At 60.1% G+C, this 452,113-nt stretch carries 432 protein-coding genes, 1 tRNA gene, 2 pseudogenes and 3 riboswitches (2 of these 438 only partly in view); of the genes and pseudogenes, 232 read left to right on the top strand and 203 right to left on the bottom strand.

Features of this window, described 5'->3' with window-relative positions; translation table 11 throughout:
- A protein-coding gene (locus J2Z75_RS04200) for a pyridoxine 5'-phosphate synthase (protein ID WP_209848073.1) crosses the window boundary here: on the top strand, positions 1-421 show its 3' portion. The gene continues 332 nt to the left of window position 1, outside the view; the window shows 421 of its 753 coding nt (coding positions 333-753); its start codon lies beyond the left edge, outside the window; the stop codon is at positions 419-421.
- 55 nt (positions 422-476) lie between these two features.
- Here the strand turns inward: J2Z75_RS04200 and J2Z75_RS04195 are convergent, their stop codons facing one another.
- Positions 477-1,364 (bottom strand): SDR family oxidoreductase, encoded by an 888-nt coding sequence (locus J2Z75_RS04195; protein WP_209848070.1) that lies wholly within the window; start codon positions 1,362-1,364, stop codon positions 477-479.
- 159 nt (positions 1,365-1,523) lie between these two features.
- On the opposite strand from J2Z75_RS04195, the gene J2Z75_RS04190 reads away from it, so the two are divergent.
- Together J2Z75_RS04190 and J2Z75_RS04185 are read left to right on the top strand one after the other, a co-directional pair.
- A complete protein-coding gene (locus J2Z75_RS04190; protein WP_209848067.1) occupies positions 1,524-1,928 on the top strand; it encodes a winged helix-turn-helix transcriptional regulator in 405 nt (134 codons plus the stop codon).
- Between the two features lie 85 nt (positions 1,929-2,013).
- Positions 2,014-3,300, top strand: a complete 1,287-nt coding sequence (locus tag J2Z75_RS04185; protein WP_209848064.1) for an FAD-dependent oxidoreductase — start codon at positions 2,014-2,016, stop codon at positions 3,298-3,300.
- Here J2Z75_RS04185 and J2Z75_RS04180 read toward each other — a convergent pair.
- On the bottom strand, positions 3,243-4,217 hold the full coding sequence (locus J2Z75_RS04180; protein WP_209848062.1) for a bifunctional helix-turn-helix transcriptional regulator/GNAT family N-acetyltransferase: 975 nt from the start codon (positions 4,215-4,217) through the stop codon (positions 3,243-3,245). The two genes, J2Z75_RS04185 and J2Z75_RS04180, sit on opposite strands and share 58 nt — an antisense overlap.
- 68 nt (positions 4,218-4,285) lie before the next feature.
- Positions 4,286-5,005: an aspartate/glutamate racemase family protein gene (locus J2Z75_RS04175; RefSeq protein WP_209848060.1), complete on the bottom strand. Its 720-nt coding sequence runs from the start codon at positions 5,003-5,005 to the stop codon at positions 4,286-4,288.
- 173 nt (positions 5,006-5,178) lie between these two features.
- On the opposite strand from J2Z75_RS04175, the gene J2Z75_RS04170 reads away from it, so the two are divergent.
- Entirely contained in the window at positions 5,179-5,643 is a 465-nt protein-coding gene (locus J2Z75_RS04170) for an Lrp/AsnC family transcriptional regulator (RefSeq protein ID WP_209848058.1), read from the top strand.
- 122 nt (positions 5,644-5,765) lie between these two features.
- Entirely contained in the window at positions 5,766-7,061 is a 1,296-nt protein-coding gene (locus J2Z75_RS04165; RefSeq protein WP_209848056.1) for an NAD(P)/FAD-dependent oxidoreductase, read from the top strand.
- Positions 7,062-7,085: 24 nt separating this feature from the next.
- Here the strand turns inward: J2Z75_RS04165 and J2Z75_RS04160 are convergent, their stop codons facing one another.
- On the bottom strand, positions 7,086-8,144 hold the full coding sequence (locus tag J2Z75_RS04160; protein ID WP_209848054.1) for an SDR family oxidoreductase: 1,059 nt from the start codon (positions 8,142-8,144) through the stop codon (positions 7,086-7,088).
- Between the two features lie 96 nt (positions 8,145-8,240).
- Between J2Z75_RS04160 and J2Z75_RS04155 the strand changes: the two genes are divergently transcribed.
- Entirely contained in the window at positions 8,241-9,146 is a 906-nt protein-coding gene (locus J2Z75_RS04155) for a LysR family transcriptional regulator (protein ID WP_209848053.1), read from the top strand.
- 3 nt (positions 9,147-9,149) lie between these two features.
- Here the strand turns inward: J2Z75_RS04155 and J2Z75_RS04150 are convergent, their stop codons facing one another.
- Positions 9,150-9,509: a DUF4087 domain-containing protein gene (locus tag J2Z75_RS04150; protein ID WP_209848051.1), complete on the bottom strand. Its 360-nt coding sequence runs from the start codon at positions 9,507-9,509 to the stop codon at positions 9,150-9,152.
- A gap of 312 nt (positions 9,510-9,821) precedes the next feature.
- A pseudogene (locus tag J2Z75_RS29655) lies at positions 9,822-10,265 on the bottom strand (hypothetical protein); the annotation flags it as partial.
- Between the two features lie 284 nt (positions 10,266-10,549).
- Here J2Z75_RS29655 and J2Z75_RS04140 point away from each other — a divergent pair.
- Both J2Z75_RS04140 and ilvC read left to right on the top strand, forming a co-directional pair.
- Complete coding sequence (locus tag J2Z75_RS04140; RefSeq protein ID WP_209848049.1) at positions 10,550-11,194, top strand: TetR/AcrR family transcriptional regulator C-terminal domain-containing protein; 645 nt, start codon at positions 10,550-10,552, stop codon at positions 11,192-11,194.
- Between the two features lie 56 nt (positions 11,195-11,250).
- Complete coding sequence (gene ilvC, locus J2Z75_RS04135; RefSeq protein WP_209848047.1) at positions 11,251-12,270, top strand: ketol-acid reductoisomerase; 1,020 nt, start codon at positions 11,251-11,253, stop codon at positions 12,268-12,270.
- Between the two features lie 297 nt (positions 12,271-12,567).
- On the opposite strand, the gene J2Z75_RS04130 is transcribed toward ilvC, so the two are convergent.
- A complete protein-coding gene (locus tag J2Z75_RS04130; RefSeq protein ID WP_327791203.1) occupies positions 12,568-13,599 on the bottom strand; it encodes an alcohol dehydrogenase catalytic domain-containing protein in 1,032 nt (343 codons plus the stop codon).
- Positions 13,596-14,537, bottom strand: a complete 942-nt coding sequence (gene choX / locus J2Z75_RS04125) for a choline ABC transporter substrate-binding protein (protein WP_209848045.1) — start codon at positions 14,535-14,537, stop codon at positions 13,596-13,598. The genes J2Z75_RS04130 and choX overlap by 4 nt, the downstream gene beginning before the upstream one ends.
- A 107-nt stretch (positions 14,538-14,644) precedes the next feature.
- Between choX and betI the strand changes: the two genes are divergently transcribed.
- Both betI and J2Z75_RS04115 read left to right on the top strand, forming a co-directional pair.
- Positions 14,645-15,280 carry a transcriptional regulator BetI gene (betI, locus tag J2Z75_RS04120; protein WP_209848042.1) on the top strand — a complete coding sequence of 212 codons (636 nt, stop codon included), beginning with the start codon at positions 14,645-14,647 and terminating at the stop codon, positions 15,278-15,280.
- 101 nt (positions 15,281-15,381) lie between these two features.
- Positions 15,382-16,611, top strand: a complete 1,230-nt coding sequence (locus J2Z75_RS04115; RefSeq protein ID WP_209848039.1) for an aminotransferase-like domain-containing protein — start codon at positions 15,382-15,384, stop codon at positions 16,609-16,611.
- On the opposite strand, the gene J2Z75_RS04110 is transcribed toward J2Z75_RS04115, so the two are convergent.
- Positions 16,608-18,278: a M20/M25/M40 family metallo-hydrolase gene (locus tag J2Z75_RS04110; protein WP_209848036.1), complete on the bottom strand. Its 1,671-nt coding sequence runs from the start codon at positions 18,276-18,278 to the stop codon at positions 16,608-16,610. The two genes, J2Z75_RS04115 and J2Z75_RS04110, sit on opposite strands and share 4 nt — an antisense overlap.
- Before the next feature lie 158 nt (positions 18,279-18,436).
- Here J2Z75_RS04110 and J2Z75_RS04105 point away from each other — a divergent pair, with 158 nt between their 5' ends.
- Positions 18,437-18,853 carry an Lrp/AsnC family transcriptional regulator gene (locus J2Z75_RS04105; protein ID WP_209848034.1) on the top strand — a complete coding sequence of 139 codons (417 nt, stop codon included), beginning with the start codon at positions 18,437-18,439 and terminating at the stop codon, positions 18,851-18,853.
- Positions 18,854-18,879: 26 nt separating this feature from the next.
- Here the strand turns inward: J2Z75_RS04105 and J2Z75_RS04100 are convergent, their stop codons facing one another.
- The gene (locus tag J2Z75_RS04100; protein ID WP_209848031.1) at positions 18,880-19,929 is read right to left on the bottom strand and encodes an aldo/keto reductase; all 1,050 of its coding nucleotides are present in this window, start codon (positions 19,927-19,929) and stop codon (positions 18,880-18,882) included.
- 398 nt (positions 19,930-20,327) lie between these two features.
- Between J2Z75_RS04100 and J2Z75_RS04095 the strand changes: the two genes are divergently transcribed.
- Complete coding sequence (locus J2Z75_RS04095) at positions 20,328-21,218, top strand: aminoglycoside phosphotransferase family protein (protein WP_209848029.1); 891 nt, start codon at positions 20,328-20,330, stop codon at positions 21,216-21,218.
- A 224-nt stretch (positions 21,219-21,442) separates the two neighbouring features.
- Here the strand turns inward: J2Z75_RS04095 and J2Z75_RS04090 are convergent, their stop codons facing one another.
- The gene (locus J2Z75_RS04090; protein ID WP_209848026.1) at positions 21,443-23,344 is read right to left on the bottom strand and encodes a CASTOR/POLLUX-related putative ion channel; all 1,902 of its coding nucleotides are present in this window, start codon (positions 23,342-23,344) and stop codon (positions 21,443-21,445) included.
- A 260-nt stretch (positions 23,345-23,604) separates the two neighbouring features.
- Between J2Z75_RS04090 and J2Z75_RS04085 the strand changes: the two genes are divergently transcribed.
- From J2Z75_RS04085 to J2Z75_RS04075, 3 genes are read left to right on the top strand one after another with little or no spacing between them, the layout of a single operon-like run.
- Positions 23,605-24,585, top strand: coding sequence for an ABC transporter substrate-binding protein (locus J2Z75_RS04085; RefSeq protein ID WP_209848023.1), 981 nt, complete (start codon positions 23,605-23,607; stop codon positions 24,583-24,585).
- 9 nt (positions 24,586-24,594) lie between these two features.
- Entirely contained in the window at positions 24,595-26,289 is a 1,695-nt protein-coding gene (locus tag J2Z75_RS04080; RefSeq protein WP_209848020.1) for an ABC transporter permease, read from the top strand.
- Positions 26,277-27,299, top strand: coding sequence for an ABC transporter ATP-binding protein (locus J2Z75_RS04075; protein ID WP_209848017.1), 1,023 nt, complete (start codon positions 26,277-26,279; stop codon positions 27,297-27,299). The genes J2Z75_RS04080 and J2Z75_RS04075 overlap by 13 nt, the downstream gene beginning before the upstream one ends.
- Positions 27,300-27,315: 16 nt before the next feature.
- Here the strand turns inward: J2Z75_RS04075 and J2Z75_RS04070 are convergent, their stop codons facing one another.
- The gene (locus tag J2Z75_RS04070) at positions 27,316-27,693 is read right to left on the bottom strand and encodes a DUF4189 domain-containing protein (protein ID WP_209848014.1); all 378 of its coding nucleotides are present in this window, start codon (positions 27,691-27,693) and stop codon (positions 27,316-27,318) included.
- A 217-nt stretch (positions 27,694-27,910) separates the two neighbouring features.
- Here J2Z75_RS04070 and J2Z75_RS04065 point away from each other — a divergent pair, with 217 nt between their 5' ends.
- The 4 genes from J2Z75_RS04065 to J2Z75_RS04050 all read left to right on the top strand — a co-directional run bounded on the left by J2Z75_RS04065 (position 27,911) and on the right by J2Z75_RS04050 (position 30,966).
- Positions 27,911-29,017 (top strand): endonuclease/exonuclease/phosphatase family protein, encoded by a 1,107-nt coding sequence (locus tag J2Z75_RS04065; RefSeq protein ID WP_209848012.1) that lies wholly within the window; start codon positions 27,911-27,913, stop codon positions 29,015-29,017.
- A gap of 5 nt (positions 29,018-29,022) precedes the next feature.
- On the top strand, positions 29,023-29,754 hold the full coding sequence (locus J2Z75_RS04060) for an NUDIX hydrolase (protein WP_234937113.1): 732 nt from the start codon (positions 29,023-29,025) through the stop codon (positions 29,752-29,754).
- 70 nt (positions 29,755-29,824) lie between these two features.
- The gene (locus tag J2Z75_RS04055) at positions 29,825-30,742 is read left to right on the top strand and encodes a PhzF family phenazine biosynthesis protein (RefSeq protein ID WP_209848009.1); all 918 of its coding nucleotides are present in this window, start codon (positions 29,825-29,827) and stop codon (positions 30,740-30,742) included.
- Between the two features lie 148 nt (positions 30,743-30,890).
- A tRNA-Lys gene (locus J2Z75_RS04050) sits at positions 30,891-30,966 on the top strand.
- Positions 30,967-31,276: 310 nt separating this feature from the next.
- Here J2Z75_RS04050 and J2Z75_RS04045 read toward each other — a convergent pair.
- Positions 31,277-31,930, bottom strand: a complete 654-nt coding sequence (locus J2Z75_RS04045; RefSeq protein ID WP_209848006.1) for a hypothetical protein — start codon at positions 31,928-31,930, stop codon at positions 31,277-31,279.
- A gap of 61 nt (positions 31,931-31,991) precedes the next feature.
- Between J2Z75_RS04045 and J2Z75_RS04040 the strand changes: the two genes are divergently transcribed.
- The 3 genes from J2Z75_RS04040 to J2Z75_RS04030 all read left to right on the top strand — a co-directional run bounded on the left by J2Z75_RS04040 (position 31,992) and on the right by J2Z75_RS04030 (position 34,652).
- The gene (locus J2Z75_RS04040) at positions 31,992-33,713 is read left to right on the top strand and encodes an ABC transporter ATP-binding protein (protein WP_209848797.1); all 1,722 of its coding nucleotides are present in this window, start codon (positions 31,992-31,994) and stop codon (positions 33,711-33,713) included.
- Between the two features lie 69 nt (positions 33,714-33,782).
- Positions 33,783-34,397: a DUF1236 domain-containing protein gene (locus tag J2Z75_RS04035; RefSeq protein ID WP_209848003.1), complete on the top strand. Its 615-nt coding sequence runs from the start codon at positions 33,783-33,785 to the stop codon at positions 34,395-34,397.
- 90 nt (positions 34,398-34,487) lie between these two features.
- Positions 34,488-34,652, top strand: coding sequence for a hypothetical protein (locus J2Z75_RS04030; RefSeq protein ID WP_209848002.1), 165 nt, complete (start codon positions 34,488-34,490; stop codon positions 34,650-34,652).
- A 31-nt stretch (positions 34,653-34,683) separates the two neighbouring features.
- Here J2Z75_RS04030 and J2Z75_RS04025 read toward each other — a convergent pair whose 3' ends face one another.
- Entirely contained in the window at positions 34,684-34,914 is a 231-nt protein-coding gene (locus J2Z75_RS04025; RefSeq protein ID WP_209847998.1) for a hypothetical protein, read from the bottom strand.
- 153 nt (positions 34,915-35,067) lie between these two features.
- Here J2Z75_RS04025 and J2Z75_RS04020 point away from each other — a divergent pair, with 153 nt between their 5' ends.
- The gene (locus J2Z75_RS04020) at positions 35,068-35,349 is read left to right on the top strand and encodes a DUF6894 family protein (RefSeq protein WP_209847995.1); all 282 of its coding nucleotides are present in this window, start codon (positions 35,068-35,070) and stop codon (positions 35,347-35,349) included.
- Here J2Z75_RS04020 and J2Z75_RS04015 read toward each other — a convergent pair.
- From J2Z75_RS04015 to J2Z75_RS29650, 6 genes are all read right to left on the bottom strand, one after another.
- The gene (locus J2Z75_RS04015) at positions 35,339-37,390 is read right to left on the bottom strand and encodes an acyltransferase family protein (RefSeq protein ID WP_209847992.1); all 2,052 of its coding nucleotides are present in this window, start codon (positions 37,388-37,390) and stop codon (positions 35,339-35,341) included. The two genes, J2Z75_RS04020 and J2Z75_RS04015, sit on opposite strands and share 11 nt — an antisense overlap.
- 259 nt (positions 37,391-37,649) lie before the next feature.
- Positions 37,650-38,687: a sulfate/molybdate ABC transporter ATP-binding protein gene (locus J2Z75_RS04010; protein ID WP_209847989.1), complete on the bottom strand. Its 1,038-nt coding sequence runs from the start codon at positions 38,685-38,687 to the stop codon at positions 37,650-37,652.
- A 15-nt stretch (positions 38,688-38,702) separates the two neighbouring features.
- The gene (gene cysW / locus J2Z75_RS04005; protein ID WP_209847987.1) at positions 38,703-39,590 is read right to left on the bottom strand and encodes a sulfate ABC transporter permease subunit CysW; all 888 of its coding nucleotides are present in this window, start codon (positions 39,588-39,590) and stop codon (positions 38,703-38,705) included.
- Positions 39,580-40,437: a sulfate ABC transporter permease subunit CysT gene (gene cysT / locus J2Z75_RS04000; protein WP_209847985.1), complete on the bottom strand. Its 858-nt coding sequence runs from the start codon at positions 40,435-40,437 to the stop codon at positions 39,580-39,582. Before cysT (J2Z75_RS04000) ends, cysW (J2Z75_RS04005) begins: the two co-directional genes overlap by 11 nt.
- Before the next feature lie 6 nt (positions 40,438-40,443).
- Positions 40,444-41,469, bottom strand: coding sequence for a sulfate ABC transporter substrate-binding protein (locus J2Z75_RS03995; RefSeq protein WP_209847983.1), 1,026 nt, complete (start codon positions 41,467-41,469; stop codon positions 40,444-40,446).
- 197 nt (positions 41,470-41,666) lie between these two features.
- A complete protein-coding gene (locus J2Z75_RS29650; protein ID WP_407692731.1) occupies positions 41,667-42,200 on the bottom strand; it encodes a hypothetical protein in 534 nt (177 codons plus the stop codon).
- A gap of 39 nt (positions 42,201-42,239) precedes the next feature.
- Between J2Z75_RS29650 and J2Z75_RS03985 the strand changes: the two genes are divergently transcribed.
- The 7 genes from J2Z75_RS03985 (at position 42,240) to J2Z75_RS03955 (ending at position 51,826) form a co-directional block, all read left to right on the top strand.
- Positions 42,240-42,494 (top strand): hypothetical protein, encoded by a 255-nt coding sequence (locus J2Z75_RS03985; protein WP_209847981.1) that lies wholly within the window; start codon positions 42,240-42,242, stop codon positions 42,492-42,494.
- Positions 42,495-42,647: 153 nt separating this feature from the next.
- On the top strand, positions 42,648-43,208 hold the full coding sequence (locus tag J2Z75_RS03980) for a DUF924 family protein (RefSeq protein ID WP_209847979.1): 561 nt from the start codon (positions 42,648-42,650) through the stop codon (positions 43,206-43,208).
- Positions 43,209-43,354: 146 nt separating this feature from the next.
- Positions 43,355-45,883: a mechanosensitive ion channel family protein gene (locus J2Z75_RS03975; protein WP_209848791.1), complete on the top strand. Its 2,529-nt coding sequence runs from the start codon at positions 43,355-43,357 to the stop codon at positions 45,881-45,883.
- A gap of 157 nt (positions 45,884-46,040) precedes the next feature.
- Entirely contained in the window at positions 46,041-48,602 is a 2,562-nt protein-coding gene (locus tag J2Z75_RS03970) for a GcvT family protein (RefSeq protein WP_209847975.1), read from the top strand.
- 308 nt (positions 48,603-48,910) lie between these two features.
- On the top strand, positions 48,911-49,174 hold the full coding sequence (locus J2Z75_RS03965) for a hypothetical protein (RefSeq protein WP_209848788.1): 264 nt from the start codon (positions 48,911-48,913) through the stop codon (positions 49,172-49,174).
- A gap of 236 nt (positions 49,175-49,410) precedes the next feature.
- Positions 49,411-50,244, top strand: coding sequence for a response regulator (locus tag J2Z75_RS03960; RefSeq protein WP_209847973.1), 834 nt, complete (start codon positions 49,411-49,413; stop codon positions 50,242-50,244).
- A gap of 337 nt (positions 50,245-50,581) precedes the next feature.
- Complete coding sequence (locus tag J2Z75_RS03955) at positions 50,582-51,826, top strand: diguanylate cyclase (RefSeq protein WP_209847971.1); 1,245 nt, start codon at positions 50,582-50,584, stop codon at positions 51,824-51,826.
- 59 nt (positions 51,827-51,885) lie between these two features.
- Here J2Z75_RS03955 and J2Z75_RS03950 read toward each other — a convergent pair whose 3' ends face one another.
- The gene (locus J2Z75_RS03950) at positions 51,886-52,890 is read right to left on the bottom strand and encodes a GlxA family transcriptional regulator (protein WP_209847969.1); all 1,005 of its coding nucleotides are present in this window, start codon (positions 52,888-52,890) and stop codon (positions 51,886-51,888) included.
- Between J2Z75_RS03950 and J2Z75_RS03945 the strand changes: the two genes are divergently transcribed.
- Positions 52,829-53,071 (top strand): hypothetical protein, encoded by a 243-nt coding sequence (locus tag J2Z75_RS03945; protein ID WP_209848873.1) that lies wholly within the window; start codon positions 52,829-52,831, stop codon positions 53,069-53,071. The two genes, J2Z75_RS03950 and J2Z75_RS03945, sit on opposite strands and share 62 nt — an antisense overlap.
- 280 nt (positions 53,072-53,351) lie before the next feature.
- On the opposite strand, the gene J2Z75_RS03940 is transcribed toward J2Z75_RS03945, so the two are convergent.
- From J2Z75_RS03940 to J2Z75_RS03925, 4 genes are all read right to left on the bottom strand, one after another.
- Positions 53,352-53,555 carry a hypothetical protein gene (locus J2Z75_RS03940; RefSeq protein ID WP_209847967.1) on the bottom strand — a complete coding sequence of 68 codons (204 nt, stop codon included), beginning with the start codon at positions 53,553-53,555 and terminating at the stop codon, positions 53,352-53,354.
- Positions 53,556-53,938: 383 nt separating this feature from the next.
- Positions 53,939-55,711: an ATP-binding protein gene (locus tag J2Z75_RS03935; protein WP_209847964.1), complete on the bottom strand. Its 1,773-nt coding sequence runs from the start codon at positions 55,709-55,711 to the stop codon at positions 53,939-53,941.
- Complete coding sequence (locus J2Z75_RS03930; RefSeq protein WP_209847962.1) at positions 55,708-57,069, bottom strand: SIR2 family protein; 1,362 nt, start codon at positions 57,067-57,069, stop codon at positions 55,708-55,710. Before J2Z75_RS03930 ends, J2Z75_RS03935 begins: the two co-directional genes overlap by 4 nt.
- A 574-nt stretch (positions 57,070-57,643) precedes the next feature.
- Positions 57,644-58,222 (bottom strand): hypothetical protein, encoded by a 579-nt coding sequence (locus tag J2Z75_RS03925; protein ID WP_209847959.1) that lies wholly within the window; start codon positions 58,220-58,222, stop codon positions 57,644-57,646.
- 193 nt (positions 58,223-58,415) lie between these two features.
- Here J2Z75_RS03925 and J2Z75_RS03920 point away from each other — a divergent pair, with 193 nt between their 5' ends.
- Genes J2Z75_RS03920 through J2Z75_RS03905 form a run of 4 tightly spaced genes read left to right on the top strand, consistent with a single transcriptional unit; the run spans position 58,416 to position 64,472 of the window.
- Positions 58,416-59,234 carry a hypothetical protein gene (locus J2Z75_RS03920; protein WP_209847957.1) on the top strand — a complete coding sequence of 273 codons (819 nt, stop codon included), beginning with the start codon at positions 58,416-58,418 and terminating at the stop codon, positions 59,232-59,234.
- Complete coding sequence (locus J2Z75_RS03915) at positions 59,231-61,612, top strand: DDE-type integrase/transposase/recombinase (protein WP_209847954.1); 2,382 nt, start codon at positions 59,231-59,233, stop codon at positions 61,610-61,612. Before J2Z75_RS03920 ends, J2Z75_RS03915 begins: the two co-directional genes overlap by 4 nt.
- 33 nt (positions 61,613-61,645) lie before the next feature.
- Complete coding sequence (locus J2Z75_RS03910) at positions 61,646-62,626, top strand: TniB family NTP-binding protein (RefSeq protein WP_209847951.1); 981 nt, start codon at positions 61,646-61,648, stop codon at positions 62,624-62,626.
- Positions 62,619-64,472 carry a hypothetical protein gene (locus J2Z75_RS03905; protein ID WP_209847948.1) on the top strand — a complete coding sequence of 618 codons (1,854 nt, stop codon included), beginning with the start codon at positions 62,619-62,621 and terminating at the stop codon, positions 64,470-64,472. The genes J2Z75_RS03910 and J2Z75_RS03905 overlap by 8 nt, the downstream gene beginning before the upstream one ends.
- A 494-nt stretch (positions 64,473-64,966) precedes the next feature.
- Here J2Z75_RS03905 and J2Z75_RS03900 read toward each other — a convergent pair whose 3' ends face one another.
- The 7 genes from J2Z75_RS03900 to J2Z75_RS03870 all read right to left on the bottom strand — a co-directional run bounded on the left by J2Z75_RS03900 (position 64,967) and on the right by J2Z75_RS03870 (position 70,803).
- Positions 64,967-66,322, bottom strand: coding sequence for an adenylate/guanylate cyclase domain-containing protein (locus J2Z75_RS03900; RefSeq protein WP_209847946.1), 1,356 nt, complete (start codon positions 66,320-66,322; stop codon positions 64,967-64,969).
- 131 nt (positions 66,323-66,453) lie between these two features.
- A complete protein-coding gene (locus J2Z75_RS03895; protein WP_209847943.1) occupies positions 66,454-66,738 on the bottom strand; it encodes a copper-binding protein in 285 nt (94 codons plus the stop codon).
- Positions 66,739-66,760: 22 nt separating this feature from the next.
- A complete protein-coding gene (locus J2Z75_RS03890; protein WP_209847940.1) occupies positions 66,761-67,240 on the bottom strand; it encodes a cupredoxin domain-containing protein in 480 nt (159 codons plus the stop codon).
- Positions 67,241-67,280: 40 nt separating this feature from the next.
- Positions 67,281-68,630, bottom strand: coding sequence for a multicopper oxidase family protein (locus tag J2Z75_RS03885; RefSeq protein ID WP_209847937.1), 1,350 nt, complete (start codon positions 68,628-68,630; stop codon positions 67,281-67,283).
- Between the two features lie 14 nt (positions 68,631-68,644).
- A complete protein-coding gene (locus tag J2Z75_RS03880; protein ID WP_209847934.1) occupies positions 68,645-70,108 on the bottom strand; it encodes a TolC family protein in 1,464 nt (487 codons plus the stop codon).
- Entirely contained in the window at positions 70,105-70,332 is a 228-nt protein-coding gene (locus J2Z75_RS03875) for a hypothetical protein (protein WP_209847931.1), read from the bottom strand. The genes J2Z75_RS03880 and J2Z75_RS03875 overlap by 4 nt, the downstream gene beginning before the upstream one ends.
- A 90-nt stretch (positions 70,333-70,422) precedes the next feature.
- Complete coding sequence (locus J2Z75_RS03870) at positions 70,423-70,803, bottom strand: hypothetical protein (protein WP_062583462.1); 381 nt, start codon at positions 70,801-70,803, stop codon at positions 70,423-70,425.
- A gap of 203 nt (positions 70,804-71,006) precedes the next feature.
- Between J2Z75_RS03870 and J2Z75_RS03865 the strand changes: the two are divergent.
- The 3 genes and pseudogenes from J2Z75_RS03865 (at position 71,007) to J2Z75_RS03855 (ending at position 72,685) form a co-directional block, all read left to right on the top strand.
- Positions 71,007-71,458 (top strand): annotated as a pseudogene (locus tag J2Z75_RS03865) (YqaA family protein).
- 438 nt (positions 71,459-71,896) lie between these two features.
- On the top strand, positions 71,897-72,337 hold the full coding sequence (locus J2Z75_RS03860) for a DUF305 domain-containing protein (protein WP_209847928.1): 441 nt from the start codon (positions 71,897-71,899) through the stop codon (positions 72,335-72,337).
- 15 nt (positions 72,338-72,352) lie between these two features.
- Positions 72,353-72,685 (top strand): four-helix bundle copper-binding protein, encoded by a 333-nt coding sequence (locus J2Z75_RS03855; protein ID WP_209847924.1) that lies wholly within the window; start codon positions 72,353-72,355, stop codon positions 72,683-72,685.
- A 126-nt stretch (positions 72,686-72,811) separates the two neighbouring features.
- Here the strand turns inward: J2Z75_RS03855 and J2Z75_RS03850 are convergent, their stop codons facing one another.
- Positions 72,812-73,030 (bottom strand): hypothetical protein, encoded by a 219-nt coding sequence (locus tag J2Z75_RS03850; RefSeq protein ID WP_209847922.1) that lies wholly within the window; start codon positions 73,028-73,030, stop codon positions 72,812-72,814.
- A 327-nt stretch (positions 73,031-73,357) separates the two neighbouring features.
- Between J2Z75_RS03850 and J2Z75_RS03845 the strand changes: the two genes are divergently transcribed.
- Positions 73,358-73,780 (top strand): hypothetical protein, encoded by a 423-nt coding sequence (locus J2Z75_RS03845; RefSeq protein WP_209847920.1) that lies wholly within the window; start codon positions 73,358-73,360, stop codon positions 73,778-73,780.
- 208 nt (positions 73,781-73,988) lie between these two features.
- Here J2Z75_RS03845 and J2Z75_RS03840 read toward each other — a convergent pair whose 3' ends face one another.
- The 3 genes from J2Z75_RS03840 to J2Z75_RS03830 are packed head-to-tail and all read right to left on the bottom strand — an operon-like array spanning position 73,989 to position 76,911.
- Positions 73,989-74,492 carry an SRPBCC family protein gene (locus tag J2Z75_RS03840; protein ID WP_209847918.1) on the bottom strand — a complete coding sequence of 168 codons (504 nt, stop codon included), beginning with the start codon at positions 74,490-74,492 and terminating at the stop codon, positions 73,989-73,991.
- Positions 74,489-74,701 (bottom strand): DUF2933 domain-containing protein, encoded by a 213-nt coding sequence (locus J2Z75_RS03835; protein ID WP_209847916.1) that lies wholly within the window; start codon positions 74,699-74,701, stop codon positions 74,489-74,491. Before J2Z75_RS03835 ends, J2Z75_RS03840 begins: the two co-directional genes overlap by 4 nt.
- A complete protein-coding gene (locus tag J2Z75_RS03830) occupies positions 74,698-76,911 on the bottom strand; it encodes a copper-transporting P-type ATPase (RefSeq protein ID WP_209847914.1) in 2,214 nt (737 codons plus the stop codon). Before J2Z75_RS03830 ends, J2Z75_RS03835 begins: the two co-directional genes overlap by 4 nt.
- Before the next feature lie 828 nt (positions 76,912-77,739).
- On the opposite strand from J2Z75_RS03830, the gene J2Z75_RS03825 reads away from it, so the two are divergent.
- Positions 77,740-78,183 (top strand): cytochrome c, encoded by a 444-nt coding sequence (locus J2Z75_RS03825; protein WP_327791202.1) that lies wholly within the window; start codon positions 77,740-77,742, stop codon positions 78,181-78,183.
- 86 nt (positions 78,184-78,269) lie between these two features.
- Here the strand turns inward: J2Z75_RS03825 and J2Z75_RS03820 are convergent, their stop codons facing one another.
- From J2Z75_RS03820 to J2Z75_RS03805, 4 genes are all read right to left on the bottom strand, one after another.
- Positions 78,270-79,484: an acyltransferase family protein gene (locus J2Z75_RS03820; RefSeq protein WP_209847907.1), complete on the bottom strand. Its 1,215-nt coding sequence runs from the start codon at positions 79,482-79,484 to the stop codon at positions 78,270-78,272.
- Positions 79,485-79,662: 178 nt separating this feature from the next.
- The gene (locus J2Z75_RS03815) at positions 79,663-80,187 is read right to left on the bottom strand and encodes a hypothetical protein (protein ID WP_209847905.1); all 525 of its coding nucleotides are present in this window, start codon (positions 80,185-80,187) and stop codon (positions 79,663-79,665) included.
- A 240-nt stretch (positions 80,188-80,427) separates the two neighbouring features.
- Positions 80,428-80,871, bottom strand: coding sequence for a Cu(I)-responsive transcriptional regulator (cueR, locus tag J2Z75_RS03810; protein ID WP_209847901.1), 444 nt, complete (start codon positions 80,869-80,871; stop codon positions 80,428-80,430).
- Positions 80,872-80,924: 53 nt separating this feature from the next.
- The gene (locus J2Z75_RS03805) at positions 80,925-83,408 is read right to left on the bottom strand and encodes a heavy metal translocating P-type ATPase (RefSeq protein ID WP_209847898.1); all 2,484 of its coding nucleotides are present in this window, start codon (positions 83,406-83,408) and stop codon (positions 80,925-80,927) included.
- A 163-nt stretch (positions 83,409-83,571) separates the two neighbouring features.
- Between J2Z75_RS03805 and J2Z75_RS03800 the strand changes: the two genes are divergently transcribed.
- On the top strand, positions 83,572-84,234 hold the full coding sequence (locus J2Z75_RS03800; protein ID WP_209847895.1) for an adenylate/guanylate cyclase domain-containing protein: 663 nt from the start codon (positions 83,572-83,574) through the stop codon (positions 84,232-84,234).
- A gap of 867 nt (positions 84,235-85,101) precedes the next feature.
- On the opposite strand, the gene J2Z75_RS03795 is transcribed toward J2Z75_RS03800, so the two are convergent.
- A complete protein-coding gene (locus J2Z75_RS03795; RefSeq protein WP_062610142.1) occupies positions 85,102-85,365 on the bottom strand; it encodes a hypothetical protein in 264 nt (87 codons plus the stop codon).
- Between the two features lie 54 nt (positions 85,366-85,419).
- The gene (locus J2Z75_RS03790) at positions 85,420-85,908 is read right to left on the bottom strand and encodes a YciE/YciF ferroxidase family protein (protein WP_037166890.1); all 489 of its coding nucleotides are present in this window, start codon (positions 85,906-85,908) and stop codon (positions 85,420-85,422) included.
- 336 nt (positions 85,909-86,244) lie between these two features.
- Between J2Z75_RS03790 and J2Z75_RS03785 the strand changes: the two genes are divergently transcribed.
- Positions 86,245-86,442, top strand: a complete 198-nt coding sequence (locus J2Z75_RS03785; protein WP_082478073.1) for a hypothetical protein — start codon at positions 86,245-86,247, stop codon at positions 86,440-86,442.
- 120 nt (positions 86,443-86,562) lie between these two features.
- Here J2Z75_RS03785 and J2Z75_RS03780 read toward each other — a convergent pair whose 3' ends face one another.
- The 3 genes from J2Z75_RS03780 to J2Z75_RS03770 are packed head-to-tail and all read right to left on the bottom strand — an operon-like array spanning position 86,563 to position 88,736.
- The gene (locus J2Z75_RS03780) at positions 86,563-87,447 is read right to left on the bottom strand and encodes a hypothetical protein (protein ID WP_062610141.1); all 885 of its coding nucleotides are present in this window, start codon (positions 87,445-87,447) and stop codon (positions 86,563-86,565) included.
- Between the two features lie 60 nt (positions 87,448-87,507).
- On the bottom strand, positions 87,508-88,413 hold the full coding sequence (locus tag J2Z75_RS03775; RefSeq protein WP_062610139.1) for an ImmA/IrrE family metallo-endopeptidase: 906 nt from the start codon (positions 88,411-88,413) through the stop codon (positions 87,508-87,510).
- Entirely contained in the window at positions 88,410-88,736 is a 327-nt protein-coding gene (locus tag J2Z75_RS03770; protein ID WP_062583482.1) for a helix-turn-helix domain-containing protein, read from the bottom strand. Before J2Z75_RS03770 ends, J2Z75_RS03775 begins: the two co-directional genes overlap by 4 nt.
- A 206-nt stretch (positions 88,737-88,942) precedes the next feature.
- Between J2Z75_RS03770 and J2Z75_RS03765 the strand changes: the two genes are divergently transcribed.
- From J2Z75_RS03765 to J2Z75_RS03755, 3 genes are read left to right on the top strand one after another with little or no spacing between them, the layout of a single operon-like run.
- The gene (locus tag J2Z75_RS03765; RefSeq protein ID WP_209847892.1) at positions 88,943-90,202 is read left to right on the top strand and encodes a nucleotidyltransferase domain-containing protein; all 1,260 of its coding nucleotides are present in this window, start codon (positions 88,943-88,945) and stop codon (positions 90,200-90,202) included.
- Positions 90,199-90,639 carry a hypothetical protein gene (locus J2Z75_RS03760; RefSeq protein ID WP_062610136.1) on the top strand — a complete coding sequence of 147 codons (441 nt, stop codon included), beginning with the start codon at positions 90,199-90,201 and terminating at the stop codon, positions 90,637-90,639. Before J2Z75_RS03765 ends, J2Z75_RS03760 begins: the two co-directional genes overlap by 4 nt.
- Entirely contained in the window at positions 90,636-91,682 is a 1,047-nt protein-coding gene (locus J2Z75_RS03755) for a CBASS cGAMP-activated phospholipase (protein WP_062610134.1), read from the top strand. The genes J2Z75_RS03760 and J2Z75_RS03755 overlap by 4 nt, the downstream gene beginning before the upstream one ends.
- Positions 91,683-91,745: 63 nt before the next feature.
- On the opposite strand, the gene J2Z75_RS03750 is transcribed toward J2Z75_RS03755, so the two are convergent.
- Entirely contained in the window at positions 91,746-92,336 is a 591-nt protein-coding gene (locus tag J2Z75_RS03750; RefSeq protein WP_234937112.1) for a Crp/Fnr family transcriptional regulator, read from the bottom strand.
- A gap of 45 nt (positions 92,337-92,381) precedes the next feature.
- On the opposite strand from J2Z75_RS03750, the gene J2Z75_RS03745 reads away from it, so the two are divergent.
- Positions 92,382-92,900, top strand: coding sequence for a hypothetical protein (locus tag J2Z75_RS03745; RefSeq protein ID WP_062610132.1), 519 nt, complete (start codon positions 92,382-92,384; stop codon positions 92,898-92,900).
- Positions 92,901-93,078: 178 nt separating this feature from the next.
- Here J2Z75_RS03745 and J2Z75_RS03740 read toward each other — a convergent pair whose 3' ends face one another.
- A complete protein-coding gene (locus tag J2Z75_RS03740; RefSeq protein ID WP_062610130.1) occupies positions 93,079-93,300 on the bottom strand; it encodes a heavy-metal-associated domain-containing protein in 222 nt (73 codons plus the stop codon).
- Positions 93,301-93,564: 264 nt separating this feature from the next.
- On the opposite strand from J2Z75_RS03740, the gene J2Z75_RS03735 reads away from it, so the two are divergent.
- From J2Z75_RS03735 to J2Z75_RS03715, 5 genes are all read left to right on the top strand, one after another.
- Complete coding sequence (locus J2Z75_RS03735; protein WP_082554041.1) at positions 93,565-93,936, top strand: hypothetical protein; 372 nt, start codon at positions 93,565-93,567, stop codon at positions 93,934-93,936.
- Positions 93,937-94,107: 171 nt separating this feature from the next.
- Complete coding sequence (locus J2Z75_RS03730; RefSeq protein WP_407692741.1) at positions 94,108-94,464, top strand: FixH family protein; 357 nt, start codon at positions 94,108-94,110, stop codon at positions 94,462-94,464.
- Positions 94,461-95,885, top strand: a complete 1,425-nt coding sequence (locus J2Z75_RS03725) for an efflux RND transporter periplasmic adaptor subunit (protein ID WP_062610126.1) — start codon at positions 94,461-94,463, stop codon at positions 95,883-95,885. Before J2Z75_RS03730 ends, J2Z75_RS03725 begins: the two co-directional genes overlap by 4 nt.
- Entirely contained in the window at positions 95,882-99,058 is a 3,177-nt protein-coding gene (locus J2Z75_RS03720; protein ID WP_062610124.1) for an efflux RND transporter permease subunit, read from the top strand. The genes J2Z75_RS03725 and J2Z75_RS03720 overlap by 4 nt, the downstream gene beginning before the upstream one ends.
- A 301-nt stretch (positions 99,059-99,359) precedes the next feature.
- Positions 99,360-99,815 carry a DUF411 domain-containing protein gene (locus J2Z75_RS03715; protein WP_062610122.1) on the top strand — a complete coding sequence of 152 codons (456 nt, stop codon included), beginning with the start codon at positions 99,360-99,362 and terminating at the stop codon, positions 99,813-99,815.
- Between the two features lie 265 nt (positions 99,816-100,080).
- On the opposite strand, the gene J2Z75_RS03710 is transcribed toward J2Z75_RS03715, so the two are convergent.
- Positions 100,081-101,814, bottom strand: a complete 1,734-nt coding sequence (locus tag J2Z75_RS03710; RefSeq protein WP_234937111.1) for an adenylate/guanylate cyclase domain-containing protein — start codon at positions 101,812-101,814, stop codon at positions 100,081-100,083.
- A 231-nt stretch (positions 101,815-102,045) separates the two neighbouring features.
- Between J2Z75_RS03710 and J2Z75_RS03705 the strand changes: the two genes are divergently transcribed.
- The 7 genes from J2Z75_RS03705 (at position 102,046) to J2Z75_RS03675 (ending at position 107,525) form a co-directional block, all read left to right on the top strand.
- A complete protein-coding gene (locus J2Z75_RS03705) occupies positions 102,046-102,366 on the top strand; it encodes an ArsR/SmtB family transcription factor (protein ID WP_062610120.1) in 321 nt (106 codons plus the stop codon).
- 54 nt (positions 102,367-102,420) lie between these two features.
- The gene (locus J2Z75_RS03700) at positions 102,421-103,830 is read left to right on the top strand and encodes an NAD(P)-binding domain-containing protein (RefSeq protein WP_062610117.1); all 1,410 of its coding nucleotides are present in this window, start codon (positions 102,421-102,423) and stop codon (positions 103,828-103,830) included.
- A 3-nt stretch (positions 103,831-103,833) separates the two neighbouring features.
- Entirely contained in the window at positions 103,834-105,054 is a 1,221-nt protein-coding gene (gene arsK / locus J2Z75_RS03695; RefSeq protein ID WP_062610115.1) for an arsenite efflux MFS transporter ArsK, read from the top strand.
- Between the two features lie 23 nt (positions 105,055-105,077).
- Positions 105,078-105,581: a ribonuclease H family protein gene (locus J2Z75_RS03690; RefSeq protein WP_244484307.1), complete on the top strand. Its 504-nt coding sequence runs from the start codon at positions 105,078-105,080 to the stop codon at positions 105,579-105,581.
- A 135-nt stretch (positions 105,582-105,716) separates the two neighbouring features.
- Positions 105,717-106,169: a GNAT family N-acetyltransferase gene (locus tag J2Z75_RS03685; protein WP_209847889.1), complete on the top strand. Its 453-nt coding sequence runs from the start codon at positions 105,717-105,719 to the stop codon at positions 106,167-106,169.
- A gap of 194 nt (positions 106,170-106,363) precedes the next feature.
- Entirely contained in the window at positions 106,364-106,990 is a 627-nt protein-coding gene (locus J2Z75_RS03680; protein WP_151343419.1) for a hypothetical protein, read from the top strand.
- Entirely contained in the window at positions 106,965-107,525 is a 561-nt protein-coding gene (locus J2Z75_RS03675) for a hypothetical protein (protein WP_062602212.1), read from the top strand. Before J2Z75_RS03680 ends, J2Z75_RS03675 begins: the two co-directional genes overlap by 26 nt.
- Positions 107,526-107,637: 112 nt before the next feature.
- Here J2Z75_RS03675 and J2Z75_RS03670 read toward each other — a convergent pair whose 3' ends face one another.
- The 3 genes from J2Z75_RS03670 to J2Z75_RS03660 form a co-directional block, all read right to left on the bottom strand.
- Positions 107,638-108,012 (bottom strand): putative phosphothreonine lyase domain-containing protein, encoded by a 375-nt coding sequence (locus J2Z75_RS03670; RefSeq protein ID WP_062610109.1) that lies wholly within the window; start codon positions 108,010-108,012, stop codon positions 107,638-107,640.
- Between the two features lie 403 nt (positions 108,013-108,415).
- The gene (locus tag J2Z75_RS03665) at positions 108,416-110,452 is read right to left on the bottom strand and encodes an AAA family ATPase (protein WP_209847886.1); all 2,037 of its coding nucleotides are present in this window, start codon (positions 110,450-110,452) and stop codon (positions 108,416-108,418) included.
- Entirely contained in the window at positions 110,449-110,769 is a 321-nt protein-coding gene (locus J2Z75_RS03660) for a hypothetical protein (protein ID WP_065280291.1), read from the bottom strand. The genes J2Z75_RS03665 and J2Z75_RS03660 overlap by 4 nt, the downstream gene beginning before the upstream one ends.
- Before the next feature lie 145 nt (positions 110,770-110,914).
- Here J2Z75_RS03660 and J2Z75_RS03655 point away from each other — a divergent pair, with 145 nt between their 5' ends.
- Both J2Z75_RS03655 and J2Z75_RS03650 read left to right on the top strand, forming a co-directional pair.
- Positions 110,915-111,205, top strand: a complete 291-nt coding sequence (locus J2Z75_RS03655) for a helix-turn-helix transcriptional regulator (protein ID WP_209847883.1) — start codon at positions 110,915-110,917, stop codon at positions 111,203-111,205.
- Between the two features lie 114 nt (positions 111,206-111,319).
- Positions 111,320-113,128: a hypothetical protein gene (locus J2Z75_RS03650; RefSeq protein WP_209847880.1), complete on the top strand. Its 1,809-nt coding sequence runs from the start codon at positions 111,320-111,322 to the stop codon at positions 113,126-113,128.
- Between the two features lie 120 nt (positions 113,129-113,248).
- Here the strand turns inward: J2Z75_RS03650 and J2Z75_RS03645 are convergent, their stop codons facing one another.
- A complete protein-coding gene (locus tag J2Z75_RS03645; protein ID WP_209847878.1) occupies positions 113,249-113,443 on the bottom strand; it encodes a hypothetical protein in 195 nt (64 codons plus the stop codon).
- A 197-nt stretch (positions 113,444-113,640) separates the two neighbouring features.
- Between J2Z75_RS03645 and J2Z75_RS03640 the strand changes: the two genes are divergently transcribed.
- Positions 113,641-113,811, top strand: a complete 171-nt coding sequence (locus tag J2Z75_RS03640) for a hypothetical protein (RefSeq protein ID WP_209847876.1) — start codon at positions 113,641-113,643, stop codon at positions 113,809-113,811.
- Between the two features lie 237 nt (positions 113,812-114,048).
- On the opposite strand, the gene J2Z75_RS03635 is transcribed toward J2Z75_RS03640, so the two are convergent.
- From J2Z75_RS03635 to J2Z75_RS03610, 6 genes are all read right to left on the bottom strand, one after another.
- The gene (locus tag J2Z75_RS03635) at positions 114,049-115,554 is read right to left on the bottom strand and encodes a tripartite tricarboxylate transporter permease (protein ID WP_209847874.1); all 1,506 of its coding nucleotides are present in this window, start codon (positions 115,552-115,554) and stop codon (positions 114,049-114,051) included.
- A gap of 9 nt (positions 115,555-115,563) precedes the next feature.
- Positions 115,564-116,025, bottom strand: coding sequence for a tripartite tricarboxylate transporter TctB family protein (locus tag J2Z75_RS03630; protein ID WP_209847872.1), 462 nt, complete (start codon positions 116,023-116,025; stop codon positions 115,564-115,566).
- Positions 116,026-116,159: 134 nt separating this feature from the next.
- On the bottom strand, positions 116,160-117,143 hold the full coding sequence (locus tag J2Z75_RS03625) for a tripartite tricarboxylate transporter substrate-binding protein (RefSeq protein ID WP_209847870.1): 984 nt from the start codon (positions 117,141-117,143) through the stop codon (positions 116,160-116,162).
- Between the two features lie 205 nt (positions 117,144-117,348).
- Entirely contained in the window at positions 117,349-118,704 is a 1,356-nt protein-coding gene (locus J2Z75_RS03620; RefSeq protein ID WP_209847868.1) for a sigma-54-dependent transcriptional regulator, read from the bottom strand.
- A complete protein-coding gene (locus tag J2Z75_RS03615) occupies positions 118,701-120,530 on the bottom strand; it encodes a sensor histidine kinase (protein WP_234937110.1) in 1,830 nt (609 codons plus the stop codon). The genes J2Z75_RS03620 and J2Z75_RS03615 overlap by 4 nt, the downstream gene beginning before the upstream one ends.
- Before the next feature lie 89 nt (positions 120,531-120,619).
- Positions 120,620-120,862 carry a hypothetical protein gene (locus J2Z75_RS03610; protein WP_209847866.1) on the bottom strand — a complete coding sequence of 81 codons (243 nt, stop codon included), beginning with the start codon at positions 120,860-120,862 and terminating at the stop codon, positions 120,620-120,622.
- A gap of 120 nt (positions 120,863-120,982) precedes the next feature.
- Here J2Z75_RS03610 and J2Z75_RS03605 point away from each other — a divergent pair, with 120 nt between their 5' ends.
- Positions 120,983-121,867 carry a LysR substrate-binding domain-containing protein gene (locus tag J2Z75_RS03605; RefSeq protein ID WP_209847863.1) on the top strand — a complete coding sequence of 295 codons (885 nt, stop codon included), beginning with the start codon at positions 120,983-120,985 and terminating at the stop codon, positions 121,865-121,867.
- 21 nt (positions 121,868-121,888) lie between these two features.
- Here the strand turns inward: J2Z75_RS03605 and J2Z75_RS03600 are convergent, their stop codons facing one another.
- The 10 genes from J2Z75_RS03600 to J2Z75_RS03555 form a co-directional block, all read right to left on the bottom strand.
- The gene (locus J2Z75_RS03600) at positions 121,889-122,962 is read right to left on the bottom strand and encodes a DNA topoisomerase IB (protein WP_407692740.1); all 1,074 of its coding nucleotides are present in this window, start codon (positions 122,960-122,962) and stop codon (positions 121,889-121,891) included.
- Between the two features lie 61 nt (positions 122,963-123,023).
- Positions 123,024-125,102, bottom strand: a complete 2,079-nt coding sequence (locus tag J2Z75_RS03595; protein WP_209848774.1) for an ASKHA domain-containing protein — start codon at positions 125,100-125,102, stop codon at positions 123,024-123,026.
- A complete protein-coding gene (locus J2Z75_RS03590; RefSeq protein WP_234937109.1) occupies positions 125,080-125,424 on the bottom strand; it encodes a hypothetical protein in 345 nt (114 codons plus the stop codon). Before J2Z75_RS03590 ends, J2Z75_RS03595 begins: the two co-directional genes overlap by 23 nt.
- A 16-nt stretch (positions 125,425-125,440) precedes the next feature.
- Positions 125,441-126,391, bottom strand: a complete 951-nt coding sequence (locus J2Z75_RS03585; RefSeq protein WP_209847860.1) for a methyltetrahydrofolate cobalamin methyltransferase — start codon at positions 126,389-126,391, stop codon at positions 125,441-125,443.
- Positions 126,392-126,494: 103 nt separating this feature from the next.
- Complete coding sequence (locus tag J2Z75_RS03580) at positions 126,495-127,589, bottom strand: methylenetetrahydrofolate reductase (RefSeq protein ID WP_209847857.1); 1,095 nt, start codon at positions 127,587-127,589, stop codon at positions 126,495-126,497.
- Between the two features lie 3 nt (positions 127,590-127,592).
- Complete coding sequence (locus J2Z75_RS03575; protein WP_209847854.1) at positions 127,593-128,171, bottom strand: methylenetetrahydrofolate reductase C-terminal domain-containing protein; 579 nt, start codon at positions 128,169-128,171, stop codon at positions 127,593-127,595.
- Positions 128,164-128,466, bottom strand: a complete 303-nt coding sequence (locus tag J2Z75_RS03570; protein ID WP_209847851.1) for a virulence factor — start codon at positions 128,464-128,466, stop codon at positions 128,164-128,166. Before J2Z75_RS03570 ends, J2Z75_RS03575 begins: the two co-directional genes overlap by 8 nt.
- Before the next feature lie 113 nt (positions 128,467-128,579).
- Positions 128,580-129,356, bottom strand: a complete 777-nt coding sequence (locus J2Z75_RS03565) for a formyl transferase (RefSeq protein ID WP_209847848.1) — start codon at positions 129,354-129,356, stop codon at positions 128,580-128,582.
- Between the two features lie 18 nt (positions 129,357-129,374).
- Entirely contained in the window at positions 129,375-130,019 is a 645-nt protein-coding gene (locus J2Z75_RS03560) for an exopolysaccharide biosynthesis protein (RefSeq protein WP_209847845.1), read from the bottom strand.
- A 124-nt stretch (positions 130,020-130,143) separates the two neighbouring features.
- A complete protein-coding gene (locus J2Z75_RS03555) occupies positions 130,144-130,764 on the bottom strand; it encodes a DUF1638 domain-containing protein (protein WP_209847841.1) in 621 nt (206 codons plus the stop codon).
- Positions 130,765-130,802: 38 nt separating this feature from the next.
- On the opposite strand from J2Z75_RS03555, the gene J2Z75_RS03550 reads away from it, so the two are divergent.
- Positions 130,803-130,961 carry an entericidin domain-containing protein gene (locus J2Z75_RS03550; RefSeq protein ID WP_209847838.1) on the top strand — a complete coding sequence of 53 codons (159 nt, stop codon included), beginning with the start codon at positions 130,803-130,805 and terminating at the stop codon, positions 130,959-130,961.
- A 79-nt stretch (positions 130,962-131,040) separates the two neighbouring features.
- On the opposite strand, the gene J2Z75_RS03545 is transcribed toward J2Z75_RS03550, so the two are convergent.
- The gene (locus tag J2Z75_RS03545; protein WP_209847835.1) at positions 131,041-131,739 is read right to left on the bottom strand and encodes a corrinoid protein; all 699 of its coding nucleotides are present in this window, start codon (positions 131,737-131,739) and stop codon (positions 131,041-131,043) included.
- Between the two features lie 382 nt (positions 131,740-132,121).
- Here J2Z75_RS03545 and J2Z75_RS03540 point away from each other — a divergent pair, with 382 nt between their 5' ends.
- The 5 genes from J2Z75_RS03540 (at position 132,122) to J2Z75_RS03520 (ending at position 138,034) form a co-directional block, all read left to right on the top strand.
- The gene (locus tag J2Z75_RS03540) at positions 132,122-133,693 is read left to right on the top strand and encodes a trimethylamine methyltransferase family protein (protein WP_209847833.1); all 1,572 of its coding nucleotides are present in this window, start codon (positions 132,122-132,124) and stop codon (positions 133,691-133,693) included.
- Between the two features lie 107 nt (positions 133,694-133,800).
- Positions 133,801-134,502: a 4Fe-4S dicluster domain-containing protein gene (locus J2Z75_RS29135; protein WP_234937107.1), complete on the top strand. Its 702-nt coding sequence runs from the start codon at positions 133,801-133,803 to the stop codon at positions 134,500-134,502.
- A 64-nt stretch (positions 134,503-134,566) separates the two neighbouring features.
- A complete protein-coding gene (locus J2Z75_RS03530; RefSeq protein WP_209847827.1) occupies positions 134,567-135,316 on the top strand; it encodes a phosphodiester glycosidase family protein in 750 nt (249 codons plus the stop codon).
- A 79-nt stretch (positions 135,317-135,395) separates the two neighbouring features.
- Positions 135,396-135,917, top strand: a complete 522-nt coding sequence (locus tag J2Z75_RS03525) for an RNA polymerase sigma factor (RefSeq protein WP_209847825.1) — start codon at positions 135,396-135,398, stop codon at positions 135,915-135,917.
- Entirely contained in the window at positions 135,917-138,034 is a 2,118-nt protein-coding gene (locus J2Z75_RS03520) for a vWA domain-containing protein (protein WP_209847822.1), read from the top strand. Before J2Z75_RS03525 ends, J2Z75_RS03520 begins: the two co-directional genes overlap by 1 nt.
- Positions 138,035-138,127: 93 nt before the next feature.
- On the opposite strand, the gene J2Z75_RS03515 is transcribed toward J2Z75_RS03520, so the two are convergent.
- On the bottom strand, positions 138,128-138,475 hold the full coding sequence (locus tag J2Z75_RS03515; RefSeq protein WP_209847819.1) for a hypothetical protein: 348 nt from the start codon (positions 138,473-138,475) through the stop codon (positions 138,128-138,130).
- A gap of 199 nt (positions 138,476-138,674) precedes the next feature.
- Between J2Z75_RS03515 and J2Z75_RS03510 the strand changes: the two genes are divergently transcribed.
- The gene (locus J2Z75_RS03510; RefSeq protein ID WP_209847816.1) at positions 138,675-139,694 is read left to right on the top strand and encodes a glycosyltransferase family protein; all 1,020 of its coding nucleotides are present in this window, start codon (positions 138,675-138,677) and stop codon (positions 139,692-139,694) included.
- Between the two features lie 64 nt (positions 139,695-139,758).
- Here J2Z75_RS03510 and bmt read toward each other — a convergent pair whose 3' ends face one another.
- The 6 genes from bmt to J2Z75_RS03480 form a co-directional block, all read right to left on the bottom strand.
- Entirely contained in the window at positions 139,759-140,778 is a 1,020-nt protein-coding gene (gene bmt, locus J2Z75_RS03505) for a betaine--homocysteine S-methyltransferase (protein ID WP_209847813.1), read from the bottom strand.
- 76 nt (positions 140,779-140,854) lie between these two features.
- Positions 140,855-142,126, bottom strand: coding sequence for an O-antigen ligase family protein (locus J2Z75_RS29595; RefSeq protein WP_209847810.1), 1,272 nt, complete (start codon positions 142,124-142,126; stop codon positions 140,855-140,857).
- Positions 142,127-142,367: 241 nt separating this feature from the next.
- Positions 142,368-143,420 carry a quaternary amine ABC transporter ATP-binding protein gene (locus J2Z75_RS03495; protein WP_209847807.1) on the bottom strand — a complete coding sequence of 351 codons (1,053 nt, stop codon included), beginning with the start codon at positions 143,418-143,420 and terminating at the stop codon, positions 142,368-142,370.
- A complete protein-coding gene (locus J2Z75_RS03490; RefSeq protein ID WP_209847805.1) occupies positions 143,413-144,324 on the bottom strand; it encodes an ABC transporter permease in 912 nt (303 codons plus the stop codon). Before J2Z75_RS03490 ends, J2Z75_RS03495 begins: the two co-directional genes overlap by 8 nt.
- A gap of 330 nt (positions 144,325-144,654) precedes the next feature.
- Positions 144,655-145,653: an ABC transporter substrate-binding protein gene (locus J2Z75_RS03485; RefSeq protein ID WP_209847802.1), complete on the bottom strand. Its 999-nt coding sequence runs from the start codon at positions 145,651-145,653 to the stop codon at positions 144,655-144,657.
- A 773-nt stretch (positions 145,654-146,426) separates the two neighbouring features.
- Positions 146,427-146,570, bottom strand: a complete 144-nt coding sequence (locus tag J2Z75_RS03480; RefSeq protein ID WP_209847800.1) for a hypothetical protein — start codon at positions 146,568-146,570, stop codon at positions 146,427-146,429.
- A 248-nt stretch (positions 146,571-146,818) separates the two neighbouring features.
- Here J2Z75_RS03480 and J2Z75_RS03475 point away from each other — a divergent pair, with 248 nt between their 5' ends.
- Complete coding sequence (locus tag J2Z75_RS03475) at positions 146,819-148,273, top strand: cobyric acid synthase (protein ID WP_209847797.1); 1,455 nt, start codon at positions 146,819-146,821, stop codon at positions 148,271-148,273.
- 14 nt (positions 148,274-148,287) lie between these two features.
- Here the strand turns inward: J2Z75_RS03475 and J2Z75_RS03470 are convergent, their stop codons facing one another.
- Entirely contained in the window at positions 148,288-150,078 is a 1,791-nt protein-coding gene (locus J2Z75_RS03470) for a chloride channel protein (protein ID WP_209848771.1), read from the bottom strand.
- A 141-nt stretch (positions 150,079-150,219) separates the two neighbouring features.
- Positions 150,220-150,616: riboswitch (cobalamin riboswitch) on the top strand.
- 181 nt (positions 150,617-150,797) lie between these two features.
- Between J2Z75_RS03470 and cobU the strand changes: the two genes are divergently transcribed.
- From cobU to cobO, 5 genes are all read left to right on the top strand, one after another.
- Entirely contained in the window at positions 150,798-151,322 is a 525-nt protein-coding gene (cobU, locus tag J2Z75_RS03465) for a bifunctional adenosylcobinamide kinase/adenosylcobinamide-phosphate guanylyltransferase (RefSeq protein ID WP_209847792.1), read from the top strand.
- Between the two features lie 3 nt (positions 151,323-151,325).
- Positions 151,326-152,390, top strand: a complete 1,065-nt coding sequence (gene cobW / locus J2Z75_RS03460) for a cobalamin biosynthesis protein CobW (RefSeq protein WP_209847789.1) — start codon at positions 151,326-151,328, stop codon at positions 152,388-152,390.
- 206 nt (positions 152,391-152,596) lie between these two features.
- The gene (gene cobN, locus J2Z75_RS03455) at positions 152,597-156,424 is read left to right on the top strand and encodes a cobaltochelatase subunit CobN (protein WP_209847786.1); all 3,828 of its coding nucleotides are present in this window, start codon (positions 152,597-152,599) and stop codon (positions 156,422-156,424) included.
- On the top strand, positions 156,424-156,810 hold the full coding sequence (locus tag J2Z75_RS03450; RefSeq protein ID WP_234937162.1) for a GFA family protein: 387 nt from the start codon (positions 156,424-156,426) through the stop codon (positions 156,808-156,810). Before cobN ends, J2Z75_RS03450 begins: the two co-directional genes overlap by 1 nt.
- A 10-nt stretch (positions 156,811-156,820) precedes the next feature.
- The gene (gene cobO, locus J2Z75_RS03445) at positions 156,821-157,450 is read left to right on the top strand and encodes a cob(I)yrinic acid a,c-diamide adenosyltransferase (protein ID WP_407692739.1); all 630 of its coding nucleotides are present in this window, start codon (positions 156,821-156,823) and stop codon (positions 157,448-157,450) included.
- Positions 157,451-157,462: 12 nt separating this feature from the next.
- Here the strand turns inward: cobO and J2Z75_RS03440 are convergent, their stop codons facing one another.
- The 3 genes from J2Z75_RS03440 to J2Z75_RS03430 form a co-directional block, all read right to left on the bottom strand.
- Positions 157,463-158,248, bottom strand: a complete 786-nt coding sequence (locus J2Z75_RS03440) for a TSUP family transporter (protein ID WP_209847779.1) — start codon at positions 158,246-158,248, stop codon at positions 157,463-157,465.
- A gap of 119 nt (positions 158,249-158,367) precedes the next feature.
- Positions 158,368-158,631: a DUF1488 family protein gene (locus J2Z75_RS03435; protein ID WP_209847776.1), complete on the bottom strand. Its 264-nt coding sequence runs from the start codon at positions 158,629-158,631 to the stop codon at positions 158,368-158,370.
- Positions 158,632-158,695: 64 nt separating this feature from the next.
- Complete coding sequence (locus J2Z75_RS03430; RefSeq protein WP_209847774.1) at positions 158,696-158,863, bottom strand: hypothetical protein; 168 nt, start codon at positions 158,861-158,863, stop codon at positions 158,696-158,698.
- A gap of 547 nt (positions 158,864-159,410) precedes the next feature.
- Here J2Z75_RS03430 and J2Z75_RS03425 point away from each other — a divergent pair.
- The 6 genes from J2Z75_RS03425 to J2Z75_RS03400 all read left to right on the top strand — a co-directional run bounded on the left by J2Z75_RS03425 (position 159,411) and on the right by J2Z75_RS03400 (position 164,631).
- Entirely contained in the window at positions 159,411-159,917 is a 507-nt protein-coding gene (locus tag J2Z75_RS03425) for a cobalamin biosynthesis protein (RefSeq protein ID WP_209848768.1), read from the top strand.
- Complete coding sequence (gene cobA / locus J2Z75_RS03420) at positions 159,914-160,756, top strand: uroporphyrinogen-III C-methyltransferase (protein WP_209847772.1); 843 nt, start codon at positions 159,914-159,916, stop codon at positions 160,754-160,756. Before J2Z75_RS03425 ends, cobA begins: the two co-directional genes overlap by 4 nt.
- Complete coding sequence (locus J2Z75_RS03415; RefSeq protein ID WP_209847769.1) at positions 160,753-162,057, top strand: cobyrinate a,c-diamide synthase; 1,305 nt, start codon at positions 160,753-160,755, stop codon at positions 162,055-162,057. The genes cobA and J2Z75_RS03415 overlap by 4 nt, the downstream gene beginning before the upstream one ends.
- Positions 162,054-163,058, top strand: a complete 1,005-nt coding sequence (gene cobD, locus J2Z75_RS03410; protein ID WP_209847766.1) for a threonine-phosphate decarboxylase CobD — start codon at positions 162,054-162,056, stop codon at positions 163,056-163,058. Before J2Z75_RS03415 ends, cobD begins: the two co-directional genes overlap by 4 nt.
- A gap of 12 nt (positions 163,059-163,070) precedes the next feature.
- A complete protein-coding gene (cbiB, locus tag J2Z75_RS03405) occupies positions 163,071-164,054 on the top strand; it encodes an adenosylcobinamide-phosphate synthase CbiB (protein WP_209847763.1) in 984 nt (327 codons plus the stop codon).
- A gap of 148 nt (positions 164,055-164,202) precedes the next feature.
- Entirely contained in the window at positions 164,203-164,631 is a 429-nt protein-coding gene (locus J2Z75_RS03400; protein ID WP_209847760.1) for a L,D-transpeptidase, read from the top strand.
- 54 nt (positions 164,632-164,685) lie between these two features.
- Here J2Z75_RS03400 and J2Z75_RS03395 read toward each other — a convergent pair whose 3' ends face one another.
- A complete protein-coding gene (locus J2Z75_RS03395; protein ID WP_234937104.1) occupies positions 164,686-165,711 on the bottom strand; it encodes a zinc-dependent alcohol dehydrogenase family protein in 1,026 nt (341 codons plus the stop codon).
- Positions 165,712-165,826: 115 nt separating this feature from the next.
- On the opposite strand from J2Z75_RS03395, the gene J2Z75_RS03390 reads away from it, so the two are divergent.
- The 8 genes from J2Z75_RS03390 (at position 165,827) to J2Z75_RS03355 (ending at position 173,514) form a co-directional block, all read left to right on the top strand.
- A complete protein-coding gene (locus J2Z75_RS03390; protein WP_209847754.1) occupies positions 165,827-166,732 on the top strand; it encodes a LysR family transcriptional regulator in 906 nt (301 codons plus the stop codon).
- 133 nt (positions 166,733-166,865) lie between these two features.
- Positions 166,866-167,150 (top strand): acyl carrier protein, encoded by a 285-nt coding sequence (locus tag J2Z75_RS03385; protein ID WP_092662234.1) that lies wholly within the window; start codon positions 166,866-166,868, stop codon positions 167,148-167,150.
- A 228-nt stretch (positions 167,151-167,378) separates the two neighbouring features.
- Positions 167,379-167,864, top strand: coding sequence for a 3-hydroxyacyl-ACP dehydratase FabZ family protein (locus tag J2Z75_RS03380; RefSeq protein ID WP_209847751.1), 486 nt, complete (start codon positions 167,379-167,381; stop codon positions 167,862-167,864).
- 2 nt (positions 167,865-167,866) lie between these two features.
- On the top strand, positions 167,867-169,072 hold the full coding sequence (locus J2Z75_RS03375) for a beta-ketoacyl-ACP synthase (RefSeq protein ID WP_209847747.1): 1,206 nt from the start codon (positions 167,867-167,869) through the stop codon (positions 169,070-169,072).
- 12 nt (positions 169,073-169,084) lie between these two features.
- On the top strand, positions 169,085-170,368 hold the full coding sequence (locus J2Z75_RS03370) for a beta-ketoacyl-ACP synthase (protein ID WP_209847744.1): 1,284 nt from the start codon (positions 169,085-169,087) through the stop codon (positions 170,366-170,368).
- Positions 170,369-170,424: 56 nt separating this feature from the next.
- Positions 170,425-171,453, top strand: a complete 1,029-nt coding sequence (locus J2Z75_RS03365) for a zinc-binding dehydrogenase (RefSeq protein ID WP_209847741.1) — start codon at positions 170,425-170,427, stop codon at positions 171,451-171,453.
- An 11-nt stretch (positions 171,454-171,464) separates the two neighbouring features.
- On the top strand, positions 171,465-172,397 hold the full coding sequence (locus J2Z75_RS03360; protein WP_209848765.1) for a lipid A biosynthesis lauroyl acyltransferase: 933 nt from the start codon (positions 171,465-171,467) through the stop codon (positions 172,395-172,397).
- A gap of 403 nt (positions 172,398-172,800) precedes the next feature.
- On the top strand, positions 172,801-173,514 hold the full coding sequence (locus tag J2Z75_RS03355; RefSeq protein WP_209847738.1) for a PAS domain-containing protein: 714 nt from the start codon (positions 172,801-172,803) through the stop codon (positions 173,512-173,514).
- A 46-nt stretch (positions 173,515-173,560) separates the two neighbouring features.
- Here the strand turns inward: J2Z75_RS03355 and J2Z75_RS03350 are convergent, their stop codons facing one another.
- From J2Z75_RS03350 to J2Z75_RS03340, 3 genes are all read right to left on the bottom strand, one after another.
- Entirely contained in the window at positions 173,561-173,911 is a 351-nt protein-coding gene (locus J2Z75_RS03350) for a VOC family protein (protein ID WP_209847735.1), read from the bottom strand.
- A gap of 14 nt (positions 173,912-173,925) precedes the next feature.
- On the bottom strand, positions 173,926-174,324 hold the full coding sequence (locus J2Z75_RS03345) for an SRPBCC family protein (RefSeq protein WP_209847732.1): 399 nt from the start codon (positions 174,322-174,324) through the stop codon (positions 173,926-173,928).
- A 73-nt stretch (positions 174,325-174,397) separates the two neighbouring features.
- Entirely contained in the window at positions 174,398-175,153 is a 756-nt protein-coding gene (locus J2Z75_RS03340) for a helix-turn-helix domain-containing protein (protein WP_209847728.1), read from the bottom strand.
- Between the two features lie 299 nt (positions 175,154-175,452).
- On the opposite strand from J2Z75_RS03340, the gene gndA reads away from it, so the two are divergent.
- A complete protein-coding gene (gndA, locus tag J2Z75_RS03335; protein ID WP_209847725.1) occupies positions 175,453-176,883 on the top strand; it encodes an NADP-dependent phosphogluconate dehydrogenase in 1,431 nt (476 codons plus the stop codon).
- Positions 176,884-176,959: 76 nt separating this feature from the next.
- Here the strand turns inward: gndA and J2Z75_RS03330 are convergent, their stop codons facing one another.
- The gene (locus J2Z75_RS03330) at positions 176,960-177,997 is read right to left on the bottom strand and encodes a LacI family transcriptional regulator (RefSeq protein WP_209847721.1); all 1,038 of its coding nucleotides are present in this window, start codon (positions 177,995-177,997) and stop codon (positions 176,960-176,962) included.
- 492 nt (positions 177,998-178,489) lie between these two features.
- On the opposite strand from J2Z75_RS03330, the gene J2Z75_RS03325 reads away from it, so the two are divergent.
- The 8 genes from J2Z75_RS03325 (at position 178,490) to mgrA (ending at position 188,576) form a co-directional block, all read left to right on the top strand.
- Positions 178,490-179,725 (top strand): ABC transporter substrate-binding protein, encoded by a 1,236-nt coding sequence (locus J2Z75_RS03325; protein WP_209847718.1) that lies wholly within the window; start codon positions 178,490-178,492, stop codon positions 179,723-179,725.
- A 121-nt stretch (positions 179,726-179,846) separates the two neighbouring features.
- A complete protein-coding gene (locus J2Z75_RS03320; protein ID WP_209847715.1) occupies positions 179,847-180,749 on the top strand; it encodes a carbohydrate ABC transporter permease in 903 nt (300 codons plus the stop codon).
- Between the two features lie 85 nt (positions 180,750-180,834).
- Positions 180,835-181,683, top strand: a complete 849-nt coding sequence (locus tag J2Z75_RS03315; protein WP_234937157.1) for a carbohydrate ABC transporter permease — start codon at positions 180,835-180,837, stop codon at positions 181,681-181,683.
- Between the two features lie 4 nt (positions 181,684-181,687).
- On the top strand, positions 181,688-182,773 hold the full coding sequence (locus tag J2Z75_RS03310; protein WP_209847708.1) for an ABC transporter ATP-binding protein: 1,086 nt from the start codon (positions 181,688-181,690) through the stop codon (positions 182,771-182,773).
- Between the two features lie 206 nt (positions 182,774-182,979).
- Positions 182,980-185,445 (top strand): beta-mannosidase, encoded by a 2,466-nt coding sequence (locus J2Z75_RS03305; protein WP_209847705.1) that lies wholly within the window; start codon positions 182,980-182,982, stop codon positions 185,443-185,445.
- 44 nt (positions 185,446-185,489) lie between these two features.
- Entirely contained in the window at positions 185,490-186,251 is a 762-nt protein-coding gene (locus J2Z75_RS03300; RefSeq protein ID WP_209847702.1) for a sugar phosphate isomerase/epimerase family protein, read from the top strand.
- Between the two features lie 15 nt (positions 186,252-186,266).
- Positions 186,267-187,400, top strand: a complete 1,134-nt coding sequence (locus J2Z75_RS03295) for a Gfo/Idh/MocA family protein (RefSeq protein ID WP_209847699.1) — start codon at positions 186,267-186,269, stop codon at positions 187,398-187,400.
- A gap of 144 nt (positions 187,401-187,544) precedes the next feature.
- Positions 187,545-188,576 (top strand): L-glyceraldehyde 3-phosphate reductase, encoded by a 1,032-nt coding sequence (gene mgrA, locus J2Z75_RS03290; protein WP_209847696.1) that lies wholly within the window; start codon positions 187,545-187,547, stop codon positions 188,574-188,576.
- Between the two features lie 341 nt (positions 188,577-188,917).
- On the opposite strand, the gene J2Z75_RS03285 is transcribed toward mgrA, so the two are convergent.
- The 4 genes from J2Z75_RS03285 to J2Z75_RS03270 all read right to left on the bottom strand — a co-directional run bounded on the left by J2Z75_RS03285 (position 188,918) and on the right by J2Z75_RS03270 (position 192,726).
- On the bottom strand, positions 188,918-189,937 hold the full coding sequence (locus J2Z75_RS03285; RefSeq protein ID WP_209847694.1) for a sulfate/molybdate ABC transporter ATP-binding protein: 1,020 nt from the start codon (positions 189,935-189,937) through the stop codon (positions 188,918-188,920).
- Entirely contained in the window at positions 189,934-190,827 is an 894-nt protein-coding gene (gene cysW / locus J2Z75_RS03280) for a sulfate ABC transporter permease subunit CysW (RefSeq protein WP_209847691.1), read from the bottom strand. The genes J2Z75_RS03285 and cysW (J2Z75_RS03280) overlap by 4 nt, the downstream gene beginning before the upstream one ends.
- A 2-nt stretch (positions 190,828-190,829) precedes the next feature.
- A complete protein-coding gene (cysT, locus tag J2Z75_RS03275; RefSeq protein WP_209847687.1) occupies positions 190,830-191,651 on the bottom strand; it encodes a sulfate ABC transporter permease subunit CysT in 822 nt (273 codons plus the stop codon).
- Positions 191,652-191,748: 97 nt separating this feature from the next.
- A complete protein-coding gene (locus J2Z75_RS03270) occupies positions 191,749-192,726 on the bottom strand; it encodes a sulfate ABC transporter substrate-binding protein (RefSeq protein WP_209847684.1) in 978 nt (325 codons plus the stop codon).
- A 524-nt stretch (positions 192,727-193,250) separates the two neighbouring features.
- Here J2Z75_RS03270 and J2Z75_RS03265 point away from each other — a divergent pair.
- Positions 193,251-194,357 (top strand): TRAP transporter substrate-binding protein, encoded by a 1,107-nt coding sequence (locus tag J2Z75_RS03265; protein ID WP_209847681.1) that lies wholly within the window; start codon positions 193,251-193,253, stop codon positions 194,355-194,357.
- 110 nt (positions 194,358-194,467) lie between these two features.
- Here J2Z75_RS03265 and J2Z75_RS03260 read toward each other — a convergent pair whose 3' ends face one another.
- Together J2Z75_RS03260 and J2Z75_RS03255 are read right to left on the bottom strand one after the other, a co-directional pair.
- Positions 194,468-196,237, bottom strand: coding sequence for a TRAP transporter large permease (locus tag J2Z75_RS03260; RefSeq protein WP_209847678.1), 1,770 nt, complete (start codon positions 196,235-196,237; stop codon positions 194,468-194,470).
- Entirely contained in the window at positions 196,234-196,809 is a 576-nt protein-coding gene (locus J2Z75_RS03255) for a TRAP transporter small permease subunit (RefSeq protein WP_209847675.1), read from the bottom strand. The genes J2Z75_RS03260 and J2Z75_RS03255 overlap by 4 nt, the downstream gene beginning before the upstream one ends.
- A gap of 342 nt (positions 196,810-197,151) precedes the next feature.
- On the opposite strand from J2Z75_RS03255, the gene J2Z75_RS03250 reads away from it, so the two are divergent.
- Together J2Z75_RS03250 and J2Z75_RS03245 are read left to right on the top strand one after the other, a co-directional pair.
- Complete coding sequence (locus J2Z75_RS03250) at positions 197,152-198,762, top strand: glycoside hydrolase family 43 protein (protein ID WP_209848762.1); 1,611 nt, start codon at positions 197,152-197,154, stop codon at positions 198,760-198,762.
- Between the two features lie 141 nt (positions 198,763-198,903).
- Positions 198,904-199,257 (top strand): RcnB family protein, encoded by a 354-nt coding sequence (locus tag J2Z75_RS03245; RefSeq protein ID WP_209847672.1) that lies wholly within the window; start codon positions 198,904-198,906, stop codon positions 199,255-199,257.
- Between the two features lie 34 nt (positions 199,258-199,291).
- Here J2Z75_RS03245 and J2Z75_RS03240 read toward each other — a convergent pair whose 3' ends face one another.
- The 3 genes from J2Z75_RS03240 to J2Z75_RS03230 all read right to left on the bottom strand — a co-directional run bounded on the left by J2Z75_RS03240 (position 199,292) and on the right by J2Z75_RS03230 (position 203,564).
- Positions 199,292-201,211 (bottom strand): O-linked N-acetylglucosamine transferase, SPINDLY family protein, encoded by a 1,920-nt coding sequence (locus tag J2Z75_RS03240; protein ID WP_209847668.1) that lies wholly within the window; start codon positions 201,209-201,211, stop codon positions 199,292-199,294.
- A 96-nt stretch (positions 201,212-201,307) separates the two neighbouring features.
- On the bottom strand, positions 201,308-202,513 hold the full coding sequence (gene zigA, locus J2Z75_RS03235; protein WP_209847665.1) for a zinc metallochaperone GTPase ZigA: 1,206 nt from the start codon (positions 202,511-202,513) through the stop codon (positions 201,308-201,310).
- A gap of 94 nt (positions 202,514-202,607) precedes the next feature.
- Entirely contained in the window at positions 202,608-203,564 is a 957-nt protein-coding gene (locus J2Z75_RS03230; RefSeq protein WP_209847662.1) for a zinc ABC transporter substrate-binding protein, read from the bottom strand.
- Between the two features lie 105 nt (positions 203,565-203,669).
- Between J2Z75_RS03230 and J2Z75_RS03225 the strand changes: the two genes are divergently transcribed.
- The 4 genes from J2Z75_RS03225 (at position 203,670) to J2Z75_RS03210 (ending at position 208,303) form a co-directional block, all read left to right on the top strand.
- Positions 203,670-204,605, top strand: coding sequence for an ATP-binding cassette domain-containing protein (locus tag J2Z75_RS03225; RefSeq protein WP_209847659.1), 936 nt, complete (start codon positions 203,670-203,672; stop codon positions 204,603-204,605).
- Entirely contained in the window at positions 204,598-205,431 is an 834-nt protein-coding gene (gene znuB / locus J2Z75_RS03220) for a zinc ABC transporter permease subunit ZnuB (RefSeq protein WP_209847656.1), read from the top strand. The genes J2Z75_RS03225 and znuB overlap by 8 nt, the downstream gene beginning before the upstream one ends.
- A complete protein-coding gene (locus J2Z75_RS03215) occupies positions 205,431-205,835 on the top strand; it encodes a Fur family transcriptional regulator (protein WP_209847652.1) in 405 nt (134 codons plus the stop codon). Before znuB ends, J2Z75_RS03215 begins: the two co-directional genes overlap by 1 nt.
- Positions 205,836-206,005: 170 nt before the next feature.
- On the top strand, positions 206,006-208,303 hold the full coding sequence (locus J2Z75_RS03210) for a heavy metal translocating P-type ATPase (RefSeq protein WP_209848759.1): 2,298 nt from the start codon (positions 206,006-206,008) through the stop codon (positions 208,301-208,303).
- Between the two features lie 6 nt (positions 208,304-208,309).
- On the opposite strand, the gene J2Z75_RS03205 is transcribed toward J2Z75_RS03210, so the two are convergent.
- From J2Z75_RS03205 to J2Z75_RS03195, 3 genes are all read right to left on the bottom strand, one after another.
- Positions 208,310-208,840 carry a gamma carbonic anhydrase family protein gene (locus tag J2Z75_RS03205; protein WP_209847649.1) on the bottom strand — a complete coding sequence of 177 codons (531 nt, stop codon included), beginning with the start codon at positions 208,838-208,840 and terminating at the stop codon, positions 208,310-208,312.
- Positions 208,841-208,858: 18 nt separating this feature from the next.
- On the bottom strand, positions 208,859-209,542 hold the full coding sequence (locus tag J2Z75_RS03200; protein ID WP_209847646.1) for a fumarylacetoacetate hydrolase family protein: 684 nt from the start codon (positions 209,540-209,542) through the stop codon (positions 208,859-208,861).
- A 67-nt stretch (positions 209,543-209,609) separates the two neighbouring features.
- Positions 209,610-209,813 (bottom strand): hypothetical protein, encoded by a 204-nt coding sequence (locus J2Z75_RS03195; protein WP_209847642.1) that lies wholly within the window; start codon positions 209,811-209,813, stop codon positions 209,610-209,612.
- A 289-nt stretch (positions 209,814-210,102) separates the two neighbouring features.
- Here J2Z75_RS03195 and J2Z75_RS03190 point away from each other — a divergent pair, with 289 nt between their 5' ends.
- Positions 210,103-210,351 carry a hypothetical protein gene (locus tag J2Z75_RS03190; RefSeq protein WP_209847639.1) on the top strand — a complete coding sequence of 83 codons (249 nt, stop codon included), beginning with the start codon at positions 210,103-210,105 and terminating at the stop codon, positions 210,349-210,351.
- 252 nt (positions 210,352-210,603) lie between these two features.
- Positions 210,604-210,846 carry a DUF982 domain-containing protein gene (locus J2Z75_RS03185; RefSeq protein ID WP_209847637.1) on the top strand — a complete coding sequence of 81 codons (243 nt, stop codon included), beginning with the start codon at positions 210,604-210,606 and terminating at the stop codon, positions 210,844-210,846.
- Between the two features lie 96 nt (positions 210,847-210,942).
- Here the strand turns inward: J2Z75_RS03185 and J2Z75_RS03180 are convergent, their stop codons facing one another.
- Entirely contained in the window at positions 210,943-211,368 is a 426-nt protein-coding gene (locus J2Z75_RS03180; RefSeq protein WP_209847634.1) for a hypothetical protein, read from the bottom strand.
- Positions 211,369-211,698: 330 nt separating this feature from the next.
- Here J2Z75_RS03180 and dusA point away from each other — a divergent pair, with 330 nt between their 5' ends.
- Positions 211,699-212,796 (top strand): tRNA dihydrouridine(20/20a) synthase DusA, encoded by a 1,098-nt coding sequence (gene dusA / locus J2Z75_RS03175; RefSeq protein WP_209847631.1) that lies wholly within the window; start codon positions 211,699-211,701, stop codon positions 212,794-212,796.
- A 142-nt stretch (positions 212,797-212,938) separates the two neighbouring features.
- Here dusA and J2Z75_RS03170 read toward each other — a convergent pair whose 3' ends face one another.
- Positions 212,939-213,151, bottom strand: coding sequence for a cold-shock protein (locus tag J2Z75_RS03170; RefSeq protein ID WP_018324555.1), 213 nt, complete (start codon positions 213,149-213,151; stop codon positions 212,939-212,941).
- 532 nt (positions 213,152-213,683) lie between these two features.
- On the opposite strand from J2Z75_RS03170, the gene J2Z75_RS03165 reads away from it, so the two are divergent.
- The gene (locus J2Z75_RS03165; protein WP_209847628.1) at positions 213,684-214,268 is read left to right on the top strand and encodes a J domain-containing protein; all 585 of its coding nucleotides are present in this window, start codon (positions 213,684-213,686) and stop codon (positions 214,266-214,268) included.
- Positions 214,269-214,290: 22 nt separating this feature from the next.
- Here J2Z75_RS03165 and J2Z75_RS03160 read toward each other — a convergent pair whose 3' ends face one another.
- The gene (locus J2Z75_RS03160) at positions 214,291-214,734 is read right to left on the bottom strand and encodes a hypothetical protein (RefSeq protein WP_209847625.1); all 444 of its coding nucleotides are present in this window, start codon (positions 214,732-214,734) and stop codon (positions 214,291-214,293) included.
- A 704-nt stretch (positions 214,735-215,438) separates the two neighbouring features.
- Here J2Z75_RS03160 and J2Z75_RS03155 point away from each other — a divergent pair.
- A complete protein-coding gene (locus J2Z75_RS03155; protein WP_209847622.1) occupies positions 215,439-217,970 on the top strand; it encodes an ATP-binding protein in 2,532 nt (843 codons plus the stop codon).
- Positions 217,971-218,288: 318 nt separating this feature from the next.
- On the opposite strand, the gene J2Z75_RS03150 is transcribed toward J2Z75_RS03155, so the two are convergent.
- The 3 genes from J2Z75_RS03150 to uvrB form a co-directional block, all read right to left on the bottom strand.
- Positions 218,289-218,588 (bottom strand): addiction module antidote protein, encoded by a 300-nt coding sequence (locus tag J2Z75_RS03150; protein ID WP_209847619.1) that lies wholly within the window; start codon positions 218,586-218,588, stop codon positions 218,289-218,291.
- 152 nt (positions 218,589-218,740) lie between these two features.
- Complete coding sequence (locus J2Z75_RS03145) at positions 218,741-219,205, bottom strand: DUF3828 domain-containing protein (protein ID WP_209847616.1); 465 nt, start codon at positions 219,203-219,205, stop codon at positions 218,741-218,743.
- A 422-nt stretch (positions 219,206-219,627) separates the two neighbouring features.
- Positions 219,628-222,732, bottom strand: a complete 3,105-nt coding sequence (uvrB, locus tag J2Z75_RS03140) for an excinuclease ABC subunit UvrB (protein WP_209847613.1) — start codon at positions 222,730-222,732, stop codon at positions 219,628-219,630.
- A gap of 238 nt (positions 222,733-222,970) precedes the next feature.
- Between uvrB and J2Z75_RS03135 the strand changes: the two genes are divergently transcribed.
- The 4 genes from J2Z75_RS03135 (at position 222,971) to J2Z75_RS03120 (ending at position 226,157) form a co-directional block, all read left to right on the top strand.
- Positions 222,971-223,966 (top strand): DUF3137 domain-containing protein, encoded by a 996-nt coding sequence (locus J2Z75_RS03135; protein WP_209847610.1) that lies wholly within the window; start codon positions 222,971-222,973, stop codon positions 223,964-223,966.
- Between the two features lie 355 nt (positions 223,967-224,321).
- A complete protein-coding gene (locus J2Z75_RS03130) occupies positions 224,322-224,570 on the top strand; it encodes a hypothetical protein (RefSeq protein ID WP_209847608.1) in 249 nt (82 codons plus the stop codon).
- A 160-nt stretch (positions 224,571-224,730) separates the two neighbouring features.
- Entirely contained in the window at positions 224,731-225,267 is a 537-nt protein-coding gene (locus tag J2Z75_RS03125) for a hypothetical protein (protein WP_209847604.1), read from the top strand.
- Positions 225,268-225,410: 143 nt separating this feature from the next.
- Positions 225,411-226,157, top strand: coding sequence for a hypothetical protein (locus J2Z75_RS03120; RefSeq protein WP_209847601.1), 747 nt, complete (start codon positions 225,411-225,413; stop codon positions 226,155-226,157).
- A 24-nt stretch (positions 226,158-226,181) separates the two neighbouring features.
- On the opposite strand, the gene J2Z75_RS03115 is transcribed toward J2Z75_RS03120, so the two are convergent.
- A complete protein-coding gene (locus J2Z75_RS03115) occupies positions 226,182-227,294 on the bottom strand; it encodes an SGNH/GDSL hydrolase family protein (RefSeq protein WP_209847598.1) in 1,113 nt (370 codons plus the stop codon).
- A 214-nt stretch (positions 227,295-227,508) separates the two neighbouring features.
- Here J2Z75_RS03115 and J2Z75_RS03110 point away from each other — a divergent pair, with 214 nt between their 5' ends.
- From J2Z75_RS03110 to J2Z75_RS03100, 3 genes are all read left to right on the top strand, one after another.
- Positions 227,509-227,862 carry a DMT family protein gene (locus tag J2Z75_RS03110; RefSeq protein WP_209847595.1) on the top strand — a complete coding sequence of 118 codons (354 nt, stop codon included), beginning with the start codon at positions 227,509-227,511 and terminating at the stop codon, positions 227,860-227,862.
- Between the two features lie 83 nt (positions 227,863-227,945).
- The gene (locus J2Z75_RS03105) at positions 227,946-229,445 is read left to right on the top strand and encodes a DUF1800 domain-containing protein (protein ID WP_209847593.1); all 1,500 of its coding nucleotides are present in this window, start codon (positions 227,946-227,948) and stop codon (positions 229,443-229,445) included.
- A gap of 7 nt (positions 229,446-229,452) precedes the next feature.
- The gene (locus J2Z75_RS03100) at positions 229,453-230,637 is read left to right on the top strand and encodes a DUF1501 domain-containing protein (protein ID WP_209847590.1); all 1,185 of its coding nucleotides are present in this window, start codon (positions 229,453-229,455) and stop codon (positions 230,635-230,637) included.
- 4 nt (positions 230,638-230,641) lie between these two features.
- Here J2Z75_RS03100 and J2Z75_RS03095 read toward each other — a convergent pair whose 3' ends face one another.
- From J2Z75_RS03095 to J2Z75_RS03070, 6 genes are all read right to left on the bottom strand, one after another.
- The gene (locus tag J2Z75_RS03095; RefSeq protein ID WP_209847587.1) at positions 230,642-231,514 is read right to left on the bottom strand and encodes an ATP-binding cassette domain-containing protein; all 873 of its coding nucleotides are present in this window, start codon (positions 231,512-231,514) and stop codon (positions 230,642-230,644) included.
- Between the two features lie 38 nt (positions 231,515-231,552).
- Complete coding sequence (locus J2Z75_RS03090; protein ID WP_209847584.1) at positions 231,553-232,332, bottom strand: ABC transporter permease subunit; 780 nt, start codon at positions 232,330-232,332, stop codon at positions 231,553-231,555.
- Positions 232,333-232,500: 168 nt separating this feature from the next.
- A complete protein-coding gene (locus J2Z75_RS03085; protein ID WP_209847581.1) occupies positions 232,501-233,469 on the bottom strand; it encodes an aliphatic sulfonate ABC transporter substrate-binding protein in 969 nt (322 codons plus the stop codon).
- A gap of 169 nt (positions 233,470-233,638) precedes the next feature.
- Positions 233,639-234,172 carry a hypothetical protein gene (locus J2Z75_RS03080; RefSeq protein WP_234937156.1) on the bottom strand — a complete coding sequence of 178 codons (534 nt, stop codon included), beginning with the start codon at positions 234,170-234,172 and terminating at the stop codon, positions 233,639-233,641.
- Positions 234,173-234,247: 75 nt separating this feature from the next.
- Complete coding sequence (locus J2Z75_RS03075) at positions 234,248-234,628, bottom strand: acyl-CoA thioesterase (protein WP_162743767.1); 381 nt, start codon at positions 234,626-234,628, stop codon at positions 234,248-234,250.
- Positions 234,629-234,730: 102 nt separating this feature from the next.
- Positions 234,731-235,201 carry a hypothetical protein gene (locus J2Z75_RS03070; RefSeq protein WP_209847563.1) on the bottom strand — a complete coding sequence of 157 codons (471 nt, stop codon included), beginning with the start codon at positions 235,199-235,201 and terminating at the stop codon, positions 234,731-234,733.
- A 161-nt stretch (positions 235,202-235,362) separates the two neighbouring features.
- On the opposite strand from J2Z75_RS03070, the gene J2Z75_RS03065 reads away from it, so the two are divergent.
- The 9 genes from J2Z75_RS03065 (at position 235,363) to J2Z75_RS03025 (ending at position 244,848) form a co-directional block, all read left to right on the top strand.
- Positions 235,363-237,177 carry a methyl-accepting chemotaxis protein gene (locus J2Z75_RS03065; RefSeq protein WP_209847561.1) on the top strand — a complete coding sequence of 605 codons (1,815 nt, stop codon included), beginning with the start codon at positions 235,363-235,365 and terminating at the stop codon, positions 237,175-237,177.
- Positions 237,178-237,477: 300 nt separating this feature from the next.
- On the top strand, positions 237,478-238,404 hold the full coding sequence (locus J2Z75_RS03060) for a DMP19 family protein (protein ID WP_209847558.1): 927 nt from the start codon (positions 237,478-237,480) through the stop codon (positions 238,402-238,404).
- A gap of 148 nt (positions 238,405-238,552) precedes the next feature.
- Complete coding sequence (locus J2Z75_RS03055) at positions 238,553-239,158, top strand: Kazal-type serine protease inhibitor domain-containing protein (RefSeq protein ID WP_209847555.1); 606 nt, start codon at positions 238,553-238,555, stop codon at positions 239,156-239,158.
- Positions 239,159-239,239: 81 nt separating this feature from the next.
- Positions 239,240-240,049 carry an endonuclease/exonuclease/phosphatase family protein gene (locus J2Z75_RS03050; RefSeq protein WP_209847552.1) on the top strand — a complete coding sequence of 270 codons (810 nt, stop codon included), beginning with the start codon at positions 239,240-239,242 and terminating at the stop codon, positions 240,047-240,049.
- Between the two features lie 68 nt (positions 240,050-240,117).
- On the top strand, positions 240,118-240,561 hold the full coding sequence (locus J2Z75_RS03045; RefSeq protein ID WP_209847549.1) for a DUF488 domain-containing protein: 444 nt from the start codon (positions 240,118-240,120) through the stop codon (positions 240,559-240,561).
- Between the two features lie 218 nt (positions 240,562-240,779).
- Positions 240,780-242,078 (top strand): extensin-like domain-containing protein, encoded by a 1,299-nt coding sequence (locus J2Z75_RS03040; RefSeq protein ID WP_209847546.1) that lies wholly within the window; start codon positions 240,780-240,782, stop codon positions 242,076-242,078.
- A 113-nt stretch (positions 242,079-242,191) separates the two neighbouring features.
- On the top strand, positions 242,192-242,578 hold the full coding sequence (locus tag J2Z75_RS03035; protein WP_209847544.1) for a GFA family protein: 387 nt from the start codon (positions 242,192-242,194) through the stop codon (positions 242,576-242,578).
- A gap of 585 nt (positions 242,579-243,163) precedes the next feature.
- A complete protein-coding gene (locus tag J2Z75_RS03030) occupies positions 243,164-244,090 on the top strand; it encodes an ABC transporter ATP-binding protein (protein ID WP_209847541.1) in 927 nt (308 codons plus the stop codon).
- A complete protein-coding gene (locus J2Z75_RS03025; protein ID WP_209847538.1) occupies positions 244,087-244,848 on the top strand; it encodes an ABC transporter permease in 762 nt (253 codons plus the stop codon). Before J2Z75_RS03030 ends, J2Z75_RS03025 begins: the two co-directional genes overlap by 4 nt.
- Positions 244,849-244,891: 43 nt before the next feature.
- On the opposite strand, the gene J2Z75_RS03020 is transcribed toward J2Z75_RS03025, so the two are convergent.
- The 5 genes from J2Z75_RS03020 to J2Z75_RS03000 form a co-directional block, all read right to left on the bottom strand.
- A complete protein-coding gene (locus J2Z75_RS03020; RefSeq protein ID WP_209847536.1) occupies positions 244,892-246,031 on the bottom strand; it encodes a glycosyltransferase in 1,140 nt (379 codons plus the stop codon).
- A 123-nt stretch (positions 246,032-246,154) separates the two neighbouring features.
- The gene (locus tag J2Z75_RS03015) at positions 246,155-246,751 is read right to left on the bottom strand and encodes a GNAT family N-acetyltransferase (protein ID WP_209847534.1); all 597 of its coding nucleotides are present in this window, start codon (positions 246,749-246,751) and stop codon (positions 246,155-246,157) included.
- A gap of 10 nt (positions 246,752-246,761) precedes the next feature.
- Complete coding sequence (locus tag J2Z75_RS03010; RefSeq protein WP_209847532.1) at positions 246,762-247,463, bottom strand: TIGR02281 family clan AA aspartic protease; 702 nt, start codon at positions 247,461-247,463, stop codon at positions 246,762-246,764.
- Positions 247,460-247,684: a DUF1289 domain-containing protein gene (locus tag J2Z75_RS03005; RefSeq protein ID WP_209847529.1), complete on the bottom strand. Its 225-nt coding sequence runs from the start codon at positions 247,682-247,684 to the stop codon at positions 247,460-247,462. Before J2Z75_RS03005 ends, J2Z75_RS03010 begins: the two co-directional genes overlap by 4 nt.
- Positions 247,685-247,731: 47 nt before the next feature.
- A complete protein-coding gene (locus tag J2Z75_RS03000; protein WP_209847526.1) occupies positions 247,732-248,520 on the bottom strand; it encodes an adenosylcobinamide-GDP ribazoletransferase in 789 nt (262 codons plus the stop codon).
- 175 nt (positions 248,521-248,695) lie between these two features.
- Here J2Z75_RS03000 and cobT point away from each other — a divergent pair, with 175 nt between their 5' ends.
- The 6 genes from cobT to J2Z75_RS02970 all read left to right on the top strand — a co-directional run bounded on the left by cobT (position 248,696) and on the right by J2Z75_RS02970 (position 255,825).
- On the top strand, positions 248,696-249,712 hold the full coding sequence (cobT, locus tag J2Z75_RS02995) for a nicotinate-nucleotide--dimethylbenzimidazole phosphoribosyltransferase (protein WP_209847523.1): 1,017 nt from the start codon (positions 248,696-248,698) through the stop codon (positions 249,710-249,712).
- A 119-nt stretch (positions 249,713-249,831) separates the two neighbouring features.
- A complete protein-coding gene (locus tag J2Z75_RS02990; protein ID WP_209847520.1) occupies positions 249,832-251,457 on the top strand; it encodes a phosphoethanolamine transferase in 1,626 nt (541 codons plus the stop codon).
- Position 251,458: 1 nt separating this feature from the next.
- Positions 251,459-251,875, top strand: a complete 417-nt coding sequence (locus tag J2Z75_RS02985) for a diacylglycerol kinase (RefSeq protein WP_209847517.1) — start codon at positions 251,459-251,461, stop codon at positions 251,873-251,875.
- Between the two features lie 158 nt (positions 251,876-252,033).
- Positions 252,034-253,053 carry an iron ABC transporter substrate-binding protein gene (locus J2Z75_RS02980; protein ID WP_407692730.1) on the top strand — a complete coding sequence of 340 codons (1,020 nt, stop codon included), beginning with the start codon at positions 252,034-252,036 and terminating at the stop codon, positions 253,051-253,053.
- A gap of 175 nt (positions 253,054-253,228) precedes the next feature.
- Complete coding sequence (locus tag J2Z75_RS02975; RefSeq protein WP_327791216.1) at positions 253,229-254,770, top strand: ABC transporter permease; 1,542 nt, start codon at positions 253,229-253,231, stop codon at positions 254,768-254,770.
- Positions 254,767-255,825, top strand: a complete 1,059-nt coding sequence (locus J2Z75_RS02970; RefSeq protein WP_209847514.1) for an ABC transporter ATP-binding protein — start codon at positions 254,767-254,769, stop codon at positions 255,823-255,825. The genes J2Z75_RS02975 and J2Z75_RS02970 overlap by 4 nt, the downstream gene beginning before the upstream one ends.
- Positions 255,826-255,831: 6 nt before the next feature.
- Here the strand turns inward: J2Z75_RS02970 and J2Z75_RS02965 are convergent, their stop codons facing one another.
- Positions 255,832-257,367, bottom strand: a complete 1,536-nt coding sequence (locus J2Z75_RS02965; RefSeq protein WP_209847512.1) for a sensor histidine kinase — start codon at positions 257,365-257,367, stop codon at positions 255,832-255,834.
- A 123-nt stretch (positions 257,368-257,490) separates the two neighbouring features.
- On the opposite strand from J2Z75_RS02965, the gene J2Z75_RS02960 reads away from it, so the two are divergent.
- The 3 genes from J2Z75_RS02960 to J2Z75_RS02950 all read left to right on the top strand — a co-directional run bounded on the left by J2Z75_RS02960 (position 257,491) and on the right by J2Z75_RS02950 (position 259,281).
- Positions 257,491-258,096 (top strand): thermonuclease family protein, encoded by a 606-nt coding sequence (locus J2Z75_RS02960; RefSeq protein WP_209847509.1) that lies wholly within the window; start codon positions 257,491-257,493, stop codon positions 258,094-258,096.
- On the top strand, positions 258,089-258,727 hold the full coding sequence (locus J2Z75_RS02955) for a uracil-DNA glycosylase family protein (RefSeq protein WP_209847505.1): 639 nt from the start codon (positions 258,089-258,091) through the stop codon (positions 258,725-258,727). Before J2Z75_RS02960 ends, J2Z75_RS02955 begins: the two co-directional genes overlap by 8 nt.
- A 65-nt stretch (positions 258,728-258,792) precedes the next feature.
- On the top strand, positions 258,793-259,281 hold the full coding sequence (locus tag J2Z75_RS02950; RefSeq protein WP_209847502.1) for an Lrp/AsnC family transcriptional regulator: 489 nt from the start codon (positions 258,793-258,795) through the stop codon (positions 259,279-259,281).
- Positions 259,282-259,298: 17 nt separating this feature from the next.
- Here J2Z75_RS02950 and J2Z75_RS02945 read toward each other — a convergent pair whose 3' ends face one another.
- Genes J2Z75_RS02945 through J2Z75_RS02935 form a run of 3 tightly spaced genes read right to left on the bottom strand, consistent with a single transcriptional unit; the run spans position 259,299 to position 262,246 of the window.
- On the bottom strand, positions 259,299-259,988 hold the full coding sequence (locus J2Z75_RS02945; RefSeq protein ID WP_234937102.1) for a DNA alkylation repair protein: 690 nt from the start codon (positions 259,986-259,988) through the stop codon (positions 259,299-259,301).
- Positions 259,988-260,944, bottom strand: a complete 957-nt coding sequence (locus J2Z75_RS02940) for an NAD(P)-dependent oxidoreductase (RefSeq protein ID WP_209847499.1) — start codon at positions 260,942-260,944, stop codon at positions 259,988-259,990. Before J2Z75_RS02940 ends, J2Z75_RS02945 begins: the two co-directional genes overlap by 1 nt.
- Positions 260,945-260,968: 24 nt before the next feature.
- Positions 260,969-262,246 carry an MgtC/SapB family protein gene (locus J2Z75_RS02935; protein WP_209847496.1) on the bottom strand — a complete coding sequence of 426 codons (1,278 nt, stop codon included), beginning with the start codon at positions 262,244-262,246 and terminating at the stop codon, positions 260,969-260,971.
- 236 nt (positions 262,247-262,482) lie between these two features.
- Here J2Z75_RS02935 and J2Z75_RS02930 point away from each other — a divergent pair, with 236 nt between their 5' ends.
- Both J2Z75_RS02930 and J2Z75_RS02925 read left to right on the top strand, forming a co-directional pair.
- Positions 262,483-263,451 carry an aliphatic sulfonate ABC transporter substrate-binding protein gene (locus J2Z75_RS02930; RefSeq protein ID WP_209847493.1) on the top strand — a complete coding sequence of 323 codons (969 nt, stop codon included), beginning with the start codon at positions 262,483-262,485 and terminating at the stop codon, positions 263,449-263,451.
- A gap of 244 nt (positions 263,452-263,695) precedes the next feature.
- On the top strand, positions 263,696-264,076 hold the full coding sequence (locus tag J2Z75_RS02925; RefSeq protein ID WP_209847490.1) for a GFA family protein: 381 nt from the start codon (positions 263,696-263,698) through the stop codon (positions 264,074-264,076).
- A gap of 9 nt (positions 264,077-264,085) precedes the next feature.
- Here J2Z75_RS02925 and J2Z75_RS02920 read toward each other — a convergent pair whose 3' ends face one another.
- The gene (locus J2Z75_RS02920; protein WP_209847487.1) at positions 264,086-264,898 is read right to left on the bottom strand and encodes a methyltransferase domain-containing protein; all 813 of its coding nucleotides are present in this window, start codon (positions 264,896-264,898) and stop codon (positions 264,086-264,088) included.
- Between the two features lie 142 nt (positions 264,899-265,040).
- Between J2Z75_RS02920 and J2Z75_RS02915 the strand changes: the two genes are divergently transcribed.
- Together J2Z75_RS02915 and J2Z75_RS02910 are read left to right on the top strand one after the other, a co-directional pair.
- On the top strand, positions 265,041-265,766 hold the full coding sequence (locus J2Z75_RS02915) for a DUF2270 domain-containing protein (RefSeq protein ID WP_209847484.1): 726 nt from the start codon (positions 265,041-265,043) through the stop codon (positions 265,764-265,766).
- Positions 265,767-265,868: 102 nt separating this feature from the next.
- Complete coding sequence (locus tag J2Z75_RS02910; RefSeq protein ID WP_209847481.1) at positions 265,869-266,570, top strand: SDR family oxidoreductase; 702 nt, start codon at positions 265,869-265,871, stop codon at positions 266,568-266,570.
- Positions 266,571-266,594: 24 nt separating this feature from the next.
- Here J2Z75_RS02910 and J2Z75_RS02905 read toward each other — a convergent pair whose 3' ends face one another.
- The 4 genes from J2Z75_RS02905 to J2Z75_RS02890 all read right to left on the bottom strand — a co-directional run bounded on the left by J2Z75_RS02905 (position 266,595) and on the right by J2Z75_RS02890 (position 269,541).
- Positions 266,595-266,861, bottom strand: coding sequence for an usg protein (locus J2Z75_RS02905; RefSeq protein ID WP_209847478.1), 267 nt, complete (start codon positions 266,859-266,861; stop codon positions 266,595-266,597).
- Between the two features lie 152 nt (positions 266,862-267,013).
- A complete protein-coding gene (locus J2Z75_RS02900) occupies positions 267,014-267,844 on the bottom strand; it encodes an ABC transporter permease (protein ID WP_209847475.1) in 831 nt (276 codons plus the stop codon).
- Positions 267,841-268,644: an ABC transporter permease gene (locus J2Z75_RS02895; protein WP_209847472.1), complete on the bottom strand. Its 804-nt coding sequence runs from the start codon at positions 268,642-268,644 to the stop codon at positions 267,841-267,843. Before J2Z75_RS02895 ends, J2Z75_RS02900 begins: the two co-directional genes overlap by 4 nt.
- Positions 268,645-268,758: 114 nt before the next feature.
- Positions 268,759-269,541, bottom strand: a complete 783-nt coding sequence (locus J2Z75_RS02890; protein WP_209847470.1) for an ABC transporter substrate-binding protein — start codon at positions 269,539-269,541, stop codon at positions 268,759-268,761.
- A 378-nt stretch (positions 269,542-269,919) separates the two neighbouring features.
- Here J2Z75_RS02890 and J2Z75_RS02885 point away from each other — a divergent pair, with 378 nt between their 5' ends.
- Both J2Z75_RS02885 and J2Z75_RS02880 read left to right on the top strand, forming a co-directional pair.
- Positions 269,920-272,109 (top strand): OmpA family protein, encoded by a 2,190-nt coding sequence (locus J2Z75_RS02885; protein ID WP_209847466.1) that lies wholly within the window; start codon positions 269,920-269,922, stop codon positions 272,107-272,109.
- 152 nt (positions 272,110-272,261) lie between these two features.
- Positions 272,262-272,969 (top strand): polysaccharide deacetylase family protein, encoded by a 708-nt coding sequence (locus J2Z75_RS02880; RefSeq protein WP_407692738.1) that lies wholly within the window; start codon positions 272,262-272,264, stop codon positions 272,967-272,969.
- A gap of 10 nt (positions 272,970-272,979) precedes the next feature.
- Here J2Z75_RS02880 and mobB read toward each other — a convergent pair whose 3' ends face one another.
- The 3 genes from mobB to J2Z75_RS02865 are packed head-to-tail and all read right to left on the bottom strand — an operon-like array spanning position 272,980 to position 275,106.
- Positions 272,980-273,501 carry a molybdopterin-guanine dinucleotide biosynthesis protein B gene (gene mobB, locus J2Z75_RS02875; RefSeq protein ID WP_209848736.1) on the bottom strand — a complete coding sequence of 174 codons (522 nt, stop codon included), beginning with the start codon at positions 273,499-273,501 and terminating at the stop codon, positions 272,980-272,982.
- 11 nt (positions 273,502-273,512) lie between these two features.
- Positions 273,513-274,172 (bottom strand): molybdenum cofactor guanylyltransferase MobA, encoded by a 660-nt coding sequence (gene mobA / locus J2Z75_RS02870; protein WP_209847460.1) that lies wholly within the window; start codon positions 274,170-274,172, stop codon positions 273,513-273,515.
- Between the two features lie 25 nt (positions 274,173-274,197).
- Positions 274,198-275,106 carry a DMT family transporter gene (locus J2Z75_RS02865; RefSeq protein WP_209847457.1) on the bottom strand — a complete coding sequence of 303 codons (909 nt, stop codon included), beginning with the start codon at positions 275,104-275,106 and terminating at the stop codon, positions 274,198-274,200.
- 457 nt (positions 275,107-275,563) lie between these two features.
- On the opposite strand from J2Z75_RS02865, the gene J2Z75_RS02860 reads away from it, so the two are divergent.
- Positions 275,564-278,116 carry a methyl-accepting chemotaxis protein gene (locus J2Z75_RS02860; protein ID WP_209847454.1) on the top strand — a complete coding sequence of 851 codons (2,553 nt, stop codon included), beginning with the start codon at positions 275,564-275,566 and terminating at the stop codon, positions 278,114-278,116.
- Between the two features lie 68 nt (positions 278,117-278,184).
- Here the strand turns inward: J2Z75_RS02860 and moaA are convergent, their stop codons facing one another.
- Positions 278,185-279,234 carry a GTP 3',8-cyclase MoaA gene (gene moaA / locus J2Z75_RS02855; protein WP_209847452.1) on the bottom strand — a complete coding sequence of 350 codons (1,050 nt, stop codon included), beginning with the start codon at positions 279,232-279,234 and terminating at the stop codon, positions 278,185-278,187.
- Positions 279,235-279,422: 188 nt separating this feature from the next.
- On the opposite strand from moaA, the gene J2Z75_RS02850 reads away from it, so the two are divergent.
- A complete protein-coding gene (locus J2Z75_RS02850) occupies positions 279,423-279,797 on the top strand; it encodes a gamma-butyrobetaine hydroxylase-like domain-containing protein (RefSeq protein ID WP_209847449.1) in 375 nt (124 codons plus the stop codon).
- Positions 279,798-279,816: 19 nt separating this feature from the next.
- Here J2Z75_RS02850 and J2Z75_RS02845 read toward each other — a convergent pair whose 3' ends face one another.
- Positions 279,817-280,302, bottom strand: a complete 486-nt coding sequence (locus tag J2Z75_RS02845) for a MarR family winged helix-turn-helix transcriptional regulator (RefSeq protein ID WP_209847445.1) — start codon at positions 280,300-280,302, stop codon at positions 279,817-279,819.
- Positions 280,303-280,349: 47 nt separating this feature from the next.
- Here J2Z75_RS02845 and J2Z75_RS02840 point away from each other — a divergent pair, with 47 nt between their 5' ends.
- From J2Z75_RS02840 to J2Z75_RS02820, 5 genes are all read left to right on the top strand, one after another.
- Positions 280,350-281,258 carry an alpha/beta hydrolase gene (locus J2Z75_RS02840; RefSeq protein WP_209847442.1) on the top strand — a complete coding sequence of 303 codons (909 nt, stop codon included), beginning with the start codon at positions 280,350-280,352 and terminating at the stop codon, positions 281,256-281,258.
- 93 nt (positions 281,259-281,351) lie between these two features.
- A complete protein-coding gene (locus J2Z75_RS02835; protein ID WP_209847440.1) occupies positions 281,352-281,960 on the top strand; it encodes a pyridoxamine 5'-phosphate oxidase family protein in 609 nt (202 codons plus the stop codon).
- Positions 281,961-282,071: 111 nt separating this feature from the next.
- Entirely contained in the window at positions 282,072-282,461 is a 390-nt protein-coding gene (locus J2Z75_RS02830) for a hypothetical protein (protein WP_234937099.1), read from the top strand.
- The gene (locus J2Z75_RS02825) at positions 282,445-283,248 is read left to right on the top strand and encodes a M15 family metallopeptidase (RefSeq protein ID WP_209847438.1); all 804 of its coding nucleotides are present in this window, start codon (positions 282,445-282,447) and stop codon (positions 283,246-283,248) included. Before J2Z75_RS02830 ends, J2Z75_RS02825 begins: the two co-directional genes overlap by 17 nt.
- 38 nt (positions 283,249-283,286) lie before the next feature.
- Positions 283,287-283,859 (top strand): nucleoside 2-deoxyribosyltransferase, encoded by a 573-nt coding sequence (locus J2Z75_RS02820; protein WP_209847436.1) that lies wholly within the window; start codon positions 283,287-283,289, stop codon positions 283,857-283,859.
- Positions 283,860-283,930: 71 nt separating this feature from the next.
- On the opposite strand, the gene J2Z75_RS02815 is transcribed toward J2Z75_RS02820, so the two are convergent.
- The 3 genes from J2Z75_RS02815 to fumC form a co-directional block, all read right to left on the bottom strand.
- Positions 283,931-284,575, bottom strand: coding sequence for a L,D-transpeptidase (locus J2Z75_RS02815; protein WP_209847434.1), 645 nt, complete (start codon positions 284,573-284,575; stop codon positions 283,931-283,933).
- 171 nt (positions 284,576-284,746) lie between these two features.
- Positions 284,747-285,814 (bottom strand): GGDEF domain-containing protein, encoded by a 1,068-nt coding sequence (locus J2Z75_RS02810; RefSeq protein WP_209847432.1) that lies wholly within the window; start codon positions 285,812-285,814, stop codon positions 284,747-284,749.
- A gap of 178 nt (positions 285,815-285,992) precedes the next feature.
- Positions 285,993-287,405 (bottom strand): class II fumarate hydratase, encoded by a 1,413-nt coding sequence (gene fumC / locus J2Z75_RS02805; protein ID WP_234937098.1) that lies wholly within the window; start codon positions 287,403-287,405, stop codon positions 285,993-285,995.
- A 541-nt stretch (positions 287,406-287,946) separates the two neighbouring features.
- Between fumC and J2Z75_RS02800 the strand changes: the two genes are divergently transcribed.
- Positions 287,947-289,824 (top strand): L,D-transpeptidase family protein, encoded by a 1,878-nt coding sequence (locus J2Z75_RS02800; RefSeq protein ID WP_209847426.1) that lies wholly within the window; start codon positions 287,947-287,949, stop codon positions 289,822-289,824.
- A 48-nt stretch (positions 289,825-289,872) separates the two neighbouring features.
- Here J2Z75_RS02800 and J2Z75_RS02795 read toward each other — a convergent pair whose 3' ends face one another.
- Positions 289,873-290,550 (bottom strand): HAD family hydrolase, encoded by a 678-nt coding sequence (locus tag J2Z75_RS02795; RefSeq protein ID WP_209847423.1) that lies wholly within the window; start codon positions 290,548-290,550, stop codon positions 289,873-289,875.
- A 221-nt stretch (positions 290,551-290,771) separates the two neighbouring features.
- Here J2Z75_RS02795 and rpiA point away from each other — a divergent pair, with 221 nt between their 5' ends.
- The 6 genes from rpiA to J2Z75_RS02765 all read left to right on the top strand — a co-directional run bounded on the left by rpiA (position 290,772) and on the right by J2Z75_RS02765 (position 297,041).
- On the top strand, positions 290,772-291,464 hold the full coding sequence (gene rpiA, locus J2Z75_RS02790; protein WP_209847420.1) for a ribose-5-phosphate isomerase RpiA: 693 nt from the start codon (positions 290,772-290,774) through the stop codon (positions 291,462-291,464).
- Between the two features lie 201 nt (positions 291,465-291,665).
- Complete coding sequence (locus tag J2Z75_RS02785; RefSeq protein ID WP_209847417.1) at positions 291,666-292,220, top strand: DUF2059 domain-containing protein; 555 nt, start codon at positions 291,666-291,668, stop codon at positions 292,218-292,220.
- A gap of 207 nt (positions 292,221-292,427) precedes the next feature.
- Positions 292,428-293,819 carry a glutathione-disulfide reductase gene (gene gor / locus J2Z75_RS02780; RefSeq protein ID WP_209847415.1) on the top strand — a complete coding sequence of 464 codons (1,392 nt, stop codon included), beginning with the start codon at positions 292,428-292,430 and terminating at the stop codon, positions 293,817-293,819.
- A 678-nt stretch (positions 293,820-294,497) separates the two neighbouring features.
- Positions 294,498-294,911 (top strand): hypothetical protein, encoded by a 414-nt coding sequence (locus J2Z75_RS02775; RefSeq protein ID WP_209847411.1) that lies wholly within the window; start codon positions 294,498-294,500, stop codon positions 294,909-294,911.
- A 224-nt stretch (positions 294,912-295,135) separates the two neighbouring features.
- The gene (locus J2Z75_RS02770) at positions 295,136-296,509 is read left to right on the top strand and encodes a class II 3-deoxy-7-phosphoheptulonate synthase (protein WP_209847408.1); all 1,374 of its coding nucleotides are present in this window, start codon (positions 295,136-295,138) and stop codon (positions 296,507-296,509) included.
- Positions 296,510-296,642: 133 nt separating this feature from the next.
- Positions 296,643-297,041 (top strand): GFA family protein, encoded by a 399-nt coding sequence (locus tag J2Z75_RS02765; protein ID WP_209847405.1) that lies wholly within the window; start codon positions 296,643-296,645, stop codon positions 297,039-297,041.
- Here J2Z75_RS02765 and J2Z75_RS02760 read toward each other — a convergent pair.
- The 5 genes from J2Z75_RS02760 to J2Z75_RS02740 all read right to left on the bottom strand — a co-directional run bounded on the left by J2Z75_RS02760 (position 297,030) and on the right by J2Z75_RS02740 (position 303,160).
- Positions 297,030-297,983, bottom strand: a complete 954-nt coding sequence (locus tag J2Z75_RS02760) for a hypothetical protein (protein ID WP_234937097.1) — start codon at positions 297,981-297,983, stop codon at positions 297,030-297,032. The two genes, J2Z75_RS02765 and J2Z75_RS02760, sit on opposite strands and share 12 nt — an antisense overlap.
- 240 nt (positions 297,984-298,223) lie before the next feature.
- Complete coding sequence (locus tag J2Z75_RS02755; protein WP_209847399.1) at positions 298,224-299,957, bottom strand: pilus assembly protein TadG-related protein; 1,734 nt, start codon at positions 299,955-299,957, stop codon at positions 298,224-298,226.
- 1 nt (position 299,958) lies between these two features.
- Positions 299,959-300,381, bottom strand: a complete 423-nt coding sequence (locus tag J2Z75_RS02750; protein ID WP_209847396.1) for a TadE/TadG family type IV pilus assembly protein — start codon at positions 300,379-300,381, stop codon at positions 299,959-299,961.
- 211 nt (positions 300,382-300,592) lie between these two features.
- Positions 300,593-301,144 (bottom strand): DUF1003 domain-containing protein, encoded by a 552-nt coding sequence (locus J2Z75_RS02745; protein ID WP_209847393.1) that lies wholly within the window; start codon positions 301,142-301,144, stop codon positions 300,593-300,595.
- An 84-nt stretch (positions 301,145-301,228) separates the two neighbouring features.
- Positions 301,229-303,160: an LTA synthase family protein gene (locus tag J2Z75_RS02740; RefSeq protein ID WP_209847390.1), complete on the bottom strand. Its 1,932-nt coding sequence runs from the start codon at positions 303,158-303,160 to the stop codon at positions 301,229-301,231.
- Positions 303,161-303,449: 289 nt separating this feature from the next.
- On the opposite strand from J2Z75_RS02740, the gene J2Z75_RS02735 reads away from it, so the two are divergent.
- The 3 genes from J2Z75_RS02735 (at position 303,450) to J2Z75_RS02725 (ending at position 307,611) form a co-directional block, all read left to right on the top strand.
- Positions 303,450-305,129, top strand: a complete 1,680-nt coding sequence (locus J2Z75_RS02735) for an NAD+ synthase (RefSeq protein ID WP_209847387.1) — start codon at positions 303,450-303,452, stop codon at positions 305,127-305,129.
- 38 nt (positions 305,130-305,167) lie between these two features.
- Complete coding sequence (locus J2Z75_RS02730; protein WP_209847384.1) at positions 305,168-306,001, top strand: TolB family protein; 834 nt, start codon at positions 305,168-305,170, stop codon at positions 305,999-306,001.
- Positions 306,002-306,117: 116 nt separating this feature from the next.
- Positions 306,118-307,611, top strand: coding sequence for a sensor domain-containing diguanylate cyclase (locus J2Z75_RS02725; protein ID WP_209847381.1), 1,494 nt, complete (start codon positions 306,118-306,120; stop codon positions 307,609-307,611).
- Here the strand turns inward: J2Z75_RS02725 and J2Z75_RS02720 are convergent, their stop codons facing one another.
- A complete protein-coding gene (locus J2Z75_RS02720; RefSeq protein ID WP_209847372.1) occupies positions 307,612-308,640 on the bottom strand; it encodes a LacI family DNA-binding transcriptional regulator in 1,029 nt (342 codons plus the stop codon).
- Positions 308,641-308,744: 104 nt separating this feature from the next.
- Between J2Z75_RS02720 and J2Z75_RS02715 the strand changes: the two genes are divergently transcribed.
- From J2Z75_RS02715 to bluB, 3 genes are all read left to right on the top strand, one after another.
- A complete protein-coding gene (locus tag J2Z75_RS02715; RefSeq protein WP_209847369.1) occupies positions 308,745-309,938 on the top strand; it encodes a phytanoyl-CoA dioxygenase family protein in 1,194 nt (397 codons plus the stop codon).
- Between the two features lie 86 nt (positions 309,939-310,024).
- On the top strand, positions 310,025-310,846 hold the full coding sequence (locus J2Z75_RS02710; RefSeq protein ID WP_209847367.1) for an SDR family oxidoreductase: 822 nt from the start codon (positions 310,025-310,027) through the stop codon (positions 310,844-310,846).
- A gap of 41 nt (positions 310,847-310,887) precedes the next feature.
- Positions 310,888-311,101: riboswitch (cobalamin riboswitch) on the top strand.
- 44 nt (positions 311,102-311,145) lie between these two features.
- On the top strand, positions 311,146-311,838 hold the full coding sequence (gene bluB, locus J2Z75_RS02705) for a 5,6-dimethylbenzimidazole synthase (protein ID WP_209847364.1): 693 nt from the start codon (positions 311,146-311,148) through the stop codon (positions 311,836-311,838).
- On the opposite strand, the gene J2Z75_RS02700 is transcribed toward bluB, so the two are convergent.
- The 4 genes from J2Z75_RS02700 to J2Z75_RS02685 all read right to left on the bottom strand — a co-directional run bounded on the left by J2Z75_RS02700 (position 311,839) and on the right by J2Z75_RS02685 (position 317,171).
- The gene (locus J2Z75_RS02700) at positions 311,839-312,936 is read right to left on the bottom strand and encodes a DUF2865 domain-containing protein (protein ID WP_209848730.1); all 1,098 of its coding nucleotides are present in this window, start codon (positions 312,934-312,936) and stop codon (positions 311,839-311,841) included.
- A 175-nt stretch (positions 312,937-313,111) separates the two neighbouring features.
- Entirely contained in the window at positions 313,112-313,756 is a 645-nt protein-coding gene (locus J2Z75_RS02695; RefSeq protein WP_209847361.1) for an acyl-homoserine-lactone synthase, read from the bottom strand.
- Positions 313,757-313,948: 192 nt separating this feature from the next.
- The gene (locus J2Z75_RS02690) at positions 313,949-314,686 is read right to left on the bottom strand and encodes an autoinducer binding domain-containing protein (RefSeq protein WP_209847358.1); all 738 of its coding nucleotides are present in this window, start codon (positions 314,684-314,686) and stop codon (positions 313,949-313,951) included.
- Between the two features lie 172 nt (positions 314,687-314,858).
- Entirely contained in the window at positions 314,859-317,171 is a 2,313-nt protein-coding gene (locus tag J2Z75_RS02685) for an NADP-dependent malic enzyme (RefSeq protein ID WP_209847355.1), read from the bottom strand.
- 206 nt (positions 317,172-317,377) lie between these two features.
- Between J2Z75_RS02685 and J2Z75_RS02680 the strand changes: the two genes are divergently transcribed.
- A complete protein-coding gene (locus J2Z75_RS02680; RefSeq protein ID WP_209847352.1) occupies positions 317,378-318,217 on the top strand; it encodes a UDP-2,3-diacylglucosamine diphosphatase in 840 nt (279 codons plus the stop codon).
- A gap of 90 nt (positions 318,218-318,307) precedes the next feature.
- Entirely contained in the window at positions 318,308-319,528 is a 1,221-nt protein-coding gene (locus J2Z75_RS02675) for an MFS transporter (protein ID WP_209847349.1), read from the top strand.
- Here J2Z75_RS02675 and dgcA read toward each other — a convergent pair.
- Positions 319,480-320,463, bottom strand: a complete 984-nt coding sequence (gene dgcA / locus J2Z75_RS02670; protein ID WP_209847346.1) for an N-acetyl-D-Glu racemase DgcA — start codon at positions 320,461-320,463, stop codon at positions 319,480-319,482. The two genes, J2Z75_RS02675 and dgcA, sit on opposite strands and share 49 nt — an antisense overlap.
- A gap of 140 nt (positions 320,464-320,603) precedes the next feature.
- Here dgcA and J2Z75_RS02665 point away from each other — a divergent pair, with 140 nt between their 5' ends.
- From J2Z75_RS02665 to J2Z75_RS02650, 4 genes are all read left to right on the top strand, one after another.
- Complete coding sequence (locus J2Z75_RS02665; RefSeq protein ID WP_209847343.1) at positions 320,604-321,746, top strand: ABC transporter permease; 1,143 nt, start codon at positions 320,604-320,606, stop codon at positions 321,744-321,746.
- Positions 321,746-322,597 (top strand): ABC transporter ATP-binding protein, encoded by an 852-nt coding sequence (locus tag J2Z75_RS02660; RefSeq protein ID WP_234937096.1) that lies wholly within the window; start codon positions 321,746-321,748, stop codon positions 322,595-322,597. The genes J2Z75_RS02665 and J2Z75_RS02660 overlap by 1 nt, the downstream gene beginning before the upstream one ends.
- 87 nt (positions 322,598-322,684) lie before the next feature.
- A complete protein-coding gene (locus J2Z75_RS02655) occupies positions 322,685-324,055 on the top strand; it encodes an MlaD family protein (RefSeq protein WP_209847326.1) in 1,371 nt (456 codons plus the stop codon).
- 214 nt (positions 324,056-324,269) lie between these two features.
- Complete coding sequence (locus tag J2Z75_RS02650; RefSeq protein WP_209847325.1) at positions 324,270-324,884, top strand: ABC-type transport auxiliary lipoprotein family protein; 615 nt, start codon at positions 324,270-324,272, stop codon at positions 324,882-324,884.
- On the opposite strand, the gene J2Z75_RS02645 is transcribed toward J2Z75_RS02650, so the two are convergent.
- The gene (locus tag J2Z75_RS02645) at positions 324,885-325,148 is read right to left on the bottom strand and encodes a BON domain-containing protein (protein ID WP_209847323.1); all 264 of its coding nucleotides are present in this window, start codon (positions 325,146-325,148) and stop codon (positions 324,885-324,887) included.
- A gap of 157 nt (positions 325,149-325,305) precedes the next feature.
- Here J2Z75_RS02645 and J2Z75_RS02640 point away from each other — a divergent pair, with 157 nt between their 5' ends.
- A complete protein-coding gene (locus J2Z75_RS02640) occupies positions 325,306-325,554 on the top strand; it encodes a hypothetical protein (RefSeq protein ID WP_234937095.1) in 249 nt (82 codons plus the stop codon).
- Between the two features lie 70 nt (positions 325,555-325,624).
- Here J2Z75_RS02640 and hemF read toward each other — a convergent pair whose 3' ends face one another.
- Complete coding sequence (gene hemF / locus J2Z75_RS02635) at positions 325,625-326,536, bottom strand: oxygen-dependent coproporphyrinogen oxidase (RefSeq protein ID WP_209847321.1); 912 nt, start codon at positions 326,534-326,536, stop codon at positions 325,625-325,627.
- Between the two features lie 210 nt (positions 326,537-326,746).
- Here hemF and J2Z75_RS02630 point away from each other — a divergent pair, with 210 nt between their 5' ends.
- Positions 326,747-327,007 (top strand): hypothetical protein, encoded by a 261-nt coding sequence (locus tag J2Z75_RS02630; RefSeq protein ID WP_209847319.1) that lies wholly within the window; start codon positions 326,747-326,749, stop codon positions 327,005-327,007.
- A 57-nt stretch (positions 327,008-327,064) separates the two neighbouring features.
- On the opposite strand, the gene soxR is transcribed toward J2Z75_RS02630, so the two are convergent.
- A complete protein-coding gene (gene soxR, locus J2Z75_RS02625; RefSeq protein ID WP_209847317.1) occupies positions 327,065-327,580 on the bottom strand; it encodes a redox-sensitive transcriptional activator SoxR in 516 nt (171 codons plus the stop codon).
- Between the two features lie 74 nt (positions 327,581-327,654).
- On the opposite strand from soxR, the gene J2Z75_RS02620 reads away from it, so the two are divergent.
- On the top strand, positions 327,655-328,224 hold the full coding sequence (locus J2Z75_RS02620) for an NADPH-dependent FMN reductase (protein WP_209847314.1): 570 nt from the start codon (positions 327,655-327,657) through the stop codon (positions 328,222-328,224).
- A gap of 16 nt (positions 328,225-328,240) precedes the next feature.
- Here the strand turns inward: J2Z75_RS02620 and J2Z75_RS02615 are convergent, their stop codons facing one another.
- Positions 328,241-328,705 (bottom strand): tRNA (cytidine(34)-2'-O)-methyltransferase, encoded by a 465-nt coding sequence (locus tag J2Z75_RS02615; RefSeq protein WP_209847311.1) that lies wholly within the window; start codon positions 328,703-328,705, stop codon positions 328,241-328,243.
- A gap of 395 nt (positions 328,706-329,100) precedes the next feature.
- Between J2Z75_RS02615 and J2Z75_RS02610 the strand changes: the two genes are divergently transcribed.
- The 6 genes from J2Z75_RS02610 (at position 329,101) to J2Z75_RS02585 (ending at position 336,592) form a co-directional block, all read left to right on the top strand.
- A complete protein-coding gene (locus J2Z75_RS02610) occupies positions 329,101-330,954 on the top strand; it encodes an ABC transporter ATP-binding protein (RefSeq protein WP_209847308.1) in 1,854 nt (617 codons plus the stop codon).
- Between the two features lie 153 nt (positions 330,955-331,107).
- Positions 331,108-332,976 carry an ABC transporter ATP-binding protein gene (locus J2Z75_RS02605; RefSeq protein WP_209848720.1) on the top strand — a complete coding sequence of 623 codons (1,869 nt, stop codon included), beginning with the start codon at positions 331,108-331,110 and terminating at the stop codon, positions 332,974-332,976.
- Between the two features lie 372 nt (positions 332,977-333,348).
- Positions 333,349-333,927: a ubiquinol-cytochrome c reductase iron-sulfur subunit gene (gene petA, locus J2Z75_RS02600; RefSeq protein ID WP_209847305.1), complete on the top strand. Its 579-nt coding sequence runs from the start codon at positions 333,349-333,351 to the stop codon at positions 333,925-333,927.
- Between the two features lie 14 nt (positions 333,928-333,941).
- The gene (locus tag J2Z75_RS02595; protein WP_209847302.1) at positions 333,942-335,198 is read left to right on the top strand and encodes a cytochrome b; all 1,257 of its coding nucleotides are present in this window, start codon (positions 333,942-333,944) and stop codon (positions 335,196-335,198) included.
- Between the two features lie 22 nt (positions 335,199-335,220).
- The gene (locus tag J2Z75_RS02590) at positions 335,221-336,102 is read left to right on the top strand and encodes a cytochrome c1 (protein WP_209847299.1); all 882 of its coding nucleotides are present in this window, start codon (positions 335,221-335,223) and stop codon (positions 336,100-336,102) included.
- A 130-nt stretch (positions 336,103-336,232) separates the two neighbouring features.
- Positions 336,233-336,592, top strand: coding sequence for a VOC family protein (locus J2Z75_RS02585; protein WP_209847296.1), 360 nt, complete (start codon positions 336,233-336,235; stop codon positions 336,590-336,592).
- On the opposite strand, the gene J2Z75_RS02580 is transcribed toward J2Z75_RS02585, so the two are convergent.
- Both J2Z75_RS02580 and J2Z75_RS02575 read right to left on the bottom strand, forming a co-directional pair.
- The gene (locus tag J2Z75_RS02580; protein ID WP_209847293.1) at positions 336,593-336,973 is read right to left on the bottom strand and encodes a hypothetical protein; all 381 of its coding nucleotides are present in this window, start codon (positions 336,971-336,973) and stop codon (positions 336,593-336,595) included. It abuts the gene before it with no gap.
- 170 nt (positions 336,974-337,143) lie between these two features.
- On the bottom strand, positions 337,144-343,422 hold the full coding sequence (locus J2Z75_RS02575) for an apolipoprotein A-IV repeat region-like domain-containing protein (protein ID WP_209847290.1): 6,279 nt from the start codon (positions 343,420-343,422) through the stop codon (positions 337,144-337,146).
- 662 nt (positions 343,423-344,084) lie between these two features.
- On the opposite strand from J2Z75_RS02575, the gene J2Z75_RS02570 reads away from it, so the two are divergent.
- Positions 344,085-344,453 carry an Hpt domain-containing protein gene (locus J2Z75_RS02570; RefSeq protein ID WP_209847287.1) on the top strand — a complete coding sequence of 123 codons (369 nt, stop codon included), beginning with the start codon at positions 344,085-344,087 and terminating at the stop codon, positions 344,451-344,453.
- 221 nt (positions 344,454-344,674) lie between these two features.
- Positions 344,675-344,995 carry a 2Fe-2S iron-sulfur cluster-binding protein gene (locus J2Z75_RS02565; protein ID WP_209847284.1) on the top strand — a complete coding sequence of 107 codons (321 nt, stop codon included), beginning with the start codon at positions 344,675-344,677 and terminating at the stop codon, positions 344,993-344,995.
- A gap of 429 nt (positions 344,996-345,424) precedes the next feature.
- Here the strand turns inward: J2Z75_RS02565 and J2Z75_RS02560 are convergent, their stop codons facing one another.
- The gene (locus tag J2Z75_RS02560; RefSeq protein WP_209847281.1) at positions 345,425-346,048 is read right to left on the bottom strand and encodes a DUF922 domain-containing Zn-dependent protease; all 624 of its coding nucleotides are present in this window, start codon (positions 346,046-346,048) and stop codon (positions 345,425-345,427) included.
- Positions 346,049-346,252: 204 nt separating this feature from the next.
- On the opposite strand from J2Z75_RS02560, the gene folP reads away from it, so the two are divergent.
- Genes folP through folK form a run of 3 tightly spaced genes read left to right on the top strand, consistent with a single transcriptional unit; the run spans position 346,253 to position 348,028 of the window.
- Positions 346,253-347,137, top strand: a complete 885-nt coding sequence (gene folP, locus J2Z75_RS02555) for a dihydropteroate synthase (RefSeq protein WP_209847278.1) — start codon at positions 346,253-346,255, stop codon at positions 347,135-347,137.
- On the top strand, positions 347,134-347,502 hold the full coding sequence (folB, locus tag J2Z75_RS02550) for a dihydroneopterin aldolase (RefSeq protein WP_209847275.1): 369 nt from the start codon (positions 347,134-347,136) through the stop codon (positions 347,500-347,502). The genes folP and folB overlap by 4 nt, the downstream gene beginning before the upstream one ends.
- Positions 347,495-348,028 (top strand): 2-amino-4-hydroxy-6-hydroxymethyldihydropteridine diphosphokinase, encoded by a 534-nt coding sequence (folK, locus tag J2Z75_RS02545; protein WP_209847272.1) that lies wholly within the window; start codon positions 347,495-347,497, stop codon positions 348,026-348,028. Before folB ends, folK begins: the two co-directional genes overlap by 8 nt.
- Before the next feature lie 52 nt (positions 348,029-348,080).
- Here folK and J2Z75_RS02540 read toward each other — a convergent pair whose 3' ends face one another.
- A complete protein-coding gene (locus J2Z75_RS02540; RefSeq protein ID WP_209847269.1) occupies positions 348,081-348,632 on the bottom strand; it encodes a hypothetical protein in 552 nt (183 codons plus the stop codon).
- Between the two features lie 261 nt (positions 348,633-348,893).
- Between J2Z75_RS02540 and J2Z75_RS02535 the strand changes: the two genes are divergently transcribed.
- Positions 348,894-349,757: a cytochrome b/b6 domain-containing protein gene (locus J2Z75_RS02535; protein WP_209847266.1), complete on the top strand. Its 864-nt coding sequence runs from the start codon at positions 348,894-348,896 to the stop codon at positions 349,755-349,757.
- Positions 349,754-350,545 (top strand): molybdopterin-binding protein, encoded by a 792-nt coding sequence (locus J2Z75_RS02530; protein WP_209847262.1) that lies wholly within the window; start codon positions 349,754-349,756, stop codon positions 350,543-350,545. The genes J2Z75_RS02535 and J2Z75_RS02530 overlap by 4 nt, the downstream gene beginning before the upstream one ends.
- Before the next feature lie 28 nt (positions 350,546-350,573).
- Here J2Z75_RS02530 and J2Z75_RS02525 read toward each other — a convergent pair whose 3' ends face one another.
- The 3 genes from J2Z75_RS02525 to J2Z75_RS02515 all read right to left on the bottom strand — a co-directional run bounded on the left by J2Z75_RS02525 (position 350,574) and on the right by J2Z75_RS02515 (position 353,770).
- Positions 350,574-351,653 carry a YcjF family protein gene (locus J2Z75_RS02525; protein ID WP_209847259.1) on the bottom strand — a complete coding sequence of 360 codons (1,080 nt, stop codon included), beginning with the start codon at positions 351,651-351,653 and terminating at the stop codon, positions 350,574-350,576.
- Positions 351,650-353,125 (bottom strand): YcjX family GTP-binding protein, encoded by a 1,476-nt coding sequence (locus J2Z75_RS02520; RefSeq protein ID WP_209847256.1) that lies wholly within the window; start codon positions 353,123-353,125, stop codon positions 351,650-351,652. Before J2Z75_RS02520 ends, J2Z75_RS02525 begins: the two co-directional genes overlap by 4 nt.
- 114 nt (positions 353,126-353,239) lie before the next feature.
- Positions 353,240-353,770 (bottom strand): SixA phosphatase family protein, encoded by a 531-nt coding sequence (locus J2Z75_RS02515; protein ID WP_209847253.1) that lies wholly within the window; start codon positions 353,768-353,770, stop codon positions 353,240-353,242.
- A gap of 481 nt (positions 353,771-354,251) precedes the next feature.
- Between J2Z75_RS02515 and dksA the strand changes: the two genes are divergently transcribed.
- Entirely contained in the window at positions 354,252-354,671 is a 420-nt protein-coding gene (gene dksA / locus J2Z75_RS02510; protein WP_209847250.1) for an RNA polymerase-binding protein DksA, read from the top strand.
- Positions 354,672-354,767: 96 nt separating this feature from the next.
- On the opposite strand, the gene J2Z75_RS02505 is transcribed toward dksA, so the two are convergent.
- Entirely contained in the window at positions 354,768-355,748 is a 981-nt protein-coding gene (locus J2Z75_RS02505) for a flagellar biosynthetic protein FliO (RefSeq protein WP_209847247.1), read from the bottom strand.
- Positions 355,749-356,097: 349 nt separating this feature from the next.
- On the opposite strand from J2Z75_RS02505, the gene cckA reads away from it, so the two are divergent.
- A complete protein-coding gene (gene cckA, locus J2Z75_RS02500; RefSeq protein ID WP_209848717.1) occupies positions 356,098-358,698 on the top strand; it encodes a cell cycle histidine kinase CckA in 2,601 nt (866 codons plus the stop codon).
- A 206-nt stretch (positions 358,699-358,904) separates the two neighbouring features.
- Entirely contained in the window at positions 358,905-359,978 is a 1,074-nt protein-coding gene (locus tag J2Z75_RS02495; RefSeq protein WP_209847244.1) for a D-alanine--D-alanine ligase family protein, read from the top strand.
- Between the two features lie 52 nt (positions 359,979-360,030).
- Here J2Z75_RS02495 and J2Z75_RS02490 read toward each other — a convergent pair whose 3' ends face one another.
- A complete protein-coding gene (locus tag J2Z75_RS02490) occupies positions 360,031-360,954 on the bottom strand; it encodes a pseudouridine-5'-phosphate glycosidase (protein ID WP_209847239.1) in 924 nt (307 codons plus the stop codon).
- Positions 360,955-360,985: 31 nt separating this feature from the next.
- Complete coding sequence (locus J2Z75_RS02485; RefSeq protein ID WP_209847236.1) at positions 360,986-361,933, bottom strand: carbohydrate kinase family protein; 948 nt, start codon at positions 361,931-361,933, stop codon at positions 360,986-360,988.
- A gap of 236 nt (positions 361,934-362,169) precedes the next feature.
- Between J2Z75_RS02485 and recA the strand changes: the two genes are divergently transcribed.
- From recA to J2Z75_RS02470, 3 genes are all read left to right on the top strand, one after another.
- On the top strand, positions 362,170-363,261 hold the full coding sequence (recA, locus tag J2Z75_RS02480) for a recombinase RecA (RefSeq protein ID WP_209847233.1): 1,092 nt from the start codon (positions 362,170-362,172) through the stop codon (positions 363,259-363,261).
- 222 nt (positions 363,262-363,483) lie between these two features.
- Positions 363,484-366,147: an alanine--tRNA ligase gene (gene alaS / locus J2Z75_RS02475; RefSeq protein WP_209847231.1), complete on the top strand. Its 2,664-nt coding sequence runs from the start codon at positions 363,484-363,486 to the stop codon at positions 366,145-366,147.
- Positions 366,148-366,314: 167 nt separating this feature from the next.
- The gene (locus J2Z75_RS02470) at positions 366,315-367,166 is read left to right on the top strand and encodes an AraC family transcriptional regulator (RefSeq protein WP_209847229.1); all 852 of its coding nucleotides are present in this window, start codon (positions 366,315-366,317) and stop codon (positions 367,164-367,166) included.
- An 88-nt stretch (positions 367,167-367,254) separates the two neighbouring features.
- Here the strand turns inward: J2Z75_RS02470 and J2Z75_RS02465 are convergent, their stop codons facing one another.
- The 3 genes from J2Z75_RS02465 to J2Z75_RS02455 form a co-directional block, all read right to left on the bottom strand.
- Positions 367,255-368,007 (bottom strand): HAD-IIB family hydrolase, encoded by a 753-nt coding sequence (locus tag J2Z75_RS02465; protein ID WP_234937094.1) that lies wholly within the window; start codon positions 368,005-368,007, stop codon positions 367,255-367,257.
- The gene (locus J2Z75_RS02460; protein ID WP_209847225.1) at positions 368,004-369,347 is read right to left on the bottom strand and encodes a glycosyltransferase family 4 protein; all 1,344 of its coding nucleotides are present in this window, start codon (positions 369,345-369,347) and stop codon (positions 368,004-368,006) included. The genes J2Z75_RS02465 and J2Z75_RS02460 overlap by 4 nt, the downstream gene beginning before the upstream one ends.
- Positions 369,348-369,494: 147 nt before the next feature.
- Entirely contained in the window at positions 369,495-370,709 is a 1,215-nt protein-coding gene (locus tag J2Z75_RS02455; RefSeq protein ID WP_209847223.1) for an NADP-dependent isocitrate dehydrogenase, read from the bottom strand.
- A gap of 244 nt (positions 370,710-370,953) precedes the next feature.
- Between J2Z75_RS02455 and J2Z75_RS02450 the strand changes: the two genes are divergently transcribed.
- The 8 genes from J2Z75_RS02450 to J2Z75_RS02415 all read left to right on the top strand — a co-directional run bounded on the left by J2Z75_RS02450 (position 370,954) and on the right by J2Z75_RS02415 (position 377,251).
- On the top strand, positions 370,954-371,478 hold the full coding sequence (locus J2Z75_RS02450; RefSeq protein WP_209847220.1) for a hypothetical protein: 525 nt from the start codon (positions 370,954-370,956) through the stop codon (positions 371,476-371,478).
- A gap of 72 nt (positions 371,479-371,550) precedes the next feature.
- On the top strand, positions 371,551-372,036 hold the full coding sequence (locus J2Z75_RS02445) for a hypothetical protein (RefSeq protein ID WP_209847218.1): 486 nt from the start codon (positions 371,551-371,553) through the stop codon (positions 372,034-372,036).
- A gap of 80 nt (positions 372,037-372,116) precedes the next feature.
- Positions 372,117-372,950, top strand: coding sequence for an RNA methyltransferase (locus J2Z75_RS02440; protein ID WP_209847215.1), 834 nt, complete (start codon positions 372,117-372,119; stop codon positions 372,948-372,950).
- The gene (murI, locus tag J2Z75_RS02435) at positions 372,937-373,734 is read left to right on the top strand and encodes a glutamate racemase (protein ID WP_209847212.1); all 798 of its coding nucleotides are present in this window, start codon (positions 372,937-372,939) and stop codon (positions 373,732-373,734) included. The genes J2Z75_RS02440 and murI overlap by 14 nt, the downstream gene beginning before the upstream one ends.
- A gap of 440 nt (positions 373,735-374,174) precedes the next feature.
- Positions 374,175-374,594, top strand: coding sequence for a carbonic anhydrase (locus J2Z75_RS02430; RefSeq protein WP_234937092.1), 420 nt, complete (start codon positions 374,175-374,177; stop codon positions 374,592-374,594).
- A gap of 188 nt (positions 374,595-374,782) precedes the next feature.
- A complete protein-coding gene (locus J2Z75_RS02425; RefSeq protein ID WP_209847209.1) occupies positions 374,783-374,986 on the top strand; it encodes a hypothetical protein in 204 nt (67 codons plus the stop codon).
- 39 nt (positions 374,987-375,025) lie between these two features.
- Positions 375,026-375,616: an imm11 family protein gene (locus J2Z75_RS02420; protein WP_209847206.1), complete on the top strand. Its 591-nt coding sequence runs from the start codon at positions 375,026-375,028 to the stop codon at positions 375,614-375,616.
- Positions 375,617-375,736: 120 nt separating this feature from the next.
- Complete coding sequence (locus J2Z75_RS02415; protein WP_209847203.1) at positions 375,737-377,251, top strand: ATP-binding protein; 1,515 nt, start codon at positions 375,737-375,739, stop codon at positions 377,249-377,251.
- Positions 377,252-377,291: 40 nt separating this feature from the next.
- Here the strand turns inward: J2Z75_RS02415 and J2Z75_RS02410 are convergent, their stop codons facing one another.
- Complete coding sequence (locus tag J2Z75_RS02410) at positions 377,292-378,344, bottom strand: endonuclease/exonuclease/phosphatase family protein (RefSeq protein ID WP_209847200.1); 1,053 nt, start codon at positions 378,342-378,344, stop codon at positions 377,292-377,294.
- A 365-nt stretch (positions 378,345-378,709) separates the two neighbouring features.
- Between J2Z75_RS02410 and rpsD the strand changes: the two genes are divergently transcribed.
- From rpsD to J2Z75_RS02390, 4 genes are all read left to right on the top strand, one after another.
- Complete coding sequence (gene rpsD / locus J2Z75_RS02405; protein ID WP_209847197.1) at positions 378,710-379,327, top strand: 30S ribosomal protein S4; 618 nt, start codon at positions 378,710-378,712, stop codon at positions 379,325-379,327.
- Positions 379,328-379,418: 91 nt separating this feature from the next.
- On the top strand, positions 379,419-380,363 hold the full coding sequence (locus tag J2Z75_RS02400; RefSeq protein WP_209847186.1) for a glutaminase: 945 nt from the start codon (positions 379,419-379,421) through the stop codon (positions 380,361-380,363).
- 134 nt (positions 380,364-380,497) lie between these two features.
- Positions 380,498-381,382, top strand: a complete 885-nt coding sequence (gene ttcA / locus J2Z75_RS02395; RefSeq protein WP_209847183.1) for a tRNA 2-thiocytidine(32) synthetase TtcA — start codon at positions 380,498-380,500, stop codon at positions 381,380-381,382.
- Positions 381,379-382,203 (top strand): inositol monophosphatase family protein, encoded by an 825-nt coding sequence (locus tag J2Z75_RS02390; RefSeq protein WP_209847179.1) that lies wholly within the window; start codon positions 381,379-381,381, stop codon positions 382,201-382,203. Before ttcA ends, J2Z75_RS02390 begins: the two co-directional genes overlap by 4 nt.
- 76 nt (positions 382,204-382,279) lie before the next feature.
- Here J2Z75_RS02390 and J2Z75_RS02385 read toward each other — a convergent pair whose 3' ends face one another.
- The 7 genes from J2Z75_RS02385 to J2Z75_RS02355 all read right to left on the bottom strand — a co-directional run bounded on the left by J2Z75_RS02385 (position 382,280) and on the right by J2Z75_RS02355 (position 390,040).
- On the bottom strand, positions 382,280-383,566 hold the full coding sequence (locus tag J2Z75_RS02385; protein ID WP_209847176.1) for a multidrug effflux MFS transporter: 1,287 nt from the start codon (positions 383,564-383,566) through the stop codon (positions 382,280-382,282).
- A gap of 40 nt (positions 383,567-383,606) precedes the next feature.
- Positions 383,607-384,842 (bottom strand): multidrug effflux MFS transporter, encoded by a 1,236-nt coding sequence (locus J2Z75_RS02380; RefSeq protein WP_209847172.1) that lies wholly within the window; start codon positions 384,840-384,842, stop codon positions 383,607-383,609.
- A gap of 408 nt (positions 384,843-385,250) precedes the next feature.
- A complete protein-coding gene (gene grxD, locus J2Z75_RS02375) occupies positions 385,251-385,586 on the bottom strand; it encodes a Grx4 family monothiol glutaredoxin (RefSeq protein ID WP_060640875.1) in 336 nt (111 codons plus the stop codon).
- Between the two features lie 138 nt (positions 385,587-385,724).
- The gene (locus tag J2Z75_RS02370) at positions 385,725-385,946 is read right to left on the bottom strand and encodes a hypothetical protein (RefSeq protein ID WP_209847168.1); all 222 of its coding nucleotides are present in this window, start codon (positions 385,944-385,946) and stop codon (positions 385,725-385,727) included.
- Positions 385,947-385,952: 6 nt separating this feature from the next.
- Positions 385,953-386,186 (bottom strand): BolA/IbaG family iron-sulfur metabolism protein, encoded by a 234-nt coding sequence (locus tag J2Z75_RS02365; protein WP_037095612.1) that lies wholly within the window; start codon positions 386,184-386,186, stop codon positions 385,953-385,955.
- 17 nt (positions 386,187-386,203) lie between these two features.
- On the bottom strand, positions 386,204-388,438 hold the full coding sequence (gene purL / locus J2Z75_RS02360) for a phosphoribosylformylglycinamidine synthase subunit PurL (RefSeq protein ID WP_209847166.1): 2,235 nt from the start codon (positions 388,436-388,438) through the stop codon (positions 386,204-386,206).
- Between the two features lie 183 nt (positions 388,439-388,621).
- Positions 388,622-390,040, bottom strand: a complete 1,419-nt coding sequence (locus J2Z75_RS02355) for an aminotransferase-like domain-containing protein (protein ID WP_209847163.1) — start codon at positions 390,038-390,040, stop codon at positions 388,622-388,624.
- A gap of 162 nt (positions 390,041-390,202) precedes the next feature.
- Here J2Z75_RS02355 and J2Z75_RS02350 point away from each other — a divergent pair, with 162 nt between their 5' ends.
- Complete coding sequence (locus tag J2Z75_RS02350; protein WP_209847160.1) at positions 390,203-390,376, top strand: DUF1127 domain-containing protein; 174 nt, start codon at positions 390,203-390,205, stop codon at positions 390,374-390,376.
- A gap of 15 nt (positions 390,377-390,391) precedes the next feature.
- Here the strand turns inward: J2Z75_RS02350 and J2Z75_RS02345 are convergent, their stop codons facing one another.
- The 6 genes from J2Z75_RS02345 to purC all read right to left on the bottom strand — a co-directional run bounded on the left by J2Z75_RS02345 (position 390,392) and on the right by purC (position 393,434).
- Positions 390,392-390,739, bottom strand: a complete 348-nt coding sequence (locus J2Z75_RS02345; protein ID WP_209847157.1) for an arsenate reductase family protein — start codon at positions 390,737-390,739, stop codon at positions 390,392-390,394.
- A 264-nt stretch (positions 390,740-391,003) separates the two neighbouring features.
- Positions 391,004-391,411, bottom strand: a complete 408-nt coding sequence (locus J2Z75_RS02340; RefSeq protein WP_209847154.1) for a hypothetical protein — start codon at positions 391,409-391,411, stop codon at positions 391,004-391,006.
- Positions 391,412-391,463: 52 nt separating this feature from the next.
- A complete protein-coding gene (gene purQ, locus J2Z75_RS02335; protein WP_209847151.1) occupies positions 391,464-392,135 on the bottom strand; it encodes a phosphoribosylformylglycinamidine synthase subunit PurQ in 672 nt (223 codons plus the stop codon).
- A complete protein-coding gene (locus tag J2Z75_RS02330) occupies positions 392,132-392,389 on the bottom strand; it encodes a hypothetical protein (protein ID WP_209847148.1) in 258 nt (85 codons plus the stop codon). The genes purQ and J2Z75_RS02330 overlap by 4 nt, the downstream gene beginning before the upstream one ends.
- A gap of 21 nt (positions 392,390-392,410) precedes the next feature.
- Positions 392,411-392,653: a phosphoribosylformylglycinamidine synthase subunit PurS gene (gene purS, locus J2Z75_RS02325; RefSeq protein ID WP_209847145.1), complete on the bottom strand. Its 243-nt coding sequence runs from the start codon at positions 392,651-392,653 to the stop codon at positions 392,411-392,413.
- 16 nt (positions 392,654-392,669) lie between these two features.
- Complete coding sequence (gene purC / locus J2Z75_RS02320) at positions 392,670-393,434, bottom strand: phosphoribosylaminoimidazolesuccinocarboxamide synthase (RefSeq protein WP_037159871.1); 765 nt, start codon at positions 393,432-393,434, stop codon at positions 392,670-392,672.
- A gap of 236 nt (positions 393,435-393,670) precedes the next feature.
- On the opposite strand from purC, the gene J2Z75_RS02315 reads away from it, so the two are divergent.
- The gene (locus tag J2Z75_RS02315; RefSeq protein WP_209847132.1) at positions 393,671-393,985 is read left to right on the top strand and encodes a DUF1476 domain-containing protein; all 315 of its coding nucleotides are present in this window, start codon (positions 393,671-393,673) and stop codon (positions 393,983-393,985) included.
- Positions 393,986-394,097: 112 nt separating this feature from the next.
- On the opposite strand, the gene J2Z75_RS02310 is transcribed toward J2Z75_RS02315, so the two are convergent.
- The 3 genes from J2Z75_RS02310 to J2Z75_RS02300 form a co-directional block, all read right to left on the bottom strand.
- The gene (locus J2Z75_RS02310) at positions 394,098-394,883 is read right to left on the bottom strand and encodes a class I SAM-dependent methyltransferase (protein WP_209847129.1); all 786 of its coding nucleotides are present in this window, start codon (positions 394,881-394,883) and stop codon (positions 394,098-394,100) included.
- 326 nt (positions 394,884-395,209) lie between these two features.
- On the bottom strand, positions 395,210-397,783 hold the full coding sequence (locus J2Z75_RS02305; RefSeq protein ID WP_209847126.1) for a sensor domain-containing protein: 2,574 nt from the start codon (positions 397,781-397,783) through the stop codon (positions 395,210-395,212).
- A 143-nt stretch (positions 397,784-397,926) separates the two neighbouring features.
- Positions 397,927-398,481 carry an RBBP9/YdeN family alpha/beta hydrolase gene (locus J2Z75_RS02300; protein ID WP_209847123.1) on the bottom strand — a complete coding sequence of 185 codons (555 nt, stop codon included), beginning with the start codon at positions 398,479-398,481 and terminating at the stop codon, positions 397,927-397,929.
- 227 nt (positions 398,482-398,708) lie between these two features.
- Between J2Z75_RS02300 and J2Z75_RS02295 the strand changes: the two genes are divergently transcribed.
- Positions 398,709-399,515 (top strand): DUF2189 domain-containing protein, encoded by an 807-nt coding sequence (locus tag J2Z75_RS02295; protein ID WP_209847120.1) that lies wholly within the window; start codon positions 398,709-398,711, stop codon positions 399,513-399,515.
- A 72-nt stretch (positions 399,516-399,587) separates the two neighbouring features.
- Here the strand turns inward: J2Z75_RS02295 and J2Z75_RS02290 are convergent, their stop codons facing one another.
- The 7 genes from J2Z75_RS02290 to J2Z75_RS02260 form a co-directional block, all read right to left on the bottom strand.
- Positions 399,588-399,893, bottom strand: coding sequence for a PilZ domain-containing protein (locus tag J2Z75_RS02290; RefSeq protein ID WP_209847117.1), 306 nt, complete (start codon positions 399,891-399,893; stop codon positions 399,588-399,590).
- A 168-nt stretch (positions 399,894-400,061) separates the two neighbouring features.
- Positions 400,062-401,363 carry an adenylosuccinate lyase gene (purB, locus tag J2Z75_RS02285; RefSeq protein WP_209847114.1) on the bottom strand — a complete coding sequence of 434 codons (1,302 nt, stop codon included), beginning with the start codon at positions 401,361-401,363 and terminating at the stop codon, positions 400,062-400,064.
- 61 nt (positions 401,364-401,424) lie between these two features.
- Positions 401,425-401,979, bottom strand: a complete 555-nt coding sequence (locus tag J2Z75_RS02280) for a hypothetical protein (RefSeq protein ID WP_234937091.1) — start codon at positions 401,977-401,979, stop codon at positions 401,425-401,427.
- Positions 401,976-402,713, bottom strand: a complete 738-nt coding sequence (locus J2Z75_RS02275) for a DUF2259 domain-containing protein (RefSeq protein WP_209847111.1) — start codon at positions 402,711-402,713, stop codon at positions 401,976-401,978. The genes J2Z75_RS02280 and J2Z75_RS02275 overlap by 4 nt, the downstream gene beginning before the upstream one ends.
- Entirely contained in the window at positions 402,710-403,387 is a 678-nt protein-coding gene (gene rpe, locus J2Z75_RS02270; RefSeq protein WP_209847108.1) for a ribulose-phosphate 3-epimerase, read from the bottom strand. The genes J2Z75_RS02275 and rpe overlap by 4 nt, the downstream gene beginning before the upstream one ends.
- An 89-nt stretch (positions 403,388-403,476) precedes the next feature.
- Positions 403,477-404,484: a P1 family peptidase gene (locus J2Z75_RS02265; RefSeq protein ID WP_209847106.1), complete on the bottom strand. Its 1,008-nt coding sequence runs from the start codon at positions 404,482-404,484 to the stop codon at positions 403,477-403,479.
- The gene (locus J2Z75_RS02260; protein ID WP_209847103.1) at positions 404,481-405,569 is read right to left on the bottom strand and encodes a branched-chain amino acid ABC transporter substrate-binding protein; all 1,089 of its coding nucleotides are present in this window, start codon (positions 405,567-405,569) and stop codon (positions 404,481-404,483) included. Before J2Z75_RS02260 ends, J2Z75_RS02265 begins: the two co-directional genes overlap by 4 nt.
- A gap of 120 nt (positions 405,570-405,689) precedes the next feature.
- Here J2Z75_RS02260 and J2Z75_RS02255 point away from each other — a divergent pair, with 120 nt between their 5' ends.
- From J2Z75_RS02255 to J2Z75_RS02225, 7 genes are read left to right on the top strand one after another with little or no spacing between them, the layout of a single operon-like run.
- A complete protein-coding gene (locus J2Z75_RS02255) occupies positions 405,690-406,247 on the top strand; it encodes a flavin reductase family protein (RefSeq protein WP_407692728.1) in 558 nt (185 codons plus the stop codon).
- A gap of 26 nt (positions 406,248-406,273) precedes the next feature.
- The gene (locus J2Z75_RS02250; protein WP_209847100.1) at positions 406,274-407,203 is read left to right on the top strand and encodes an AAA family ATPase; all 930 of its coding nucleotides are present in this window, start codon (positions 406,274-406,276) and stop codon (positions 407,201-407,203) included.
- A gap of 2 nt (positions 407,204-407,205) precedes the next feature.
- Positions 407,206-408,459: a vWA domain-containing protein gene (locus J2Z75_RS02245; protein ID WP_209847097.1), complete on the top strand. Its 1,254-nt coding sequence runs from the start codon at positions 407,206-407,208 to the stop codon at positions 408,457-408,459.
- A gap of 20 nt (positions 408,460-408,479) precedes the next feature.
- Positions 408,480-408,809 carry an XdhC family protein gene (locus tag J2Z75_RS02240; RefSeq protein ID WP_209847094.1) on the top strand — a complete coding sequence of 110 codons (330 nt, stop codon included), beginning with the start codon at positions 408,480-408,482 and terminating at the stop codon, positions 408,807-408,809.
- A 5-nt stretch (positions 408,810-408,814) separates the two neighbouring features.
- The gene (locus tag J2Z75_RS02235) at positions 408,815-409,522 is read left to right on the top strand and encodes an XdhC family protein (protein ID WP_209847090.1); all 708 of its coding nucleotides are present in this window, start codon (positions 408,815-408,817) and stop codon (positions 409,520-409,522) included.
- Positions 409,519-411,138: an NTP transferase domain-containing protein gene (locus J2Z75_RS02230; RefSeq protein ID WP_209847086.1), complete on the top strand. Its 1,620-nt coding sequence runs from the start codon at positions 409,519-409,521 to the stop codon at positions 411,136-411,138. The genes J2Z75_RS02235 and J2Z75_RS02230 overlap by 4 nt, the downstream gene beginning before the upstream one ends.
- Before the next feature lie 6 nt (positions 411,139-411,144).
- A complete protein-coding gene (locus J2Z75_RS02225) occupies positions 411,145-411,462 on the top strand; it encodes a TfoX/Sxy family protein (RefSeq protein WP_209847083.1) in 318 nt (105 codons plus the stop codon).
- Here the strand turns inward: J2Z75_RS02225 and J2Z75_RS02220 are convergent.
- The 5 genes from J2Z75_RS02220 to J2Z75_RS02200 form a co-directional block, all read right to left on the bottom strand.
- Positions 411,452-411,874 carry an NUDIX hydrolase gene (locus J2Z75_RS02220; protein ID WP_209847079.1) on the bottom strand — a complete coding sequence of 141 codons (423 nt, stop codon included), beginning with the start codon at positions 411,872-411,874 and terminating at the stop codon, positions 411,452-411,454. The two genes, J2Z75_RS02225 and J2Z75_RS02220, sit on opposite strands and share 11 nt — an antisense overlap.
- 15 nt (positions 411,875-411,889) lie before the next feature.
- Positions 411,890-413,449, bottom strand: a complete 1,560-nt coding sequence (locus J2Z75_RS02215) for a DEAD/DEAH box helicase (protein WP_209847076.1) — start codon at positions 413,447-413,449, stop codon at positions 411,890-411,892.
- A gap of 228 nt (positions 413,450-413,677) precedes the next feature.
- Entirely contained in the window at positions 413,678-415,000 is a 1,323-nt protein-coding gene (locus tag J2Z75_RS02210; RefSeq protein ID WP_209847073.1) for a M23 family metallopeptidase, read from the bottom strand.
- Positions 415,001-415,098: 98 nt separating this feature from the next.
- Positions 415,099-415,926, bottom strand: coding sequence for a ferritin-like domain-containing protein (locus J2Z75_RS02205; RefSeq protein WP_209847072.1), 828 nt, complete (start codon positions 415,924-415,926; stop codon positions 415,099-415,101).
- Complete coding sequence (locus tag J2Z75_RS02200) at positions 415,923-416,411, bottom strand: peroxiredoxin (protein WP_209847069.1); 489 nt, start codon at positions 416,409-416,411, stop codon at positions 415,923-415,925. Before J2Z75_RS02200 ends, J2Z75_RS02205 begins: the two co-directional genes overlap by 4 nt.
- 364 nt (positions 416,412-416,775) lie before the next feature.
- Here J2Z75_RS02200 and J2Z75_RS02195 point away from each other — a divergent pair, with 364 nt between their 5' ends.
- Entirely contained in the window at positions 416,776-420,171 is a 3,396-nt protein-coding gene (locus J2Z75_RS02195; protein ID WP_209847066.1) for a YhdP family protein, read from the top strand.
- 52 nt (positions 420,172-420,223) lie between these two features.
- Here J2Z75_RS02195 and tyrS read toward each other — a convergent pair whose 3' ends face one another.
- A complete protein-coding gene (gene tyrS, locus J2Z75_RS02190) occupies positions 420,224-421,477 on the bottom strand; it encodes a tyrosine--tRNA ligase (protein ID WP_209847063.1) in 1,254 nt (417 codons plus the stop codon).
- A 131-nt stretch (positions 421,478-421,608) separates the two neighbouring features.
- Here tyrS and J2Z75_RS02185 point away from each other — a divergent pair, with 131 nt between their 5' ends.
- Both J2Z75_RS02185 and J2Z75_RS02180 read left to right on the top strand, forming a co-directional pair.
- Positions 421,609-422,763: an anhydro-N-acetylmuramic acid kinase gene (locus J2Z75_RS02185; protein ID WP_209847060.1), complete on the top strand. Its 1,155-nt coding sequence runs from the start codon at positions 421,609-421,611 to the stop codon at positions 422,761-422,763.
- Between the two features lie 104 nt (positions 422,764-422,867).
- Positions 422,868-424,061 carry a GGDEF domain-containing protein gene (locus tag J2Z75_RS02180; RefSeq protein WP_209847057.1) on the top strand — a complete coding sequence of 398 codons (1,194 nt, stop codon included), beginning with the start codon at positions 422,868-422,870 and terminating at the stop codon, positions 424,059-424,061.
- A gap of 118 nt (positions 424,062-424,179) precedes the next feature.
- Here the strand turns inward: J2Z75_RS02180 and J2Z75_RS02175 are convergent, their stop codons facing one another.
- Entirely contained in the window at positions 424,180-424,857 is a 678-nt protein-coding gene (locus tag J2Z75_RS02175) for an alpha/beta hydrolase (protein ID WP_037159929.1), read from the bottom strand.
- Between the two features lie 225 nt (positions 424,858-425,082).
- Between J2Z75_RS02175 and J2Z75_RS02170 the strand changes: the two genes are divergently transcribed.
- From J2Z75_RS02170 to J2Z75_RS02125, 10 genes are all read left to right on the top strand, one after another.
- Positions 425,083-426,249 (top strand): cysteine desulfurase family protein, encoded by a 1,167-nt coding sequence (locus tag J2Z75_RS02170; RefSeq protein WP_209847054.1) that lies wholly within the window; start codon positions 425,083-425,085, stop codon positions 426,247-426,249.
- Positions 426,250-426,395: 146 nt separating this feature from the next.
- The gene (gene sufB, locus J2Z75_RS02165; RefSeq protein WP_209847051.1) at positions 426,396-427,865 is read left to right on the top strand and encodes a Fe-S cluster assembly protein SufB; all 1,470 of its coding nucleotides are present in this window, start codon (positions 426,396-426,398) and stop codon (positions 427,863-427,865) included.
- A 2-nt stretch (positions 427,866-427,867) separates the two neighbouring features.
- Entirely contained in the window at positions 427,868-428,227 is a 360-nt protein-coding gene (locus J2Z75_RS02160) for an ADP-ribosylation/crystallin J1 (RefSeq protein ID WP_209847048.1), read from the top strand.
- Positions 428,228-428,303: 76 nt separating this feature from the next.
- A complete protein-coding gene (gene sufC, locus J2Z75_RS02155) occupies positions 428,304-429,059 on the top strand; it encodes a Fe-S cluster assembly ATPase SufC (RefSeq protein WP_209847045.1) in 756 nt (251 codons plus the stop codon).
- Positions 429,060-429,071: 12 nt separating this feature from the next.
- Entirely contained in the window at positions 429,072-430,346 is a 1,275-nt protein-coding gene (gene sufD, locus J2Z75_RS02150) for a Fe-S cluster assembly protein SufD (protein WP_209847042.1), read from the top strand.
- Between the two features lie 12 nt (positions 430,347-430,358).
- A complete protein-coding gene (locus J2Z75_RS02145) occupies positions 430,359-431,600 on the top strand; it encodes a cysteine desulfurase (protein WP_209847039.1) in 1,242 nt (413 codons plus the stop codon).
- Positions 431,601-431,611: 11 nt separating this feature from the next.
- Positions 431,612-431,992, top strand: coding sequence for an SUF system Fe-S cluster assembly protein (locus tag J2Z75_RS02140; protein ID WP_209847036.1), 381 nt, complete (start codon positions 431,612-431,614; stop codon positions 431,990-431,992).
- Positions 431,993-432,082: 90 nt separating this feature from the next.
- Entirely contained in the window at positions 432,083-432,475 is a 393-nt protein-coding gene (gene sufA / locus J2Z75_RS02135) for a Fe-S cluster assembly scaffold SufA (protein WP_209847033.1), read from the top strand.
- A gap of 124 nt (positions 432,476-432,599) precedes the next feature.
- Positions 432,600-434,480 carry a PAS domain S-box protein gene (locus J2Z75_RS02130; RefSeq protein WP_209847031.1) on the top strand — a complete coding sequence of 627 codons (1,881 nt, stop codon included), beginning with the start codon at positions 432,600-432,602 and terminating at the stop codon, positions 434,478-434,480.
- 7 nt (positions 434,481-434,487) lie between these two features.
- The gene (locus J2Z75_RS02125; RefSeq protein WP_209847028.1) at positions 434,488-434,913 is read left to right on the top strand and encodes a response regulator; all 426 of its coding nucleotides are present in this window, start codon (positions 434,488-434,490) and stop codon (positions 434,911-434,913) included.
- A gap of 59 nt (positions 434,914-434,972) precedes the next feature.
- On the opposite strand, the gene gcvP is transcribed toward J2Z75_RS02125, so the two are convergent.
- The 3 genes from gcvP to gcvT are packed head-to-tail and all read right to left on the bottom strand — an operon-like array spanning position 434,973 to position 439,354.
- Entirely contained in the window at positions 434,973-437,837 is a 2,865-nt protein-coding gene (gene gcvP / locus J2Z75_RS02120) for an aminomethyl-transferring glycine dehydrogenase (RefSeq protein WP_209847025.1), read from the bottom strand.
- On the bottom strand, positions 437,837-438,199 hold the full coding sequence (gcvH, locus tag J2Z75_RS02115; RefSeq protein WP_209847023.1) for a glycine cleavage system protein GcvH: 363 nt from the start codon (positions 438,197-438,199) through the stop codon (positions 437,837-437,839). The genes gcvP and gcvH overlap by 1 nt, the downstream gene beginning before the upstream one ends.
- 15 nt (positions 438,200-438,214) lie before the next feature.
- Positions 438,215-439,354, bottom strand: a complete 1,140-nt coding sequence (gene gcvT, locus J2Z75_RS02110) for a glycine cleavage system aminomethyltransferase GcvT (RefSeq protein ID WP_209847020.1) — start codon at positions 439,352-439,354, stop codon at positions 438,215-438,217.
- Positions 439,355-439,496: 142 nt separating this feature from the next.
- Positions 439,497-439,584: riboswitch (glycine riboswitch) on the bottom strand.
- Between the two features lie 161 nt (positions 439,585-439,745).
- Here gcvT and J2Z75_RS02105 point away from each other — a divergent pair.
- Together J2Z75_RS02105 and J2Z75_RS02100 are read left to right on the top strand one after the other, a co-directional pair.
- Complete coding sequence (locus J2Z75_RS02105) at positions 439,746-440,132, top strand: DUF2946 family protein (RefSeq protein WP_209847017.1); 387 nt, start codon at positions 439,746-439,748, stop codon at positions 440,130-440,132.
- Positions 440,133-440,235: 103 nt separating this feature from the next.
- Positions 440,236-441,228, top strand: coding sequence for a DUF1775 domain-containing protein (locus J2Z75_RS02100; protein WP_209847015.1), 993 nt, complete (start codon positions 440,236-440,238; stop codon positions 441,226-441,228).
- Positions 441,229-441,328: 100 nt separating this feature from the next.
- Here the strand turns inward: J2Z75_RS02100 and J2Z75_RS02095 are convergent, their stop codons facing one another.
- From J2Z75_RS02095 to J2Z75_RS02070, 6 genes are all read right to left on the bottom strand, one after another.
- A complete protein-coding gene (locus J2Z75_RS02095) occupies positions 441,329-441,664 on the bottom strand; it encodes a hypothetical protein (protein ID WP_209847012.1) in 336 nt (111 codons plus the stop codon).
- 174 nt (positions 441,665-441,838) lie between these two features.
- Complete coding sequence (locus tag J2Z75_RS02090; protein WP_209847009.1) at positions 441,839-442,117, bottom strand: hypothetical protein; 279 nt, start codon at positions 442,115-442,117, stop codon at positions 441,839-441,841.
- A 45-nt stretch (positions 442,118-442,162) separates the two neighbouring features.
- Positions 442,163-442,312, bottom strand: coding sequence for a hypothetical protein (locus J2Z75_RS02085; RefSeq protein WP_209847006.1), 150 nt, complete (start codon positions 442,310-442,312; stop codon positions 442,163-442,165).
- A gap of 114 nt (positions 442,313-442,426) precedes the next feature.
- Positions 442,427-443,353 (bottom strand): 4-hydroxy-tetrahydrodipicolinate synthase, encoded by a 927-nt coding sequence (dapA, locus tag J2Z75_RS02080; RefSeq protein ID WP_209847003.1) that lies wholly within the window; start codon positions 443,351-443,353, stop codon positions 442,427-442,429.
- A complete protein-coding gene (locus tag J2Z75_RS02075) occupies positions 443,346-443,852 on the bottom strand; it encodes a hypothetical protein (protein WP_209847000.1) in 507 nt (168 codons plus the stop codon). The genes dapA and J2Z75_RS02075 overlap by 8 nt, the downstream gene beginning before the upstream one ends.
- 12 nt (positions 443,853-443,864) lie before the next feature.
- On the bottom strand, positions 443,865-444,239 hold the full coding sequence (locus tag J2Z75_RS02070; RefSeq protein WP_209848870.1) for a hypothetical protein: 375 nt from the start codon (positions 444,237-444,239) through the stop codon (positions 443,865-443,867).
- Between the two features lie 258 nt (positions 444,240-444,497).
- Between J2Z75_RS02070 and J2Z75_RS02065 the strand changes: the two genes are divergently transcribed.
- From J2Z75_RS02065 to J2Z75_RS02040, 6 genes are all read left to right on the top strand, one after another.
- Positions 444,498-445,520, top strand: a complete 1,023-nt coding sequence (locus J2Z75_RS02065) for a porin (RefSeq protein ID WP_209846997.1) — start codon at positions 444,498-444,500, stop codon at positions 445,518-445,520.
- A gap of 318 nt (positions 445,521-445,838) precedes the next feature.
- Positions 445,839-446,546, top strand: a complete 708-nt coding sequence (locus J2Z75_RS02060) for a L,D-transpeptidase (protein WP_407692737.1) — start codon at positions 445,839-445,841, stop codon at positions 446,544-446,546.
- Between the two features lie 226 nt (positions 446,547-446,772).
- Positions 446,773-447,765, top strand: coding sequence for a L,D-transpeptidase family protein (locus J2Z75_RS02055; RefSeq protein WP_209848704.1), 993 nt, complete (start codon positions 446,773-446,775; stop codon positions 447,763-447,765).
- Positions 447,766-447,906: 141 nt separating this feature from the next.
- The gene (locus J2Z75_RS02050; protein ID WP_209846993.1) at positions 447,907-448,812 is read left to right on the top strand and encodes a DnaJ C-terminal domain-containing protein; all 906 of its coding nucleotides are present in this window, start codon (positions 447,907-447,909) and stop codon (positions 448,810-448,812) included.
- A gap of 1 nt (position 448,813) precedes the next feature.
- Positions 448,814-449,131 carry a chaperone modulator CbpM gene (locus tag J2Z75_RS02045; protein ID WP_209846990.1) on the top strand — a complete coding sequence of 106 codons (318 nt, stop codon included), beginning with the start codon at positions 448,814-448,816 and terminating at the stop codon, positions 449,129-449,131.
- Positions 449,132-449,194: 63 nt separating this feature from the next.
- Positions 449,195-449,596 (top strand): VOC family protein, encoded by a 402-nt coding sequence (locus tag J2Z75_RS02040; RefSeq protein ID WP_209846987.1) that lies wholly within the window; start codon positions 449,195-449,197, stop codon positions 449,594-449,596.
- Positions 449,597-449,712: 116 nt separating this feature from the next.
- Here the strand turns inward: J2Z75_RS02040 and J2Z75_RS02035 are convergent, their stop codons facing one another.
- Positions 449,713-450,495 (bottom strand): tetratricopeptide repeat protein, encoded by a 783-nt coding sequence (locus tag J2Z75_RS02035; RefSeq protein WP_209846984.1) that lies wholly within the window; start codon positions 450,493-450,495, stop codon positions 449,713-449,715.
- A 371-nt stretch (positions 450,496-450,866) separates the two neighbouring features.
- Positions 450,867-452,113, bottom strand: the 3' portion of a protein-coding gene (locus tag J2Z75_RS02030; protein ID WP_209846981.1) for an adenylate/guanylate cyclase domain-containing protein. Its footprint extends 592 nt past the window's final position; only the last 1,247 of its 1,839 coding nucleotides appear in the window; the start codon falls outside the window, past its right edge — the gene reads right to left on this strand; its stop codon occupies positions 450,867-450,869.

The raw sequence follows: 452,113 nt of genomic DNA, 5'->3' as shown, positions 1-452,113 counted from the left end.
GGACTTCCGCAAGAACCACAATCTGCTCGGCAATGTCGTCGGGCGGTTGAAGAAGAATGGGTTTCGGGTATCGCTGTTTGCCGACGGAGATCCGGACGCCGAAGCCCTGACGATCGCCAAGGAAACCGGCGCCGACCGGATCGAGCTTTACACCGGGCCTTATGGCGGCTGCTACGACGATCCCGAGCGCGGCGAAATGCTGCTGGAGGAACTGGGCCGGACCGCCGATATCGCCTTGACGCTCGGGCTTGAGGTCAATGCCGGTCACGACCTGACGGTTGCCAATCTGCCGGCGCTGGCGGCCAGGATTCCTCACCTTTCCGAGGTTTCGATCGGCCATGGGCTGACGGCGGATGCGCTGGAATATGGCATGGCGGAAACCGTCCGCCGCTTCTGCCGCGCTTGCGGTCAGGATATCTGAGCTTATCGCACGCTTGTAAAAAAAGGGCTCCGTCCGCACGGAGCCCTTTCTGTCATCAGCCGAGCAACGCGGATTTGCTGGCTTCGAGAAAATCCTTGAGTGTCGTCAGCTTCGCGCCGGAAAGCTTTGTTGCGTCGCCGGTGACCAGATCGATGTGACCTTCGCGCGTATTGGTGTCGAAGGAGACGATCACGGGGATGAAGAAGTCCGGAAGGCCCGCTGCCTTGAGGCCGCCGGCGAGCTGTTCGTCGGTGACATCAACGACCTCAAGCGGCTTGCCGGTGACGGTCGACACGATGGCGGCAATGTCGTCCACCGTGTGCTTTGTATCGCCTGTCAAAGTGTAGGTGACGCTTTCGGTCGAGCCGGATGCGAGAGCGGCTGCCGTTGCCTTGGCGATATCGGCCCGGGCGATATGGGCAAGCTGTCCCTTGCCGGATGCGCTGTACCATTTGCCGTCGGCGATCGCATGCGGCAGGGCCAGGAACAGGTTTTCCATGTACCAGCCGTTGCGCAGGATGGTGTAGGCGATGCCGGTTGCCTTGATCGCATTTTCCGTGCCGAGATGATCCGGCGCGAAGGGGATGACCGACGTTTCCGGGTTCGGCATCGACGTATAGAGGATATGCTTGGCACCGGCTTTTTGAGCGGCTGCGACGGCGGTGAGATGCTGGCGCAGGCGCTTGCCCGGCTCGTCCAGCGCATCGGTGGAGATGATCAGGATGCGGTCGGCGCCGGTAAACGCAGCTTCGAGCGATGCGGCATCATCGAAATTGGCAGCGCGGGTCTGCACGCCCTTGGCGGCATAGTCGGCAAGCTTTTCGGTATCGCGGCTGGTGGCGATGATGTCGGCCGGCGAGACCTTGCCGGAGGCGAGCAGTTCGTCAAGCACGAGACGGCCGAGCTTGCCGGTGGCGCCGGTGACGAGGAGGGTTTCGGACATGATCGTTCCTTTGTTTTTCAAATGGCGTCCGGTTGATTGCCGAAACATCCGGTTTGAGATATGGTTCCTAAATGAGACCTTCTCTTATTTCGTTATCTGCTGGCGGATGTAAAGGAGGCAGTTTTTTCTGCGGTGGTTACGTGAAGGATACCGAGCCCCATGAACAAGATGACCGGCAAGACCGAAGGCGAGCGCGTGATCGTCGTGATGGGCATGGCATTTTCACGGGAGGAGTGCCCCGTGCGCGATGTCATCGACAATATCGGCGGCAAGTGGAACACGCTGATGATCCTGGCGCTGGCCGATGGGCCGATGCGGTTTTCGGCGCTGCGCCGGCTGATCCCGGATATTTCCCAGCGGATGCTGACCCAGACGCTGCGCGACTTGCAGCGCGACGGCTATATCGGCCGCGAAGTCTTCCCGACCCAGCCGCCGAGCGTCGAATACAGCCTGACGCCGCTCGGCCAGTCCTTCCTGGTGCTGGTCAAGGGCTTGGTCGCCTGGTCGGTGGCGCATCACGAGGCAATCCGCGCGGCCCGCACCGAGTATGATGCCGCCGCGTGACGATGTGACCGTGCTTTGTCCGGCTGGACGATTTGCCGCGCAGGCTGTTACAGATGCCGGAGGGGACGATACCGGATAGGCCTTCATGAAGCAGCTCGATATTGGCGTGGCGGGAGCCGGACCGGCGGGGCTGGCGGCGGCGCTTTTCCTGTCGCGGGCCGGCCATCGGGTCGAAATCCTCGAGCGTTTCGACACACCGGCGCCGGTTGGTTCCGGCCTCTTGATGCAGCCGACGGGGCTGACTGTTCTTGCTGCACTTGGCCTTTTTGACACGATCCAGACACTCGGCAATCGCATCGACCGGCTGCACGGGGCTGATGCCGTCAGCGGACGAACGGTTCTCGATGTGCGCTACGATGCGGCACCGGGCGGGCGCTATGGCCTGGCGGTGCAGCGGGCAGCGCTCTTCAACACATTGCACGATGCGACGGTTGCCGACGGCATCACCATCCGGACGGGTGTCAATCTCGCCTCGGTGGAGCAGCGCGGAGACCGCGCGGTGCTGAGGGATGCCGAGCGCCAGGAGGCCGGAGACTACGATCTGGTGATCGATGCGAGCGGTGCGCGCTCGATGCTGGCCGCCGGCTCCGCTTCGGCGCCCGTCATTCGCGACCTTGCCTATGGCGCTTTCTGGGCGACCCTTGACGGCTTGGGCGCTGTTTATGACCGTAGCGCGCTGTCGCAGCGATACGACAAGGCGAAGGTGATGATCGGGCTGTTGCCGGCAGGCCGTGCGCGCATGGGCGAGGCGGAGCGAGTGGCGTTCTTCTGGAGCCTGAAGGTTGCCGATGTCGAGGCGGTCAAGGCGGCGGGGCTTGACCGCTGGAAGTCGGCCATTCGAAAATACTGGCCGGACTGTGTGCCGTTTCTCGACCAGATCGGCGATTGGGATCAGCTGACGGTGGCCCGTTATGCCCACCGAACCGCACTGCCGCCTTATGCCGGCCGGCTGGTATTCATCGGCGACAGCGCCCATTCGACCAGCCCGCAACTGGGGCAGGGTGCGAATATGGCGCTGCTCGACGCGGCAGCGCTCAGCCATGCGCTGGCAAATAACGTCGATATTCCGTCTGCGCTTGCGGCCTATGGCCGGGCTCGCCGCAACCATGTGCGGCTGTTCCAGTTGCTGTCGCTGGCTTTTACACCGTTCTACCAGTCGGATTCCAGCGCGATCGCCTGGGTACGTGACCGGCTGGTCTCGACCATTGCCAGGGTGCCGCCGATGCCGGGGCTGCTGGCTGCGATCGTTGCGGGCACGCTGATAGATCCCTTCGCATCCGCCGGCTTGACGGAACATGACTGGCTTCCCGGATGTCAGGACGGTGTAGGCCTGCCGGAGGTTGATGCCGTCAGATCCAGCGCCCAGATCTGACCGATCAGATCCTTGCCGAACGAGTGGTGCGCCTCTTCCTTCTCCAGCGTGAACCCGGCGGCGACATAGATGCGGCGCGCGGAGACGAGGATGTCGTTGGTCCACAGCTCGAGCCGCCGGTAGCCGGCGCTTTTGGCAAAGGTGATGCATTCGTCGACGAGCCGCGTGCCGAGGCCCTGTCCGCGCGCTGCGCTGTCCACATGGAGCAGGCGGAGCTTGGCGGTCTCCTCGTCGCCCTTGACGAGGAAGATGCTGCCGAGAAACCTTCCCCCGCGTTCCGCAATCCAGCAGCGTTCACGGACGGGATCGAAGTTGCGGATGAAGGCGGCGCAGATTTCGGCAACCAGCGCCTCGTATTCGCCATTCCATCCATAGGTTTCGGTATAGGCTTTCGCCTGGCTGGCGATGACCGTGCCCATGTCGCCGATCCGGTGTGTCCGGATGGCGATCGGGTCTGCGGCACCTTTGTCGCCCGAAAGCAGGGCCCTGACGGATGCCATGGCGGCGGCAAGCTCCCGGCGCTCTTTTTTCGCGATTGGGTCCAGCAGGGCGACGATGCGCTGGCGCGAGCGCTGCGCCAGGTCTGTGGCAATGCCGCGCCCGCGCAGCGTCAGCCGCAGCAGACGGCCGCGGCCATCCGCCGGGTCCCTCGTGGTTTCGAGCAGGCCGGCATCGGTGAAGGATTTGAGCATGCGGCTGAGATAGGCCGGATCGAGCGAGAGCTCCTCCGTCAGCCGTGAGGCCGATGTGGTGCCCTGTGCCGCCAGCTCATAGATCACCCGCGCTTCAGTGAGCGTATAGGGCGTATCGAGAAAGGCGCGGTCGAGCACGCCGATCCGGTTGGTGTAGAACCGGTTGAAGGCGCGGATCGCCTCGATCTCGTCGTCGCCGATTTCTGCAAAGGCTGTGGGTGGCATGATGGCATTCTCCATTCGAATGCCATCATCGCAATTTATTTGACTCAGTCAAGTATATCCGGGAAGGATCAGGCCGCCTGCCGGCCGCTCCGGACAATACCTTCCAGCGCGAATTCGACGGCCGATTCGGCATGGATCGCAGTGGAATCGAAGCCGGGCAGGGGCAGGTTGCGCGGATCGAGGATCAGGCAGATCTCGGTGCAGCCGAGGATGATGGCATCGGCCCCCACGTTTTTCGCGCGCTCAATGACGGCTATCAGCGCCTGGCGGGATGTGTCGAGAACGACGCCGGCGCAAAGTTCGTTGAAGATGATGTCATGCACGAGCGTGCGGTCCTCGGCGTTCGGCACCATGACATCGACGCCATCGGCGGCCATGCGGTTGGTGTAGAACCCATGCTCCATGGTGTAGCGCGTCGCCAGCAGCAGCGGGCGCTTGATGCCGGCGGCTTTCATGGACGTGGCGGTTTCGTCGATGATGTTGATCAGCGGCACCGTGATCGAAGCCTGAACCTCGTCGGCGATCAGGTGCATCGTGTTGGTGCAGATCAGCACGCAGGCAGCGCCTGCTGCCTCCAGCCCCTGTGCGACCTGCGAAAGGCGCTTGGCGGCGTCATCCCAGCGGCCGGCCTTCTGCAGGTCGACGATGGTCTGGAAATCGACGGAATGCAGCATGACTTCGGCGGAATGCAAGCCCCCGAGACGCTCGCGCACGGCCTCGTTGATCATCCGGTAATAGACTGCCGAGCTTTCAAAGCTCATTCCGCCGATAAGGCCGATCTTGCGCATGGTTCCGTTCCTGTTCCGCTTTGTTTTTTGATGTCAGGATTGTCGCCGGGAAAGCGCCGAAAGTGTTCGCTTTGTTTGGTGACATTCAACCCGTTTTCGCGTATTTTTTGCACAATTTCCGATATTGGCGCAAATATTTCGTGCTTGTGCCGTCGCTGCAGGGAGATGCGGGCGTGCTGGACGAAAGAGACCGGAAGATTCTGTCGCTGTTGCAGGAGGATGCCAGCCTGTCGGTCGGCGACCTCGCCGAAAAGGTCAGCCTGTCGATCTCCGCCTGCTCGCGCCGCATCCAGCGGCTGGAGGAGACCGGCTATGTCGCCCGCCGCATCGCCGTTCTTAATCGCGACAAGATGGGCGTGCCCACTACGGTTTTTGCGCTGATCAAGACGGCCCATCATGCCGACGACTGGATCGACATCTTCCGCAAGGTGATCGCCGATATCCCCGAGATCGTCGAGGCGCACCGGCTGACCGGCAATTACGACTACATCCTGAAGGTCGTGCTGCCGCGTGTCGAGCATTACGACGTGATCTACAAGCAGATCGTCCGCAAGGTCGAACTGTTCGACGTCTCGGCTTCGATCTCTATGGAAATCCTGAAGAGCGGCATGGCTTTGCCGGTGGACTATGCGCGGTGATCTGAAAACTGTTCTGCTTGTCGGGATACAAGGCCAGCCGGCGCACGTTAGCCATGCCGAGATCGCAATTGTCGATCGTCCGTGAAAGGTGGAGGGTACCTTTCAAAACAGGAGATACGATCATGCCGCTTGAAAGTCCTCACCATGTCGTTGTCGTCGGCGGAGGTTTCGGTGGCCTGCAGCTGGTCAAGGATCTCAAGGGTGCCCCGGTCAAGATCACCCTGATCGACAGGCGCAATCATCATCTCTTCCAACCGCTGCTCTACCAGGTGGCAACGACGCTGCTTGCCACCTCGGAGATCGCCTGGCCGATCCGGCGGTTGTTTCGCGACCGGCCGGAGGTCACCACGCTTTTGGCAGACGTCGAAGGCGTCGATCCGGGTGCGAAGACCCTGACGCTGAAGGGCGGCGAGCGCATCGGCTACAATACGCTGGTACTGGCGACCGGGGCGACGCATGCCTATTTCGGACACGACGAATGGGAGCCCGTCGCGCCGGGGCTGAAGACGCTGGAGGATGCGACCACCATTCGGCGGCGCATGCTGCTTGCCTTCGAGCAGGCCGAGATGGAGACCGATGCCGAGGCGCGGGATGCGTTGCTGACCTTCACTATCGTTGGCGCCGGGCCGACGGGCGTCGAGCTTGCCGGCATCATCGCCGAACTGGCGCATGTCACCCTGCCGCAGGAATTCCGCAACATCGATACGCGCAAGACACGGGTGATCCTGGTCGAGGCGGGGCCGCGGGTGCTGGCAAGCTTTGCCGAGGAACTGTCTGTTTATGCGCAGAGTGCGCTCGAAAAGCTCGGTGTCGAGGTGCATATCGGCGAGCGCGTGACGGATTGCAGTGCCGAGGGCGTGATGATCGGCGAGACCTTCATCGGCAGCCGGACGATCGTCTGGGCGGCGGGCGTTCAGGCCTCTCCCGCCGCTGAATGGCTCGGCGTGCCGGCCGACAAGGCCGGCCGCGTCGTTGTCGAAAAGGATCTGAGCGCGCCGGGCCTGCCGGATGTCTTCGTCGTCGGCGATACGGCGTCGGTCTTTCAGGAGGACGGCAAGCCGGTGCCGGGCATCGCCCCCGCCGCCAAGCAGCAGGGCGCCTATGTGGCCAAGGTCATCAAGGCGCGGCTGGCGCAGAAGCCGGTGCCGGCGCACTTCCGCTATCGTCATCAGGGCAGCCTGGCGACCATCGGCCGGCGCTCGGCGATCATCGATTTTGGCCGGTTCAAGCTGACCGGAGCCCTGGCGTGGTGGATATGGGGCCTTGCCCATATCTACTTCCTGATCGGCACCCGCAGCCGGTTCGTCGTGGCGTGGAGCTGGCTGTGGATCTATCTCAGCGGCCAGCATACCGCCCGGCTGATCACCCAGAAGGAAACGCTTCAGGCTGCACCGTTGGATGGCGGGAAGGATAGATAGCCCTTCCTGCACCGCTTCGGGCGGTCATGGAATGATCCGCTGTTCCCGCATTTCGCGGAATGCTGACAGGAACATCTCGTCGGTCTGCACATAATCATGGAACCCCAGCCGCCGTGCCTTACTGCCGTCGGCGAAGAAATCGTAGTTCCAGCTTAACACCGCGTCGCCGAACCCCCAGGAGGAGACGGCTTCGTAAGGGTGATCGGCGAGGGCGTATTTCTCCTTCATCTCACGCCAGAGCGCTGCCTTGTCCGCCATGACGACATTGAGCGACATCGGTAGCGGTGCCGCCGTCTCCATTGCGAAGAAGCGGGCGATCTTCGGCCACATCTCGTTCCAGCGGAACAGGTCGCCATTGGTGATGTTGAAAGCCTGGTTGGCACATTGTGGGGTGGTGGCGGCCCATACGGTCGCTCTTGCCAGAAGGCCGGCGTCGGTCATTTCGAGCAGCGTGTCGTAGGCGCCTGGCTTGCCGGGAAAGCGCAGGGGCAGGCCGAGTTCCTTCGACATCGAGGCGTATAGGCCGACGACCATGGCAAGGTTCATCGGATTGCCGGTGGCGACACCGATGACGACGGAGGGGCGCAGCGCCGACCAGGTCCATGATTTTCCCCGCTGCTGGCGCTGCAGGAATGCCTGCTGGTCCATGTTGAATTCCGGCGGCATGTGGTTGTCTTCGTCCTCGCGGGCCGGCGTCTTGAAGGGGCCGAGATGGGCGCCATAGACCTTGTAGCCCTGCATCAGGCTGACATGCGCAAGGTTCGGCGCGACACGCTCGACGGCGGTGACGACATTGACCAGCATGGCGAGATTGGGCTCGACCAGTTGCGCCCAGGTCGGACGGTCCTGATAGGCGGCGTAGAAAATGTGAGTCACGCCAGAGAGATCGGCGAGTTTGTTCGCGCAATCTGTCGGGTCGAGCAGATCGACGGATATATGCCGAATCCTGTCCGTCGATCTGCCGCCGCGCCGGGAGAGGCCGATGATCGACCAGTCCTCGAGCGTTTCGAGGTGGCGGGCGAGATTGCCGCCGATGACGCCCTTTGCGCCGACCACGAGGGCGGTTTTGTGTGGATTGTCCATGACAGTCTCCTGATGTGCCGATGCATCAGATATGGACGCGCGCCGATTTGAGAACTAGACAGCGGCAAGGCACAGGATTTGTGAGGTGAAAGCACAATGGCGCGACTGGATGTCAATCGCTCCGGCGAGATGGAAGTGTTCGTGCGTGTCGTCGATCTCGGCGGGTTCTCGGCCGCCGCCCGCGAATTCGCTATGACGCCTTCGGCGGTCAGTAAGCTGGTGACGCGGCTGGAAAGCCGGCTGAATGCGCGGCTGGTCAACCGCTCGACCCGCAGGCTGCAACTCACCCCGGAAGGCTGCCGCTACTACGAACATGGCGTCCGGGTACTGGCGGACCTCGACGAGGCGGAAAGTGCCGCTGCCTTCGCCGACAGCCCGAGCGGCCGCATCCGCGTCAGCTGCAACGTGCCGTTCGGCCGGCACATCCTGCTGCCGGCGGTGCCGGAATTTATCGCGATATTCCCCGATGTGTCGCTCGACCTGTCCCTGACCGATCATGTCGTCGATCTGCTGGAAGACCGCACGGATGTGGCGGTGCGGGCCGGGCCGCTCAAAAGCTCGGCGCTGATGGCGCGCAAGCTCGGAACGGTGAAGATGCATATCGCTGCGGCACCTGGCTATCTGGAACGCAAGGGCTTGCCGCGACATCCCGATGATCTGGCGGGCCACAATCTGCTCGGCCCCAGCTATGTCCGTGCCAGCGGCGGCTGGCCTTTCATCAGCGATGAGGTTGGCGTGACGATCAAGCCGACCGGCAATATCCAGGCGAGCGACGGGGAGGCGCTGCGGGAGCTTGCGCTTGCGGGTGCCGGGTTGGCTCGGCTCGCGGATTTTCAGGTTCGGGACGATTTTGCGCGCGGCGCACTGGTGCCGGTGCTGGAGACGTTCACGGCGTCGGACAGCGAGGAGGTCCACGCGATCTTCCTTGGCCAGGGTGGTCCTATGCCGGCGCGGGTGCGGGTGTTTCTCGATTTCCTCGCCGACCGCTGCCGTGTCGGTTGAATACTATTCCGGTGTGGACAGCTTGCCGTCGTTTTCGCATTTCGAAAGTGGCAGCTGCCGGAACGACAGGATTTCGGTGATGGCTTCCTCGTTTTCGTCGGTCTCGACCGAGAGGCAGGCGCAGGCGTAGCCGTAGTTGCCGTTGGTTCTGACGTAATCGCGCTCGGAAATATCCGAGATCAGGTCCATGCCCGGCGGACCTTCGCCGGCGCCTTGCGACATGATCGTCCAGCTGCCGTCGGCATCGTCGAGCCACCAGTTGGCGGGGGTGGGATTCTGAAGCCAGCCGCACCGTGTTTCTGCCGCAAGGAGCGGCGAGGCGGCCAAGCCGGCAATGACAAGCGCTGCAATACGGAGTTTCATCGGGTTTTCCTTCAAGGGAGGCTTGCCAAGGGCTCAGGGCTTGACGCGCTTGCAGTCGAACATGTCGCCGCTCGCCATCGACAGCCATTGCATTGAGGTGTCGGTGACGCTCGACAGGCCGATCTGATAATCGTTGTCGAACGACAGGATATAATTTCCGTCCTCTTTTTCCACCTTGCGGATCGGCTGCTTGTCCTCGCCGGAATCGTAGCTGTCCCTGGTGAAGCTGAAGGTGGCGACGCCGCAGTCCCAGGTTCCGACATAGGGTGCATCGCCTGAAGCAGATGCAGGCGAGGCCGCGACACCCGTCGCGTTGATGCTGGTGATGGCCCAATGCGCCTTGCTGCAATCGTCGTTGTCGCAGACGGCGCCCATCCAGACCGCGCCATCGGCCAGCATGACGCCGTCGCTATTGACGAACAGGCTGCTGTATTCCTGGTTGGCGACCGTATCGCGGGTGTCCTGCGGCACCAGCGCATCGAAATGTTTGGTCATGTCACGGGCATTCTTGATATCGTAGCTTTCGCCATTGGCGTTGACACGCAGCGGGTATTCGCCGAGGGCTGCGACAGCCGAACCGTCGCTGTTGCCCATGGCCTCCGTCAGGCTGTTCCACGCCTCTTCGAAAGTGTCGGCATTGCCATGCAGCTCCTCTATCCGGTTGTAGACGTCGTCGTCCGATTGCGCAGCTGCATGAGCGGCAAGCAGGTCGAGAGACAGGAGCAGCAGGGCGGCGGACAGGTACGTGCGGAACATGAGGACTCCAGCGCAGGGCGATGTGGTCGAAAAGGCGAAGGTATCGGAAGCCGGCCGAAAGCGGAACGGCCGAGCGAGAGAAACACTGTCCATTTTGGGGGTGATTTTCACGACGTCCTTGGTTTTTCTCCGCAATTCCTTGACGTCTCCGGGCGGCGATTTATTCGCTGAAGGCGCCATAGGAAAAATATCGATTTCCCGCGCATCTTCGCGCTTGACCGCTCCATGACTTTGCGGCATAAGCGGCGAACCGTACCGTACGGTACTGTGAATGGAGATGATTTTTGCAGCTTGCCGCCCACCCACACCAGCCGGATTATTCGCCGCGCCAGAACGACGTTCTGGACAGCGCGCTGCGGCTGTTGGTCGATGGCGGCGAGAAAGCGCTAACGACGGCGAGCGTGGCGCGGGCGGCCAATTGCTCGAAGGAAAGCCTCTACAAGTGGTTCGGCGATCGCGACGGTCTTTTGTCGGCGATGATCGGTTTCCAGGCGAGCAAGGTGCGCACCTTCGAAGACGATGCCGAAACGCTGACGGCGGCGACGCTGCGCGAGCATCTGGTGCTGTTTGCGCGTGATCTGCTTGAGGTTCTGTCCGGCGACGTGTCGCTGGCGCTGAACCGGCTGGCGATCGGGCAGGCGAGCCGAGACGGCTCGAAGCTCGGATCGATGCTGCAGGAGCGAGGCCGCCGGCAGATCGGCAAGCGCGCGGGCGTGCTGCTGGAGGCGGGCCGCGATGCCGGGCTTCTGGCATTCGAGGACCGCGACGACGCCTATGATACGCTATACGGACTGATCGTGTCCGACCTGCATCTGCGAATGCTGCTCGGCGAAGACAGCGGCCGCATGGTCAAGGATTTCGGCCGCAGGGCGGAGAGGGCGGTGTCTGCCTTTCTGCGTCTCTACGGCAGTGGAAAGAGTTCGGCATAGTCCTCAAGGGCAGCCGGAAGAGTTTAAAAGAGACAAGCAAAGGGAAGGAAATTACAATGCGCGTCTATTACGATCGTGATGCCGATCTCAACCTCATCAAGTCCAAGAACGTCGTCATCGTCGGCTACGGCTCCCAGGGCCGCGCCCATGCGCTCAACCTGAAGGACAGCGGTGCGACCAACGTCGTCATCGCGCTGAAGGCCGGTTCCGCCACCATCAAGAAGGCCGAAGCCGACGGCTTCAAGGTCATGACCGTTGCCGAAGCCGCCAAGTGGGGCGACCTGTTGATGATGGCGACCCCGGACGAGCTTCAGGCCGACATCTACAAGGCCGAGATTGCCGGCAACATCCGTGACGGCGCGGCCATTGCCTTCGCACATGGCCTCAACGTCCACTTCGGCCTCATCGAGCCGAAGGACACGCTCGACGTCGTCATGATCGCCCCGAAAGGCCCCGGCCACACGGTTCGCGGTGAATACCAGAAGGGTGGCGGCGTTCCCTGCCTCGTTGCAGTCGAGAAGAACGCTTCCGGCAACGCGCTTGACCTCGCTCTCTCCTACGCCTGCGGCGTCGGCGGCGGCCGTTCGGGCATCATCGAGACCAACTTCAAGGAAGAATGCGAAACCGACCTCTTCGGCGAACAGGTCGTTCTCTGCGGCGGTCTGGTCGAGTTGATCCGCGCCGGTTTCGAAACGCTGGTCGAAGGTGGCTATGCGCCGGAAATGGCCTATTTCGAGTGCCTGCACGAAGTGAAGCTGATCGTCGACCTGATCTATGAAGGCGGCATCGCCAACATGAACTACTCGATCTCGAACACGGCCGAGTGGGGCGAGTACGTCTCTGGCCCGCGTATCATCACGGCTGAAACCAAGGCTGAAATGAAGCGCGTTCTGACCGACATCCAGACCGGCAAGTTCACCTCCGACTGGATGCAGGAATATCGTTCGGGTGCCGCCCGCTTCAAGGGTATCCGCCGTATGAACGACAACCACCAGATCGAAGAAGTCGGCGCCAAGCTGCGCGGCATGATGCCGTGGATCGGCAAGAACAAGCTGGTCGACAAGGCCAAGAACTAAGCTTTGCTGCATGGCAAAATTAGCGTTTTGCATTTGCGTAATACTGGAAAGGCCGGAGAGAAATCTCCGGCCTTTCGCGTTTTGTCGTAGTTTCAGCTGTAATATTTGGAATATTTCGTCTTTTGCGGTATTCTATTCGTCAGGAGGATACTGCAGTGACAACATTCTTCTATCACTTCGCCCTGTTCGACGCCTTCATCCTGGGTGCCATCGTGCTTCTGGTGGGCTTGAGCCTGTTCGGCCACCACGAGGCATGACACCCGGTTTCCGGAACCGTCGAGGTTTCGGAGGCGGACATCAGAAGGCGATGACGAAGCGGCCGGCGGCCTTGCCCTGGTCCAGTTCGCTCAGCGCGTGCGAAACGCGATCGAGCGTGATCGGCACGATGTCATTTTCCAGCGCTTTTTCCGCGTGCATTTCGACCACCTCGCGCATTTCAGCGCGCGTTCCCACGCTCGTTCCGGTGATAACGACCCCTGTTCCGGTCAGCCATTCCTGACTGACGGGCACAGGGTCCGGCACCAGCGCCGCGGCGACGATGCGGCCCCGGGGTCTAATGGCGGCTATCATCGGCGCCCAGGTGGCGGCGGTCGGCGCAAAGTTGATGCAGACGTGGCTCTTGTAGATTTCCGCGCTCACAGTCTCCGCCAGCTTGCCGTCCGCCACGAGTGTTTCGGCGGCACCGTACCGGCGGGCGAGTTCGAGCTTGGCGGGATCGCGATCGATGGCGATGACGCGCGCACCCAGCCGCGCGGCAATCTGGACGGCATAGAGGCCTAGTCCGCCGCAGCCGAAAATGGCGCAGGTTTCGCCTGCACGCAAGCCGGAGCGCTTGACGGCGCCATAGGCAGTGACGCCGGCGCACATGATCGGCGCCAGCGCTACGGGGTCGAGACCATCCGGCAGCGGCACGGCAAAGGCGGCGTCCGCCAGCACATATTCGGCGAAAGCACCCGGCACGTTCAACCCGTGCGCCCGCTGGTTCTGGCAGAAGGATTCCATGCCGTCATTGCATTCGTCGCAATGGCAGCAGGTGTCGTGGATCCAGGGAACGCCAGCACTGGCGCCGACCTTCCAGCCGGTCACATCGGGACCCAGCGCGACGACCGTGCCGACGCCCTCGTGACCGAGGATGAAGGGGGCGGGGTCGGACGGCGGGCGGATGTGCCCCTTCCAGATATGGACATCCGAATGGCAGACGCCGCATGCCTTCAGCTTGACGAGGATCTGGCTGGGGCCGGGCTTGGGGACGGGAACCCGGCGCTGTTGCAGCGGGGCATCATAGGTCTCAAGCACGGCCGCGTTCATGAATTCCTGAATGAGGCTCACGGATGGATGCCCAGCGTTGCCTGAACAGCAGGAAGGGCGGGCGCGCCGTCGAAGGTGGTGACGCCGTCAAGCCAGCCATCCAGCTTTTCCGGGTTGTCCTTCATCATCTGTTTGGCAGCGTCTTCGGCCGACAGTCCCTTGTTCGAAATCATGTCCATGCCGATATTCTCGTATTTCAGGTCGAAAACCAGATTGCTGAACAGCTTGGCCGCATTCGGGCATTCCGCTGCGTAACCGCCACGGGCGATCGTGCGCACCGTCGCGCCGCCGAAATTCGGGCCGTATTCCTTGTCACCGCCGGAAAGGTAGGTGAGGTCGTACATCAGGTTCATCGGGTGCGGTTCCCAGCCGAGGAACACCACCCAGTCCTTTGTTTTCGTCGTCTTGGCGACCTGCATCAGCATCGCCGCTTCGCTCGATTCCACGACCTCCCAGCCGGTGAGCTGGTGATTGCCGGCCGTGATCATGTCCAGCAAGGGCTGGTTCGAGCCGGGCTCGATGCCGTAAATCTTTTTATCGAACTTGTCGGCATGGGCAGCCAGATCGTCGTAGGATTTCACCCCTGCGTCGGCGACGTATTTCGGAACGGCAAGAGTGAACTTGGCGCCTTCGAGGTTGGTCGCCAGCGGCTCGACCGACTTGTCGTCGAAATAGGCCTTGAACTGTTCGTCCTGGACCGGACGCCAGTTGCCGAGGAAGATATCGAGCTGTTTGTCCTTGAGCATTTCATAGGTGACATTGAGGCCAATCAGCGTCTGGGTGGGCTGATAGCCGAGTGCCGTCATGATGACGGCGGCTGTCGTGTTGGTCAGCGCGATGTCCGTCCAGCCGAGATCCGACATGCGCACCGCACGGCAGCTTTCCGCGTCGGCGGCATGCGTTGAAAACGGCAACAGGGTCACACCGAGCGCGGCGAGGGCAAACTTGCATGCGTTCATATCCATTCCCCTTTTTTTGAATTGCGGAAACGATAGGTCATCAGTATTTTTTGTCAAAATAAAAATTTGTTAGAGCGTACAAAAAACTTTTCAGATATTGAAGCGACATGAGCGCGCGACCGAAAAAACAGAAGAAACGCATCGAGGAAATTCGCCGGATCGAACTGATCGAGGCGGCGCACCGGATATTCATCAAGGATGGATTGAAAGGGTTGACGACCACGCGGATATGCCACGAGGCGGGCATGTCGCAGGGCATTCTCACCTATTACTTCAAGGACAAGGATGAGGTTCTGTTCGAAATGGTTCGCCATGCGAACCGCATCCTCATGGATGAAGTGGTCATGCGGCTGCGGGCTGCGCGCACGCGCTGGGAGCGGATCCTCGCCGTCATCGACGGCAATTTCCCCGAGACTCGCTTCGAGCGTAATACGGCCAATGCCTGGGTCTCCTTTTATGCCGAGGCCGCGCATAACGAGCGCTATGCGCGGCTGCAGCGGCTGTTCTACCGGCGGCTTCATTCGAACCTCGCGTCGGCACTGACGCCGGCGGTGAGCCGCGAGGATATCGGTCTTTTCGTTCTCGGATTTGCCGCGATGCTCGACGGGATATGGCTGCGCCGTGGACATTCGGAAGAGGATATTACTCTGACGCAGGGCAAGCAGTTGCTTGTGCATTATACGCGGAATAGTTTGGGCGAGGCGGTCGTTAAACGGCTGCAGCTGTTGCCACCCGGGAAATGATGCAGAAAATGCATCCGCGAGCCAAAATATAGGTCAGCATTGTTGACTTAATAAACGCGGCGTGATGTGCTGCGGAAAAAGCATAATCTGAGGAAACCTTCATGCTGGATTGGGAAAATATCTTCGCAACGCGGTCTTCGCGGATGCGTGCCTCTGAAATTCGCGAACTGTTGAAATTGCTCGACCGTCCGGACATCATTTCCTTTGCCGGTGGCATTCCGGACCCGGCGCTGTTTCCGGATGAAGAATTCAAGACGGCCTATGCCGACATTTTCGGCGGTCCGACCGTCAGCGCAGCACTTCAATATTCCGTCAGCGAAGGCTACCTGCCGCTGCGCGAATGGCTTGCCGGCCGCATGGGCGCCATTGGAATCCCGTGTGAACCAGACAACATCCTGATCACGTCCGGCTCGCAGCAGGCGCTCGATTATCTCGGCAAGCTGTTCCTGTCGCCCAACGATACGGCGCTGGTCACCTGGCCGACCTATCTTGGCGCGCTGCAGGCATTCAACGCCTATGAGCCGTCCTACGACCAGCTGTCGCCGTCCGGCAACCGCACGCCGCAGGCCTACCGCGATGCCGCCGCTGAAGCGGGAGGCCGGGTGAAATTCGCCTATATGTCAGCCGAGTTCGCCAATCCGACCGGCGAAACGCTGGATCTCGCCGCGCGTGAAAAGGTCCTGGACCTTGCCGAGGAACTCGACATCGCCCTCATCGAGGACGCCGCCTATCAGTCGCTGCGCTATGACGGCGAAGCGGTGCCGCCGATCCTGGCGCTTGAGATCGCCCGCAAGGGCTCGATCAACGAAGCCCGTACGATCTATTGCGGCAGTTTCTCCAAGACTCTGGCGCCCGGCCTTCGTGTCGGTTTCGTGGTTGCGGCCATGCCGATCATCCGCAAGCTGGTGCTGATGAAGCAGGCAGCCGACCTGCATTCCTCGACCATCAACCAGATGGCCATCTGCCATGTCGCCGAGCGTGGCTTTGATGCGCAGGTTGCCAAGATCAAGGCCGTCTACAGCAAGCGGCGCGATGCGATGCTGGCGGCGTTGGCGAAATACATGCCGGATGGCGTCAGCTGGAAGGCACCCGAAGGCGGCATGTTCGTCTGGCTGACCCTGCCGGCCGGCATGGACGGAGCGGACCTTTTGGCGAAGTCGCTGGTCTCGGCCAAGGTTGCCTTCGTGCCGGGCAAGGCCTTCTTCGCCGACGGGTCCGGCGCCAATACCTGCCGTGTCAGCTTTTCCTGTGCCAATGAAGGCATGATCGAGGAGGGGATTTCCCGTCTCGGCGGGCTGATCCGCGAAGAGGCAGCAGCGATCGCCGCTTAACCTTCCCCCGCGAGGCAGGTTAAAGCTGCCTCGTAGATCACGTCGGGCAACACCTCGAAGGTGTAGGGCATGTGAACGCGCTCCCATTTCTGATGGTAGTCGCGTCCCCAAGGCCCGATATTGACCACCGGAAAGGACAGAAGCCCGTCCGGTGCCTTATCAACAAAAGCTGCGCAGGGGGTGTTGTCGGACAGAAGCTGTGTCTGTCCGGCGCCTGGGCGATGCCCGAAGAAGCTCATATCCGAAATGCCCGCGAAGAACTGTTTCGCCTTGATGCTTGTCCCGTGCCGCTTTGCGCATGTTTCGGCGGCAGCCATCATATTGCGCTCAAAACTGCGGCCCTGATCTCCGGCGCTGTCCAGATGGACGCGCGGATAGTGCAGGGTGGAAAATCCGACGATGACCAGCGGACCTTCAAGCCCTGCTTCCGTCAGTGTTGCCGTTACGATCTGGCGGGTGATCGACAGCGGGTCCTCGCCACCGGACAAGGATTGATCGAGCGCTTTCAGCCGGTCGGCGGCGGCTTGTCCGCCATGCGCGACGGCCAGTTCGCGCAACTCGGCATAGGATAAAACCTGTCCCTCCTGCGTTTCCGCATGGCCGGAGCCCTGCCGCTTAAAGAAAGTCTTCGCGTTGCTTGCCTGCGTGTCCAGCGCCGTTCGCATGGCGGTCGCGGCAAGCGCACGAAACTCAGCGAGAACATCTTCCGGCGTGCGGCGGTGCGTCAGCCAGTTGAACGACAGCCAGACATGCGCTGGCGTCGTCACCTCGTAGCCATAGCGAACGTCCTTGGCTTCCAGGCAGACCGGTGCTGGCGAAAGCTCGCCATGGGCTTCGTCGCAGAGCGCGCTGTTGGTCTCGACCGCTCGCATGATCTCGGCGCCGATCAGGTGGGCGCTGACGCCGTTGAAGGCATAGCCGGCATGGGTGGGCCGGCCGGCGACCAAGGCGAAGGGCGAGAATTTTCCGACGGAGCCGAGATAGACGGCGCGGCCTTCCTCTCCGTCGCCGTCGTCGCCACTGGCATCGAGATTGATACCGCCGATGATGTCGAGGTCGAATTTTTCGGCGATTGCCGGCAGGGCGTCGCGTAAGGCACGCATGCCGCGCGAGCGGTTTTCCTCATCCGGCGTGGCGACAAACAAAAGGTTGCCGGGCAGCTCGTCGAGATCGGCGAACCGCTCCAGCGCCACGATGCCGGCTGCAAGGCCGCTCTTCATGTCGAGCAGCCCCCGGCCGGCCAGAAAATCGCCGCTGATGAGATCGGCGAGCGCCTTGTCTTCGGCCGGGTTGCGCGTCTTCTCCGACAGTTCCTCGATCAGCGCCATGGTCAGGGCTTCCGGCTCGCAGGCAAGGGAGACCAGTGAACCGTAGTTGGCGATCGATACGGTATCGAAATGTCCGGCCAGCACCAGGCATCGCCGGCCGTTGCCGCGCACCAGCGCCAGCACGTTCTGCCGGGCCGGATCGCCATGGCTGTCCAGCGCCAGCAGGTTTTCGGGGTGCTGCCGGAAATATGGTGTTGCGCCGAGCAATTCCATCAGGCGCCCGGAAAAAGCGGCTTCGCCCTCGCTCTCCGTCACGCTTGGCCAGCGGGTCATTTCAACGGAAAGCTCGCCCGCGCGTGGCAGGCAATTGCGGATGGATGAGCGGTCTGCAGACGGCATGTGAGCGATCCTGTGGAGATTCAATTGGCCAGCGTTGTGCGATCCGCCAACTCTAGCGGTCGGCCGAATAAAGCGAAATGGCAAAATTATGGAAATTTGCTTGATGTTTTGAGCAGAATGACAAGAACTATTACCATAGTGACAAAGGGCAGAACTTTATGGACAGCATCGATCGTCATTTGCTTGCAATCCTGAGAACCGATGGCCGCGCCTCGATTTCGAAACTGGCCGAACTCTTGAAGATATCGCGCGGCACGGTGCAGAACCGGATCGACCGGCTGACCGCTGACGGCATCATTGCCGGCTTCACTGTGCGCATCACCGCTGCCGAAGACCCGCACGCGGTTCGCGCCGTCATGCTGATCGAGATTACCGGCCAGAAGACGGTCTCGGCGATCAAGACCTTGCGCGGCATCCCGGAAATCCGCGCGCTGCACACCACCAACGGCGCCTGGGACCTCGTCGCCGAAATCCAGACGGAAAATCTCGCCGAATTCGACCGCGTGCTGCGTCATATCCGGGCCATGGACGGCGTGTCGAAATCGGAAACGAGTTTGCTGCTGACAACGGTGTAAATGTGCGCGGATTGCCTATGCTGTTGTTACACGTGCGGTCCGAGCAGCGACAGATCCGCTTCTCCCAGCCGGTCCTTGGCGGTGCGGACCTGATGCCAGTAGGGATAGAGGATCGGCGGGGCGCTGACGTCGTCGAGACGCTGGCGCTCCTCGACGGTCAGGACCAGTTCGGCGGCGGCGAGGTTGTCCTTGAACTGCGCCTTGGTGCGGCCGCCGATGATGACGGAGGTGACGGCCTTGCGGCCGATCAACCAGGCGAGCGCCACCTGCGCGCCTGAGACGTTGCGGCTTTCGGCGATATCGACGAGGGTATCGACGATATCCCAGAGGCGGTCCTCGTCGCGGATCGGCGGTTCGTCCCAGCCGGCCAGCTGGCGTGAGCCTTCGGCCGTCTTGTCGCGGCGGTGCTTGCCGGAGAGAAGGCCGCCGGCCAGCGGGCTCCAGACCAGCACGCCAAGCCCCTGATCGATCGAGACGGGCAGCAGCTCATATTCGGCGTCGCGCGATTCGAGCGAGTAGTGGATCTGCTGGCTGACGAAGCGCTGGCGATGCTCGCTCGTGCTGACGCCGAGCGCCTTCATGATGTGCCAGCCGGAGAAATTGGAGCAGCCGATATAGCGCACCTTGCCCTGGCGCACGAGCATGTCCAGCGCCTCCATCGTTTCTTCCAGCGGCGTGAGACCATCCCATTCGTGCAGCTGGTAGAGATCGATGACGTCGGTCTTCAGGCGCTTCAGGCTCGCCTCGCAGGCGCGGATCAGGTGATGGCGCGAGGAGCCGGCATCGTTCGGGCCGTCGCCCATCGGAAAGCGGGCCTTGGTGGCGAGCAGCACGTCGTTCCTGCGCTTGCCGCCGATGATCTCGCCGACGATTTCCTCGGAGACGCCGTTGGAATAGACATCCGCCGTATCGATCAGGTTGACACCGGCATCGAGAGACATATCGACAAGTTTTTTTGCCTCATTGACGCCGAGATCGCCAACGGTCTTTGCCCAGCCCTTGCCGCCAAAGGTCATGGTGCCCACGGTCAGTGTCGAAACCTTGAGGCCGGAGCGGCCGAGAAGACGATATTCCATGATGTTTTTCCGATGAGGTTGGAATTGCGGAGCTTGGGCTAAGTTAGTCCCATGCTGCAAAAAAGAAAGAGGGGGCGGAGAACCTCCCAGCACCCGCGTGAAATGTGGAATCCGGGTCGATGCGGATTTCACATCACTTTGTGGCCCGACGATTTCGGGCCGTTTGGCTTGCTGGAGATATCTTCGTGAAGCGTTCTGCGAAACGCACCTGTCGCAGAATGTTTGTTTTTGCGACGTCATAAAATTCAATCGCAGACTTGTCGCTTTCATCGCGATATTTGCAACAAGGGCATGGCTGCTCCCGACCCAATTCGGTCATTAGCTTCACAAATTGTCGATTCAAAAAGCCGTCATACGTAAAGGTTACGGCAGCGTAGGTTCTTGAGGCAGGGCGGCAGATGCACAGCGATCAAATAAACATCAAAGCGGCACACGTGAGTGACTTGATGACCGACCAGTTTCCGCAGTTTCGAGGCGAAGAAATCATTGAATTGGATACGGCAGGCACAGTTAATGCAATCTTTCGAATTGGCGCCAAACACGCTGCTCGCTTTCCTCTGCGGATGATGGACCCTGCCGAATGTACCCGTTTGCTGGAAGCGGAAACCAAAGCCAGCGCGGAATTCAACAAATGTTGTCCCTTTCCCAGCCCAAAGCCAGTTGGTATCGGGCGGCAAAGCTCTGACTATCCGCTGCCGTGGCTTGTACAGACTTGGGTCGAGGGACAAGTTGCTACGCCGATTGGACTATGCAGCTCATCTATTTTTGCGCTCGACCTTGCCCGGCTGATCGCCACACTTCGTACGGCGGATTTGAACGGGCGGACATTTGACGGTCGGGGCCGAGGCGGAAATTTGACCGATCATGATGGGTGGATGGAGGTTTGCTTCGCTAAAAGCGAACACCTTCTTGATGTTAAATGCCTGCGCCGCATGTGGGGAAGCCTTCGCGAATTACCATCTCCAAAGCGCGAAGCGATGAGCCACAAGGACCTCATTCCGGCAAATCTCTTAGTTCAGGACGAGCACTTAGTTGGAGTGCTTGACACGGGCGACTTTGCTCCTGCCGATCCATCGCTTGATCTCGTCGCCGGATGGCATCTGTTAGATCGGGATACCCGAGCTATCTTCCGCGAAGCTCTGCAAATAGATGACCTTGAATGGCGTCGAGGTGCGGCATGGGCATTCCAGCAAGCGATGGGGTTGGTATGGTATTATAAAGACACAAACCCTGTCATGGCCGAGCTGGGCCGAAGCACAATGACTCGCCTCGTCGAAGATTACCCATAGCAGGTCTCAGCGACTGCTCATGAGACCCGCCGGTCTGGCTCCCCAGTCTTGTCGCGAAAACCCTAAGTTTCGCGACAAGATCCCAAGCACTGAATTGCCGGTAAACTCCTGTCGCAAAAGCCATTCGCAAAATTCGGGATTTCGCGACAGATATTTGCGACAGAACGTATTCACATTTTGTTTAGGAGCAGGGGAGAACCCCAACCTCTTTTTCCCGTCCCTGCTCAGTCCTTGGCAAGCACGATGACGCGGTCCGCTGCGCTGTAGAGCAGCTTTTCGGATTTCGACGGATTGACGGTAACGCCGCCGAGCCTGCGCGGGTCCGGATCACCGTCCCTTTGGCGGCGGTAGCCTATGGCGACTTCGCCGCGGCGCAGGGCCGCAAGGCAGATCGTGTAGAAGGTGACCGGCTCGCCGATCGCGACATAGTCGCTGACGGGCCGCATGTAGATTTCCGATCCGTCCTCATCGAGAAGCTCGTCGAAGATCGCCGCCATGCGCTCGTTTTCGGAGGCCTGTGCCAGCATCAGGCTGACCAGCTTGTTGCTGACGACAAAATCGTCGGCACGGGTGACTTCCGCCAGTTCCCGGTTCCTGACGTCGGTCATTTCGCTGACAACGCCGATATGGCGGCCGGCCTGTTCGGCGATCTTGCGCAGTTGCAACAGCGTCACAAGCGTGCGGGTATCGGCCGGCTGCGGCGCCATGTGGTCGCTGTAGCCGAGAACCAGCACATGGTCGTAGCTTGGAATGTCGAGTGCATCGAGTTCGGCGCGGTTGCTCGTGTCGATGATGCGGTAGTCGACGGACATGTTGCCGTTGGCCACCTTGAGCGCATTGATCTCCGCTTCGAGGTCCGGCGTATCGCCGGCAATCGTCAGCAGCGAACCGGGCGCGACGTAGCGCGAGAGCTCGTAGGTGATGATCGAGCCGCGACGGTTCCAGCCGAGGAGCAGGGTGCGTTCCGGGCCTTGCTCGCGCAGTTCGACGGGAAGGATGGCGTCCTTCTCGATATGGATTTCGTGGTTCCCGGATTTGATCGCGGCGTCGTCCTCGGCAATGATGACGGCACGCTCTCCCTGCTTGAAGATGCGGCTCGGCGCCGGGTTGAGATGCACCTTGCCCTCCTCGTCGCACAGACCGATCAACGTCGAGGTCTCGTAGGCCATGACGGCGGCGGCAAAGCTCTTGCCGATGATGTCGGGCTGCTCCAGCGTATAGATCTCGCAGCCGTCGAAATCGAGCAGTTCCGAATAGACGGCGCTGAGGCCCGACTGGCGGCTGGAGTGGACGACGATGCGGGAGATCAGGTCGTCGGCGAGAATGAGCTGCAGCTCGTTGCCACCGACGATGCGGGCGACGTCGGCATTCCGGCTGTCGCGGATTTCGGCCGCGATCTGATAGGGTTTTGTCCGGCGGTTGGGATCGTTGACCAGCGCCAGCACGCTCTTGATGACCTGCGAATCCGGATCGTCGCCTTCCGGCGACAGCACGATGACGGAACGCGACGTATGCGGGTTGACGATATTGAGATCGTAGAGGTCAGTCGGGTCGCCGCTGCGGCAGATGATCTTGGTGTTTTTCAGACCTGCCACCTTGGTGGCGATCTCGTCCTCCATCTCCACCTTGTCCTTGTTGGCCATGATGACGATGCGCGGTTTCCTGCGGCTGCTGTTGGCGATGACCAGCTCGGAAATGACGTCGAAGATCGAGGGAGACCAGTTGAGGATGATCGTATGGTCGTTTTCCAGCACCTGGGAACGGCCCTTGCGCAGTTCGTCAAGCTTGTTTTCGAGGCCGGAACTCAGCACGCCGATCAAGGCGGAGAAGACGAAGATGCCGGCGATGGTGACGAACAGCGACACGCCGCGAAAACTCCAGCCGACGTCCCCGCCCATGGTGCCGGCGTCCATGGTCCGCATCAGCGATTCCCATGAGCCTTCGACGAAGCTGACAGGCTGGCCGCCTTCCGGAGCGATCTGGGTGAGGGCGAGGAAGGCGCCGGCGACGATGATGACGATGAGCGAGATGACCGCCAGCCAGCCGATCAGCGCGATCGGGCCTGCCGCCATGCTCTTGTCGAACTCATAGCGCAGCCGTGCGCTCCATGCGGTACCCTTGCTCATCGACTTCCCCCTGGTGCCGCGATATGCGCCCCCGTTCTCGAATTGCAGATATTCCTAATATAATCAACAAGTTTAGGCGCGATCGAGCAAATCCACCCAGATATGTTTCGTCAGGAAGCCGGCTATCTATCCGGCAAACGCTTTTGGCAGGCGGGCAGTTGTCGTCGTGCCATGCATGGCATGCAGTTCGGCCCGTGTCACATGCCTGTCAAATGCCGCCACTATCCATCGGTCCAGTTGTTCACTAAGGATGAAGACCGATGAAGAAGCTGCTTTGCGCATTCACCGCGCTCGTTGCCGCCAGCCTGATCGCCGTTTCGGCGCAGGCTGAAAACCTGGTTCTCTACACCAGCCAGCCGAACGAGGACGCGCAGGCGACCGTCGACGCCTTCAAGGCTGCCAATCCGGGCGTAGAGGTCGAATGGGTGCGTGACGGCACCACCAAGATCATGGCCAAGCTGATGGCCGAGATCGAAGCCGGTAACCCGGTCGCCGACGTGCTGCTGATCGCCGATACGGTGACGCTGCAGCGCATGAAGGAAGCCGGCCAGCTCCTGGCTTACAAATCGCCGGAAGCTGTCAATTATGACGCTGCGCTCTATGATGCCGACGGCGCCTACTATTCGACCAAGATGATCACCACCGGCATCATCTACAACACGTCGGCGGCCATGAAGCCGACAGGCTGGAAGGATCTCGCCAAGCCCGAAGCCAAGGGCCTGACGACGATGCCAAGCCCGATGACATCCGGCGCCGCCCTGATCCATGCCCAGACGCTGACCGGCATCGACGGCTTCGGCTGGGATTACTACAAGGCTCTCGCCGAAAACGGCGCGACGGCTGCCGGCGGCAATGGCGGTGTGCTGAAGGCTGTCGCCACGGGCGAGAAGGCCTATGGCATGGTCGTCGATTTCATGGCGATCCGCGAAAAGGCCAAGGGCGCTCCGGTCGAGTTCGTCTTTCCGGCCGAGGGCGTCAGCGCCGTGACGGAGCCGGTTGCCATCCTGAAGACGGCCAAGAATGTCGAAGCCGCGAAGAAGTTCGTCGACTTCCTCCTGTCCGAGCAGGGGCAGCAGGTTTCCGTCAAGCTCGGCTACATTCCGGCGCGCAACGGCGTTGCCCTTCCGGACGGTTTTCCGGCACGCGACAGCATCAAGGTCCTGCCGATCGATGCGGCCGCCGCCGTCAAGAATTCCGACGCGGACCTGAAGACCTTCTCCGGTATCTTCGGCACCAACTGATCGGTTCTTATGCCCAGACTTTCTATCATTAGAAGCAGTCAGCCCGTCTGGCTGCTTCCTTTCGTTGTCGTCATCGTCTGCCTTTTGAGCGGGCTGCCGCTCGCGCGGCTGCTCTATGCCGGCTTGCGCTTTTCGCTTCAGGGCAAGGCGACCGGTCTGTTCACCGAGCCCGCGACCTGGATTGCCATCCGCAATACGCTGACGACATCCGTCGGGGGCACGGCGATTTCGGTCTTTCTGGGCGCCACCTTCGCCTTTGTCGTCACGCTCACCGATTTTCGCGGCAAAAGCTTTTTCAGCTTCGCCTTCGTCCTGCCGATGATGATCCCGCCGCAGGTGACGGCGCTGGCCTGGGTGCAGATGTCGGGGCCTGCCAGCCCGCTGTTGAAGACGCTGGGCATTGCGCCGCCGCTCGGCAGCCCGCAGCCGCTTTATTCGCTCAGTGGGATCGCGCTGCTGCTTGGCGTCCAGCATGCGCCGCTGGTGTTCCTGGCGCTGAAGGCGGGACTTGGATCCTTGCCGCGTGATGGCGTCGAGGCGGCGCGGCTTGCCGGCGCGTCTCCCTTGCCGGTGTTTCGCGACATCATCCTGCCGCTTGCCGTGCCGGGCCTGATCGCGGGGGCGGCGATCGCCTTCGTCTCGGGCGTCGGCAATTTCGGCATTCCGGCCATTCTTGGAATTCCGGCGTCGATCTACGTCCTGCCGACGCTGATCTACAGCCGTCTTTCGAGCTTTGGTGCTGGCACCTTCGCCGAGATGTCGCAACTGTCCATGGTGATCGCCGTGATCGCCGGCCTGGGCCTTGCCGTTCAGCAATGGGCGTTGAAGGGCAGGGACTACCGCATCATTGGGCTTTCGGGCCAAAATGCAGCCTTCTCGCTCGGGCCATTCCGCCTGGTTGCCGAGACCGGATTCTGCCTCGTGCTTTTCTTCGTTCTCGCCGCGCCGCTGGCAGCACTTGTCACAAGCTCCCTGGTGCCGACCTATGGCGTGCCGCTGAACCTTCAGACCGTGTCGCTCGATGCCTACCGGGAAATCCTGTTCCGTCAGTCCGTCACATTGACGGCCTTTGCCAATTCGCTCTTCCTGGCCGGAACGACGGCATGCGGGCTGCTGCTCTTTACCGTGCTGACCGCCTATCTGCTCGCACGCCGCCCGGGAAAGCTGGCCAACGTCATCACCAGCCTGATCGAAATTCCCTATGCGCTGCCGGGTATCGTGCTGGCCGTCGCCTTCATCCTGCTGTTCGCTGCGCCCCTGCCGTTGCTGAACGTATCCATCTACGGGACGATCTGGATCATTTTGATCGCCTATTTTTCCAGCTTCTTCGCGGTCAGCCTGAAGCCGGTCGCCAGCGCCTTCCTGCAACTCGATCCTTCGCTTGAAGAGGCCGCCCGGCTTTCCGGAGCAGGCTTTGGCCGCCGCATGCGCGATATTCTCGTGCCCCTCATCGCGCCCGCCGCGGGCGCGTCCGTCATCCTGGTTTTCCTGATCGCCTGCAGCGAATTGACCGTTTCGGCGCTGCTCTGGTCTGCCGGCACGCAGACGCTCGGGGTGGCCATCTTCAATCTCGACGACAGCGGCAGTTCCGATCTTGCCTCGGCGCTGTCTGTCCTGGTCGTCGTCATGGTGATCCTGTTGATGCTGATGCTGGAAATGCTGGCCAAGCACCTTCCGAGAGGCGTGCTGCCATGGCGCAACTGATCCTCAATCATCTGAGCAAGGATTTCGGCACCGGCCGGGCCGCCGTCGCTGACCTGTCCCTGACGGTACGCGAGGGCGGCTTTCTGGCGCTGCTCGGGCCGTCCGGCTGTGGCAAGACGACGGTGCTGCGCATGATCGCGGGCTTCGAGCAGCCGACGGATGGTTCGATCCTGCTGGGCGAACGGACGCTTGCAGATGGCAGCGGTTCGCTGCCGCCGGAAAAGCGCAACATGGCGATGGTGTTCCAGTCCTATGCGCTCTGGCCGCACATGACCGTTGCGCAGAATGTCGGTTATCCGCTGAAGGTGCGCGGCGTCTCTGGCGCTGCGTGGGAGACGCGTGTCAGGGATGCGCTTGCGGTCGTCCGCCTGGAGGAGTTTGCCATGCGCCGGCCGGCCGGCCTCTCCGGCGGCCAGAGGCAGCGCGTGGCGCTTGCCCGCTGCCTGGTGACGTCGCCGGACGTGGTGCTTCTGGACGAGCCGCTGGCCAATCTCGACCGCCATCTGAAGGCGGCGATGGAGGAGACGTTCCGCGAGTTCCACGCCCGTTCAGGCGCCACGATGATCTATGTGACGCACGACCAGGGTGAGGCGATGGCGCTGGCGACCGATATCGCCGTCATGTCCGAGGGGCGGCTGATGCAGGTCGCATCGCCGCAGGAGATCTATGCACGGCCGGAAGGCCGGATCGTCGGAGGGCTCGTCGGGCAGGGGGCCATCCTCGACCTGACGTTGCCCGATCATGGCTCGCGCCTGGTGTTTTGGCAGGCGATAGAGGCCTCTTTCAGGCAAACCGCCGGCCCCAGCCGCCCCGTGCTGGTGCGTCCGGAACATGTCGTCGCCGATCCGCTTGGGATCGTTCTCCAGGTGGTCTCCTGCCTCTTCGAGGGCGAGCGGTTTGCCCTGTCACTGCGCACGGCGGGCGGGCAAAGCCTCAAAGCCTATTCCGCGACGGCCATGCCATGCGGTATTCTACAGCCGTTCGTGATCCGCCAGGGATGGCTGCTCTGAAGTGTCCAGAGCCTTGTCAATATCCGCCGGAACATTGCCAGCGGATCACCTGGCAGCCGTAGGAATGGTTCGAGCAGGAGGCGAGGGCCGCACGTTGCGCTTGCCGGCTTTCGGCCCCCCAGTTGGCGCCCCATCCGCCGTCGTCGCCGCGCGCGACGGCGCCGCAAGCGTTCTTGAACCAGATGGCGACGCGGCAATCGCCGGCATTCTTGTAACAATGTGATTGCGCCACATCTTCGGCTTCCCAGCGCGAACTGTAGTCGTGCGACCAGCCTGTCGCTCCGGTCGCCGGCGAAAGCGAGATCGCGCCGAAGCTGTCGGCATAGGCAGCCGCAGCAGTGACACCGAGAAGCGCCATGGCCGCCAGCGCAGATTTTCCGAACCGTTTCCTCATTGACATTGCCGTTCCTTCCCCGGCGCTTTTCGCGTCCTTCACGTCGATCTTGCGCATTAGGAACGGCTTATCAAGGCCGATTATTCATCGGGATGAGATCGCCCCAATTTTGGTCGTGCAGCAGTCCATTGTGGAGCCGGGTGCCTGCGAAGAGAAAGGCGTTCGACTTTTGCCCGTGATTGTCTAAAATCGCCTCGATCGCATACGGAAGCTGCTGATGTCCCTTCGTCTTGCCACCTTCAATATCGAAAACCTGATGAGCAGGTTCGATTTCTCCGGTTTTCGCAACAACCTCAAGCAGGATCGTGTGCTCAGGCTCTTCGACGTGAAGAGCGAGGCGGAATACCAGCGGCTGGAGGAAGCCCGCACCATCGCGCATACCGATGATACCCGGCAGATGTCGGCGCTGGCGATCGCCGATTGCGACGCCGATATCCTCTGCCTGCAGGAGGCCGACAACATGGCGGCGCTGCAGGCATTTGAATACGGCTATCTCTTTCGCATGGTCGGCAACGGCTACCGGCAGAAATACCTGATCGAGGGCAATGACAGCCGCGGCATCGATGTTGCGGTGCTGGTGCGCGAGGAAACCCGCGACGGGCAGAAGATCGAATGCGTCGATGTCAAATCGCATGCCGGTGTCACCTATGCCGATTTCGACCTGTTCAACGATGCGCTGGCCGCGACCAATGTGCCGGGCGACCGCATCTTCAAGCGGGATTGCCTGGAGCTGGACTTCCGCATCGGCGGGCGACCCTTCACGCTGTTCGTCGTGCATCTCAAATCGATGGGACCGGCGCGCGAAGGCCTTGACGGACGCATGGCAACGATGCCGGTGAGAGCCGCCGAGGTGGCGGCCGTGCGGCGGATCGTCGAGAATCGTTTTGGCGCCGGCAACATGGCGGGCAAGATGTTCGCCATCTGCGGCGACATGAACGACTATCAGGAGCGGGTCGACGTACTCGGCGACCGGCGCAACGGCTACAGTTTCGTGCCGCGGCAGGAGGCGACGAGCGCGCTGGATGCGCTCAGCCACGACGGTTTCGTCGAAAACGCCATGCGCCGCCGCCCCGAACTCGACCGCTGGACGCTGTTTCACAGCCGCGGCCCAGAGGAAAGGCACCTCTGCCAGCTCGACTATATCTGGCTGTCGCGTGCGCTGGCCGAGCGCAATCCGACAAGCGTGCCGGAGATCATCCGTGGCGGCCAGCCTTACCGCACGATCTTCCCGAAGGGGCAGGACGTCGAACGCTACCCGAGAACGGGCTGGGACCGGCCGAAAGCCTCCGATCATTGCCCCGTCGTCATTTCCCTCAATGTGTGATTGCCATGCTGACCAGTAACATTTCCGAGTGGCCCCTCGAGCGGGCGATCTTTCCTGTCCTGCGCGTCGATCTGCGGGTGGTCGACGGGCCGCATCCCTATTATCGCGCCGAACAGACAGAGATTGCGGCAAATTGGGATGAGGAATTTGCCGCCAACCCCGCTTTGTACGACGGGTTGATGATGCTGCCGCGCGCCGTTCAGATTCGCGACGGCGTCATTTCGGGGGAGACGCATGTCGTCCCGTATTCGACGTTCCTGCTGTGGCGGAAGGCGAGGCCGGTTGCATCCGCAATCCACCTGTTCAGCCTGCCGGTCATCGTGTCGTCCGACAACGCCGTGATCGCCATCAGAATGGGCAAGCATACCTCCAATCCCGGCCGCGTCTATTGCGCCGCCGGATCGCTGGACCCGGGGGATATTCGCGATGGGATCTGCGATCTCGACGGCAACATGGCGCGAGAGGTGCTGGAGGAAACCGGGCTAACGCTGGCGGATGCAAGGAGCGTATCGGGGCTCCATGCGCTGCATGACAGGGGTGTTATCACTGTTTTCCGGACCTATCGCTTTGCCGAGACAGCCGCGGAATTGATCGACCGCATCGGCGCGCATATCCTCGTCGATCCGGAGCCTGAAATCGACGAGGCGCTCGCCATTCGCAGCTCCGACCCGGCTGAGCATCTCTATCTGCCCTTCATGCCGCCGATCCTGGAATGGGTTTTCAAGAACGCATGCTGACGCTTTTGCGCTTGCCGCCGATTACCTGCCGTGCAAGTTCTGACAGTGGAAAACAGTAAGGGAGACCATCGTGGCGCGGCGCTATGCAATCTACGACGTTTTCACCGCCAACAGGCTGGAGGGAAACCCGCTCGCCGTCGTTTTTGACGGCGATGGCCTGAGCGATGCGACGATGCAGGCGATTGCCGGCGAGTTCAATCTGTCGGAAACTGTTTTCGTGCAGCCGCCCGAAAATCCGGCGCATGCGGCACGCCTGCGGATTTTCACGCCGGGCTATGAATTGCCCTTCGCCGGTCATCCGACAGTGGGCGCTGCAATTGCGCTGGCCGAGGCCGGACGAGACTCCGAAGACGAGGATTACGACCTTGTCCAGATGATCGAGGAAAATGTCGGCCCGGTGCGCTGTGCGGTGCGGAGCAGGGCAGGGTCTGCCACCTTCGCCGAATTTGACGTGCCGCGGAAATCGGTGCAGCTCGACGCCAAGTTCGACCGGCAGGCGCTTGCCGATGCGTTCAGCCTGAAGGTATCGCAGATCGGCTTCGAAAACCACGTGCCCTCCTTCTGGAGCGCAGGGGTGCCCTTCGTGATGATCCCCGTTCACGACGTCGGCGCTGCAGGCAGCGTGGAGTTCGACGCGGCACAATGGGAGCAGATCACGCCGATCGCGGAGGGGCGGCTTGCCAGTGCCTATCTCTATTGCCGCGGCGGCGTCAATCACATCGCCCGCTTCCATACCCGGATGTTCGCGCCGGCCATGGGCATCGTCGAAGACCCGGCGACGGGCTCGGCGGTTGCCGCCTTTTCCGGCGCCATCCACCACTTCGACCAGCTGATCGACGGGCATCATCCGTTCCTGATCGAGCAGGGCGTCGAGATGGGGCGCCCGTCGCTGTTGCATCTTCATATCGACGTTTCCGGCGGTGAAATTGCCACGGCCCGGATCGGCGGACAGGCGGTGAAGATCGCGGCCGGCGAACTTTATCTTTGAAAAACAGACCTTAAACGGCCCACACAGATTTTTTTGAGAAATCCGAAAGAAAATCGCTCGAAGAACTGGACAAGCCCGGCGAACGCCATTATACGCCCCATCAGACCGCAGCAATGTGGTTCTAGAGACCGAAGCGAAGCGGTCTGGCGGGTGATTAGCTCAGTTGGTAGAGCAGCTGACTCTTAATCAGCGGGTCGTAGGTTCGAACCCTACATCACCCACCATTATTCTCTGAATTCGCAAGATTTTCGATTTTGAGTGATATTTCGGTGTAGCGCTGTCTTGCGCAACACCGGCATGCCGTTTGCACCGTTTTGAAAGCGGTTTTTGGCATTTTCTTTGTCGGGATTGCTGGACCGGGGTTGTTGGCCGGTATTCAGGAAACGGCAATGCCTATCCCGGATAGCGCGCCGGCTGTGCTTGGCCGCATCAGGCGTTGGCTGCTTGCGTTTGAAAGTGGCGCTTCGGAAGCGCCACTGCTGTAGCCGATAGCTGACCGCCTGGCGCGGCGGGCGACAAGCTGCCCCAGCGATGTCAGAACAGCTTCCGGCCCTTCAATACTTTGCCGAGAACTTCCAAGCTGTCCTTCACCGTCATGGATTTGGGAACGGTCTTTCCACTGGAGTTTTCGGATTCAAGTTGGAAATGAAGCGTTGTGCCGCTGTCAGCATTTTCTACGATGTACATAACTTTTGAGAAATCCACGAGAGCCGATTTCCCGTTGCTGAGGGTTACGTAGTGCCAGAACAAAGTGACCTCCTTATATTGCCGCGTGATTTTTAGTCGAGTGCTCTTCAATACACAATTTTCAAGCGCTGGTTGAAACAAATTTGGTGGTGTTGGTTTGCAGGCGGCGGAATAACCTCCCTTTTTGACACCATAAATTCGATGGAGCCGAGCAGGCCCACCCATTAACAACGGCTGGGTGCTGCGTTTTATTCGAGTGTATTCGCTGCCTGATCGGTAGACAGATTGGCACTTTTGGACGCCGATTTTAACCTGACTAAGACAGATGACCTCATAAAGTCTGGGTCGATGCAAAAACATCTGCTGCCGGGATAAATGGTTTGGCATATCGCCACAGTTGCGCTCTTTTTTCCCACCCGGCTTGTTGTTCCAACGGGAGCGATTAAAAGAAGCGCAAATCGGCTGGGGATGGCTTTCGCGTAGGCGGGAACCTCCGGTCATTGCCGAATGTTCGGCCAGTTCGCTCCACAGGTGAGCGCGGACAAGGATCCAAACGATTATGATGCGCGATGTCGTCGCCCGTTTCTTCGCTTACTACCGGCCGCACCGGCGCCTGTTCCTCCTGGACTTTTCCTGTGCGGTCGCCTCCGGGCTGCTGGAGCTTGGCTTTCCGATCGCGGTCAAGCTGTTCATCGACGTGCTGTTGCCGACCGGCCAGTGGGGCTATGTCGCCGCGGCGTCCGCGGGGCTGATGCTGATCTATGTCATCAACGGCGGGCTGATGGCGATCGTCACCTATTGGGGGCATATGCTCGGCATCAATATCGAGACCGAGATGCGGCGAAAGGCATTCGATCATCTGCAAAAGCTGTCCTTCGGTTATTTCGACAACCAGAAGACCGGCCATCTCGTGGCTCGGCTGACGAAAGACCTGGAGGAAATCGGCGAGGTCGCACATCATGGCCCGGAAGACGTGTTCATCGCCATCATGACGCTGATCGGCGCCTTCCTGCTGATGGCGTCGGTCAATCCGAAACTGGCGCTCATCACCGCCCTGGTGCTGCCTCTGACCGCCTGGTTGACGACCCGGTACGGCGGCCGGATGACGCGCAACTGGCAGGCGCTCTACAATCGCGTCGGCGATTTCAATGCCCGGATCGAGGAAAATGTCGGCGGCATCCGCGTCGTGCAGGCCTTTGCCAATGAAGACCACGAGCGTGGGCTGTTCGAAAAGGACAACCAGCGTTATCGCAAGACCAAGCTCGATGCCTACCGGATCATGGCGGTGTCGATGACGCTCAGCTATCTCTCCATGCGCCTCGTCCAGATGGTTGTTCTCGTCGCCGGCAGCTACTTCGTGCTGAAGGGAGAACTCACGGCGGGCGGGTTTGTCGGCTTTCTGTTGCTGGTGGGTGTGTTCTTTCGCCCTGTCGACAAGATCAATTCGGTCATCGAGACCTATCCCAAGGGTATTGCCGGCTTCCGCCGCTACATCGACTTTCTCGATACCCGCCCGGATATCGCCGACCGGCCAGGTGCCCGCGACGTGTCGGCGCTGAAGGGCGATATCCGTTATCGCAACGCCCGCTTCGGATACCAGCAGTCGAAGGCGATCCTTAACGATCTGGCCATCGATATCCGCGCCGGCGAGACAGTCGCCTTTGTCGGTCCGTCAGGCGCCGGCAAGACGACGATCTGCGCTCTGCTGCCGCGTTTCTACGAGGTGACGGGCGGTTCCATCACCATCGATGATATCGATATTCGCGACATGAGCCTGCGGTCGTTGCGAAACCATATCGGCATCGTCAGCCAGGATGTCTTCCTGTTCGCAGGCTCGTTGCGGGAAAACATCGCCTATGGCCGGCTCGATGCCAGCGAAGAGGAGATCATCGAGGCCGCCGGGAAGGCGCGTCTCGAAGGCGTCATCGCCGGCCTGCCGCAGGGGCTGGACACAGTTGTCGGGGAGCGCGGCGTGAAGCTTTCGGGCGGGCAGAAACAACGGCTCGCCATCGCCCGTATCTTTCTGAAGAACCCGCCGATCCTGATCCTCGACGAGGCGACGTCGGCGCTCGACACCGAAACAGAACGGGCCATCCAGCAATCTCTCGCAGAACTGTCGAAAGGCCGCACGACGCTGGTTATCGCCCACCGGCTGGCGACGATCACCCAGGCAGACCGCATCCTCGTCGTCAATGAGGGCATGATCGTGGAGGATGGCAGCCATTCGGAACTCCTGAAACAGAATGGTCTCTACCGCCGCCTGAGCCTGTTGCAGGCGGGATAGCGCGCTGCTCCAAGGAACATTGGGTGCTGTCGGACGTTTGGCATCCACTGTTCAAAAAGGAGAAAGAAAATGCGGTGGATTTCAAAACCCTTGCTCGTGAGTGCAATGCTTCTTACCGGAGCCGGGTTCGCCCAGGCCGGCATGATGGCGACAACGGCGACGGACCTGACAGTTTATTCCGGCCCTGGCGCGGATTACCCGTCCGTGGGTATTGCCACCCGTGGCAGCGCCGCGGCGCTTGACGGCTGCCTTGAAGGGGACAGCTGGTGCCGTATCGATGTCAACGGCCTGCGCGGCTGGGTCTACGCCCAGGAACTGACGGTCGACTATAACGGTGCGCCCGTCATCGTCCAGGAACGCCGCATGGATCTTGGCGTACCGGTCGTCAGCTTCGAGCGAACCGGCAGCGCGGCTGGTCCCGCCGATCCGGCACCTGGCGATGAGCTGATCGGAACGGTCGACGGCAGCGGTGCGATCGTGCCGCCGCCGGAAGTTTTGACCTATATCGACCGCACGCCGATGGACGCGGTTCCCTATGACGGCGAAGTCGTGGTCGGAGCAACGCTGCCCAGCGACGTGGTGATTTCTCAGGTGCCCGACTACCAATACAGCTATGTGCGCATCAACGACCGGCCGATGCTGGTCGACCCGCAGAGCCGCCGGATCGTCTACGTCTACAAGTAGACTGGACAAAGCATCGGGCCACGCGAGAGCGCGGCCCGGCTGACGGGGTAAACTTTTTCTACGGCTGCTTTTCGAAGGCGGAGTTCAATCATGACATCCCGCGCACTTATGATCGGTGTTCTCGGTATTGTTGTCCGCTCGATTCTCAGCATTCTCGCCGTCCAGTATTTCGTACCGGATGGAAGCGCAAAGAGTACGACGCCGCCGAATCCACTGGTTGTTGCGCCGGAAAATGCGGCGCAGGAAACGAAATGAAGATTTCAATTCGGGCATGGCTCGAATTGCGTCATGCGCCGATTGCAAAATCCTGCCGCAACGCGGCCTCGCATGCCCTTGTCAACGCGGCGGGATCTCTTTGTCCGCTTTGATAGAGCCGGATGATGGCGGCCGCGCAAATCTGCATGTCGGCGTCCGATCGCGTCGTCTGATGGATTTCGCAAAACTGGTCGAAGACACGCCGCAGCGCGTCGATGTCCTCGCCACAAAGCGCATCTATCTGCGGATTGAAATAAGCCATTCTATTCCTCCTCTCGAGGATCGGACTTTATGTCCTGATGCCATCAGTGCCCGAGGCATGATCGGCTATGGCTGCAGTTTAGCGCGATTTGAATTCAGCGCTATTCACTAAGACATGTCTCAGCGCCAAGAAAAATTTCCGTCAGGCAACCTTTTGCGTTTTCATGTCTTTTCTCCAACAAGGGGAAAAACCGCCATGGCCGCGTTTTATTTCAACGTAATCGACAATGACGGCACAATTCCGGCCGACGACGCTTTTGATTTTTCAGATTTGATGGCTGCGATCCGACAGGCAAAGATCGTCCTGGCCGAAATGGCGCTCGACGGATTGCCGAAGGATCCGGTCAAAGCCTTGGAAATCGAAGTGCAGAATGCCGATCACATGCCGGTTGTCAGAATGAAGCTGGAGTTGAAGATCCAGTGGTCTAGCGCGTGACCAGTGCCGGCCCTGCCGTTCGGCCATTGATCACTTCTACCGCTGCCAATATGGCCGGAACGACCAAATCGGCGCCTGAATCGGACAGGTGGTCGTCGTCGAAATAGAAGACCCTTTCGGCGCTCAGGCTGTTGATGCAACGATCCTTGAGGAAGCTGTCGCAGAAGAAATCGGCAGGCCGGACGCGGAAGAGGTTGGGATGGGAGATCGCATCGAACGCAGCGATCACAGCTCCGTTTCGTTGTCTGTATCGGTCGTAGCTGGTGCTGAATTCCAGGTTTTTGACCCCGTACATCGCGCTTTTCGCAACACGTTCCGGCACGTTCCATCCCGCTTCGGGGATAGGGTAGACAAGCACCACGTTGCGGCCGGCGTCGAGATATTTCTGGATGTCGGCCACATATTGCTTCAACACGCGGGCCTTGCGGGCGGGATCTCCCTGAGTGGCATGCTCGTCGAGACGATCGAGCAGATCGACATAGGTGGGCTTCAGGGACTCTATGCCGCCTTCGCCGTTGTCAAAGGGGGCTCCGTCGACATAGAGGCTCCAGCGGCTTGCCATGATAACGGTCGCCATGCCGCTTTTCTGGATGTAGTCCTCAATGCCACGGAAGAATGGGTCGCAGCGCAGCTTGTATTTCGGATTGGAAACATAGAATCCGGAAAAGCCGACGCAAGCCGAATGCGTCATCACGTAGAGATCGACATTGTTGGAATCGAAGCTGCGCAGGGCTTCCCCGGCAAGGGCGGCGGCGTGCGAATCGCCGATCAGGATCGTCCGGCTGGCTGTTGAATGCTGGGTCAGGCAATCCCGAACGGGATGAGGCAAGGATGCTTCGCCCTTGTCGAACAGGCAGGTGTCCATGACGGGATCGTGATGTTCCTGTTCGGCAAGGGCCGTCAGCGCGTCCGGCGGCAGGCGAAACTGCAAACCGTTGTCCGAGACGCCGTAGAGGCCGATGCCGATGAAAAGCGCCGCGGTGATCGCCCCGCCGCCCAGCATGCGGGCGGGAGTGGGCAGGAGCTGAACTCCGCTGCCCTTGCGGAAAGGCGTCTCGATGAACCGCCACGAGAGGTAGGCCAAGCCGACACAAGCGAGTGCGAGGAGGCTCATCAAAGCCATCGACGGTTCGGTGAGGCCGCGGATCCGCGCCAAGGCAAAAACCGGCTGGTGCCAGAGATAGAGGCTGTAGCTGATCAGCCCGACGCCGACCATCGGCCGCGTCGACAGCAGCTGCGCCGTCAGCGTTCCTGCGGATGCGAACAGGATGACCAGCACCGCGCCCAGGACCGGGACGAGGGCGTAGAGGGACGGAAAGGGTGTCGCCTCGTCATAGGCGAAGATGGAGAAGACGATGATGGCCAATCCTGTCAAGGACAGGATGTTGCTGCTGTACTGCCGCCCGCCGGCGAGCAGGAAGGCGCAAAGCGAGCCGGCAAGCAATTCCCAGGCACGGGTGTTCGGCAGGTAGAAATTCGCGGTCGTGAAGTTCACAGAGCCGTATTGCGCAAGCAGCAGGCTGGCCAAAGCGACGGCGGCGATGGCGCCGATCAGCGCGTGCCGGCCAAACCGCCACATCAGCATCACGAAGAGCGGAAACAGCATGTAATACTGTTCTTCGACCGCCAGGCTCCAGGTATGCAGCAGTGGCTGTTCTTCGGACGCTGCGGCGAAGTAGCCGCCGCTTTCGTGCCAGAACAGAAAATTGGAGCCAAACAGGCAGACGGCGATGATGCTGCGGGCGAAGCTTGCCATCTGCGCGGGCAGCATCCATACCCAGGCAAAGGGCAGGCAGCACAAAAGGACGAAGAAGAGCACGGGAAGAATGCGGCGGGCGCGGCGCTCGTAGAATTTGAGCAGCGAAAAAACGCCCCTGTCGCGTTCCGCGATGATGATCGAGGTGATCAGGTATCCGCTGATGACGAAGAAGATATCGACCCCGATGAAGCCGCCGCTGAACAGCTGGAAGCCGGCGTGAAACAGCACCACCGGAATCACGGCGACGGACCGGAGCCCGTCGATTTCGCGTCTATAATTCATTGCGTCCCCTGCCGAGATCCAAATAGGCTGGCGGAACGATGCGACGGCTTGTTGCCGCGGATCAAGTCCGCTTTTTAACAAAAGGAATGAAAAACCAAGAGCCTATGTGTCCCGCAGGCGCTTGGGGCCTGTTTTCCGCAGAGCGGCAATCGGCGTCATGCGTGGGCCAATGACCCGCACATGACGCCGGATGGGGACTGCCGCCGATCGTGGACACCGGCAGCGGAAAATTTCACCGACTGTCGTTGCCGCCTCTTTTCTAGTTGCGGAACAATTTCCACCGCGTCGGCCTGAAGGCGATGCGGGAATGATCGGACGTGACTTTTTCCGGCGGAAGTTCGATCTCGACCTTGCTGTGGGTGGCGCCGATGTCAAGTTCGACATGGCGGGTGCCGGCGACGCGGCGGGTCACGGTGACGATACCGGCGATGCAGCCGCCGCAGCCGTCGAGCAGTTCGATATCGTGCGGGCGGAAGTAGAGTTGGGCCGGCCCGTCGGCTTCGCCCGTCGCGCTGACGCCGATCGAGCGGTCATCGAGCCAAAGCTGGCCGTTTTCGACGCGCACCGGAAGAATGTTCGACTGCCCGATGAAGCCGAAGACGAAAGGGGAGTTCGGCGTATCGTAGATTTCGTCCGGCGTGCCGATCTGTTCGATCTTGCCCTTGCTCATGACGACGACGCGGTCGGCGAGTTCCAGCGCCTCGTCCTGGTCGTGGGTGACGAACACGGTGGTATGACCGGTGCGGTCGTGGATTTCACGCAGCCAGCGGCGCAGTTCCTTGCGTACCTGCGCGTCGAGTGCGCCGAACGGTTCGTCGAGAAGCAGGACGTTCGGTTCCACGGCCATGGCGCGGGCGAGCGCCACGCGCTGGCGCTGGCCGCCGGAGAGCTGCGCCGGATAGCGTTTTTCAAGGCCGCTCAGTTGAACAAGATCGAGCAGTTCAAGGGCGCGCTTGCGAATGTCGGCCTTGGAAGGCCGGCGGCCGGCGGGGCGGATCGTCAGGCCGAAGGAGACATTGTCGAGCACGGTCATGTGGCGAAACAGCGCGTAATGCTGGAACACGAAGCCGATATTGCGCTGCTGCACCGTCTTGCGCGACGCATCCTCGTTGCCGAAATAAACGGTGCCCTCTGTCGGGCTTTCAAGGCCTGCGATCAGGCGCAGCAGCGTCGTCTTGCCGGAGCCGGAAGGGCCGAGCAAGGCGATCAGCTCACCCGAACGAATGTCGAGCGAGACGTCGTTGAGCGCCGGAAAGCGGCTGAATTCCTTGCGGATGTTTTGAACGCGAACTTCCATTTACACTTAAACCTTTCAGTGCCGGCGGCTGGCGGCGATCTGTTCGCTGTACTTCATTTCAAGCAGCGATTTCAGAACGAGGGTAACAAGGGCCAGCAGGGCGAGAAGCGTTGCGACCGCGAAGGCGGCAACGAAATTATATTCATTGTAGAGGATTTCCACCTGCAGCGGCATGGTGTTGGTCAGGCCACGGATGTGTCCGGATACGACCGAAACCGCGCCGAACTCGCCCATGGCGCGGGCGTTGCAGAGCAGGACGCCGTAGAGCAGGCCCCATTTGATGTTGGGCAGCGTCACGTACCAGAAGGTCTGCCAGCCGCTTGCGCCCAGCGAAAGGGCTGCCTCCTCGTCGCTGGTTCCCTGTTCCTGCATCAGCGGGATCAGTTCGCGGGCGACGAAAGGGAAGGTGACGAAGACCGTTGCCAACACGATGCCGGGCACGGCGAACAGGATCTGGATGCCGTGGCTCTGCAGCCATGGGCCAATCAGGCTGTGGGAGCCGAACAAGAGAATGAAAACCATGCCGGATATCACCGGAGAAACCGAGAAGGGCAGGTCGATCAGCGTGGTGAGGAACGCCTTGCCCTTGAACTCGAACTTGGCGATCGCCCAGGCCGCGGCAATGCCGAACACCAGATTGAGCGGTACGGCAATACCAGCGACGATCAGCGTCAGCCGGATGGCGGAGAACGTTTCCGGATCGGATAAAACGGTGAAGAACTCGCCGGGACCATTGCGCATGGCTTCGGTGAACACCGCCGCCAAAGGCAGGACCAGGAAAAGACCGACGAAACAGAGTGCAAGGCCGATCAGGCCATAGCGCGCCAGCCGGTGCTCGGACGTGGCGACCCGGACCAGTTCGGTGTTGCCGGTGCCGCCGTGTGAAGCTGCGTCATGCGCCATAGCCGTACCTCCTTCTGCTCCAGGCTTGAATCGTGTTGATGATCAACAGCATGGCGAAGGAAATCACAAGCATGACCGCGGCGATCGCGGTCGCTGCCGGATAATTGAATTCCTCCAGTCGAATGACGATCAGCAAAGGCGCTATTTCAGAGATATAGGGCAGGTTGCCGGCGATGAAGATGACGGAGCCATATTCCCCGACGCCGCGGGCGAAGGCCAGTGCGAAACCGGTCAGAACTGCGGGGGCGAGCCCCGGTAGAAGCACCCGGCGGATTGTCTGGAAACGGTTGGCGCCGAGCGTTGCGGCGGCTTCCTCCACTTCCTTGTCGATTTCCTCCATGATCGGCTGCACGGTTCTGACGACAAAAGGCAGTCCGACGAAGATCAGCGCGAAAACGATGCCGATCGGTGTGAAGGCGATCTTGATGCCGAGCGGCGCAAGCAGACTGCCGATCCAGCCGTTCGGCGCGTAGAGTGTCGTCAGCGCGATACCGGCAACAGCCGTCGGAAGAGCGAACGGCAAATCGACCATGGCGTCGATGACGCGTTTACCGGGAAAACGATAGCGGACCAGGACCCAGGCGAGAATGACCCCGAACACCACGTTCACGAGCGCCGCCGCGAAGGCAGTGCCGAAACTGATGCGCAGCGCATTGACCGTGCGCTGGTCGGTGGCGAGCGCCCAGAAGGTAGGCCAGCCCAAGGCGCTGGAGCGCCAGGCAAGGCCGGAAAGCGGGATGAGAATGATAAGTATGAGCCATGACAAAGTAACGCCGAGCGCCAATCCGAATCCCGGAATGACGCTCGGCTGTCTGAATTGCCACAGCGAAGCTGTGCGTGCGGTCATAAAGTCTTATTGCCCCGGCTTGTAGATCTGGTCAAAGAGCCCACCATCCCCAAAATATTTCGGCTGAGCTTCCTTCCATCCGCCGAATTCGTCAATAGTGACGAGCTTCACATCGGCAAAACGCTTGATGTCGTCCGGATTGGCGACTTCAGGCTTGAAGGGGCGGTAGTAGTGTTTCGCAGCGAGCTTCTGGCCGATATCCGAGTACAGGTACTGCAGATAGGCTTCGGCCACCTTGCGGGTGCCCTTGGCATCGACATTGCCATCGACAAGCGCCACCGGCGGTTCGGCCTTGATCGAGATGGACGGGGTGACGATATCGAAATTGTCCGGACCGAGTTCTTCCAGCGACAGATAGGCCTCGTTTTCCCAGGCCAGCAGAACGTCGCCGAGGCCACGTTGTACAAACGTCGTCGTCGCACCGCGCGCGCCGGTATCGAGTACCGGAACATGTTTGAAGAGCTCGGTGACATATTCCTGCGCCTTGGTATCATCGCCGCCATTGGCTGCGCGTGCCCAGGCCCAGGCCGCCAGGAAGTTCCAGCGGGCACCGCCCGAGGTCTTCGGGTTCGGCGTGATCACCTGGATGTCATCCTTGATCAGATCGCCCCAGTCCTTGATGCCCTTCGGATTGCCCTTGCGCACCAGGAACACGATCGTCGAGGTGTAAGGCGCACTGTTGTTTTCGAACTTCGTCTTCCAGTCCGCCGGAATCTTGCCGGTTTCCTTGGCGATCGCGTCGATATCGGCTTCAAGCGCCAACGTCACGACATCGGCTTCCAGCCCGTCGATCACGGCACGCGCCTGTTTGCCCGATCCACCATGCGACGCCTGGATTGTCACCGTCTCGCCCGTATCCGCCTTCCACTTTTCAGCGAAGGCTGCATTGAAATCCTTGTAGAGTTCACGCGTCGGGTCGTAGGAGACATTGAGAATTGTCGTGTCGGCAAATGCGAAACCAAGTCCGCCGATCTGGATGCTGCTGGCGAGAAGCGCCACCGTAAAGAATCTCGTGAGTTGTTTCGCTCGCATGTCTACCTCCGTTGTTAGCAGGCATACTCTATTCATTGGATGGAATATTATAACGCAGAACTTTCCCTTTCCCGGATCAGCCGGAGAAAGTCCTGCCCTTGGCAAGGGCAATGCCGAAATCATTTGCCACGCAACGGCATCAGGAGGCTGCCCTTGTTGCTGACAGACCCTACCATAGCCTGTTGTCCGGCGGAATGTCAGTCGTACGGAAAACCGATAAAACCGCGGCGTCGCGCGACAAGCTTAAGAGACCGGTCGGGCATGACCATGTAGGTTTCTTCGATCCGCTCACCGTATGGGCCGTAGAAATTGTTGTGCAACGTACTGCCGACCGGCGCTTTTTTGAGCTTGGTCCGGGGCTGGCCGTTGTAGGTGATACTGCCGGGTATCGGCTCTATTCCGCCGTAAGATCCACGATAGGATTGCGCTTCCACGCAGGATGTCAGGGACAGGGCGGTTAAGGCCGCAACAATCATCTTTTTCATCGCCGAACTCCCTTCAAGGCCTCCCTGGCCCCTTCTTTCTTTGACATAGGGTTTCTGTGGGTATTTTCCAGTCGAGCCTAAAAAGGCCCGGAACAATGCCGTCTTGCGCCAGGCTTGCGGCGGCGCAGCGGCCGCTCTTGTGAATATCAGCGAATCAGCAAGAATGAATATGGGAGGTTTCACGGGGACTTGAATGTCATGAAACGCAAATTCCTTGCCTCCCTTTTCCTCCTCTTGATGTCGCATACGGGTTTTGCTGCGACCCGAGGCGCGCGGGAAGACGTCATGGAAAAGATCGCCGATGTCGTCGCCTTCGCCCGCGTTTGCCCGGCGCTCGAGATGGACACGGTCTCGGTGACGACGATCGCCATCGGCCAGAAGATCGGAAAATCCAATCGCGACTATGACCTGATCGACGCCATGGCCAATGCGCGGGAAGGCGCCATTCGTCGCGGTAATGCCGAAATTGCATGTGAAACCGGCCGGCGGCAATATGGGCCGGGCGGGAGTGCCTTGCCGGGCCTGCTGCGCGAGCGGTAAGAATTCCATCCGCTCGAAGCGTGGATTTCCGGGGCGGCCGGGCGATGCTCGGGATGCGTGCATGGAAACGATGCCGGCGCTTTCTTATGTTTGTGTTAACACACACGCATGACGTGCCGTATTCACGGCGCGTGAAGGAAGAGGGAGGAGAAGATGGCGGATGCCGCTGGCATATGCACACCGGAAGAGATCCTGTCGTTCTGGTTTGACGAATTGCACCCGCAGGACTGGTTCACACCGCCACCGGGGCTCGATAGCCAATGTGACCGTCGATTTCGGCTGACGCACCTGTCGCTGGCGCGCGACGTTGGGCCTGAGTGGCGGGAGACGCCGGAGAGGCGGCTGGCTGCCGTGATCATGCTCGACCAGATGCCGCGCAACATGTATCGGGCCACGCCGCTTGCCTTTGCGACAGACGGCCTTGCGCTGCGTGAGGCGTCTCTTGCAATCGATGCGGGCGCGGACGCCGGCCTGTCGGTTGATCAACGTACCTTCCTCTACCTGCCGTTCGAGCATTCGGAAAGCCTTGCCGACCAGGTACGCTCAGTGAGGCTTTTCACCGAACTCGGCGATGCCAATTACCTTGATTTTGCCATACGCCACTGCGAGATCATCCGGCAGTTCGGACGATTCCCGCATCGCAATGCGATTTTGGGCCGTGTTTCCACGGCAGAGGAAATCACTTTCCTGTCTCAACCGGGCTCCGGATTCTGACACCGTCGAATGGCCGGAAAATCGCAATCAGCCGGAAATCGGATTTTGCATCTGGCGATGCTCCGGCCTATGCAACGCCCAGCCGTTTGCGCCGCGCTTCGATTCTGCTTTGATGCGGCCGCCGGGAAAAGGATATGTTCTTGCCGATGATGTCGAAACTCTTTGCCGCCTTTCTGTCTTTGTGGATGTTTGCCGTGTCGGTGCCTGTCATGGCGCAGCAGCCCGACGTCAATGCCAATCCGCAGCCGGCTGTGGAAGCCGCGAGCCCGCAGGCGCAGACTGCTCAGCAATTGGAGGCTGCCCGCACAAACATTGTACGGCTGACGGATCTGGTCGCGAAGGCTGCGGATGACGACAATCGCCTTGCCGAACTGAAGGTCGAGGTCGATGTCGCTGCCAAGCAGATTATCGCAACCTCAGTTGCCACGCGGCCGCGTCTGGACGAAATCAAGGCGCGTCTGGCGGAACTGGGCGATGCGCCGGCGGAAGGCGCGCCGCCGGAAGCCGATGTCGTTGCCCAGGAGCGGAAGCGTCTTCTTGCCGAGCGGGGTGAAATCAACGCGCTGACCGGAACCGCCGAGGATCTGTCGATCCAGGCAACCAAGCTTTCCAACGGCATCACCGGCACGCGGCGCGCGCTGTTCAGCAACACGCTGCTCAAGCATACCGACATCAACCGGACGATGGTGATGGACGCCATCGCCGCCTTGAGCCTGGAACGGCAGGCATTCATGCGTACCGTCGGCAGCTGGCTGACGTTTGCCTGGAACTTCAAACGTCTGCAATTGTTGACGGCCTTGTTCCTCTCGCTTTGCGCCGCGCTCATCCTGCTTGCCGGAACGCGCAGGCTGTTTTTCCCGTTGATCCATCGTGAAGCCCTGAGTGAAGAGCCGGGCTATATCACTCGCCTGTCGGTGGCGTTCTGGTCGACGATGATCCCGACGATGGCGATGGCCGTCTTTGCGACCACGAGCTACTTTTTTCTGCAGGTATTCAAAGTCCTGCGGCCGGACATCGCGCCGATCATCTCGATCACGCTGGCAATCTGTGTCGCGCTGCTGTTCGTTTCGACGCTGGCGAACGCCGTTCTCGCGCCTCGGCAGAGTGCCTGGCGCCTGGTCCGTGTTTCCGATCACGGCGCCCGTCTGCTGGTATTTGCGATCTTCGCCATGACGGTCGTCAACAGCCTCGACTACCTGGCCGGTACGATCAGCGAAGTCATGGGCTCGCCGGTCGTCTTCACCGTCGTCAAAAGCCTGATCGCGTCGATCATCATCGGCTTGATCCTGATGGCTATGTCGCTGATCAAGCCGATCCTGGCTGCGGGAGACACGCTCAACGGTCAGGGAAAACCCTGGCCGCGAGCGGTTTCCTTGCTGTTCGTTGTCACCGGTGCGGCCCTGATCATTGCGACCCTGGCGGGATACGTCGGTCTTGCCCGGTTCATCGCCACGCAGATCGTCATGACCGGCGCCATCCTGGTGACGATGTATATCGGCATCCTCACGGGCAAGGCTATCGCCAAGCAGAATGCGCTCGCCGATACGGTCGTCGGCCGCTATCTCGAAAAGCGCTTCGGGTTGGGGCAGGTGGCTCTCGATCAGGCCGGTCTGGCCGCCGGTCTTGGGATCTATGTGCTGGTGGTGCTGTTCTTCATTCCGCTGCTCCTGTTGCAATGGGGATTCAAGATCGCCGATATCGAGGCTTGGGCCTATCGTATCTTCACCGAGATCAAGATCGGCAGCATCACGATTTCGATCGTCGGCATTTTCGCCGGCGTTTTGATGTTTGCTGCCGGTTATGTGGTCACACGCTGGTTTCAGCGCTGGCTCGACGGCAGCGTCATGGCCCGCAGCCGCATCGATACGGGCGTGCGCAACTCGGTCAAGACAGGAGTCGGCTATCTCGGCATGGGGCTCGCCAGTCTGATCGGCATTTCCGCAGCGGGGCTTGACCTGTCGAACCTGGCACTGGTTGCCGGTGCGCTTTCGCTGGGTGTCGGTTTTGGCCTGCAGAACATCGTCTCGAATTTCGTCTCCGGGCTTATCCTTCTGGTCGAACGGCCGTTCAAGGTGGGTGACTGGGTGGTGACGGGCACGACGGAGGGTTTCGTCAGGCGCATCTCCGTTCGCGCAACCGAGATCGAGACGTTCCAGCGCCAAACGATCATGGTGCCGAATTCGCTGTTCATCAATGCTTCCGTCGGCAACTGGACCCACAAGAACAAGCTGGGTCGGTCGGACATCCCGGTAACCGTCAGCTATGACAGCGCGCCGCGCCAGGTGATGGACACGCTTCTGCAGATCGCCGCCGCGCATCCTCTGGTCCTCAAGAATCCCGAACCGCTCGCCGTCTTCAGCGCCTTTGGCGACGCGACCATGACCTTTGAATTGCGGGTATACCTTGCCGATATCGTCAACGGCAACGGCGTGCGCAACGATCTTCGGCTGGCGATCTACGAGCGTTTCAAGGACGAGGGGCTTGGAGCGCCGTTTCCCAAGGAAGCGATCGAACCCGAAACGCCGCCACCCGGACCGGAGGCGGATGCACGCGCGCTGGAGGCCGAGGCGGCCGGTCCCACGGAAGCGCTGTCCCCGGAGGAGGCGGTCAAGCGTAGCGGCACGCAGCGGCGACCCCGACGGGTCTCCGTCGAAGCGGTTGGGGACAGGGATTGAAGGTTCGGTGGACATCCGGCGGAGCCGCTGGCTGTTCCAATCCGTGCGCTATGCGGATGTCGTCGTGCAGCATGATGATTATGTCGTAGACAGGCTCTACTCTTGACGGCGCAAGCCTTAAAAATCGACTTCCAGTCTTCAATCAGGGTCGCAAGCAATGGCAGAATTTCCTCAAAAGGCGAAGGTCGTAATCATCGGGCTGGGCGGCATCGTCGGCGCGTCCATCGCGCATCACCTGATCGAGCGTGGTTGGGACGACATCGTCGGCATCGACAAGTCCGGCATCCCGACCGATATCGGCTCGACGGCGCACGCCTCGGACTTCTGCTACACCACCAGCCACGACTATCTCTCGGTCTGGACCACCCAATATTCGATCGATTTCTACGAAAAGATGGGCCATTACGCCCGCATCGGCGGTCTCGAAGTGGTGCGCACCGGCGACGATACCTGGATGGAGGAGATCAAACGCAAGCTGTCCTCCGCCAAGGCTTTTGGCACCCGCGCCCATTACGTTTCGCCGCAGGAAATCAAGGCGATGTTCCCGCTGGTCGAGGAAGATCAGGTGATGGGCGGCATGTTCGACCCCGACGCCGGCCTCGTCATTCCGCGTTCGCAGACCGTTGCCGGCAAGCTGGTCGACGCCGCTGAAAAATCCGGCAAGCTGCAGATATTCGGCAACACGCCGGCAAAGTCGTTGATCGTCGAGGGCGGCCGCATCAAGGGCGTCGTCACCCATCGCGGCACGATCATGGCCGATCATGTCATCGTCTGTGCCGGAATCTGGGGCCGCCTGATTGCCGAAATGGTCGGTGAAGACCTGCCGGTCATGCCGGTGGATCATCCGCTGACCTTCTTCGGCCCCTACAACGAGTTCGAAGGCACCGGCAAGGAGATCGGCTTCCCGCTTCTGCGCGACCAGGGCAACTCTGCCTATATGCGCGACACCGGCGACCCGAAGACCACCGAAGGCGGCCAGATCGAATGGGGTTATTACGAGCAGACCAACCCGCGCCTCTGCCATCCGCGCGACATTCTTGAAAAGCATGAAGCCCGCCTGTCTCCTTCGCAGCGCGACCTCGATATGGAACAGATCATCGAGCCGCTCGAAAAGGCCATGGAACTGACGCCGATCCTCGGCGAACTCGGCTACAACGAAGGCCATTCCTTCAACGGCCTGCTGCAGGTTTCCGCTGCCGGCGGCCCGTCCTGCGGCGAAAGCCAGAAGGTGCGCGGCCTTTGGTATTGCGTCGCCATCTGGGTCAAGGACGGTCCGGGTTACGGCAAGCTGATCGCCGACTGGATGACCGACGGCCGCACGGAGATCGATCACAACAGCATCGACTATGCCCGCTTCTATCCGCACCAGCTGACCGAAGAGTTCATCGAGAACCGCTGCTACGAGGCCGCCCAGAAGATCTATTTCCCGGCCGTGCATACCCGCGAACCTTATGCCTCGAGCCGCGGCGTCAAACGCTCACCCTTCCACGAGCGCGAAAAGGAGCTTGGCGGCTACTTCATGGAGCTTGGCGGCTGGGAGCGTGCCCATGGTTACGCCGCCAACGAGCACCTGCTGGAAAAGTATGGTGACAAGGTTCCCGTGCGTGAAAACGAGTGGGACAACCGCCACTTCTGGCGCGTCTCCAATGCCGAGCATCTGGCGATGAGCGAGGATTGCGGCATCGTCAACCTCTCGCATTTCCACATGGTGGACATCGAGGGTCCTGATCATGTCGAGCTTCTCGAATGGCTCTGCGCCGCGAAGATCGGCGGCGACGGCAATATCGGCAAGGGCATCTACACCCACTTCCTCGACGACGAGGGCATGGTGCGGGCCGATTTCACCGTCATCCGTATGGCCGACCGCTGCCGCCTGATCAACGGTGCCGATGCCGGCCCGCGCGACTTCCACTACATGAAGCGCGTGGCGCAGGACCGTGGCCTTGATGTCACCATCACCGACGTCACTGAAAAATTCATCACCATCGGCATCTGGGGCCCGAATGCCCGTGAAACGCTGAAGAAGGTCGTCGCCGACCCGGCTGGCCTCGATCCGGAAAACTTCGCCTTCGCGGCGATCAAGCAACTCGAAATCGGCGGCAAGACCGTCACCGCCTTCCGCATCTCCTATGTCGGCGAACAGGGCTGGGAACTGCATATGAAGTACGAGGACGGTCTTGCCGTCTGGGATGCGCTGCGCGCAACAGGCGTCATGGCCTTCGGCGTCGAGACCTATGCAAACTCGCGCCGCATGGAAAAGAGCCTGCGGTTGCAGAACGCGGACCTTCTCACCCAGTACAACCTCATCGAAGCGGACCTTGCCCGCCCGAAGGTCAAGGAAGCGGACTTCCGCGGCAAGGCCAAGCACCTGGAGTACAAGGCAAGGGATCATCAGCCGGCCATGCTCTGCACGCTGGTGATGACGGAAAACACCGATGCCAAGGGCGTGAAGCGCTACCCGGTCGGGTCGTTGCCGGTCATGGATCCGGAAACCGGCGAGGTGCTGATCGACGAACTCGGCCGTCGTTCCTACACCACGTCCATCGCTTTCGGTCCGACGATCGGCAAGAACATTGCGCTTGCCTATCTTCCTCACGCCTATTGCCAAGAGGGCCGCAAGCTGAACGTCGAGTATTTTGCCGAGACCTATCCGGTCGAAGTCGTCGGTGTCGGCTACAAGCCGATCTACGACCCGGAAAACCTCAAGCCGAAAAGCTGACCTTCACAGGACGAGCTGCAAATGACCCTGGCGCATCTGCTCGATAAGCGGATGCGCCATTTTTGATGTTGCTTTTGCGAACAGTTTCATCCGCGAGCGTATATCGGTAAAGCTGATGGCTCGGCTTCAGATGAACGCCCGTTATCCCTGCCATTCAGCGTCTATTCACCCCACGTGCAATATTTATCATGCAATTCTTCCGGCGTGGGTTAGTCTGACGCGGGGTGAAGAGGCGTCCTGTCTTGTCCGGGTATATCGCCTGGAACCGCGAGACGCCAAAAGGGGCGGCGCTGGGGCGCCGGTGGGCCATGAAAACATTCGCGAGTGCATGTGTTCTGACTGTACTTATCGCTCTTCCGGCGTGGTCGGCCACCATTATCAACAAGGACGCCGACGCCGCCGTGCTTGTCGTCGTTGAGGGGGAAAACCGCATGGAGGTGGCAATCGGCGCCGGCGGCACGGAATCGATCTGCCCCAGCGGTTGTTTCATCACGACGCCCAGCGGCGACCGCATCGGTCTGCAAGGCGATGAGACCATCGAGATCGTCAAAGGTTCGGCCGTGGTCAAGTAATACCGGGCTGCTTGGCGATTGCTAACCCGGCAACGGTCATCGAAGAGGCTGGTTCGGAGCTGAAAACGACGCGTTGCACACCCGATCTTTGTCGCGTAAATGACGTTGAAAGGCGGTTTCGTGCCGTCTTTCTTTTTGGCTGAAGGTGATTGTGTATTTCAGCAAGCAATTAACGACTGCGAAAACCTTTCTGCGTAGCTTGGGCCTCGGGGACAATCTTTTCAGATAGGCGATCTATGTCATTTTTCGGCGTGTCCGGAATGTACTATTCCGGTGAATCCTTGCAGCAGCATCGTATTGTGCTTGCCGAAGATTCCAATCTCTTCTCCGCTATGGTCTCCAAGAGGCTGAAGGAGCTTCTCGACATCGACGTGATCGTCTGCCGCGATTATGACGATCTCCAGTTCTCGGTCGAGAACGCATCCTTTCCGGCAAAGCTTGCCATCTCCAACATCAATCTTCCCGGTGCCGAGAACGGCGAGGCTCTGTCCTATCTCATCGACATGAGCGTGCCGACGATCGTCTTCACCGGCACCTTCCAGGAAAGCACACGCGAGACGATCCTGGCCAAGGACATCGTCGATTATGTCATCAAGGACAGTGTTTTTGCCGTCGACATGCTGGCCGAATCCGTCTGCCGGTTTCTCACCAACCACCAGCACCACGTGCTGATCGTCGATGACAGCCCAACGGCGCGCGCTCTGCTGACGACGCAGCTGAAGCGCTACAACTTCCGCACCAGTTCGGCCGAAAGCGGGGCTGCGGCCCTTGAGTTGCTGAAGAAGCACCCGGATATCGGCCTGGTGATCACCGACTACAACATGCCCGACATTGACGGCTTTGAATTGACCCGCCGTATCCGCGGCGCCTATGGTCCGCATCAGTTGCGCATTATCGGCGTGTCATCGTCTGCCAATCGGCTTTTGTCTGCACGGTTCCTGAAGGCGGGCGGCAACGATTTCATGCTGCGGCCCTTCGTCAATGAAGAGTTTTACTGCCGCGTGAACCAAAATCTGGATACTCTGACCAAAATTCAGACTTTGGGTGCAAAAATTTCAAAAAAAGCATGAGATTGCAATCGGTATTGCTAATTTAGAAGGTTTTACTGTCGAAAACATGATGATTTTGCGTTTACAGCGCCAATTCTAAATCATTCGACGTGATGATTTAACCAATTTGCAATTGCAAACCGGTTGAATGCAGCGACGGGGACAAAGGGTCTTGCTCTTCTTCGATCAGGGCAGCTATCCGCATAAAGATAATATCTGAGAGCCAGCGTTCGCCATCGGAAACGCCTGCGGCTCACTATGGGATTGAAGGAACGTGAGCTTTCGCAGGGCGCCGGGGCGGGGAAACCATATACAGAAGCATTCTGGTAAACGAATGCTTCTCGTTGAGGATTCCCGTATGTTTGCAACGGTCCTGAAACATGGTCTGGAGACTGCGCACGGCGTCGATGTCACGCATTGCGCCTCTCTGACGGCGCTTCGAAACATGGTCGAAACCGGAGGCGGTGAATTCTCGGTTGCGGTCCTTGATCTCAATCTGCCGGATGCGCCGAACTGCGAGGCGCTTGATTATGTGATTGCGCAAAACATTGCCGCCATCGTCTTCACCGGCTCCTTCAACAGCAGAACCCGCGAGGATATCCTGTCTCGCAACGTCGTCGATTGCGTCATCAAGAGCCAGCCGGATTCGATCAGTCACGTGATCTCCGTCGTCGATCGCGCGCTGACCAATGTCAGAACGAATGTGCTTCTGGTCGATTCCGATGAAATCTCGCGTGCGGCGCTGCTGAAGCTTCTTCGCCACCAGCAGTTTCATGTCACGCAGGCTGGCGGAGGGGCCGAGGCCTTGCATTTGCTGGACGCCAGCGATGCCTTCGATCTCGTTATCACCGACGTCGCCCTTTCCGATATGTCCGCCTATACGCTGCTTACCGAAATCCGCCAGCGGCATGGGGAGGATGCGCTCAGCGTGATTGCGCTCGCGGAGACCGCCGACCGGCAGCATGCGGCACGGTTCCTTCAAAGCGGCGGCACGGAGTTCATCCAGAAGCCGTTTCTGGTGGAGGAATTCAACAGTCGGGTGTTCCAGGTCGCAAGCATCCAGAAACGCATCCAGGCGCTGCACGGGATCGCTGCGCGCGATTATCTCACCGATATCTACAACAGGCGCTATTTCTTCCAATATGGGCCGCGGCTTGTCGAGCAATGTTTGCGCCGGGGCGAGACCACCTCGATTGCCATCCTTGACATCGATCATTTCAAGCGGCTGAACGACACCTATGGACACGAGGTCGGCGATCTCGTGTTGAAAGCCGTTGCAGCGCGTCTGCGCACGCTGGTCGGAGAAGAACATCTGCTTGCCCGTCTGGGCGGCGAAGAGTTCGGCGTGCTTTTCAACGGGCTCGATGTGGCTGCTGCCAACGATTTCTGCGAAACATTGCGGCTCGATCTCGCGCGCGCCAAGGTAACCGCCGACGATGAGGAACTGTCGGTCACGGTATCGATCGGTCTTGCGACGATCGAAGGTCTTGAAACCTTCGAGAACTACCTGAACGCCGCCGACCAGTTTCTCTATATGGCGAAATATGACGGCCGGAACCGGGTTGTGTCGGAACTGACCCTGCTGAAGTCCATGGCGTCGTAGCGGGAGAGAACGGCGGCGGGATATTGCCCGCGCCGCCGTCTCCAACCCGTTAGTTCGATCTACCGCGCGGCCTGCAGCGTCAGCTTGCGTTCGGCACGCTCCTGCTGGGGCGAGCGGTTATAGAGTTCGCGATAACACTTCGAGAAGTGCGAGGCGGAGACGAAGCCGCAGGCAACCGCCACTTCGACGACCGGCATGGCCGATTGCACAAGCAGATGCCGTGCGCGGTCGAGCCGGATTTCCAGATAGTAGCGGGCAGGGGAACGACCCATTTCCTGGCGGAACAGGCGCTCGATCTGGCGGCGCGAGAGACCGGCGCTATCGGCGATTTCCAGCAGCGACAAGGGCTCGGAAAGGTTGCCCTCCATCAACTCGATGATCGAAAGCACCTTGGCGTTCTGTACGCCGAGGCGGGCGCGAAGCGGCAGGCGCTGGCGATCGTGCGGTCCGCGAACGCGGTCCGTCAGGGCCTGTTCGCAAACGCGGTTGACAAGGTTCTCGCCAAAATCCTGGTCGATCAGATTGAGCATCATGTCGAGCGAGGCCGTGCCGCCGGCGCAGGTGTAGATATTGCTGTCGATCTCGTAGAGGTCGGCATAGACATCGACCTGCGGAAAGGCCTCGGCGAAACCGGGCAGGTTCTCCCAGTGGATCGCGCAGCGCTTGCCCGTCAGCAGACCGGCAGACGCCAGCACATGGGCGCCCGTACAGAGACTGCCGACGGAGACGCCGCGATTGTAGACTTCGCGCAGCCAGGCATTGACGGACTTGTTGTTGAAGTCCTCGACATAGATGCCGGAACAGACCAGCACCATAGAAGGGCGGTTCTCGCCGCCGAGAAACTTGCGTTCGTCGGCAAGCGAGGTGTTGACTTCCAGCCCGATGCCGCTTGACGACAGCACCTGCGTGCCGTCGGTCGAGGCCAGACGCCAGGTGTAGGCCTCATAGCCCAGCATGCGGTTGGCGATGCGAAGCGTTTCGATCGCCGCGGAAAACGGCAGCATGGAAAAGTTCGGCACGAGAAAGAAAACGAGAGATCGCTTTTTGGTCAGTGGCTTGTTCATCGAAGGGTCCCATGCGCCGCGGATGTCGCATTTGTCACGTGGAAAAGCGGCATCGAGCTTTTCTGATTGCGACATTGGCATGGACGCCAGCGACTGGGAAGAAATAAATCTTTGCGACGTGGGACGATGTGCTGCCGAAAGCGGCAATACTGTTAAAAATCGCGCATTATTTTTGCTGTAGGCGACAAAATTGTCGCATTTTCGTCTTGCTTCCCCGAGTTGCAGGGAGATTTTTTGACGCGTGAAGGGATGTGTGTTTGGCGGTTTGCGACGCGCCGGGCGTACCTCGGATGTGTCGGAAATAGACCATGCGGTATAAGCCGCAGTCGATGGAACGCCGCCGGGGCGCTGAAAAAGCAGAAAGGGCATTTCGCCATCATGGCCGAAATGCCCTTTCTACATGCTGTCGACGGTTTTTCGACACGGCGGACCGTCACCGGCCGTTGCGGGCACCGGTTCCGTCATCGCGCCGATGTGTCATCGTTGGCCATGCCGGCGGACGGAAAGCCGATATCCTTCAACGTGTCGTAGGAGAGGCCTTCGAGAGCACGCTCCGCACGGTGACGCTGCCACGATGCAACAGCACGTGCGCGCAGGCCGACAAGGGTCGAAGCGAAGAACGAATGCCTCGGCTCGGATGAATGTTCTAGACTGAAGAATGCCATTTTCTGGGTTCCTTTTGAGTGGGAGGCTTCAAAAGGTCGCGACCATGAGAGAGTAATGCCGCAAGGCTATTCATCATTCAAGCGAATATAATTGATCTCTTGCATCAATAATCATGATGCTTCCCGTGCTTGAAATGCCTTTGCCGCGCCGGCCGAAATTGTAGGGACCAACAAATTGAAATTCTCAATCCAAGAGATTGCGACGCTGAACATGTAGATTGGGATTTTCGGAATCGCGAAAAGCACCTCGCATTGCCGAAATCAATGGATTGCGGATGTGCTTCAGGCGACTTCCATTATCGCCGAGAGCTTCCGCCTGACGACGATTGCGATTTTATCCAAAAGATTGCGATTTTGTAGAAAGTGTGCACCCAGCTCCGCTGCTAACCCCAGAAAGCTTGATATCGCGGGCCGTGTGAGGAGGGTTGTTGCCCTTTCTCGGGGCTGTCAATCAAGATCGGAAGCGGGGCAGGGAGTTCCGGACCGACCACAATAGCCTCTCCTTGCGCTAACGAGGGGATGAATGCTGCCGCATCCCGATCCAAATCTCCACAAGCTCGTTCTATCGTCTCTCGATCCCGGTCGTTTGTTAGCCGATGGACGAACAGCGTGCCCAGCTGGCTGAGCACGTCGGATGGGACATCGCGAGGCCTCTGGGTGGCGATAGCTGTGGTTAGCCCATATTTGCGACCTTCCTTCGCTATGAGGCCGAAAGCATCAAGGGAAACCTGGTTCGCGTCATCGCCAATTGATCGACCAATAAATTGATGCGCTTCGTCGAGGAAGCAGACCAGTGGCTGGTTCTGGAAGGTGTTCTTGCGAGCGAGGCCGAGCAGGTACCGCCCGAGCGAGTTTAGCAGCAGCTCACGGGTGTTGTACTTGTAGCTAACATGCTCGAACGAAAGAACCAGGGCGTGCTGGTTCGGGTCTGCGATGAATTCATCGAGAACGGCACAAATGTCGACGCCATCGTCAGAAAAGAGGCATCGCATTTCCGGAGACGATAGGTAGTTCTCAATGCGCACGTTAAGCGAGTTGCAGTTGCCGAGAAGGAAATCATCGTGTTGCCCGTAGTTGCCCATCTCATCATTGGTGTATTGCTTGACGCATTCTTCCCGTATCTGGTCAGAGAGCAGCCTGACGTCAAAATCGCAATGGTGTGAATCCATTTCACTGGTAAGGGCAATAAGTGCGAGTGAGACCGCATTTCGGCTTTTCCCTGCTTTCCTAATGACGCCGCTTCTTCGGACCTCCACGAATGCATTTTCGGTGATGTAGAACTGTTGGTGGTCGCCCGCGACCTTCTCCATTCGATAGCGATAGGGCTCTTTACGCAGAGCGCTAACTAGCCTCAAACTTTTGATTGCACTCCTGAGGTTGGGGCCTTGAGCTTGCGCTGACGGCGTGAGAAGTGCGTATAGGTCGACTTCCGACAATTTTTTGTATGGGAAATGCGCGAGCGGTTGCTTCTCTGTCGCCTGAGAAAAAGAGAACTCGGTAGCCCCCGATACCTTGCCCTGGAACTCGCCGGTCGGGTCGAAGAGAATGCACTTCCCCTTCAGCCGTACTATTTCATTTAAAAGTTTGGATAGCGTCCAGCTTTTACCGCCACCCGTCGCACCGAATACTCCACAATGGCGTCCAAACAGCTTTTCGGGCGGCATGGCTATAAAGCTATCCGTGATCCCGGACAGGCGACCGAGGTTCACCAGAAGCCTCTCCGTTTGACCGGGCTCCAGTTCCCCTTGGAGAGCTTCCTGGATGGCCGTCGCCAGGGCGCTACCGTCAGCAAGAAACACCCCGTCGCCAACACGCGGCTTCACATTGATGCCGCGCGTGACCTTGTGGGTCGTTTTGCTGACGGTAGCTAAGAGCTGGGCGCGACCTTGGGGCTCAGCGATAACCTCGCTTTCCATCTGCCGTTCAAGGCCAGGCCTCTGACGGTCAGGAATAGCAACTTCGGTAATACGACCAAGGATACATTCCTTGTCGCAATCAATAAAGACAAAGTCACCTGTCGCACCTCGGGCCAACCCCCTCTGGCCACTCGCTGCCAATGCCAACGGCACGGTCAGCTCGATTGATGCGGCGGACACGCGGGTTACTGTGCCAAGCCGTTTGTCTTGATCGATGAGCGCGTTTACCGGATCAATCACGCTGGAAAATCCCTGATTTGGTCCAGACGCATCTGTAAGCGTTGTCGATCCGACTCTCCGGTGATCGTTGGCATGGCGTCCACTAAGTCTTCAAAACGACCATTAAGGACGGTAATGCGGGGGTCGCCCTCTCCGACTAGACGCATAATCCTTTTCTGATACTGCCGTTGGACACCGATTTCCAGATCGATCAGGTGGCCACCGGCCCCGATTGCATCAAGTCTGACCACCGGAACGAAAGACGGGTCTACAAGAATCAGCCGCAAGCTCAGGTTTGACTCCAATGCAGACCAGATTGGTGCGCTGATGTGATCGTCGGCAAAGCCGAACCCCGCAACAACCAGCGTCGTGTCAGGTTCTCGCAGGGCTGCCTGGAATGCGGCGAACATATCGAGATACGGCACCTCGAACGCCTCCTGATACTTCGTCGACCTCGGGTATATCAGTACCGGCTTTAATCCCTCGGTATCGTTGGCTTGGGAGCGTATGACGACACCATCTTGTTTCCGCCGCCAGTCAACTGACCCGTGAAGCTTATACAGGTGAAAAACGCCGTCGATATAATCCGCCTTTGTGCCCGATGTCGCCCTTCGCACAATGTCGTGCTGGAAGTAATCCCGGTTAAAACGTTGTTCGGCGCTGTGTGAGAAACCATCAATGAGGACAACCCCGATACGGGCGGCTGATTCTTCCAGGCACAGGTCATAGTTGGTGGTAAAAAGTCTTACGCGGGGCTTTTCGACCGCCCGCTTAGCCAATTTCTGAATTAGGGCTTTGTGAGCGGAGAGCACGGTTTCGTTGTCGACGAAGTCAACCCTCTGCAGAATCGCACTCTCGGCCTTATCGATAAACTGTTTTAAGACGGTGACAGGATCAGCCGAGCTGTCCGATGGCGCAACCTCACCAACGGGCTTCTGATTTTTCGCCCTAGCTTCCAGGAGTTCAAGCTTCATTTTACAAAGGCTTAGAAGGTTCTCGATGTCGCCAGCCTTATCTTCTTCGGGCAGCGAGCCGATGACATCAATCACCACGTTGTCGAAGTCATCGTGACCAAACAAATTTCCTTCGCAAACCTTGTCCCTCGCGGCATGCCACAAGTCGGCCATTCCAGGGGCTCGTTTGACGGTCGCGTTCTTTGCGCAAAAAGAAGCCCCCGAACCCAGCAAGGCTATCACGTTGGTAGAATGAAGCGCCTGGCTCAGTGTGTCCTCAACGCGCGTCTTAGCTCCGGCTATCCTCCTGCTCGAAGCATCATCTGGATCGGCGTCGCGGTCTTCCCAGGCAAGCCACTTCCCCTCTCGGGTAAGGAGACGTAAGTTGGCAGCCAATCCTGCCCTGTCCGACCAATAATCGCTCACGCCACCCCCGACTCGAAATTCTATAATAAGTTGAGGAGGAAGGTATCTGACGTGGTTGTTGATCCGCAACCCGACGGTCGGCCTACTCGGCACATATGGATGTCATCCAACGCGCTGACTTGATCGAATATCCGGCCTCGGGGAGCAAGGTTTTAGAACTTGCAGCACCCATGCTTCAGCGCTCAAACCCTTTTTGTGTTTCCGAAACCGGCATTCGGCCTAAGAGCCTTCTCAAGGAATCCTTTTAAATGGCGGAAAGGAATTCGATAAGGAAATACACCCGGCATTTGGAGGGAAAAATCCTAGCAATGCGCAAGAATTCCTTTGGGGAGCTGCCCGTCGTGGGAATTCTCGGTCGGCGGTAGTGAGGGAAATTCCTTTGTGGGTGGCCACCAGCACGCTTCGACACAGTGGCTTTTGAGCCAAAACCCACAGATGCTCAAGGAATTACAGAGTAAGGTGTCGCAGGCGAATTCCTCTGGAATGCCGTTATGTTGGAAATGTCAACATTTTAAGCGACCAAACGATTCACACGTTAATTTTAATAGAATTCCTTTAGAATTGACGCTCCTCTCTAGTTTTCCAATGTTTTCTTCTTGCGGGGCTTCCGAGTCCTAAATCGCTTGGTGCGCTCGACCGGCTCGGTAACCGGCTCACCTACTAGCCAATAGCCGTTGTCGTGATAGACAAAAGCGTCTTTTGCTTCCCACAGTATCTTCCCGATACGGTGGAGAGGACGCGGGGAGTCGATAACGAAGCCCGCAGCAGTCATTTTCTCAAGCAATTCCGCTCGACTAAGCGGATGCCCTGTCTCCTTCAATATCAGGTAGGCCTGTTGTCGAACTTGCCAGGCTTGCCCGTTTTTCCGCTCTGCATGCCGTTTTGCGAAGCCTTCAGGCACCTTTAAGGCTTCAGATGCGATTTCCTCTGCTTCTAGCTGCGTAGTTTGGATCAGCGTCAGCTGTCGTCTCGCCTCCCGGATTCGGCTGACGTCCTTCTCTCTTTCTCGGACCTGTAGAGTGAGCTTTTCGATCTCTTGTTTGAGAGCATCGATGTCGATCCCCTGACGGGTGATCTGCTCGTCAAGGGAGGCAAGTATCGCCCCAATCGCCTTATCCGGCTTTGAAGGACGGTTTTCAACCGAGGTCATCATGACCCTTCCATCTCAGATAGAATCGCTTTAAGCGTTCCATTCAGTTGCTGCTGGCCGATGTCTGAGTTCGTGCCAGCTGTATTAGTAAGCCTTAACACCAAGAGAACAGCCTGTCATCTGCGGACCCGAAAACATAGGGGCGCGGAGCGGAGTTCTTGTTTCCTATGCACAGGATTTTTTAAAAGGAGCTAGCATGGACGTCGATATTGAAAACGTTTCGACGACGGTTGAGGAACGGTCGGCAGGGACTATCGCCAGAATTCTGTGGGCCAGTGATGGGGGCCCCGTTCGCCGGATCATAAACGGGCGGCAAACCAAGCCCACTGGCACTTTTCCGTCAATCAAGGCCGGGATGACCATGCCTTGGGAGTCTCGCCTGGAACGTATAGCGTTTCAGATGGCCGATGCCTCCAGTCGCATCGATATGTGGCTGGCCCAGCCCCATCGGTTAGAAATGATGGTGCGCGGTCGGGGTGCTCCGCTCTTGTACTTCCCGGATATGATGCTGAAGGCCCGAACCTCTCTCGGTATTGACCTGCAAAGGGGGATGTCTTTCTCGGAGGCGGCCGCGAAACCTGTGGGAAGAGGCGCGAAGGAGCATTTGCAAACGATCATTCTTGAAATCAAGGAGGATGTTGATCCCCGCGATGGTGATGAGGCCTATCAGCAGAAGCTCGTTTTGGCGAAGGAGGTTTATCGCCGTCGCGGGTTCAAGTTCTTCGAGCTAAGGCGGAAGAAGCACTTCACCTATGAAGTGGTAGAGACCGTGAGGCGTTTGAATTTCGACAAATGGGTCGCGATTGATGCTTACGATGAGCATCTATGCCAGAACGAGTTCAAAAGTGACGGCCCAAAGCAGTATTGGCGGTTGGCGAAAGCGCTGGGCGACGGTCCCTTTGGTCGGGCGAAGCTTCATGCGCTGCATTCGCGCGGCTTCGTTTCGATTGACCTGAACACGGGTCTGAAGGGAAACACCAACGTATGGCTCCTTGAGCGGGAGGCCTGGCGGTGATTTTAGACCTTTCAAAAGGGGACCGGCTCCACTTCGTGGGGTCGGGAGCTGAAGTTCGAGGTGAGTTCGTTGTTGAGGGCGAGGGCTCAGCCGATCCACTCGAATTGAGGGCTGTCGCTACTGACAACCCTTATAAAATTGCCCGCATTGACTATGCCGTTTTGCAGGCCACTGGCGGCGTCATCCGTCTTGAGCGAGAAGGCGTGGTCACCGCGTTGATTACGGCGGCCGACATAAAGGTGTTGCAGGAGCCGCTAGACGCATCTCCCACGCCATCGCAGCTGAAGGCTTGGCAGATTCGCCGGAGAGATATTGAGAGAGCAGGGCGATTGCTCTTCTACGTTCGGTGCTACGACAATAGCCCTACGTTCGTCTCACGACAGACGAACAAACTCGATGCCTTCATTCTTAGTCGGTTTGATAAAGCCAAGGAGGCGGGTTGGAAGATAGCTCCTTCGGCCAGCGCCCTCCGAAAAGCGATTGCGAAGGGACTGCCAGGTAGACGATCTCTGGGTTTGTATCTGCGCAAGAAAGGCAGCGCTGTATCACGCTCCAAATGGGAAAAGTGGGTGTACGAGCTGGGTCAGCAGATGGTCGCCTACTATTGGGGCGACTGGAAGGTGAAGTTCATCGATGCCCATAAGTGGTTCGATGTTCGGTTTTACCAGAAAATCGACGCCCTGAAGGCCGAAATTGAGGCTGCCGGAGGCGAATTCGACGCCGCTCTTTTGGACGACGGTTCGTATGGGAACCTAACTCCTACTGTTTTGCCTTCGCCTGGGACAGCCAAGTGGATCGAACCCCCGGTAAATCAAACCTTGACCAACTGGATTTACGCGGCGCGATCCCATGCCACCGTCAAATCCAAATGGGGTATTGCACCGGCTAATCGCCAGCTGAGAGGGCGGGGCTCCAGTCTGAAGGCTGTCGCGCCGTTGGAGGTGCTCGTTTTAGATGCGACGGTGGGCGACATCTGGGCTGTCGAGGAAGTTCAGATCGATGGCAGCGTCAAAATTGTCCTCAAGCGCCCGTACATAGTGTGGGCGATGGACCTTTATTCCCGCATGGTCCTAGGGATGGTCATGACGTTTGAGCCGCCGAGCGTTGCGACACTGATGGCATGCCTTCGCGAAGTCATGAAGCCTAACGTAGAATTGATCCAGCGTTTCGGTGAGGCCAAAGGTGCAACAGATGGTTTCGGGCTCTGGCAGTGGCTGATCCTTGACAACGCTTTGGAAAACATCGGTGTCAGCTTGCAGCTGGTCGGTGATGTCGTGGGCTTCCAAGTTGATTACGCTCCGATACGGACACCAGAATACAAACCATGGATCGAGCGGCTTATCAGAACGATGAATTCGCATCTTCATTCGTTGCCCGGCGGCATCCCATATTCGCCTGATATTCTGCGAGCCAAGAAGCTCGACCCTCGGAAGGGCGCACAGCTTCGATTAAAAGATATTCGTGCACTTACAGATCATAAGATCATCGAATATCACCTTGACGAACATGACGGTATTGGGATGGCCCCCGCCCGTCGTTGGAGTGAAGGCCTGATCGAGTTTGGCCGTCGAACGATTGATGACGCCAGGGCGATGAACCTCATCCTGGGGCGCTACAAGAGCCGCACTTTGACTGCTTCCGGCATAGAGTTCGACGGTCACGTATTCCACGACCAGGCCATCACAACGATGTTGCTGAATGACTTGGCCCGCCGAAATCGGGAGCGTGGAGATGGAGACCAGTCAGCCACGTTTCGAGTGCATTTCTTTTACGACCCGATGAACGTGACTTCGATATCGGTGATCAACGAGTACACCAAAGAAATCGTTGAACTGCCCAACAGTGATGAGTTTTATGCCGCCACCGTTGTTTCGTTTGCATTCGCGGCTGGGGAAAGGGCGAAACAAGCATTGGCCAATAAGGTTTTTCATTCGCGCGAAGAAAGAGCCCGTTTTCGTGCGGAGTACGAGCGCGAGCTTGCGGCCAAACTTGCCACCGACACCCATGGCGAGGGCAAGCGGACGATTCGGACCATCCATGGCGGCCCGGTGTTGGAACTCCAATTGGTCCCTGGTGACAGGATTGTGGATGACCTGATCGATCCGTCGATCTCGGGAATGCCGAAAGCTCGCAACGTTCCCATCAAGATGGCGCTTCGCTCCAAAACGGGCGACCTGATAATTCCAAAAGGTCGTAAACCATCAACGAAATCTAAAAATCCCGCGAAAACTGCGCAGGTGAAGGCGGCAAACGACGCTGGCAAAGCGCAAGTGGAGGAGCCAGTCACCGCCTCTGCGACCGATACGACACTATCTGACAGCAATGCTGTTGATACCGAGGCAATGCTCGACGAACTCGACCGCCTTTACAATATCTAATTCCCAAACTCAAAATTTGAAGAGGACTAAACGATGGACACCCGTTCAGCGACGAACACGATTGCGTTTGCTTTCCAGAGCATGAGGATCGAGCACACATTTATGAAGAAAGCGCATTTGTGTTTTGACGGCCTGCGCGAGACCCGCCGCCAGATTCTCAATATCGGGCTTGGGGGATACGAGGCCAAGTGCGTCACCCTTTTTGCCGACACACAGAGTGGCAAAACAACAATTTTAAAAGCTTATCTCGAAAAAAACGTTGTGGACAGGTGCTACGAAGTCGGCCTTTTCAGTAGAGAGGTGCCGAGAACGCTGGTTGCTGCCTTGCAGCGCGTGGTCGTCCGGGTCTCGGTGTCGGGCACGTCGACGCTGATGTCCCTTCTTGAAGATATACTCAGGGCTTACGGGGACCCAAGGCCAGAGACTGGCAATATGGGCTCGAAAAAGCATCGAATATTTCGGTACATGCAGGAGTTTCGGACGGAACTGCTTATCTTCGATGAAATGAACCACCTCAGGATCGGTGCCAGGGGGCTGTATCAAAGCGCAGAGGCCACCAGGGTCCATAATGTGCTGAAAGACTTTTTGCTGGGTGGTTGCCCTATTGTGTTTGTGGGAACGACCGAAGCGCAGGCGAAGGTTCTGAGTGACTTTCAGATTCGTGCCCGTTGCGTGAAATCGCTCTTTTTGGGGCCGTTGGTCTATGGGAATACCGAGCATCGGAGAGCCTTCACAGAATACTGCGGGATGTTGGGCATCAACCTCATGCGATCTGGGCTATTTCCAGAGCGAAGCAATTTTCTCGAAGACGACATCGTACCACGGCTGTTTGAGGCGGCCGGTGGCTATTTCGGTCACGCTGCTAACATCGTAGAACTGGCCGCCCATTATGCCAAGGACGAGGGCTCTAAGCGTGTGGAACGCTCCCATCTGAGCGCGGCTGCGGACGACTATTCGGTGCTCAACAAGCTGGCGACGCGCAATCCGTTTGAAGAAGAGCTGGCCGATGCTTGATAAGGTCGACGATAAGCATGGTCTGGTCGAACACCTTGCATCTCTCGTTGGGATGAAGGGAAGGATGTTGGCGATACCCACAGATATGCAAGAGGGTGAGGCGCTGAGAGACACGGTGTTGCGGGCGTCCGAGCGAAACGGGTTCAGGAACACCAAGATGGCGGTTGATCTCGCTGGAAGTCGCTCGTTCAGGAGTGTCGCGGCAATTCCTATCGGCCCTTCGGACGAGATCGACAGTTTGGTCAATGTGCTAGGCATTCGGAAGGATTCTGACGCTGCCCTTCGCATGCTCTTGGAGCCGGAGTCGTCGGGACGTGACCGGATCAATTTTTTCGGCATCAACGTCCGTCGCGGACATCTCAGCGGGGCGAGGCGTGTGTCGCCTCGTTCTCTTCGGCTGCATGGCCGCCAAAAGGCAATGTGGTCTCTGAAGCCATTAAGTTTCGATCCAGAAACTCGTGAAAAGCTGCTCGATCACTGCCCGGTTTGCAATCGGCAGCTCGGCTGGTCTCGCTGCTACGGAGTTGCGTTCTGCGACAGTTGCACCTTGCCAGGAAGTTTTGTTGGTGCGGTGGACCTCCGCGAGTTCCCACAACCTGTTGTCGAAGTAAATGATGACGAGGCGCTTCGGTTCGTAACAGACCTCATCGATCCTGAGCGATTGCACGCGAACAGTTCCGTCCCATTGCATCGCGATTTGGCGGAGCAGAACCGAGGCGATCTATTTCAGCTTGCGATTCAGCTGGCGGGGGTTAGCCAAAGGAACGAGGGTATTGATAGCGATGCACTTAATCCCTCATGCATTGCCAAAGCGGGAAGGGCTTTGTTGGGCTGGCCAGACGCGTACGATGCTATGTTCGCGGCATCGAAGCCTAGGTCTGCAGAAGACCCAAGTAAAGAGTTATCCAATCGGCTTCGTTTCGATCCGACCCTGTCTCGTTCCGTAAGAGGTCTTTTAAAATCCCGCTTCGAAGTCGACTTGCGTAAGCAGGTAGTGCGGCGTCAGCAAGAATTCGGAACCCAGGTGCCGTATCAGTGCTCTGTAGCGCAGCCTCTTCGGCAAGCCCGCAGTGAGCTGCTGCGCCTTAGGTCCAATCCTGCTCCTGATAGCGAAGTCGCGGTGAAAGTCCTGCGCGATGCGCCTGAGGCTCGCCAGCTTTCCAAAGTGCTCGGGTTGCCCGTTCCCTTTCTGGTCGAGCTTTACGATGACGGTATGATGCCCGAATTGACTAGTGTTCTCGGTAATTTCCGAAAGGCACGCCAAAAGCACTGGACTACTTCGTTGCTGCAAACGTTGAAGACAGCACCATTGGTTGAGCCATCTGGTATGGTCTCGCTTGCCCTGCTCAGCTTTCAGATGGCCCACATGGATGGAAAGCGGTGGGTGCAAATTTTTCGTGCCATGGCAGACGGCCGTGTTTCCGTTTCGAGGGGAGCAACCGACAAAGGTTGCGATGTTCGAAACCTTTACATACCGCGAACGGATCAGCTCGAAGCCGTGCTTATGGGAAGCAGACAAGTATCGGCCACCGAACGGGTGCCGCTCCGACAGTGTGAGAGCGGGCTTGCGATGGGTATCTCCCGGCCCGTAGTTGCCTGCTTCATTAAAAATGATTTGCTCCCAACAAACCCGACGATCAACGATATTGGTGACCTGAGGAAACATTGGATGCTTGCTTCGGAAATCCGTACAAAGTTGCTTTTGGAAAATCGAGTCGCCACTCAAAGATTGAGGGCTTTGGAGAAGTCCGAGGTTGGGCGGCTGTCCGTCGGGCTGACTACACTATGGTCCAGGGTGGGGGCATGCGAAAACCTCGGACTTCTCCAAAGCAGATTCCATAGGTAGCCGAGCAGCCAACAACCATCGGCGAGTGCTGGTCGTTCTCTCGCTATTAGCGGTAATGGCAAGATACGCCAAGCACATGTAAAGGTGATTATTGAACTTTGATCGCCATTGATTGGGAAGAAGTCGACGCCTGGCGAGCCGGTAGACTCAGGTGGAAAGCCGCCACGTACGTGATATGATACTGGCTTCGCTGAACCATGGGAGGTGGGAATGCGTGCTTTTGTACTCACCCTCGCCGTCGGAGTGCTGTCCGCTTTAAGCGCGGTGGCCTCAGAGCCTCTGATATTCCACACTGCGCATTTCGACGACAACACCGTTGTCAATCTTGGTCTCGTCAGTAATCACGCGACAGAGCAAGCTGGATACGATTACGACGTTCTAATATCGCTTTCGCAAGGCGACGCTACGAGCGGTTCTGCCTACATTGATCCGGGAAAACATCGAGCCTTCGTGAAGTGCAGCGATCCCGCCAAGGTGTCCGTTCGAGGAATTGACTATCCGGTGCACACAGTAGGCCCGGGAGGCGACGACTGGAAAGATGATCTTTGGAGGGCGGTCTGTATGTCCCCGGTCTCATAGCCTGAATTGTCGTCGGCCGGGTTGAGACCCGCTTCACGGCGCAGATACCAAACATCTATCGGGTGGCGACGTCCCGGCAGCGGCACTGAGCTTTGGGGTATCCAGAGGGCAGATGGAACTGGGTTTTGCAACCGAGCCATCAGCGCAGACGATACAACAAGTGGTGCGTCAAGTGACTTGGCCAAGGTCTCCAGTCGTTGCGCGACGTTTACAGCGTCGCCGATCACTGTGAACTCGCTGTGGCATCCGCTGTCCAGAACCCCGCCGACGACCGTGCCGTAGTGCAAGCCGATGCCCGCGTTGAGGGCAGGGTAGCCGTTCAGCATGCTGTGGTTCTTCCAATCGTTCAGTGCATCGACGAGGTCGAGAGCGCATGCCAAGGCCCGGTCTGCATCGTTTTCGGTGGGCTTGGGCTGGCCGAACACTGCCATGACCCCGTCCCCAATGAATTTGTCGACTGTCCCGCCATGTTGGAAGATGGTCCCGGAAACGAGGTGGCGGTATTCTGCCAATACCAACGCCAGTTCCCGTGCAGGTGCGGTCTCGGCAAAACTCGTGAAATCTCGCAGATCGACGAACATAACCGCCGCGTTACGGCGTTCAAGATCAAGGTTTGAGCCGCCATCTTGGAGGTCCGCAACCACAAGCGGCGAGAAGAAGCGCGAAAGATTGAGACGCCGCTTGTCGGCTCGTAAGGCTTCCTGGCGGGTCCGGTCATGATCCCTCGCGAGCAAGTAGATAGCGAAAGCTGTAAAGCCGAAGCTTACTGTGAGGCCCAGGTCCTGGTTGAAGAATGCCGCAAGCAGCGACATTGCGTCGGCAGTATGATGTCTGGCGGCGGTGATCGCCAACATGGCTACCCAGGAACCCAGGACGATGCCGGAGAAGACAAGCACGAGCCGACGATCTTGCTTCAGGCCGACATGATTGAGCAAGATGAACGCAACCACCAGGCTAGTCGTCGTCAGATTGTGGTTTTCGGTAACCGGTCCGCCAAGAATGTGCGCGTACAAAATCAGGGCAACCAGCAGCGCATCGAGAACGACAAAGAGAGTCTTAAGCCAAGAGAGGCTAGGCAGGAATCGCGCGGTCGCTACCGAAGCGACGCTGATGATGAAGTAGCTAATGACGACGATGAAATGCGTCCTTTCGGCTCCCTCGTTGCCACCAAGCAGGAGGTTGGCAAGCAGGATGGCGAAAGCGACAAATCGCAAAAGGATTGAACGGATTTCCCGCGCGGCGTCCCACTGGGCGCTGAGTGAAGAGGTCATTGCTCGTCGCTTGAAAGCGCGGGTGGGTTTCCAAGACCTTGAGGGTCGACCGAGTCCGCTTTCTCTCGGTAACGCAGAGGTGTCGCACGCGGCCGCTCAAACAGCCGCGTGCATTATCCGACGATATCGTACTATTTGATTTCCGTGACGGTCAGCTTGCCCTCAACGCGCTCGGCGACGAACTCGATGCTCGCGCCTTCCTTGAGCTTCTCAAGCATCGCGTCGTCTTTAACGCGGAAAACCATGGTCATGGCAGGCATTTCCAGAGACTTGAGTTCCTCATGAATGAGGGTGACCTTTTTTGCCTTGGCGTCGACTTTCTTGACGGTGCCCTTGGTGAATTCCGCCGCGAAAGCGCCGGAGGCGAGGGCGATTGTGACCATGGCAGTGGCTGCAAATGTGAAAACTGATCTCATTGTCTTATCTCCTTGGGTCGGATCACTTCTTGGCTACGGTGACGTCGCCGTGCATTCCGGCGTCATAATGGCCGGGAACCAGGCAGGCGATCTTGAACGTGCCGTCGTTGGTGAACTTCCAGATGATCTCGCCGGACTTTCCAGCCGCCAAACGGATCGCGTTCGGGTCGTCATGTTCCATTTCCGGGAACTTCTCCATCACGGCCTTGTGCTCCATAATCTTGTCTTCCTGGTCGAGGACGAACTCGTGGTCCAGCTCGCCCGCGTTCTTGATCGCAAAGACGATGGTCTGACCTTTGCGGACCTTGAAGGTGTTGGGCGTGAAGATCATCTTGCCGTCGTCCGTCTCTTTCATGGAAACGCGGATGGTCTGGGTGGCTTGCGCCTTCTTGCCGGGCTCACCGACAGCCATGGCTTCGCCGTGACCACCAGCGTGTGAACCGGAGGCAAGGGCCGGAGACGCGAATGCCGCGAGGAAAAATGCGATAATTGCAGTCTTCATGATTCAGTCCTTTGGTTGTTTGATGGGATAGATTTCACGATCAACCGTGCTTCATGGGTTTCGGAGTGATCTGCGTCTTTGCGTCTTTCGCCTTGGTCGTGTCGGGCAGTTCGCCCGTCCATTCCCAAGCCTGCGTACCGGGTGGATTTTCGTACCAGCCGGGATCGGTGTAATCGTCGGCCGCAATCCCCTCGCGGACTTTGACGACGGAGAACATGCCCCCCATCTCGATGGGACCGTGCGGACCCCATCCGGTCATCATCGGAACGGTATTCTCCGGTATTTCCATTTCCATCTCGCCCATGTCGGCCATGCCAGCGGTCCCCATCGGCATGTATTCGGGGCGGAGTTTCCTGATCTTTTCCGTGACTGCTTTCTTGTCGACGCCGATGAATGTCGGGATGTCATGCCCCATGGCGTTCATCGTATGGTGCGACTTGTGGCAATGGATCGCCCAGTCGCCGACATATTTGGCGTCGAACTCGTAGGCCCGCATCGCGCCGACCGGGATGTCGATGCTGACTTCCGGCCAGCGGGCTTCCGGCCGTACCCAGCCACCGTCCGTGCAGGTGACCTCGAAGTCGTAGCCGTGCATGTGGATCGGATGGTTGGTCATGGTGAGATTGCCCACCCGGACCCTGACCCTGTCATCCTTGGAGACCACAAGCGGGCTGATGTCTGGGAAGATGCGGCTGTTCCAGGCCCAGAGGTTGAAGTCCGTCATTTCCATAATGCGCGGAACGTAGGTGCCGGGATCGATGTCATAGGCGCTGAGCAGGAACACGAAGTCCCGGTCCACCGGCATGAACTTCTCGTCCTTCGGATGGATGATGAACATCCCCATCATGCCCATGGCCATTTGGACCATCTCGTCGGAATGCGGGTGGTACATGAAGGTGCCCGATTTCACGAGGTCGAACTCGTAGACGAAGGTCTTGCCGACGGGGATGTGCGGTTGCGACAGCCCGCCAACCCCATCCATTCCGGACGGCAAGATCATGCCGTGCCAGTGGATGGTGGTATGTTCCGGCAGCTTGTTGGTCACGAAGACGCGAACTCGGTCGCCTTCAACCGCCTCGATGGTCGGACCCGGCGACTGGCCGTTGTAGCCCCAGAGGTGCGCTGTCATGCCCTCGGCCATCTCACGCTCGACCGGTTCGGCGACAAGGTGGAATTCCTTGACGCCGTTGTTCATGCGATGCGGTAGCGTCCAGCCGTTGAGGGTCACGACGGGGGTGTAATGCGGTCCTGATGAGGGCCGGACGGGCGTCTGCGTGTCGGCGGTTTCCATGATGGCAGCCTCAGGCAGACCCATGTTGGAGGTCTTCGCCCAGGCGGCGGTCGAAACCAGGGCCGCGCCTGCGCCGAGCATCTGTCTTCTGTTGAACATGTCTTTGTCCTTTCCTAGTGACCGCCGCCGCCGCTTTCGGCAGCCGCTGCGACTTCCGTTTCGCCACCGGCTGCGCCCGCGCCGCCGCCATAAATGGCAGGCGCGAGATTGGCTTCGGCCAACCAGAAATCGCGTTTTGCGTTGACGGCCAGGAGGATCGAGTTGACCTTCTCCCGGCTGTCGGCGAGCAATTCGAACGTGTTGGTGATCATGCCGTTATATGTGAGGAGGGATTCTTCTTCGATCTTTGTGCGCAGCGGTACGACGCTGTTGCGGTAGTGACGGGCGATATCGTAGTTGGAGCGATAGGCCTGGTAGGCGGACCGCGCCTCCGAGCGGACGTTCACTGCCTTTTCCGCCAGCAGGTTCGCGGCACGCATGTAGGCCAGCTCGCCTTTCCGCATTCGGGCCTTGCCGGAATCGAAGATCGGGATGACGAACTCCAGCGCGACGTTGCCGGTCGTGTCGACTTTCTTCTCGCCGTCCTCCAGTTCCCGTTCTGTTTCGAACCCCGTCAGGATTTCGAGATCGGTCACGTATCGCGTTGCTTCCGTAAGGTTGTACGACTTGGCCGTGGCGTCGAGATCGAGCTTGGCCATCTGCAGGTCAACACGACGTTGCAGAGCCTCCGCCTCAATCAGGTCTCGCTTGATCAGACCCTTCGGAAGCTGCGGCAGGCGATTGGGAATCTGGTAGTCGGTGTCCGATCCCCAAAGTCCCATCAGCCGTGTCAGTTCTTCTTTCGCGAGACGGGCCTCAAGCCGGGCCTTTGCCGTCTGACCCGCCAGTTCGGCATAAAATACGTGTTCGCGGGCTTGGCCACCCTTGGTCAGCGCACCCGTTTCGCCGAGTTTTTGTGCAAGGTCCGAAGCTGCGTCTGCCGCCGCCTGCGCCTGGTTGAGTTGGGCGACCGTTTCCCACGAGGCAACGGCAGTGATCCACGCACGCCGGGTATCGGCGGCAAGTTGCAAGGTCTGCATGGCAGCATTGAGCTGGGCCTTGCGGAACTGGGTATCGGCAATTTCCACGTTCCGTTTGTGGGTAGCGAGCGCCAGGAGGTTGGTGGCGATCACGCCTTCGACGGTTTTGTAAGCTTCAAGCCCTGGCGTGCCGATACCGATCAATCCGACCTCGACTGTCGGGTTCACGAGCATGGTCGACTGCCACGCGTCCGCAGCCGAGTCCCCGAGATCGGCATAGGCTGCCTGGAGGCCCTTGTTGTTGAGGAGGGCGACCTGCACCGCTGTCTCGACATCGGCGTTTTCCTTCGCAAGCAACGTCTTCACCCGACCCGAGACGGCCTGGGCATCGTGGCGGTTCTGAATCCAGACGGTGTCTTTTCCGGTCGCTTCTGCGGTTTTGTTGGATACGGACGAGAATCCGGAGTTCTTCTGGGAATACTCCGCCGCCGAGACGCATCCACCGAGAATAAGCGGGAGCGCGACAGTTGCCGCGAGCTTGAGTTTCGTTACGTTCATGACGCGCCTCCGTCTGGAGCCTGCGCGTCGTTCTGGTTTCGCCACGGTTTGGGATCGACCGGGACGCGGTGCGAGTAGCCCGAAACGGGGCTTTGATAGCGGACGGGGCGAACATCGACCGGGAGGTCGGCAAGGTCGCCCGAAGCAATAACTTCAGGGGGCAACGTGGTAACACAACCGCTTGCGAAGAGCGGCAAGGCAACCACCAGAAATATAGGTTTCATGGTGTAATCCGAATAGGAGACGGCAGCGGCGCAGCGGGCAATAACGCCCACCTACGCACGTTCAGACCCGCAAGGACGGGCGTGTCCTATTCAGATATTAGGGGGGCGATGCAGCGGCACGAGTTCGCCGACGACACGATTGTCGTCGATGAATTTGCGGATGGAACCCATCACGACGGGGCCGCCGTCCACATCGGCGGTCGCGATAATCGCAAAACTCACGCAGAAGTCTTTGCAGCACTCCGTCTTCGCAATTTTCTGCATGTCATCCGGAGAGGCGCTCTCGTCTCCATGGACGTGGTCGCCGTTTGTCATGTCGTGGTGGTCGTCAGATTGGACGGTCGTGGATGTCGCTATCGACCCATGCATTGCTGCCGAAGCAGCGGGCAATGAGTATCCAGCCAGTGATGCGATGATCACCAAGCGAAGCAGAACCAGCATTTTTGCCAATGTGATTCGATACATACCCATGCCCGAGGACTAGCATCAGCCCGGATGTTGTCAATTGCGAGCTTCATCTAGCCGATGATTCGCGTCGATTATATGGCACTGCACAAGGGACCATTCCGCCGATGGACCATGAAGAAGCCTTTGTAGAGCTTCCAACGATGGCAAGGTCAACAGGTTATGAAGGGGGAGTGCGGAATTTATGGGAGATATGCGGACTACATTCGGTGAGTAGCTTAACGGCCTATATCGGGCTTTTCCTGGTCGCTTTCGGCGCAGCGACCATATTGCCCTTCCAATCTGAGCCCGTGCTCGTTGGGCTCCTCGTTTCGGGCAAATTCTCCGTGCCCGGCCTCATCCTCGTCGCAAGTGTCGGGAACATTCTTGGGGCAGTGTTCAACTGGGTTCTCGGCCGGTTCATTGATCGCTTTCAGGACAGGGCGTGGTTTCCGGTGAAGAAAACTGCGCTAGAAAGAGCCAGTGGTTGGTATCGAGGTATGGCCGATGGTCGTTGCTCCTGACTTGGATGCCCCTGTTCGGTGATGCGCTGACGGTGATCGCCGGAGTGTTGCGTGAGCCCCTATGGTCCTTCCTGATCCTCGTCACGGTAGCAAAGACCGGCCGCTATCTTGTTCTCGCGGCGGTGACGCTCGGGGCAACCTCAGCCTTGGGGTTCTGAGGTCTCAGAGCCAGCGAAAAGGGAACAATTTTCTGGAGGGTGCGTTATCAGCCGGAAGGAATTTCGCCTCCAATGACCATGCTGAGAACATTTTACCGATTCGTCCAGATAGTGTTCGTGTGTGTCGTGGTTTTGAACGTCCACGGGGCGTTCGCGGCTGCCCAATTCAATCCACGTCACGACTGTCCATCAGCCTCGGAACCCGGGCATCAATCCCCTATGTCCATTCGTGATGTTGATTGCTGCTCCAACCTGCACTGCTGTTCGATTCCATCCGAGTCGCCCTGTGCAGCGGAGCCTTTATTCAGCCCCCTGCCGACTACTCCGATCCTGAACGAGCCCAGTCCGTTCCTGTTGGTACGTGCGGTTTATCCCCCTCCAAAGCTCCTTAGCTGATTTGCTGAATCCAAATATTTGAATCCAACCAGGAGAATAGAGATGAGAACTCTCACAAGATACTCGTTCGCTGCAGCAGCCGCACTTTCAACGTTTGCAGTTATGCCAACCGCCTCTCACGCGGAGATGGCCTACCCAGAAAAATGTAAATCCGAAATGGACATGTCGAAAATGGGTATGATGTCGGACGGTATGTCCGGTGACATGGGCATGGGCGACATGATGACCGACTATCAGAAGGCATCAATGGAAGGCATGAAGTCGCTGCACATGAACATGATGCAGGGCATGATGAAAAAGGACGCCGACGTCGCCTTCGTTTGCGGGATGATCGCCCATCACATGGGCGCGATCAGCATGTCCGAGGTCGAGCTGAAATATGGTGACAACGAATGGGCCAAAAAGACTGCCCAAAAGATCATCGACGCGCAGACCAAAGAAATAGCCGAGATGAATGAGTGGCTCGACAAGGAAGCGAAGTAGGAAGGGTGCAGGAGCATGCATCACCTTTCAGATGAAATGAAAGCCTGCGTCGACAATTGTCTCGCCTGCTATCGCGAGTGCTTATTGATGGCCATGGGGCACTGCCTGGAAATGGGCGGCAAGCACACCGAACCGCAACATTTCAAGCTCATGATGGCCTGCGCGGAAATCTGCCGAACTTCGGCTCACTTCATGCTCATTGGTTCAGAGCATCACAAGCATGTCTGCGGACAGTGCGCGGAAATCTGCGCTCAGTGCGCCGAGGATTGCGAGCGTGTCGGGGACATGGAGTCGTGTGTAGGGGCTTGCCGTCGCTGTGCGGAGAGCTGCACAAAAATGGCGGCTTGAAAAGTTGGTGGAGAGCACGGATGAGAGTGCTACCAATACCCGGTGTCATCAGGCGTTGTTAGCCTTTGCCCCTTCCAACCAGGCGATCAAAGTCGCGGCCCAAAGGGCGAAGAGACCAAGTAGTGCTCACCTGAAGTCGGAGTTGAACGCGAAAAGACGGCTGTCATCGTCCCAATCGAAGCTGCGCCACCGTAAAGACTTACCCAATCTCAAGCGCTGCCCGAGAGCTGACAGGTCGGCGTCGGTCAACTGCATATAACGCACGTCCTCCGGCAGCATGGGCGGCGAAATAGAACAAAATAAATGGCTTATCCCGTTCGCAAAGGTGTTAACAACATCTACCATTGGAGGATGACGCATCTCCCCCGCTTCAGTATTGAAGCGGGATGAGCGATGTTTCCGACGCGGCGAATGCCACAATCTCCGCCGAACGTCAGGACGGCCGGAATGCGAGCGGAAGTCCATCGGTTCCGGCCGAACGCTCACCGATGCCCCATTGCGGCCGCTCATTAGCGGTCGCGGCATGATCGAATTGGGCGGAACTTTGCCGTACGCCTCCATAGGACGGGCAAGCCATTTCCAAAAAGTTGATTTGACAACCATTATGATCGCGCCCAGGTTGATTTAGTAATCCGTAAGATGCAGCCTAACAAATTGGCTAGGGAGGAAACAATGGAAGCCGTCAATCGTAGAACCGCGCTCGCACTCGGTCTTTCAACGGCCGCAACGCCACTGATCGCCTGGGCGACGCCAGCAGCCGCCCAGACTTACGGCCCGGATGAGGGTGAGGAGCTAGGTCCCGGTGTCAGAGTTGTTGCGCTTGGTGAGCGGGCTTCGGTCATACCGGCCTATAAAATGGTCAAGTTGCGGGATGTTGTTATCCAACCCGGTTCGAAGACACCGGACAATGTGATGATGAACGACATGCTCTGCCACATGACTGAGGGAGAACTTTCGGTAGTTCAGAACGAGAAAAAGTTTACCGTCAAGAAGGGTGATGTTTGGACCTGCGCTAAAACCGATACGACGGAAGGCACCCAGAATACGAGCAGTGCGGTCGCGATCATGCGGGTCATCGATTTGATGACCTCATGAGGCGACGCGCGAAGTGCCGCAACGGCGGCTCTAAGAGGGAAGCCGGAGACGTCGTTGCCGCAATGTGGGCGATCTATATGCAGGAATGTCCACTTTTGGCACCACCTGCAAGTTCGGATCGGTGAGACGTAGGCAGAAAACCAGCGTCTTGTCCTCAAAGCAGGCGGCTATCGTTAACACGCCCATCGCCAACGCGGCTGCCGCTGCGTCAGTCCGGACCGAGTTTCGCCGAAAATGCCGCCATGGCAGCCGCCGCCATCCGGTTAACGCACCATCTTGCGTAGATTGCACCTAGCAAGGTCCCAGCGATCCGGCCAACCACGGAACTTGGGTAGTTGTAATCGATAAAAACGTGGAGACGGCAGAGACGCCCGCTATCCTCTATTTGGAAGCGCATCCGGTAACTTCCGATCACGAGAAGGCGCGGCACTCCTACCGTTTCCCATGCTTTTAGAAACGGTGGTTGCCGCTGAATGACGACTTCCTCCACATACAATTTCAAACCCGCTACTTTTCCGGTCATCTTGATCACGGAACCGATGCTTCGGCCGCGAGCGTCGTCGAACTCATATGCCATGCTACCCCACAACATCATGGCCGACGATCTCTGCATGTGCGTGCCGGGGTTTGCCTGGTCGTCCATGTAGTCAAATAGCCGTTCTGCCGACGTCGTCACCTCGACATCTGCCTGCGCCGAGCGTGTGTAGATCAACGTGTTTCATCCTTACCCACGCGGTCCTTGCTGTGACCACCATGACCATGACCACCGTGGCCATGGAATAAATGCAGGAGAGGGCAGGCCAACAGTAGAATGTAGGGGGCGAGACCCAATGCATGCGCCCAGTGCTCACGCAGCAGGAAGAAGGCGAGAATGACGCCCAGTGACGCAGCAATCAGCGTCCATTTGCGATCCCAGTTCATATCCGTACGCTCCTCAATCTCAGGGCATTGCCAATCACGCTAACTGACGAGAGCGCCATGGCGGCGGCCGCTATGATCGGGGATAGCAAAAGCCCGAACGAGGGGTAGAGCAATCCGGCGGCAATTGGGACGCCAGCCGCGTTGTAGATGAAGGCGAAGAACAGGTTCTGTCGGATATTGCTCATTGTCGCATGACTCAGCTGGCGAGCCCGGACAATCCCTTGCAGATCGCCTTTGAGCAGTGTGACGCCCGCGCTTTCAATCGCGACATCCGTGCCGGTTCCCATCGCAATTCCGACATCTGCGGCAGCCAGGGCAGGGGCGTCGTTCACTCCATCTCCAGCCATGGCGACGATCCGGCCTTCTTCCCGCAGACGCTTGACGATCTTGCTCTTGTCTTCCGGCAGGATTTCAGCCTCGACCTCGGTGATCCCGAGTTTTCGCGCAACTGCGTCGGCCGTCGTCTTGTTGTCGCCTGTCAGCATGACAACCCGGACCCCTGCCTTCAGCAAAGCTTGAACTGCATCTGGCGTCGTCGTTTTGATCGGGTCGGAGATCGCCAAAAGGCCTCCAACACGGCCGTCTATCGCGACGAAGATTACCGTTGCGCCTTCACCCCTCATCGCTTCCGCCTGGCTGGTGAGAGCCGAGACATCGATATGAGCTTCCTCCATGATGCGGTGGCTGCCTATGATGAGCTTTCGTCCATCGACACTGCCCGTGACCCCTTTGCCGACCGGACTGTCGAAATCTTCCGCGACCCCGAGAACCAGCTGCCGTTCTGTCGCCGCGTTGACAATGGCAGTTGCCAGTGGATGCTCGCTCGCCCGTTCCAGTGTTGCCGCCAGGCGCAGCAGTTCGGGTTCGGTGAACCCATTTATCGCGGCCATCGACGTTACCTTGGGTTTTCCCTCGGTCAGGGTTCCGGTCTTGTCGACCACCAACGTGTCGATTTTCTCGAAGCGCTCCAAGGCTTCGGCATTCTTGATCAGGACACCAAGACCTGCACCCCGGCCCACGCCAACCATGATCGACATTGGGGTCGCAAGTCCCAGCGCGCAGGGGCATGCGATGATAAGTACCGCGACCGCAGCGACTAGACCGTGAGCAAAGCGCGGTTCTGGACCCCATATCATCCATGCTGCGAATGCGACGACGGCAATCCCGATCACCAGGGGAACGAACCAACCGGAAACTTCGTCGGCCAGGCGCTGGATGGGCGCTCGCGAGCGCTGGGCGTCCGCAACCATGCGAACGATCTGCGACAGCATGGTATCCCGGCCGACTTTTCCAGCTTCCATGACGAAGCCACCAGTTTGGTTCATCGTGCCGCCTATCAGCTTTGCACCGACCTCTTTGGTGACGGGCATCGATTCACCGGTGATCATCGATTCATCAACCGAACTGCGACCTTCGATAAGGCTGCCATCGACGGGGACCTTTTCACCGGGCCGGACCCGAAGCCGATCCCCGACGACAACCATTTCCAGGTCGATGTCCTCGTCCACACCATCGCGGACGCGGCGTGCAGTCTTCGGGGCAAGGTCAAGAAGTGCGCGGATGGCACCACCGGTCTGTTCACGGGCTTGTAACTCCAGCACCTGTCCAAGCAGTACCAGTACCGTGATGACGGCTGCAGCTTCGAAATAAATGGCTACGGAACCATCTGCGGAGCGGAACGTGGCGGGAAACAGACCAGGTGTAAGGGTTGCAACGACGCTGTAAATCCACGCGACTCCGGTCCCCATGGCTATCAAGGTGAACATGTTCAGGCGCATAGTGACGAGCGAATTCCATGCTCGCTCGAAGAATGGAAAGCCTGCCCATAGGACAACAGGTGTAGCAAGAACGAGCTGAATCCAATTCGAGGTCTGGGCACCAAGCACCATGTGAAGATTGGTGAGGTGGCCACCCATCTCCAGCATGAGCACAGGCACGGACAGAACGAGCCCCACCCAGAAACGGCGTCTCATGTCGAGATATTCGGCGCTGGGCCCCGTTTCGGCTGTGACCACTTCCGGTTCCAGTGTCATCCCGCAAATGGGGCAGTTCCCGGGTCCTATTTGCCTTACCTGCGGATGCATAGGGCAAGTGTAAATCACGCCCTCCGTCTGATCGGTGACCGGACTTTTTTCGGCTGCCAGCGTGGCCTGAGCATCGTGCCCGTGATGATGGTGGTGGGGACCTTTATGGCCCTTTTGATCATCCATTGGATTTAACTCCGTGTTGGTTCGTCTCTTGTCCGGGACGTCCCCCTTGGCTAGTCCGAAACTTCGCAAGGAGACGCAGTACGGCGGTGTCGGCAGTTGTTACCGACATGGTCGCCGTGCGGGTATCGCAGGCAACCGAAGGATCATCCCGCCGTTAAGCGGAGGTGTTCAGAGAAGGGATCGGGGAGGGCCGAGAGCAGGTGAGGAGCTGAGGCCGGTCATGGACTGCTGAGGATCAAGGTGTCGCTGCGCGCCAAAATCCAGGTGAAAAACAACAGGGTTCGAAGCCGGAAGAATGACGTTGCAGAGGCTGCATACGCTTTTGCAGCAAGACTTCTGCTCGGCAGGGTGGAGATCACCTTGTCCAGCTACGTCACCCATGGACGTTTCGATATGTGCAACTTGAGGTGAGCTGTTATCGCAAATAACGGGAGCAGCCTCGGCCATCGGCGCGACGAGGAACATAATTGCGACCAAAAGGGTCAGCAATTCTTTCGCGTATCTTCGAATGGTTTGGCTTACGGCGAACATGTTTTCGCTCGAACCTTGTTATTGTATTCAAGCACAGTGCCGTGCCGATGCAAGAGTTGCGTTGACCTGGATCAAACGCGAGAACGTTTCCAGCCCCGAAGGTTGAGCCTCCGTCCAATGGCATGGTCAAAACTGGGAGGAATAGTCCCCGGGGAAATGGAGTGTAGCATGGGGATGAATGCAAGCGTGAGGAAACTAGCAGTTCTTGTTCTTCCAATAGCCGTTTTCGCCACAGCGATCTCCGTAGCAACCGCCCAAACCGCCCTGCCAAGCAACTCTATCCAAAGACAAGACGGCATGAAGGCGATGGCAAACGCTGCCAAGTCCATCAACGCCATGTTCAAGAACACGTCGCCCTACGACGCAAAAGCGTTCAAAGCGGCCGCCGAGACCATTCGGGCTCACTCGGGAGCTACCTTGTCGGCGTTGTTCGACGGTTCCGGCTCCACGGCTGGCTCGAAAGCCAGCGCAAGCATTGAAACCGACCGTCAACAGTTCGACAAGTTGGCAAACGATCTTGGCATTTACGCGTCGGCCCTGTCCGTCGCAGCTGACCGAAATCCCGATACGCTCGGCCCCGAAACGCGAATGCAGGGGGGCGAGGCCATGATGGGCGGACCCCTGGCACGGAAGATTGACGCCGCACGAGAAGCGGAATCAATGCCCGCCGAACATGCCTTTCATCTGATGCTTCAAACGTGCACGTCGTGCCATGCCAAGTTCCGGATCGAACCCAAGTAGCGGGAACTTGCAATCGCCGTTAGCGCCTATTTTATCGCGAATGTTACTGCCAGCTTCGAGATATGGTCGAAGCTGGCCGGTTTAGGTCATTTGCTCGGAGAGAGAACGCGATCTCGAATGAGGAGGAAGGTCCTCTCTACGCAAAACCAGAGCACGGTTGCAGCCGCAAAGCTGGTCGCCAGATAAATCACGAAGCCAAAACCACCCTGAAGGTTCTCTTCCCCGAAGATAAGTCTGTCAACATGGAAGACCGATTTGTGGGTCAGATACAGGCTGTATGACAAGGTGGCGACAATCACGGCACCTGGAACCGGCAACCGTTTCAAAACATGCTCCAAGTCGAGCATAGCGCCAAGAATAAGAGTGATGCCGATTGAAATCAGCGGGAATCCGGCAACTGCACCAAGCTGTGCCTGGAAGACGAGAAAGAGGTTTGTTCCTGCAAGTGGTCCTCGGATCGAGAACAGCACAAGAGCGGCTGCGACGAGGGCAACACCAACCGGCAGGGCGACGCGCGGAGGCGCGTAACGCTTGCAAAGTTCCGGTTTGAAAAATCTCGCCGCAGCGAGGATTACACCGAACATCAGGCCATCCAAGCGGGTGTATGTCGGATAATATACATCCCTGAGATATACGGCGAAGGCATCTCTCAGCTTGTCGGCATCAACAAGAACGCCGACCTGGCTTTCCCAAATCGCGTATCGAAGGATCATTCCCGCAACCACCATCGCCGCAGCGATTAGAAGCATCCAACCCGTGCTAATTCGACGATGCAACAGCAATACGAGAAGCGGCAAGACCAGATAGAAATGCTCCTCGACACAAAGCGACCATGCCTGCGTAAAGGCTCGTCCTACGCGAGGATCGAAGTCGAAATTCACAGTGAAGGTCGCAAAGCTCCAGACCGGTTGCATCGTCGGAGCGTCGCGGAGAATGGGGAATATTGCGTAGAGGCCGAGGACAACGAAAAACGCCGGGAAAATTCGAAAGGCACGACGCAGATAGAAGGACTTCAGCCCGACGCTTCCGGTTCGCGAAACTTCCTTGAAGAGTTGGGTTCCGATCAGAAACCCGCTCAAAACAAAGAAAATATCGACCCCTAGCCACGCATAGGTACGAATGCCAACCAACAGGGATGGTGTCGCCTCGACTGGTAGGTGCACCAGCATAACAAGCAGGATCGCCAATGATCGGAGAACATCGGGGCCAACCGCCCTTGATTGTACCTTCTCCGTGGCTTGAGACGCGAGACTTGGTGCTGATGGGAAATAAGCAGAATCTGAATTGACGATAGTGTTCATTGTGACGATCCGTGGCTGTCTCAGGAAAGATTGGGACACGCCCAGGGACGTGTGGGTGCAACCTTAGCTTTCTTTTTTCAGATCGAAACAGGCAGGTTCAGATAGATAAAATTAACCTAAATTTTTCGTAAATTTCGAAGTGTCGCACGACCTCTTCCCTGAAATCCCTCCGCCGTGCCTATGCTGGGTCACCTTTCTGGTTGTGCAGTTTGCGCCATCCGTATCTGGTCATTCCACGCGGCTTGTAGACCGACAGCGTCGTCGTCACGAGCAATACGACGAGGCCACCAGCGGCATGGATAACGAGCGAACGCCTGAGACCAAGGAGATCGGCACTGGACAATGTCGTCTCAACCGCTACCGCCGCGACGTGGGCTATTCCCTCCATCTGGAGCAGCAAAACAATCACGGTCAGGAGTGTTAGGACGAGTTTCGCCAGGACCCAATAGTGTCGGAACAAGCCCCATGTCGTGCCCAGAGACTGAGCGACGCCGATGAGCAAGGAGGCGAAAACCAAAGGAACAATGACGAAACGGGCAATCACCTCCATTGCGATATAGGCGCTCCGCGTCACCTGAGCATCCTGACTCGTGAGCCCTGCCACCGCGAGAGCGAGGAAGCCCGCGACCGCGCCGAGCGAGCCGACCGAGGAAACGATGTGCGCGATCAGGACGAACTTGCGGAGCCCGGGTCTCATATTCATGGGCGATCACCTTGTGGCGTTGTCTGGCTTCCCGTGTCAGCAGGCGACAGGTGGCGGCCAGGACCGTGAGAGCCACCAATACCGGTGACCATCAAAATGGCGGCCAGCAAGATTATCACGCCGAGTATTATCCCAGAGATTTTCACCCATCGTGGCATGCCGGGGTAGGGGGCCGGATCAACCATCGTCAGTGTCCTTCGGCATTTTGGTAAAGTGGACATCGTGGCTGGGGATGGAGCCTCATTTCATAGCGTTAACCCCAAACCGGGCGTTGAGTTCTGATGGTTCTTTTTCGGAAGCGTTCGCGATCTCTTCGATGATCGGGCAATCCGGTCGATCATTGCCTTGGCAATGGTTCGCCAGGTGCTTCAGGGTTTTGGTCATGGCTTGTATCGCCGCCGCCTTACGTTCCAGTTCGGCGATATGCTCAAGTGCAATCGCTTTGACGTCTGCACTCGCTCTCGACCGGTCACGCCATAAGGTCAAAAGCGTTTTCATCTGCTCCACTGAAAAACCGAGATCACGGGCTCCTCGGACAAACCGCAATGTATGAATGTCGTTGTCGCTGTAAGTGCGATAGCTCGCCTCCGTCCGATGCGCGGGGCTAATCAGCTTGATCTGCTCATAGTAGCGGATCATTTTTGTCGAAACGCCGGTCGCTTTTGAGGCCTGCCCGATATTCATTTTGAACCTCTTATGAGTGGACAGGCGTCCAGCCAGAACCGGACGCCTGGATTTCAAGCCGGATTTGCCCGACGAAGCCGGAGCGCGTTGCCGAGTACAAACACACTCGACATTGCCATCGCAGCCGCCGCGAATATCGGCGACATAAGGGTGCCGTTCACGGGGTACAATACGCCCGCTGCGACCGGAATCAGCAGGACGTTGTAGGCGAACGCCCAAAACAAGTTCTGCTTGATGTTCAGGATCGTGGCCTTGCTGAGGGCGATGGCCTTCGGCACACCGTTCAGGTCTCCGGACATGAGCACGACATCGGCACTTTCAATCGCGATATCGGTTCCTGTCCCTACCGCCAGGCCGACATCGGCTTCGGTCAGGGCTGGGGCATCGTTGATGCCGTCACCGATGAAGGCCACCTTTCGGTTGTCGTGTCGAAGTCTCTTGACCGCCTCGACCTTTCCCTCCGGCAAAACCTCGGCGATGATTTCGTCGATACCAAGCTGCCTGGCTATGGCCTCAGCAGTATGGCGGTTGTCTCCGGTGATCATCGCCACCTTGAGGCCGAGATTGTGTAGGGCCTTGATCGCCTGCGGAGTGGTTTCCTTAATTGGATCGGAGACCGCGATGATCGCTGCAAGACGTCCATCGATTGCCGCGTAAAGGGGAGACTTGCCGCTGTCGCCGAGCCGTTCAGCTTCGCGGGCGAACGTCGAAACATCGATCTTGTGGAGCTGCAGGGCGCGGTCGGCACCAACAAGGATGTCCGATCCGCCCACTGTGCCGCTCACACCAAATCCAGGTGTCGCCTCGAATTTCGTCACTGTGGCCAAACCAACGCCCTTCGCCTTCGCGGCCGATACGATAGCTTCGGCAATCGGATGCTCGGACAAGGACTCCACGCTTGCAATCTGAGCCAGTACCAGGTCGGCGTCGAAACCGTCGGCGACGATCATGTCCGTCAGTTCCGGGCGTCCCTTGGTCAGCGTTCCGGTCTTGTCAAGCGCGACGACAGTGGCCTCACGCAGGCTTTGCAAAGCCTCACCCTTGCGGAACAGGATGCCGAGTTCGGCCGCACGACCAGTGCCGACCATGATCGAGGTCGGCGTTGCCAGACCCATCGCACAGGGGCACGCAATGATGAGAACCGCGACTGCGTTCACCAGCGCGAATGTCAGCGAAGGAGAAGGGCCAAAGACGTACCAGGCGGCAAAGGTGAGGACAGCCGCGAGGATCACCGCCGGGACGAACCAGCCGGTCACCTTGTCGACGAGGGCCTGGATCGGCAGTTTCGAACCCTGCGCCGCCTCGACCATCTTGATGATCTGGGCAAGCAGCGTGTCGCTGCCGACCTTCGTCGCCTTGAAGGTAAATGATCCAGTCTTGTTTATGGTGCCGCCGACAACCTCGCTATCCGAACACTTCTGAACGGGTACAGGCTCTCCGGTGATCATCGATTCGTCGACGTACGAACTGCCGTCCACTACAGTGCCGTCGACCGGGATTTTTTCACCCGGTCTGATCCGGATGACGTCGCCGACGACAACGTCGCTGATCTGAATTTCGACGAATTCGCCGCCATGCGAGACGAAGGCCGTCTTAGGCTGCAGGCCGACAAGCCGCTTGATCGCCTGGCTGGTCCGGCCCTTGGCGCGGGCTTCCAGGTAACGGCCGAGCAAGATCAGCGTGACGATAACGGCCGCAGCCTCGTAATAGACATTCGCGGTCCCTGGAGGCAGCAAGCCGGGCAAGAAAGTTGCAACGACCGAATAACCCCAGGCCGCAGAAGTACCAAGGACGACAAGCGAATTCATATCAGGCGTCCAGCGTAACAGGTTTGGCACGCCCTTCTGGAAGAACCTCAGGCCCGGACCAAACAGAACCACGGTCGCCAGCACGAACTGGAGATACAGATTGTTGCGCATCCCGATGGTGTCCATGATCAGTTCGTGGACGCCGGGAATGAAGTGGGAGCCCATCTCCAACAGGAAGAGCGGAAGTGTCAGCAACGCCGAGAAAAACAGCAGGTTCTTGAGCGTTCGTATCTCGACGGTACGATGATCCGCACCTTCATCGCTGACGTCAGCGGCGACCACCTTGCGAACGTCATAACCGGCACCCCGGACGGCTGCCTCAAGCGCGGTGACGGTAGTTGCTCCGGAGATCAGGCGAACGGTCGCCTTTTCTGTAGCAAGATTCACAACCGCATCGGTGACACCGGGCACAGCCTTCAGCGCTTTTTCAACACGAGAAACGCACGAGGCACAGGTCATGCCTTCAATGCTGAGTTCGTGGGTGACAATCTTGGGCTCGTATCCGGCCTTTTCGATTGCGCGGAGTACCCCGTTGGCGTCCGGCGTTCCCGTGAAATGAACGGTTGCACGTTCGGTAGCCAAGTTAACATTGGCTGAAGCCACGCCAGGGACGGCGGCAATGGCTTTTTCCACGCGCACGACGCAGGAAGCGCATGTCATTCCCTCGATGCCAAAATCGGTCGCGACGGGCACTGGAGACGCTGGTGTGATCTTCGATATTGCAGTCATCGGATGGTGTCCTTTTCATTAACTGCATAGATAGATAAACCTTCCCAATATGGTAAGGTCAAGCGGTGTTTTGGAAGGGAGCGGGTGAAAGTTGCGTAGGAAGCGAATGCGGGCGAGAATGCAGTGTTGCTAGGGATCAAATCTTCGAACCGTGGAGAGCGATGTGAGGCAGCAAGACAATTCGGCCAAAGCACCGGCCACAGTCGCATTCATAGATATCGCGGGATTCAGCGCTATTGCGGACGTTTATGGTGACGCGGCTGCGCTTGACGTGCTTGAAGTATTCGAGAGCATGGTCCGCGATGCCCTCAGCGGCTATGAGCCCCCGATCAAATGGATCGGCGATGAGGCAATGCTCTCTTTTCCTGAGCCCGATACAGCGATCCAGGTGCTCGGAACGCTGTTGCAGGCATGCCGTAAAGAATCGCGGCTACCGCTCACTCGAACGGGGCTGAATCATGGGCCGGTCATCCGTAGAGCTGGTGATCTCTTTGGATCGACTGTCAACATTGCAGCACGAATCGCCGCGCTCGCATCGCCTGGTCAATTACTTGCCACTCAACCCGTTGCCGAGGCGGCTGTCACAAGAGGCATCCTAGTGCGAGACCTCGGGATGGTGGCGCTTAGATCGGTAGCCGGTGAAGTCCCTCTCTATGAGATCGAGCTTGCTCCGTCGGCTGACCCATCCTGGATCGATCCCGTGTGTAAGATGCATGCGCCGTACTCATCCTATAAGCGGGCTGCCCCGGAGGGGCCGTGGTTTTGTTCGCCGCGTTGTGAGGAAGCATATCGGCGGTCGCCGCAAACCTATGAGGTGCCCCGGTGACGCGACAAGGCGGTCATGGGACGACCTCATGGAATTGGCACGGGTAGCCGAGGAACCCAGAAGATGATCCAAAATGAATTGACTGTCGGTACTCTTGATCGTCATCCCGTCCAACGGCCGGTCACGACGGGGCGGCGCTTATGGCGGCGTCATGGTCGGTGCAAGCTGCAGAGGAGCGCTAACTGCGATTGTGCCCAGTCGCGGGCGATTTGCTGAGTCTCTTCCAGCCCAGACAGGAGTGCGCCGATTTCCCCGCTGATTTGGAGAGAGGTGTCTCCTATGCTGCATGCAGCAGTATCAAGCGCCACGATGGCTACGATTTCACCGTCAAGCGGCGGCATCCGGATCAGGGCATCTGAACCGGACTCGCAAGTAAGCTGTGCTCTCGCTGAGACGGTGGCAACGCTGTTTGAAACGGAGCAAAAGTCGAATGACTCGACCTGAATACTGGCAGTCCCATAGGGGCCGACAGGTATTTGCTCGCACAACTGAATTGCCGCCACAGATTGGGCGATACGGGGCCACTCTGGACTGTCGAGCGCCGACCAGCAATCGGCGGAGGCGGGGGCGTAAAACCACGACGTGGCCGCAGTCAGAATGCAGGTAGCCTTTATCCTAGAAAGCCGTTCCGTCATCGACCACCTCGTCGGTTTCGACGTTCGACTCTGCGCTATTTGTAAGTCGTCATTAGGGTGGAAGCGCGGCATTTGCAGCTGTCATCAGGAAGTTTTGCCTCGCGCCAGATGCATGACCGCCTTAGTCAGTTCACCCTTACGAGCGCTCATAGTTTTGTTTCCTGTTTGTTCTGGGGCGGATTGCCAGCTACCCTGGGCGAATACAAGACCAGTATCGGCAACTTTCAATATCTCAGGGCTCGGTGGGATCGGCCGACGCCGAGTTTTCCGCCTCTTGAGGTGGTTTGGCCAAGAGAATGGTTTCGATCAGTCCCTCGGTGGTTTGTTTGCCGATTTTCAGTTTCCCGACCTGGTGAAGCTCGGCCAGGCCGCTCTCGATTGGCACGCCGTTTTCAACAAGCAGAGACTTGATCTCATCAATTGTCTGCTCCTCAGAACCTACCAGCAGCTCGGTTCCGCGTAGTCTTGTGAGCAGATAGGTAAAACGTTTGCTCATGACAATGATCTGTCAACGGACGGGGACTGACATCGGTCAGCCCCCCGTCTTTGATCAGCCTTCGGCTTTTTGGTTCACGACGGACGTGGCAATCGCGGTGAGTGCCAGATCGGTGGCTTGTTCTTCATCGAGCGTAGACTGGAGAATCTCAGCGGCTTCTTCATAGCCTAGTTCCAGCGCCCACGTGCGTAGCGTGCCGTAGCGTGACATTTCGTAATGTTCGACTGCCTGAGCAGCAGCCAGGAGACCAGCATCAAGGGCAGGGGAGCCTTCGTATTCTTCCATAATTTCGGCACCCTCATCGGTGATCCCAAGGATAGCGTCGCACGTCTTGGCCTCCGGCTCCTCGCCGATCACATTGAAGACGGCTTCGAGACGCGTCACGTGGATTTTGGTTTCATCCAGGTGCTTGCGAAATGCCGACTTCAACTGAGTATTCGTCGCCGCCTGCTCCATCTCGGGCAATGTGTCGACGATCTTCTGTTCGGCGAAATAGACGTCCTTGAGCGTGTCGAGGAACAGGTCTTCGAGTAATTTGGCCATGGCTTTGTCTCCTGAACATTGCGCTCCGACAGCCGGGGCAAGTATGGGCCAACAACTCATTGGAGGAACCAATGTTCCGTCTTGCCGAGCATCACGTGCATTGTCGCCGTCGCGCCCCTCAAGGCCCATCTACGTTTTCGGGAACTATCTCGCCTTGATCCCAGAACGGGCCCATGAGAGGCGATCACGGCCGGTAGAAAATCGGTTACGTACCTCAACCAGAATGTCACATTTTCATCTTGTGCACCTAGTACATTAGACTAAGGTCGAATGTGCTGGAGGTCGCGAGGAGGCGGCTTCTCAACAAAAAAGATGTCAATCCTTGGGAGGGAAATGATGCAGAAATCTGATATCGCAATACCACCAAAAGACCTCAATATGCTCCAGTCGGTTCTTGACGCTTGGTGCACACAGCAGCGCATTCTGCGCAAAGATGCGACTGCAGAAGCAAAGATATTGATCAACGAGTATCAGCGAGGCTGTCGTTCGCAGATCGCCCTCATTGACGCACTTATAAACAGCACCACGCACTAGCGGGCTCAACATCCGCTGAAAGTCGAGAACCCGGCCTAACCAGCCGGGTTTTTCATGCTGAAATGAATACGCCCGGGCAATCAACATAGCAGGCCTCGACTTGATCAAGTCCTCGACGTCTCATCGGTGAGGCGAATAATAAGCCTCCTGCTGCATGTATTCGACATAGTCATCGTACCGCGCCGTGGAAATTTCGTTCCGCGCGTCCCCGATGCATTCGGGGCAGACCTCGTCGTAATCCATACCGAACCGGTTAAGAACGACATATCGGCCCTCGTCAAGATCGGTGTCGAAGTCGTCGTGCAGGGAAATCATTTCCTCGGGAAAATAGGTGTAGGTGCCGCATCGGGGACATTCCACCGTCTCATGGTGATGCATACAGGTGTAGCAAGCACATTCGGCATCGAACAAAACAAATGTGGTCTCAAAACACTCGGGGCAGTCCCTAATATCCTGATCTGGAATATTTTTCTCCGCAATGCGATGCAGTGCCCGTTTGCGTAACTCTTTTCGGGCGGCATTCCACTGAATGATTTGATCCAAGTCAGCCGGACGCAAGAACTCGTTTACCGAGGTGGAGAGGTGGTGGCGGAAAAAATCGGCTACGAAGGAGAACACAAAGCAAAACGAATTTTGAGCATGATGAACATTTAGACGGCTTTCAGCATGCGTCAGTTCGTTCCGCAGCTTGATCGCCGCGTGCAGCCGTTTGTTATCCGTTTCGCTGAAATGGATGGTTCCTATTTTCGGATTGCTCAGTCGCTTGATTGCTCCTGTAATGTTGATCGTATGTTTGGGGTCATCAATGTTTTCAAAAACAAACATTGGATGGATTTCTTCGAGCTTCGCCTTGAGCGCCAACTCCAGGGATTGCACGAGGGTTGTGATCGCAAATTGCCACTGACGCGGCTCGCCATGGGCAAGCACGGCCTTCGAGACGGATTCCGCCAGAAAGGCTTGGCTGTTCGTTCGTAGGGTCAGCCGTATTTCGTCTGCCATTTCCATCCACACAGCTTTCAATTGGCAAGGATACAACGCCGAAATTCCAGCATGGTCAGGCTGGTATCAATTTGGCTGGAAGCGATCATAGGTGTCTTCGACCTCTTCCTCTCCTTGATGTTTAGGACCCGCGTTTTCGAAATGAAGTAGGGTCAGTTCCTGATCGAAGCGGTCTGATCTCATGCACATCTCTACGACAGGTTCATCGAACCAGATGCCGCTGGGCTGCCGAACGCCAGTGATAGCCTCCTGGCCAAATTGCTTGCGGACTGCAATCGCTGCAGCAGGAAGTTCTACAACCTCATTCTTCGTGCGAAAATATCGCCCGGACTTAAGTGCCGCGTCACTTGATTTCGCCCAATAAGCAAAGCCTTCATTTGATACAACAAGGAGCGCCCGCGTATCGGTGTATTCGAGCCAACGCAAAATAGCGGCGGTCAGAGAGACGCCGTAGCGGGCTGCCATATTGCCCAGTTTTTCAATATCCGGGCGCTCTTTAGGGGTGACTTTTCGCCGGAAGTCATGAAGGGGCATGAGCAGGGCGGCAGCGAACTGGTCGGCTTCCTTTTCAATCCCTTCACCCGCGCGGCGATTGACGCTGTTTTCATCACAGAAAATGCCGCCATCGAAACGGTCATCTTCTTCGATGAGACGGCGATGCAAGATGTAATGCCCAAATTCGTGGGCGACAGTAAAAGCTCTCCGGGTTTCTGGTTGGCTTTTCTCGTAGGCAATACCCCATTGCCTCGGTTTGGTTTGGCTATAGACCAGGGCTCCAACGCACCCCGGCAGATGTTTCCCTGTGACCTCGTGAATGGGACTGACCGGATTGATGTTTCGGGAATATTCCATCGCCAAACTTGTAATATCGACAGGGCGACGGTCGAACCGATCCTCCCCCAATACCAGGTCCAACATCTTGGTGATGCGGCCAGATTCAACAAGCGGCTTCGGCCCCATACGAGCGGTCATTTTTTTCCCAACTTGGCCAAGGATTCTGCCATGTCTCTCAGAACCTTCCGAGTGTCATCCGGCAATCCGCTGTACTGTCGGAAGAAGGCGATGTCCTCGGCCTGCGTGCGATTCTGCTCATCGCTTCCGATCAAATAGTCGGCGGTGACTCCCAACGCTTTTGCGATATCGGCGAGCTTTTCAGCGGAGGGGCGAGGCGGATTTTTGTTTTCCAGCTCCCAGATGTAACTCTTTGATGATCCTGACAATTCGGCAAGCTGGTCAAGAGTCAACTTTTTGTCCGTGCGCAGCGCTTTGATGCGAGCGCCGAGTTTATTCTGCATGATCCGATCTCCTTCTTTTTCTCGTTTTTCCACAGGTTCGGAGTAGCGATATTTTAGAACCCTTGACTTCGAATATCAAGACCATCATATAGAGTTCGGAGTAGCGAACTTTTTAATTAAGTTTTAGCGAACTCAGCACGACCAAAAAGGGGAGCCCACAATGATCAGCAAACTTGCGCGTCACAAACCTAAACTGGAGAGTAAACATGACAAGAGTTACGGTCGATGGAATTGACCCGTTCTTAAACCGCATCGACGCGATCCTCGCAGAGATCGCTTTCAGTGTTCAGCTACCGCCGTCTTTGCACGGCAAAGCCGTTGACCGATATGAGGCGGTTAGAAATCACCTCGAAGCCACCAGTTCGATTTTTCATGACCAGATTGAACACTTCTATCCGCAGGGTTCTATGGCTATTGATGCCACGATCTCAAATCGTGGAACTGACGACGAATATGACCTGGATATCATTGCCCAGTTGGGCGAGCGGTTCCGGTCAATGTCGCCCATCGAAATTCTTACCGAACTTGAAAAAGGCCTTACTGGCTATCGCGGCCTGACCGTCGTTCGCCAGACGCGGTGCGTCACGATCTACTACGCCGACCAAATGCACTTGGATATCTCCCCGTCGCTCAGGGATGTCGGAACCTTGGAACGGCAGAGCGTGATTATGCATGCCAGGGGCCCGAAGGCTTCATTCGATGATCAAGAAGTCCCGATGAATGCCTACGGCTTCGGCGAGTGGTACATCGAGCGGACCCCGACAGAATTGAAGGTCGTCGAAGCTTTTAAACGGCGGTGGGAGGATGCCGAACGACGCCGCGTAAAAGCAGACGCGGACGTTGATGACGTGCCTCTCCAGACGGAATTCCTTGTCAAGAGCAACACAACCTTGGCGCTTCAGCTGATCAAACGGTTTCGAAATGTCCGGTATGCTGATCGTTCGGGACGGATGCCGCCATCCGTTATGTTGTCCTACTTCGCGGGCGTGGCGGCCAGGCCCGGCAGTTCGTTGACTGATGCTCTTTTCCGCATCACCAAGTGGATCATCAACGACATCGATCAGGCAACCATCCGTAACCAAAAGCTCCGGGTTGAGAACCCCGTATACAGCGATGATGTTTTTACCGACAGGTGGCCGGATACCATTGATCAACAGAAGCGCTTTGCTGCTGATCTTCGCGACCTCGTCCGGGGGATCGAAAGGGCGCTCAACGGCGAAATGTTGCCGACCGAACTGCAGGACTGGCTTCGCGAAATGTTCGGCGACCGTGTCGTCACAAAGGCTGTTGACCAAATGGCGATGCAGACGCGCCTTGCGGCAGAGCATGGCCGTCAAGGTTATACCAAACGCGGCAGCATCCTGGTACCGGCCGCTGCAGTGGTGGTCACCTCTTCGCAGAGTTCCGCGTACGCCTCGCCCGTGCAGGGTTCGCGTCACACTTACTTTGGAAGCAACTTCAAATGAGGGCAGTGTTCAAAACAATTGAGGAACAGATCACCGCCATGCGAGCCGATTGGCCGCTGTTTCGCGTACGAAAAGCAGGCCCTGAATCGGCGATCTGGACCGGCGAACTGAAGCCGCAATTCTCCGCATACCGGATCGAGGTCCGGTATGCGGTTGGGGACTCGCCTGAAGTCAGGGTCATTGCGCCTGAGTTGATCAGGATGCCTGAAAATCCGGAAGGGCCGTTGCCACATATATACGGTCCCCTTACCGACCCGACACTCTGTCTCTTCGACCCGGCAACCGACGAGTGGGACGGGTCGATGTTGCTTTCCCGCACGACGATACCTTGGACAATTGACTGGCTCACTTTTTACGAATTCTGGGTGATGACCAAGAAATGGTCCGGCGGCGGTCGGCATCCTGAGCGCTCGCCGTCAACGGAGACCCAACAATGAATTATGTAGCTCCACCGCGTTCCGATGGCACCATCCAACATACCAGGAAGAAGTTGCCGTGGCCGAAAGACCGCCTGTTCCGCATTCTATCGATTGATGGCGGCGGTATCCGAGGTATCTTCCCGGCCGCGTACCTTGCGGAGATCGAGAAGCGTTTCCTCGGGGGTGCGTCGATTGCCAATCATTTCGACATGATCGCTGGGACCTCGACTGGTGGAATTATTGCCTTGGGTCTTGCCCACGGCATGTCTGCAAAACAGGTGCTCGAAATCTATACGGAGCGCGGCGATATCATCTTCCCATCGCCGAGGGGCTTCGCTCGCGTTCGGCAGTTGGCTCGTTTCCTCTTTTGGCCCAAACATGACCAATCGGTACTGAAGGGAGAACTTCTGCGGATTTATGGCGACAAAGTCATCGATGACGCAACGACGCGCTTGGTCATTCCAAGCTTCGAAGGCGTCCACGGTGAGCCATTCATTTACAAGTCGCCCCATCATCCCGACTATCAGAAGGATCGCCATAAGAGTTTCGCCCATGTCGCATTGCACACCACTGCGGCACCTGCCTACTACCCGGCAGTCGAAAACGATGGCCATATCATGATCGATGGCGGTGTTTGGGCGAACAACCCAATCATGAACGCCTTGGTGGATGTCCTCGCGTGTTATGACGTGCCACGCGAGAACATCCGCATTCTTTCGCTCGGAACCGGCGACGAGACTTTGAAGTTGCGCAACAAGCAGTTCAACGGCGGCGTGAACGGGTGGGGAATATCTTTCGGAGTGCCACCACTGTTCAAGATCGCAGCCAGGGCACAGTCGAAGAACGCCTTGGGACAGGCCTACCTTCTCGCCGGGAAGAACAATGTTGTGCGCATTGATGTCCCAGAGCACGATCAACTGATTGCTCTGGATGATGTCCGTCGCTCAAGAACGGAACTACCGAGAGTAGCACGCGCCCAGGCGGAAGCGTCCGGGCACTACATCGAAAGTGTTTTTCTCTCGGATAAGGCGGATGCCTTTTTGCGCTGTGCAGCCAAATAGGAAAGGGTTCTGCAGAGCCAAATCGGTCGTCGCCCTGAAGTCCCTGCGAAGCTGAAAGTGCCGTCAATCAGCCTTCCTGAGCAAGGTGCCGATGTGGCCGCAACGCCTACGCTTTGACAGTTCGCGATAGAGCGCCTCCGAGGAAACTCCGAGTTCGTCTGCCAAACCTCTCCAATCGCCCCTGGCTGGGAAGGCATCATCGTTCCAGGCAATCCACGCGTCCAGGCGGGCACTGACCGTTCGGAGTGCAGCCATTTCGGACCGCTTCCTCGCGCTCAGCAGTTCCCGCGAGAGATGAGCCATCCATTCCCCTGCAAAGATCAGGTCATGTTCCAGCAGTCGCAGGACCTCGGTAACAGGTACCAGAATCGCATCGGTTGCTGTCGCTGCCACAGCGTCGCAATGATACCGGTCCGAAAACAGGGACGCCTCAGCCAAGACGGTTCCTGCCGTCGAGCGCTGCAAAAGCGCCTGGTTTCCATCCAGTTGGTAGCGGACGAGGTTTACGCACCCTCCTGTGATGAGGAACAGCGTGCGCACCGGATCGTCTCGGTGGAATAGATGCTCGCCTTTTGCGAAGGACTTTTGAGCAACGGCCTTGGGCTGCAGACATCTTATAATTGACATGATAGCTATCATGTCGCCAATGATCATAGGTTGGCAAGCTGCCGTTCTTGAAACAAGCCTGCCGGTGAAAATATGAAATCTCTGATTGTTGCGCTCCTTGCCGTGCTTGTGCCTTTTCTAGCTCTGGCGCAGGGGGAGCATACGCATTCTTCGCCTTATGTTGGGCAGCAGCTGCGCGAAATCAAAAGCCTGTCGGCAGAAGACATTACGGAATTGGAAGAAGGAGGAGGGTGGGGACTGGCGAAGGCTGCCGAGCTGAACGGTATACCCGGACCTTCGCATGTTCTGAAGATGAAGCATGAGCTGGGGCTGACGGCGGATCAGGAAGATTCGACACGGCGCATTTTCGCCAGGATGCGAGATGACGCCATTGAGGAGGGGAAGAAATTGATCGCTGGGGAAACGGCTCTGGAGGTCGGATTTCGCGAGCGCTCCCTTGCTTGGCGAAGTCTGCGGGAGCGAATACGCGAGATCGAAATAATCCGATCAAATCTGCGCTCCATCCATCTCGCAGCCCACTTAGAGATGATCGGCGTGCTGAATGAGGACCAGGTCAAGCTGTACAACGAACTGCGCGGATACTCCCGGTGATATGTGCAAGCCAGCTATCTGCTAGGTGAAGAGGAGTGGTTCGAGAACCTGACCCCGATGAACTCTTTTCGAAACATGGCTCGTTTGATACGATCTGTCCGTTAGCTCTCTTTCTGCATCAATCACACGCGCCGTCGAGACGGCGCGTGTTTATCTGGTTGAGCTGCGACCGACAATTCTAGGCAACGTGGCTGCAGCAGGATTTCTTAAAAGACGCGCCGTATCCGGCGCTCGCAATCGACGCAATGAATGCTTCGGATGCCACTTGCGACTCGATGGATACGGTCTTGGTGCCCAGATCGACAGCCACCGAAGCGCTCGGATCGACGGTCTTTACAGCCTTTTCTACGGTACTGACGCAGTGACCGCAGGTCATGTCGGGTATGTTGAGATGATACATTGGAAGTCTCCGATTAATGTGACTGATGCAATGTGGGGCTTCCAACGATGGGAGGGTCAAGAGCCTTCCGATTTTTTTATGGAAATCGTTTTTACCAACTTGTGGCTCGCTTGGATCGCGCGTCACTCCGCGAAACCGGCAGGACCTTCGCAATGATACCGGTTTTATGTTGAATGATCGCACGGTCGTCTTGAGGAGCCCCCTTGCTCACACATCTGCGTGAACCCACTTCCCACGTCGTTCACCGCGTGCCAAAGTGCGCGCATGTCGTTTCTGAAGACCTTGCACCGGCTATTCTTCATTGCTGCGCTGCTCGGGATCATCCTTGGTCCTGTCGGCGTTGGAGCAGCCGACGGTGCTATGGCGTCATCAGTTTCGTCTGCGCCAGTCGCGATGGCTGGCATGGATATGCCGGATGAAATGCCGTGCTGCCCGGAACGAACGCCCATCAAGCTAGACTGCGGTAAAGCCTGCCCCCTGGCGTTGCTCTGCACTACAGCGATTGTTGGTCAGTCGGCCAATAATCATGAATGGGCGCTAAAACCAGGCTGGATCGCGCAACGGTTCAGCGTGATGCCCCATGCAGAATTGGCATCCACCGACATCGATCCTCCCGCTCGTCCTCCAAGAGCCTGATCTGCCGCCATTGAAGCGCGTTGTCATGTGAGCCGTGTCCGCATTCTGCGACTGGTCGTCCTGACACCGATCCCTTTTGACTAAGGACGCGGTCCAGGACCCGTCCGGATGAGACATTGAATCATGAGCAAGACACTCTTTAACGCGGGGACCGTCCTCCTCGCAGGCGCAATGATGTTCGTAACTCCAGTTGCCTCCTCGGCTGCGGCAACCGACTACGAATTTCAGGCAGTCAAGACCGACATCAAACAGGGGGCTGGGGAAACCGTATCCGTCCGCCTGGTCGACAAGAGAACCGGCAAAACAGTTCCCGATGCAGTCATCTTCACCACCCGTATGGATATGGCTCCAGAAGGCATGGAAACGATGACCACCCCCGTCGAGGCGGCTGCATCCACTGAACCCGGCGTCTATACCTTCACGACCAACCTTTCCATGGAAGGCGGATGGCGGTTCCAGATCGCCGCCAAGGTCCAGGGCGAACCGGAAACGGTTCAGGGCGAACTCGTGCTCAAGGCTATGCCGTGACGACGCCGCGCTTTATTGCCACGGTTTCCCTGGCCGCATTTGTCGGCGGGGGAGGCTATTGGGCTGGGAAAAATGATCTCGGCTCCTGGCTCAGAAACAAGCCAGCAGAAGTCGCGATGGCGGCCGATGATGACGGAAAGCCGGAGCCTACCGGTGCCATTATTTACTACAGCCACCCCGACGGGGCGGCCGAGTATTCGGCTGGGGCCAAGAATACTGACGACGGGCGGCCGTTTGTGGCCGTCCGCGAAAGCGAAGACGTGAAGTTCGACGCAAAAGGAGCGGTGCTCCCGTCTGACACCGCGTCCGCGAGTTCCGAACGAAAGTTATTGTACTACCGAAATCCGATGGGCCTTCCGGATACCTCCACGGTACCAAAGAAGGATTCCATGGGAATGGACTACCTACCTGTTTACGACGGGGAGGTAACGGATAGCTCAACGGTGAAGGTATCGCTCGGAAAACTCCAGCGGACCGGCGTCAAAACCGCATTGGCGGAGATGACCACGGTCAGCCGGAAAATCCGCGTGCCAGGCACGGTTTCGCTCGATGAGCGGTTGGTCAGCATCATCTCCATGCGGGCGGACGCCTTCGTGGAAGATGTCGCCAACGTCACCACTGGCGACAGGATCAAGAAGGGGGAAAACCTCTTCCATTTCTACTCGAAGGAGATCGCGACCGCCGGAGCCGAATACGCGACCGAGATGCGCAATGGCGGGAAGGCTGGCCCTGACACAGGCTCCGCCCTCCGATTGAAGAACCTCGGTGTGCCGACAGCAACGATCAATAGCATCGCGACCGACCGAAAGGTGCCGCAAAGTATTTCCTACACGTCTCCGCGTGATGGCGTTGTCCTGGAGCGCATGGTGGTGAGCGGCATGATGGCAGAGGCCGGAGACATCCTGTTCCGGATCGCGGACGTCTCCAAGGTCTGGGTGATCGCTGACGTGCCCGAATACGAGTTGAGTGCCGTCCGAAAGGGCGCGGTCGTTTCCGTCAACGTCCGCAATCTTCCCGGCAAGGTTTTTACGGGCAAGGTCGACCTCATCTATCCGGAGGTCCAGATGCAGACGCGGACGACAAAGGTCCGGATCGAGCTTCCAAATCCGGACGGGCAACTGATGCCCAACATTTATGCCGAGGTCGAAATCGAGGCCGGAGCCGGAAACCGGGTCGTCGCGGTCCCCAACAATTCAGTCATCGACACGGGCGACCGCCAGATCGTGTTTCTCGACAAAGGTGAAGGGAAATTCGAACCGGTGGATGTCACCCTGGGCATCCGGGGTGAAGATGTCACCGAGGTCACCAATGGGGTCGCGGCTGGAGACCGCGTGGTTGTTTCTGCCAATTTCCTCCTCGACGCCGAAAGCAACCTAAACGCTGCACTCAGCGCCCTGACGCCAGACGAGGTGAAGCCATGATCGCGCACTTGATCGCATGGTCGGCCCGCAACTTGGTCCTTATCTTCGTGGGCGCAGCACTGTCTATCGCAGGCGGCATCTATGCCCTGAGGGCGTTACCGCTCGATGCAATCCCTGATCTGTCCGACGTCCAGGTGATCGTCTTCACCGACTATCCCGGGCAGGCACCACAGGTCGTTGAGGATCAGGTCACCTATCCCTTGACGACCTCGATGCTGACCGTGCCGAAATCGAAAGTCGTGCGCGGCTTCTCGTTCTTCGGCGTGTCGTTCGTCTACGTGATCTTCGAAGACGGAACCGATCCCTATTGGGCCCGCAGCCGCGTACTCGAATATCTAAACGCGGCCGCAGGCCGTCTCCCCGACGGCGTGTCCCCGAGCCTCGGGCCGGACGCGACGGGCGTAGGCTGGGTCTACCAGTATGCCGTGGTGGCCAAGGAACTGTCTCTGGCCGAACTTCGGTCGTTGCAGGACTGGGTCGTGCGATTTGCCGTTTCCAAATCAGAGGGTGTGGCCGAAGTCGCAAGCGTCGGCGGGTTCGTCAAGCAATATTCCATTGTCGTCGATCCCGCCCGGCTGAAGGCCCAGAATGTCTCGCTGTCGGATATCGCCGATGCCGTGCGATCCAGCAATCGCGATGTCGGCGGCCGTACCGTCGAACTCTCCGAGTTCGAATTCATGGTGCGGGGGAAGGGCTACCTGCAAGGCATCAAGGACATCGAGAGCATTGTCCTTAAAACCAACGGCGGCATCCCGCTGCGTCTTTCCGACGTCGCTAGGGTTGAGCTGGTTCCGGACGAACGCCGGGGCATCACCGAGCTGAACGGTGAGGGGGAGGTCGCGAGCGGCATCGTCCTCCAGCGCTTCGGCGCAAACGCCTTGACCGTCATCGACAACGCCAAGAAGAGTTTGGCCGCAATCAAGGACAGCTTGCCAGCAGGGACGGAAATCCTGCCGGTTTATGATCGATCTGAACTGATCAACGCCGCTATTGAGACCCTGAAAGGGACACTCATCGAGGAGTCCATCGTTGTCGCCCTCGTGACAATCGCATTCCTGCTCCACGTCCGTAGCGCCCTGGTCGCAATCATCATGCTCCCAATCGGCATTTTGATCGCCTTTACCGCGATGCGTTCACTAGGGATCGGGGCGAACATCATGAGCCTTGGCGGTATCGCCATCGCCATCGGCGCGATGATCGACGCGGCCATCGTCATGATCGAGAACGCCCACAAGCATCTAGAACGCGCTCCGCCTGACAAACCGCGAACGGAGGTTCTCATCAAAGCTGCGAGCGAAGTTGGGCCAGCCCTGTTCTTCAGCCTGCTGATCATCACCGTCTCGTTTCTCCCGATCTTCACACTGGAGTCACAGGAAGGGCGGTTGTTCGGGCCGCTCGCCTTCACGAAAACCTTCGCCATGGCGGCGGCGGCATTACTGTCGATCACGCTGGTGCCCGCGCTAATGGTGGTGTTTGTCCGGGGCAAGATCGTTCCGGAACACAAGAATCCGCTCAACCGGTTCCTGATCTGGATATACCGCCCGATCATCTCAGGTGTTCTCAAGGCAAAGACCCTGACGATCCTCGTCGCGATGGTGGCACTTGCCGTTACAATTTGGCCCGCCCGTCAGATTGGCAGCGAGTTCATGCCGAGCCTGAACGAAGGCACGCTCATGTACATGCCGACAACGCTTCCAGGCTTGTCGATCACTAAAGCTGCCGAGCTGATGCAGACGCAGGATCGGATCATCAAATCGTTCCCGGAGGTTGAAACGGTGTTCGGCAAAGCGGGAAGGGCGCTAACCGCAACTGATCCCGCACCGACGGAAATGTTTGAGACGATCATCACCTTGAAACCAAAATCTGCGTGGCGGCCGGGCGTAACCATTGACAGCTTGAAGCAGGAGATGGATTCGGCGCTTCAGTTTCCGGGCGTCTCCAATGCGTGGACTATGCCGATCCGAGCCCGCATTGACATGCTGTCAACGGGCATCAGGACGCCAGTCGGCGTCAAAGTGTACGGAACCGACCTCAAGGAAATGGAGCGGGTTGCTCGGGATATCGAGACCGTCCTGAAAACGATCCCGGGAACATCGAGCGCCTATGCCGAACGTGTAATTGGCGGCTACTATCTTGATATCATTCCGGACCGCACGGCGCTTGGCCGATATGGACTGAGCGTCGACGACGTTCAGGATGTGATCGGCATGGCGCTTGGTTCGGAAGTGGTGACGTCGACGGTCGAGGGCAGAGAGCGCTACGGAGTTGCCATCCGATATCCGAGGGCGTTCAGAAGTGATCCCCAATCGATTGCACGGGATGTCCAGGTTTCGCTACCGGGTGGCGGAACTGTACCGTTGGGGGAGGTCGCAGAGGTAAAGCTTACACGGGGTGCCACCACCATCCGGACAGAGAATGGTCAGCTTGCCGTCTACATCTTCGTGGATATCGCCAATCGTGATCTGGGCGGCTATGTCGCGGAAGCACAAAACGCCGTTGCCAGCAGTGTGACGATGCCTTCCGGATACTCGGTCGCATGGAGCGGACAGTTCGAATACCTGGAACGGGCCAAGGCACGCCTCGCCATCGTCGTGCCGCTTACACTCGCGCTGATATTCCTGCTGCTGTATCTGAACTTCAAGGCGCTCACCGAGACGCTGATCGTCATGCTCTCCCTGCCGTTCGCCTTGGTCGGCGGCATCTGGTTGATGTGGTGGTTGGGGTTCAATGCCTCCGTCGCTGTAGCGGTAGGGTTCATCGCTTTGGCAGGCGTCGCGGCAGAGACCGGTGTGATCATGCTAATCTACCTCGATCAGGCCCTGAAGGAACGACGGATCGCATGCGAGGCGGAGGAGCGCGGTTTCACGAGGCTCGATCTCCAGCAGGCGATCATGGTCGGTGCTGTCGAGCGTGTTCGGCCGAAGATGATGACCGTCGTGGCTATCATGGCCGGACTGGTGCCTATTCTTTGGAGCACAGGTGCCGGGTCAGAAATCATGCAGCGGATCGCCGTGCCGATGATCGGCGGGATGATCTCGTCGACGATCCTGACATTGGTGGTGATCCCGGCGATCTACGGGCTGGTCAAGGGTTGGCGGCTACCTGCCAGCACAGAATTCCGGATGGTCGATATGAAGCCCGGATCGGTGGTCTTGAACGAGGCGGCCGAATGAAGGGAGGACGCCATGATGAACGATATGATGGGCACCGGCATGATGTGGGGGATGGGGCTTGCAGGCCTTATCGGGCTCGCCGTCGTTGTTCTCGTAATCGCGGCGCTCGTCAAATATCTGTTCTTCCGCTGACGAGGATGTTTCTAGGCGGGAAGCAGCCAGCGCCGAAACGTGAGTGAGTGTGATTTGACTGCGGTCCGGCGCAACTCCGACAATGCCGTTAGGCACTCGAAAGCTCGGCAGTTTGGGGGGCGATTAGCTCGGTTCCCCACTGCCCACGTTTTGGGAAAGGACTATCAAAATGAAACGAAGACAATTCCTTTGCTCCATCGTCGCGGCAGGATCGATTTCCTTGCTCGGAGTGGCGCGGGCGGCCGGTGAAAGTATGACCGTCTACAAGGACCCGAACTGTGGCTGTTGTCACGCCTGGGCCGAGGCGATGAAAAACGCTGGTTTTTCCGTGCGGGCTGAAAACGTGGGCGATCTCAACATCATCAAGGAGCGGTTCGCTGTTCCTGCTGAAATGCAAGGTTGCCACACAGCCATTGTCGCCGGGTATTACTTGGAAGGTCACGTTCCCGTGGACGCAGCGAAAAGGTTGATGGCAGAACGCCCGCAGATTGCTGGGCTTGCCGTTGCCGGAATGCCAGAGGGATCACTGGGAATGGGCGACGACCCGAAAGCATCTTACGACGTCTATGCGGTGAACAAAGACGGGTCGAGCATACTTTATCAGGCGGTTAGGCCGAAAACCTGATAGTCGGTAGGTCTCCCGGCGATATGCAAAGAGCCAGCCCCGGGTCCGATATACCTGGCGCTCGGCTGCAATGTCTCGCCGGACCGCGAGACATTGCCAATATCGGATACAACCAAAACTCCCTGGGGCCGATGTGCCGGTGCGTAGTCGCGGCGTTAGTCGAGGGGCAATTTCCCACCCGCCACGCTCAGTGAACCAGAACGTACGAGGTGATTCAGCAGTGCACTAGGTCGACGGGTTCGTTGCCATCGTGTTGATCGTCACTTCATTCTGGCAGGCCCGCCTTCAAGAGGCCCTCACGATAGAGTGCACGATGTTCCAACTGCTCGATCAGCAGCACGTTTTTCAGAAACCCGTCCGTCGAAAACGCTTTGTTGAGTTGAAGTACAAAGGCGACCTCAGCGCTCGCCTCCGTCATCCTTCCTGCCTGCGCATAACACGCGGCCAATCTCGCATGTGTGTACGCCCCAGGATTCGGCAATTCCCGCAGAGTGGTCGCCGCCTCGTCATATTTGCCCGAGATGTAGAGCAGATTTCCCAGAACGGCGTGATACCAAGGAGGCGGAAACGGATTCAACCTGCATCCTTCCTCAATCCACTGCGTTGCTTCGGCAACTCTTCCGCGACGTGCGATTAGACCTCCCATTCCTACAAGGCCATTGGCGTCGTTCGGGTTGAGTTGATAGGCTTGCCGATAGTGACGTTCGGCGGCATCGAATTCGCGACGGAACGTGAGAACAAGCGCGATAATGCGCTGACAGACACTGTTCCCCTGATCCAGCGCAGCCGCCATCTGAGACGCCGCCAGGGCCTCGTCAAGCAGGGCGGGTGGAGCTGACGCGTACCCGCCGACAGCCACCCTGGAGAGTGCAAGGTACGCCCGGGTTAGCGCGAACATCGGATCGAGTTCGAGAGCGGCTTCGAACATCTTCACTGCGTCGGAATTGTCAGTGTCCTGGTACCCCCGCAGATGAACCAAACCCCGGAGATATAGATCATACGCGGCAAGGCTGGTCGTCGGCTTGCGCATCGCGTGCTGGAAATCCTGGCTTTCGATCTGGCCGACCAGGTTGGATACGATCATCCTGGTAACTTCGTCCTGGACAGTGAAGATTTCGACCAGTTCGCGGTCGAAGCGGTCCGCCCAAAGCTGCGTCCCGGTGGCAGCTTCTATGAGTTGCGAGGCGATCCTTATCATGTTGCCAGAGCGCCGAACGCTTCCCACCACGACGTATCGGACAGACAGCTTCCTGGCTATCTCGTCCAACGGCATCGACCTGGCACGGAAATGAAACGACGAGTTGGCGGCGATGACGGATAGCGATCTGAACCGCGAGAGGCCAGCGATGATGTCCTCTGTCACGCCGTCGCTGAAGTAGGTCTGGTCGCGCGCCTGGCTCAAATCTTCGAAGGGGAGGACCGCGACCGTGGTTCTGGCATGACCCTTACCGCTGACCGGAGCAGCCTGCACGGGTGCCCGGGGCCAGTGCCACACATGGATGGGTCGCGAGATGTTTTTTAAGGAGACTTCACCTGCGTCCTCGAACTCCGCTACCGCCTTGGCTGCGACCTCGCGGTGCACGGCGTCGGCTATGCAAATTCCGCCCGGTAGCGCCGACGCCTCCAGCCGCGCGGCGACGTTCACGCCGTCTCCGTAAAACTCATCACCGTCGACAACGACGTCGGCGAGATTGATGCCAATACGGACGGTAATGCGTTCCGATGCGGAAACGTCGCTTTGATCCGCCTCCAGTCGCTTCTGCATGGACAGTGCGCATTCCACCGCATCGACGGCGGAATTGAAGACAACGAGCCAGCCATCGCCCATCGTCTTGACTATGCGCCCGCTAAATTCGCAGATGGCAGGCTCGAAAATTCTCGTTTGAACTTGCTTCAATGCGGTGAGCGTTCGGGCTTCATCGTCTTCCATAAGCCGTGAATAGCCGACGACATCCGTGACCATTATGGCAGCGAGACGGTGTTCGGCACGCTCCATCATAATCGATCCTCTGTGGCAGTTCTGGAGTTTACCTCGGATAAAGTGCAATCGAAAGTCCGGGAGGAGCGTGAACTCGAAGCTCCGACCCAATACCTCTTCGCGGCTGTGAGCCGTGACCACCCCATCTCGGTTAGCAGCTTGCGAGAAGATTAGGTCGGCCGTCTAGGCATTATTTCGAGAGATGTCGAAATAGCTCTTGACTGCTTTCTTCACCGACAGTAGCTTATTTCCATGATTATCGAAAAAGCAGCATCCCAGCTTGAAGCTCTCGGCAATGTCACCCGTCTTCGGATTTTCCGAATGCTGGTCCGTGCTGGTGACGAAGGCTTGCCGGTTGGCCAGTTGCAGGAAAAGCTGGACATCCCGGGTTCAACACTGTCGCACCACCTCAAGAAGCTCGTGGATACCGGCCTGGTTATCCAGGAGCGGCAGGCGACGACACTTATGTGCACCACGAACTACCGCGATATGGATGCTTTGGTCGGTTACCTCGCGAATGAATGCTGCGCGGATGCAAAGTGCGGGACAAAGTCGAAAGAGGCCGCCGCCTGATCCCTTTTTTGACTCCAAATTTCGAATATTCTGGAAATACCGAAGGAGATAAGCATGACTGCCATGAATGAACTCCCAGTTGCCGTAATAGGCGCGGGACCTGTCGGACTTGCCGCCGCCGCTCACCTTGTCTCCCGTAACATTCATCCACTCGTTTTCGAACGTGGCGAAACGGTAGGCGCGGCGCTGCTCGGTTGGGGACATGTCAGGGTTTTCTCGCCATGGAAATACAATATCGATGATGCGGCACGCACCCTTCTGGACCGTCACGGATGGGACGCACCTCAACCGGATAATCTGCCGAACGGCCAGGAGATCGTCGAAGAATATCTCGTCCCACTGGCATCCGTGCCGGAGATTGCGTCTGGCCTGAAATTGGGTGCAACAGTGACCGCGATCACCCGTCACGGCCTCGACAAGGTTTCGTCTGGCAATCGTGACAATGCTCCGTTTATTGTCCGATATACCGATCAGGCTGGAGAGCATGACGTGCTCGTCAGGGCCGTGATCGACGCCTCGGGAACGTGGACCCAACCCAATCCAATGGGAATTAACGGCCTCAGCGTTCCGGGGGAAAAGGCATCGTCCAACCGGATTTCTTACGGCATTCCTGATGTTCTCGGCACTCGCCGCAACGAATTCCTTGGCAAACGCACGCTGGTGGTCGGCAGCGGCCATTCGGCCATCAATGTCGCCATCGCTCTCATGGACCTGCAGGATATTGACCCCAGGACGCAAATCTTCTGGGCGCTGCGGCACCACGGCGTCGAGCGCCTGCTCGGCGGCGGCCTGAACGATCAGTTGCCGGAACGCGGAGCGCTGGGGCTGGCCGCGAAGAACGCCATGGATGAGGGGCGGCTGCAGATGCTGACTTCGTTCTCCGCCCAAAAGGTCCTCGTGCACGAGGAGAGGGTTCATCTGACGGCGACGGTTGGGACACAGCAGACAGAATTGGATATCGACCAGATCGTTGTCACCACCGGGTTTCGTCCAGATTTCTCCTTCCTGCGCGAACTCAGGGTCGAGGTGGACCCAGCCGTCGAAGCACCGCCAGCGCTGGCTCCACTCATTGACCCCAATTTCCATTCCTGCGGAACCGTGCCGCCTCACGGCATCGAGGAACTGAAGCATCCGGAGAAGGATTTCTACATCGTCGGTTCGAAGTCCTACGGTCGTGCGCCGACATTTCTGATGAAGACGGGTTACGAACAGGTGCGGTCGGTCGTCGCCGAAATCGCAGGTGATCATGTCGCCGCCCGTATTGTCCAATTGGTTCTCCCCGAAACCGGCGTCTGCAGCGTCGACCTCGGTAGCAAAACGGCGGTTTCGTGCTGCGGTGGACCGGCCCCTGTTGAAGTCGATGCCTGTTGTGTTGCCGATGCCACGGCAAAATCAGAAGGAAAATCTGGCTGCGGCTGCGGACCTCGGTCCAATGAGACCGAACGTCTGACTGAGAGCGCCTGAACAATGGATGATCAAAAACTGCCAGTTTCAGCTCTATGGGGACTCGGCCTTACCCAGATCATCGGGTACGGAACCCTCTACTATGCTTTCAGCATCCTCGTGCCGGACATTGCCCGGCAACTTGGATGGAGTGAACAATGGGTTTTCGGCGCGTTCTCTGGTTCGCTCCTGGCCGGAAGTTTGATCGCGCCGACTGCCGGTCATTGGGCGGATCGCATCGGGGCTGGACGGTTGATGGCGGTTGGGTCGGTCGGGGCCGCAATCTCGCTCCTTCTAACGGCAGTGGCACCAGGACCGATCACCTTCTGTCTGGCTCTCGCCCTGACGCAGATCGTCTCTGCAACCGTGCTTTACAGCACCGCCTTCGTGGCCATCGTTCAAATCGGCGGACGAAAAGCACAGAAATCGATTGTTCATCTGACCCTGATCGCTGGCTTTGCCTCAACGCTGTTCTGGCCGATGACATCCTGGCTTCACGACTGGATGTCATGGCGGCAGGTCTATCTCCTGTTTGCGCTGCTCAATATTGGCATATGCTTCCCGATCCACGTTTGGCTTGCCAGACTAACGTCGTCGAAGGTTGCAGGCGAACAACCCGCGCAATCCTCTGCACCCGCTGTGTCGTCGGCCACGCCGTTGCCAAAAGGGCAATTGATATTCGTTCTGATGCTGATCGGCTTCGCAATTGAAGGTTATGCCCTGTCGGCAGTCCTGGTTCATATGGTTCCATTGACACTGGCACTGGGCCTTGGCGCATCCGGAATCTACATTGCCTCTCTTTTTGGACCGTCACAGGTCGCGAGCCGTTTCGTCAATTTGCTGTTCGGCGGCGGACTTTCCCAGACCTGGCTTGCGGTAATCGCGACGCTCTTTCTCCCGCTCGGCCTGGCGATCCTGCTCCCTACATCGCCTTGGATTGTGGGGGCGGTCGTCTTCGCGATCTGCATGGGCCTGGGTTCAGGTTTGACGAGCATTGTCGGCGGTACACTGCCCTTGGAACTGTTCGGCCGCGAAGGTTACGGCAAGCGTTTAGGCTGGTGCACCTCGGCGAAACAATTCACGTCGGCCATTGCGCCGGTTTCCATGTCGGCATCGATGTCCGCCATAGGTGTCGTTCCCTCTTTGTGGATCGTCGCTTTAATCGGTATGGTTGGAGCACTGGCGTTCCTGGCGATTCCATTAATCGTGAGGCAGAGGATGGTCACATCACCACTGAGCGCCTGAAGTTCTCCGCCCGTGGAGGTAGCGTGCGCTTATTGCCGGACACCCCAAATGGCCTTCACGTCTTCGCGGACGGGTGTTATGAACCCAATTCCCGACAGGGGGGATGGGCATTCGTCGCCTACCGCGATGCCGTGGAAATCGCGGCCGACTTCGGTGGCGTCCTGGATTCAGCGAACAACGCGCTGGAGTTAGTCGCCCTGCTCAAGGCAGCAACCTGGCTCAATGCCAATGCTCTTGGTGAACCTGCGATTATTTGGTCCGACTCCCTGTACACAGTCAGAGGCTGCAATAGCTGGCGACACATCTGGAAGACCAACGGCTGGAAAAAAATCGTCGCGAATGCGAATGCTCGAAGTCGAACTATAGCCAGTCCAGAACTGTGGAAGGCAATCGATTTTGAGTTGTCACCCAACCCGTTGGTGACCATCGCCTGGTGCAAAGGTCATTCCGGCATCGAAGGCAACGAACGCGCGGATGAACTCGCGGGAAGCGGATGCCTTTCGCTCCGGGCGGGCGAACTCGCTTGATTTGCGAATGGCGAAACCTCGCGACGTTCCCCAAGCTGACTATTAGTTGTATTTTCCCAGTAAAGAGGGGCGCATGAAAATCGAGGTTTTTGACCGGGCCGACATCTCGCTGCACCTTAAGAATTGTCGGGCCTGTTGGTCGACGCGGTCAATCAGGGCGCGTTGGTCGGCCATATCCTGCCATTAGACATGAACGCGGTCGAGCACTACTGGCACGATGTGGCAATCTCGGTCGTCGCTGGAGAACGCTTATTGATCTGCGCGTCGGTCGAGAATAAACTTGTCGGTACGGTCCAGCTATATTTGTCGCCGGAGCCAAACGCTCCGCATCGGGGTGAAGTCTATAAACTCATCGTCAACAGCACTCGCCGAAATCAAGGGATCGGCGAAGCTTTGATGCACGAAGTCGAACGACAGGCCACCAAATACAAGCGTTCACTTCTTTTGCTCGATACGGCGCAGGGAGGGGCGGGGGAACGCCTTTATCGACGCCTTGGATGGCAAGAGGTTGGGACAGTGCCTCGTCATTTTGTTGATCCGTGGGGCAATATGACGGCATCCGTTTATATGATGCGGTTTATCGAATGACCGGACTCCTCGCTGCATCGGTTTAACGCGCACAGGCGTGATAACTGGGCCTGCGCCATGCCAGAAGCAATCTGGACATGAACTTCGGGGGGAAGTACACGTAGGCGAGGGACCGTGCCGACCTACGCTTCTAGAAGGTTCGGCTGAACTATCAGGTGTGGGGGCCACAAGTGGGGGCGGTTAGAGCAGCGTTGGTGGACGCCTTCATTGCCGCCCTGCCGGTGGCCTTGATCTATTTCAGTGGTTGGGCCTATCTGACATCTTATCTCGGCCAGTTTGGGATTGACGCGACCCAGTTCGACGTCAGCTTCACAACTGTACTCGTCTATGCGTTTGTGCCACTTCAGTCTTGTTCTGTTATTTTCGCGATAGCCGCCATCGTCCTCCTTGGCTTTACGGGTTTTTTGCTCGAATTCAACGTGAAGGAAGATGCGAAGATATTGCGCAGCCTGGCTGCGTCACTTGGTCTTGTCGCTCTGGTTCTGGTTGTCGTCCTTCTTTTCGTTGTAAAGGCAGCGGCAACGACAGCCGCTCGTGATATGAGCGACAATGTCTGGAAAGGTGACAAATCCCAGTCGGTAGTGCCTCTACTCGACGCGCGAAAGGACGATCCGGCAGCAAAATTATATAACGCTTGCAGAGACGGCCGACGTCTTCGCCAGATAATAGGTTTGCCGAGCCAACTATTTTTGATGTGTCGCAGTGATGTCGATGAATGTAACAGGGGAACGCTTTTTGCTGTCAGCCATGAGGGAAAGATTCTTTATTCGGCAGACAAGGTCAGGGAGGAAATCAATGTTCGGAAGATTTGTCAGCCTTAGTCTGCTCGTGCTTCTCGCGGTGCCCCATCCGTCATTTGGCGACGATATTGAACTCGCCGGGAGAAGAAAAATTGTCGTTGGCGACGGACCGTATGAGATAAAGGACGAGTCAGGCGTCATCGGTTTTGTTGTAGCCACCGCCGGAAATTTCGTCACCTTCAAGCCCTGTTCCGGGGAATCGTTTTCGCTCGACCGCAACAAACTGCTTCCCACAAAAAACAAATGCAAAAATGCGCCATCTCCTGACGAGAACCCTTTGGTGGCAAACTGTGGCAATGCGTGGGATGGTTGGGACAAAACGAAGGTCGCACAGGCAATCAAAGGCAACGAGCCGGTCGGCACCACATTCTTTACCACCAGCGACAACGAGATAGTTGCGCAGGCCATGGACCCGACGCAGATGGCGGCAGTCATCGACAGCGTGGCTCAACTGAAAGATTGTGGTCAATATACTATCGGTTTTGACAAGCAAGGAGAGAGTAACTTGCGCATCATTCAGCCAATGCAGGCGATACATCTAGAGAATCAGAACTGAATGCTACCAAAGAGAAAACATCAATATTGAAATATAGGCGTAGGATCGATTTTCGGAAGAACCAAATACCTGGCGCGAGATAACGCGCGCGCGCCATACCGTGATTTGGCAGCTAGATGGATTCCAATTCGGTCGAATGCCATAGATATTCGTCGCGGCCTTGCAGGGTCGCTCGGTCAGACTTGTAGCGTAGGTCGCCTGTAGCTCCGAGGTTACGAAGCTTCGTCAGTGTCTCATTTACGTCGTTCTCCTGCGAAGTTTTGCAGTATGCACAGACGAGGTGGTGGCCGAGCTTCACATCAAGCCTAGCTGACGAAATCTTCACAGCCGCCAGATCGCCATGAGCCGCAGCTTCCGCCAATTTCCGCCATATGCCTTCAGGATCGCCAAGGGCTATGGGAACCAACCATTTGCCAGACGCCAATATGTCGTCGTCACCGCCGATTTGCGAAGTGAACCCCGACTTTGAAATCGCAGCGTGCCACATAAGGCGCATTCCTCTCGAAGTGATAAACGTTGAGAATTGGCCTTTGGCGCGGAGACCAAATAACCAAGAGCCGAGGTTAGCGGCCCGACGAGAAATCGCTTGGCCGGGTCTGTTAAACGACAAGCGGCGTATCGTGGCTGGTTGACGTCGACGAAATTCCGCCCGATCCTTTAATGGTCCGAGACTGTGCGAAATTTCAGATGATGCCCCAAAATCCTAACCTAGCTGCGTTAAGAGCGGCGATTCCTCATGAGGATGCTCAACTGGAGGCGGCAAGTGCTTGTCTCCTTCAGATGGTAGGGCAGCGGGACACTGGCTTTCCGCACATGACTTTGGATGATGCCCGTGAAATTGCGCGCGTCATCCGAGGCCGTTTTCAATCCGGTTCCAGCTGAGCCTTAGATCATGGCGACGTTCCCGGTTGGACTAGGTGGCCTGGTTTGCCTTGGTAGAGTTGTTGAAATCCGGAAATTTCGTCGCTGGATAGGTGATTGAGCAGCTGTGCAAGGCGCTCACCCGCTAGGAATTTCTCGTCCCTCAGTGCGCCCGCGATTTTTATCAGCGCCTCCTGGTGCGACTCCAGTATTTCCTTCGATCTCTTGTACTCCGCATCAAGAATGAGATCGATATCAGCGCGAAGGTCAGGAATTATTGAAAACAAGGCCCCTTCCGACTGGTCAATTTCTTCGGGAAACGTCGAGAGGCGTCTGCCCAACCCGAACCTCGTGACCATTTGCGAAGCTAATTCAGTTGCCTTCGCAACGTCGCTCCTTGGTGATCCTCCAGCAGTAGTCGAGCGGTAGCCGAATATCAGCTCCTCGGCGGCCATACCGGCGAGACCCACAGCGATGTCACCTCGGAAGTACCTCTCAGTTTTAAACGGTGTCACCGGCTCATCGATCCAAGTCGCTCCGTGAGTTTCATGTGACCGTTCGTTTTCTGATGTATGATCGAAAATCTCTATTCGTGAGACGGTCCCCACTTCCAGTACCTTCGCTACCAACGCGTGCGCTGCCTCATGAATGCATATTCGCCAGAGATCGGCTCCGACCAACTTTATGCGCTCGGAGATGTGCTCAGTAAGGTCCTCAATTTTTAAATCCCTATTCGCAATGCGCGCACGCTGTCGCGCTTTCCGCGCAACAAGTTCCAAGTCCGAACCCGTCTTTCCTGAAAGCGCTCTTGCTGCTTGGCTTATCTCAAGGCAATTTGCCAACTCAGGAAGGTAGAAACGAAGGATTGAGGCTCGCTCTTCCGCATTCGGTGGCGAGAGTTCAATATGCTGCTCTATCCTACCCGAACGGATGAGGGCAGGATCAAGACGTCCAGGCAGATTTGTTGCTGCCACCACCACAACACCTTCGCGTCCTTCAGTACCATCGAGCGCTTCAAGCAAAGCGTTTACAACCTCGTTGCAATACTGCTGATTATCTCCTGAGAATTTTCGGCGGTCTCCAAAAGCATCGAATTCATCGAGGAATAGAATTGACGGGGCGGATTCTCGCGCCTCATTGAAATCGATCCTCATCGCTTTCAACAAGTCGCCGAGATGACCGTGAGATTGCCATTTGGCAAGCGAGGCCGATACCAAGTGAGCGCCGCACGCGGACGCGAGGGATACGGCAAAGCTGGATTTTCCGGTACCCGGCGGGCCGTACAGCAGAACTCCTTTATCAACATCGGCCCAGTGAAGCGCACCGGCCCGCCAGAGTTCCAGATCGCGTTTTAGATCGAGGCCCCATGTTCCTGCCGCGCCATACGATGTAAGTGGAAGGACCCGCCGCGAACTGCTGGCTTTTGATGATAATTCCTTGACCCTTGCCAGCGCAGACCGTGCCGACCGACCTTTGCGGAAGATCGAATCTATGTACCTCGGGTCCTGTTGGCGAAGAAGTGCTTTGCATTCTTCGGACAATGGGCCGACGTCCAGTTGGAGAGCGAGGCTATCCAGATGTCGGTCAGCAAGGATTTCCAAATCGACGTTCGTGTCTGCACTTATCCTGAACTCGGCGTGCAGCTCCGCCCCCTTTGGGAGAAAGACCACTACCTTCTGAGCGTCCAGATATGCGCCAGGGCTGAAATCCCAATTCCCTTTTTTAGTCCTTGGGGGATGGCAGAAAGCCTTAATCCGCACGGAGCTGCGACCTCCAGACTTGAGGCCGAGTTCTGCGACATAGTCGAAGTCGTCCATCGGCCAAGCCCGTGGGACTTGGATCACTATTACTGAAGTCTCGGAGGTGAAGAAATGCTGCTGATTTTTCATCAGGTGTACGAACGCGCAAAAAGCAAGAAACCGACGCGGACTGCTGGCCAAGGCTGTTGGGGCGGCTCGTCGGCTAAGTTCGGCAGGAAATTTGGAGATCGCTACACGGACTTCGGCAGTGGCTGTTAGAAGGTTCTCTATCGCGGCGTCGAGCATGTCCTGGGTGTGGGGTTTCATTGGTTGGGCCCTCCTTCAAGAGGACGTCCTAGGCGATACCAGCGGTTGAAAGTCCTGGCGAGGTTCTGCCTTTCATCCCAGAAGACGATCTCGGTAGTGAACCCGGCGTTCCCGCTCTTAATGTTCGGATGGCCGGTGATGGTCCCCACAAGAACAGGCACGGCTCTCTTGGCGATGACCCAGTCCGAAATAGTGGCGCTGGATACGATAGATTTCGGACCCAGCACCGCAAACCTTTCAAGGTCGTCAGCAAGCCGACGGTAGGCGTCAATCATTTCCTGCGGGGACGGAATTGGTGGGGAAGCCGAGTTAGCCATGAAATACCTCGTGGTGATTCTGATTTGAATCGCTGCGAAAAGAATCGTTGCTACTTCTTGTTAAATAAACGCAACTAAATGTCAACAATGTGCTACATTAAGTAGCTAATGTTGACATTTTTGGATAAGGTGCGTTTTTCGCTGTATGGCGATTAATTATCCACCAGAGATATTGCGTGCGGGCCGGGCATTAGTCGGCTGGAAGCAAAGCCAGTTGGCTCAGGCAGCAGGGGTATCGCGCCATACACTCCTCCGTGTCGAAGAGGGCCAGAACGTCATGTTGGAAACGCTTACAAGCGTTGTGAGAGCCTTGGAGGATCAGGGGGTGGAATTCACCGGTGCGACCACGGCCTATGGAGTGGGCGTGCGCTGGCGTACCCCTTCCGGTCGGACTGGTGAGGACCCAGCCGAGGTCGACGTCCCAAAAAAGGGGTAACGGTCATACTTCGTTGCGCGCCCTCGAAGTGCAAATGGGTACTGTTGCCAATTCGCGGCGCGGCCAATGGCCGTCATGTTGCACGCGATTGGTGAGAGGAGCGCGGGGCCGCTTATGGCTAAGCAGTACGGACTTATAGATGGCGAGGCGGCTCGTCGCCACCACGCCCTGGCCGGTCGCAAACTCGCAGTATCTGTGCAGCCTATGCCGGGCGAGGGAGCCGCAGACCTGATTTTGAGAGCGAGCGCTCTCAATGCCTACCACTACCCCTTCGAAATTATGAAGATTATTGGCGGGAAACGCGAACAAAGATTTTCACATTACGGGGTAGCCAAGTGGGGGCTCACCTTAGATGGCCTAGGAGACCTTCTGGGCACTAGGAAGGGACAGTCCGATATTGCTCCGCTTCTTTACCCGTCAACTGGGCGGGATAGCTTTGACTTCTTTTCTAGCAATCTGCCGTACCATCAACTTATCGGTCATCGACGGGTCGCGCCAACTTTTTTGAAGTATGGTGGCTATCAAAAGGCCATTTGGCACATCAAGTCACTTACGTTCGATCCTTCAACTTTCGAAACGTTGCTCGATAAATGCCCGGTTTGCCGCGCCCGACTAACCTTCGTCTCTACAAAGGGCATTTGCTCTTGCCACAAATGTTTTGATCCGAACGACCGTCGAAAGGCCTCGGTCGATTTACGTGACTACCCCCAACCCATTGTAGAATTCGACGACGAGGAGGCCGTCCGGTTCGTAACCGACCTCATCGATCCCGAAAGAGTAGATCGTGGACGTGCGGCTCTCCATCCCGAGTTACGCGAATTTAACCCTGGCCATCTTTTCGAATTCATAGTGCAGGCCGCGAAGGCGCTTGATTTCAAAACTGGGGTGTGTCGAGCGCTTCAGTCGAACTTTTCGGCTGTCGGAGAGGTCAGCGCGAAAAATCTTTCTGTAGCGGGTCGTGCAATGATCAACTGGCCTCACGGCTTCATCGAGATGGCTGAGAGTTTAAAGAATGCGTGGTTTTTCCCACAGACCAAGGATTTCTATGCGCACCCTCTAAGGGTCCGATTGATGTCGCCATTTTACGATCCCCGCTTCCGAAAGTTGATGACGTCCGGGATCAAGTCATCGTTGAGGGCGAGCGTGCTAATTGCGGTCGATGGGACGACTAAAACGACGCCTAGTACGTCACCGCCCGTATCGTGGCATGACCTCTCCCGTTATGCTCACGCATCGAAACTGGTTCGCGAAGAGAGCGCGAAGTCGGGCCTCCCTGTGAGCGCCTTGCTCGCATGCTACGCTTCAGGTTTCAGGTGCCCAGACCAATTGCTCGCCAGAAACTGGCACGCGACCACACGATCTGTATGCGAACTCACTTCAATCGAGGTTCCACGCACGAGGGGCAAGAAGCGGACGCTCTCCATTAGCGATATCGTTTTGGCACTTTACCACCTTCCCGGCAGTCCCTGGCCGCAGATGCTGCAGGGAATACTGGACCAGACCCTTCCGACATTGAGAAAATCAGTGAATTCGCCCTACATCCGTGGTCTTGTGATCGGTGACTTTGAAGTTTGGAAGGCTTTTTTTGCTGATCTGGCCCCAGGACCCGACGGCTCCTCTGCGGAGATAACCGGTGGTGAAGCAGGGTTTTACCTAGGCATGAGCGGCCCCCAAATTTCGAACCTTGTCGCATACGGATTTCTATCAAGCGGTAGGATATCGATGGCGGAAATATGGGATTTTCGTAGAAAGTTCATATCGCCAAAAGAGGTTGCGGCTAGGCTCCAGGTGAACGGGGAAATTGCGCTGGCAAACCTTGTTGGAGGCGAGTTAAATAAAGCAGGGATTCCCGCTATCCGCCTTGGCTCCTTCGTTCGATCACGTATCGACGTCGAGCAATACTACGGTAGCCGTTTGGCCTGAAATAGGCTCTGAGAATCGCAATCTTGGTATCACTGCCTTATTGTTTCGAGACTTGTGGGAATCGCTTTAGATTGGTTCCAACAGAAATGCAAGAAGGGCCTGTTGTCGGGGCGGTTATTTCTAGATTTTTTTTGCGGATTTTTGCGCAATTTCGATCGCCGGTGATATTTGCGATTCACCTGCCGATTGTGCTTCCATGGCAGATTTGACGAGATCAAGGGTCTGCTGCGGTGGGGTCCCCTTGGCCATTTCGGTCTGGACTCTCCGCATCCAGAGCTTAAGCTGAGCGTCGCTAAAGATCGGACCCGATGTCATTTTTCGCTCTCTGATTATAATACAATACTATTATCGTCATGTTTTAGTGTTGTCAAATTAAGCCACAATACCCTAAAATTCAATGGGTTTTAGCGCTCTGCAACTGGCAACTTTCAAGGGTAATTATCCGCAGTTGAAAAGAGGAGGCGAAGTGACCGACCATGGGGTGTGAATAAAGCCAAGGGTGGAGGGCCCCGATGAAGCAGCAGTCACATATCGTAGATCTTCTCAATGCGGCAAAACTTCTGGCTGACAACCAGAATAATGCTCTGTTGAGCTACATCATCAACATGGCGATGATAGAGGCCTCGGCCAGAACCGCCGACAAGAAAACAGAGAAAGACGAAGGTGGCATTAAAGCCGCCTGATATTACAAACGAGCAGGTGGCCGTTAAACACCGATAGTCGATGGCTCAACCCATCGGGACCTTTTGGAGGGCTGGTCGAGAGACTGGCCTTTGTTCTTTGAAGGTACGGATTTGATTTCCTATCGCCGTTACCGGATTTAATTTTATACACCGCCAAGCCGCGCGCCTCATGCCTGCCGGAGTTCCCGGTCATCACCGGCAGACGATGAGCCGCCGTTGATGACCGGGAATATGTGATCAATCCTCTTCGGTGAACACCGCCTCGCGCTTTTTCTTGACGCTTGGCAGGAAGACGACGACGAGGACGGCGAGGGCGATCAGCAGCAGGAAGGCGCTGATCGGCCGCGTCACGAAGGTCGTTGCATCGCCGCGCGACAGGATCATCGCCCGGCGCAGGTTTTCCTCCAAGAGCGGCCCGAGAACGAAGCCGAGCAGGAGAGGTGCGGGTTCGCAGCGCAGCTTGACCAGCGCATATCCGGCCAGGCCGAAGAAGGCGACGGCATAGAGGTCGTAGACGTTGGAATTGACGCTGTAGACCCCGATCGAGCAGAAGGCCATGATGATCGGGAAGAGCACGTAGTAGGGGATCGTCAGCAGCTTCACCCACAGGCCGATCAGCGGCAGGTTGAGCACCACCAGCATCAGGTTGCCGATCCACATCGAGGCGATGATGCCCCAGAACAGCGCCGGCTGTTCGGATGCCACGTTTGGTCCGGGAACGATACCCTGGATGATCATCGCACCGACCATCAGCGCCATCACCGGATTGGCGGGAATGCCGAGCGTCAGGAGCGGAATGAACGATGTCTGGGCACCGGCATTGTTGGCCGATTCCGGGCCCGCGACGCCGGCGATGGCGCCATGGCCGAACTCTTCTGGGTGCTTGGAGAGGCGCTTTTCGACGGTGTAGGAGGCAAAGGCTGCAAGGATGGCGCCGCCACCGGGCAGGATGCCGAGCGCCGAACCGATACCGGTGCCGCGAATGACCGGCCACATCATCTGCTTGAAATCGTCGCGTGTCGGCAACAGGCCGCTGACCTTGGCCATCAGCAGCGTCCGGGTCTTTTCGCCTTCGAGATTGCGCAGGATCTCGGCGACGCCGAAGACGCCGACGGCGACGGCGACAAAGTTCAGCCCGTCGGCATATTCGCGGATACCGAGGGTAAAGCGCGGCGTGCCGGTGTAGATGTCGGTGCCGACGAGACCGAGCAGCAGGCCGAGCGCCACCATGGCCAGCGCCTTGACGATCGAGCCATGGGCAAGCGCGATCGAGGAGACGAGGCCGACGATCATCAGCGAGAAATATTCCGCCGCGCCGAACTTGAGCGCGAGGGCGGTGAGCGGCAGGGCGAAGATCGCCACCAGGAAGGTCGAGACGGTGCCGGCAAAGAACGAGCCGAGGGCCGCGATCGACAGCGCTGCTCCGGCCCGGCCCTTGCGGGCCATCTGGTAGCCGTCGATGGCGGTGACGGCGGAGGAGGATTCGCCGGGCATGTTGATCAGGATCGCCGTGGTCGAGCCGCCATATTGCGCACCGTAATAGATGCCGGCGAGCATGATCAGCGAGGAGACGGGCTCGAGCTGAAAGGTGATCGGCAACAGCATGGCGATGGTGGCGGTGGCGCCGATGCCGGGCAGCACGCCGATCAGGGTGCCGAGCAGCACGCCGATCAGGCAGAACAGCAGGTTTTCCGGCGAGGCGGCGGTGGCAAATCCGAGTGCGAGATTGCTGAAAAGATCCATCGTGATGTCCTACATTCTGACCCAGGGGCCGAAGCGTTCGAAGGGCAGGCCGAGCGCGTAGCTGAACACGGCGACCGAGAAGATCGTCAACGCGACCGACAGCGCGATCGCGGTCAGCGGTTTCATCTTCTGCGATGCGAAGCAGGCAATCAGGGCGGTGAAGAACAGTGACGGCACGAAGCCGAGGCCGCGCACAGTCAGGCCGAAGAAGATCGGTGCCGGCAGGATGAACAGCATGCCGCGCCAGGCGACCGGCCCGATCGGCTCGCCCTCGACGCGCGTCGACTGAACCAGGATGACGATGCCGAGAAGCGTCAGGATGAGCGCCAGCACCAGCGGAAAATAGCCGGGCCCCATTTTGAACGCCGTGCCGAGGTCAAGGCTGAAGCACTGATAGATGAAAAAGCCGCCCAGCCCGATGAACAGCGCGCCGCAAAGCGCATTGGTGGTGTCGAAGGATAAGGATTTCATGATGTCTCCTTGTTTTCAGCCCTGCCTCACCTGCCATCACCTCTTTGAAGACTTTTCGAAAGAGGGTAGGCGAACGCCTCCCTCTTCAAGAAGAGGAAGGCGGGAGAGGCTTTTGCCCATGGCGGGAACGACGATCAGTCGGCGTATTGGCCGGCCGCTTCGATGACCGGCTTCCAGCGGGCGATCTCGCTTTCGAGCTTGGCCTTGAGCGCAGCAGGCGTCGCGTCGGCGTCCGACGAGGGAACGGTGCCGAGTTCGGCAAAGCGTGCGACGACGTTCGGATCCTTCAGGGCAACTTGAAGTGCTTTCGACAGGCGCTCGGTGGCTTCCGCCGGCGTGCCCTTCGGCGCGTAGATGCCATGCCAGATGCCGACCTGGAAATCAGCAAGACCACCTTCGGCTGTCGTCGGCACATCCGGCAGGACGGGCAGACGCGCGGGCGAAGTCACGGCATAGGCCTTGATCGTGCCGCCGAGAATCTGCTTGGTGGTGTTGGTGGTCTGGTCGCACATGATGTCGACCTGGCCGCCGAGCAGATCGGTCATCGCTGGGCCGGTGCCCTTGTAGGGAACGGTGACGAGCGGGGTTTGAATGGCGCTCATGAACATCATGCCGCAGAGATGCGAGGCGGCGCCGATGCCGGCATTGGCGACCGTCACGGTGTCCTTATTGGCTTTGACATAATCCACAAGGCCCTTGAGGTCCGTCGGCTCGAAATCCTTGCGGGCGACGATCGTCATCGGCACGTCGGTGACGAGACCGACATATTCGAAGGCATTCAGCGTGTCATAGGCAAGCTTGCGGTAGAGCGTGGCTGATGTCGCCATGCCGATATGATGGAGAAGAACCGTGTAACCGTCGGCTTCTGCCTGTGCCACCCGGCCGGCACCCAGCGATCCGCCGGCACCGCCGACGTTTTCGACGACGATCTGCTGGCCGAGATCCTTCGACATCGATTCGGCAACGAGGCGGGCAACCGTATCGGTCGGTCCGCCGGCTGAAAACGGCACGACCATGGTGATGGTGCGCTCGGGATAGCCCTCCGCGTGTGCGGAAACGGAAATGAGTGAGATTGCGGCAAGAGCCGTTACGCCAAGCATGGCTTTCAGGATTTTCATCGAAGTCCTCCCGGATGAAATATGTTGCCAGCCGGCGCAGCTCCTCCCGCGCCGATTCTGGATGCTTCATTTGTGATGCAGACGTTGAAGGGAGCAACTGCTCCGCTCGGGCATCCGGACCTTTTCTTGCTGAGTGCGGCGCACCATGGGTGAGATCGGAAACAAACGGCTTTCATGATGGGTGGATTTCCACCCATCTCTTGATTTACAGCGCGTAGTCATCGTCCAGAATCTGTATCTTCTTGTCGAGCCCGTATTTCTGCATCTTCTCGTAGAGCGTCTTGCGGGATATCCCGAGCAGCTCATAGACAGGCCGCAGGCTGCCGCCATGGGCGGCAAGGGCGCTGGCGATGATGCCGCGTTCATAGGCGGCCACCTTGTCTGACAGTCGCTGCCGCTCGGCCGGGGCTTGCGCCTCGTCCGGCTTTGGGTCGAGGCCGAGCACAAGCCGGTCGGCGGCGTTGCGCAGTTCACGGACATTACCGGGCCAGGAGCGTTCGGCGATCTCGGTAATCAGCCCCGGCGGCACATCGATGTCGTTGCGGACGTAACGGGCGGCGGCCTCCCGCACCAGCTGCAGGAACAACAGCGGGATGTCGGCCTTTCGCTGGGCCAGCGAGGGAACATGCAGCGTTGCGACATTCAGGCGATACAGTAGATCGGCGCGAAAACGGCCGGCCGCGACTTCTGCCTCGAGGTCGACCTTGCTGGTGGCGACGAAGCGCACGTCGAGCGGCACGATCTCGTTCGAGCCGAGCCGGGTAATCACCCGCTCCTGCAGCACACGCAGGAACTTCGCCTGCAGATCGTAGGGCAGGGAGCCGATCTCGTCGAGCAGGATGGTGCCGCCGCGGCCGTGTTCGAACTTGCCGTAGCGCGGCCGAAGCGCGCCCGGAAAGGCACCAGCCTCATGACCGAAGAGTTCGCTTTCGATCAGGTTTTCCGGCAATGCGGCGCAGTTGATGGCGATCAGCGGCCGGTCCGCGCGGGCGCTGATATCGTGCAGTGCGCGGGCAACGACCTCCTTGCCGACACCGGTCTCGCCGATGATCAGCGTATCGGCGTCGGTGGCGCCGATGGCGCGCAGGCGGTAGCGCAGATCGACCATGGCCTGCGTTCGGCCCGGCAGCCGCGCCTCGATGTCGTCGCGCTTGCCGGCAACCGCCCTCAGCCGCCGGTTTTCCAGGACGAGGCTGCGCCGGTCAAGCGCCCGGCGGGCGATCGCGGCCAGATGCTGGGCGGTAAACGGCTTTTCGAGGAAGTCATAGACGCCTTCGCGCATCGCCTTGACGGCGAGCTGGACGTCGCCATGGCCGGTCACCAGGATGACGGGGATTTCGGCATCTACCTCGCGGATGCGCTGCAAAAGGGTCATGCCGTCCATGCCCGGCATGCGGATATCGCTGACCACGACGCCGGGAAAACTGTAGCCGATCAGTTCCAGCACATCTTCCGCGCTGGAGAACGTATCGACCTCCAGCCCGAACAGGCCGAGTGCCTGCGCAGTGGAGCGCCGCATTTCTTCTTCGTCATCGACCAGCAGGACGCGTGGGTCACTCATTCGGCCGCCTCCTGGGTCGCCGTCGCTGCTTCGAGCTCGATGCGAAACATGGCGCCGCCCTCCGGGTGATTCGAGACGGAGAGACTGCCGCCGAAATCCTTGACGATGTTGTAGGAGATCGACAAGCCGAGGCCGAGACCCTTGCCGACCCCCTTGGTTGTGAAGAAGGGGTCGAAGATGCGGTCCGTGATCGCGGCGGGTACGCCGGGGCCATGGTCCCTGATTGTCAGAATGATTTTTTCGCCTTGATATTCCGTCGAGAGATGGATGCGCCGGTCGGCAAGGCCTTCGATGGCGTCTGCCGCATTGGTGATGATGTTGACCAGAACCTGTTGCAGCCGGACGGATCCCGCCTTGACCAATCCGGTCTTGCTGCCGAGATCAATCTCAAGATCGGCATCTGCTGTTTTCAAGCGCGCCGAGACGATCTCAAGCGTATCGGCGATCACGGCGTCGAGCGCCACAGGCCCGAGTTTTTCGTTCGGCTTGCGGGCGAAATTGCGCAGGTGGCGGCTGATCGAGGCCATGCGGTCGATCAGGCCGGAAATCCGCCGGACGTTGTCGCGGGCTTCCGGCACCCGTTCCAGATCAATCAGCATCGCCGCGCTGTCGGCATAGGTCTTTGCTGCCGCCAGGGGCTGGTTGAGTTCGTGGGAGAGGGCGGCCGACATCTGGCCCAGCCCGGCAAGCTTGCCTGCCTGGATCAGGTCCGCCTGGGTCTTGCGCAGTTCCTGTTCGGTCAACCGCCGTTCGGCGATCTCTTCCTCGATGCGCTGGTTGACGAGCGCGAGATCGGCGGTGCGTTCTTCAACCCGATGTTCCAGTTCGTTGCGTGCCTCAAGCTGCATGCGCATGCGTTCCTCCAGCCGGGCACGCCGCTGCAGGAGAATCGCCAGCGCCAGCCCGGCAAGGCAGAGAAAGAGGACGACAGCGACGATCATCGTGCGGGTCTGGCTGCGCACGGAGGCGGTGTCCATCAGCACGTTCACGGTCCAGTCAGCCTCCGGCATATATTGGGACAGGACCAGATATTCCCGGCGGTCGGCAGTGGTCATGGTCATCAGTTCATGGTCGTCCAGCGTGCTGCGGGTAATCGGCAACGATTTCAGCGTTGCCTCGGCGTAGCGCCGCGACGCTTGCGTCCGCTGCAGGCGCGCGCTGTTTAAGGGAAAAATGCCGGAATAGAGCCATTCCGGGCTGCCGGTCATGAAGATAATGCCTTCCGGATCGGAGACGAAGATCTTGTACTCGCCGCCGCGCCAGGAGGTTTCGATGGAATCGATATCGACCTTGAAGACGATGACGCCGCTGATCCGGCCATCGACGCGGATCGGCGAAGCGAAGTAATAACCGCGTTTTAGCGAGGTGGTGCCAAGCGCATAGAAACGTGACTGATTTCCCTTGGCGGCATCCTGGAAATAGGGCCTGTAGCTGAAATTCTCGCCGACGAAGCTTGCCGGCTGATCGTAGTTGCTGGCGGCAATCGTATTGCCGTCCAGCGTCATGACGTAGATGTCGGAAGATTCCAGCAGCCGGTTGATGTCCTTGAGGTAGCTATTTGCAGCGTCGCGCAAGGATCCGTCATGCGGATGGACGATCAGATCCTTGATGCCGTCATGGTCGGCGATCAGCGCCGGCAAGGGCTCGTAGCGGCTGAGGTGGCCGCTGAGCGCCGAGACAGCCAGACGCAACGCGGAGCTTGCCTGGAGCGACGCCTCGTCCATGTAACTGCGTGTCGCCAGCGCCCCGCCCTGGAAAACCACGGCATAGAGAACAAGGGGAACGAGGCAAATCGCTGCGACAAGGCGGTATCTCACGGACTGCAAGGCTCCTCCCTCGTTTCCGGCCAGCGGCTCTGTGCCACTGGCGGTGAGTTTAGAGGCCTACGGGAGAGTTTCCAAGGGCCGTTGTCGCGTTAACGCTGTTCCAATGCGATGACGGTCCCATCGGAGAAAGCCAGGTCCTGTTGCAGGCTTGCGGGCAGATGGGAGATTTCTCGCCGCGTCGCCTTGCGCGTTTCCGCGATCTTGCGGGCGTGGTGGCCCTCGCTTATCTGGTGGACCAAGGGCGCGAACATTTGGCGCATCGCAAATGAGGAGCCGCCGGCGCGCAGCCGGATGACATTGTTCTGGGGCGTCGTGTCGTGGTGCAGGGACATGGGAAGCTCCTTTCGTCACGTCTTCGATGTTTGCAACTTGACTATCGCTCCCCTTTGAGGTTCAATCAAACGAAATGAAGTAATGGTATCATTCAGAAAAATTGATCCGGGAGGTTCCCCATGAACATGATGTTACGGCATGTGCTTCCGCTCCTCGAGCTGGACATCCTGAAAACCTTCGTTGCCATTGCCGAGACCGGAAATTTCACCACCGCGGCCGAGACTGTCTACCGGACGCCTTCTGCCGTCTCGATGCAGATCAAGAAGCTTGAGGAAACGCTTGGCTGCGTTCTGTTCCTGCGCGATGCGCGCTCGGTGTCGCTGACCCCGAAAGGCGAGGTGCTACTGGGCTTTGCGCGGCGCATGCTGGCGCTCAACAACGAGGCCGTCTCGCGCTTCCTGTTGCCCGACATGAACGGGGTGGTCCGCGTCGGTGCACCAGAGGATATCGGCGAGCGTATTCTTCCCGAAGTTCTGAAGCGGTTTTCCGAATCCTATCCGAACGTCACCGTCGACGTGACGATCGGCAACAGCAATGTCATGCGCAAGCGGGTGGAAGAGCATCGCATGGACATCGCGATCTTCAACAGCCTGGCGGGTGAAAACACCGGCGGCGGGGAAATCCTCGTCTCCGAGAAGCTCGTCTGGGCCGGAATCAAATGTGGAACGGCCCATACGCGCGAGCCGCTGCCGATCTCGATGTGGGAGGACGGCTGCGTCTGGCGCGCGGATGCGGTGGAGCAGCTGACGCAGTCAGGCCGCAAGTTCCGCGTCGCCTTCTTGAGCGCCCATACGACGGGACAACGTGCGGCCATCCAGGCTGATCTCGCCATTGCTCCTTTGCCGCGTTACCTGGTCCAGGGCGATCTGGTGGCGCTCGGCGAAGCGGAAGGCCTGCCGGAACTCGGCCACTACAATATCGGCCTGCAGGTGGTCGACAACGCGTCGGCGCCGGTTCTGGCCGTGGCCGAACATGTGCGGACGGCTTTCATCGGCTTGCAATAAATCATTCAGGAAGGGCGATGTTCACGCGTCGCTCTTCTTCAGCCAGCGCTGCACTCTGATCTCGTCATCGTCCATCCAGCGTGTCAGCGCCTTGCTCCGGCTGGGCCTCATTTTCATGAGGCCTGCGAGTGCGCCGCTCTCAAAATCCTCGAATACTTTCGGATGAATATAGGACGACCGGCAGACGGCGCGGGTGTTGACCAGCCTTGTCGCTACTGCATCGACAACATCGTTGATCTGCCGCTTCAGCTGCCTCTGGCTCTGGGCGCGCTCGACGGCTGCCAATGCGATCGCCGCCATGCGGGTGGCGCCCCAGGTGCGGAACTGCCGCGAGGAGAAGTCGGCCCCGGCAGCTTCGCGGATATAGGCATTGACGTCCTGTGACCGGATCGGACGGCGGTTTCCATCTTCGTCGAGATACTGGAACAGTTGCTGGCCGGGCAGTTCCTGCAGCATCCGGATAGCCTTGGTAATGCGCGGGTCGTTGTGGCTGAGGCGCCATTCCTTGCCCGATTTGCCCTTGAAGTTGAAATGGACGCTGGAGCCGTCGATCCTCACATGGCGATTCCTGAGTGTCGTCAGACCGTAGGAGCCGTTCTCCTCGGCGTAGTTGGTATTGCCGACACGGATATAGAGATTGTCGAGCAACCAGACGACGGTCGCCAGGGCCTTGTCCATGCCGGGTTTTCGCAGGCGCAGGTCGGAATCGACCTTCTCTCGGATTTTCGGCAGCCTGGCGGCGAAGTCCGGCAATTGCGCGAATTTGCTCTTGCCGCGCTCGGCCGACCATTCCGGATGGTAGCGATATTGCTTGCGACCGCGCGCGTCCCGACCTGTTGCCTGCAGATGCGAGTTCGGATCGATTGAGATCAGCACGTCGGTATAGGCGGGAGGAATGGCGAGTGCCGCGATGCGGTCCAGTTCACTCCGCTCCTCGATCCGCTTGCCGTCGGCGTCATGATAGAGAAAGGCACGTTTGCCCGGCTTGCGGGTGATGCCGCCCTCGAGATTGGAGAGATAGACGAGCTCAGTGGCCGCCTTCTGCATGGCGTGGCGCGAGGTGGTGTCCGGCTTGTGAGTGAGCATCTGATCCACGGTCACGCAAAAACGCCGCCGTGGTCATTTGGTTCCTGCCCGTTGCGTCAATCCGCGCCAGCTATTCCCGGCTTCTCCGCCTGCGTCTGCCGCCACCCTCTCCCTCGCCGTCGGAAAGCACCTTCCGTTCCGGCAAAGTCACCGCCGCCGACAGTTTCGGGAAGGTATCGACCTTGTTCGGAAGCGCCATGGCGTAGACGAAATGCTCCTGAAACTTCGATTCAAGCGCCGTCTCTATCTTCTCGATTTTGCTGACGGTTTGCTCGATTTCGCGGCGGTGGCCGCGGTTGAGCAGCGCCATCAGGGCGCCGGTGCCGGCGGCGTTGCCGACGGCCTTGACTTCCGAGAGATCGCAATCGGGAATGAGACCGAGGACCATCGCATATTTCGGATCGATGAAGGAGCCGAAGGCGCCGGCAAAGCGGATGGTATCGACATGCTCGATGTCCAGCTTTTCCATCAACAGCTTGATGCCGGCATAGAGCGCCGCCTTGGCAAGCTGGATGGCGCGCACGTCATTCTGCGTTACCGTGATGCGCTGGTCGCCGTCGTGCAGAAGGTAGGAGAAGGTACGGCCGTTCTGCAGGATGCGCGGGCTCCTTGCCGCCATGCCGCCATCGACGACGCCATCCTCCGAGATGATGCCGCAGAGATACATCTCGGCGACGACTTCGATGATTGCCGAGCCGCAGATGCCGGTGACGCCTACCGCCGTGGCGGCTTCGGCAAACCCCTCTTCATCGGACCACTTGTCGACACCGATGACACGGAACTTCGGTTCCAAGGTTTCCGGATCGATGCGCACGCGCTCGATCGCGCCAGGTGCCGCCCGCTGGCCGGAGGAAATCTCCGCACCCTCGAAGGCAGGGCCGGTGGGCGAGGAGGCGGCGACGACGCGATCCTTGTTGCCGAGCACGATTTCGGCGTTGGTCCCGACATCGACCAGAAGCATCATCCGGTCCTGGCGGTACGGCCCTTCAGCCAATGTCGCACCGGCCGCATCGGCGCCGACATGGCCGGCGATGCAGGGCAGCATATAAAGGCGAGCGCCGCGATTGACGTCGATATCGATCTCGTGGGCCCAGTATTGCAGCGCGCCGGAGACGGCCAAAGCGAACGGCGCCTGGCCGAGTTCGGTCGGGTCGATGCCGAGAAACAGATGGTGCATGATCGGATTGCCGACGAAGACCATGTCGAGAATGTCGTGGCGATCGACTTCGCCCTCGGCGCAGACCTTGCCGATCAGGACGTTGATGGCTTCGCGCACGGCCTTGGTCATGGCTTCCCGGCCATCCGGGTTCATCATCACATAGGAGACGCGGCTCATCAGGTCTTCGCCGAAGCGGATCTGCGGGTTCGAGGTGCCGGAGGAAGCAACGATACGGCCGGAGAGCAGCGAGACGAGGTGCATGGCGATGGTCGTCGAGCCAATATCGCAGGCGATGCCATAAGCTTCGTTCTTCAGACCCGGCCAGAGGCCGACGATGAAGGGACGGGATGAGTCCATATCGCGGTGGATCGCGGCGGTCACGCCCCAGTTACCCTTGCGGAGAATCCCTTGAATCTGCGGGATCAGATGCGGTGCGATGAGAAGGTCTTTCCAGCCCCAGTCCTTTTCCAGCATGACCTTCAGGCGGTCGAGATCGCCGAGCGGCTTGTGCATGTCGGGCTCGTCGACCTCGACATAGCAGAGCTGGATCGCGGCATTGCGCTCGATCACCCGGTCGCTGGCCGCCTTGCGCACCACCTGCGCATTGATGACCGTATCCTGTGGCACATCGATGACGAGATCGCCGAGGATCTGCGACGAGCAGGAAAGGCGCCGGCCGTCCGGCAGGCCGCGAATGCTCTCGTAGCGCTCTTCCTTCGGCCCCTTGACGGAGATGTGGTCGAGCGACGAGATGATCTTGTGCTTGGCGAAGCTGCCTTCCTGCACCGACACCTGACAGCGCCCGCAGGTCGCACGGCCGCCGCAGACGCTTTCGACGTAGACGCCAAGCGATCGCGCCGCGTCGAGCACCGGCGTGCCGACGGGGAAACGGCCACGCTTGCCGGATGGCATGAACAGGACGAGGGGATCGCTTTTGTTTTGCTCAGCCGACACAGTCAATTCATTCCTAGTTGCTAAGACGCCGCGCATTGGCACGGACGCGGCTGCCATATGGTTTCAGTGCTGCCACCGCGACACGGTCGGATGCGCCCGCCATTCCAGCACAGGTGCCGGTCGCCAGCCCCGTGACGGCGATCATGCCTTCCATGACCATGGCCATGTTCACGGCCATCAGGCTTTCGACTGCCGCCGACAGTTTTTCGGTGATCATCTGTCCGACTTCCGCCGTGCCGCCGGTCGATCCGTTCATGTTAGAAGCGGCAAGGTCCTGCATCCGGGAGGACATCACCATCGGTGCCTGGAACCAGAGGCTTGCGAATTCGTCGAGCAGATCGGCACTGAAAAACATCATTTCTCTTTTCTGGCGGTTATTCCGCCCTTGCGCGTCCAGCGCGCCCGCCACGGCGGCCACTTGAGGCGCCCGGTGCGGTTGCGGCAGTGACCACATGGCCGGCTGCCGGATTGTGATCGCGATAGGTCATGATCCAGGTACCGCAATTCTGGTCGGTCCCGTTCAAGACATTGGCCGCGCGAACGGCTTCCATTTCCTGCGGACGGCAGGGATTCATGATCGCCGACGTCATGCCCGCACCGATGACCATGGGGATGAAGCCGGCATTGATGCCGTGGCGATGCGGCAGGCCGAACGAGATGTTCGACAGGCCGCAGGTGGTGTTGACCTTCAACTCGTTGCGCAGGCGGTGCAGAAGCGCGAAGACCTGTCGGCCGGCATCGCCGAGAGCACCGATGGGCATGACGAGCGGATCGACGACGATATCGTGCGGCTTGATACCATAATCCATGGCCCGTTCGACAATTTTCTTCGCAACTGCGAAACGAACGTCCGGATCCATGGAAATACCCGTCTCGTCATTGGAGATGGCGACGACCGGAACGTCGTATTTCTTGCAGAGCGGCAGGATGGCTTCGAGCTTCTCTTCTTCACCTGTGACCGAGTTGACCAGCGGCCGGCCCTTGGCCACCTTGAGGGCAGCTTCGATCGCGGCTGTCACGGAACTGTCGATCGATAGTGGCACGTCGACGAGCCCCTGGACGATTTCGAGCGTCTGGACCAGCAGGCCCGGCTCTGTTTCGTTCGGGTTGACGGAGGTGACACCGGCATTGACGTCGAGCATGGTGGCGCCTGCGGCCACCTGTTCCAGCGCATCCTTGATCACCGTATCGAAATTGCCTTCGATCATCTCGGCGGCCAGCTTCTTGCGGCCGGTCGGGTTGATGCGCTCGCCGATGACGCAGAAAGGCTGGTCGAAGCCGATGATGATTTCGCGGGTGGCGGAGGCAACGATGGTGCGGGTCATGGATGATCCTCTGTGGCGGTGGGGCGCTTGATCTCTGTCATGCGCCGGAAGGGATTGTCAAAGGCTCGGCCTCCCAGCCGTGCCTCTTATTCTCATTGTCGTTTCAATGCGGGCGATGGGCCGCGACATCAGCCATTTCTTCCTGATTTTCCGTCTTGCCGTCCTTCAGTGCTTCCAGCCGCTCGGCAACCCGGTAATCACCCGGATTTTCCTCGCGCTTCCAGGGTGTGCGGCCCTTCAGCACGCCCGATTCGTGGACGATCTCGGCGACATATTCTTCCTGCCGGTAGGCCATCACGTGAACGCCGGACACGCCCTTGATCTCCTTCACCTCGTTGATGATGTCGATGCAGAGCTGCTTGCCTTCCTTCTTCTGGTCCTCAGCACCTTCCAGCCGCTTGATGATCGCATCCGGGATATGGATGCCGGGCACATTGTTGCGGATCCAGTTGGCGGTCTTGGCCGAGGCCAGCGGCCCGACGCCGACGAGGATGAAGCATTTTTCATCGAAGCCGAGGTCGCGCACCTTGTTCATGTAGTCGCGGAACATCGGCACGTCGAAGCAATACTGGCTCTGGACGAACTGGGCGCCGGCCTCGATTTTCTTGCCGAGGCGATAGGGGCGGAAATCGTAGGGCGGTGCGAACGGGTTGATCGCCGCCCCGAGAAAGACCTGCGGCGGTGTCGTCAGCTTGCGGCCGGAGAGGAATTTGCCGTTGTCGCGCATGATCCGCACGGTTTCGAGCAGCGACATGCAGTCGAGGTCGAAGACCGGCTTTGCGCCTGGCTGGTCGCCAGCCTGCACGCCGTCGCCCGTCAGGCACATCATATTGGCAACGCCCATGGCGGCAGCACCCAGCACGTCGCCCTGAATGGCGATGCGATTCTTGTCGCGGCAGGCGATCTGCATGATCGGCGCATAGCCCATGCGGGTGAGCAGCGCGCAGATACCGACGGACGACATGTGGCAGTTGGCGCCGGACGCATCGACCGCGTTGATGCCATCCACCCAGCCCTCGAAGATCGCCGCGCGTTCGTAGACGTCTTCCGGATTGGCGCTGTCCGGCGGGTTCAGTTCGGCGGTGACGGCAAACTCGCCGCGCCGCAGCACGCGTTCGAGACGGCCGCGCGAGGAGTGACCGGGCAGGGGATCGAGCGGAAGATGGCGGCCCAGCGGGTTTTCGTCGATATGGGCCATGCGTCAGGCGTCCTTTGCGGCGGCGGCGGATTCACGGGCTTCGGCGGCCTGCGCGGTGACGCGCAGCCAGGAGGAGGTTTCCCGCAGCGACTGGTTGACGGGTTTCTGCACATTCATGATCGCGTCCCCCTTCACCATGTTGCGCGAGCCTTCCCAGGCCTTGACCCAGACGCAGGGCATGTCCGGCTCGACTTCGCAATTGCCGTTGGCGCGCACGCCGCCGCACGGGCCGTTGCGCAGCTGCTTCGGGCAGTTCATCGGGCAGGACATGCCGGTCGACGACAGGGCGCACTGGCCGCACATGCGACAGTCGAACAGAAGCCCCTTGACGTTGCGCTCGATGAAGGTGATCGGCGCTTCCACGCGGTTGTAACCGATGGCCTTCCACAGCGGGTGAAGCAGAAGGAATAAATCGGCGAAACGGTGATAGAACCATTCGAGAAAACGGGAGTGGCGCACGGCCCAGAGCCGGATGGTGTAGCTGCGGCGTGCCCGGCGGTTGGGCGAGACGCCAGCGGGGGTAAAGGCGCCGGTCGCGGCCTTCTTGGCGGGAGCGGCATTGCCGGGCTTTGCGTCAGCCATTGTCTTTACCGCCGGATTTCACCAGGGCGACCAGACGCTCCTTGTCGTAGGCCGCTTCGAGTTCGGCCTGTGCCTTGTCGGCTTCCATTTCGAGATCGTCGGAGACCGGGGTCGGATCGGCCTTGCGCCATTCGGCAAGATAATCGCCGCTGTCGGCGGCACCGGTGCGCATGGCGCACATATCGATCGCTTCGGTAAAGCGCAGGGTCAGCTCGCGCTTGGCGGTCTTGCGGCCCTGCTTGATGATGACCTGCGCCGGAATATCGCGCCAGTAAACGATAATGCGATCTGCCATATGCCCGAAATCTCCTCTTGCCCGACAATGCGCATATTGGCGCATCATGGCTCACCTTGGCACGACGCGCGTCATGCTCAAAAGCGACCCCGTGTTGTACGTGGACGATATAACTACCAGATGCCGCGGGAGAAGCCATTCCACAGCCACGTCCAGATTGGCGGATGATACCATTGGCGTGAATTGCCGTTTGCCGGCAGAGGCTTGAGATCGCCGGACAGCGCGTCATCGATGGCGCGGATCGCAATGTCCGTGGAGGCTGCCGTCTGGAGCAGCGGATAGGTGTGCATCGTGTCACTTTTCGACGGGGTCATCCGTGACTGGTAAAGAACATCGCCTGTATCGACGCCTGTATCGACCAGATGGACGGTCGCGCCGAAATTGCCTTCGTCGTTTTTAACCCGCGCCCAGTATCCACCCATCAGGCCGCGATATTGCGGGTTGATGCCGGCATGGAAGTTGATGACCGGGCAGGGCATGGCTTGAAGCGTCGAAGCGGAGAGCATGCGGCAGCTGACCAAGAACACGACGGCCGGGCTGATTGCGCGAATGTGTTGGATCGCCGCTGGCGTATTGACGGATTCTACCGAGATGACCGGGATTGCAGGGTTCTCGCGGTCGTCGGCATTGTATTGACTAAGGATTTCGGCGGCGCGCTTCTCGGTAAGGCGTTTGCCGAATTTCGAGGCCACCATCGTCGCGAACTGGCCGGTGGCAGTGATGAGCCCCAGTTTGCGGATACGGCGCTTGAGGAAAAGTGTCTTGGATTCCGGCTGTTCCAGCAGAACCGTGACGCTGCGTGAGCGGGCATGGATCGCATTGATCATGATCTGCGGGTTTCGACCGCCGGCGGTTACGATCACGATCGGTTTGTTGGCTGTGGAGGTCATGCCCGCGACACCGTCAATTCAGAAGATAAAGGTCAGGACCGCGCCGGCCGCCAGCACCACAGCGCCGGCTACGGCAAGGGAAACCATGCCGATCATTGCGCCTGCTACAAGACCGAGGCCGTCCCGCTCCATATGGGCAAAGCCGATGACGGCGAGCGCGAAGGCCGGAAGCCAGTTGCCGAAGGGGATGGGCAGGAAGATAACCACCGCCAGGATGAGCGCCAGAAGGCCGATCAGTCTTTCGACAAAGCGGCTGCCGAGGAACCAGCCACGCGGCTTGATCAGGGTCTCGGCACGTTGAAGCCAGGGCGAGATACGGTTGACGAAGACGAAGAACGTCGCATTTTCAAAGGCGTAATCGCCCATGCGCTTCGGCAGCCAGATGCGGGGGCGGCGCGAGGCAAACATCTGCCAGGCAACGAAGATCAGCGGCAGGCCAAGGATGAAGGTCGCGCCCGGCGGCAGCGGGATGAGATTGGGAAGGGCAAAGACGACAAGGAAGGCACCGAAGGAGCGGTCTTCCATCGCGACCGCAAGGTCGCGCAAGGTGATTTTCGGACCGGCATTGAGCGAGAGATTGCGCAGCAGTTGCGAAAGCTGCTGCGGGTGGTGGTTTTGTGTTGCAGCCCTTGGCGAAATCCCGGTCGCGAAAGTGTCCGTCATCCCCGTCACCTTTTGTTATGGTTGTTCGGGCGATTTTGGCGGGCAGCCGTTACGATGCACTTAAATCAAATGCGACCGTCGCTGCAAAATTCGGCACAAGGCTAACAGATGGTTTCCGGGCCGATCAAGCGTGCAGCAGCGCCGGCGTCAGGTCGCCGTAACCGGTAAAGCGGTATTCGTAGACGAGGCCCAGCGTCTTCGCCGCAGCCCTTGCTTTTTCCTGCAGCTTTTCGTCCTCGACCTGCGAGAGATAGACGAGCTTCTTGTAGTGGCCGAAATACATGTCGCGCAGTTCTGGATGGCGATCCAGGCCGAGCGGTTCGACGACGAAGGCTTCAAACTGGCGGGCGAGAAAATCGGTCAGGAAAAACGATGTGAAATCGTCGTCCCAGCCGGCTTCAAAGGCGGCATTGCCGGCAAAGAAGGAAAAACAGTGCGGGCCGGCGATGCGCTCGACCTTTTCCTCTTCGCACAGCCTGTCGAGCAGGCCGCCGGTGCCGCAATCGGCATAGGCGACGAAGATGCGGCTGAAGCCTTCGGCGCGCGCCTTGTCGATGGCGATTTTGATGCCGGGTGTGATCTTGTCGGGGGTGTTGTGCCAGATGGCGGGCAGACAGGTGAGGTCGATATGGCCGAGCTTGTTTGCCTCGCAGACGGCTAAAATCTCGCGCGCGATCGCGCCGCAACCGATGACGTGAACTTTTTCCGCTTTCGCGCGTTCCATAGCCGAAGATCTTTCTTCCACGTCAATGTTACCCGTCACAAGTCTAAGGAATCCAAGTCATGACAGCAAAGACAATCGCCACCATCGGTATCGTCCTGTTCTCGATCACCACGCTCGCCTCTTGCGGCAATACCATTCGCGGCATGGGCGCCGACGCTGCCAATACGGTGGACGCGACCCAGGATGCCGGCCGCAAGGTTGACCGAGCTGCCAACTAACGGCTTGACCCGAACATAAGAAAACCGGCCGCGCTTTTCATCAGCACGGCCGGTTTTCTTGCTTGTTCAATTCGCGTGATCAGGCGCCGGCCAGAAGATTGTGCTTGCGCTTCATGAATTCCTTGGCAGTTTCCACGGCAACGGCGGCATCGCGGCAATAGGCATCCGCGCCGACAGCCTTGCCGAATTCCTCGTTCAGCGGCGCGCCGCCGACCAGGATGACATAGTCGTCGCGCATGCCCTTTTCCTTCATCGTGTCGATCACGACCTTCATATAGGGCATGGTCGTGGTCAGAAGGGCGGACATGCCGAGGATATCGGGCTTCTCGCGCTCGATGGCGTCGAGGTAGTTTTCGACCGGATTGTTGATGCCGAGATCGATGACATCGAAACCGGCGCCTTCCATCATCATGCCGACAAGGTTCTTGCCGATGTCGTGAATGTCGCCCTTGACGGTGCCGATGACCATCTTGCCCTGTTTTGGCGCGCCGGTGGCAGCCAGAAGCGGACGCAGGATGAACATACCGGCCTTCATGGCGTTGGCCGACAGCAGGACTTCGGGAACGAACAGGATGCCGTCGCGGAAATCGACGCCGACGATACGCATGCCTTCGACCAGCGCCTGGGTGAGGATGTCGTACGGCGCCCAGCCGCGCTTGAGGAGGATGTTGGTCGCGTCCTCGATTTCTTCCTTCAGGCCGTCATAAAGGTCGTCATGCATCTGCTGCACGAGTTCGTCGTCGGAAAGATCCTCGAGAATGATTTCGTCGTCTGCCATGATGGTTTCCTCGGTTCCTGGCTCTGTCAGGCTCAACCTCCCCGACGCACGCACTATACTTAGCTTTGTTGTTTCCAAAAGCTCTTTTCGAAAGCGACGCCACATGCGATGAAAAACGACGGCCAGACGATAACGGTCAGTCGTATCCGGTTGTGCCTAACAAAAACAATATATTGTCCGTTCTGACCGCATGAAAATATGTTATCCGGAATGTGGATTGAACCAGTGCAGTGCGACGACCGAACGCCAATCGAGCGACCGGTTGGTCGCGATCGTGTCCGAGTTGCGCCACCCGTTGGCGCATTGAGAACCGTTCGGATGCTGAGGCTTGGTAGCATAGGCTCGACAGGTGCGCAGACGAGGCGCGGGAGAGGATAAAGTAATGACTGAGCTGACGGACCAGACGGAAGAAACCGGCGGACGCCGCACGCGCGGCGAAGGCCGGGGTGCAGCTGCAAGGCGCGCTTCGCGCACCGGCGGTGGCGCTGCCCCCTCGCTTCCCTATATCACCCGCAAGATTCGTGAGTACGAGGTTCTCGACGAGGAAGGTTTGAGCCTGATCGAAGCCAATGCCGACCTCATTCTCGAAGAGATCGGTATCGAATTCCGCGAGGATGCCGAGGCACTGGCGCTGTGGAAGGAAGCCGGCGCCGATGTCAGGGGTGAGCGGGTGCATTTCCCGAAGGGCCTGTGCCGAGAAATCCTGAAGACCGCGCCGTCTAATTTTACCTGGCATGCGCGCAATCCCGAGCGCAGCGTTCACATCGGGGGCAAGGCGACTGTCTTTGCGCCGGTCTACGGACCTCCCTTCGTGCGCGACCTCGAAGGCAAGCGCCGTTACGCGACGATCGAGGATTTTCGCAATTTCGTGAAGCTTGCCTATATGGCGCCGTCGATGCATTCGTCCGGCGGCACGGTCTGCGAGCCGGTGGATATTCCGGTCAACAAGCGCCACCTCGACATGGTCTACAGCCATATCAAATATTCCGACAAGCCGTTCATGGGTTCGGTGACGGCCCCGGAACGGGCCGAAGACACGATCGCCATGGCCAAGCTGGTGTTCGGCGACGATTTCGTCGAGAACAACTGCGTCACGCTCAACCTGATCAATGCCAATTCGCCGATGGTTTTCGACGAAACGATGGTCGGCGCGCTGAAGGTCTATGCCCGGCACAACCAGGCCTGCGTCATCTCGCCGTTCATTCTGTCCGGCGCCATGAGCCCCGTCACCGTCGCGGGAACGCTGACCCAGATTCTGGCCGAAGTGCTGGCCGGTGCCTCGTTCACGCAGCTGATTCGCAAGGGTGCGCCGGTTCTGTTCGGCACGTTCGCCGCCTCGATTTCTATGCAGTCGGGTGCGCCGACCTTTGGTACGCCGGAGCCGTCGCTGGTCTCCTATGGCGCAGCACAGCTCGCCCGCCGTCTGGGGCTGCCGTTCCGCACCGGCGGCTCGCTCTGCGGCTCCAAGGTTCCGGACGCGCAGGCGGCGCACGAATCGGCCAATACGCTGAACATGACGCTGCTCGCCGGCACCAACTTCGTGCTGCACGCGGCCGGCTGGCTCGAAGGCGGTCTGGTTTCTTCCTACGAGAAGTTCATGATCGACCAGGACCAGCTGGGCATGATGCAGAAGATGGCCGAGGGCGTCGATCTCTCCGAAAGTGCCCAGGCGCTCGATGCCATCCGCGAAGTCGGCCCGGGCAGCCATTATCTCGGCTGCGCCCATACGCAGGCCAATTTCCAGACTGCATTCTACCGTTCGGCGCTTGCCGACAACAATTCGTTCGAGCAATGGGAAATCGAGGGCGAGAAGCGCGTCGAGCAGCGCGCCAATGCGCTTGCCCGCAGCTGGCTGGAACATTACGAACGGCCGCCGCTCGATCCGGCCATCGATGCCGCACTTCTCGACTACATTGCCAAGAAGAAGGATTCGATGCCCGACGCCTTCACTTGAAGAGAGCCCGAACAAGCCAGGGAGCAAGGCGGAGCGGCGCAAGTTGCAGATTTCATTCAAAAGGAAGTCTGGCGCCCACATTACGACAGGCAGGGACCGAAACCGAAATGACCGGTCCCATGATATCGAACGATGTCTTGAGCGAACTCCGTGCAGCCCTTGCGCCGCACGGAGTTTTTTTGCGCGGTGTCGTCGGTTTTGCCGACGATGAAACGGCACCCGTTTTGAGAGATGGGCGGGCGGCCCGGAGCGTCGTTCTGCTCGGCAATGTCGGTGGTTCCATCTGGCCGGTGTTTGAGCGCTGGCGCGAAGGATCGCCTGATCGTGGCGGCGAGAACCCGCTCGATACATGGTCGAAGACGGTGATAGAGCCGGTTGCGGATCTTTTTGGCGCGACTGCCTATTTTCCATCCGATCCGCCATGGCAGCCATTCCAGCAATGGGCAAGGCGGGCCGAGAGGTTGAAAGCTTCGCCGCTGGGGATTCTCATCCATCCGGAATATGGCCTTTGGCATGGGTATCGCGGCGCACTTGGGTTCGCACATGTCCTGCCGGCTGCGGCGCCGGCGGTTGACGCACATCCTTGTGATCACTGTCCTGACAAGCCCTGTCTTTCGAGCTGTCCGGCGGATGCCATTCTGCCTTCAGGATTTCAGATCAAGCCTTGCCGCGCGCATCTGAGGACAAGAGAAGGGCAGACCGGCTGCATGGCTGGGGGATGTCTTGCCCGAAACGCCTGTCCGGTCGGGGCCGAATATCGCTATTCGACAGAACAGCTGCGGTTTCATATGGCTGCCCTGAGTTTGTAGATTGTCCGCCTCCATTTTGCTTTGGTCGGGCGACAGGGTTGTTGCCGCATGAAAAGGGTGGGTAATGTTTCGTTCCCTATGCATCGGGCTTGCCATGACCGTATCTGTTCTTTCCGCCGATGAAGCCGCTGCTGCCTGCCGTAAGGTGATGCACCTGACGCAAGACTATGCCGTTTGTAGCTTCGATCCCGCAGCCAGTGACATCCGCGTCTTTCATCGCGGCCGCGATGGCCGGCCCTATGGCGGCTTCGAGAACCTTTTGCGCGACCTGCGGCAGGAAGGCGACACTCTCGAATTCGCGATGAACGGCGGCATGTACGAATCCGATCTGACCTCGGTCGGCCTGCTGGTGACGGATGGTATCGAGCGCAAGGCGATCGACCGGGGGCATAGCTGGGGGAATTTCTACCTGAAGCCAAACGGCGTCTTCTTCCTGAAGGACGGCCGCGCCGGCGTGCTGGAAACCGAGGCCTATGTCGATGCGGCAATCAAGCCGGACTTCGCGACGCAATCCGGGCCGATGCTGGTGATCGACGGCGCGCTGCATCCGGCCTTCCTGCCGCAAAGCGACAGCCTGCAGATCCGCAACGGCGTTGGCGTCGCGAAGGATGGAGAAGCCGTTTTTGCGATTTCACTGGAGCCTGTGCGGTTCCACGATTTCGCGACCCTGTTTCGCGATCAGCTCGATTGCGCCAATGCACTGTTTCTCGACGGATCGATCTCCAGCCTGTTTGCACCAGCGATGAACCGCTACGACAACACCCATCCGATGGGGCCGATCATCGCGGTGACGCGGGAAATTCCGGGTTCCTGAAAATATTTCCGATCCCGACCCAAGGATCTGATATCGCCGAACGTCTCAGTACCAGTTGCAACAAATCCGGGCGGATGACTTGGACGAGGATCTCATCGAAAGGGCGCAGCAAGGCGATCGGAACGCTTTCGGCCTGCTCGTGGAACGGCATTACGATTTCGTCCATTCCGTTGCCTGGCGCTGGTCCGGCAATGTCAGCGATGCCGAGGATATCGCCCAGACGGTGTGCCTGAAGCTTGGCCAGGCGATCCGGGCCTTTCGCGGCGCCAGCCGTTTTCGCACCTGGCTCTATACGCTGACGCTGAACGCCGCACGCGATCACCGGCGAAGCCAGTCGCGGGAGCGGCGCAATGCGGCCAGTTTCCTGGCCGACCCGACCAGCACTGCCGCCAACGACAATCGGGATCAGGCGGAAGCGCTGTGGGAGGCCGTCCGGCAATTGCCCGACAAACAGGGTGATGCCGTCCTTCTCGTCTATGGCGAAGGTTTGAGCCATTCTGCCGCCGCCGACGTCATGGGGTGTTCGGAGGCAACTGTGTCCTGGCATGTGCATGAAGCCCGCAAACGTTTGAAGATCCTGCTCGGCAGGGAGACGATGTGATGAACGACGATCTGAACAGACTCGGCCGGATGACCCCGCCCGCACCTTCACAGGATGCGCGCACCCGCGCGCTGTCGCTTGCCATGCAGGTCTTCGACGACGCCGAAAATAATTCCGAGGCACCCCAAGGAACCGCCGGTGCCCGGCGTCAAAGCTCCATAATCAACAGGCTATGGAGCCCTATCATGAACAGGAAATTTCTCGCAGGCTCGGCGCTCGCCACGCTCTTGGTCGTGCCCGCCGCCGCCTTTCTCACGCTGGAACTGACGCGGGGCAGGCTGCCGGTGAATACCGGTGTGCAACAGATCGAGGTGGCGGGCAAGGAGGCGTTGAAGGACGCGGAAGCGAAAAAAATGACGCCTGCGAAACCGAAGGCGGAGTCCTCCGCTGATAAAATTGCGGAGGATGAAATCGCCAATTTGCTGCCATCTGCAGCGGACAGCGACCTGCGCGATGCCACCACCTTGCCTGAGCCGGCGGCGCGTCGCAAATCCGGCGTTGAAGTCATGGTGAGCAAAAAGATGCCCGAGACAAGGCAACAGGAGCCCGAGTTCGACGTTGCGGCAAAGCAGACGCGCAGGACTCAATTTGCCGCGCCGCCAGCGGTCGCAACGGAATCGATGATCGGTGGTTCGGTCGCCGAAATCATGCCGTCGCCCGCGCCAGTCGATACCCTCTCGCAACCGGAAGAAAACCGCGACCGCTTCTCCTCTACCGATACCAACCCGGTCAAGTCCGTCGCCACCGATCCGGTTTCGACCTTCTCGGCCGATGTCGACACCGCGTCCTATTCCTTCGTCCGCAAATCGCTGATGGCCGGGCAAATGCCGGACCGCGACAGCGTGCGCGTCGAGGAGATGATCAACTATTTTCCCTATGACTGGCCAGGTCCGGACAACAAGGATCAGCCGTTCAAGGCGACCGTCACCGTTCTGCCGACGCCGTGGAATGCGAATACGCGGCTGATGCATGTGGGGATCAAGGGCTACGACGTTGTGCCCGCGACAGCGCCGCGCGCCAATCTGGTGTTTCTGATCGATGTTTCCGGCTCGATGGACGAGCCGGACAAGCTGCCGCTCTTGAAAAGCGCCTTCCGTCTTCTGGTCGAGAAACTGAAGCCCGAGGACACCGTCTCGATCGTCACCTATGCCGGCAATGCCGGCACGGTGCTGGAGCCGACCGCGATCAAGGAGAAGGCGAAAATCCTTGCGGCGATCGACACGCTTCAGCCGGGCGGTTCGACCGCGGGAGCGCAGGGGCTGGAGGCAGCCTATAATTTGGCGCAGCAGGCCTTCGTCAAGGGCGGGGTCAACCGGGTCATGCTGGCGACGGACGGTGATTTCAACGTTGGACCGTCCAGTGACGAAGAGTTGAAGGCGACGATCGAGGCCAAGCGCAAGAGCGGCATTTTCCTCTCGGTCCTCGGTTTCGGCCGTGGCAACTACAATGACGCGCTGATGCAGACGCTGGCCCAGAATGGCAATGGCACCGCGGCCTATATCGACACGTTGGCCGAAGCGCAGAAGTCGCTGGTGGAGGAGGCGGGCTCGTCGCTCTTCCCGATCGCCAAGGACGTCAAGTTTCAGGTGGAGTTCAATCCGGCTCAGATCGCCGAATACCGTCTGATCGGCTACGAGACCCGTGCCCTGAAGCGCGAAGACTTCAACAACGACAAGGTCGATGCCGGCGATATCGGCTCCGGCCACCGCGTCACCGCGATCTACGAGATCACGCCGAAGGGAAGCCCGGCGGTCCTTAACGACGATCTGCGCTATGGCACGGCTCCGGCTGCGCAGGCAGATGTCAAACCCTCCGGCGAACTTGCTTTCCTGAAAATCCGCTACAAGCAGCCGGACAGCGACACCAGCAAGCTGATCACCACGCCGGTGACACAAGCCAACGCCGTCCCGTCGCTGGAACAGGCGGGGCAGGATATCCGCTTCTCCGTCGCGGTCGCGGCCTTCGGCCAGAAGCTGCGGGGAACGGATGCCGTGTCCGCTTACAAATACGGCTCGATCCTTGATCTGGCTGCCAATGCCAAGGGCGAGGATGCCTATGGCTATCGGGCGGAGTTTCTCAACCTGGTTCGGCTCGCCAGGAGCCTTGGCGGAGAATAACGGACCTAGCCATTCGCTGGCCAGAACGCCCTCCCGTTGACGGAGGGCGTTTGCCGTTCAGCCCTTGTCGGCGCGTTGGGGCCCTTTGCGCCATCAGGCCTTCGGGTAGGCTTTTTCCAACCCACCCGATCTGACAAGCCCGGTGCGAAATGCCTGAAAGGCCGCATGCTGGCTGGATTTTGCCGCTTCCATCAGGCGGATCTGCAGGCGGGCGGGGGCGTTCGAACCCAGCCATTCGCCGAGCTTCTCCAGCTTGAGCGAATTCAGCAGCTTGGCCTCCGAGGCAAGGTCGAGATGACGGTACAGTCCTTCGATCAGGTTTTCGTCCTGCGCGGCATTTTCCATGAGCAGCAACAGGTATGACTGCTCGCTTTCGCCGAGTGCTGCGAGCTTTCCGGCAACTGAATCGCGGTCTGGAAACGTGGCGGACGTACCGTTCATGTCTGGTCTTTCTTCATATCTGTGTTGGTCTTCTTGTCTTTGAAACTAGCGGATCAGGCTGGGGCAAAACTGGATTTGGTAACATTGCGCCGTGCACAAGGCTGGCACATCCTTCAATGCGCTAATGTATCGCATCCGAACGTCATCGTGTTTCGCCGTCGCGGCGAGCGGCGTTTCAGCACCTTTGATGGCGAACCAGATGACCCAGCTTTCGATTTGCATGCCCAGTAACCGGCCTTGGTCGAAGTCGCGCGGTTCGATCGAGAGCGCGCTTGCCTATGCCGAGAGGACCGGTGCCCGGCTGATCGTTTCCGACAATTCCCGGGACCCGGAAAAACGCGCGCATCTGCAAAACCTCTCTCCAAATCTGCGCTACTGGGATTCCCCCAGCGACGACGCCTCCGGCAATTGGATGGAAGCCCTGTCGCTGGCCGATACGCCCTTTGTGCTGCCGATGGGCGACGACGACGAAATCCATTTCAGCGAAGGCGAAACGCCGATCGACCTTTCCGCACTGCCTGATGATGTCGTCGGCGTCCGGCCGCAAACGCAAATCTGGACCGCCGATGCCGGGGTTTGCCGAACGGAGTGTTTTACGATCGAGGGGAGATTGCCGCAGGAGCGTCTGCTGGAGTTCAGCCAGAAAGCGATGGGCAACAACAGCATCTATTACAGCATCTACCGCTCCAGCATCTTCGTCCCGCTGTTGCGGTTTTTCACGCAGGCGCATCCGACCAATGGTGGCTATTGCGACTGGAGCCACTCGTTCGCGCTGTTGACCGCCGGAAAAATGCTCCACGATCCCTCGCTGATTTATCGGTACGATCTCGGCGCCTGGACAACTGCGGAAAGCATCGCGGCGATGGCCAGCAAACTCTACGAGAAGGCCGGACTACCGGCGGATTCTGAAAAATTTGCCAATCTTTTGAGATTTCTGGACGTCCATATCTTCACCCTTCGTCCTTCGCTGTCGCTGACGCCGGCGGAACGTGGAGGGGTGCTTTTGATGAATGGCCGCCTTGCCCTGGCTCCCTTCCTGCGCAATGTGCAGACAAATGCGGGAGATTATGACGAGGTAGTGCACTATCTCGCAGAACTGATCGGGCAGGAGCAGGACATCCAGTCGATCTTCCACCTCGCCGTGCTGATGACTGATTGCATCAAGCCGGGCCTGAAAGACGGCTATGTCCGCTTCTTTCGAGAGGCCCAGAACGCCTGACATGCAAACGGCTTGAAAATCCGCGGATCTTCAAGCCGTTCGCCTTTATGTGATGGTGCCCCCATCAGCCGCGACGGCGGCTGCCGCGCTCGCGCGCCGGCGCCGAAGGTCCTTCATTGGCGGTCTTGTTGCGCATCGGACCGATACGCTCGACGATGGTTTCGACCGTCGGCCGTTCGCCCGGCACATAGGTGTCGAGGGCCACGCGCATCGCGGCCAGATGTTCGCAGGAGGTGCCGCAGCAGCCGCCGATGATTTTTGCGCCGGCATCGCGGGCAAGGCGGACGTAGTCGGCCATCAGCGGCGGCGTGCCGGAGTAGTGGATTTCCGTGCCGCGGAATTCCGGGATGCCGCAATTGCCCTTGACGATGATTGCCGCAGCCGGGTTGGCTTCGGTCATGTCCAGCAGCGAGGAGAGGATATCGGAGGCGCCGACGCCGCAATTGGCACCTGTCGCGACCGGACCATCGCCGATGTCCTGAGCGACAGCAAACATGTCCTTGGGGTGCAGGCCCATCATTGTCTTGCCTGCCGTGTCGAACGATCCGGTATAGACATAGGGCAGGCCGACCTTGACCGCCGCTTCCGCCGCAGCGCGGATTTCGTCGGCAGAGGACATCGTTTCGATCCAGGCGACTTCCGCGCCGCCGGCCTTCAGGCCCTCGATCTGTTCGACAAATGCTTCGACCGCATCCTCATAGCTCATCGCGCCAAGCGGGATCAGCAATTCGCCGGTCGGTCCGACCGAGCCGGCCGTGATCACCTTGCGCGGCGCCTTGTCGGCGACGGCGCGGGCGATCTCCGCCGCGCGCTTGTTGAGGTCGTGCACGCGGTCCTGTGCCTGGTGCAGTTTGAGGCGGTGCCGCGTGCCGCCGAACGAGTTGGTCAGGATGATGTCGGCGCCGGCATCGACGAAGTCCTGATGCAGCTTGGTGATATTCTCGGGCTTGGCTTCGTTCCAGAGTTCCGGCGCTTCGCCTGCTTCCAGGCCCATGGCAAACAGCGAGGTTCCGGTCGCGCCGTCGGCGAGAAGCACGCCCTTGGCGTCAAGCAGGTCGGAAAGGGGATTAGCGTGCACGGTCATGGCGAAGTCCTGATCTCATCGAGTTTCACAATCATATAAAGATATCCTTATATGATTGCAATGGCCTCGGCTCTGATCAGTGCGGCATGCGTACGCCCATCCGCGCCGCAAGCCCGAGGCCGAAGACGGCCAGCGCCGTCAGCAGCCACATCGGATCGGCGCGGTTGAGCAGGAAGCTCTCCATCATGCTGTTATAGGTCATGAAGATGATGACCATGATGCAGAAATCCGCGAAATGGCGACTTGCTGGCTGACGCGTGGCGCGCATGTAGTCGTAGAAGGGTTTGACGAAGAGCAGCAGGATCATCAGCACGCCGCCCGGCAGGCCGAAGGTGAGGACTGCATCCAGATAGCTGTTGTGGCCCGAGACGATGCCGCGCACGTCCCAGTTCGCCTCGAAATTCGCCTCCAGACCACGGATGACCGGGGAGAGCCAGAAGCTTGCATAGCCATGGCCGAGCCAGAGATGATCGGGAATGCTGGCGTTTGCGAATTTCCAGATGTCATCGCGCCCTGTGAAGGTCGGGTCCTCCAGCAGGGTCGTCGTGATCGACAGGAACGTGTCGGAGTAGATGGTTCCGAGCGTCAGGCAGAAGATCAGGATGGCAAAGAGGAAGTGGGCAAGCACCATCAGGCCCGGTTTGCCGACGGCGCGTCCGCCCAGCACCAGCATGATCGCCAGCGGCAGGAAGCCGATCGTCGTCTTCGATCCGGTATGAAGCACGAAATTGGCGGCGAGGACGGCAATCAGCAGGCCCCGGACTGTGGCGCCGGCCCGCAGGCAGTAGATGCCGAACATGCAGACGATGGAAAACACCGGGGCTGTGACGTTCTTGTGGATCAGGTGGCCTTTCCAGAAGCCGGCATGCCAGGGCTCCGAACCGGTGGCGGTGTGGATGGCGATATTGGGCGCGATGATGAGCGCCGCGTAGTCGATGAGGACGAGAAGCAGAATGGCGTTGGCGCCGGCATTGACGAAATCCTTCTCGCTGCGCGGCAGCACGAGCACGCCGGCAACCAGGATCATCGCCACAAGGCTGAGCATCAGCCCGCGGGCCGACGCCGTCGGATCATAGGATTGCAGGCAGGAGAAGAAGGCGATGGCGAAGACGACGACCCATGTCGGCGAAACGATCCGCTTCAGGACGCGGGTATCGACCACCAGAAGCATGGCGAAGAGATAGATGGCGCCAAGCCCCAGATAGCCGAGCTGATTGATGATGTTGCCGTCGTTGGAGGCGTTCGGATCGAGTTCGTATGCCCCCTGAAACGGGATGAGCGTGAAGACGATCAAAAACAGGCCGGCGCCGGACAGGAACGATGCCAGCGCGGGCATGATCCGGGCCACCAGAAAGCGTTCCCCGCCTATCGGGGGGACCGTGATGCGGTGAAACTCCCGCGAAGCTGTCGAAGCATGGTCCTGCATCTGGCCGGCCGGGTTAAAAAAGGCGCTGCGGCGCCACGGCCCCGATGGAGGAGGCGCTCGGGCTACGATGACGGGTCATGGTTAATCCGAGGTGAACACACTGGATTTCACAAAAAAAAGCGCCCGTTTCCAGGCGCTTTGCGGTGCTTCGTTCAGGCTTCGGTTACTCCGCCGCCTGAGGCATCTTTTCATGGCTGATCGGGGTCACCATCGCAGAGATGATCGTGCCGAGATCGATCGAACCGACCGGCTTGCCGTTGGCATCGACGACATGGGCGACGTTCTGGTTGGCCAACGTCATCATCCGGGCCGCACTTTCAAGCACGGTTCCGACGACGACCGGCACGCCTTCCGGATTGCCCGACAGCGGTTTCATGATCGTTTCGACATTGATCACGCGGCCGCGATTCACTTCCTTGACGAAGGCGGTGATGTATTCGTCGGCCGGTTTCAGGACGATGTCCTGGCCCGTGCCCTGCTGGATCACCTTGCCATCGCGCAGGATGGCGATCTTGTCGCCGAGACGCAGGGCCTCGTCGAGATCGTGGGTGATGAACACCACGGTCTTCTTCAGCTCCTTCTGCAGATCGAGAAGAACGGTCTGCATATCGACGCGGATCAACGGATCGAGCGCCGAATAGGCTTCGTCCATCAGCAGGATGTCGGCATCGTTGGTCAGTGCCCGCGCAAGGCCGACACGCTGCTGCATGCCGCCCGAAAGCTGGTTCGGATAGTGGTTCTCGAACCCCTTGAGACCGACCCGTTCGATCCAGCCCTGTGCCCGTTTGCGGCTTTCATCCATCGGTACGCCCTGGATTTCCAGGCCGTAGACCGTGTTCTCGATGATCGTGCGGTGCGGCAAAAGCGCGAACTTCTGAAACACCATCGCCGTCTTGTGGCGGCGAAATTCGCGCAGGTCGTTCTCGCTCATCTTGCAGACATCGACGCCGTCATACAGCACTTCGCCGGCCGTCGGGTCTATCAGGCGGTTGATGTGGCGGATCAGCGTTGATTTGCCCGAACCGGACAGGCCCATGACCACCATGACGCCACCGGCGGGCATGGAGATGTTGATGTCCTGCAGGCCGAGCACATGGCCGTGTTTCTCGTTGAGTTCGGTCTTGCCGAGGCCGGCCTTGACCTGATCGACGAAGTCGCGGCCGCGCGGTCCGAAGATCTTGTAGAGGTTCTTGACCTCGATTGCATGACTAGCCATGGATCACCTCCGAGTGCTTCTGCAGCCGCTTGCCGTAGGCCTGGCTGGTCCGGTCAAAAATGATGGCGATCGCAACGAGCGCGAAGCCGTTCAAAAAGCCGACGGTGAAGAACTGGTTGTTGATGGCCTGCAGAACATTGCGGCCGAGGCCGCCGACGCCGACCATCGATGCGACCACGACCATGGCAAGAGACATCATGATGGTCTGGTTGATGCCGGCCATGATTGTCGGAAGCGCCAGCGGGATCTGGACGTTCTTCAGACGCTGCCACTGCGAGGAGCCAAACGCATCGGCTGCTTCCAGCACTTCCTTGTCCACCAGCCGGATACCGAGGTTGGTGAGCCGGATCATCGGCGGCACCGCGTAGATGACGACGGCGATCAGGCCGGGAACCTTGCCGATGCCGAAGATCATGACGACCGGAATGAGGTAGACGAAGCTTGGCATCGTCTGCATGACGTCGAGGATCGGATTGATGATCGATTGCGCCCGCTCGGAACGGGCCATCAGAATGCCGATCGGTATGCCGACGAGGATGGCGATCAGCGTACAGACCGTGACCATGGCCAGAGTGACCATCGTATCGTTCCAAAGCCCGACGAGGCCGATCGCCAGCATCGACACGATGGTGCCGATGGTGATCCGCATGTCGCGGCTGCCGTAATAGACGATCGCGACCATCGCGGCGAGGATGATAATCCACGGCGAGTTGACGAAGAGACTTTCGAGAAAGTTCAAAAACACCTGGAGCGGCTGCACCAGGACGTCGATGGCATTGGTGTAGGCACGGACAAGCCCCTTGAAACCTTCGTCCACGCTCTTGCGGGCCACCCGGATGGTCGTGTCGTCGATCGCTGGAAATTTACAAAGCAGATCTGGCAAGAAACTGCATACTGACGCCATGTCGTTCCCCTTTTTAACCGGAAATTTTATAGGCCGGCCGCGTCACCGAACAGATCGTTGCCTGTTCCAGCACGGACTTTTCACTGGTCTCTATGGACCCCGGCATCTTTTTGATGCGTCGTGCGCCCTTGCGGACGGTCTGACATTTCAAAATCATACGTGAAACTTGGAAAGGGCTATGACCGCATTCCGTTCACGGGCTGAAATGTGGCAGTTTCCGGTCCTTGCCGCTGTGTTATTTGCGACGCTCAGGGCGGTGTTTGCACATCTTGACTGTCAAGCTTAAAAGGCAGCGAGCCATCACGGTTCGCTGCCTTTTCCATCAAGGGATCAAAGCGCAGCCTTGACCTTTTCGGCAACATCCGGGGCAACCCACTTCGTCCACATGTCCGGATAGGTTTCCAGGAAGTACTTGGCTGCGTCTTCATTGGTGCCCTGGTTCTCATCCATCCAGGCGAGGACCTTGTTGACCGTGCCGTTGTCCCAGTTGCGGGCCTTGACATAGTCCATGGCAACGCCTGCCTTTTCGGAGAAGGCCTTGGTGACGACCGTGAAGACGTCGGACGTCGGGTACGAGTTTACCTTCGGGGCCGGGCAATCCGGCACCGCAGTGCAGGAATCCCATTCGGCCTTGTCGTTGTCGACGCCGAAGCTCAGGCGGGTCATCTCGTACTTGCCGAGAATGGCCGTTGGTGCCCAGTAGTAGCCAAGCCAGCCCGTCTTCTTGCCGAAGGCGTTGGAGATCGAGCCGTCAAGGCCCGCTGCCGAACCGGTGTCGATCAGCTGGAAGCCGGCATCTTCAGCCTTGAGGGCCTTGTAGAGGTTGGCCGAGGAAACCTGGCAGTTCCAGCCCGACGGGCAGTTGTAGATGGCAGCCTTGGACGCATCTTCCGGTGCCGGGAACAGTTCGGGATGCTTCAAGGCGTCCTGAACGGTCTTGATGTCAGGGTTTGCGTCGGCGAGGAATTTCGGAATCCACCAGCCTTCGACGCCGCCTTCGTTGAGGATCTTGGCGGCTTCGATCAGGCGACCTTCCTTGACGGCAGCGTCGAGCGGCGTGCGCACGGCGTTGACCCACATTTCCGGAGCCATGTCCGGCTGGCCCTTCTCGTTCATGGAGGTGAAAGTCGGCATCGTGTCGCCGGTGACGAGCGTCGCCGTGCAGCCATAGCCGTTTTCAAGGATGAACTTGTCGACATGCGCGGCAACGCCGGCCGAAGCCCAGTTCATTTCCGCGATGCTGACTTCGCCGCAATCGGCAGCTGAAGCTGAGCCGGCCAGCGCGTAAAGGCCGGCGGCGAGGATAGTGGAAGCGAGGAGCTTCTTCATGTTTAAGACCTCCCAGTCTTAATGCAGCCATAAATCTTGGGGTCGACCGGGATACTGCATCCCCCGGGAACCCAATTGTTCAGGTTGAAGCAGGCCGGGGGGGCGGTGAGGCAAGGCCAGTCTTTCGTCCCCGCTGCGACGGCACAGAGTTTTATTGTCTGACTGCGTAACTCAGTCGCCAGCCACCTCTCTTTTACCGTTGAGGGCAGCCTATGTATTCCTCAGGAGAAATCAACCTCTGGAATCGTTTTAAAGAGCAAAGGTCTTGTTCGGAGGGCATGAAAACGCACGCGCAAGCCGTTGAATCTTAATGGCGCGGGCAAAATTTTTGTGCAAATGCCCCGGTCTCCGGCATAATTTTAGCACCGCTTCACAAAGCTGTTCCAATGCGTGTTTTATCGCAGACAAATTGTGTTCCGTATGCGCCTCGAAACGGATTTTTTCCCGGCACGAAAAAAAATGAAAAAAAAGCCGAATTCATCTTTGGTTAAGCTCTCACTAACCATCCGGTAACACTGTCAGGCTAATTGTTTTCCTGCGGCGGGGGAAACTTGCCGAGCGGCCGGATCAGGTTTTGCGTCCCGGCCGGAGCGATCTCCGGGTGTATGCCGGAGGGGCCATGCGTCATTTTGGCAGGCCGCACAGTCCCGAGAGGGGCGGGTGCGGTTTTCGCGTTTCAGGGCCTGCCATTCCCTTGGATAGTCTTCTCCTGAACGAAAAAAACCGCGCCCCAATAAGAGGCGCGGTCTGAATGGTCGTCCTGGGAGATGGTGTCAGCCGATGCTGCGCGTCCGGATGAAGCCGAGCGGACCGAACGGGGACGACATCACGGTATTGCGCACGCGCGACTGGCTGTCGGGAACCTTCGAGTTCCAGGCGATCTGGACGAAATTAGGCTTGCTGAAGATGAACAACATCGGGGTATGACCTTGGGGTGTGGAGCGCTCTTTTGCTCCGTGATTTATTGCCGCTGATATACGCCTGTTGCGGCGCAAATCAACAAGAGTTTTTGCCATGGAATGTCGCTTTCCGGATACTGCTGCGGCAAAGCCGTGCAAGCCTTGCGGCAGACTGAAACATCGCGTGAGCGGGCGGTGAGAAAGACGGCTAAAATGCGGCAAAACATGGCTTTGCTTGTGGCAGCGGCAATGCTAAACGAGGCGCCATGACAAAGACGATCATGCTTCAGGGAACCGGCTCCGATGTCGGAAAAACGGTACTCGTGGCGGGGCTGTGCCGTGTCGCATCCAATCGCGGCCTGAAGGTCGCTCCGTTCAAGCCGCAGAACATGTCGAACAACGCCGCGGTATCGGACGACGGCGGCGAGATCGGCCGGGCGCAATGGCTGCAATCGATGGCCGCGCGGATCCCGTCTTCTGTTCACATGAACCCGGTTCTGCTCAAGCCCCAGTCGGAGACCGGCAGCCAGATTATCGTACAGGGCAAGGTGGCGGGGCAGGCGAGAGGACGCGACTATCAGGCCTTGAAGCCCAAACTGATGGGCGCCGTCATGGAGAGCTTCGAGACCATCCGTACCGGCCTCGATCTTGTCGTGGTCGAAGGTGCGGGGTCACCCGCCGAAATCAACCTGCGTGCCGGCGACATTGCCAATATGGGATTTGCCACCCGCGCCAGCGTTCCCGTGGTGCTTGTCGGCGACATCGATCGCGGCGGCGTCATCGCTTCGCTTGTCGGCACCCATACGATCCTGTCGGATGAAGACCGCCGCATGATCAGCGGCTACATCATCAACAAGTTCCGGGGCGACGTGTCGCTGTTCGACGCCGGCATCGCGGCGGTTGGCAAGTTTACCGGCTGGCCGTGTTTTGGCGTGGTCCCATGGCTGAAGAGCGCCGGCCGCCTTCCGGCCGAAGATTCCGTCGTTCTGGAAAAGCTGGCACGGGGCAGCGGCAGGGCGCTCAAGGTCGCGGTTCCCGTGCTGTCGCGCATCGCCAATTTCGATGATCTGGACCCCCTGGCGGCCGAACCGGAGGTCGATCTCATTTTCGTGCGTGCCGGGGAGCGCATTCCTGCGGATGCCGCTCTGGTCGTTGTTCCCGGCTCGAAGGCGACGATCGCCGATCTCGCCGATTTCCGGGCCCAGGGGTGGGATCGCGACCTTCACGCACATGTCCGGCGCGGCGGCCGCGTCATCGGCATATGCGGCGGCTATCAGATGCTGGGGGACCGGGTCACCGATCCGCACGGCATCGAGGGAAATGTCCGGGAGATCGAAGGCTTGGGCCTTCTCTCCATCGAGACGGAGATGGCGCCGGAAAAGACGGTGCGCAACAGCAGTGCCCGATCCGCCGTCTATGATGTCGCGCTGGAGGGTTATGAAATTCATCTGGGGCGCACGGCCGGCCCGGATTGCGCCCGCCCGGCGGTGATCATCGACGGACGGCCCGACGGGGCCGTATCAGCCGATGGCACGGTGAGCGGAACCTATCTGCACGGTCTGTTTACCAGCGATGCCTATCGCGCGGCGCTGCTCAAAAGCTTCGGCATCGAAGGCGGCGGCGAGAACTATCGGCAATCGGTAGACCGTGCGCTCGACGATGTCGCGGAGGAACTGGAATCGGTGCTTGATCCGCGATGGCTCGACGGTCTGATGTCCTGACCGGCATCGCTGTTTCAGATTTCGCCCGATGCTTCGCGCCGCCGGCGATCCAGTTCTTCGCTGTAGCGGCGCAGCGTATGGCTTTCCGTCAGCAACCCGACGACGCGCCGTTCGATCAGGTTGTTGGCGACGGCCAGTGCATCGCTCTCCGCGCTGTCGAACAAGGCCGCTGCCTGTTTGGCATTCATGTTGGGGAGCAGAAAATCATTCGTGTTACGGATGAAGCTTGACAGGCTTTGTGTCCCAGGCGTGGACTCGACGGGGCTGGCATAGACTTCCGGAACCTGGATCATGCCGGCATATTTGCCGCCGTCGACCACGATCACCCGCTGTGTCGATCCCAGCGGAAAATCCCGGCGAAAGTCTTCAAGCGTCGCCTCGACATCGATGGTTTTGACATCCAGCCGCATCAGGCGGCCGACAGTCAGGTTCCTGATCCAGCCGACGTCATGGGCGCTGCGGATGCTTTCACCGCGCAGATGAAAACGCCAGGTGGCAAAGGAATAGCCGAAGGTGGTCCGCACGACGAGCGAGGAGGTGATCACCGCAGCCAGCACGAGGGCGGTGATCGGAAAATCTCCGGTGATTTCCAGCGCCAGAAAGGTCATCGTCAGGGGGCCGCCAATGACGGCGACGGCCAGCGAACTCATGCCGACAACGGCATATATAACCGGCGTCAACGTCGCGTGGGCAAAGATAAACGGGGCGGTAAAGGCAAAGAGCTTGCCGAGCAGCGCTCCCATGAAAAGCGACGCAAAAAACAGGCCACCGCGGAAGCCGGAGCCGATCGATACCGCCGAGGCGAACGATTTCAGCAGGAACAGGCCGATCAGCACGGGGATCGCCGGTGAACTGGCAAGATTGAGGTGCAACGCACCGTGGCCGGCCGAAAGCACCTGGGGCGAAGCCATTGCCAGCAGGCCGACAACCATGCCGCCCAGCGCCGGACGAAAGGGCGCGGCGATGGCGCTGCGGCGAGCAAGACCTTCGATCAGCGAGACACCTTTCATGAGCAGGATACCCATGCCTGCGCAAAAAACGCCAAGCAGCAACGCCGGCAGATAGTCGGCGGGAACAACTGCACCGAACTGGCCGACATCGATGGTGAAGTCGCCTGCCGACAGCAGTCTGGCAACAAGATTGGCTATCAGTGCTGAAACGACCACAGGCGTCAGCGATACGATGGTATAGCTGCCGATGATCAGCTCGAAGGCATAGAAAGCGCCCGTCAGGGGCGCATTGAACGCGGCAGCTATGGCACCCGCCGCCCCGCAGCCGACCAGGGTGCGCAGGTCCGAACGGCGAAGCTGTATCGAGATGCCGAGTTTTGACGCTATGCCGGAGGCGAGCTGCGTGTAGCCGGCCTCGAGCCCGACGGAGGCGCCGAAGCCGTTGGAAATCAGGTTTTGAACCGCAACGATGATGCTGTCTGTGAGTGACAGACGCCCGCCATGCAGCGCGTTGGCCTCGATCGGGTCGACCATCGGCTTCTTGCGCCACTTTGCCAGAAGCATCATCAGCAAACCCAGAATGATGCCGCCGACGACCGGCGCGATCAGCACCGAAATATGGCCCTGCAGATTGCTGGCGCTCAGGTGCTCCTCGTCGGCAATGCCGAAAATCAGGCTGTGGAGGCGGCTTGATATGGCGCTCATCGCGGTGACCGCGAGGCCGGAGGTTATGCCAATAATGATACCTGCCAGCACCAGGCCGATTTCACTTCTGCGCGCAAAAGCCCGCATCCGCCCAATGTCGAAAAGCAGCGCGAGATAGCCAAGCCGGCGCAGGTCGATTTTGGGCAGAATCTTCAGTCTCATCGCCTGACCGTCCTTTGTCCGCGTCGTCCTAGAAGGCATAGCGCCGCGGATCAAGAGGCCGCCCCGCGTGTTCACTCGATCTGTGAAGCTGAGATAGCGCCGCAATTGACTTGATCCAGCCGAGCGCCTAATCATCAGCCATTGGATGGTTCCCGATATGCGGTTGCGTTTCGGGAGTAAATGGGAATGCGACGGGCCGGACCCATGCCGGGCGTCCTTATCGCAGCCGACCCCGCGACTGTAGAACGGTCAGGGTTCGCCATTCGGGAAAACCGATGTTCCGGACTGTCCGCAATCGCGGCGGCGGAAGCATCGGTCCAACCGGAAAAGCCACTGGAGTGGCATCACGATCAGCCGGGGCCGGACGCCTCTATGTCTACGAATCGTCCACCTCTTCGTGATGTCCGTCGATTGCGGTCACGCAATCCGGCGCAAAAACTTCGGGAAGGCGAGGCGAACCCGTTCGTGCCTTTATAAGGTGCGTGACGCCGTGAGCCAGGAGACCTGCCATCCTTAAAGGGCCCCATCTTAGCTTAGCTAGGGGCTCGCCCGACCCAGGGAGAGACACTCCCTATGCCAGCACGGAGGTTGTCATGGCTTTATCGTCCCGTTCCCGGAACGGCTTTTTTCGCGTTGCCGCAGACGTCGGTTTGCGCGGTCCACGGGCATTCCTATCTCCCGGCTCGCGCTAAGGCCGGGATCATTCCATGACATCGATAAAGTCAGGGGCCGTGCTGGTTCTCGGCGGTGCCCGTTCCGGCAAGTCCACCTTCGCCGAAAAACTCGTCACGGCGTCGGGTCTTGGCATGCATTACGTCGCGACCGGGAGGGCCTGGGACGGCGAGATGCAGGCAAGGATAACCGAGCATCGCGACCGTCGCGGGCCTGATTGGCAGACGCATGAGGAGCCGCTCGAACTTGCCGCCTGCCTGCAGGCCATCGACGCGCCCGATCGCATCATTCTCATCGATTGCCTGACCCTGTGGGTCACCAACCTGATGATGGAAGAGCGCGACATGGCGGCGGAATTCGAAGGGCTCGCGGCCTATGTGCCGCAGGCCAAAGCCCGGCTGGTCTTCGTCTCGAACGAAGTCGGGCTCGGCATCGTGCCGGAAAACCGAATGGCGCGCGACTTTCGCGACCATGCCGGCCGGCTGCACCAGATCATTGCGGAGATATCCGCGGATGTCTATTTTATCGCGGCCGGATTGCCGCTGAAAATGAAGGGTTGATCCATGACCAACGAAAAAGCCGCCCACGGCAAGATCCCGGCAACCGTCATCACCGGCTTCCTGGGCGCCGGCAAGACGACGATGATCCGCAACATCCTGCAGAATGCCGGGGGGCGCCGTATCGCGCTGATCATCAACGAGTTCGGCGATCTCGGTGTCGATGGCGACGTGCTGAAAGGTTGCGGCGCCGAAGCCTGCAGCGAGGACGACATCATCGAGCTCACCAACGGCTGCATCTGCTGCACCGTCGCCGACGACTTCATCCCGACCATGACCAAGCTGCTTGAGCGCGAAAACCGCCCGGACCATATCGTCATCGAAACCTCTGGCCTGGCCTTGCCGCAGCCGCTGATCGCCGCCTTCAACTGGCCGGATATCCGCACGCAGGTGACCGTCGACGGCGTCATCACCGTTGTCGACAGCGCCGCGGTTGCCGCCGGGCGGTTTGCCGACGATCACGACAAGGTCGATGCGCTGCGGGTCGAGGACGGCAATCTCGATCATGAAAGCCCGATCGAGGAACTGTTCGAGGACCAGCTGACCGCGGCCGACCTTATCATTCTCAACAAGACCGACCTGCTGGACTCCACCGGCCTCGCCTTCGTTCGCAGGGAAGTTTCGTCGCGCACCAGCCGCAAGCCGACGATGATCGAGGCGAAGAACGGCGAGGTTTCCGCCGCCGTCCTGCTCGGCCTTGGCGTGGGCACCGAAAGCGATATTGCCAACCGCAAGTCTCATCACGAAATGGAACACGAAGCGGGTGAGGAGCACAGCCATGACGAATTCGACAGTTTCGTCGTCGAACTGGGCCCGATCGCGAACCCCGCCGGCTTCATCGAAAAGCTGAAGGTCATCATCGCCGCGCACGACGTACTGCGCCTCAAGGGCTTTGCTGACGTGCCGGGCAAGCCGATGCGCCTGCTGATCCAGGGCGTCGGCGCCCGCATCGACCAGTATTTCGACCGCGCCTGGGCTGCCGGCGAGGCGCGCCGGACCCGCCTGGTGGTTATCGGCCTGCATGACATGGACGAGGCGGCCGTGCGGGCTGCGATCGTTGCGGCGGCGTAGAGGGCAATTTAGAGAATGGTGATTGCGGCATACCCCCCTCTGTCCTATCGGACATCTCCCCCACAAGGGGGGAGATCGGCCGGAGGAGCCTCGCGCTCCAAATTGTCTGGGGATGTTCGTGGACGCCGCTTGCTCCCGATCTCCCCCTTTGTGGGGGAGATGTCACGCAGTGACAGAGGGGGGCGCCTCGGCCTCCGGAGAATGCCATGCATCTCCTCCTAGCCCAGAAAGGCACGATCACGGATGGCGAGGAGGCGATCGATCTCGGCCAGTCGCCGGCCGATATCCTGTTCCTGTCGGCCGCCGATACCGAGCTTTCGTCGATTGCTAGCGCCCACCGCATGCGTGGCAGCACCACGAGCCTGCGGGTGGCGAGCCTTCTGACGCTCAAGCATCCGATGTCGGTCGATACCTATGTCGGGCGCACCGCACGTCACGCCAAGCTGATCATCGTCCGCCCGCTCGGCGGCGCCAGCTATTTCCAATATGTGCTGGAGGCGCTGCATGCGGCTGCCGTCACCCACAAATTCCAGATCGCCGTGCTGCCGGGCTATGACAAGCCGGACCCGGGCTTGGAGCCGTTTTCGACGGTTTCTGTCGAAGACCGCAACCGGATGTGGGCCTATTTCACCGAGGGCGGCGCCGACAATATGGTGCGGCTGCTCGCCTATGCCGATGCCCTGATCGACGGTTCGGAAAAGCCGGAACCGGCGGCGCCTTTGCTGAAGGCCGGTATCTGGTGGCCGGGCGAGGGTGTGATCGGTGTCGAGGCGTGGAAAAGGGCGGTTGGGTTTCGCGTCGCCGGAGAGCGGCCGATCGTCGCCTTCTGCTTCTACCGCGCCCTCGTGCAGAGCGGCGAAACCAGACCCGTCGAGGCCCTGATCGCAGCGCTTGCGGCCGAAGGCATGACGGTGCTGCCGGTGTTCGTCTCCAGCCTCAAGGATGCGGTGTCGATCGGCACGCTGGAATCGATTTTCAGCGAGGCGCCGCCGGCCGTGGTGATGAACGCCACCGGCTTTGCCGTTTCCGCGCCGGGCGCCGACCGCAAGCCGACGGTACTGGAATTCACCGATGCGCCGGTCCTGCAGGTGATCTTTTCCGGCTCCTCGCGGGCCGCATGGGAATCCTCGCCGCAAGGCCTGATGGCGCGGGACCTGGCGATGAACGTGGCGCTGCCGGAAGTCGATGGGCGCATCCTGTCGCGCGCCGTCTCCTTCAAGGCCGCCGCTGTCTACGATACCGATGTCGAAGCCAATATCGTCGGCCACGAACCTCTGGCCGATCGCATCGCCTTTGCCGCGAAGCTGGCGGCCAACTGGGCCAGACTGCGCCAGACCGCGCCGAGCGAACGCCGCGTGGCGATCATAATGGCGAACTATCCGAACCGCGACGGACGGCTCGGCAACGGCGTCGGGCTCGACACGCCGGCCGGCACCATCGAGGTCATGAAAGCCATGGCCGCTCACGGCTACGCGATCGATGATATCCCTGCTGACGGTGACGCGCTGATCCGGCATCTCATGGCTGGGCCGACCAATTCGGCGCGCGTGGATTGCGACATCCGCGAGACGCTTTCCCTGAGTCAATACAATGCCTTCTTCGCGTCTCTTCCGGTTCAGATTCAGAGCGAGGTTGTCGATCGGTGGGGCAGGCCGGAGACCGATCCCTTCTTCCGCGGCGGCCGGTTCGCCCTGCCGCTGACGCGCTTCGGGGAGACGCTGGTCGGCATCCAGCCGGCGCGCGGCTACAATATCGATCCGAAGGAAACCTATCATTCGCCGGACCTGGTGCCGCCGCATGGATATCTGGCCTTCTACGCTTTCCTGCGGCAGGAATTCGGCGCCCATGCCGTCGTCCACATGGGCAAGCACGGCAATCTCGAATGGCTGCCGGGCAAGTCGCTGGCGCTGTCGGAGACCTGCTATCCGGAAGCCGTGTTCGGCCCGATGCCGCATCTCTATCCGTTCATCGTCAACGATCCGGGCGAGGGCACGCAGGCCAAGCGCCGCACCAGCGCCGTCATCATCGACCACCTGACGCCGCCGCTCACCCGCGCCGAATCCTACGGTCCGCTGAAGGACCTTGAAGCGCTCGTCGACGAATATTACGACGCCGCCGGTGGCGACCCGCGCCGTCTGCGATTGCTGAGCAAGCAGATCCTCGATCTCGTCCGCGATATCGGCCTTGACCATGACGCCGGTATTGCTGGTACCGACGGCGAGGACAAGGCGCTCGAAAAGCTCGACGCCTATCTCTGCGACCTCAAGGAACTGCAGATTCGCGATGGGTTGCATATCTTCGGTGTGGCGCCGGAAGGGCGTTTGCTGACGGACTTGACGGTCGCTCTTGCCCGCGTTCCGCGCGGGCAGGGCGAAGGCGGCGATTGCAGTTTGCAGCGGGCGATTTCGGCGGATGCATTTCGTGCGGCAGTCGTCGCAGCACCCCCCTCTGTCGGCCGGGCCGACATCTCCCCCACAAGGGGGGAGATCAACCCGGAGCGTCCTTTCGACCCGCTCGATTGCGTCCTCTCCGATGTCTGGTTTGGTCCCAAATCCGCAATCCTAGCCGATATCACCGACGTCCCCTGGCGTACGGCCGGCGATACCGTCGAGCGCATCGAGCTGCTGGCTGCCAAATTCGTCTCCGGCGAATTGGCTTGCCCCGAAGGTTGGGATGCCACGCGGGCAGTCCTGCACGAGGTCAAAACTCGCCTAAAGCCTTCCATTACTCAATCTGGTCCCGCCGAAATCGCTGCGCTGATGACCGGGCTCGACGGCCGTTTCGTCGCACCCGGACCTTCCGGCGCGCCGACGCGCGGGCGGCCGGACGTGTTGCCGACGGGGCGGAATTTCTATTCGGTGGACAGCCGGGCGGTGCCGACGCCGGCGGCGTTCGAGCTCGGCAAGAAATCGGCCGAACTGCTGATCCGCCGTTACCTGCAGGACCACGGCGACTGGCCAACCTCCTTTGGGCTGACCGCCTGGGGCACGTCGAACATGCGCACCGGCGGCGACGATATTGCCCAGGCGATGGCGCTGATCGGCACCAGGCCTATCTGGGACATGATGTCTCGCCGGGTGACGGGCTATGAGATCGTGCCTTTGGCCATGCTTGGCCGTCCGCGCGTCGATGTTACCCTGCGCATTTCCGGTTTCTTCCGCGATGCCTTCCCGGAGCAGATCGCGCTCTTCGACACTGCGATCCGCGCGGTCGGCGCACTCGAAGAGGACGATGCCGACAACATGATCGCCGCCCGGATGCGGACGGAAACCGCGCGGCTCGAGGCGGCCGGCGTTGCGCCGAAGGAGGCTGCGAGACGTGCGTCCTACCGCGTCTTCGGCGCCAAGCCCGGCGCCTATGGCGCGGGTTTGCAGGCGCTGATGGACGAGAGGGGCTGGGAAAGCCGCGCCGATCTTGCCGACGCCTATCTCACCTGGGGAAGCTATGCCTATGGCGCCGGCGAAGACGGCAAGGCCGAGCGCGGACTGCTGGAGGCGCGTCTGAAGACAGTCGAGGCCGTCGTCCAGAATCAGGACAACCGCGAGCACGACCTGCTCGACAGCGACGACTACTACCAGTTCGAAGGCGGCATGAGCCTGGCGGTCGAGCAGATGGCCGGAGCCCGTCCCACCATTTACCACAACGACCATTCCCGTCCGGAAAAGCCGGTGATCCGCTCGCTGGAGGAGGAGATAGGCCGGGTGGTGCGCGGCCGCGTCGTCAATCCGAAATGGATCGAGGGCGTCATGCGCCACGGCTACAAGGGCGCCTTCGAGATCGCAGCCACGGTCGACTACATGTTCGCCTTCGCGGCAACGACAGGTGCGGTGCGCAGCCACCATTTCGAGGCGGTCTACCAGGCCTATGTCATGGACGAGCGCGTGCGCCAGTTCATGGAAGACAAGAACCCGGCGGCGCTACGCGAGATGACCGACAAGCTGCTGGAGGCGATCGACCGCGGCCTGTGGTCGCCGCGTTCCAATTCGGCGCGTTTCGACCTCGACGGGTTTAGCGGAAGACGGAGGGCTTCGTGATGGAACTGACCGGCCGTTGCCTCTGCAGGTCTGTTGTGTTCAAGATTTCCGGCGACGTGATCCGGACCGGGCATTGCCACTGCGAGAGTTGCAGGCGCGCGACGTCCTCGCCCGTGACGACCTTCCTCTGCGTTGCGACGACCAGTGTGGCGTTCTGGGGTGAGACGCTGCGCCACTACGCGTCGTCGCCCGGCGTCAGCCGCGGCTTCTGCGGCAATTGCGGCTCGCCGATGAGTTTCGCGACGGAGAGGCGCCCCGGAGAAATCGATCTTTATGTTGCGACGCTCGACGATGCGTCGGGCGTCGAAATCACTCGACACTGGTATTGGAATGAGCGCGTCTCCTGGCTGCACTGCGAGGATGATCTGCCGAAGGAGGAAGACTGACATGAACGAGATCACCGACGAAACCGCCGGCAGCGAAGCCGATCTTGCCCGCCATGCCATGAAGATGGCAAAGAAGAAGACCGCGCGTGAAAAGATCATGGCGACGAAGACGGACCAGAAGGGCCTGATCATCGTCAATACCGGCAAGGGCAAGGGCAAGTCGACCGCCGGCTTCGGCATGATCTTCCGCCACATCGCCCATGGTATGCCGTCCGCCGTCGTCCAGTTCATCAAGGGTGCCTGGGAGACCGGCGAGCGCGACCTGATCGAAAAGCATTTCGGCGATGTCTGCCAGTTCTATACGCTCGGCGAAGGGTTCACCTGGGAAACGCAGGACCGGTCACGCGATATCGCCATGGCGCACAAGGCCTGGGAGAAGGCCAAGGAGCTGATCCGCGACGAGCGCAACTCCATGGTCCTGCTCGACGAGATCAACATCGCGCTTCGCTACGATTATATCGATGTCGCCGAGGTCGTCCGGTTCCTGAAGGAAGAAAAGCCGCACATGACCCATGTGGTGCTGACCGGCCGCAATGCCAAGGAGGAGCTGATCGAGGCCGCCGATCTCGTCACCGAGATGGAACTGATCAAGCACCCCTTCCGCTCCGGCATCAAGGCTCAGGTCGGGGTCGAATACTGAGAAGGTCCGTTTTTAAATGCCAAGCCAGATCCGGACAGGATGCGCCGGGTCTGCCAGCAGCTTGATCGCCAGCGCGATGCAGGTGATTACCAGCAGCGGCTTGATGATCTTCGAGCCGTTCTTCATCGCGAAACGCGACCCGACCTGCGCACCGGCGAACTGGCCTGCGCCCATCAGCAGGCCGACCTTCCATAGGACCACGCCGTAGAGCGCAAAGACGACAAAGCCGCCGGCATTCGAGCCGAAATTCAGGAATTTCGTGTGGGCCGTCGCTTTCAGCACGCCGAAGCCGGCCAGCGTGACGAAACCGAGCATGAAGAAGGATCCCGTGCCCGGACCGAACACGCCGTCGTAAAATCCGATGAGCGGAACGAAGACAAGACCGAAGAGAAAGGGCGTCATCCGGCGCGTCTGGTCGACGTCGCCGATATTCGGCTTGATGCCGAAAAACACGGCGATGGCGATGAGGAAAAACGGCAGCACGGCCTTGAGCACGTCGCCGGGAACGATCGTCGCCAGCGCGGCGCCCAGCCCGCCGCCAACCAGAGCCAGCGCCACCATCGGCAATTGTTCCAGAAGGTTCACATGCCCGCGCCGCGCATAGGCAAGGCTTGCCGAACCGGATCCGAACAGCGATTGCAGCTTGTTGGTGCCCAGCGTCTCCAGCGGCGGGATGCCGGCAATCAACATGGCGGGAATAGTGATCATTCCGCCGCCACCGGCAATGGAATCGATGAAGCCGGCGATAAAGGCCGCTGCAAACAGGAACGCGAGGAGATGGGGAGCAAGATCGTGCACAGGAGACTCGGACAGCCAGAGCGGATTCTGCCGCTGTGTGTCAGAGGTTTGCCGGAAATGCAAAGGCAAACAGGAAGGGCTGTGCCAGCCCTTCCCAGGAAACGCGCCGAGTTTGCGCCCTATTTGAAATGCGCTTCCGTCAGCACATAGCTGTCGCGCCGGTCGCGCGAATAGGCTTTGCGGGCGATATCCTGCACCGAACTGCGCGCCGCATCGAAGGCTGCGAGGCAATCGGCCTCGCTCGGGGCTCTGGAAACGATTTTCGACAGAGCGCCGATTTCGACGAAGAATTTGACCTCGAACATGCCGTCATGACCCAGAAAGCGAACGCGTCTTGCGGTTTCGTCATAACTGCGGCTGGTGTTGGGAAATGTCAGTGCCATGAAGAGATATACCTTGAACCATTGAAATCGATGCTGCGCATGATGCCGCTTCCCGCGGCAGGGCTTACAGCAGGCGGTTGTCTTCGACGGTGCGAAGCATGCGGCGCAGTTGACCGTCGCTGTCGGGCTTCCGGATCGTCTTGACTACTATGTCAGCCGCGGTGCGGACGAGCTTGGGGGCTGCAACGCCGATCACCTTGATCAGGGCAGGCTTTCTCTTGAAAAACATCATGGGGCAGTCCTCCTGCATCGAATCGGCGGCATGCCATGAACGATCGATGCTGTTTCGATAAATGCCCGTGCGCCGAACGCACAAAGTCCTGTGGTTCGTGACGTCACTCATGTTGAATTGGTGTCGCGATGACAAGGAGCGCTTGGCGCTCGTCACCGGCAGAAAATATTCCAAAGCGGAATGCTGGCACAGGTGCCGGAAGAAAGCGTGTCTTTTAAAAGGCACCTTCGTCTGCCGTGGGCTTCAATTGAGGTTTAAGTGAGATTGAACGGCGGATGGGCAGGAATGATGTCCGGCAACGCCCGGAATCGTGTGTATGACGTTGGCCGCACCGCAAATGGCGCAATCCGGTTTGACCCGTCGGGCACCCTCCGGTAAACAAGAGGAACGTGCGACGGTGCCCATCATGGTGGGCTGAAAGAGCGTCCGGTGCGGCCGACCCAGTCAGGGGGCTTCATCCGGTGCTGTCCAGACCGCTTCGAAGCTTTCGGCTTTCGAAGGCCCCGCCGCATCGTGATCATGCGGCTCGGGAGGCCCGTTTTTTGTGATTGATCTGGATACCGAAGCAGGTCTTGTGCCGCTCGTTCTTGGCCTTGGCTGCGAACGCGGAGCGCAGTGCGACGAGATTATCCGGCTGGCGGAAGAGGCCTTGATGGTCGCCGGAGCTGACCGCCGTTCGCTCACCTGCATTGCCTCACTGGATACCCGCGCGACGGAACCGGCAATGATCGCCGCCGCCGCACATTTCTCCGTTCCCTTCCGGGTCTTTACCGCCGCCACGCTGGAAGCGGAATCGTCGCGGCTGGAAAATCCGTCGGACATCGTCTTTGCCTTGACCGGCTGCCACGGCGTGGCGGAAGCGGCAGCCCTTGCTGCTGCCGGCAAGACTGGCGCCCTGATCGTCCCGAAGATCAAGTCGGCCCATGCGACAGCGGCCGTTGCTCGCGGCGCATTTATCGAATCAACTCCGGATGTTGTCGCCGGTCGTGGCCAAAATGAATCCGTATCTTCACATTCTGCTTCCGCGTATGCCGCGTCGGAGATCGCATCATGACGGACGCGCTGTTTTCCGGTCTGCCCGAGCTTGAGCAGGGTTCCGTCTGGCTCGTTGGCGCCGGCCCCGGCGATCCCGGTCTCTTGACCCTGCATGCCGCCAATGCGCTACGCCAGGCCGATGTCATCGTCCATGACGCGCTGGTCAACGCCGATTGCCTGAGCATGGCAAAACCGGGCGCCGTTCTGGAGTTCGCTGGAAAACGCGGCGGCAAGCCGTCGCCGAAACAGCGTGATATTTCCCTGCGTCTGGTCGAACTGGCTCGCCAGGGCAAGCGCGTGCTGCGACTGAAGGGCGGCGATCCCTTCGTCTTCGGGCGCGGCGGCGAGGAGGCGCTGACGCTGGTCGAGCACGGTATCCCGTTCCGCATCGTGCCCGGCATTACCGCTGGCATCGGCGGCCTTGCCTATGCCGGCATTCCGGTGACGCACCGCGAGGTCAATCATGCCGTGACGTTCCTGACCGGCCATGATTCCTCCGGTCTCGTTCCGGATCGCATCCACTGGGAAGGCATCGCCAAGGGCTCGCCCGTCATCGTCATGTATATGGCGATGAAGCATATCGGCCAGATCGCCGCCAATCTCATGGCCGCAGGGCGTTCGCCGAGCGAGCCGGTCGCCTTTGTCTGCAATGCTGCGACGCCCGAGCAAACCGTGTTGGAAACGACGCTGGAACGGGCCGAGGCGGATGTCGTCGCGTCTAGGCTCGAGCCGCCGGCCATCGTCGTCGTCGGCGAGGTGGTGCGCCTGCGCCCGGCGCTCGACTGGCTGGGTGCCCTCGATGGTCGCGTTCTCATATCCGATCCGCTGTCGAGCCGTGTCTACAAGGATCCGGCATGACGGGCCTGCTGATCGCGGCACCTTCCTCCGGTTCGGGAAAAACAACAGTGACGCTCGGCCTGATGCGCGCGCTGCGCAACCGCGGCATCACCGTGGCTCCCGGAAAGGCCGGACCGGATTACATCGATCCGGCCTTTCATGCGGCGGCGAGCGGACGGGCCTGCTTCAACTATGACCCCTGGGCCATGCGCCCCGAACTGCTGCGCGCCAATGCAGCCGCGCAGGCCGCCGACGGCGAAACGCTGATTGTCGAAGCGATGATGGGGCTCTTCGACGGCGCGATGGATGGAACCGGCTCGCCCGCCGATCTCGCCGCGATGCTTGGGCTGCCGGTTATCCTGGTCGTTGACTGCGGCCGCATGTCGCAATCCGTCGCAGCCCTAGTGCGCGGCTATGCCGTGCATCGCGACGATGTCCGTGTTTGCGGGGTGATTCTCAACAAGGTCGGCAGCGATCGCCACGAAACGATGCTGCGCGGCGCGCTGGATGCGATCGCCATGCCTGTTCTTGGCGTCCTGCGGCAGAGCGCCGCCCTGACGCTGCCCGAGCGGCATCTCGGTCTCGTGCAGGCCGGCGAACATGGGGCTTTGGACGTTTTCATCGGGCAAGCGGCGATGCATGTCGAGCAGGGGTGCGATGTAGATGCCATCCTGTCAGTGACGCAATCTCGGCCTGCAGGATATATGGCAGCGCAGGTCCCTTCGCTGAAGCCGCTGGGTCAAAAGATCGCCGTCGCCCGTGATATCGCTTTCGCCTTTTGCTACGAACATCTGCTGTCGGGCTGGCATCGTGCCGGCGCGGAACTGTCGTTCTTCTCACCGCTTGCCGATGAGGCGCCCGCGGGTGACGCCGATGCGGTTTATCTGCCTGGCGGTTATCCCGAACTGCACGCCGGGCGCCTGGCGGATGCCGCGCTGTTCAAAGCCGGCATGGCGGCGGCGCGCGATCGTGGCGCCCGCATTTTCGGCGAATGCGGCGGGTACATGGTACTCGGGGAGGGACTTGTCGCGGCCGATGGCAAGCGTTACGGAATGCTCGGTTTCCTGCCGCTTGCCACCAGTTTTGCCGAACGCAGGCGGCATCTCGGCTATCGGCGGGTCATCCCTCTCGATGCCAGTTTTTTTGACGGTCCGCTGATGGCGCATGAATTCCACTATGCCACGATCCTGTCGGAGGGTGGTGCCGACCGGCTGTTCGACACCGCTGATGCGGCTGGTACACCGCTCGGGCCTGCCGGGTTGCGGCGCGGCCGGGTTGCCGGCTCCTTCATGCATGTCATCGATATGGCGCGATCAGCATGAGTGCGCCGATCGTGCATGGCGGCGGGATCACCGAAGCCGCCGCCATCTTCGGCGGCAGGCTTGACGACTGGCTGGATCTGTCGACGGGAATCAATCCCAACCCGGTTACCCTGCCGGATATCCCGGTCGCCGCCTGGCACCGGCTGCCGGACCGTCACCTGGTCGATGGCGCGAGAAACGCAGCGGCGCGCTACTACCGCAGCGGCGAAAGTTTGCCGCTCGCCGTTCCCGGTACGCAATCGGTCATCCAGCTCCTGCCGCGCCTTGTCGCGCAGGGTAGGCGGATCGCCATTTTCGCGCCCACCTATGGCGAATATGCCCGCGTCTTTGCCTCAGCCGGCTTCAGCGTCGATGAAATTTCTGTGCCCGACCAACTGACGCCGGATCACGGCCTGGCCATCGTGGTCAACCCGAACAATCCGACGGGGCGAGCCTATCCGCCGGCGGATCTGGTCGGCATAGCGCAGCACATGAAAGCCAATGGCGGGCTGCTTCTGGTCGATGAGGCTTTTGGCGACACGCAACCCGATCTGAGTGTCGTGCCGTCCGGAGTGGATCATGACAATCTCATCGTCTTTCGCTCCTTTGGCAAATTCTTCGGCCTGGCGGGTCTGCGGCTCGGCTTTGTGATTGCCGCCGAGCCAGTGTTGTCGGCGTTTCAGGACTGGCTCGGGCCTTGGGCGGTCTCCGGTCCAGCGCTGGTGACGGCGACGGTGTTAATGGGCGGCGATACGCAGGCGGTACAATCGGGCATATCAGAACGCAAAGCAGGTCTCGACGCGGTTTTACGACAAGCGGCGCTCAAGGTCATCGGCGGCACGCCGCTTTTTGCTCTGGTCGAACACGAGCGGGCTTCGGGCCTGCACGATCACCTTTGCCGCGCCCGCATTCTGACGAGAAAATTCGGCTATGCGCCATCCTGGCTGAGGATTGGGCTTGCGCCGGATGCGGCAGGCGATACACGCTTGGCGGACGCCTTGCGCGACGCCGACCTCGCCTGAACGGACTCTTCAATGTCGACCGAAATTTTTCTCGTGCTGATTGCCGCGCTGGTGCTTGACCGGATCGTCGGCGATCCCGATTGGTTCTGGCGGCGGCTGCCGCATCCGGTCGTCTTCTTCGGAGCGATGATCGGCTGGTGCGACCGGACGTTCAACCGCAAGCGCCTGGGCGACGACGCCTTGCGGATCAGCGGTGTTCTGGTCATTGGCGGGCTGCTTCTGTGGAGCATTGTTTGCGGCTGGCTGCTGCACCGGCTGTTCATGCAGATCGGGCTTTTAGGGTGGGGGATCGAGACAATCGTTGTTGCGGTATTCCTGGCGCAGAAAAGTCTTGCCGATCATGTGTCACGTGTGGCGACCGGATTGCGGTTGGGCGGTCTGAAGGGCGGGCGCAAGGCCGTATCGATGATCGTCGGCCGCGACCCCGACACGCTGGACGAGCCGGCGGTGTGCCGGGCGGCGATCGAAAGCCTGGCCGAGAATTTTTCCGACGGCGTCGTCGCCCCGGTTTTCTGGTATGCGCTGCTCGGCCTGCCGGGATTGCTCGCCTACAAAATGCTCAACACCGCCGATTCGATGATCGGTCACAAGAGCCCGAAATATCTCCATTTCGGCTGGGCTTCGGCCCGCCTCGACGACCTCGCCAATATCCCGGCAGCGCGGCTGTCTATCCTGCTGATCGCAGCGGGCACAGCGGTTACCGCTGGTCGGCGAGCCGCTTGGAACGCGGTGGGTACGGCGTTGCGCGACCATGGCCTGCATCGCTCGCCCAATTCCGGATGGCCGGAGGCGGCGATGGCCGGTGCGCTCGACGTGCAGTTGGCAGGCCCGCGGATCTATTCCGGCATGCTGGTTCATGAGCCGATGATCAATGGATCCGGCCGGTCCGTGGCGACCGTTGGCGATGTGGAGACCGGCGTTTCGATATTCTACGGCGCCTGCGGAACACTCGTAGTCTTGGTCGTTTTTATCGCCCTTATCTCCAGTATAGTGTGAATTTGTTACTCTGATTGAAAAAATTCTCCGTGGTTCGTTAATTCCGAATTTTCCAATTGTCTTAAACGTCTATCGTTGCAATGACTGTAAAGTCTGTGTCGTGTTGGGACACCAGTAAAAAGGTGCATAAATTCGGAGAGGACTTTTCATGCGTAAAATCTTCGTGGCCTTTCTGGCCGTCTTGTTGATGCAATTTCATTCGCCTTCTGCCTTCGCCGCCAATCTTATTGCCAGGATCAGCCTTTCTTCTCAAACCATGACTGTGTCACAGAACGGTTTCGTGCGGTATCGCTGGAAGGTATCCACCGCGCGCAAGGGCTATGTCACGCCGCAGGGAAGCTGGAGCGCCAAGTGGCTTTCGAGGAACCATCGGTCGCGCAAGTACGATAACGCGCCAATGCCCTATGCGGTCTTCTTCAACGGCGGTTACGCTGTCCACGCGACATTCGACCTCAAGCGCCTCGGCCGTCCGGCCTCGCACGGCTGTATCCGTCTGCATCCGGAAAATGCAGCAGAGTTCTTCTCGCTTGCCAGCCAGTACGGGTTGAAGAATACCAAGATCGTCGTTACCCGCTGACCGGACACGGTTGTGAGGCTGGCGGCAACGCCAGCCTCACAACGTTTGTCACGCTCAGTTCAGATCGATGACGATCTTGCCGAACGCCCCGCGATCGAGGTGGTCGAGAGCCGTGTGCAGGTCTTCCAGCGGATAGCGTGCGTCGATGACGGGTTTGATGCCTGTCGAATCGATGGCCCGGACGAAATCCTCAAAGGCCCGCCGATGGCCGACGCTGATGCCCTGGATGGTTGGCGACTTCAAAAGGAGCGGTGCGGCTGGACCGGCAATCTCGAAACCTTCGAAAACGCCGATGACCGAGATTTGTCCGTGAACCGCCACGGCACGGATCGACTGCCCGAGATTGGGACCGCCGGCAATTTCCAGGATGTGATGGGCGCCTACGTCGCCGGTGATCCTGTAGACCGCCTCGACCCAGTCCTCGTTGCTGCTGTTGATGCCGTGGTCGGCGCCAAGCGCCTTCGCGCGTTCCAGTTTCCCGGCGCTGCGTGAGGTGACGATCACGGTGGCGCCATGCGCCTTGGCGATCTGAAGCCCGAACAATGCGACGCCGCCAGTGCCCTGGACGAGCACGGTCGACCCGGCCTTGAGTTTGCCGAGTTCGATCAACGCGAACCATGCGGTCAGGCCGGCGACGGGCAGGGTGCTTGCCTCGGCGTCATCAAGGCTGTGAGGCGACGCGACAAACCAGCTCTCGGGGAACACCACGTAATCGGCAAGTACGCCCTGGTATGCACCGCCAAGGGTCTTGTAGGCCGGCGTGCGGGCATTGCCGTTGTCTCCGGCATCGATCCAGTCGGGCTTGAAGGTGGACATCACCCGGTCGCCGGGCTTGAAGCGGGTGACGCCCGTTCCGACCGCATCGACCACGCCGGCCATGTCTGAAACGGGAACAAAGGGATCGGGAAGCGTCAGCCCCATGCCCGTCTCGATCACCAGCTTGTCGCGATAATTGAGCGACGCGGCCGAGACCTTCACCCGGATTTCACCTTGTCCCGCTTCGGGGATCGCTACCCTCTCGAGTTTCAGCGTGTCGCGGCCGATCGCCGTCATCGACCAGCGCCTCATCATATCAGTCATGTTTCGTCTCCTGCATTTTGATTGTTTCAAGCGATGAGGCGAAACTAGCATTGCGTTTCATTCGCCAGTGGCGATATGATTTCCGCTCATTGGTTCCTATAAGGCTACAAAGCAGATGAATGATCGTTTGAATGGCGTGTCTGTCTTTGTCGATGCCGTCGAAGCCGACAGCTTTTCCGCGGCAGCCCAGCGGCTGAACCTGTCACGTTCGGCTGTCGGCAAGACCATCGCCCGGCTGGAAGACCGGCTCGGCACCCGGCTTTTTCATCGCACCACGCGCAGCCAGACGCTGACCGAGGATGGGCAGATTTTTTACGAGCGCTGCCTTCGGGCGCTGGAGGAGTTGCGCGCCGGCGAGGCGATGCTCGAATCAGGGCGCAAGGAGGTGGCCGGCCGCCTGCGGGTCTCCATGCCGGTCCTGTTCGGCCGCCGCTGTGTCGCGCCGATTCTGCTGAAGCTTGCCGGCGAGCACCCGAAGCTCGAACTCGACCTGAATTTCACCGACAGCCGGGTCGATATCCTCGAAGACGGATTCGATCTCGCCATCCGCAACGGCCCGCTTGGCGAATGGCCGGGATTGATGACGCGCCGCCTGGCGCATCAACGCATGACGGTCTGCGCCTCTCCGGATTATCTGCGCATCCATGGCGAACCGAAGGCCAGGGAAGAGCTGCTTGACCACCATGCGATCCTGTATGCCCGATCCGGGCGTATCCGCTCATGGCTTTTCCCTGTGGAGGGTGGACCGGATGCGGAAATCCTGCCGCGTTCGCGCATGCGCTTCGATGATCTGGAAATGATCGCCGATGCCGGTGTCGCCGGGCTCGGGCTTGTCTGGCTGCCCTGCTGGCTCGTCCAGCAGAGGGTCCGGGACGGCAGCCTTGTCCGGCTCTTCGAAAACGAACGCCGTCTGTCTTTCGACTGCCACGCCGTCTGGCCGCAGACGCCGCATCTGCCGCTAAGAGTACGGCTTGCCATCGACGCGCTGGCTGCCGACCTGCCTGCCGCCACCGATCTTTGACGGCAGGGTTTCTCTCGCATATCTTGATGTTTGCGCAACACCGTTGTTCTAAATGCAACTCTTGGGCTCAAGGCCATTGGCTTTTCAGCCGCATTTACCTATAGGTTCGCCAAAACATGTATTCTAAAGAGGTATGGGCGTGACAGCTACATTCGACAAGGTTGCCGACATCATTGCAGAAACCAGCGAGATCGATCGCGAGACGATCACGCCTGAAAGCCACACCATCGACGATCTCGGTATCGACAGCCTGGACTTCCTCGACATCGTCTTTGCGATCGACAAGGAATTCGGCATCAAGATCCCGCTTGAGCAGTGGACGCAGGAAGTCAACGAAGGCAAGGTTTCGACGGAAGAGTATTTCGTCCTGAAGAACCTTTGCGCCAAGATCGACGAACTGAAAGCCGCCAAGGGCTGAATGAAAATATCCTGCGTTTAACACGCGGGAACACGTGCATGAACCACATCAATGCCGCCTGTCGCGTGGACTGCGCTTGACAGGCGGCATTTGCGTTTTTACTTGACGGTCGCATGATCGCGCCGCCGGACCAGTTTCGGGCGGGGTCATGCGCGGATTTGAAATCCGGAGCATTCCTGGCGCTCACTTCGAAGCGCCGCGCTCCGGGCCAAGCTGGATTTGCTCCTGATGCTCCTTGAATATTTTCAGATGATCGATCGGGTCGAAACGGTCGATCTCAACGCCAAGACGCTGACAGCGCGATCGGTGGTTCCTGCCAAAAGCCCCGTGTTTGAGGGGCATTTTCCCGGCTATCCTCTGGTTCCCGGCGTCCTCTTGATCGAGACGATGGCGCAGGCTTGCGGTTTTCTCGTTCTGGCCGCCACCGATTTTGCCGCCATGCCGTTTTTGATGTCGGTCGACAGCGCCAAGATGCGCACCTTTGTCGAGCCGGAAGCGGTACTCGATATCGAGGCCTTCCTGGAACATGACGGCTCGGGCTTTGCGGTCGTGAAGGCAAAAATCACCTCGCAGGGCAAGAAGGTCTGCGATGCACAGTTGAAACTGCGGACCATGCCGTTCGATCAGGTGCCGCTTGGCCCGATCGTCAGGAAACGTGCCGAAGAAGTGGGGCTGATGGCCGCGATGGCTGTTTCGGCCGCGACGGGGGAATGACGATGAGCAAGTCCGCCAATGATGTTGTGATCACCGGTGTCGGCATCGTCACCAGCCAGGGTGTCGGCACCGAGGTGCACTCAGCCCTTCTGACTGCCGGTCAGCCGCCGGTGGTTCGTGTCGATACCGAACGTTTCGCCCCCTATCCGATCCATCCGCTGCCGGAGATCGACTGGTCCCAGCAGATCGCCAAGCGTGGCGACCAGCGCCAGATGGAAAACTGGCAGCGCCTCGGCGTCTTCAGCGCCGGCCTTGCGCTTGACGATGCCGGCTTCAAGGACGATCTGGAAGCCTGCGGCAGCATGGACATGATCGTGGCGGCCGGTGGCGGCGAGCGCGACATCAATGTCGATTCGCTGATCGTCGATGAAGCCCTGAAGCGCAACGACCGCGAACAGCTGCTCAACGAAAAACTGACGACCGAACTGCGCCCGACATTGTTCCTGGCGCAGCTTTCCAATCTGATGGCCGGCAATATTTCCATCGTTCACAAGGTCACGGGCTCGTCGCGCACCTTCATGGGTGAAGAGGGGGCCGGTATTTCGGCGATCGAAACCGCCTTTGCCCGCATCAAGGCCGGACAATCGACCCACACGCTGGTTGGCGGCGCTTTCGTGGCCGAGCGGCTCGACATGATCCTCCTGATCGAAGCCGTCCAGGGGCATGCGCTTGGCGACCATCACCCGATCTGGTCGCGCAAGCCGGAAAACGGCGGCGGCATGATCACCGGCTCGGTCGGTGCCTTCCTGATGCTGGAATCGCGGGAACATGCGACCGCCCGTGGCGCCCACATCTATGCGACGATCGACGCCGTCGGCGGAGCCCGGGGCAGCCGCGAAGGCGACCGGCTGGAAAAGCGCCTGCGGTATCTTTCCGAACCTGCCGGTGATGCCGATCCGTCTTCGACGGTGGTCTTTTCCGGCACGACCGGTTTTTACGATCTCGCGGCTCGCGAAAAAGCGTTTCTCGACGCGCGGTTCCCGAAGGCCGCGGTGCGCGCCTATGGCGGGCTCGTGGGCCATGCTCTTGAATCCCAGTTTCCCCTGGGCCTTGCCTTCGCGGCACTGTCATTGGGAGCGGGCGCGAGGGTGCCGCCTTTCGATCCGGCGGCCGAGGCCCCCATGGAAAAGCCCGCAAAGACCGCCATCGTCACGACGATCGGCCATACGCGCGGCGAAGGCATCGCCGTTCTTTCGGCAGAAGAATAAGGAGCGGCAGACATGACCAGCGCTTACAAGGATCATCTCGGTCGCCCGCTGATCGCCGTCACCGGCATGGGCGTCATCACCTCGCTCGGACAGGGCGTCGAGGACAACTGGAAGGCTCTGACATCAGGCGTTTCCGGCATCCACAAGATCACCCGTTTTCCGACAGAGGGGCTTTCGACCCGAATCAGCGGAACCGTCGATTTCATTGATATTCCAGCCGAAAACTCCGTCGAGCGTTCCTACGCCTTTGCCCGCGAAACGACGGCGGAAGCCTTGGCGCAGGCCGGCCTGTCCGGCGATTTCAACGGTCCGCTGTTTCTGGCGGCCCCGCCGATCGAGCCGGAATGGAGCGCCCGCTTCGAACTGGCCGACCGGGCAAAGCCGTCCGAAAAGCCGGGCGATGCCTATAACCGCTTTCTCGCAGCAATGCGCGAACGCGGCGATGCGGGCTTCCACGAGGCCTCGCTGTTCGGCGCGATTTCCGAGCGTCTGTCCGACCGGTTCGGAACGCGCGGCCTGCCCGTGACCCTGTCGACGGCATGTGCCTCCGGTGCGACGGCCATCCAGCTTGGCGTCGAAGCGATCCGCCAAGGGCGCACCGACCGGGCGCTGACGGTTGCCACGGATGGTTCGGTCAGTGCCGAAGCGTTGATCCGGTTCGCACTTCTGTCGGCTCTCTCGACCCAGAACGATCCGCCGGAGCGGGCGTCGAAGCCTTTCTCCAAGGACCGCGACGGTTTCGTCATCGCCGAAGGTGCTGCGACGCTGGTACTCGAATCGCTGGAAGCAGCCGTGGCGCGTGGCGCGCGGATTTACGGCATCCTGAAGGGATGCGGCGAGAAGGCCGATTCGTTCCACCGTACGCGCTCTTCGCCCGATGGCGGCCCGGCGATTGCGACGATCCGCGCGGCGCTTGCCGATGCTGGTCTGAGCGAAGGTGACATCGGCTATATCAACGCCCATGGCACGTCGACGCCGGAAAATGACAAGATGGAATATGGCGCGATGCTGTCGGTGTTCGGCGAGGCGCTGCCGTCCATTCCCGTTTCGTCGAACAAGTCGATGATCGGCCATACGCTCACCGCCGCCGGCGCCGTCGAGGCCGTGTTCTCGCTGCAGACGATCCTCACCGGCACGCTCCCGCCGACGATCAACTATCAGAACCCCGATCCATCCATCATTCTCGATGTCGTGCCCAACGTGAAGCGGGATGCCAAGGTGACGGCGGTCCTGTCGAACTCCTTCGGCTTCGGCGGCCAGAATGCCAGCCTTGTCATGGCGGCAGAACCGGCCTAATCGGGCACACGACACTTTTCGATGAAAGACGCCCCCCGGGCTTAAGGACTTATATCATGCGCGCTTTGCAACTGGTCGACGACCGCAAGCTGGAAATCACCGATCTTCCCGAACCGGAAGCACCGGGTCCCGGTGAAGTCACGCTGCGCGTCAAGGCCGTCGCGCTCAATCATATCGATGTCTGGGGCTGGCGCGGCATGGCGTTTGCCAAGCGCAAGATGCCGCTGGTGATCGGCGCGGAAGCCTCCGGCGTGGTCGACCAGATCGGCCCAGGCGTCGCCAATGTTCTGCCGGGGCAGCTTGTCTCGATCTATGGCGCGCGCACCTGCGGCCTCTGCCGTCCGTGCCGCGAAGGCCGTGACAATCTCTGCGAACATGTCGGCGGCGTGCATGGCTTTCATCTCGACGGCTTTGCCCAGGAGAAGGTCAATCTTCCCGCGCGCCTGCTGGTTCCGGCCCCTCCGGGTGTGGATGCTGTTGCCGCGGCCGTGGCGCCGGTGACGTTCGGCACCGTCGAGCACATGCTGTTCGACAATGCCAAGCTGGAACCCGGCGAAACCATCCTCATTCACGCTGGTGGTTCCGGCATCGGCTCGGCGGCGATCCAGCTTGCCAAGAAGATCGGCTGTACCGTCATCACCACCGTCGGCTCCGACGACAAGATCGAGAGGGCCAAGGCGCTCGGCGCCGATCACGTCATCAACTATCGCGTCGATCGCTTCGAAGGTGTCGTGCGCAAGCTGACCAAGAAGAAGGGTGTCGATGTCGTCTTCGAACATGTCGGCAAGGATACCTGGGCGGCGTCGATGTTCTGCCTGAAGCGGGGCGGGCGTCTGGTGACCTGCGGCTCGACCTCCGGCGTCTCGACCGAGATGAACCTGATGATGCTGTTCCAGCAGCAGCTGAAGCTGCTCGGCTCGTTCGGTTGCCGCATGGAAAACATGGCGGATGCCATGCAGAAGATGGCGCGGGGCCTCGTGCATCCCGTTATCGATACCGAAGTCGGCTTCTCCGAGATCGACAAGGCGCTGGAGCGGATGGAAACCCGCCAGGTCTTCGGCAAAATCATTCTGCGGATGGACTGAATACCGTGCGCATGCTGATCACACGGCTGGTTCTTTCGGCGGAGCGTTTTCGCCAGTGGTCGATCGCCCAGTTCGTTTTTCTGCTGCTGGGCACGCTGAAGCTGTTTCCTGCAAGAGGTGCCATCGAGTTTGCCGACCGGTTCACCCGCTGGCTCGGACCGAAGCTGAAGGCGCGCCACAGACTGACGCTCACCAATCTGCGCAACGCCTTTCCGGAAAAGAGCGAAGCCGAGATTGAGGCGATCGCGCTGGAAAGCTGGGGAAGCATCGGGCGGCTCGCTGCCGAATACGTCTTCCTTGACGAGATCTTCGATTTCGACCCGGCAAACCCGAAGCCGGGCCGTATCGAGGTTTCCGGCATCCCGCTGTTCCTGGAACTGCGCGACAATCCCCGGCCGTTCATCGTCTTCACCGCCCATAGCGGTAATTTCGAGCTCCTGCCGGTCGCAAGCGCCGCCTTTGGCCTTGATGTGACGGTGCTTTTCCGTCCGCCGAACAATCCCTATGTTGCTGAAAAGGTCTTCGATTTTCGCAAACAGCGCATGGGCAATCTCGTTCCCTCACATGCCGGCTCGTCGTTTACACTCGCCCGCAAGCTGGAAGCGGGGGGCGCTGTCGGCGTGCTGGTCGACCAGAAATTCCGCAAGGGCCTGACGACCACGTTCTTCGGCCGGGATGTCCGGACCAATCCTTTGCTGGCCAAGCTAGTGCGCCAGTTCAATTGTGAAGTCTATCCGGCCCGCTCCATCCGCCTGCCGGGCGGACGCTTTCGTCTTGAGATCGAGCCGGCCATCGAGATTCCGCGCAAGCCGGACGGAAGCGTCGATGTCAACGCGACGGCGCAACTGCTCAACGACAAGGTTGAGAGCTGGGTGCGCGAATATCCCGGGCAGTGGCTCTGGTATCATGATCGCTGGAACATCAAGAAGAGCCTGAAAGACTGAGCGTAGTCTTCAGCCATCGATCGCTTTTAGAGAATCAGGTCCTACGCGTGTTTTGCTTTGGTGGAATCGGCTCGGCAGTCTTTAGTCTTCGGCGTCACGGTCTGATTTTTTGCACCATGGGTGTTTCATCGTCCTGGAGGTGGACTCCAGTTAAAAATGCCGCGTGATTTTGTCTCATCTTTTCTCGGATGCCTAAATAAGTTCGCCGGTAACGTTTCAGGTCATTTTTGAGGTGTTGAACACGTCTTCGTTGGGTGTAAACTTACACGACTATAGTAGGGCGATTGCAAACGCTTCGGGTTGAGAAATAAGCGTTATTCAATCGATTTAAACTTGGGTGGCGCTCAATTTTCCGAAACTCGATGCGAGTGAATGGGAAGATCGGGCGGGAGTGGGGTGGAAATTGAAGCTACTGATCGATCTCTTCTGGTTCAAATATTCTCAGCTGCGATACGCAGTCAAATCCGGCGACGACCTCCTGATCAGTATTCTTGATCGCGAGATCGAGCCCGTTTTGAGTTCTATTTATCAGGAAAGGGCGGAGACTGTCGCCGACGCCCGCTTGCAATTCCAGTTCATTCTGGATCTGCTGCGCAAGGAAGCCGACGATGTGTCCAGCGTGTTGCGTCAGCGCGACGCGCTGCAAATGCTGGCGGAGCGTTATTTTTCCACGGGAAGTGGCGAGATTCTTGGAAAACTGGGAGTATCGTCTCCGGCTCCCGTTGCCGCGTTGAAGGGGCGGGTGGATGAGGGATTCCTCAATGAGGCGATCCTCGACTGTCTGCCGGATCGGATTGCGGTCATTACGCCAGACTACCGCTACCTCTACACCAATCCCGTCAACGCATCGCGCCTCGAAGAGCGCCCGATGGATCTTGTCGGCCGCCATATTGTCGAATTCGTCGGCATCCAGCGTTTCGAACAGCGGGTCAAGCCCAACCTTGACAAATGTTTTTCCGGTGAAAAGGTGGATTATACCTTTGCCAAGGACGTCGATAATCGAACGATCGTCGTGCGTTGCCGGATGACGCCGTGCCTGTCGGGCACCGGCAAGATCATCGGCGCGATCCTGATGCTTCAGGAAATCGCCGATCGCCGCCGCTCGATCGCCGCCTGAGTTCGAAAGGCGAGGGCGGCTGAACCTCGCTCACGTCCATCTATCGCTATTTGTCCGACCAGACGGCCAGTTCGTATCCGTCCGGATCCTGGAAATGGAAACGCCTTCCACCGGGAAAGGAGAATGTCTCCACCACGATGCGGGCACCTGCCGCTTCCAGCCGTGCCTGTGTTGCGGCGAGATTGTCCGCATAGAGGATCACCAGCGGCCCGCCCGGTCTCACCGTTCCGGTCGTCAGTCCGCCGGTCAGCCGGCCGTCGGTGAATTCGCAATATTCCGGGCCGTATTCGGTGAACGACCAGCCGAACGCTGCCCCGTAGAACGCCTTTGAGCGGGCGATGTCGGCGACCGCGAACTCGATGTTGTCGATCTGGCGATCGATGCCCTTCTGTCCCATATGCGTCTTCCTTCTTACGATTCCAGCAGTTTTTTCAATGTGCTGAGGTCTTTCTGGACCCAGTTGGCGTCCGTGTCGAATTGTTCTTCGCTCATGCCCGGCAGTTTCAGCAACGTGAACATGACCTCCGCGCCGTCGCCGTTCGGCACGACGCGCAGCGCATTGTTCACTTCAAGGCCTGATTCCATCGTCACGAGGTGGTCGAGCACGCCAAAATCGTTGAGCGCTGTGAAATGCACCCGGACGCTGCCGAGGGGGCCGTGTGCCACCCAGTCCTCGCCATCCGGCTCCAGCCCGGTCCCAAGCCCGGATGCCCAGAGCGGCATGTTTTCCGGCTTGGCGGCAAACGCGTATACATCGCGCCAGTCCCTTTCGATATCGATATGGACGATTTTCGCTTCCATCACAGGCACGGCATTTTCCTTTCCTCTGGCTGCAACCGAGCATGCCGCCATCGCCTCGCAAAATCTTGAACAAAACGGACAATCAGACGAGTTGCCGCCGGATATCGGTCGGAGACAAGCCTGCCAGCGTCTTTACCTCGCGTGACATGTGCGCCTGATCGGCATAGCAGGCCTCGAACGCCAGTATCGACAGGGCATCGCCCCGGGCTGATCTGAAGAGGCGAAGAAGACGCTGGAAACGCAGGATCCGGTCGAGGGTTTTAGGGCCGTAGCCAAACTGTTCAATGCAGCGCCGCCGGAATGTCCGCTCGCCGTAACCAAGGTCTCGGGACAGGTTTCGGATCGTATCCTCGCCGTCGCCGCGTTCTTGCGCCAGATAGGCGAAGGTTCGCCGCATATCGGCGGCGGGCGGGGTCGTTTCGAGGGCTCGCCGCTGCAAGACGGCTTGCAGCAGCGACAGCTTTTCGGCGATTGACGGTGCTTCAAGCAGACGCTGGTGAAGCTCGATCCCGAAGGCTCCCCACAGATCGGAGAGAGCGACCGTCTCTCCCGTTATCTCGGCCAGTGACAGGTTCAGCCATGCGGCCGCCGCTCCAGGCTGAAAGCGGATGCCGATGACGGTCGTGCCTGGCTGCAATGGTGGAAACGCGGCGGTTCTATCGGGGCCGACGATACAAAGACCGCTCTCCGACCAGATGATATCGCTGCAGCCATCGGGCACGACGGCAATGCGTTTGTCGAAGTCTCGTGGAAGGCTGTGCGACCAGATACAACGAAAATGGGCCGCCAGGGGTGCTGCCGGCCGCCACTCCCGGTAGTTTCCGGCAGATGATGCCATGACCAGCTCTTTCGGTCCCGTCCTCAACTGTCGTCCTCCGCATTTCCGCCTGATCGCGCGATGCGCTCAAACGCTGCTTCAAGCTGTCCGAAGCTTATCCGGCCCGTCCGGAAAAGTCTCGCTTTTGACAACAATCACTTGTCGTTAATCGATTTGAGTGCCAAAACTCCGTCAGCATTCGCAAGGCGTATTCCGGCATCCCGTGCCGAACAAAATCGTCCTGCACAGTTCAATCTGGTGGAGTTGCGCGCACGCTCATCCGGGCTTTGGCCGCTTCACTGTCTAACGGAGGCACATACGTGGCACAGGCAGAAATCGGCCTTATCGGTCTTGGCGTTATGGGATCGAATCTGGCGCTCAACATTGCCGAGAAAGGCAACAAGATTGCCGTCTTCAACCGCACGGTCGAAGCGACGCGGAAATTTTATGCCGAAGCCGGCGCATTGCAGAGCCAGATCGTGCCGTGCGAAACCATCGAGGAATTCGTCGCCGCCATCCGCCCGCCGCGGCCGATCATCATCATGATCAAGGCCGGCGAGCCGGTCGACCAGCAGATGGAACTGCTCAAGCCGTATCTCGAGAACAACGACATCATGATCGATGCCGGCAACGCCAATTTCCGCGACACGATGCGCCGGTTCGACAATCTCAAGGACAGCGGCCTGACCTTCATCGGCATGGGCGTGTCCGGCGGCGAGGAGGGCGCGCGTCATGGCCCGTCGATCATGGTCGGCGGCAAGGAAGAGTCCTGGAAGCGCGTCGAGAAGGTGCTGACTTCGATCGCCGCCAAATACAATGAAGACCCCTGCGTTGCGTGGCTTGGCGAAAACGGCGCCGGTCATTTCGTCAAGACCATCCACAACGGCATCGAATATGCCGACATGCAGATGATCGCCGAAATCTACGGCATCCTGCGCGACGGCCTGAAGATGAGCGCGACCGAAATCGGCGAGGTTTTTGGCACCTGGAACAAGGGACGCCTCAATTCCTACCTGATCGAAATCACCGAGATCGTCCTGAAAGCCGCCGACCCGATCACCGGCAAGCCGATTGTCGATCTCATCCTCGACAAGGCCGGCCAGAAGGGCACCGGCAAGTGGTCGGTGATCGAAGCGCAGAACATGGGCATCCCGGCAACTGCCATTGAGGCAGCTGTCGCCGCCCGCAGCATCTCGTCCGTCAAGAGCGAGCGTGAGGCCGCTGAAAAGGTGCTCGGCCTGCCGGATGTCGGTGAGTTCAAAGTCGCCGACAAGGCTGCCTTCCTCAAGGACCTCGAAAGCGCGCTGCTGGCTGCCAAGATCGGTGCCTATGCGCAAGGGTTCGCCGTCATGGCGCAGGCCTCGCGCGAGTTCGGCTGGAACCTGCCGATGCCGACGATCGCCAGGATCTGGCGTGCCGGCTGCATCATCCGCTCGGCCTTCCTCGACGAGATCACCACGGCCTTCACCAAGGATCCGAACGTCGCCAACCTGATCGTTACGCCGGCCTTCGCCACCATGGTCAAGGAGACCGATGGCGCGCTTCGCCGGGTCGTTTCCGCTGCCGCTCTCGGCGGCCTGCCGGTTCCGGCTCTCGCATCCGCGCTTGGCTATTTCGACAGCTATCGCCGCGGCCGTGGCACGGCAAACGTCATCCAGGCCCAGCGCGACTTTTTTGGCGCACACGGCTTTGACCGCACCGACGGCGCCGACGCGCATCACGGCCCGTGGGGCAGTGGCCTGAACGCCTGATAAGATGGCCTGATTGCCGCAAGGATACGCTTTGGAACGGCCGCTGATTATCAGCGGCCGTTCTGCTTTCTGCGTCTCAGTTCTGAAGAACGGGAAAGCTCAGCGTCTGCAGTTCTATCGCGGACTGGCCTTCAATGCGGGCAATCACCGCCTTTGCCAGTTCGCGTCCAGCCAGCCGGAAATCTTCCCTGAGCGTGATGACTTCGGGCCTGAGCCACTGAAGGAGGTCGTTCGACTGCTTCGAGACCATGTCGACATCGCGTGCGAGCTTCAATCCCGCCGCTTCAATTCCGGCAACGAGCGCCACGGCGCCGCCGCCGCTGCCCGAGATCATGCCGTCGGGGGCATCCGGCGCCTGCATCGCAGCCTCGCAGGCCGCGCGGATATCCGCCAGGCTGTCATCGAGATCGACCTTGTTGAACGGAACCGCGGTCGCGCCGAAATCCCGCAGGCCCCGCTCGAAGCCGGAACGCATGTGCATATGATAGGTCAAAGACGGTGGCGGATGCAAAAGCATGATACGCCGCCTACCACGCTCCACCAGCATGCGCACGGCGTCATAGGCGAAGCGCTCGTTGTCGAAGTCATGATAGGGATGGACAAGGCCCATTTCCGTGCGGCCGTGCGTGCCGAACGGAAAGTTGCGCTCCATCATCAGCGCGACGCGCGGATCCTTCGGCTCCGTGCGCGAGATGATGACGCCGTCGGCTGCTCCCGTATCCAGAACGTAGCGCACCGGATCGAGCGGATCGCTGCGGGTGCTATAGGGCGTGATGACCAGGTGATACTGGGTGGTGGCGAGGATTTCCGAGATGCCGACCACCATCGGGCTCGTGAGGCCGATGAATTCCTCTTCGAGGCTGAGGATCAGGCTGATGACGTTTGTCTTGCCGGTGCGCAGCCGCACGCCTGCGCGGTTTGGATAGTATCCGACCTGCGCCGCAACGAGCCGCACGCGCTCCTTCGTTTCGGCGCCGATATCGGGAGCATCCTTCAGCGCGCGCGATACCGTGGTGATGCCGAGGCCTGTCATGAAGGCAATTGTCTTCAGGGTGGGACGTTCATTCGGTGAGGGGGGCATGTTTGCCGGCCTGCTCTTGGTTTTCTCGTCCATTCCCCGCCCATCGCCTTCCCGTATTCAGGCGCAACGTCGCATGGACGGCGTTTGCCTGCAGCGAGCCCCTACGCTCTTGTCCGCCTTATATACGATTTATGATATATGGGCACCCATCGCCCGTTCTCTCCCTAATGCCAAAATCTGTAACGATACAGGTGGCTTGTCGAGCTGTTTTTTCGCTTTCACGACGACGGCTCTCCGCAGGGTTGAATCGTGCAGCGCATCAATTGATCTTTGCACCTGCGAAATGCGTGCTTGGCCAAAATTAATAGGTTTGTTCAAAATAATGACGAAATTACTGCATTTAAAGCAGCTTTTTCGGTGAATCCGCACCGCAGCAAACTGATGATCTCATTTTCCGGCAACCGGATTAATGCCCTCATAGATTGTTTTGAAATTTTTATAAGGAATTATGCGTTGTGCCTGTTGCGTCTGCAAATCGATTGAACTAAGTTTTTCCGGTAACGTTACAGTGAGGGAGGAAAACTCATGAAATTGCGTTTGTTGGCTGCTGCATTGGCGGCGACTGTAGTGCTTCCATTTGGTGCGGCTAACGCGGCCGAGCTGGAAGTGACCCATTGGTGGACGTCCGGCGGTGAAGCGGCGGCGGTCGCCGAGCTCGCCAAGGCATTCGATGCCACCGGCAACAAATGGGTCGACGGCGCGATCGCCGGTTCCGGCGGCACCGCACGGCCGATCATGGTCAGCCGTATTACCGGCGGTGACCCGATGGGCGCCACCCAGTTCAACCACGGCCGTCAGGCCGAAGAACTGGTCCAGTCCGGTCTGATGCGCGACCTGACCGATGTTGCCACCCGTGAACATTGGAAGGACATCATCAAGCCTTCGAGCCTGCTCGACAGCTGCACGATCGACGGCAAGATCTATTGCGCCCCGGTCAATATCCACTCCTGGCAGTGGCTGTGGCTTTCGAATGCTGCCTTCAAGACGGCTGGCGTCGAAGTGCCGAAGAACTGGGATGAATTCGTTGCCGCCGCCCCAGCACTCGAAAAGGCAGGCATTGTTCCGCTCGCAGTTGGTGGTCAGCCCTGGCAGTCGGCCGGTGCATTCGACGTGCTGATGGTCGCCATCGCCGGCAAGGACGTCTTCAACAAGGTGTTCGGCGACAAGGATGCGGAAGTTGCCGCAGGTCCGGACATCGCCAAGGTGTTCAAGGCTGCAGACGATGCCCGCAAGATGTCGAAGGGCAGCAACGTGCAGGATTGGAACCAGGCGACCAATCTGGTCATCACCGGAAAGGCCGGCGGCCAGATCATGGGTGACTGGGCGCAGGGCGAATTCCAGCTGGCTGGCCAGAAAGCCGGTACCGACTATACCTGCCTGCCGGGTCTCGGCGTGAACGAGATCATCTCGACCGGCGGCGACGCCTTCTACTTCCCGCTGCTGAAGGATGAGGAAAAGTCGAAGGCCCAGGAAGTGCTCGCCTCGACGCTGATCAACCCGACGACACAGGTCGCCTTCAATCTTAAGAAAGGCTCGCTGCCGGTGCGCGGCGACGTTGATCTTGCTGCGGCCAACGACTGCATGAAGAAGGGTCTCGAGATTCTTGCCAAGGGCAATGTGATCCAGGGTACCGACCAGCTTTTGTCCGCCGACAGCCAGAAGCAGAAGGAAGACCTCTTCTCCGAGTTCTTCGCCACGCCGACGATGACGCCGGAAGATGCGCAGAAGCGCTTCGCCGAAATCATCGCTTCGGCCGACTGATAGGACCATCTCTGTGGAAGACCGGTTCCGCTTTGCGGGGCCGGTCTGAAGCTCTCGGTTGGTGTTTCCGGGGCTTCGCCACGTCCTCAATAAAAACCACGATCCAGGGGAGGGTTGACCTATGACGGGCCACGCGAACGCCGGCCGGCCAAACCAGTTGCTGCGCAATCTGCATTCGAAGATTGCCTCAATTCCAATGATTCTCACCGCCGTCGTCATCTTTCTCGGCGGCACACTTTGGACGGTGTTTTATTCCTTCACCAATTCCAAGCTTCTGCCGCGCCTGACCTTCGTCGGGCTGGATCAATACGAGCGTTTGTGGTCGGCGCCCCGCTGGCTCATTTCCATTCAGAATCTGGCCATCTACGGCGTGTTTTCGCTGATCTTCAGTCTGGTGATCGGCTTCCTGCTCGCTGCCCTGATGGACCAGAAGATCCGCTTCGAAAACACCTTTCGCACGATCTTCCTGTATCCCTTCGCGCTGTCCTTCATCGTCACCGGTCTGGTCTGGCAGTGGATACTCAATCCGGAGTTCGGCATACAGTCGGTCGTGCGTTCGCTCGGCTGGAGTACATTCACGTTCGATCCGCTCTATAATTCTGACATCGTCATCTATGGCATCCTGATAGCGGCGCTCTGGCAGGGGACGGGTCTCGTCATGTGCCTGATGCTGGCGGGATTGCGTGGCATCGACGAAGACATCTGGAAGGCCGCGCGCGTCGACGGCATCCCGATGTGGAAGACCTATGTTCTCATCATCATCCCGATGATGCGCGCCGTGTTCATCACCACATTGGTGATCATCGCCAGCGGCATCGTGCGGGTCTACGATCTCGTCGTGGCACAGACCAGCGGCGGTCCCGGTATCGCGTCGGAAGTGCCAGCCAAGTACGTCTACGACTATATGTTCCAGGCGCAGAACCTCGGTCAGGGCTTTGCCGCCTCGACCATGATGCTGATCACCGTCGCCATCATCATCGTGCCCTGGGCCTATCTGGAATTCGGAGGACGCAAACGTGGCTGAGGTCGTATCTCTCAACAATCCGTCCGTCAAAACGGGCCTGTCAACAAAGCTCGCCGCCGGCCCAAGGGGCAAGAAGCCGCGGCCGATGTTCTCTCCGCGCAACATCATGGTCTACGGCGCACTCATCTTCGCCGCCGCCTACTATCTGCTGCCGCTCTACGTGATGGTCGTCACCTCGCTGAAGGGCATGCCGGAAATCCGGCTCGGCAACATCTTCTCGCCGCCGCTCGAAATCACCTTCGAGCCATGGGTAAAAGCCTGGTCCAGCGCCTGCACGGGTCTCAACTGCGACGGGCTTTCGCGGGGCTTCTGGAACTCGGTGCGCATCACCATCCCATCGACGGTCGTCTCGATCGCGATTGCCTCGATCAACGGCTATGCGCTGGCCAACTGGCGCTTCAAGGGCGCTGACCTGTTCTTCACGATCCTGATCGTCGGCGCCTTCATTCCGTATCAGGTGATGATCTATCCGATCGTCATCGTGCTGCGCGAAATGGGCCTTTACGGTTCGCTGACCGGCCTGATCATCGTCCACACGATCTTCGGCATGCCGATCCTGACGCTCCTGTTCCGCAACTACTTCACGTCGCTGCCGGAGGAACTTTTCAAGGCGGCGCGTGTCGATGGGGCAGGGTTCTGGACGATCTATTTCAAGATCATGCTGCCGATGTCGTTGCCGATCTTCGTGGTCGCGATGATCCTGCAGGTCACCGGCATCTGGAACGACTTCCTGTTCGGTGTCGTGTTCACCCGGCCGGAATATTATCCGATGACCGTCCAGCTCAACAACATCGTCAATTCGGTCCAGGGCGTGAAGGAATACAACGTCAACATGGCGGCAACTATCCTGACCGGGGCCGTGCCGTTGATCGTCTACTTCGTCTCCGGACGACTTTTCGTCCGTGGCATCGCCGCCGGCGCAGTGAAAGGGTAATTGCATGAACAGCAACAGCGTATCGGTCAGGGATCTGTCGTTGAGCTTCGGTGCGGTCACCGTTCTCGAAACGCTCAATCTCGACGTCAAGGACGGCGAATTCCTCGTGCTTCTCGGCTCGTCCGGCTGCGGAAAGTCGACCCTTCTCAATTGCATCGCCGGACTTCTCGATGTGTCGGACGGCCAGATCTTCATCAAGGACAAGAACGTCACCTGGGAGGAACCCAAGGATCGCGGCATCGGCATGGTGTTCCAGTCCTATGCGCTTTATCCGCAGATGACGGTGGAGGGCAACCTGTCCTTCGGCCTCAAGGTGGCCAAGCTGCCGCAGGTGGAAATCGACAAGCGGGTGGCGCGCGCCGCCGAAATCCTGCAGATTCAACCGCTCCTGAAGCGCAAGCCGTCGGAACTGTCCGGTGGCCAGCGTCAGCGCGTGGCGATCGGCCGTGCCCTTGTCCGGGACGTCGATGTCTTCCTGTTCGACGAGCCTCTGTCGAACCTCGACGCCAAGCTGCGTTCGGAACTGCGCGTCGAAATCAAGCGGCTGCACCAGTCGCTGAAGAACACGATGATCTATGTCACCCACGACCAGATCGAGGCGCTGACGCTGGCCGACCGCATCGCCGTGATGAAGAGCGGCGTCATCCAGCAGCTCGCCGATCCGATGACGATCTACAACATGCCGGAAAACCTCTTCGTCGCCGGCTTCATCGGCTCGCCGTCGATGAATTTCTTCCGCGGCGAGATCAAGGACAAGGGCGGCCGCAAGGTCATCGATGTCAACGGCGTCGATTTCGCCATGGACGCCTATCCCGCCCGCGGGCCGCTTGAGGCCGGCCGCAAGGTTGTGCTTGGCGTGCGCCCGGAACATGTCAAGGTCGATGAGCCGGGCGACGAGATCCATGATGCGATCGTCGATATCGAGGAGCCGATGGGTGCAGACAATCTGTTGTGGCTGAAGCTGGCCGGACAGACCATCTCGGTGCGCATTGCCGGTTCGCGGCGCTATGCGCCGGGAACGGCGCTCAAACTGAGTTTCGACATGTCGATGGCGTCGGTGTTCGATGCCGGGACGGAGAACAGGGTTTAGCCGAGGCCTGTATGCGCGGCGGCTTACCCCCTCTGTCGGCGACGCCGACATCTCCCCCTCAAGGGGGGAGATTACACTTACCGCAAGCGCCTCAATCGTAAGGGAGGCACAAAACTCTCGGCCGGTCTCCCCCCTTGAGGGGAGATGTCCCGGAGGGACAGAGGGGGGTAAACCTCCTCGAATACGAAAACATATTGGGTATCAGCATGACCACATTCATCCAGAACACCGCCATCGACCTTTCCGGCGACTGGCAGCTTGCTTCGTCCGACAACAGTCATGCGCTGGCGATCGCCATTCCCGGCGATGTCCACAGTGCATTGCAGGCCGCAGGCGTGATCGCCGATCCCTATGCCGGCCGCAACGAGGACGATGTGCAATGGGTGGCGCACAAGGATTGGGTGCTGGAGCGGACCTTCGACATCGACGCGTCGGAGCTTTCGGGCAGCTGGTATCTCGACATCGAGAGCATCGACACAATTGCCGAGGTTTATCTCAACGACGAAGCCGTGCTCCATGCCGAGAACGCCTTCCGGCGGTATCGACCCGAGGTCGGCTCCGTGCTGAAGGCCGGGCAGAACCGTTTGAGGATCGTCATCCGCTCGTCGATCGCCGCCGGCGAAAAAGCCCAAGCGGCCCAACCCTTCTACATTCCCTATTCGACCGGCAACTCGCCGATCGCCAACGGCAACATGCTGCGCAAGCCGCAGTGCCATTTCGGCTGGGACTGGAACATCGCCATCGCGCCGCTCGGCATCTACGGCACGATCGCGCTGAAGAAGCTCGCCGCCGCCCGCATCGAACATGTGACGACCCGGCAGGTGCCGCAGGTCGGCGGTGCGATCGATCTTCAGGTTACGGTGACGCTGTTCGCCAGGGAACCCGGCGTGGCCGGTCTCGATTTCACGCTCGACGGCCAACGGGAACATCTGGATTGCGCTGTCAATGCCGGCGAAACGAATGTCACCCATGTCTTTACCGTCGAAAACCCAAAACTCTGGTGGCCAGCCGGCAGCGGCGAGCAGGCGCTATCCGAGCTCACTGTCGCGCTTCCGGGCGAAACGGTCACCCGCCAGATCGGCTTTCGCACCGTTGAACTGCTGACCGACAAGGATGCAGCCGGTAGCCGCTTCGCCTTCCGCGTCAACGGGCGGGAAATCTTCTGCCGGGGCGCCAACTGGATTCCGGCCGATGCTTTGGTCTCGCGCGTGACGCCGGAAGGTGTCGAGGATCTGCTGCGCTCGGCTGTCGATGCCAACATGAACATGATCCGCATCTGGGGCGGAGGCTTTTATGAGCCGGACTGGTTCTACGATCTCTGCGACCGGCTCGGCCTGATGGTCTGGCAGGACTTCATGTTCGCCTGCAACCTCTATCCCTCGACGCCGGATTTTCTCGACAATGTCGCGGCCGAAGTGGAGTATCAGGTCAAGCGCCTGTCCTCGCATCCCTCGATCGCACTCTGGTGCGGCGACAACGAGCTGGTGGGCGCTCTCACCTGGTTCGAGGAAAGCCGCAAGGATCGCGACCGTTATCTCGTCTCCTACGACCGCCTGAACCGCACCATCGAGACCGGAATCAAGGCGGCAGCGCCTGAGGCGATCTGGTGGCCGTCCAGCCCGTCCGTCGGCCCGCTCAATTTCGGCGATGCGTGGCATGCCGACGGCTCCGGCGACATGCACTACTGGTCGGTCTGGCACGAGAACAAGTCGTTCGACAATTACCGCACCGTGCGCCCGCGCTTCTGCTCGGAATTCGGTTTCCAGTCCTATACGTCGATGCCGATCGTCCGGCAGTTCGCCGGGCAGAAGGATCTGAACGTCGCTTCGCCTGTCATGGAAGCGCACCAGAAGAATGCCGGCGGCAACGAGCGCATCGCCGCCACCATGTTCCGCTATTTCCGCTTTCCGAAGGATTTCTCCAACTTCGTCTATCTCAGCCAGATCCAGCAGGGGCTGGCGATCCGTACCGCCGTCGATTTCTGGCGCTCGCTGAAACCCCATTGCATGGGCACGCTCTACTGGCAGCTCAACGACACCTGGCCGGTCGCCTCCTGGGCGAGCCTCGACTACGGCGGCAACTGGAAGGCCATGCACTACATGACACGCCGGTTTTTCCAGCCGGTCGCGGTCGCCGCCATTCCGTCCGACGACGGCAAGACCATTGCGTTCTCGATGGTCAACGACACCGCGGCTCCGGTCACGGTCGAGCTGCAAACCTTCCTCGTTTCGCTGTCTGGCGAGAAGCAGCCTCTGACGGCAGCCGCTGGTACCTGCAGCCCGGATCGCGCCGCGACGCTGATGACCATTCCCGCCTCGGATATCCCGAAGGACATGCTGTTGTTCTGGACCTTCGAGGCCTCGAACGGCATGCGGGGCGAGGGCCATCATGTTCAGGGCACCTACAAGGCGCTCGATCTCGAGCCTTCGGGTCTTTCCATCTCGGCAATTCCGGCAGGAGACGGTTCTTACGGCGTCACAGTCTCGGCCTCTGGCCTTGCTCTGCATGTTATGATCGAAGCCGATATCGAAGGCCGCTATTCCGACAATGCCTTCGATCTGACGGCGGGCGAAAGCCGCGTCATTCGTTTCACCCCGAAGGAAAAGCTTGAAATGGGCAACGTCCCACGCTTTTTGGCCTTCGATCTTCAATCCTGCCAGGGCAACGGCTAATCCCGATCCCGGCCTGGCAACCCCGCCCAACGAGGAGAATTCCGATGAAAGATGTCAGCTTCCAGCTTTACAGCGCCCGCAATTTCCCGCCGCTTTCCGATGTCCTGAAGACCGTCGGTGCCGCCGGCTACACACAGGTCGAGGGTTATGGCGCGCTTTATGCGTCGCTTGACGATGCTGCCCTTGCTGCCCTCAAGGCCGACATGGACAAGAGCGGCGTGACGATGCCGTCAGCCCATTTTGGCCTCGACATGCTCGAGTCCGATCCGGCGCGCGCACTGAAGATCGCCAATGCTCTCGGCATCAAGGCGATCTATTGCCCCTATCTGCTCCCCGACCAGCGTCCGGCGGATGCGGCCGGTTGGAAGGCTTTCGGCGAACGTCTCGAAAAGGCCGGCAAGCCGTTCCGTGATGCCGGTCTCGACTTCGGCTGGCACAACCACGATTTCGAGTTCGCTGCGTTGCCGGATGGATCGGTTCCGCAGGACCACATCTTTGCGGGCGGGCCGAACCTCTCCTGGGAGGCCGACATTGCCTGGGTCATCCGCGGCGGCGGCGACCCTTTCGCCTATATCGAAAAATACGGCAAGCGCATCACGGCCGTTCACGTCAAGGATATTGCCGCTGCCGGAGAGAACGCGGATCAGGACGGCTGGGCCGATGTCGGCCACGGCACCGTCGATTGGGCCAAGCTGTTCAAGGCGCTGGCTGCGACGCCAGCCAAATATTACGTTGTCGAGCACGACAATCCCAAGGATTTCAAGGCGACGGCCGAGCGCTCGATCGCATCGATCAAGACTTACTGAGAGAAAGATCAGACCATGACCAAGGAACTCGGCGTCGGCATCATCGGATGCGGCAACATTTCCACCACCTATTTCAAGCTTTCGCCGCTCTTCAAGGGCATCAAGGTGCTGGCCTGCGCCGACATCAATCCGGCCGCCGCTGAAACACGCGCCTCCGAATATGGCGTCAAGGCACAGACCATCGAGGAACTGCTGGCCAATCCGGAGATCGACATCGTCGTCAATCTGACGATCCCGGATGCGCATTTCCCTGTCTCCAAGATGATCCTCGAGGCCGGCAAGCACGTCTATTCCGAAAAACCGTTGGTGCTGTCCCTGGAACAGGGCGAGCAGCTACGCGGCATCGCCACGGCCAACAACCTCAAGGTCGGCTGCGCGCCGGATACCTTCCTCGGCGGTGCGCACCAGTTGGCGCGCGACTATATCGACCAGGGCAAGATCGGCCGCGTTACCTCCGGCACTTGCCATGTGTTGAGCCCGGGCATGGAGATGTGGCATCCGAACCCGGATTTCTTCTTCCTACCCGGCGGCGGCCCGATCCTCGATCTCGGCCCTTACTATATTGCCAACCTCATCAACCTGATCGGCCCGGTGAAACGCGTCGCGGCCTTGACCTCGATGGCAAGCCCGACCCGTACGATCACCAGCGAGCCGCGCAAGGGCGAGGTCATTCCGGTGGAGACGCCGACCAACATCCATGCGTTGCTCGAATTCCAGAACGGCGCGACGATCACGCTGTCGGCAAGCTGGGATGTCTGGTCGCACAACCATGCCAACATGGAGCTCTACGGCACGGAGGGCTCGCTGTTCGTGCCGGACCCGAACTTCTTCGGCGGCACGGTTTCGGCCAGCGGTCGAGACAAGGACATCCAGCCGCTGGAGACATGGGACCATCCGTTCTCCGTTCCCAACCAGGAACACAAGCAGGGCATGATGGCGAACTATCGCACAGCAGGCCTTGCCGACATGGCGCTCGCCATCCTCGACGGCCGCGACGCGCGCTGCTCGCTGGAGCGGGCACTGCACGGCGTCGATGTGATGGTGTCGATCCTGCAGTCGGGTGAAGAGGGCCGGTTCATCGAGCTGACGACGACCTGCACGCAGCCGGCTGCACTCGGCATCGAGGAAGCCAGGGCGCTGTTGCGCTAGGCGAAATTTGGGGGCGTGGGGCAGTATCGCCTTGCGCCGTCATCACAATAAAATATACCGATTTTATCGCAATCATTCCCGGAGCGTCGCTGCTTCGGGAATTCCGTTTTCAAGCACATTTCAAGCACAGGGCAGGATGAAACGATGAGCTGGCAACCGGCAGACAATCGCTACGAGACGATGAAGTACAATCGCTGCGGCAAGACCGGGCTGAAGCTGCCGGCGATCTCGCTCGGCCTCTGGCACAATTTCGGCCACGACACGCCGCACGAGCGCAAGCTCGACATGTGCCGCACGGCATTCGATCTCGGCATCACCCATTTCGATCTCGCCAACAATTACGGTCCGCCTCCGGGCTCTGCCGAAACCGCTTTCGGCGAAATCATGCGCACCGACTTCGCGGGCTTGCGTGACGAGCTGATCATCTCGTCCAAAGCCGGCTACGACATGTGGCCGGGTCCTTACGGCGAATGGGGCAGCCGCAAGTACATGATCGCCTCCTGCGACCAGAGCCTTGCCCGCATGGGCCTCGACTATGTCGACATCTTCTATTCGCACCGCTTCGATCCGGACACGCCTCTCGAAGAAACCTGCGGCGCGCTCGATCATATCGTTCGCTCGGGCAGGGCGCTTTATGTCGGTATCTCCTCCTACAATTCGCAGCGCACCCGCGAGGCGGCTGCGATCCTGAAGGATCTCGGCACGCCGCTGATCATCCATCAGCCGAGCTATTCGATGCTCAACCGCTGGGTCGAGGACGACGGCCTGGTCGATACGCTGGAGGATCTCGGCATCGGCTCCATCGTGTTTTCGCCCTTGGCGCAGGGCATGCTGACGACGAAGTATCTCGGCGGCATTCCGGCCGATAGCCGCGCGGCGCAGAACCACTTCCTCAAGAAGGACTTCATCCGCCCGTCGATCATCGACAACATCAGGAAACTCAACGAGATCGCCGAAAGGCGCGGCCAGACGCTGGCGCAGATGGCGATCGCTTGGGTGCTGCGCGGCGGCCGGATCACCTCGGCGCTGATCGGCGCCAGCCGTTCGTCGCAGATCGTCGATTGCGTCGCTGCGCTGAAGAACGACACGTTCACGGCGGAGGAACTGGCCGAGATCGACGTCTACGCCAAGGAAGCCGACATCAACCTCTGGGCATCGTCGGCGGAGCGCGCGTAAGCGTCAGCCAGTCGTTCGGGGCACCGATAAAAAGACACCGGGTCATCTGATCCGGTGTCTTTAGACTGCCGACTGACGCTGAAAACGGCTGTTTAACGAAGCGGATATCCTATTCTCCGTCATCCTCGCCCTTGTGGCGGGGATCCAGCGACCCGACGTCCGTCGGGTAAAAAGACCTTTCAGCCCAAGGACTTGGGCTGGCTGGGTTCCTGTGACGAGCACAGGAATGACGGAGGTTTTGGCTGTCGCTTCATTTCCCCAATGACCTGTCAATAATAAGAAATGACCGTGTCAGCAGTCTGGGGTGTCGGGTCGAAGACCCGGTGCTTTTTCCACAATGCTCAAGCCGGATAGACGCGCGGGCGGCGGATATCGACGAAGCCGCGCGTATCGGCGCGGAACGGGAATTCCGGGGCGGTATCGAATTCGATGGCCTGGCCGTCGACGGTAAGGGCCAGCACGCGTTTGGAATCAGGCCGGTCGATGACGCGGGCGATTGTCGCCTGGATGCCCTGACCATCCTCGCGCCACGTCACGTCTGCCGGCCGGAAGAACAATTCCGCCGGGCCGTCCGCGATGCCGGGCGCATCGAAGGCAACGTCCTGGACATGGGCCTTCTCGCCTGAGACCGTGACCTTCAGACGGTTGGCATCGCCGAGGAAATTCATCACGAAGGCACTGGCCGGTGCGCGGCACACCTCTTCCGGCGTTCCTGTCTGGACGATTTTGCCCTTGTCGAGAATGACGACGCGATCGGCAAGGTCGAGCGCCTCGGCCTGGTCGTGCGTCACGAACAAAGTGGTGATGCCGAGCTCTTCGTGGATTTTCCGCAGCCAGCGGCGCAGGTCGCGCCGGACATTGGCATCGAGCGCGCCAAAAGGTTCGTCGAGAAGAAGCACTTTCGGATCGACGGCGAGCGCGCGGGCGAGCGCCACGCGCTGCCGCTGTCCGCCGGAAATCTGCGCCGGAAACCGGTCCTGCAGACCTTCGAGTTGCACAAGGCGGAGCAGGTCCGTCACTCTGTCCGAAATCGCCACCGTCGAGCGTTTCGTCTTCGAGACCTTCATGCCGAAGGCGATGTTTTCGCCGACGGTCATATGCGGGAAGAGCGCGTAGTGCTGGAAGACGAAACCGACGCCGCGATGGCGCACCTCGATGTCGGTGGCGTTCTCGTCGCCGAAATAGATGGCGCCGCCATCGGGAAATTCGAGGCCCGCGACCATGCGCAGGATCGTCGTCTTGCCGGAGCCGGACGGTCCGAGCAGCGCCACAAGCTCGCCGCTTTCGATTTCCAGCGACACGCCATGGACGGCGCGAAAGGTGTCGAATGTCTTGACGACGCTGTCGAGGCGGATTTTCACTGTTTTGTCTCCGGTGAGGTCGGCGATGGGCCGGCAAGCGTGGGACGGCGCACGCGGCCGGCGCCACGGCGCTCAAGCGCCACCTTGGCGATCAGGGTTACGACGGCCAGAGCAGCCAGGATCGATGCGGCGGCGAAGGCGCCGACGGCGTTATAATCGTGATAAAGTAGTTCGATGTGCAGCGGCAGTGTGTTGGTCTGGCCGCGGATGTTGCCGGAGACCACCGAGACGGCGCCGAATTCGCCCATGACGCGCGAATTGCACAGGATGATGCCGTAGAGCAGCGCCCATTTGATGTTCGGCAGCGTCACGGAAAAGAACGTCCGCCAGCCACTGGCACCAAGCGAGGTCGCTGCCTCCTCCAGATCGCGGCCCTGAGCCTGCATCAGCGGAATGAGTTCGCGGGCAACGAACGGTGCAGTCACGAACATGCTGGCCAGCACGATGCCGGGCAGGGCGAAGAGTATTTTGACATCGGCCGATTGCAGCGCCTCGCCGAACAGCCCCTGCAGGCCGTAGACGAACATGTAGGCGACACCGGCGACGATCGGAGAGACGGAGAAGGGAATCTCGATGACGATCAGGAGCAGGCGGCGGCCGGGAAAATCGAATTTGGTGATCGCCCAGGCAGCGGCTACGCCGAAGGCGGTGTTGATGGGGACGGCGATCAGGGCCGTCAGCGCCGTCATCATGATGGCATGGCGTGTGTCGGAATTGGCAATTGTCTTGCCGAAATAGGCGATGCCCTTGGAGAAGGCTTCGACACCGATGACGGCGAGCGGCGCGACGATGACGAGGGCGACGAACACGAGCACGATGGCGATCAACGTGATGCGGAACACCGGTGCCTCGCCAATGCGCGGCGGGCGTCTGGTCTTGGTTTGGGCCATGATCAACCCTTTACCGTGTAGCGCAGGGCGCGGGCCTGCAGAAGATTGGTCACCGCCAGCATGGTGAAAGCGGCGATGAGCATCACCGAGGCGATCGCCGCCGATGCCGGATAGTCGTATTCCTCCAGCCGGATGAAGGCGAGAAGGGCGGTGATCTCCGTATCGAAAGGCTGGTTGCCGGCGATGAAGATGATCGCGCCGAATTCGCCGAGGCTGCGGGCAAAGGACAGCGACAGGCCCGCAAGCAGCGACGGAGCCAGTTGCGGCAGGATCACCCGCAGGAAAATTTCCAGATCGCTGGCGCCGAGCGTCTGCCCGGCCTCTTCGAGCGCGGGATCGAGTTCTTCGAGCACCGGTTGCACGGTGCGGACGATGAACGGCAGGCTGGTGAAGGCCATGGCGATGATGATGCCGAGCGGCGTATAGGCAACCTTGATGCCGATCGCCGCCAGCGGCGCGCCGAACCAGCCATTCGAGGCAAAGAGCGTCGTCAGGGCGATACCAGCGACCGCCGTCGGCAGTGCGAAGGGCAGGTCCACCAGCGCGTCGACAAACCGCCTGCCGGGGAAGCGGTAGCGCACGATGATCCAGGCAAGCGCCAGGCCGAACACCAGGTTGAAGAGCGTCGCCGCGAGCGCGCAGAGCAGGGTGATCCGGTAGCTTGCGACCGCGCGCTCGGAAGAAACGATTCGCCAGTAATCCTCCGGCCCCAGGCTTGCCGCCTTGAAAACCAGCGCGCCTAGCGGCAGCACGACGATGATGGCCACATAGACGAGCGTGATGCCGAGCGTCAGCGGCAAGCCTGGGAGAATGCGCCGTGCCAAGAAGCGGGCCCTTTGAAATTCGAGATTGAAAACATCTGAAGGCCGCGCCGGACGATTGTCCGGCGCGGCCTTCGTTTTTCACATTATGCGCTTGGGATCAACGATCGCCGTAGATTTTATCCAGTGCCGCACCTTCGGCGAAATGCTCTTGCTTGACCTTGCCCCAGCCGCCGAAGACGTCCTCGACCTTGAGCAGGCGAATGTCGGGGAACTGATCCTTGAACTCGGCAGCCACCGTGGCATCGTTGACGCGGTTACCGTTCTCGGCAAGAATCGTCTGGCCTTCCGGCGTGTAGAGAAAATCGAGATAGGATTTTGCCAGTTCCCGGGTGCCGTTCTTGTCGACCACTTTATCGACGATCGCCACCGGGAATTCCGCCAGCAGGCTGACCGATGGCGTGACGATATCGAACTTGTCCTCGCCGAATTCCTTGGCGATGCCCTTGGTTTCGGCCTCGAACGTGATCAACACGTCGCCGGTTTCGCGCTCGACGAAAGTCGTCGTCGCGGCACGTCCGCCGGTATCGAAGACCGGCACGTTGTCGAAGATCTTCTTGACGAATGCCTCGACCTTGGCGGGATCGTTGGCGAACTTCTCCTTCGCATAGGCCGTTGCGGCGAGATAGGTGTAGCGGGCATTGCCCGATGTCTTCGGGTTCGGGAAGATGACCTTCACGTCGTCGCGGACCAGATCATCCCAGTCCTTTATGCCCTTTGGATTGCCTTCGCGCACCAGAAAGGACGGGAAGGAGTAGAATGGCGAGGAATTATTGGCGAAATCGCCCTTCCAGTCCTCCGAGACGAAGCCGCCCTTTACCAGCGCGTCGACGTCGGTCACCTGATTGAATGTGACGACATCGGCTTCCAGCCCTTCGAGGATCGCGCGTGCCTGCTTGGACGAACCGCCGTGAGACTGATCGACCGTGACCCCCTGATGCTTTGCGATGAAGGCCTCGTTGACCTTTTCGAAGAGTTCGCGCGAAACGTCGTAGGACGCGTTGAGGATCTTGTCGGCAGCGGCGGCAGGCAAGGTCAGCGCTGCGAGCGCCGCGCCGATCAGAAGAAGGCGTTTCATATCATACTCCCCAAAATAATTTCTGCTGGGAGCATAGGGGTGGTATCGGCGCATTCCGAGGAACCTCCACCTGAGATAGCAGGTCCCTTGTGGAAAAAAATTGCGCCTAATGTCGGCGCGAGGGAACAAGCGCATTGCTTCGGCGAAACATATGGCTCCCTGCTCGCCCAATCGTATATTAGAAAATTCAACGGGTTACTGCCATATTTTCATGCCGGACAAGGGTAGGGATGCTGCTGTGATGAACCTTGCGTAAGCCGCTGCAAACATTGCAACTTGCCGTTAGACAAAAGTCGAAGACGGCGTTTTGTCCGCGTGACTGGACATGAGGGGGTGAGCGTGTAATCTGCCGACGGAGGCCCGTGATTTCCCTCGTGATTTCATTGGAGATTGCGTGGCTGAAGGTGAGGAAATCACGATCGTGCATGCCGTTTTGACCGGTCGAAGTCGATTGGTGCGGCGTGTCCGCGGGGAGGAGCAGCTTCGGCAACGCCGGAGCCGCCCGCGACAACAGAGGAGAGAACATGGATCGCCGTCTATTCATTAAACGCGCAGCTCTCGGTGGCGTTGGTGCCGCCGCTGCTACGACGCTCGCAGCCCCTGCCATCGCCCAGAGCAACCCGACAATCAACTGGCGCCTGACGTCGTCCTTCCCGAAGTCTCTCGACACGATCTACGGGGGCGCGGAAGTGCTGTCGAAATACGTGTCGGAAGCGACCGACGGCAATTTCAAGATCCAGGTCTTTGCCGCTGGCGAAATCGTTCCCGGCCTGCAGGCGGCCGATGCCGCCGCTGCCGGCACGGTCGAGGCCTGCCACACCGTTTCCTATTACTACTGGGGCAAGGACCCGGTCTGGGCGCTGGGTGCTGCGGTTCCCTTCGCGCTCAACGCGCGCGGCATGAACGCCTGGCACTATCATGGTGGCGGCATCGACATGTTCAACGAGTTTCTGGCGATCCAGGGCCTTGTTGGTTATCCGAACGGCAACACCGGCGTGCAGATGGGCGGCTGGTTCCGCAAGGAAATCAAGACCGTCGCGGATTTGCAGGGCTTGAAGATGCGTATCGGCGGCTTTGCCGGCAAGGTCATGGAAAAGCTCGGTGTCGTGCCGCAGCAGATCGCCGGTGGCGATATCTATCCGTCGCTCGAAAAGGGCACCATCGATGCTGCCGAATGGGTCGGCCCCTATGACGACGAGAAGCTCGGTTTCTACAAGGTCGCGCCGTATTACTATTATCCCGGCTGGTGGGAAGGCGGCCCGACCGTCCATGCGCTGTTCAACAAGGCGGCATTCGACGGCCTGCCGAAGAACTACCAGTCCCTGCTGCGCACCGCCTGCCAGGCGGCCGACGCGAACATGCTGCAGAAGTACGACTATCTGAATCCGGCGGCGATCAAGCGCCTTGTCGGAGCGGGCGCCAAGCTCAGCCCCTTCAGCCCGGAAATCCTGTCGGCCTGCTTCGAGGCTGCCAACGGGGTCTATGCCGAGATGGAAGCCACGAACCCGACCTTCAAGAAGATCTGGGACTCGATCAAGGCTTTCCGCGGCGAGTATTATCTCAATGCCCAGATCGCCGAATACAACTACGACACCTTCATGATGATCCAGCAGCGCAACGGCAAGCTCTGAGCGACAGGTATTATCGCGAAACGAAACACCCCGGAGCATGACTGCTCCGGGGTGTTTCTTTGTCTGTCGCTGTTCAGAAAGGGCCGGTGCTGAGACCGGCCCTCTGATGTTCAGTTGAACGAAGGCGGAGCGCTGAGATCGTTGGCCGGCTTCTGTTCACCGCCGGCCCCGTTCTGGTCTGCCGGCTTCTGGCTGCTTCCGTCGAGCGGATTGCCGCCCGGCAGTTGCAGGCCACCGGGCAGGCCGAGACCGCCGTCGCCGGAACCAAAGCCTGGAACCTGGATGTTGATCGTTGCCGGATCGACGACTGCGGCGTCGCCCTTGTAGTGCATGACCATCTGCGGGAACATGATGGTGAGAGCCACCATGATGATCTGGATACCGACGAAGGGCACGGCACCCCAATAGATCTGGCCCGTCGTCACCGGCTGCGTCACCTTGCCGGTGACCCTGTCGAGGTAGGGTACTTTGGCGGCCACCGAGCGTAGATAGAAGAGCGCAAAGCCAAAGGGCGGGTGCATGAAGCTCGTCTGCATGTTGATGCCAAGCAGGACGCCAAACCAGATGAGGTCGATGCCGAGTGCATTGGCCGCCGGTACGAGCAGCGGCACGATGATGAAGGCGAGTTCGAAGAAATCGAGGAAGAACGCCAGGAAAAAGACGAGCAGATTGACGGTGATCAGGAAGCCCGTTTCGCCGCCGGGCATGGCCACCAGCAGATGCTCGACCCAGACATGGCCGTTGACGCCATAGAAGGTGAGCGAGAACACCCGTGCGCCGATCAGGATGAACAGCACGAAGGCCGACAGCCGGGTGGTGGCGGTCAGCGCCGAACGGATAACATCCATGCTGAGCCGACCCTTGACCGCTGCCATGATCAGGGCGCCAACAGCCCCCATGGCGCCGCCTTCCGTCGGTGTCGCAATGCCGAGGAAGATCGTGCCGAGCACAAGGAAGATCAGTGCTAAGGGCGGGATCAGCACGATGATCACCTGCTGGGCAAGCCGCGACATCGCATTGACCTTCAGCCCCCTGTCGAGAAGGGCGACGAGATAGATGAAGGCCACGCCGACCGTCGCCCCGAGAATGTCTGCGTTTTCTCCATGTGTTGGAGAGAGATAGACATGCGCACCGTAGGCGATGGCCGCTGCCACGATCAGCGCGATGAACAACGACATCACGCCCGAGCCGAGGGTTCGCGCTTCCAGCGGCAGCGCCGGCATCGAGTCGCGCCGGACGAAGGTCATGATCAGGATGTAGGTCATGTAAAGCCCGGTGAGCACCAGGCCGGGAATGAGGGCGCCGGCATACATGTCACCGACCGAGCGTCCGAGCTGGTCGGCAAGAACGATCAGGACAAGCGACGGCGGAATGATCTGGGCCAGCGTGCCGGAAGCCGCGATGACGCCGGATGCGACGCGCCGGTCATAGCCGTAGCGCAGCATGATCGGCAGCGAGATCAGGCCCATGGCGATGACCGAGGCTGCGACGACGCCGGTGGTGGCTGCGAGCAGCGCACCGACAAAGATGACCGCATAGGCAAGACCGCCGCGGATCGGGCCAAACAGCTGGCCGATCGTATCAAGCAGGTCTTCCGCCATGCCGGATCGCTCAAGCACTATGCCCATGAAGGTGAAGAAGGGGATGGCAAGCAAAGTGTCGTTCGACATCACCCCCCAGAAGCGATCGGGCAGGGCGTTGAGCAGCGGCCAGGACAGATTGATGGAGCCGCCGGATAAGGGCGCGAGTTCCACGCCGACGATGAAGAAAAGCAGGCCATTGGCGGCAAGCGAGAAGGCGACGGGATAGCCCAGCAAGAGGAAGATGATCAAGGATACGAACATGATCGGCGCAAGATTGACGGCGATGAACTCCATCATGGGCGTGCCTCCGGAGCGGCGATATCATCGAGCGGCGCGTGGGTGGGCACATAGGGCGTCGGATCGTCCATATTGCCGGTCATGATCGCCACCTTCTTGATGATCTCGGAGACACCCTGCAGCGCCAGGAGCGCGAAGCCGAACAGCAGGATGGCCTTGGCCGGCCAGACAATCAGGCCACCGGCGCTGGAGGATCCTTCCTGCGAGCGAACCGACATCAGCACGTAAGGGATGAGATAATAAGTCATCAGCAACACGAAGGGCATCAGGAAGAAGACGTGGCCGAACAGGTCGATCCAGTGTTGTGTCCGCCGTGAGAATTTGCCGTAGACCACATCGATGCGGATATGTTCGTTCTGGCTGAGCGTATAGGCCGCCGCCAGCATGAAGGCGGCGCCAAACAGATACCACTGCGCCTCGAGCCAGGCATTCGACGACATGTTGAAGATTTTCCGGATAATGGCATTGCCGGCGCTGACGAGCACGGCGACAAGTATGAGCCAGGCGACTGCCTTGCCGATGATTTCGGTGATGGAGTCGATCAATCGGCTGAAGCCGAGTAAGAGTTTCATCAGGTTCCTCCCCGCGATGGCTGGTTTTTAAGTTTTTTGCCAAGCACAGCCACAGTGCCGATTTCAAGTCCCGTTTCAAGCCTGCTGCAGGATTTTCCCGGATAGTCAGGCTACGTCATACCAAAGTCGCATACAGGCCTTTCCTCTGTGCCCAAGACTTAGGCAAAAACAGCTGAAAAACGGGTTTGCCAAGCTCGAAGGACGTGAGAACGGCGCGACTCACAAAACACTGCAATCTAGTCTGGCTTTGCATTGGGAAGTTGAACGGCAGGTCTTGAAACGGTGCCGTGTTTCGGGCTGGATACGGCACCGAATTTTGAGGAAGACGCATCCATGACCGCGATGATCCGCAACCCCATCCTGCCGGGATTCAACCCGGATCCCTCCATCTGCCGCGTGGGCGAGGATTACTACATCGCCACGTCCACCTTCGAATGGTATCCGGGCGTGCAGATCCATCATTCGCGCGATCTGGTGAACTGGACGCTGGTGCGCCGGCCGCTGGAGCGCGCAAGCCAGCTCGACATGCGCGGCAATCCCGACAGCTGCGGCGTCTGGGCGCCGTGTCTGTCCCATGCCGATGGCCTGTTCTTCCTGGTCTATACCGACGTCAAGCGCTTTGACGGCAACTTCAAGGATGCGCACAATTACATCGTGACGTCGCCCACCATTGAAGGCGAATGGTCGGAGCGCATCTATGTCAACTCCTCCGGTTTCGATCCGTCGCTGTTTCATGACGACGATGGACGCAAATGGTTCCTCAACATGCAGTGGAACCATCGCACCGAGAGCTTTGGTGGTGCCCCGAAGAGCCCGGCCTTCGACGGTATCCTGCTGCAGGAATGGGATCCCGTTTCAAAGATGCTGATCGGGCCGATCCGCAATATTTTTGCCGGCAGCGCGCAAGGATTGGTCGAGGGGCCGCATCTCTTCAAGCGCAACGGCTGGTACTATCTGACGACCGCCGAAGGCGGCACCGCTTATGATCATGTCGTGACGATGGCCCGTTCGCGCACCATCGAAGGTCCCTACGAGATGCACCCGCAGACGCACCTGATCACCTCCAAGGATCATCCGGACGCCGTGCTGCAACGGGCAGGGCATGGCCAGTATGTCGAGACGCCGGACGGACAGGCTTACCACACCCATCTGACCGGCCGTCCCCTGGCGCCGCATCGGCGCTGCACGCTCGGCCGCGAGACGGCGCTGCAGAAATGCGTCTGGCGCGACGACGAATGGCTTTATCTGGAGCAGGGCGGCGTCGTGCCCTCGGTCGACGTTCCCGCGCCGAACGAAACGGTTGTCGTCGTGAAGCCGGCGAAGCTCGAAACCGATTTCGACGGCCCGGACCTGCCGACGGATTTGCAGTGGCTGCGCACGCCTGCCCCGGAGCGGATCTTCTCGCTGGCGGAGAGGCCAGGATATCTGCGCCTGTTCGGGCGTGAAAGCATCGGTAGCTGGTTCGAGCAGGCGCTGGTTGCTCGGCGGCAGGAGCATCATTCATTCCGAGCCGAAACCGTCGTCGAGTTCACCCCGGATACCTATCAGCAAGCTGCCGGGCTCACGCATTACTACAACCGCCACAAGTTCCACGCTCTCGCCGTTACCCTGCATGAACAACTCGGGCGAGTGGTGACGATCTTTTCCTGCGCCGGCGATTTTCCGCATGGCCGGATGACGTTTCCCGTCGACAGCGGTGTTGCCGTGCCGTTTGGCCGGGTCTATCTGGCGATGGAAGTTCGCGACAATGAGCTGCAGTTTTTCTGGCATGCGGATGGATACCGAGCATGGCGAAAACTCGGACCAGTGCTCGATGCCGGCGTGGTGTCCGACGAGGGTGGGCGGGGCGAACATGGGTCCTTCACGGGCGCATTCGCGGGCGTCTTCGCCTTCGACACGTCAGGGCGGGGCATGGTGGCGGACTTCGACCGGTTCGCCTACGAAGCGTTGTAATCGTCGGTTGCATCTTTGTTCAATATATCAGATTATTCTTATAATCATCTGATATCATTACAATTTTGTAACTTTTACTTTCAGTTTCCATTCATCTTTTGAGGTCTAGGTTCGGGGTGTCAAAAACGAAAGGACACTCCGATGAAACGTCTGTTGATCGCGCTGGTCGCAAGCTCCTTCCTGACGGCGCCGATGGCCTTCGCGCAGCCTGCAAAGCCGTTCGAAGTCGCTCAGATGAAAGAGCGCCATGTCGAAAAGAACGTCTACAAGCACGGCAACAAGAAAATTGTCGAAAAGCATGTGGTCGTGAAGAAACGCTGGGCGCGCGGTCATCGCCTGTCGCCGGCCGAGCGTCGCCATATCTCGACGGTCAATGATTACCGTCGCTACAAGTTGAATACGCCGCCGCGCGGCCAGCAATGGGTGCGGGTCGACAACGATTTCCTGCTGATCAGCGTCGCAACCGGCGTGATCGTCAACCTGGCAACACGCTAAAGTAAAACGGGCATGGACGCCTGATGGCCAGGCCTCACCTGAACGGCGATGTGCGCGCGGGTTGCGCGGGCACATCGAAATGCTCCGGCGCAAGCTTTTGTCTGGCGCGGTCGGCCATCATTGCGTAGGCCGTTTCCAGATGGCGGCAGAAACGTTCCGCGTCGAACAGCGGCGCCGTGTAACGGTTGGCCTCGATCCTCTGCTTCAGGCTTGCAAGCCGAGCCGGATCGTTCGACAGCGCGACGGCTTGCGCGACGAAGGCGTCGGGATCGGATGCCACAAGTTCGGGAAGGCCGATCGCCGTCAGCAGGCTTTCGGATACGCGCGACGCAAAATTGCTTCCCTTGACCGTCAGTACCGGCAAGCCGGCCCAGAGCTGGTCGGATGTCGTCGTGTGGCCGTTGTAGGGGAAAGTGTCGAGGCCAAGATCGGCGGCCTGCAAACGGGCGATATGTGCGTCGTAGCTGGTCTTGGGCGCAAAGATGACGCGGTCTGCTTCCACGCCGCGGCTTTTCATGGCGGACAGGAAGTTGCCACGGGCAAGGTCTCCATCGATCATCACCCAGAGAACCCTATTGCTGGCACCGCGCAGGATCGCCGCCCAGCAATCGAGCGTCGGCAGCGAGATTTTGCGGGCGGCATTGAACGCCGCCAGGACGAAACGATCATCAGGCAACCCCAGATCTGCACGGCTGGCAGCCGGCGGGCGGGCCCGGTAGACCGGGTCGTTTGGCTGGTAGGTTTCAGGCAGGCGGCAGAACGTCTCGTGGTAATGCGGCTTCGAACTGTTTGGTAGGACGATGGCATCGCCAATGATATAATCGCATTCGATATTGACCGTGCTGCCCGGGAATCCGAGCCAGGCGACCTGGAGCGGCGCGACCATGTGGTTGAGAATTTTCGAGCGCGATCCCGCCGTATGGCCTTTGAGGTCGACGAGGATGTCCGTCTGGCGCGCCCTTATCACATCTGCGGCCGCGGCGTCGCTCAGTGCATGAATCTGGACAATCTTTCCCCATTTGCCGCGGTTTCCGCCGTCGAAGCCGACAAATCGTTCCGGCGTGTAGCAATAGAGCGTCACGTCGAACCGCTCCCTGTCGTGTGCCTCCAGAACGCTTTGAAACAACCGCATGGTGGCGTGGTCGTCCCACAGGTCGCTGGAGAGGTAGCCGACCCGGATCCTGTCGCTCCAGAGGTGGGGGCGTGACCGCCTTTGCCGGGTTGCGGCCGGCGAGGGGGGCTCGGAAACGCCCGGATTGTTGGTTGCCAGCCGGTTGTACCGCTCGACGCCACAGTGTAGCAGGTTCGAATAGCCGGTGTCGCCGGCGAGAGATGCCATCCTGCCGGCTGCGATTTCATCGCCGAGCCAGCGCTCGATCCGCTCGATTGCCGCGTAGTCGCAAAAATCGCGTGCCACGGCCAGGTATTTGAGTTGCGAATAGGGATCGTCGGGATGGAGCGCTGCGATCTTGCGGAACAGCGTCAAGCTCGCCGGATTGCGATCGTCACCGGCGAAAATGTCGCCGGCAAGCTTGAGGTGCTCCGGATCGTCGCTTTCCACCAGCGTGTTCTTGACGAGGTCGACAAGGGCGTTGTCGCCTGTCCGGCGAAGAGAACGGGCGAGGATGTATGCCAGCTCCGGATCGGCAGGCAGCGATTTGAGAAGTTTCATGCCGATAAGCTGGGTATGGTCATCGTCGCCGATCGCGAAATAAAGCCCGCAAGCGCGCCGCAGAACAAGCGGCGCCTCGGCGCCGGCATGCTGCGCTGCCTGTTCAAACGCTTCCGCGGCCTCCGCCGTGAACCCGAGCTTCTCCAGCGTCTCGGCGAGAAGCAACGTGACCGCGGCCGCTTCTTCGCTCTTGCCAAGCATTCCGTTGAGGATCGTCAGGGCGTCGATATACCGGTTCTGTTCGAATGCCGCCGTCGCCGCGGCAATCCCTTGTCCACTCATACTGATGCCTGCTCCCGGCTGTTTCGTTCAGCGATTCTTTCGGGAATGTGCCCTGCTTCGCTTGCGCGAGGCAGGGCGTTGTCCGGCGGGGGACCGTCATGCAGCCCGTTGGCTCCAGTCTGGAAACGGATCCGGCAGGTTGCGCCAATGGTTTGGCGAAAAGGCCGAACTGTCGATCAGACATGCATCCAGCTCCGCCTCCAATGCAGCCTGGTTCATCGGATCGGCGCCGATGAAGACGATCTCCTGGCGCCGGTCGCCCCAGACGGGATCGAGGAAGGGCTCCATCATTGCCAGAAATCCGGGATCATCAGGCCATTGGGCTTTGGGAACCGCCGACCACCAGAGCCCCATCTTTGATGTGCGCACCATCGGCCCCGCCTGGCTCAGTTCGCCGACATGATAGGGACGCGTCGCCAGCCAGAAAAAGCCCTTTGCCCGCACGACACCCGGCCATGGCCGGTGGACGAAACTGTGGAAGCGGGCCGGATCGAAAGGCTTCTTCGCCCGGTAGACGAAGGAGCGGATACCGTATTCTTCCGTTTCCGGTATGTGATCCCTGAAACCGTGCAGTTCCTTGTACCAGAGCGGATGCTGCTCGGCCTTCGCCATATCGAACAGCCCGGTGCCAAGCACGTCGCGCAACCCCACTTTGCCGAAATCCGTCTCGATCAGCCGCGCATCGGCATTGAGCCCGACGATGATTTTTCGCGCCGCGTCCCGCTGTTCCGGTGTCGCGCTGCCGGTCTTGTTGAGAACGACGACATCGGCGAACTCGATCTGCTCGACCAGCAGATCGACAAGCGTGCGGGTATCGCCTTCGCCGGCGGTGTCGCCGCGGTCGGCAAGGAAATCGGCGGAGGAATAGTCGGCCAGAAGGTTGGCGGCGTCGACCACGGTGACCATCGTATCGAGCCGGGCCACGTCCGAAAGGCTGTTGCCGTCCTCGTCGCGGAATTCAAATGTGGTGGCGACGGGGAGGGGCTCGGCGATCCCTGTCGATTCGATCAGCAGGTAGTCGAACCGGTCCTGTTCCGCCAGCTTGCGGACCTCGTTCAGCAGGTCGTCGCGCAGGGTGCAGCAGATGCAGCCATTGGTCATCTCGACCAGTTGCTCCTCGGTTCGTGACAGGTTGGCGCCGCCGTCGCGCACCAGTGCCGCGTCGATGTTGACCTCGCTCATGTCGTTGACGATGACGGCCACCCGCAGTCCGTCGCGGTTGTTGAGGATGTGGTTGAGCACCGTGGTCTTGCCGGCGCCAAGGAAGCCGGAGAGGACGGTGACCGGAAGTCTGTCGGACATTGCCTGTATTCCTTTATGTTATACTATTACATTCGACGGTCTGAAAAAGGCGGACTTTTGGCCCGCCTCTCTCAGTCGCTCGGGAGGAACGTGGTCAGCTGCCGGAAGACAGGCAGGTCTTCAGCGATGTGCCGATGCCTTCCATCAGCTGGAAATAGAGATCGGGGCCGGCATCGAGCGTGGCTGCTTCCGGATCCAGCGTACCGGATTTCGCCGGCGTGCCTTCGAGCACGATATTGACCAGCTTCGGCTCGAACTGCGGCTCGGCAAAGACGCAGGTTGCGCCCAGTTCGACGATTTTCTGATGGATCTGCTTCAGACGCGCAGCACCGGGCAGCGTCTCGGGGCTGACGGTGATCGAGCCGGCCACCTTCACGCGGTAGCGATGCTCGAAATACTGGTAGGCGTCGTGAAAGACGACGAAGGGCTTGTCCTTGATGGGCGCGACGGTCTCCGTCAGCGTCTTGTCGAGCGTATCGAGCCGCGTGCCGAGCGCATCGAGATTGGCCTTGTAGGCGGCCGCATTGTCCGGATCGACTTCCGCAAGCGTCTTTTCGATCTCCGCTGCCATCGCCTTGGCATTGTCCGGATCGAGCCAGAGGTGCATGTCGAACTCGCCCTCGTCATGGTGATGACCCTCTTCGTGGGCGCCTGCTTCGTGCTCGTCGCCGTCGTCATGCGCCTCGAAGGCACCGCCTTCGCGGAATTTCAGCTTTTCAAGTCCCGGCGCGTCGTCCAGTTCGACGATTTTCGCACCGCTGCCGAGCGTTTCCAGCGGCTTCTCCAGAAATGCCTCCAGCCCATGGCCGACCCAGAAGACGACATCGGCTTTTTCCAGCGCCGAGGCATTGGAGGGTTTCATGCTGTAGGTATGGGGAGAGGCGGCGCCCTCGACGATCAGGGCCGGTTCGCCGATGCCCTGCATGATCGAGGCGACCAGCGAATGGATCGGCTTGATCGAGACGACGACGTTGGGAACTTCGGCATGGGCGGCGCCTGCTGCCAGAAGGAGCAGGGAGGACGCGGAAAGGAGGGGTTTTTTCAGGCGCATGCGGGGACTCCATGTCTTGCAAATTGACGTAATGTTATTACATCAATTGCGTTACGCTATAACGTGTGGCATAGCCACTGGCAACACCTCACCCGGATTTTTTTGATGCTGAATTTCCGCAAGACCGACCAGGCACCGCTCGTTTCCCTGAACAATACCGGTGTGCGCCGCAACGGCCGCTGGCTGGTGCGCGGCGTCGAGTTCTCGATCAGCCGCGGCGAGATCGTCACGCTGATCGGCCCGAACGGCTCGGGCAAATCGACGACGGCAAAGGCTGCGATCGGCGTGCTCAAGCCGGATGAAGGCTGGGTCGAGAAACTGCCGGGGCTGAAGGTCGGCTACGTGCCGCAGAAGCTGGCTATCGACTGGACGCTGCCCTTGACCGTCGAGCGGCTGATGACGCTGACCGGTCCGCTCAAGGGACGCGAGGTCGAGGAAGCGCTGCATTCGACCGGCATCGCCCATCTGGCCCGCGCCGAGGTGCAGCACCTTTCGGGCGGCGAATTCCAGCGGGCGCTGCTGGCCCGCGCCATCGCCCGCAAGCCGGACCTTCTGGTCCTCGACGAACCGGTGCAGGGCGTCGATTTCTCCGGCGAGATCGCTCTTTACGACCTGATCAAGTCCATCCGCAACCGGACCGGCTGCGGCATCCTCTTGATCTCGCACGACCTGCATGTGGTGATGGCCGAGACCGATACCGTGATCTGCCTGAACGGCCATGTCTGCTGCCGCGGCACGCCACAAATGGTCAGCCAGAGCCCGGAATATCTGAAATTGTTCGGCAGCCGCGCCGCCCAGACGCTGGCCGTCTACAGCCACGATCACGACCACACCCATCTGCCCGACGGCCGCGTCCGCCATGCCGATGGCAGCATCACTCAATATTGCCATCCCGACGACGGCCATCATCATGGCGACCATGCGCACGACGACCATGCCCATGACCATGACCATGCCGGTCACGTCCATGGCCCAGATTGCGGCTGCGGCCACAAAAGCCGCCTGCAAGGGTTCGACAACAAGGAGCGCGGCCGTGTTTGACGATTTCTTTACCCGCGCGCTCATTGCCGGCATCGGTCTTGCCATCACGGTCGGCCCGCTCGGCTGCTTTGTCATCTGGCGGCGCATGGCCTATTTCGGCGATACCATGGCCCATTCGGCGCTGCTCGGCGTGGCGCTGTCGCTGCTGTTTAATCTCAACCTGATGCTCAGCGTCTTCATCGTCGCCGCTGCCGTGTCGCTGCTCCTTCTGCTCCTGCAGAAGCGCGGCGCGCTGTCGACCGATGCGCTGCTCGGGATTCTCTCGCATTCCGCCCTTTCGATCGGCCTTGTCATGGTCGCCTTCATGACCTGGGTTCGCATCGATCTTGTCGGCTTCCTGTTCGGCGATATTCTCGCCGTTTCCGAGGCCGATATCGATCTCGTCTGGGGTGGCGGCATCCTTGTGCTTGCTGCGATCGTCTATCTCTGGCGGCCGCTGCTTGCCTCCACCGTCAATGCGGAACTGGCCGAGGCCGAAGGCCTTCAGCCGGAGCGGACGCGGCTGTATTTCATGCTGTTGATGGCGCTGGTGATTGCGATTGCCATGAAGATCGTCGGCATCCTGCTCATTACTTCGCTTCTGATCATCCCTGCCGCCACCGCGAGGCGTTTCGCAACCTCGCCGGAAATCATGGCCATGCTGGCTTCCGTGATCGGCGCTCTTGCCGTCACCGGCGGGTTGTTCGGATCGCTGCATTTCGACACGCCGTCCGGCCCGTCGATCGTGGTTGCGGCAATGGGGCTTTTCGTGCTCAGTCTTTTGCCGTTCGGGCGGAAAACACAAACCGAGACGGCCATTCACTCGACGCATGGGGGACATCACTGATGGCGATACAGAAACTCACCAAAAACCAGTCTCTGGTGCTTGACGCGCTGGAACATGCGGAGGGGCCGCTCAGCGCCTACACCATCCTCGACAAACTGCGCGATCATGGTTTTCGAGCGCCGCTGCAGGTGTACCGGGCGCTGGACAAGCTTTTGGAATTCGGCCTTATCCACCGACTCGAAAGCATGAACTCCTTCGTTGCCTGCGCCCATCCCGATCACCACCACCACCATGATCATGGCGTCACGGCCTTTGCCATCTGCGAGGATTGCGGCCAGGTTACCGAGATGCACGATGCGGGCATGGAGGAGCGTCTGTCGGTGCTTGCCGGCAATCAGCATTTCAAGACCGAGAAAACGACGATCGAGATTCGCGGTCACTGCCAGAACTGCACCGCTGAATAAGCACTGCACCTCCGAATAAGCGCGGCGAGGGGCAGTCAACGTCCCATTGCCCAAGCGGATGTCGAGACATCCCAACCCGCCAAGGCCCAACCGTGAACAATCGCGACTCGATATCCGATTTCCTGTTTTCAGCCCATGCGCACGGCCACGCTCATCGTGACGAACAGGACATGCCCGGCACAGCGATCGACCCGGTCTGCGGCATGACGGTCAAGCTTGATGCCGGAAAGCCGAGCCTCGATTATCAGGGCACCACCTATCATTTCTGCAGCCAGCGCTGCCACGGCCGCTTTGGCGCCGATCCGTGGTTCTTCCTGTCCGGTCATTCGAAGAACAAGCCGAAGGTGGCGAAGAAGGCGACGCTCTACACCTGCCCGATGGATCCGGAAATTGTCCGCGACGTGCCGGGCACATGCCCGATCTGCGGCATGGCCCTGGAGCCCATGGGTGCTCCGGTCGAAGGCTCCAGCCACGAACTGATCGATTTCACCCGGCGCTTCTGGGTAAGCCTTGCCTGCGCCGTGCCGCTGGTCATCCTGTCCATGGGGCCGATGCTCGGCCTCCCGATCCGTGACTGGATCGGCGGCAGGCTCACGGCTTATCTCGAACTGATCCTGGCAACGCCGGTGGTGCTGTGGGCGGCAAGGCCCTTCTTCGAGCGCGGCTGGGTTTCGGTGCGCACCGGCCACTACAATATGTGGACGTTGATCATGCTCGGCGTCGGGGCCGCCTATCTCTACAGCGTCGTTGCCATGCTCTTCCCAAGCCTCTTTCCCATGGAGTTCGGCGGCCACCACGGCGATGTAGCCGTCTATTTCGAAGCCGCTACCGTCATCGTCGCGCTGGTCTTCGTCGGCCAGATCCTCGAGCTTCGCGCCCGTGAGCGCACCGGCGATGCGATCCGTGCCCTGATGAACCTCGCACCGAAGATCGCCCGGCGGATCCAGCCGGACGGGACGGAGCAGGATGCACCGCTCGAGAACATTCTTACCGGCGACCATGTGCGTGTGCGCCCCGGCGAAGCCGTGCCCGTCGATGGCATCGTTACCGAAGGCCGCTCCAGCGTTGACGAAAGCCTGATCACCGGCGAGCCGTTGCCGGTGGAGAAAACCGAGGGCGCCGAGGTTACCGGCGGCACGGTCAACCGCAACGGCACGCTTGTCGTGCGGGCACAGAAGGTCGGCAGCGACACCGTCCTCTCGCAGATCGTCGAGATGGTCGCCTCGGCCCAGCGCTCGCGGGCGCCGATCCAGAAGCTGGCTGATCGTGTCTCCGGCTGGTTCGTACCGGCGGTCGTCATCATCGCCGTGCTGGCCTTCCTGGGCTGGCTGTTCCTTGGCCCACAACCCTCCTTCGTCTATGGGCTGGCGGCGGCAGTCTCCGTGCTCATCATTGCCTGCCCCTGCGCGCTGGGGCTGGCGACGCCGATCTCGATCATGACGGCGACAGGCAGGGGCGCGCAGTCCGGCGTATTGGTCCGCGAAGCCGCGGCCCTTGAGCGTCTCGCTGCCGTCGATACGCTGATCGTCGACAAGACGGGAACGCTGACCGAGGGGCAGCCGCGCCTGACGGACGTGCTGGTGCATCCGGCCTTTCCTGAAAACCGGATGCTGATGCTGGCGGCGTCCCTTGAACGAGCGTCGGAACATCCGCTGGCCGAAGCCATCGTTGCCGGCGCCGCGGCACGGGATGTCCTGCTCACCGCCGTCACCGATTTCGAAGCGATCAACGGCAAGGGCGTGTCGGGCAAGGTCGACGGGGAGACGGTGATGGCCGGCAATGCCGCCATGATGGCGGATGCGGCGATCGACATAACCAGCTTTGCCGGTCATGCGGAGAGCCTGCGCCAGAACGGCCGCACGGCGCTGTACATCGCCGTCAACGGTCAGCCTGCCGGTCTGCTGGCACTTGCCGATGAAATCAAGCTCAATGCCGCCGAGGCGATCCGCGCGCTGCATGCCGATGGCATCCGTGTCATCATGGCAACCGGCGACAATGCGGTCACGGCTCAAGCCGTGGCCAAGGCGCTCGGTATCGACGAGGTCGTGGCCGATCAGCTGCCGGAGGCCAAGAAGGCACTGGTCGAGCGGCTGAAGGTCGAGGGTCGCGTGGTCGCCATGGCGGGCGACGGTATCAACGACGCGCCGGCACTGGCTGCGGCCGATGTCGGTATCGCCATGGGCACCGGCGCCGACGTGGCGCTGGAGAGTGCCGGCATCACGCTCTTGAAGGGCGACCTGTCCGGCATCGTGCGGGCGCGGACCCTGTCGAAGGCCACCTTGTCGAACATCCGCCAGAACCTGTTCTTCGCCTTCGGCTACAATGCGATCGGCGTGCCCGTCGCCGCCGGATTGCTCTATCCGCTCACCGGCTCGCTGCTGTCGCCGATGCTGGCCGCAGCAGCGATGAGCCTGTCGTCGGTGTCCGTCGTTGCCAATGCGCTGCGGTTGCGGAAATTGAAGCTCTGATGCCGCCTATTCGAGGGCGGAAAGGCTGGTTGCAAACAGTTGCCATTTGCTGACATAGCCGTCCGCCGACTTTTTCAGCCCGGCGACGGCCGTCTCGTCCAGCAACCGGATGGCTTTTGCCGGAGCGCCGACGATCAGCGAGTTGTCGGGAAAGACCTTGCCTTCCGTTACCAGCGCATTGGCGCCGACCAGGCAGTTGCTGCCGATCACAGCGCCGTTCAGCACTGTCGCGCCCATGCCGATCAATGAATTGTCGCCGATGGTGCAGCCATGCACGATGGCGCGGTGGCCGATGGTGCAGCCTTCTCCGATCGTCACCGGAAAGCCGGGGTCGACGTGGATGACGACGCCTTCCTGGATATTGGTGCGGGCACCGACCCGGATCGGCTCGTTGTCGCCGCGCAGCACCGCTCCGAACCAGATGCCGACATCCTCGCCCAGTTCGACCTTGCCGATGACATGCGCGTCCGGCGCCACCCAGTAGCTGCCCTCGGGCGGGACAGCGGGCCGTGTCGGGCCAAGAGCATATAGCGGCATGATCGGCTCTTTCTTCTCTTAGACGACTGTGAAAGTCAGTGTTTCGACGCCATCGATACCGCAGGATACCACGTCGCCACGCGACACCGGGCCGACACCCGATGGCGTGCCGGTCAAGATCACGTCGCCGGCAGCCAGCGTGAACAGCTTTGACAGTTCGGCGATGATTTCGGGTACTTTCCAGATCATCTGGTTGAGGTCGCCCTGCTGTTTCGTCTCGCCGTTGATCTTCAGCCAGATATTGCCGTTCTCGGGGTGGCCGATCGCCTGCGCCGGGACGATCCCAGAGACCGGCGCCGAATGTTCGAAGGCCTTTGCCGCGGCCCAGGGCTTGCCGGCGGCCTTGGCCTCGGCCTGCAGGTCGCGGCGGGTGAAGTCGATACCGACGGCATAGCCATAGACGCAGTCAAGCGCATCCCCGGCATCGATCGTATCGCCGCCCTGTTTCAGCGCGACCACCAGTTCGACCTCATGGTGCACGTCTGCCGAGAGCGGCGGATAGGGAAACTCGGCCGCTTGCCGAAGGTTATCGGGGTTTTTCTGGAAGAAGAAGGGTGGTTCGCGAGTGGGATCATGGCCCATTTCGATGGCATGGGCGGCATAGTTGCGCCCCACACAGTAGACGCGACGAACGGGAAAGACCTGATCGGAATTTGCTACCTGCAACAGCACAGGCGCGGGAAGGGGGATTGCAGCTGTCATCGATATCCAGACATTCGGTTATGAATGCCGGACGATAGCACCCCTTTGCGGGGCGGGGAAAGACGCTTCAGCTGCAGACGTAGGCCTCAAGCTGATCGCGCGTCAGGAACCGGCTGCCGGCCCGGGAGTTCAACTCCGGATGCGTATATTCCAGGCTCGGAACATCGGGAAGCTCAAGTGCCTGGCGGACGGTCATGATGCCGACATCACGGCGATCGGTGCCGCGTTTCAGGCTGACTTCGACGATGCGATACAGATTTTCCTCTACCATGATGTTCTCTCCCGTCTCTTTGTTTTTTGATTCTGGACTGCAGTTGCTACTCCGAAATTGGTTTTTATGAGGCACCTCATCTATTAGCATGCCACACATGAAGAAATCGCAACAGTCATTTTTCCGCGGATGCTTGGAATCGTATCTCTATGATACGTGAAAGGCGCCGAATCACGTCGGGGGGGCCATATTGGCGAGCATGCGCCCAGGCATCGGGCATCCTCTCTGTTCACCATGGAACAATCCCGCGCTTCAGGTGTTTTCGCCACTGACAGAAAAGGAGCGCGCGATGGCCAATATCAAAAATCTGCGAACCGGTTTCACAGGCGAACTGGACGAGACGAGCGGCGTGGCGGCACGAGCGAAGCAGGCGGCTGACTATGTCAAGGACGAGGCCGGCGCCGTGGCGCGCAGCGCGCAGGATCACCCCTCCGCCACCAGCACCGCATTGCTGATTTTCGGCGCGGCGGCCTTCCTTGCAGGATATATTGTCGGCAGCGCGTCAGGCACCGAGACAACACGAAGACGTTATCGATAATTATTGCGTTGCGTCAGATTTAGTTTGATTTTGATGCAATGCAGCATTAAAGTCATATTTATCGCAGTGATTCACCTCCTCCCGAAAAGCTGCGACCGATCAGCGGTCACCTCCTCCCGACCGTGGGTCATTTTCAGAAGCCTGCCGCACCTCCTCCCGCGGCAGGCTTTTTTCATTTTGCACACTGCCCTTCAGGAACCAAATCAGCTATTCTCCCGTTGTGGTCTGGCAAGACATTCGGAGGAGACGCTCATGCCAAATACCAAATGGTCCAATCCCGTGGAGGTGGGGTTCGGGCACAAGGGTTCTCAGGTGGTGCAGGGGCCGTTCGATGCCCTCATCTGCCTGATGGATACCTGGCCGGATCTGCGCGGCCCGCGCTACGTTGCCGCAAGAAGTTTGTGCCGCGCAGCGCTCGACGGCCGCAAATCGCCGGAGGAGGCAAGGGAGGTCTTCATCTCGGCGGCGAAAGAGGCACAGCTTCAGGCGCATTAGAGCCGCGCGTCGAGGCGTAGGAGCAAAAATCGCTGCAGTTTGTTGATGGCCTGGTATGGGCCGGCGGTGGTGTATCGATTGTCCGAAGACGCCGGATCAAACCTCGGTCAGATCGGCATCATCGTCGTAATCGTCGTATAGCTTTTCATCGGGCTGGAAATGCTTTGCGCTCAGGGCCGCGACGCAAAGCGCGAGGGATGGCGTGGCGGCTGCGAATGTTGGCCCATCGTTAATTTTTGCAGTGGCGTTGCGGGGGCTCCAGGTGAGGCCGCCAATGCAGCCTGGCAACAGCGTTTGGGCAAGAAGTTTGGCCGCGTCGATTTTGGCGGTAAAGAAGGGGATCCTGCTTTCCTCCCCGGACGTATACAACCAGATCACCTTTCGCTCCTTTTCCCCGCCTTTGCCCTTTGCCGTGGTGACCTGGCGCTTGTATCCCATCACGAGGGCGATCGAGACATCAAGCTTCCTGTCGTAACCGGTGGCATGCTGAAGATCGAGAATAAGGTCGGCAACTGTTTTCATTTCAATCGGGTTCCTCATGACACGTTGCGGGACCGTGCCGCTCCGGGTGAGCAATAAGCGCACCATAACCAAGCATCAACACCAAAGGATAGGGGGCATCACGTTCCCGGCCGCCGCATTGCCTGCCGTTCGGCCGTGCCGCTCTTGCCTTCATGCTCCCCAACGTGTAGCGACTTGTGGCATCGGCGAGCGATATAGTCCCGGTTTTCGTCATGATAATGGCGCCTGGTTCGGACAAAAAATCAACCGGCTTTGACTGTCGCCCTGTCGCCGGCCGGATATTCGTTTACACTTCGACGTGGCGAATGCGCGATAGCGGGATATGAGAGCATGACGACAAACGCCAGTTTCTACGGGCCTTCGGCGGCGGACCGGCCGGGAATATTCGCCGTTGCGCCGATGATCGACTGGACGGACAGGCACTACCGTTTCCTTGCCCGGCAGCTGTCGAAACATGCGCTGCTCTATACCGAGATGATCGTCTCCGAGGCGATCTTGCGCGGCGACCGGCAGCGGTTGCTGGGGTTCGATGCGGTCGAGCAGCCGGTGGCGTTGCAGCTGGGCGGCAATGATCCGGACAAGATGGCGGAAGCGGCTGGGATCGGCGAGCAGTTCGGCTATGCCGAGATCAACATGAATGTCGGCTGTCCGTCGGACCGGGTGCAGTCGGGCACGTTCGGCGCCTGCCTGATGCGCGAGCCGGAGGTGGTGGCCGACTGCGTGGCGGCGATGAAGGCGGCGGTGTCGATCCCGGTGACGGTGAAATGCCGGATCGGCGTCGACGACCAGGAGCCGGAGGTGGCGTTGCGGGACCTGGTTTCGCGGGTTGCCGAAGCGGGAACCGACGCGATCTGGGTGCATGCGCGAAAAGCCTGGCTGCAGGGGCTGTCGCCGAAGGAGAACCGCGATATTCCGCCGCTGGATTATGGTCTGGTTCATCGTCTCAAATCGGAAAATCCTCATCTTTTCATCGGCATCAACGGCGGTCTTGGCAGTTTGAATCAGGCCGTCGAGGAACTGAATCAAAAAGCGGCGCTGGATGGCGTCATGCTCGGCCGCGCTGCCTATCATGATAGCGCCATGCTGACGGCCGTGGACGGATATTTTTCGCATCCGCTGACGGGCGCAGCACCCGCCGATTTCACCGGTGAGGGCTTCACCGCCAACGGCCACCGGCAGTCACCGGACTTCTGGGCCGGGGTGCGCGAGGCGATGATGGCCTATGCGGCCGGGCATATCGCTTCGGGCGGGCGGCTGATCCATGTCACCCGGCATATGGTCGGCCTGTTCCAGGGCTGGCCGGGGGCGCGGCGGTTCCGGCAGATCCTGTCGGCCGATGCGACACGGGCCGGGGCCGGGCCGGAGGTGATCGCGGCGGCATTCGATGCCGTGTTCACTGCCGCTGAAACAAAACAGGCGGCGGAATAAAAACCAACGGCTTGCCGGTTCTGCAGATCAGTTCGGTCATCATTGCACGGATTTTCGCGGCGGGGATAATCGCGGGCACAAAAAAACGGCGCCCCGGGGGACGCCGTTCAATTCAGTTATCGCAAGGCGATCAGATCGAAGCTTATGCAGCCTGGATGTTGACGGCCTTCGGGCCCTTGCCCATGCGATCCGGCTCGGTGTCGAAGGTGACCTGCTGGCCGTCCTTCAGGGTCTGGAGACCGGCGGCCTGCAGCGCGGAGATGTGCACGAACACGTCCTTGGCGCCGCCTTCCGGCGTGATGAAACCAAAACCCTTGTCCTGGTTGAAGAATTTTACGGTGCCCTTGGTGGCCATGGGAGAAGTCCTTTTTTCCCTTAATGATATGTCCTCACCCCTGCCAGGGTGGAGACGTTTTTCTTTCCGGTTTTGTCTTTATTGCGGAAAGCCAGTCGGAGAAGTCGATAACGGGGAAAGAACGTCTACAGTGCCTTTTCAGGCACGCCCGGATTTTTCCGGGACCATACAGCCAGTCCAGTCTCCGGGATGCAAACGCCCGAACGCCGAAATATTTGCAGCAAAAAAAGAAAATAGCAAGCGTTTAATCCTTTGCACTCAACCGCATGTCGGTACCGGCGCCCGCCTGCACCACGCCGGCACATCCGCCCATATGGCGGGTTTTTGCCCGCCCGTATCTGCTGCCCGAACGGCACCGGCCGGGGAAAACCGCCCGCCGTCCCGATCTCGCCCCAATTTGGTCCCGACGATGACCGAAGAAGGGGCCGCCGGCCGGCTGCTGCTTCGGGGTCGAAGCGGGGTTGAAGCGGGCCGGGCGACGGGTTAGGTCAGGGGCGAACGAGACGAATGCGGGGACTTGAGAGGTGGCGCTGTGATCGACCCCTATGAAACGCTGGGCATTGCCCGCGATGCCGACGAGCAGGCGGTCAAGGCGGCCTATCGCAAGGTGGTCAAGTCCGCCCATCCCGACTCGGGCGGCGATACCGAGGCCTTCGGCCGGCTGCAGGCCTGCTACGACCTGCTGAAGGACCCGGTGCGCCGCAAGGTCTACGACAATACCGGCTACGACCCGCAGCTGGCCGACCCGCGCGACCTGCAGGGTATCTTGCGGCTGGAAACGCTGGTCAACGACTTCATCCTCGACGAGCGCGAGCCCGGCAGCTTCGATCCGGTTGCCGCCATGCGCCGAAAGCTGTCCGACGACATCGTCAAGAGCCGCTTCCATATCCTCGAGCTGGAGCGCCACCGCGCCCGCGTCCGCCAGCATATCGACCGGCTCGGCCGCCGCCCCGCCGCCGACGTGCTCGGCTCGATGCTGCGCACCCGCTCGCAATCGATCGCCGACGCCATCCGCAATGCCGAGGCGCAGATCGAGGCGATTGAGCAGGCGTACACGATGCTGGAAGGCTATTCCTACGAGCTGGAGCTGCTGGAAGAGGTGAAGGCGGCGGAGTAGGGCTCCGGCCGACACGCGCCGCCTATCCATTGCCATTGCCGCCGTCTTTTCCGTCGCCGCGCTTGAGCGCCTGCGCCGAGTGCGCAAAGTCGCGCCAGAAGGGCAGCGACGCATGCAGCCAGTGGCCGCGCGGCTGGGCGAGGCGGACGATCTCGGACACGGCAACGCCCTCCAGATCGCGCGCGACGGTGGCGCGGACATGGGCGCTGACGAGGTCGTGAAGATTCTCGAACCGCGTGCGGGCGGCGGCGAGCAGCCTGTCGTGCAAGGCCCGGGCCTCCGGCGAAAGATGTGCCAGGCAGGCGGGGGTGCGATCGGCGCCGGTGACGAAGCCGCAGCGCCGATGGCGCCGGCAGGCGCGATAGGGGCAACCGAGGGGAATGCCGATGATTTCGAGTGTGTTGCGTTGCAGGGTCTCGTCCCGGCGCTGCTCGGCCGGGGTCCGTTTCGGGGCGGGGTTCGGCATGATCTCTCCTGTGCTTGGCGGCTGTGCTGGGCGGCGGGCACGCGCCCGCCTTCGCGCGGCCTTTCGGCCCGCGGTCTGGCTTGGGTGATGTCCGTCCTGCCCGCATGGGCAGGGATCGGACGGGGCGCTCGCAAGAGCCTTTTTGGGTAGTGGGAAAATGGCTCTCGCCAGCGCCCCGTTCGGCGGTTTTTGCCCGCGACTCCGGTTTCTCTGCGACCGGGCTTCAAGCCGGTCCTGTGTGCCGCACAGGCACATCCGCAGCCGCGTCAGCCTGCGGAGGGAAACCATTTTCCGCGAACCCCCGATGTGAGGACTTCCGTCCTTTCCCCACACCCGGCGCCGGCCCCGCCTCGCTGCCACGGCTGGCAGTGTATCCTCGGCGGAACGATCAGGAGTATGGCATGGGTTTTGGGGGCGGGGATGAACGGGGTGGGGTGGGGAGGCGCTCAGTGGCGAAATTGGACGCTGGGATTGCGGCTAAGGTGTTGATTTTGAGTAATATTATACAGTTGGAAGTTAGAGTTACGAGATCGCACCCTCATCTAATTTTTTCCTCTTGCGCGCCGCGCCTCTAGCCCTTGAATTGATCACGTGTGACCAGCTCATTGATAGCAAAAGAAATTTTTATTTGCGTATTTCAACTAAGAGGTGTTCTAATTATACTGTTATAATATCTGGACTTCTCAAGCGAATCGGACTTTTCAATGGAAGCCATACGAGCGTTTTTGTCTGAAGCCAAATTTCCTGAAAACAATGATTGGTTTTTATCTGCTTTCATACAAGACGACGGAAATTTCCTCTTTTCCGAGGGAGAGAATTGGGATTTTAAACGTGAGTGGCCTTTTTCGTATTCAGATGATTATTTCGTGCATCTTTGCAAGCTCGTAATCTCTTTTGCCAATACATCCGGTGGTTTGATTGTATTTGGTGTAGACGACGCCACTCGCACGGTTGTTTCTAGATCCGTTAGAGTAAATTTCGACAAATTTTGCACTTCTCTCGCGAATATAACCATAAACATGCCACGCTTGGCACACCGGAACATAAAGGTCGGTGAAGGATATCTTGATATATTAATCGTTTTTCAGAACTCATCGGTTGCAAATCCTTCCGGATTCTCGCGGAAATTTTGTGAGAAAAACGGAATGGAAAAATATTGGATCAGGTCTTCATATGAAACGATAGCTGCAGATTCACGTCATTTGCCGATACTTTTCTGTGGTGCTGCGAGACATGTGCAGGGCCGCGAGAAGATTGAGTTTGCCCTACCTCCAAATCCAGCACAAATTAAGCAATTTGTAGGTCGCCTCGATGCAGTACAAAAAGTTTTCTCTTGGATTCAAGATATACATGAGCCACGGAATTTTTTATACGGAAGAGGTGGATCCGGAAAAACAACTATAGCTTACGAGATAGCAAAGCTGATATCCATATATGGAGCAAATATAGATATATCTTCTGGTGAATTTTTTGACCAGGTTATATTTGTGTCTGCAAAAAAGAAGTTTCTAAATACGTCAGAATCAAAATCAGAATTGTTCGTTGGTGCCGACTTTAATGACGCGAAGTCGCTAATAGTATCAATTTTAACGTTAGGTTCGTGGACGGATATTAATAAGGCCGAAAGCATGACGCTGCTTGATTTATCCAGGGAGCTGCAAGTGTTTTTTGATAATTTTTCGTGTTTTGTCGTGATTGATGATATCGATACTTTAACAACCTCTGGTGAAGATGCCGGTTTCGATGCCATTTACAAAGTCCTCGTGAGGGCGAAAAAAACATCGAAAGTGCTTTATACACAAAGAAATGCTCCCACTCAGTCGCTAGATAATTCAATTGAGATACCTGGTTTATCTTCGGGAGTTGAATATCCTAAATTTGTGGAAGTTTGTTGTGATCAATTCAAGGTTGAGAAGCCGCAGATTGAGTTTCGTGACGGAAAGCTGGCGCAAGTTACCGAGAGGCGTCCGCTTGTTATTGAAACAATTTTGGCATTGAGAAGGAATTCTGGAAACTATGAGCAAGCGGTTTCGCTCTTTGAGGAGCATGTCGGCGGTGATGCGCGATCGTATGTGTTTGAACGAGAGTGGGACGCGCTAACTGGCGATTATTCACGCCAGCTGCTTTGCGCTCTCGCTTTAGCGGGCAAGCCATTAAATTTCGAGGATTTAAGGACTATATTAAGATATGAGGACAGTCGCATAGTTGACTCAATTAACGACACTCGTGAAATGTTTCTGGACAGAAACGAAATTGGTCAAGAGACTTTTTTTAGACTTGGTGAGCTCACGCGTGCTTTTGTGCTGGAGAAATCTAAGCTTTTGGATAGATATGCTTCGGTTGAAGCGAGGGTTAATTCATTTAAAAGGTCATTTTTTCCGGAAATTCCCGAGTTATCTCGCTTGATGCAAAAATGTGAAAATCTTGCACGCGCATCTCATCGCCTTGGCGACAGCGCTCATCTCGAAAAAGCATGGTCTGAATTAAACGCAAAAGATTTGTCCCCAAAAATTACCGAAGATCCGCGTTTTCGTGCCTTTAGGGGGTATATCGGGACTTTGATATCTCCACCAAAATTGAATTTTGTACGAGACGATTTCAATTTTGCATTTTCGATGAAGTATGAACCACCATTCGACCACGTAAAACGGTGGTATATGTGTGAAGAGCAGAGCGGAGAAATTGCGCGGTACTGTTTGGGTATTGCGAATTTCGTGGAGAGCGGTAGAAATTACACTTCTGAAGAAAAATTGAGTTTTCTTGCGAGAAAGGCAGGGTATTTTTATCTAAAAGCTAAAGATAATAGGCATATGGATATGGACGGTGCTCTAATTGATTTAAAAAAATCTCTAGATATACATGCAGAAGTTTATTTTAAGGCTATTAAATCGAATAGTGTTCAGGCCTTAAGGTATGAAAATTATTATAAGAATACGGCCTTGTATTATTTTTATATTTGTTCATCATCTGCAAATTTGGAAGAAATTATAAATGGCATGATATCGGTTGCGTCCAAGGGAAAAATATACATGGATCCTTTTTCGGCGGCTACAAGCATGTATATACCTATTTTTCGAACTGAACTTCTTCCTAAAGCCATGCGGAGTAGGCTTAGGGGGCGGCTATCGCATTTAATTAAGATAATTTCTATTGGTGAAATATGGGAAAATGTAAGCTGCAAAAATGAGGTTATTTCAGTTTTCGACAATTTTTTAAAGAGATTATCGACTTTGTAGAAGGCCAACAAAGTTTCCATCCCGGCGGCTCGAGTTATCTGCTCGCGCGTGACGCTGTCGTTGTTTTGGCTTTTGCCGTATCGAGCTGTAGGCATTCTCATAGCAGCGGATAACGGATATTGGAACGGACGAAGAGCTACCGCGTCCCCTCAAACAACGCACTCAAGCTCCACGGATATTCCCCCTGCTGGTTGGCGATGTCGTCGACCTTCCAGCCGCCGTGTTCCCTGATCAGCGTTTACGGATTGATGTTGGCGGAACTGGACTTCGCGTTCGGCTGTGAACCCCGCAACGACGCCTGTCTGCCGTATGGAATGCTCACGCGGCATCCGGCCGGTGCGGCCTTGCCGTCAGTTCGATGCCCAGCGCTTTCATCACCGCGATCGTCGTCTTCAGGGTGGGGTTGCCGTTTTCGCTGAACGAGCGGTAGAGCTGCTCGCGCGAAAGCCCGGTCTGCGTGGCGATCTGGGTCATGCCCTTGGCGCGGGCAACGACGCCCAGCGCATGGGCGATATAGCCGGCATCCTCGGAGGCGAAGGCTTCCGCCATGAACGCCGCGATCGCCGCGTCGGAGGTCAGGCCCTCGGCCGGATCGAACTGTGTCAGTTTTTCCGCCATCTCATTCACTCTTGGCTTGGTGGCTCCCGGTGGTGGATCCTCGGGTCAGGCCCGAGGATGACGGAGGGGGAGAATGACGCGGGCAGTCCCCCGAGGCAAGCCCGGGGACGAGGACGACGGAGCCGGAGTTGGCCTTCTGCCGCTTCTTTGTCTTACCGTCCCGCCCCATCAAACAACGCACTCAGGCTCCACGGATACTCCCCCTGCTGGTTGGCGATATCGTCGACCTTCCAGCCGCCGTGTTCCCGGACCAGCGTGTAATACAGCGTCACCGGCTCGGAATTCTTGAACGTCACTTCCACCTCGGCCGTGTCGTCGATGACGATCGGCTGGCCGACCGCGACGCCGGTGGCTTGCCCGTCATTGCCTGAGATGACCGGGTCGAAATCGATGGTGCCGGCGTCGCCTTCGGCGGTGGTGTCGAGATCGGCCTGGAAGCGGGCGTTCAGCTGGTCGGAGAAGAAGGGGGAATAGAGCGAGGGGGCGTCCGCGTCGGTCTCGGCGGTGTCGTAGCGGTAGAGGGCCTGCAGCAGGGATTCTGGCGTCCTGAAGGTTTCGGCGGCGGCCGGGAGCGCGGCGAGGGCGGACAGCAGGAGGGCGAGGGCGGGCAGGCGCATGGGCACGGTCCTTTGCGGCGAGGTTAGCGAGGACTAACGGATCGCGGGCGGTCTGGCGATGGTGCATTTTTGGGGATGATCTGCTTCTTCTCCCCGGCGGGGAGACGTGCCGAGCGGATGCGAGGCGATGAGGGGGACTTTCCGCGATTTCGGAGCCGGCCGCCCCCTCATCCGGCGCTGCGCGCCACCTTCTCCCCGCCGGGGAGAAGAGGGAGCAAGCCGAAATTCGGAGGCGATCGTCCTGCCCCCTTGTGGGGAAATGGCCGAAGTGACGGGTTCGGAGTTTGAGGTGCCCCCCTCTGTCGGCTTTGCCGACATCTCCCCCACAAGGGGGGAGATCGGGTCCGTGGTTGTGGCGGTCACCCCACCCCGGCGCCGGGCGCCGACCCTCCCCCTCAAGGGGAGGGTGTTCCGTTGAGATGTTATTGGCCCGGCCGGCCCGTCTTGCCCTTGGTTCGCTTCTGGCGCTTGGCGTCGCCGGCATCCTCGTAGGAGCCGGCGCCGGATTTGGCGCGGATGAAGGGTTTGGGGTCACTCGAGTTTGCGGCGGGCTTACCCCCCTCTGTCGCCTTCGGCGACATCTCCCCCACAAGGGGGGAGATCGGCTTTTGGATATGCGGCTTTTCCGGCAGCTTGCCGCTGGTGTTGAGCGGCTTTTCGGTGCGGCCGACGGTCATTTCGTCGAGGGTGTTCTTGCGGAAGAGGTTGGTTTCCGGGCGGGCGGGGCGGGTCATGTCGGTGCCCGGGCCCATATTGTCGAGGTCGGGTTTGGCGAAGAGGGAAGCGCCGGGTTGATCTCCCCCCTTGTGGGGGAGATGGCCCGAAGGGTCAGAGGGGGGTATGGCGGCGGGCTCGGAGTTTGAGGTGGACTTACCCCCCTCTGTCCTGTCGGACATCTCCCCCACAGGGGGGGAGATCGACTCGCGGCTTGCCTTGCCGCTCTTCTTTCCACCGCCCTCCATCGCCCTCGCCTGGCTTCTTGCATTCCCGGTCGCGCCTTCGGCGCTCCTCGCCTCTTGCCGCGCCATCGGATCATCCATGACAGCCAGTTCGGCGGCCTTGAGGCGTTTGATTTCGTCGCGGAGCCGAGCGGCGGTTTCGAAGTCGAGGTCGGCGGCGGCGTTGCGCATCTGTTTTTCGAGCGCCTCGAGATGGGCGGCGAGGTTGTTGCCGACCATGTCGGTGAGGCCGCCCTTGACGCCCCGGATGCCGATATCGGCGCGGACATGGTCCTTCTCGTAGACCGAATCGAGGATGTCGGAAATGCGGGCCTTGACCGATTCCGGGGTGATGCCGTGGGCCTCGTTATAGGCCACCTGCTTTTCGCGGCGGCGGGAGGTTTCCTCCATGGCGCGCTTCATCGAGCCGGTGATCTGGTCGGCATAGAGGATGACCTTGCCGTCGACGTTACGCGCCGCACGGCCGATGGTCTGGACGAGGGACGTTTCCGAGCGCAGGAAACCTTCCTTGTCGGCATCGAGGATGGCGACGAAGCCGCATTCGGGGATGTCGAGGCCTTCGCGCAACAGGTTGATGCCGACGAGCACGTCGAAGGCGCCGAGACGCAGGTCGCGGATGATCTCGATGCGCTCCAGCGTGTCGATATCCGAGTGCATATACCGGACGCGAACCCCCTGCTCGTGCAGATATTCGGTGAGGTCCTCGGCCATGCGCTTGGTCAGCACGGTGACCAGCGTGCGGTAGCCGGCCAGCGCGGTCTCGCGGATTTCGCCCAAGACGTCGTCGACCTGGGTCTTGGCCGAGCGGACTTCCACCGGCGGATCGATCAGGCCTGTCGGGCGAATAACCTGTTCGGCGAAGACGCCGCCGGCCTGTTCCATCTCCCAGGCGGCCGGGGTGGCCGAGACGGCGATGGTGTCGGGGCGCATGGCGTCCCATTCCTCGAAGCGCAGCGGCCGGTTGTCCATGCAGGACGGCAGGCGGAAGCCGTATTCGGCCAGCGTCGCCTTGCGGCGGAAGTCGCCCCGGTACATGCCGCCGATCTGGCTGACGGAGACATGGCTTTCGTCGATGAACAAAAGGGCGTTGTCGGGGATGTATTCGAACAGGGTCGGCGGCGGCTCGCCGGGCTGGCGGCCGGTGAGGTAGCGCGAATAGTTCTCGATGCCGGCGCAGGAGCCGGTCGCCTCCAGCATCTCGATATCGTAGCGGGTGCGCTGCTCCAGCCGCTGGGCCTCGAGCAGGCGGCCGCCCTTTTCCAGCTCGGCAAGGCGCAGCTTCAGCTCCTCCTTGATCGACTTGATCGCCTGGTTAAGCGTCGGGCGCGGCGTCACATAGTGGGAATTGGCGTAGATCTTCACCGATTTCAGGTCGTCGGTCTTCTGGCCGGTGAGCGGATCGAACTCGGTGATGGCGTCGATCTCGTCGCCGAACATCGAAATGCGCCAGGCGGCATCCTCAAGGTGGGCGGGGAAGATCTCGATGGTGTCGCCGCGCACCCGGAACGAACCGCGCTGGAAATCCATGTCGCGGCGCTTGTATTGCTGGGCGACGAGATCGGCCAAGAGCTGGCGCTGGTCGAGCCGGTCGCCGACCGTCATCTGGAAGGTCATGGCGGTGTAGGTCTCGACCGAACCGATACCGTAGATGCAGGAGACCGAGGCGACGATGATGACGTCGTCGCGCTCGATCAGCGAGCGGGTGGCCGAGTGGCGCATGCGGTCGATCTGCTCGTTGATCGAGGATTCCTTCTCGATGAAGGTATCCGAGCGCGGCACATAGGCTTCCGGCTGGTAATAGTCGTAGTAGGAGACGAAATATTCGACGGCGTTGTCGGGGAAGAAGTTCTTGAACTCGGAATAGAGCTGGGCGGCCAGCGTCTTGTTCGGCGCCAGGATGACGGCGGGGCGTTGCGTCGCCTCGATCACCTTGGCCATGGTGAAGGTCTTGCCGGAGCCGGTGACGCCGAGCAGGACCTGGGTGCGGTCATGGTTCGACAGGCCCTCGACGAGGTCCTTGATGGCGGTCGGCTGGTCGCCGGCGGGCTCGAAATCGGAGACCATGCGGATGGCGATGCCGCCTTCGGATTTTTCCGGCCGGGCGGGCCGGTGCGGCGTCCACAGCTTGCCGTCCTTGAACAGCGGGTTGCCGCTCTCGATCAGGGCCGACAGGGCCTCGACGGTGGCGGTGACGGCGGAGGGGGCAAGCGCGTCCTCCAGCGCCGTGTCCATGCCGGCAACGGGGTTCAATCCGGCGGCTGCACGGGCCTTCGGGTCGGAGGTGCCGCCCATCGACGTGCCGCGGGCGCTTCTGCTCGCTCCCACACCCTCGTTGGCTTTATCGTTTTTGGCCTTTTGCGCCGCGATCTCGACCTTCTTGCGGTGTTTCCCGGCCTTCGACGCGACGTCGTGGCGGGTCTCGATCGTCTCGGCCTCGGCCATGCGCTGCAGCTCGTTGGCCCAGTCGGCGACGTTCGATGACAGGGGTGCGCCTTCGAAGGAGGCCTGCGGGGCTTCCTCGAAGCCGCCAAGGTCGGGGCGGGGGGATTTTTTCGGAGCTTTCGACATGCGGCGAATATGGAGAGAGTCCGGCGGAATGTGAAGGGGGCCGTGAGTACAAAAAGGCAACGGCCGGCAGGCTGCTGCCAGTTTTTGACATGGGCGGCAGGGCCTGTCGCTTGCTCCCATCAACCCAGCACGGCGTTTCTGCCTCCGTGAAAATGTGCGAATATACAACGAGGATCACTCGTCATTCAGATGTCTACCGCAACGGAAGAGAGTTCCGACGATTTTTGAGGAATAATATATGGCCACGGCATTCGATGAAGCGACTGTCATGCCGGATGCGGCGGCGCTGGAGACCGTGCGGCAGGCGATCGGCGAGTATAACGCGGCGCGGCCGGCGCTTGAGCTGGCGATGCAGCGGCGGGTCACGGTAGTGATGGGGATCTATGCCGTCGTCGCCATCGTGGTTTTCGTCCAGCTGGTCAGCAGGATCGGCATGGGAGAGGGGCTGGGGGTGGTGATCGCCGTGCTGTTCGGGATCGGGTGGGGGCTTTTCAATTTCTGCATGAAGCCGGTGAGGGATTTTCAGCAGAATCTGCGCGACCGCATGCTGCCGCTGATCTTCGGTTTCATCGACGATATGCGCTACAGCAAAGGTCTCGTTCCGCGCTTCATGGAGAAGTTCCCGAAGCAGGCGCTGTTGAAATACGGGCTGGCGGAGCATGATGACGCGATTTCAGGTCATCATGACAGTCTGCGCTTCATGCTCTCCGAGACGGAACTTTCGACGGGTGGCAAGAACAAAACCGTGCTGTTCGACGGCGTGATTTTTCACTTCTATCTTGAGCAGCCGTTTCCCGGCATCCTTGCCGCGACCAAGCGGCCGACCGGAATGCAGAAATTCGCCCAGGAACTGTTCGGGACGGGAAACCTGCGCATCATCGACAGCGGTGACGCGGAGATCGACGCGACGCATGAGTTCCGCACCGACAATACGGCGGCCGCACGGCCGCTGATCGAGGGGCCGCTGGTGAAGGCGCTCGACTATCTCTCGAGCGTCTGGCGCGACGACGTCGTGCGCATCGCCTTGTCCGGCCATGAATGTTTTCTGCTGGTGCCAACCAAGAAGAATTTCTTCGAACTGCCTGACATCGCCCATGACATCAATGTCGACTGGCACGTCTTTCCGATGATCCGCGATCTGGTGACGCTGCTGGTCACGGCGCGCCTTGTCAGCAGGATCGCGCAGCAGCCCGCCCAGGCGCCGACGGAGACGGGGGATACGGGTACCGTTTGATCTAGGGGTGGTGGCAGCCAGGACTTGAACACACCTCCGGAAACGATCATCTTCCGACGATGGAAACGGTCGCTTATTTCGCTTACACGCTTATATTTTGGGCTGCCAATCTGCACATCGGGTTCAGAAAACGATGGGTGCTTGCAATACCTGTTTGGTGTGCAGCGGTCGCGATCACTGTCGCTTTCGGCTGGTACATTCCTAGGAATGCGGCGACATTTGGCTTTGGCGCGCTCCTGATCGTCGAGGGCTATTCTTGGACGATCAAACGAAGATCGTAGGATTGGTGGGCGCGGTGGGAAATTTATTGCCGACTCGTGAGGCAACTTGCTCCTGGGTCGTAGAATAAATGCGGATGAAGTTGGAAACGATTTTGAAAAGCAGGAATAAGTGGGGGCTGATCGGGTTAACGTTGGGCGGCATCTGGACTGTATCGACATGCTTTTTTTGTGTTGGCGATGTGACCTACTACGATTGGGATGCCGCCACATCTGAGATGATCGGCATGAACATAGGGGCGCTTTTGGGCGTGCCGCTGATATTCGGAGCAATCGGTTTTTTGGCGGGGTTATCTTACGACATATTCAGGCGGCAGACTCGATAGATGGTGGGGCGCGGTGTACCGCTACGAACCTGCCGTAGTTCGTGTGGCTATCGCCGCTCATCCTATACGCTGCCCATTCGGCACTGACGTCGGTGCGGTAATCCCGATCTGGGATCTGCTCAACTCCATAAAACTCACGGCCAACAGCGTAGGACAACACATGGACGCATTAGCATTCAAAACGGCCCTAGAACAGGCAACACCCAATTTGGACGCACTTTTCAAGATCGGACTCAGTCAGAAGGAAGCCATGGATATTATTGCAGGTTTCGAGATGCGCGAGAGGCTGGGGCAAGTGAACTCAAGACTTCCCGATACTGTGCTTCGCGACCTTTTCGCGCAATATGACGCAAGCAACGTAGAATTGGGCATGGTGCGCCTCTGCGAAGTGCCCGAAGAAGTAGCCTGTGGTTGGATGATCGGTAAAGTCGAGACGGATTACCTGTTTCTAGACACTCTGTCGGGAGAGATTGAGGTCAAAGACAGGGCTGATGTTGCCAACGCGATCTGGAAATGCGCGCAGGATGGCGCCTGTTTGCTTGCAGCGCTCGCCAACGCAGCGAAGTACCTTAGTGCGTGTATTTTGGAAGATCAATCGGGATCGCACTTTCAACAACAAACACTGCGTCGATGCACGACGTTAGCTGGTGGCGCTCCCTATGTCGACTTCTACAGAATGTTACTGGGCTTGGCGTAGCAACGTCTTGCCGGCCGGATGCCCAAGACGCGAGATTAACAGCGTTGATGAGGGCGCGCGGGGTCGAGTATTTGGGACTCGACTCTCAATCGGCCATTTGCTTCTTTGGCTTGTTGGACGTCAGTACAAATAGGCGGGATGGCATGTCTACCGAAGCGTTTGATTTGAACGAACTGGCTCGAAAACTTTCAAAAGATCAACGCTATTCCCGGCAAGCTCGCATCATAGAAGAATTTTCGAGCGCCTGCTCAATTTTGCAGGACCTGAAAGTAGCATTTCAATCGCTAATGTCTCTGGTTGAGATACAGGGCGACGACTTTTCTAGGCAAGAATTCAGTCAGTCCCTGATGATGCACGCTGTCATAAGCTATTGTCGCGGTTTGGTTTCACGTACCAACAATCGGCGAACAATTGATGTCGTCGGAAAGGCATACAGCAAAGAGCAGAAAGTGATGCATATGGCAATCGCCGACCTAAGGAGCACGGCGCTGGCCCATTACAATAAGCCTTTAGGGCTTTACGCTGCGGAGTGGCTTGATGACCGAGCAGTTGTGATAAGGCGTGAGGGCGCTTTCGAGGTACCAAAGGACGTTGTTGTTCGGAAGAATTATACGAAAATTGCTGTAGAAGCGCTGGCCGATCTCTTAGAAACTGCCCTTCAATATATCGGTAACGAGCGTGACCGAAGGTCTGAGGAGGCATGGAAAGTGCTGAAAGACATGGAGGGCGATGTCCACTTCAGTAAATTACTGTCGGAGTGCAGGTTTCACCCTGACGAATATTTTTCGTCGAATTTAGCTTCTGAAGCTTTTTGGCTCCCCGGAGATTTTGAGTCAGAGACACATATGCCGCGGCCCGGACTTCGAGCACCAGAACGCGCCTCAGAGTGAATCTACACGATTGCAAGGAGACGGTCAGGACATCGACAAAAACAGGTTGGCGATCACTGGTCCAAGCATCGCCCCCAAGAAATCCTGACCGGATTGCCCAGGATGGGTGTTGTCAGTGGAGCTGTATGCGTCGCCAACTTTATAGGCTGCCGTTGCGTCCAGATCATAGAAACGAACCCGGGTTGGATCCGATGCGGCCGCATAGCCGGCGGCGATAGCATTAGTGCAGGCATTGCCGCTGGTCGTGTCGTAGAAAGGTCCGATCCCGACAATTCGCACCTTCGGCAAATTCGTCAGCAGTTCATTCACCCGTGCCGTCACTTCGGCCGTCAACGCCGCCGCAGTCATCGAGCCGAATTGGAACATGTCGTTGAAGCCGTCCGCGATGACCAGCATGTCCGGCGCCAAGGCGATGATGCCGGGAGTATCGACGGGGAACAGCGTGTTCTTCAGGAAGCCTCGGCCGCTGAATCCGTACTGGACGAAGCGTTCTTCCAGCCCGAGCATATAGGCCGCCTGGCGCGACCAGTTGCCTCCCTCGTAACCGTTGAAAAAGCCCTGCGTGAGACTGTCGCCAGCGATCAGCAGCTTCGCCATTTCCGTATTCTCTGCCCAGGGCAAGACACTGACGCCGCCGTCGACGTTGATGCCACCGAACCGAACGCCGAAGCCAAGGATCATTTCGACCCTGCGTAGCTGCTTGGTCGTATGCAGCTTTCCGAAGGCGGTCGTGAACGTTGCCCCCGTCCCAGATCCGGTCGTGCCGCCCTGCGTCGTCGTGGCCGGCGCAACGCTGTAGACGCCAGCGCGATGAATGGCAGCGCCCGTGATAACGCCTGCATTGACGCTCGTGACCCGTATCTGCGCAGCTGTCGTAAACGTGCCGCCTGCCTGGGTGATGACGTCGCCAACCGCATGACCCGTACCGCCAGAGAGGATCGCCGGGTTTACCAGCGCAAGCGTCTGCACGTCATCGCCGAAGTCGTTCAGGACAAAATGCTCGGTGTCGTCGTTGAGCCCAGGGTGTTCTTCGGAAAACAAAGCCTTGGAAACCAGTTTGCCGTCACAAAGCATCGTGATCGAGCCCTGCCCGAGATAGGACCGGATCCGATAGTCGAACCGGGTTCCGTCGAACATGAAGCGATAGCGAGCGCCGCTGCGAGTGCCGAGCTTGTAGGCGCTTTGGAATGCCCGCTCTCATGGAAGCCCATGGCGTGGTGAAAATGAGCTGTACGATCTTGGCGCGGGCAATATTCGAACAGCGTTCAAGCGCTGCAGATTCCATCTTGAAGCATTGCGAATTGGCGGTACATGCTGTGCGTCTTTCCACACCGCGTCTCAAGGATTCGCCATGCCATTCTCGCTCAATTCGGCCGCCGTGCTGCCGATCCTGCTGCTTGTTCTCTCCAACGTCTTCATGACCTTCGCCTGGTACGGGCATCTGAAATACACGTCGTCGCCGCTCTACATGGCCGTCATCGCCAGCTGGGGCATTGCATTCTTCGAATATTGCCTCGCCGTTCCCGCCAACAGGATCGGCCATGAGGTCTATTCGGCGGCGCAGCTGAAGACCATGCAGGAGGTGATCACGCTTCTGGTCTTTGCCGGCTTCTCGGTGTTCTGGCTGAAGGAATCCCTGACCTGGAACCACGCCATCGGCTTCTGCCTGATCGCCGGCGGGGCCGCCTTCGTGTTCAAAGGTTAAATTTGCGTAATAATTGCGTTAATCCGCAGAATTGACACAAGCGCCCTGTACCGGTCCAAACAGATATTCGAGGGCCAAGCTTTATGAGTCTGACGTTTTCCACCACGGCGGCATTGCGGTTCGGTACGGGTTTCAGGCCCGGGCAGACCCCGCCAGAGAGCGTCGAGGAAATGCTGGCGCAACTGGACGCCGGCCGGCGCGAGGCCCTTGTTTTTCCGGATGGCGGCCTTGCCGCCGGCAGAGAGCGGATTTCCGACACCGTTTCGGAGCTTGCCGAACTCAAGCTGGCCGGCAAGGACATGGATGCGGTGACCAGACGCGTCTATCGCGTGCGCTATCTCACCGGGCTCAACAATCTGCTGGCGAAGGACGAGCATGCCCGTTTCATGCAGGCCGTGCTTTCGCCCAACGGCTTCAATGAACGGCTCGCTGCCTTCTGGGTCAATCACTTCAGCGTCAGCACCCGCAAGGAAGATTTCATGCGGCTGGTGGTGCCGGTCTACGAGGCGGAGGCAATCCGGCCGTATATGGCCGGGCGGTTCGCCGACCTGGTCAAGACCGCGGTGCTGCATCCGGCCATGCTGATCTATCTCGACCAGGTGAAATCCTTCGGCCCGACATCGCCGCAGGGCATCAAGCGCAAGGCGGGGCTCAACGAAAATCTCGGCCGCGAGCTGCTGGAGCTGCATACGCTCGGGGCCGGCAGCGGCTACACCCAGACCGATGTCCGCAATGCGGCCTATGTGCTGACCGGCATGACCGTCGACCGCAACACCTATCGCGCCCGTTATGCGGTCAACATGGCCGAACCGGGATCGCGGAGCGTGTTCGGCAAATCCTACGGTGGCAGCGCGCGCGGGCAGGGCGATATCGCTGCCATGATCGAGGATCTCGCCGCGACGCCGGAGACGCGCAACCACATCTGCCGCAAGATTGCCCATCATTTTCTGTCGGACACGCCGCCGCCCGAAGTGGTGGAGGCGATGACGACGGCCTGGCAGCGCAATGACGGCGATCTCACCGCTGTCTACACGGCGATGCTTCGCCATCCCCGTAGCTGGGATAACGAGGGCCAGAAGGCCAAGCTGCCGTTCGACTATATCGTTTCGGGACTGCGCGCGCTCTCGGCGGAGGAGAACGACATGCGCGATCTCGGCTTCGCCCCGGTCAAAACCACGATGGCCGATCAGGCCATCGACGGCGAGAGCATGATGCCGGCCATGACGAAAGCCCGCGATATCGACAGCAAGCCGCTGGATCCCGCAACCCGCAAGCTGCGTCCCAATCCGCTGACGGTGCAGGCCGTGGCGCGGCTTGGCCAGCCGCTCTGGCGGCCGCAAAGCCCGGCCGGGTTCGACGACGGTTTTTCAGCCTGGATCGCCGGCGGGCCCTTGGCGGACCGGATTGCCTGGGCACGGCTCGCGGCCGCCAAGCTTGGCGGCAACCGCGATCCGAGGGACTTCCTGCAGGAGACGCTGCGCGACGCGGCGCGCCAGGACACGATCGACATCGTATCGAAGGCACCGAACCGGCAGATGGGGCTTGCGCTTGCGCTGGCGTCGCCCGAATTCAACAGAAGGTAGATCGCAGATGGGCATGGACGACAAGATGGCGCTCAGCCGCCGCGCCTTTCTGACATCGGCCTGCTGCGTCGCCGCAGCACCGCTGATGACATCGATGACGCTGGCCGCCGCACCCGGCGACAAGCGGCTCGTGACGATCATCCTGCGCGGTGCCATGGACGGGCTGCATCTCGTCCAGCCCTATGCGGACACGGCCTTCAAGCTCTATCGGCCGACGCTGGCGGCAACGCCGGACAACGGCCTGATCGACCTCGACGGCTTCTACGGGCTGAATGCCTACGCCAGGGATTTGCTGCCGCTCTGGAAGCGCGGTGAGCTGTCGTTCGTCCAGTCGGTTTCGACGCCCTATCGCGACGCGCGCAGCCATTTCGACGGGCAGGACGTGCTGGAAAATGGCGGCGTCAACGTCGGCGAGGAAAAAACCGGCTGGCTGAACCGGGCGCTGTCCACCATTCCATCCGTGCATTCGCGCAAGGCGATCGACGTCAACACCTCGGCGGAACTGGTGCTCAGCGGCGACAACGACGTCGAGGTCTGGTCGCCGCGCACCGATCTGGCGATGAAGAGCGACGAGAAGAGCTTCTTCGAGCGGCTCTATCGCAACGATCCGCAGTTCGCCCGGGCGATGGCCGATGCGGCCGTCACGGATTTTTCCGCCGACGAGCTCTATGCCGACGACAAGCGCGGCGCCAAGGCCGTCGATGTGGCACGTCTGGCGGCCGGCATGCTAATGCAGGACTACCGGATCGCCAGTTTCTCGATCACCGGATGGGACACGCATGCCGGGCAGAACGCGGCGTTCAAGGCGCCGGCCGCCGAGCTGACCACGGCGATCCTGACCATCCGCGACACGCTGTCGCCTGCCGTCTGGAAGGACACCATCGTCGTCGCCATCACCGAATTCGGCCGCACCGTGCGCGAAAACGGCTCGTTCGGCACCGACCACGGCACCGGCGGACTGGCTGTCATCGCCGGCGGCGGCATCGACGGCGGCAAGGTCATCGGCAAATGGCCGGGGCTTAGCGAGGCAAACCTGCTCAACGGCCGCGACCTGATGCCGACCGGAGACGTGCGCGAACTGGCGGCGGCGATGCTCTACCGCCAGTTCGACATCTCGCCGGACAGCCTGACGAATTCGATCTTTCCGGGGTTGGATTTCGACCGGTCGTCGGTTTATCTCAGGTCGGTTTGACGGTTCAGCCTGCTTTTTCGCCGAACAACGTGTCGAGGATCTGTCCCTCCAGCCGCGCCAATTCCGGCGAGCCGTGGCGGCGGGGGCGTTCCAGCGGGATGTCGAGATCGAGCGCGATCCTGCCGTGATCGATGACGATGACGCGGTCGGCCAGTGCCACGGCTTCCGCGACGTCGTGGGTGACCAGCACGGCGGTGAACGTCTGCTGCAGCCAGATGCGTTCGAGCAGCTGTTGCATCTCGATGCGGGTCAGCGCATCGAGCGCGCCGAGCGGCTCGTCGAGGGCGAGGATATAGGGGTGGGCGACGAGGGCACGGGCGAGGGCGACGCGCTGGCGCTGGCCGCCTGACAGAACGGAAGGCCATTCCTCGGCACGATCGGCAAGGCCGACTTCGTTGAGGATGGCGAGCGATTTTTCGCGGGCTTCCGCCCCCTTGGCGATGCCGGTCAGGCCGACCTCGACATTTTTGGCTATCTTTGCCCAGGGCAGAAGACGGGGTTCCTGGAACATGATGCGGGTGCGGTTTTCGCCGGCCGTACCCTTGTTGACCGTCAGCGTGCCGGATGTCGGCTTGTCGAGGCCGGTCAGCAGCCGCAGCAGCGTGCTCTTGCCGCAGCCGCTCTTGCCGATGACGGCGATGAACTGGCCGGCCGGCACATCGAGATCGATGTTGTCGAGCACCGTCTTGTCGCCGAACTTGCGGCTGATGCCGCGAAACGAGAAGGCGTTTTCCCTTGTGTCGCGCGCGCGGGGCTGCGGTGCGGCGTAGGGGAACCACTGGCCGGGCGACGTCTCGCGCAACGCACGGGCTTCGGCCGTTTCCCTTGTCGCGTTGACGGGAGCCTCGGACTTCGGATTGAGGGCGATGACGGACATTTCGGCGCTCCGTGTTTCGGTTTGCTTTCGCTCGGCGGTCAGGCGGTCTGGAAGGCCGGATGCCATTGGAGCGTGAGCCGTTCCAGCAGCCGGGCAAAGCTGTCGGCGAGCTTGCCGAGCAGGGCGTAGATCAGGATCGACAGCACGACGACGTCGATCAACAGGAATTCGCGTGCCTGCATGGCCATGTAGCCGAGGCCGGAGGAGGCGGCGATGGTTTCGGCGACGATCAGCGTCAGCCACATGATGCCAAGCGCATAGCGCAGGCCGACGAAGATGGCGGGCAGGGCGCCGGGCAGGATGACGCGGAAGAACAGGGTGGTGCGCGACATGCCGTAGACGCGGCCCATCTCGACCAGCTGCGGATCGACGCTCTGGATGCCGAGCAGGGTGTTGACGTAGATCGGGAAGAACACGCCGAGCGCCACGAGGAAGAGCTTTGCCTCCTCGTCGATGCCGAACCAGAGGATGACCAGCGGGATCAGCGCCAGATGCGGGATGTTGCGGACCATCTGCAAGGTCGTGTCGGTCAAATTGCGCGACAGGCCGGAGAGGCCGTTGGCGAGGCCGAAGATCAGCCCGATCGAGCCGCCGATGACGAAGCCGGACAGGGCGCGGGCGGTGCTGACGCCGATGTTGCGGACGAGTTCGCCGGACAAAAGCAACCGCCAGAAGGCTTCGGCGACAGCCGAGGGCGCCGCCATGACATTCGGCGAGATCAGCCCTGTGCGGGCGGCGATTTCCCAGGCAAGCACGATGAGGGCGGGCAGCAGCCAGCCGGTGCCGTTTCGCAGGATCGATTGAACGGTGGATTTCATGATCTAACCTTCGTTCGACCATTTCCGCTTTTCTTCGAAACGCGAAAACGCTCTAGCTCTCTGTTTTACGCAATTCCGGACGCAAAACCGCGGTACACTTTTGCTGGAATTACTCTTCGCGTGCCGGCCCGGATCGACCGGCACGCTGCCGCATTTCCTGGGAGGAAATCAGTTTGATGGGGGCGTCCAGACGGCGTCGGAAACGTTGATCTGCCTGGGGATGAGGCCGAGCTTGAAGAAACGGTCGGCGGTCTGCTGCTGGCTGGCGACGATTTCCGGGGTGATCGGCTCGATGCCGAACTTGGTGCGGTTGGCGGCGATCGTCTGGGCTTCGAGCGGCACGCCGGTGACCTCGTGCAGGGCTTCCGCCACCTTGTCGCGGTTGGCATCGGCCCAAGCGGCGGCTTCCTTCAGGGCCGATATGGCCGTGTTGACCGTTTCCGGATGGTCCTTGGCAAAATCGCGGTTGGCGAGGAAGTAGGTCTTGACGTTGAGCGTCTCGGCCGACGTGGTCAGGATGCGCGGCTTGTAGCGGGTTTCGGCGATGGCGAAGAAGGGATCCCAGACGGCCCAGGCGTCGATCTTGTCGCTGGCGAATGCGGCTGCCGCATCGGCGGGGCTCAGATAGACCGGGGTGACGTCCTTGAAGTCGATGCCGGCCTTTTCAAGCGCTGCGACGACGAGGTTATGGGCGCTGGTGCCCTTGCCGACGCCGATCTTCTTGCCCTTGAGGTCGGCCAGCGACTGGACCGGCGATTCCGGCTTGACGAAGATCGCCTCGCCGGCGCCGTTGGAGGGAAGGGCGGCGACATAGGTGATGGCGGAACCGGCTGCCTGGCCGAAGATCGGCGGCGCATCGCCGGTCCAGCCGACATCGATCGAGCCGACATTCAACGCCTCGACCAGCGGCGGGCCGGCGGTGAACTCGACCCAGGAGACGGTGATGCCCTTCGGCTCCAGCGCCTTCTCGATGATCTGCTGCTGGCGGGCGATGACCGGCAGGCCGGTCTTCTGATAGCCGATCTTGAATTCGGTCAGTTCGGCAGCGGTCACTCCGGTGGCAGAAAGGCCGGAAGCGGCGAACAGGCCGGCGGCCAGAAGGCCGGCGCCGAAGATGCGTCTCGTCAATGTGAGCATCGATCCCTCTTGTGGTTGGCGGCAGCGCCCAAATCGAGGCGCTTCCCGCTGTCGGGATCATGCTAGTTAAATCCATGGAGATTATAGAGTTTATTTATTGTGTGGATTTGGCGCGCAGGGAAACGCTTTTTCGCGATGGGCAGGTAATCGGCCGGATTTTTTCCGTTGCTCAGTCCAGCAAGTCGAAGGCGCGGAAAATCCAGACGACCTGGTAGGTAAGGCCGGCGATCAGGAAGACCGCGTGGAAACGCCGGTTGGCGGTGAGGGCGGCGGCGATGCAGAGCGCGATATAGGTTGCGTTTCGCAGTGGGTATTCCAGACCGAAGGACATGAAATAGTCCTTGCCCTTGACGGCTGTGTCAACGAGATCGACGGCATAGGCGAGCGCCAGGAAGCCGAAGAACCACGCGCGGCGGGACATGAAATAATGCTCGTAGCCGCTATAGTCCTCCATCGATGTGGGAAACAGCAGGACGCAGAGGAAGAAGAAGATGCAGCAATAGGAGATGACGAAGAGATAGACGCTGAAATCGATCACCGGCACCGCATGCAGCCGGTATTCCCACCACCAGAAATAGATCAGGAACAGGAACATGAAGAGTACCCAGCCGAGATGCAGCCAGTAGATCCTGGTCTTGCCGGGATGCTGGACGAACAGCGCCAGACCGGTCAGCAGGCGGGCCATCGAGAGGCTGATAACCATGCCCATGACGACGCGGATATGGGAGAAAAGCTGCGGATCGACGGGCTGTTCCACGACTTGGGGCCTCGTTGGATGTCAGGCCTCTGGTGGCACGGGTTTCGGATGGCCGGCCTCGTCCAGCGCCACCATGACGAAGAGGGCATCTGTGACCTTGTCCATGCGGTCGGACAAGTAGCGCTGCGCCCAGACCTCGACCTTCAGCGTCATCGAGGTGCGGCCGACCTTGACGACATCGGTATAGATGCAGAGCGTATCGCCGATCTTGACCGGCATTTCGAAGGCCATTTCCTTGACGGCGGCGGTGACGACGCGGCCGCGGGCCCGCTCGGCGGCGCGGATGCCGCAGGACAGATCCATCTGCGCCATGACCCAGCCGCCGAAGATATCGCCGGCGGCATTGGCGTCGGCCGGCATTGCCAGCGTGCGCAAGGTGAGGTCGCCGTTCGGTTTGGCCATCGTCCGTCGTCTCCGTTTGCTTGGATGTAACCCAAGGCGGCGGGATCAGAAAGACCCTTGCAGAAATATCCACCGGGTCAGCCTATCCGCTGTGCCTGGCGGTCAGGGGCAGGATTTCCGAACGGCGGCGATGGCCTTCGACGATCCGGCGAGGGTGAATTCATCTGGACCATATTGGCCATCGGCGCTGCCGGCCCTGATGCTGCCGGCGGTTTTCAGCAGTTCGACGACGCGATCGGATATGGCGGGATAGGCGGCAAGTGCCCCGTCGTCCGCTTCGTAGTCCATGGAAAGCGAGATCGTTTCTCCCGATGCCGTCCAGTTGACCTTGAAGCTGCTGTTGGGTTCGGGTTCCTGTTCCCTGAACGGCAGGTAGCGGAGAGAGAGCTTGTCCGTTCCGCCACACATGATTTCCAGTTCGCTCTGTTTTCCAGCCGGGCCGGTGCAGATGGATGCCATCGTCTGGCCGGTGCCGGTGTCACCGGTACTCCATCGATTGCAGGATTGTTCCGCGTGCACGGGAGTGAGGAAAATGGGGGTCAGCAATGCAACAGCGCAGATTCTGCGGTTCATGACAGCTCCTGATATTGGTTCGTGCTCGGACTATGTGTCTTATGGTTGAGTTTTAACGGACGGTAAAACAAAGCTTATCAATTTTAGCAGTCCTTTGTTAGGAAGTTCGAAAATTCCTGTCGGTATCGTGCGGTGACAAAAATCTGAGGGGATTGGGCCGTATGAAACATTTCCGCATTTCCGTGCGCCTTTACGCGCTGGTGGGGCTGGCGATTCTGACCATGGCCGCCGTCATGACGCTTGGCCTGTTCCAGGAGCAGGACAAGCTCGTGGCGCAGCGCAAGGCCATGCTCGAGGCCATGAACGAAAACGCGATTTCGGTCTTCGATACCTACTACAAGCAGGAGCAGGCCGGCACACTCTCCCAGAAGGACGCGCAGGCGCGCTCCATCGAAGCCATCAAGGCCATGCGCTATCAGGGCAGCGGCTATTTCTGGATCAATGACATGAAGCAGGTCATCGTCATGCATCCGATCAAGCCGGCGCTCGACGGCACCGACCAGACCGAAAACAAGGACCCCAACGGCAAGCGCATCTTCGTGGAATTCGTCAAGAAGGTCGAAGCGGAAGGCAAGGGTTTCGTTGATTATTACTGGCCTAAGCCGGGCGCCGAGGAGCCGGTGCTGAAATATTCGCATGTCGCCGGTTTCAAGCCCTGGGGCTGGGTCGTTGGCACAGGCGTCTACGCCGATGACCTTGCGGCAATGTTCCGCGAGGGCCTGATCCAGGTTGCCGTGATCTGTGGCATTGCAGCGCTGATCATTCTGCTCGCCGCCTTCTCCATCGTTCGCAGCGTTGTTGCTCCTATCGAGCGGCTGAAGACCTCGATGCGGGCGATCGCCGACGAGGATGTATCGGCCGAGGTTCCCGAAACCGACCGCAAGGACGAGATCGGCCAGATGGCCGGTGTTCTGGTGGTGCTGCGTGACTCGGTGAAGGAACGCATCGGCTTGAGAGCGCGCGAGGCCGAACAGCAGAACAGGCTGGACGACGAGCGCCGCAGCAACGAACACCGTCTGCAGTCGGACGCACAGGTACAGGCCGACGCGATGTCGACCATCGGCGGCGCGCTGGAAAAGCTGGCAAGCGGCGACCTGACGGCGGAAATCGTCCGGATCGCACCGGAATATTCCAAGCTGCGCGACGATTTCAACACGGCCGTGACGGCGCTTCGTGGCGTCATCCAGTCGATCGCCCAGTCGACCGAGGTGGTCTATGAGAGCGCCGGCGATATTTCGGAAGCCGCCAACAACCTGTCGCGCCGTACCGAACAGCAGGCCGCAGCCCTCGAAGAGACGGCGGCGGCTCTGGACGAGATCACCTCGACGGTCAAGAGCGCCTCGGACCGCGCCGCCGAGGCCCGCGAGATGGTCAACGAGACCAAGGGCAGCGCTGCCAAGTCCGGCGACATCGTCCGCAACGCGATTGCCGCCATGAGCCGGATCGAGGGGTCTTCGACCAAGATCAGCCAGATCATCAGCGTCATCGACGAGATCGCCTTCCAGACCAACCTTCTGGCGCTCAACGCCGGCGTCGAGGCGGCGCGGGCAGGGGACGCCGGGCGCGGCTTTGCTGTCGTTGCGCAGGAAGTGCGTGAGCTGGCGCAGCGCTCGGCAGGGGCTGCCAAAGAGATCAAGGAACTGATCCGCAACTCCGCCACCGAAGTCGAGACCGGCGTGACGCTGGTGCGCTCGACCGGCGATGCCCTGATGGAAATCGAGGGGCTGGTCAACCGGGTCAACGAGCATGTGGCCTCGATCGCCACGGCTGCTCGCGAGCAGGCAACCGGGCTCGCCGAGGTCAATACGGCCGTCAACAGCATGGACCAGATGACCCAGCAGAACGCCGCGATGGTCGAGGAGACGACGGCGGCCAGCCAGACGCTGGCACAGGAAAGCCGCGAGCTGAAAAGCCTGCTGCAGACCTTCCGTCTTTCTGACGACAGCCGCCAGGCCGCCTACGGCCGCGCCGCCTGACTGATCCAAAAGACCGAAATGCCGATTGCCCGCGTCTGAAAAGGACGCGGGCTTTTTCTCTTCGTGCGTTTGACAGTAGCCGCTCAGGTTTACACTTCCTGGATTGTTGTGGAGCGGGGATTTTGCAAAGGTATTCCCCGGTGTTGGATGGGGATTCGGATGTTCTGGTGGCGAGGTTTCGTAGCAACATCGATGTTTGTTGCCGGGACGGTGTTCTGCGCATCAAGCGCGCAAGGTTCGGACTGTGCTGTCGAGGCATGGCGACATTATCCGCGGATAGAGTTGCAGAGAAATCGAGCCATGCCGATTTATCTTCTGGGCTTGCGTCTAAATACACCAACCGAGGAAGAGGCGGTGAAGGCCCGTGCCTCACTGGCTGATATTCTTGCGGCTTTTGCGCCGACCGAGCGTCCGATCCTGATGTTGACGGCGGTCGATCGATGGACCGACGGCCCGGAAGGCATGCGGAACTTCTTCTTTCTCGACAAAGGTGTTTTCCTGGGGGAAGTCATCAAGACCCTGGAGACGGCCGGACTTGAGGCGCATGCCGCGTTGTTTCGAGAGGGGCGAGCGCTCCTTGATTGGGACCACAGCGCGCCAGGCGAAAACCACTCCCCTTTGTCCAATGGAAACGGCGATATCGTCGATCCGGTCGTTGGAGCAAGGCTGGATGACCTCTCCAGACGCTACAATGCGTTGCCCAGCCTCATCGAGGTGGCAGCCCAGCGGCTCAGCGATTCGACCGAGCTTAGTTCAATGTACGAGTCGCTCAGATCGGAAGCTTCGGACGATCTGAAATTGGAATTTCTGGCAAGCGGTCTGATGAACTGCCTTGCATCCCCCGAGCGGCCGACGAACTTGCTCCATTCTCTTGCTGAACTGCCACCCGCCTATACCCGGCTTATTGCAATCTACCTCTTTGTCGCGGAATTGGAGAACGGCTCGATGCACCAGTTCTTTTACAACGACAGCGGCGCGTTGGCCCCAGACATAGTCGAGGTGCTGAAGAGTATGGGACTGGTTGTGCAAGCGAATGCAGTGCAAAGCGGCATAGATGGGTTTCCTGTACCCTATCCACGTGATCTGAAGACGCGGCGCGAATTCATGGGTCTACAAAACAGTGAGTTTGATGAAACGCTATCTGGGCTTTCAGACATGATCGATTATGGCGCCCTGCGTGATGCATGGTTGAAAGACGCACGCCAGACGGGCATTTTGCCGTTGTGATTTTTACGTATACTTGCTCGCGCGGCGCGAGTAGCGCAGCTTGACCCCGCCTGATTTGTGGCCAGAATGGCGCGGTGATTCAAAGTGTTACAGCGTCCGTTCGCGCCGGTTTCGACGCGCGGCGTTCCAATTGGGGGGAGGACTGCGAATGATGCCGTTTCAACGCGTTATGATCCGTATTGCCGCGCTGGTGGCGCTGTCGCTGGGCGCTCTGACGGCGTGCACCGTCGTCGTCGACGAACCCGGCGGACGCCCCCGACCCCGCCCGGAACCGTCCAGGCCGCAGATGTGCACCATGCAGTACGACCCGGTCTGCGCCCGCCGCGGTGACGACCGGCAGACATTTTCCAATGCCTGCCAGGCGCAGGTGGATGGATACCGCGTCATCGGCCGCGGCGAATGCCGTCCGGAGCGGCCCGATTTCGGCGGCGACCGCCCGCAGGTCTGCACCCGCGAATATGCCCCGGTCTGCGCCCGCCAGGGACGGCGCCAGCAGACGTTTGCGAACGGCTGCATGGCCGAGGCTCAAGGGTTCCGCGTGATCGGCCGTGGCGAATGCAGCCGTGCGGACGAAAGGCCTGTTGACGACAGCGACATGCGTCCGCCGCGCGATCCGGATCGCCGGCCGCAAGCCTGCACCCGCGAATTCGCGCCGGTCTGCGCCCGCCAGGGACGCCGGGAACAGACCTTCCCGAATGCCTGCACCGCGCAAGCCCAGGGTTTTCGCGTGATCGGCAACGGCGATTGCCGTTAAGGTAGAGCCTATATTTCGCCGATCGGGCCGCCCCATCTTTGGGGGCGGTTCACGCGTGAGGATAATGACTGGAGCCGGTCGATGGTGCTGCGCATCGTTTCATTGAACGCCTGGGGCGGGCGGATCCATGCGCCGCTGATGCGGTATCTCGTGGAGGTGGATGCGGATGTGATCTGCCTTCAGGAGGTGGTGCGCACGCCGGCTGCCCAATCGGATTGGCTGGTCTACCGCGATCATGGTGTGGAACTGCCGCAGCGCGCCAACCTGTTCGACGAGATCCGCGCTGCACTTCCGTCTCATGACGCCTTCTTCTGCCCGACGGCACGAGGCACGCTGTTTGACGGCGACGCGGAAATTGCCTCCGAATTCGGACTGGCGACCTTCGTGCGCAGTTCGCTTGCCGTCATCGGTCAGGCCGGCGATTTCATCCATGGCGAATTTTCGCCGGATGGCTGGGGACCGCATCCGCGGGCGCGCAACGCCCATTGCCTGCGGCTGTTCAGCTACGAGGATGGCTTTCCGGTCACCATCGTCCAGATGCATGGCCTTCGCGATCTGGCGGGCAAAGGCGACACGCCGGCGCGTGACAGACAGACGGACGCGCTGATCGAGATTATCCTGAACCTCTGGCCCGGCAACGAGCGGCTGGTGGTTTGCGGCGATTTCAACGTCTTGCCGGAAAGCGGCATGTTCGGCGCGCTCGCCGATCTGGGGCTGTCCGATCTGGTGGTTTCGCGCGGGCATACGGATACGCGGACATCCTATTACGAAAAGGCCGGGCGTTTCGCCGACTACATGCTGGTGACGCCGGATGTGGAGGTCGTCACCTTCGACGCGGTGGCGCAGCCGGAAGTGTCCGATCACCGGGCGCTGCTGCTGGAGATGCGGTAGGATCGGCAACAAGGATACCGCCCGGTGTGGCGGAATTGCGAGAGTGCCAAGAGGGGGAACTACCGCGGATGCAAATCGATGTAACCACGATCGGGTTTACCCAAAGCACCGCGGCGGATTTTTTTGGCCGTATCCGGCAGGCCGGCGTGAAGCGGGTCGTCGATATCCGGCTTCACAATACCTCGCAGCTTGCCGGCTTCGCCAAGGCGTCAGACCTGCCGTATTTCCTGAAACAGCTTTGCGGCGCCGATTATATGCATCAGCCGCTGCTGGCGCCGACGGAGGATATGCTGACGTCCTTCAAGAAGGAGAAGGGCGACTGGAACACGCTGCGTCACCGGTTCATGAGCCTGATGGCCGAGCGGCAGATCGAGGCACGGCTTGAAGCTTCCGCGTTTGCCGGGAGTTGCCTGCTCTGTTCGGAAGCGCAGCCGCATCAATGTCACCGTCAGCTTGTCTGCGAGTATCTCAACGGGAAATGGGGCGGCAGGCTCGCCGTCCGGCATCTCTGAGACGCCGTTTCGCGGCGCTGCGGACGGCACGGCCGATAACCGGTAACGGCATCGAAAGCCTTCGTTTACCCTGTTTGCATAAAATCCCCTTCAGTCACGGTCTTTTCGCAGCCGCGCCCGCCTTTGGACACAGGTGGTCCGCAGGTTTTGCGCCGGGACAGGGCGGATATGGATGGTGCGTTTCGATGCATCGTCACCGGTAGAGGCGGCAATTGAGTATGGCGTATGTTTCCCTTTTCCGTCGGCCGGCGATGGTCTTCGTGCTGTCGCTTTCGCTGGCCGCCTGCTCGACGGATGATCTGAGCCCGCCGGCCCGCATCGATTCCTCCGCACGGGTGAGCGCCATCGAACCGGCGCGCGACCACCGGCGCATCGCACGGGAAAACGCCTATCCGTCGACGGAGACGCCGGTCGGCACATTTTCCGAAAATTCCGACGATGCCGTTCCGGTCGATCCGCGCATGCAGGCAGAGCGCCTGCCGATGATCGACAGCGAGCCTGAAAGCACCATGCAGCAACCGCTGGCGGTTGCCAGCGCGCAGCCGATGACGGTGCCTCCCGAGGGTGTCAACATGGATGCGATGCTGGGCGTCGAGACCGCCTCGACACCTGTTGTCGGCCTTGCCGAGGAGCAGAACCGCGATATCGCCAGGGGCAATGAGATTGCCGAGGGCAATGCCAGCCAGCCGGTGGTTGGCGGCATCGGCGGCGACAGCGTGCAGCAGCTCGGGGGACCGCAGGAGATGCCGGCGGCCGCCGAAGTCGATCCCGGCTACGATCCGGACCTGCCGCCGCTGAGCGCCGAAAAGCGTGCCGCCGAGGAGGCGCGCAAGGCCCAGTTTCTCGATCAGCAGCAGCGGGTGATGCTGCGCAGGCAACAGGCAGAAGAAGAGCAGCAGGTGGCTTTCCTGCCGCGTGCCGACAATCCCCTGTCCGAATCCGAGCCCGATTTCACCGGGCAGATGCCTGCGTCCGAGGTCGCCTGCCGCCAGCGGCTGAAGAAACTCAGGGTGGAGTTCACCGATATTCCGCGCATCTCCAACGGCAAGGCCTGCGGCATCGACTATCCGATCGAACTGACGGGCCTTTCCGGCGGCATCGACATCAAACCATCCGTCAAGCTCAACTGCGAGGTGACGGAAGCCTTCGCCAAATGGGTGAAGAACGAGCTCGCCCCATCGGCGCGCTACCGCTATCTCTCCGGCATCAAGACGATCAAGCCGCTCGGCGGCTATTCCTGCCGGACGATGAATTCGCGGCGCGGCAACCCGATGTCGGAGCATGCCCATGGCAACGCCATCGACGTCGGCAAGTTCGTGCTGAATTCCGGCAAGGAGATCGACGTGCGCAAGCCCGGCTTCTTCGCCTTCCGCGAAAAGGGCCTGTTGAAGGCGGTGCGCAGCGACAGCTGCAAGTATTTCAATACGGTGCTCGGTCCCGGCAGCGATCCGCACCACAAGGATCATTTCCATTTCGATCTGAGGGCGCGCAAATCGGGGTACAGGCATTGCGACTGATCCAACGACCGTCACACGCGGAGTTGCTGTCTCAGTCGTCGCGGAATTCTGTCGCCAGGCCACCGCGAAAATCGGTATGGCGGCGTTGCGCGGCGCAACAGAAGGGATTCGCGATGGAGACCAAGCAATATCTGGGCGGTTGCCTTTGCGGAAACATCCGGTTCCGCGCGACGGGCAAACCGGGTAATCCACATGCGTGCTCCTGCACGAACTGCCAGCGGCATTCAGGGGCACCGACGTTATGCTGGGTGGAGTTTCCAAGGCAGTCCGTCGAATGGATCGGCGAGGGGGGAATGCCCGCGCTCTATCGATCGTCGAACGCTTCCAGCCGCTCCTTCTGCCCGCATTGCGGCAGCACGTTGGGCGCCGTCGACGACGATCCCGTCATTGCGCTGGTGACCGGCAGTTTCGATGCGCGGGACGGAGCGGAACTGCGCCCGGTCTCGCATTCATTCGAGGATTCCTGCCCCGGCTGGTGGAAAATTCCGGCCGCGGTTTAACTTTCCCGACGACTCTTATCTCGACATTCAATCCTGAAATCAAATACCTCTAGGCAATCGAGACGTATCGACGGAGGTTTCAAATGGAACCCAAAAAACGCGTAGCTACGGGAATATTCCTCATTGCTTTGGGAGCCGCAATTCTTGTTGGTCTTGTTTTTGTCGGAGATTTCCTGACCAAAATTTGCCCCCCGTTCGCGTGATCCTGTTGATGATCCGCGGTTGGCGATCGACCGCTCCTGAAACAGCAAGCAGCCCAAAAAAATGGCCGGTCAAAACCGGCCTAAAGCGAACCTTACCGAAGGGGGGACTGCGGGCGGGTTCTTGCAAATCAAACGAGCGTCGTTTGTGTTCCACGACGCGAAAATGATCGAAGACCATCACCGTTTGATGACAGGCAGGGCAAAATCCGAAGGTCGCGGCAGTTTTGGAGGGGATTATTGCGCCGGAATTCTCGATTGAAGCCGCGGGTGCAGGCGTTGACAATCTGTTTTCGTCTTTTCGCGATTTTGCAGCTGAAATTTTCGGCGGAACGCTCCATATAAGGCATCTCTTTCCGCACCCTGTCCCCCCGGAACATATTTCATGGCGCCCATCGTTTCCGTTTCCAATCTGGTGAAAACCTATGCGTCCGGCTTTCAGGCGCTCAAGGATGTCAGCCTCGATATCGAGGAAGGCGAAATCCTCGCACTGCTGGGGCCGAACGGCGCCGGCAAGACGACGCTGATCTCGATCATCTGCGGCATCGTCAATCCGACCGGCGGCACGGTGCTGGTCGGAGGTCATGACGTCGTCACCGATTTTCGCGCCACCCGGGCGATGATCGGGCTGGTGCCGCAGGAACTGACGACCGACCAGTTCGAGACCGTCTGGAACACGGTGTCCTTTTCGCGCGGGCTGCACGGCAAGAAGCCGAACCCGGCGCATATCGAGAAGGTGCTGAAGGACCTGTCGCTCTACGACAAGAAGGACAACATGCTGCGCGAGCTTTCCGGCGGCATGAAGCGCCGCGTGCTGATCGCCAAGGCACTCAGCCATGAGCCGCGCGTGCTGTTCCTCGACGAGCCGACCGCCGGCGTCGACGTCAACCTGCGCAAGGACATGTGGCAGGTGGTCGAGAAGCTGCGCGAAACCGGCGTGACGATCATCCTGACGACGCATTACATCGAAGAGGCGGAAGAGATCGCCGACCGGGTGGGCGTCATCAACGGCGGCAAGATCCTGCTCATCGAGGACAAGAAGGACCTGATGAAGAAGCTCGGCCGCAAGGAATTGCGCGTCGATCTGCAGGAGCCGATTTCGAGCCTCCCCGAGACGCTGTCGTCCTACGACCTGACGATCGAGGATGACGGCAATTCGCTGATCTACGACTACAACACGGCAGGCGAGCGCACCGGCATCACCACGTTGCTGACGGCGCTTGCGGAGGCGGGCATCCGGCTCAAGGACATCTCGACGCGGCAAAGCTCGCTCGAGGATATTTTCGTCGAACTGGTGGGAGCACGGCCATGAACCTCGAAGCGGTCAAGTCGATCTATTTCTTCGAGATGGCGCGGACAAGGCGCACGCTTTTGCAGAGCGTCGTCTCGCCTGTCATTTCCACCTCGCTCTATTTCATCGTCTTCGGCGCTGCCGTCGGCTCGCGCATCCAGGAGATCGACGGTGTCTCCTACGGCGCCTTCATCACCCCGGGGCTGATCATGCTGACGCTGCTCACGCAGTGCATCGGCAACGGCTCGTTCGGCATCTATTTCCCGAAATTCACCGGCACGATCTATGAGCTTCTGTCCTCGCCGGTATCGATGACGGAAATCGTACTCGGTTATGTCGGGGCGGCGGCGACCAAGGGCATGATGATCGGGATCATCATCTTGGGGACAGCCTCGCTGTTCGTCGACCTGTCGATCGCCCATCCCTTCGTGATGCTGTTGTTCTTCGTGCTGACGGCCATAACCTTCAGCCTGTTCGGTTTCATCATCGGCATCTGGGCGAAGGATTTCGAGCAGCTGAACCTGATCCCGATGCTGGTGATCCCGCCACTGGTGTTTCTCGGCGGCAGCTTCTACTCGGTCAACATGCTGCCGCCCTTCTGGCAGGCGGTCAGCCATTTCAATCCGGTTCTGTATCTCATCAGCGGCTTCCGCTGGAGCTTCTTCGAGATCGCCGACGTCAACCCGGTGGTCAGCTTTGCAATCATCATCGTGTTCCTGGCGGTACTGATGGGCTTGCTGACGTGGATATTCCGGACGGGGTATCGGTTGAGGAATTAGCCAATAGGCAATAGGCAATAGGAACGAGATTGTTTTCTACTGCCTATTGCACCACCTCTTCCAGCTCGCACACCTTCGTGTCGATCGTCATGGCGTTGCCGCGCCAGACGAAGGCGCCGTTGCCCCAGCTTCGGATCCAGACCAGCGGCAGCATGACGTCGCGCACCAGGATGGCGGGCAGGGAGAGGAGCGAGACACGCCAGCCCTTGGCAAGGCCAAGCGCCAGTTCCGGCAGGTAGATTGCAGCGAGGACGGCTGCGCCGACCGCAGGGGCATTGACGTCTGCGAGCAGGGCAGCCGTGACCGCGAAGAGGAGCGGCGGCAGGGCGCCCAGCAGAATTTCCGGCGTGAAGAACAGCGGGAAGGTGACGCGGCGCAGGCGTGCCCAGCGGGCCTGGCGCGACCATACGTCATGGCGGGTGCGGCTGCCGAGCGGCTGGTCGAAGGGGCAGGAGACAAGATGGACCTTGTATCCGAGGCGGTTGACCAGCTTGGTTGCGGCCGCATCCTCGGCGATCTCGGCGGCGAGCGCTTCAATGCCGCCATTATCGTCGAGCAACGGCTTGAACCAGAGCATGCTCTTTCCCTGCGCAAACCCGAAACCGAGCGCTTCGCCGGCATATTGCCAGCGGGCCTGCTGGGTGTTGAGGAACATGCATTCGACCTCGGCCCAGAAACCTTGCGGGCGTGCGCCGATCGGCGTCGAGCAGACGAGACCGGTGTTCCTGTGCCAGCCCGCCATCAGGTGCGTCACATAGTCCTTCGGCATCAGCACGTTGGAATCGGCGAGGATCACCCAGTCGTGCCGGGCGGCCTTCCAGCCCTTGACGCAGTTGTTGAGCTTCGGATTGGCGCTGATCCGGTCGTCGCCGGTCAGGATGCGCGTGGGAACACCGGGATTTGCGGCCATCGCCCGGCGTATTTCGGCAACAACAGGATCGCGTGGACTAGCGACGCAAAAGATCAGCTCGTAATCGGGCCAGTCGAGCGAAAAGGCGCGCGCGAGCGTCTCGGCGGTGAACGGCTCGATGCCGCGGGCGGGCACGACGATCGAGACCGGCGGCCTCTGCCGGACCAACGGAGCCGGTTTCCCGCTGGGCTCCATCCGCCAGCCGGCAATGATGATGCTGAGAAGATTGATGAGGACGAGGATTGCGGCCGCAGCGGCAAACGTGATGATCATGCACTGTTCCTTGCTCGCACCGCCGCGTCATGGCGAATCTGCCATAGCGGCTTTGCGATCCAGCAACACCATTGTCATATGACATGCGGATGACAGGCGGGTGAGGCGGCAAGCCGGCTTCAATCAGCGCGGATCGGCATCCAGGCTGATGCGGAAATGCAATTTGAGCCGATCGGGCCGGTCAGAGGCGTGAGGCGCGGTTTCAAACAGAATGCCGCCGTTTCTTTCGATCACGCGTCTTGAGGCGTGGTTGTGCTCATCGCAGAGGATGACGACCTGCCCGAGAGATTGGTCTCGGGCAACGTCCAGCACCCGTTTCAGCGCCATCGTCGCATAACCCTTGCCCTGCTTCCATGGCACGACGGAATAGCCGATATGGCCGGAAACCCGGGGCGGCAGTTCGATTGTCCCGGGCTGGAAGCGCAGGTTGACGTTGCCGCAAAATTCGCCGTCCCATATCCAGAATTGGAGGGATCGAAGGCGATGGCCTCCGGTGCCATCGGGCCGCGGAAGAGTGTCGCCGGGCTTTGTAAGGTCGACCAGGAAAGCCGCTCTGTTCTGGCCCAGGGTCATATGCAGGCTTTCGATGTAATCCCGATCACCGGCGCGCCTCGGGTCGGGCGACCAGCCGGCGGCCAGCGCTGCTTCGAAACCCTGCAGATTTTCCAGATCGGGCTCGACCAGTGTTAACGCCGTTGCCGTTTCTCCTGCGGAAATCATGGTGCTTCCTTCAGTCCCTCAACCGCAACTCATCCGTCTGCATCTGCAGGAAATCCAGCGTCGACAGAAAGCTCATGCCGAGCAGGCTCTGCTCGAGCTTGCCTTGTTCGGCGACCATGGCCTTGATGTCGTTGCGGACGATCGGGCCGATCGAGACTTCCGACAATGTGACTGGTGCCGCGCGGGCCTGGCCGTTGGCGGTCAGGACCGTCTGGGTATAGGCAAGGCCGGCGGGGTTGAGGCCAAGGGTCAGGGCATCCTCGTAGGACAGCGCCACCCGGCTGGCACCGGTATCGACCAGCATCTGGACCGTTCCGCCGTTGACCGTGACCGGCGTTTCGAAATGGCCGTTCATGACCTTGTGCAGCACGACCTCCTGAATGCCTTCATTGTCGGTGAAGACAGCCGCGCGGCCGGGAATGAGGCCGCCGGCCAGCCGGTTTCCAAACGATTGCAGGTCGGTGCGGTACAGATAGCCCGAAACGAGAACGAGGATGATCAGAACCCAGATGCCGAACTGGCGCAGGCTCTGGCCGATGTGCCGCCGGCTCTGAAGGATGCCGGTGCCGATCATCGCCGCGATCGCGCCAAGCGTGACCAGCCGGCCGAAGTCGTCGTTGACAATGCCGAAGGTGCGGCCGCTGTCGTGGTTGAGGATGAGAAAGACGAGGCCGGCGGCAAGGATGCCCAGAAGAATGGTCAGCCTGTTCATGCGCCGCTCACCCGCTCGCGCGCCATGCGGGTCCGGCGTGTTTCGCGGCGCGGCTTGCGCTCCAGCGTTTCCATCCGGGCTGGCAGGGTTTCCATGATGCCGCGGCGCTCATCGGACGTGTAGAGCGTCCAGGCGCCGATCTCGTCGCGCGTGCGACCGCAGCCGAAGCAATATCCGGTTTTCATGTCGATCGAACAGACGAGAATGCAGGGCGATTCCATGAAGGTACTGCGTCCGGATAAAGAGCGGTTCCAACTATATCGTCGTTTCAGATCGCCAGTGCAAGGGCGGCAAAAACGGCGATTTCGGTCAATTGTTGTGTGGCTCCGATTGTGTCGCCCGTGTGGCCGCCGATCTTGCCGTCGACGATTTCGCTGAAGGCTGGCACGGTGGCCACAAACGCTGCGATGGCCAGAACCGCGGCAAGCAGGGAGGCACCGGACAGAAGCAGCAAGAGGGCGGCGGACACGACGCCGAGAACAAGCGCGACAGTGACCGCGGAAGCCTCCGGTTCTCCGGCCGAAGCGGCAACGCCGTCCTGGCGGGCGGGCGGCAGTTTCGACCAGTGCCAGACCATGGCGGTGCGGCTCAGCGCTGCCACGGCCAGCACCAGAAGGCCTGCGCCGCTCGGGGACACCTGCGGCAGCACCGCGGCAAGCGCCGAGACCCTGAGGCCGAAGGACAGGATGAGGGCGACGGCGCCGTAGGAGCCGATGCGGCTGTCCTTCATGATGATCAGCGCGCGCTCCTTCGTCTTGCCGCCGCCAAGACCGTCGGCCGTATCGCTGAGGCCGTCCTCATGCAGGGCGCCGGTGATCAACGCCTGGATCGCCACGGCAACGAAGGCGGTGAACAGCGGCGATACCTGAAGGGCGCTGAAGATCGAGACGATGGCCGCCGCCGGCAGGACGATCAGCAGCCCGGCCAGCGGAAAGGCGCGCACGGCACGGCTGAGGCGGCCGTCGAAATTGACGAAATGGCGCTGCGGCATGTGGATGCGGCTGAGGAACGCCACGGAGCGCGCCACGTCGTCGATGAAGTCGCGGATATCGAACATTGATGGTCCCCCCATGGCCGATCCGCCCCCGCGAATCGGTGTTTTCCGGCTGATCATGCGACGGCGACACGAACCGGCGCAAATGCCGTTGCCGGATTTGCCGTCGCGCTCTATGAGGAAGCACCTTTGCGGGGCAATGCGCCTGCTGCGACAAGACGACAAGAGGATACCGATCATGACTGCCAGCGGCCTGCCGTTCGACGATTTTCGTGAGTTGCTGCGCAACCTGCCGGGCCCCGACAGCGCGGCGCTGGTGGCAGCGCGCGAGCGCGACGCACAGCTGACCAAGCCGCCGGGCGCGCTTGGCCGGCTGGAAGAGATCGCCTTCTGGCTTGCCGCCTGGACGGGCAGGGCGCCTGCCGTCAACCGGCCGCTGGTGGCGATCTTTGCCGGCAATCACGGCGTGACGAAGCAGGGCGTGACACCGTTTCCGCCCTCGGTGACGGCGCAGATGGTCGAGAATTTCGCGGCCGGCGGCGCCGCCATCAACCAGATCTGCGTCAGCTACGATCTCGGGCTGAAGGTGTTCGACCTGGCGCTGGAATATCCGACCGGCGACATCACGCAAGAGGCGGCGCTTTCCGAGCGCGACTGTGCTGCCACCATGGCCTTCGGCATGGAGGCGGTTGCCGGCGGCACCGATCTGCTGTGCATCGGCGAGATGGGGATCGGCAACACGACGATCGCGGCTGCGATCAATCTGGCGCTCTATGGCGGTACGGCCGAGGACTGGGTCGGTCCCGGCACCGGATCGCAGGGCGAGGTGCTGGCGCGCAAGATCGCCGCCGTCGAAAAGGCCGTGGCGCTGCATGCCGATCATCTGTCCGATCCGTTCGAAGTGCTGCGGCGCCTTGGCGGCCGCGAGATCGCGGCGATGGCAGGTGCTATCCTCGCCGCCCGCATGCAGAAAATTCCCGTCATCATCGACGGCTACGTGGCAACGACGGCCGCCGCCATCCTGAAGGCCGGCAATCCGGCAGCGCTCGACCATTGCCTGATCGGCCATGTCTCGGCGGAGCCCGGCCATATGAAGGCGATCGAGATGCTCGGCAAGACGCCGCTTCTGGCGCTGGGCATGCGGCTGGGAGAAGGCACGGGGGCTGCGCTTGCCGCCGGCATCGTCAAGGCGGCAGCGGCCTGCCATTCCGGCATGGCGACGTTTGCGCAGGCAGGTGTCAGCAACAAGAGCTGATGACCGCCTTGCCCTAAATTCGCTTCTTTGTGTTGCAATCGAGCCCTTGCAGCCGTCGTTGTATTGCGTTTCGAACGCTCCAGCTGCCAACAGGTTGCGCGTGGCGTGGAGTTACCCGATTGAAATTGCTATCCTTCAGGCGGCCGGAAATCGGCAGCATCGCCTTGAGCGCCGTTGTTTCGGCCTATCTGCTGATTGTGACCAACGTCACCTTCTGGTCCCGTGCCGGGCAGTATTTCGGGGGGGCCCTTGGCAGTCTGGTTGCCTTTGGCTTCAGCATTTCGCTGCTGGTCTTCGTCGCCATGACCGTCCTGTCGGCGAAATACCTGATCAAGCCGGCGTTGATCTTCTTCATCCTTGTGTCCGGCGTTTGTTCGTATTTTGCCGATACCTACGGCATCATCGTCGACAAGGAGATGGTCGAGAGCGCCTTCGTCACCACGAAGGCCGAGGCGGGCCATCTGGTCACTCCGCATTTCGTGCTGCATATCCTTTTTTTCGCGATCCTGCCTTCGTTGCTGATCGCGTTGGTGAAGGTTAGACACCGTCCGATCATTTCAAAGACACTGCACAATCTTGCCGTGATCGTTCCGTCGCTGATCGCCGTCACGGTCCTGGTGTTTTTCAATTTCGCCAGCTTTGCCTCCGTGATCCGCGAACACAAGGACATGATGAAGCTGTTCAATCCGACCGGTCCGATCGCGGCGGCGGCGCGTTTCGCCACGTCCGATTATGAGGAGGCCAACATCGTTGTTTCTCCCTTTGGCATGGATGCGAAGGCCGGCGACCGCCTTGCCAAGGAGAAAAAGCCTGTCGTTGTCGTGGTTGTTGCGGGCGAGACGGCGCGGGCGATGAATTTCTCGCTCAACGGCTACGCAAGGGAGACCAATCCGGAACTCAAGGCCCTGGGTGTGGTCAATTTCACCAATACGACAAGCTGCGGCACGGAAACGGCGGTCTCGCTGCCGTGCATGTTCTCGGGCTTTCGCCGTACCGAATATACGGAATGGAAGGCGCATTCCCGGCAGAATCTGGTCGATGTGCTCACCCATGCCGGTATTTCCGTCTCCTGGTGGGACAACAATACCGGCAGCAAGGGGGTCGCCAACCTGATCAACTATGCGAGCCTCAACGGCGAGAAGAACAGCCCGCTCTGTCACGGCGGGGAATGTCTCGACGATATTTTCCTGGATGGCCTGGACAAGAAGCTGGCGGCGATCACATCCAATACGGTCATCGTGCTGCACCAGCTTGGAAGCCACGGGCCGGCCTATTATTCACGGTATCCCGAGGAATACCGCAGGTTCGAGCCCGACTGCCGCACAGCCGAGCTGATGAACTGCTCGCGCCAGGAGATCGTCAATGCCTACGACAATTCAATTCTTTATACCGACCACAATCTTGCCAGCGTTGCCAAGCTCTTGCAGAAGCACGAGGCTACCGTGGCGGGAGCGATGATCTATATGTCGGATCATGGCGAATCCCTGGGTGAAAACGGGATCTACCTGCATGGCGCACCCTATGCCATAGCGCCGCAGGAGCAGACCCATGTGCCCTTCATTGCCTGGTTCTCGCAATCCTATCAGTCCATCATGGGGCTTGATACCAAGTGTCTTCTCACCTATTCGGATGCGGCGATGTCACACGACAACCTGTTTCATACCGTTCTCGGCATGATGAACATTCAGACCGGCGTCTATAATCGCGCGCTCGATGCTTTCGCCCCCTGCGTCGCTCGGAGCTGACATGTATCGGAATGAGGAATATCGCGGCATGGACAATGGCAGGCCGGTAAAGAAACTGACGGGTATCCGGCATCTGTTTGCCGCCGCAAGCTATTCAATCGGGGGCGCCAAACGTCTGCTGGGGGAGGCTGCGTTTCGCCACGAACTCATCGGCTTTGCGGTTGCCATGCTCGCCTTCGCCATCAGCGGCGCGACCGTGTTCCAGTATGTGGCCATGCTGGTGCTGTTCCTGCTGATGATCGCCTTTGAAGCGTTGAACACCGCGATCGAGGAAATTGTCGATCGCGTTTCGCCGGAAATTTCCGAGATGGGCAAGAATGCCAAGGATCTCGGCTCTCTGGCATGCCTCTGCATGATCCTGGCCAATGCCGGTTATGCTGTCTACGTGGTGTTCTTGTCGCACTTTATTACCGTCTGACGTATCGGCGCGCGGCGGCATTTATTCCCTCATGATCAATCAACTTAAATTGACCGACGGTCGCATGCGCGGGTGTCAATCAAAGTTGACGTGAACAATCATGATTATATACCGGGTCCGCCGGGCGATATGGTCCGACCAAACTTTGAGAGGCTGTCATGAAATTTTCCTTCCCAGGTTCCGCGTTCACGCTGGCAACGCTTGCCGGTGCGTCGATGCTTGCCATGAGCGCGACGGCCAATGCCGACGATATCGGCATTGTCGTCTACAACGCACAGCACGAGAGCCTCGGCGTCGCCTGGGCCGAAGCCTTTACCAAGGAGACCGGCATCAAGGTGACGCTGCGCAAGGGCAGCGACATGGAGTTCGCCAACCAGATCGTCCAGGAAGGTGCCGCATCGCCGGCCGACGTGTTCCTGACGGAAAACTCGCCGGCCATGTCGCTGGTCGACGGGGCAGGGCTGTTCGAGCCGGTTGCCGCCGACACGCTGGCGCAGGTGCCGGAGAATTTCCGTCCGTCGAACGGCCACTGGATCGGCGTTGCCGCCCGCTCGACGGTGTTTGCCTATGACAAGACCAAGCTGACCGAAGACAAGCTGCCGAAGTCGCTGCTCGATCTTGCCGATCCGAGCTGGAAGGGCCGCTGGGCGGCTTCGCCGTCCGGCGCCGACTTCCAGGCGATCGTCAGCGCGCTGCTGGCGCTGAAGGGCGAGGAAGCGACGACGTCCTGGCTGACGTCGATGAAGGAGAACTTCACCGCCTACAAGGGCAACTCGACGGCGATGAAAGCGGTGAACGCCGGCGAAGTCGAAGGCGCGGTGATCTACAACTACTACTATTACGGCGACCAGGCGAAGACCGGCGAGAACAGCAAGAACGTCGCGCTGCATTTCTTCAAGAACGAAGATCCGGGCGCTTTCGTCAGCATTTCCGGCGGCGGCGTGCTTGCCTCCAGCCAGCACAAGGAAAATGCGCAGGCCTTCCTGAAGTGGCTGACGGGCAAGGGCGGCCAGGCTATCCTGCGTGACGGCACCTCGTTCGAATATGCCGTCGGCAACGGCGAAGCGTCGAACGCGGCGCTTCCGGCGCTTTCGGATCTGCAATATCCGAAGGTCGATCCGGCCACGCTCAACAGCGCAAAAGTCACAGACCTGATGACGGCAGCCGGTCTGCTGTGATAGGCAGGGCCTAAACCTGAACGGAACGCTCCGGTTAGGCATCGTCATTCCGGACTACCGGTGACATTCGCAGCCGCTCGATCGATGCGGCTGCGAATGGTCTTTTGGTTTGAAAGCAGAGATTTTGAGCGCCACAGCGTTTCATGCCGAATCCCGCTCCGCCCTGCGGCGGCTGGTGATTGCCGCCAGGGGCCGTTCCCGGGTGCCCTATCTCTGGGTCACGATCGTGGCGGCTTTTGTGTCGCTCGTCAGTCTCATGCCGCTCGGTTTCATTGCCTGGATTACCATCCAGACCGGTTGGGAAACGGCGTCAAAACTGATTTTCCGTGGCCGCGTGGGCGAATTGCTTGTCAACACGGCGCTGCTTGAACTCTGCACCATTCCACTAACGATCGTGCTTTCGGTTTCGCTGGCATGGCTGACGGAGCGGACCGATCTGCCCGGCGCGCGCCTTTGGGCCTGGCTGGCGGTGGCGCCGCTTGCCGTTCCGGCCTTTGTCCACAGCTACGCCTGGATCAGCCTCTTTCCCGGCCTGCATGGCCTGACCGGCGGCGTGCTGGTTTCGGTGCTTGCCTATTTCCCGTTTCTCTACCTGCCGGTGGCAGCGCAGCTGCGCCGTCTCGATCCGGCGATCGAGGATGCGGCCGCCTCGCTTGGCCTCAATCCCTGGCAGGTGTTCTTTCGCGCCATCCTGCCGCAATTGCGGCTGGCCATCTGCGGCGGCTCGCTTCTGGTGGGTCTGCACCTTTTGGCCGAATACGGTCTCTACGTGATGATCCGCTTCGATACGTTTTCGACCGCGATCGTCGATCAGTTCCAGTCGGCTTTCAACGGCCCTGCGGCGAACATGCTGGCTGGTGTGCTCGTTTCATGCTGCCTGTTGCTGCTCGTCATAGAAGCGGTTCTGCGCGGCGGCGAACGTTATGCCCGCGTCGGTTCCGGCGCGGCTCGCCCGGCGGACCGCCGGCAACTCGGACGGTGGGTGTTCCCGGCGCTGGCCCTGAATGTCGCAACGGTGGCCTTGGCAATCGGCGTGCCGTTCGTGACGCTGACGCGCTGGCTCTATATCGGGGGCACCGAGATCTGGCGGATCGATCTTGTCGGCAGCGCGTTCGCACAGACCGTCGTCCTGGCAATCGCCGGCGGTGTGCTGGCGACGATCGCGGCCGCACCCATGGCCTGGCTGTCTGTGCGCGCACCCGGCCGTCTGCAGCGGATTTTCGAAGCCTGCCACTATTATGTCGGCTCGCTGCCCGGCGTGGTGGTGGCGCTGGCGCTGGTGACGATCACGGTTCGGATGATCCTGCCGCTCTACCAGACGTTTGCGACGCTGTTCCTCGCCTATGTCATGCTGTTCCTGCCGCGCGCCATGGTCGGATTGCGCACCAGCATCGCCCAGGCACCGGTCGAACTGGAGCGGGCCGCGATGGCGCTCGGCCGCACGCCGTTCCAGGCAGTCCGCCAGACGACGATGCGGCTGGCGGCACCCGGCGTCGCGGCAAGCACGGCGCTGGTGGCGCTGGGGATCACCAATGAACTGACGGCAACCTTGATGCTGTCGCCGACCGGCGTCGAGACGCTGGCGACCAAATTCTGGTCGCTCACCAGCGAGATCGACTATGTCGCGGCGGCTCCCTATGCGGTGATGATGGTGCTTTTGTCGCTGCCGCTCACCTTCCTTCTTTACGTGCAATCCAGACGGGCAACCGGACAATGACGTTTCTGACAATCGACGCCATCAGCAAATCCTACGGCGCGACGGTGGCGCTCGACGCCATCGACATGTGCATCGAGGCGGGCGGGCGCACCGCGATCGTCGGTCCATCCGGCTCCGGAAAGACGACACTGCTGCGCATCATTGCCGGTTTCGAAACGCCGGGCAGCGGATCGCTGGTGCTGGATGGAAAAACGCTTGCCGACGACGGCGTGCTTGTTCCGGCGCACAAACGTGGCATCGGCATCGTTTCGCAGGATGGCGCGTTGTTTCCGCACCTGACCGTCGCCGACAATATCGGCTTCGGACTGGCCAAGCATGCACCGGGCCGCGAACAGCGGATCGCCGAGCTGATGGAGATGGTCGAGCTTGACGCCATCATGGCCAGCCGCCGTCCGCACCAGCTTTCCGGCGGTCAGCAGCAGCGCGTGGCGCTGGCGCGGGCTTTGGCGCTCAAGCCCCGGCTGATGCTTCTCGACGAGCCGTTTTCGGCGCTTGACACGGGGTTGCGCGATACGATGCGGCGGACGGTGGCGCGCGTGCTGCGCGCCTCCGGCACGACCGCGATCCTGGTGACGCACGATCAGGCGGAGGCCCTGTCCTTCGCCGATCAGGTGGCAGTTTTGCGCCAGGGGCGTCTCGTCCAGTTCGGACCGCCACGCACGCTCTACGGAAAGCCGAGGGACCGCGAAACGGCGACTTTTCTCGGCGAGGCAATCCTGCTCGATGCCGACATCGCAGCGGATCGCGCCACATGCGCGCTGGGATCGCTGACGGTCGAGCAAGGCTTGAAGGCGGGGCAGGCGACGATCATGCTGCGTCCGGAGCAGATCCGCCTGACCACGGCCGCTGCCGGGACCAGACCGGAGGGACCGGTCGGGCGCGTCGACGACGTGGAGTTCGGCGGCGGCAACTGCATGGTTCTTGTCAGGATCGACCGCACCGACCGTGCCATGCCGGATTTCCTGTCGATCAAATGTGTCGGCTCGGAAATTCCGGAGCCTGGCGACATGGTGAAAATCAGCGTCCACGGCACGGCGCATGTGCTGGCGGATTGACGGCCGCTAGGCGAAGCTCTTCCTGCGGCGCTCGATCGCCGGTGCGTCTTCGACGGCCGGAATGCTTTGCAGCACGCGCTTTGACGGCAGGATGGCGATGGCCTCGGTGCCTTCGCGCAGCTTGGAGCGCAGGATGAACTCGCCATTGTGCTTGGCAAGGATTGCCTGGACGATCGGCAGGCCGAGACCGGTGCCCTGTTCGGCGCTCTTGATGGCGATCGAGCCCTGGCCGAAAGCCGAGAGGACGACGGGGATTTCCTCTTCGGGGATGCCCGGGCCGTTATCCTTGATGGACAGATACTGGCCGCCGCCGGCCGTCCAGCCGACCTTGACGGAAATCTCGCCGCCCGATGGCGTGAACTTCACGGCGTTCGACAACAGGTTCAGGATCACCTGGCGCATCGCCTTTTCGTCGACCCAGACCGAGGGCATGCCATATTCGAACTGCTCGGTGATGCTGATGTTCTTGGTGCGGGCCCGCAGCTGCACCATGCCGATGCAATCCTCGGTGATCTCGACCAGCTGGATGGCTTCCTCACTCAGATCGTATTTGCCTGCCTCGATACGAGACAGATCGAGAATCTCGTTGATCAGGTCGAGAAGGTGCTGGCCGGAGCGATGGATGTCGCCGGTATATTCCTTGTAGATCGGATTGTTGAGCGGCCCCAGCACCTCGGTCGACATGACTTCGGAGAAGCCGAGGATGGCGTTCAGCGGCGTGCGCAATTCGTGCGACATCGAGGCGAGGAAACGGGACTTGGCAAGGTTGGCTTCCTCGGCACGGCGGCGTGCCTCGTCCGACATCGACTTGGCGACTTCGAGTTCGGCGATCAGGTCGTCTTTTTCAGATTGCATGGACAGAACGTGCACATTGGCGCGGTGCATGCGGTTGGTCATGAAGACGAGAAAGATCAACGATGTCGATACGACCGCCGTCAGCGCCATATAGCCCGCGTTGCCGGATTCGATCGTCAGTCCGGCCAGAGCGATGACGACCGGGGTGAAGGTGAAAAGCAGGGCGTTGCGAAGGAGAAACGTGCCCATCGCAGTGGCCGCCAGTGCGATCATCAGGACGGCACCCTTGTAGAAGCCGAAATTGACTTCTCCGCAGCTGCTGCAATCCTGCATGATGAACGCCACCCAGCAAATACCGAAAACGATCTGAACGATCAGCAAACAGCGACGCCAGTACGATACTTGGTCCGCCGCGATGTCCCGGGTTTTCGCCCGGCGAGCGAGCAGGATGCCGATGGCATGGACACAGAGCGTCATGATGCTCCAGCCGACAAGATCCAGGCTTTGCGAGAGATAGACGCCGACGCCTGTGACCAGAAACACGAAGATCGGCATGGCAATGGCGCCCTGCAGCATCGAATCGACATGCAGCCCCAGCATCTCCCTGTCGAAGCCGGACGCGTTGGATGGGCCGGCCTGCAGGCGTTCGCGGGTCGAGCGCACGGCTTTCGACACCGCCGTGTTGCGGTGGCTGCGCGATTTGTCGACGATAATCTTGTCGGTCGAGGTGCTGACGCCCTTACTCATGAATCTCAAACGCGTTAACGGAATCCGTTGAACTTTAAGGGGGAATCCTTAAGAAGTTGCTGCGGTTTCCCGTTTTTCGGCGTGCATTACGCAGGGTGAATTCGCCGATTGCGGCGAAAAAGGATGACGATGATGCGCATGGTCCGGATCCTTCGCGATCTTCTGCTGACGGCGCTGATCCTCTTGTTTCTCGGGCTGGTCGTGGTGCGCCTCGACGGTGTTCGGCAGGAGGCCATGTCCGGGCGAGCGCGCATCATCGACGGCGATACGCTGGTGCTGGACGGCAAACGCATCAGGCTGGTCGGCATCGATGCGCCGGAACTGCGCCAGGTCTGCCGGCGCGACGGGCGGGATTGGTCTTGCGGTGCCGATGCGAGGGGCTATCTGGCGGCGTTGATCGGTGATGTGCAAATCATTTGCAGGGCTGACGGCAGCGACCGCTACGACCGGTTTCTCGCCGTCTGCTCGGCGCGCAATCTCGATCTCAATGCGGCGATGGTCGGCGCCGGTTTTGCCGTCGCCTTTGGAAACTACGATGCGGAGGAAGAAACCGCCAGGAAGGCGCGCCTCGGGCTTTGGGCAGGCACGTTCGACGCGCCGCGAACATGGCGACAGACCCATGGCGGAATGGACGAGGGGCCCCATATACCGGACGGCTGGCTGGACACGATGTTTCAAGGGGTCGTCGACAGGATGAAGACGATATTTGCAGGGCTGTGGAATGGCTGATGGAGAAGGCGACGGGCTTGAGGATCTGCGCGGGGCGATCGCCGCCTGCCGGATCTGTCGTGACGCGCCGGCGCGCGGGTTCGAACACCGGCTGCCGCATGAACCGCGTCCAGTGGCGGTGATTTCATCGAGGGCGCGCATCCTGATTTCCGGTCAGGCGCCGGGCCTGCGCGTCCACCAGAGCGGGCTGCCGTTCAACGATGCTTCGGGCGACCGGCTGCGGCAATGGCTCGACGTGACGCGCGCGCAATTCTACGATCCGAACCTCTTTGCCATCGTGCCGATGGGGTTCTGCTTTCCCGGCTACGATGCCCATGGCAGCGACCTGCCGCCGCGCCGGGAATGCGCGCCGCGCTGGCGGCGGGAGGTCATGGACGCGATGCCGCAGGTCGAGCTGGTGCTGGCCATCGGCCAGTATGCGCAAGCCTGGCATCTCGGCGAACGCCGGGCCGCGACGATGACCGAGACGGTGCGCAACTGGCGGGCGCATCTCGGCTCGAATACCGGGCCGGCGGTGCTGGCCTTGCCGCATCCGAGCTGGCGCAATACCGGCTGGCTGAAGAAGAATCCATGGTTCGAAGCCGAAGTCCTGCCTGTCCTGCGCGGGCGGGTCAAAAAAATGACGGCCTGAAACAATTTTCTTTCTTTTGGATGATTTCACGCTATAGAGAGAATAATATTCGAAGGAGGCTCTTAATGGATCGTCTTGACCGCAAAATCCTGCGTCTGTTGCAGGAAGATTCCACGCTCGCCGTTGCCGACCTTGCCAAAAAGGTCGGTCTGTCCACCACGCCTTGCTGGCGCCGCATCCAGAAGATGGAAGAGGATGGCGTCATCCGCGGCCGCGTGGCGCTGCTCGATCCGGTCAAGGTCAATACCAAGGTCACGGTGTTCGTGTCGATCCGGACCAATACCCATTCGATCGAATGGCTGCGGCGTTTTTCCGAGGTGGTCGGCGAATTCCCGGAAGTGGTGGAATTCTACCGCATGAGCGGCGATGTCGACTATCTGCTGCGCGTCGTCGTGCCGGATATCGCTGCCTACGACGCCTTCTACAAGCGGATGATCGCCAAGATCGAAATCCGTGACGTGTCGTCTGCCTTCGCGATGGAGCAGATCAAGTATACGACACAACTGCCGCTCGACTACATGGTGATCGATCAGGCGAAGTCGAACGAGGAGTGAGGCTTTTGGCTCTTCGCCTAAACTTTTAGCTTCAGCAGGACAGCGCTGTTCGTCAGTTCGCGGACGGCATCCTTGCCGATCCATCGCGCGGTCCGGTCCGATGCTGCCGCGAGAATCCGGGCCAGCGACAGGGCTGGGCCGTGGCAATGGGCGTTGCGCTTGCCGATCTGGCGAAGCGCCCAGTTCACAGCCTTTTTCACGAAATTGCGGTCGTCACCGGCATGGGCTTCGATCAGTGCCAGCCAGGCGAGGATCGTGTCGTCCGGTTCGTCTTTCAGGTGAACGGCGCTGACGGCTATCATGGTAAAGGCCGTGCGGCGGATAAACTCCCGTTGGTCAGCGGCAAACTCCGGGATGAGGATTGCGCCCAGCCGGGCCTCGACAAAAATGTCGGCGACGCCATCAACGATTTCCCAGGAATTGAAATCACCGGCCCATAGCCTGGCCGTTTCCAGCGTCAGCTTTTCCGGCTCTGCGGTAAAGGCCGCGAGCAAGCGGGCCTCGCGAATGCCGCTTGCCCACAGAGCAAGCGCGCGGGCGTGGTGGCGCTTTATCGACCGCGCGATCCGCCGCAGTTCGGCATTGGAAATGCCGAGCGCCGTCTTCGTTTCAATGCCAAACCTCGCCATGCCGGCAAGGTTTTCCTCCGCCCGCAGCGATTTCAGATGCGCGATGACGGCATCTGCCGGCGAGGACGGCGACAGCATTATTTCTCCAGACGGGCCAATAGCGACGATGTATCCCAGCGCTTGCCGCCCATGGCCTGTACCTCCGCATAGAATTGATCGACGAGCGCGGTCACCGGCAACCTGGCACCGTTGTCGCGCGCTTCCGAAAGCACGATGTCGAGATCCTTGCGCATCCAGTCGACGGCGAAGCCGAAGTCGTATTTGCCCGTATTCATGGTCTTGTGGCGGTTTTCCATCTGCCAGGACCCGGCGGCCCCCTTGGAAATGACCTCGATGACCTTTTCGATGTCGAGACCGGCCTTCTTGCCGAAATGGATGCCTTCGGCCAGCCCCTGGACGAGGCCGGCGATGCAGATCTGGTTGACCATCTTGGTCAGCTGGCCGGAACCGGCCGGCCCCATCAGGCCGACCATGCGAGCATAGGCGTCGATGATCGGCCTGGCGCGTTCGAACACATCCGGATCGCCGCCGCACATCACCGTCAGCACGCCGTTTTCAGCACCCGCCTGGCCGCCGGATACCGGCGCGTCGATGAAATGGGCACCGCGGGCGGTGGCGGCCGCATCCAGTTCGCGGGCAACTTCGGCGGAGGCCGTGGTGTTGTCGATGAAGATCGCGCCCGACGTCAGGGTCTCGAAAGCGCCGTCCTTGCCTGTCGTGACCGAGCGCAGGTCGTCGTCGTTGCCGACGCAGGAGAAGACGAAATCGGCGCCATCGGCGGCTTCCGCCGGCGTCGGGACTGCGCGTCCGCCAAATTCCGCCGCCCATTTCTCGGCCTTCGCGAACGTCCGGTTATAGACCGTCAGCGCGTGGCCGCCCTTGATCTTCAGATGGCCGGCCATGGGATAGCCCATGACGCCGAGACCGATGAAAGCGACTTTTGCCATTCCGAATGCTCCTGTGGCGCGTATCGCGAGAGACTTAGCGGAAATGGTCCGGAGGCGGAAGGGAGAGCGTCGTTTGCGCGACTGCATTTCGTGAAAATTTGCGCATGGCAATCAGGATGTCGGGACGAAGGAACCCAGGGTAAAATGGGCGACCGCACCAGCCGTGATGGCCGCAACTGTCGTCAAAGCCAGCGTCGTGGCGTAGGGTCCTCTGCCACCCGCCGTGAATGCCAGCACGATTTTCGTTACGAGATTGACCACGACCGCGATCAGGATCGCCGCGACGGCGGCGGCAAGATCGACCGAGGTCTCCGTCAGGCGTGCCGTCGAAAGCGTGATGGCGTCGAGATCCATCAGGCCCGATACGGCCGCGACAACAAAAATCATGGTTTGGCCGATCCTGTCGACCAGAACCTTCGACACCACGATGACGGCGCCAAGCAGGGCGCCGAAACGCAGCACCTCGCCAAGCTTGAAGGGGGTTTCGAGTTGAAAGTTCGGCGTATCGTGCGTGTCGCTGCCGCGGCGGGCGATCAAAAAACTTGCGGCCAGCATCACCAGCACAGCCGGTATCAGCGCAATCGCAAGCGGTATCAGGAGAATGGGCGCCAGGACGGCGCCGATAACGAGGACGCGGATAAGCGATAGCGCCCCGGCGATCGTGGCGCCGCAGGCCAGTTGCCGCGCGCTCTGCGGTGCATCGGCTGCGAAGCGGGCAAAGGAAAGCGTCAGCGCCGTGGATGAGGCCAGTCCGCCGGCGGCACCGGCAAACAGGATGCCGCGACTGGGGCCGGCAACGCGAATGGCGGCGTAGCCGGCGAAGGAAATGGCGGCGATCGTGATCGTCAATAGCCACAAGGCGAATGGGTTCAAGGCATCCCAGGGATCGACGGTCTTGTTCGGCAGCAGGGGCAGAGCGACGAGCGTCATGGCCAGAAGAACGAGGGCTGCCCTGATTTCCAGCCAGGTCAATTGCGTCAGAAAACCGTGGAGGCTGCGTTTGGCGGCGAGCAGTGCGGTGGTAATGACCCCGCCGGCGACCGCAACCCGCAAGTCGCCGACGACTGCTATTGCACCCAGCGCGAAGACGAGGAAGGCCGCGATGACAGTGGTGACTCCATAGTCTTTCTCTGCCGCGGATTCTCGCAGCTTGAAAGCGGCAAAAGCGGCGCCGAAGAGGAGCAGCAGAGCCGCAGGCAGGATGGGTCCGGTATGTATCTGGAGGTAACCGGCAAGCCCGCCGAGAAAGCCTGAAAGGCCGAATGTGCGGATACCGGCTGTTCTGCCGCCCGAGGGCAAGTCGCGGTCCTGCCACCCCCTCTCGCAGCCCACGAGGAGGCCGGTGGCAAGCGCCACGCCGAGACGCTGGAAGACTTCAACAAGTTCCATTCGAGAATGATAGGGCCTGGAGGCGTAAGTGCAAGCGCCATCCCTACGTCCTCACCCACAGCATGCTCCGGGGCATAGGAGAATGATTTTTTGCCGGAAGAGTGTTCGCTGATCGGCTTTTCCGGTATCGCGCCTGTTTTTGATATTAATATAGTATATAGTTTTTATAGATTGCATCAATCTTGATGACAGTGGCGCCGCTGTCGTGCGCCGACAAACATCGAGAGGGATCTATCATGTTCACACGCCGACAGACACTATCGCTTTTCGGGACAGCTGCGCTCGCGGCGACACTGCCGGGAATTGCCCGTGCCTCATCCGAACCGCTCAAGGAATTGCGCCTCGGCTGGCAGAAGAATGGCGTCCTGGCGCTTGCCAAGGGAACGGGCGCGCTGGAAAAGCGCTTTGCCGATCGCGGCATTGCAATCACCTGGGCGGAATTTTCGTCCGGCCCACCGCTGCTCGAAGCGCTCGGGGCCGGCGCCATCGATTTCGGCCCGACTGGCGACGTACCGCCTCTGTTTGCGCAGGCGGCCGGCGGCAACCTGCTGTATGCGGGCACCTACAGGGGAGCCTCCGCGGGGTCCGCGATCCTGGTGCACAAGGATTCGCCGATCCAGTCGATCGGGGACCTGAAGGGCAAGCGGGTGGCATTCAAGCGGGGTTCGAGCGCCCACAATTTCACCGTCAAGGCATTGCGCAAGGCCGGTCTCGGCATTGCCGATATCGAGGCGGCCGACCTTTCGCCATCGGATGCGGCAGCCGCATTTGCCAGCAAGCAGATCGACGCCTGGTCGATCTGGGATCCATATTTTGCCGTCGCCGAGAAAGATCCCGGCACGCGCGTCCTGACCACTGCCGAGGGGATCGCCGAATCCTGGAGCTACTTCCTCAGCAACGGTGATTTCACCGCGGCGCACGGGGATGTACTCAGCGAAATCCTCGATGAGCTCGGAAAGGTCGGCGCCGCTGCGCAAAACGACCTGGACGGCACCGTGGCGGCTCTTTCGAAGATCACCGGCGTGCCGGAGGATATCCAACGGGTTGTGTTGACGCGCAAGGGGTTCAGCCTTGCCGATATCTCGACGGTGGGGCCGGAGGCGGTTGCCTATCAGCAGGCGCTGGCCGATGAGTTCTTCCAGTTGAAGATCATTCCGAAACAGTTGACAATCAGCGATATCGTCTGGAAAGGCCGGGCGAGCTGACGAGGAGCTTCACAGGCAAGAGGCGGTGCAGGTGGCACTGCCTTTTGCCTGTGAACACCTTACCGTCAACCTTGGGCCTGCTCCGTGCTGTTGTGCTTCCGGGAGCTTGCGTCGGGGCGTGTTCGCATGTCGTATTTATCTTTCCGGGAGGCGCTTGAAGCCTGGGTTTTGCGCCGTATGTCTGGTTCCGAGAGCCGCGCATTTGCTGTCGGCATAGCCATTCACCACCCGGAGGACAGGAACCATGGCCGAACGACTGAACGCGTCATGCCGCTGCGGCGGCGTCAAATTTTCCATTCCTGTGGAGTCGGCGGGGGTGTTCTGCTGCCATTGCGGCGACTGCCGCAAGGCGCATGGCAACTACATGGCGGTCATCGGTGCACCGCGCGACGACGTCCGGTTCGAGGCAGACGGCACCCTGCAATGGTACGGCTATTCGGACAAGGCGCGGCGCGGGTTCTGCTCGACCTGCGGCAGCCGTCTATTCAAGGACAATATCGGCACCGACCTGCTGATGGTCTCGGCCGGCGTCATCGATGGCGATACCGGCAAGCAGATCGTCAAGAATATCCTGACGGAGTTCAAGGGCGACTGGTACGAGCTGCCGGACGTTCACGGCGCCTGAGCGCCGTTATCAGCGCAGTTTTGCAATCACCAGATGACCGGCGATCGGCTCGCCCTCTTCCTTGCGGACGGTGATATCCGAGAATTCGACGATATCGAAGCCGATGGCATCCAGGCGCTCGCGGACATAGGGTTCGGCATGGGCGAAGCGCTGGTTGGGACCCACCATGAACGCGCGCCCGGCGAAGGTCTGTGCGGGCAGGGTCTCGCTTGAGAAGATGAACAGGCCGCCGGCATTCATGTTTTCGGCGGCGCCGAAGAACAGGGCTTCCAGCGCGCCGAGATAGGGCAGCACGTCCGTCGCGGTGATCAGATCGAAGGGCTCGTCGTTATTGTCCTCGAGAAAATCGACGACTTCGGCGACGTAGAGCGTCTCGTACACGTCTTTTTCGTGGGCGATCTCGACCATGTTTTCCGACAGGTCGATGCCGGTGATATCGTCAGCCATGTCGCGCAGCGCGCCGCCGGTCAGGCCCGTGCCGCAGCCGAGATCAAGGACCCGGGCAAAGGGGCCGAGGTTCAGTGCCTGCAGCCGCTGGCGGACCAGCATCGGCACGTGATAGTCGAGCTGTTCGACGAGCACGTCCTCGAACACATCCGCATGCTGGTCGAACAGGGTGGTGACATAGGCGTCCGGCGCCTTGTCGGGCGTCTCGCCGCGTCCCATCGAAGCGATGCGAACGGCGGCGCCGCCGTGATCGTCCGGATCGATCGCCAGAACCTCTTCATAGGCTTTGACAGCAGCCTCGACGTCGCCGGATTTCTCCAGGGCAAGCGCGCGGTTATAGGCTTCGGCGAGGGCTTCTTCATCGATCTTCTGCATGGCCGCGTCTTTACGGCGCGGGATGGCGTTTGGCAATGCGAAAACCCACGCGCACGGACGGTTTGCGGCCGGAAAAACGTTTATCGCGGTCGGAAACGGGCGCATGATGCGCAAAACAACAAAAGCTCGGGAGGAAATGATCATGGCCGCGGAATTCAGTCCGATTGGTCTGCTCAAGGACGAGAGCGAAGCCAAAAGCCCGCCTTTGCCGGCAACGCCCGCAGAGACGATCACGGCGCTCGTCCACTACTATCGCGGTGAAATGGGCCGGATGGCGGGCTGGCGCGACCGCATCGACCGCACGTCGAACTGGGCGACCACCGTGGCGGCGGCCCTGCTCTCGGTTTCGCTATCGACCCCGGCTTCGCATCATGGCGTGCTGCTCTTTGCCATGCTGCTGATCACGCTGCTGTTGTTCATAGAGGCGCGGCGGTACCGGTTCTTCGATGTCTACCGCGCCCGCGTTCGCCGCATGGAGCGCGGCTATTTTGCCCAGATGCTGGCTCCACAGGCGCCCTTCAAGCCGAACTGGGCGGCACCCATCGCCGACAGCCTGCGTCGTCCGGCCTTCCTGATGAGCTATCGCGAGGCGGTTTGCCGAAGGTTGCGGCGCAATTACTGCTGGATGTATCTCATCCTGCTTCTGGCCTGGGCCCTGAAAATATCCTCGCCGATCCTGCAGGCCAATGGCGGCGAGGCCCGGCAGGTGAGTTCGCTAGGCGAGGTGACCGCGAATGCAGCGCTTGGTCCTGTTCCGGGCTGGCTGGTGATCGGTCTTGTCATCGTCTTTTACGTCCTCATGGCCTATGCGGCGCTTCACAAGGAGCCGGGCGAGGGCGAACTGGCGCATGGCGAGGTTCATGTCTGATCGGTGAAACAGGTGGGCTGATGGCAGGTGCAGGATTTCTTGATTGTGATCTGCGCCCGCTGCTGGTTTTATCGCGCCTTCATTGACATGAGGGAGACGACGATGGCGGAAAAAGTTGCAATCATCACGGCTGGCGGGTCCGGCATGGGTGCTGTTTCGGCACGCCGGCTGGCGGCGGAAGGCTATCGCGTCGCTATCCTCTCGTCCTCCGGCAAGGGAGAGGCGCTGGCGCAGGAACTCGGCGGCATCGGCGTGACCGGTTCCAACCAGTCCAACGACGACCTGAAGCGTCTGGTCGATGCGGCCTATGGCAAATGGGGCAGGGTGGATGCGCTGGTCAATTCGGCCGGACACGGGCCGCGCGCTGCGGTCCTGGATCTCACGGACGATGACTGGCACAAGGGGATGGACGTCTACTTTCTCAATGTCGTGCGTCCGACGCGGCTGGTGACGCCGATCATGCTGGAACAGAAATCCGGCAGCATCGTCAATATCTCGACCTATGCGACCTTCGAGCCGGACCCGCTGTTTCCGACATCCGGCGTCTTCCGCTCGGGCCTTGCCGCCTTCACCAAGCTTTTTGCCGACAAGTACGCTGGCGACAACATCCGCATGAACAACGTGCTGCCGGGCTTCATCGACAGCCTGCCGGAGACCGAGGAACGGCGCCTGCGCATCCCGATGGGCCGCTATGGCACATCGGAGGAAGTGGCCGAGCTGGTGGCGCTTCTGGCGACCGACCGCGGCGGTTATATCACCGGCCAGAACATCCGCATCGACGGCGGCATCACGCGCTCGGTGTAAAATGCTTATCTCCGGGGCGAGCGATCAGTTGATGATGAACTCGCCCTTGAGGGCCCGCCAGTCCGAGGCCGAGATCAGCTTGCGGTGGACATAGCGCACCGAATGCAAGGGGCCTTCGAGCTTTTCCTGCCAGAATTTCAGGAAGCTCTTCATTTCCGGAAAATCGGGGGCAAGATCGTAGTGCTGCCAGATATAGGTCTGCAGGAAGCTCGGATGATCGGGCATGCGATACAGGATCTGGGCCGTCGTCAGGCCGTAACCCTTGAGCTGCAGTTCCAGTTCGTGCGTCATTTCGGACCTCATTTTGCTGATGATGGTCCCTGCTATTGAAGCACCTGATTGGTTAACCGGCTATTAATATTATTCGTGCGGTGAAAAAATAGCGTTCAAAAACAAGAGATTGGCAGCATGCTATTGAGAGTGCTGCCAATTCTCCCTCCGGTTCAGCGCTTCAGGTGGCGTGTCAGGCGCGTTTCGATCCAGGCCCAGAGGTTGCGCAGCATCTCGACCATGATGAGGTAAAGGACCGCAGCCCAGAGATACATCTGGAAATCATAGGTTCGCGAGAAGGCACGGCGTGTTTCGCCCATCAGGTCGAACACGGTGACGATCGCGACGATGGCCGAGCCCTTGATCATCAGGATGATTTCGTTGCCGTAGGGGCGCAGGGCCACGATCATTGCCTGCGGCAGGATGATCTTGAAGAAGGCGACGCGCTTCGGCAGGCCAAGGGCCGCGGCACCCTCGTGCTGGCCGCGCGGCACGCTCTGGATGGCGCCGCGCAGGATTTCGGCCTGATAGGCGGCGGTGTTGAGCGTGAAGGTCAAAAGCGCGCAGAACCACGCGTCCTTGAACAGCGACCACAGGCCGACGGCCTCCAGGTACGGGCGGAAACTGCCGAGCCCGTAATAGACAAGGAAGAGCTGGGTGATCAGCGGCGTGCCACGGAAGAAATAGACATAGGCATAGGCGATCCAGGAGATCACCTTGTTCTTGGTCATCCGGCCATAGGCCAGCGGCAGGGACAGAATGCCGCCGAGCACGATGGAAATACTGACGAGCGTCAGCGTGACGCCGAGCCCGGAAATGAAACTGGGGCCGTATTTGGCGAATTTCTCGGGGCTCCAGGATTCGACGACAAACAGGAAGATGCCGACGGACGCAGCCAGCCAGATGCCGAGCGCGACGCGGCCGATCAGCCGCGAAAGCGTGTAGCGCCGCAGGGCCTCCGGCGGCGGCGGCAGCGCAGGCAGCATGGTTTCGGCATGGCTCATCGGGCGACCTCCGAACGTTTGGTCCAGCGCTCGAGCGCGGAAAAGACCAGCGAGGATGCCATCGCCAGGATCAGGAACAGCAGGCAGGCGATCGAGAAGAATTCGAAGGCGTTCTTGGTGACGCGCGCGGCGACGCCGGTCTGGCGCAGAATGTCCGGCAGGCCGATGACCGAGACCAATGCCGTATCCTTCAGAAGCGCCATCCAGAGATTGCCGAGGCCGGGCAGGGCGATGCGCACCAGCTGCGGCAGGATGATCAGCCGCATGGTCTTGCCGCGATGAAAGCCGAGGGCGTCGCCGGCCTCGTACTGGCCGCGCGGAATGGCCTTGAAGGCGGACAAAAGCACTTCCGAGCAATAGGCGGAGAAGACGACGCCAAGCGCGATCATGCCGGCGATGAAGGCGTTGATCTCGACCGGTCCCTCGTAGCCGACGGCCGCCATCACCCGCTGGGCGACGATCTGCAGGCCGTAATAGACGATGAACAGCGTCAAAAGCTCCGGCAGTCCCCGGAAGATGGTGGTGTAGATGTTGGTCGCCAGCCGCAGCGATTTTTCCTCGGACTGTTTCGCCAATGCGATGAAGAAACCCAAGAAAAGCCCGATGGGCAGGGTGCAGATCGCCAGGCTGGCCGTGATCATGAAGCCATAGGCGATCTCGTCGCCCCAGCCGGTGTCGCCGCATGACAGGAGCGTGTCCGCCGCGAAAAGCCGGAAGATGCCGATCGGGCCGCACATCGGATCGATCATGCCGGCGAACCACGAGACAACGGAAGAGAGGGCAGCAAAAGCAGCCTGCATACGTCAGATTTCCCCTGCACGGCCTTGTGGCTCGCTTGTTGTTATGATGAGTTGTCAGGCAAAAATGGCGGAAGGGCAAGCCTCCCGCCATCGTATTTCAGAGGCGTGTAAAGATTATCCGCCGTAAACGTCGAAGTCGAAGTACTTGTCGTTGATTTCCTTGTACTTGCCGTTGGCGCGGATTGCCTTGATGGCAGCGTTGAACTTGTCCTTCAAGGCTGTGTCACCCTTGCGCACGGCAATGCCGGCGCCGATGCCGTTGATCTCCGGATCGGGTGCCAGGGCTTTCAGAATCTTGCAGCAGGCACCGTCTTCGGTCTTCAGCCAGGAGGAAAGGACCACGACGTCGTCGATGACGGCATCGACGCGGCCGTTGGCGACGTCAAGCTTGTACTCGTCCGGCGTCGGGTAGAGCTTCAATTCCGATTGCTTGAAGAAGGCTTCGGCGTAGTTGGAATGAGTCGTCGACGACTGCGCACCCAGCGTCTTGCCGGCGAGGCCTGCTTCTGTTGCTTCGGTGATCGGCGAATCCTTCGGAACGACGATGGCAGGCCCGGTGTTGTAGTATTTGTCGGTGAAATCGACCTTCTCCAGACGCTCCGGCGTGATCGACATCGATGCGACGATCGCGTCGAACTTCTTGGCGAGCAGGGCCGGAATGATACCGTCCCAATCCTGGGTCACGAAGGTGCATTCGGCCTTCATCTCGACGCAGAGCGCCTTGGCAATGTCGATATCGAAGCCGGTCAGCGTGCCGTCCGCCTCGAGATTGTTGAAGGGCGGGTAGGCGCCTTCCGTGCCGATGACGATCTTTTCGCCGTCGGCCATGGCAGAGCCGGCCATGAGCGCGAAAACAGCTGCCGAAGCTGCCATGGCGAAACGTCTTGAAATACGCATGTTGATCCTCTCTGTTGGCAGGCGGCCGGTTTTTTCTTCTTCGCGGCCACCGACATGCCGACCGTCGTTACGGCCGGGCTGCGCGGATATTCCTACGCTTTAAATGGAAAAATCAACAGGAAACGAAGCTCGCCTTGATGAATTGTCCGCACATCGTCATGCGTCGGGCTGGCTTCCTGCCGGCGTCGTCCTATCTCCCCCCTGGATGAACAGGGCATTCATCCTGAGTTAATGCGGGTTTCGCTAATCCTCGTTGGCTGATTTGAACCGGTGCGCCTTCTTTTCACCGCTTGGGTCTGCCCAAAGATGAAGAAAGAAGAAGGCCGGGACGTCCACCGGTTGGAAATAAAGAAACGGGACCTCTGAAGGAGGAAATACATGAGCATTCGATCCAAACTTTTCGCGACGGTGGCGTTTCCCATGCTGTCGATGTCGATCGCCATCCAGCCGGCTCTGGCCGACAGTTTGATGAAGCCGTTCGAAGTCGCGCAGGAAAATGGCGTCGCACAACCAGACGGTGGAGAACCGACACCAGAGGAATTGCTGCGCAAGAAGCGCAAGCAGCGCGCCGAACAGACTGAGGAGCAGCCGGCCCAGGAAGAACAGCCAAGCCGCGCCGAGCGCCGCAAGAAGCGGCAGGATGCCGAGCAACAGCAGGAGCCACAGCAGGAAGCCCAGCCGGCGCAGGAGGAGCAGCCGAGCCGTGCCGAGCGCAAGAAGCGCCAGCAGGCCGAACAGCAGCAGGAAGCCCAGCCGGCACAGGAAGAGCAGCCGAGCCGTGCCGAACGCAAGAAGCGTCAGCAGGCCGAGCAGCAGCAGGAAGAAGCCCAGCCTTCCGCCGACGACGATGCCGCAAAGGCCGCCGAAGAGAAGATCAAGGCCCGCGCCGAGCGCAAGAAGCGCCAGCAGGCCGAACAGCAGCAGGAAGAGGCCCAGCCTTCCACTGACGACGATGCCGCGAAGGCCGCCGACGAGAAGGCCAAGGCGCGTGCCGAGCGCAAGAAGCGCCAGCAGGCCGAACAGCAGCCGGAAGAGGTTCAGCCTTCCACTGACGACGATGCTGCGAAGGCCGCTGCCGACGAAAAGGCCAAGGCCCGCGCCGAGCGCAAGAAGCGTCAGGATGCCGAGCAGCCGCAGCAGGAAGAAGCGCAGCCATCAACAGGCGACGACGACGCGCAGAAGGCTGCCGAGGAACGCCGCCGTATTCGTGCCGAGCAGAAGGCGCGTGCCCAGAGCGAAACGCAGGGCCAGCAGCCGGTGGCCGAGGACGAACTGCGTCCGGCGGTTGACGGCGACGGCCAATCGACCACGGACCGCAAGCGGCCCGATCGTCGCAAGCCGATCCCCAAGGTCGTCGATACGCGCACCGAGGAAGAAAAGCAGATCATCGCCCGAGATCCGTCCAAGAGCGACGACACGGTCGTCCTTCCGGTCGACAACGGCGCTGCCGTTCTCGACAGCGACAAGGACGCCGACAACGCCGATGGCAACGCCCGCGAAAAACGCCGCAAGCAGCGTGAACGCGCCCGGGCCGATGATGAGAACGTCGAGGTTCCAAAGAGCGACGAGGAAGCCCAGTCGCGCCGCAAGGATCGCCGTCCGACGCGTGAGGAACTGGGAGCCGGCATCAAGGAAGAAGGCCGCAGGGTCGATCGCGCTCCGGAATTCGGCGTCAACGAACTGATCGACGCTTTCACCGGCGCCGATCGCCGCCGGCCGAGGATCGACGAGACGCGCGACAACCGCACGGTTCTCGATTTCGGCGACCAGATCATCGTTCGTGGCGACGATCGTCCGCGCCTGCGCCGCAACGCCCAGGAAACCTTCTATGAGGAACTGTCGCGCGGCCGGTCGCGCGAGACGATCGAGCGGCCGAACGGCGTGCGCATCGTGACGATCTACAATCGTTACGGCGACATCATTCAGCGTTCGCGGATCGACCGGGACGGGCGTGAATATCTGATGATCTACGCGCCTGAAGCCGGCGAAGGTCCGCGTCCGCCGAGCTTTGACGCCGGTGATGATCTGCCGCCGATGCGCCTGCGCGTACCGGTTCGCGACTACATCATCGATACGTCGAGCGAGCCCGACCGCGACTATTACGACTTCCTGGCCGAACCGCCGGTGGAGCAGGTCGAGCGCACCTACACGATCGACGAGGTGAGAAATTCGGCCCGTATCCGCGACAAGGTGCGCCGTATCGATCTCGATACGATCACCTTTGCGACCGGCAGTGCGGAAGTACCGCTGTCGCAGGCCAAAACCCTGCGCAAGGTGGCCGATGCCATGCTGGAAGTGATCGAGAAGGATCCGGGCGAGACCTTCTTCATCGAAGGCCATACGGACGCGGTGGGTGGCGACGAGCCGAACCTGGTGCTTTCCGACGAACGCGCCGAATCGGTCGCCTCGCTTCTGACCGAGGTCTACGACATTCCGGCGGAGAACCTGGTTACGCAGGGCTATGGCGAGCGCTTCCTCAAGGTTCGCACGCTCGAAGCCGAGCAGCAGAACCGCCGCGTGACAATCCGTCGCGTGACGCCGCTTGTCCGTCCCGTGGCCCAGAATTAGCCATAGTTCGGCCTCTCATAGAGATGCCGTTGCGAACGGCCCGGTGCACCCTGCACCGGGCCGTTTTGCATGACGCTTCCTCTTTTTCCGCCGTTTCCCGCTGGTGCGGGACTGTGAGACCTGTTGTGAAAATCCCTCTCTCTGCACTTTTGATGGTCGCTTTGGCCAGCCATGCGTCTCTTGCCGCGACCCGGCTGGTGGAGCCGCAACTGAAGCTTGAGAAACAGCCAAAAGGCGCAGTTCCCCGCGTCGCGCTGACCTTCGACGCCTGCAGCGGCAGGACGGACGAGCGCATCTTATCGACGCTGATCGACAACAATATACCGGCGACCATCTTCGTGACCGCCCGCTGGCTGAAGCGCAACAATGCGGCGATCGCCGCGTTCAAGGCGCATCCGGATCTTTTCGAGATCGAGAATCACGGGGCGATGCATGTTCCAGCCGTCGACCAGCCGGTATCGATCTACGGCATTCCGGCGGCCGGCAGCCCGAAGGCGGTCGAGGCTGAGGTCGCGGGCGGCGCCGCTGCCATCGAAGAACAGGGGCTGACGCCGCACTGGTTTCGCGGCGCGACGGCAAAATACAGCCTGTCGTCGATCGGCCAGATCAGACAGATGGGCTTTCGCGTCGCCGGTTATTCGGTGAACGGCGACGGCGGTTCGCTGCTCGGCGCTTCGGCAGCGGAAAAACGGATCGCGGCCTCAAAGGACGGCGACGTGATCATCGCCCATATCAACCAGCCGGCGCATGCCGCCGGCCCAGGCGTCGTCAAGGGCATCCTTGACCTGAAGGCCAGGGGATACGCCTTCGTCCGGCTCGATGACGCGACGGAAGACGGCAGCGACGAAACCACCAACTGATTTTGCCCGGTCATCCGGGTTGTTTTATCAGCCCGGTGGTGCGCTCGATGAAATCGGCGATTGCTGTCGTGTCGTCGAGATCGAACAGAACGAGCCCGGTATCTTCGACCGGATGATCCGCGGCAATCGCCACGATATGCGGGTCGGTCGGGGCCAGCGGTTCGCGGTTCTGCGCTTCCAGCCGCCGCGCCTCGATCTTCGGGATCGGCTCGCGCTTGTATCCTTCGATCAAAACGAGATCGCAGGGGGCGAGGCGGGCCAGAATTTCGGGAAAACTCGGTTCCGGTGCGCCCCGCAATTCGTGCATGATGGCGTAGCGCGTGCCGGAGACGATCGTCACTTCATGGGCGCCCGCCTCGCGATGGCGAAAGCTGTCGGCGCCGACCTTGTCGATATCGAAATCATGGTGGGCATGCTTGACCGTCGAGACGCGGTAGCCACGACGGGTCAATTCGGTGACCAGCCGGACGGCAAGGCCGGTCTTGCCGGAATTCTTCCAGCCGGCAATTCCGAAGACTTTGGGGTCGAGGATTTCAGGAGGTGTCATCTTTCGGTCTCCTCGATGAGCGGTAGCCAGTGTTCGGCCGTTTCAAGATCGCCCGGCGTATTGATATTGAAGAACGGATCGATCGGGCCTTCCGCGGTTTCAACCACGGGAAAATCCACTTCCGCCACCGGATGACGTTCGATGAATCCGCGCACGCGGCGCTTTTCGTCGGTCAACAGCCAGTGTTCGAGTTCATCGGCAAGGGCGACCGGCCAGAGGGCAAAGACCGGGTGCATGACGCCAGCCGAATAGGCAACGGCGATCTGGCCGGGCTGGGTGATTGCTGCCTGAAGGCGGGAGACGAGATTCAGCGGGAAAAACGGCGTATCGGTCGGAACGGTGGCGATGTGGCTGGCCACGGGCAAGTGCCTTTCCGCGTGGCGCATCCCCGATAGCACCCCTGCCATCGGTCCGGCATGGCCCGGAACGGTATCGGCAAAGACGGGGACGCCGGGAGCGAACTCCAAACCGGTGGCCGTATTGCTGTTGACGCTGAGGCCGTCCGTCTGTGGCGCGAGGCGCTCGATGACGTGGTGAACAAGCGGTTTGCCGCCCAGCATTACCGCCGCCTTGTCGCTGCCCATGCGGAAAGACCGGCCGCCGGCAAGGACGACGCCACGCGGGAGATGTACCGGGAGAATTGCCGATACGCTCATCGCATCTCCTTGCTCTTCGATCCTATCATTTCGGCGATCCCGGCTCCGATTGCTGCGCCACGGCCGCTGCCCGCCGCTTGTTTTCGCGCGCGAAGGTATAGAGGCCGGAACCCATGATGATCGCGACACCTGTCACCATCCAGATGTCCGGTTCTTCGGAAAAGAACAGGATGCCGATGCCGATCGACCAGATCAGGCTGGTATAGCGGAACGGCGCGACGATGGCGATTTCGCCGTTGCGCATGGCCAGGACGATGCACTGGTAGCCGACCAGCAGCAAGAGGCTTGCGCCGGCCAGAACGCCAATCGAGGCCCAGGACATCGGCTGCCAGCCGCCGAGCGGAATGATCATCACCGCGCCTGTCAGCGTGATCGCGGTTGCGGTGATGACGGAGATGAAGAGCGACGGCACCGCGACATCGATCCGCCGGGTGCACAGGTCGCGGATCGCCGCGAAGACCACCGAGGCGACCACGCTCAAAGCCGCGGCGGTAAAGCCCTCCGGTCCGGGTCTCAGCACGAGCAGAACGCCGGCGAAACCGGTGAGGATCGCCAGCCAGCGCCGCCAGCCGACCGGTTCCGACAGGAACAGCGCCGCGCCCAGCGTTACGGCCAGCGGCAGCGCCTGCAGGATGGCCGAGGCATTGGCGAGCGGGATCTGGCCGAGCGCGTAGATATAGGCGATGGAGGCGCCGACCTCGGCTGCGATCCGGAGCGCCACCACCGGCGTGAGGATCAGCTTGAACGAGCGCAGGGCGCCGAAATGGCGGGCCAGCAGCAGCACCAGGACCGACGTGAAGAAGCCGCGCACCAGCATGATCTGACCGGCATTCATGACGCCGGTCACGGATTTGACCAATGCGTCGTTGCAGGTGAAACCTGCCATGGCCAGGCACATGAAGATGGCGCCGCGGAAGTTGGCGGTGGATTGCATTATTTTTATGGGCCTGTTCTCATCGCCGTGCGGTTTTTAAACCTGCGATACGGCGGGCTGGAAGGTCTGCATTGCTGGTCTTGCCTATCTGTAAAGCATCGGCATTCCTTTTGTGCAACTCCTATCCTTCTCGTGTCGCAATTGGCGGCAGAAATGGAAGAATACCGCTCTGTATCAGTATTTTAGAGTAGTGAAATACGGCCTCGCCGATTTTCACTGCACGCCGCTAAACTACGGTTTTCTTGGCGAAATATTAAGTTTCGCTGCCTATCGTGCCGATATTCCGCTGCCCTTCGCATGATGCGATTATGGTTGACGTAACGGGAAACTGTTTCCGTTCGGGTCAACCGGATGACTTTCCGGACTGGCGCCATGGTCGCGCACCGGTGTGTCCGTTCTCTTTCCTTGAGAGCAGTCTGGCGGGAATGTCCGATTTGCTCAACATCTGGAGTTCGGAATGTCCCTGATCGATCGCTCTTTGCAGCGCCTGCGCATTGTCACCAAGGTTTTGCTGTTCGTCGTGCCGCTGGTGGCCCTCATCGCCGGTATCGGCCTTGTCGGCTATTTCACGGCAAGCACGCTGAACGGGCATATGACCGTGACGCGCGAAACGATCAACAATCTCTCCGATTTCCAATCGCTGCGCAGCGGACTGCAGAGTTTCGCCGACAATCCGACCGAGGAGGCGCGGGCAACGCTGACGGGGCGGATCGACGAACAGGAAACCGGTATTCGCACGTTGAACGACCTGCTGACAGCCGAAGACGACAAGGCCAAGATCAGCTCGGTCGTGGCGCTGGGCGCGGCGATGCGCGGGCAGCAGGAAAAACTCTGGTCGATCAAGACCGAACGCGACAGCGTGACGGCATCGCTCGATGCAGCCCTTGCCGACATGACCGCGCAGGGCAATACGGCCTTCAAGCAGATCGACATCCTGCGCAAGGAATCGGGCGAAAAGGAATCCTTTGCCAAGGCGCTGCTGTTCGACGCCGCCGCCTATCAGGGTCTTGCCGAGCGCATCAAGAAGTTCCGCCTGCCCGTCACCATGGCCATTGCCCCGGATGCCAAGGTCGAGCAGGCCACCAAGCTGATGCCGCACCTGCTGAAGCAGATCGCCGAATCGGAAAAAATCGCTTCGGACAAGGTTTTGAAGCGGATTGCCGAGGTGAAGGCCGATACGCAGGCGATCCAGGACATTCTGGCCAATGCCGATCCGAACGACGTCAAAAAGACGCAGCTGGGTTCGGCGCTGATCAAGTTTTCCAAATACGAGGCCGACTTTGCCAAGGAAGCCGCGACCAATTCGGACACGGCTGCCAAGCGTTTCGTCGGGATGGACAGCGAAATTTCCTCGCTGAAGACGCTGATCGGGCTGATGAACGAGACCTTCAAGGGGCTCGACGACACCCGCCTGCATATCAGCGAACTGCACCGCAAGCTCGATACGGCGAGCCGCGACAATGTGATGGCCGATATCGCAGCGGTGCGCGCAAGCGTGACGAAGCTGTCCGAAATGGGAGGCAAGAATGCCGCCCTGCGCGATCTCGCCGGCAAGCTGGCGCCGTCGCTTCAGGATATCGACACCGGCACGGCCCAGCTGATCGACGTCGGTGCCCGCTGGCAGGCGGCCAAGGCGCAAGCCTCGGCTCTGGTGGCCGATGCCAGTCAGACGCTGGAAAGCTTCGTCAGCAGCGCCCAGGAAGCCGGCAAGAAGGACAGCCAGCGCTCGGCTGACGTGTCGATCATCGCCATGGTCGCCGGCACGCTGCTGGCCATCGTCGGTGGCCTTATGCTGATCGAAACGCTGCGCGGCCCGCTGAAGCGGGTGACCGAGACGATGACCCGGCTTGCCAATGGCGATCTCGAAGTCGCCATCGAAGGCCGCAACCGCGGCGACGAGATCGGCGACATGGTGCGCTCGGTCGCCGTCTTCCGCGACAATGCGGTGGAAAATGTCCGGCTCGGGCAAGAAGCCGAAGCGGCCCGCACGCTGTCGGCCGAAGAAGAGGCCCGCCGCCGTCAGGAGCGCGCCCGGATCGAGGCCGATCAGATGGAGGCGCTGACCGCGCTCTCCGACGTCTTGGCAAAGCTTGCCGACGGCAATCTGGAAGAGGGCATGGCGGAGGATCTTTCCGAGGATTACATCGTCATGGCCCGCACCTACAACAATGCCGTCGAGGCGTTGCGCGCAACGCTGATCGACGTGCGCTCAGTGACCGACGAAATCACCAGCGGTACCGGTAACCTCGCTTCGTCGGCCGACGATCTGGCTCGCCGCACCGAGCAGCAGGCCGCAGCCCTCGAACAAAGCTCGCGCGCCCTTGGCCAGCTGACGGAAATCGTTCGCTCGACCGCCGAAAGCGCCCGCAAGACGACGGTATCCGTCGATGAGACCCATAGCTACGCCAAGCATTCCGGCGAAGTCGTCGCCAAGGCGATCGACGCGATGGCGGCGATCAACAAATCATCCGACAAGATCTCGACGATCATCGGCGTCATCGACGAGATCGCCTTCCAGACCAACCTTCTGGCACTGAACGCCGGGGTAGAAGCTGCCCGTGCCGGCGACGCCGGCCGCGGCTTTGCCGTCGTCGCCCAGGAAGTGCGCGAGCTTGCCCAGCGTTGCGCCGGTGCCGCCCGCGAGATCAAGGGGCTGATTTCGGAGAGCTCCGTTCAGGTGCGCGGCGGTGTGGAGCTGGTACAGGAAACCGGCAAGGCACTGACCGTCATCAACGACCATATATCGACCATCCACCAGCTGGTCAGCAATATCGAATCGGCCGCCGCCGACCAGTATCGCGGCCTCAACGAGGTCAACCAGGCCGTTCGCGAGGTCGAGCTGATCACCCAGCAGAACGCCGCGATGGTCGAGGAAAACACCGCCGAAATCCACGGCTTGCGCCATCAGGTGGATATCCTCAACGAGAAGATCGAGCGCTTCAAGACTGGTACCAGCCGTTCGGTTGCTGGTGGCCGGGTGCAGGGTTACGGGCGAAGCTACGCGGCTTGATTTCAACGTCGCCATAAGGAGGCCTGTGCCAGGAAGCTGGGGCGGGCCGGTTTATTTCTTCGCGAACTTTAACCGCCAGTCACGCTCATATGTCTCGCAACCGCCGGCTTGTTGCGGGTGCGGTCGATGATGAAGTCGTGGCCCTTGGGCTTGCGGGTGATCGCTTCGTCGATGACGGTGGACAGATAGGCATCGTCGTCGGAGGCGCGCAGCGCCGTGCGCAGGTCGGCGGCGTCGTTCTGGCCGAGGCACATATAGAGCGTGCCGGTGCAGGTGAGGCGCACACGGTTGCAGCTCTCGCAGAAATTATGGGTCATCGGCGTGATCAGGCCGAGCCGGCCGCCGGTTTCCGCGACCTCAAGATAACGCGCTGGGCCGCCGGTCTTGTAGGCGATGTCGGAGAAGCTGAACTGTTCGGCGAGCGTATCGCGCAATTCCGACAGTGGCATGTAATGATCGGTGCGATCCTCGTCGATCTCGCCCATCGGCATGGTCTCGATCAGCGTCAGATCCATGCCGCGCCCATGCGCCCAGCGCAGCATGTCGGGGATCTCGGCGTCGTTGAAGCCCTTGAGGGCAACGGCGTTGATCTTGACGTGAATGCCGGCCGCCTGCGCCGCGTCGATGCCTTCCATGACCTTGGAGAACTCGCCCCAGCGGGTGATCTGCCTGAATTTGTCCGGATCGAGCGTGTCGAGCGAAACGTTGATGCGGCGGACGCCCGAATCGGCGAGTTCGGCGGCGAATTTCGAGAGCTGGGAACCATTGGTGGTCAGCGTCAGTTCGTCGAGCGTGCCTTCATGGACATGCTTGCCGAGTTCGCGTACCAGGAACATGACGTTCTTGCGCACCAACGGCTCGCCGCCGGTCAGCCGCAGCTTGCGCACCCCTTTGGCGATGAAGGCGGAACAGAGCCGGTTCAGCTCTTCCAGCGTCAAGAGGTCCTTCTTCGGCAGGAAGGTCATGTTCTCAGCCATGCAATAGGTGCAGCGGAAGTCGCAGCGATCCGTCACCGAAACCCTGAGATACGTGACGGCACGCCCGAAGGGGTCGATCATCGGTGTTTTGGCGTCGGTGAGCGGATGAGCGCCGGTCTTGTCGATGGTGACGGTATTCAACGAAATTCTCCCTGTTCCATCAATGTCGTGACCAAAACCGGCGGCGTCAAGGCGAAAGCCGTCAAAAGCGTGAGAAAACCGATATGAAACACTTTCTTGCGATCAAGGGAAATCCGGGAAGCCTGCGGGGAATTCCCTCCGGCCGGAATCTGCGCTAGTGCTCGGTGCATCAATGGAGACTGCCGATCATGAGCGATATCTGGCCGACCGAACTGCGCGTCTCGAAAGACCGCCACCGGCTGACGGTTGCCTTCAACGACGGAAGCTCGTTCGACCTGTCGGCGGAGATGCTGCGTGTGCTGTCGCCTTCGGCTGAAGTGCAAGGCCATGGACCGGGGCAAGGCCTGACCGTACCCGGCAAACGCAACGTCTCGATCATCTCGATGACGCCGACCGGCAATTATGCTGTTCGCATCGGGTTCGACGATTTTCACGATACCGGGATCTTTACCTGGAACTATCTGCGGGAACTAGGCGAGACCGGCGATACACTGTTTGCCGCCTATGAACGCGATCTTGCCGAAAAAGGCATGAGCCGGGACAAGGCGGAAAAACCCCGCTGACCGGCATCGCTCCGCTGCTTTAGCCGGGATCGCTTTCCTCTTTCAAAAGGCGGGCAATCAGCCGCTCCATCGACTGGGCGACGATCAGGCAGTCCTCGATCGGTTCGTTGTCCAGCGACGTGTCGATCAGCGCGGTCTGGATCTCCATCGCCTGCTCCGTCAGTTCACGGCCGTTTGCCGTCAGCGACAGCCGCAGCACGCGCTTGTCTTTCGCATCGCCCCGCCGCTCGATCAGCCCGCGCTTTTCAAGCTGGGGCAGGAGCATGCTCATATTCGAACGCCCGACCAGAAGTTTTCGCGCCAGTTCCTGCTGCGTGATGCCCTCGAAGCGATAGAGGTTGATCAGAATATCCAGATGCGGCGGCTTGATGTCGAGCTCGGCGAGCGCGCGCGTCAGCGTCTGCTGCATCAGCTGGCAGGCGCGGGCAACCGCGATCCAGCTGCGGAAACGCGGGTGGTCCCAGGGAAAATGATGCTGTTCGATCGTCGCTTGCTTTTTGTTCATCACTGTACAATAATGTTCATCGTTGAACATTTAAAGGGAATCCCACTATGGCATCCTTTACGATCGAGGTCACCCGCCTCGCGCTGAAATGCGTGTCGGCGTTTTCGCCGGAGGCCGCCGGACGGCTGGCGTTTCGCCTGTTCAGCGTCACCCCGTCGCGCAAGCCGTCGAATGCCAAGGAAAAGGCGGCGCTGGCGTCGGCGGAACCCGTCATGGCGCGGGCTCGTCATGTCACGCTGTCTTTTGCAGGCGGCTGGGTGATGGCACGGCATTTCGAAGGACGGGCTGAGCATGGAGCGTCGAAACGTGTGCTGCTGGTCCACGGCTGGGGATCGCGTAGCGATTATCTGGCGCCGATGATCGAGGGCCTGACGCTGGATGGCGCCGAGGTTGTGGCGCTCGACTGGCCGGGACACGGCGCGTCGCCTGGGCGAACGCTGACAATGCCGGAAGCCGTGCGGGCGATCGACGCCGCCTGGCGGCATTTCGGTGGGTTCGACGTCTCGGTTGGCCATTCCTTTGGTGGTGCCAGTTTGGCTTGCGCGGCCGGCGGCCTGGTTTGCGACGTGCCGTCCCATCGTGCCAAAAGGATGGTGCTGATCGGCGCGCCCAGCGAAATGACATGGTTGTTCAAAGGGTTCGGGAAACTTTTCCGTCTTTCACCGAAGGCACAAGCGGCGTTTGAAGGCATGGTGGTTCGTCTCTCCGGCAGGCGTCTCGAAGAGTTCGACGCCGCCCGGGTTCTTGCGGGCGTTGCCGTGCCCGTGCTGGTGGTCCACGCGGAGGACGACAAGGAGGTTTCTGCCGATCATGCCCGCCGTTACGCGGCAGCGGGAGCCAATGTCGACCTCCATTGGGCCAACGGGCTCGGCCATCGCCGCATCGTTTCCGCGGGACCTGTGATCGAGCGGATCAATGCCTTCATTCATGCGGAAGACCGCAAGGCCGCCGCCTGAGCGATTTTCGCGGGTGCCGTCATAAAGGCTTCATGCTATCCGTCGAAAGGATCGCCCTAGTCCCGATGGAGATGCGGTCTAGTGGAGAACGGCATGACAATCATTCGCACGGTGGAAGAACTGAACGCGCTATACGGCGGCACGAGCGAGGCGTCGCTGGTCAAGGTGACCAGCCGGCTGACGCCGGATTATGCCAGCATGATCGAGGCATCGCCCTTTGCGGCACTTGCCACCGTCGGCCCGGAAGGGCTCGACTGTTCGCCGCGCGGCGACGATGTCAGCGTCGTCCGGATAGCCGACGAAAAGACCGTGCTGATGCCGGACTGGCGCGGCAACAACCGGGTCGATTCGCTTGCCAATATCGTCCGTGATCCGCGCGTGGCGCTGATGTTTCTTATTCCTGGCTCGACCACGACGATGCGGATCAATGGCACGGCCGTGGTCAGCGTCGATCCGGATCTGACCGGCTCCTTCGAGGTCGATGGCAAGCACCCGCGCAGCGTCATCGTCGTCACCATCGGCGAGGTCTATTTCCAATGCGCCCGCGCGCTGATCCGTTCGCAGATCTGGAACCCGGAGCGTTTCGTCGATCCGCAGTCCCTGCCGACGCCGGGCACGCTGTTGAAGGCGGCGAAGGCCGATTTCGACAAGGACACCTATGATCGCGAATGGCCGGAGCGCGCCGCAAAGACGATGTGGTAGCGGGATTCTGTCCGAATAAAACCCCGCGGCGAAACGTTTTTTCCAGGACCGGATGCGTTATGCTCCGTCGAATGGGATGCGGAACGCAGGTTTTCGCGCGTGGGGGGACAGATGACATACAGGACCGCTTTCTTTTTGACTGCCACGATGGCGCTTGGCCTTTCGGCGGGGGCCGCAAAGGCCGACAGGCTGGTCGAGGAATACAACGCTTATATCGGCGAGGAAGACCTCTATAACTCCTATGGCGAGCAGTTGACCGAGCCCTGGCAGGTGATCCGGCAGGACAGGGCGAACTATCACCGCTATGGCGTGACCCAGCCGGGCGACGAGGGCGACAGTTTCTTTGCCTCCGCTAAGAACCGCGAAAAGGCCGAGCGCATGATCGAGTACGGCACGATCGAGACTCGCGCCGCGCGGGCATTGCTGCGGGGTGGCTCCGTGATCAATGTGCAGGTTTTCCGCGGACCCGAGGGCGACTATATCAATGTCACGGTCGATTGACCGGATACTCGGCCGGATGATGTTTGCCGCGGCGCTGGTTGCCGCGTTGCCGGTGGCGGCTGCCGAACTCAGTGTCGCAGACAAGGTGGATCTGCTCGTCGCGGCCTATCCGGCTTCGCTTCTCAAGAGCGAGGGCGGATACGTCCGTTTCCGCGACGGCGGGTCGCTGCCGATCGATGACGGCAAGAGCAAGGACCATGCGGGCAAGCTGGCATCCGGTGATATCGAGGACAGCCTGGCGCAGATCTATCCCGCCGGGCCGTGTGCGACCACGCCTGACGTCAATTTCGATCCGGGCCGCATCCGCAGCGATGCGCTCATGATGCAGCTTTACGGTACATCGGCCCGCGAGGTCGAGGCCTCGCTCGTGGACGTGGACTGGTTCGGCAAGACCTTGCGCGTGACCAAAAGACAGGGCGCGGCGGCGGCGCTGGAAAAGGTCCGCGATGAGCTGAAGGGTATGCCTGAGCTCAAGGTCTTTCTCGCACCGTCGGCCGGAACCTTCAACTGGCGCAAGGTCGCGGGGGCGGCGAACATGTCGGTGCACAGTTTTGGTGCGGCGATCGATATCAACACGTCCTATGCGGACTACTGGATCTGGTCGGGCGGCAAGCCGGGCAGGGTGCCGCGCTACAAGAACAGATATCCGATGAAGATCGTCGATGCGTTCGAGCGGCACGGCTTCATCTGGGGCGGACGCTGGTATCACTACGACACCATGCATTTCGAATACCGGCCTGAACTTTTGACGATCGCCAGGGTAGCGGGTGGCGACGCTTGCCGCTAAACGTCTGTCTTCCCATGACTTACAAGGCAGACAGTCGCATGCAGAAGAAAGTCTACCTCGCCGGTCCGGACGTGTTTTTGTCCAACGGCAAGGAAATCCTCGGCAGGAAGGCCGAAATGGCACGGGCCGCCGGTTTCGTTCCGCTTTGCCCAGGTGATCTGGCGCCGCCGCCGGTGGAGACGAAAAACGCGCGGGGACTCGCCATCAGCGGTATCAATGAAGGCATGATGCGGCAAGCGGATGCGGTGATTGCCAATATGACGCCGTTTCGAGGCCTGGCCGCCGATGTCGGTACCAGCTTCGAGTTGGGCTTCATGTGCGCGCTCGGCAAGGCGGTCTATGCCTATACCAATATACCCGACGATCATTTCAAGCGCTGTGCCGCGTATTACAAGGGCGATCTGACCCGATCCGCGGACGGGCGCATGCGCGGCCCGGACGGGTTGTCGCTGGAGGATTTCGACATGGCCGACAATCTGATGCTGGATGGCGGGATCAAGAGCCGGGGCGGGGCCTTCGTCGTTGGCAACGCGCCGGCCGACCAGATCTACACGGATCTCACGGCCTTTGCCGAATGCCTGCGGATTTTTTCAGAGCGCCACGGCCATTGAGGAGACACCGGTTGACAGCGTGGCGGGGCCGAAAGACCCCGCTTCGTTGCTGTCTCCGGTGATTGGATGTCTCAGTCGCGGACGATGACCTTGGTGCCGATCGTGACGTTGGCGTAGAGATGTGCGACGTCTTCGTTGGCCATGCGGATGCAGCCCGATGACATCGCCTTGCCGATCGAGGAGGGCTGGTTGGTGCCGTGGATGCGGTAGATGGTCGAGCCGAGATACATGGCGCGGGCGCCGAGCGGGTTGTCGATGCCGCCTTTCACGCTGACGGGCAGGATATGGCCCTTCTTCGCCTCACGGGCACGCATCTGTTCCGGCGGGTTCCAGGTCGGCCATTCGGCCTTGCGGCTGACCGTATTGGTGCCGGTCCAGATGAAACCGTCGCGGCCGACGCTGACGCCGTACCGCATCGCAACGCCATTGCCGAGCACGTGGTAGAGGCGGCGGTCGGAATTATCGACAATGATGGTGCCGGGGGCGACGTTCTCGTTGAAGGCGACCAGTTCGCGCTGGATCGGTGACAGGTTGACGTTGTTCTTTTGGGCGGTCTTCGCCTTTGCCGGCTTGCCTTCCGACAGCACCTGCAGCCAGCCGGTCTTGGCCGTTGAGGATTGCAGCGAAGCGACTTCGAAGGATCCGTCCTTGCCGGCGGCGTGGGCTGCGGGGCTGAGAATGGCGGTTGCGATCAGGGCTGCGAGAATGGTCTTCATGTCCGTGTCTCCCGGTTTGTTCGGGAGATTTTTCCGGTTCATTCCGGTGCGCTCCCTTGTCTGGAGCGTTTCTAGACAATCGGCGGGAGCGCGGCTGTTTCCTGGGGAACGCGGCAAAAACAAGGCAGGGCGGCCCTGTGCGGGCGCCCTGCCTGCTCTGAATTCAACGGCTTACTTGCGGTAGATCAGCCAGTTCTTGCCGGTATCCTTCTTCATGCCTTCCTCAAACAGGATCGTCCTGTTGCGGCCGGCGTTCTTGGCGCAATAGAGCGCGATATCGGCCTTGTTGTAGAGATCGACCGGGTCGTCGGCATGCGATGCCTGGCAGACGCCGAGGGACAGCGTGATCGGGCCGTAGTTGACGCCGGTCTTGGAGTTCTTGAAGGGCGTGGTTGCTAGCGCGTTGCGGATGCGCTCGGCCACCTGCAGGCTTTCCTCGAGGCTGCTGTCACCGAGGATGATGGCGAATTCCTCGCCGCCGGTGCGCGCCACGAAGGCGTCGCGGCGCAGATTGGCGCGGATCACCGTGCCGACGGTCGCGAGAATCTTGTCGCCGACCGGATGGCCGTAGCTGTCGTTGACCTTCTTGAAGTGGTCGATATCGGCGATCAAAAGGCCGGTATAGGCCCGAAGCTGCTCGGAATTGTAGACGGATGCCAGTTTCTCGTCGAAGGCCCGGCGGTTGGCAAGGCGCGTCAGCGAATCGGTGTTGGCGATGCGCTTGTATTCGTCGAGTTCCTGCCGGATGACTTCCATCTCGAAGGATTTCAGCGAGACGTTTTCGGCCCGTTCCTTGCCCTGACTCATCGTGTCCGCGGTCGCCTCGGTCAGGATGCTGACGCACTGGCGCAGGATTTCGGCGCTGGAACTGCTTTTGCCGGTGATGTTCTGATAGGTCTCGTCAAGCAGCTTGTTGTAGTTCTCAAGCGCGAACTGTTCGTCCTTCAACAGCTTGAGAAGGTCGCTGAGTTCGCTTGCCAGATGATTGTGGGCGCGGTCGACGCCGACCGCGTGGTGGACATGGGCAAAGTAGCGCGCGCCGATTTCGTCCAGTTCTTCCTGGGTCGCGCGGCTGCCCAGTGCTGCCAGTTCCTTGGTCAGTTTCGGATTGGAGCCGATATAGGCTTCGTAATAGAGTTCGTAGTTGCGCGGTAGCGGCGAGATGCCCATGATGCGCATCGCATAGGTTACCTGCGCGGCGATATCGGGTATCTGCGCCTTGTTCGAAGCCGCTTGCATGGCAAGCTCCTGTTTTGTTGTCTCCAATCGCTAATTCTAGGGATGAAAGATTTTGGAAGGCTTAACGGTTAGCAAAACAAATCGCTCAGATTGCATCAAAATTCCCGTAGCTCGTAAAAGTATTCAGGCAGCGATGTCCGCTGCCTGAATGAATGTATCGTCTGTACGAAAGCCGGGATCAGGAAGGGCTGATCATCGTTTCCGGACGAACCACGGCATCGAATTCCGCGTCGGTGACGTAGCCGCCGCCGACCGCTTCCTCGCGCAGCGTCGTGCCGTTCTTATGGGCGGTCTTGGCGATCTTGGCGGCGTTGTCATAGCCGATCTTCGGGGCAAGGGCGGTGACGAGCATCAGCGAGCGGTCGAGCGCCGCCTTGATGTTGTCTTCGCGCGCCTCGATCCCGACGACGCAATTGTCGGTGAACGACACGGCCGCATCGGACAGGAGCTGCACCGACTGCAGGAAGTTGTAGGCCATCAGCGGATTGTAGACGTTGAGTTCGAAATGACCCTGGCTGCCGGCGAAGGTCAGCGACGCGTTGTTGCCGAACACCTGGACGCAGACCTGGGTGAGGGCTTCGCACTGGGTCGGGTTGACCTTGCCCGGCATGATCGAGGATCCGGGTTCATTTTCCGGCAGCGACAGTTCGCCGAGACCCGAACGGGGGCCGGAGCCGAGCAGGCGGATGTCGTTGGCGATCTTGAACAGGGCGGCAGCTGCCGAGTTGATCGCGCCGTGGCTGAAGACCATCGAATCATGGGCGGCGAGCGCCTCGAACTTGTTCGGCGCGGTGACGAAGGCGATGCCGGTAATCTTGGCGATCTCTTCGGCGACCTTTTCGGCAAAGCCGATCGGCGCGTTGAGGCCGGTTCCGACCGCCGTGCCGCCCTGGGCCAGCTCGCAGAGGCCGGGCAGGGTCATTTCGATGCGCCTGATCGAGGAGGCAACCTGCGCAGCGTAACCGGAGAATTCCTGGCCGAGTGTCAGCGGCGTTGCATCCTGCGTATGGGTGCGGCCGATCTTGATGATGTGATCGAAGGCCTTCACCTTGGCTTCGAGCGCCTCATGCAGGTGCTTGAGGGCCGGCAGAAGGTCGTGGACGACGCGCTCGGCGCAGGCGATGTGCATGGCCGTCGGATAGGTGTCGTTCGACGATTGGCTCATGTTGACGTGATCGTTCGGGTGCACCGGCTTCTTCGAGCCCATGACGCCGCCGAGCATTTCGATGGCGCGGTTGGAGATCACCTCGTTGGCGTTCATGTTCGACTGGGTGCCGGAACCGGTCTGCCAGACGACGAGCGGGAAATGGTCGTTGAGCTTGCCGTCGATGACTTCCTGGGCGGCCTCGATGATGGCCTTGCCGACGGTCGGATCAAGCCCCTGCAACTCCATGTTGGCGCGGGCGGCGGCCTGCTTGACGATGCCGAGCGCACGCACGATCGACAGCGGCTGTTTTTCCCAGCCGATCTTGAAGTTGCCGAGCGAACGCTGGGCCTGCGCCCCCCAGTAACGGTCGCTTGCGACTTCGATCGGGCCGAACGTATCTGTTTCCGTGCGCGTTGATGTCATCGTAATCCCTGCTTTCGTCATTCGATGTCGAGACCGGCGATATCGAGACCGGGCGGTGTCGAGACCGGAAGGTGGATGAGGCCGCCGCGCCGCGCCGGCCTGCAGTGTGATGAGGTTCTCTCTGGCTCAGGTAGCCTGTGCTTGTAAAGGGGGCGAGAGCCGCTGTGCCATGCTACAATCGTTTAAAATGGTCGGCTTTCAAAGCAACGTGCGTTCCGTCACGACAATGTCCGTCATCGAGCCTGGGCAGCCGTGTTCCTGTGCTTTTTCAGACACAAGCGGACGGATAGTTTTGACCGTATTTGCCGGGATTTCCGCACGATGTTGCGATTTTTCTCGGAGGCAAAAAAATAATGCAAGGAATTCAAATTTTTGGGCGTCCTTATCCGTCTTCCTGCTGCCGGTCTTTCACGCATTTGTGACGGTTTGCAGGGGTACTGAAAGAGTGGCGTTTCCTTTTCATTCACCATCCTTTCTTATAAGTACGAAAGCTCGGTGACATGATGGGGCATCGGGCGCGAACCGCTGATGGCGGCAATGCGATACGGGGACGTGTGAACCAATGAAATTGATGAAGACTGCAGCGATCGTGACACTGATGGCCGGGTGCGCGTTCACCTCTCTTGGTGTCCATCGCGCGGAAGCGCTGAATTTGCTGGACCTTTTTCGCAAGAAGAGGCCCGTCGCCGAAGAATTCCAGCCGCTGCCCGGCGTCGGGGAGATGCAGCCGGCCCAGAAGCAGGTTGCACGCCCTCTGCCGAAGGTGACTTCGCCGCAATACTACACCTACAAGGCCGAGCCGTTGCGCCGTATCGCCACTGCAAAGCTGCTCGATCCGGTGGTGACCGGTTCCGTCGACAGCGATGCTCTGCCGCCGATGCAACGTGCGTCGCTGGCCGATGCACGCCAGTTCCTGCCCGGCGTCACGGCGTATGCGCCGGGCGATGTGGCCAAGGCAATCGAGGCTTTTTATGCCGGTCACGAGGGGTTTGTCTGGATCAGCGGCGATGCGCCGAATGCTTCCGCAAAAGCCGCCCTCACGGTGCTGGGGCAGGCGGCAAGCATCGGGCTTGACCCGCAGGATTATGCCGTCACGGTACCGTCCGATACATTCGACCGCAGCGACATGACCGCGCGCGAAAAGTCGCTGGTGGAATTCGAAATCCAGCTTTCCGCAGCGACGCTGACCTACATCGCCGATACCGTGCGCGGCCGCATCGATCCGAACAAGATTTCCGGCTACCACGATTTCAAGCGCAAGGACGTCAACCTGACGGGCAAGCTCGAAAATATTGCCCGAAGCCACGATGTCGCAGCCTATCTGAACTCCCAGACCCCTTCCGGCCCGCAGTTCCTGGCTTTGAAGCGCGAGCTGGAAGCGCTCGAGGCAAAGACCGGCGACACGCCGCGGATCGTGATCGCACCAGGCACGTTGCTGAAGCCCGGCACCAGCAATCCCGAGCTGGCCAATGTGATCGCCGGCATTCGCCTCAAGGGCTCCGATGCGCTGAAGGTCGAGCACGCGCTTACGCTTTCCGCCTATCAGGGGACCCCCGACTACACGCCGGAGCTGGTCGCGCTGATCGAAGGGTTCCAGAAGGAAAACGGTTTGAAGCCGGACGGGATCGTCGGCAAGGCGTCGATCCGCATCCTGACGGGTGGAGACACCACCGAGAGCAAGATCAACAAGCTGCGTATCGCCATGGAGCAGGCGCGCTGGCTGCCGGCCGATCTGGGCAGCCGCTACGTCTTCATCAACCAGCCTGCCTACATGGTCTACTACCATGATCAAGGCGCCGAGCAGTTCTCGATGCGGGTCGTGGTCGGTTCCAAGGCGCACCAGACATTCTTCTTCGAGGACGAGATCCAGACGGTCGAGTTCAATCCTTATTGGGGCGTGCCGCAGTCGATCATCATCAACGAGATGCTGCCGAAGCTGCGCAACGACCCGGGTTATCTTGATCGCCTCGGCTATCAGGTGGAAGTCGGCGGCCGTCCGGTGTCGTCCTATGACGTCAACTGGAATGGCTCGACGTCCGGCGTCGCGGTTCGCCAGCCGCCGAGCAGCGACAATGCGCTCGGCGAACTGAAGATCCTGTTCCCCAATGCCCACGCCATCTACATGCACGACACGCCGTCGAAGAGCTTCTTCAAGAAGGACGAACGTGCGTTGAGCCATGGTTGCGTGCGTCTGGCCGATCCGCGCCGGATGGCAGCTGCCGTGCTCGGCACGACGGTGGAGGATGTCGCCAGGGAGATTGCCGGCGGCCGCAACAAGGGTGTTTCCGTGCCGCAGAGAATTCCGGTCTATGTCGCCTATTTCACCGCCTGGCCGAACAAGGATGGCACGGTCGAATATTTCAACGATGTCTACGATCGCGACATGTACATGGACCGCGCGCTCGAAGCGACGCGCGTGGCGCGCCACGCCGAAGGCTAAAAGCCATCTGGCGAAAGATCGAAAAAAGGCGGCTTCGAGCCGCCTTTTTTATGCACTTGCGATCAGCCGCTCTATCAGTTCCGGGGTCAGTTCGTCGAAATGACGGACGACAAGATCAGGGGCCAGGCTTTCGACCGGCACATCGGAATAGCCGAAGGGAACGCCGATCGAGCGCACGGACGCGTTGCGTGCGACAAGAATATCGTTGAGGCTGTCGCCGATCATGACCGACCTTTCAGGCACCCCGCCGGCAAGGCGGATGGTGGACAGCAGATGTTGCGCATCCGGCTTGCGCACGTCAAACGTGTCGCCGCCGGTGATGGCCGCGAAGCGGGGGGAAAGATCAAGCCCGTCCAGCAGGCTTTTGGCAAGCATTTCCAGCTTGTTGGTACAGACGGCAAGCGTGTAGCCGGCCGCGGCCAGGCGGTCCATGGCCTCGATGACGCCGGGATAGGGAATGGAATCGCCCGGCATCGAGCCATGGTAGAAATCCACGAATTCCTTCATCTGCCAGTCGAGATCGCCGCTGCTGAGCGTCTTGCCGCGCAGCGTGAACGTGCGCTCGATCATCGCCTTGGCACCGTGTCCGACGAGATGGGTCAGGTCTTCGTAGCTCACCGGAGCGAGACCGGCCTGCGTGACTGCATGATTAAGGCTTGCGACGAGATCGGGAGCGGTATCGACAAGGGTTCCATCAAGATCAAAAACGACAACGGATGCGGACACGGGAACCTCTTGATGTACGTAGCAAATATTGCATCCCGGGTAGGGGAACCGGCGGGGAAAAGCAATCTCGACTTTGCGCGACAGCGCAGTTTCGCCATTTACGTCTCGCCTGCTATTTGGGCTTTTGTTTGCCGTTGCAGCCGTGTAAACGTCTCAGCGGAACGACGGGAGGCGATATTTTGCCGTGGTCTCGTCGATGAGTTTTGAGGAGAACGTGGCGCATGGACGCCCGTGAAATGAAGATCAAGGCCGCGGCGGCGGCGCTCGACTATGTTGAAGACGGCATGCGGCTCGGCATCGGTACCGGCTCGACGGCGGAAGAATTTGTCCGTCTGCTTGCCGAAAAGGTGGCGTCCGGCTTTCGCATCGAGGGCGTGCCGACGTCGGAACGCACAGCCCGGCTTTGCCTGGAACTCGGCGTGCCGCTGAAATCGCTGGAAGAGCTTCCCGAACTGGACCTGACCATCGACGGCGCCGACGAGGTGGATCCGAAGCTGCGGCTGATCAAGGGCGGCGGCGGCGCGCTTCTGCGCGAAAAGATCGTTGCCTGCGCATCGCAGCGTATGATCGTCATTGCCGACGAGACCAAGGTGGTCGAGACGCTCGGCGCCTTCAAGCTCCCGATCGAGGTGAATGCCTTCGGGCTCGGCGCGACGCGCATCGCCATTGAAAAGCTTGCTGCGCGGCTTGGGCTCTCCGGTGAAATCGTCGTCAGAGCCTCGGGTGACGGACCCTTCATGACCGATGGCGGGCATCTCATTCTGGATGCATCTTTTGGCCGCATTCCTGATGCAGATGCGCTGGCACGCGAACTGAACGCCATTCCCGGCGTGGTCGAGCATGGGCTGTTCATCGGCATCGCATCGCTTGCAATCATTGCCGGCCCGACCGGGGCGAGGGTGATGACGGCCTGAATGACTGCGGTCCGGGCGGCAACGACCGCTTGGGCCTTGCGAATTTTCCGGCTGTGGCTGAGATCAGTCGCAGAGGATCGTTACAGCGTCGCAGCCGATCGGGATACCCGGTGGCGATGGCTTTGAAATTGGACTATGCAGGGGTTCGCAGATGCAAGACGCGCGCGGAACCCGGCGTCAACTGACAGGAGCGTTACAGACATGATCAATCTCGCAGGTCTCGGCCGTACAATGGCTGCCACTGCCATCATCCTTTCCGCCGTCATGGTTCCGACCCTGCGGGCGCAGGACGTCACGGACGAGCAGCTCAAGGCTGCGCGTGCTGCGATCGCCTCGATCGCCGCCACCAATGGTTTCGACAACATCCTGCCCAACCTGGCGGAACGGCTGAAGACGACGCTCATCCAGTCCTCGCCGAACTACCAGGAACTGATCACCAAGACGGTCGATGAAAAGGCCCTCGAACTGGCCGCCCGCCGCGCCGATCTCGAGCACGAGGCGGCGACGATCTATGCAAAGACCTTCACGGTCGAGCAGCTGAATGCGATCACGGCGTTCTACACCTCGGACGCCGGCAAGAAGCTTCTGAACGACGGTCCGATCGCCTCGCGCGAAATGGTCAAGGCCGCCGATATCTGGGCTGCCGGGATTTCCCGCGACCTGAACGCGGCAGCGACGAAGGAGTTGAGTGCGACCCTGACCGCCGACCAGCAGCCGCTTCCGGGCGCTACGACCGAGGTGAAGCCGGCCCAGTAAGGAAACTGCTGGCGGTTCCATTGGCCGAATATCTCACGTCGAATTGCTTAAGCCCGGGTCATTCCGGGCTTTTCATTTTGTAGCATGCCACCCTATATCAGCTTCACACGGCGGGATTCGCCGGCAAGGCGCTGATGGTCACTGCCACAGTAGCCTTCCCAACGTTCCGCCTTCCTCTGCATATGACCCGTCCGGGAGTTTTTCAGCATGGCTTCTTTCGATTATGACCTCTTCGTTATCGGTGGCGGTTCAGGGGGCGTCCGCAGCGGCCGGGTTGCTGCCGCCCTGGGCAAGAAGGTCGCGATCGCCGAGGAATTCCGCTACGGCGGTACCTGCGTCATCCGCGGTTGCGTGCCGAAGAAGCTCTACGTCTACGCCTCGCAGTTTGCCGAACATTTCGAAGATGCGGAAGGTTTTGGCTGGAGCGTCGGCGAAAGCAAATTCGACTGGCAAAAGCTGGTCGCGGCCAAGGAACGGGAAATCACCCGGCTCGAGGGGCTCTATCAGAAGGGCCTTGCCAATGCCGGGGCGGAAATCCTGCACACCCGGGCGGAACTGACAGGCCCGAACACGATCAAGCTGCTCGACAGCGGCAAGACCGTGACAGCGGAGCGCATCGTCATCGCCGTCGGCGGCCATCCGACGCCGCATGACGCGCTGCCGGGCCACGAACTCTGCATCAGTTCGAACGAAGCTTTCGATCTCAAGGAACTGCCGAAATCGATCGTCATTGCCGGCGGTGGATATATCGCCGTCGAATTCGCCAATATCTTTCATGGTCTCGGCGTCGAGACCTCGCTGATCTATCGCGGCAAGGAAATCCTGTCGCGCTTCGACCAGGACATGCGGCGCGGGCTTCATGCGGCGATGGAGCAGAAGGGCATCCGCATCCTGTGCGAGGACCTCTTGCAGTCGATCAGCAAAACGGCCGACGGCCGGCTGGCCGCGGAAACGCTGAAGCACGGTACCTTGACCGTCGATCAGGTGATGCTGGCTCTCGGCCGCGTGCCGAACACCAAGGGGCTTGGGCTGGAAGCGGCGGGTGTCACGGTCAATGAGCGTGGCGCCATCATCGTCGATGCGTTTTCCCGCACCAGCGCGCCCGGCGTCTATGCGCTTGGCGACGTGACGGACCGCGTACAGCTGACGCCGGTCGCCATCCACGAGGCGATGTGCTTCATCGAGACGGAATACAAGGGCAACCCGACGTCGCCCGATCACGACCTGATCGCCACGGCCGTCTTCTCGCAGCCGGAAATCGGCACGGTCGGGCTCTCGGAAGAGGATGCCGCGAAAAAATTCGAGGACCTCGAAATCTACCGGGCCGAGTTCCGGCCGATCAAGGCGACGCTGTCCGGGCGCAGCGAAAAGACGATCATGAAGCTGATCGTCAATGCGGCCGACCGAAAGGTTCTGGGCGCCCACATCCTTGGGCACGAGGCGGGCGAAATGGCACAGCTGCTTGGCATCACGCTGAAGGGCGGTTGCACCAAGGACGATTTCGACCGGACCATGGCTGTGCACCCGACAGCGGCGGAAGAGCTGGTGACCATGTATGCGCCGAGCTACCGGATCAAGAACGGCGAGAGGATCGGCTAGCGCAGCCACGCTTTTGATTTTTACGCCGAGAATGCAAGCGGCCGCTCGATAGTGACGAGGGAAAATGCGTCAGTCTTAGCGGCTTTGCCGTGGCGGTGTGGCATATGCATCGTTCTTTGATGAGCGGTTTGACAGAGCGCAGTTGCCGCAGCATTCCAACAGCGTTGTTTCTGCAACTACGGCGGCAATTTATCGGCGCTGCAAAACGGGATGACCCGTGGCGGCGCTTGGGCTAGATCCGCTTCGTCAGGTGAATTCGTTGTCCGGGGGGCAGAATGTTGGGCGTAGTCAGGAACTTTCTAAAGGCAACTCTATTTAAAACACCTGAAATCGGTTCCGTCGAAGCGGCGGATGCAAAGCCGGTAGTGGAATGGCCTGCGCAGCCGTCGACTTTTACTTTGCCTGGACGCAATGATCGAACATTCGAGGAGATAGGTCGACGCCTGGCGGTTTCGGCCGGTGAGATTTCTCCGCGTATCTTGTCTTTTGGTTGCTCTGAAGGTCATGAGCCGATCGATATAAAGCGGCTGATACCGGCATCAGACGTGTTGGGTTTGCGATGTCGACCCTGAAGCGCTTACCAAGGCGCATGAGCAAGGCCAGGACAACGGCATAACCATATTCGAAAGCTCGCGCGAGGCGATCCTGAAACATGGCCCTTACGACGCGATTGTCGCCATGAACGTGTTGGTCCGTTATCCAGCGATGTACGGACTGGATGATATCAGCGAGATTTATCCGTTCAGTAATTTTGACGAGACAATCGGCACGATGCACGAAGCCCTGAAAGTCGGCGGCTATCTTGCGATCTACAACTCCTGTTATCTTGTCGAGCACACATCGGTTGCCGCCAAACTCAAGAGGATCGGGCAAGCAATACCAAAGCAGAACGGTTGGGTTGATAAATACGATCGGGCAGGACAGCGCGTCGCTGTTGCATCCGACGCGCACGGCGTTCCGATCAGCATGAAGGCATGGCGTCAGTATATGTTCAACAATTCTCATGTCGGGAAAATCAAGAATGCCTACTATGTCGTGAAAGACGGAGAGCAGGCAGATTGCAAAACCATCATATGGCAAAAAATCGCCTGATTTTCGGCATGGTGCGCTTTGCTGGAACAATCGCTTTTCAATCCCCATGTTAACGTTTATAAGCCCGCATCCGCAAAATCGCCGTTTTCCCGGCAGGGAAAGCTGCGGCCGGGAATTGTATCGCTGACACGCGGTTCAAAACCGATATCAGGCGGCATTGTACGGAAACGGTCCGGCGATGCGACTGCTGCGGCGGACCTTGCGCAAGAGAACAGGTGATCGACATGGCACAGAATTGGACCCCGAACAGCTGGAGGCAAAAGCCTATTCAGCAGGTGCCGGATTTTCCGGACATGGCAGCGTTGGCTGCTGCTGAAGCGCAGCTCGCGACCTATCCGCCGCTGGTTTTTGCCGGCGAGGCGCGGCGCCTGAAGAGCCAGCTTGCCAATGTTTCGGAAGGCAAGGGATTCCTTTTGCAGGGCGGCGATTGTGCCGAGAGCTTTGCCGAGCATGGCGCGGACACGATCCGCGACTTCTTCCGCGCGTTCCTGCAGATGGCCGTCGTCCTGACATTCGGCGCGCAGCAGCCGGTGGTCAAGGTCGGCCGTATTGCCGGCCAGTTCGCCAAGCCGCGCTCTTCAAACATCGAAAGACAGAATGACGTCGAGCTGCCGAGCTATCGCGGCGACATCATCAACGGCATCGAATTCAACGAGAAAGCCCGCATTCCGGACCCGGAACGCCAGATCATGGCGTATCGGCAGTCGGCGGCGACCCTCAATCTGTTGCGCGCGTTCGCGATGGGCGGCTACGCCAATCTCGAAAACGTGCACCAGTGGATGCTCGGTTTCGTCAAGGAAAGCCCGCAGGCCGAGCGCTACCGCAAGCTCGCCGACCGGATTTCCGAAACGATGGATTTCATGAAGGCGATCGGCATCACCTCGGACAACCATCCGAGCCTGCGCGAGACCGATTTCTTCACCAGCCATGAAGCGCTGCTGCTCGGCTACGAGCAGGCGCTGACCCGCGTCGATTCGACGTCCGGCGACTGGTATGCGACATCGGGCCACATGATCTGGGTCGGCGACCGCACGCGCCAGGCCGATCACGCGCATATCGAATATTGCCGCGGCATCAAGAATCCGCTTGGCCTGAAATGCGGCCCGTCGCTGACCGGGGATGGCCTGATCGAGCTGATCGACATCCTGAACCCTGCCAACGAGGCCGGCCGCCTGACGCTGATCTGCCGCTTCGGTCATGACAAGGTGGCGGAAAACCTGCCGCGCCTGATCCGTGCCGTCGAAAAGGAAGGCCGCAAGGTCGTCTGGTCCTGCGATCCGATGCACGGCAACACGATCACGCTCAACAACTACAAGACCCGTCCGTTCGAGCGGATCCTGTCGGAAGTCGAAAGCTTCTTTCAGATCCACCGCGCCGAAGGCACGCATCCGGGCGGCATCCATATCGAGATGACCGGCAATGACGTGACGGAATGCACCGGCGGCGCCCGCGCGCTTTCCGGCGCCGATCTTGCCGATCGTTACCACACGCATTGCGACCCGCGTCTCAATGCCGACCAGGCACTCGAGCTTGCCTTCCTGCTTGCCGAGCGCATGAAGGGCGGCCGCGACGAGAAGCGGATGGTCGTCAACGGCTGATCTTGAGGCTGATCAGCACCACTGATCCTTGGCTGAGTGTATTGAAATTGACAGAACCGGGCCAGCTGACGATGCTGGCCCGGTTTTTTCATGCCCGCTTTGTGGGCCAACAAACATTTCCAAGGGGTTGAGCATGGCGGAAGAGCATACCGGATCGTGCAATTGCGGTGCCGTCCGTTTCCGCACACGGGGCAGGCTGCGCGACGTGATTGCCTGCCATTGTTCGCAGTGCCGCAAGCAGACGGGGCTGTATTATGCGGCCACCAATGTTCTCGACAGTGAACTGGATCTTGAAGGTGCCGGGAATATCACCTGGTATCGCTCGAGCCCGGAAGCCCGTCGCGGCTTCTGCCGGACCTGCGGCTCGGCGCTATTCTGGAAAATGGATGGTCTCGACTATTCGTCGATCATGGCCGGCACCTTCGACACCCCGACCGGCCTGGCATTGGGGTTCCACATCTTCTGTGCCGACAAGGGCGATTTCTACGAGATCAATGACGGCCTGCCGCAGTTTGCGCAGTCAAACGTCTGATTTTGCCGCACCCGGGCCTGTCGTCTCGCCGACATGCGCGTCCGCGTCGATCGAGCGGACCGCTTGGCTATAGGCCCGGTCGAGCGCGCAGAACTTGACCGACTGCCAGCGCTTGTAGTCCTCGATGAACGAGGTCGCTGCCCAGATTCGGTTCCCGGCTCGATTCCGATCCTGCCAGCCGAGCGAACCGAGCGCTTCGGCACGGGCGAAAAGGCGGCGGACATGCGTGCGTGACAGGGAGTAGTGGCTTGATAATTCGGCAAAGCGGAGGTCTTCGACCCAATAAAAGCCGTCCTCCGGCACCGCGTTGACGATCCGTGAGATGAAGTCGTCGAGGATCAGTCCGCCATATTCGGTCCAGACGAAACACGAGATGCTGAGCGGCGGCTCCCGCCATGCCCTGTCGGCGATCAGCTGTTTTGCAGCGAGCGGCTGGGCACGGCGGAAAATCTCCGGATTGGCCTCCAGCCGTGTGACACGGTCACCGTTGTCAAGCAGGTCGAGGCTGCGCATCTGGCCGCGGAACCACAGGCTCATCGCCTCATGGCTGACCTCTGTAGGCTCGAGCGGGCGGCTGCGTTTGCTGGGTGATCCCGGCACGTCGCGAATGAGCTTGTAGGCGAGCAGCTCCGCCAGAAAGGCGGTTGCCGTATTTCGGCTTGCCGCGCCGAATTCGATGATGATGTCGAGAAGCCGCGATGCGGTAATGCCGGAAAGGGGATCGGTGGGATCGCGTTGCACATGCAGCGCGTAAGCCGCCTGGGTGAGAAGCCATTTCTGCTGGGCGGCGACCAGGCGGGCGATCCTTGGAAAGTGATCGTAGAGCTCGATCATATGCCGCGCGCCCTGCTGCAGGACGGTAAACAGCGCGGGGTTCGCTGTAAAAGCGTCAACCTCGGCGGAGGAACTGGGCGCCTGGTTTTCGATCGCTGACAACTGCATGCCGATCATGGCCTTGACGAAGGTCTGGTAAACAAATGCATCGGTTTTTAGAATCGCCGATGGGCCGATTGACGGTTATGTCACCCGTAAAACGCTCGAAGTCCACCTTTTGTTTCAGAAACGGCGTATAGAAGGCCCGATCGTCCGCCGCTTGGACCATTCGGCAGAAAAAGCCGGTCGACAGAAAAAACCGGATGGCAGAGTTGCCATCCGGCTTGGAGGAGGGAACGTTTCCGATGGCTACTGCACCAGCACCGGCTGCAGGCAGTTGACACCGGTGACGCGGACGTCAGCTTCGCCGACACGGACGCCGACTGCTAGGAGTACGTTGTAGAGCAGCGTATCGATCGCCGGCGTCACGGCGCCCAATGTCTGGGCAAGTGCTGCCTGAACCACCTTGGGGCTGCCGAGGGTCAGGAACAGCACCTGGATATCGACGTCCAGATTGTTGAGCAGGGTCTGGGTCGTCGAGGTCAGGATGTCCTTGGTTGAAACGCTCTTGACGGCACTTGCAGCGACTTCGGAGGGGCTGAACGTCAAGCGCTGCGGCTGCATGTTCTTTGTCTCGACATGGGCGATACCGTCGATCTTCAGGAGCGCGGAGTCGACAAGCCGGGCTTTTTCCACCCGCGCCTCATCGCTGAAATTCGACAGAACCGTGGGGTTGACGGTGCCGATCGCGATTTCTGCCACGCCTGGAACGGCATCTATCGAGACGCTGGCGTTTGTATTCGAGCCGCCGTAGCAGCGGATGTCTGCCAGTTTTCCCTCCGCATAGGCAATTTCGACATAGATCGGCAGCTTGATCCGAAGTCCGGCAAGCACGGCCAGTCCATCGATGCTCACTTCGATGGCAAGCCGCGTCTGCGCGGTACGAACGGCAGAGCCCGGCGCGCCCAGTCTGTGTGCCGGAGTCGTGACCGGCGGTTCGCCGATGGCAAGCTTGACGCTGGCCGAGGCAATGCCCGGCAGCCCGGCCACTGCGGCGAGGGATATCTGGTTGGTGCCGTTGGCAATACCCGCCGCTGCCGTGACAATGTCAAGGGCGCTGACCTTCATGGCCCAGTTCGACCCGGCATCGACACTCAGTCCCTTTTTCGGATCGAGGTTGAGGATCTGCGACAGGGTGAAGGTCTTCTTGTTCTTGCTGCTGGCCGTTTCCAGGGCTTTCAGGGCGGATGTCGCCGCGCTGGAGACCCCCTGAACGGCCTGCATCGAGGCAAGGAGCTGCGGCATTGTGAGGTTCGCCTTCAGCACGTCATCGTAGCTTGCCGCTGTCAGGCTCAGCTTGGTGGAGACGATTTTCAGGAAAGGCTGGATATTGATATCCGCGCTGACGAGCGCCTGATAGTCCATGACCTTCAGGGAAATCGTCGTGCCGAGCATCTGGCCGAGTACCGCATTCAGAATACCACCGTCCAGGCTTGCGAGCCGCGAGCCGATCGAGAAGGCGGCAAGCTTGGTGCTGGCCGCCGTACCGACGGCGCTCATCGTCGGCGGTGCGCTGAACATGGCGGCGAGATGAAGCGTTCCTTCCTTCTCGATCGAGACCTGGGCCGCATCGGCGGGCGTGGCATTGGCAATGAATCGCTGACCGGTTGCGAGGGACGGATCGGGGACGTAACGGCCCTTGACGATGGTGACGATGCCGTTTTTGATCGCGGTCAGGTCGTTCGGGATCACCTTTCCGTCTACATCGATCAATCCACTCTTGGTTGCAATGGCAAGGTCAAGGCCGTTGTTCTTGAAGTGATTGCGTGCGACGTCTTCCACATTCGGCAAATCCGATGCTGCCACCATGGCGGTGATATCAGCTATTCCCTGCATTTCACGCTTCTGCAGAGTGAGATAACCGTAGTCGACGCCAAGTCCGAGCGAGAGAACGACCAGGGGCAGAACGAGGGCTGCCGATATCCCGATATTGCCGGAGATATTGGTGAGAATGCTATCATGCTTGAAGCGTGCACCGGCCATGTCAGATTCCTCCCAGCCTTATTGTTGCATATCGTTTGATTTCCTCATCGGGCAGCGCAAAGGAAAACAGATTCCAAATTGGCAACTCACTGGAATCATACGCGATAGTGACAGTGAACTGATTGAGATTGCTCACATCGTCCGCGACGTCGATCGTCAGTTTTTTCTTGTCGATGAAGGCATAGCTCAGCGTGGACGACTGAATGAAAGTGTTGGCGAGGCTTTTCCTCTCGGTTTCCGACAGGCCGGCCACCGCTGTTCGTGCCGCATCGGCGGCAATCTGCTGGATTGCATAGCTGGCGCTCAGGTAGATACCGTAGCCGATCATGGTGAATATGGTCATGAAGAACAGCGGTGCTACTATCGCAAACTCCAGCGCAGCGGCACCTTCAACATTCTTGCGAATTCGTGTCATGAGAGACATAAAACACACCCCCAGGTTTCCGCCGGGTCGATATTTCGATCCTTTTACACCTATATCGTGTGCTTCATTTGTTAATTTTTCGATACGCCAATAAATTGTCTTTTATGTTTTGGCGTCTCTTTATTGTATTTCATGTATTTAGGGTTGTATCATTTTCGTCCGGCCGGTGCTTCAGCGCACATGTTCGCTCCGCAACGACACAGGGGAACAATCAAACCTGCGAACTGCCTGCGTCCCGGTACTGTGCAAGCTGTCCTTGCAGCCGGCCGACATCGGCGCGCAGTTCGGCGATTTCGCGCAACAGCACGTTATCGATCTTGTGGTGCAGTGAAATCAATTCCACTTCGGATTTGAGATTGACCTCATAATCCTTCGAGGCGTCGAAACGATCCTTCATTGCCTGCCTGTTCTGCGACATCATGATGATCGGCGCCTGCAAGGCCGCGATCATCGACAGCAGCAGATTGAGAAAGATGAAAGGGTAGGGATCGAACGCGTCCCGCGTCAGCAGGATCGTGTTGGCCGTCGCCCATATGGCAAGGAATATCAGGAAGGCAATGATGAAGCCCCAGGAGCCACCAACGCGGGCGATGCTGTCGGCCACACGGTCGCCGAAGCCCTGGTTTGCCACGAAGGCGGCATTGGTGTCCTGAGACAGGATCCTCCGTTCCTTGGCATGGCGCAGAACGTGGCGTTCTACCTCGCCGAGTTCGCTGCTTGGCTTGCCGAAAAGAAGGTGGGAGATTTCATCGAGATGCGGCATGGGACTGGCTCCGTTCAAAACGTCGCCTTGTTGTAGAGCATGCCTATGCTTTGCGGAAACGCCAACATCCGGCGTCCCGCTTCTTTACTGCGTCGCGCCGGCGAACAGATCCGCGTGGGACTGGAAGAACCGGTCCGTGCCGTAGCGCTGGCCGAACATCATGTCATGCTGCAGGAAGCGATAGTCGCGGATGAGCGAAGGGATCGTCTTCTGGCGTCCCCAGGCAGGCGTATCCTTGCCGGCGTTGTCGACGAGCATGTAGCGGTCGATGATGTGATACTTGTCGAAGATGTTGCCGAGGAACCCCGTGTAGTAGGGATGCTCGAAGCCGCCCTGCTTGAGGATCTGGTAGGACAGGAACGCCGGGCTGATCGTGCCGATATCCTTGACCGGACCGGTCTTGTTCGACCAGACGACCAGCGGCGTTTCGTGCTGGGCCTTCATCTGCTCGAGCGGTCCCTTGCGCGAGGCCGTGACGTCGTTCATGAAACCGGTACTCGGATAGACCGTATTGAGCGGCGGCAGGTGATCGCCGAACAAAACGATGATGGTCTCGCGGTCGCGCTCCTTGGCCCAGTCCATCAGCATCTTCAGGCTGTCGTCGGCCTCCTTGATGCCTTGCGCGTAGGTTTCAAGAACCTGCTTGTCGACAGCCGGGAGATTTCCTTCCACCTTGATGGTGTTCTTCGCATAGCGGTTTGCCTCATAGGGGCCGTGGCCCTGTAGCGTTACCGTGAAGAAGAAGAACGGGTCGCGCAGCTGCTCGGCCTCGCGGATGATCTCCTTGGTCAGCGATTCGTCCGAGGCGAAGATGCCGCGCTTCTGCATTACCGGCATGTTTTCTTCCGACTTGAACTGCTCGAAGCCGAAGGCCTTGTAGACGGCGCTGCGGTTCCAGAACCATTTCTGGAACGGATGCACGGCGCGCGCGACATAGCCTTCGCCACGGAAGAAGGTGGCAAGCGACGGGATCGGGTTGCGGATGTATTGCTGATAGGGAATGCTGCCATAGGGCAGGAAGGCATTCGAAAAGCCGGTCAGTGCTTCGAATTCCACGTTGGCGGTCATGCCGCCGAACTCCGGCGAGAACACGTTGCCGGACTGCATCTTGCGAATGGTCGGCATCGGATCGGGCGTGAGCTTGACGTTCGGCAGGCGCGTCGGATCCCAGAAGGACTCGCTCATCAGCACGATGACGTCCGGCTTGCCGCGATGCGTCGTTCCGGCCGGCACCGGCTTTGTCGGAATCTTGTTGATGGCATCGGACATGTAGCCGGCCGGCGCCGTGACGTTTGCCATCGGCAGATTGAGCGCAAATGCCATGGTGAAGCCGTTGTGACGGTAGTTTTCCGTCTGATCCCACATGATCGGGATGACCTGCAGGCGGTCGCGCACCCACGAGAAATTATTGTAGTCCATGAGGTGGTAGAAGGCGCCGAGCAGCGGCAGGGCGACGGCGAGCCGCGCCAGGCGCTGGCGCCGTGTCAGAACCGGAAAGCGGCGCCAGGCGAACCGGCCAAGCCACGCAAGCCCAGCAACGGCGGCAACCATGCCGACGGCGATGCCGACTGCCGTCCAGGGGCGGTCCCTGACCAGAACCGGCATCAGTTCCATGATCTGGCGCCCGAACAGGAAGTCCGTCGGATAGAGCGGGTCGGACAGGAAAATCTGCTTCTGGCGGCTGACGAGTGCCGGGACGAGTGCCAGCGGCGCGATCAGGATGACGCCGTAATTCTCGCGCGCGAAGGCGGCGTCAAGCGCCAGGAAGATCAGGAAGAACACGCCGGCCGTGGTCCAGGCCGGACGTGCCGGGTCGAGGAAGAACAATGCCGATTCCGTCACGGAATTGCGGGCGATCCATTCGACGAAAAAGATCAGCGTGATCGACAGAAGCAAGGATAGGGAGAGATGTCTTGCAACCGAAAGCGCCTTGGCATGGCGAGCGCCGAAACCGATTTGCGGACCATAGGCCTCGGAGGCGGTGGCAGCGAGCGCTGTCGATTCAAAACTGGCCAAGGCCGTCTCCAATTTTTACAAAACTGTCGTGTTAATGTCATACAGATGTCATCTTGAATGGAAGATGAATAATTCAAGCGGCGTTTTCCCGGCTTTTTTCGACGGCGCTTTCCGCGGCAAATGGGGGCCTCGACAGCTTTCGGGCGGCACGAAGGCGCTGCGATCATTTGCTGAAATGATTTTTTTCTGACTTGAGGGCAAGCACGGGGTATTTTGACGCGGAATGCGATAAACAGCTTTCCGGATGCGCAAGACATCCGCGATAGCAAGATCAAGCACAGGCCTGTTCATGACCGCGCAAAAGACCCTTTCCACGACGCTCCGTATCGCCGTTGCCCAGCTCAATCCGGCTGTTGGCGACATTGCCGGCAATCTCGCCAAGGCACGAGATGCCCGCGCCGACGCAGCACGCCACGGCGCCGATCTGCTTCTCCTGACGGAACTCTTCATCTCCGGCTATCCGCCGGAAGACCTGGTGGTGAAGCCGGCGTTTCTCAAGGCCTGCCGCAAGGCTATCGACGCGCTGGCAGAAGACACAGCCGATGGCGGGCCTGGCATCGTCATCGGCTTTCCCCGGCAGGACGAGACGGGACGCTACAACGCCGTCGCCGTCATCGATGGCGGGCAGGTCATCGCCGTGCGCGACAAGGTGGACCTGCCGAACTACGGCGAATTCGACGAGAAGCGGGTGTTCGACCAGGGATCGATGCCGGGGCCGGTCAACTTTCGCGGCGTGCGGCTCGGCATCCCGATCTGCGAGGATATCTGGGGAGACCTGGGTGTCTGCGAGACGCTGGCCGAAAGCGGCGCCGAGATCCTGCTGGTGCCGAACGGATCGCCCTATTACCGCGGCAAGATGGACATTCGCCATCAGGTCGCCATCAAGCAGGTGATCGAGACCGGTTTGCCGATGCTCTACGCCAACCAGCTTGGCGGTCAGGACGAACTGGTGTTCGATGGCGCCAGTTTTGCCGTGAATACGGACAAGCAGCTGGCTTTCCAGATGAGCCAGTTCGAAGAGGCCGTGTCGATCTCGGAATGGAAGAAGCTGGACAGCGGCTGGGTCTGCCAGCGCGGAATGATGTCGCGCCTGCCGGAAAATGAGGAGGCCGACTATCGTGCCTGCATGCTGGGGTTCCGCGATTACGTCAACAAGAACGGTTTCAAAAACGTCGTCCTTGGTCTCTCCGGCGGTATCGATTCGGCGATCTGCGCAGCCCTTGCCGTCGATGCACTGGGCGAGGAACGGGTGCGCACGGTGATGCTGCCCTATCGCTATACGTCGTCGGATTCGTTCAAGGACGCCGAGGACTGCGCCAAGGCGCTCGGCTGCCGCTATGACATCGTGCCGATCGAGGAGCCGGTGCAAGGCTTCCTGAACGCGCTCTCGGAGATGTTCGAGGGCACTGAACCGGGCATCACCGAGGAAAACCTGCAGAGCCGGACGCGCGGCACGATCCTGATGGCGCTGTCCAACAAGTTCGGCTCGATGGTGGTGACCACCGGCAACAAGTCGGAAATGTCGGTCGGCTATGCGACGCTCTACGGCGACATGAACGGCGGCTTCAATCCGATCAAGGACCTCTACAAGATGCAGGTCTACGGCCTGTCGCGCTGGCGCAATACGACGGTGCCGCCGGGCGCGCTCGGACCATCCGGCGAAGTCATCCCGAAGAACATCATCGACAAGGCGCCCTCGGCCGAGCTTCGCCCGAACCAGACCGACCAGGATTCGCTGCCGCCTTATCCGGTGCTCGACGATATCCTCGAATGCCTGGTCGAAAAGGAGATGGGCACCGAGGAGATCGTGGCACGCGGCCATGACGAGGCGACGGTGCACCGGATCGAACATCTGCTCTATATTGCCGAATACAAACGCCGCCAGTCGGCACCGGGGGTGAAGATCACCAAGAAGAATTTCGGCCGAGACCGCCGTTACCCGATCACCAACCGGTTCCGCGACCGGTAGGCTTGCGACCGGCAGGTTTGGGAATTGGAGAAGACGATATGCGCAGTTCGGTTGAGATCTACACCATTGCCAGCGGCAAGAGCCGCATCGTCTGGCAGACGGAGCAGCTGGTCGAGGCACCGAACTGGTCGCCGGACGGACAGTCGCTGGTCATCAACGGCGACGGGCTGCTCTACCGCTTGCCGCTTGCGGGCGGCGAGCCGGTGTTGATCGATACGGGCTTTGCGCGCACGTGCAACAACGACCACGGCATTTCGCCGGACGGCAAGACCATCGTCATCAGCGACAAGACGGAATTCGGCGCATCGACAATCTATACATTGCCGGCCGCCGGTGGCGTGCCGAAACAGGTGACGCAGAACCGGCCGTCCTACTGGCATGGCTGGTCGCCGGATGGAAAAACGCTTGCCTATTGCGGTATCCGCGATCAGGTCTTCGATATCTACACGATCCCTGTCGAAGGCGGCGACGAGACCCGACTGACATTCGGCGAGGGGCGGAATGACGGCCCGGACTACAGCCCGGATGGAGAATGGATCTATTTCAACTCCAGCCGCCCCGGCCGGATGCAGATCTGGCGTATCCGACCCGATGGCTCGGATGTCACACGCGTTACCGACAGCGAATACGGCGACTGGTTCCCGCATCCGTCGCCCGACGGCAAGCACCTGCTCGTCATCTCCTATGACGGCGACGTCTTCGATCACCCGCGCGATCTCGACGTCCGGCTGCGGCTGATGGATCCGGATGGCGGCAACGCCCGCACGCTGTTTGAACTGTTCGGCGGGCAGGGCACGATCAACGTTCCCAACTGGTCGCCCGACGGCAGGGAATTCGCCTTCGTGCGCTACGAGCCGACCGTTGGGAATTAACGGTTTTCCAACCAGCTTGTTTAAATGAAACTTCCGCTTTCCTTGCTAGGCTTCGTCCACATCAGCAAGCCGGAACTCCTCTATGAGGTTCGGCGAAAAGGACTGGCGAGGCAGGCATGGTGGCGAAGAGCAAGACGGGCAGTGCGGTGCTGGGCATTCATGCCGCCTGTACCCTCGTTGCCCTGATGATCGTCGCAAGCCTTGCCTTCGTGCTCGATCGTTCGGTGACCGAGGCCGATCGCTTCGGCCTGACCGCGGAGCGAAAGCTTGTCGAAAGCGAGATGCAGCACCAGGTCGATGCAGTCGTTCAGTATCAGGCCGAATTTTCCTACTGGGACAAGAGTTTCACGCAGCTTGAAAAGCGGACCTTCGCCGATGCGTTCGTCAAGGAAGCACTGACGGACTGGTTGTGGAAGGATTTCGGCTTTTCCTGGATGATCTTTGCCGATGCCTCCGATCGCACGCTGCTGGCTGTGATGAACGGCAGCAAGGTCGATCCCCAGGATGGCGCGCGTACCCTGAAATGGGCCGACGACCTCATCGAGAAGGCAAACGACCTCTATGAAGCGGCGCTGGTGGCCAAGGACGGCGGCTGGGCGCTGCAATCCGTCGAAACAGACAAGGATGCGTTGACGCCGCCGCTGCCGAATATCCATGCCGCGGATCTGCGGATGATCGACGGCAAGATGAGCATCGTCGTGGTTCAGGCTGTGGTCCCGAAGACGCTGGACATTCCGGCAAGCCGCCGCAAGCCGGTGTTCATGGTCACCGTGAAACCGTTTACCGACCGGATGATCCGCGACATGGAGGACAGGCTCGGTATTTTCAATCTCGCCTTCGCGCCGCTGCGCCAGGTGCCGGAAGGCTCCATTCACGTTGCGGTCAACAGCTGTTCCCAGCCCGCCTGCATGGTTGCAGCCTGGACGCCGCGTGCGCCCGGCAGTTTCGTGCGCTCCGAGACGCTACCAAGCGTCATCGTCATCGCCATGTCGGGCGCTTTGCTCATGGCCTTTATCGCTGCGCGGTTCGGTGCGGTGTTTTCGGCTCTCCAGACGAGCGAAGCGGAGAATCGGCACCTTGCCAAGCACGACCGGTTGACCGGGCTTTTGAACCGCAGCGGCTTCGATGAGGTTCTCGAAGCCTCGCTTGCCAAGGTCAGGGAGCGTCCTTTCTCGCTGCTCTGCATCGATCTCGACAAGTTCAAGGCGGTCAACGACACCTTTGGCCATCCGGCTGGAGACGCTGTCCTGAAGACGGTCGCATCCCGCTTTGCCGCCCGTGTTGCAGGCAATGGTGTCGTCGCCCGTCTTGGCGGCGACGAATTCACCATCATCCTCGATCATAGGGTTTCGAAGGATCAGGTGATGGCACTTGCCGCTGCGCTGATCGTCGAGGCGCAGGTGCCGGTGCCGTTCGAAGGGCAGTTGCTGCGTGTCGGCAGCAGCATCGGCATCGCCTTTGCTCCCGATCACGGCAGTATCGCCCGCGAAATCGTGCCTCTGGCCGACCAGGCGCTGTATCTGGCCAAGAACCGCGGCCGCAACCGCGTTCAGACGGCCGGCGATCTCGCCAGCGCCGAGCGTCCCCTGGAAGCCGGACACGCCGCCTGATTACCGCGTTGGCGGCGGAATGTTGTAGGGCGTGATGATCTCGACCGCCGACAGGCGCGCGACGCCCTGCGCAGCCAAAGCCCCCCGACGACCCATGATTGCCCGGAACGCGGTCCGCACGTCGGCTTTCAGATCGTGGTGCAGGATGAACTGGATCTGCCCCTTGCGCAGGAGTTCCAGGTTGCCCGCGTCGAGATCGTGAGCCACGAAAATGGAGCATGTCCTGCCTGCTGCGGCAAAAGCCGCAAGGACCGCCCGGTTGCCGCCGCCGATCGAATAGACGGCATTGATGCCCGTGTTGTTCGACAGCGCTTCGGCCGCAAGCGCCCCGGTCGCATCGTCGCGGCCAAGGCCTTCGCTGATCTCGACAATGCCGATCGACGGATAGCGGTCGCGCAAAGTGCGGCGAAAGCCGATTTCCCGTTCCTCCTCACCGCGGAACCGGCTGCTCGACAGGGTCGCGAGCACCGTCGCCGAATGGCCGGCAAAACGCTCGCCGATCAGGTAGGCAGCGGTTTCGCCGGCAGCCCTGTTGTCCGCGCCGGCATAGGCCGTGCGCGGTGCGTTCGGCAGGTCGGTGACCAGCGTCACGACGGGAATGCCGGACTGTTCGAGACGCGCGACGGCGGCGCTGATCTCGGGTACATCCGGCGCCTTCAGCACCACGCCATCGGTTCCGCGCAAACGAGCGCGGTCGAGAATCTGGACGATGTCCTGCGGGCGCATGGTTTCGGCGACATGAAACCGCGAGCGGAAGATCGTCGGCAGGAAGGTCGTGCTCTCGCTTTCGAAGGCATCGCGCACGGTGTCGGTGAAGCGGTCGGGCGCTTCCATAACGACGTCGATGCCGAATTTGCGGCCCTGGATCTCGACGCCCGCCTGCTGCTTTTCCAATTCCCGGATGGCGGCGCGCACGCGTAGTTCCGTCTGTTTGCGCACACCCGGCCGGTCGTTTAGCACGCGATCGACAGTGGCGACGCTGAGGCCGGCCTGAAAGGCGATGTCCTTGACCAGAAACTCGTGTGCCATCGCGGCTCCGTTCTGATGGTTTTTTGATGGGTTTCTGCTCTATATCAGCTTTTTCCGGCGCGTATAGTGCGGTCATCGAGGAACATCCGACGGGAGGAAATGGGATGAAAACCGACAATCTGCTGAAGCAACGCGCGGACCGGATCTGGCTGACGGAGGCTGCATGCGATCTGGAGGACTTTCGTGCCGAAGTGGAACGGACGACACAGCTCAGCGACTATCCGCATGCCGCAAGCGTCGAGAAGAACGTGCTGATCTACGATGGCGCCAGCGTGCTGAAGGCGGCTGCGACCAATGAAGGGCGCCGGGCGGTGCTTGCCGAAATCTGCGAGGCATTTTCAAACGGGCCGGGTGTGATCGTCCTCAAACGGGCCTTTGACGATACTGCCGTCATCGATGCGGCGAGCGGCATCTTCGACGAGATCATCAACGAGCAGCACCGGACCAATACCGGCGGCGGCGACCATTTTGCCAAGCCCGGCGCCAACGACCGCATCTGGAACTCGCTGGAAAAGCATTGTCTCAAGGATCCGGAAAATTTTGCCGCCTATTATGGCAACGCCCTGATCGCGCTGGTCAGCGAAGCCTGGCTCGGGCCGAGCTACCAGATGACGGCGCAGGTCAACCGGGTCAATCCGGGCGGCGCGGCGCAATCGGCGCATCGCGACTATCATCTCGGCTTCCAGACGTCTGCCGTGATCGAACAGTTTCCGGCGCATGTCCACCGGCTGTCGCCTGTGCTGACGTTGCAGGGGGCGGTGGCGCATTGCGATATGCCGCTGGAAAGCGGCCCGACGCTGTTTCTGCCCTATAGCCAGACCTACGTTCCCGGCTATCTGGCGCTGAAGCGCCAGGAATTCCGGGATTATTTCGACCGCAACCATGTGCAGCTGCCCCTGTCGAAGGGCGATCTGGTGTTCTTCAATCCGGCGCTCTTCCATGCCGCCGGCACCAATCGATCAGAAGGCATCAAGCGGGTCGCCAACCTGCTGCAGGTTTCATCCGCTTTCGGCCGGGCAATGGAGACGGTCAATCGCGAGCGGATGAGTGCCGTGCTCTATCCGGCGCTGAAGGTCATGCTTGCGGACGGACGCCTGTCGGAGGCGGAGGCCGCCTGCGCCATCGCATCCTGCGCGGAGGGCTATTCCTTCCCGACCAATCTCGACCGGGATCCGCCAGTGGGCGGCCTTGCGCCGAAGACGCAGGCGCAACTGATGCACGAGGCGCTTGCCGGCGGCTGGGAAGCGGCTGCGTTTACCGCAGCGCTTGCGGCACAATCGGAAAAGAAGCTCAGCTAAATCACACAGATCAAACATTTCAAACTTCCGTCCGGTTTCCGGGCGGAAGTTTTTCGCATCATGAATGATAAAACGGAGGAAACGGAATGAGCAACGAATATGGCCGGCTCGACGGCAAGATCGCGATCGTTACCGGCGGCACGCAAGGGCTGGGCGCGACGATCGCCGCGCTGTTTGCCGAGCGTGGTGCCGCCGGCATCGTGATCTGTGGGCGCAATGCCGTAAAGGGCGAGGCCAAGGCCGCCGAGATCGGCAGGGCGACCGGCACGAAGGTCGTCTATGTGCAGGCCGATCTCGGGGAGGTGGAGGACGCGCGCAAGGTGGTCGCCGCCTGCGACGCGGAATTCGGCCGTGTCGATGCATTGGTCAACGCGGCGGCGATCACTGATCGCGGCACTATTCTCGATACCAGCCCGGAACTGTTCGACCGCATGTTCGCCATCAACGTGCGCGCGCCGTTCTTCCTGATGCAGGAGACGATCAACGTGATGCGCCGGGAAAAGATCGAGGGAACCATCGTCAATATCGGCTCGATGTCGGCCAAGGCAGGCCAGCCGTTCATATCAGCCTATTGCGCCTCCAAGGGCGCGCTGGAAACGCTGACCAAGAACACGGCTTATGCGGTGCTGCGCAACCGCATCCGCGTCAACGGGTTGAACATCGGCTGGATGGCGTCGGAAGGCGAGGATCGCATCCAGCGCGAATTTCATGGGGCTGCCGGCAACTGGCTGGAAAAGGCGGCGGCAACCCAGCCCTTCGGCCGCCTGGTCGATCCGGCCGAGGTGGCGCGGGCCTGCGCCTATCTGTCGTCGGCGGAATCCGGCCTGATGACGGGCTCGGTGATCTGCTTCGACCAGTCGATCTGGGGCGCCTATGACGGTTCGCCGCATCCGGTCGCTGCCATGTGAGGAGAGTATGCGGGCCGCCTTGCATTCGGCGGCCCGCTATGACCATATCGGTCTCGTTCAGGTGCCCGCGAAAGCGGGAGAATCGGGAACCCGGTGAAAATCCGGGACGTGCCCAACGCTGTGACGGGGACGGTTTTGCATTGATGAATTTCTGAGTCTTCTCAGAATTCTGCCACTGGATCTTCAAGCGATCCGGGAAGGTTGCAGAGCCGGATGATCCGCAGTCAGAAGACCGGCCTGACGAGATAGACCAGCCCTGCGCGGACGGCAGGAGGTTTCGCATTGTTGGGGACCAAACGATGCAGGTTGAACCGCAAGACCGCCTTGTGAAGGCGGACGCATTTTCATTGGACGAGCGCGCCGCCGTCTATCGTGCAATCGAAACCCGCCGCGACGTGCGCGACCAGTTTCTGCCCCAGCCTCTGCCGGATGACGTAATCGCACGATTGCTTGCCGCCGCGCACAGCGCGCCATCTGTCGGTTTCATGCAGCCCTGGAACTTCATCGTCGTCAGGGACGAGGACAGGCGAGCGCGCGTCTTTCAGGCCTTCCAGAAGGCCAACGAAGAGGCGGCGCTGATGTTTGACGCCGTCGCGCAGGACAAATACCGGTCGCTGAAACTCGAAGGCATCCGCAAGGCACCCGTCAGCATCTGCGTCACCTGCGATCCGACGCGCGCCGGCAAGGTGGTTCTCGGCCGGACGCACAATCCGCGCATGGATGCTTTTTCGACGGTCTGTGCCGTGCAGAACCTGTGGCTTGCGGCACGCGCCGAAGGGGTGGGCGTCGGCTGGGTCAGCATTTTCCATGAGCGCGATGTCAAGGACGTACTCAATATTCCCGACCATATCGAGATCATCGCGTGGCTGTGCCTTGGCTATGTCGATACGCTCTATGCGGAGCCGGAACTGGCGGTCAAAGGCTGGCGCCAGCGTTTGCCGCTTGAGGACCTGGTCTTTTCGGATACCTGGGGCGTCAGGTCGGCCGAGTGATCAGTTCGTCTGTTGCGGCTGGTAACCGGGGCCGGCCGGATGTCTGAGGTCGATCGACGTTTCCTGCGAGGGCAGGAAGCTCGGGCCAACAACACGCACCTTGCTGTCCTGCGGATTGTACGGGCGATCCGCGATGGTGCTTTTCACCTCAGCGCTGTCGGTCTTCTTGCGTGCGCGAAAATCGACAATACCCTTGCCGTTGTCGGGCGTACTCTGGTTCGTCGCGGTGCGTCCGACGGGCGAGCAGCCGCATTGGCCGGGCTGGCTGAGATCGCGTGTCTTGTAGGCGAAAGCCGCCGGCAGTTCGGCATAGGGTTCGCCGGTCGAGGCGGAGACCATCTGGTCGGTCTCTTCGGTTGCCAGCGCATGGTAGTAGAGCGCCGTCTCCGTTCCCGGGCAGCGGCGCTGGCAGGTCTCGGCGTCGCGCTGGAAATCGGCGGGCGATGCATTCGACGAGATCGGGAAGAACGCGCCGTCACAGGTGCGCACGCAGAGCGTACGCAGGCTGCCTTGATATTCGTCACCCGGGACTGTGAAGTCGGTTACATCAGCGCTGCCGCGCAGGTCCGGATAGGCTTCGCCGATCGGCGGCAGGTCGCTCAGGATATTGCGGTGGGTTTCCGGCTCTTCGGCGGCGGCCCGGAGAATTTCGTCCTGTTCCTCGGCGCAGCGATTGACGTCGAGAGCGGCGAGGATGCGGCGCCGGCTTATGTCGCTGTCGGTGCCCGACACGAGATACTGGCGACGGGCCTTCAGCGTTTCGAGGTTCATTTCCATTTGCGAGATTTCAGCGCTCAGGCTCTGGCAGGCTTCTTCGTTCGGACCGCCGACAATGATCACGCTGCCGGAACTGCATCCCAGACGCCGCCGATCACTGCGCGCCTGGCGCAAATCCAGGTTCTGGCGCGAGATTGCCCCGGTGTAATCACGAAGATTGGCGTTGGAAGCGACAATCTTCGGCAGGCTGGCAAGACGCGCGTTCAGACGTTCGCACACCGCCGAGGCATCGGCCGTGGTCGTCATAACCAGAAGAAGCGGACCTATAAGCGCCGCGAAGGATACCGATCGGAAGATCACGTGTTTTACTCGCCTGAGCATACCGGCATCTCGCCGGGTGCGGTGGATCATCCTCCGCACTCTGACTTTGCGCCCATCATAGCGTCATTCGAAAGCGGTGCAACGCAGTCCATGCGCCAGCGTTAACGGGGCTTGGGAAAATTAAAACAGGCGAGGCGGGAGGGCCACAATCGGCAGCCCTCCCGAGCAGAACAACTCACGCCGCCCGGGCGGTCTCAAGCGACATCGGCTGCTCCAGAACCGATCCGCCGATCTCGGCGACAGCCTTCATCGTTTCCAGCAGACCGGTCGTGACTTCCCAGGCAACGGCGACGGCATAGACCGATCCGATCCGCTGCGGTTCACCGATCCGCTCGCCGGGGCAGCCCATCCGCCGGAACATCCGCTCCAGGAAGACGTCCGTGACGGTGACGATGTGACTGAGGCCGGACGACAGCCCGAGTTCTCCGACACCGCACATCAGCTCGGCGGCTGCAATCGTCACCTGATTGGAGCCGCGATCCTGCGAGATGGTGGGATCGATGCAGAATCGGCTGGATTCCCAGACGGAAGCGCTGCGGACCTGCGGGTTGTCGCCGAGCAGGATCGGAAACGTATCGTCGAGCATGTTCGGTCCGAGCGTCGGCAGCAACCGCAGAGAGCCGCGCAGGCGTCCGGTCTGGTCCGAATAGGAGAGCACGTAGAGGGGATTGGCGTCGTCGTAGTTGTCGATCTCCCAGTCATCGCGAACCGATACGTCCCACTTCAGCAGGTCATGAAAGACGCGCTTGCGCAGTCGGAACATTTCATCGAGGTCGCGGGGATGGTGTTTGCCGGTGTTGCTGTTGAAAATCCTGATCATTTTTTTGCTCCTGTGATCTCGAAAGCGAGGAGCAAATGCTGTCAGTGATCGAAGCCCGGCATAACTGTCGGTAGTGACAGGTTTCGAATGCACGCCGATATGCGAAGAAATCCAGCGCGTCCGGAAGGACGCGCTGGGCGGAGAGGCGGCTCGGTCGGATTGAAGATATTTTAGCCGAAGGTGCGGTGGGGGTCAGAAGGTCGGGATAAGATCGCGCCGGACGGCCTGGGCGACGGCCTGCGTGTTGGAGACGACATTCAGCTTGCGGCGGGCATTGGTCATGAAGAAACGGACGGTGCGCTCGGAAATGCCGAGGATTGTGCCGATTTCCCAGTAACTTTTGCCGGCGGCGGTCCAGCCGAGCACTTCTGTTTCACGATGGGTCAATGTCTTGGCGCCTTGCTCCGCAAGCTGCATCCGGTTGTCGTTTTCGAGAACGGAAGCATGGAAGAGATTGGCCAGCAGTTGAAAGTCGCGCAGATGGTTGCGCCGGTAGGCCGGCCATTCTTCAGCCGGTATATCGGCATGGATCGCCAAAAAGGCGAGGCGGCGTGTGGGGGTCGGAAGTGGCAACGTGATTCCATCGGTGCCAAGCCCCAATCGTGCGGCGGCGGAAAAGAGCGGTTCACTTTCGGGGTGAAGTTTGCGGGCGGTTGCCCAATCCACCGGCCTGATTCCACCCATGGTGAGCCGAAGGATCGGATCGATCCGCCGAAATCCTTCATCGAGATAGGTTCTGACCGCGCCGGCGCTGAAGGTATGGTGTAGCCGGTGAAACGCGAAGCCTTTCGCTAGAACATCGACATCGGCGTAAAGTAGATTTGCAATACTGAAAGTGCTGCGCATCAGGGCGAAAAACCGTTTTGCTTCAACGAGTTTCTCGTTTTCCATAATGTCCAGCAGGTCAAAGAATGCCCGTTGGTCAGTCATGTTGCAAATACCCTGTCATTTAAGGGAATTTACCATGATAATGGTTTTTTAAGTTTGTCTAGTGCAGTCTTTGGTTAACAGAAATTTTCTAAATTTTACAATTTATAATTGTATTTTCAGGCGAATTACATTTCGATCGAGCCGGCTCCTGACCGGCTCGATCGATGTTCGACTAGGCCGGGTAGGACGCTTCCACAACGGCAAGGGCTGCCATATTGACCACGCCGCGCGACGTAACGGATGGCGACAGGATATGCGCGGGCAGAGCCGTTCCCAGAAGGATCGGTCCGACATGCAGGCTGTCGGTCATCGTCTTGACCACGCCGAGCGTGATGTTGGCCGCGTCGAGATTGGGGAAGACGAGCAGGTTGGCTTCGCCGGCCAGCGTGCTGTCGGGCATGACGCGCTTGCGCAGGATTTCCGAGATGGCGGAATCCCCGTGCATTTCGCCGTCGGCTTCGAGATCCGGCGCCAGTTCGCGAACGATCTGCATCGCCTTGCGCATCTTGAAGGCGCTTTCGGAATCCCGCGAGCCGAAATTCGAATGCGACACGAGGGCTGCGCGTGGGGTGATGCCGAAACGGCGGATTTCCTGCGCCGCCATCACCGTTTTTTCGGCGATTTCTTCTGCCGTCGGATTGAAGGTAACGTAGGTGTCGGTGAGGAAGGTTGCCCCGCGCTGCGAGATCAACAGGCTGAGGCCGGAAAAATCGCGGACGCCCTCGCGCTTGCCGATGATCTGCGAAACGGCGCGCAGATGGGCGCTGTAGCGGCCTTCGACACCGCAGATCAGCGCATCGGCTTCGCCGCGCCGCAGCGCCAGTGCGCCAATGACGGTCTGGTTGGTTCTGACGATCGTGCGGGCTGCCTCCGGGATGACGCCGAGACGGCCGACCAGTGCGAAATACTCGTCGACGTAGTCGCGGAAGCGCGGATCGCCTTCCGGGTTGACCACTTCGAAATCGGTATCGGGGCGGATGCGCAGGCCGTAGCGCTTCAGCCGTGTCTCGATGATGTGGGGACGGCCGATGAGGATCGGTCGGGCCGTGCCGTCTTCGAGCAGCACCTGGGCTGCGCGCAGGACCCGCTCGTCTTCGCCTTCGGAGAAGATCACCCGGTTCTTCTGGGCATTCTTGGCGGCGGCGAAGATCGGCTTCATGATGAAGCCTGAGCGGAAGACGAAGCGGTTGAGCTGGTCGAGATAGGCGTCGAAATCGGTGATCGGCCGGTTGGCGACGCCGCTGTCGGCCGCAGCCTTGGCGACGGCTGGCGCGATGCGCAGGATCAGCCGCTGGTCGAACGGCGAGGGGATCAGGTAGTCAGGCCCGAATACCGGGGTCTCGCCGGAATAGGCGCGGGCGGCGACGTCGGACGGCTCCTCGCGGGCAAGGGCTGCGATGGCGCGCACGGCCGCCATCTTCATTTCCTCGTTGATCGTGCGGGCGCTGCAATCGAGCGCGCCGCGGAAGATATAGGGGAAACACAGGACGTTGTTGACCTGGTTTGGAAAATCCGACCGTCCGGTGCAGATCATCGCATCGGGCCGAGCGGCACGGGCGAGTTCCGGCATGATTTCAGGATTGGGGTTGGCGAGCGCCATGATCAGCGGTTTTTCCGCCATCTGGATCAAAAGCTCAGGCTTCAACACGCCGGCTGCCGAAAGGCCGAGGAAGACGTCGGCACCCGCAATGCTGTCGGCGAGAACACGGTTGGCGCTGTCCTGCGCGTAGATCGACTTCCACTCATCCATCAGGACCTCGCGGCCGATATAGACGAGGCCTTCGAGGTCGTGCACCCAGATGTTTTCGCGCCGGGCACCCAGCGTTACCAGAAGATTGAGGCAGGCGAGTGCCGCGGCCCCCGCGCCAGAGGTGACGATCTTTGCCTTGGCGATGTCCTTGCCGGCCAGTTCAAGTCCGTTGAGGATGGCGGCGGCGACGATGATCGCGGTTCCGTGCTGATCGTCGTGGAAAACCGGGATATCCATCTTCTCGCGCAGCCGTCGTTCCACTTCGAAACATTCCGGCGCCTTGATGTCTTCCAGGTTGATGCCGCCGAAGGTCGGCTCCAGCGCGGAAATGACATTGACCATCTGGTCGATTTCGGGCGCGTCGATCTCGATGTCGAAAACGTCGATGCCGGCGAATTTCTTGAAGAGGACGGCCTTGCCTTCCATGACCGGCTTGGAGGCGAGAGGGCCGATGTTGCCCAGCCCAAGCACGGCCGTGCCGTTCGACACGACCGCGACCAGATTGGCGCGCGCCGTATAGTCGGCGGCAGTCGACGGATCGTCGCGGATGGCCAGGCAGGGGGCTGCGACGCCCGGAGAATAGGCAAGCGCCAGGTCGCGCTGGTTGCCGAGTGGCTTGGTCGGTTGGATCTCGAGCTTGCCGGGGCGCGGATAACGGTGGAAGAACAGCGCCTGTTCATCGAGGTCGCCGCTTGCTGGAGCCGCTGGGGTCTTGGCCTTGTCGCCGGTGCTCATATTCGTGAATCCCTACCTTTTCGTCGCGGCTCTTTTTGCATGAAACGGACGCCCCGTACAGTTTCGAACCGACCGTTTATCCTCGGTTTTCCGGAACAGGTGCTTCACCCGGCAAATCACTGGGTCCACAGGCTGTCATTCTCCTGAAACAAGAGTCTGTTTTTGAAGGTTATTGAGAGAGGCCCGATAGACCGTTGCGAGGCAGCATGACCGAGAAAGAGCGCGTTGAAGACATCAGGCACTTCAGGACCCTGTTCATTTCCGATGTTCATCTGGGATCGAAGGCCGCCAAGACCGACTATCTCCTCGATTTCCTACGCGTCACCGAAGCCGAGACGATCATCCTGGTGGGGGATATCATCGATGGTTGGCGGTTGAAGCGCAGCTGGTACTGGCCGCAGTCCTGCAACGATGTCGTCCAGAAGCTTTTGCGGAAGGCCCGCAAGGGCAGCCGCATCATCTATATTCCCGGCAACCACGACGAATTCATGCGCGATTTCCCGGGCGTGCATTTTGGCGGCATCGAGGTTGCGCAGCGTCACATGCACGAGGGCGCGGATGGCCGGAAATACCTGGTTCTGCATGGGGACGAGTTCGATGTCGTCGTGCGCAATGCGCGGCTGCTCGCCTATCTCGGCGACTGGGCCTACGATATGGCGATCGTCATCAATATCGCGCTGGCGGCCATCCGCCGCCGCCTTGGAATGCCCTACTGGTCGTTTTCTGCCTGGGCGAAGCTGCAGGTCAAGCATGCAGTCAACTTCATCGGCGAATTCCAGCGCGTGGTTGCCGACGAGGCACGGCGGGAAAATGCCGACGGCGTGATTTGCGGTCATATCCATCATGCGGTGATGGAGGATATCGGCGGCATCCGCTACATCAATACCGGAGACTGGGTCGAAAGCTGCACCGCGATCGCCGAGCATCACGACGGCACGATGGAACTGATCACCTGGCGCCAGTTGAGCGGCGTTCCCGCCGTTCGCGAGGATACGACCGAGGTCGAGACGATGATGGCGCGGGCTCTTTCGCAACAGGCCGCATAAATTGCGCGCGCGAGGGCTGTAGGGAAATCTAGCTTCTAGCGCCGCTCCAAGCCGCTGTGATAAATCATGGGGATATAATCAGGTCCTCCCATGATTCCCTCGTCCCCGCCTCCCTTTGTTGAGGAAGCGCCGGCTTATTTCGTGCCGCGCATCGCCTTGCTCTTCTGCGCGCCTCTCGTCGTCAACGGGTTTGCCATGCCGTATTTTCCGGTCTGGCTGAGCACATTGTCGCTGAGCGATTTCGAGATCGGCATCATCCTCGCCGTGCCGATGTTCGTGCGCGTCATCACGGCGCCGCTGGTCGGTCTGCTGGCGGACAGGATCGGCGAGCGCGCCGAGGTCTTGATCTGGTCGGCGGTGCTTTCGCTGCTGACGGCGCTGGCGCTGTTCGTTTCCCACAGCTTCTGGTTCGTGCTGATTGTCTATGCGCTGCAGGGCGGGGTGTATTCACCCTATGTGCCGATCGTCGAGGCGATCGCGCTGACCGGCGTGCGGCGCTGGGGTTTCGACTATGCAATCATGCGCGTCTGGGGTTCCGTCGCTTTCATCGGCGCGACGATGCTCGGAGGCGTGATGATCGGCCTCTACGGAGGCTCGATGGTGCTGCCGGCCATGGCGGGCGGTTTCGTGCTTATGATCCTCCTGACCTTCATTGCGCCGCGCGTCGGCCGGCCGCGGCGTCCATCGACACTGACGACGCTGACCGGGCCGCCGCCGAAGGCGTTGCGGAAACTCGACCTGCAACTGCTTCTGATCGGCGTGACGCTGGTCAATGGCAGTCATGCGATGCTGTTTGCCTTTTCGGCCATCTATTGGCAGCACATCGGCTTTTCGGGGACGCAGATCGGGCTGCTGTGGAGTGCGGGCGTTGCTGCCGAGGTGGCGATGTTTTTCTGCGCCAGGATGATCATCCGCCGTTTCAGCCTGTGGACGATGATCTTTTCCGGCTGCGGCCTTGCCGTCGTGCGCTGGATCATCTTTCCAATGGATCTGGGCTTCTGGGGTTATTTTGCCCTGCAATGTTTCCACGCCTTCACCTATGCGATCATGCATACGGGCATGCAGAACATGCTTGTGCGGCGTGTACCGGAAGAGCAGGAGTCCTCGGCGCAGGGGTTGTATTTTTTCTATACGGGCGTGTTCTCGGCGATCTTCACGTTCACATCCGGCTATTTCTACACGTCGTTCGGCGTTCACGGCTTCTATTCGATGTCGGTTGTCGCCTTCATCGGTTGCTGTTCAGTCTTTGCGGCATGGTGTCTTCAGCCCCAGAGGGCGGGCAGAGGCGGGAAGACCAGCGACGCCTCGTAGCGCAGGCCGGGTTCGCGGTCGCGGGCAAGCAGCAGCGGTCCGTCGAGATCGACGAACTCCGCTCCTTGCGCCAGCAGCACCGCCGGCGCCATGCCGAGCGAGGTGCCGACCATGCAGCCGACCATGATCTTCAGGTTCAGCGCCCTTGCAGCGTCGCGCATGCGCAGCGCTTCTGTCAGGCCGCCGGTCTTGTCGAGCTTGATGTTGACGGCGTCGTAGAGCCCGGCGAGCTTCGGCAGGTCTTCGGTCTTGTGCACGCTTTCGTCGGCGCAGACCGGAACGGGACGGTGAATGGACGCGAGCAAGCTGTCTTTGTCTGCGGGCAGGGGTTGTTCGATGAGCGAAACGCCTGATTCGGCGCAGACGGCGAAGTGGTAGGCCAGATTGGCATCCGTCCAGCCTTCATTGGCATCGAGGATGATGGCGCTGTCTGGCGCTGCGGCACGGACGGCGCGAATGCGCGAGGCATCGTCGGCCGTTCCGACCTTCACCTTGAGAAGCGCGCGATGGGCATATTGCTCGGCTTGCACCGCCATCGTCTCCGGTTCCCCAAGGGAAATCGTGTAGGCGGTCGTCAGTGGGGCGGGCTCGGCAAGGTTCGCAAGGGCGAAGGCGCGCTGGCCTGCCAATTTCGCTTCAAGGTCCCAGAGCGCGCAATCGACGGCGTTGCGTGCGGCACCCGCCTTCATCGTTTGCCGCAATTCTTCCCGGTCAAGTCCGGCCTCGATCCGCGGTCGTATCGCCTCGATCTCGGCAAGCACGCTATCGATGGTTTCGCCGTAGCGCGCATAGGGCACGCACTCACCGCTGCCGGAGAAGCCAGCGTGTGAAATACGGCAGGTGACCACGGAGGCCGTCGTCTTGCTGCCGCGCGAAATCGTGAAGCTGCCGGCGATCGGGAAATGTTCAACGGCGGTTTTCATGAGACGGGTCATGGGCTTCTCCTGTGGCATCCATATCGCAGCGGCCGACCGTTTGGCACGGAAACGTTTCAATCGGTGACAGATGGGATTCGAGCGGCTATGAGTCGCTGACGTTTTATCAAATGCAGCCATCTCCGGAAGACCCAACAGACGTGACGCGTTCCCAAGTGAAAACCGACACCGACGTGCAGCTCGACGAAGCTGGCAAGGATGGCATCCGGATCTACCGCTTCAGCGGCGATTGGCGGTGCGTATCCATCCACACAGCCATGCCCCGGCTGGACGAGCTTGCGTCCGAGGGCGGGGAGGCCGGCGAAGTCGATCTGAGCGCAATCACGGCCATGGATACGGCGGGCGCCTGGGTCATCCGCCGTTTCATGAACAGAATTGGCGACGTCAAGCTGACCAGCGACAAACCGCGCTACGTCGAGCTTCTGGGTGCTCTTCCCGAGGAATTGCCGGAGCCAACCGCCGACAAGAAGAAATTCCGCTCTCGTTTCGTGCGTTTCTTTACCCCGATCGGCGCGGCGGTGATGTCCGCCTGGGAAGACACCATCGCCGCGATGTTCATTCTCGGCTCTGCGGTTCGCGGCGCGCAGCTGAAACTCGGGCGCCATAGCGGCCTGTCGCCAGCCGCCATCGTCAACCAGATCGACCGCATGGGCGTCCAGGCCGTGCCGATCATCACGCTTATGTCTTTCCTCATCGGTGCGATCATTGCCCAGCAGGGCGCCTTCCAGTTGCGCTATTTCGGCGCCGAGCTCTTCGTCGTCGATCTGGTCGGCATTCTGCAGCTGCGCGAGATCGGCGTCCTGTTGACGGCCATCATGATCGCCGGCCGTTCGGGCAGCGCGATTACGGCCGAAATCGGCTCGATGAAGATGCGCGAGGAAATCGATGCGCTGAAGGTCATGGGCCTCAGCCCGATCGGCATCCTGGTGTTTCCAAGGCTCGTAGCGCTGACCGTGGCGCTGCCGCTGCTGACGATCATCGCCAATTTCTCGGCCTTGACCGGCGCGGCCGTGGTGACCTGGAGCTATTCCGGCATTACCTTCGCCACCTTCCTGGCGCGTCTGCAGGAGGCGGTCGATTTCTCCTCGGTGCTGGCCGGCATGATCAAGGCGCCGTTCATGGCGCTGATCATCGGTGTTGTCGCCGCGGTCGAGGGCCTCAAGGTCGGCGGCAGCGCCGAATCACTTGGCAAGCATGTGACACAGTCGGTGGTGACGTCGATCTTCGTGGTTATTCTCGTCGACGGCCTGTTTGCGATCTTCTATGCGTCGATCGATTTCTGATGGAAGAGGTTTTGCCGGTGGAGCCAAGAGACGATGCGACGGCAAGCGAGGAAAGCGAGCGCGGCGAAAACGGCGCTGAGATCGTTCTGTCGGTGCAGGACCTGACGGTCGGTTTCGGTTCCAATATTGTGCTCGACAAGCTCAACCTCGATATCTATCGCGGCGAGATCCTCGGTTTCGTTGGCGCGTCGGGTACCGGAAAGTCGGTGCTGATGCGCACGGTGCTGCGCCTTTTGCCGCGGCGGTCCGGTTCGATCAAGATTCTCGGCGTCGAATATGATGCGGTCAGCGAAGAAGAGCGCATGGCGCTCGACATGCGCCTTGGCGTGCTGTTCCAGCACGGTGCGCTGTTTTCCGCGCTGACGGTGAAGGAAAACATCCAGGTGCCGATGCGGGAATATCTCAATCTGCCGCAGGATCTGATGGACGAGCTTGCGCGGCTGAAGATCGACATGGTGGGGCTGGCGCCGGAAGCGGCCGACAAGTTCCCGTCCGAACTGTCCGGCGGCATGATCAAGCGCGCCGCCCTGGCGCGCGCTCTGGCGCTCGATCCGGACCTCGTTTTCCTCGATGAACCCACCTCCGGGCTCGATCCGATCGGTGCCGCGGAGTTCGACAACCTGATCGCCAAATTGCGCGACACCCTGGGTTTGACCGTGTATATGGTGACTCACGACCTCGATAGCCTGTTTTCGGTCTGCGACCGGATCGCGGTACTCGGGCAGAAGCGGGTTCTCGTCGAAGGGACGATCGAGGATATGCTGGCCTGCGACGACGAATGGGTGACGTCCTATTTCCAGGGCAAGCGTGCGCGCTCGATTGTCCGCGACGACGACAAGAAGGCTTCCTGACGGTGCTGCACGATTGAGGCGCCGCACGATTGATTTGATTGAAGCAAGGAGCCGCGTTGGCGGCGTCCCCCAAGGGTACCGGTAGCAATGGAAACAAAAGCCAACTACGCCATCGTCGGATTTTTCACCGTCATGGTCATCTTCGCGGCCTTCGGCTTCGTTTACTGGATGTCGCAATATGGCCGCAGCGGCGAAATGGTGGAGCTGGTGATCAGCATCCCCGGATCGGCCAACGGCTTGAGCGTCGGCTCGCCTGTTCGCTTCAATGGCATTCCCGTCGGTTCGGTCCGCAGTCTGGCGATCAATTCCAACGACCCGCGCTATTCCGTTGCTGTAACCGAGGTTTCCGCCGATGCGCCGGTTTTGAAATCGACCACCGCGACACTGGAGATTCAGGGGCTCACCGGTGCCGCCTATATCGAACTCAGCGGTGGCAGCAAGGGCGAGGAAAATATTCTGAGGAAGGCATTGGAGACGGGGAAATCGGCCCAGTTGACGGCCGATCAATCCAGCGTCACCAGCCTTCTGGCGACGGCCGACAAGATTATGGATCGCGCAAATGATGCGATCGGCGATATCCAAGGCTTCGTCAAGGATGTGCGCGGACCGCTGACCAGCACGATATCCAATGCCGACCGTTTCACCAAGTCCCTGGCCGACAATTCCGAAGGTATCGATCAGTTCCTGAAGAGCGTCAGCGCCCTGTCGACCTCGATCACGGCGGCAGCCGGCAAGCTCGATTCAACGCTTTCGGCGGCAGACATTCTGGTGAAATCCGTCGACCCGAGGAAGATCGACCATATTGTCAGCAATGTCGAGAAGATGAGCAATGACCTCAGCGCCGCATCCAGCGGTGTTGCCGACACCATCGCTTCGTTCAAGAAAACGGCCGAGACCTACCAGCGGTTCGGCGAAAAGGCGACGGCGTCGCTCGATCGTGTCGATACGCTGATTGCCGCCATCGACAGCCAGAAGGTGACCGGCGTGGTCAACGATGTTTCGGCGGCAAGCGCCGACGCCCGCAAGGCGGTTGCCTCGATCACTCAATTTGCAGACCGAATCACGGGCCGTCAAAAGGATATCGATCAGACCATCACCGACGTCACCCAGATGGCCAACAAGCTGAATGCCGCGTCCAGCCGCGTCGATGGCATCCTGGTCAAGCTCGATGGCTTCCTGGGCGACGCGGATGCGCCCTCTCTGTCGGCGGATGCCCGGGCAACGCTTGCTTCCTTCCGCAAGGTTGCCGACAATCTGAATGCGCAGATTGGCCCGATCGCCGAGAACCTGAAACGCTTCTCCGGTTCCGGCCTGCGGGATATCGAGGCTCTGGTCAGCGACACGCGGCGAACCGTCAACACGCTCGATACCACGATCTCCACCTTCGACAAGGATCCGCAGCGGCTGCTGTTCGGCGGCGAGACCGTGAAGCAGTATGACGGCCGGACGCGCCGCTGAACCGTCGATGCCATGTCGCACGGTTTGGGTCGGCAATTTCCGCCGACCCTAACTCCGAATCGGGTATTGGCTTCTCATGCGCCAAGTTTGCGTGGCAAGGCTGCATGCCTTGCCGGATTTTTGCAGTGTCCGCACGGGATTTGCTGCTTTTTTAGCTTGTTTTGACCGGGTCAGCCTCTAAGTTGCTGCTGATTGGCTAAGGATAGTGTTTGAAATGAATTTTCCCGGCGTTCCGTGTGGTCGAAAGGCAGGATTGATCCGGGCCTGTTCAGCATTCTTTCTCATCGCCGTCCTGTCGGCCTGCGCCGGCAAGGCGAACAACGACACCTATAGCCTGTCGGCTTCGCCGATTATCGAAGGCCCGTCGTCCACCGGCAAGCAGATTCTCGTTCCCGAACCGACGGCGCTGAAGGCGCTCGACAGCGACCAGGTCGTCATCCGGCTGTCCGGCTCCGAAATCCAGTATCTCGCCAAGTCGCAATGGAGCGACCGTCTCCCGAAGATGGTCCAGGCAAAGCTTGTGCAGGCTTTCGAGAACACCGGCAGGATCGGGGGCGTCGGCAAGCCGGGCGAGGGGCTGGCGATCGACTATCAGGTGATCACGGAAATCCGGTCGTTCGAGATAGCGACCGAAGGTGCGGATACTGCCGTCGTTGAGATTTTCGCCAAGATCCTCAACGACCGCAACGGCACTGTCGGCGCACAGAAAGCGTTTCGCGCAACTGTGCCTGTGCGTGGAACTGGACCGGTCGCATTCATCGCAGCACTTGATGGTGCCTTTGCCGCGGTCGCTGCCGATATCGTCAGCTGGACGCTGAAGGCGATCTGATCAGACGACGGCGATGCGGTTGACGATCTCTGCGACGCCCTCGATGGTTCTCGCTGCTTCTTCCGCTCTTTCCGCTTCTTCGATCGTGGCGACCGTGCCGCTCAGCAGGATCGTGTTTCCCTTCGACACCACGGAAACATCGGATGCGTCAAGCCCGTCGACCGTGGCCAGGCAATTGGCAACCCGCGTTTCAAGATCCGCCTGAGCCGGAGGAGCAACTCCTTCGGGTGCCTCGCCGTAAAATGTGCGTTCCTTGAAGACCATGATTCAGTTCTCCGGTTTTGGTTCTCTGCCAACAACGCGGCTGAAACGCTTTTGTTCAGGCCTGTTCCATTCGAAACAGCGCGGATAAGCGGCTCGTGAGATTGTTGGGTCACTGGATGAGACGAACTCATCAGCAACCAACAGAGGAGAAACCATCATGCGCAAGTTCATCATCTCCGCCGCCGTCGCCGCCGTCGCCGCCATCTCGTTTGCCGCACCCTCGCAGGCCGGCGGACATGGCCATCACCGGCACCATGGTCATCATCACGGCGGCTTCTCGATCGGGTTCTACAACACCGGTTACTATGGCGGCGATTATTACGAGCCGTCCTGCTACATCAAGAAGGTGAAGCGCTGGGACAAGTGGGGCAACCTGCACATCCGCAGAATCAAGATCTGCGACTGATACGTACTCTTCGGACAACAAAAATCCGGCCGTTCGCACGGCCGGATTTTTGCGTTTTTGCAGGTTTGTGTCAGGGCCAGCGGACCACTGGCGGCAGCGACGACAGGATCGAATCGACATTTCCGCCGGTTTTCAGCCCGAAGATCGTTCCCCTGTCGTAAAGCAGGTTGAATTCGACGTAGCGGCCGCGACGCACCAGTTGTTCGTCGCGGTCTTCCTCGGTCCAGGGCTTGTTGAAATTGGCGCGCACGATCTTCGGATAGATCAGGCTGAAGGCCTTGCCGACATCCTGGGTAAAAGCAAAGTCGGCATCCCAGCCGCCTTTTTCATCATCGGAATGCTGCCAGTCGAAGAAGATGCCGCCGGTGCCGCGCGGCTCGTTGCGGTGTTTCAGGAAGAAATACTCGTCGCACCATTGTTTAAAGCGCGCGTGGTCGGCGACCGGGTGCCGTTTGCAGGCGATCTCCATGCCGCGATGAAACAGCATCGTATCGGGATCGGTCTGCGTGCGGCGGCGATCGAGTACCGGCGTCAGGTCGGCACCACCGCCGAACCAGTGGCTGGTGGTGACGACCATGCGGGTGTTCATGTGCACGGCCGGCACGTTCGGATTGACCGGATGGGCGATCAGCGAAATTCCCGAGGCCCAGAAGGTCGGATCTTCACTGGCGCCGGGTATCTGGCTGCGGAATTCCGGCGAGAATTCGCCATAAACCGTCGATGTATGGACGCCGACCTTTTCAAAGACGCGCCCTTCCATCATCGACATGCGCCCGCCGCCACCCGCACCTTCGTCTCGAAGCCAGTCCCTGCCAACGAAACGGCCGGGCTCGCGGTCGGACAGCGGGCCGGCCAGTTCATCCTCGATGGTTTCGAATGCGGCGCAGATAGTGTCGCGCAGGGATTGGAACCATGCCGTGGCCCTGGCTTTCTTGTCTTCTATATCCGCGGGCAATCCCTGCGGCAGGTCCGGTCGTTCCATGAAAAATGATCCTGTCTGGCGTGGCTTTGAGCGGTAAAACCCGCCGATTCGCATATTGGCTGACAGTTCATATTTTTGCCATGTCTGGCAACGCCGCAGCGTCCTGTCGGTCAGTCTGCCGCAGGGCGAGGCGGCGAAATTGCGACTCGCAAAAGCAGGAATATCTCCCTATCTTTGAAGCAGAAGGCTCGACTGGCGAAAGGTGAGCTTATGGCAAGGATTCCGGCAGGGCCGCCGCTCGACGGGTTGAAACGTCAGATCGCCCGGCATCGCAATGGCAACCCGGCACGCAGCGACGGGCTGTTCGTGCGGGAGACGTTTCGGCTCGATCGCAGCCATGCCCGCCAGAAGGCGCAGGAATGGTTCGATGCCTGGCCGAAAGCTGCCTATTGGACCGAAGTCGAGAGCTGGCGACAGCTGGACGGCGACGAGATCGAATTTACGATGCGGCGCCTGCCAAGCGCGGATTGATGTTTCAAGCGGCTGGTTTTCCCGTCATCACGCTGCATAGGGGGCGCTGGCCGGATTTCAGGAACCATCCGATTTCGGAGTCTGACCGACAGCGGTGGGCGCGTCTTCGCCGGCATGCTCGAGCAGGTATGCGCCGGTCCCTTTTTCCGAAAAGGCGTCGTCGGGATTGCGCAACGGACAGTCCCGCATCGAAAGACAGCCGCAGCCGATGCAGGACGTCAGCTGGTCGCGCAGGGCAGTCAGCTTGGTGATGCGCTCATTCAGATCGGTTTTCCAGTGTTCCGACAGGCGCTCCCAGTCGCTGGCCATCAGCTGCCGGTCGTCGGGCAGGGCGGAGAGTTCCCTCTGGATATCGGCGAGCGGGATTCCGGTGCGCTGGGCGACCTTGATGACGGCGATCCGGCGCAGAACGCTGCGCGGGTAGCGACGCTGGTTGCCCTGGCTGCGCATGCTTTTGATCAGCCCCTTGGTCTCGTAGAAATGCAAGGTGGAAACCGCCACGCCGCTGCGGGCGGCGACTTCGCCGACGCTCAGTTCTCGGCGCGGCAGATCGGTTCGATTTTTTTCCGGCATGTCTATTGACCTCAAGTTTGGTTGAGGTTCTATACCATGAGCTCCAACGGTCCAACAATGGAGCATTCGCAGTCATGAGAGAGAAATTGACCATCGCCGTCGTCTATGGCAGCGCGCGGCAGGGCCGCTTTTGCGATACGGTTGTCAACTGGGCCCTGACCGAGCTGTGGGCGGAAAGCGGTTTCCGCGTTGTCCTCGTCGATCCGCTCCAGCTCAAGGGAGCAGTTGAAGACGCCGCGGTGAGCGAGGCTTCACTGGAGGCGAAGATTGCGGAAGCCGATGCCTTCATCGTCGTCACACCGGAATACAATCACGGCTATCCGGCAGCGCTGAAGGAGCTGATCGACAGCTGCTACGAGCCCTGGCACGCCAAGCCCGTCGGTTTCATCTCCTATGGCGGCGTCTCGGGTGGGCTGCGGGCTGTCGAGCAACTGCGACAGGTGTTTGCCGAACTGCATGCTGTCACCGTCCGCGACAGCGTCAGTTTCTCCAATGTCTGGGCACAGTTCGATGCGGCCGGCAATCCGTTCAAGGCGGCGGAAGCCAAGGCCGGTCTGATCGTGATGTTGCGGCGGCTGAAATGGTGGGCGAGGGCGCTGAAGGTTGCCAGGGCCGAAAACGCTTATGGCGGGGTCACTGCGTGAAGCCGGTCGGTCGGCTTCAGCCCGACACCTGCCGGATTGCCTCGCCGGCGATCATCGCCACCGACATCGCGACGTTCAGCGACCGCTGGCCCTCGACCATGGGGATGATGATCCGCCCGTCCGCCTTGTCATGGACATGGTCCGGGACGCCGGCGCTTTCGCGGCCGAAGAGCAGCGTGTCGCCGGGGTGGAAACGGAAGCGCGTATAGGGTTCGGCGGCTTTGGTGGAGGCCAGTATCAATCTGCGGCCTTCTGCAAGCCGAACCTCTTCGAACTGCTCCCAGTTGACATGCCGGGTCAGCGTCACCGAGGCGATGTAATCCATGCCGGCGCGCTTGAGGTTCTTGTCCGACAGGTCGAAGCCCGCAGGCTCGATGATGTCGACGGCGAGGCCCAGGCAGGCGGCAAGACGAAGAATCGTGCCGGTGTTGCCGGGAATATCGGGCTGGTAGAGGGCGATGCGGAGTGGGTGTGTGCACATATCAACAAGTCTTATGGGGGTTATCAATGCCCGTAATCAATCTGTGCCGTAATGGCAACAGGGCCCGCCGACAGCCAGACGTGATGAAAAAAGTAGCTGCGACAATCTGGCTTCTACCCGCGAAACACTTTATGTCTTCCACATCTTCAACGCGAACCGACGGAGGCATGCATGGATTACCGAATGATCAACAGCCTCCAGGCTGTGCATCCAGTCCTGATGGACTGACCGGTTTCGCGCTTTTCCTTATATGGCCCCACTGCGCTCGACCGCCCGTTTTCCGGACGAACACGTCTCGTGTGCAAGATTGAGCTGTTTTTCCGGTTTTAGACTTTCTGATCGATGAATGCGGGACTTCCCGCCTTCCTTCACTGGATTCCTGAAGGAGCTTGATAATGTTCGGCTGGTTTGAATCCCGCCTCAATCCCTATCCCGTCGAGGAACCCAAGGTTCCCCCGCAGGGCCTGTTTGCCTTCTGCTGGCACTATACCAAGCCGGCGGCCCCATGGCTGTTGACCATGTCGGTCTGCACAATGCTGATCGCGATCGGCGAGGTGGCGCTGTTCCAGTTTCTCGGCAACATCGTCGACTGGCTGTCTTCGGCCAAGCAGGACACGTTCCTGCAAAGCGAAGGCACGAGGCTGTTCTGGATGGGCGCGCTCATCCTGATCGGCCTGCCGGCCATCGTCGCCTTCGATTCGATCATCATGCATCAGGTGCTGCTCGGCAATTATCCGATGATCGCGCGCTGGCAGATGCACCGCTACCTGCTGCGCCAGGGGATGACCTTCTTCGCCAACGAGTTTGCCGGCCGTGTCGCCACCAAGGTGATGCAGACCTCGCTTGCCGTGCGCGAAACGGTGATGAAGATTCTCGACGTCTTCGTCTATGTCGTCAGCTATTTCGTCTCCATGCTGGTTGTCGTTGCGGCGGCCGACTGGCGGCTTCTGGCGCCGCTGGTGATCTGGATCGTCATCTATGTCTGCGTCGTCAGCTATTTCGTGCCGCGCCTGCGCAAGATCTCCAAGGATCAGGCGGATGCGCGTTCGATGATGACGGGCCGCGTCGTCGACAGCTATACCAACATAGCCACCGTGAAGCTGTTTTCGCATGCCGGCCGCGAGGAGGTCTATGCCAAGGAAAGCATGGATGTGTTCCTGCAAGCGGTCCATCGGCAGATGCGCAAGGTGACGCTGTTCCATGTGCTCGTCTACACCAACAACTGCGTCGCGCTGTTTTCGATTTCGGCGCTCGGCATCTATTTCTGGATGCACAGCGGCATGTCGGTCGGCTCGATCGCGATTGCCGTGGCGCTCGCCATGCGCATCAACGGCATGTCGCAATGGGTGATGTGGGAAGTCTCGGCGCTGTTTGAAAACATCGGCACCGTCTATGACGGCATGAGCATGATGACCAAGGCGCATGACATCGTCGATAATGACGATGCCAAGGTGCTGAAGGCGCCGCAGGGTGCAATCGCGTTCGAAAACATCCGGTTCCACTACGGCAAGAACAAGGGGGTCATCGACAACCTGTCGCTCGACATCAAGCCGGGCGAAAAGATCGGTCTGGTCGGCCGTTCGGGCGCGGGCAAGACGACGCTGATGAACGTGTTGCTGCGATTCTACGATCTCGAATCGGGCACGATCCGAATCGACGGGCAGGATATTTCCGCGGCGACGCAGGACAGTCTGCGCGGCCAGATCGGCGTGGTGACGCAGGATACGTCGCTGCTGCATCGTTCGATCCGCGACAACATCGCCTACGGTCATCCGGAAGCGGACGATGCCGACATCATCGCCGCTGCCAAACGTGCCAACGCCTGGGACTTCATCGAGCTGCTCGAGGACAACCAGGGCCGCAAGGGGCTGGATGCGCAGGTCGGCGAACGGGGCGTCAAGCTTTCCGGCGGCCAGCGTCAACGGATCGCGATCGCCCGCGTCTTCCTCAAGGACGCGCCGATCCTGATCCTCGACGAGGCAACGTCGGCGCTCGATTCGGAGGTGGAAGCCGCGATCCAGGAAAATCTCTTCGCCCTGATGAAGGGCAAGACTGTGATCGCGATCGCCCACCGGCTGTCGACGCTGACGGAGATGGACCGGCTGGTGATCCTCGAAGCCGGCAGGATCGTCGAGACCGGCAGTCATGCCGAACTAATCGCCAGGAGCGGCCTCTACGCCGATCTCTGGTCGAGGCAGTCCGGCGGCTTCATCGCCGATGATGCCGAAAAGGAAGTGGCTGCGGAATAAAATCCGCCATGATCCTCCCTGTGAGAAACGGGGAGGATCGCTTCAGCCTCTTCACAGATGCTGAACATGTTTCCATTGCGTATTTGTAATCTGGCGGGCGACTTTTCCGCATTGCCGCATTGCCGCATTTCGCAAATGGCCTATATCAAAATCATGCTGTTGCGCGCTCTTTTTGCCCTGTTCGAAAACTGGATACAGCCTTTCGCTGGTCGCGACGGGTTGCAGCCGCCCGAAAGGCTGATCCCCTATGTCTGGTTCTACATCAGGCAGGCCAAGGCGCCGTTCATCGCCATGCTCGTTCTCGGCGGCATGACGGCGGCGATCGAGGCGACGCTGTTCTGGTTCGTCGGCCGCGTCGTCGATATTCTCGCCACGGTCAAGCCAAGCGATGGCTGGAGCGGCCTGCTCGCGGCGCATGGGGCCGAGTTGTTCGGCATGCTGGTGCTGATCGGCATCGTCCGCTTCATCGTCTCGCTCCTGATGTCACTGGTCGATCAGCAGGTGATCACGCCCGGTTTCTACAATCTGGTGCGCTGGCAGTCCTACCTGCATGTCGCGCGGCAGTCGCTGTCGTTCTTTCAGAACGATTTTTCCGGCCGCATTGTCACAAAGGTGTGGTCGGGCGGGCAGGCGGTCGGCGATGTCGTCACGTCCCTCATGGAAAGCGTCTGGTTCGTCGGAATCTATTCGGTCTCGACACTGGTGCTGGTCGGCCAGCTCGACATGTCGCTCGCCGTCGTCGTTCTGCTCTGGCTGATCGGCTTTGCCTTCCTGGCACGCTATTTCGTGCCGCGGATCCGTCAGCACTCGAAGGAAACGGCGGAGGCTTCTTCCATGCTGAGCGGCCGCATGGTCGACGCCTACAGCAATATGCAGACGCTCAAACTGTTTGCCCGCGATGAAGAGAACGACCGCTATATGCGGCAGGGCTTCGATATTTTCCAGGACAGCATCATCCGGTTCACCCGGTTCATCACCGGCGTGCGCGCGTCGATGGCACTTCTGTCCGGCATCATGATCGTGACGATGGCGGGCTTCAGCGTCGATCTCTGGCTTTCCGGGTCGATCAGCTCCGGCGCGGTCGCCTTCACGATGGCGCTGATCCTGCGGCTGAATTTCCTTCTCAGCCGGATGATGGTGCAGTTCAACGGCATCATGCGCAATATCGGCACGATCCAGAACGCCGCCGAGATGATCTCGCAGCCGGTGCAGCTGGTGGACCAGCCGAACGCGCCAAACCTCACCGTCAAAAGCCCGGCGATCCGTTTCGAGAATATTCGCTTCCACTACGGGAAGGGCTCCGGCGTCATCGAAGACCTGTCTCTGGTCGTCAGGCCGGGGGAAAAGGTCGGTATCGTCGGCCGGTCCGGGGCAGGCAAGACCACGCTCGTCAATCTGCTGCTGCGCTTCTACGATCTGGAGGCCGGCCGCATCCTGATCGACAGGCAGGACATCGCGACGGTGCGCCAGGAATCGCTGCGCACCCAGATCGGCGTCGTCAGCCAGGATACGTCGCTGCTGCACCGGTCGATCCGCGACAACATCCTGTTCGGCCGGCCCGATGCTGACGAGATTGGCCTCAAGGATGCGGCGAGAAAGGCCGAAGCGCTCGGTTTCATCGAGCAGTTGCAGGACCAGCGGGGCCGCAGGGGATTCGACGCCCATGTCGGCGAGCGCGGCGTCAAGCTGTCCGGTGGACAGCGCCAGAGGGTGGCAATCGCACGTGTCATGCTGAAGGATGCGCCTATCCTGGTGCTGGACGAGGCGACCTCTGCACTCGATTCGGAAGTCGAGGCCGCCATCCAGTCCAATCTCGACCGCCTGATGCATGGAAAGACCGTGCTGGCGATCGCGCATCGGCTCTCGACGATCGCCGCACTCGACCGCCTCATCGTTATGGATCAGGGCCGGATCGTCGAGGACGGAACCCATGACCAGCTGATCGCTGCCGGCGGTCTCTATGCCGATCTCTGGCTGCGCCAGTCCGGCGGCTTTCTGGCGCGCGAGGCGGCGGCCGAATAGCGGCCTGAAAAGCCGTCGCCAACAGGCCGGACAAAGCCGTGTTCCGACCATGCCGGACGGCGAAAAGCGGTTTGCGAACATTGGCTTCGGTTTTCCCGCGACATTGTGGCTCACCTCTTGCGCTCAAGGCTAGACATCACCATCGATCAAGCATAGAACCCGCCGGATTGCCGGGGAATCTGCCGTTTATTTTGATGCGCGAGGTTTGCCCGGTTTTGATGCATGAGGCGGAAAAACGAAAGTTTTCTCCAAATTGTGCATCGGCTTATTGATTTGGCGCGCTTCTTTCGCTCAAGTGTCAGCACGGGGCGCGGATTGACGCCGGGGACAGTGCGGTTTCCGCAGAACATTGCGTGAGAGGATGGTTTAACCGTGAGCGAACACGAGACATCAAGCGAAACCATGGGCGAGCCCACTCGCCGCGATTTCCTGTATCTGACAACGGGCATGGCCGGTGTGGTCGGCGCGGCAGCGGTTGCCTGGCCCTTCATCGACCAGATGCGCCCGGATGCCTCGACGCTGGCGCTCGCCTCCATCGAAGTGGATGTTTCGAGCCTGCAGCCGGGCATGTCGCTGACCGTCAAGTGGCGCGGCAAGCCGGTGTTCATCCGCAACCGCACGGACGAGGAAGTCAAGGAAGCCGGCGCGGTGGCGCTTGCAGACCTGAAGGACCCGGTCGCGCGCAATGCCAATCTCCCGCCGGAAGCGACGGCCACGGACCTCGATCGCTCGGCCGGCAAGGGCAAGGAAAACTGGATCGTCATGATCGGCTCCTGCACCCATCTCGGCTGCGTGCCGCTTGGCCAGGCCGGCGAATACAATGGTTGGTTCTGTCCCTGCCATGGCTCGGTCTACGATACGGCCGGCCGAATCCGGAAAGGTCCGGCACCTGAGAATCTGGCCGTACCGACCTTTTCTTTTGCCACTGACACAGTCATCAAGATCGGCTGAGGGGAATACTGAATATGAGTGGGGATCATTCAACCTACACGCCGACGACCGGTATCGAGAAGTGGATCGATTCGCGCCTGCCGCTGCCGCGGATGGTGCACGACAGCTTCGTTTCCTACCCCGTCCCGCGCAACCTGAACTATGCCTATACCTTCGGCGCGATGCTCTCGGTGATGCTGATCATCCAGATCCTCACCGGGGTTGTTCTGGCCATGCACTACGCCGCCGAAACAACGGTTGCCTTCGTCTCGGTCGAAAAGATCGTGCGCGACGTGAACCACGGCTGGCTGTTGCGCTACATGCACGCGAACGGCGCGTCGTTCTTCTTCATCGCCGTCTACCTGCATATTGCCCGCGGCCTCTACTACGGCTCCTACAAGGCGCCGCGTGAAATCCTCTGGATCCTCGGCGTGGTCATCTATCTCCTGATGATGGCGACCGGCTTCATGGGCTACGTGCTTCCCTGGGGGCAGATGTCGTTCTGGGGGGCGACCGTCATCACCGGCTTCTTCTCGGCTTTCCCGCTTGTCGGCGAATGGCTGCAGCAGTTCCTGCTCGGCGGTTTCGCGGTCGATCAGCCGACGCTCAACCGCTTCTTCTCGCTGCACTACCTGCTGCCCTTCATGATTGCCGGCGTCGTCGTTCTGCATATCTGGGCGCTGCACGTGGTCGGCCAGACCAACCCGACCGGCGTCGAGGTCAAGACCAAGACAGACACGGTCGCCTTTACGCCTTATGCGACGATGAAGGATGCGCTCGGCGTTTCCGTCTTCCTGATCGCCTATGCCTGGTTCGTCTTCTACATGCCGAACTATCTCGGCCATCCCGACAACTACATCATGGCCAATCCGCTGAAGACGCCGGCCCACATCGTTCCGGAATGGTACTACCTGCCGTTCTACGCGATGCTGCGCGCCATCACCTTCAACATCGGCCCGATCGATTCCAAGCTCGGCGGCGTTCTGGTGATGTTCGGCTCGATCATCATCCTGTTCTTCCTGCCCTGGCTCGATACTTCGAAGGTCCGCTCGGCCGTCTACCGTCCGTGGTACAAGCTGTTCTTCTGGCTCTTCGTGGCGAATGCCATCCTGCTCGGCTGGCTCGGCTCGCGCGCACCGACCGATCTCTACACCCTGATGGCCCAGCTAGGCACGCTCTACTATTTCGCGTTCTTCCTCATCATCATGCCGGTTCTCGGCCTGATCGAAACCCCGAAGCGTATTCCGAATTCGATCACGGAAGCGGTTCTGGCCAAGAACAACAAGAACTGAGCGGCTGAGAGGAACTGAACCGATGAAAAAGCTTGTTACAAGCATCCTGTCGCTCGCATTCGCAGCCGGTCTTCTTGGCGCCGCCGCCTATGCGGCGGAAGAAGAGCACGGTCTGAAAGAGGCGACCGAGCACGCGGTTGCAAACGCGCACTTTCCGATCCTGAAGCCGAAGAACATCGAATGGAGCTTTGCCGGTCCCTTCGGTCACTACGACAAGGGTCAGCTGCAGCGCGGCCTGAAAGTATACACCGAAGTCTGTTCCGCCTGCCATTCGATGAAGCTCGTCTCCTTCCGCACGCTGGGAGATTTCGGCTATTCGGAAGCACAGGTGAAGACTTTCGCGGCAAACTACGAAGTCCAGGACGGACCGAACGGCGAGGGGGAAATGTACACCCGCAAGGCCGTCGCCTCCGATCACTTCCCGTCGCCGTTCCCGAACGACGAGGCGGCAGCCGCCGCCAACAACGGTGCGGCTCCGCCGGATTTCTCGCTGATTGCCAAGGCGCGCGGCGTCGAGCGCGGCTTCCCGCTGTTCATCTGGGATATCTTTACCCAGTACCAGGAGGGCGGACCGGACTACATCCATTCGCTGCTGACCGGTTATCATGAGCCGCCGGAAGGCGTCACGGTTCCAGAAGGCACGCACTTCAACCCGTACTTCAATGCCGCCATGTCTCTTGCCATGGCCAAGCCGATCTCAGACGACCAGGTCACCTATGACGACGGAGCGCCGCAGACGGTCGACCAATATGCCCAGGACGTTTCGGCGTTCCTGATGTGGGCTGCGGAACCGCATCTGGAAGAACGCAAGCGCACGGGCTTCATGGTCCTGCTCTTCCTGGTAATCTTCTCCGGCCTTCTCTATCTGACGAAGAAGTCGGTCTACGCCAACAAGGAACATTGAGGCTTTCAAGGCTTCAAACGACAGAAGGCGGCCCGGGTGGCCGCCTTTTTTGTTTCGTGTTTCGGTACAAAATGTCCGCTGACGGTTTCTTGTCCGCACCCGGGCGGCGCCGATGGCAGGAGGGGGATTCGTGTTGCTGAACAGGGTGGTTCTCTATGTCAGGGATGTTTCGCAGACTGCGCGCTTCTACGAGCGGCATTTCGGCTTTAAGGCGAAAAGCGAAGAGGGCGACAGGATCGTTGAAATGGTCAACCCGCTGGGCGGCACGATCTTGATGCTGCATCCCGCCGGCAAGGCGCAGAAGACCGCGCAGTCGATCGTCAAACTGGTCTTCGATGTCGAGGACGTCGAGACGTTCGTTGGCGCATGCGCGCAAAACGGCTTGCATTTTGGCAGCCTGCATCAAGCCGACGGCTATGTCTTTGCGAACGCGAAGGACCCTAGCGGCAACGCCATATCGGTATCGCGCCGCGCCTACCGAAAACCTTGACTATTGGCCGAACGGGGCGGGACCTGTCCACCCTCGCATGCCGATGATCGGAGGCTCAATGGTGGTGATAATCCATTGACCTGGGCCGTGCCATGAAATCATGTCGAAGCTGACCGTAAGCTTGCCGGTCTCCTGCCACCAGCTCATCAACATGTCCGGCGACTCGATATCTCTCTGGTTGAACTTAAATGGCAGGGCTTGCGTGTTCAATGAAATGAGTTTCTCCAAGAGGTCCGCGTTCTCCCAACGCTTTCCGTCGTTGGAAAAGGTGATCTCGCGACGCTCGCTCTCAGGTCCGCCGCCCAAGAAAATCAAGTTGCGCGATATATGCGAGACGTAAAGCGGTGGCGCTTCGCCCTCTTTTCCTGTGCGAACTTTCAACGGCAGTTTCCGTCCCCGTGTCGACATACCGGCGCAGCCCCGCTCTTGGGTTCCATGGGTTCGGCAATCTCTGACCCTTTCTCAGAGTATCCAGATCAGTTGTTTCTACGAAAAAGGCCCCGCGATTTCCCGCGGAGCCTTCAAATTTCAAACAAACGATCAGTCGAGGATCAGCTGAACCGTCCCGCCGCATGCGCCAGCATCGTGTAGACCTTGCCGGTATCCGACGTCAGGTAGGTCTGGGTCATCACCTTGTCGCGGTCGTTGCGGGCGACGTCGCCGAGCAGTTTTTCGAAATCGGCGATGTAGCGGTCGACGGCGGTGCGGAATTCCGGTTCGCGGTCGTACTTGCGCTTGATCTCGTCGAACGTCTGCTGGCCCTTGAGCGTATAGAGACGGCGTGTGAAGACGTCGCGCTCGCCACGCTGGTAACGGCGCCACAGGTCGACCGAGGCATCGTGGTCGATGGCGCGGGCGATGTCGACCGATAGCGAGTTCAGCGACTCCATCACGTGGCGCGGGTTGCGGTTGTCACCGGCACGGGCTGCTGCGGGCTGGGCTTCCGCGGAACGTTGCGGCGGTGCTGTCACAACCGGCTCTTCCTCGCGCGATGCGCCGCGCAGGAGATCGCGCATCCAGCCGCTGCCTTCCTGGGGCTGCTGACGTGTCTCGACCCGTGGCTCCGGCTGACGGGCCGCTGGTTGCTGCGCAGCCGGCTGCTGGGCGAGGGGACGCGGCTGCTCGATGCCCAGGCTGCCGCGCAAGGCGGGCGTTGCCTCCTGGCGACGTGGCTGTTCTGCAACGGGTTGCTGAACAGCGGCACGGACAGAGGCTGCGGCGACTGCCTGCTGCACCGGTTGTTGCTGGACAACGGCTTGCTGGCGCTGGGCGGGTTGAGCGATTTCGAGCTGGCCGGAGGACTTGCCGATGATTTCGGAGAGCTCCTGCAGAGCCTTGATCTGTTCGGCGACCGCGCGGCGCATGACCGAGGCGTTTTCCTTGGCTTCTTCAGGCAGGTCGAAGGCACCACGCTTCAGTTCCTCGCGGGTCATGTCGAGCTCCTTGCGGATCTCGTGGGCCGAGCGGCGGATCTCGTCGGTGGCGCCGCTGAAGCGGCTGACCGCCTCTTCGACGGCCTGGCGGATCGCTTCGCCCATATGCTCGGCTGCGCCGTCCGACTTCTTGCTGGTCTCCGTCATCAGGCGGTCGATGTCGGACAGGGACGCTCCGACGCTGCCGCGCAGGCGCTGGGCAACTTCCTTTGAACGTTCTTCGGCACGGGCAAATGCGCCTTCGACGGAAAGACCCGCTTCTTCGCCGGCCTTGGTGACAGCGGCACGCATGGCTTCGCTTGCCGAGGCGGCGCGGGCTTCGGCTTCCGACAAGGTCTTGCTGACATTGGCGAAGGAGGCCTGGACACCGGCGCGCAGGTTGCTGGCGATCTCGTTCGAGCGTTCCTCGGCACGGACGAACACCGATTCGACCGACATGCTGGCATCGTCGCCTGCCTTGATCACCGCATTGCGCATGGCATCGGCGGCCGATGCGGCGCGCTGTTCGGCGTCGCTCAGGATGCGGCCGACATCGCTGAAGGAGGACTGGATGCCGGCGCGCAGGTTGCCCGCGACCTGAGCCGAGCGGTCTTCCGCGCGCTGGAAGGCGCCATCGACGAAGCCTTCGAGGGCATGCATGGTCTTTTCAATTTCTTCGGAGCGGCTGACGAGGCCGATGGAGAGGGTGCGCAGGGCATCCTGGCGTTCCTCAAGCGTGCTCACAAGGTTGGACTGTGCCGCGGCCAGAAGGTCGGATGCCTGTCCGAGCACTCTCGAGTGGTCTTCGAAGCGACCGACGATGCCACCGATCTGCGACAATGTCGTACCGGAAATATCCGCCAGCTTGTCCACCTTGCCTTCCAGAAGGCGGGTCGAGGTGGAGAGCATGTCGGACGCACGGGATGCGGAATCGGAGAACCGCGCAGTGGTCGATTCCAGCTGCTGGTCCATGGCGCCGAGATTGGCGCTGGCCTGCTCGATAACGCCGGCAATCGACGTGTTGCTTGCCGACAGCTGGTCGATAAGGCCCATGGCCGTCGACTGCAGGCGGTTTTCGACCATCTTCATCGCCTTGGCGGTTTCTTCCGCGCGGCTCGAAATGGCGTTCAGCGTTTCGCCTGTGCGGGCACTCAGGCTGTCGAGCAAGGTCGCATTCTCGGCGCGCAGGCGTTCCGCACTCTCGCGAGCGACCTCGCTGATGCGGTCGGCGGCTTCCTTGCCGGTCGCCGCGTACTGATCGATGATCGGGCGCGCCTGTTCGTCAATGAGGCGCGACAGTTCCGCCGAGCGGCCGGCGAGCATCGAATTGAGTTCGCGCGTGCTGTCGTCGAGGGTCGCGCGGATCGTGTTGCCACGGGCCTCCAGGGCCTTCTCGACGTCGGTGAGGCTCTGGCTCAGCGACGATGCCTGTTCCGCCACACGCGACTGCGTCTGGGCGATGCGGGCTGCTGCGCCGTCGGTTGCTTCGCCAACGGAGCGCGCCAGTTCGGCGCTGCGCATCGCGGCTGTTGCCGCAGTCTGCTCCACGGCGGACTGGAAATCGGCCTGGCGCGAGGCCATCGCCTGGGCGAAATCTTCGCCTGCTTTCGCAAGAAGTTCGGCCGAACGCAGCGCTTCGGCATCGATGCCCTGGGCTGCCTCGCCGACGGCGCCGCGCAGGTTGGTGACGAGACCGGCGGCCTTGCCTTCGATTGTCCGGCTGACATTGTCGAGGCCGATCGAAAGAGCCCGGTCCATCGTGCCGAGGCGCTCTTCGATCCGGCCTGTGCCGCCTTCGATGCTCGCTTCGATCCGTGTTGCCGCAGCTGCGCTGACACGGTCGAGTTCGGCCGTGTGGGTGGTCAGCGTCTCGGCGATGCGGCTGGCAGCAGCACCGCTGATGCGGTCGATTTCTTCCGTGCGGCCGGCAAGGCTGCCGGCAATCCTGGCAGCGGCAGCTGTGCTGACCTGATCGAATTCGGCCGTATGGCCCGACAGTGTTTCGGCGATCCGTGCCGATGCGACATTGCCGATGCGTTCGATTTCATCGGTGCGGCCGGAAAGGCTCTCGGAGATGCGCGCGGCGGCCCGATCACTGACCTGATCCAGTTCCGACATCCTGGTGGACAGAGTGTCGGCGATCCTCTGGCCGGCATTGTCGACGAACTCGCTGACGCCGCCGACGCTTTCGCGGATGCGGCCTTCCAGAACGCCGAGGCTGTTTTCAATGCGCGCGCCGGTGTCGTCGACACTGCTGTTGATGTTGGCGAGCGACGTGTCCATCCGGTGCGTCAGCGTGTCGGCGGCGCGGCTGATCTGGTCGGCGGTTTCGCCGAGCTGGGTGGCGACATGGCTGGTGCTTTCGCGCATGCGCTGTTCAAGCGCACCGGCGCTCCTGTCGATGACGCCGCCGAGTTCGGCCTGGCGTTCTTCCAGCGCCAGCTCCAGCATGCTGGAGCTGGTGGCGATCGTCGTGGCGATGGAGATGGCCTGTTCGCCCAGCACGTTGGACAGTTGTTCGGTCCCGTGGGTGACCGCAACGTTGATGGCGTTGATCCGATCGTCCAGCGTTGCCCGGATCTGGTCATGCGTGGAGGCCAGCGACGTCGCCAGCTGGTCGGCACGGCCGGAGAGGGTCTGCTCGATATCCGTCGCCCTTCCTGCCATCGAAGCGGCCAGTTCGCCGGCATGTCCCGACAGGGCACTGGCGATTTCGGCCGATGTGCTGGTCATGGTTCCGGCGATGTCGCTGACGCGGCCGCTGAGGTTTTCGGCGATCTGGGCGACGCGGCCGGAAAGCTGCTGTTCGATATCGCCGACCCGGTCGGCCATCGTCTCGGCAATCGCGCTGGCGCGATAGGACAGGCTGTCGGCGATTTCTTCCGTGCGGCTGCTGAGCGTGTCGGCCATTTCGGTCGCGCGGGCGGACATGGTTCCGGCAATTTCCGCCGACCGCTCCGTCAACAGCGTATCGAGCGCCGCCGTCTGGCTGGCGAGGTTATCGCCGAGCGTACGGCTGCGTTCGGACAGCAGCGTGTCGAGGCGCTCGGTGGTGCCGCCGATGGCCTGCTCGATTGCACCGGCAGAGGACGTCAGAACATTGGCGAGGGTGCCGGTACGCTGCGACAGGATCGTGTCGATCCGCTCCGCGGTACCATCAAAGGCTCCGTCGATCGCTGCGGTCGATGAACTCAATACGTTAGCGAGTGCGCCAGTGCGCTGCGACAGGATCGTATCGATCCGCTCCGCCGTGCCCTCGAAGGCGCTGTCGATGGATTCCGAGCTTGCAGCCAGCAGGCTGGAGAGTTCGACTGTGCGTTCGGAAAGCGTATTGTCGAGGCGGAACTGGCTGGCGGCGATCGAGCTGGTGATCTCGTCGGCACGGTTGGTCAGGGTTTCCTCGATGCGGCCGTGGATCGCCTGCAGGCCGTCGATGAAGCCGCTGGTTCGCGTATCCAGGTTTTCGGCAAGCTGCTGGTTGCTCGCAGCAAGCGCACTGGTGCGGGCATCGAGCGTTTCGGCAAGCCGCTGCTGGCTTTCCGTCAAGGCACTCTCAAGTGAGCCGGCGCGTGCGGCAAAGCCGGACTCGATCCGGTCCTGCGCCGCCGTCAGCGCGCTCATCAGCGTGCCGGAGCGTTCCGCCAGAACACTGTCGATACGGGTATGGGCATTGCCGATCGCATCGCTGAGCTCGGCGGTCTTGCCGCTGATCGTCTGTTCGATGAAGTCCTGGGTGGTGCCGAGCGTGGTGGCCAGCGTCAGGGACTGGTCCGACAGGGCGGATTCGAAGCGTTCAATACCGCCGTCAAGAATGCCGCCGATGGAATCGGCGCCGCCGGTGACCGACTGGTTGATGCGGGCGAGGCTTTCCATCAGCTTGGAATCGAGCATGCCGGCGCGCCTGTCGAAGGCGGAGGCGAATTCGTGGAAGCGCGAATCAAACGCCGTCGCGAGCTGGCCGACCGTGGTCTGCAACTTCTCCTCGAAGAAGCCGGAGCGCAGGTCGAGATCCATGATCGTATCGTCGGCGCTGGTCTTCAGGCTCTGGCGGAAGCTCGCACCCTTTTCGTCCAGCGTAGCGTTGAGTGTATTGAGGATGTCGTCGAGACCGCCGGTGATGGCTTGCTGGCCGACATTCAGGCTCTCGTTGAGATCGCGCGTACGGGCGATCAACGTCTCGTTCAACTGGCGCGCACGCTCGTTCAGCGCGGCGTTCAGCTTCTCGGTGTTGGCATCGAGCGAGGAGGCGCGGGTCTCGAACTGGCCGAGCAGCTGCTGGCCGCGCTTGGCCAGCGTCTGGCTCAGATTTTCAAGACGGGTATCGAATTCGCTGCTGAGCGACACACCGGCGGTCGTGAGGCCGGAAAGAAGAGCGTCGGTGCGCGTCGACAGCATGGCGCCGATGGTCTGGGTGGCGCTGTTCGAGCGTTCCATCAGGGCGGCGGCACGGGTTTCGATCATCGAGGCAAACGCTTCGCCTGACGTGGCGATGCGGTTGGCGATATCGTCGCCGGCAAGCGCAAGTTCGTCCTTGAGCTGCGAATGGGCACCGGAGATCGACGAGCGGATCCGTTCGGCATGGCCGACGATGGATTCACGCTCGAGACCGAGTTCCTGGACGAGCGTGCGGACCCGCAGTTCGTTGTCGCTGTAGCTGCGCTCAAGCGCGTTGACTTCGGAGTGAACCAGCGTTTCGAGCTCGGTCGCCCGGGCGATCGTGCGCTCGATGCCCTCGTTCATCGCCGAGACTTCACGGCGAACGGCCTGGCCGACGGTCATGATGCGCTCGGAAGCGGCGGTTTCAGGCTCGGCAAGGCGCAATGCGACCTCGGCCATGGAACGCGCGGCGCTGCGCAGTTCCTGCGCACGCGAAATCATGATTGCAAAGGAGAAGAACAGCATCACCGGCAGGATGATGAAGATCGCCACGCCGATGGCGCCGGGCATGGCCGACAGGTCGGCGAGCGAGCGGATCTGCCAGATCTCCGGGCCGTAGAGAAGATTGGCGACGCCGAGACCGCCAATGGTCCACAGCGCGGAGACCGCAGCGGCGATCCGCATTGCCGAGCGGCTGGAGCGCACGTCCAGCGATCGCAGAATGGCGGCCGGCGTCTTGCGTCCATCGTCGTTGGCGGGAGCGAAGGAGGGGGCCTTGGGCGCGGGTTCCGGAGACAGGCTTTTTTGGGTTTCGGCAGCCCGGCCTGCCTTGGCGGCTGGGTCCTGCGGAGTTTTTACAGTCCTCGCCTGGCTGGGCGCAGGCGCCTGTTTGGTCGATTCAGACACATTTTCCTCCGGATGATCCAAGGAAGTCTTGTCACTGAGGGCAGACTTAAGCTCGTCAAAGTCGATTTTCAAAGCGTCTTCCAACGCTTGAAATGCCTTGTCGTCGATCGACTCGTTGCTTTTATTCGTCGCCATGCGGATACGCCTCGTTACCAAACTGTCCTTTCGAAAGGACCCTCCGCAACACCGCCTGCATTGGGAACACCTCCGAAACTCGGACGGTGACAGCAGGATATGCGTATCACATCTACGCAAAACCCTGACACGCACCCATTTCAACCACGCACCGACGGACAACGCACAGAGACCCGTAGGTGCTTCATTCCATGCAGTTTTCCGTCAGGACTGTTTGCACCTAAAGGCTTAAACATATCCCTCAACGTACCGTAGTGACACATTCACCGGTTTCTTACAATTAACGCCCCCCGGCATTCGTTAAAATGCTAACAAGTTCTTAATGGAAAACGGCTCTATTTTCCCCAGAAACCCTTGGAATCAGGCGGTTTAACGACCGTTAACCATGCTGAGCGAAAGCTGCCCTCATTGTGCCGCGTTTTAATCAGATAGCAGCGCCGCTCCGGCCTAATGGTCGGCAGAGACAAGCGAAATGACGGCTGGAAAAGGCATGGGGATCACAACGCCCGCGCCATCCTCGAGCCATATAGTAGGCAGACGGATCAAGCACTTGCAGACAATTTCCGGCAATCGGAGTGTCATGGAAGAGCGGATATAGAAAAAACGAGACGACCGGTTGCGAGCCGGTGCGTCAGAAAAAAACACAACAAGGACATTGGCACATGGCGGCTCTCAAGATCGCATTCGAAGCACCCGACAATTTCGGGGGGGCATGTCCTTCGAAGTCGAGGCCCATCGATCTCGTTCACCTCGCGACACAGACGATGGGCGACAAGCTCCTCGAAATCGAAGTGCTTCAGATGTTTGCGCGCCAGACCCGGCAGCTGATGAAGGACCTGTCATCCGACAGCGCCGATATCAGGCTGGCAACCGCGCACCGTCTGAAGGGTGCTGCTCTTGCCGTTGGCGCTTTCGGTGTGGCGGAGACCGCTGGCGCGGTCGAGGCTGCGCCGCAGGATGCCGGCAGTCTTGCTGCTCTCGGCGCGGCTGTACTCGAGGCGGAGTTGTTCATCCTGAAGCTTTGCCGGTAGTCTCTATTGCCATCCGCGGACCGGTTCCTCACACGGATAACCCTTGGCGATGAAGGGGCGCTGGGCGGGTCGGCAGTTGCCATGGTTCGCCGTGTTGACTGGCGATGGGAATTGTTGGAAGAAATCGGATGAATTTGCCGCGTTCCGCCGCCGCCCTGTTTCGGGGCGGCGTGGTTGTTCTTGCGGCATGCAGACAGCAACGCCAAGCATCCGGAAAAATAATGCCAAAACTGACCATCATCGCCTTTGACGGCACGCCGTACGACTTCGACGTTCAAAACGGTTCGACTGTCATGGAAAATGCCGTGCGCAACTCGGTTCCCGGCGTCGAAGCCGAATGTGGCGGCGCCTGTGCGTGTGCGACCTGTCATGTCTACGTGGACGAGGCATGGTCGGCGACAGTGGGAGCACCGGAGGCGATGGAAGAGGATATGCTCGATTTCGCCTATGACGTGAAGCCGACATCGCGGCTGTCCTGTCAGATCAAGATGAGCGACCGCCTGGATGGGCTTGTCGTTCATGTTCCCGAGCGTCAGGCCTGAATTCTGCTGTTGCTGCCCATTTGTAAAAAAAGCCCCGCCAGTCGCGATCGACGAGCGGGGCTAGGAGGGCGCATCGCATGCAGATGAGGGAGGGAACATCTGCTGCATAAGGATACGCCAGGAGAACGCAACAACGCGCGGGAGCTTCGGCCGGTCGAACATCATCCGGAACGAGACAGTCAAGCGCGAAACAATACTTCCGGTCTGATACGTCCATCATGGATGCATATCTGATATATCCGGACTGAGGCGAAGAAGGCTTGTCTTCCTGTCTTTACCCTATGCTTGCACTGTACCTCATCTGCCGATGCTGTTGTATCGCTAGAAATCACCAATAAGATGCTGTTGATGCGCAAGCTTCGCGCAAGTCTTGCAATTGATATTTCGCGGTTTTTGCGGGTCGATTCGACGGGGGCGTGAGGGCACGGTTCAGCGCTTTGTCATCGCATCGAGCCGATACTGCAGCAGCCGGATCATGCGGCGGTCGAAATTGGCCGCTTCCATCTTGTCGAAACGGGCCTGGTCGCGGTCATGATCCTCGATGGCGGTTTCGCTCAATCGTGCCACGCGCGCCTGCATGCGTTCGCAGTCAGGCTCGGGCTTCAGCGCGAGGAAATCTCTTTCCAGCTTGCGGGCATGATTGCGGGCGATTTCGGCGTGGCGCTCCTCATGGCGCTTTATGTCGCTCGACAGGGTGTCCCAGACGAGTCCCAGATCCCGGCTGGCCTTCCTGCGGTTTTTCCAGCGCGGCAGGATGAGCCGGGTGCTGAGCGTAACCTTGGCACTGCCGACGGCGCAGCGATCGCCATGTTTCACATAGGTCACCGTGCCGCCGAACCTGATCCTGGTGGCACCGGGGTGACGCGCGCCGGTCCCCTTCATCAACGGGCCGTTTTCGGACAACGCCTTGTCCAGTTCCTCGGCCGTACGGCCGCCCACCGAAAAATAGGTGATACTCTTGTTCACGACGGTTTCGGCATAGGCTGTAGAGGAATGGCTCGCCACGATGCTCGCTATCAAAAGCGCGGCGAATGAAATGCGGCCAGTCGGCATATGTTTACAGATCTCGGCAGTTGAACTTCATCTGAGCTTGGGGCATAGCCAGCCAGAGCGCAACAGCAAATAGGCAACAGCTCCAGGCAAACCGGAAAACACAATGTATTTCGGGCATTTGCGGCAAAGACAGTTTGCGTCTGACTTCGGTCGACTTGGAAGCTCAATCCGGTCGGTATGCAGGGCGCGAGAAAGGGGTGAAACATGACGATCGATCCTTTCCAGCCCTTTGAATGGATGTTGGCACATGGTCGGACGCTGACACTCGGGCCCAGGGGATTGTTGATGGCGATCATCAATGTGACGCCGGATTCGTTTTCCGACGGGGGCATCTACAACGAAACCGAGGCTGCGGTATCCCAGGCAATGCGCTGTCTGGAAGATGGTGCCGTGATCCTCGATATTGGCGGCGAGTCGACCAGACCGGGCGCTGCTGAGGTCACCGCCGCCCGGGAGCAGGACCGTGTGCTGCCCGTCATCTCGGCGCTGGCCCGGCAGACCGATGCGATCATTTCTATCGATACATACCGGGCAGAGACCGCAAGGCTCGCGATTGCCGCCGGCGCGCATATCGTCAACGACGTGCACGGCCTGCAGCGCGAGCCCGATCTTGCCGGCGTGGCGGCAGCGGTCGGGGCAGGTCTCTGCATCATGCATACGGGCCGCGACCGCGAAAAGCTCGCCGATGTCGTGCGCGACCAGTATCATTTCCTTGATCGGTCTCTGGAAATCGCGGCGGCGGCCGGTGTTCAACGGGATCGGATGGTTCTCGATCCGGGCTTCGGTTTTGCCAAGGACACCGACGAGAATGTCGCGCTGATGGCGCGGTTCGACGAGTTGTTCGATTTTGGGCTGCCGCTTTTGGCCGGCACATCTCGAAAGCGCTTCATCGGCGCCATCACCGGTCGCGAGGCGCAGCAGAGGGATGCCGGCACGGCTGCGACGACCGCATTGCTCAGAATGGCAGGGGCTGCGGTTTTCCGGGTACACAATGTCGCAATCAACAGGGATGCGCTTCTGGTGGCGGATGCTATGCTCGCCTCAAAAATGCATGCGACGGGACAGCATGGGAAGGAAAATCGACCATGAAAGCGATCTACACGATCACCCTCAAGAACTGTGCCTTCTTCGCCCGCCACGGCGTGCATGACGAAGAGGAGTTTCTCGGGCAGCGGTTCTTCGTCGATGCGGAGCTGGATGTCGAACAGGGCACGGCACTGGTGGAGGATTCCATCAACGATACAGTGCATTACGGCATCGCCTTCACTGAGATCGAGAAGATCATCACCGGCCGGAGACGCTACCTGATCGAGGCGCTGGCGCTGGAGGTGGCGACCACGCTTTGTTCGGTTTTTCCGCAGGTTCGCCGTGCGAAAATATCGATCCGCAAGCCGAATGCCCCAGTTCCCGGCGTGCTTGACTATGTCCAGGTGACGGTCGAGCATTTTGCCTGAGATGGAACCGCAACTGGCGACGCTTGGCCTTGGCGGCAATATCGGCGATCCCGCCGCATCGATGGCGCGTGCGCTGATGCTTCTCGACGCCCGGCGGGACTGCTCGGTCACGGATGTCTCGAAGCTCTACCGCACGCCGCCCTGGGGAAAGACCGACCAGGCCTGGTTCTTCAATGCCTGCGCTGCCGTGCGGACATCGCTGTCTCCGGACGACTTGCTCGATGCGTGTCTGTCGATCGAACGCCAGATGAAACGGGAGCGGATCGAGCGCTGGGGCCCCCGCACGATCGATATCGATGTGCTGACCTATGATGACCTGAAGCAGCATTCACAGTCGCTGGAAATACCGCATCCCCGCATGACGGAACGCGGCTTCGTTCTGATGCCGCTCGCCGATTTCGCGCCGGATCTTGTCGTTTCCGGCCGGATGATTGCGGAATGGCTCAAGGATGCGGATGTCGCGGGTATAGAAGTCGCCGATCCACGTCGCGACTGGTGGCGGCATAGCCCGAAGTTGGTGCCCTGAACGCAAAAGAGCCGGATAACCCGGCTCTCTGAATTCATGCAGCAGGCAATACCTACTTGATCGAGCCGACCGCCATGGTGTCGACCTGGCGGCTGAGGCTGACGCCGATCACCGGAACCATGGTATCTTCCACCTTCACCGAGATGGTGATGTTCAACGTGGATTGATCCTGAAGCCGGGCGATCATCGCGCCGTTCAGCTTCTTGCGATTGATGCCGACGACCACCTTGTCCTTGGCGACATTTCCCGACACGATGTCGAGGCCCTTGCCGTTGGCGCCATCGAGGAACTTGCCGCTGTAGCTCTTGCCTGCCTGGGTGATGACGGCGGACATCGGCTGTTTGAAGACGCCGACGCGGCAGAAACCATCGAGCTTGATACCGGCAGAGGCGCCCTCTGAGGGCTCGCCGGTCAGGTCGCAGGTGAATTTCGTGCCCTTGTACTTGCCCGCGACGATTTCGCCCGGGCCTTTCCACTGGCCGGAAACCTGTTCGAAAAACGCCTTGTCGTTGCCGCCCGAAAACGCCGGAGAGGCTGCGCAGGTCAGAGCTGCGAGTGTGGCTGCGGCAGTACCGCGGGCGATCAAAGAAGGGCGCGAAAACATGAACGATCCTTGAGGGTCGATGTCGGGAATGTGAGGTTACATTTGCACTTAAATGGTTAATGGAGCGTTGCTTGCGACATTCCAGGTGCCTGTTCGCATACTCACGAAATGTTTCATCCGGCATTCCGGGGGTGGTCGAAATCAGTGGAAATCATTGACCTTTCACGCCGGCATCACTGTGATGTGCGCGCAGGTGAGAGGAGTTGCGTTGAAACCGGCGCGCGGTTTGTTACGTAGTTGCGCATATAAGGGAGGCTCGCAATGACCATCATTGACGACATCGAATCACGTCATGCGCCAACATCCGACGAGGGCAGAGTAATCTACCGGCACCGGATCGCCACGCGCATCACCCACTGGACCTGGGCGATTGCCCTGTTCTTCCTGCTCTTGAGCGGGTTGCAGATCTTCAACGCCCATCCGGAGCTTTATATCGGCAAGCAATCGGGCTTTGAGTTCGAAAACAGCGTGCTATCCATGAAGGCGATGCAGGCCAATGACGGCACCGTCAGCGGCTATACCACCGTTTTCGGCCGCAGTTTCGATACGACCGGCGTCTTCGGCATGAGCGGACCGGCCGACAATCCGTCCTATCGCGGCTTTCCCGCCTGGGCGACGCTGCCCTCCTATCAGGATCTGTCGACTGGACGCGTCATCCATTTTTTCTTTGCCTGGTTCTTCGTTGCCGCCTTTCTGATCTGGTTTGCCAGCAGCCTGATCAGCGGTCACCTCAAGCGCGACATTCTTCCCTCGATGGCCGATATCAGGGCCTTGCCGCAGAGCATCGCCGATCATCTGCGCTTTCGTTTCCATCATGACGGCCGCTACAACGGCCTTCAGAAGCTCGCCTATGCCGGTGTTCTGCTGGTGATCTTTCCGCTGATCATCTTGACGGGGCTGACCATGTCACCGGGCATGAATGCCGCCTGGCCGTGGTTGCTCGACATTTTCGGCGGGCGGCAGACGGCGCGAACCATCCATTTTCTCTGTATGGCCGCGCTGGTGGCGTTCTTCCTGATCCATATCTTCATGGTTCTGGCGGCCGGGCCTTTGAATGAAATGCGCTCGATTATTACCGGCTGGTACCGGACGGATGAGAAGAAGAACGAGGAGCACTCGGCATGAGCAGGTTTATCATCAACCGCCGCAAATTCCTTACCATCGCAGGCGTCGCGGCTTCCGCCATCCCGCTTTCGGGCTGCGATGCTTTGGACGGGTTGCTGTCGAGCCAAAGCCCCGTTCGCAATTTCCTCGCCTCTGCAAACAGCCTGACATACCGCGCTCACCGCGCGCTGATCGGGGCCGATACGCTGGCGCCGGAGTTTGCAGCGAGCGAAATCCGGCAGGGCCAGCGGCCGAACGGCTCCACCGATCCGACGGACGCCGACTATCTGGCGCTCAAGGACACGGCTTTTGCCGGTTATCGGCTGGCGGTTGGCGGGCTGGTCGAGAAGCCGGTAAGCTTCAGCCTCGACGAATTGCGCAACATGCCGGCCCGCACGCAGATCACCCGGCACGACTGCGTCGAGGGCTGGAGCTGCATTGCCAAATGGACCGGCGTTCCGCTTTCCAGGGTTCTGGATGAAGCCAAGGTGAAGCCGGAAGCGCGTTTCGTCGTCTTCCACTGTTACGACACCATGAATCTCGGTCTCTCAGGGGCCGTGCCCTACTACGAATCGATCGACCTTATCGATGCCCGCCATCCGCAGACGATTCTCGCCTATGGCAACAACGACAAGCCGCTGCCCGTTGCCAACGGTGCACCGCTCAGGGTTCGCATCGAGCGGCAGCTCGGCTACAAGATGGCGAAATACATCAAGGGAATAGAACTCGTTTCGACGCTCGCTCCGTTTGGCAGCGGCAAGGGCGGCTTCTGGGAAGACCTCGGCTACGAATGGTATGGCGGCATCTAGAGCCGTTCAGGGTTACCCCTGAAGGGCTCTAGCCGTCGCCTTCCGGCGTTCGCGTCTTGGACATTCCCGGCGTCAGGTCGCCGATGAAGTCGCCGATGCCGGGGCGCTTGAGTGCCCGGAACGGCATTGGCCGGCAGAGGTCCATCGCGGCGATGCCGATGCGCGCGGTCATCAGACCGTTGATGACGCCTTCGCCAAGCCGTGCCGAGAGTTTCGAGGCGAGACCATGGCCGAGCACCTGCTGGATCAGGCTGTCGCCGACGGCAATAGAGCCGGTGACCGCGAGATGGGCAATCACGTCACGCATCAGCCGCAACAAGCCGAACGTACCTGGCCTGCCGCCATAAAGATCGGCCATTGCCCGGATCAGACGCGCCGATTCGTAGATGACATAGCCGAGATCGACGAGCGCGCGCGGGCTGACGGCTGTGACGATCGAGACTCGCTTCGAAGCGTTGAGGATGAGCGACCGGGCGTCGCGATCGAGTGGAGTCAATAATTCGCGTTCGGTCAGGTCGAGCAGGTGCGGGCCATCGATGATCTCGGTTTCGGTTTCCTTCAGCCGCAGGCGCCCGCGTGCCGTCTGCGGCTTGGAAGCAAGCAGATGCACGAGATGGGCCATGACCTTTCGTGCCGGTTTCGCCGTCGGCGACAGGCTTGCGTCGATTGCTTCCTGCTTCAGCACCTGGACGGCGTTGAGCCGCATAAGCCCGGAGAGTTCGCGGGCGATGATAACGAGGAAGGCGAGCAAGCCGATGGCGGCCGCGGCGATGGCGAGATAGCCAAGCCAGTCGGCGCGGGTGAAAAGATCGCGTATGAGACTGTCGACCCACAAGCCTACCGCCAGCGAAACCAGAATGCCCAGCGCACCGAAGGCGAGCTTGGCGAAGGAAAAACGCCGTTTGCGCGGCGCGGCCTCCGGCGCGTCGGGCAGGGCGCTCGTGGTTGCCGCAAAGGGATCGTCGGCGTCATCAGTCATGACGATGTTTTCGTCGAAGCTGGCCGGCGATCGTCTCGCGGACCCCGGCCTTTCGAGCGCGGTGGATGGTTCGTTCTCGATGGTGAACACGGCGGGCTTGCGCTGCGGAATCTTGGGCGTGTCGCTCATGCCAGCCGGTCTCCGAACAGGAATTGCATGGCCCGGTCGAGCCGGATGTGCGGCACCGACAGTTTCAGGCCGCCACCGGTCTCCTCGATATGCGGCGGCCGAAAACGCACGAAGCTCAGGTCAGGCACCAGGCTCTCTTCCGGTTTTGATTCAAGGTCTTGAAAAAGTGAATCCGGATTCTTCGGCAAGTCACCGGTAAATATAGCTGTTTTCCGTTCGCCGTCGAAGGTTTCGCCATTGATCGTTTCCCCTGCGATCGGGGTTCCGACGATGACCGGCAGGGCATGACCGTCATGGTTGACGGTGGCCTCGCGGGTTGCCCGGACGGAGGCGATCGCCATGACCTCAAGACCTGCACCGCTCATGCCGATGCGCTCGACGGCACGGTGGACGAGGCGCTCGGTGATCCGCTCAAGCCTGTCGTGGCTTTCATGATGCAGATGATCGGCCTTGGTCGCGGCGATCAGCACCTTGTCGATCCGCTTGGTGAGAAAGGAGGACAGGAAGGAATTGGTTCCCGGCTGGAAACTCGCCAGCACGTCTGCGAGCGCGCCTTCGAGATCGAGGAGCGATTCGGGGCCGCGATTGATCGCCTGCAGCGCGTCGATCAGCACGATCTGCCGGTCGAGCCTGGCGAAGTGTTCGCGGTAAAAGGGCTTCACCACATGCGTCTTGTAGGCCTCGTAACGCCGCTCCATCATCGCCCAGAGAGAGCCTTTTGGCGCACGGCCCTCTGGCAAGGCTGCAAGCGGCGAGAAAGTCAGTGCCGGCGAGCCTTCGAGATCGCCGGGCATCAGGAAACGGCCTGGCGGCAGCGTCGATAGCGAACGCTCGTCCGACTTGCAGGCCCGGAGATAAAGAGTGAAGGCTTCGGCAAGCCGGCGTGCATCCGCTTCCTCGGCGGGTGCCGTGATATCCAGCGACGAGGCCAGCGAAAGCCAGTCGGCCGACAGTTCCGCGCGCACGCCGGTCTGTGCCCGATCCGTCGTCCGGTTGCTGAATGTGCGAAAATCCTGGGTCAGCAGCGGCAGGTCGAGCAGCCATTCGCCGGGATAGTCGACGATGTCGATCGACAGTCTGCCGGGCGAGAAAAGCCGGTTCCAGCCGCTGGCGCTCTCGTAGTCGAGCGTGATGCGAAGCTGCGAAATCGCCCGCGTCGAATCCGGCCAGGTCCTGTCGCGGACCAGGGCGGTGATATGATCTTCGTACTGGAATCGCGGCACGGCATCGTCCGGCTGAGGTTCCAGCCTTATTTTTGAAACGCGCCCGGAGCGAACGGCTTCGAACACGGGCAGGCGGCCACCGTTCAGGAGATTGTGGACGAGCGACGAGATGAACACGGTCTTGCCGGCGCGAGACAGCCCGGTGACGCCGAGCCGCAGTGTCGGATTGACGAAACCCGATGCGCGGTCGGTCAGGGTATCGAGCGCAAGTCTTGCGTCATCGGTGAAGCGGGTCATGAATGGCGGCAAGATTTCGAGCCTCGGATACGCGTGGGATATGGCTTCAGGGCCATGCATGTCGTCTGCGATATAGGGTGCGGTCGTGGTCGAATAAAGGTTACGGCGGGCTGCTACCGCCGGCACTTAAAGGTTATGACGGTCCGGATCGAGCCATGCGGTCAATTTTCCAGGCGGCAGGGCGGCGTCCGATGGGCGCGTATCGAAGTCGACCACTGCCAGCGCGCCCGGCGGATATCCGGCTGGGATAGCCGTCGCCGCCGTCTCTTCGCCGAGGATTTCGCGCAGGATTTCCTCGATCACCGGATTATGCCCGACCACCATGAGCGAAGGGAGGGCATCGTCCTGGCTGCCGATGATGTCGCGATAGATATTCGCTCCGCCAGCATAGAGCGCGTCGAGATAGCGGATTTCCAGGTCCTCGCTCATGGCGCGACGGAACGCCTCTGCTGTCTGGCGGCAGCGAGCGGCAGTCGAGCAGAGGACGAGATCCGGCACGAGACCCCGGTCCGCCGCCATGTCGGCAACAATCTCTGCGTCGGCAAAACCGGCGTCATCCAGTGTCCTGTCGAAATCCTTCTGTCCCGGAAGCGCCCAGGCGGCCTTGGCGTGCCGGAGAAGATAAAGCCGGAAAACCGGGGCGGGTGCAGCGGGCATATGGCGGGATCCCAGAAAAATGGCAGACCGACCGACGGCGCGTTGTCGATCGTTCGGCTTTGTATGCGCTTTGTCCGCCGGGACTGCCGAAAGATCAAGCCACGCGAATTGTTTTTCGAAACGTCGTCTTAGCGACGCTTGCCGTGCCGCCGGCTTGATGATGGTGGCGCGCGCATACATCGCATCCCGTTGAAGGGGGTGAAAAATTTGTGCTTATTTTTTGTGCGGAGGGCATTTCGAAAAAATTCGTGTTTGCTACTTTGCTGCGCCAGCGCCGCAACTTTGGCGATGGATGCCGGATGTCAACCGCAAGACAATTTCCTGGAAAATTCCAAACCTGTAATTTTGATGAAATATTAGCCTGTTAGCCTTACGCGTAAGCAAAGATTAAAAAACAGTGGGCTGTTTTTCAAAGGCTTGAAACGGCGCGTGCATGGGTCTATACACCGCCGCACATGAGATGTTCTTCAGGAGAATCGCGTTGAGTGAGAAGATCGATCTTAGTTCCTTTGTCTTGTCGGAGACCGAGGAATTCATGAATACCAACCAGCGGGCATATTTTAGAGCAAAGCTGAACGCCTGGAAAAACGACATCCTCCGTGAGGCGCGCGAAACGCTCGGGCACCTCGCCGAGGAAAGTGCAAACCACCCTGATCTTGCAGACAGAGCATCGTCGGAAACTGACCGGGCGATCGAGCTTCGGGCACGTGACCGGCAGCGTAAGCTGATTTCCAAGATCGATTCTGCCCTTCAGCGTATTGATGAGGGAACCTACGGTTACTGCGAGGAAACCGGCGAACCGATCGGACTGAAGCGTCTCGACGCCAGACCGATCGCCACACTGTCGATCGAGGCGCAGGAGCGTCACGAACGGCGGGAAAAAGTTTACCGCGACGAGTAATCGTCTCAGTCCAGCACATTAAAAAAACGGCGCGAGATCATCGCGCCGTTTTTGTTTCCATGATTGGCCGGCTGCCGTCGCCGGTCTTGTTTGGCTCTAGCTCTTCCGGTTGACGGCGATCTCGTTCAGCATCCGGTTCATCTCGTCTTCCAGGCTAGGCTCGGTTCGATTGCCTTGCACGGCGCCGGGACGGGGCTCCTGACGGACCGCAGGGTTGGGCGAGGCGGCATTTGTCGCCCGCCTATCGCTTTGGAAACGAACGTCCTCGGCGGTCAGCTTGCCGAGATCTCCGGTGATCTCGGCATCGAGAATGCGTTCGAACTCGAGGGCCGAGCTGTCCTTCTGGATTTGCACCGCAGGCGTCTGCGCAGCCGTTGCGACCACCGCCGGGGTTGTCTGCGTCGAAGGGCGCTGCACGGCGACAGGCTGGTTGGCTGCGAGAACGCGCGACCGCGCAGCATCGAGAATATCTTCCGGCGATCTCAGCGTCTCAGCCAAGACCGGCGGCGTGGTGGCAGCGACCGGCTGGGTTTGGGCTGGAACGTGGCGTTCGCCCTGCTGGCGGGTGAGGGGCGTGGTATCCGGATGAGGCCTTGCCAGGCCACCAGACCTTGTCGGCGACGCGGCGACGTCGGAGCCTTCGCCATAGAGAACCTGGCCCATGGCGGAAACAGGTGCCGCCTTCGTTTCCGGCTGAGGGACAACGCGGCGCTCGGCTGCCGGGCGCGCGACAGTCGTTTCCGGCAGGGCCGCCGTCGCGGTCGCGGCGGCCTGTGGCGCGGGCTGGGATTGCGACGCGATCCGGCTCTCGATGACGACATCGGTCGGTCCGCCGATCATGATCAGGTGCTCGACATCGTCCCTGCGGACCAGAACGAGCCGCCGGCGGGTGTCGATCGCCGCCGCATCAAGCACGGCGAGCCGCGGCTGCCGGTTCTTGCCGCCGCGGATGAACGGCGAGGACGGACGGTTGCGGATGAACCAGAGTACCGCGACCAGGCAAAGCAGCCCCAGAGCCACAGCGCCCGCGGCAATGATGAAACGGGTACCGTTGTTGCCAACGATATCTTCGATCATGTGCTGTACTCCTTCGTGAAACCGTGACTTGCGCCTATTTGACGGCTTTTTTCGGGTCGAGACAAGCGGTGTCGATCCTTGTCCAAGCCTGATTGTTCTATCGCTAACGTAGCGCTGTTTCCAGCTTCGGCGAGGTCTTGCGGGACATTCCCTGTGAATTGACGGCAATGCCTTTGATAGAGGTGCTTTCTGCTCTTCCCTGCGACTGTTAAAGATGATTCTTGCTTGGTGTTTCGCGGTCCGCCGGCGCGGGTTGCATATCCGCCCCGGCTGCCGTTGAGCGGAGCAGATGGACCGAACCCGCACGCTCATTCCGGGTGCGCATGGCACGGTTGCAAACGAGGGCCTTATGACGAAATTGCGGCAGGCAGGTGACTACCACATGCCGATTGTGGACCGTGGAACCCGGCCAGGCACGGTGCTGCGGATCATTCTGCTCGCCATCGTCCTGACGGTTTCGGCTGTCGCCTTCGTCATCTTCAAGAATCAGCTCGAAAACCAGATCGTGCTCGGCATTCTCGGCGTGCTGGCCATGGTCGGCATTTTCTTCCTGGTCTCTTCGGTCATCGGCTTCATCGAGGTCATGCCGCAGTCGCGGCCGGATGAGCTGGCCCGCGCCTTTCTCGACGGCCACCAGGATGGGACGCTGGTCACCGACCGCAAGGGCCGCATCATCTACGCCAATGCGGCCTACGGGGCGCTGACCGGTGCCACCAAAGCGACCGAAATCCAGTCGCTTGAGACCATCCTGTCGCGCAACCGCGAGGCAACCGAAGCGATCTACCGGCTGACCAACGGCCTGCATGAAGGCAAACCCGGCCATGAGGAGTTCCGCCTGCTGAAGCCATTGCGCCCGACCGGCGGTTCAGCTGGATCCGGCGCGCACTGGTTCCGCCTGAAGGCGCGCGTCCTGCCGCTCGAAGACGGCGAGCGCAACCCGCTCTATATCTGGCAGATTTCCGACATTACCTCGGAGCGCGACGATCAGGAGCGCTTCTTCAAGGAATTGCAGAACGCCATCGACTATCTCGATCATGCGCCCGCCGGCTTCTTTTCCGCCGGCAAGAAGGGCGAAATTTTCTATATCAACGCGACGCTTGCCGACTGGCTGGGCCTCGATCTCACCAAATTCCAGCCGGGATCGATGACGATCGCCGATCTGGTGGCGGGCGAGGGACTGGCGCTGGTGCAGTCGGTGCAGGCAGAACCCGGCCTGAAAAAGACCAAGACGCTCGATCTCGACCTGCGCAAGGCCAATGGCCAGAGCTTTGCCGTGCGCATGGTGCATCGTGTCTCTTCTGCCCGCGACGGCGCACCCGGCGAGAGCCGGACGATCGTGCTTGCCCGCTCCAACGACGATGAAAGCGACCAGTCGGCCTCGATCGCCGCCATGCGCTTTACCCGTTTCTTCAACAACACGCCGATGGCGATCGCCTCCGTCGATGGCGATGGACGAATCTTAAGAACCAACGCACCGTTCCTGAAGCTGTTTTCCGCCGTCGTGTCGCAGGACGACATGGAGCATGGCGCGCTGCTGGAGGCCGTCGTCCATGAGACCGATCGGTTGCTGTTGCGCGAGGCGCTGGATGCCGCCAAGGACCGGCAGGGCGACATCGCGCCGATCGATTCGCTGCACCCGACCGACGAAGCCCGGCATTTCCGCTTCTATGTGAACGCGGTCATTGACCAGAGCGACCAGGCGCCGGAAGAGGCGGCGATCGTCTATGCCGTCGAGATCACCGAGCAGAAGGCGCTCGAAACCCAGATGGCGCAGACGCAGAAGATGAATGCGGTCGGAACGCTGGCGGGCGGCATCGCCCATGACTTCAATAACGTCCTGACGGCGATCCTGCTTTCCTCGGACCATCTGCTTCTTTCGGCCCGTCCGTCGGACGCAAGTTTTGCCGATCTGATGGAGATCAAGCGCAACGCCAATCGCGCCGCCGTTCTGGTGCGCCAGTTGCTGGCCTTTTCGCGCAAGCAGACGATGCGGCCGACCGTGCTTTCCATGACCGATGTCGTCGGCGACCTGCGCATGCTGGTCGATCGCATGACCGGAACCAATGTCAAGCTCGAGGTCGATTATGGCCGCGATCTCTGGCCGGTGCGCACCGATCTCGGGCAGTTCGAACAGGTGGTGCTCAATCTGGCCGTCAACGCCCGCGACGCCATGCCCGATGGCGGCGTCATCACGCTGCGCACGCGAAACCTGCCGGCATCGGAAGTGGCGGCGCTGAACCGTCGTGAGCTTCCCGAAGACGATTACGTGATGGTCGAGGTGTCGGACCAGGGCACCGGCATTCCGCCCGAAATCCTCGACAAGATCTTCGAGCCGTTCTTTACCACCAAGGAGGTCGGCAAGGGTACGGGGCTTGGGCTTTCGATGGTCTACGGCATCATCAAGCAGTCCGGCGGCTACATCTATCCCGAATCGGAGGTTGGCAAGGGAACGACCTTCCGTATCCTCCTGCCGCGCTACATCGAAGAAGCGCCGTTGCCGGGCGAGGCCGGCGAGGCGCAGGCCGCCGCAGCCCTGGCTGCAAAGGCGCCCGCCAAGGCGGAGCCGACGGACCTCACCGGGAATTCGGCGGTGGTTCTGCTCGTGGAAGACGAAGAGGCCGTACGCCGCGGCGGCAAGCGCATGCTGGAGACCCGCGGCTACACGGTGCATGAGGCAGGCTCGGGCGTCGAGGCACTCGAAGTCATGGAGGAACTGAACGGCGCCGTCGATATCGTCGTCTCCGACGTCGTGATGCCCGAAATGGACGGGCCGACGCTGCTGCGCGAAATCCGCAAGACCTATCCGGACCTGAAGTTCATCTTCGTCTCCGGTTATGCCGAGGACGCCTTTGCCCGGAATCTACCCGCCGACGCCAAATTCGGCTTTCTACCCAAGCCGTTCTCCCTGAAGCAGCTCGCCGTTGCCGTTCGGGAAATGCTCGACAGCTGATTGTTGACGCAGCAGGTCCCGGTAAGCGGCCTCGCGGGCGAAGGTATTTTCGCCGCCGGATTTCGTTTGTCGAAAAAAGGCCTGTTTTGCGATGTGCAAATGGCGAACGCCCAAGCGGTCGTTGTCATCGGGGGCCAGATCGTTCGATCACCCCCCATGATCGGCGCAGATATACACGTCCCATCCCCACATTCTGTGAGAGATCAATGAATTCCAAACTCAGGGTCGCGGTTCTTTTCGGCGGACGATCTGCCGAGCACGATGTTTCCATCCTTTCCGCCAGCAATGTGCTCAAGGCGCTTGATGCCACCAAATATGACGTGGTTCCCATACTGATCACCCGCAATGGACATTGGCTTGTCCTGGACGTCGAAGACGGAGCCCTTCCAGACCCGATCCCGCAAACCGGTACCGAAATATGCCTGGTGCCCGGCGGACGCGGTCGCCTCTTCGTCATTCCAAAGGCCGGTCCACCGCGCGAATTGCCGCCGATCGATATTCTGTTCCCGGTCCTGCACGGCCTGCATGGCGAAGACGGTTCCATCCAGGGGCTTGCCGAAGTCGCCATGGTGCCTTTTGCCGGATGCGGAATTCTCGGATCCGCGACGGCGATCGACAAGGATGTCGCAAAGCGCCTGCTCAAGGAGGCGGGGCTGCCGGTGGCGCGTTCCCTCACGGTCCGCGCTGGCGAGGTGCCAGCCTTCGAAGAGGTAGTGAAGGAACTCGGATTGCCGGTGTTTGTCAAACCCGCCCGACTGGGATCATCGGTTGGCGTCAGCAAGGCGGAAACGGCAGGCGAGTTTCAAGCCGCTCTGGCCGAAGGGTTCAAGCATGACGAAAAGGTTCTTGTCGAGGAGTTCATTCAGGGGCGCGAGATCGAATGCAGCATCCTCGAACAGGTCGATGGCGAGTTGCTGGCTTCCGTCCTTGGCGAAATCATCCCGGCTGAAAGCCATGGTTTCTATACATACGATGCCAAATATATTGACCCGGCCGGTGCTGCGCTGAGCATTCCCGCCCAATTGCCCGCCGAGGTAACGCAGCACATCAGAACCATGTCGCAGCAGGCCTTTCGGGCTTTGGGCTGCGATGGCATGGCGCGTATCGATTTCTTCGTGCGGCCGGACATGAGCGCTGTCGTCAACGAGATCAACACGATCCCCGGCTTCACCGATATCAGCATGTACGCCAAGGCTCTGGCCGCGAGCGGTATTGCCTATCCGGACGTCATCGATCGCTTGATCGAGCACGGGCTGGCGCGCAGCCGGCGGCAGAACTGATGCCGCGGGGGCTGGCAGCCAGCCCCCGCCATTTCCCGCGGTCCTGTTGGTCTCAGACCAGCGCGACCGCAATTTCGGCCGCGAGCCGGGCATTGTTCTCGACCAGCGCGATATTGGTCTCGAGGCTGCGGCCGTCCGTCAGGCCGAAAATGCTGTCGAGCAGATAGGGCGTGACCGCCTTGCCGGAGATCTCGTCGCGTTCGGCATTGTCGAGCGCCCGGGTGATGTAGATTTCCATTTCGTCGCGCGGGATTTCACTTTCCTCGGGCACGGGATTGGCAATCAGCATGCCGCCGTCGACACCAAGCAGGTCGCGCATCTTCTGGAAATTGGCGATCGCTGCCGGGCTGTTGAGCATCAGCGGGCTCTTCAGGCCGCTGTCGCGTGACCAGAAGGCCGGGAAGATCTCGCTGTCATACGTGACGACCGGAACACCGCGCGTTTCCAGCACTTCGAGCGTCTTCGGAATATCGAGGATCGCCTTTGCGCCGGCACAGACGACGATGACGCCGGTGCGGGCCAGTTCGTCGAGGTCGGCGGAAATGTCAAAACTCTCTTCGGCCTTGCGATGCACGCCGCCGATGCCGCCTGTGGCAAAGACCCGGATGCCGGCGCGCGCCGCCGCGATCATGGTGGCCGCGACGGTGGTGGCTCCGGTGCGGCGTTCGGCGATCGCAAAGGCGAGATCGGCGCGCGACAGCTTCATGGCGCCTTCGGTTTGGGCCAATACCTCAAGTTCGGCGTCTTCCAGGCCGATATGCAGGATACCGTCGATGACGGCGATGGTCGCCGGTACAGCGCCTTCCTCGCGGATGATCGCCTCGACGCTGCGGGCCATGTTCAGATTGCCGGGAAACGGCATGCCATGCGTGATGATGGTCGATTCCAGCGCCACGATCGGCGCGCCGCGCGCCTTGGCGGCCGCGACTTCGTCGGAATATTCCATGGGCAGGAGCGGGGAGGAGGGCTTGGTCATCGCGGATCCTTTGTGGCTTTTTAAGGCGCGTTCATGACAGGATTTCGGCCGGCGGCACAAGCCGAATTGCTTCTTCGAGAATGCCGCGCGACATTTTTTCCGACACGGCAAGCGGTGAACGCACGGTGATGCCGGCAGCCGCGACCCCGTAGCGGAGGCATAAGTCCAGGCGCTCTCCCCGGAGAAAGGCCGACAGGAACCCGGCGGCGAGCGCATCGCCCGCACCCGTGACGTCGCCGAGCGCATCGAGCGCGGGCGGTGTGACCGTGACAGTCTGCTCGCCGCGAAACGCGATCGCGGGCTTGCCGCCGCGGGTGATGACGCCGCCGGAAAGACCAGTTGCCCGCAGGAGTGCCGGCCATTCCGCCGCCTCGACCCCGTCGCGGCCGGTCAGCGCCCGCGCTTCGGCCTCGTTCATGAAGAGAAAGCTCAGTCCGGAGAGGCTTGCGGCAAGACGAACGACCTTTGCCGGTGAAATCGCGATGGCGGCGATCGGCTTTGATTCCCGTACGGCGCGGCCAATCAAGCCGGCAAGTGTCTCTTCCGGCAGGTTGGCATCGGTGACGATGAGATCGCTTGATGTGATGATCTGGCGCATCGCCCGCTGCTGCAACCGTCGCGGCGAGAACAGCCGGTAGAGATCCATGTCGGCCAGCGCGATCACCAGATTGCCGTCATTCTCGAGGATCGCCGTATAGCTCGGCGTCTTGCGGTCGAGGAAGATGAAGGGGCAATCGACGACGCCGGCTTCCGCAGCGGCAAGGGCCACCGTCTCGCCGGCCGCATCGCCACCGCGCGGGCCGATCATCCGGACCTCAAGCTCCAGCCGCGCCAGATTGCGAGCCGCGTTGAAACCGCCGCCACCGGCCTCCTCGAACCACGTACCCGGATTACTCGCCCCGGGAGCCGTCGCGCCGGAGATGCGCGCGCGGCGGTCGATATGTGCGCCGCCGAAGATGGAAACAAGTCTGCCCGTCATGCGATTTCCTGTGTGTCCGTGCCTGGCGATTCGGTATGTCATTTCAATATTTCGTGTTTTGTCCCATTCGTTTCCATAGGTTTTGAAAGGCCGGGAACAAGAAAAGAACACGCGTTCGTTTATGCTGAAGATTCAGGTGTATAGATAGCCCTTGCAAAATGAGAACAAAAAGTGTACATAGCTTTCATCGGCGGCTTCATTGCCTCAACAGCTTCCATAACCTAAAGGTGGATCACATGGCACAAAACTCTTTGCGGCTTGTAGAGGACAAATCGGTGGATAAAAGCAAGGCACTTGAAGCGGCACTCTCCCAGATCGAACGGTCGTTCGGCAAGGGATCGATCATGAAGCTCGGTGGAAAAGACAGCATTATGGAGATCGAGACCGTTTCGACGGGCTCTTTGAGTCTCGACATCGCACTCGGGATCGGCGGGCTGCCCAAGGGGCGCGTCATCGAAATCTACGGACCGGAAAGCTCGGGCAAGACGACACTGGCGCTGCAGACCATTGCCGAAGCGCAGAAGAAGGGCGGTATCTGCGCCTTCGTCGACGCGGAACACGCGCTCGATCCGGTCTATGCCCGCAAGCTCGGCGTCGATCTGGAAAATCTCTTGATCTCGCAGCCGGATACCGGCGAACAGGCACTGGAAATCACCGATACGCTGGTGCGCTCCGGCGCCATCGACGTTCTCGTCATCGATTCGGTCGCAGCGCTGGTGCCGCGCGCTGAAATCGAAGGTGAAATGGGCGACAGCCTGCCCGGCCTGCAGGCCCGCCTGATGAGCCAGGCGCTGCGCAAGCTGACCGCCTCGATCTCCAAGTCGAACTGCATGGTCATCTTCATCAACCAGATCCGCATGAAGATCGGCGTCATGTTCGGTTCGCCGGAAACCACGACGGGCGGCAACGCCCTGAAATTCTACGCGTCCGTCCGCCTCGACATCCGCCGCATCGGCGCGGTCAAGGAGCGCGAGGAAGTGATCGGCAACCAGACGCGCGTCAAAGTCGTCAAGAACAAGATGGCGCCTCCCTTCAAGCAGGTCGAATTCGACATCATGTATGGCGAAGGCGTGTCGAAGACCGGCGAACTCGTCGATCTCGGCGTCAAGGCGGGTATTGTCGAAAAGTCGGGTGCCTGGTTCTCCTACAACAGCCAGCGTCTCGGCCAGGGCCGTGAAAACGCCAAGACCTTTTTGCGGGACAATCCGGAGACGGCGAAGGAGATCGAACTGCTGCTGCGCCAGAATGCGGGCCTGATCGCGGAAAAATTCCTTGAAAACGGCGGCCCGGAAGCCGGAGACGAAGATGACGATGCCGCTCTGGCATAGGATCGTCTGATTTTTAGCACGTCTTGCCGGCCGCTCCTTGAAGGGCGGCCGGTTTTCTTTTGCCGTCTGGACAGGGGTTGGCCCGGACGATAAAAGCCTGTGTTCCAATTGGGCGGGAGAGGATCGGCGGATGTCCGGTGATCCGCGTTTTCAAGAGTTTTCCGGTTCGCGGTTCGGCCAGGCAGGCCGCGGATGATTTGATGCAAGAGGTAAGGGCGCAATATGAGCGGCGTGAATGAAATCCGGTCGACGTTCCTCGACTACTTCAAGAAGAACGGCCATGAGGTCGTATCGTCGAGCCCGCTGGTTCCGCGCAACGATCCGACGCTGATGTTTACCAATGCCGGCATGGTACAGTTCAAGAACGTTTTTACCGGACTGGAGCAGCGTCCCTATTCGACGGCTGCGACCGCGCAGAAATGCGTGCGCGCCGGCGGCAAGCACAACGACCTCGACAATGTCGGCTACACCGCCCGCCACCACACCTTCTTCGAGATGCTGGGTAACTTTTCCTTCGGCGATTATTTCAAGGAACGGGCGATCGAGCTTGCCTGGAACCTGATCACCAAGGATTTCGGCATCGACGCCAAGCGCCTGTTGGTCACGGTCTATCACACCGACGACGAGGCCTTTGGCCTGTGGAAGAAGATCGCCGGCCTTTCCGACGACCGGATCATCCGTATCCCGACCAGCGACAATTTCTGGGCGATGGGCGATACCGGCCCCTGCGGCCCGTGCTCGGAAATCTTCTACGATCACGGCGATCATATCTGGGGTGGCCCTCCAGGCTCGAAGGACGAGGATGGCGACCGGTTCATCGAAATCTGGAACCTCGTCTTCATGCAGTACGAGCAGGTGACGAAGGAAGAGCGCGTCGATCTCCCGCGTCCGTCGATCGATACAGGCATGGGCCTCGAGCGCGTCGCAGCACTGCTGCAGGGTAAGCACGACAACTATGACATCGACCTGTTCCGCGCGCTGATCGCAGCCTCCGAGGAGGCGACCGGCGTCAAGGCCGAAGGCGACCGCCGCGCCAGCCACCGCGTCATTGCCGACCATCTGCGTGCCTCTGCCTTCCTGATCGCCGATGGTGTCCTGCCGTCGAACGAAGGTCGCGGCTACGTGCTTCGCCGCATCATGCGTCGCGCCATGCGTCATGCGCAGCTGCTTGGCGCCCGCGATCCGTTGATGTGGAGGCTCTTGCCGGCGCTGGTCGGCCAGATGGGCCGCGCCTATCCCGAGTTGATCCGGGCCGAAGCGCTGATTTCCGAAACGCTGAAACTGGAGGAGACCCGGTTCCGCAAGACGCTCGAACGCGGCCTCAGTCTGTTGTCCGATGCAACGACGGATCTCGTCGAAGGCGATCAGCTGAACGGCGATACCGCCTTCAAGCTCCATGACACCTTCGGTTTTCCGCTCGATCTGACGCAGGATGCCTTGCGCGCCCGCGGCATCGGCGTCGATACGGATGCCTTCACCGCCGCCATGCAACGCCAGAAGGCAGAGGCCCGTGCGTCCTGGTCCGGCTCCGGCGACAAGGCAACGGAAACCGTCTGGTACGAGCTGAAGGAAAAGCTCGGCGCCACCGAATTCCTTGGCTACGACACCGAGGCCGCCGAAGGTGTGGTCCAGGCGATCGTGCGTGACGGTAAGGCGATCGAATCGGCTTCAAAGGGCGACACTGTCCAGCTCGTGCTCAACCAGACGCCGTTCTACGGCGAATCCGGCGGCCAGATGGGCGATACCGGCGTCATCTCGACCGATCATGCCAAGCTGACGGTGACCGACGTGCAGAAGCGCGGCGAGGGCCTGTTCGTGCACTCCTGCGTCGTCAACGACGGCACGGTCAAGGTTGGCGATACGGCGGCACTCAGCGTCGATCACGCGCGCCGCTCGCGCCTGCGTGCCAACCACTCGGCGACCCATCTTCTCCATGAGGCGCTTCGTGAAGTGCTTGGCACCCATGTCGCCCAGAAGGGCTCGCTGGTCGCGCCCGAGCGCCTGCGCTTCGACGTCTCGCATCCGAAGCCGATGTCGGCGGAAGAGCTGAAGATCGTCGAGGACATGGCCAACGAGATCATCGTGCAGAACACGCCGGTGACGACGCGGCTGATGAGCGTCGATGACGCGATCGCCGAGGGTGCGATGGCGCTGTTCGGCGAGAAATACGGCGACGAGGTGCGCGTCGTTTCGATGGGGCAGGGCATCCGCGGCTCGAAGGCCAACCGGCCCTATTCGGTCGAGCTGTGCGGCGGCACCCATGTCGGCGCAACCGGCGAAATCGGCCTCGTGCGGATCGTCGGCGAAAGCGCTGTCAGCGCCGGCGTTCGCCGTCTCGAAGCTCTCACCGGCGTATCGGCACTGGCTTACCTCAACGAGCAGGACGAGCGGGTCAAGACGCTGGCCACAACGCTCAAGGTCCAGCCGGCCGACGTGCTGACGCGTGTCGAAGCGCTGATGGACGAGCGCCGCAAGCTGGAGCGCGAGCTAAACGACGCCAAGAAGAAACTGGCGCTGGGCGGCGGCGAAGCCGGCGGCTCCGCCGATCAGGCGCAGGAGATTGCCGGGATCAAGTTCCTCGGCAAGGTCGTCACCGGCGTTGATCCGAAAGATCTGAAAAGCCTTGCCGATGACGGCAAGAAGAGCCTTGGCTCGGGCATCGTCACCTTCATCGGCGTGTCCGAAGACGGTAAAGCGAGCGCCGTGGTCGCCGTCACCGACGATCTGACGTCGCGGTTCAGCGCCGTCGATCTGGTCCGCATCGCGTCTGCCGCGCTCGGCGGCAAGGGCGGCGGCGGCCGCGCCGACATGGCCCAGGCCGGCGGTCCGGATGGTACCAAAGCTAAAGATGCAATAGAAGCCGTCGGCGCGGCGCTGGCCGGATAATCCGGCTTTCTATTCATTGCTTATCATTGAAAAGCCGGGCTGGAAGGCCCGGTTTTTCTTTGGCCAATCCCTTTCTCCCGTGTTCAAATCGGCCGACGCCAACTCCGCAGGATTTGTCAAATCCAATTGTGGTTCTGTCCGGTTGTTCGGCTTGTATGAGGATCGGCATGAGGGAAGACGGCATCTGGGCGGTATACGAGCAGCGTCTGCGGCGCGTAGCAGCCTATATCCACGATCATCTGGACGAGGAGCTTGATCTTGACCGGCTCTCCGACATCGCCTGCCTGTCGCCGCATCACTGGCACCGGATCTACCGGGCGGTGCACGGCGAGACGCTGGCGGCGACCGTCAAGCGGCTGAGGCTGCACCGGGCGGCGGGTGATCTGGTGCGCACCGACCTTTCTGTCGAGGAAATCGCAAGACGGACCGGCTACCCCAATCTTCAATCCTTCAACCGGATTTTCAAATCGGTGTTCGGCATGCCGCCGGCCCGCTATCGGAGAGAGGGCAGCCATACGGTCTTTCAATCGATAAACGGCAAAGGATTTGGCGAAATGTACGATGTGACAATGAAAACCATTGCCCCGCGCGAACTGGTCGGGGTCAGCCATACCGGCTCCTATATGGGGATCGGCCGGGCTTTCGAGACGTTGGGAGGCACGCTCCAGGCGCGTCGTCTCTATAAGCCTGAAATGAAGATGGTCGGCGTCTATCTCGATGATCCGGATCTTGTGCCGGAAGACAAGCTGCGCTCGTTCGCCTGCGTGACGGAGGGCAAAGATGTCCCGGCGGAGGCGCCGCTGGTCCACCGGCATCTGGATGGCGGCGAGTATGCGGTTCTGCGGCACAAGGGACCTTATGCCGATATGCACAAGGCCTATCAATGGCTCTACGGCCAATGGCTGCCGCAGTCGGGCCGGGAGGTGCGCGACACCGTGATGTTCGAGGAATATGTCAACAATCCGCGTGACGCTGCGCCGACGGAGCTGCTGACGGACATTTATTTGCCGCTGAAATAGCAGATACTGGCGCATCCGGCATGACCAGAAAGCCGGGTGCGTCGCCATCGTAAGCCGGCTAACGATATGCTGGATTTACGCTGATAACTCAAGACAACTGTCTGAAGACGCCCCAGTACGTGAGGCCTTCCAGCACGCCGTCCGCGATGAGGCCTTCGGCGCAATAGATATCCGGCCGGTCCCTGGCGATGGCTTTCAGTTCCGGCAGGGCATTGCCGACAACGATGCCGCGCACGCCGGGCAGTTCGAACATGCTTCGGTCGTTGCCCGTATCCCCGGCCACCACGACATCGTCGTGCGAGAGGCCAAGCTGACGGCATAACCAGGAGAGGGCCGCCCCTTTGTCGACGCCATCCGGCAGGATGTCGAGATCGCGGTTGCTGGAATAGACCAGACGGGCGGCAATGCCGGCGCTTGCCAGCCTTCCCTCGATGGCCGCCAGCATCGCGGCATCGGCGTCGCGCAGGTACCAGCTGGATTTCTGCGCGTGCTGATAGGCGTCCGGCTGCACCGTGACCTCCGGGATGTCGGAAAGCGCTTTGGCAATCCGTTCGCGATCGAAACCGGAGCCCATCGAGCGGGAATAGAGCTCCGCGTGGGACGGCTCCTTCTGGTGGTGGAGCATCGTGCCGACGCCGCCGATATAGACATCCGGCTTCGGCAGCGCCGTGGTCGGAATGAATGTTTGCTGGTCTTCGATCAGCCGGCCGCTGTTCAGCACAAGCAACGGTCGGTCTTCTTCAGGCAGGCTCTGCCAGGCGTCACGAAAGCGCGCTTCCGCGTCGCTGTTGCCGGCCAGCGTGCCGTCGATATCGCTGCAGAAGATCCGAACGCGCCTCAATCTCCGTCCGTCCATGGCTCCGCCCATTCGTTGTCGTCGATCGCCTGCGGCATCGGCCGCCCCTCGACGACGCCGATCAGCTGCTGGGCGATGCCGGTCCAGGTGAACAGGCTGCGCGCCTTGTGGGCGCCCATGCGCGACAGGCGGCCATAGAGCCGTTCGTGTTTCAACGGCTTCATCATTGTGATGCCGAGATCATACTTGTCGAAAGGATCGGCAAACAGCGCGTGGCGTCCGTAGCTGACGGCACGGAACAGCCCGCCGTGAATGGTGATGATGGTGGGGGTGCCGCTGGCCATGGCTTCGATCGCCGTCATGCCGAACGGTTCGTAGCGGCTCGACAGCACGAAGATATCGGCGGCACGGTAAAAATCGGGCAGATCGTCGTCGGCCACGAAGCCCGAAAAGACCACCTTGTCGTCGAGCCCGAGCGCGGCGACACGTTGTTTCAGCTCAGTGAGAATGCCCGCCTCCTGCGGGTCCATGTTTTCGCCGCCGACGGCCAGATGCAGCCGCGCCTCCGGCTCGCGTTCGGCAAGAACCGAAAAGCCGTCGATCAGGAGGTCATAACCCTTGTTGGTGGCAAGCCGTCCCATGGCCATCACCACCTTGCCTTCGAAACCGAAGCGCTGGCGGGCCATGTCGCGTGTTGCCCTGGAAACCGGGAAAAAGCGGTTGTCGTCATAGCCCGGCGGGATCATGTGCACCCGGTCGCGCGGCAGATTGTAGTCATCGACGAGCATTTCCACCTGGATCGGTGTGGTGGCGATCACCATGCTGCAGGAGCGATAGACGATCAGCTCGTGCTTGATGCGTTCGGAAAAATTGAATTCCTTGTCGAACTCGGCCGCCTTGTCCGGGTAATCCGTCTCCATCTGCCGCTTCTTCCACAGGCCGAGCGAATGCGGCGTGTGGATATGCGTGACGCCAAGGGCTTCGGACATGCGCTGTCCGGCAATGCCGGCATCCCAGTAGTGGCTGTTGATCAGCGTATAGGTGAAATTGTTCTTGCGAACGAAACGGACGGCATTTTCGCACCATTCCATCAGATGCCTGTAGAGATATTCCTTCGGAATGAAGTCATTGCCGCCGCACGGGATGCGGATGACGCGGACGCGGTCGTCGACTTCGTCGAACTCCGGCTGATCCTCGAAACGGCGGGTATAGATATCGACCTGATGGCCGAGCAGCGCCAGCTTGCGGGCAAGCTCGATGACGTAGACCACCTGGCCGCCGGTATCGGCGGCGCCAAGCGGCGGTTCCGCGGCGACGTATCCATGGGTGGAGACGAGGGCGATACGGGGAAGGTGCGAATGGGTCTTCTCAGTGGGAACTGTCATATATCAAGGGTCACGATCTTTTTGGGAGGTGAAACATGCCTCGGCATGCAGACGGGTTCACATCGCGAACGACCGGGAGCGGAAAAGGTTCCAATAAAAAAACCCGGCACGAAGGCCGGGTTTCAGTCGTCAGAAGGCATTGCGCTCTCAGGCAGCCATCGCCTTGCGCAGGTTCTCGTCGATCTTGTCGAGGAAACCGGTGGTGGAGAGCCATGGCTGGTCCGGGCCGATGAGGAGCGCCAGATCCTTGGTCATGAAGCCAGCTTCGACGGTATCGACGCAGACCTTTTCCAAGGTGTCGGCGAACTTCGCCAGTTCTGCGTTGTCGTCCAGCTTGGCGCGGTGGGCAAGGCCACGGGTCCAGGCGAAGATCGAGGCGATAGAATTGGTCGAGGTTTCCTCGCCCTTCTGGTGCTGGCGGTAGTGACGCGTCACCGTGCCGTGAGCGGCTTCGGCTTCCACCGTCTGGCCGTCCGGTGTCATCAGAACCGAGGTCATCAGGCCGAGCGAGCCGAAGCCCTGCGCGACGATGTCGGACTGGACGTCGCCGTCGTAGTTCTTGCAGGCCCAGACATAGCCGCCGGACCATTTCAGTGCCGAAGCGACCATGTCGTCGATCAGGCGGTGTTCGTACCAGAGCTTGGCTGCCTTGAACTTATCGGCGAACTCTTCATCGAACACCTTCTGGAAGATATCCTTGAAACGGCCGTCATAGACCTTGAGGATGGTGTTCTTGGTGGAGAGGTAGACCGGAACGTTGCGCTGCAGGCCGTAGTTCAGCGAGGCGCGGGCGAAATCGGTGATCGATTCGTCGAGGTTGTACATGCCCATGGCAACGCCGGCCGCCGGTGCGTCATAGACTTCGTGTTCGATTTCCGTGCCGTCCTCGCCGACGAACTTCATCGTCAGTTTGCCCTTGCCGGGGAACTTGAAATCGGTGGCACGGTACTGGTCGCCGAAGGCGTGACGGCCGACGATGATCGGCTTGGTCCAGCCGGGAACGAGACGCGGCACGTTCTTGCAGATGATCGGCTCGCGGAAGATGACGCCGCCGAGAATATTGCGGATGGTGCCGTTCGGCGACTTCCACATCTTCTTCAGGCCGAATTCCTCGACGCGCTGCTCGTCCGGGGTGATCGTCGCGCATTTGACGCCGACGCCGTGCTTCTTGATGGCGTTGGCGGAATCGATCGTCACCTGATCGTTGGTCGCATCGCGATTTTCCATGCCAAGGTCGTAATATTCCAGATCGATATCCAGATAGGGATGGATCAGCTTTTCCTTGATGAACTGCCAGATGATGCGGGTCATTTCATCGCCGTCGAGTTCGACGACCGGATTGGCGACCTTGATCTTTGTCATGTTGCAAACCTCTGCATGGGGTTGGACGAAAAACGGGGTTGGGCCCCTATAGCATCCAGTTCCCGACAGGCAAAGTCATACAGTGCACGAATCGGCAAGGGTTTTCGATGTCTGAGGGGAACCCGCCTGGATGCACCCTTATGCAGGGTCATTCCGGTCTCGCCTGTCGCCGTGAAAATGGCTATGAGGTACCATCCTTGCCGCCGAAGTGGCCGGCGGGTGTCTTAAATTTTGGAGATGACCGATGAAACGGTTGCTGTTGGTGCTTCTTGCCTGTTGTGCTTTCTCCACCGTGCAGGCGTCCGATCCGGCGGCGCCGGTCAACGAGATCATGCAGGAGGCGGTCAAGGGCTGGGCCGAGGATGCGCAGCCCGGCGAAGACTATTTCTCGGAAGCTCGCCTTGGCCGCATCTACAGCCAGGAGTTTGCAAGGACCTATCACGCGGCGGCAAAGTTCCCGGCCTATGACGGAGGCGATTCGCCGTTCGACTATGATGTGATCGTCAGCGGCCAGGACGGTTGTTCGATCAAGGACCTCTCCATTGCCGCAGGTCCGGAGACGGACGGCAAGAGCGATGTGAAAGTCACCTTCGACAACACCCATTGTTTTGGCGAGCGCGCTGCCGACTGGAAGCCGAGCGAGTTGCATTTCCTGGTGATCGAGGAGGGTGGTCATCCCGTCATCGACGATATCGTCCGGACGGGGGAGGCGGGCTCGCTCAAGGTGGAACTGCAGGGCATTGCCAGCCAAGACAAGCAAGCCGAGTAGGCATTTTTTCAACTGCCTCCTGTTGCGGTGAGGCAAACGCGGGAGCGCCGGATGAAGATGAAAGCGGCATGCATGGCATTGATTATGTCGGCGGGGCCGGCTCTTGCCGATGGGCGCGAGCAACTGGTGCGCAGCTATGTGGATCGGATCGTCGTCAATTCGCTGGACGAACCGGATCGCCATCAGGCCTATTTCACCGAAAGCCAATTGCTCAACGACTTCAGCGGCGATTTCGTCGATGCCTATGCTGACGCGCTGAAGGCATCCCGCAAGCGGGGCGATCCGATTGTATTCGAGACCGATCCTATGACGGGAGATTCAAACAGATGTCCCATCGGCAAGACCGGGGTTATCGACCGAACGCGCAGCGATACGCCCGACATGCTCGATGTGACAATGGATCTGCCGTCCTGCGACGGTGACCCCGCGCGTTCCATCCGCCTGATGTTCGTCCTTGAAAAAGACGGATCGCATCGGATCGACGATGTGCGGCGCTTCATGGGGGAGGGAAACTGGTTTTCGCTGAAGGCGTGGCTGGAGCGGCAGGTACGGCCCTGACGCAGCCCTGTCATCATCCTTTTTGATTTTCTCGCTGCTTTGTGCGAGTGAGGCGCCCTAATCTGCGGGAAGGCAATGGAATGGCAGGGACGAACAGCGAGCGCGTACTTCTGACGGAAGGACCGGCAATCATTCTGGTGCATCCACAGCTTGGCGAGAACATCGGCATGGTGGCGCGCGCCATGGCCAATTTCGGTCTTTCCGAACTGCGCCTCGTCAGCCCGCGCGACGGCTGGCCGAGCGAAAAGGCCCGTTCGGCGGCAAGCCGCGCCGATCACGTCATCGACGCCGCAAAGGTCTACGACACGCTGCCGGAAGCGATTGCCGACCTCAATTTCGTCTATGCGACCACCGCGCGCGACCGTTACGGCTACAAGCCGGTGCGCTCGCCGCTGATCGCCGCCGAAACGCTGCGCAACCGCTTCAACATGGGCGAGGCGACCGGCATCCTGTTCGGGCGCGAACGTACGGGGCTGACCAACGAGGAAGTGGCGCTCGCCGACGAGATCGTCACCTTCCCGGTCAACCCGGCCTTTGCCTCGCTCAATCTGGCGCAAGCGGTTCTGCTGATGTCCTATGAATGGCTGAAGACCAGCATGGAATCGCGGGAGGAAACCTCGTTTCAGGCGCTGTCGCAGAATCCGGCGACGAAGGATCAGCTGCAGGGGTTGTTCGATCATGTGGAGGAGGCGCTGGACGCGCGCGGCTACTTCCGCCCCGTCGCCAAAAAGCCGAAATTGATCGACAACTTGCGCGCAGTCCTGACCCGCCCCGGCTTTACCGAATCCGAAATCCGGCTGGTGCGCGGCATCATCTCATCGCTCGATCGTTTCACCCGCGAGGCGCCGCGCGGTGCCGGAGCGCCGGAAAACTCGCGCGCGAAAAAGGCAGATGACGCCGGTGACGACACCTGAGCTGAAACCCATCCTCGTCTTCGATAGCGGCATCGGTGGCCTCACCGTGCTGCGCGAAGCCCGCGTGCTGATGCCGGAGCGGCATTTCATCTATGTCGCCGACGATGCGGGCTTCCCCTATGGGGGCTGGGAAGAGGAAGCTCTGAAAGAGCGCATCATCTCGTTGTTTGCCAAGCTGCTGGCAGAGCATGCCCCGGAAATCTGCGTTATTGCCTGCAATACAGCCTTCACGCTGGTCGGAGCCGATCTGCGTGCGGCGTTTCCGGACATGCGCTTTGTCGGCACCGTGCCGGCGATCAAACCGGCGGCGGAACGGACTCGCTCGGGGCTTGTCTCGGTGCTGGCGACGCCCGGCACCGTCAAGCGCGCCTATACCCGCGATCTCATCCAGTCCTTCGCCTCGCAATGCCATGTCCGTCTCGTCGGCTCGGAAAACCTGGCCCGCATGGCGGAGGCCTATATTCGCGGCGAGCCGATCGATGACGCGGCGGTTCTCTCCGAGATCGAGCAGTGTTTCGTCGAGAAGGATGGCCGCAAGACCGATATCGTCGTGCTTGCCTGCACCCATTATCCCTTCATGGCCAATGTCTTTCGCCGCCTGGCACCCTGGCCGGTCGACTGGCTCGATCCGGCGGAAGCCATTGCCCGGCGGGCGCGCAGCCTTGTGCCGCTGCCGGATGGTTTCGAGCCGCTGAACGGCGTCGATCCTGCCATCTTCACGTCGGGACGCCCGGACTTTACCACGCGGCGGTTGATGCAGGGTTTCGGGCTGACGGTCAGTTAAAGCTGTCTTCCGGGACCCCGCGAGGCGGTTCATTGGAAATGTTTGGCGCGATGCAAATCTCCTTCAATATGACAGCGAGATCGCTAAATTCCGTTTCTGCAATTTAAGCAACACCAGAGTCGGGTCAATTATCGTAGACATGAAACTATCGAAGCGTCTTCTGTTGAAAGGGGCCTGTTGCGGCGCCTTGACGGGCCTTGCCGCGACTGCGGCATCGACGGGCTTTGCCTCGTCCGCGGCGGCCCAGACGGCACACACTGCGGTGCCCACCGGTCTTTCGCCGGACGAGGCGCTGGCCCTGCTCAAAAGGCAATGAGGACTTCGTTGCCGACAGGGCTCCGGTTCTGCACATCGACCGCAAGCGGCGGCTGGAGATTGCCGAGACGTAACACCCGTTTGCCGTTCTGGTCGGTTGCTCGGACTCGCGGGTTTCTCCAGAGTTGCTGTTCGGTCGTGGCCTTGGCGATCTCTTCATCGTCCGTGTGGCTGGCAACACCGTCGACCTGACAGGGCTTGGCAGCATCGAGTATGCCGTCGACCATCTCGGCGTGCCGCTGATCGTCGTTCTCGGCCGTGAACGCTGCGGGGCGGTAAGTGCTGCGATTAGCCTCGTCAAGGAACATGTCAGTTATGACAGTGCGATCGAGGCGATGGTGGCACCGATCCTCCCGGCCGTGCTGAAGGCGGAGACGATGGATGGCGACCTGCTGGACAACTCCGTCCGGGAAAATATTTCCAACGTCGTGTCCCGCTTGAAGGCCACCGGTGGTGCCATCGGCGAAAAGCTGGAAGCAGGAGTGCTGAAGATCGTCGGTGCACGCTACGATCTCGACGAAGGCAAAGTCGAGTTCATCGCCTGACCGGAATTTTGGCGGTTTGATGCAGGAATTCAAAGGGGTGGCGGCAAAACCGTGTTTGTGCCGCCACCTTTTCATCCTCCGGTGATGTGCACGCTGCAATTCTGTAGGTTACGACCGAACCTGCGGGTAAAATCAGAGGACGGATGATAAACCTCCGCGACTGGCGAGGCTTTGCGTCGAAATCCGGCATGCGCCGACAGCTTGCAATCGCCAGCCGTATCCGCCAGCGTCGCGTTTCCTGCGTGCTTTCTCTGGAGGGGCTGGATATCGTACCCCAGAGCCTTGCAGCACACCCAGCCCTATCAATGGCTGTTTTCGACATCGGAAAATATACCAATGAGATTGCGCTTCCAAGCCGGGCGAAAATTCATGCCAGATTCGAATTTCAATGACTCTACACAAAGCGAAACACGCAACGAGGAGGCCAGATAGTGACAAGCTGGATCTGGACCATACCTAGTGATAAGACCCGTCTTCCGTATGCTGAATTTGACTACCTAAACTCGACGATACAATCTTATCAGATCGTTTCCATGGGTGAAATAACATGGAAGTCACTTTCCGATATTGTGGTCCTCATGCCAAGAATATTGTCCCGCAGACTGTCGGGATTGAATTACATCCCTAACCATCATCAGTGCCCATTGGTGGATGATCTATTGGCGCAATTGATTGTTGATTTTGCGGGGGATGAGGTGCAGGTATTGCCTGTGACGCTGAAAACGAGGGACGCGGAAATATTACGGTATTCTTTCGCTCGGCCGAAGGTTGCATTGCCTTGCACCGACCTCGACGCCTCAATCATCGATGATTGGATCGTCCCCGGCGAGTCGATCATGGACGCCCGCCATCTGGTCTTCAAACCGGATTGCCTTGGCGACAAGCATTTCGCACGCGACACGTATACCTCCCATATTGTGGTGTCAGACATGCTGAAGGACGCTCTTATGGCAACAGGGGCAAAAGGCCTGACGTTCTGCCTGCCGGAAGACATGTGGAATATTTTCCGGGATAGGGATTAGGTTCGCAACAAGCTTGTGGTTAACCGGCGGCTTTTCCGCACATGATGAAAACACCATGGTAAAGATGACCGGTTGTTCCGTGGCGGCGGGCGAATCGGATTTGAGAACACGAGGAATAAGATGAAAGTCGGCATCGACATGGGGACGGCGTCCGATGGCGCATCCGTTCCGCTCGATATCGAGGAGCTTCTGGCGACGCGTCTGCTGGTGCAGGGCAATTCCGGCTCTGGTAAATCGCATCTCCTGCGCCGATTGCTGGAACAGTCCGCCCCGTGGGTGCAGCAATGCATCATCGATCCGGAAGGCGATTTCGTTACGCTCGCCGACAAGTTCGGTCATGTAGTGATCGAGGGCGAGCGCACGGAATCCGAGTTGATTGGCATCGCCAGCCGTATCCGCCAGCATCGCGTCTCCTGCGTGCTTTCGCTGGAAGGGCTGGATATCGAGCAGCAGATGCGCAGCGCCGGTATCTTTCTCAATGCGATGTTCGACGCCGATCGCGACTATTGGTATCCCGTCCTGGTGGTGGTCGATGAGGCGCAGATGTTTGCGCCCTCGGTTGCCGGTGACGTCTCGGAAGAGGCGCGAAAAATTTCTCTGGGCGCCATGACAAACCTGATGTGCCGTGGCCGTAAACGCGGCCTTGCCGGTGTCATCGCCACGCAGCGGCTGGCCAAGCTTGCCAAGAACGTTGCCGCCGAAGCCTCCAATTTTCTGATGGGGCGCACCTTTCTCGATATCGACATGGCGCGCGCCGCCGATCTGCTCGGCATGGATCGCCGCACGGCCGAGATGTTCCGCGACCTGAAGCGCGGCTCGTTCGTGGCGCTCGGTCCGGCACTGTCGCGCCGGCCGCTGCCGGTGACGATCGGCAATGTCGAGACGTCCGCCCGCTCGACCAGCCCGAAGCTGACGCCGCTTCCGGAAGCGGTCGCCGATGTCGAAGATCTGATCTTCACGCCGGATCCGGACGAGTTGATCCGGCCGATTGTCCGCCGTCCGAGCGCACAGCCGCGCCCGGCGACCGATATTCTCGCCGAACTGTCCCGGCCGCGTCCGGAGCCGATCGGGCTTGCGGAACCGAAGGCTCCAGTGCCGGAAATGCCTGTTCTGGAGCGTGAGGCGCTGCTCGACGGACTGCTGGCGGAAATCCTCGACAATCCCGATGCAGCCTTTCGCGCCGATGCCGAACTGTTCCAGGATTTTCTCGTCCGCTGCCGCATTCGACGCGTGCCCGGCGCACCGCTGTCACTCAGCGCTTTTCGCCGAAAGATGGCAGTTGCCCGTTCCGGCGTCGATGCGGAAACGGCGGCGAGCGAAATCTGGGCTTCGGCGCTCAATCTGTCGCGTAACGTCACGGACGACCTGCAGGGTGTGTTCCTGCTGGTGGCGCAGTCTGCCGTTCGCAACCTGCCATGTCCTTCCGATGCGATGATCGCTCGGGCCTACGGCACCCATTCCGCCCGCCGCGCCCGCCGTCTGCTCGGCTATTTCGAAGAGCAGGGGCTGATCGTGGTTCACAGCGATCTTTCCGGCAAAAGGATCGTGGCGTTTCCGGACTTGCAGGTGGAAACCGCGCCGGGTGCAGCGGATGCGACTGAAATGCCGCTCACGACCAAGACGGCAGCAGAATAGGCGCCGCGCCTTGCGTGATAGTGTAGGATCCGTGGGGCGGTTATTCGTCTACCTGCCCGGGCTGGAGTTCGCTCACGGTTTGCAGATACTCATTTGAGTAATCGATCTCAATCTCTATCCATACGGGAAGGTGATCCGACATTTCGTGCGTCCGCCAGCCGGGATAGGTTCTCGCCCAATCGGAATAGGGCTGCCCAGTATCGGGTGCTTCGCGCGTGGCGGCGGCAATCGTCTCGTAGGCTGCCGCTTCGCTATCCGTAAACACGGCCTCCTGCCATCTGATCACCCCCTTGTTGAGCAGCCGGGTCTCCTTGGCCGGCCCGGTGAATGTGATCTGGTCGTAGTATTTGCCGCCGACGAGCGATGTGGCGCCAAGTTCCGGAATCAGGAAGCCGTTCCGTTTCAGTGCCGCCATGCCGGCATCGCTGAGCGTCTCGATGTTCATGTCGCCCAACATGATGTGAACCTCATCGGCGGTCGTGGCGCGTTGTTTGAGGATTGTGGCTATTGCGTTAATTTCATCCTCGCGCAGCGGGCGTCCCTCGGTCTCCTCGAAGACGATATGCGCGGAGCAAAGCGTGAACTTGAACCAGCCCGCCTGGAACGATGCAAAGAAGGGCGTTCGGCCGATCTGCTCGTCTCCCGGCAAAGTCCCTTTCTCAAAGACAAGTTCGCCGATCAAATTGCGGAAAAACACCCTGTTCCTGTTGTAGACGAACGCCATACGCTCATGGTTTCCCCGCCCGCCGCCCGAACTGTCATTGATGAAGTAGTCCCAGTTGCGGCCCAGAAGGCGCATCAACTTTTCCATCGCCTCGATATCCTTCACCTCCTGGATGGCGCAGATGTCGAAATGATCGATGATTTCGGCGATGTAGTGATAGCTTTCCGGCAGACGCTTTCTGCCGCCATCGAAATGTCTTATATTCCAGGATCCGACGATCAGAGAATTCGGCCGGCGTTTCGAGACGATCTGACCGTTTAGCAATGCACGCAAACGCAGCAATCTGTCCGCGACCCATCCGGCCTGACCCGGCTTTTCACGCCCGCGCGGGTAGGAGTTTTCGTTTCGCAATGTCTGATAGAAGGCCATTTACATTCTCCCCTAAAACGTCGAAAGCCTGTGGAAATGGTAAAACCTTGCTCCGAGAACCTATATCAAAAGTTGTGCGTCAGGAATGTTGCGTAAACTGATGGTGCTGCTGCGGACTAATTTGGCGTAAATTGGAATGTTCCGCGCAGTGCGCGCACAAAATGTTTGACTTTTCCGTGGTCAGCCACTAAAGCCGCCTCAACGCCGGGCCGAAATGCCCGGTGTTTTATTTGACATGTCCCGTGGCTTCTCCGTTAGCGTAATGCGAGAAACCTGTCAGAGCTTTCAAAAGAAGTTCAGAGGAGGGCGTGTTTCCTTGATCCGGTTTGGCAACAGACCGGTGTAACCTGTTGAAGGGAAATACGATGAGCAAGCGCGAATCGTCCAAGTATAAAATTGACCGCCGTATGGGCGAAAACATCTGGGGCCGTCCGAAGTCCCCGGTGAACCGTCGCGAATACGGTCCTGGCCAGCACGGCCAGCGTCGCAAGTCCAAGCTTTCCGACTTCGGCGTGCAGCTGCGCGCCAAGCAGAAGCTGAAGGGCTACTACGGCGACATCCGCGAAAAGCAGTTCCGTGCGATCTTCGCCGAAGCTGACCGTCGCAAGGGTGACACGTCCGAAAACCTGATCGGCCTGCTCGAATCGCGCCTCGACGCGATCGTCTACCGCGCCAAGTTCGTTCCGACGGTCTTTGCTGCCCGTCAGTTCGTCAACCATGGCCACGTCACGGTCAACGGTATTCGCGTCAACATCGGTTCGTACCGCTGCAAGGCTGGCGACGTCATCGAAGTTCGCGAAAAGTCCAAGCAGCTCGTTTCGGTTCTCGAAGCCGTTTCGCTCGCTGAACGCGACGTTCCGGACTATATCGAAGTCGATCACCACAAGATGGTTGCGACCTTTGCCCGCGTTCCGGCCCTGCTCGACGTTCCGTATCCGGTCATCATGGAACCGAACCTCGTCGTCGAATTCTATTCGCGATAATTTCTTAGAGGCTTGGCCTTGTGAAATTCGGAAAAGCCACTCAGAGATGGGTGGCTTTTTTGTTGCGCTGCACTCAAGCGGAGAATGACTGATGCCCGGCACGGAAACGTTGGATTTGCAGTCGATTGTCGATGATATTCACCGCGAACTGACCCCACGGCTCGGCGAGGGCAAGGTCGCTGACTATATCCCGCAGCTTGCCCGCGTCGATCCCAAGCGTTTCGGCATGGCGATCGTCACCGTCGAGGGCGATGTCCATATGGCCGGCGATGCGCAGGTGCCGTTTTCGATCCAGAGTATTTCCAAGGTTTTTACCCTGACGCTGGCGCTCGGCAAGCATGGCGAGAACATCTGGAAGCGCGTCGGCCGCGAGCCGTCCGGCTCCGCCTTCAACTCGATCGTCCAGCTCGAGCACGAACACGGCATCCCACGCAATCCCTTTATCAATGCAGGCGCCATCGCGATCACCGACCTCGTGCTGGCCGGTCATACGCCGAAGGAGGCGATCGGCGAAGTCGTCCGGTTCGTGCGTTATCTTGCCGATGAGGACGATATCGTCATCGACGCCGACGTCGCCCGTTCGGAAGCCGCAACCGGTTACCGTAACTTCGCGCTCGCCAATTTCATGCGCTCGTTTGGCAAGCTGGATCATCCCGTCGATCACGTCCTCGGCGTCTATTTTCACCAATGCGCTCTTGCGATGAATTGCGTCCAGCTGGCCAAGGCCGGGCTGTTTCTCGCAGCCTCCGGCACCAATCCGCTGACCAAGCATTCCGTCGTCTCGAAGCAGCGGGCGCGGCGTATCAATGCGCTGATGCTGACCTGCGGCCACTATGATGGCTCGGGCGATTTCGCCTATCGCGTTGGCCTGCCGGGCAAGAGCGGCGTCGGTGGCGGTATTCTTTGCGTGGCACCCGGCAAGGCATCCGTTGCCGTCTGGTCGCCCGGGCTCAATCACAACGGCAATTCGCTGCTTGGATCCCTGGCGCTGGAAATGCTCGCCAGCCGCACCGGATGGTCCGTGTTTGGCGCCTGAGCAGGCCGTTACCGAAGTTTCACACCCATCCGGGCGCATTTTCCTTGATCTTGCCGGCGGACACGGGCAAGTGCAGGGCATCGTATTTGCGCGCCGCTTTTGTGCCGTCGCGCCCTTTCATCCGGGACTTTGTCATGGATATTGCCATTCAATTGCCGACCAAAGTCGATCTCGAAGATCTCGCGCCGGATCAGGCCGGCGACGTCATGCATCCGATCTTCGCAAAGATGCCGTCATCCGTCTCGTTCAACAAGCTGCGCAAGCGGTTGCTGCGGCACGTGCGCCAGGCGATCGATGATTTCGGCATGCTGAAGGGCCAGAAGCGCTGGCTGATCGGCGTTTCCGGCGGCAAGGACAGCTACAGCCTCTTGGCCCTGCTGATGGACCTGCAATGGCGCGGCCTGCTGCCGGTCGAACTGGTTGCCTGCAACCTCGATCAGGGCCAGCCGAACTTCCCCAAGCATGTGCTTCCAGACTATCTGACGTCGATCGGTGTCAGGCACCGGATCGAATATCGCGACACCTATTCGATCGTGAAGGAAAAGGTCCCGGCAGGCGGCACCTATTGCGCGCTCTGTTCGCGCCTGCGTCGCGGCAATCTCTACCGGATCGCCCGCGAGGAAGGCTGCGACGCGCTGGTGCTTGGGCATCATCGCGAGGATATTCTCGAAACCTTCTTCATGAACTTCTTCCATGGCGGCAGGCTGGCGACAATGCCGGCAAAGCTTCTGAACGACGAAGGCGATCTGATGGTGCTGCGGCCGCTGGCCTATGCGGCCGAAGACGATCTGGCGAAATTCGCCGCTGCCATGGAGTTTCCCATCATCCCCTGCGACCTCTGCGGCTCGCAGGACGGGCTTGAGCGCAATGCCATGAAGGCGATGCTGTCGGATATCGAGCGCCGGATGCCGGGCCGCAAGGACACGATGCTGCGGGCGCTCGGCCACGTCAATCCGTCGCATCTGCTCGACCCGAAACTGTTCGATTTCCAATCTCTCTTCGCGGAGCCCAAAGCATGACATCTGCCATCGATATCGCCGCCGTCGCCAATATCCTGCAGGAGGCTGCCTTCAAGGAAATCCTGCCGAAGTTCCGCAATCTTGGCGCCGGCGACGTGCGGATGAAGTCGGAAGCGATCGATCTGGTCACCGAGGCGGATGAAGCCGCCGAACGGCTGATCAAGGCGCGGATAGCGGAAATCGCGCCAGATGCGCTGTTCATCGGCGAAGAATCGGTTGCGGCCAACCCCGCGCTGCTCGACAGCCTCGCTGGAGCTGATCTTGCCGTCGTCGTCGATCCGATCGACGGCACGTTCAACTATGCGGCGGGCATGCCGCTGTTCGGCGTCATGGCCGCCGTGGTGTCAAAGGGCGAGACCGTCGCAGGCGTCATCTACGATCCGATGGGCAATGACTGGGTGATTGCCGAAAAAGGCTCCGGGGCCTGGCTCTGCAAGGCCGACGGATCGCAGGAACGGCTTGCCACGGTCCCGTCCGTATCGCTGGAAAGCCTTGTCGGCTGTGCTTCGACCGGATTCTATTCTCCGAAAAACCGCCGCATCGTCATGGGCAACATGGCCAAGGTGCGCATCGCCACCAGCTATCGCTGTGCGGCCCATGAATACCGCGCCTTTGCCGGCGGGCATTTCCACTTCCTGATGTACCAGAAGCTGATGCCCTGGGATCATCTCGCCGGTACGCTGATCGCCCAGGAAGCCGGTGCCTATGCCGCCCGGTTCGACGGTTCTCCGTATCTCCCGCATCATGTCGATGGCGGTCTGCTGCTGGCGCCCGACAAGGATTGCTGGGAAATACTGCGGCGTGAGGTGTTTACCGTCTGACGTCACTGATATCGCATAGGAAAAGGCCCGCTCGGCGTTCACGGAGCGGGCCTTTTCATTTCGGGGTTTCAGCGGACTACATATGCCCTCCGCCCGCTTCAAGCTTGGCGGTATCGTCGCCCGGGTGGGTGAAGAGCTTGCCTCTCTCCGCCCAGAGTACAGCGAGGATAGTCACTGCACCAAAAGCGGTGAAGCCGGCGAACAGCGGCTGGACCGTGCCGTTGAACATCTGCCCGACCGTGCCGCCGATCAATGCGCCGCCGGTGGTGGAGACAAAGCCGGTGATGGCGGTCGCGGTGCCCGCCAGATGCCCCATCGGCTCGAGGCTGATGGCGGTGAAGTTGGTGGCGATCACCGCGAACATCATCAGCAGAACGGAGAACAGCAGATAGGCAAGCAGGAAGTCCGGCTTGCCACCGAGCGAAATCAGCAGGCCGACGCCGGAGAGCAGCGTGAACAGGATCATCGCCACATGCGAGATGCGCCGCATGCCGAAGCTGCGGACAAAATAGCCGTTGGCGAAATTGGCAACCGCGATGCCGCCGGCGGTTCCGGCAAAGGCGATCGGCAGCCAGTCGCCAAGGCCATAGACCTCGCCGAAGATCTGCTGGACGGTGACGATATAGGCGCAGATGACGGCGGTGAACAGCGTCAGGCCGATCATGTAGCCGCAGGTGACGCGATTGGTCAGAACGGTGCGGAAGCCCGAGACGACCGATGCCACGGACAGCGGCAGGCGTTCTTCCTTCGGCAGCGACTCCTGCAGGCGCATGGCGGCCCAGACAAAGAGGATGGCGCCGATGCAGCCGAGCAGGATGAAGATCCAGTGCCAGTTTGCGTAATAGATGATGGCCTGGCCAAGCGATGGGGCAACGATCGGCACGATCATGAAGACGATCATCACATAGGACATGACGCGGGCCATCTCGCGGCCGCCGAAACAGTCGCGCACGATTGCCATGGTGGTGATCCGGACTGCGGCCGCGCCGATACCCTGCACGAACCGCAGCAGCAGCAGCATTTCGAAGCTCTGCGTCAAGGCGGCGCCGAACATGGTGATGGTGAAGAAGGCGAGGCCGGCCAGCAGGATGTTGCGGCGTCCGAAGGTGTCGGACAGGCTGCCGAAGACGATCTGCGAGCAGCCGAAGCCGAGGAAGAACACGCCGATGACCAATTGCGTGTCGTTGGCATTGGCGACGTTGAGCGACTGGCCGATCGCGGGCAGGGCAGGCAGCATGATGTCGATGGCAACAGCAACGCTTGCGGTCATCAGGGCGATGGTGATGACGAACTCGAAAAAGCCGAGCCCTATTCGGCTGGAGCCGATATTTTCAATGTGTTCGGTGGTCGTGGGGGCGGACATGAAAGGAACCTATGAATGTCTTGGGAGGAGACGACAGTTGTCAAATTGAGGGATTGTGCGGGCTGAAGAGCTTGCCCTTCTCGGCGACGATAACGAACATCAGGCCGATGACGGACACTGTCAGGAAGCCGATGGCAAGCGGTGTGACGGTGCCGTCGAAAGCCTGGCCGATCAGCGCGCCGATGGTGGCCCCCCCGATGGTCTGGGTAAAACCCAGTACCGAGGACGCAGTACCTGCGACATGGCCGAGCGGCTCCATCGCCATGGCGTTGAAGTTCGGGCCGATCAGGCCGAACTGGAACATGGCCGAAGCGTAGAGCAGGACGAAAAGCCAGAACGGGAGCGCGCCGAAGATCGACGCAACGGCCCAGATCAGGCTGGCGATCGTGAAGCCGATCAGGGCGCCATGCGACAGGCGGCGCATGCCATAGCGCTTGACCAGCCGCGAGTTGGTGAACGAGGCGACCGCCATCATGCCCGCAAAGCCTGCAAACACCAGCGGGAACCAGTGCCCGAGGCCGTAGATGCCGACGAGGATCTGCTGCGAGGAATTGATGAAGCCGAACAGCGAGCCGAAGATGAACGACGCGGCCAGCGAATAGCAGAGCGAGACGCGGTTGGTCAGCACGATGCGGAAGCCTGCAAGGATCGACGTCACGGTGAACGGCCGACGATGCTCGACCGACAGCGTTTCCGGCAGGCGCAATGTCACCATCGTTGCCACCATCAATGCAAACACGCAGATGACGACGAAGATCATGTGCCATTCGGCAAAGATCATGATCAGCTGCCCGACGCTCGGCGCAATCACCGGCACGATCATGAAAACCATCATGACCAGCGACATGACTTCCGCCATCATCCGGCCGCCATAGACGTCGCGGACAATCGAAATGGTGATGACGCGGGTGGCGGCAGCACCAATGCCCTGCATGAAGCGAAGCGCCAGAAGCCCGGCAAAAGAGGGGACGAAGACGATGGCGAGCGCGCAGAGCGCGTAGATGCCAAGGCCGCCCAGAAGCGGCAGCTTGCGGCCGAAACGATCGGACATCGGGCCGAAGAACAGCTGCGCGCAGCCCATGCCGATCAGATAGGCGGTGATGACATACTGACGCGTGTTTTCGTCGACGACGCCAAGGCTGGCGCCGATCTCCTGCAGACCGGGCAGCATGATGTCGATCGAAATCGCATTGATGGCCATCAGCAGGGCCATCAGGGCAACGAATTGTGGTTTTGACAAAGCCGGAAGGCCCGGAGCTTCGGATGTTATGGTCATAGGGATATTCCTGGCGCGTGTGCCGGGCGCCTGAAACTGGAAACGGCAACGTTTCCGGCGCAGATGAAAATGCTGGAGCCAGCACGAAAATGTCGAACGAAAGCGCGGCTCCGAAGCGCTTTCAAAACAAGAGCCGGCTCCTCCGGCTTTGGAAAAACGTCGGCAAAGTCATGTCGACGACAAAAGAGATGTGCTGCAGGTCTGGACGAAATATCCGGCCCCGTTCTATGGCGCAGAAATCTGCACTGCGCGTGCATACCCCTAATTTCGCGACCGGCTTGTGACAGCGGCGCATATCGGTTCCGGCTGATAAAGACCGCGCAACATTAGTCAGTCGTCACAATCTGCCGGAATCAAAAAAGGCGGTGACCCGCCTTTTTCAGGTGTCACTGTGACCAAATTCAGGTGTCAGGCTGCGCCCTTGACGGCGATACCCTGTTCCTCGAAATGCGACTGAAGTTCGCCGGCCTGGAACATTTCACGGACAATGTCGCAGCCGCCGATGAATTCGCCCTTGATGTAGAGCTGCGGAATGGTCGGCCAGCTGGAATAGTCCTTGATGCCCTGGCGAAGGTCGGCATCGGCGAGCACGTTGATACCCTTGTAGTCGACGCCGATATAATCGAGCATCTGGACCACTTGGCCGGAGAACCCACACTGCGGGAACTGGGGGGTGCCCTTCATGAAAAGAACGACGTCGTTGCTCTTCACTTCATTGGCGATGAAATCGTTGATACCGCTCATGTCGTAATCCTTCCTGCTCCCGCTTCAAGGGCCGGGTGTGTCGATCTCTGTTAGATAACATGCACGCCAGTGATTTTCATCACCCGGCCGCAACAAAAATTGATGGCTTGCACGAGGGCAACAGGTGAACGTGCCGCCTCAGCGAGTCTTGCTGCGAGATGCCGCAGTCCGGCGGCAGCTCACCTGCTTCTTTGCCGGCTTGGCTTTTGTCGTCGTCGCCTTCTTGAACCGGCCGGTGGTGGCCGAGCGGGTCTGCCGCTTCTGGCGTTTGGTCGTTGTGGTTCCGCCGGCCTTCTTCAGAATTTCCTTCAGGACACTCTGGACTACGCCGCTCACCAACTCGTTCATGAGGTTGGCCATCAAGACTTACTCCGGCGCGGATGTCTGAAGGGCGAGAGCGTGCAGGACGCCACCCATATTGCCCTTCAGCGCGTTGTAGACCATCTGGTGCTGCTGCACTCGACTCTTGCCGCGAAAGGCTTCCGCGACGACTTCGGCTGCATAGTGATCGCCGTCGCCGGCGAGATCCCGGATTGTCACCTTCGCGCCGGGAATGCCCGACTTGATCATGTCTTCGATATCGCCAGGTGCCATCGGCATGGTCTGTACTCCCTGAATTACTCGGCGGCGATCAGTGTCTCGCCGTCCATGAAGTCAGGGAACCACGATTCATGGGCCGAGCGCAATTGCAGAATTGCAAGCGGCCTGGCCGATCCAAGCACCACCTCGGTACCGCCGGTGCTGCCAATGGACGGGGCGGCCACGCCTGCGGCTTGTGCCCGTTCGCCGACGAGCGCTGCGTGTTCCGGCTTGACGGTGACGACATAGCGGCCCTGATCCTCGCCGAAGAAGACAGGGATCGGATCATGGCCTGCAACAGCCGAAATCCGGGCGCCAATGCCCGACGCCATCGCCATTTCGGCAACGGCCAGCGCCAGTCCGCCCGACGAGCAGTCATGCACGGCGGTCGTCAGGCCATCGGTGATCAGCCCGCGGACGAAATCGCCGGTCTTGCGCTCATGGGCGAGATCGACATGCGGGGCAGGGCCATCGATGCGGCCATGGATGTCGCGCAGGTAGACCGACTGGCCGAGATGCGTTCCAACCCCATCTGGCGCGCCGATGAGCAGGATGTCCTCGTCTTCGGCCGCAAAGCGGATACGGGCCATCTGCGACCAGTCGCCAAGCAGGCCGACGCCGCCGATCGTCGGGGTCGGCAGGATGCCCTGGCCGTTGGTCTCGTTGTAGAGCGAGACGTTGCCGGAGACGATCGGGAAATCGAGGGCGCGGCAGGCTTCGCCGATGCCCTTGATGGCATGGACCAGCTGGCTCATGATTTCCGGACGCTCCGGATTGCCAAAATTGAGGTTGTCGGTGGCTGCCAGCGGCAGAGCGCCGGTGGCGGTAATGTTGCGCCAGCATTCGGCAACGGCCTGCTTGCCGCCTTCGAACGCATCTGCCTCGACATAACGCGGCGTTACGTCGGAGGAGAAGGCCAGTGCCTTGGTCGGATGGCCCTCGACGCGTACGACGCCAGCGTCGCCGCCGGGCAATTGCAGCGAATTGCCCTGGATCAGCGTGTCATACTGCTCGTAGACCCAACGGCGAGAAGAGTTGTTGGCGGAGCCGACCAGCGACAGGACGGCATCGGCGACATCGGCCTGCGGAACATCATCGGCAGCCAGTGGGGCGGCAACAGTCGCCGGCGTCCAGGGCCGGTCGTATTCCGGCGCCTGGTCGCCAAGATCCTTGATCGGCAGGTTGGCAACTTCCTCGCCCTGGTGGATGACGCGGAAGCGCAGATCGTCGGTGGTCTTGCCGACGATGGCGAAGTCGAGACCCCACTTGACGAAGATCGCCTTGGCGACTTCTTCCTTGGCGGGCTCCAGAACCATAAGCATGCGCTCCTGGCTTTCCGACAGCATCATTTCGTAAGCCGTCATGCGCTCTTCGCGCACCGGCACCTTGTCCAGTTCCAGCTCGATGCCGAGGTCGCCCTTGGCACCCATTTCGACCGCCGAGCAGGTGAGGCCGGCGGCACCCATGTCCTGGATGGCGATGACGGCGCCTGTTTTCATCAGTTCAAGGCAGGCTTCGAGCAGGCATTTTTCGGTGAAGGGGTCGCCGACCTGAACGGTCGGGCGCTTCTCCTCGATCGACTCGTCGAACTCGGCCGAGGCCATGGTCGCGCCGCCGACGCCGTCGCGGCCGGTCTTTGCGCCGAGATAGACGACCGGCAGGCCGACGCCCTTGGCTTCCGACAGGAAGATCGCATCGGATTTGGCAAGGCCTGCGGCAAAGGCGTTGACGAGGATATTGCCGTTGTAGCGGGCATCGAACTCGACTTCGCCGCCCACGGTCGGAACGCCGAAGGAGTTGCCGTAGCCGCCGACGCCGGCGACGACGCCGGATACAAGATGACGGGTCTTCGGATGATCCGGCGAACCGAAGCGCAGCGCGTTCATTGCCGCGATCGGGCGGGCACCCATGGTAAAGACGTCACGCAGGATGCCGCCAACACCGGTCGCAGCGCCCTGATAGGGCTCGATATAGGATGGGTGATTGTGGCTTTCCATCTTGAAGACCACCACGTCGCCATCATCGATATCGACGACACCGGCATTTTCGCCCGGACCCTGGATGACGCGCGGTCCGGTGGTCGGCAGCGTGCGCAGCCATTTCTTCGAGGACTTGTAGGAGCAGTGCTCGTTCCACATCGCCGAGAAGATGCCGAGCTCCGTAAACGTCGGCTCGCGGCCGATCAGTTCCAGGATGCGCTGGTACTCATCCGGCTTCAGACCGTGCGAGGCAATCAACTCGGGGGTGATGGGGCGGGTATTGGAAATGGTCATCGTGGTCCATTCGGTCCGTTGGAGCATCCCGGACGGCGTCAGAGCCGATTGCGTGCAGGGCTGCGTCAAAACAAAGAGATCGCGTCGGCGTTTCTTTAGCCGATGCACTTCCGGGATGCGACAGGAAAATCGCGGGAAAGCACAGGAGATCGTATGCTTTTCGCCGATAAAGCGGCGTTTCCTTCAGGCGAAGCTGTCGTAGCCGGTGCGACCGCTATCCAGAAGGCGGCGAAGGGTCAGGAAACCGCGCCGGACCTCGTTGCGGTCGGCGGGCGAGGAAAAGCCGATCCGGACGCGGTGGTAGACGCTTTCGGTCCGTCCGGCCTTGAACTCGTCCTCGTCATCGACCAGCACGCCCTCCTCGAATGCCGCATGCTTGAAGGTGCCCGAGAACCACGGCTCTGAGAGTTTCAGCCAGAGGAAAGGCACATGCGGATGCGAGTTGAAGTCGATGCCGGAGAAGATTTCGCGGGCCATCTGTTCGCGTGCCCGGATCTCGTCGATGCTTCTGGAACGCAGGATCGCGGCCTCGCCACTGAGGACCAAGCGGGCACAGAGTTCGGCAAGAATGAAGGGCATGCCGCCGCTGACCATCTTGTGGGCGATGCGGATGCGCTGGCTGAAATGGGGAGGGCAGGCGACCCAGCCGCCGCGCACGCCGGCGGCGACCGATTTCGAAAGGCCGCCGACCAGAAAGGTCCGCTCCGGCGCAAGCTCGGCCAGAAGCGGGGTCATGTCGCCGGTCATGGCGCCATAGAGATCGTCCTCCAGCAGCCAGACGCCGTAGCGGCGGGCGATGTCGGCGATCGCCTGGCGGCGCTCCAGCGACAGCGTGACGACCGTCGGGTTCTGCGCCGTCGGCATCAGGAAGGCGAGTTTGGGATGCTGCTGGGCGCAGACGCGCTCGAAATCTTCCGGGTCGAGACCGTAGTCGTCGGTGCGCAACAGGATCGTCCGGCGACCTATGAGGCCGGCGCTTCGGCTGATCTGCGAATAGGTGACATTCTCGAAGGCGATCTTGTCGCCCGGCGCCGTAACGGCCGCGATGACGGCGACAGCACCTGCATGCGCGCCAAGCGTCGGCACGATTCTATCCGGTTGCGGGCGAAACGTCCCCTTGGCAAGCCACTGGCTGCCTGCCTCGAACCAGTGTGCCGGAAAGTCGCGGGCATAGCTGGCAATGTCCGCATGGTGTTCGCGGCTGATGTCGACCAGCAGCTTTTCCAGCGATGCGCCCTGACCGATGTCCGGTGCCGCCGTACTGTCGAACCTGAGTTTCCCCGGCGGCGCCTTGATCGGACGGGTACCCGCGAGCGCCGCGGTCATCGGATCGGCCTGTTCGGCCGGCCGTAATTCGGCATTGTCGAGCACATAGGTGCCGCGTCCGACCTCGCCGCTGACGAGACCGCGTTCGCGCACAAGATGATAGGCGCGACCGATTGTACCGATTGTCACGCCGATATCGAAGGCAAGGTTGCGCTGCGGTGGCAATTTCGTGCCGGCCGTCAGCACGCCACCGGCAATCGCCTGCTCGATCTGATCGGCAATGCGAGCGTAAAGCGGGCCTTGGCCTTGGCCGGGGTCTGGCATCCATGTTGTCATGGTGACAATTTCTACATTGCATCTATTTCGGTGTCAATTATGACAATGCAATATTGAAATGCCACCGTTGCAATCGATAGGATGAAGGCAATGAGTACAATATGTGCAGATGGGGCCGTAAGCGGCGCTCCGCAAACAGGTACAATTTCAAAGCACCACGGGATGGCCGCAGGACTGAAGGGTTTCTTTCGGCGGGTTCTCGTATGGACTGTCGCTCGCGAGGAGAAACGACTCAGCCGCCTTGCCCTCTCGGAGCTGACAGATGACCAGCTTGCCGATATCGGCGTGACGCACTCGGAAGCGCGTCGTGAAGCGGCGCGCCCCTACTGGCGCTGATCGCGGCGCGATCGTCTAAAGAAGATCGAGGACCTTCGTCTCGGGACGGCAGAGCTTGATGCCCTTTTCCGTGACGACGATCGGCCTCTCGATCAGTTCTGGATGGGCCAGCATCGTGTCGATGATCTCCCGGTCCGTCTTGCTCTCGTCATCTAGCTTGAGCGACAGGTACGCGCTTTCTCTGGTGCGGAGCAATTGACGCGGCGGCATATCCATGGCGAGCAGAAGCGCCAGCATCTCTTCATGGCTTGGTGGTGACGTCATGTAGTCGATCAGAATGGGCTCTATGCCCGCTTTGCGGACGATGTCGAGAACCGCGAGGCACGTACCGCAATGGCTATTGTGATAAATCATAACGCTCATGAATATGCCTTTGGTAAAAGCAGGGCACGGGAACAGTTCAACGGAAACGACACGGCACAGTGTTCTGCGCCTAGCATGGGAAGCGGTGCGGTTTCATGACATATGCGAAGGCACATCCCCGGTTTGAATGCGCAAAAATACGTCCTTGGATTGTGTGGAATCAACGGTGGACTTCTTCAGTTGATTGTCCGGCAAAACTCTAAAAAAGAAAACCCGCAAGAATTAGCGAAATGCCGGTGCGCTTGCGGGTGATTCATTTCCCGGCTAGCTGCAACCCTTGCCGCCGGCGGCCCAGCGCTTGATGTCCGCGGTCATCCGCGATCCCATCGTTTCGCTGAACAGCGGGCCGAAAGCCTGAAGCCGGGCAGGGTGCCCTTCCGCCTGAACCACGGCGAGCGGTCGCGATTCGGGAGAGTTCCGCTGGACGAGCAGAATGCGCGGACGACCGGAGAAGGAATTGAGTTCCGGAGCCAGACGATAGGGTTTGAAGGCGGCATCGCCGGACTTGAACCAGCAGGCATTGGCGCCAAGGGCGACCCGTTCCATGGTCGACAGCGCCGTGGTGCTCTGGGCCGGTGCCGGCGGGCTTGCCGACTGGCAGCCGGCGACAAGCCCGATCAGGGCAACGGAGCCTGCAGTTGCAATGAAACGGATGAAAACTGCGGCGCGCATGAACAAGCCCCTTTGATTCGGTCTCTGAGGCAGCCTTCTAGCAGGCCGAATGTTAAGCAGCGATTACGTCGAGCGCGGAAGCGAACAGGCCGCGTCCATCGGAGCCGCCATGAGCAGCCTCGATCAGGTTTTCCGGGTGCGGCATCATGCCTAGAACATTGCCCTTTTCATTGACGATTCCGGCGATGTCGTTGACCGATCCGTTCGGATTGGTACCACCGGCGTAGCGGAAAACGACCTGGCCATTGCCTTCAATGGTCTTGAGCGTGTCGGCATCGGCAAAATAGTTGCCGTCATGATGGGCGACCGGGCAACGGATGATCTGTCCCTGTTCATAGGCGCGGCTGAAATCGGTGTTGGCGTTGACGACTTCCAGCTTGATTTCCTTGCAGACGAATTTCAGCGAGGCGTTGCGCATCAGCGCACCCGGAAGGAGACCCGCCTCGACGAGGATCTGGAAGCCGTTGCAGACGCCCAGCACCTTGACGCCGGCCTCGGCCTTCGCTTTGATCGCCTGCATCACCGGCATGCGCGCGGCAATGGCGCCGCAGCGGAGATAGTCGCCGTAGGAGAACCCGCCCGGGATGACGATCAGGTCGACATCCGGGATATCGGTTTCGGTCTGCCAGATCGTTACCGGCGCCTTGCCGGAAATCTTGGTCAGCGCGGCGATCATGTCGCGATCACGATTGAGGCCTGGAAGCTGGACGACGGCGGATTTCATGGCTGCGGTTCAAACCTGGATTGGGCCTCGGCAAGCTCGCGCAATTCGAGGCGGTTTTCGATACGTTCGAGGCGCTGATCGGATCTGTCCAGTCGGGTATAGATGTTGTGTAGGTCCATCTGCACCGACACCATCGTTCCGCGAAGATTGCTCAGCTCTATTTTTACGCCGGACATCTCGAACTTGAGGCCAGCGATATCGGACTGCATTTTTTTGAGCAGTTCATAGATAACATCGTTGGTTACATCTGCCATCGAAATGACCTCATTCAACCATCAGGCGAGCGAGATAGTGTAGTTCTCGATCACCGTGTTGGCGAGGAGTTTCTCGCACATGGCCTTTACCTCGGCTTCGGCCTTCGCCTTGTCGGCGGTTTCGATCTGCAGATCGAAGACCTTGCCCTGGCGGATCTGGCCGATGCCCTCGAAACCGAGCGCGCCAAGAGCGCCCTCGATTGCCTTGCCCTGTGGGTCGAGAACGCCATTCTTCAGCGTCACTGTTACGCGTGCGTTGATCACTGTCGTCTTTTCCTGCTTATTTCACCAGCACAGGGCCGGAGCCGCGCGGCGGTTCGTTCTCGTTCATGATGCCAAGGCGGCGGGCCACTTCCTGGTAGGCCTCGACGAGACCTCCCATGTCGCGGCGGAACCGGTCCTTGTCCATCTTTTCCTTGGTCTCGACGTCCCACAGACGGCAACTGTCCGGCGAAATCTCGTCCGCCAGAATGATGCGCATCATGTCGCCTTCGAACAAGCGTCCGCATTCGATCTTGAAATCGACGAGCTGGATGCCGACGCCGAGGAACAGGCCGGTGAGGAAGTCATTGATGCGGATGGCGAGCGCCATGATGTCATCGAGTTCCTGCGGGCTTGCCCAGCCGAACGCGGTGATATGCTCCTCGGAGACCATCGGGTCGTCGAGCGCATCTGCCTTGTAGTAGAATTCGATGATCGAGCGCGGCAGGACCACGCCTTCCTCGATGCCGAGACGCTTTGCCAGCGAACCGGCAGCCACGTTGCGCACGACGATCTCGAGCGGAATGATTTCCACTTCCTTGATCAGCTGCTCGCGCATGTTGAGGCGGCGGATGAAATGCGTCGGAATCCCGATCCGGTTCAGATGCGTGAAGATGTATTCCGAAATCCGGTTGTTGAGCACGCCCTTGCCGTCGATGACTTCGTGCTTTTTGGCATTGAAAGCCGTAGCGTCATCTTTGAAGAACTGGATCAGAGTGCCCGGCTCAGGACCTTCATAGAGGATCTTGGCCTTGCCCTCGTAGATACGGCGGCGACGATTCATGAATGATATCTCTGCTGTTGCAGGCGCCCTTGGGCAGCGCACTTGGTATTTTCTAAGGCGGTCCATAACCGAAATGAAACCATTTCACAATCGGCGTCTGATCCGATCCCCCGAATTAGCGCCATGATAACACGAAAGTCGCCGCGCCAGAAAACTTCGCATTGCACTTTCGGCGGGCTTTTGGTTTATGAGCAAAAAGGCTGCTCGCAGCTCCGTTTTTTTAGGGAGATGAAAGGATGACCAACTTGCAGGATCGCGAAAAGGCTTTCGAGGCGAAATTTGCGCTGGATGAGGAATTGCGATTCAAGGCGGAGGCGCGGCGCAACAAGCTGCTCGGCCTGTGGGCGGCCGAGCTTCTCGGCAAGAGCGACCCGGCTGCCTACGCAAAGGACGTGGTCGCCGCCGATTTCGAAGAGGTCGGCCATGAGGATGTAGTGCGCAAGATTCGCGCGGATTTCGATGCCGCCGGCATCGTCAAGACCGACGACGAGATTCGCCTGAAGATGCTTGAACTGCTGTCCGAAGCCGTGACGCAGGTCCAGAACGGCTGATATCGGCCGTAACAATCTTTACCGGGCCGCCCCTTCGTGGGCGGCTTTTTCGTTTCGGCATCTGGATGTTTTCTGAACGTCCAGATCGACCGGCCGGATATCCCCACGCCGCCTACCGGTAAACGCGCTCGGAAAAAGCGCTCATGCCTGAGCGGATCATCAGTTCATAGACCATCCGGCGGCTGATCGGGTTGTGAAGACGGGCGACTTTTGAGCCGAGAAACTCCGTTTCGACGTGATCGAAGGCGGCGAGATCGGCTGAATCGGCGATCAGTTCCGTGTAAAATTCGTGGAATTCGTGGCGACAGACATAGGTTTTGTATTTGGTCATGCAGAAGGCGGAAAAGGCGCCGCCGGACTTGCGCAGGAAATCGGCTACGCCGACGGTGACCTCCGGCCATGCGGGGTTGAACGTATCGTCAAATGCGATGACGCCATGATCCGCGAGGGTTTCCATCGCGAGCCTGCTGTCGGCCGTGACATGCTGAAGCATATGTCCGCCGTCTATGCTGAAGAATCGAATTTTACCGATTTTTTCGGTCAGCAGCGCCGGATCCAGCCTGGTGCTGTCGCCTCTGATAATCAGCTCTTCGTCCACGGGCATGCCGAGCCTGCGGCCGTTTTCCAAAAAACGGTTGTATTGAGAGGGCATGTCTCCCGTCGCCTGACCTATGTCGAAAAGATCGATTGCCAATATCTTCTCGTCGCTGCCGCCGATCTTTCTCAGCAGAAAATAGGAGCGGCCGTAGAAGACGCCGATTTCGGCAATGGCGCCGCCGAGGTTTGCATCTTTCTGGCTTTGCAGAAGCGAGAGGAAAACAAGAGCGTCGGGCGGATCGATATACCCCTCGATCGTCTGGAGATCATGGAATATGAATTTTCGAATGGCTGAATTCATCAGAAGGCGTTCCGTTTTTTTGAGACGATAGAACGAATGAAATAGTCGATCGGCGCTGACTGCCGATAGATAGATCACCGGGCTTCTTGGGGAGTTTTATGCCTCTAAATTGAGAAATCTTACTTAGAAATGCAGGAGATTTCATAAGTAAGGCCATTATTAGGCAAAAAATTGGATGTACATCGCCATTCTGCCATCAAAAGTTGAGTGACGTTGCTTTTTATATTTTTGATAAGGTGAAATAATATTAAATGCAATTCCAAGTAATCGGCCTACTCTTCGAATAGGCGACGCAGCACGCGCTATGCGTGGGGACCAGCGTTCTTTTAGCGGAGCGGGACGACTTGGTTCGGTTTTGCTGAAAGGAATACAGGACCGCCCTGCATTTTCGGTTTCTCCCGCCATTGCCCTGCCGTTACGAAGTGCCCGAGATCCGATGAGGACATCGGACGCGCGAAGGCATAGCCCTGCAGGGTATCGCAGCCGAGATCGCGCAGGATACTGGCATGCAGGCGCGTCTCGACACCTTCCGCCACCACCTCAATGTTCAGCGAATGTCCGATGTCGATGATCGAGCCGACCAGTTTTCGTTGCTCGGCAGATTCGTCAACCGGCCGAACGAGGGCACGGTCGATTTTCAACCGGGCCGGATTGAGCTTCATGAGGCCGATAATCGAGGCGTGACCGGTTCCGAAATCGTCTATTTCTATGTCTATACCGAGCGCTTTCAGATCGCTCAGGGTTTGCGAGGAGTTTTCGTCGAGGTCGTCGAGGAAAATCGATTCCAACAGTTCGAACGACAATTTTCCACGTGGTACGCCCAATTGCTTCAGGCTTTCGATCAGGCCGGGCTCGCGCAGCCGCGGTGACGAGACGTTGACGGAAATGCGCGGGATGGAAAAGCCGTGCGCCTCCCAATGCCCGAAATCCCTCAGCGCCTGTTCTGCGATGCTCCGGTCGATGGCCGTCAGCGAATTGATATCTTCAGCGATCTTCAGAAAGTAGTCGGGCGCCAGCAGTCCATACTGGGGATGCGCCCAGCGGGCGAGGGTCTCCACACCGACAATATCAAGCGTGCGGGCATCGAACTGGGGTTGATAGAAGGGAACAAATTCGCCGTCTTCAAGGCCCTTGATGATTTCGTCGGCGGTGCGTTTGGCGTGATGGATCTGCGTTTGAAGCTGTTTGGTGAAAAACTCATAGCGGTTTCGACCGAGACCCTTGGCGCGATAGAGGGCAAGATCGGCGTTCAATAGCGATTGTTTGGCGTCGATCGTGCCGTCCAGCGTCCAGGCTATGCCGACGCTGGCGCCGAACCGGCAGAGATGCCCGTCATAAGGCACTGGCTGGCGCAGTGCGTCGATGATCTGGTCGGCAACCATGACGACCGCGTCCTGCGTGTGGCGGGCGTCGCACAACACGAGGAATTCATCACCGCCGACACGGGCGACGAAATCATTCTCCCCGATGATCGACGAGAGGACCCGCGCCGTGTGCACGAGCATCGCGTCGCCGGCCTGATGGCCGAGCGTGTCGTTGATCTGCTTGAACCGGTCGAGATCGATATGCAGGATGGCGCAATACGCCACTTTCTCGCCAATCCAATCGTCGAGCCTCTGGTCGAGAAAACGCCTGTTTGGCAGACCGGTGAGATGGTCGTGCAGCGCGTTGTATTCGATGCGTGTCCGCGCCGCTTCCAGCTCCAGATTGCGGGCCTCCGCAAGCAGCCTTGCCCGTTCGAGCTCATCGCGCAGGGTAACGTCCTCGGTGACGTCCCAGTTGGCGCCGATGAGTTTGCGCTCCCCTTCGGCGTCGGTGAAGGTCACCGAACTGGACCGGATATGGCGAATCTCACCATCGGGACGAACAATCCGGAAGGCGTTGGTGAAGGGAACAGTCGAAGCCACGCCTTCTTCAACTCTTGACAGCGCACCGGCTCGGTCTTCAGGGTGCAGCCGTTGCTCGAAGACCGAGCCGTGTTGATTGGACGCGACCGGATCCAGACCATAAATCCGAAGCAATTGCTCGTCGCGCACGACCGCGCCAGTGTCCAGGTTGGCTTCGAAGACGCCGACTTTCGACACATCGAGGGCAAGTCTCAGGCGACGCGAGATTTCCTCAAGCTGCGCCTCGGCTTTTTTCCGCTCGGTGATATCCGTATCGGTGCCGATGATGCGTGTCGGTTTTCCGTCTGGGGCCCATTCGACGGAGGCGCCCCGGCTTTCGATCCAGACCCAGTGACCGTCAGCATGCCGTTCGCGATATTGGAACGTATTGAACGCGACTTCGCCTTCATCCTGACGGCGGATATATTCAAGCACATGCTCGCGGTCGGCCGGATGCACACTCTCGATCCAGACGTCCAGCGAGCCATCGACCGGCGCATCTGTCGCCATGCCCCTGATGGTTTTCCAGTGGGCCGAATAAAACAGATCGTTTGCGCTGAAATCGTGATCCCAGACGCCCTGATGGGCGCTTTCGAGGGCGTACTTCCAGCGGGTTTCACTTTTCCGAAGTGTCGCGAGCGCCTGCTTCAGCACGTCTATCGACTGGATCTGCAGAATGGTCCCGGGGGAAGGCTCGCCTGCCATGCGCGAGAATGCAGCGCTGACCCACCGCGACTGCCCGTCCGGCAATAACAGGCGGATTTCATGCTGGCTCGGCCTGCTTCCACTCTCCCGGATGGCCGCCGCTGCGGCGTTGAAGGCTGCGACATCCTCGCCGTGCACGAAATCGAGGATCTGTTCGCCCAGCACCGCGTCCGGGAAACGTCCAAACGCATCTGCAAATGCTGGATTCGCCTGGCGGATGCAGCCGTCCGGGTCGATCAGGCACAGTCCTACCGGCGCGCAATCGAGAACAGCAGCGGCATCCGGAAAGACGCGGCTGGCAGCGGGCACTTGCCGCAAATCTCTGTTGTCGCTTGCGGTTGTCACGTGTCCGTTGCTCTCGAATGATTTCCAGGCATCATGATCAACGACAATGAAAGTCCGCTTAACGCCGGAACACTAGCGTGAGGACATACACAGGGACAGTGATGGCCTCAGGGTTGAAGCCGGTTGAGAAACTGGGCAAAGACCATCGTGCCTTCCGGCCAGGGGCCATGTCCGGAGTCGGTGTTGATATGTCCGGATTCTCCGGCGTCGACGAGCAGCGAGCCCCAGGCATTGGCCATATCGCCGGCATGTTCATAGGTGCCGAACGGATCATTGCGGCTTGCCACGACCAGGCTCGGAAACGGCAACGGATCGCGCGGGTAGGGTCCGAACGTCATCAGGTGCTTCGGCCGGATCTTTGGATTGGTCACTTCCGGTGGCGCCACGAGAAAAGCGCCGGCGATCTTCTTTCCGACGTGAGGCATGGCGTGAATGGCTGTTGCCACGCCGAGCGAATGCGCAACGATGACAACAGGTTTGGTCGCCGCGTTGATGTCGTCGATCATGCGCTTGACCCAGTCTTCGCGCACGGGCTTTGCCCATTCAGCCTGCTCGACGCGCCGCGCTGAGGCAAGTTTGTTCTGCCATCGGGTTTGCCAATGGTCCGCTCCGGAATTGGTGTAACCGGGTACAATCAGGATATCTGCTTCGGATGCTTTCATAATAATGGCGATTTGAGGTTGAGTGCGAAGGAAGTCAAGTGAAAGACAAGCGGATCTGGTATATGCTGCTTGCACGGCGCGATTGGTCACGACGCTCCGTGGTGGCAAATGCCGACGATACCGAGAGCAAGGGATTGCGGTCAATGATACCGAAATCCGCGCGAAACCGGAAATACTGATTGTTCTCGAATGACGTGACGACGCGTATTCAAGGAGGAGAATTGGTCATGACAACATTCCATGTAATGGCAGGATCCCGCACCGAGATCGAACATCCGGAAATTCGCAGGATTGGCGTAGCCGACGTCTTCGACGCGCTGCGTCTCGGCTGGCAGGACTTTAATGCAAAGCCGTCTCATTACGTCTTTCTCTGCCTGATCTACCCCATAGCCGGCGTCGTCCTTGCCACCTGGAGTTCGGGTGCAAACATGCTGCCGCTGCTCTATCCGCTGGCTTCCGGCTTTGCCTTGCTCGGCCCTGTCGCCGCCATCGGCCTCTATGAGATCAGCCGTCGCAGGGAAATAGGGATGAATACCTCATGGCGGCATGCTTTCGACGTCCGCCGCTCGCCGGCACTGCCGTCGATCCTTGGGCTTGCTTTCATGCTGCTCATTCTCTTCGTCGTCTGGCTGCTTGTCGCGCAGTCGCTCTACGTGCAGTTGTTCGGCGATGTGCCGGTGACATCGATTTCGGCCTTTTACAACCAGATCGTCGGAACCGAGCAGGGGTGGAACCTGATCCTGATCGGCAACGCCGTCGGCTTCGTCTTCGCGGTCATCGTGCTGGCAACCGTCGTTGTGTCGTTTCCATTGCTGCTCGACAGGGACGTCGGCGCAGTAGCCGCCGTTGAAACCTCGGTGCGTGCGACGCTCGCCAATCCGGTACCGGTTGCCGTGTGGGGATTGATCGTCGCTTCTGGCCTGGTCATCGGCTCGATCCCGGTTTTCGTCGGTCTCGCCGTCATCATGCCGATCCTCGGTCACGCGACGTGGCACCTCTACCGCAAGCTGGTTGTCGCACCGGAAGCCAAATAGTCGCGACGCAACCCCGCAATGCCAAAAGTGCCGCTTCAAAGGCGGCACTTGCATGGCAGATTTGCGGGCGAACTACCGGAAGTATTTGTAATAGGAAGAGATTTGCGCCGCCGTATTGGAGGACGCATCCAGGCGTATGCCGATCTTATCGCCGCGATACCACTGGACAATGCCGGTGAGATGGCCGAACTCGTTGCTCTGGATGGAGACTTCCTGGCCGGTCTTCGCATTGATATCGAAATAGAGCTGGAAACAGATTCCGGCTTCTGACAGGTCCTTGACGATGCCCCGGCTCGATCCGCCCTTGCAGGTGACCTCGCCGGTGAATTTCGTTGTCGTGCGTGTCGCCTTGCGCTCTATCGCTTGCTGGTACGGCATGATCCACCCAACTCCTGCTTTTTCATTCTCCGCAGTTTCCTACGAAAGACTGACAAAAGACTTGAGAAATTCGTTCGGAATCGAACGAACTGGATCGAAATCGGACGTTTTCATCCGGCGGGCGGAGAAGAAAGGCGGGGAGCCGATCTCGCTCCCCGTATAGGTCGATCAGCCGAAAACGCGGTTGAAGATCGTGTCGACATGCTTGGTGTGATAGCCGAGGTCGAATTTCTCGCGGATTTCCGCCTCCGGGAGAGCCGCGCGCACTTCGGCGTCGGCCAGCAGTTCCTCGAGGAAATCGGCGCCCTTTTCCCAGACCTTCATGGCATTGCGCTGGACGAGGCGGTAGCTGTCCTCACGCGATACTCCGGCCTGAGTCAGCGCCAGAAGCACGCGCTGGCTCATCACCAGACCGCGGAACTTGTTCATGTTCCTCAGCATGTTCTCCGGGTAGATCACCAGTTTCTCGACAACGCCGGCGAGACGGTTCAAGGCAAAGTCGAGGGTGATCGTCGTATCCGGGCCGATGGTGCGCTCGACGCTCGAATGACTGATGTCGCGCTCATGCCAGAGAGCCACGTTCTCAAGCGCAGGCACGACCGACATGCGCACCAGGCGGGCAAGACCGGTCAGGTTTTCGGTCAGGACCGGATTGCGCTTGTGCGGCATTGCCGACGAGCCCTTCTGGCCGGGCGAGAAGAACTCTTCCGCTTCCAGAACCTCGGTACGCTGCATGTGGCGTATTTCGGTGGCGACGTTTTCGATCGACGAGGCGATGACGCCAAGCGTTGCGAAGAACATCGCGTGGCGGTCGCGCGGGATGACCTGGGTGGAGATAGGTTCGGCAACGAGACCCAGCTGTTCGCAGACATATTCCTCGACGCGCGGGTCGATATTGGCAAAGGTGCCGACAGCACCGGAAATTGCGCCGGTGGCGATTTCAGCGCGGGCCGCGACGAGACGGTCGCGGTTGCGGCGCATCTCGGCATAGAAGCGGGCAAAGGTCAGACCCATGGTGGTCGGCTCGGCATGGATGCCGTGGCTGCGCCCGATGCGGACCGTATCCTTGTGTTCGAAGGCGCGGGTCTTGAGCGCGTTCAGCAGCCGGTCCATGTCGGCGAGCAGCAGGTCGGTGGCGCGGACCAGCTGGATGTTCAGCGTTGTGTCCAGTACGTCGGACGAGGTCATGCCCTGATGGACGAAACGGCTGTCGGGACCGACGAATTCGGCCAGATGCGTCAGGAAGGCGATAACGTCGTGCTTGGTGACGGCTTCGATCTCGTCGATGCGCGCGACGTCGAACGTGGCAGCGCCGCCCTTTTCCCAGATAGTCCTGGCCGCTTCCTTCGGGATCACGCCGAGCTCGGCCAAAGCGTCGCAGGCATGCGCCTCGATTTCGAACCAGATGCGGAATTTGGTTTCGGGCGACCAGATGGCCACCATTTCCGGCCGGGAGTAGCGGGGGATCATGGGCTTTAGCTTTCGTCACGGATGAAGTTGGCTGAGCCTCTAGCAAAGATAGAAGGCAATCTCAACGCTGCTGATCGGGCATCCGCCATGCGAGCCACAGGCTGGTCAGGCCGAGAGCGGCAAATCCAAGCGGCAGATAGAGGCGAATGCCCATGACGACGAACTGATAGACGGCGCTGGCGGAGGTGAAACTGAGCTGATAGGCCCAGATGCGGGTGCCGAACGGCGCATGCCAACGGGCATAGAAGCTCCGATAGTCCATGGCAAACAGAAAGGCCGTGGCTGCAATGGTGCAGACGGTCAGGCACAAAAAGAAAGCCGCAAAACGGGTCTCCCGGCGTCTTCCGAGCGCGCCGAAGCGTCCGAGCAGCAGGGCGCAGGGCCAGGAGACCACGCCACCAAAGAAGAACAGCACGAGAATGCTGCGGAGTTGGAATGTCTCGGCGCCGTTGCGAAGATAGAGCGCCGCGAGCGCCGACACGGCCATCATCACGCCCCACAATGGTGCACCGAACAGAATTTCGCGGACTGTCGGCAGTGAGCCGAAAAGTCGTTGGCGTATTCGTCGCGTCAGGGCTGCCGGCTCGTTCATTTCGGCATGGTCGGATGCTCTCATGGCGCCACGGGGACCGGAGTGGCGATCCATCGGCCGTCGCGTCCTTCGAAACCGAAGCTCAGCACCTGCACGAGGACGATATGGATCGGATCTCCACCTTCGGGATGGTGAACCACGACACCGCCGATGCGATATCCGGTCGGGCATTTGCGGCTGTCGGGAATTTTCGTATCGGCGTGAAGCACGCGGTCGGATGGTTTTCCGTCTTCGGTTTGGAAGGCAAGGCGAAATCCAATGGACTGGGGCGTTACGTCCTTGCACTGCGTGGACGGCGGCAGGGCGATTTCATCGAGCGCCAACTTGAACTCTCCACCGACCGGCGGCTCGACCGCATATTGCCGATAGGTCAACCGGTGCGGAGTGCTATCGATTTCCGTGATTGGATTGAAGGCGGCCATCAGCCCGGGGTTTGCGCTCATCCCGAACTTTTCGACGAGTGGCGCGGCCTTTGCCGCGGTTTCGGCCCGTGCCTTGGCGAGGCCGGCATTCTCATCGTCGACGCGCACCCTGATCGGCGTACCAGGCAGGAATGCATCCTTGCGTGTGTCGATGAAAAACACAGTCGAATAGGGGAAGCCGGAGCCGTCCTCAACGCCATATTCCTCGAAGGCAAAGACGCCGCCGTCCGGTGAAAAGCCGATTTGCTGGAACGACGCAATATCGCCGGCGCAAGCAGCATCAACAACCAGAGCCGATGCAAACATGGCGGCAGCGAGCCTGCGCGAAAATCTCACCCGCGTCCTCCTTCGGCGTTGCCGCGCAGGGTGGCGATGGTGTTGCGATAGGCGTCAACATGGCCGCCGTTGAAGATTGCCGAGCCTGCGACGAAGACATTGGCGCCGGCAGAGGCCGGAAGCGCGATGGTATCGAGCGCGATGCCGCCATCGACCTGGATATCGATCGGCCGGTCGCCAACCATGGCCTTGATGCGGCGGATCTTCTCTTCCATGGCCGGAATGAATTTCTGACCGCCGAAGCCGGGATTGACCGTCATCACCAGGATCAGGTCGAGCTTGTCGAGCAGATAGTCGAGTACGCTTTCGGGCGTTGCCGGATTGATCGAAACGCCTGCCTTCTTGCCCAGCGCCTTGATCGCCTGCACCGAGCGGTCGAGATGCGGGCCTGCCTCGGCATGGACCGTTATGCTGTCGCAACCTGCCTTGGCGAAGGCTTCGAGATAGGGGTCGGCCGGCGCGATCATCAGATGGCAGTCGAAATAGGCATTGGTATGCGGCCGCAACGACTTGATGACATCCGGCCCGAAGGAGATATTCGGAACGAAATGGCCGTCCATGATGTCGAGGTGGATCCAGTCGGCGCCGGCGGCAACGACATCGCGCACTTCCTGTCCGAGTTTGGCGTAGTCGGCAGCGAGGATGGACGGGGCAATCCGGATCGGCAGGGACATGATGCAAGGCTCCAACTTGTTTTCCGGCCAATAACACCGCTTTTCAGTGCAAACAACATGTGCCGTGGCGCTTCGGCGTTATCCGTCCGTTATCTTCGCGATGCCCAGGCCGGCAGGATATCGTTTTCCGCGACTGTCGCATCATGAACGCCGCGCGCGACCGCGCGGGCCATGGTCGATGCCGCCGCGGCGCCGAGATCGATGAAATCCTGCACGGAAACGGTTTTGCTGCTCGTCCCCGTCGCCAGCGCGAAGACGAGATCGCCGTCAAGCGGTGTATGCGACGGCCAGAGCGCGCGTGAAAATCCGTCATGGGCGGCAATCGCCAGTCGTTTCGCCTCGGCCTTGGTCAACATGGCATCGGTAGCGATGACAGCGATCGTGGTGTTCTGGGTTTCTCTTTGTCCGTCACGAAACTTGATGCGGAGATCGCGGGCATCCTGCGGAAAAGGTTGCGGCATGCCGAGGCCACCGAATTCTTCGCCCTCCTCGAAAGGCGCCGACCAGAAATGCGCGGTATCGCCGATCGTCGCCGAGCCCAGCGCATTGACGGCGACCAGCGCGCCGATGGTGATGCCATTGTCCAGTACCATCGACGCCGTGCCGAGGCCGCCCTTGAACGTCGCCGTCAGGGCGCCCGTGCCGGCCCCTGCGGTGCCCGTGGCAAATTCCAGTGCCGCTGCCTGAACCGCCTGATAACCGAGCTCGCGATAGGGCGGATAGAGGCCCCAGTCCTTGTCGCCGCCGTTGATCAGGTCGAACAGGATAGCGGCTGGAACGATCGGGATGTGCAGATTGCCAACCGGAAAACCGCGCCCCATCTCGCGCAGCGCAGCCTGAACGCCGGAAGCCGCATCGAGGCCGAACGCCGAACCGCCCGACAGAACGATTGCGTCAACGGTCTGCACCGTATTGTGCGGCTCAAGCAGGTCCGTCTCGCGCGCGCCGGGAGCGCCGCCGAGCACCTGAACGGCGGCGACCGCCGGCTGATCGCAGACAACGACGGAAACGCCGGATTTCAGGCGGTGATCCTCGGCATTGCCGACCTTGAGGCCACCGACATCGGCGATCGAATTGCGTGGCCCGGCGCGCATCATTCCGTTCCCGATACAGCCGGCGCCGGGATGAACCGGTTGTTTTGCCATAGCAGCAGACGATAGGAATTGTCGGCCAATTCGTGAGTGGCGCTGAAACGGATGGCGCCGACAACGGTCGGGTAAGGCCCTTTCATCAACGCATCGATGACGGGCTTATTGTCCTTGCCCGCCTGGTCCTTTGCCTGCTCCAGAAGTGTCACGGCGGCAAAAGCGGGGAGAACATAACCCTCCGGCAGCAGTTTTGCCGCCGTCATGGCATCGACGGTGACCTTTGCCTCGGGCAGGGTGGCATAGTCGGGCAACGACACCGCCAGAACACCATTTGCCAAGGGAACCGGCTGGTTTGCCGCCTCCAGGGCCTCGCCGCCCATCAACGTCAGCGGCACCTGTTCGGACGCGGCGTCACGCGCGATGATGGCGGTATCCGCGCGGTCGCCGCCGGTGAACACATGCGTCGCCCCGCTCTTGGCAAGGCGGCGGACGAGGCTCACCTGCTGTTCCTGGGCCGGACGATACGTGTCGGAGAAGACGGGGGTAAGGCCTATTTCAGCCAGCGCGCCGCGCACGCTTTCCACCAGTTCGCGTCCGTGGATAGTCCCGTCCTCGATCAGGGCCAGCGGTTCGTTCTTCCAGCGCGACAGGATGATCTCGGTCACCTTGGCGGCTTCGGCCTTGGCGCTTGGCACCAGCCGGAAAAACGGCCATTTCTTTTTCAGCGCGTCTTCCATCAGGATATCGGAGCGCACGCTCAGCGTCAGCGCCGGGATTCCGGCCTCGGCGAGCGCCGGCAGCGTCGCCTCCAGGCTTTCGGTACACAGGAAGCCGACCGCTGCTTCCGCGCCGCTCGCCAGCAGCGCTTTCGTCAGGTTTTCCGCATCCTTCGGTTCGCAGGTTTCCGGAATCGGGATGATTTCCGAGCCGCGATCCTCCGCCTGGAAGCGTGCGCCGTCGAGCATCTGTTGTCCGAGGAGCGCGAACGGTCCTTCCACCGGCGCAACGACGGCGATTTTCAGCCCCGCGGCCCAGGCGGGTACCGTCGGCACCGATCCGGCAATAAGGAGGCTGACGAAAATCGAACGGTACATGCGCTTTTCCAGATGAGGATGGGCATGTTTTAAAGATGTGGCAGCAAGGGTCAAAGGAAAAGATCGGAACCTTCGCCGGGTGGACGGCAATTGCCGTGATTGGGGAAGAAAAACCACGCGATGGGTTTCATATTCCGGCGCAATGTCTATGTGTTAAAGGCGAACACCGATCTGGAGACTGCCGTGTTGGACAAGACCCAACTGGACCCGCTCACCTACCGCGATGCCATGAGCCGGCTGGCCGGCCACGTGCATATTGTCACGGCTGCGCACGAGGGCGTGCGGCGCGGCGTGACGATCACGGCGGCTTGCTCGGTTTCCGACGATCCGGCGACGCTGCTCGTCTGCCTCAACGGGACGAACCCGCGCAACGACATCTTTGCCCGCAGCGGCTGTTTCGCGCTCAATCTTTTAGGCGCCGACCAGATGGATCTGGCTCATGTCTTTTCGGGCAAGAACAATGTCGATCCGTCCGCGCGATTTTCACATGGCACCTGGGAGGAACTGAAGACCGGTTCCCCGATTCTTCGCGAAGCGGTCGCAGCCTTCGATTGCCGGCTGATCGACATCAAGACGGTGGCGACCCATATCGTGCTGTTCGGCGAGGTCGTTGCCGTCGCGCTCGGCGAGCAGAAACCGGCGCTTGTCTATCTGGACCGGGACTACCGCACGTTATAGATTTCCTCCAAGGGAGCCGAGGAAACATGAAGACGTACACGAACGGCGCATTGCCCGCCTCCATTGCCGAAACGATGGAAATGCTGGAATCCGGCGATTACCTTGCCGGAACGGCGCTTTCGACGGTGCTGTTCCTGTCTCTTAGAATGAAGCGGCCGCTGTTTCTGGAGGGGGAGGCCGGCGTCGGCAAGACCGAGATCGCCAAGGTGCTTGCCAAAGCCCTCGACCGGCCGCTGATCCGGCTTCAGTGCTATGAGGGACTTGATATTTCCTCGGCGGTCTACGAATGGAACTATCCGGCGCAGATGCTGGAAATCCGGCTGTCCGAAGCCTCCGGCACGGCCGATCGCCAGAAGATCGAAGGCAATATCTTTTCGGAAAAATACCTGATCCGCCGCCCCGTTCTGCAGGCGATCTCGGCGGAGGCTGGCAAGGCGCCGGTGTTCCTGATCGACGAACTCGACCGCACCGACGAGGCTTTCGAGGCGTTTCTCCTTGAAGTGCTGTCCGATTTCCAGGTGACAATTCCCGAACTGGGGACGATACGGGCACAGGAACCGCCGATCGTCATCATCACCACCAACCGCACCCGCGAGGTGCACGACGCGCTGAAGCGGCGCTGTCTCTACCACTGGGTGGATTATCCGAGGGCGGCGCAGGAGCTGGAAATCATCCGCCGCAAGGTGCCCAATTGCAATGAGCGCCTGTCGCGCGAAATCGTCGGCTATGTCCAGCGGCTGAGAACGATCGATCTGTTCAAGAACCCGGGCGTCGCCGAAACCATAGACTGGGCGACAGCGCTGACCGAACTCGACCGGCTGGCCCTCGATCCCGAAACCATCTCGGATACGCTGGGCACGCTGCTCAAATACCAGGACGATATTGCACGGATCGAAGGCGGCGACGGCCGCAAGATCCTCGACGACGTCAAGGCAGAATTGCTGGCGGCGGGGTGATCATGACAACGGCGGCTCAGACGAAGGACGGCGCCATTCTACCATTGCTCCCGCAGGGCGATGGGCGATTTGCCGACAACATCGTCTTCTTCGCCCGGGCCTTGCGCAAGGCGGGACTGAAGATTGGGCCGGGCGCGGTTGCCGATGCGATCGAGGCCGTCGCGCTGATCGGTATCGGTTCCCGCGAGGAATTCTACGCCACGCTGCAATCGATCTTCGTCAAGCGCCACGAGGACCAGGCTCTCTTCGACGAGGCGTTCCGGCTGTTCTGGCGGTCACGCGACCTGATTGGCAAGATGATTGCCATGATGTCGCCGGTGGCACCCGATTCGCGCGAAAAAGATCGCCGCCGCGCCGGAGAGACCCGGATCAGCGACGCGCTCTTTGCCGATCGCGATGCGCAAAGGCCGGTGCGCGATGAGCCGGATATCGAGATCGACGCGCGGTTTACCGCGTCAGGCCGCGAGCTGCTGCGCAGAACGGATTTCGCCCAGATGTCGGCTGCCGAGATTTCCGAGGCGAAGAAGGCGCTGTCGGCGCTGATGCTGCCGATGGACGAGGTCAGGACGCGACGCTTCCGCTCCTCTCATCGCTCACGGCGGATCGATCCGCGCGCCACCATGCGCGATGCGATGAAAACCGGCGGCGACCTGATCCTGCCGCGGTTCCGCGAGCCGAAGACCATCCATCCGCCGCTGGTGGTGCTGGCCGATATTTCCGGCTCGATGAGCCAGTACACCCGCATCTTCCTGCATTTCCTGCATGTTCTGACGGAAAAGCGCCGGCGCGTTCACACATTCCTGTTCGGAACACGGCTGAGCAATGTCACCCGGCAGATGAAGAACCGCGATCCGGACGAGGCGCTGGATGACTGCCTCCATGCCGTCAGCGACTGGTCCGGCGGCACGCGGATCGGCGAAACCCTGCACGAATTCAATCGCCTCTGGTCGCGCCGGGTGCTGGGGCAGGGCGCCATCGTCCTCTTGATCACCGACGGGCTGGAGCGTGACGATGTCGGCGATCTCGAAAACGAGATGGACCGGCTGCACCGCTCCTGCCGGCGGTTGATCTGGCTCAACCCGCTGCTGCGCTTCGATGGGTTCGAAGCACGGGCACGGGGTGTCAGGGCGATGCTGCCGCATGTTGACGAATTCCGCGCCGTGCATAATTTGGCAGCGGTGTCGGATCTGGTCGAAGCGCTGTCGGGCCGGTTTTCACACGATGCCGATCCGCGCCGCTTCATGGCGCGGCGCTAGAGCGTGAGGGAAGAGAGCCTATGTTGAACCAACCTCCGTTTCCCGATCCGTTGACGACGGCCGAGCAATGGCGCGCGCAAGGACGCGGCGTGGCCATTGCCACGGTCATCGAAACCTGGGGCTCAGCGCCAAGGCCGGTCGGCAGCCACCTCGTCATTGACGCTGCTGGTAATTTCGAGGGTTCTGTTTCAGGCGGGTGTGTCGAAGGTGCGGTGATCGGCGAAGCGGCCGAGGTGATTGCGTCCGGCTCGGCAAGAATACTCGACTTCGGCGTGGCCGACGAGACAGCCTGGCGCGTCGGTCTTTCCTGTGGCGGACGCATCCGCGTCTACGTCGAAAGGCTGGGATAAAGCCGATGCTGCTCGGGTACCTGCAGAAGCTCAATGCGGCGCGTGAATCCCGGCGTGCCGCCGTCACCGTGACGGAGTTGGATACCGGCAGGTCGACACTTTTTCTGGAAGGCGACACAACGGACGAGACTGTTGCGTCGGCGGTCGAATCCGCACTGCGAACGGGCAAGTCCGGCATTGTCGAGATCGGCGATCGAAAAGTGTTCGTCAACGTCTATCTGCCGCCGCCCCGCATCATCGTCATCGGAGCGGTCCATATCTCCCAGGCGCTTGCCGGCATGGCGGCGATTGCGGGGTTCGACCTGACCATCATCGATCCGCGCAGCGCCTTTGCGACGCCGGAACGGTTTGGCGAGACAAGGCTCGTTGCCGAATGGCCGGAAGATGCGCTCAAGGACACGCCGCTGGATGCTTACACAGCACTGGCGGCGGTCACTCACGATCCGAAGATCGACGATTTTCCGCTGAAGGCGGCGCTAGAGGCCGGCTGTTTTTATGTCGGCGCGCTCGGAAGCCGTAAAACCCACTCCGCGCGGGTCGAGCGGTTGGTCCGGCTGGGTGTGGACGAAAACGCCATCGCCCGCATCCATGCCCCGATTGGGCTCGACATTCGCGCGTCCAGTCCAGCCGAAATCGCCGTCGCAATCCTCGCCGATATCATTCAGGCGCTGCGCACGCGCGACGTGAACACTGGCCAACGAGGCGTGGAATGAAATTCGGTCCGGTCGGCGTTCTTCAGGCGGAAGGGACCCTTCTCGCCCATGCGGCAAAATTGCCCGGCGGGCGCCTGCCCAAGGGACATCTCATTTCAGCGGCCGATGTCTCCGCGATGCAGGCGGCGGGTCTGACAGAGGTCGTCGTGGCGCGCCTGGAGCCCGGTGATGTGCAGGAGAACGAAGCGGCGTCGCGGATTGCCGGTGCAATCAGCAGAGATCACCTGACGTTTTCGCAGGCCGCCACCGGCCGCGTCAACATTCACGCGGCTGTCGATGGCCTGTTCGTCGCCAACCGGCCTACCGTCGATCGCCTCAACCGCATCGATCCGGCCATCACGCTTGCCTGTCTCGCCGATCACGTACCGGTGCGATCCGGCGACATGGTGGCGACGATCAAGATCATTCCGCTCGCCGTGGCCGGCAAATTTGTCGATCAGGCTGCGGCGCTTCTCCACGCAGAACATGCGTTCAGCGTCAAAACGTTCAGCGCATATCGTGTGTTGCTGATTGCAACCATGCTGCCGTCGCTGAAGCCCAGTGTGATGGACAAAACCCGCAACAATCTGGAAGGCCGCCTTCGGCTGTCGTCGAGCACCCTGGAGCGGGAGCAGCGGGTGGTACATAGCGCAGACGCGGTCGCCGCAGCGATTTCGCAGGCAAAGACACGCTTTGACATGGTGATCGTCTTCGGTGCCTCGGCTGTCGCCGATGCCGACGACGTCATTCCGGCGGCGATCCGGCTTGCGGGCGGGACCGTCGATCATGTCGGCATGCCGGTCGATCCGGGCAATCTGCTGGTTCTGGGAAGGGTCGGGGATATTCCCGTGATCGGCGCTCCCGGCTGTGCCCGCAGTTCGAAGGAGAACGGCTTCGACTGGATACTCAACAGGATATTAGCCGGCGAATGGCCAGGCGCCGCGGACATTACCGGCCTTGGCGTTGGCGGTCTGCTGATGGAAATTCCGACACGGCCGCTGCCGCGCGCCTTGACCGGAATCGAGCGGAAGGGGGTTTCCGTCGCCATCGTCCTGCTTGCTGCCGGCAAGGCGAGCCGCATGGGTTCATCGGGGCGGCACAAGCTGCTGGCGGAGTTCGATGGGGTGCCACTCGTGCGCCGTTGCGCCGATGCCGGGCTCGCCGCCGGCGCCGAAAACGTCATTGCCGTGGCGGGGCATCGGCAGGCGGAAATTCGCGCCGCGCTTGCGGGGCTCGATGTCATAACCATCGAAAACCCAGATTATGCAACGGGTATGGCCTCGTCGCTGGTTGCCGGTGTGAATGCGGCGGGCGCTGACGTCGATGGTGTTTTGGTCATGCTCGCCGACATGCCTTGGGTTACGGCCGGTGCTCTTCGTTCAATGATCGCCGCGTTCGAGGCGGAGCAAGGGCAGCCTATCATTCGTGCCGTGTCCGGCGGCAAACGCGGCAATCCGGTGATCCTGCCGCGATCCACATTCGAGGCGGTCAGGCGGTTGCAGGGCGATGTCGGCGCGCGCCATATCATCGAAACATGCGGACTGCCGGTGATCGATGTCGATATCGGACCGGCCGCGCATCTGGATCTCGACACACCGGAGGCGATTGTCGCCGCCGGAGGCATTTTGAAAGGCTGACCGACGATGGACAATGCGGCAATCGAGGAGATGTTTGCAGCGCTCGGGCCTGTGACGGTCAAGCGCATGTTTGGCGGCAAGGGCATCTACTTCGAGGGACGAATTCTGGCGCTGGAAGTGGATGGCGACATTCTGCTCAAGGCGGATGCCGAAAGCGGGCCGGAGTTCGAAGCAGCGGGAAGTTCGCAATGGGCTTATGATGGCAAGGGGAAAGCGGTGAAAATGCCCTACTGGTCTATCCCGGAAGATGCGTTCGACGATCCGGACGAGATGGCCCGCTGGGTTCGGCTGGCCTATGAGGCAGCCCTTCGGGCTAAGAAGTAGTCATTGCCCGCAACGCCTTTACGGCATCCCGAGCAAACAGGGAGAGCGGTTGCGGCAGGGCGTCGAGCGGATACCAGCCGATCTCGGAGAGCTTGTCCGGCTCCGTCAGTTGCGGTTCGCCGGAGAAATCCTCGGTCACGTAGATCAGCGACACCCAATGCTGCCGGTCTGCTACAATCAGCTGCTCGCTGACGCAGAGGAAACGCGCAGAATGGATTTTGAGGCCGCTTTCCTCTTCGGCTTCACGGCGCGCGGCATCGGCGGAAAGCTCCAGGTGATCGACCTTGCCGCCAACGATGCTCCAATGGCCAGCCTCCGGTGCTTTCAGACGCTTGCAAAGCAAAAGCTTGCCGTCATTCAAGACGGCAAGCCCAGATCCCACACCGGGAAAATCAATGCCTGGATACGCCATGCGAATGCCGAAAAATCAGGCCTTGCCGGCGATCAGCATGAAGGCCGGAATATCGTCGCCGAAGCCGACCGGCGTCGGGCCGTCGTCCTGGTCGCGGCGATAGCGATTGCGGCGGTCGCGATTGTCGTCATTGGCAGGATACGGCTGGGGAGCAGGACGGTTGCTGTTTCGGCCGGCATTCTGCGGTTTCGTTTCTGCCTTGCGTTCTGATCTCACAGGTTCTGCCTTTACTACGACGGGTTCGATTGCTGCTGCTGGTGCTGCTCGTACTACCGGACTATCGTCCGATTTGGTGTCCGATTTGTGACCGGCCACCGGCTGAGCCGCGATCGGGCGGGGAGCGTGGTCACGATCTCGGTCGTTGCGCCGTCCGCCGCGCTTGCCATCACGGCCACCGCGCTCCGGCTTGCCGCTCTCATGGCTTTCCATCGGGGCGGGCAGGGCGGAAAGGTCGCCGTTTTCCCACTCGATTTTCTTGTCGATCAGCTTTTCGATGGCATCAACGAATTTCGTGTCGCGCTTGGAAACGAGCGTGAAGGCGGCACCCGAGCGGCCGGCACGGCCAGTGCGGCCGATGCGGTGGACATAGTCTTCCGCATGGATCGGCACGTCGAAGTTGAACACGTGGCTGACATCCGGAATGTCGAGGCCGCGGGCGGCGACGTCGGAGGCAACCAGCAGCGTGATCGCATTGTCCTTGAAGCCCGCAAGCATTTTCGTGCGCGAACTCTGATCCATATCGCCGTGCAGAGCGCCGACCGAGAAACCGTGACGCGACAGCGAGCGGTACAGTTCGGCAACATCGAGCTTGCGATTGCAGAAGATGATGGCGTTCTTCAGGTCATTCTGTCTCTGGATCAGATCGCGCAGGACGGCGCGTTTTTCGTAATCCTTGCTGTGAGTCGCGACGAATCGCTGCGTCACGGTCGTTGCTGTGGAAGAACGCGTCGACACTTCGACACGTTCCGGATTCTGCAGGAAACGGTCGGCGAGCTTCTGGATTTCCGGCGGCATGGTGGCCGAGAAGAACAGGGTCTGGCGCGTGAACGGGATCAGTTTGGCGATGCGCTCGATATCGGGGATGAAGCCCATGTCGAGCATACGGTCGGCTTCGTCGATGACGAGGATTTCAACGCCGGTCATCAGAAGCTTGCCGCGTTCGCAATGGTCGAGCAGGCGGCCAGGCGTGCAGATCAGCACGTCGGCGCCGCGCTCAAGCTTGCGGTCCTGCTCGTCGAAGGACACGCCGCCGATCAGCAATGCGACGTTGAGCTTGTGGTTCTTGCCGTATTTTTCGAAGTTCTCGGCGACCTGAGCAGCGAGTTCGCGCGTCGGCTCGAGAATGAGCGTGCGTGGCATACGAGCGCGGGCGCGGCCCTTTTCCAGAAGCGTCAGCATCGGCAGTACGAAGGATGCCGTTTTACCAGTGCCCGTCTGGGCGATGCCCAGGATATCACGCCGCTGCAGGGCTGGCGGAATGGCGCCTGCCTGGATCGGTGTGGGAATGGTGTAGCCCGCGTCTGTCACTGCGGTAAGAACTTTTTGGCTCAGGCCAAGGTCTGAAAAAGTGGTCAAAGGGAAATCTGTTTCCGTTCCGGTTTGGTCGAACTCTGGTCAATCGGCGCATGCTTTAACTGCCGTCGCTGGGGCTCTTAGTCCCATAGGCGAACAAAGTCAAGAAAACCGGTGGTTTGATGCTGGAGAGAGTCAATAAACGGCCTGCCAACAAGGCGATAGCAGAAATGTGGATGCCGGATGTGCTTCCGGAATGGCCGGAGCGACATTGCCGGAACCGGCACGTGTTCAGTTGATGTAGTGGCTGAGTTTTATCCCGGCAGTCAGAAACCGCATCGGATCGACAGCCTCGCCGTTCAGGCGAACCTCGTAGTGCAGATGCGGTCCTGTCGAACGGCCGGTGCTGCCTGAGCGGGCAATAGCCTCGCCCGTGGAAACCTTGTTGCCGACATTGACGAGAATTGTCGACAGGTGGGCGTAGCGAGTGGTGATGCCGTTGCCATGGTCGATTTCAACCAAGTTGCCATAGCCACCGGTCTTGCCGGCGGCGATCACGGTACCGGGCGCTGTCGCGAGGATCCGCGTTCCGGTTGGCGCACGAAAATCGATGCCGGCATGCAGCGCCAACCGGCCGAGGAACGGGTCGAGGCGGTTTCCGAACGTACTGGTGATGTCGCTTGCCGGCGACGGATTGTTGAATGGCAACTTTTTAACCTGGCTGCGGACATGTTCGAGACGCGCAAGCGCCGTGTCGAGCCCGACAAGGGAACGATCAAAGGCCTCGGTTGTTTCCGGTTCGACGAACGGTCCGCCAATGGCTGATTCGTCTCCCGTCACAATCGTAGGAGCCGCCGGCATCTGTTCGTCCTGCGGCACCTTGACGCCGGTGCGCGCAAGGATGGTCATGATGGCATCGGTTGCCTGCGAAGCACCCGCGGTAAGGCTCTCGATGCGGCTCTTCTGCTCCTGCTCGATATCCTTCAGCGACAAAGTTACCTTGGAGAACAGCCGGTCGGCCCTGTCGGACATGGGTTCCTGGCCGCCCACATCGGACTGCGGCGCATAGGCAAGCGCGATCTTCTGCTGGGGCTCCTGGCTTCCCATGCCCATCAGCCGTTCGATCGCCTTGATGCCGCCGCTCGCGTCGGCGCGCTTTTCGTAGGCCTGCGGCGCGGTGAGCGTTGGCTGCGGTTCCTTTTCGGCAATGCCGGATTCCTCTGCCCGATCGAGCAGCGTGCCCAGCTTGCCGTGGCGTGAGGACAGCGCCATCTGCTGCTGCAGCAGCTTTTCGACCTTGTCTTCGACCACCTGCTGGTCGAGAAGCTGGCGGCTGGTGACGCGATCGACCTGGGCGCGCAGCGCAGCGATCCGGTCCTCATACTCGTGCTGCATGCGCGCCTGGCGTGCCATGGTGCCGCCGATCAGGTCGTCGCGCAGCACGAGATAGGATGTCGCGGCCAAGTAACCGATTGAAAAAACGGAAATGAAACAGATCGACAGCGCCGCCATCCAGGGCTGAAAGGTCATGTGCCGGACCCTGTCGCCGCTTGCCAGAATGATGATGTGCTTTTGTGCGCGCTTGCCGAAGACCCGGCTTTCCGTAGACACCAACTCACCCCCACCGCGTGCGATTCTGCGCGTTTTGATGGCGTCGATTAGATACTGTTAAGGTTAACAAAGCTTTGCCGGAAGGGGCGCGCGTGTGCCCGTCAGGTGTTCACGGAGGCTGTCATCGAGCGGTAGAACGATGGCGTCAGGCCTGCCTCTGCACGCGCGATGTCGTTGAACGGCGCCTTCAGCGGGCCGCGAAAATTGGCCCTGACCAAGGCCTGGAACGCCGCCGCCGGATCTCTCTTCTGCCGGGCGCAGAGAAAGCGGAACCATTTTGCGCCGACGGCAACGTGACCTTTCTCGTCCTCGTAGATCACGTCGAGTACGGCGGCACTTTCGAGGTCGCCGGCCTCCCGCATCCTTGTCTGGAGCGCGGGCGTTACGTCGAGGCCGCGCGCCTCCAGAATCAACGGTACGACGGCCAGCCGCGCCGTGAGGTCGTTTCGCGTGTCGTGCGCCGCCTGCCAAAGCCCATCATGGGCGGGCAGGTCGCCATAGTCGGCGCCAAGCTGCCGCAGGCGATCGCGCACCATGCGGAAATGCTTGGCCTCCTCGAAGGCCACTTGCATCCAGCCGTCGAAAAAGGATTTCGGTACTGGTTCGCTGGCAAATCGCGCGACGATATCAAGCGCGAGATCGACGGCGTTGAGTTCGATATGGGCGATGGCGTGGAGGAGGGCGATCCGTCCCTTGTCGGTCGTCAGCGCCCGCTTCGGCATCTGCCTTGGCGGAATGAGGTCGGGTTTTTCCGGTCTGCCGGGACGATCCGGTACAGATGCATCGCGTGGAGAGCGCAGCGACAGGCTGCGCTCGCTCCAGCGGCGGGCCGTTTCCTGAGCCAGCAGTGTCTTGATGTCCAGATCGGCTGCCCGGATGGCGCGCACGGCTCCGTCGCGAAGACTATGGATCGGCGGAATATCCGTCATCTTCCGCCGCTTCCGCTCACCAGGCTCTTCGCAGCGGTGAGCACCTCTTCGGCATGGCCGGGAACCTTCACTTTTTCCCAGAAGCGCCGGATAATGCCGTCAGCGCCGATCAGCACGGTTGTCCGTTCGACACCCATGTATTTGCGGCCGTACATGCTCTTTTCGACCCAGACGCCGTAAGCATTCAGGACGGTTTTCTCCTCATCCGCGGCGAGGATGACCGAGAGGTCGTATTTTTTCGAGAACTTGTCATGTTTTTTCACCGAATCGGGCGACATGCCGATGACCACCGCGCCGGCGCTGGAGAATTCGCTCGAAAGCGCGGTAAAGGCGATCGATTCCGCCGTGCAGCCGCTGGTGTCGTCCTTTGGATAGAAAAACAGCACGACCGATTTTCCCTTGAACTCCGACAGCGAGACAGTTCCGCCGCCATCGCGGGGAAGGGTAAAGTCTGGAGCCATCATGCCTTCTGTCAAATTCGCCATGGTTATTCCTTTTTTCTCGGGCATGTGCCGCAACGGTTGTCGCAAGAGGCTTATCGAATCCGGACCCCGTGCGTCCAGCGCCGGGTCGACTGGGAGATGTGTATCGCACAGCGAAGATGGCAAGGGGCAGACATCGTTTGCCCTGCACTCCTTCTTTAACTACTGTGGAACGAACGGAAATGCGCATAGGCGCAGCGGCGCGACACGAGCATTCACGGGCGAAAAACTGAGTAAAATCAGCTATTTGCAGCACAAGCAGAGCGACATGCGGTGGATGTAGCCGTTTGTCCGCGAGGCAGAATCGCAGCAGATTGGAAAGAATACCGCATGATTGTTTCTACAATTCCGGAGGCCGCCGGCACTGATGAATGAAATCCGCGGCGAAAAGGTATCGTTTCGCAAGGAAGACATTGTCGTTCTGCATTCCCTGCCTTCGGCGCAGGCGCACGACCCCTGTATCGTTCACGCGCCAGAGCGGCGCGGCATGGCGCATCTCATCTTCACGACAACGATCGTCATCGCTGCAATCGTCCTTCTTCTCGGCGCCGCGCTGCTGGCGACGATCGAAAGTGGTGCTCTGGACGGACCGCTGAACGCGCGGGCGCAGACAGCGCTAAACTCTGCGCTCGGCGACGGTTATCATGCCGAAGTCGGCAGCACCGTGGTGCGCGTGACGTCGAGCGGTGCACTGGCGCTCAAGGCGCAGGACGTGACGCTGGTCGAAAATGTCTCCAACAAGCGTCTGGTGACCACCCATTCCGTCTTCATCGAGCTCAATCCGCTGGCCTTGGTGACCGGGCGTATCGCCGTGTCCCGGCTTGAGGCGGAAGGCGCAACGCTGGACCCCTCGTTGCTGCCACAAGGCAAACCGATCGATCTTACGGCCATCCGTGTCGCCGATGTCGCCGGCGGGCTGGAGATCGTCTTCAAGCAGATAGACAACATCTCGCAACTGATCGGCCGCAGCAACACCGAAACCGTGCGCATCGCCGATCTGAAACTGTCCGTTGCAGGACCGCGCAACCGTGTCGTTCCCGTTATCGTGGAAACCGTGGATTTCAAACGCAGTGTCGACGGCTCCATGCAGATCGACGGGCTTTTTTCGGTGGACGGGCAATCCTCCGAACTGCATCTTCGCGCCGACAGGCAGAACGGTCGCGTGACAAGCCTTGACGGCGCTGCCGCGGGGCTGCCGCTATCGGCCTTCCTCTACCGAAACCAGACCGAGACGGAACTCGCATTCGGGATCAGGAGCAGCGCAGATCTGAATATCAAGGCGACGCGCGCTGCCGACGGCGTAACACCCACCCTGCAGCTAAACGGCCGATCCAATGAAGGTGTGTTTGATGCGGGTGGTTTTTCATCCGAACTCAAGCCCTCCGAACTCAACGTCACCTACGACTTTACGCGCAACAGGGTCGAGATCCTGCCGTCGATAGTGCGGATCGGCCGATCGACCTTCCCCTTTACGGGCGCGATTGCCGACCTCGATCCGGCGACGGCGGCCGGCAAGACGGGATTTTCGCTCGATCTGCTGTCGCAGGCCGCCAGTTCGTCTCCCATCGATGTATCCGAGGCGCCGCTGATCTTCGATGCCAAGGCCCAGGGGCGCTTCCTCTCCGAAACCCACCAGTTGGTGTTCGACGAACTGACCGTGGCAAGCGGGCTTGGCACGGCTGCGGGTTCGCTGTCCATGACCTTCGGGGATACCTCGCCCCAGATCAGCTTTGCCCTGCTTACCAGCAGAATCCAGTCGGCAGCCGTGAAACAGCTCTGGCCATGGTGGGTCGGAAAGACAGCGCGCCGCTGGGTGATCAACAATATCTTCGGCGGCACGATAACGGACGGCAAGATCGAAATCTTCCTGCCGATGGGACGAATCACGCGGACAGTCGGCCCGATTGACTTGAACGCGGAGGAATTGAGCGTCCAGTTCAACATCGCCGATGCCCGGGTGAACCTTGCCGGCGATATCCCGCCATTGCGTGATGCTGCCGGCGCCTTCAAGCTGAAAGGCGAGCGTCTCGACGTCGAGATAGAGCATGGAACGGCATATTTCCCGTCCGGCCGCTCCGCAACGCTGAACGGCGGCAATTTTGTCATCCCCAATACCTATGAAAAGCCGCTGATCGCCGAAATGAAACTCGATGTCGGCGGTCAGGCCGACGCGATCGCCGAGCTTGTCAGCTACCGGCCCATTCTTGCCTTGCAGCGGACCCCCTTCAAGCCGGAGGATTTTTCGGGCGATATGACGGCGCAGGTGGGCGCGCGGTTCGGCCTGGTGACCGCCCAAAACCCGCCGCCGCCGCAGTGGCAGGCGCAGATGCTGCTTGACGGCGTGACCGTCAACAAACCGATCGCCGGGCGGGCGATCTCCGACATCAAGGGTACTCTGAGGATCGATCCGCAACAGGCGGTTTTGCAGGCCAAAGCCGACATCGATGGCGGGGCGATGGATATCTCGCTGGTAGAGCCCGTCGGAGCGAACAGCACGGTCGCGCGCAAGCGCGAGATTTCCGGCACGCTCAGGGACGGCGAGCTTGCCAAGCTGGCCCCCGGCCTCGCGGGGATCATCAGCGGGCCGGTCTCGCTGGATATCCTGATCGATGACAAGAATCAGCATACGGTTTCGGCAGATCTCGGGAATGCATCGATTTCGCTGCCATGGATCGGCTGGTCGAAAGGAGCGGGGATCGCTGCGAAGGCGACGTTTTCGGCTTCGACCACGGATGGCATCACACAGATCGATGACCTGAAGCTGAGCGGCGACAGTTTTGGCGCCAGCGGCGCGCTCGTACTCGACAAGTCGGGCCTGAGTTCCGGGGCGTTTTCTTCGGTGCAACTTGCCAAGGGCGACAGTTATGCCGTCAATATCAAACGCCAGAAGAGCGGTTTTTCGGTCAGCGTTAACGGCAGTTCCGCCGATATGCGGCCGGTGATCGAAAGCCTGCGCAGCGCGTCAGGCGACAATGACAACGGGGATGGCAAGCGCATCGCCATCGACGCGAGCCTCCAGCAGGTGACGGGATTCCACTCCGAGACCCTCTCCAATCTCAACTTGAGTTATGTCGCCAGGGGCAAGCAGATCGATGGGCTCGACCTGTCTGCAGTGACCGACAGCGGTCAGGCCGTCGTTGCGAAGCTGACGAAAAACGGTGCGGACAATACCCTGGAACTGACCAGCGGCGACGCCGGCTCGCTGGCGCGGTTTGCCAATATCTACGGCAACATGCGCGGCGGTCTGCTCAATCTGAAACTGCGCGATCGCGGCGGCAGCTCCTGGCGCGGAAACGTCGACATCCGCAAGTTCTCCCTGGTGAACGAGGCACGGCTGCAATCGATCGTTTCCACGCCGGCCGGCAGCGATGGCCGGAGCCTGAATCAGGCGGTGAAGAAAAACATCGACGTCAGCTCGGCGCGTTTCGAGCGCGGCTTCGCCAATCTCATGCTCGATGACGGATCGGTGGCGGTCGAAGGCGGTGTCGTGCGTGGCACCGATATCGGCGCCACTTTTCAAGGGACGGTGCGCGACAAGAACGGCAACATGGACATGACCGGCACGTTCATGCCGGCCTATGGGCTCAATCGGCTGTTCGGTGAATTGCCGCTGATCGGCGTGCTTCTCGGCAATGGCCGCGACAGGGGATTGCTCGGGATCACCTTCAAGCTGGTCGGACCGTTTACCAAGCCGAACCTGACGATCAATCCCTTGTCGATCATCGCGCCCGGCGTGTTCCGCAGCATCTTCGAGTTCCAATAAAAAACCGGCGGGATCGCCGCCGGTTTCAGATCGCGCACGAAGAGCCGGGCGATCAGGCCGGCCGCACGAGAATGTGCTTCTTCTTGCCGAGCGACAGCTTGATGACTCCATCCGCTGTGATATCGCCGGTGCCGATCAGCTGCCGGTCATCGCTGACGACCGTGTCGTTGACGCGGACCGCGCCGTCCTTCAGGAACTGGCGCACCTTGCCGTTGGATTCCGCCAGACCGGCTCGCACGAACAGCGCGAGAACGCCGATACCGGCTTGAAGCTCCGCCGCCGGCACATCGATGGATGGCAAGTTGGCTGCAAGGGCGCCTTCTTCGAAGGTCTGCTTTGCAGTTTCGGCCGAACGTTCCGCTGCTTCGCGGCCGTGAACGATGGCCGTTGCTTCGGTTGCAAGGATTTTTTTTGCTTCGTTGATTTCCGAACCGCCAAGCGCCACCAGACGGGCGATTTCGTCCATCGGCAGCCGTGTGAAAATCTTCAGGAAGCGGCCAACATCGGCGTCTTCGGTGTTACGCCAGTATTGCCAGAAATCGTAGGGGCTGAAGACATCCTCATTCAACCAGACTGCCCCTGTTGCCGATTTGCCCATTTTGGCGCCCGACGAGGTCGTGAGTAGCGGGGTCGTCAGCGCATACAATTGCGGTGTACCCATCCGGTGACCGAGATCGACTCCGTTGATGATGTTACCCCATTGATCGGACCCGCCCATTTGAAGAAGGCAGCCATGACGGCGGTTCAATTCGACGAAGTCGTAGCCCTGCATGATCATGTAGTTGAACTCGAGGAACGACAGCGACTGTTCTCGGTCCAATCGAAGCTTGACGCTATCGAAGCTCAGCATGCGGTTGACGGAGAAATGCCGTCCCACATCGCGCAGGAATTCGACATAGTTCAGCTTCAGAAGCCATTCTGCATTGTTGACGATGAAGGCATCGCTCGGTCCGTCGCCGAAACGCAGGATACGCGAGAAGATACGCTTGATACCTTCGATATTGACGTCGATAGCCTCGGGCGTAAGCAATTTGCGCTGCTCGTCGCGAAACGAGGGGTCGCCGACCATGGAGGTGCCGCCGCCCATCAAGGCAATCGGCCGGTGGCCTGTTTCCTGCAGCCAATACAGCATCGTTGCCGAGATGAGATTGCCGATGTGCAGGCTGGTGGCTGTTGCGTCATAGCCGACATAGGCCGTCACGGTTTCCTTGTTGAACAGTGCATCCAGTCCGGCATTGTCGGACGTCTGGTGGATGAAGCCGCGTTCTTGGAGGATGTGAAGGAAATCGGACTTGAACTCGGACATGACCTGTCTCTTTCGGTGGGCTGTTTGGATCTGAATGAGCGCTTGCTGGATATTTGCGCGGCGTTTAGCACTGTTTCTCGAAAAGTGCACCTGTTTGCGTCGGGAATGTTTGCTGAGGAGTTGAGTTTGGCATGGCGGAAATGAAGACGGCGATCGGACTGATGAGCGGCACGAGCATGGATGGCATCGATATCGCGCTCGTTCGAACCGACGGCCGCGACACGGTCGAGCGTGGCCCTGCACAGGGGATTGCCTATGACGCAAAGTTCCGCACTCGCCTGAAACAGGCGCTGGAAGACGCCACGTCCATCACCCGCCGCGACCAGCGGCCGGGCACTCTTGCCGCTGTCGAAAACGAACTGACGTTGCGTCATGCGGACGCCGTTCGAAATTTCCTGAACGAAAACAATCTGCAACCCGCAGACATTGATGTGATCGGCTTTCACGGGCAGACGGTCCTGCACCGTCCGGATGCGGCCTTGACCGTCCAACTCGGTGACGGCGCTCTGCTTGCGCACGAAACCGGCATCGCCGTCGTCCACGACATGCGTGCCAACGACATGGTGCATGGCGGGCAGGGTGCGCCGCTGATTCCGGTCTACCACGCGGCCCTCGCCGCCGGCTTGCCTGCGCATCTCCATTCGAAGCGACCTGTGGTGTTCGTCAATATCGGCGGCATTTCCAATCTGACATTTGTCGGTACGGATGGCCGGATCGTCGCCTATGACAGCGGACCGGGAAACACGTTGATCGACCAATGGGTCGAGGCACATGCGGGTATTCCCTATGACCAGGGCGGCATGATCGCCAGCGAAGGGCGGGTTCTTGCCGATCTGGCGGACCGGTATCTGTCAAACCCGTTCTTTACCGGAACCAGGCGCCGCTCCCTCGACCGCAATGATTTTTCGCCACCGACGGGGGGCGACGCAAGCCTTGAAGACGGCGCGCGGACGCTTGCCTATGTCACCGCGGCGGCCATCTTAAAATCGTCCGGGCATCTGCCCGAACGGGCGGGCATCTATGTTGTCTGCGGCGGCGGCCGCCTGAACCGGATCATCATGCGCGATCTCGCTGAGCTTGCCTTCGCTGACGAGGCGACGGTCATTGCGGCCGAGGAGGCAGGGCTGAATGGCGACGCCATGGAAGCAGAGGCATGGGGCTATCTCGCCGTCCGCTCCGTCGAAGGGCTGCCCCTGACTTTTCCCGGCACGACAGGTGTGACGGAACCGGTCACAGGCGGCGTCCTCAATACGCCCGGCGGGGCTACGCGTTCGAACCCGGATTAACGTTTCTTTTGTCGGAAATGGATAGCATTCGGGTGATTCTGCGATGCTCTCGGCAGGCAGAGAAGACGGGGCGCGAAATGCGCGTGCCCGAAACGGGCATATAGATGAACGGCGCGCTTTTTCTACTGACGGTCAACTTCTTGATAGCGCAGCTTTTCTGCGTGTTCTTCCTCGTCATCTCCAGACGTAGCCGCATTCCCGCCGCAGGACGCTGGTTTGCCGCCGCGTTCGCAGTCGCATCGCTTTCGGCTATCTTCGAAGTCGTCATCCGTTACGCCGATTTCGACCGACTTGCGAGCTTCGGGGCGTTCAGCTCCGTCCTCTCCGCGCTTTTGATGATTCGCGTCGGGCTTGGCCGCCTGTATGCCGTTCCGTCAAATGTCATGGTGATGACGGGGTTTCTTGGCGCTTCACTGACCCTCAACCTGATGATCTACGATCTGCCAAGGGGGACGTTCTACCATTCGCTCGGCTACCAGCTGCCGTTTGCCATCGCGGAGCTGATCTGTGCGGCCGCGATCTACCAATCCGGGCGCCGCGAGACGGCGGACCGAATCCTGATTGGATTGCTGCTGCTCACCGCCGCGAATTTTGTCAGCAAGATCTATTTCTCGGTCAAATTCAGCGGGGGCAGCACGGCTCAATCCTATCTTTCCAGCGTCTATGCGCTGGTTTCGCAAAGCCTGAGCGCCGTCCTCGTCGTCTCGACGGGATTGACGCTGCTTGCCGTCATCGTCGTCGAGATCATGGACGATGCCAAGGCAAATTCCGAAATCGATCCGCTCTCGGGGCTCTTCAACCGGCGTGGTTTCAACGAGCGGGTGAAACAGGTGCTTGCTCGTCCGATGTCGGCCTACCCGCATTGCGTCGTTCTCTGCGACCTCGATCATTTCAAGGCCGTCAACGACACTTACGGACATGCCGCCGGCGATCAGGTCATCATGTCGCTCGGCCGGATGCTCAGGGAACATGCCCCGCCGGAGGCGATCTGCGCGCGTTTCGGCGGCGAGGAGTTTGCGGTCTTCCTGCCATCGACCGGCGAGACGACCGGATATCTTTTCGCGCAGGGCCTGCGCAACAGTTTTTCGGCGCTGGCATTTGAGGGTTTGCCGGACGCGGTCCGCCTGACGGCGAGTTTTGGCGTCTGTGCGCTTGATGCGGCCGGGGATCCGATCGTGGATGCCATAAACGGCGCAGACGCAGCGCTGTATGACGCCAAGAAGAGCGGGCGCAACCGGGTGAACCGGACGGGCCGCGCGGCTGCGGCAAACCTGGAAGAGTGGCAGGCGCAGGCCTGACACTCATGCATGCGCAAGATACGAAGAAGGCCGGAACATCATAATAGATGCTCCGGCCTTTCAATGTACAAGGCTGGCAATGTACAGGGCTGGGGTTTCCAGCCCTTTCCAGAAGATGTCAGCGGATGCGCTTTGCCGCCGGTTCCGGCGTCAGTTCACCGTTCAGGCGCCGGTCGAGGTAATCCTCGCATTCGGCCATCAGCGTATCGACCTGGCCGTTGAAGAAGTGGTTGGCACCCGGCACGGTCTTGTGGGTGATCAGAATACCCTTCTGGGCCTTCAGCTTGTCGACCAGCGTGTTGACATCTTTTTCCGGCGCCACCTTGTCGAGATCGCCGTTGATGATCAGGCCGGACGAAGGGCAGGGGGCCAGGAACGAGAAGTCATAGGTATTCGGCTGCGGAGCGATCGACATGAAGCCCTCAATCTCCGGGCGGCGCATCAGAAGCTGCATGCCGATCCAGGAGCCGAACGAATAGCCGGCGACCCAGCAGCTCTTGGAATCCGGATGCATGCTCTGCACCCAGTCGAGCGCCGAGGCGGCGTCCGAAAGTTCACCGGCACCGTGGTCGAATTCGCCCTGGCTGCGGCCGATCGAGCGGAAATTGAAGCGCAGCGTTGTGAAGCCGCGCTTCTGGAACATGTAGAATAGCTGGTAGACGATCTGGTTGTTCATCGTGCCGCCGAATTGCGGATGCGGATGCAGGACGATGGCAATCGGGGCGTTCTTCTGCTTGGACGGCTGGTAACGGCCTTCGAGGCGACCGGCCGGTCCGTTGAAGATAATTTCGGGCATTGGCTCTCCGGGCATGTTTATGGGACAAAAACCGATTCAAAAGCTCCAGCTGTCTTGACGAAAGCACTCAGCTTTTTTAAAACGCAGTTTAGAACCATTCAAAACTTTAACACGGTCTTTCCGTGGTGAGTGTCGTCTCTTACGGCAAGCGACGCGAAAATTTCAAGAAAAATGCACCGGCCGCTGCCTTTAACATGGCAACCGGGCATTCTTTGGCAAGGGACTATGAAAGAAGAGCGCACCTATATGGATTGGAACGCCACCGCGCCGCTGCTGCCTGCAGCGCGTGAGGCATGCCTGTCCGCGCTCGACCTTGCGGGTAATCCCTCGTCCGTTCACGGCGAAGGCCGAAAAATCCGGATGCTGCTCGAAAATGCCAGACGGGATGTCGCGGTTCTTTGCGGCGCCCAACCGGCAAGCGTGACGTTTACCAGCGGTGCGACGGAAGCGGCCAATTGGGTGCTGACACCACATTTCCGCATGGGCAAGACGCCGCTGACGATCGGCCACCTCTATATTTCCGCGATCGAGCATCCGGCCGTTCGCGAGGGCGGGCGGTTCGGCAAGGACGACATCAGCGAAATCGCCGTGACGTCCGCCGGTACCATCGACCTTGCGGCCCTCGAAGCGGCACTGGCCGCCCATGACCGCCAATCCGGCCTGCCGATGGTCGCCGTCATGTTCGCCAACAACGAGACGGGCATCGTCCAGCCGATTGCCGAGGTCTCGCGCCTCGTCAAGGCCGCGGGCGGTATCCTCGTCGTCGATGCGGTGCAGGCTGCCGGTCGGTTGCCATTGTCGATCGAAGACCTCGGCGCGGATTTCGTGATCGTCTCGTCGCACAAGATCGGCGGGCCCAAGGGAGCCGGAGCTCTTGTATCGCGCGGCGAGATCCTGATGCCGTCGGCGCTGATCCGTGGCGGCGGCCAGGAGAAGGGCCATCGTTCGGGCACGGAAAACCCTGCGGCGATTGCCGGTTTTGGCGCTGCGGCGCGGATCTCTGCTGAAGGCCTTGAAAGCCGGATGACTGCCGTTTCTGCGCTGCGCGACCGGCTGGAGACAACGATGATCGCGGCGGCACCCGATGTCATCATCCATGGCCGCGACGGTAATCGTATCGGCAATACATGCTTCTTCACGCTGCCAGGCCTCAAATCCGAGACAGGCCAGATCGCCTTCGATCTGGAGGGGGTGGCGCTTTCGGCGGGCTCGGCCTGCTCGTCCGGCAAGGTCGGCCAGAGCTACGTTCTGTCGGCGATGGGGCATGATCCCCGGCATGGCGCCTTGCGCATTTCGATCGGTCCATCGACGACGCAAGCCGAGATCGATCGCTGCGCGGACGTCTTTGCGAAGATCGCGGCGCGGCGCAGGCTTTCGGGGACTGCGGCCTGAGCGAGAATAAATTTGCGGAAATTGAATTTTCCGCTTGGCAAACGGGGTGAAAATGCCCCTTAAGCCCATTACATAGGCGGTACAACGAACATTGTATCGTGACGACAAGCTGCCGGACCTTGTATCCGGCGAGATTGGAGAACGACATGGCTGCTGTGCAGGAAACAATCGATCAGGTCGCCCTGATCGATGTGGACCAGTACAAATACGGGTTTGAGACGACGATCGAAATGGACAAGGCCCCCAAGGGCCTGTCCGAAGAGATCATCCGCTTCATTTCGGCAAAGAAGAACGAGCCGGACTGGATGCTCGAATGGCGTCTGGAAGCGTATCGGCGCTGGCTGACGCTGGAGGAGCCGACCTGGGCGCGCGTCAATTATCCCAAGATCGATTTCAACGAGATCTCCTTCTACGCCGCGCCGAAGAGCACGCCCGGCCCGACCTCGATCGACGATGTCGATCCGGAGCTTCTGAAGGTCTATGAAAAGCTCGGCATTCCCCTGCGCGAGCAGGAAATACTGGCCGGCGTGAAGACGTCGCGGATCGCCGTCGATGCCGTGTTCGATTCCGTCTCGGTCGTGACGACGTTCAAGGAAGAGCTGAAAAAGGCCGGCGTGATCTTCATGTCGATCTCGGAAGCCATCCGCGAGCATCCGGATCTGGTGAAGAAATATCTCGGGACCGTCGTTCCGACGACCGACAACTATTATGCGACGCTGAACTCGGCGGTCTTTACCGACGGCTCTTTCGTGTTCGTGCCGAAGGGCGTTCGCTGCCCGATGGAACTGTCGACCTATTTCCGTATCAACGAAAAGGGCACCGGCCAGTTCGAGCGCACGCTGATCATCGCCGAAGACAGCGCCTACGTCTCCTATCTCGAAGGCTGCACGGCGCCGCAGCGCGACGAAAACCAGCTGCATGCAGCCGTCGTCGAACTGGTGGCTCTGGACGATGCCGAGATCAAGTATTCGACCGTCCAGAACTGGTATCCCGGCGACAAGAACGGCAAGGGCGGCATCTACAACTTCGTCACCAAGCGTGGCGATTGCCGTGGCAAGAACTCGAAGATTTCGTGGACGCAGGTCGAAACCGGTTCGGCGATCACCTGGAAATACCCGTCCTGCATCCTGCGCGGCGACGGTTCGCGCGGCGAATTCTATTCGATCGCTGTCTCGAACGGTCACCAGCAGATCGACAGCGGCACCAAGATGATCCATCTCGGCAAGAACACGTCGAGCCGCATCGTCTCCAAGGGTATTGCGGCCGGCGTTTCGCAGAACACCTATCGCGGCCAGGTGTCGACCCACCGCAAGGCCGAGAACGCCCGCAACTTTACCCAGTGCGACAGCCTGCTGATCGGCGACAAGTGCGGCGCCCATACCGTGCCCTATATCGAGGCGCGCAACTCTTCGGCCCAGTTCGAGCATGAAGCGACGACGTCGAAGATTTCCGAAGACCAGCTGTTCTACTGCCTGCAGCGCGGCATCCCGACCGAGGCCGCGATCGCGCTGATCGTCAACGGCTTCGTCAAGGAAGTCATCCAGGAACTGCCGATGGAATTCGCGGTCGAAGCGCAGAAGCTGATCGGGATTTCGCTGGAAGGTAGCGTGGGCTAACGATGTCAGTTGCAACGATTGTTCTGTTTCGACCTGTGGGGTTGGAGGAACTTGAGCTGATAGAAACTGCTGGTTGGAAAGCTTTCCCGCCACGTTTGCCGGATCAGCCGATTTTCTATCCGGTCACGAATGAAGGTTATGCGGCGCAGATTGCTCGGGACTGGAATACAAAAACAGGATCCCGGCATGGTTATGTGACGCGGTTCGAAGTGAATGCCGAATATGCCGCCAAATTCGATCGAAAGATTGTTGGCGGTCGCGAACACGAAGAGCTTTGGGTGCCGGCGGAGGAACTGGAAGAGTTTAATCGCAATATCGTTGGATCGATTGCGGTAACCCAGCAGTTCCTGCCTTCGGATTGAAAAAATAAAGCAGGCCGAGAGGCCACGTTTGAAAGGCTCGCCCGCATATTCGAGCCGATACGCTAGGAAGATTTACATGCTTGAAATCAAGAACCTCCATGCCCGCATCGCCGAAGACGGCACTGAGATCATCCGTGGTCTGAACCTGACCGTGAAAGCCGGCGAAGTGGCTGCCATCATGGGGCCGAACGGCTCCGGCAAGTCGACGCTGTCCTATATCCTGTCGGGCCGCAGCGATTACGAAGTCACCGAAGGCGACATTCTCTACAACGGCGAGAGCATTCTCGAACTCGACCCGTCTGAGCGCGCCGCCAAGGGTATCTTCCTGGCCTTCCAGTACCCGGTCGAAATCCCGGGTGTCGCCACCATGCAGTTCCTCAAGGTGGCGCTCAACGAGCAGCGGAAGTTCCGCGGCGAAGACGAGCTTTCGACACCGGATTTCATCCGCCGCGTCAAGGAAGCTGCCGCCCGGTTGCAGATCAACCCAGATATGCTCAAGCGTCCGCTCAATGTCGGATTCTCCGGCGGCGAAAAGAAGCGCGCCGAAATCCTGCAGATGGCGTTGCTCGAGCCGAAGCTCTGCATCCTCGATGAAACCGACTCCGGTCTCGATATCGATGCGCTGAAGATCGTTGCCGACGGCGTCAATGCGCTGCGGTCGCCGGATCGCGCCGTGATCGTCATCACCCATTACCAGCGCCTGCTGGAATATATCGTTCCGGATACTGTCCATGTTCTCTACAAGGGCCAGGTCATCAAATCAGGCGACAAGTCTCTGGCGCTCGATCTTGAAGCCAATGGTTATGCCGACATCATCGATGCGGCGGCCTGAGGAGTGATGGGGATGAACATGCAAACGGCGATCACGATGACAGCCGCTGAAACGGCCCTCGTCGATGCCTATAATGCGGAGATCGGCGAGCTGCCCGGCGAAGGCGCCGTGCTGTCGGCCCGCGACACGCTGCTGGCCGACCTGAAGAAGCAGGGCCTGCCGACACGCCGGGTCGAATCCTGGCACTATACCGACCTGCGCGCACTGCTCCGTGCTGTCCCAGCCTTTGATTCGACGGCGTTTGCCGAAAAGGTCGATCCGCTGGTCGCCGGCTCGTCCGTCCTGACCGTCCTCAACGGCAAGGCCGACGCCAAGGGCGCTCCGGTCGGCGTCAACGTGCGGACCTACCGTGAAAGCCTGCTCGACGGCGTTGCCGCCGCAGACCTCATCGAGCGTGATCCGGAAGACGCGATCGGCCGCATCAACGGCAGTTTTGTGCGGGATGGTTTCGAGATCGAGGTCCCGGAAGGCACCGAGCTTGAACAGCCGATGGAACTGCAACTTGTGCAGAGCGCCGGCCAGAGCCATTCGCGCTTCCCGGTCACTTTCGGCGCCAATACCAAGGCCACGGTGATCGAACGCCATCTTTCGGTGAGCGATGCCGCAAGCCTGGTTACGGTCGTCAGCGACCTTATCCTCGACGACGGGGCAGACATCACCTGGATCATCCTGCAGCAGCAGGGCGTAAGCGACAGTCATCTTGCCCAGGTCAATTTCGACCTCGGCACGAATGCCAAGCTCAGGCTGTTCGTCATCAATGCCGGCGGCAAGCTGGTGCGCCAGGAAGTCCATGGCGTGACGACGGGTGAAGGTGCGGATTTCAAGCTGCGCGGCATCAACCTGCTCGGCGGCGAAACGCATACCGACGTCACCTTCACGCTCGGTCATGACGTTCCGAACACGACCTCGACGGAGGTCATTCGCAACGTGCTGTTCGATCGTGCCAAGGGCGTGTTCCAGGGCCAGATCCGCGTTGCTCCCGGTGCGCAGAAAACCGACGCGAAGATGGCGTGCAACACGTTGCTTCTGTCCGACGACGCCGATTTCTCGGCAAAGCCGGAGCTTGAGATCTTTGCCGACGACGTCCAGTGCGGCCATGGCGCAACCGTCATCGACATCAACCCGACGCATCTCTACTACCTGCGTGCCCGCGGCATTCCGGAAAACAAGGCGCGCGCCATGCTGGTCAATGCTTTTGTCGACGAGATTGTCGAGGAACTCGAAGACGAAAGCCTGATCGAAACGCTGGAAGCGATCATCGCCGCCTGGCTCGAAAAGCACGCCTGATTGGATCACGACATGGAACACACGGTGCCGGTTCCGGCCTACGACGTCGAAGCGATCCGCAGGGATTTTCCGATCCTGTCACGGACCGTCTACGGCAAGCCGCTGGTCTATCTCGACAACGGCGCCTCGGCGCAGAAGCCGCAGGTGGTCATCGACGCCGTTGCCCATGCCTATTCCAACGAATATGCCAACGTCCATCGCGGCCTGCATTTCTTGTCGAATGCCGCGACGGACGCCTATGAGGGTGCGCGCGAAAAGGTCCGCAGGTTCCTGAACGCACCATCGGTCGACAACATCATCTTCACCAAGTCCTCGACCGAGTCGATCAACACGGTCGCCTACGGTTACGGCATGCCCAAGATCGGCGATGGCGACGAGATTGTCGTGTCGATCATGGAGCATCATTCCAATATCGTGCCGTGGCATTTCATCCGCGAACGCCAGGGTGCCAAGCTGGTCTGGGCGCCGGTCGACGATCAGGGTGTGTTTCACATCGACGATTTCGTCAAATGCCTGACGGACAGGACCAAGCTTGTCGCCGTTACCCATATGTCGAATGCACTGGGCACTGTCGTTCCGGTCAAGGAAATCTGCCGCATTGCCCATGAGCGCGGCATTCCGGTGCTGATCGATGGCAGCCAGGCCGCCGTCCATATGCCGGTCGATGTCCAGGATATTGATTGCGACTGGTATGTCATGACCGGCCACAAGCTCTACGGCCCCTCCGGCATCGGCGTGCTTTATGGCAAGATGGATCGGCTGAAGGAAATGCGGCCCTTCATGGGTGGCGGCGAGATGATCGTGGAGGTGACTGAGGATAACGTCACCTACAACGACCCGCCGCACCGTTTCGAAGCCGGAACGCCGCCGATCGTCCAGGCGATCGGCCTCGGCTATGCGCTGGATTATATGAACAATATCGGCCGGGCCGCGATCGCCGCCCACGAGGCCGATCTGGCAGCCTACGCGCACGACCGCCTGTCCTCCGTCAATTCCCTGCGCGTCATCGGGACGGCGCCGGGCAAAGGTGGTATCTTCTCCTTCGAGCTCGAAGGAATCCATGCCCATGACGTGTCGATGGTGATCGACCGGGCAGGGGTGGCGGTCAGGGCCGGCACGCATTGCGCCCAGCCGCTCTTGAAACGCTTCGGCGTCACCTCCACATGCCGTGCATCCTTTGGCCTCTATAATACGCGGGCCGAGGTGGACGTGCTGGTGGATGCACTCGACCAAGCCCGCAAATTCTTCGCGTAAGGAATAGTCCGATGAGCCTTGATACGACCGAAGACAAGATCGACGTCCGCGAAGGGATCGTTCATTCCGCAATCCCGGCCGACGAACTGGCACGCCTCAGCGACGACGTCATTTCCGCGCTGAAGACGGTGTACGACCCGGAAATTCCGGCCGATATCTTCGAACTCGGGCTGATCTACAAGATCGACATCGAAGACGACCGCATGGTCAAGATCGCCATGACGCTGACGGCGCCCGGCTGCCCGGTGGCCGGCGAGATGCCGGGCTGGGTGGAGAACGCAGTCAGCGCCGTTGAGGGTGTATCGGGCGTCGAAGTGTCGATGACCTTCGATCCGCCGTGGACGCCGGATCGCATGTCGGAAGAGGCGCAGGTCGCCGTCGGCTGGTACTGATCGCGTATTGATCCCTTAACCGCCACGCATTACATTCAAGACTCGGAAAGCATCAGGCCTTGAACCTGATCGCATAAGGAGAAATGGCCGATGGGCTTTGCAGTCATGAGTTTGAGCGATGCGGCGGCGGGCCGCGTCAAGGCGATCGTCGAGAATGCCGGCGGCGCGGCCGAGGGTATTCGCGTCGGGATCAAGAAGGGCGGATGCGCCGGCATGGAATATGCCATCGATCTCGTCACTGCGGCCAACCCCAAGGATGACCTGGTCGAGCATCAGGGTGCCAAGGTCTGGGTTGCCCCCGAAGCCGTACTCTACCTGCTCGGAACCCGGATGGACTTCGAAATCACGACGCTGCGCTCCGGCTTCACCTTCAATAATCCGAACCAGACGTCGGCCTGCGGCTGCGGCGAATCCGTCGAATTGAAGCCCGCCGATCTGGCTGCGCTTGCAGCAAAGGGCGATGCGGTCGTTCGAGCCGGCTAAGCGTCTTGGCGCGAAAGCGCGGTCGAATATCCCGGATCTGGAAAGAGATTGGTTTGCGCCAGTCTCTTTTTCTGTTTTTATGTTCTGCTGACAAACGCGGCCGGGGCATGGATCGAGTAACGCGATGCCGATTGCGCAGAAACATTTCATCCAGGCTCTGTACGACAGTTTCCCCGACCCTGTGATCATCGTGGATTCCGACAAGATCATCCGTGCCGCCAATCAATCGACATTGAAACAGTTCGGCTATTCTCTGAGTGAAATCGCCGATCGTCCGGCGCGGATACTCTACGGATCGCAGCAGGACTACGAAGCATGCATGAACAAGGGGGCAAGCAGGGCACCTGGCGAACCTGTCTCCGATGGTATCTATCTGTTTGCCCGCAAGGACGGTTCGGCGTTTTCGGCACGGCTGCGGTCGACCCAGGTCATAGGCGACGACGGAACAATGCTGGGCTTTATCGGTGTCGTGCACGATATCTCGGATATTCTGGCGCTCGACAGGGAGCGCAAGAAAACTGTCGACATGCTCAATGCAGCCGTACAGGCGATCCCGGAAGGATTTGCGATTTTCGACAAGGACGAGAAACTTCTCGTCTTCAATGAAGCCTATCGACGGATCCTGGGCGCGGCTGGTGCTGGTCTCCATATCGGTATGACCGCGGAGGAAATCCTTGTCGCGGTCTATGAAGCCGGCAACTACCCGTTCATTCCGGTCGGCTCGCCGGATGCCAAGGCGTGGATCGAAAGCCGGATAGCGGATTTTCGCAATCCGAGCGGCAAGGCACAGGTGTTCCCCTATGCCGACGGACGGTGGCTGCAGGTCGAGAATCTGAAGGCCACGGACGGCAACACCGTTGTGCTGCGTATCGACGTCACCGAACTGAAGGAAGCCGAACGCGCGCGCGACCGGCAGCGGCTGGAATATTATACGCTGGTCCAGAATATCCCTGACTTCATCACCCGCGTTTCCAAGGACTTAACCTACATTTTCGTCAACGAGCGATATGCCCAGTTCACGGGCCTGACGTCCGACGAACTGATCGGCAGGCCGCTCCTGGATTTCGTTCCGGAACGCGACCGCGCGCCGCTGTCCCTTGTCCTTGCAAATCTGTCGCCGGATGAACCTATCGTCACGCGCGAACAGCGCCAGCAACTTGCCGATGGCAGCGATTTCTGGATTTTCTGGTCGAACATGGCAGTCTTCGACGGACGGAAACTGGTCGAATATATCACCGTCGGACGCGACATCACGGAGTTGAAGCGGCAACAGGCACGGATTGCCCAGCAAAGCGCCGAGTTGCAGCGCAAGAACGAGGCGCTCAACCAGTTCACCGGCACCGTCTCCCATGACTTGAAGGCGCCGCTGCGCCATATGTCGATGTTTTCCGAAATGATCGGCGAGGATGTGGCCAGTGGCAATCTGGAAGAGCTTCCACTCTATGCCAAACATCTGCGCCAGAGCGCACGGCGGATGGACCAGCTGATCGACAGCCTGCTGGACTATGCCCAGATCGCCGATCAGATCAGCCATTGGCAGACAGTATCGATGACCGATGTGATTTCCGATGCGATCCTCAATCTCGACAGTTTCATTCGCGAAGCCGAGGCCAGCATCGAACTCTCGCCTTTGCCGCAGGTGAGAGGCGATCCCGAATTGCTCAAGCGCCTTTGCCAGAATCTGATCGGCAACGCCGTCAAGTACCGCAGAGACGATGTAAAACCGATCATCAGGATTTACGCCGAGAAAGAGGAGGGCTCCATCCGGTTTTATTTCCAGGACAACGGCATCGGTATCGATCCGCGGTTTTCAAAGAAGATTTTCGATGTCTTCCAGCGGCTGCACAGGGATGAAACGGTCTATCAGGGCACCGGTATTGGACTGGCGTTGGCAAAACGGATAGCCGAGAGCCACAACGGCTCCATCGAGCTTGACACGACATTCACGGAGGGTGCACGTTTCATGCTGGTTTTTCCGGACATGAGACAATCCGGCGGAAAGTAAGACGCACGTGGGAACTCGGATCAAAAAGCTGCTCGTCGTCGATGACGATCTGATTGACGCCCATTTTGTCATGCGCGCCTTTTCCGATCTTGGCGGTGAGCTGGAAATCACCCATGTCACGGATGGCGATGTCGCTGCCCGCCGGCTTTCGCGGGAGCCGTTCGACTATGTCCTGCTCGATATCAACATGCCCGGAACAAACGGCATGGAATTGCTGAAGCGCATCCGCACGAACGAAAAGACGGCGGTTCTTCCCGTCATCATGCTGACCTCATCGATGAATCCGAGCGACGTCTATACGTCCTATGCCTGCGGCGCGAACGCCTATACGCTGAAACCATCGTCAGTCAGCGGCTACAGGACGTTTGCGGAGGGCTTCACGCGTTTCTGGGTCGATGTCGCGGTTCACCCGCATACACGAAGGCCGCTGTAGTTCACATCGTATTGCACGAACGAAGAAGGGGCGCCCGATGCGCCCCTTTCGGTTATCAGCTACTCCGCCGCCTCGGCATAGTCTTCCAGCGGCGGGCAGGTGCAGACGAGGTTGCGGTCGCCATAGACATTGTCGACGCGGTTGACCGGCGACCAGTACTTGTCGACGCGGAAGGCGCCCGGCGGGTAGCAGGCCTGTTCGCGCGAATAGGGGCGGTCCCATTCGCCGACGAGGTCTTCGACCGTATGCGGGGCGTTCTTCAGCGGATTGTTCACCCGGTCCATCTTGCCGTCCTCGATCGCCTGCGCCTCGGCGCGGATCGCCAGCATCGCTTCGCAGAAGCGGTCGAGTTCGGCCTTGGTTTCGGATTCCGTCGGCTCGATCATCAGCGTGCCGGCGACCGGCCAGCTCATGGTCGGGGCGTGGAAGCCGCAATCGATCAGACGCTTGGCGACGTCGTCGACGGTAACCCCGGCACTTTCGACCAGCGGACGGGTATCGACGATGCACTCATGCGCGACGCGACCCTTGGCCGACTTGTAGAGCACGTCATAAGCGCCCCTCAGTCGCGCGGCGATATAGTTGGCGTTGAGGATCGCCACCTTGGTCGCCTGCGTCAGGCCTTCGCCGCCCATCATCAGGCAGTAGCTCCAGGAGATCGGCAGGATGGAAGCCGAGCCGAAGGGAGCAGCCGACACGGCACCTTCGCCACCATCGGTTTCCGGATGTCCGGGCAGGTAAGGGGCCAGATGCGCCTTGACGCCGATCGGACCCATGCCCGGGCCGCCGCCGCCGTGGGGAATGCAGAAGGTCTTGTGCAGGTTGAGATGGCTGACGTCGGAGCCGATGTCGCCGGGGCGGGCAAGGCCGACCATGGCGTTCATGTTGGCGCCGTCGAGATAGACCTGGCCGCCATGCTTATGGACGATGTCGCAGACCTCGCGCACGTTCTCCTCGAAGACGCCATGTGTCGACGGATAGGTGATCATGCAGCACGAGAGGTTTTCCCCATACTGCTCTGCTTTTGCGCGGAAATCGTCCATATCGATGTCGCCATTGTCGCTGACCTTGACGACGACGACCTTCATGCCGGCCATCTGGGCCGAGGCAGGATTGGTGCCGTGCGCCGAGGTCGGAATCAGGCAGACGTCGCGATGGTCGTCGCCATTGGCGAGGTGATAGGCACGGATCGTCAGAAGCCCGGCATATTCGCCCTGCGCTCCTGAGTTCGGCTGCATCGATACCGCGTCATAACCTGTGATCTGGCAGAGTTTCTGGCTGAGATCGGTGATCATGTGGCGATAGCCTTCGGCCTGATCGGCAGGGACGAAGGGATGGATTTCCGAGAATTCCGGCCAGGTGATCGGCAGCATTTCGGCTGTCGCATTCAGCTTCATCGTGCAGGAGCCGAGCGGGATCATCGAGCGGTCGAGCGCCAGATCCCTGTCCGACAGCCGGCGGATATAGCGGGTCATTTCGCTTTCCGCCCGGTTCATGTGGAAGATCGGATGCGTCAGGTATTCGCTGGTGCGCAGCAGGGATTCCGGCAACCGATAGCCGGCCTCGAAGTCCTCGACCGTGAAATCGCCGCCGAAGGCCCGCCAGACGGCTTCGAGCGTCACCGGCCGCGAGCGCTCGTCGAGGCTGATGCCGATCTTCGTGGTGCCGATCCGGCGCAGGTTGACCTCTTCGGCAACCGCCGTCTTCAGGATGATGCCCTGAAGCTTGCCGACATCGACGGTGATCGTGTCGAAGAACACGTCCGGCTCGACCGTATAGCCGAGCTTTTCGAGGCCGAGTGCAAGCAGAACCGCCTTCTGGTGAACGCTCTGGGCAATCGCCTTGATGCCCTTGGGGCCATGAAAGACTGCATACATCGACGCCATGACGGCGAGCAGCACCTGCGCGGTGCAGATGTTCGACGTCGCCTTTTCGCGGCGGATATGCTGCTCGCGCGTCTGGAGCGACAGGCGGTAGGCCCGGTTGCCGCGGCTATCGACGGAGACGCCGACGAGACGGCCGGGCATCGAGCGCTTGTAGGTGTCCTTGACGGCCATGTAGGCCGCGTGCGGACCGCCGTAACCGACGGGAACGCCGAAGCGCTGCGTGCAGCCAATGGCGATATCGGCGCCCATTTCGCCGGGGGACTTCAGGAGCGCCAGTGCTAAGGGATCGGCAGCGACCGTGGCGATGGCACCCGTCTGGTGCAGCCGCGCGATCAGGCCGGTGAAATCATGAACATGGCCATAGGTGCCGGGATACTGGAAGATCGCCCCGAAGACATCGACCGGATCGAGATCGGTGAAAGGGTTGCCGATGACGATCGACCAGCCCAGCGGCTCGGCACGGGTCTTGAGCAGCGCGATCGTCTGCGGATGGCAATTCTCATCGACGAAGAAGGCTTTTGCCTTCGACTTTGCAACGCGCTCGGCCATGGCCATCGCTTCGGCGGCGGCGGTCGCTTCGTCGAGCAGCGAGGCGTTGGCGACGTCGAGACCGGTCAGGTCGCAGACCATCGTCTGGTAGTTGAGCAAGGCTTCGAGACGGCCCTGGCTGATTTCCGGCTGATAGGGCGTATAGGCCGTGTACCAGGCCGGGTTTTCGAGAATGTTGCGCTGGATGACCGGCGGCGTGATCGTGCCGTAATAACCCTGGCCGATCAGCGACACGAGTTTTTTGTTGCGGTTGGCCGTTTCGCGCATCTTGTCGAGCGCTTCGCGCTCGGTCATCGCAGCGCCCCAGGCGAGCGGGGATTTCTGGCGGATCGACGGCGGAACCGTGTCGTCGATCATCGCATCCAGGCTGTCATAGCCGATGACCTTGAGCATATCGGTCATCTCGTCGGGCGAGGGGCCGATATGCCGCCGGTTGGCGAAATCATAGGGCTTGTAGTCGGTGAAGGTGAAGTCTTTCGGCATGCTCATCAGGCGATCAGCTCCTTGTAGGCGGCCTCATCCAGCAGCGCGTTGACGGCGGACGGATCAGAGAGCTTCAGCTTGAAGAACCAGCCAGCCCCTTGCGGATCGCTGTTGACCAGCGACGGATCGTCGACGATCGCCTGATTGGTCTCGACAATCTCGCCATCCAGCGGACAATAGACATCGGAAGCCGCCTTGACGGATTCAACGGTGGCAGCGGTTGCGCCCTTGTCGAGGGCAGCACCGGTTTCCGGAAGTTCCACGAAGACCAGATCGCCGAGCTGTTCGGCGGCATGCGCGGTAATGCCGACCGTTGCGACGTCACCCTCGATTTTCAGCCATTCATGTTCATCGGTAAATTTCAGCATGGGTTCAGCTCCAGATCAGCGTTTGTAGGTGGGGGTGATGAAGGGCAGGGCGGCGACAGTGACGGGCAGATATTTGCCGCGCACTTCCGCGAAAACCTGGGTACCATTGGCAGTGTGGGCAATATCGACATAGCCCATGGCGACGGGATGGTCGGCGCTCGGGCCGAAACCGCCGGAGGTGACGGTGCCGACCGGCACCTTGCCCTCGGCATCGGCAAAGAGCGGCGCTCCGCCGCGAACCGGGGCCTTGCCTTCCGGCTTCAGCCCGACGCGGCGGCGGCCGGCGCCGCCGGCAAACTGGCGCAGGATAGTGTCCGCGCCGGGGAAGCCGCCTTCGCGCGCGCCACCCGCCCGGCGAGCCGTCTGCATCGCCCATTCCAGGCCTGCCTCGACCGGCGTCGTGGTTGTATCGATGTCGTTTCCGTAGAGACACAGTCCCGCTTCGAGACGCAGCGAGTCGCGTGCACCAAGGCCGATCGGCATCACATCGGGATGCTCGAGGATGCGGCGCGTGACATCTTCTGCCGATGCTGAGGGAATGGAGATTTCAAAACCGTCTTCGCCGGTGTAGCCCGAGCGCGAAATGATGCAGGGCACGTCATGCAGGTCGGCCTCGGCGACATCCATGAAACGCATGGTGGCGATATCGGCCCAGAGTTCGGCGAGCACGCACTCGGCACGCGGCCCCTGCAGAGCAATCAGCGCGCGGTCGTCGAGCAGAGACAGCTCGCAGGTCTCGCCGAGATGCTTTTGCAGGTGAGCGAAGTCCTCGTCCTTGCAGGAGGCGTTGACGACGAGAAAGAGGTGGTCACCGCGATTGGCGATCATCAGGTCGTCGAGAATGCCGCCCTTGTCATTGGTGAAAAGCCCGTAGCGCTGGCGCCCCTCGGCAAGCCCGAGTACATCAACTGGCACCAGCTTTTCGAGTGCAAGCGCTGCGTCCTCTATCTTTCCTGATTTGGGGCGAAGGATGATCTGCCCCATATGGGAGACGTCGAACAGCCCGGCGGCGGAGCGGGTTTGGAGATGCTCCTTCATGACGCCGGCCGGATATTGTACCGGCATGTCGTAGCCGGCAAACGGCACCATGCGGGCGCCGAGCGACACGTGCAGCGCATGCAGCGGCGTCTGTTTCAAAGGGGAATGATCGTCCAAGTCCGGCCTCCAGGTCTGGCGCAACGCGCCGGCTCATCTCCACGGCGCATTTCGTGCGTCGTTTCCTCGAGCCCCCTCTGTCCCTTTGCCTGAGATTGTTATCCCTTCGGCGAGCGGAAATGCTTCTCTCCAGAGTCCTACCGGCACCTTGCTGGTCCTTTGGCCTGAGAGTTTCCGGGGCGGTTGCTCCTTCGGCACCGGTGTCACCCGGATTCTCCCAACAAGATCGATTTCAGATAACGGCGATGCCAGCAGCTTGGCAAGCGCAAAATGTCGCGCCCGAACAGATTTTTGTCGTGGCTGTTTTACGTCTCTGCCTGGATGCGGCAAATCTGCCTTTGCTTTTTTCCCATCGAGAGGATAACGCAATTCTCCAAGACGGAGATCATTGATGGCCAAGGCCGGGCGACATATGCAGGGTGCGGTGCGGGTGCTTTCAGCGCTTGCGCTCCTATTCCTGTCGTTTGCCCACCAGCCCGCCTTCGCCCGTCAGATCACCCCGGCGATGGCAGCGCAGTATATGCTGCCGGATGGATCGATCGATATCTGCTTCGGGCTGGATGGTGTCGATGGCCATGGCTCCTCGCACGAAGGCCTGGCTCCGGTCTGTGACTATTGCCGGCTGGCCGCGTCCGTGCTTCTGCCGACGCCACCCGGTGAAAGCTATCTTGTCATCCGCTTGGCGGCGTTCGTTTCGGCCAAGCCTGATTTTCACCCGCTTTTCATCTCGCAGCCACGCACCCTGCCGCAATCGCGCGCACCTCCGCTCTCGCTCTGACGTCTTCGCCTCGGCGATTTTCCAGATTATCCAGAGTATTCAGCCGCCTGATACGGCGTTGACCGTCCTGCCCACGGTGGCCAGACCGGTCCGGAGACAGATTATGACAACGACCAGAACGACATTTCTTGCACTTGCACTTGCACTTTCGCTTGGCACTGCCGCTACCGCTCATGCGCATGCGTCCTTCGAGCAGGACGAGGTTGCCTCGGAAAGCAGCTTTAACGCCGTGCTGCAGATCCCCCATGGCTGCGACGGCAAGGCAACCACCGAAGTTCAGGTGAAGCTGCCGGAGGGTTTCGTCTTCGCCAAGCCGCAGCCGAAAGCCGGCTGGGAGCTTGAGATCATCAAGGGCGACTACCGCAAGAGCTACGACAATCACGGCAAGGCCGTCACTTCCGGCCCGCTCGAAATCCGCTGGAAGAACGGCAACCTGTCCGACGACTATTACGACACCTTCGTCATCAACGGCAAAATCTCCGGCTTCGATAAGGAGACGCAGCTTGCCTTTCCGGTGACGCAGCTCTGCGGCGCTTCGGACAAGGTCGTCTGGGACCAGATCGCCGCCGAAGGCCAGAGCGCCCATGCGCTGGAGCATCCCGCTCCGACGATCACCGTGACGCCGGCGCAGGCTGGTGGACATCACCATGATGATATGGCCGGAATGACCGGCATGGCGGGAATGGCCGACGCGCCGGTCAAAGCCGGTTCGCTGGAGATTTCCGGCGGCGCGGTGAAGGCGATGCTGCCCGGCGCCAAGGTCGGCGGCGGCGGCTTCGTGGTCAAGAACGACGGCAGCGAAGAGGATACGCTGGTATCCGTCGAAAGCCCGGCTGCAGGCCGCGTCGAGCTGCACGAGATGACCATGCAGAACGACGTGATGAAGATGCGCAAGCTGGACGGCGGCATTGCCGTTCCGGCCGGCGAAACCGTCAAACTTGAAAGCGGTGGCCTGCACCTGATGTTCATGGATGTGAAGAAGCCGTTCGCCGAGGGTGACAGCATTCCGGTAACGCTGACCTTCGAAAAGGCCGGCAAGGTCGACTACACGCTTCCCGTCGGCAACGCGGCCGGCGGTGCGCACAAGCACAATTGATTTTCACCGAGTTTTACCGGACGGATGGCGGCGCGGCAAACCGGGCCGCCATCATCTTGTGGCGCAGGCTGTTTCGCAAAGCAGAGATGGAGACTTCGTATCAGTCGCCGGCCGTTTCGTCGTCCTGGTGCAAGGCTTCGTCGCTGTCATCGGATTCCGGCTCATCCGGCTCGAATTCCATGTAGCGGCGTACCGCTTCGCCACGGGTGCCCTGCGGCAGGCGGCCGTTGGAACTCATCAGCATCAGTGACAGCGATGTCGGACTGCGAAGGGCCGCGATCGCGGCATGCGTGTTGGCCGCATCGTCCTTTGGCCGAGCAGAAAGCAAAGTGATCGCCTCGTCGGTCGGGCCGTCGCCGCTCACGCGTGCGGACGGCTTCACGGCTTGCGCCGCGTAAGCCGCTGTCGTGGCTGACATGGTAACGACGAGGGTCATTGACGATCTGCCCTTAACGGGCGCTCCTTCTGATGTGGCAATCGATCCTCTTTAACCCGGCCGCTGTTTCATCCCGGTGAAATCGAGCACTGGCATTTAAGACAAATCTTATCGATCTTTCGAAGGAAAAAGGGGAGCGCGTTCGCCCGGGGAAAGCGGGCGCTCCCAAAGGCTTCAGGCATAACGCCGCAAAGGGGGCCTCTCTGTCGTCGCGGCGCCAGTTGTCGACAGCCCGTCGAGTTCGACACATTTGCCGGTGGGGGCGCGGCAGACCGCGCGGGCGTCGTGATTGCTTTCCTCGCCGGCAAAATGCAGCGCCGCCGCTTCGTTGGCAAACAGTCCGCCGACGCGGCCGAGCCGATCGTGCACGACCCACCAGCCATGGTGATCCCGGCCGACGGTGAAGCGCGGCGTTGTCGAAAGCGCGCGTTGTATGGGATATCTACTGCCCATGATCCTTGTAACCTTCATGTTGTTGATGGGGGCCGGACGCTCGTCTCAGCGCAGAAGCCAACCGGCCAGAAGCTGAACGGTGCCGGCAAGTGAGAAAACGGCGGCGAGGCGGATGACGGCGCCAGACAGGCTGGCCCGGTCGGTTGTTGCGCGGGCGTCCTTGCCTGCTGATTGGAAACTGGCTAACTGCTGCATTGGTCGATCTTCCGTTTGATGTGTCTGCAATCGGCAAGACGCTGATTGTCATGAGAAAATATGTGCTTGCCCATTGCCGTTCCATGCGTGGCCGGCGGCTTTGTTCTTAAAATCTCATAGGATTTGCCGCCGCGCCGGTGCCGGTTTGCAAAGGACAGGCGCCAGTGCCATCCGGAACGCGGCTGTGGTTTCCGCGACGATCGGCGTCAGCGGCAACCGGACATCGTCGCTCATCCCCCGCAACAGACTGAGTCCGTATTTGATCGCCGCGGGGCTCGGTTCGCGTTCCAGGGCTTGAAACAGCGGGCTCAGCCGTTCCTGCAGGCTTTGCGCCGATTGCAGGTTGCCGGTGGCAAGCGCCTGATGAAGCGCAACGGTCAATCGCGGTACCAGATTGGCGGCCGACGAGATGACGCCGCGGCCGCCCATGAGGGTGAAAGGCATGGCTGTCAGATCATGGCCGGAGTAGAGCGCGAAGCGCTGGCGCAGGGCGACAGGCATTGCCGCGAGGCGGGCGATGTCGCCGGTTTCATCGGCGATACCCGCAACCGATGGCAGGGTTGCCAGCTGCTCCAGCGTCCGGGGCGAGAGGTCTATGGCTGTCCGCTGCGGCGCCACGCCGACGATGAGCGGCAGATCCATTCTATCGGCGATCGCCTCATAGTGACGGAACAGACCTTCCTGCGCGGGCTTGCTGTAGTAGGGGGTGACGACATAGGCAGCGGTGGCGCCCATGTTCTTTGCCTCGGCCGTCCGTGCAACCGTCGTCTCGGTACAGTTCGTGCCCGTGCCGGCGATGACGGGAATCCGGCCCCCGGCGACGGCAACCGCGAGCCGGATGAGTGTCGTCCGTTCATCGTCGGTCAGTGCCCAGGGTTCGCCTGCGGGGCCGGAAACGAGCAGGCCCGAAATACCGCTGTCGATCTGCCATTCCGCGAGATCGGCGAACGAGGCTTCGTCCAGCTGGTCGCCTCTGAAGGGGGTGACGAGGTCGCAGATCGCCCCTTGCGGCAGTGAAGCGAGCGGTTTGAATTCAGTCATTTTGCATCTCCTTTTGCGTTGCCGCGGTCGTCCGTCTTCGCCGGGCAAACGGCTTGCCTTTCCCGGCGGCGCTGCCCAGAAGGGCAATCAGCATGGCAGCCGGCGGGTCGCGATGTTGGGCTTTCACGCGCTCGCGCCGTGGGTTTTCGGCAAGGCCGGTCCCGACGGACAGCGTGGCGACCCAATGATCGCCGCATGGGTCGAGGCCACGAAATGCGCACGCGCGGTCGCAGGATTGAGCAATGAGGCGGAGGGCGGCGGCAAATGCCTCCCTCTCCATGAGGCGGCGAAACTCGGGCGACTGCTTCATCTCTTCCGGCAGCCCCGCCACGTGCGGCAGGATACGCACGGCTTCCCAGATATGGTGCTCGCGGAGAACCCGGACGGCGCAAACCCGCGCAATCAGGCTGGCCAGTGCTGTTTCCGCAGGCATGTACTCGGCGGGACGGGCGGCCGTGATCGGCAGCAGTCGGCCCTGCGATATCGATATCGTACTCATCGCCCTATCCCCTCAGGAGAGTAGCCAGATGAGTGCGATGCCGGCGAGGCAGAGAAGGACAGCGGCAGCGTTGAACGCTGCCGTCAGGCGAGCGCGGCGCTGCCTGCGGGAGCGTGCGGCACATCCGGCGGACTGGCGATGGGGCCGGCGGGCATCGGCGGTTGCGGCGGAGAGACTGGAAGGATGGAGGCGTAGCATCGGCATCGTAGCAGTGACCTGTTTCGAATGCCCAGATGCTAGAGCCGTCGCGCATTCGAAATCCATTCCGGAAGAATGGCAAAGAGATAAAGGTTTCATAGTGTGTTCGCCGGCGGATGCATCGGGCGTTTCGATGAAGGTCGAGCGGCCGGCCGTGCAACTGTTCTCGGCATAATAGTCCGTGAACATCATGCCTCCTTGGCGATGCGGTCGATTTTGGGTGTCTTGTAGACGATGACGCCGATCGAATTCTTCTCCACCGTTGGCCTGCGTCGAATTTTTCCGGGTCTGGGGCCGATTGTTTCGCCAGCAGAATCCTCTCCGTCACAAAGCGGTAAACGAGCCTTCGTATGTATAAAATTGAACTTACTCAGTTCTAAGCGTTAACCCGGCATGCACGTCTCGACGGCGCGCGGATTTCGCTCCCAAAGTTGAACTGGAATTACGATGGAAGTCAGAATTATCCTGCTGACGGCAGCGTCGATACTGAGTGCAGCTTCGGGCGCGCAGGCGGCTGACGCGGTCGTCGTCGCCGAACCGGAACCCGCGGAATATGTTCGCGTCTGCGATGTCTTCGGCGATGGCTACTTCTACATTCCGGGAACAGAGACCTGCCTTTCGATCGGTGGTTACGTCCGCTTCGAAGGACGGTTTGGCCGTAACAGAGCCGGCACGTCGGACTGGTCTTTCTGGACTCGCGGCCAAATGACGTTCTCAGCCAAGAACGATACCGAATACGGCACGCTTTCCAGCGTCATGACGTTGCGCGGCAATATCGAGAAAATTGATGCCTCATCAACATTCCTTCAGGAGGTCTATATCGATATCGCCGGCTTGCGCGCCGGCATGCAATATAGCTGGTGGGACAATGACCGCAGCATGAGCGGCGAGACCGATGTCGTCTCCAGCAATCAGACCGTTCACAATTCGATCCGCTATATGTTTGCCGACACAAAGACCTTCAGTGCCGGCGTCGCCGTGGACGAGCTTGAGGAAGCATATCGCACGAAGCCCGGCGAGGGGGCGAACAATGTCGGCATCGAGGGGCAGATATTCGGCAAGTCCGGTGCCGTCAGCGGATACCTGCTTGGCAGCTACGACACCGATACGGAGGAGGGCGCCATCCGCGCGATCGGCTATCTCGATATCGGGTCGACCCAGCTCGGCGTTTACGGCCTCTGGGCAAGCGGCGCCAACTACTATTTCGAAGAGGCGGAATGGAGCCTTGGCGCGCAGTACGTCATCAAGGTCAACGACAAGCTTTCGTTGACGCCCGGGGTGCAATATCTGAGCAACATCGATCTCGACGCCAATGGCGAATTCACCGGCGGCGATACCTGGCGCGCGGGCCTGACGCTCGACTACAAGATCGTCACCAATCTCGCGACGAAGATCAGCGTCCAGTACATCGATCCCGACAATGCGCAGGAACAGGTGCAGGGCTTCGTTCGCCTGCAGCGCAACTTCTGACGCGTCGCGGATACACAAGGGATTGAAGAGATTGCCTCGTTGCCTGAGGCAATCTCTTTTTCATTTTCCCTTCGGCTCGACACTCGCCAACGTCGTCGCAGGTGCGTCTTTCACGTAACGGTCCATCACGATGTGGTGACCGGGCTGGAATCGCTGCGACAGACGCGCGAGGCGCCGTTGGAAACGGCGGCGATTGGCGGCATAACAGCCTCTGATCCGATTCTTCCGGGTGAGTGTGGACCGCGCAATGCTTGCACGAGCGAGCCTGCCAGGTTGCTTCGTCCAGGGGGATGGGACTGGTTGCTGAAAAGCGGATTGATGGGGCTTATGACGATCGAATATAGTTTATCCCGCCGTGGTTTTCTCGGCGTTCTTGCGGCCGGTACGCTTGCCGGCTGTACCACGTCGATGCCGGGTGGCCGCTCGGCGCCGATGCCGGCTCGGATCACCCGGCCCATCGGACCGCCATCGGATGCCGAGTTACAGGTGATGTACGGCCCGGTCGAGGATGGGGGCTTTCTGATCCCCGCCATTCCCTATCAACAGATCGATCCGCGATTCTACCGCCAGCGCGTTGCCGACCGGACCGGCGAGGCGCCGGGTACCGTCGTCGTCGATACGCCGTCGCGGTTTCTCTACGTCGTCGAGCCAGGCGGCACGGCGATGCGCTATGGTGTCGGCATCGGCCGCGAGGGCTTTGCCTGGCAGGGCGACGGCGTCATCCACTGGCGCCAGCCATGGCCGCGCTGGAAGCCGCCGAACGAGATGGTCGCCCGGCAGCCGAGCCTTGCCAAATATTCGATCGAAAACGGCGGCATGGAGCCGGGCCTCAAGAACCCGCTCGGCGCCCGGGCGCTGTACATCTTCCAGAACGGCGAGGACACGCTCTATCGGCTGCACGGCAATCCGGAGTGGCAGTCGATCGGCAAGGCGGTGTCGTCCGGCTGCGTGCGGCTGATGAACCAGGACGTCATCGACCTCTATCAGCGCGTTCCCGCGAAAGCGAAGATCGTCGTCTGGCAGTAGGGTTTTAAAAGGCGGGCGCGGTGCGCCTGTCTTCGGCCTTGCGCAAGACGGAAATTAACCGGACGCTAACTGCAGTGCCCGATTCTGCTGTCGTCGAGACCGGCGATTGTCCTGATTTGGTTCGTTCGACAAAACTTTGGCGCGATTGAGAGCGATAGACGCTTCCATGACTTGTTTTCATCCCCTTCATCGCGCCGCACAGCGCGTCCTCTCCGCCCGCACAGCGATGTCGCGGACATTCGTCGCGCTGGCGCTTGGCGTGGCCTTGTCGGGCTGCATGGCGCTGGACGATCTTTCCGAAGCGCCGCCGAAACTGACCGGCAAGATGATCGCGCAGATGGCGAAGAAGGGCATGAAGCCGGAAAGCCCGGTGCTGGTGCGCATCTTCAAGCAGGAGAGCGAACTGGAGGTCTGGAAGGTCGACAAGTCCGGGACCTACGCGCTCCTGAAGACCTATCCGATCTGCCGCTGGTCCGGGGAACTCGGGCCGAAGACCAGGACCGGCGACCGTCATGCGCCGGAGGGCTTCTATCATGTCTCGGCGGGCATGCTGAACCCCAACTCGCAGTTCTACGTCTCCTTCAATCTGGGCTATCCCAACCGGCTGGAATCCGCGCTCGGCTATACCGGCGAGGCGCTGATGGTGCACGGCGCCTGCTCGTCGTCCGGCTGCTATGCGATGACCGACCAGGGCGTCGGCGAGATCTATGCGATCGTGCAGAAGGCACTGGCCGGCGGGCAGGACAAGTTTCAGGTTCAGGCCTTTCCTTTCCGCATGACGACCGCGAACATGGCCATGCATCGTGGCGATCCGAACATGTCCTTCTGGCGCACGATGAAAGAGGGCTACGATGCCTTCGAGGTGACGCGCCGGCAGCCGAAGGTTTCGGTCTGCGAGCGCCGCTACGTCTTCAACAAGGAATTCGAGGGTGGCGAGCCCACCGATCCGCTGGCAGCCTGCCCGCCGGTGATCAACCAGCTCGAGCCGCAGGCAATGGCAAAAATCGAGGCGGAAGAGCGCAAGGTCGATATGGCGATCACCGGCTCGCTTCCCATGAGCACCGCGATGACGGCCTATTCCGACGGCGGCATGCATCCGAGCTTTCGGGCTCTGCTGAAGACGCAAGGGCCAAAGAAGCTGGCGGCCAGCGTCTCCGCCATCAAATACCCGATCAGCCGCCCGGATGCGGCGCTGGCGGATCCGTTCGACGGCCGGTAAGCCTCTCCCGGATTGGATCGATCGTTCAGACCCACGGCCGTTATGCGAGCTGTGTTTCGGAAAGCTGCCACGCTTCAATGCTTGCTGTCGCTCGCAATTGACCTATCTTCACCTTCATGACAATGCGGCGGCAGGAGCCCAATGGCCAAAGACCCATACGAAACGCTCGGCGTGGCGAAAAACGCGACGCAAAAAGAAATCCAGAGTGCCTATCGCAAGCTCGCAAAGAAGCTTCATCCGGACCTCAACCCGGGCGACAAGGGCGCGGAAGACCGGTTTAAGACAGTGTCTTCGGCCTATTCGCTGCTGGGCGACGAGGAGAAGCGGGCCCGTTTCGACAAGGGCGAGATCGACGGCTCGGGCGCCGAGCAGCCGCCTCGGAACTACTACCGCGACTATGCGGGCTCTCCGGGCAAGGACACGCGCTACCAGAGCACGAGCGGCTTCTCGGATTTTGGCGAGACCGACGATATCTTTTCGAGTTTCTTTTCACGGCGAGGCCGCGGACAAACGCGGGGTAGAGATTTGAATTTCTCCATGGAGGTGGATTTCCTCAGTGCCGTCAATGGCTCGAAGCAGCAGATCACGTTGCCGGACGGGACGACACTCGACCTGCAGGTCCCGCCAGGCACCCAGGAGGGGCAGACGCTTCGGCTTCGCGGCAAGGGCGAGCCCGGTTCCGGCGGCGCTCCGGCCGGCGACGCGCTGATCGAAATGCATGTCAGGCCTCATCCGATCTTCACCCGCGATGGCGACGACATCCGGATCGAGATGCCGATATCGCTGCGGGAGGCGATCCTCGGCGGCAAGGTGGTCGTCCCGACGATATCCGGTAATGTGACGCTCAGCCTGCCGCCAAATTCGAGTACCGGAAAGACGCTTCGCCTCAAGGGCAAGGGCGTATCCAGGCGGGGCGGCGGCAACGGCGACCAGTACGTTACCGTCAACGTCATGCTGCCGGACACCGCCGATCCGGACCTTGCGGCGTTCGCGACGTCCTGGCCGGCGGGAGAAGCACACAATCCTCGCAAAGCCTGGGGAGGTTGACATGAATCATCTGGAGTATTGCGAGCGTCTCAGCATCGTTTCCTCCACGCTGACGGTATGGATCGACCGACAATGGATCATTCCGGAAATGAACGACGACGATTCCGAGTTTCAGGACGCCGATCTGGCGCGCGGGCTGCTGATCCTTGATCTCACCGAAACCATGGGCGTCAATCATGACGGCATCGACGTCATCATGGCGCTCGTCGATCAGGTTCATGGCCTGCGGGCCAAACTTCAGGCGCTGACGGATGCAATCCGCGAACAGGACGATGAGATCGCGCAGCGTGTCGTAAAAAGGCTCGAGGCGATGCGATAGGTGAGGGTGCGCCAACGCCTTGCCTGTCTGCATCATGCGACGACATCACTGGAGGATTATTCGATGCGGCATACCTATAGTCTCGATCACTTTGCGCTGCTGGTCCGCGATCTCGACCGCAGCGTCGCTTTCTACACCGATATCCTCGGCTTTACGCCGATCGAGCGTACCGGCAGCGCCAATGTGGCCTGGCTGACCATCGGCGGCCTCGATACGATCCATCTGATCGCGGGCGATTTTGGCGCGACGCACCTCACCAAGGACACGCATTTCGCGCTGCGCATCGACAACCTCGATGCCTTCGTCGCCGACATCACGGCCAAGGGCGTGACGTTCTACGACTGGCCGGGAAATGTCGGACAGATCGGCACGCGGCGGGACGGATTCCGGCAGGCCTATGTGCAGGATCCGGACGGGTACTGGATCGAGATCAACGATCATACGAGCGCCATTGCCGACGAGTGAGGTCCTGGCGGCCGTGGCTGTTCCCATAAATCAGCAACGTGACACTCCTGAAACAGGAAAACCGCAACCCGGTTTAGCGCCGCATAGGTGATTTTACCAGCGGCGGGGAACGGGCACTATGTTAGCCCGGCCTTACTCAGCCCGTCCAACCAATGGTCTCGCGCAGCGCTGTCCCCATACCGGTAATCGGCTGACTTCTGAAGCGACCAGCCGGGCTCGATCTTGTTGAATTCTCCCATTATTCGCCTTGCATCATCGAGGTGCCCGAGTTGCGCTTCGCTTGCGGCCTCAATGAGGCGAACGTCGTTCGGGGGAGAGGTCATCCCACGGATGGTTGCCAGCGCATCGTCATACCGTTTTGCCATGTAAAGGGCGCGGGCGCGATTCCAATCGTGCCAGTAGGCATGATCCGGATCACTCGCCGCGGCGCTGTCGATCAGTGCGAGAGCCTTATTGGGATCACCATAGTATATATAGGCCTCTGCCATATCTGCATCGAGGTCGGCCGTATCCTTGGCTATCCGCTTGGGATCGGTGATGAGCGCGCGGGCGGCGGCAAACTCCTGAAAGCTCGTCTTGAAATCACCCCGGTTCCAGTAAACCATCGCTCGGTACCAGCGGCCCCTGAAGTCATTGTGCCAGCCTTTGCTTATGTCATTGCCAAGGGCCACGGCCTTGTCCGCCAGCCGTTCGGCCTCGTCCAGCGAAGCCTCACGGTCAGGGTCCCACGCATTCTGGTAGGCGCGGAGATGGACGTAGGAATATTCGGCATAGGCGGGCAGGTAATTGCCATCTTCCTTGATTGCCCTCTCATAACATTCCTTGGCCTTTTCATTCCCTTCCCGGGTCAGAGGCTGCTGTCTTCCCTCGCGGCAATAGTCTCGGGCGGTCTGCATCATGCTATCCCCCTTTCGCCAAGCGTGTTCCGGCACCCGCCTTTCGTGGCGGTGCGCGCACATCAAGTTCATACAACGTGCAAGTCTGAAATCATGCCAAGTCTGAATTACGCATTGTAGACAGGTGTTATCTTTGACGGCCGTGCTTGCAGCGTGTCTGCCCGCGATGGGTTTCACGCCGATACACGCCCAGCCGGGCTTAACGTCGCGCATGCTGCGAAGGATCTAAACCAACGGCGATCCTTACTCCTGATCTGAATGGAATTAATTTACGCCTGAACGTATGGTTGTCAACGTAACCAGAGCTGCCGGAAATGTATAAAAATGTACATTCCCGGTTGTTTTTCCGTGATTGATATCGTTTCCCATCTACTCTACTTCTCCTTTAGGCCAGCTTTTCTCAGCCCATCGACCCAATGCTGACGGTCGCTATCCCTCCGATAGTAGTAGGCGGCGGATTGTTCGATCGACCAATCCGGATCTATCTTGCTGAACTCCGCCATAATCGCGCGCGCCTTGGCGATATGCCCTAGCTGGGCCTCGCTCGCAGCGGTGATCAAGCGCACATCATTGGGTGGGGCGGTCATCGTTGCGATGGCGTCGATCGCTTCCTGGTAGCGACCGACCATGTACAAGGCGCGGGCATAGTTCCACGGGTACCAGAAGGGATAAAAGCGATTGCGCAGCATTGCGCCCCTGATCTGCTCGATCGCCTTTTCAGGTTCGCCGCCATAAACCAGCGCCTCGGCCATATCCGCGGCAAGATCCGGATCGTTGGGATTGATCTGGCGCGCAGTCTCATACTCGCGGAGGCTCTTGTCGAACTCGCCCTGATTCCACGCAACGATGGCGAGATACCAGTGGCTGCTGAAATCGTCGTTGAGGCTCAGGGCTTTCTCGGCAAGTCGCTTTGCCTCGCGCAGGGATGCCTTGCCATCGGGGCTCCATCCGTTCTGATAGGCCCGGACATGGACATAGGAGAGTTCCGCGTAGGCGGACGAGTAGGCTGGATCGAGCTTGATTGCCGTTTCGAACAATTGGCGCGCCTCCTCGTTCCCTTCCGGCGTCACCTTGTCGGGATCCGACCAGATTGCCTTGCCTTTCAGATAATAGTCATAGGCATCCATGCTTTCCGTCAGCTTCCGCCGGGATCTCTGCTCTTCGGCGGCGGTCACCTTGACCGCAAGCGCCGTCACGATGCTCCTGGTAATGTCTTCCTGCACGGTAAAGGTATCACCCAGGGTCCGGTCATAACGCTCGGCCCAGACGTGAAATCCGGTTTCGGCATTGATGAGCTGCGCATTGATGCGCAGCCGCTCCGGCGTTTTCTGTACCGTTCCCTCCAGGACATAACGAACGCCCAGTGCCGTACCGATATCCTGAACTTTCGTCGGCTTGCCTTTGAACGTCGATGCCGAGTTGTAGGCGATGACGAAGAGACCCGAGAATTTGGACAGATCGCTTGTGATATCGTTGGTCAGGCCTTCACTGAAATATTCGTGTGCGGGATCGCTGAGATTGTCGAGCGGCAGGATCGCGATCGATGGCTGCGAGGGAGGCTGGAGTTGCGACGATGACGTGTTGCTGGCGGCCATTTCCGGCACATAGATCCAGCCGACAG

The organism is Rhizobium herbae, assembly GCF_017873135.1.
Classification (GTDB): Bacteria; Pseudomonadota; Alphaproteobacteria; order Rhizobiales; family Rhizobiaceae; genus Pararhizobium; species Pararhizobium herbae.
This window is presented reverse-complemented; position numbering and strand designations above follow the sequence as displayed.

Bases quoted from the DNA above. Each gene is read 5' to 3' on its own strand.
- J2Z75_RS04085 (WP_209848023.1), top strand. From the start codon at position 23,605: ATGAAGAAGCTGCTTTGCGCATTCACCGCGCTCGTTGCCGCCAGCCTG.
- J2Z75_RS03070 (WP_209847563.1), bottom strand. From the start codon at position 235,201: ATGAACCGCAGAATCTGCGCTGTTGCATTGCTGACCCCCATTTTCCTC.
- J2Z75_RS03575 (WP_209847854.1), bottom strand. From the start codon at position 128,171: ATGGCTGACGCAAAGCCCGGCAATGCCGCTCCCGCCAAGAAGGCCGCG.
- J2Z75_RS03200 (WP_209847646.1), bottom strand. From the start codon at position 209,542: ATGACAGCTGCAATCCCCCTTCCCGCGCCTGTGCTGTTGCAGGTAGCA.
- J2Z75_RS02560 (WP_209847281.1), bottom strand. From the start codon at position 346,048: ATGCCGACTGGCCGCATTTCATTCGCCGCGCTTTTGATAGCGAGCATC.
- J2Z75_RS03790 (WP_037166890.1), bottom strand. From the start codon at position 85,908: ATGGCCAAATTACTCGAAGACCTGTTCCTCGACACGCTCAAGGACGTC.
- J2Z75_RS03055 (WP_209847555.1), top strand. From the start codon at position 238,553: ATGATGCCGTTTCAACGCGTTATGATCCGTATTGCCGCGCTGGTGGCG.
- J2Z75_RS29650 (WP_407692731.1), bottom strand. From the start codon at position 42,200: ATGCGACATCAAGAGGAGGAAAAGGGAGGCAAGGAATTTGCGTTTCAT.
- J2Z75_RS02105 (WP_209847017.1), top strand. From the start codon at position 439,746: ATGGCCAAGGCCGGGCGACATATGCAGGGTGCGGTGCGGGTGCTTTCA.
- cysT (WP_209847985.1), bottom strand. From the start codon at position 40,437: ATGACCGCACGCACAGCTTCGCTGTGGCAATTCAGACAGCCGAGCGTC.
- J2Z75_RS03270 (WP_209847684.1), bottom strand. From the start codon at position 192,726: ATGAAACGCCTTCTTCTGATCGGCGCGGCGCTCGCAGCGCTGACCTTG.
- J2Z75_RS03565 (WP_209847848.1), bottom strand. From the start codon at position 129,356: ATGACCTCCACAGCCAACAAACCGATCGTGATCGTAACCGCCGGCGGT.
- J2Z75_RS02770 (WP_209847408.1), top strand. From the start codon at position 295,136: ATGGCACAGAATTGGACCCCGAACAGCTGGAGGCAAAAGCCTATTCAG.
- J2Z75_RS02820 (WP_209847436.1), top strand. From the start codon at position 283,287: ATGCAGAAGAAAGTCTACCTCGCCGGTCCGGACGTGTTTTTGTCCAAC.
- J2Z75_RS04060 (WP_234937113.1), top strand. From the start codon at position 29,023: ATGCTGACCAGTAACATTTCCGAGTGGCCCCTCGAGCGGGCGATCTTT.
- J2Z75_RS03925 (WP_209847959.1), bottom strand. From the start codon at position 58,222: ATGATGACCTCGGTTGAAAACCGTCCTTCAAAGCCGGATAAGGCGATT.
- J2Z75_RS04065 (WP_209848012.1), top strand. From the start codon at position 27,911: ATGTCCCTTCGTCTTGCCACCTTCAATATCGAAAACCTGATGAGCAGG.
- J2Z75_RS03370 (WP_209847744.1), top strand. From the start codon at position 169,085: ATGACCAGCGCTTACAAGGATCATCTCGGTCGCCCGCTGATCGCCGTC.
- J2Z75_RS03430 (WP_209847774.1), bottom strand. From the start codon at position 158,863: ATGATGTTTTTCAAGAGAAAGCCTGCCCTGATCAAGGTGATCGGCGTT.
- J2Z75_RS03095 (WP_209847587.1), bottom strand. From the start codon at position 231,514: ATGTCCGTCATCGCCCTCAATCCGAAGTCCGAGGCTCCCGTCAACGCG.
- purQ (WP_209847151.1), bottom strand. From the start codon at position 392,135: ATGAAATCCGCCGTCGTCCAGCTTCCAGGCCTCAATCGTGATCGCGAC.
- J2Z75_RS03520 (WP_209847822.1), top strand. From the start codon at position 135,917: ATGAACGACGATCTGAACAGACTCGGCCGGATGACCCCGCCCGCACCT.
- J2Z75_RS02310 (WP_209847129.1), bottom strand. From the start codon at position 394,883: ATGAATTCAGCCATTCGAAAATTCATATTCCATGATCTCCAGACGATC.
- J2Z75_RS02920 (WP_209847487.1), bottom strand. From the start codon at position 264,898: ATGCAGAAGATCGATGAAGAAGCCCTCGCCGAAGCCTATAACCGCGCG.
- J2Z75_RS02650 (WP_209847325.1), top strand. From the start codon at position 324,270: ATGAATTTTCCCGGCGTTCCGTGTGGTCGAAAGGCAGGATTGATCCGG.
- cobN (WP_209847786.1), top strand. From the start codon at position 152,597: ATGCATCTCCTCCTAGCCCAGAAAGGCACGATCACGGATGGCGAGGAG.
- J2Z75_RS02815 (WP_209847434.1), bottom strand. From the start codon at position 284,575: ATGAAGACCATTCTCGCAGCCCTGATCGCAACCGCCATTCTCAGCCCC.
- J2Z75_RS03890 (WP_209847940.1), bottom strand. From the start codon at position 67,240: ATGAAGACTGCAATTATCGCATTTTTCCTCGCGGCATTCGCGTCTCCG.
- J2Z75_RS02925 (WP_209847490.1), top strand. From the start codon at position 263,696: ATGGCCGAACGACTGAACGCGTCATGCCGCTGCGGCGGCGTCAAATTT.
- J2Z75_RS03540 (WP_209847833.1), top strand. From the start codon at position 132,122: ATGACTGAGCTGACGGACCAGACGGAAGAAACCGGCGGACGCCGCACG.
- J2Z75_RS02220 (WP_209847079.1), bottom strand. From the start codon at position 411,874: ATGGCGTATCCAGGCATTGATTTTCCCGGTGTGGGATCTGGGCTTGCC.
- J2Z75_RS03855 (WP_209847924.1), top strand. From the start codon at position 72,353: ATGCATCACCTTTCAGATGAAATGAAAGCCTGCGTCGACAATTGTCTC.
- J2Z75_RS03415 (WP_209847769.1), top strand. From the start codon at position 160,753: ATGACGGGCCTGCTGATCGCGGCACCTTCCTCCGGTTCGGGAAAAACA.
- cobW (WP_209847789.1), top strand. From the start codon at position 151,326: ATGACCAACGAAAAAGCCGCCCACGGCAAGATCCCGGCAACCGTCATC.
- J2Z75_RS02810 (WP_209847432.1), bottom strand. From the start codon at position 285,814: ATGCAAGCGGCTTCGAACAAGGCGCAGATACCCGATATCGCCGCGCAG.
- J2Z75_RS03170 (WP_018324555.1), bottom strand. From the start codon at position 213,151: ATGGCCACCAAGGGCACCGTAAAATTCTTCAACCAGGACAAGGGTTTT.
- J2Z75_RS04115 (WP_209848039.1), top strand. From the start codon at position 15,382: ATGCTGGATTGGGAAAATATCTTCGCAACGCGGTCTTCGCGGATGCGT.
- sufD (WP_209847042.1), top strand. From the start codon at position 429,072: ATGAACATGCAAACGGCGATCACGATGACAGCCGCTGAAACGGCCCTC.
- J2Z75_RS02880 (WP_407692738.1), top strand. From the start codon at position 272,262: ATGGTCGCTTTGGCCAGCCATGCGTCTCTTGCCGCGACCCGGCTGGTG.
- J2Z75_RS02675 (WP_209847349.1), top strand. From the start codon at position 318,308: ATGATTCCCTCGTCCCCGCCTCCCTTTGTTGAGGAAGCGCCGGCTTAT.
- J2Z75_RS02235 (WP_209847090.1), top strand. From the start codon at position 408,815: ATGCTGCTCGGGTACCTGCAGAAGCTCAATGCGGCGCGTGAATCCCGG.
- ttcA (WP_209847183.1), top strand. From the start codon at position 380,498: ATGGATATTGCCATTCAATTGCCGACCAAAGTCGATCTCGAAGATCTC.
- J2Z75_RS02640 (WP_234937095.1), top strand. From the start codon at position 325,306: ATGCGCAAGTTCATCATCTCCGCCGCCGTCGCCGCCGTCGCCGCCATC.
- J2Z75_RS03765 (WP_209847892.1), top strand. From the start codon at position 88,943: ATGACAAGAGTTACGGTCGATGGAATTGACCCGTTCTTAAACCGCATC.
- J2Z75_RS02490 (WP_209847239.1), bottom strand. From the start codon at position 360,954: ATGACCAAGCCCTCCTCCCCGCTCCTGCCCATGGAATATTCCGACGAA.
- J2Z75_RS02610 (WP_209847308.1), top strand. From the start codon at position 329,101: ATGTTCGGCTGGTTTGAATCCCGCCTCAATCCCTATCCCGTCGAGGAA.
- J2Z75_RS03010 (WP_209847532.1), bottom strand. From the start codon at position 247,463: ATGAACAGGCTGACCATTCTTCTGGGCATCCTTGCCGCCGGCCTCGTC.
- J2Z75_RS02900 (WP_209847475.1), bottom strand. From the start codon at position 267,844: ATGAGCCATGCCGAAACCATGCTGCCTGCGCTGCCGCCGCCGCCGGAG.
- recA (WP_209847233.1), top strand. From the start codon at position 362,170: ATGGCACAAAACTCTTTGCGGCTTGTAGAGGACAAATCGGTGGATAAA.
- J2Z75_RS02940 (WP_209847499.1), bottom strand. From the start codon at position 260,944: ATGCAGTCGCGCAAACGACGCTCTCCCTTCCGCCTCCGGACCATTTCC.
- purB (WP_209847114.1), bottom strand. From the start codon at position 401,363: ATGATCCCCCGCTACTCCCGGCCGGAAATGGTGGCCATCTGGTCGCCC.
- J2Z75_RS02525 (WP_209847259.1), bottom strand. From the start codon at position 351,653: ATGAGCGACACGCCCAAGATTCCGCAGCGCAAGCCCGCCGTGTTCACC.
- J2Z75_RS03835 (WP_209847916.1), bottom strand. From the start codon at position 74,701: ATGAACTGGGATCGCAAATGGACGCTGATTGCTGCGTCACTGGGCGTC.
- J2Z75_RS02620 (WP_209847314.1), top strand. From the start codon at position 327,655: ATGAGAGAGAAATTGACCATCGCCGTCGTCTATGGCAGCGCGCGGCAG.
- J2Z75_RS02075 (WP_209847000.1), bottom strand. From the start codon at position 443,852: ATGAGTACGATATCGATATCGCAGGGCCGACTGCTGCCGATCACGGCC.
- J2Z75_RS03605 (WP_209847863.1), top strand. From the start codon at position 120,983: ATGAACATGATGTTACGGCATGTGCTTCCGCTCCTCGAGCTGGACATC.
- J2Z75_RS02440 (WP_209847215.1), top strand. From the start codon at position 372,117: ATGGCAGGGACGAACAGCGAGCGCGTACTTCTGACGGAAGGACCGGCA.
- J2Z75_RS03845 (WP_209847920.1), top strand. From the start codon at position 73,358: ATGGAAGCCGTCAATCGTAGAACCGCGCTCGCACTCGGTCTTTCAACG.
- J2Z75_RS03105 (WP_209847593.1), top strand. From the start codon at position 227,946: ATGAGTCTGACGTTTTCCACCACGGCGGCATTGCGGTTCGGTACGGGT.
- J2Z75_RS03240 (WP_209847668.1), bottom strand. From the start codon at position 201,211: ATGAGTGGACAAGGGATTGCCGCGGCGACGGCGGCATTCGAACAGAAC.
- J2Z75_RS02460 (WP_209847225.1), bottom strand. From the start codon at position 369,347: ATGACAGTTCCCACTGAGAAGACCCATTCGCACCTTCCCCGTATCGCC.
- J2Z75_RS03640 (WP_209847876.1), top strand. From the start codon at position 113,641: ATGAAGCAGCAGTCACATATCGTAGATCTTCTCAATGCGGCAAAACTT.
- J2Z75_RS03320 (WP_209847715.1), top strand. From the start codon at position 179,847: ATGACGGGCCACGCGAACGCCGGCCGGCCAAACCAGTTGCTGCGCAAT.
- J2Z75_RS03075 (WP_162743767.1), bottom strand. From the start codon at position 234,628: ATGGCCAAACCGAACGGCGACCTCACCTTGCGCACGCTGGCAATGCCG.
- cbiB (WP_209847763.1), top strand. From the start codon at position 163,071: ATGTCGACCGAAATTTTTCTCGTGCTGATTGCCGCGCTGGTGCTTGAC.
- J2Z75_RS02045 (WP_209846990.1), top strand. From the start codon at position 448,814: ATGAATCATCTGGAGTATTGCGAGCGTCTCAGCATCGTTTCCTCCACG.
- J2Z75_RS03625 (WP_209847870.1), bottom strand. From the start codon at position 117,143: ATGAAAATCCTGAAAGCCATGCTTGGCGTAACGGCTCTTGCCGCAATC.
- J2Z75_RS03740 (WP_062610130.1), bottom strand. From the start codon at position 93,300: ATGTATCATCTCAACATACCCGACATGACCTGCGGTCACTGCGTCAGT.
- J2Z75_RS02095 (WP_209847012.1), bottom strand. From the start codon at position 441,664: ATGACCCTCGTCGTTACCATGTCAGCCACGACAGCGGCTTACGCGGCG.
- J2Z75_RS02230 (WP_209847086.1), top strand. From the start codon at position 409,519: ATGAAATTCGGTCCGGTCGGCGTTCTTCAGGCGGAAGGGACCCTTCTC.
- J2Z75_RS02895 (WP_209847472.1), bottom strand. From the start codon at position 268,644: ATGCAGGCTGCTTTTGCTGCCCTCTCTTCCGTTGTCTCGTGGTTCGCC.
- J2Z75_RS03750 (WP_234937112.1), bottom strand. From the start codon at position 92,336: ATGATCATTGGCGACATGATAGCTATCATGTCAATTATAAGATGTCTG.
- J2Z75_RS03910 (WP_209847951.1), top strand. From the start codon at position 61,646: ATGGACACCCGTTCAGCGACGAACACGATTGCGTTTGCTTTCCAGAGC.
- J2Z75_RS02485 (WP_209847236.1), bottom strand. From the start codon at position 361,933: ATGACGGGCAGACTTGTTTCCATCTTCGGCGGCGCACATATCGACCGC.
- J2Z75_RS02840 (WP_209847442.1), top strand. From the start codon at position 280,350: ATGGCATCCTTTACGATCGAGGTCACCCGCCTCGCGCTGAAATGCGTG.
- J2Z75_RS02630 (WP_209847319.1), top strand. From the start codon at position 326,747: ATGGCAAGGATTCCGGCAGGGCCGCCGCTCGACGGGTTGAAACGTCAG.
- J2Z75_RS04165 (WP_209848056.1), top strand. From the start codon at position 5,766: ATGCCGCTTGAAAGTCCTCACCATGTCGTTGTCGTCGGCGGAGGTTTC.
- J2Z75_RS03885 (WP_209847937.1), bottom strand. From the start codon at position 68,630: ATGTTCAACAGAAGACAGATGCTCGGCGCAGGCGCGGCCCTGGTTTCG.
- J2Z75_RS03305 (WP_209847705.1), top strand. From the start codon at position 182,980: ATGACCACATTCATCCAGAACACCGCCATCGACCTTTCCGGCGACTGG.
- mgrA (WP_209847696.1), top strand. From the start codon at position 187,545: ATGAGCTGGCAACCGGCAGACAATCGCTACGAGACGATGAAGTACAAT.
- J2Z75_RS02930 (WP_209847493.1), top strand. From the start codon at position 262,483: ATGTTCACACGCCGACAGACACTATCGCTTTTCGGGACAGCTGCGCTC.
- J2Z75_RS03590 (WP_234937109.1), bottom strand. From the start codon at position 125,424: ATGATGTTTTTCAGTGCCGATCTGCTCGACGAATTCGCAAGCCTCTGG.
- J2Z75_RS02905 (WP_209847478.1), bottom strand. From the start codon at position 266,861: ATGACGCACGAACTGGAACTGCAGCTCAAGGGTTACGGCCTGACGACG.
- J2Z75_RS03870 (WP_062583462.1), bottom strand. From the start codon at position 70,803: ATGGGTATGTATCGAATCACATTGGCAAAAATGCTGGTTCTGCTTCGC.
- J2Z75_RS02745 (WP_209847393.1), bottom strand. From the start codon at position 301,144: ATGCCGCATCTCGATGAAATCTCCCACCTTCTTTTCGGCAAGCCAAGC.
- J2Z75_RS04035 (WP_209848003.1), top strand. From the start codon at position 33,783: ATGCGGTGGATTTCAAAACCCTTGCTCGTGAGTGCAATGCTTCTTACC.
- sufB (WP_209847051.1), top strand. From the start codon at position 426,396: ATGGCTGCTGTGCAGGAAACAATCGATCAGGTCGCCCTGATCGATGTG.
- J2Z75_RS03955 (WP_209847971.1), top strand. From the start codon at position 50,582: ATGTTTGCAACGGTCCTGAAACATGGTCTGGAGACTGCGCACGGCGTC.
- J2Z75_RS03480 (WP_209847800.1), bottom strand. From the start codon at position 146,570: ATGTTGTTCATCTTCAGCAAGCCTAATTTCGTCCAGATCGCCTGGAAC.
- J2Z75_RS02715 (WP_209847369.1), top strand. From the start codon at position 308,745: ATGAAAACCGACAATCTGCTGAAGCAACGCGCGGACCGGATCTGGCTG.
- J2Z75_RS02085 (WP_209847006.1), bottom strand. From the start codon at position 442,312: ATGCAGCAGTTAGCCAGTTTCCAATCAGCAGGCAAGGACGCCCGCGCA.
- J2Z75_RS03755 (WP_062610134.1), top strand. From the start codon at position 90,636: ATGAATTATGTAGCTCCACCGCGTTCCGATGGCACCATCCAACATACC.
- J2Z75_RS02070 (WP_209848870.1), bottom strand. From the start codon at position 444,239: ATGTTCACGGACTATTATGCCGAGAACAGTTGCACGGCCGGCCGCTCG.
- purL (WP_209847166.1), bottom strand. From the start codon at position 388,438: ATGACCATTTCCAATACCCGCCCCATCACCCCCGAGTTGATTGCCTCG.
- J2Z75_RS02505 (WP_209847247.1), bottom strand. From the start codon at position 355,748: ATGATCGAAGATATCGTTGGCAACAACGGTACCCGTTTCATCATTGCC.
- J2Z75_RS02160 (WP_209847048.1), top strand. From the start codon at position 427,868: ATGTCAGTTGCAACGATTGTTCTGTTTCGACCTGTGGGGTTGGAGGAA.
- J2Z75_RS03650 (WP_209847880.1), top strand. From the start codon at position 111,320: ATGGCTAAGCAGTACGGACTTATAGATGGCGAGGCGGCTCGTCGCCAC.
- J2Z75_RS02515 (WP_209847253.1), bottom strand. From the start codon at position 353,770: ATGCCCGCTGCACCCGCCCCGGTTTTCCGGCTTTATCTTCTCCGGCAC.
- J2Z75_RS02680 (WP_209847352.1), top strand. From the start codon at position 317,378: ATGACCGAGAAAGAGCGCGTTGAAGACATCAGGCACTTCAGGACCCTG.
- J2Z75_RS02065 (WP_209846997.1), top strand. From the start codon at position 444,498: ATGGAAGTCAGAATTATCCTGCTGACGGCAGCGTCGATACTGAGTGCA.
- J2Z75_RS04080 (WP_209848020.1), top strand. From the start codon at position 24,595: ATGCCCAGACTTTCTATCATTAGAAGCAGTCAGCCCGTCTGGCTGCTT.
- J2Z75_RS02205 (WP_209847072.1), bottom strand. From the start codon at position 415,926: ATGACGGATATTCCGCCGATCCATAGTCTTCGCGACGGAGCCGTGCGC.
- J2Z75_RS02350 (WP_209847160.1), top strand. From the start codon at position 390,203: ATGGCCGCAGGACTGAAGGGTTTCTTTCGGCGGGTTCTCGTATGGACT.
- J2Z75_RS02035 (WP_209846984.1), bottom strand. From the start codon at position 450,495: ATGATGCAGACCGCCCGAGACTATTGCCGCGAGGGAAGACAGCAGCCT.
- J2Z75_RS04190 (WP_209848067.1), top strand. From the start codon at position 1,524: ATGAACAAGATGACCGGCAAGACCGAAGGCGAGCGCGTGATCGTCGTG.
- J2Z75_RS03100 (WP_209847590.1), top strand. From the start codon at position 229,453: ATGGGCATGGACGACAAGATGGCGCTCAGCCGCCGCGCCTTTCTGACA.
- J2Z75_RS03085 (WP_209847581.1), bottom strand. From the start codon at position 233,469: ATGCTCACATTGACGAGACGCATCTTCGGCGCCGGCCTTCTGGCCGCC.
- J2Z75_RS03245 (WP_209847672.1), top strand. From the start codon at position 198,904: ATGAAACGTCTGTTGATCGCGCTGGTCGCAAGCTCCTTCCTGACGGCG.
- J2Z75_RS03260 (WP_209847678.1), bottom strand. From the start codon at position 196,237: ATGATGGAGTTCATCGCCGTCAATCTTGCGCCGATCATGTTCGTATCC.
- J2Z75_RS03365 (WP_209847741.1), top strand. From the start codon at position 170,425: ATGCGCGCTTTGCAACTGGTCGACGACCGCAAGCTGGAAATCACCGAT.
- J2Z75_RS03580 (WP_209847857.1), bottom strand. From the start codon at position 127,589: ATGGCCCATATCGACGAAAACCCGCTGGGCCGCCATCTTCCGCTCGAT.
- J2Z75_RS03900 (WP_209847946.1), bottom strand. From the start codon at position 66,322: ATGACCTCTTCACTCAGCGCCCAGTGGGACGCCGCGCGGGAAATCCGT.
- J2Z75_RS02605 (WP_209848720.1), top strand. From the start codon at position 331,108: ATGCTGTTGCGCGCTCTTTTTGCCCTGTTCGAAAACTGGATACAGCCT.
- J2Z75_RS03065 (WP_209847561.1), top strand. From the start codon at position 235,363: ATGAAACATTTCCGCATTTCCGTGCGCCTTTACGCGCTGGTGGGGCTG.
- J2Z75_RS03000 (WP_209847526.1), bottom strand. From the start codon at position 248,520: ATGTTCGATATCCGCGACTTCATCGACGACGTGGCGCGCTCCGTGGCG.
- J2Z75_RS02295 (WP_209847120.1), top strand. From the start codon at position 398,709: ATGACAACATTCCATGTAATGGCAGGATCCCGCACCGAGATCGAACAT.
- J2Z75_RS03655 (WP_209847883.1), top strand. From the start codon at position 110,915: ATGGCGATTAATTATCCACCAGAGATATTGCGTGCGGGCCGGGCATTA.
- J2Z75_RS03115 (WP_209847598.1), bottom strand. From the start codon at position 227,294: ATGTTCGACGGAACCCGGTTCGACTATCGGATCCGGTCCTATCTCGGG.
- J2Z75_RS03210 (WP_209848759.1), top strand. From the start codon at position 206,006: ATGCCCGGCACAGCGATCGACCCGGTCTGCGGCATGACGGTCAAGCTT.
- grxD (WP_060640875.1), bottom strand. From the start codon at position 385,586: ATGAGCGGTATCAACGATTTCATCGCCAATGAAGTGAAGAGCAACGAC.
- J2Z75_RS02330 (WP_209847148.1), bottom strand. From the start codon at position 392,389: ATGGCAGATGTAACCAACGATGTTATCTATGAACTGCTCAAAAAAATG.
- J2Z75_RS03860 (WP_209847928.1), top strand. From the start codon at position 71,897: ATGAGAACTCTCACAAGATACTCGTTCGCTGCAGCAGCCGCACTTTCA.
- J2Z75_RS02775 (WP_209847411.1), top strand. From the start codon at position 294,498: ATGAACGTGTTGGTCCGTTATCCAGCGATGTACGGACTGGATGATATC.
- J2Z75_RS02340 (WP_209847154.1), bottom strand. From the start codon at position 391,411: ATGCGCGCCGCAGTTTTCATCCGTTTCATTGCAACTGCAGGCTCCGTT.
- cckA (WP_209848717.1), top strand. From the start codon at position 356,098: ATGACGAAATTGCGGCAGGCAGGTGACTACCACATGCCGATTGTGGAC.
- J2Z75_RS02140 (WP_209847036.1), top strand. From the start codon at position 431,612: ATGAGCCTTGATACGACCGAAGACAAGATCGACGTCCGCGAAGGGATC.
- J2Z75_RS02575 (WP_209847290.1), bottom strand. From the start codon at position 343,422: ATGGCGACGAATAAAAGCAACGAGTCGATCGACGACAAGGCATTTCAA.
- J2Z75_RS02365 (WP_037095612.1), bottom strand. From the start codon at position 386,186: ATGCCGATGGCACCTGGCGATATCGAAGACATGATCAAGTCGGGCATT.
- dapA (WP_209847003.1), bottom strand. From the start codon at position 443,353: ATGACTGAATTCAAACCGCTCGCTTCACTGCCGCAAGGGGCGATCTGC.
- J2Z75_RS02720 (WP_209847372.1), bottom strand. From the start codon at position 308,640: ATGGCACACGAGTTTCTGGTCAAGGACATCGCCTTTCAGGCCGGCCTC.
- J2Z75_RS02725 (WP_209847381.1), top strand. From the start codon at position 306,118: ATGGTGGCGAAGAGCAAGACGGGCAGTGCGGTGCTGGGCATTCATGCC.
- cysW (WP_209847987.1), bottom strand. From the start codon at position 39,590: ATGGCGCATGACGCAGCTTCACACGGCGGCACCGGCAACACCGAACTG.
- J2Z75_RS03965 (WP_209848788.1), top strand. From the start codon at position 48,911: ATGAAAACATTCGCGAGTGCATGTGTTCTGACTGTACTTATCGCTCTT.
- J2Z75_RS04105 (WP_209848034.1), top strand. From the start codon at position 18,437: ATGGACAGCATCGATCGTCATTTGCTTGCAATCCTGAGAACCGATGGC.
- J2Z75_RS02660 (WP_234937096.1), top strand. From the start codon at position 321,746: ATGGAAGAGGTTTTGCCGGTGGAGCCAAGAGACGATGCGACGGCAAGC.
- J2Z75_RS03185 (WP_209847637.1), top strand. From the start codon at position 210,604: ATGCCAAATACCAAATGGTCCAATCCCGTGGAGGTGGGGTTCGGGCAC.
- J2Z75_RS03785 (WP_082478073.1), top strand. From the start codon at position 86,245: ATGCAGAAATCTGATATCGCAATACCACCAAAAGACCTCAATATGCTC.
- J2Z75_RS02765 (WP_209847405.1), top strand. From the start codon at position 296,643: ATGGCGGAAGAGCATACCGGATCGTGCAATTGCGGTGCCGTCCGTTTC.
- J2Z75_RS03670 (WP_062610109.1), bottom strand. From the start codon at position 108,012: ATGTGGCACGCTGCGATTTCAAAGTCGGGGTTCACTTCGCAAATCGGC.
- J2Z75_RS03735 (WP_082554041.1), top strand. From the start codon at position 93,565: ATGTCGTTTCTGAAGACCTTGCACCGGCTATTCTTCATTGCTGCGCTG.
- J2Z75_RS02955 (WP_209847505.1), top strand. From the start codon at position 258,089: ATGGCTGATGGAGAAGGCGACGGGCTTGAGGATCTGCGCGGGGCGATC.
- cysW (WP_209847691.1), bottom strand. From the start codon at position 190,827: ATGGCCCAAACCAAGACCAGACGCCCGCCGCGCATTGGCGAGGCACCG.
- J2Z75_RS02535 (WP_209847266.1), top strand. From the start codon at position 348,894: ATGACCATCATTGACGACATCGAATCACGTCATGCGCCAACATCCGAC.
- J2Z75_RS04110 (WP_209848036.1), bottom strand. From the start codon at position 18,278: ATGCCGTCTGCAGACCGCTCATCCATCCGCAATTGCCTGCCACGCGCG.
- rpsD (WP_209847197.1), top strand. From the start codon at position 378,710: ATGAGCAAGCGCGAATCGTCCAAGTATAAAATTGACCGCCGTATGGGC.
- J2Z75_RS03120 (WP_209847601.1), top strand. From the start codon at position 225,411: ATGTCTACCGAAGCGTTTGATTTGAACGAACTGGCTCGAAAACTTTCA.
- J2Z75_RS02690 (WP_209847358.1), bottom strand. From the start codon at position 314,686: ATGACTGACCAACGGGCATTCTTTGACCTGCTGGACATTATGGAAAAC.
- J2Z75_RS03550 (WP_209847838.1), top strand. From the start codon at position 130,803: ATGACAGCAAAGACAATCGCCACCATCGGTATCGTCCTGTTCTCGATC.
- J2Z75_RS03155 (WP_209847622.1), top strand. From the start codon at position 215,439: ATGGAAGCCATACGAGCGTTTTTGTCTGAAGCCAAATTTCCTGAAAAC.
- J2Z75_RS03760 (WP_062610136.1), top strand. From the start codon at position 90,199: ATGAGGGCAGTGTTCAAAACAATTGAGGAACAGATCACCGCCATGCGA.
- J2Z75_RS02445 (WP_209847218.1), top strand. From the start codon at position 371,551: ATGGCATTGATTATGTCGGCGGGGCCGGCTCTTGCCGATGGGCGCGAG.
- soxR (WP_209847317.1), bottom strand. From the start codon at position 327,580: ATGCCGGAAAAAAATCGAACCGATCTGCCGCGCCGAGAACTGAGCGTC.
- cobU (WP_209847792.1), top strand. From the start codon at position 150,798: ATGACATCGATAAAGTCAGGGGCCGTGCTGGTTCTCGGCGGTGCCCGT.
- J2Z75_RS03255 (WP_209847675.1), bottom strand. From the start codon at position 196,809: ATGAAACTCTTACTCGGCTTCAGCCGATTGATCGACTCCATCACCGAA.
- J2Z75_RS02760 (WP_234937097.1), bottom strand. From the start codon at position 297,983: ATGCAGTTGTCAGCGATCGAAAACCAGGCGCCCAGTTCCTCCGCCGAG.
- J2Z75_RS02385 (WP_209847176.1), bottom strand. From the start codon at position 383,566: ATGTCCGCCCCCACGACCACCGAACACATTGAAAATATCGGCTCCAGC.
- J2Z75_RS03945 (WP_209848873.1), top strand. From the start codon at position 52,829: ATGGAAAAGTTCGGCACGAGAAAGAAAACGAGAGATCGCTTTTTGGTC.
- J2Z75_RS02885 (WP_209847466.1), top strand. From the start codon at position 269,920: ATGAGCATTCGATCCAAACTTTTCGCGACGGTGGCGTTTCCCATGCTG.
- J2Z75_RS03985 (WP_209847981.1), top strand. From the start codon at position 42,240: ATGGAAAAGATCGCCGATGTCGTCGCCTTCGCCCGCGTTTGCCCGGCG.
- J2Z75_RS02655 (WP_209847326.1), top strand. From the start codon at position 322,685: ATGGAAACAAAAGCCAACTACGCCATCGTCGGATTTTTCACCGTCATG.
- J2Z75_RS03295 (WP_209847699.1), top strand. From the start codon at position 186,267: ATGACCAAGGAACTCGGCGTCGGCATCATCGGATGCGGCAACATTTCC.
- J2Z75_RS03160 (WP_209847625.1), bottom strand. From the start codon at position 214,734: ATGCCGAACCCCGCCCCGAAACGGACCCCGGCCGAGCAGCGCCGGGAC.
- J2Z75_RS03630 (WP_209847872.1), bottom strand. From the start codon at position 116,025: ATGAAATCCTTATCCTTCGACACCACCAATGCGCTTTGCGGCGCGCTG.
- J2Z75_RS03310 (WP_209847708.1), top strand. From the start codon at position 181,688: ATGAACAGCAACAGCGTATCGGTCAGGGATCTGTCGTTGAGCTTCGGT.
- J2Z75_RS02835 (WP_209847440.1), top strand. From the start codon at position 281,352: ATGACAATCATTCGCACGGTGGAAGAACTGAACGCGCTATACGGCGGC.
- J2Z75_RS03025 (WP_209847538.1), top strand. From the start codon at position 244,087: ATGAACCTCGAAGCGGTCAAGTCGATCTATTTCTTCGAGATGGCGCGG.
- gcvH (WP_209847023.1), bottom strand. From the start codon at position 438,199: ATGCTGAAATTTACCGATGAACATGAATGGCTGAAAATCGAGGGTGAC.
- cobA (WP_209847772.1), top strand. From the start codon at position 159,914: ATGACGGACGCGCTGTTTTCCGGTCTGCCCGAGCTTGAGCAGGGTTCC.
- gcvP (WP_209847025.1), bottom strand. From the start codon at position 437,837: ATGAGCATGCCGAAAGACTTCACCTTCACCGACTACAAGCCCTATGAT.
- J2Z75_RS02345 (WP_209847157.1), bottom strand. From the start codon at position 390,739: ATGAGCGTTATGATTTATCACAATAGCCATTGCGGTACGTGCCTCGCG.
- J2Z75_RS02145 (WP_209847039.1), top strand. From the start codon at position 430,359: ATGGAACACACGGTGCCGGTTCCGGCCTACGACGTCGAAGCGATCCGC.
- J2Z75_RS02450 (WP_209847220.1), top strand. From the start codon at position 370,954: ATGAAACGGTTGCTGTTGGTGCTTCTTGCCTGTTGTGCTTTCTCCACC.
- J2Z75_RS02950 (WP_209847502.1), top strand. From the start codon at position 258,793: ATGGATCGTCTTGACCGCAAAATCCTGCGTCTGTTGCAGGAAGATTCC.
- J2Z75_RS04150 (WP_209848051.1), bottom strand. From the start codon at position 9,509: ATGAAACTCCGTATTGCAGCGCTTGTCATTGCCGGCTTGGCCGCCTCG.
- J2Z75_RS02255 (WP_407692728.1), top strand. From the start codon at position 405,690: ATGGGTTTCATATTCCGGCGCAATGTCTATGTGTTAAAGGCGAACACC.
- J2Z75_RS02225 (WP_209847083.1), top strand. From the start codon at position 411,145: ATGGACAATGCGGCAATCGAGGAGATGTTTGCAGCGCTCGGGCCTGTG.
- J2Z75_RS02800 (WP_209847426.1), top strand. From the start codon at position 287,947: ATGAAATTGATGAAGACTGCAGCGATCGTGACACTGATGGCCGGGTGC.
- J2Z75_RS02730 (WP_209847384.1), top strand. From the start codon at position 305,168: ATGCGCAGTTCGGTTGAGATCTACACCATTGCCAGCGGCAAGAGCCGC.
- J2Z75_RS02040 (WP_209846987.1), top strand. From the start codon at position 449,195: ATGCGGCATACCTATAGTCTCGATCACTTTGCGCTGCTGGTCCGCGAT.
- J2Z75_RS03635 (WP_209847874.1), bottom strand. From the start codon at position 115,554: ATGGATCTTTTCAGCAATCTCGCACTCGGATTTGCCACCGCCGCCTCG.
- J2Z75_RS03005 (WP_209847529.1), bottom strand. From the start codon at position 247,684: ATGGAATCGCCCTGCATTCTCGTCTGTTCGATCGACATGAAAACCGGA.
- J2Z75_RS03710 (WP_234937111.1), bottom strand. From the start codon at position 101,814: ATGATGGAGCGTGCCGAACACCGTCTCGCTGCCATAATGGTCACGGAT.
- J2Z75_RS03905 (WP_209847948.1), top strand. From the start codon at position 62,619: ATGCTTGATAAGGTCGACGATAAGCATGGTCTGGTCGAACACCTTGCA.
- J2Z75_RS04100 (WP_209848031.1), bottom strand. From the start codon at position 19,929: ATGGAATATCGTCTTCTCGGCCGCTCCGGCCTCAAGGTTTCGACACTG.
- J2Z75_RS03015 (WP_209847534.1), bottom strand. From the start codon at position 246,751: ATGATTTCCGCAGGAGAAACGGCAACGGCGTTAACACTGGTCGAGCCC.
- zigA (WP_209847665.1), bottom strand. From the start codon at position 202,513: ATGTCCGACAGACTTCCGGTCACCGTCCTCTCCGGCTTCCTTGGCGCC.
- J2Z75_RS02645 (WP_209847323.1), bottom strand. From the start codon at position 325,148: ATGGTCTTCAAGGAACGCACATTTTACGGCGAGGCACCCGAAGGAGTT.
- J2Z75_RS02910 (WP_209847481.1), top strand. From the start codon at position 265,869: ATGGCGGAAAAAGTTGCAATCATCACGGCTGGCGGGTCCGGCATGGGT.
- J2Z75_RS03995 (WP_209847983.1), bottom strand. From the start codon at position 41,469: ATGCGAGCGAAACAACTCACGAGATTCTTTACGGTGGCGCTTCTCGCC.
- J2Z75_RS02245 (WP_209847097.1), top strand. From the start codon at position 407,206: ATGACAACGGCGGCTCAGACGAAGGACGGCGCCATTCTACCATTGCTC.
- folP (WP_209847278.1), top strand. From the start codon at position 346,253: ATGACGATCGATCCTTTCCAGCCCTTTGAATGGATGTTGGCACATGGT.
- J2Z75_RS03060 (WP_209847558.1), top strand. From the start codon at position 237,478: ATGCCGATTTATCTTCTGGGCTTGCGTCTAAATACACCAACCGAGGAA.
- cueR (WP_209847901.1), bottom strand. From the start codon at position 80,871: ATGAATATCGGGCAGGCCTCAAAAGCGACCGGCGTTTCGACAAAAATG.
- sufC (WP_209847045.1), top strand. From the start codon at position 428,304: ATGCTTGAAATCAAGAACCTCCATGCCCGCATCGCCGAAGACGGCACT.
- J2Z75_RS03325 (WP_209847718.1), top strand. From the start codon at position 178,490: ATGAAATTGCGTTTGTTGGCTGCTGCATTGGCGGCGACTGTAGTGCTT.
- J2Z75_RS04180 (WP_209848062.1), bottom strand. From the start codon at position 4,217: ATGCCACCCACAGCCTTTGCAGAAATCGGCGACGACGAGATCGAGGCG.
- J2Z75_RS03490 (WP_209847805.1), bottom strand. From the start codon at position 144,324: ATGGCGTCAGTATGCAGTTTCTTGCCAGATCTGCTTTGTAAATTTCCA.
- J2Z75_RS03340 (WP_209847728.1), bottom strand. From the start codon at position 175,153: ATGGCATCATCTGCCGGAAACTACCGGGAGTGGCGGCCGGCAGCACCC.
- J2Z75_RS02260 (WP_209847103.1), bottom strand. From the start codon at position 405,569: ATGTACCGTTCGATTTTCGTCAGCCTCCTTATTGCCGGATCGGTGCCG.
- J2Z75_RS03180 (WP_209847634.1), bottom strand. From the start codon at position 211,368: ATGAAAACAGTTGCCGACCTTATTCTCGATCTTCAGCATGCCACCGGT.
- J2Z75_RS03045 (WP_209847549.1), top strand. From the start codon at position 240,118: ATGCAAATCGATGTAACCACGATCGGGTTTACCCAAAGCACCGCGGCG.
- J2Z75_RS02315 (WP_209847132.1), top strand. From the start codon at position 393,671: ATGACCAACTTGCAGGATCGCGAAAAGGCTTTCGAGGCGAAATTTGCG.
- rpe (WP_209847108.1), bottom strand. From the start codon at position 403,387: ATGTCCCTGCCGATCCGGATTGCCCCGTCCATCCTCGCTGCCGACTAC.
- J2Z75_RS02865 (WP_209847457.1), bottom strand. From the start codon at position 275,106: ATGCAATCCACCGCCAACTTCCGCGGCGCCATCTTCATGTGCCTGGCC.
- J2Z75_RS04015 (WP_209847992.1), bottom strand. From the start codon at position 37,390: ATGAATTATAGACGCGAAATCGACGGGCTCCGGTCCGTCGCCGTGATT.
- J2Z75_RS02965 (WP_209847512.1), bottom strand. From the start codon at position 257,367: ATGAGTAAGGGCGTCAGCACCTCGACCGACAAGATTATCGTCGACAAA.
- J2Z75_RS03360 (WP_209848765.1), top strand. From the start codon at position 171,465: ATGCTGATCACACGGCTGGTTCTTTCGGCGGAGCGTTTTCGCCAGTGG.
- J2Z75_RS03050 (WP_209847552.1), top strand. From the start codon at position 239,240: ATGGTGCTGCGCATCGTTTCATTGAACGCCTGGGGCGGGCGGATCCAT.
- J2Z75_RS02355 (WP_209847163.1), bottom strand. From the start codon at position 390,040: ATGACAACATGGATGCCAGACCCCGGCCAAGGCCAAGGCCCGCTTTAC.
- J2Z75_RS03145 (WP_209847616.1), bottom strand. From the start codon at position 219,205: ATGCGCCTGCCCGCCCTCGCCCTCCTGCTGTCCGCCCTCGCCGCGCTC.
- J2Z75_RS03020 (WP_209847536.1), bottom strand. From the start codon at position 246,031: ATGATCATCACGTTTGCCGCTGCGGCCGCAATCCTCGTCCTCATCAAT.
- J2Z75_RS03940 (WP_209847967.1), bottom strand. From the start codon at position 53,555: ATGGCATTCTTCAGTCTAGAACATTCATCCGAGCCGAGGCATTCGTTC.
- J2Z75_RS02185 (WP_209847060.1), top strand. From the start codon at position 421,609: ATGGCGGAAATGAAGACGGCGATCGGACTGATGAGCGGCACGAGCATG.
- J2Z75_RS03975 (WP_209848791.1), top strand. From the start codon at position 43,355: ATGATGTCGAAACTCTTTGCCGCCTTTCTGTCTTTGTGGATGTTTGCC.
- J2Z75_RS02370 (WP_209847168.1), bottom strand. From the start codon at position 385,946: ATGGCCAACCTCATGAACGAGTTGGTGAGCGGCGTAGTCCAGAGTGTC.
- J2Z75_RS03330 (WP_209847721.1), bottom strand. From the start codon at position 177,997: ATGGACGAGAAAACCAAGAGCAGGCCGGCAAACATGCCCCCCTCACCG.
- J2Z75_RS02750 (WP_209847396.1), bottom strand. From the start codon at position 300,381: ATGTCTCTCATGACACGAATTCGCAAGAATGTTGAAGGTGCCGCTGCG.
- J2Z75_RS03545 (WP_209847835.1), bottom strand. From the start codon at position 131,739: ATGGCAGACGACGAAATCATTCTCGAGGATCTTTCCGACGACGAACTC.
- J2Z75_RS02300 (WP_209847123.1), bottom strand. From the start codon at position 398,481: ATGAAAGCATCCGAAGCAGATATCCTGATTGTACCCGGTTACACCAAT.
- J2Z75_RS02565 (WP_209847284.1), top strand. From the start codon at position 344,675: ATGCCAAAACTGACCATCATCGCCTTTGACGGCACGCCGTACGACTTC.
- J2Z75_RS02595 (WP_209847302.1), top strand. From the start codon at position 333,942: ATGAGTGGGGATCATTCAACCTACACGCCGACGACCGGTATCGAGAAG.
- J2Z75_RS03775 (WP_062610139.1), bottom strand. From the start codon at position 88,413: ATGACCGCTCGTATGGGGCCGAAGCCGCTTGTTGAATCTGGCCGCATC.
- J2Z75_RS03675 (WP_062602212.1), top strand. From the start codon at position 106,965: ATGTTCGGAAGATTTGTCAGCCTTAGTCTGCTCGTGCTTCTCGCGGTG.
- J2Z75_RS02390 (WP_209847179.1), top strand. From the start codon at position 381,379: ATGACATCTGCCATCGATATCGCCGCCGTCGCCAATATCCTGCAGGAG.
- J2Z75_RS03495 (WP_209847807.1), bottom strand. From the start codon at position 143,420: ATGGCTAGTCATGCAATCGAGGTCAAGAACCTCTACAAGATCTTCGGA.
- J2Z75_RS02410 (WP_209847200.1), bottom strand. From the start codon at position 378,344: ATGGCCTTCTATCAGACATTGCGAAACGAAAACTCCTACCCGCGCGGG.
- J2Z75_RS03450 (WP_234937162.1), top strand. From the start codon at position 156,424: ATGGAACTGACCGGCCGTTGCCTCTGCAGGTCTGTTGTGTTCAAGATT.
- J2Z75_RS03700 (WP_062610117.1), top strand. From the start codon at position 102,421: ATGACTGCCATGAATGAACTCCCAGTTGCCGTAATAGGCGCGGGACCT.
- J2Z75_RS02290 (WP_209847117.1), bottom strand. From the start codon at position 399,893: ATGCCGTACCAGCAAGCGATAGAGCGCAAGGCGACACGCACGACAACG.
- J2Z75_RS02280 (WP_234937091.1), bottom strand. From the start codon at position 401,979: ATGAGAGCATCCGACCATGCCGAAATGAACGAGCCGGCAGCCCTGACG.
- J2Z75_RS02180 (WP_209847057.1), top strand. From the start codon at position 422,868: ATGAACGGCGCGCTTTTTCTACTGACGGTCAACTTCTTGATAGCGCAG.
- J2Z75_RS03610 (WP_209847866.1), bottom strand. From the start codon at position 120,862: ATGTCCCTGCACCACGACACGACGCCCCAGAACAATGTCATCCGGCTG.
- J2Z75_RS03395 (WP_234937104.1), bottom strand. From the start codon at position 165,711: ATGACTGATATGATGAGGCGCTGGTCGATGACGGCGATCGGCCGCGAC.
- choX (WP_209848045.1), bottom strand. From the start codon at position 14,537: ATGAACGCATGCAAGTTTGCCCTCGCCGCGCTCGGTGTGACCCTGTTG.
- J2Z75_RS03315 (WP_234937157.1), top strand. From the start codon at position 180,835: ATGTTCTCTCCGCGCAACATCATGGTCTACGGCGCACTCATCTTCGCC.
- J2Z75_RS02685 (WP_209847355.1), bottom strand. From the start codon at position 317,171: ATGAGCACCGGCGACAAGGCCAAGACCCCAGCGGCTCCAGCAAGCGGC.
- J2Z75_RS03820 (WP_209847907.1), bottom strand. From the start codon at position 79,484: ATGAACACTATCGTCAATTCAGATTCTGCTTATTTCCCATCAGCACCA.
- J2Z75_RS03960 (WP_209847973.1), top strand. From the start codon at position 49,411: ATGTCATTTTTCGGCGTGTCCGGAATGTACTATTCCGGTGAATCCTTG.
- J2Z75_RS02250 (WP_209847100.1), top strand. From the start codon at position 406,274: ATGAAGACGTACACGAACGGCGCATTGCCCGCCTCCATTGCCGAAACG.
- J2Z75_RS02425 (WP_209847209.1), top strand. From the start codon at position 374,783: ATGCGCCGACAGCTTGCAATCGCCAGCCGTATCCGCCAGCGTCGCGTT.
- hemF (WP_209847321.1), bottom strand. From the start codon at position 326,536: ATGGAACGACCGGACCTGCCGCAGGGATTGCCCGCGGATATAGAAGAC.
- cobD (WP_209847766.1), top strand. From the start codon at position 162,054: ATGAGTGCGCCGATCGTGCATGGCGGCGGGATCACCGAAGCCGCCGCC.
- J2Z75_RS04090 (WP_209848026.1), bottom strand. From the start codon at position 23,344: ATGAGCAAGGGTACCGCATGGAGCGCACGGCTGCGCTATGAGTTCGAC.
- J2Z75_RS03895 (WP_209847943.1), bottom strand. From the start codon at position 66,738: ATGAGATCAGTTTTCACATTTGCAGCCACTGCCATGGTCACAATCGCC.
- J2Z75_RS03560 (WP_209847845.1), bottom strand. From the start codon at position 130,019: ATGACGGACACTTTCGCGACCGGGATTTCGCCAAGGGCTGCAACACAA.
- J2Z75_RS03435 (WP_209847776.1), bottom strand. From the start codon at position 158,631: ATGGCACTGACATTTCCCAACACCAGCCGCAGTTATGACGAAACCGCA.
- mobA (WP_209847460.1), bottom strand. From the start codon at position 274,172: ATGAGCGTATCGGCAATTCTCCCGGTACATCTCCCGCGTGGCGTCGTC.
- J2Z75_RS02200 (WP_209847069.1), bottom strand. From the start codon at position 416,411: ATGGCGAATTTGACAGAAGGCATGATGGCTCCAGACTTTACCCTTCCC.
- J2Z75_RS03225 (WP_209847659.1), top strand. From the start codon at position 203,670: ATGCTGAATTTCCGCAAGACCGACCAGGCACCGCTCGTTTCCCTGAAC.
- J2Z75_RS02710 (WP_209847367.1), top strand. From the start codon at position 310,025: ATGAGCAACGAATATGGCCGGCTCGACGGCAAGATCGCGATCGTTACC.
- J2Z75_RS03215 (WP_209847652.1), top strand. From the start codon at position 205,431: ATGGCGATACAGAAACTCACCAAAAACCAGTCTCTGGTGCTTGACGCG.
- J2Z75_RS02845 (WP_209847445.1), bottom strand. From the start codon at position 280,302: ATGAACAAAAAGCAAGCGACGATCGAACAGCATCATTTTCCCTGGGAC.
- J2Z75_RS03730 (WP_407692741.1), top strand. From the start codon at position 94,108: ATGATGTTCGTAACTCCAGTTGCCTCCTCGGCTGCGGCAACCGACTAC.
- J2Z75_RS02495 (WP_209847244.1), top strand. From the start codon at position 358,905: ATGAATTCCAAACTCAGGGTCGCGGTTCTTTTCGGCGGACGATCTGCC.
- J2Z75_RS02455 (WP_209847223.1), bottom strand. From the start codon at position 370,709: ATGACAAAGATCAAGGTCGCCAATCCGGTCGTCGAACTCGACGGCGAT.
- J2Z75_RS02945 (WP_234937102.1), bottom strand. From the start codon at position 259,988: ATGCTGTCGCCGTCCTCGCCGGCAGATGCCGTCATCGCGCATCTGAAA.
- J2Z75_RS03815 (WP_209847905.1), bottom strand. From the start codon at position 80,187: ATGAATATGAGACCCGGGCTCCGCAAGTTCGTCCTGATCGCGCACATC.
- J2Z75_RS03250 (WP_209848762.1), top strand. From the start codon at position 197,152: ATGATCCGCAACCCCATCCTGCCGGGATTCAACCCGGATCCCTCCATC.
- J2Z75_RS02130 (WP_209847031.1), top strand. From the start codon at position 432,600: ATGCCGATTGCGCAGAAACATTTCATCCAGGCTCTGTACGACAGTTTC.
- J2Z75_RS02090 (WP_209847009.1), bottom strand. From the start codon at position 442,117: ATGGGCAGTAGATATCCCATACAACGCGCGCTTTCGACAACGCCGCGC.
- J2Z75_RS04160 (WP_209848054.1), bottom strand. From the start codon at position 8,144: ATGGACAATCCACACAAAACCGCCCTCGTGGTCGGCGCAAAGGGCGTC.
- J2Z75_RS03265 (WP_209847681.1), top strand. From the start codon at position 193,251: ATGGATCGCCGTCTATTCATTAAACGCGCAGCTCTCGGTGGCGTTGGT.
- J2Z75_RS02100 (WP_209847015.1), top strand. From the start codon at position 440,236: ATGACAACGACCAGAACGACATTTCTTGCACTTGCACTTGCACTTTCG.
- J2Z75_RS03195 (WP_209847642.1), bottom strand. From the start codon at position 209,813: ATGGTAGAGGAAAATCTGTATCGCATCGTCGAAGTCAGCCTGAAACGC.
- J2Z75_RS02860 (WP_209847454.1), top strand. From the start codon at position 275,564: ATGTCCCTGATCGATCGCTCTTTGCAGCGCCTGCGCATTGTCACCAAG.
- J2Z75_RS02695 (WP_209847361.1), bottom strand. From the start codon at position 313,756: ATGATCAGGATTTTCAACAGCAACACCGGCAAACACCATCCCCGCGAC.
- uvrB (WP_209847613.1), bottom strand. From the start codon at position 222,732: ATGTCGAAAGCTCCGAAAAAATCCCCCCGCCCCGACCTTGGCGGCTTC.
- J2Z75_RS04075 (WP_209848017.1), top strand. From the start codon at position 26,277: ATGGCGCAACTGATCCTCAATCATCTGAGCAAGGATTTCGGCACCGGC.
- gor (WP_209847415.1), top strand. From the start codon at position 292,428: ATGGCTTCTTTCGATTATGACCTCTTCGTTATCGGTGGCGGTTCAGGG.
- J2Z75_RS04010 (WP_209847989.1), bottom strand. From the start codon at position 38,687: ATGGAAGTTCGCGTTCAAAACATCCGCAAGGAATTCAGCCGCTTTCCG.
- J2Z75_RS03645 (WP_209847878.1), bottom strand. From the start codon at position 113,443: ATGACATCGGGTCCGATCTTTAGCGACGCTCAGCTTAAGCTCTGGATG.
- J2Z75_RS03030 (WP_209847541.1), top strand. From the start codon at position 243,164: ATGGCGCCCATCGTTTCCGTTTCCAATCTGGTGAAAACCTATGCGTCC.
- J2Z75_RS03035 (WP_209847544.1), top strand. From the start codon at position 242,192: ATGGAGACCAAGCAATATCTGGGCGGTTGCCTTTGCGGAAACATCCGG.
- J2Z75_RS03300 (WP_209847702.1), top strand. From the start codon at position 185,490: ATGAAAGATGTCAGCTTCCAGCTTTACAGCGCCCGCAATTTCCCGCCG.
- J2Z75_RS03770 (WP_062583482.1), bottom strand. From the start codon at position 88,736: ATGCAGAATAAACTCGGCGCTCGCATCAAAGCGCTGCGCACGGACAAA.
- J2Z75_RS02830 (WP_234937099.1), top strand. From the start codon at position 282,072: ATGACATACAGGACCGCTTTCTTTTTGACTGCCACGATGGCGCTTGGC.
- J2Z75_RS02240 (WP_209847094.1), top strand. From the start codon at position 408,480: ATGTTGAACCAACCTCCGTTTCCCGATCCGTTGACGACGGCCGAGCAA.
- J2Z75_RS03090 (WP_209847584.1), bottom strand. From the start codon at position 232,332: ATGAAATCCACCGTTCAATCGATCCTGCGAAACGGCACCGGCTGGCTG.
- folB (WP_209847275.1), top strand. From the start codon at position 347,134: ATGAAAGCGATCTACACGATCACCCTCAAGAACTGTGCCTTCTTCGCC.
- J2Z75_RS02700 (WP_209848730.1), bottom strand. From the start codon at position 312,936: ATGCTCAGGCGAGTAAAACACGTGATCTTCCGATCGGTATCCTTCGCG.
- J2Z75_RS03795 (WP_062610142.1), bottom strand. From the start codon at position 85,365: ATGAGCAAACGTTTTACCTATCTGCTCACAAGACTACGCGGAACCGAG.
- J2Z75_RS03875 (WP_209847931.1), bottom strand. From the start codon at position 70,332: ATGAAACCTATATTTCTGGTGGTTGCCTTGCCGCTCTTCGCAAGCGGT.
- J2Z75_RS03780 (WP_062610141.1), bottom strand. From the start codon at position 87,447: ATGGAAATGGCAGACGAAATACGGCTGACCCTACGAACGAACAGCCAA.
- J2Z75_RS02470 (WP_209847229.1), top strand. From the start codon at position 366,315: ATGAGGGAAGACGGCATCTGGGCGGTATACGAGCAGCGTCTGCGGCGC.
- J2Z75_RS03485 (WP_209847802.1), bottom strand. From the start codon at position 145,653: ATGAAGAAGCTCCTCGCTTCCACTATCCTCGCCGCCGGCCTTTACGCG.
- rpiA (WP_209847420.1), top strand. From the start codon at position 290,772: ATGGACGCCCGTGAAATGAAGATCAAGGCCGCGGCGGCGGCGCTCGAC.
- betI (WP_209848042.1), top strand. From the start codon at position 14,645: ATGAGCGCGCGACCGAAAAAACAGAAGAAACGCATCGAGGAAATTCGC.
- J2Z75_RS03390 (WP_209847754.1), top strand. From the start codon at position 165,827: ATGAATGATCGTTTGAATGGCGTGTCTGTCTTTGTCGATGCCGTCGAA.
- J2Z75_RS03745 (WP_062610132.1), top strand. From the start codon at position 92,382: ATGAAATCTCTGATTGTTGCGCTCCTTGCCGTGCTTGTGCCTTTTCTA.
- J2Z75_RS03970 (WP_209847975.1), top strand. From the start codon at position 46,041: ATGGCAGAATTTCCTCAAAAGGCGAAGGTCGTAATCATCGGGCTGGGC.
- J2Z75_RS03350 (WP_209847735.1), bottom strand. From the start codon at position 173,911: ATGGGACAGAAGGGCATCGATCGCCAGATCGACAACATCGAGTTCGCG.
- J2Z75_RS03380 (WP_209847751.1), top strand. From the start codon at position 167,379: ATGCTCCTTGAATATTTTCAGATGATCGATCGGGTCGAAACGGTCGAT.
- J2Z75_RS04195 (WP_209848070.1), bottom strand. From the start codon at position 1,364: ATGTCCGAAACCCTCCTCGTCACCGGCGCCACCGGCAAGCTCGGCCGT.
- J2Z75_RS02960 (WP_209847509.1), top strand. From the start codon at position 257,491: ATGACGATGATGCGCATGGTCCGGATCCTTCGCGATCTTCTGCTGACG.
- J2Z75_RS03825 (WP_327791202.1), top strand. From the start codon at position 77,740: ATGAAGGCGATGGCAAACGCTGCCAAGTCCATCAACGCCATGTTCAAG.
- J2Z75_RS03135 (WP_209847610.1), top strand. From the start codon at position 222,971: ATGGCCACGGCATTCGATGAAGCGACTGTCATGCCGGATGCGGCGGCG.
- ilvC (WP_209848047.1), top strand. From the start codon at position 11,251: ATGCGCGTCTATTACGATCGTGATGCCGATCTCAACCTCATCAAGTCC.
- cobT (WP_209847523.1), top strand. From the start codon at position 248,696: ATGACTGCCAGCGGCCTGCCGTTCGACGATTTTCGTGAGTTGCTGCGC.
- J2Z75_RS03585 (WP_209847860.1), bottom strand. From the start codon at position 126,391: ATGACCCGCACCATCGTTGCCTCCGCCACCCGCGAAATCATCATCGGC.
- J2Z75_RS03660 (WP_065280291.1), bottom strand. From the start codon at position 110,769: ATGGCTAACTCGGCTTCCCCACCAATTCCGTCCCCGCAGGAAATGATT.
- J2Z75_RS03190 (WP_209847639.1), top strand. From the start codon at position 210,103: ATGGCCAATATCAAAAATCTGCGAACCGGTTTCACAGGCGAACTGGAC.
- J2Z75_RS03400 (WP_209847760.1), top strand. From the start codon at position 164,203: ATGCGTAAAATCTTCGTGGCCTTTCTGGCCGTCTTGTTGATGCAATTT.
- J2Z75_RS03850 (WP_209847922.1), bottom strand. From the start codon at position 73,030: ATGGTAGATGTTGTTAACACCTTTGCGAACGGGATAAGCCATTTATTT.
- dgcA (WP_209847346.1), bottom strand. From the start codon at position 320,463: ATGACCCGTCTCATGAAAACCGCCGTTGAACATTTCCCGATCGCCGGC.
- J2Z75_RS03880 (WP_209847934.1), bottom strand. From the start codon at position 70,108: ATGAACGTAACGAAACTCAAGCTCGCGGCAACTGTCGCGCTCCCGCTT.
- J2Z75_RS03980 (WP_209847979.1), top strand. From the start codon at position 42,648: ATGGCGGATGCCGCTGGCATATGCACACCGGAAGAGATCCTGTCGTTC.
- J2Z75_RS03665 (WP_209847886.1), bottom strand. From the start codon at position 110,452: ATGAAACCCCACACCCAGGACATGCTCGACGCCGCGATAGAGAACCTT.
- J2Z75_RS02265 (WP_209847106.1), bottom strand. From the start codon at position 404,484: ATGATGCGCGCCGGGCCACGCAATTCGATCGCCGATGTCGGTGGCCTC.
- J2Z75_RS02785 (WP_209847417.1), top strand. From the start codon at position 291,666: ATGATCAATCTCGCAGGTCTCGGCCGTACAATGGCTGCCACTGCCATC.
- J2Z75_RS03385 (WP_092662234.1), top strand. From the start codon at position 166,866: ATGGGCGTGACAGCTACATTCGACAAGGTTGCCGACATCATTGCAGAA.
- tyrS (WP_209847063.1), bottom strand. From the start codon at position 421,477: ATGTCCGAGTTCAAGTCCGATTTCCTTCACATCCTCCAAGAACGCGGC.
- J2Z75_RS02170 (WP_209847054.1), top strand. From the start codon at position 425,083: ATGAAAGAAGAGCGCACCTATATGGATTGGAACGCCACCGCGCCGCTG.
- J2Z75_RS03375 (WP_209847747.1), top strand. From the start codon at position 167,867: ATGAGCAAGTCCGCCAATGATGTTGTGATCACCGGTGTCGGCATCGTC.
- J2Z75_RS02970 (WP_209847514.1), top strand. From the start codon at position 254,767: ATGACGTTTCTGACAATCGACGCCATCAGCAAATCCTACGGCGCGACG.
- J2Z75_RS03150 (WP_209847619.1), bottom strand. From the start codon at position 218,588: ATGGCGGAAAAACTGACACAGTTCGATCCGGCCGAGGGCCTGACCTCC.
- J2Z75_RS02825 (WP_209847438.1), top strand. From the start codon at position 282,445: ATGTCACGGTCGATTGACCGGATACTCGGCCGGATGATGTTTGCCGCG.
- J2Z75_RS04025 (WP_209847998.1), bottom strand. From the start codon at position 34,914: ATGGCTTATTTCAATCCGCAGATAGATGCGCTTTGTGGCGAGGACATC.
- J2Z75_RS02850 (WP_209847449.1), top strand. From the start codon at position 279,423: ATGAGCGATATCTGGCCGACCGAACTGCGCGTCTCGAAAGACCGCCAC.
- J2Z75_RS02530 (WP_209847262.1), top strand. From the start codon at position 349,754: ATGAGCAGGTTTATCATCAACCGCCGCAAATTCCTTACCATCGCAGGC.
- J2Z75_RS03080 (WP_234937156.1), bottom strand. From the start codon at position 234,172: ATGGTTATCAGCCTCTCGATGGCCCGCCTGCTGACCGGTCTGGCGCTG.
- J2Z75_RS04155 (WP_209848053.1), top strand. From the start codon at position 8,241: ATGGCGCGACTGGATGTCAATCGCTCCGGCGAGATGGAAGTGTTCGTG.
- J2Z75_RS03040 (WP_209847546.1), top strand. From the start codon at position 240,780: ATGGCGTATGTTTCCCTTTTCCGTCGGCCGGCGATGGTCTTCGTGCTG.
- bluB (WP_209847364.1), top strand. From the start codon at position 311,146: ATGCAGGTTGAACCGCAAGACCGCCTTGTGAAGGCGGACGCATTTTCA.
- J2Z75_RS02590 (WP_209847299.1), top strand. From the start codon at position 335,221: ATGAAAAAGCTTGTTACAAGCATCCTGTCGCTCGCATTCGCAGCCGGT.
- J2Z75_RS02175 (WP_037159929.1), bottom strand. From the start codon at position 424,857: ATGCCCGAAATTATCTTCAACGGACCGGCCGGTCGCCTCGAAGGCCGT.
- J2Z75_RS03720 (WP_062610124.1), top strand. From the start codon at position 95,882: ATGATCGCGCACTTGATCGCATGGTCGGCCCGCAACTTGGTCCTTATC.
- J2Z75_RS03530 (WP_209847827.1), top strand. From the start codon at position 134,567: ATGTTTCGTTCCCTATGCATCGGGCTTGCCATGACCGTATCTGTTCTT.
- J2Z75_RS03205 (WP_209847649.1), bottom strand. From the start codon at position 208,840: ATGCCGCTATATGCTCTTGGCCCGACACGGCCCGCTGTCCCGCCCGAG.
- J2Z75_RS02615 (WP_209847311.1), bottom strand. From the start codon at position 328,705: ATGTGCACACACCCACTCCGCATCGCCCTCTACCAGCCCGATATTCCC.
- J2Z75_RS02195 (WP_209847066.1), top strand. From the start codon at position 416,776: ATGAATGAAATCCGCGGCGAAAAGGTATCGTTTCGCAAGGAAGACATT.
- J2Z75_RS29135 (WP_234937107.1), top strand. From the start codon at position 133,801: ATGACCGGTCCCATGATATCGAACGATGTCTTGAGCGAACTCCGTGCA.
- J2Z75_RS03805 (WP_209847898.1), bottom strand. From the start codon at position 83,408: ATGACTGCAATATCGAAGATCACACCAGCGTCTCCAGTGCCCGTCGCG.
- J2Z75_RS04070 (WP_209848014.1), bottom strand. From the start codon at position 27,693: ATGAGGAAACGGTTCGGAAAATCTGCGCTGGCGGCCATGGCGCTTCTC.
- J2Z75_RS02570 (WP_209847287.1), top strand. From the start codon at position 344,085: ATGGCGGCTCTCAAGATCGCATTCGAAGCACCCGACAATTTCGGGGGG.
- J2Z75_RS03230 (WP_209847662.1), bottom strand. From the start codon at position 203,564: ATGCGCCTGAAAAAACCCCTCCTTTCCGCGTCCTCCCTGCTCCTTCTG.
- purC (WP_037159871.1), bottom strand. From the start codon at position 393,434: ATGAATCGTCGCCGCCGTATCTACGAGGGCAAGGCCAAGATCCTCTAT.
- J2Z75_RS02755 (WP_209847399.1), bottom strand. From the start codon at position 299,957: ATGGCCGGTGCACGCTTCAAGCATGATAGCATTCTCACCAATATCTCC.
- J2Z75_RS03125 (WP_209847604.1), top strand. From the start codon at position 224,731: ATGGACGCATTAGCATTCAAAACGGCCCTAGAACAGGCAACACCCAAT.
- J2Z75_RS03515 (WP_209847819.1), bottom strand. From the start codon at position 138,475: ATGAACGGTACGTCCGCCACGTTTCCAGACCGCGATTCAGTTGCCGGA.
- J2Z75_RS02980 (WP_407692730.1), top strand. From the start codon at position 252,034: ATGAAATTTTCCTTCCCAGGTTCCGCGTTCACGCTGGCAACGCTTGCC.
- fumC (WP_234937098.1), bottom strand. From the start codon at position 287,405: ATGACGAAAGCAGGGATTACGATGACATCAACGCGCACGGAAACAGAT.
- J2Z75_RS02935 (WP_209847496.1), bottom strand. From the start codon at position 262,246: ATGGAACTTGTTGAAGTCTTCCAGCGTCTCGGCGTGGCGCTTGCCACC.
- J2Z75_RS02055 (WP_209848704.1), top strand. From the start codon at position 446,773: ATGTCGCGGACATTCGTCGCGCTGGCGCTTGGCGTGGCCTTGTCGGGC.
- J2Z75_RS04040 (WP_209848797.1), top strand. From the start codon at position 31,992: ATGCGCGATGTCGTCGCCCGTTTCTTCGCTTACTACCGGCCGCACCGG.
- J2Z75_RS03830 (WP_209847914.1), bottom strand. From the start codon at position 76,911: ATGGATGATCAAAAGGGCCATAAAGGTCCCCACCACCATCATCACGGG.
- J2Z75_RS04185 (WP_209848064.1), top strand. From the start codon at position 2,014: ATGAAGCAGCTCGATATTGGCGTGGCGGGAGCCGGACCGGCGGGGCTG.
- J2Z75_RS03620 (WP_209847868.1), bottom strand. From the start codon at position 118,704: ATGAGTGACCCACGCGTCCTGCTGGTCGATGACGAAGAAGAAATGCGG.
- J2Z75_RS04045 (WP_209848006.1), bottom strand. From the start codon at position 31,930: ATGACCGGAGGTTCCCGCCTACGCGAAAGCCATCCCCAGCCGATTTGC.
- sufA (WP_209847033.1), top strand. From the start codon at position 432,083: ATGGGCTTTGCAGTCATGAGTTTGAGCGATGCGGCGGCGGGCCGCGTC.
- J2Z75_RS02735 (WP_209847387.1), top strand. From the start codon at position 303,450: ATGACCGCGCAAAAGACCCTTTCCACGACGCTCCGTATCGCCGTTGCC.
- J2Z75_RS02380 (WP_209847172.1), bottom strand. From the start codon at position 384,842: ATGACCATAACATCCGAAGCTCCGGGCCTTCCGGCTTTGTCAAAACCA.
- J2Z75_RS03110 (WP_209847595.1), top strand. From the start codon at position 227,509: ATGCCATTCTCGCTCAATTCGGCCGCCGTGCTGCCGATCCTGCTGCTT.
- J2Z75_RS02060 (WP_407692737.1), top strand. From the start codon at position 445,839: ATGGGGCTTATGACGATCGAATATAGTTTATCCCGCCGTGGTTTTCTC.
- J2Z75_RS03510 (WP_209847816.1), top strand. From the start codon at position 138,675: ATGACCCAGCTTTCGATTTGCATGCCCAGTAACCGGCCTTGGTCGAAG.
- J2Z75_RS03920 (WP_209847957.1), top strand. From the start codon at position 58,416: ATGGACGTCGATATTGAAAACGTTTCGACGACGGTTGAGGAACGGTCG.
- J2Z75_RS02415 (WP_209847203.1), top strand. From the start codon at position 375,737: ATGAAAGTCGGCATCGACATGGGGACGGCGTCCGATGGCGCATCCGTT.
- J2Z75_RS03950 (WP_209847969.1), bottom strand. From the start codon at position 52,890: ATGAACAAGCCACTGACCAAAAAGCGATCTCTCGTTTTCTTTCTCGTG.
- J2Z75_RS02890 (WP_209847470.1), bottom strand. From the start codon at position 269,541: ATGCGTATTTCAAGACGTTTCGCCATGGCAGCTTCGGCAGCTGTTTTC.
- J2Z75_RS02540 (WP_209847269.1), bottom strand. From the start codon at position 348,632: ATGTTTTCGCGCCCTTCTTTGATCGCCCGCGGTACTGCCGCAGCCACA.
- J2Z75_RS02050 (WP_209846993.1), top strand. From the start codon at position 447,907: ATGGCCAAAGACCCATACGAAACGCTCGGCGTGGCGAAAAACGCGACG.
- J2Z75_RS02915 (WP_209847484.1), top strand. From the start codon at position 265,041: ATGGCCGCGGAATTCAGTCCGATTGGTCTGCTCAAGGACGAGAGCGAA.
- J2Z75_RS02400 (WP_209847186.1), top strand. From the start codon at position 379,419: ATGCCCGGCACGGAAACGTTGGATTTGCAGTCGATTGTCGATGATATT.
- J2Z75_RS04175 (WP_209848060.1), bottom strand. From the start codon at position 5,005: ATGCGCAAGATCGGCCTTATCGGCGGAATGAGCTTTGAAAGCTCGGCA.
- bmt (WP_209847813.1), bottom strand. From the start codon at position 140,778: ATGACCGTGCACGCTAATCCCCTTTCCGACCTGCTTGACGCCAAGGGC.
- J2Z75_RS03705 (WP_062610120.1), top strand. From the start codon at position 102,046: ATGATTATCGAAAAAGCAGCATCCCAGCTTGAAGCTCTCGGCAATGTC.
- J2Z75_RS03475 (WP_209847797.1), top strand. From the start codon at position 146,819: ATGACAAAGACGATCATGCTTCAGGGAACCGGCTCCGATGTCGGAAAA.
- dusA (WP_209847631.1), top strand. From the start codon at position 211,699: ATGACGACAAACGCCAGTTTCTACGGGCCTTCGGCGGCGGACCGGCCG.
- J2Z75_RS03570 (WP_209847851.1), bottom strand. From the start codon at position 128,466: ATGGCAGATCGCATTATCGTTTACTGGCGCGATATTCCGGCGCAGGTC.
- arsK (WP_062610115.1), top strand. From the start codon at position 103,834: ATGGATGATCAAAAACTGCCAGTTTCAGCTCTATGGGGACTCGGCCTT.
- J2Z75_RS03130 (WP_209847608.1), top strand. From the start codon at position 224,322: ATGAAGTTGGAAACGATTTTGAAAAGCAGGAATAAGTGGGGGCTGATC.
- J2Z75_RS04095 (WP_209848029.1), top strand. From the start codon at position 20,328: ATGCACAGCGATCAAATAAACATCAAAGCGGCACACGTGAGTGACTTG.
- J2Z75_RS03715 (WP_062610122.1), top strand. From the start codon at position 99,360: ATGAAACGAAGACAATTCCTTTGCTCCATCGTCGCGGCAGGATCGATT.
- J2Z75_RS03595 (WP_209848774.1), bottom strand. From the start codon at position 125,102: ATGCGCGGCGTCTTAGCAACTAGGAATGAATTGACTGTGTCGGCTGAG.
- J2Z75_RS04030 (WP_209848002.1), top strand. From the start codon at position 34,488: ATGACATCCCGCGCACTTATGATCGGTGTTCTCGGTATTGTTGTCCGC.
- alaS (WP_209847231.1), top strand. From the start codon at position 363,484: ATGAGCGGCGTGAATGAAATCCGGTCGACGTTCCTCGACTACTTCAAG.
- J2Z75_RS02985 (WP_209847517.1), top strand. From the start codon at position 251,459: ATGTATCGGAATGAGGAATATCGCGGCATGGACAATGGCAGGCCGGTA.